This window comes from Stenotrophomonas sp. SORGH_AS_0321, from assembly GCF_031453215.1.
GTDB lineage: Bacteria > Pseudomonadota > Gammaproteobacteria > Xanthomonadales > Xanthomonadaceae > Stenotrophomonas > Stenotrophomonas chelatiphaga.
The window spans coordinates 443,701-905,073 of the sequence record NZ_JAVIZG010000001.1 but is presented as its reverse complement, the minus strand read 5'-3'; the positions used below and the strand labels follow the sequence as shown (position 1 = coordinate 905,073).

The 461,373-nt window shown below is 67.1% G+C and carries 374 protein-coding genes, 1 tRNA gene, 1 other RNA gene, 14 pseudogenes and 3 riboswitches (2 of these 393 cut by a window edge); of the genes and pseudogenes, 166 read left to right on the top strand and 224 right to left on the bottom strand.

Translation table 11 applies throughout. The features are described from left to right. Nucleotides 1–126: the 5' portion of a pilus assembly protein PilM gene (locus QE373_RS03810; RefSeq protein WP_057687502.1), read on the bottom strand. The gene continues 933 nt to the left of window position 1, outside the view; the window shows 126 of its 1,059 coding nt (coding positions 1–126); its start codon is at nt 124–126; its stop codon lies off the left edge, out of view. Nucleotides 127–344: 218 nt separating this feature from the next. On the opposite strand from QE373_RS03810, the gene QE373_RS03805 reads away from it, so the two are divergent. Next, on the top strand, nt 345–2,777 hold the full coding sequence (locus tag QE373_RS03805) for a penicillin-binding protein 1A (RefSeq protein ID WP_309683760.1): 2,433 nt from the start codon (nt 345–347) through the stop codon (nt 2,775–2,777). Nucleotides 2,778–2,878: 101 nt separating this feature from the next. Then, complete coding sequence (locus tag QE373_RS03800; RefSeq protein ID WP_309683758.1) at nt 2,879–3,508, top strand: hypothetical protein; 630 nt, start codon at nt 2,879–2,881, stop codon at nt 3,506–3,508. A gap of 10 nt (nt 3,509–3,518) precedes the next feature. On the opposite strand, the gene QE373_RS03795 is transcribed toward QE373_RS03800, so the two are convergent. The 13 genes from QE373_RS03795 to QE373_RS03735 form a co-directional block, all read right to left on the bottom strand. Next, the gene (locus QE373_RS03795; RefSeq protein ID WP_309683757.1) at nt 3,519–4,214 is read right to left on the bottom strand and encodes a pilus assembly protein; all 696 of its coding nucleotides are present in this window, start codon (nt 4,212–4,214) and stop codon (nt 3,519–3,521) included. A gap of 19 nt (nt 4,215–4,233) precedes the next feature. Continuing rightward, nucleotides 4,234–5,361 (bottom strand): CfaE/CblD family pilus tip adhesin, encoded by a 1,128-nt coding sequence (locus QE373_RS03790; RefSeq protein ID WP_309683756.1) that lies wholly within the window; start codon nt 5,359–5,361, stop codon nt 4,234–4,236. Further along, a complete protein-coding gene (locus QE373_RS03785; RefSeq protein ID WP_309683754.1) occupies nt 5,358–8,075 on the bottom strand; it encodes a CS1-pili formation C-terminal domain-containing protein in 2,718 nt (905 codons plus the stop codon). Before QE373_RS03785 ends, QE373_RS03790 begins: the two co-directional genes overlap by 4 nt. A gap of 50 nt (nt 8,076–8,125) precedes the next feature. Next, a complete protein-coding gene (locus QE373_RS03780) occupies nt 8,126–8,635 on the bottom strand; it encodes a CS1 type fimbrial major subunit (RefSeq protein ID WP_245625366.1) in 510 nt (169 codons plus the stop codon). Between the two features lie 274 nt (nt 8,636–8,909). After that, nucleotides 8,910–10,187, bottom strand: coding sequence for a citrate synthase (locus tag QE373_RS03775; RefSeq protein ID WP_057687496.1), 1,278 nt, complete (start codon nt 10,185–10,187; stop codon nt 8,910–8,912). A gap of 291 nt (nt 10,188–10,478) precedes the next feature. Continuing rightward, nucleotides 10,479–10,721, bottom strand: coding sequence for a type B 50S ribosomal protein L31 (locus tag QE373_RS03770; protein WP_057687495.1), 243 nt, complete (start codon nt 10,719–10,721; stop codon nt 10,479–10,481). 116 nt (nt 10,722–10,837) lie between these two features. Next, a complete protein-coding gene (locus QE373_RS03765; RefSeq protein WP_309683749.1) occupies nt 10,838–11,773 on the bottom strand; it encodes a nucleoside hydrolase in 936 nt (311 codons plus the stop codon). A gap of 378 nt (nt 11,774–12,151) precedes the next feature. Then, on the bottom strand, nt 12,152–14,260 hold the full coding sequence (recG, locus tag QE373_RS03760; protein ID WP_309683747.1) for an ATP-dependent DNA helicase RecG: 2,109 nt from the start codon (nt 14,258–14,260) through the stop codon (nt 12,152–12,154). Between the two features lie 7 nt (nt 14,261–14,267). After that, on the bottom strand, nt 14,268–14,654 hold the full coding sequence (locus QE373_RS03755; protein ID WP_057687518.1) for a RidA family protein: 387 nt from the start codon (nt 14,652–14,654) through the stop codon (nt 14,268–14,270). Nucleotides 14,655–14,764: 110 nt separating this feature from the next. Beyond that, entirely contained in the window at nt 14,765–16,921 is a 2,157-nt protein-coding gene (locus QE373_RS03750; protein WP_057687517.1) for a bifunctional (p)ppGpp synthetase/guanosine-3',5'-bis(diphosphate) 3'-pyrophosphohydrolase, read from the bottom strand. A gap of 102 nt (nt 16,922–17,023) precedes the next feature. Further along, a complete protein-coding gene (gene rpoZ / locus QE373_RS03745; protein ID WP_042614409.1) occupies nt 17,024–17,323 on the bottom strand; it encodes a DNA-directed RNA polymerase subunit omega in 300 nt (99 codons plus the stop codon). Between the two features lie 110 nt (nt 17,324–17,433). Continuing rightward, the gene (gene gmk, locus QE373_RS03740; protein WP_309683741.1) at nt 17,434–18,099 is read right to left on the bottom strand and encodes a guanylate kinase; all 666 of its coding nucleotides are present in this window, start codon (nt 18,097–18,099) and stop codon (nt 17,434–17,436) included. Further along, nucleotides 18,096–18,956 (bottom strand): YicC/YloC family endoribonuclease, encoded by an 861-nt coding sequence (locus QE373_RS03735; RefSeq protein WP_309683738.1) that lies wholly within the window; start codon nt 18,954–18,956, stop codon nt 18,096–18,098. Before QE373_RS03735 ends, gmk begins: the two co-directional genes overlap by 4 nt. Before the next feature lie 120 nt (nt 18,957–19,076). Between QE373_RS03735 and rph the strand changes: the two genes are divergently transcribed. From rph to pepQ, 7 genes and pseudogenes are all read left to right on the top strand, one after another. After that, a complete protein-coding gene (rph, locus tag QE373_RS03730) occupies nt 19,077–19,802 on the top strand; it encodes a ribonuclease PH (protein ID WP_309683736.1) in 726 nt (241 codons plus the stop codon). Next, on the top strand, nt 19,799–20,188 hold the full coding sequence (locus tag QE373_RS03725; protein WP_309683734.1) for a VOC family protein: 390 nt from the start codon (nt 19,799–19,801) through the stop codon (nt 20,186–20,188). Before rph ends, QE373_RS03725 begins: the two co-directional genes overlap by 4 nt. Further along, nucleotides 20,188–20,802, top strand: coding sequence for an RdgB/HAM1 family non-canonical purine NTP pyrophosphatase (gene rdgB / locus QE373_RS03720; protein ID WP_309683732.1), 615 nt, complete (start codon nt 20,188–20,190; stop codon nt 20,800–20,802). The genes QE373_RS03725 and rdgB overlap by 1 nt, the downstream gene beginning before the upstream one ends. Nucleotides 20,803–20,811: 9 nt before the next feature. Next, nucleotides 20,812–22,044, top strand: coding sequence for a radical SAM family heme chaperone HemW (hemW, locus tag QE373_RS03715; RefSeq protein WP_309683729.1), 1,233 nt, complete (start codon nt 20,812–20,814; stop codon nt 22,042–22,044). A gap of 62 nt (nt 22,045–22,106) precedes the next feature. Further along, nucleotides 22,107–24,529, top strand: a pseudogene (locus QE373_RS03710) (DUF1631 family protein). Then, on the top strand, nt 24,526–24,888 hold the full coding sequence (locus QE373_RS03705; protein WP_309683728.1) for a PilZ domain-containing protein: 363 nt from the start codon (nt 24,526–24,528) through the stop codon (nt 24,886–24,888). Before QE373_RS03710 ends, QE373_RS03705 begins: the two are co-directional and overlap by 4 nt. A 73-nt stretch (nt 24,889–24,961) precedes the next feature. Beyond that, nucleotides 24,962–26,293: a Xaa-Pro dipeptidase gene (gene pepQ, locus QE373_RS03700; protein WP_309683726.1), complete on the top strand. Its 1,332-nt coding sequence runs from the start codon at nt 24,962–24,964 to the stop codon at nt 26,291–26,293. Between the two features lie 484 nt (nt 26,294–26,777). Here the strand turns inward: pepQ and QE373_RS03695 are convergent, their stop codons facing one another. After that, nucleotides 26,778–28,100, bottom strand: coding sequence for an aminopeptidase P N-terminal domain-containing protein (locus QE373_RS03695; protein ID WP_309689543.1), 1,323 nt, complete (start codon nt 28,098–28,100; stop codon nt 26,778–26,780). Between the two features lie 20 nt (nt 28,101–28,120). Beyond that, entirely contained in the window at nt 28,121–28,669 is a 549-nt protein-coding gene (locus tag QE373_RS03690; protein WP_057509154.1) for a UPF0149 family protein, read from the bottom strand. A 141-nt stretch (nt 28,670–28,810) separates the two neighbouring features. Between QE373_RS03690 and QE373_RS03685 the strand changes: the two genes are divergently transcribed. From QE373_RS03685 to QE373_RS03650, 8 genes are all read left to right on the top strand, one after another. After that, a complete protein-coding gene (locus QE373_RS03685; protein ID WP_057509155.1) occupies nt 28,811–29,032 on the top strand; it encodes a TIGR02449 family protein in 222 nt (73 codons plus the stop codon). Continuing rightward, nucleotides 29,029–29,322 (top strand): cell division protein ZapA, encoded by a 294-nt coding sequence (zapA, locus tag QE373_RS03680; protein WP_057509156.1) that lies wholly within the window; start codon nt 29,029–29,031, stop codon nt 29,320–29,322. Before QE373_RS03685 ends, zapA begins: the two co-directional genes overlap by 4 nt. Before the next feature lie 80 nt (nt 29,323–29,402). Next, nucleotides 29,403–29,588: non-coding RNA, 6S RNA (gene ssrS / locus QE373_RS03675), on the top strand. 94 nt (nt 29,589–29,682) lie between these two features. Then, on the top strand, nt 29,683–30,270 hold the full coding sequence (locus QE373_RS03670) for a 5-formyltetrahydrofolate cyclo-ligase (protein ID WP_309689540.1): 588 nt from the start codon (nt 29,683–29,685) through the stop codon (nt 30,268–30,270). Further along, on the top strand, nt 30,267–30,746 hold the full coding sequence (locus tag QE373_RS03665) for an EVE domain-containing protein (RefSeq protein WP_309683719.1): 480 nt from the start codon (nt 30,267–30,269) through the stop codon (nt 30,744–30,746). The genes QE373_RS03670 and QE373_RS03665 overlap by 4 nt, the downstream gene beginning before the upstream one ends. A 21-nt stretch (nt 30,747–30,767) precedes the next feature. Next, on the top strand, nt 30,768–31,415 hold the full coding sequence (rpiA, locus tag QE373_RS03660; protein ID WP_123698997.1) for a ribose-5-phosphate isomerase RpiA: 648 nt from the start codon (nt 30,768–30,770) through the stop codon (nt 31,413–31,415). A 61-nt stretch (nt 31,416–31,476) separates the two neighbouring features. Further along, nucleotides 31,477–31,923, top strand: a complete 447-nt coding sequence (locus QE373_RS03655; protein ID WP_057509159.1) for a DUF192 domain-containing protein — start codon at nt 31,477–31,479, stop codon at nt 31,921–31,923. A gap of 88 nt (nt 31,924–32,011) precedes the next feature. Beyond that, nucleotides 32,012–32,857, top strand: a complete 846-nt coding sequence (locus QE373_RS03650; RefSeq protein WP_057509160.1) for a SirB1 family protein — start codon at nt 32,012–32,014, stop codon at nt 32,855–32,857. 22 nt (nt 32,858–32,879) lie between these two features. Here the strand turns inward: QE373_RS03650 and QE373_RS03645 are convergent, their stop codons facing one another. Continuing rightward, nucleotides 32,880–33,119 carry a rubredoxin gene (locus QE373_RS03645; protein WP_057509161.1) on the bottom strand — a complete coding sequence of 80 codons (240 nt, stop codon included), beginning with the start codon at nt 33,117–33,119 and terminating at the stop codon, nt 32,880–32,882. A gap of 34 nt (nt 33,120–33,153) precedes the next feature. On the opposite strand from QE373_RS03645, the gene thiE reads away from it, so the two are divergent. Both thiE and hemL read left to right on the top strand, forming a co-directional pair. Beyond that, nucleotides 33,154–33,789, top strand: coding sequence for a thiamine phosphate synthase (gene thiE / locus QE373_RS03640; RefSeq protein ID WP_309683714.1), 636 nt, complete (start codon nt 33,154–33,156; stop codon nt 33,787–33,789). Beyond that, nucleotides 33,786–35,066 carry a glutamate-1-semialdehyde 2,1-aminomutase gene (gene hemL, locus QE373_RS03635; RefSeq protein ID WP_309683713.1) on the top strand — a complete coding sequence of 427 codons (1,281 nt, stop codon included), beginning with the start codon at nt 33,786–33,788 and terminating at the stop codon, nt 35,064–35,066. Before thiE ends, hemL begins: the two co-directional genes overlap by 4 nt. Here the strand turns inward: hemL and azu are convergent. Beyond that, nucleotides 35,063–35,512 (bottom strand): azurin, encoded by a 450-nt coding sequence (gene azu / locus QE373_RS03630; protein ID WP_309683711.1) that lies wholly within the window; start codon nt 35,510–35,512, stop codon nt 35,063–35,065. The two genes, hemL and azu, sit on opposite strands and share 4 nt — an antisense overlap. A gap of 106 nt (nt 35,513–35,618) precedes the next feature. Here azu and QE373_RS03625 point away from each other — a divergent pair, with 106 nt between their 5' ends. Continuing rightward, nucleotides 35,619–36,233: an HAD-IA family hydrolase gene (locus QE373_RS03625; protein WP_309683709.1), complete on the top strand. Its 615-nt coding sequence runs from the start codon at nt 35,619–35,621 to the stop codon at nt 36,231–36,233. 31 nt (nt 36,234–36,264) lie between these two features. Here QE373_RS03625 and QE373_RS03620 read toward each other — a convergent pair whose 3' ends face one another. After that, complete coding sequence (locus QE373_RS03620; protein ID WP_057509166.1) at nt 36,265–37,491, bottom strand: acetylornithine transaminase; 1,227 nt, start codon at nt 37,489–37,491, stop codon at nt 36,265–36,267. Between the two features lie 65 nt (nt 37,492–37,556). On the opposite strand from QE373_RS03620, the gene QE373_RS03615 reads away from it, so the two are divergent. Beyond that, nucleotides 37,557–38,432, top strand: coding sequence for an ion transporter (locus tag QE373_RS03615; protein WP_309683706.1), 876 nt, complete (start codon nt 37,557–37,559; stop codon nt 38,430–38,432). A gap of 41 nt (nt 38,433–38,473) precedes the next feature. Here QE373_RS03615 and QE373_RS03610 read toward each other — a convergent pair whose 3' ends face one another. From QE373_RS03610 to QE373_RS03600, 3 genes are all read right to left on the bottom strand, one after another. After that, nucleotides 38,474–39,412 carry a YiiG family protein gene (locus QE373_RS03610; protein WP_309683704.1) on the bottom strand — a complete coding sequence of 313 codons (939 nt, stop codon included), beginning with the start codon at nt 39,410–39,412 and terminating at the stop codon, nt 38,474–38,476. A gap of 71 nt (nt 39,413–39,483) precedes the next feature. Next, the gene (locus tag QE373_RS03605; RefSeq protein WP_309683702.1) at nt 39,484–40,341 is read right to left on the bottom strand and encodes an NAD(P)-dependent oxidoreductase; all 858 of its coding nucleotides are present in this window, start codon (nt 40,339–40,341) and stop codon (nt 39,484–39,486) included. Between the two features lie 38 nt (nt 40,342–40,379). Continuing rightward, entirely contained in the window at nt 40,380–41,042 is a 663-nt protein-coding gene (locus QE373_RS03600; protein ID WP_123698992.1) for a serine/threonine-protein kinase, read from the bottom strand. Nucleotides 41,043–41,126: 84 nt separating this feature from the next. Here QE373_RS03600 and QE373_RS03595 point away from each other — a divergent pair, with 84 nt between their 5' ends. Next, a complete protein-coding gene (locus tag QE373_RS03595; protein ID WP_309683700.1) occupies nt 41,127–43,118 on the top strand; it encodes a VTT domain-containing protein in 1,992 nt (663 codons plus the stop codon). 11 nt (nt 43,119–43,129) lie between these two features. Here the strand turns inward: QE373_RS03595 and QE373_RS03590 are convergent, their stop codons facing one another. The 3 genes from QE373_RS03590 to QE373_RS03580 form a co-directional block, all read right to left on the bottom strand. Further along, the gene (locus QE373_RS03590; protein ID WP_057509171.1) at nt 43,130–43,708 is read right to left on the bottom strand and encodes an LON peptidase substrate-binding domain-containing protein; all 579 of its coding nucleotides are present in this window, start codon (nt 43,706–43,708) and stop codon (nt 43,130–43,132) included. Beyond that, nucleotides 43,705–45,078 (bottom strand): UDP-N-acetylmuramate:L-alanyl-gamma-D-glutamyl-meso-diaminopimelate ligase, encoded by a 1,374-nt coding sequence (gene mpl / locus QE373_RS03585; RefSeq protein ID WP_211260395.1) that lies wholly within the window; start codon nt 45,076–45,078, stop codon nt 43,705–43,707. The genes QE373_RS03590 and mpl overlap by 4 nt, the downstream gene beginning before the upstream one ends. Nucleotides 45,079–45,384: 306 nt before the next feature. Next, the gene (locus QE373_RS03580) at nt 45,385–45,954 is read right to left on the bottom strand and encodes an adenylate kinase (RefSeq protein ID WP_123698989.1); all 570 of its coding nucleotides are present in this window, start codon (nt 45,952–45,954) and stop codon (nt 45,385–45,387) included. A gap of 135 nt (nt 45,955–46,089) precedes the next feature. Here QE373_RS03580 and QE373_RS03575 point away from each other — a divergent pair, with 135 nt between their 5' ends. After that, the gene (locus QE373_RS03575) at nt 46,090–47,346 is read left to right on the top strand and encodes a 6-phosphofructokinase (RefSeq protein WP_309683693.1); all 1,257 of its coding nucleotides are present in this window, start codon (nt 46,090–46,092) and stop codon (nt 47,344–47,346) included. 43 nt (nt 47,347–47,389) lie between these two features. Here QE373_RS03575 and QE373_RS03570 read toward each other — a convergent pair whose 3' ends face one another. Next, the gene (locus QE373_RS03570) at nt 47,390–47,875 is read right to left on the bottom strand and encodes a hypothetical protein (protein ID WP_309689537.1); all 486 of its coding nucleotides are present in this window, start codon (nt 47,873–47,875) and stop codon (nt 47,390–47,392) included. A gap of 258 nt (nt 47,876–48,133) precedes the next feature. On the opposite strand from QE373_RS03570, the gene QE373_RS03565 reads away from it, so the two are divergent. Together QE373_RS03565 and QE373_RS03560 are read left to right on the top strand one after the other, a co-directional pair. Further along, on the top strand, nt 48,134–50,161 hold the full coding sequence (locus tag QE373_RS03565) for a sodium-translocating pyrophosphatase (protein ID WP_309683691.1): 2,028 nt from the start codon (nt 48,134–48,136) through the stop codon (nt 50,159–50,161). Between the two features lie 114 nt (nt 50,162–50,275). Further along, nucleotides 50,276–50,533 (top strand): DUF2789 family protein, encoded by a 258-nt coding sequence (locus QE373_RS03560; protein ID WP_057509176.1) that lies wholly within the window; start codon nt 50,276–50,278, stop codon nt 50,531–50,533. A gap of 15 nt (nt 50,534–50,548) precedes the next feature. On the opposite strand, the gene QE373_RS03555 is transcribed toward QE373_RS03560, so the two are convergent. Together QE373_RS03555 and QE373_RS03550 are read right to left on the bottom strand one after the other, a co-directional pair. After that, entirely contained in the window at nt 50,549–50,992 is a 444-nt protein-coding gene (locus tag QE373_RS03555) for a hypothetical protein (RefSeq protein ID WP_309683687.1), read from the bottom strand. Further along, nucleotides 50,989–51,495, bottom strand: coding sequence for a hypothetical protein (locus QE373_RS03550; protein ID WP_309683685.1), 507 nt, complete (start codon nt 51,493–51,495; stop codon nt 50,989–50,991). Before QE373_RS03550 ends, QE373_RS03555 begins: the two co-directional genes overlap by 4 nt. 198 nt (nt 51,496–51,693) lie before the next feature. Between QE373_RS03550 and ppa the strand changes: the two genes are divergently transcribed. Further along, nucleotides 51,694–52,230, top strand: coding sequence for an inorganic diphosphatase (gene ppa, locus QE373_RS03545; RefSeq protein ID WP_042614993.1), 537 nt, complete (start codon nt 51,694–51,696; stop codon nt 52,228–52,230). Between the two features lie 148 nt (nt 52,231–52,378). Next, the gene (locus tag QE373_RS03540) at nt 52,379–53,506 is read left to right on the top strand and encodes an HDOD domain-containing protein (protein ID WP_309683682.1); all 1,128 of its coding nucleotides are present in this window, start codon (nt 52,379–52,381) and stop codon (nt 53,504–53,506) included. Between the two features lie 472 nt (nt 53,507–53,978). Here the strand turns inward: QE373_RS03540 and QE373_RS03535 are convergent, their stop codons facing one another. From QE373_RS03535 to thiC, 6 genes and pseudogenes are all read right to left on the bottom strand, one after another. Then, nucleotides 53,979–54,539 carry a TlpA disulfide reductase family protein gene (locus QE373_RS03535; RefSeq protein ID WP_309683679.1) on the bottom strand — a complete coding sequence of 187 codons (561 nt, stop codon included), beginning with the start codon at nt 54,537–54,539 and terminating at the stop codon, nt 53,979–53,981. A 267-nt stretch (nt 54,540–54,806) separates the two neighbouring features. Further along, nucleotides 54,807–57,647 carry a TonB-dependent receptor gene (locus tag QE373_RS03530; RefSeq protein ID WP_309683677.1) on the bottom strand — a complete coding sequence of 947 codons (2,841 nt, stop codon included), beginning with the start codon at nt 57,645–57,647 and terminating at the stop codon, nt 54,807–54,809. Nucleotides 57,648–57,694: 47 nt separating this feature from the next. Further along, entirely contained in the window at nt 57,695–58,594 is a 900-nt protein-coding gene (locus tag QE373_RS03525) for a helix-turn-helix transcriptional regulator (protein WP_309683675.1), read from the bottom strand. A 125-nt stretch (nt 58,595–58,719) separates the two neighbouring features. Beyond that, nucleotides 58,720–61,068 carry a winged helix-turn-helix domain-containing protein gene (locus QE373_RS03520; protein WP_309683673.1) on the bottom strand — a complete coding sequence of 783 codons (2,349 nt, stop codon included), beginning with the start codon at nt 61,066–61,068 and terminating at the stop codon, nt 58,720–58,722. Nucleotides 61,069–61,318: 250 nt separating this feature from the next. Further along, nucleotides 61,319–61,996, bottom strand: a complete 678-nt coding sequence (locus QE373_RS03515) for an ion channel (protein ID WP_309689535.1) — start codon at nt 61,994–61,996, stop codon at nt 61,319–61,321. A gap of 115 nt (nt 61,997–62,111) precedes the next feature. Beyond that, nucleotides 62,112–63,878 (bottom strand): annotated as a pseudogene (gene thiC / locus QE373_RS03510) (phosphomethylpyrimidine synthase ThiC); the annotation flags it as partial. 82 nt (nt 63,879–63,960) lie between these two features. Continuing rightward, nucleotides 63,961–64,061: riboswitch (TPP riboswitch) on the bottom strand. 202 nt (nt 64,062–64,263) lie between these two features. Between thiC and QE373_RS03505 the strand changes: the two are divergent. Beyond that, entirely contained in the window at nt 64,264–65,841 is a 1,578-nt protein-coding gene (locus QE373_RS03505) for a BCCT family transporter (RefSeq protein WP_309683671.1), read from the top strand. A gap of 327 nt (nt 65,842–66,168) precedes the next feature. Here the strand turns inward: QE373_RS03505 and QE373_RS03500 are convergent, their stop codons facing one another. Further along, entirely contained in the window at nt 66,169–67,389 is a 1,221-nt protein-coding gene (locus QE373_RS03500) for an ISL3 family transposase (RefSeq protein WP_309683669.1), read from the bottom strand. 287 nt (nt 67,390–67,676) lie between these two features. Then, complete coding sequence (gene ggt / locus QE373_RS03495) at nt 67,677–69,386, bottom strand: gamma-glutamyltransferase (protein ID WP_309689533.1); 1,710 nt, start codon at nt 69,384–69,386, stop codon at nt 67,677–67,679. 523 nt (nt 69,387–69,909) lie between these two features. Here ggt and ilvC point away from each other — a divergent pair. The 9 genes from ilvC to leuB all read left to right on the top strand — a co-directional run bounded on the left by ilvC (nt 69,910) and on the right by leuB (nt 79,560). After that, a complete protein-coding gene (gene ilvC, locus QE373_RS03490) occupies nt 69,910–70,884 on the top strand; it encodes a ketol-acid reductoisomerase (RefSeq protein WP_057509297.1) in 975 nt (324 codons plus the stop codon). A gap of 39 nt (nt 70,885–70,923) precedes the next feature. Further along, nucleotides 70,924–72,660, top strand: a complete 1,737-nt coding sequence (gene ilvG, locus QE373_RS03485; RefSeq protein ID WP_309683666.1) for an acetolactate synthase 2 catalytic subunit — start codon at nt 70,924–70,926, stop codon at nt 72,658–72,660. Next, nucleotides 72,644–72,895 carry an ACT domain-containing protein gene (locus QE373_RS03480; RefSeq protein ID WP_057509299.1) on the top strand — a complete coding sequence of 84 codons (252 nt, stop codon included), beginning with the start codon at nt 72,644–72,646 and terminating at the stop codon, nt 72,893–72,895. Before ilvG ends, QE373_RS03480 begins: the two co-directional genes overlap by 17 nt. A gap of 87 nt (nt 72,896–72,982) precedes the next feature. After that, complete coding sequence (locus QE373_RS03475) at nt 72,983–74,083, top strand: threonine dehydratase (protein ID WP_057509300.1); 1,101 nt, start codon at nt 72,983–72,985, stop codon at nt 74,081–74,083. After that, nucleotides 74,080–75,663 carry a 2-isopropylmalate synthase gene (locus QE373_RS03470; RefSeq protein ID WP_309683661.1) on the top strand — a complete coding sequence of 528 codons (1,584 nt, stop codon included), beginning with the start codon at nt 74,080–74,082 and terminating at the stop codon, nt 75,661–75,663. The genes QE373_RS03475 and QE373_RS03470 overlap by 4 nt, the downstream gene beginning before the upstream one ends. 10 nt (nt 75,664–75,673) lie before the next feature. After that, nucleotides 75,674–76,447, top strand: a complete 774-nt coding sequence (locus QE373_RS03465; RefSeq protein ID WP_309683659.1) for a methyltransferase domain-containing protein — start codon at nt 75,674–75,676, stop codon at nt 76,445–76,447. 62 nt (nt 76,448–76,509) lie between these two features. Then, nucleotides 76,510–77,928 (top strand): 3-isopropylmalate dehydratase large subunit, encoded by a 1,419-nt coding sequence (gene leuC, locus QE373_RS03460; RefSeq protein WP_309683657.1) that lies wholly within the window; start codon nt 76,510–76,512, stop codon nt 77,926–77,928. Next, nucleotides 77,928–78,506 carry a 3-isopropylmalate dehydratase small subunit gene (gene leuD, locus QE373_RS03455; RefSeq protein WP_057509304.1) on the top strand — a complete coding sequence of 193 codons (579 nt, stop codon included), beginning with the start codon at nt 77,928–77,930 and terminating at the stop codon, nt 78,504–78,506. The genes leuC and leuD overlap by 1 nt, the downstream gene beginning before the upstream one ends. Further along, nucleotides 78,496–79,560 carry a 3-isopropylmalate dehydrogenase gene (gene leuB, locus QE373_RS03450; RefSeq protein ID WP_309683655.1) on the top strand — a complete coding sequence of 355 codons (1,065 nt, stop codon included), beginning with the start codon at nt 78,496–78,498 and terminating at the stop codon, nt 79,558–79,560. The genes leuD and leuB overlap by 11 nt, the downstream gene beginning before the upstream one ends. Before the next feature lie 463 nt (nt 79,561–80,023). Here the strand turns inward: leuB and QE373_RS03445 are convergent, their stop codons facing one another. Next, nucleotides 80,024–83,188: an efflux RND transporter permease subunit gene (locus QE373_RS03445; RefSeq protein WP_309683653.1), complete on the bottom strand. Its 3,165-nt coding sequence runs from the start codon at nt 83,186–83,188 to the stop codon at nt 80,024–80,026. 4 nt (nt 83,189–83,192) lie between these two features. Then, a complete protein-coding gene (locus QE373_RS03440) occupies nt 83,193–84,329 on the bottom strand; it encodes an efflux RND transporter periplasmic adaptor subunit (RefSeq protein WP_309683644.1) in 1,137 nt (378 codons plus the stop codon). A 121-nt stretch (nt 84,330–84,450) separates the two neighbouring features. Between QE373_RS03440 and QE373_RS03435 the strand changes: the two genes are divergently transcribed. The 3 genes and pseudogenes from QE373_RS03435 (at nt 84,451) to QE373_RS03425 (ending at nt 87,303) form a co-directional block, all read left to right on the top strand. Further along, nucleotides 84,451–85,140: a TetR/AcrR family transcriptional regulator gene (locus tag QE373_RS03435; RefSeq protein ID WP_057508031.1), complete on the top strand. Its 690-nt coding sequence runs from the start codon at nt 84,451–84,453 to the stop codon at nt 85,138–85,140. Between the two features lie 139 nt (nt 85,141–85,279). Further along, nucleotides 85,280–85,927, top strand: a complete 648-nt coding sequence (locus QE373_RS03430) for a protein-L-isoaspartate O-methyltransferase (RefSeq protein WP_123698975.1) — start codon at nt 85,280–85,282, stop codon at nt 85,925–85,927. Nucleotides 85,928–85,943: 16 nt separating this feature from the next. Further along, nucleotides 85,944–87,303: pseudogene (locus tag QE373_RS03425) on the top strand (TolC family outer membrane protein). 109 nt (nt 87,304–87,412) lie between these two features. Here the strand turns inward: QE373_RS03425 and QE373_RS03420 are convergent. Further along, nucleotides 87,413–88,378: a hypothetical protein gene (locus QE373_RS03420; protein ID WP_309683640.1), complete on the bottom strand. Its 966-nt coding sequence runs from the start codon at nt 88,376–88,378 to the stop codon at nt 87,413–87,415. A 509-nt stretch (nt 88,379–88,887) separates the two neighbouring features. On the opposite strand from QE373_RS03420, the gene QE373_RS03415 reads away from it, so the two are divergent. Beyond that, nucleotides 88,888–89,556, top strand: coding sequence for a hypothetical protein (locus tag QE373_RS03415; protein ID WP_309683638.1), 669 nt, complete (start codon nt 88,888–88,890; stop codon nt 89,554–89,556). 66 nt (nt 89,557–89,622) lie between these two features. Beyond that, nucleotides 89,623–91,008, top strand: a complete 1,386-nt coding sequence (gene mgtE / locus QE373_RS03410) for a magnesium transporter (protein ID WP_309683636.1) — start codon at nt 89,623–89,625, stop codon at nt 91,006–91,008. A 63-nt stretch (nt 91,009–91,071) separates the two neighbouring features. Here the strand turns inward: mgtE and QE373_RS03405 are convergent, their stop codons facing one another. Next, nucleotides 91,072–92,034: a hypothetical protein gene (locus tag QE373_RS03405; RefSeq protein ID WP_309683634.1), complete on the bottom strand. Its 963-nt coding sequence runs from the start codon at nt 92,032–92,034 to the stop codon at nt 91,072–91,074. Between the two features lie 132 nt (nt 92,035–92,166). Then, complete coding sequence (gene waaA, locus QE373_RS03400) at nt 92,167–93,486, bottom strand: lipid IV(A) 3-deoxy-D-manno-octulosonic acid transferase (protein ID WP_309683632.1); 1,320 nt, start codon at nt 93,484–93,486, stop codon at nt 92,167–92,169. Nucleotides 93,487–93,569: 83 nt separating this feature from the next. Between waaA and QE373_RS03395 the strand changes: the two genes are divergently transcribed. Then, complete coding sequence (locus tag QE373_RS03395) at nt 93,570–94,487, top strand: LpxL/LpxP family Kdo(2)-lipid IV(A) lauroyl/palmitoleoyl acyltransferase (protein WP_309683630.1); 918 nt, start codon at nt 93,570–93,572, stop codon at nt 94,485–94,487. Nucleotides 94,488–94,860: 373 nt separating this feature from the next. Here the strand turns inward: QE373_RS03395 and QE373_RS03390 are convergent, their stop codons facing one another. From QE373_RS03390 to QE373_RS03380, 3 genes are read right to left on the bottom strand one after another with little or no spacing between them, the layout of a single operon-like run. After that, nucleotides 94,861–96,189: an O-antigen ligase family protein gene (locus tag QE373_RS03390; protein ID WP_309683628.1), complete on the bottom strand. Its 1,329-nt coding sequence runs from the start codon at nt 96,187–96,189 to the stop codon at nt 94,861–94,863. Next, nucleotides 96,170–97,285 (bottom strand): glycosyltransferase, encoded by a 1,116-nt coding sequence (locus tag QE373_RS03385; RefSeq protein ID WP_309683625.1) that lies wholly within the window; start codon nt 97,283–97,285, stop codon nt 96,170–96,172. The genes QE373_RS03390 and QE373_RS03385 overlap by 20 nt, the downstream gene beginning before the upstream one ends. Before the next feature lie 16 nt (nt 97,286–97,301). Continuing rightward, nucleotides 97,302–97,499 carry a zinc-finger domain-containing protein gene (locus QE373_RS03380; protein WP_042614687.1) on the bottom strand — a complete coding sequence of 66 codons (198 nt, stop codon included), beginning with the start codon at nt 97,497–97,499 and terminating at the stop codon, nt 97,302–97,304. A 299-nt stretch (nt 97,500–97,798) separates the two neighbouring features. On the opposite strand from QE373_RS03380, the gene QE373_RS03375 reads away from it, so the two are divergent. Both QE373_RS03375 and QE373_RS03370 read left to right on the top strand, forming a co-directional pair. Then, entirely contained in the window at nt 97,799–101,083 is a 3,285-nt protein-coding gene (locus QE373_RS03375) for a GH92 family glycosyl hydrolase (protein ID WP_309689531.1), read from the top strand. Continuing rightward, nucleotides 101,080–101,787 (top strand): basic secretory protein-like protein, encoded by a 708-nt coding sequence (locus QE373_RS03370; RefSeq protein WP_309683621.1) that lies wholly within the window; start codon nt 101,080–101,082, stop codon nt 101,785–101,787. Before QE373_RS03375 ends, QE373_RS03370 begins: the two co-directional genes overlap by 4 nt. Before the next feature lie 112 nt (nt 101,788–101,899). On the opposite strand, the pseudogene QE373_RS03365 reads toward QE373_RS03370, so the two are convergent. After that, nucleotides 101,900–104,192 (bottom strand): annotated as a pseudogene (locus tag QE373_RS03365) (NADP-dependent malic enzyme). 239 nt (nt 104,193–104,431) lie between these two features. After that, on the bottom strand, nt 104,432–105,775 hold the full coding sequence (locus QE373_RS03360) for a dicarboxylate/amino acid:cation symporter (protein WP_309683619.1): 1,344 nt from the start codon (nt 105,773–105,775) through the stop codon (nt 104,432–104,434). A gap of 235 nt (nt 105,776–106,010) precedes the next feature. On the opposite strand from QE373_RS03360, the gene QE373_RS03355 reads away from it, so the two are divergent. Further along, nucleotides 106,011–107,171 (top strand): porin, encoded by a 1,161-nt coding sequence (locus QE373_RS03355; RefSeq protein WP_309683617.1) that lies wholly within the window; start codon nt 106,011–106,013, stop codon nt 107,169–107,171. A 57-nt stretch (nt 107,172–107,228) separates the two neighbouring features. Next, entirely contained in the window at nt 107,229–109,877 is a 2,649-nt protein-coding gene (locus QE373_RS03350; protein ID WP_309683615.1) for a PAS-domain containing protein, read from the top strand. 397 nt (nt 109,878–110,274) lie between these two features. On the opposite strand, the gene QE373_RS03345 is transcribed toward QE373_RS03350, so the two are convergent. Genes QE373_RS03345 through QE373_RS03330 form a run of 4 tightly spaced genes read right to left on the bottom strand, consistent with a single transcriptional unit; the run spans nt 110,275 to nt 114,087 of the window. Next, nucleotides 110,275–110,922: a response regulator transcription factor gene (locus QE373_RS03345; RefSeq protein ID WP_309683613.1), complete on the bottom strand. Its 648-nt coding sequence runs from the start codon at nt 110,920–110,922 to the stop codon at nt 110,275–110,277. A 36-nt stretch (nt 110,923–110,958) separates the two neighbouring features. After that, nucleotides 110,959–112,011: an ABC transporter substrate-binding protein gene (locus QE373_RS03340; protein ID WP_309683610.1), complete on the bottom strand. Its 1,053-nt coding sequence runs from the start codon at nt 112,009–112,011 to the stop codon at nt 110,959–110,961. After that, nucleotides 112,008–113,402, bottom strand: coding sequence for a sensor histidine kinase N-terminal domain-containing protein (locus tag QE373_RS03335; protein WP_309683608.1), 1,395 nt, complete (start codon nt 113,400–113,402; stop codon nt 112,008–112,010). The genes QE373_RS03340 and QE373_RS03335 overlap by 4 nt, the downstream gene beginning before the upstream one ends. After that, entirely contained in the window at nt 113,389–114,087 is a 699-nt protein-coding gene (locus QE373_RS03330) for a response regulator transcription factor (RefSeq protein WP_309683606.1), read from the bottom strand. The genes QE373_RS03335 and QE373_RS03330 overlap by 14 nt, the downstream gene beginning before the upstream one ends. A gap of 456 nt (nt 114,088–114,543) precedes the next feature. On the opposite strand from QE373_RS03330, the gene QE373_RS03325 reads away from it, so the two are divergent. The 4 genes and pseudogenes from QE373_RS03325 (at nt 114,544) to QE373_RS03310 (ending at nt 120,366) form a co-directional block, all read left to right on the top strand. Beyond that, nucleotides 114,544–115,686: a porin gene (locus QE373_RS03325; RefSeq protein ID WP_309683603.1), complete on the top strand. Its 1,143-nt coding sequence runs from the start codon at nt 114,544–114,546 to the stop codon at nt 115,684–115,686. A gap of 56 nt (nt 115,687–115,742) precedes the next feature. Continuing rightward, nucleotides 115,743–117,072 (top strand): annotated as a pseudogene (locus QE373_RS03320) (CitMHS family transporter). A 31-nt stretch (nt 117,073–117,103) separates the two neighbouring features. Continuing rightward, nucleotides 117,104–117,844, top strand: a complete 741-nt coding sequence (phbB, locus tag QE373_RS03315; RefSeq protein WP_309683602.1) for an acetoacetyl-CoA reductase — start codon at nt 117,104–117,106, stop codon at nt 117,842–117,844. Nucleotides 117,845–118,080: 236 nt separating this feature from the next. Then, a complete protein-coding gene (locus QE373_RS03310) occupies nt 118,081–120,366 on the top strand; it encodes a TonB-dependent receptor (RefSeq protein WP_309683600.1) in 2,286 nt (761 codons plus the stop codon). A 458-nt stretch (nt 120,367–120,824) separates the two neighbouring features. Here QE373_RS03310 and QE373_RS03305 read toward each other — a convergent pair. Both QE373_RS03305 and rsgA read right to left on the bottom strand, forming a co-directional pair. Further along, nucleotides 120,825–122,079: pseudogene (locus QE373_RS03305) on the bottom strand (flavohemoglobin expression-modulating QEGLA motif protein). A gap of 68 nt (nt 122,080–122,147) precedes the next feature. Beyond that, nucleotides 122,148–123,245 carry a ribosome small subunit-dependent GTPase A gene (gene rsgA / locus QE373_RS03300; protein ID WP_309683598.1) on the bottom strand — a complete coding sequence of 366 codons (1,098 nt, stop codon included), beginning with the start codon at nt 123,243–123,245 and terminating at the stop codon, nt 122,148–122,150. A gap of 122 nt (nt 123,246–123,367) precedes the next feature. On the opposite strand from rsgA, the gene QE373_RS03295 reads away from it, so the two are divergent. From QE373_RS03295 to QE373_RS03285, 3 genes are read left to right on the top strand one after another with little or no spacing between them, the layout of a single operon-like run. After that, nucleotides 123,368–124,645, top strand: a complete 1,278-nt coding sequence (locus tag QE373_RS03295; RefSeq protein WP_057508832.1) for a pyridoxal phosphate-dependent aminotransferase — start codon at nt 123,368–123,370, stop codon at nt 124,643–124,645. A 5-nt stretch (nt 124,646–124,650) separates the two neighbouring features. Next, entirely contained in the window at nt 124,651–125,262 is a 612-nt protein-coding gene (locus tag QE373_RS03290) for an SGNH/GDSL hydrolase family protein (RefSeq protein ID WP_309683595.1), read from the top strand. A 3-nt stretch (nt 125,263–125,265) separates the two neighbouring features. Then, complete coding sequence (locus tag QE373_RS03285) at nt 125,266–125,994, top strand: methyltransferase (protein WP_309683593.1); 729 nt, start codon at nt 125,266–125,268, stop codon at nt 125,992–125,994. 9 nt (nt 125,995–126,003) lie between these two features. On the opposite strand, the gene QE373_RS03280 is transcribed toward QE373_RS03285, so the two are convergent. Then, a complete protein-coding gene (locus QE373_RS03280; RefSeq protein WP_309683590.1) occupies nt 126,004–126,786 on the bottom strand; it encodes a polysaccharide deacetylase family protein in 783 nt (260 codons plus the stop codon). Nucleotides 126,787–126,845: 59 nt separating this feature from the next. Here QE373_RS03280 and grxD point away from each other — a divergent pair, with 59 nt between their 5' ends. Further along, complete coding sequence (gene grxD, locus QE373_RS03275; protein WP_042613684.1) at nt 126,846–127,772, top strand: Grx4 family monothiol glutaredoxin; 927 nt, start codon at nt 126,846–126,848, stop codon at nt 127,770–127,772. 71 nt (nt 127,773–127,843) lie between these two features. Here the strand turns inward: grxD and QE373_RS03270 are convergent, their stop codons facing one another. From QE373_RS03270 to QE373_RS03260, 3 genes are all read right to left on the bottom strand, one after another. Next, entirely contained in the window at nt 127,844–128,383 is a 540-nt protein-coding gene (locus QE373_RS03270; protein WP_309683586.1) for a DUF924 family protein, read from the bottom strand. A 44-nt stretch (nt 128,384–128,427) separates the two neighbouring features. Further along, nucleotides 128,428–129,204: an AMP nucleosidase gene (locus QE373_RS03265; protein ID WP_057508825.1), complete on the bottom strand. Its 777-nt coding sequence runs from the start codon at nt 129,202–129,204 to the stop codon at nt 128,428–128,430. Nucleotides 129,205–129,332: 128 nt separating this feature from the next. Next, the gene (locus tag QE373_RS03260; protein ID WP_309683583.1) at nt 129,333–132,722 is read right to left on the bottom strand and encodes an autotransporter domain-containing protein; all 3,390 of its coding nucleotides are present in this window, start codon (nt 132,720–132,722) and stop codon (nt 129,333–129,335) included. A gap of 241 nt (nt 132,723–132,963) precedes the next feature. On the opposite strand from QE373_RS03260, the gene QE373_RS03255 reads away from it, so the two are divergent. The 6 genes from QE373_RS03255 to QE373_RS03230 all read left to right on the top strand — a co-directional run bounded on the left by QE373_RS03255 (nt 132,964) and on the right by QE373_RS03230 (nt 138,713). After that, entirely contained in the window at nt 132,964–134,367 is a 1,404-nt protein-coding gene (locus tag QE373_RS03255; protein ID WP_057508420.1) for an amidohydrolase, read from the top strand. Nucleotides 134,368–134,381: 14 nt separating this feature from the next. Then, nucleotides 134,382–135,620 (top strand): amidohydrolase family protein, encoded by a 1,239-nt coding sequence (locus tag QE373_RS03250; RefSeq protein WP_309689529.1) that lies wholly within the window; start codon nt 134,382–134,384, stop codon nt 135,618–135,620. Nucleotides 135,621–135,652: 32 nt separating this feature from the next. Continuing rightward, nucleotides 135,653–136,282, top strand: coding sequence for a 2-hydroxychromene-2-carboxylate isomerase (locus QE373_RS03245; protein ID WP_309683581.1), 630 nt, complete (start codon nt 135,653–135,655; stop codon nt 136,280–136,282). A 93-nt stretch (nt 136,283–136,375) separates the two neighbouring features. Continuing rightward, nucleotides 136,376–137,317 carry a DegV family protein gene (locus tag QE373_RS03240; RefSeq protein ID WP_057508423.1) on the top strand — a complete coding sequence of 314 codons (942 nt, stop codon included), beginning with the start codon at nt 136,376–136,378 and terminating at the stop codon, nt 137,315–137,317. Nucleotides 137,318–137,390: 73 nt separating this feature from the next. Continuing rightward, complete coding sequence (locus QE373_RS03235; RefSeq protein ID WP_309683578.1) at nt 137,391–137,726, top strand: hypothetical protein; 336 nt, start codon at nt 137,391–137,393, stop codon at nt 137,724–137,726. A 126-nt stretch (nt 137,727–137,852) separates the two neighbouring features. Then, entirely contained in the window at nt 137,853–138,713 is an 861-nt protein-coding gene (locus QE373_RS03230) for a PA4780 family RIO1-like protein kinase (RefSeq protein WP_309683576.1), read from the top strand. 54 nt (nt 138,714–138,767) lie between these two features. On the opposite strand, the gene fghA is transcribed toward QE373_RS03230, so the two are convergent. The 5 genes from fghA to QE373_RS03205 all read right to left on the bottom strand — a co-directional run bounded on the left by fghA (nt 138,768) and on the right by QE373_RS03205 (nt 142,389). Next, nucleotides 138,768–139,592 (bottom strand): S-formylglutathione hydrolase, encoded by an 825-nt coding sequence (gene fghA, locus QE373_RS03225; RefSeq protein WP_309683574.1) that lies wholly within the window; start codon nt 139,590–139,592, stop codon nt 138,768–138,770. A gap of 14 nt (nt 139,593–139,606) precedes the next feature. Next, on the bottom strand, nt 139,607–140,716 hold the full coding sequence (locus QE373_RS03220) for an S-(hydroxymethyl)glutathione dehydrogenase/class III alcohol dehydrogenase (RefSeq protein WP_057508427.1): 1,110 nt from the start codon (nt 140,714–140,716) through the stop codon (nt 139,607–139,609). Between the two features lie 91 nt (nt 140,717–140,807). Beyond that, nucleotides 140,808–141,083: a metal/formaldehyde-sensitive transcriptional repressor gene (locus QE373_RS03215; RefSeq protein WP_042613675.1), complete on the bottom strand. Its 276-nt coding sequence runs from the start codon at nt 141,081–141,083 to the stop codon at nt 140,808–140,810. A 79-nt stretch (nt 141,084–141,162) separates the two neighbouring features. Next, nucleotides 141,163–141,417: a hypothetical protein gene (locus tag QE373_RS03210; protein WP_309683570.1), complete on the bottom strand. Its 255-nt coding sequence runs from the start codon at nt 141,415–141,417 to the stop codon at nt 141,163–141,165. A gap of 84 nt (nt 141,418–141,501) precedes the next feature. Further along, nucleotides 141,502–142,389 (bottom strand): LysR family transcriptional regulator, encoded by an 888-nt coding sequence (locus tag QE373_RS03205; protein WP_309683568.1) that lies wholly within the window; start codon nt 142,387–142,389, stop codon nt 141,502–141,504. Between the two features lie 104 nt (nt 142,390–142,493). Between QE373_RS03205 and QE373_RS03200 the strand changes: the two genes are divergently transcribed. Then, on the top strand, nt 142,494–143,546 hold the full coding sequence (locus QE373_RS03200; protein WP_057508430.1) for an NAD(P)-dependent alcohol dehydrogenase: 1,053 nt from the start codon (nt 142,494–142,496) through the stop codon (nt 143,544–143,546). A gap of 107 nt (nt 143,547–143,653) precedes the next feature. Here QE373_RS03200 and QE373_RS03195 read toward each other — a convergent pair whose 3' ends face one another. After that, nucleotides 143,654–145,018 (bottom strand): glutamate--cysteine ligase, encoded by a 1,365-nt coding sequence (locus tag QE373_RS03195; RefSeq protein WP_309683566.1) that lies wholly within the window; start codon nt 145,016–145,018, stop codon nt 143,654–143,656. 152 nt (nt 145,019–145,170) lie between these two features. Between QE373_RS03195 and QE373_RS03190 the strand changes: the two genes are divergently transcribed. Both QE373_RS03190 and QE373_RS03185 read left to right on the top strand, forming a co-directional pair. Then, on the top strand, nt 145,171–146,019 hold the full coding sequence (locus tag QE373_RS03190; protein WP_057508432.1) for a helix-turn-helix domain-containing protein: 849 nt from the start codon (nt 145,171–145,173) through the stop codon (nt 146,017–146,019). Nucleotides 146,020–146,282: 263 nt separating this feature from the next. Beyond that, a complete protein-coding gene (locus QE373_RS03185; RefSeq protein WP_309683563.1) occupies nt 146,283–147,254 on the top strand; it encodes an MBL fold metallo-hydrolase in 972 nt (323 codons plus the stop codon). 178 nt (nt 147,255–147,432) lie between these two features. Here QE373_RS03185 and yihA read toward each other — a convergent pair whose 3' ends face one another. Further along, a complete protein-coding gene (gene yihA / locus QE373_RS03180) occupies nt 147,433–148,032 on the bottom strand; it encodes a ribosome biogenesis GTP-binding protein YihA/YsxC (RefSeq protein WP_042614138.1) in 600 nt (199 codons plus the stop codon). A 124-nt stretch (nt 148,033–148,156) separates the two neighbouring features. Here yihA and QE373_RS03175 point away from each other — a divergent pair, with 124 nt between their 5' ends. From QE373_RS03175 to QE373_RS03150, 6 genes are all read left to right on the top strand, one after another. Continuing rightward, entirely contained in the window at nt 148,157–148,954 is a 798-nt protein-coding gene (locus QE373_RS03175) for a c-type cytochrome (protein ID WP_123698954.1), read from the top strand. Between the two features lie 102 nt (nt 148,955–149,056). Further along, complete coding sequence (locus tag QE373_RS03170) at nt 149,057–149,704, top strand: thiol:disulfide interchange protein DsbA/DsbL (protein ID WP_309683558.1); 648 nt, start codon at nt 149,057–149,059, stop codon at nt 149,702–149,704. 100 nt (nt 149,705–149,804) lie between these two features. Continuing rightward, the gene (locus tag QE373_RS03165; protein WP_123698953.1) at nt 149,805–150,626 is read left to right on the top strand and encodes a thiol:disulfide interchange protein DsbA/DsbL; all 822 of its coding nucleotides are present in this window, start codon (nt 149,805–149,807) and stop codon (nt 150,624–150,626) included. Nucleotides 150,627–150,678: 52 nt separating this feature from the next. Next, a complete protein-coding gene (locus tag QE373_RS03160) occupies nt 150,679–151,416 on the top strand; it encodes an endonuclease/exonuclease/phosphatase family protein (protein WP_211260379.1) in 738 nt (245 codons plus the stop codon). Nucleotides 151,417–151,659: 243 nt separating this feature from the next. Further along, on the top strand, nt 151,660–153,819 hold the full coding sequence (gene fhuE / locus QE373_RS03155; protein ID WP_309683555.1) for a ferric-rhodotorulic acid/ferric-coprogen receptor FhuE: 2,160 nt from the start codon (nt 151,660–151,662) through the stop codon (nt 153,817–153,819). Between the two features lie 655 nt (nt 153,820–154,474). Beyond that, a complete protein-coding gene (locus QE373_RS03150; RefSeq protein WP_309683554.1) occupies nt 154,475–155,389 on the top strand; it encodes a hypothetical protein in 915 nt (304 codons plus the stop codon). A 167-nt stretch (nt 155,390–155,556) separates the two neighbouring features. Here the strand turns inward: QE373_RS03150 and QE373_RS03145 are convergent, their stop codons facing one another. After that, nucleotides 155,557–158,373 carry a TonB-dependent receptor gene (locus tag QE373_RS03145; protein ID WP_309689526.1) on the bottom strand — a complete coding sequence of 939 codons (2,817 nt, stop codon included), beginning with the start codon at nt 158,371–158,373 and terminating at the stop codon, nt 155,557–155,559. Nucleotides 158,374–158,641: 268 nt separating this feature from the next. On the opposite strand from QE373_RS03145, the gene QE373_RS03140 reads away from it, so the two are divergent. Beyond that, complete coding sequence (locus QE373_RS03140; RefSeq protein ID WP_309683552.1) at nt 158,642–160,618, top strand: transglycosylase SLT domain-containing protein; 1,977 nt, start codon at nt 158,642–158,644, stop codon at nt 160,616–160,618. Between the two features lie 219 nt (nt 160,619–160,837). Next, a complete protein-coding gene (locus QE373_RS03135) occupies nt 160,838–162,058 on the top strand; it encodes a multifunctional CCA addition/repair protein (protein WP_309683550.1) in 1,221 nt (406 codons plus the stop codon). A 110-nt stretch (nt 162,059–162,168) separates the two neighbouring features. On the opposite strand, the gene QE373_RS03130 is transcribed toward QE373_RS03135, so the two are convergent. The 11 genes from QE373_RS03130 to QE373_RS03080 all read right to left on the bottom strand — a co-directional run bounded on the left by QE373_RS03130 (nt 162,169) and on the right by QE373_RS03080 (nt 174,998). Beyond that, on the bottom strand, nt 162,169–162,432 hold the full coding sequence (locus tag QE373_RS03130; protein WP_309683548.1) for a hypothetical protein: 264 nt from the start codon (nt 162,430–162,432) through the stop codon (nt 162,169–162,171). Continuing rightward, nucleotides 162,429–162,845 carry a hypothetical protein gene (locus QE373_RS03125; protein WP_309683546.1) on the bottom strand — a complete coding sequence of 139 codons (417 nt, stop codon included), beginning with the start codon at nt 162,843–162,845 and terminating at the stop codon, nt 162,429–162,431. The genes QE373_RS03130 and QE373_RS03125 overlap by 4 nt, the downstream gene beginning before the upstream one ends. 369 nt (nt 162,846–163,214) lie before the next feature. Then, a complete protein-coding gene (locus QE373_RS03120) occupies nt 163,215–163,649 on the bottom strand; it encodes an SseB family protein (protein WP_042614147.1) in 435 nt (144 codons plus the stop codon). Nucleotides 163,650–163,714: 65 nt separating this feature from the next. Next, a complete protein-coding gene (locus tag QE373_RS03115) occupies nt 163,715–163,945 on the bottom strand; it encodes a hypothetical protein (RefSeq protein ID WP_309683543.1) in 231 nt (76 codons plus the stop codon). Next, a complete protein-coding gene (locus QE373_RS03110; RefSeq protein ID WP_309683541.1) occupies nt 163,935–164,972 on the bottom strand; it encodes a S41 family peptidase in 1,038 nt (345 codons plus the stop codon). Before QE373_RS03110 ends, QE373_RS03115 begins: the two co-directional genes overlap by 11 nt. A gap of 117 nt (nt 164,973–165,089) precedes the next feature. Next, the gene (locus tag QE373_RS03105) at nt 165,090–169,031 is read right to left on the bottom strand and encodes an autotransporter outer membrane beta-barrel domain-containing protein (protein WP_309683539.1); all 3,942 of its coding nucleotides are present in this window, start codon (nt 169,029–169,031) and stop codon (nt 165,090–165,092) included. Between the two features lie 318 nt (nt 169,032–169,349). Further along, nucleotides 169,350–170,417: a heparan-alpha-glucosaminide N-acetyltransferase domain-containing protein gene (locus QE373_RS03100; protein WP_309683537.1), complete on the bottom strand. Its 1,068-nt coding sequence runs from the start codon at nt 170,415–170,417 to the stop codon at nt 169,350–169,352. Beyond that, complete coding sequence (nagA, locus tag QE373_RS03095) at nt 170,414–171,562, bottom strand: N-acetylglucosamine-6-phosphate deacetylase (protein WP_309683534.1); 1,149 nt, start codon at nt 171,560–171,562, stop codon at nt 170,414–170,416. The genes QE373_RS03100 and nagA overlap by 4 nt, the downstream gene beginning before the upstream one ends. Further along, nucleotides 171,562–172,590 (bottom strand): SIS domain-containing protein, encoded by a 1,029-nt coding sequence (locus QE373_RS03090; protein ID WP_309683531.1) that lies wholly within the window; start codon nt 172,588–172,590, stop codon nt 171,562–171,564. The genes nagA and QE373_RS03090 overlap by 1 nt, the downstream gene beginning before the upstream one ends. Nucleotides 172,591–172,598: 8 nt before the next feature. Next, entirely contained in the window at nt 172,599–173,666 is a 1,068-nt protein-coding gene (locus QE373_RS03085; protein WP_042614153.1) for a LacI family DNA-binding transcriptional regulator, read from the bottom strand. A 42-nt stretch (nt 173,667–173,708) separates the two neighbouring features. Then, complete coding sequence (locus tag QE373_RS03080) at nt 173,709–174,998, bottom strand: sugar MFS transporter (protein WP_057509309.1); 1,290 nt, start codon at nt 174,996–174,998, stop codon at nt 173,709–173,711. A gap of 363 nt (nt 174,999–175,361) precedes the next feature. Here QE373_RS03080 and QE373_RS03075 point away from each other — a divergent pair, with 363 nt between their 5' ends. From QE373_RS03075 to QE373_RS03065, 3 genes and pseudogenes are all read left to right on the top strand, one after another. Further along, nucleotides 175,362–176,381 carry a glucokinase family protein gene (locus QE373_RS03075; RefSeq protein ID WP_309683523.1) on the top strand — a complete coding sequence of 340 codons (1,020 nt, stop codon included), beginning with the start codon at nt 175,362–175,364 and terminating at the stop codon, nt 176,379–176,381. Between the two features lie 166 nt (nt 176,382–176,547). Continuing rightward, a pseudogene (locus QE373_RS03070) lies at nt 176,548–179,179 on the top strand (TonB-dependent receptor). Nucleotides 179,180–179,299: 120 nt separating this feature from the next. Next, complete coding sequence (locus QE373_RS03065; RefSeq protein ID WP_309683521.1) at nt 179,300–181,639, top strand: family 20 glycosylhydrolase; 2,340 nt, start codon at nt 179,300–179,302, stop codon at nt 181,637–181,639. 34 nt (nt 181,640–181,673) lie between these two features. Here the strand turns inward: QE373_RS03065 and QE373_RS03060 are convergent, their stop codons facing one another. Next, nucleotides 181,674–182,060, bottom strand: coding sequence for a VanZ family protein (locus QE373_RS03060; RefSeq protein ID WP_309683518.1), 387 nt, complete (start codon nt 182,058–182,060; stop codon nt 181,674–181,676). After that, nucleotides 182,057–183,241: an SAM-dependent methyltransferase gene (locus QE373_RS03055; RefSeq protein WP_309683515.1), complete on the bottom strand. Its 1,185-nt coding sequence runs from the start codon at nt 183,239–183,241 to the stop codon at nt 182,057–182,059. The genes QE373_RS03060 and QE373_RS03055 overlap by 4 nt, the downstream gene beginning before the upstream one ends. A 57-nt stretch (nt 183,242–183,298) precedes the next feature. On the opposite strand from QE373_RS03055, the gene QE373_RS03050 reads away from it, so the two are divergent. Further along, nucleotides 183,299–184,036 (top strand): pteridine reductase, encoded by a 738-nt coding sequence (locus tag QE373_RS03050; RefSeq protein ID WP_309683513.1) that lies wholly within the window; start codon nt 183,299–183,301, stop codon nt 184,034–184,036. A gap of 113 nt (nt 184,037–184,149) precedes the next feature. Here the strand turns inward: QE373_RS03050 and folK are convergent, their stop codons facing one another. Further along, nucleotides 184,150–184,647 carry a 2-amino-4-hydroxy-6-hydroxymethyldihydropteridine diphosphokinase gene (folK, locus tag QE373_RS03045; RefSeq protein ID WP_309683510.1) on the bottom strand — a complete coding sequence of 166 codons (498 nt, stop codon included), beginning with the start codon at nt 184,645–184,647 and terminating at the stop codon, nt 184,150–184,152. 86 nt (nt 184,648–184,733) lie between these two features. Here folK and QE373_RS03040 point away from each other — a divergent pair, with 86 nt between their 5' ends. Then, nucleotides 184,734–185,474, top strand: coding sequence for a 20S proteasome subunit A/B (locus tag QE373_RS03040; RefSeq protein WP_057509315.1), 741 nt, complete (start codon nt 184,734–184,736; stop codon nt 185,472–185,474). A 62-nt stretch (nt 185,475–185,536) separates the two neighbouring features. On the opposite strand, the gene QE373_RS03035 is transcribed toward QE373_RS03040, so the two are convergent. The 3 genes from QE373_RS03035 to QE373_RS03025 form a co-directional block, all read right to left on the bottom strand. Next, nucleotides 185,537–187,051 (bottom strand): ATP-binding protein, encoded by a 1,515-nt coding sequence (locus tag QE373_RS03035; RefSeq protein WP_309683507.1) that lies wholly within the window; start codon nt 187,049–187,051, stop codon nt 185,537–185,539. 123 nt (nt 187,052–187,174) lie between these two features. Beyond that, nucleotides 187,175–187,561: a hypothetical protein gene (locus QE373_RS03030; protein WP_309683504.1), complete on the bottom strand. Its 387-nt coding sequence runs from the start codon at nt 187,559–187,561 to the stop codon at nt 187,175–187,177. 98 nt (nt 187,562–187,659) lie between these two features. Beyond that, entirely contained in the window at nt 187,660–188,037 is a 378-nt protein-coding gene (locus tag QE373_RS03025; protein WP_309683500.1) for a BON domain-containing protein, read from the bottom strand. A 172-nt stretch (nt 188,038–188,209) separates the two neighbouring features. Here QE373_RS03025 and QE373_RS03020 point away from each other — a divergent pair, with 172 nt between their 5' ends. Then, nucleotides 188,210–189,247: an oxidoreductase gene (locus QE373_RS03020; protein ID WP_309683497.1), complete on the top strand. Its 1,038-nt coding sequence runs from the start codon at nt 188,210–188,212 to the stop codon at nt 189,245–189,247. A gap of 45 nt (nt 189,248–189,292) precedes the next feature. On the opposite strand, the gene gnd is transcribed toward QE373_RS03020, so the two are convergent. From gnd to QE373_RS02980, 8 genes and pseudogenes are all read right to left on the bottom strand, one after another. Next, entirely contained in the window at nt 189,293–190,198 is a 906-nt protein-coding gene (gene gnd / locus QE373_RS03015; RefSeq protein WP_309683494.1) for a phosphogluconate dehydrogenase (NAD(+)-dependent, decarboxylating), read from the bottom strand. Between the two features lie 5 nt (nt 190,199–190,203). Then, nucleotides 190,204–191,496 carry a hypothetical protein gene (locus QE373_RS03010; RefSeq protein WP_309683491.1) on the bottom strand — a complete coding sequence of 431 codons (1,293 nt, stop codon included), beginning with the start codon at nt 191,494–191,496 and terminating at the stop codon, nt 190,204–190,206. Between the two features lie 2 nt (nt 191,497–191,498). Then, nucleotides 191,499–192,086, bottom strand: a complete 588-nt coding sequence (locus tag QE373_RS03005; protein ID WP_309683489.1) for a DUF2242 domain-containing protein — start codon at nt 192,084–192,086, stop codon at nt 191,499–191,501. Between the two features lie 120 nt (nt 192,087–192,206). After that, nucleotides 192,207–194,385 (bottom strand): annotated as a pseudogene (locus tag QE373_RS03000) (carboxy terminal-processing peptidase). Nucleotides 194,386–194,596: 211 nt separating this feature from the next. After that, on the bottom strand, nt 194,597–195,610 hold the full coding sequence (lipA, locus tag QE373_RS02995; RefSeq protein ID WP_042615463.1) for a lipoyl synthase: 1,014 nt from the start codon (nt 195,608–195,610) through the stop codon (nt 194,597–194,599). Between the two features lie 41 nt (nt 195,611–195,651). Continuing rightward, nucleotides 195,652–196,344 carry a lipoyl(octanoyl) transferase LipB gene (gene lipB / locus QE373_RS02990; RefSeq protein ID WP_309683484.1) on the bottom strand — a complete coding sequence of 231 codons (693 nt, stop codon included), beginning with the start codon at nt 196,342–196,344 and terminating at the stop codon, nt 195,652–195,654. Continuing rightward, complete coding sequence (locus QE373_RS02985; RefSeq protein WP_101098918.1) at nt 196,332–196,610, bottom strand: DUF493 family protein; 279 nt, start codon at nt 196,608–196,610, stop codon at nt 196,332–196,334. The genes lipB and QE373_RS02985 overlap by 13 nt, the downstream gene beginning before the upstream one ends. 201 nt (nt 196,611–196,811) lie before the next feature. After that, nucleotides 196,812–197,804 carry a CsgG/HfaB family protein gene (locus tag QE373_RS02980; protein ID WP_057509325.1) on the bottom strand — a complete coding sequence of 331 codons (993 nt, stop codon included), beginning with the start codon at nt 197,802–197,804 and terminating at the stop codon, nt 196,812–196,814. 353 nt (nt 197,805–198,157) lie between these two features. On the opposite strand from QE373_RS02980, the gene QE373_RS02975 reads away from it, so the two are divergent. Beyond that, nucleotides 198,158–199,219 (top strand): lipid A deacylase LpxR family protein, encoded by a 1,062-nt coding sequence (locus QE373_RS02975; RefSeq protein WP_057509326.1) that lies wholly within the window; start codon nt 198,158–198,160, stop codon nt 199,217–199,219. Between the two features lie 46 nt (nt 199,220–199,265). On the opposite strand, the pseudogene QE373_RS02970 reads toward QE373_RS02975, so the two are convergent. The 3 genes and pseudogenes from QE373_RS02970 to QE373_RS02960 form a co-directional block, all read right to left on the bottom strand. Next, a pseudogene (locus tag QE373_RS02970) lies at nt 199,266–199,781 on the bottom strand (Ig-like domain-containing protein); the annotation flags it as partial. A gap of 12 nt (nt 199,782–199,793) precedes the next feature. Next, nucleotides 199,794–200,354, bottom strand: a complete 561-nt coding sequence (locus QE373_RS02965) for an Ig-like domain-containing protein (RefSeq protein WP_309683475.1) — start codon at nt 200,352–200,354, stop codon at nt 199,794–199,796. After that, entirely contained in the window at nt 200,351–201,736 is a 1,386-nt protein-coding gene (locus QE373_RS02960) for an inverse autotransporter beta domain-containing protein (RefSeq protein ID WP_309683472.1), read from the bottom strand. Before QE373_RS02960 ends, QE373_RS02965 begins: the two co-directional genes overlap by 4 nt. 238 nt (nt 201,737–201,974) lie before the next feature. Between QE373_RS02960 and QE373_RS02955 the strand changes: the two genes are divergently transcribed. Continuing rightward, nucleotides 201,975–202,112, top strand: a complete 138-nt coding sequence (locus QE373_RS02955; protein ID WP_309683469.1) for a hypothetical protein — start codon at nt 201,975–201,977, stop codon at nt 202,110–202,112. 127 nt (nt 202,113–202,239) lie between these two features. Here the strand turns inward: QE373_RS02955 and QE373_RS02950 are convergent, their stop codons facing one another. The 8 genes from QE373_RS02950 to QE373_RS02915 all read right to left on the bottom strand — a co-directional run bounded on the left by QE373_RS02950 (nt 202,240) and on the right by QE373_RS02915 (nt 212,364). Then, a complete protein-coding gene (locus QE373_RS02950; RefSeq protein WP_123698935.1) occupies nt 202,240–203,451 on the bottom strand; it encodes a D-alanyl-D-alanine carboxypeptidase family protein in 1,212 nt (403 codons plus the stop codon). A gap of 107 nt (nt 203,452–203,558) precedes the next feature. Continuing rightward, nucleotides 203,559–204,914 (bottom strand): septal ring lytic transglycosylase RlpA family protein, encoded by a 1,356-nt coding sequence (locus QE373_RS02945; RefSeq protein WP_309683465.1) that lies wholly within the window; start codon nt 204,912–204,914, stop codon nt 203,559–203,561. Continuing rightward, the gene (mltB, locus tag QE373_RS02940) at nt 204,911–206,059 is read right to left on the bottom strand and encodes a lytic murein transglycosylase B (RefSeq protein ID WP_309683462.1); all 1,149 of its coding nucleotides are present in this window, start codon (nt 206,057–206,059) and stop codon (nt 204,911–204,913) included. Before mltB ends, QE373_RS02945 begins: the two co-directional genes overlap by 4 nt. A 441-nt stretch (nt 206,060–206,500) precedes the next feature. Further along, complete coding sequence (gene rodA, locus QE373_RS02935) at nt 206,501–207,613, bottom strand: rod shape-determining protein RodA (protein WP_309683460.1); 1,113 nt, start codon at nt 207,611–207,613, stop codon at nt 206,501–206,503. Beyond that, nucleotides 207,610–209,661 carry a penicillin-binding protein 2 gene (gene mrdA, locus QE373_RS02930; RefSeq protein WP_309683457.1) on the bottom strand — a complete coding sequence of 684 codons (2,052 nt, stop codon included), beginning with the start codon at nt 209,659–209,661 and terminating at the stop codon, nt 207,610–207,612. Before mrdA ends, rodA begins: the two co-directional genes overlap by 4 nt. Before the next feature lies 1 nt (nt 209,662). After that, a complete protein-coding gene (mreD, locus tag QE373_RS02925) occupies nt 209,663–210,148 on the bottom strand; it encodes a rod shape-determining protein MreD (RefSeq protein ID WP_042615453.1) in 486 nt (161 codons plus the stop codon). Further along, nucleotides 210,145–211,200, bottom strand: coding sequence for a rod shape-determining protein MreC (gene mreC / locus QE373_RS02920; RefSeq protein ID WP_309683450.1), 1,056 nt, complete (start codon nt 211,198–211,200; stop codon nt 210,145–210,147). Before mreC ends, mreD begins: the two co-directional genes overlap by 4 nt. Nucleotides 211,201–211,317: 117 nt before the next feature. Continuing rightward, a complete protein-coding gene (locus QE373_RS02915) occupies nt 211,318–212,364 on the bottom strand; it encodes a rod shape-determining protein (protein ID WP_057509333.1) in 1,047 nt (348 codons plus the stop codon). A gap of 370 nt (nt 212,365–212,734) precedes the next feature. Here QE373_RS02915 and QE373_RS02910 point away from each other — a divergent pair, with 370 nt between their 5' ends. After that, a complete protein-coding gene (locus tag QE373_RS02910; RefSeq protein ID WP_057509334.1) occupies nt 212,735–213,673 on the top strand; it encodes a carbohydrate kinase family protein in 939 nt (312 codons plus the stop codon). Between the two features lie 86 nt (nt 213,674–213,759). Here QE373_RS02910 and QE373_RS02905 read toward each other — a convergent pair whose 3' ends face one another. The 5 genes from QE373_RS02905 to QE373_RS02885 all read right to left on the bottom strand — a co-directional run bounded on the left by QE373_RS02905 (nt 213,760) and on the right by QE373_RS02885 (nt 223,591). Then, nucleotides 213,760–214,389: an HAD family hydrolase gene (locus tag QE373_RS02905; protein WP_309683445.1), complete on the bottom strand. Its 630-nt coding sequence runs from the start codon at nt 214,387–214,389 to the stop codon at nt 213,760–213,762. Beyond that, nucleotides 214,380–215,108 (bottom strand): hypothetical protein, encoded by a 729-nt coding sequence (locus tag QE373_RS02900; RefSeq protein ID WP_309683443.1) that lies wholly within the window; start codon nt 215,106–215,108, stop codon nt 214,380–214,382. Before QE373_RS02900 ends, QE373_RS02905 begins: the two co-directional genes overlap by 10 nt. 114 nt (nt 215,109–215,222) lie before the next feature. After that, on the bottom strand, nt 215,223–218,579 hold the full coding sequence (locus tag QE373_RS02895; RefSeq protein WP_309683440.1) for an autotransporter domain-containing protein: 3,357 nt from the start codon (nt 218,577–218,579) through the stop codon (nt 215,223–215,225). A 185-nt stretch (nt 218,580–218,764) separates the two neighbouring features. Next, complete coding sequence (locus QE373_RS02890) at nt 218,765–222,034, bottom strand: autotransporter domain-containing protein (protein WP_309683438.1); 3,270 nt, start codon at nt 222,032–222,034, stop codon at nt 218,765–218,767. A 450-nt stretch (nt 222,035–222,484) separates the two neighbouring features. After that, entirely contained in the window at nt 222,485–223,591 is a 1,107-nt protein-coding gene (locus QE373_RS02885; RefSeq protein WP_309683436.1) for an MBL fold metallo-hydrolase, read from the bottom strand. Between the two features lie 79 nt (nt 223,592–223,670). Here QE373_RS02885 and QE373_RS02880 point away from each other — a divergent pair, with 79 nt between their 5' ends. Continuing rightward, nucleotides 223,671–224,294: a TetR/AcrR family transcriptional regulator gene (locus tag QE373_RS02880; RefSeq protein ID WP_309683433.1), complete on the top strand. Its 624-nt coding sequence runs from the start codon at nt 223,671–223,673 to the stop codon at nt 224,292–224,294. A 164-nt stretch (nt 224,295–224,458) separates the two neighbouring features. Here QE373_RS02880 and QE373_RS02875 read toward each other — a convergent pair whose 3' ends face one another. Together QE373_RS02875 and ubiE are read right to left on the bottom strand one after the other, a co-directional pair. Further along, complete coding sequence (locus QE373_RS02875; protein ID WP_309683431.1) at nt 224,459–226,390, bottom strand: M1 family metallopeptidase; 1,932 nt, start codon at nt 226,388–226,390, stop codon at nt 224,459–224,461. A 193-nt stretch (nt 226,391–226,583) separates the two neighbouring features. Continuing rightward, nucleotides 226,584–227,345, bottom strand: a complete 762-nt coding sequence (gene ubiE / locus QE373_RS02870) for a bifunctional demethylmenaquinone methyltransferase/2-methoxy-6-polyprenyl-1,4-benzoquinol methylase UbiE (protein WP_042615017.1) — start codon at nt 227,343–227,345, stop codon at nt 226,584–226,586. 77 nt (nt 227,346–227,422) lie between these two features. On the opposite strand from ubiE, the gene QE373_RS02865 reads away from it, so the two are divergent. Together QE373_RS02865 and QE373_RS02860 are read left to right on the top strand one after the other, a co-directional pair. Next, nucleotides 227,423–227,875 (top strand): nucleoside deaminase, encoded by a 453-nt coding sequence (locus QE373_RS02865; protein ID WP_057508905.1) that lies wholly within the window; start codon nt 227,423–227,425, stop codon nt 227,873–227,875. Between the two features lie 175 nt (nt 227,876–228,050). Then, the gene (locus QE373_RS02860) at nt 228,051–228,377 is read left to right on the top strand and encodes a hypothetical protein (protein WP_057508904.1); all 327 of its coding nucleotides are present in this window, start codon (nt 228,051–228,053) and stop codon (nt 228,375–228,377) included. 212 nt (nt 228,378–228,589) lie between these two features. Here QE373_RS02860 and QE373_RS02855 read toward each other — a convergent pair whose 3' ends face one another. The 3 genes and pseudogenes from QE373_RS02855 to smeD form a co-directional block, all read right to left on the bottom strand. Beyond that, a complete protein-coding gene (locus QE373_RS02855; RefSeq protein ID WP_309683424.1) occupies nt 228,590–229,978 on the bottom strand; it encodes an efflux transporter outer membrane subunit in 1,389 nt (462 codons plus the stop codon). Continuing rightward, the gene (gene smeE / locus QE373_RS02850; protein WP_123698925.1) at nt 229,975–233,121 is read right to left on the bottom strand and encodes a multidrug efflux RND transporter permease subunit SmeE; all 3,147 of its coding nucleotides are present in this window, start codon (nt 233,119–233,121) and stop codon (nt 229,975–229,977) included. Before smeE ends, QE373_RS02855 begins: the two co-directional genes overlap by 4 nt. Before the next feature lie 12 nt (nt 233,122–233,133). Further along, nucleotides 233,134–234,365, bottom strand: a pseudogene (gene smeD / locus QE373_RS02845) (multidrug efflux RND transporter periplasmic adaptor subunit SmeD). Between the two features lie 187 nt (nt 234,366–234,552). Between smeD and QE373_RS02840 the strand changes: the two are divergent. After that, on the top strand, nt 234,553–235,212 hold the full coding sequence (locus tag QE373_RS02840; protein ID WP_309689523.1) for a TetR family transcriptional regulator: 660 nt from the start codon (nt 234,553–234,555) through the stop codon (nt 235,210–235,212). 74 nt (nt 235,213–235,286) lie between these two features. On the opposite strand, the gene QE373_RS02835 is transcribed toward QE373_RS02840, so the two are convergent. From QE373_RS02835 to QE373_RS02775, 13 genes are all read right to left on the bottom strand, one after another. Next, nucleotides 235,287–237,851 (bottom strand): fimbria/pilus outer membrane usher protein, encoded by a 2,565-nt coding sequence (locus tag QE373_RS02835; RefSeq protein WP_309683421.1) that lies wholly within the window; start codon nt 237,849–237,851, stop codon nt 235,287–235,289. A gap of 100 nt (nt 237,852–237,951) precedes the next feature. Next, nucleotides 237,952–238,698, bottom strand: a complete 747-nt coding sequence (locus tag QE373_RS02830; protein ID WP_309683419.1) for a fimbria/pilus periplasmic chaperone — start codon at nt 238,696–238,698, stop codon at nt 237,952–237,954. Between the two features lie 78 nt (nt 238,699–238,776). Beyond that, nucleotides 238,777–239,322 (bottom strand): fimbrial protein, encoded by a 546-nt coding sequence (locus QE373_RS02825; protein WP_309683416.1) that lies wholly within the window; start codon nt 239,320–239,322, stop codon nt 238,777–238,779. A gap of 270 nt (nt 239,323–239,592) precedes the next feature. Then, on the bottom strand, nt 239,593–240,123 hold the full coding sequence (locus QE373_RS02820) for a hypothetical protein (RefSeq protein WP_309683415.1): 531 nt from the start codon (nt 240,121–240,123) through the stop codon (nt 239,593–239,595). A 350-nt stretch (nt 240,124–240,473) separates the two neighbouring features. Then, the gene (gene hslU, locus QE373_RS02815) at nt 240,474–241,847 is read right to left on the bottom strand and encodes an ATP-dependent protease ATPase subunit HslU (RefSeq protein WP_309683413.1); all 1,374 of its coding nucleotides are present in this window, start codon (nt 241,845–241,847) and stop codon (nt 240,474–240,476) included. Nucleotides 241,848–241,934: 87 nt separating this feature from the next. Beyond that, nucleotides 241,935–242,486, bottom strand: coding sequence for an ATP-dependent protease subunit HslV (gene hslV / locus QE373_RS02810; protein WP_309683411.1), 552 nt, complete (start codon nt 242,484–242,486; stop codon nt 241,935–241,937). Nucleotides 242,487–242,591: 105 nt separating this feature from the next. Beyond that, nucleotides 242,592–243,125 carry a hypothetical protein gene (locus tag QE373_RS02805; protein WP_309683409.1) on the bottom strand — a complete coding sequence of 178 codons (534 nt, stop codon included), beginning with the start codon at nt 243,123–243,125 and terminating at the stop codon, nt 242,592–242,594. Between the two features lie 235 nt (nt 243,126–243,360). Beyond that, nucleotides 243,361–244,260, bottom strand: coding sequence for a tyrosine recombinase XerC (xerC, locus tag QE373_RS02800; protein ID WP_309683407.1), 900 nt, complete (start codon nt 244,258–244,260; stop codon nt 243,361–243,363). An 8-nt stretch (nt 244,261–244,268) separates the two neighbouring features. Next, nucleotides 244,269–244,940, bottom strand: a complete 672-nt coding sequence (locus tag QE373_RS02795; protein ID WP_309683405.1) for a DUF484 family protein — start codon at nt 244,938–244,940, stop codon at nt 244,269–244,271. Further along, entirely contained in the window at nt 244,937–245,749 is an 813-nt protein-coding gene (gene dapF / locus QE373_RS02790; protein ID WP_309689522.1) for a diaminopimelate epimerase, read from the bottom strand. Before dapF ends, QE373_RS02795 begins: the two co-directional genes overlap by 4 nt. A 127-nt stretch (nt 245,750–245,876) precedes the next feature. Beyond that, on the bottom strand, nt 245,877–246,155 hold the full coding sequence (locus tag QE373_RS02785) for a lipoprotein (protein ID WP_309683403.1): 279 nt from the start codon (nt 246,153–246,155) through the stop codon (nt 245,877–245,879). 65 nt (nt 246,156–246,220) lie between these two features. After that, entirely contained in the window at nt 246,221–246,646 is a 426-nt protein-coding gene (locus QE373_RS02780) for a YbaN family protein (RefSeq protein ID WP_309683402.1), read from the bottom strand. A 143-nt stretch (nt 246,647–246,789) separates the two neighbouring features. Further along, nucleotides 246,790–248,901, bottom strand: coding sequence for a S9 family peptidase (locus tag QE373_RS02775; RefSeq protein ID WP_309683400.1), 2,112 nt, complete (start codon nt 248,899–248,901; stop codon nt 246,790–246,792). 155 nt (nt 248,902–249,056) lie between these two features. Here QE373_RS02775 and QE373_RS02770 point away from each other — a divergent pair, with 155 nt between their 5' ends. Beyond that, nucleotides 249,057–250,250, top strand: a complete 1,194-nt coding sequence (locus tag QE373_RS02770; RefSeq protein ID WP_309683398.1) for a pyridoxal phosphate-dependent aminotransferase — start codon at nt 249,057–249,059, stop codon at nt 250,248–250,250. 58 nt (nt 250,251–250,308) lie between these two features. Here QE373_RS02770 and QE373_RS02765 read toward each other — a convergent pair whose 3' ends face one another. Both QE373_RS02765 and QE373_RS02760 read right to left on the bottom strand, forming a co-directional pair. Then, nucleotides 250,309–252,411: a prolyl oligopeptidase family serine peptidase gene (locus tag QE373_RS02765; protein ID WP_309683396.1), complete on the bottom strand. Its 2,103-nt coding sequence runs from the start codon at nt 252,409–252,411 to the stop codon at nt 250,309–250,311. 69 nt (nt 252,412–252,480) lie between these two features. Further along, the gene (locus QE373_RS02760) at nt 252,481–252,759 is read right to left on the bottom strand and encodes a hypothetical protein (RefSeq protein ID WP_309683394.1); all 279 of its coding nucleotides are present in this window, start codon (nt 252,757–252,759) and stop codon (nt 252,481–252,483) included. Between the two features lie 151 nt (nt 252,760–252,910). Here QE373_RS02760 and QE373_RS02755 point away from each other — a divergent pair, with 151 nt between their 5' ends. Then, nucleotides 252,911–253,525 carry a lipocalin family protein gene (locus tag QE373_RS02755; protein ID WP_309683391.1) on the top strand — a complete coding sequence of 205 codons (615 nt, stop codon included), beginning with the start codon at nt 252,911–252,913 and terminating at the stop codon, nt 253,523–253,525. Between the two features lie 51 nt (nt 253,526–253,576). Here QE373_RS02755 and QE373_RS02750 read toward each other — a convergent pair whose 3' ends face one another. Continuing rightward, nucleotides 253,577–254,266 carry a methionine ABC transporter permease gene (locus tag QE373_RS02750; RefSeq protein WP_057508884.1) on the bottom strand — a complete coding sequence of 230 codons (690 nt, stop codon included), beginning with the start codon at nt 254,264–254,266 and terminating at the stop codon, nt 253,577–253,579. Then, nucleotides 254,263–255,271, bottom strand: a pseudogene (locus QE373_RS02745) (methionine ABC transporter ATP-binding protein). The gene QE373_RS02750 and the pseudogene QE373_RS02745 overlap by 4 nt, the downstream one beginning before the upstream one ends. Before the next feature lie 196 nt (nt 255,272–255,467). Here QE373_RS02745 and QE373_RS02740 point away from each other — a divergent pair. Continuing rightward, nucleotides 255,468–257,000, top strand: coding sequence for a hypothetical protein (locus QE373_RS02740; RefSeq protein ID WP_309683387.1), 1,533 nt, complete (start codon nt 255,468–255,470; stop codon nt 256,998–257,000). 51 nt (nt 257,001–257,051) lie between these two features. On the opposite strand, the gene QE373_RS02735 is transcribed toward QE373_RS02740, so the two are convergent. After that, a complete protein-coding gene (locus QE373_RS02735) occupies nt 257,052–257,948 on the bottom strand; it encodes a DMT family transporter (protein ID WP_309683384.1) in 897 nt (298 codons plus the stop codon). A gap of 79 nt (nt 257,949–258,027) precedes the next feature. Here QE373_RS02735 and QE373_RS02730 point away from each other — a divergent pair, with 79 nt between their 5' ends. The 7 genes from QE373_RS02730 to QE373_RS02700 all read left to right on the top strand — a co-directional run bounded on the left by QE373_RS02730 (nt 258,028) and on the right by QE373_RS02700 (nt 266,629). Further along, the gene (locus QE373_RS02730; protein WP_057508881.1) at nt 258,028–258,510 is read left to right on the top strand and encodes a YajQ family cyclic di-GMP-binding protein; all 483 of its coding nucleotides are present in this window, start codon (nt 258,028–258,030) and stop codon (nt 258,508–258,510) included. A 299-nt stretch (nt 258,511–258,809) separates the two neighbouring features. Continuing rightward, a complete protein-coding gene (locus QE373_RS02725; protein WP_309683380.1) occupies nt 258,810–259,106 on the top strand; it encodes an urease subunit gamma in 297 nt (98 codons plus the stop codon). A 120-nt stretch (nt 259,107–259,226) separates the two neighbouring features. Further along, the gene (locus QE373_RS02720) at nt 259,227–260,888 is read left to right on the top strand and encodes an urease subunit alpha (protein WP_309683377.1); all 1,662 of its coding nucleotides are present in this window, start codon (nt 259,227–259,229) and stop codon (nt 260,886–260,888) included. 23 nt (nt 260,889–260,911) lie between these two features. Beyond that, entirely contained in the window at nt 260,912–261,223 is a 312-nt protein-coding gene (locus QE373_RS02715) for an urease subunit beta (RefSeq protein ID WP_309683374.1), read from the top strand. A 112-nt stretch (nt 261,224–261,335) separates the two neighbouring features. Then, the gene (locus QE373_RS02710) at nt 261,336–265,097 is read left to right on the top strand and encodes a hypothetical protein (RefSeq protein WP_309683372.1); all 3,762 of its coding nucleotides are present in this window, start codon (nt 261,336–261,338) and stop codon (nt 265,095–265,097) included. A gap of 150 nt (nt 265,098–265,247) precedes the next feature. Continuing rightward, nucleotides 265,248–265,829, top strand: coding sequence for a DUF1415 domain-containing protein (locus QE373_RS02705; RefSeq protein WP_309683370.1), 582 nt, complete (start codon nt 265,248–265,250; stop codon nt 265,827–265,829). After that, nucleotides 265,826–266,629 (top strand): SDR family oxidoreductase, encoded by an 804-nt coding sequence (locus tag QE373_RS02700; protein WP_309683367.1) that lies wholly within the window; start codon nt 265,826–265,828, stop codon nt 266,627–266,629. Before QE373_RS02705 ends, QE373_RS02700 begins: the two co-directional genes overlap by 4 nt. 12 nt (nt 266,630–266,641) lie before the next feature. On the opposite strand, the gene QE373_RS02695 is transcribed toward QE373_RS02700, so the two are convergent. Both QE373_RS02695 and QE373_RS02690 read right to left on the bottom strand, forming a co-directional pair. Continuing rightward, nucleotides 266,642–268,675 carry a M3 family metallopeptidase gene (locus QE373_RS02695; RefSeq protein WP_309683365.1) on the bottom strand — a complete coding sequence of 678 codons (2,034 nt, stop codon included), beginning with the start codon at nt 268,673–268,675 and terminating at the stop codon, nt 266,642–266,644. 78 nt (nt 268,676–268,753) lie between these two features. After that, on the bottom strand, nt 268,754–269,863 hold the full coding sequence (locus tag QE373_RS02690; protein ID WP_309683362.1) for a PLP-dependent cysteine synthase family protein: 1,110 nt from the start codon (nt 269,861–269,863) through the stop codon (nt 268,754–268,756). 123 nt (nt 269,864–269,986) lie between these two features. On the opposite strand from QE373_RS02690, the gene gloA reads away from it, so the two are divergent. Next, nucleotides 269,987–270,505, top strand: coding sequence for a lactoylglutathione lyase (gene gloA, locus QE373_RS02685; RefSeq protein ID WP_309683359.1), 519 nt, complete (start codon nt 269,987–269,989; stop codon nt 270,503–270,505). Nucleotides 270,506–270,601: 96 nt separating this feature from the next. Continuing rightward, entirely contained in the window at nt 270,602–271,030 is a 429-nt protein-coding gene (locus QE373_RS02680) for a VOC family protein (RefSeq protein ID WP_309683356.1), read from the top strand. Nucleotides 271,031–271,099: 69 nt separating this feature from the next. Here the strand turns inward: QE373_RS02680 and QE373_RS02675 are convergent, their stop codons facing one another. Next, on the bottom strand, nt 271,100–271,531 hold the full coding sequence (locus QE373_RS02675) for a CBS domain-containing protein (RefSeq protein WP_057508875.1): 432 nt from the start codon (nt 271,529–271,531) through the stop codon (nt 271,100–271,102). A 492-nt stretch (nt 271,532–272,023) separates the two neighbouring features. On the opposite strand from QE373_RS02675, the gene QE373_RS02670 reads away from it, so the two are divergent. Both QE373_RS02670 and QE373_RS02665 read left to right on the top strand, forming a co-directional pair. Then, complete coding sequence (locus QE373_RS02670; protein WP_309683350.1) at nt 272,024–273,145, top strand: NADH:flavin oxidoreductase/NADH oxidase; 1,122 nt, start codon at nt 272,024–272,026, stop codon at nt 273,143–273,145. Between the two features lie 719 nt (nt 273,146–273,864). After that, a complete protein-coding gene (locus tag QE373_RS02665; protein WP_309683344.1) occupies nt 273,865–275,085 on the top strand; it encodes an ISL3 family transposase in 1,221 nt (406 codons plus the stop codon). 284 nt (nt 275,086–275,369) lie between these two features. Here the strand turns inward: QE373_RS02665 and glmS are convergent, their stop codons facing one another. Next, a complete protein-coding gene (gene glmS, locus QE373_RS02660) occupies nt 275,370–277,208 on the bottom strand; it encodes a glutamine--fructose-6-phosphate transaminase (isomerizing) (RefSeq protein WP_309683341.1) in 1,839 nt (612 codons plus the stop codon). A 204-nt stretch (nt 277,209–277,412) separates the two neighbouring features. Here glmS and QE373_RS02655 point away from each other — a divergent pair, with 204 nt between their 5' ends. From QE373_RS02655 to QE373_RS02630, 6 genes are all read left to right on the top strand, one after another. After that, nucleotides 277,413–278,690, top strand: coding sequence for an efflux RND transporter periplasmic adaptor subunit (locus QE373_RS02655; RefSeq protein ID WP_057508081.1), 1,278 nt, complete (start codon nt 277,413–277,415; stop codon nt 278,688–278,690). A gap of 30 nt (nt 278,691–278,720) precedes the next feature. Beyond that, entirely contained in the window at nt 278,721–279,437 is a 717-nt protein-coding gene (locus QE373_RS02650) for an ABC transporter ATP-binding protein (RefSeq protein ID WP_057508082.1), read from the top strand. Nucleotides 279,438–279,445: 8 nt separating this feature from the next. Beyond that, nucleotides 279,446–280,750 (top strand): ABC transporter permease, encoded by a 1,305-nt coding sequence (locus tag QE373_RS02645; protein ID WP_309683337.1) that lies wholly within the window; start codon nt 279,446–279,448, stop codon nt 280,748–280,750. A gap of 21 nt (nt 280,751–280,771) precedes the next feature. Then, nucleotides 280,772–281,986: an FtsX-like permease family protein gene (locus tag QE373_RS02640; protein WP_309683334.1), complete on the top strand. Its 1,215-nt coding sequence runs from the start codon at nt 280,772–280,774 to the stop codon at nt 281,984–281,986. A gap of 111 nt (nt 281,987–282,097) precedes the next feature. Next, nucleotides 282,098–283,441, top strand: coding sequence for a sigma-54 dependent transcriptional regulator (locus QE373_RS02635; RefSeq protein ID WP_309683330.1), 1,344 nt, complete (start codon nt 282,098–282,100; stop codon nt 283,439–283,441). Continuing rightward, a complete protein-coding gene (locus QE373_RS02630; protein ID WP_309683326.1) occupies nt 283,438–284,784 on the top strand; it encodes an ATP-binding protein in 1,347 nt (448 codons plus the stop codon). Before QE373_RS02635 ends, QE373_RS02630 begins: the two co-directional genes overlap by 4 nt. Before the next feature lie 45 nt (nt 284,785–284,829). On the opposite strand, the gene glmU is transcribed toward QE373_RS02630, so the two are convergent. Continuing rightward, complete coding sequence (glmU, locus tag QE373_RS02625; RefSeq protein ID WP_309683323.1) at nt 284,830–286,197, bottom strand: bifunctional UDP-N-acetylglucosamine diphosphorylase/glucosamine-1-phosphate N-acetyltransferase GlmU; 1,368 nt, start codon at nt 286,195–286,197, stop codon at nt 284,830–284,832. Between the two features lie 82 nt (nt 286,198–286,279). Here glmU and QE373_RS02620 point away from each other — a divergent pair, with 82 nt between their 5' ends. Then, on the top strand, nt 286,280–286,663 hold the full coding sequence (locus tag QE373_RS02620) for a GtrA family protein (RefSeq protein WP_309683320.1): 384 nt from the start codon (nt 286,280–286,282) through the stop codon (nt 286,661–286,663). A 129-nt stretch (nt 286,664–286,792) separates the two neighbouring features. Here QE373_RS02620 and QE373_RS02615 read toward each other — a convergent pair whose 3' ends face one another. The 11 genes from QE373_RS02615 to QE373_RS02565 form a co-directional block, all read right to left on the bottom strand. After that, nucleotides 286,793–288,994: a hypothetical protein gene (locus QE373_RS02615; protein WP_309683317.1), complete on the bottom strand. Its 2,202-nt coding sequence runs from the start codon at nt 288,992–288,994 to the stop codon at nt 286,793–286,795. A gap of 18 nt (nt 288,995–289,012) precedes the next feature. Beyond that, a complete protein-coding gene (locus QE373_RS02610; RefSeq protein WP_309683314.1) occupies nt 289,013–289,276 on the bottom strand; it encodes a hypothetical protein in 264 nt (87 codons plus the stop codon). A 196-nt stretch (nt 289,277–289,472) separates the two neighbouring features. Beyond that, nucleotides 289,473–289,895 (bottom strand): F0F1 ATP synthase subunit epsilon, encoded by a 423-nt coding sequence (locus tag QE373_RS02605; RefSeq protein ID WP_309683312.1) that lies wholly within the window; start codon nt 289,893–289,895, stop codon nt 289,473–289,475. A gap of 113 nt (nt 289,896–290,008) precedes the next feature. Next, nucleotides 290,009–291,415, bottom strand: coding sequence for a F0F1 ATP synthase subunit beta (gene atpD, locus QE373_RS02600; RefSeq protein WP_042614574.1), 1,407 nt, complete (start codon nt 291,413–291,415; stop codon nt 290,009–290,011). A gap of 37 nt (nt 291,416–291,452) precedes the next feature. After that, nucleotides 291,453–292,316, bottom strand: a complete 864-nt coding sequence (gene atpG, locus QE373_RS02595; RefSeq protein ID WP_042614573.1) for a F0F1 ATP synthase subunit gamma — start codon at nt 292,314–292,316, stop codon at nt 291,453–291,455. A gap of 58 nt (nt 292,317–292,374) precedes the next feature. Further along, on the bottom strand, nt 292,375–293,922 hold the full coding sequence (gene atpA, locus QE373_RS02590; RefSeq protein WP_101101212.1) for a F0F1 ATP synthase subunit alpha: 1,548 nt from the start codon (nt 293,920–293,922) through the stop codon (nt 292,375–292,377). 44 nt (nt 293,923–293,966) lie between these two features. Beyond that, nucleotides 293,967–294,494 (bottom strand): F0F1 ATP synthase subunit delta, encoded by a 528-nt coding sequence (locus QE373_RS02585; RefSeq protein ID WP_057508091.1) that lies wholly within the window; start codon nt 294,492–294,494, stop codon nt 293,967–293,969. Between the two features lies 1 nt (nt 294,495). After that, nucleotides 294,496–294,966: a F0F1 ATP synthase subunit B gene (locus QE373_RS02580; RefSeq protein ID WP_042614570.1), complete on the bottom strand. Its 471-nt coding sequence runs from the start codon at nt 294,964–294,966 to the stop codon at nt 294,496–294,498. A gap of 114 nt (nt 294,967–295,080) precedes the next feature. Next, nucleotides 295,081–295,383 (bottom strand): F0F1 ATP synthase subunit C, encoded by a 303-nt coding sequence (atpE, locus tag QE373_RS02575; RefSeq protein WP_042614569.1) that lies wholly within the window; start codon nt 295,381–295,383, stop codon nt 295,081–295,083. Between the two features lie 65 nt (nt 295,384–295,448). After that, the gene (gene atpB / locus QE373_RS02570; RefSeq protein WP_057508092.1) at nt 295,449–296,237 is read right to left on the bottom strand and encodes a F0F1 ATP synthase subunit A; all 789 of its coding nucleotides are present in this window, start codon (nt 296,235–296,237) and stop codon (nt 295,449–295,451) included. Nucleotides 296,238–296,269: 32 nt separating this feature from the next. Next, the gene (locus QE373_RS02565; protein ID WP_309683304.1) at nt 296,270–296,635 is read right to left on the bottom strand and encodes a hypothetical protein; all 366 of its coding nucleotides are present in this window, start codon (nt 296,633–296,635) and stop codon (nt 296,270–296,272) included. 540 nt (nt 296,636–297,175) lie between these two features. Between QE373_RS02565 and QE373_RS02560 the strand changes: the two genes are divergently transcribed. Next, complete coding sequence (locus tag QE373_RS02560) at nt 297,176–297,985, top strand: hypothetical protein (RefSeq protein WP_309689520.1); 810 nt, start codon at nt 297,176–297,178, stop codon at nt 297,983–297,985. A 94-nt stretch (nt 297,986–298,079) separates the two neighbouring features. On the opposite strand, the gene lpdA is transcribed toward QE373_RS02560, so the two are convergent. The 3 genes from lpdA to QE373_RS02545 all read right to left on the bottom strand — a co-directional run bounded on the left by lpdA (nt 298,080) and on the right by QE373_RS02545 (nt 302,474). After that, nucleotides 298,080–299,891, bottom strand: a complete 1,812-nt coding sequence (gene lpdA / locus QE373_RS02555) for a dihydrolipoyl dehydrogenase (RefSeq protein WP_309683301.1) — start codon at nt 299,889–299,891, stop codon at nt 298,080–298,082. 107 nt (nt 299,892–299,998) lie between these two features. After that, the gene (aceF, locus tag QE373_RS02550) at nt 299,999–301,726 is read right to left on the bottom strand and encodes a dihydrolipoyllysine-residue acetyltransferase (protein WP_309683298.1); all 1,728 of its coding nucleotides are present in this window, start codon (nt 301,724–301,726) and stop codon (nt 299,999–300,001) included. Nucleotides 301,727–301,937: 211 nt separating this feature from the next. After that, complete coding sequence (locus QE373_RS02545) at nt 301,938–302,474, bottom strand: DNA-deoxyinosine glycosylase (RefSeq protein ID WP_309683296.1); 537 nt, start codon at nt 302,472–302,474, stop codon at nt 301,938–301,940. A 149-nt stretch (nt 302,475–302,623) separates the two neighbouring features. Here QE373_RS02545 and QE373_RS02540 point away from each other — a divergent pair, with 149 nt between their 5' ends. The 5 genes and pseudogenes from QE373_RS02540 (at nt 302,624) to glpK (ending at nt 308,294) form a co-directional block, all read left to right on the top strand. After that, on the top strand, nt 302,624–303,217 hold the full coding sequence (locus QE373_RS02540; RefSeq protein WP_309683292.1) for an OmpW family outer membrane protein: 594 nt from the start codon (nt 302,624–302,626) through the stop codon (nt 303,215–303,217). A 233-nt stretch (nt 303,218–303,450) separates the two neighbouring features. Then, nucleotides 303,451–304,104 (top strand): OmpW family outer membrane protein, encoded by a 654-nt coding sequence (locus QE373_RS02535; protein WP_309683289.1) that lies wholly within the window; start codon nt 303,451–303,453, stop codon nt 304,102–304,104. Between the two features lie 278 nt (nt 304,105–304,382). Beyond that, a complete protein-coding gene (glpD, locus tag QE373_RS02530; RefSeq protein WP_309683286.1) occupies nt 304,383–305,888 on the top strand; it encodes a glycerol-3-phosphate dehydrogenase in 1,506 nt (501 codons plus the stop codon). A 21-nt stretch (nt 305,889–305,909) separates the two neighbouring features. Next, nucleotides 305,910–306,743: an MIP/aquaporin family protein gene (locus tag QE373_RS02525; protein ID WP_309683283.1), complete on the top strand. Its 834-nt coding sequence runs from the start codon at nt 305,910–305,912 to the stop codon at nt 306,741–306,743. 59 nt (nt 306,744–306,802) lie between these two features. Beyond that, a pseudogene (gene glpK / locus QE373_RS02520) lies at nt 306,803–308,294 on the top strand (glycerol kinase GlpK). 39 nt (nt 308,295–308,333) lie between these two features. On the opposite strand, the gene QE373_RS02515 reads toward glpK, so the two are convergent. Together QE373_RS02515 and QE373_RS02510 are read right to left on the bottom strand one after the other, a co-directional pair. After that, complete coding sequence (locus tag QE373_RS02515) at nt 308,334–309,125, bottom strand: MetQ/NlpA family ABC transporter substrate-binding protein (RefSeq protein WP_057508107.1); 792 nt, start codon at nt 309,123–309,125, stop codon at nt 308,334–308,336. A gap of 25 nt (nt 309,126–309,150) precedes the next feature. Continuing rightward, entirely contained in the window at nt 309,151–310,116 is a 966-nt protein-coding gene (locus QE373_RS02510) for a YafY family protein (RefSeq protein WP_057508101.1), read from the bottom strand. 83 nt (nt 310,117–310,199) lie between these two features. Between QE373_RS02510 and QE373_RS02505 the strand changes: the two genes are divergently transcribed. Next, nucleotides 310,200–310,874, top strand: coding sequence for a hypothetical protein (locus QE373_RS02505; protein WP_309683277.1), 675 nt, complete (start codon nt 310,200–310,202; stop codon nt 310,872–310,874). Between the two features lie 101 nt (nt 310,875–310,975). Then, the gene (locus tag QE373_RS02500) at nt 310,976–311,752 is read left to right on the top strand and encodes a DUF481 domain-containing protein (RefSeq protein WP_309683274.1); all 777 of its coding nucleotides are present in this window, start codon (nt 310,976–310,978) and stop codon (nt 311,750–311,752) included. 44 nt (nt 311,753–311,796) lie between these two features. Here the strand turns inward: QE373_RS02500 and hemC are convergent, their stop codons facing one another. The 5 genes from hemC to mdoH form a co-directional block, all read right to left on the bottom strand. Next, nucleotides 311,797–312,708, bottom strand: coding sequence for a hydroxymethylbilane synthase (hemC, locus tag QE373_RS02495; RefSeq protein WP_309689517.1), 912 nt, complete (start codon nt 312,706–312,708; stop codon nt 311,797–311,799). Between the two features lie 484 nt (nt 312,709–313,192). Then, a complete protein-coding gene (locus QE373_RS02490) occupies nt 313,193–313,963 on the bottom strand; it encodes a LytTR family DNA-binding domain-containing protein (protein WP_309683270.1) in 771 nt (256 codons plus the stop codon). Then, nucleotides 313,932–314,975, bottom strand: coding sequence for a histidine kinase (locus QE373_RS02485; RefSeq protein WP_309683267.1), 1,044 nt, complete (start codon nt 314,973–314,975; stop codon nt 313,932–313,934). The genes QE373_RS02490 and QE373_RS02485 overlap by 32 nt, the downstream gene beginning before the upstream one ends. 3 nt (nt 314,976–314,978) lie before the next feature. Then, nucleotides 314,979–315,638, bottom strand: coding sequence for an alpha/beta hydrolase (locus QE373_RS02480; RefSeq protein ID WP_309683264.1), 660 nt, complete (start codon nt 315,636–315,638; stop codon nt 314,979–314,981). A gap of 39 nt (nt 315,639–315,677) precedes the next feature. Continuing rightward, entirely contained in the window at nt 315,678–317,588 is a 1,911-nt protein-coding gene (mdoH, locus tag QE373_RS02475) for a glucans biosynthesis glucosyltransferase MdoH (protein WP_309683261.1), read from the bottom strand. Between the two features lie 445 nt (nt 317,589–318,033). On the opposite strand from mdoH, the gene QE373_RS02470 reads away from it, so the two are divergent. Beyond that, nucleotides 318,034–320,058 carry a TonB-dependent receptor gene (locus tag QE373_RS02470; protein WP_309683258.1) on the top strand — a complete coding sequence of 675 codons (2,025 nt, stop codon included), beginning with the start codon at nt 318,034–318,036 and terminating at the stop codon, nt 320,056–320,058. 74 nt (nt 320,059–320,132) lie between these two features. Here the strand turns inward: QE373_RS02470 and QE373_RS02465 are convergent, their stop codons facing one another. The 5 genes and pseudogenes from QE373_RS02465 to lexA all read right to left on the bottom strand — a co-directional run bounded on the left by QE373_RS02465 (nt 320,133) and on the right by lexA (nt 326,394). Continuing rightward, complete coding sequence (locus tag QE373_RS02465; RefSeq protein ID WP_170184000.1) at nt 320,133–320,306, bottom strand: hypothetical protein; 174 nt, start codon at nt 320,304–320,306, stop codon at nt 320,133–320,135. 213 nt (nt 320,307–320,519) lie between these two features. Next, nucleotides 320,520–323,736 (bottom strand): annotated as a pseudogene (locus QE373_RS02460) (error-prone DNA polymerase). Continuing rightward, a complete protein-coding gene (locus QE373_RS02455; RefSeq protein WP_309683255.1) occupies nt 323,733–325,151 on the bottom strand; it encodes a DNA polymerase Y family protein in 1,419 nt (472 codons plus the stop codon). Before QE373_RS02455 ends, QE373_RS02460 begins: the two are co-directional and overlap by 4 nt. Before the next feature lie 9 nt (nt 325,152–325,160). Beyond that, on the bottom strand, nt 325,161–325,787 hold the full coding sequence (gene imuA, locus QE373_RS02450; protein ID WP_057507500.1) for a translesion DNA synthesis-associated protein ImuA: 627 nt from the start codon (nt 325,785–325,787) through the stop codon (nt 325,161–325,163). A 1-nt stretch (nt 325,788) separates the two neighbouring features. Beyond that, on the bottom strand, nt 325,789–326,394 hold the full coding sequence (gene lexA / locus QE373_RS02445; protein ID WP_309683250.1) for a transcriptional repressor LexA: 606 nt from the start codon (nt 326,392–326,394) through the stop codon (nt 325,789–325,791). A gap of 216 nt (nt 326,395–326,610) precedes the next feature. On the opposite strand from lexA, the gene QE373_RS02440 reads away from it, so the two are divergent. Further along, nucleotides 326,611–328,107, top strand: a complete 1,497-nt coding sequence (locus tag QE373_RS02440; RefSeq protein ID WP_309689514.1) for a catalase — start codon at nt 326,611–326,613, stop codon at nt 328,105–328,107. 23 nt (nt 328,108–328,130) lie between these two features. Beyond that, on the top strand, nt 328,131–328,673 hold the full coding sequence (locus tag QE373_RS02435; protein ID WP_309683247.1) for an ankyrin repeat domain-containing protein: 543 nt from the start codon (nt 328,131–328,133) through the stop codon (nt 328,671–328,673). A 61-nt stretch (nt 328,674–328,734) separates the two neighbouring features. Here QE373_RS02435 and QE373_RS02430 read toward each other — a convergent pair whose 3' ends face one another. Continuing rightward, nucleotides 328,735–329,940 (bottom strand): MFS transporter, encoded by a 1,206-nt coding sequence (locus QE373_RS02430; RefSeq protein ID WP_309683243.1) that lies wholly within the window; start codon nt 329,938–329,940, stop codon nt 328,735–328,737. Nucleotides 329,941–330,035: 95 nt separating this feature from the next. Between QE373_RS02430 and QE373_RS02425 the strand changes: the two genes are divergently transcribed. Further along, nucleotides 330,036–330,980 (top strand): LysR family transcriptional regulator, encoded by a 945-nt coding sequence (locus tag QE373_RS02425; protein WP_309683240.1) that lies wholly within the window; start codon nt 330,036–330,038, stop codon nt 330,978–330,980. Between the two features lies 1 nt (nt 330,981). Here QE373_RS02425 and QE373_RS02420 read toward each other — a convergent pair whose 3' ends face one another. From QE373_RS02420 to QE373_RS02410, 3 genes are all read right to left on the bottom strand, one after another. After that, a complete protein-coding gene (locus QE373_RS02420; RefSeq protein WP_309683237.1) occupies nt 330,982–331,743 on the bottom strand; it encodes an SDR family NAD(P)-dependent oxidoreductase in 762 nt (253 codons plus the stop codon). A 197-nt stretch (nt 331,744–331,940) separates the two neighbouring features. Then, the gene (locus tag QE373_RS02415; RefSeq protein WP_309683234.1) at nt 331,941–332,831 is read right to left on the bottom strand and encodes a hypothetical protein; all 891 of its coding nucleotides are present in this window, start codon (nt 332,829–332,831) and stop codon (nt 331,941–331,943) included. Between the two features lie 2 nt (nt 332,832–332,833). Continuing rightward, nucleotides 332,834–333,748 (bottom strand): hypothetical protein, encoded by a 915-nt coding sequence (locus QE373_RS02410; RefSeq protein ID WP_309683231.1) that lies wholly within the window; start codon nt 333,746–333,748, stop codon nt 332,834–332,836. Between the two features lie 133 nt (nt 333,749–333,881). Between QE373_RS02410 and treA the strand changes: the two genes are divergently transcribed. After that, nucleotides 333,882–335,498, top strand: a complete 1,617-nt coding sequence (treA, locus tag QE373_RS02405) for an alpha,alpha-trehalase TreA (RefSeq protein WP_309683228.1) — start codon at nt 333,882–333,884, stop codon at nt 335,496–335,498. 109 nt (nt 335,499–335,607) lie between these two features. Here treA and QE373_RS02400 read toward each other — a convergent pair whose 3' ends face one another. Together QE373_RS02400 and QE373_RS02395 are read right to left on the bottom strand one after the other, a co-directional pair. Then, a complete protein-coding gene (locus QE373_RS02400; RefSeq protein WP_309683225.1) occupies nt 335,608–335,895 on the bottom strand; it encodes a hypothetical protein in 288 nt (95 codons plus the stop codon). Continuing rightward, on the bottom strand, nt 335,892–336,308 hold the full coding sequence (locus QE373_RS02395) for a hypothetical protein (protein WP_309683222.1): 417 nt from the start codon (nt 336,306–336,308) through the stop codon (nt 335,892–335,894). Before QE373_RS02395 ends, QE373_RS02400 begins: the two co-directional genes overlap by 4 nt. A gap of 479 nt (nt 336,309–336,787) precedes the next feature. Between QE373_RS02395 and QE373_RS02390 the strand changes: the two genes are divergently transcribed. Continuing rightward, entirely contained in the window at nt 336,788–336,955 is a 168-nt protein-coding gene (locus QE373_RS02390; protein WP_309683219.1) for a hypothetical protein, read from the top strand. A gap of 154 nt (nt 336,956–337,109) precedes the next feature. On the opposite strand, the gene QE373_RS02385 is transcribed toward QE373_RS02390, so the two are convergent. The 3 genes from QE373_RS02385 to QE373_RS02375 form a co-directional block, all read right to left on the bottom strand. Continuing rightward, the gene (locus QE373_RS02385) at nt 337,110–337,502 is read right to left on the bottom strand and encodes a 4-fold beta flower protein (protein ID WP_309683215.1); all 393 of its coding nucleotides are present in this window, start codon (nt 337,500–337,502) and stop codon (nt 337,110–337,112) included. Nucleotides 337,503–337,883: 381 nt separating this feature from the next. Further along, a complete protein-coding gene (locus tag QE373_RS02380) occupies nt 337,884–338,165 on the bottom strand; it encodes a hypothetical protein (protein WP_309683213.1) in 282 nt (93 codons plus the stop codon). A gap of 1,505 nt (nt 338,166–339,670) precedes the next feature. Further along, nucleotides 339,671–340,012 carry a DUF1902 domain-containing protein gene (locus QE373_RS02375; RefSeq protein ID WP_309683210.1) on the bottom strand — a complete coding sequence of 114 codons (342 nt, stop codon included), beginning with the start codon at nt 340,010–340,012 and terminating at the stop codon, nt 339,671–339,673. Between the two features lie 823 nt (nt 340,013–340,835). Between QE373_RS02375 and QE373_RS02370 the strand changes: the two genes are divergently transcribed. Continuing rightward, nucleotides 340,836–341,261, top strand: a complete 426-nt coding sequence (locus QE373_RS02370; protein WP_309683207.1) for a hypothetical protein — start codon at nt 340,836–340,838, stop codon at nt 341,259–341,261. A 73-nt stretch (nt 341,262–341,334) separates the two neighbouring features. Here the strand turns inward: QE373_RS02370 and QE373_RS02365 are convergent, their stop codons facing one another. Then, nucleotides 341,335–341,595, bottom strand: coding sequence for a hypothetical protein (locus tag QE373_RS02365; RefSeq protein WP_309683204.1), 261 nt, complete (start codon nt 341,593–341,595; stop codon nt 341,335–341,337). Nucleotides 341,596–341,667: 72 nt separating this feature from the next. Further along, complete coding sequence (locus tag QE373_RS02360) at nt 341,668–342,366, bottom strand: hypothetical protein (protein ID WP_309683201.1); 699 nt, start codon at nt 342,364–342,366, stop codon at nt 341,668–341,670. Between the two features lie 161 nt (nt 342,367–342,527). Between QE373_RS02360 and QE373_RS02355 the strand changes: the two genes are divergently transcribed. Continuing rightward, complete coding sequence (locus QE373_RS02355) at nt 342,528–342,839, top strand: hypothetical protein (protein ID WP_309683198.1); 312 nt, start codon at nt 342,528–342,530, stop codon at nt 342,837–342,839. A 412-nt stretch (nt 342,840–343,251) separates the two neighbouring features. Here QE373_RS02355 and QE373_RS02350 read toward each other — a convergent pair whose 3' ends face one another. Then, nucleotides 343,252–343,509 (bottom strand): hypothetical protein, encoded by a 258-nt coding sequence (locus QE373_RS02350; protein ID WP_309683195.1) that lies wholly within the window; start codon nt 343,507–343,509, stop codon nt 343,252–343,254. A gap of 324 nt (nt 343,510–343,833) precedes the next feature. On the opposite strand from QE373_RS02350, the gene QE373_RS02345 reads away from it, so the two are divergent. After that, a complete protein-coding gene (locus QE373_RS02345) occupies nt 343,834–344,328 on the top strand; it encodes an integrase (RefSeq protein ID WP_309683192.1) in 495 nt (164 codons plus the stop codon). Between the two features lie 68 nt (nt 344,329–344,396). Here the strand turns inward: QE373_RS02345 and QE373_RS02340 are convergent. The 5 genes from QE373_RS02340 to dtd all read right to left on the bottom strand — a co-directional run bounded on the left by QE373_RS02340 (nt 344,397) and on the right by dtd (nt 349,581). Beyond that, nucleotides 344,397–344,472: transfer RNA gene (locus tag QE373_RS02340), tRNA-Ile, on the bottom strand. Between the two features lie 112 nt (nt 344,473–344,584). Then, nucleotides 344,585–345,496: a cyclic nucleotide-binding domain-containing protein gene (locus QE373_RS02335; RefSeq protein ID WP_309683190.1), complete on the bottom strand. Its 912-nt coding sequence runs from the start codon at nt 345,494–345,496 to the stop codon at nt 344,585–344,587. Nucleotides 345,497–345,617: 121 nt separating this feature from the next. Beyond that, entirely contained in the window at nt 345,618–347,021 is a 1,404-nt protein-coding gene (gene yjjJ / locus QE373_RS02330) for a type II toxin-antitoxin system HipA family toxin YjjJ (RefSeq protein ID WP_309683188.1), read from the bottom strand. A 177-nt stretch (nt 347,022–347,198) separates the two neighbouring features. After that, a complete protein-coding gene (gene rpoD / locus QE373_RS02325) occupies nt 347,199–349,049 on the bottom strand; it encodes an RNA polymerase sigma factor RpoD (protein ID WP_042614468.1) in 1,851 nt (616 codons plus the stop codon). A gap of 91 nt (nt 349,050–349,140) precedes the next feature. After that, nucleotides 349,141–349,581 (bottom strand): D-aminoacyl-tRNA deacylase, encoded by a 441-nt coding sequence (gene dtd / locus QE373_RS02320; RefSeq protein ID WP_309683184.1) that lies wholly within the window; start codon nt 349,579–349,581, stop codon nt 349,141–349,143. Nucleotides 349,582–349,641: 60 nt separating this feature from the next. Between dtd and QE373_RS02315 the strand changes: the two genes are divergently transcribed. The 4 genes from QE373_RS02315 to QE373_RS02300 all read left to right on the top strand — a co-directional run bounded on the left by QE373_RS02315 (nt 349,642) and on the right by QE373_RS02300 (nt 353,836). Continuing rightward, nucleotides 349,642–350,559: a lauroyl acyltransferase gene (locus QE373_RS02315; RefSeq protein ID WP_309683181.1), complete on the top strand. Its 918-nt coding sequence runs from the start codon at nt 349,642–349,644 to the stop codon at nt 350,557–350,559. Nucleotides 350,560–350,621: 62 nt separating this feature from the next. Beyond that, entirely contained in the window at nt 350,622–351,737 is a 1,116-nt protein-coding gene (gene ribA / locus QE373_RS02310) for a GTP cyclohydrolase II RibA (RefSeq protein ID WP_309683178.1), read from the top strand. A gap of 57 nt (nt 351,738–351,794) precedes the next feature. Then, on the top strand, nt 351,795–352,295 hold the full coding sequence (locus QE373_RS02305) for a PH domain-containing protein (protein WP_057507485.1): 501 nt from the start codon (nt 351,795–351,797) through the stop codon (nt 352,293–352,295). After that, complete coding sequence (locus tag QE373_RS02300) at nt 352,292–353,836, top strand: PH domain-containing protein (protein ID WP_309683173.1); 1,545 nt, start codon at nt 352,292–352,294, stop codon at nt 353,834–353,836. Before QE373_RS02305 ends, QE373_RS02300 begins: the two co-directional genes overlap by 4 nt. 19 nt (nt 353,837–353,855) lie before the next feature. Here the strand turns inward: QE373_RS02300 and QE373_RS02295 are convergent, their stop codons facing one another. Then, nucleotides 353,856–354,890 (bottom strand): CDP-glycerol glycerophosphotransferase family protein, encoded by a 1,035-nt coding sequence (locus QE373_RS02295; protein WP_057507483.1) that lies wholly within the window; start codon nt 354,888–354,890, stop codon nt 353,856–353,858. A gap of 100 nt (nt 354,891–354,990) precedes the next feature. On the opposite strand from QE373_RS02295, the gene QE373_RS02290 reads away from it, so the two are divergent. Further along, nucleotides 354,991–355,785 carry a glycosyltransferase family 2 protein gene (locus tag QE373_RS02290; RefSeq protein WP_309683170.1) on the top strand — a complete coding sequence of 265 codons (795 nt, stop codon included), beginning with the start codon at nt 354,991–354,993 and terminating at the stop codon, nt 355,783–355,785. Between the two features lie 6 nt (nt 355,786–355,791). Here the strand turns inward: QE373_RS02290 and QE373_RS02285 are convergent, their stop codons facing one another. The 5 genes from QE373_RS02285 to def all read right to left on the bottom strand — a co-directional run bounded on the left by QE373_RS02285 (nt 355,792) and on the right by def (nt 361,836). Continuing rightward, nucleotides 355,792–357,018 carry an O-antigen ligase gene (locus tag QE373_RS02285; RefSeq protein ID WP_309689511.1) on the bottom strand — a complete coding sequence of 409 codons (1,227 nt, stop codon included), beginning with the start codon at nt 357,016–357,018 and terminating at the stop codon, nt 355,792–355,794. A 179-nt stretch (nt 357,019–357,197) separates the two neighbouring features. Continuing rightward, entirely contained in the window at nt 357,198–358,919 is a 1,722-nt protein-coding gene (locus tag QE373_RS02280; RefSeq protein WP_309683167.1) for a glycosyltransferase family 39 protein, read from the bottom strand. Between the two features lie 25 nt (nt 358,920–358,944). After that, nucleotides 358,945–360,276 (bottom strand): 16S rRNA (cytosine(967)-C(5))-methyltransferase RsmB, encoded by a 1,332-nt coding sequence (gene rsmB / locus QE373_RS02275; RefSeq protein ID WP_309683165.1) that lies wholly within the window; start codon nt 360,274–360,276, stop codon nt 358,945–358,947. Nucleotides 360,277–360,280: 4 nt separating this feature from the next. Continuing rightward, a complete protein-coding gene (gene fmt, locus QE373_RS02270) occupies nt 360,281–361,204 on the bottom strand; it encodes a methionyl-tRNA formyltransferase (RefSeq protein ID WP_057507512.1) in 924 nt (307 codons plus the stop codon). 119 nt (nt 361,205–361,323) lie between these two features. Then, on the bottom strand, nt 361,324–361,836 hold the full coding sequence (def, locus tag QE373_RS02265; RefSeq protein ID WP_057507479.1) for a peptide deformylase: 513 nt from the start codon (nt 361,834–361,836) through the stop codon (nt 361,324–361,326). A 131-nt stretch (nt 361,837–361,967) separates the two neighbouring features. On the opposite strand from def, the gene QE373_RS02260 reads away from it, so the two are divergent. From QE373_RS02260 to QE373_RS02220, 9 genes are all read left to right on the top strand, one after another. After that, nucleotides 361,968–363,107, top strand: coding sequence for a LysM peptidoglycan-binding domain-containing protein (locus tag QE373_RS02260; protein WP_309683161.1), 1,140 nt, complete (start codon nt 361,968–361,970; stop codon nt 363,105–363,107). Between the two features lie 90 nt (nt 363,108–363,197). Further along, nucleotides 363,198–364,349: a DNA-processing protein DprA gene (gene dprA / locus QE373_RS02255; protein ID WP_309683158.1), complete on the top strand. Its 1,152-nt coding sequence runs from the start codon at nt 363,198–363,200 to the stop codon at nt 364,347–364,349. Nucleotides 364,350–364,365: 16 nt separating this feature from the next. After that, nucleotides 364,366–364,839 carry a DUF494 family protein gene (locus QE373_RS02250; protein ID WP_057507476.1) on the top strand — a complete coding sequence of 158 codons (474 nt, stop codon included), beginning with the start codon at nt 364,366–364,368 and terminating at the stop codon, nt 364,837–364,839. Nucleotides 364,840–364,878: 39 nt separating this feature from the next. After that, nucleotides 364,879–365,613 carry a pilin gene (locus QE373_RS02245; RefSeq protein WP_309683154.1) on the top strand — a complete coding sequence of 245 codons (735 nt, stop codon included), beginning with the start codon at nt 364,879–364,881 and terminating at the stop codon, nt 365,611–365,613. Between the two features lie 53 nt (nt 365,614–365,666). After that, nucleotides 365,667–366,596 carry an RDD family protein gene (locus tag QE373_RS02240; protein ID WP_123699259.1) on the top strand — a complete coding sequence of 310 codons (930 nt, stop codon included), beginning with the start codon at nt 365,667–365,669 and terminating at the stop codon, nt 366,594–366,596. A gap of 190 nt (nt 366,597–366,786) precedes the next feature. After that, nucleotides 366,787–369,237 (top strand): DNA topoisomerase I, encoded by a 2,451-nt coding sequence (locus QE373_RS02235; RefSeq protein ID WP_309683150.1) that lies wholly within the window; start codon nt 366,787–366,789, stop codon nt 369,235–369,237. Between the two features lie 116 nt (nt 369,238–369,353). Next, nucleotides 369,354–369,914: a Sua5/YciO/YrdC/YwlC family protein gene (locus QE373_RS02230; RefSeq protein ID WP_057507473.1), complete on the top strand. Its 561-nt coding sequence runs from the start codon at nt 369,354–369,356 to the stop codon at nt 369,912–369,914. Nucleotides 369,915–369,953: 39 nt separating this feature from the next. Beyond that, a complete protein-coding gene (locus QE373_RS02225) occupies nt 369,954–370,658 on the top strand; it encodes a DUF4124 domain-containing protein (protein ID WP_309683146.1) in 705 nt (234 codons plus the stop codon). Nucleotides 370,659–370,686: 28 nt separating this feature from the next. Continuing rightward, entirely contained in the window at nt 370,687–371,373 is a 687-nt protein-coding gene (locus tag QE373_RS02220; RefSeq protein ID WP_309683143.1) for a DUF4124 domain-containing protein, read from the top strand. 4 nt (nt 371,374–371,377) lie between these two features. On the opposite strand, the gene QE373_RS02215 is transcribed toward QE373_RS02220, so the two are convergent. After that, on the bottom strand, nt 371,378–372,154 hold the full coding sequence (locus QE373_RS02215; protein ID WP_309683141.1) for an SDR family oxidoreductase: 777 nt from the start codon (nt 372,152–372,154) through the stop codon (nt 371,378–371,380). A gap of 83 nt (nt 372,155–372,237) precedes the next feature. On the opposite strand from QE373_RS02215, the gene QE373_RS02210 reads away from it, so the two are divergent. Continuing rightward, complete coding sequence (locus tag QE373_RS02210; protein ID WP_309683139.1) at nt 372,238–372,444, top strand: hypothetical protein; 207 nt, start codon at nt 372,238–372,240, stop codon at nt 372,442–372,444. Nucleotides 372,445–372,495: 51 nt separating this feature from the next. On the opposite strand, the gene sppA is transcribed toward QE373_RS02210, so the two are convergent. The 4 genes from sppA to QE373_RS02190 all read right to left on the bottom strand — a co-directional run bounded on the left by sppA (nt 372,496) and on the right by QE373_RS02190 (nt 377,674). Continuing rightward, nucleotides 372,496–374,418 (bottom strand): signal peptide peptidase SppA, encoded by a 1,923-nt coding sequence (sppA, locus tag QE373_RS02205; RefSeq protein WP_057507468.1) that lies wholly within the window; start codon nt 374,416–374,418, stop codon nt 372,496–372,498. A 121-nt stretch (nt 374,419–374,539) separates the two neighbouring features. Beyond that, nucleotides 374,540–375,904, bottom strand: a complete 1,365-nt coding sequence (locus QE373_RS02200; protein ID WP_309683134.1) for an MATE family efflux transporter — start codon at nt 375,902–375,904, stop codon at nt 374,540–374,542. Nucleotides 375,905–376,107: 203 nt separating this feature from the next. Further along, nucleotides 376,108–376,680: a DUF3106 domain-containing protein gene (locus tag QE373_RS02195; RefSeq protein ID WP_309683129.1), complete on the bottom strand. Its 573-nt coding sequence runs from the start codon at nt 376,678–376,680 to the stop codon at nt 376,108–376,110. After that, nucleotides 376,673–377,674 (bottom strand): hypothetical protein, encoded by a 1,002-nt coding sequence (locus tag QE373_RS02190; protein WP_309683126.1) that lies wholly within the window; start codon nt 377,672–377,674, stop codon nt 376,673–376,675. The genes QE373_RS02195 and QE373_RS02190 overlap by 8 nt, the downstream gene beginning before the upstream one ends. A 415-nt stretch (nt 377,675–378,089) precedes the next feature. On the opposite strand from QE373_RS02190, the gene QE373_RS02185 reads away from it, so the two are divergent. Both QE373_RS02185 and QE373_RS02180 read left to right on the top strand, forming a co-directional pair. Beyond that, a complete protein-coding gene (locus QE373_RS02185) occupies nt 378,090–380,267 on the top strand; it encodes a primosomal protein N' (RefSeq protein ID WP_309683124.1) in 2,178 nt (725 codons plus the stop codon). Between the two features lie 428 nt (nt 380,268–380,695). Continuing rightward, nucleotides 380,696–381,658: a transposase gene (locus QE373_RS02180; RefSeq protein ID WP_309683122.1), complete on the top strand. Its 963-nt coding sequence runs from the start codon at nt 380,696–380,698 to the stop codon at nt 381,656–381,658. A gap of 107 nt (nt 381,659–381,765) precedes the next feature. Here QE373_RS02180 and QE373_RS02175 read toward each other — a convergent pair whose 3' ends face one another. Both QE373_RS02175 and QE373_RS02170 read right to left on the bottom strand, forming a co-directional pair. Beyond that, complete coding sequence (locus tag QE373_RS02175) at nt 381,766–382,386, bottom strand: glutathione S-transferase (RefSeq protein WP_309683119.1); 621 nt, start codon at nt 382,384–382,386, stop codon at nt 381,766–381,768. Nucleotides 382,387–382,446: 60 nt separating this feature from the next. Continuing rightward, nucleotides 382,447–383,265 carry an NYN domain-containing protein gene (locus QE373_RS02170; RefSeq protein ID WP_309683116.1) on the bottom strand — a complete coding sequence of 273 codons (819 nt, stop codon included), beginning with the start codon at nt 383,263–383,265 and terminating at the stop codon, nt 382,447–382,449. 103 nt (nt 383,266–383,368) lie between these two features. Between QE373_RS02170 and QE373_RS02165 the strand changes: the two genes are divergently transcribed. Continuing rightward, on the top strand, nt 383,369–384,652 hold the full coding sequence (locus tag QE373_RS02165) for an NAD(P)/FAD-dependent oxidoreductase (RefSeq protein WP_309683114.1): 1,284 nt from the start codon (nt 383,369–383,371) through the stop codon (nt 384,650–384,652). Nucleotides 384,653–384,783: 131 nt separating this feature from the next. Here the strand turns inward: QE373_RS02165 and QE373_RS02160 are convergent, their stop codons facing one another. Then, nucleotides 384,784–385,047: a GIY-YIG nuclease family protein gene (locus QE373_RS02160; RefSeq protein WP_309683112.1), complete on the bottom strand. Its 264-nt coding sequence runs from the start codon at nt 385,045–385,047 to the stop codon at nt 384,784–384,786. A 40-nt stretch (nt 385,048–385,087) separates the two neighbouring features. Continuing rightward, nucleotides 385,088–385,178, top strand: a riboswitch (glycine riboswitch). Nucleotides 385,179–385,190: 12 nt separating this feature from the next. Continuing rightward, nucleotides 385,191–385,284, top strand: a riboswitch (glycine riboswitch). An 81-nt stretch (nt 385,285–385,365) separates the two neighbouring features. Between QE373_RS02160 and QE373_RS02155 the strand changes: the two genes are divergently transcribed. The 4 genes from QE373_RS02155 (at nt 385,366) to QE373_RS02140 (ending at nt 393,592) form a co-directional block, all read left to right on the top strand. After that, a complete protein-coding gene (locus QE373_RS02155) occupies nt 385,366–385,983 on the top strand; it encodes a trimeric intracellular cation channel family protein (protein ID WP_309683110.1) in 618 nt (205 codons plus the stop codon). A gap of 270 nt (nt 385,984–386,253) precedes the next feature. Further along, on the top strand, nt 386,254–387,420 hold the full coding sequence (locus tag QE373_RS02150) for an MdtA/MuxA family multidrug efflux RND transporter periplasmic adaptor subunit (protein WP_309683108.1): 1,167 nt from the start codon (nt 386,254–386,256) through the stop codon (nt 387,418–387,420). Continuing rightward, nucleotides 387,417–390,533 (top strand): multidrug efflux RND transporter permease subunit, encoded by a 3,117-nt coding sequence (locus QE373_RS02145; protein WP_309683105.1) that lies wholly within the window; start codon nt 387,417–387,419, stop codon nt 390,531–390,533. Before QE373_RS02150 ends, QE373_RS02145 begins: the two co-directional genes overlap by 4 nt. Then, nucleotides 390,530–393,592 carry an efflux RND transporter permease subunit gene (locus QE373_RS02140; protein WP_309683102.1) on the top strand — a complete coding sequence of 1,021 codons (3,063 nt, stop codon included), beginning with the start codon at nt 390,530–390,532 and terminating at the stop codon, nt 393,590–393,592. Before QE373_RS02145 ends, QE373_RS02140 begins: the two co-directional genes overlap by 4 nt. On the opposite strand, the gene QE373_RS02135 is transcribed toward QE373_RS02140, so the two are convergent. The 10 genes from QE373_RS02135 to QE373_RS02090 form a co-directional block, all read right to left on the bottom strand. Next, the gene (locus tag QE373_RS02135) at nt 393,516–394,046 is read right to left on the bottom strand and encodes a hypothetical protein (RefSeq protein WP_309683100.1); all 531 of its coding nucleotides are present in this window, start codon (nt 394,044–394,046) and stop codon (nt 393,516–393,518) included. The genes QE373_RS02140 and QE373_RS02135 overlap by 77 nt on opposite strands. Continuing rightward, complete coding sequence (locus tag QE373_RS02130; protein WP_309683098.1) at nt 394,043–394,558, bottom strand: type II toxin-antitoxin system YhaV family toxin; 516 nt, start codon at nt 394,556–394,558, stop codon at nt 394,043–394,045. Before QE373_RS02130 ends, QE373_RS02135 begins: the two co-directional genes overlap by 4 nt. Next, nucleotides 394,555–394,884 carry a type II toxin-antitoxin system PrlF family antitoxin gene (locus tag QE373_RS02125; protein WP_309683096.1) on the bottom strand — a complete coding sequence of 110 codons (330 nt, stop codon included), beginning with the start codon at nt 394,882–394,884 and terminating at the stop codon, nt 394,555–394,557. The genes QE373_RS02130 and QE373_RS02125 overlap by 4 nt, the downstream gene beginning before the upstream one ends. A gap of 215 nt (nt 394,885–395,099) precedes the next feature. Further along, the gene (locus tag QE373_RS02120; protein ID WP_309683094.1) at nt 395,100–396,194 is read right to left on the bottom strand and encodes a 3-deoxy-7-phosphoheptulonate synthase; all 1,095 of its coding nucleotides are present in this window, start codon (nt 396,192–396,194) and stop codon (nt 395,100–395,102) included. 248 nt (nt 396,195–396,442) lie between these two features. Then, a complete protein-coding gene (locus tag QE373_RS02115) occupies nt 396,443–398,794 on the bottom strand; it encodes a fimbria/pilus outer membrane usher protein (protein WP_309683092.1) in 2,352 nt (783 codons plus the stop codon). 97 nt (nt 398,795–398,891) lie between these two features. Beyond that, on the bottom strand, nt 398,892–399,323 hold the full coding sequence (locus QE373_RS02110) for a DUF1090 domain-containing protein (RefSeq protein WP_309683090.1): 432 nt from the start codon (nt 399,321–399,323) through the stop codon (nt 398,892–398,894). A gap of 76 nt (nt 399,324–399,399) precedes the next feature. Continuing rightward, a complete protein-coding gene (locus QE373_RS02105) occupies nt 399,400–402,507 on the bottom strand; it encodes a transporter substrate-binding domain-containing protein (RefSeq protein WP_309683087.1) in 3,108 nt (1,035 codons plus the stop codon). Between the two features lie 73 nt (nt 402,508–402,580). After that, a complete protein-coding gene (locus QE373_RS02100) occupies nt 402,581–403,219 on the bottom strand; it encodes a response regulator transcription factor (RefSeq protein WP_309683084.1) in 639 nt (212 codons plus the stop codon). 522 nt (nt 403,220–403,741) lie between these two features. Further along, on the bottom strand, nt 403,742–405,391 hold the full coding sequence (groL, locus tag QE373_RS02095; protein WP_042614503.1) for a chaperonin GroEL: 1,650 nt from the start codon (nt 405,389–405,391) through the stop codon (nt 403,742–403,744). Between the two features lie 88 nt (nt 405,392–405,479). Beyond that, a complete protein-coding gene (locus QE373_RS02090) occupies nt 405,480–405,770 on the bottom strand; it encodes a co-chaperone GroES (RefSeq protein WP_042614504.1) in 291 nt (96 codons plus the stop codon). A 270-nt stretch (nt 405,771–406,040) separates the two neighbouring features. On the opposite strand from QE373_RS02090, the gene QE373_RS02085 reads away from it, so the two are divergent. The 5 genes from QE373_RS02085 to QE373_RS02065 all read left to right on the top strand — a co-directional run bounded on the left by QE373_RS02085 (nt 406,041) and on the right by QE373_RS02065 (nt 413,888). Then, nucleotides 406,041–407,834: an endonuclease gene (locus QE373_RS02085; protein WP_309683074.1), complete on the top strand. Its 1,794-nt coding sequence runs from the start codon at nt 406,041–406,043 to the stop codon at nt 407,832–407,834. A 69-nt stretch (nt 407,835–407,903) separates the two neighbouring features. After that, the gene (gene cutA, locus QE373_RS02080) at nt 407,904–408,242 is read left to right on the top strand and encodes a divalent-cation tolerance protein CutA (protein WP_042614506.1); all 339 of its coding nucleotides are present in this window, start codon (nt 407,904–407,906) and stop codon (nt 408,240–408,242) included. Nucleotides 408,243–408,271: 29 nt separating this feature from the next. Continuing rightward, complete coding sequence (locus QE373_RS02075) at nt 408,272–410,653, top strand: protein-disulfide reductase DsbD domain-containing protein (protein WP_309689507.1); 2,382 nt, start codon at nt 408,272–408,274, stop codon at nt 410,651–410,653. Then, on the top strand, nt 410,650–411,228 hold the full coding sequence (locus tag QE373_RS02070) for a TlpA disulfide reductase family protein (protein ID WP_309683068.1): 579 nt from the start codon (nt 410,650–410,652) through the stop codon (nt 411,226–411,228). Before QE373_RS02075 ends, QE373_RS02070 begins: the two co-directional genes overlap by 4 nt. Nucleotides 411,229–411,368: 140 nt before the next feature. Beyond that, nucleotides 411,369–413,888, top strand: coding sequence for a PepSY domain-containing protein (locus tag QE373_RS02065; protein WP_309683065.1), 2,520 nt, complete (start codon nt 411,369–411,371; stop codon nt 413,886–413,888). A 22-nt stretch (nt 413,889–413,910) separates the two neighbouring features. Here QE373_RS02065 and QE373_RS02060 read toward each other — a convergent pair whose 3' ends face one another. Next, the gene (locus QE373_RS02060) at nt 413,911–414,816 is read right to left on the bottom strand and encodes a LysR family transcriptional regulator (protein ID WP_309683062.1); all 906 of its coding nucleotides are present in this window, start codon (nt 414,814–414,816) and stop codon (nt 413,911–413,913) included. A gap of 101 nt (nt 414,817–414,917) precedes the next feature. Here QE373_RS02060 and QE373_RS02055 point away from each other — a divergent pair, with 101 nt between their 5' ends. Next, the gene (locus tag QE373_RS02055) at nt 414,918–415,676 is read left to right on the top strand and encodes an SDR family oxidoreductase (protein ID WP_309683060.1); all 759 of its coding nucleotides are present in this window, start codon (nt 414,918–414,920) and stop codon (nt 415,674–415,676) included. Nucleotides 415,677–415,688: 12 nt separating this feature from the next. Here QE373_RS02055 and QE373_RS02050 read toward each other — a convergent pair whose 3' ends face one another. The 9 genes and pseudogenes from QE373_RS02050 to QE373_RS02010 form a co-directional block, all read right to left on the bottom strand. Further along, a complete protein-coding gene (locus QE373_RS02050) occupies nt 415,689–418,253 on the bottom strand; it encodes a methyl-accepting chemotaxis protein (protein WP_309683058.1) in 2,565 nt (854 codons plus the stop codon). A 262-nt stretch (nt 418,254–418,515) separates the two neighbouring features. After that, nucleotides 418,516–419,340 (bottom strand): alpha/beta hydrolase, encoded by an 825-nt coding sequence (locus QE373_RS02045; protein WP_309683056.1) that lies wholly within the window; start codon nt 419,338–419,340, stop codon nt 418,516–418,518. A 35-nt stretch (nt 419,341–419,375) separates the two neighbouring features. Further along, complete coding sequence (locus QE373_RS02040; RefSeq protein WP_309683053.1) at nt 419,376–421,010, bottom strand: MFS transporter; 1,635 nt, start codon at nt 421,008–421,010, stop codon at nt 419,376–419,378. Continuing rightward, nucleotides 421,004–422,293: an alginate export family protein gene (locus QE373_RS02035; RefSeq protein ID WP_309683051.1), complete on the bottom strand. Its 1,290-nt coding sequence runs from the start codon at nt 422,291–422,293 to the stop codon at nt 421,004–421,006. Before QE373_RS02035 ends, QE373_RS02040 begins: the two co-directional genes overlap by 7 nt. Then, nucleotides 422,278–424,126, bottom strand: a pseudogene (locus tag QE373_RS02030) (amidohydrolase). The gene QE373_RS02035 and the pseudogene QE373_RS02030 overlap by 16 nt, the downstream one beginning before the upstream one ends. Before the next feature lie 122 nt (nt 424,127–424,248). Beyond that, complete coding sequence (locus tag QE373_RS02025; RefSeq protein ID WP_309683049.1) at nt 424,249–424,677, bottom strand: DoxX family protein; 429 nt, start codon at nt 424,675–424,677, stop codon at nt 424,249–424,251. A gap of 2 nt (nt 424,678–424,679) precedes the next feature. Beyond that, on the bottom strand, nt 424,680–425,336 hold the full coding sequence (locus tag QE373_RS02020; protein ID WP_309683047.1) for a hydrolase: 657 nt from the start codon (nt 425,334–425,336) through the stop codon (nt 424,680–424,682). A gap of 27 nt (nt 425,337–425,363) precedes the next feature. After that, entirely contained in the window at nt 425,364–425,753 is a 390-nt protein-coding gene (locus QE373_RS02015; protein WP_057507442.1) for a helix-turn-helix transcriptional regulator, read from the bottom strand. 80 nt (nt 425,754–425,833) lie between these two features. Then, nucleotides 425,834–426,175, bottom strand: a complete 342-nt coding sequence (locus tag QE373_RS02010; RefSeq protein ID WP_309683044.1) for a hypothetical protein — start codon at nt 426,173–426,175, stop codon at nt 425,834–425,836. A 104-nt stretch (nt 426,176–426,279) separates the two neighbouring features. Between QE373_RS02010 and QE373_RS02005 the strand changes: the two genes are divergently transcribed. After that, nucleotides 426,280–429,312, top strand: coding sequence for a two-component regulator propeller domain-containing protein (locus QE373_RS02005; protein ID WP_309683041.1), 3,033 nt, complete (start codon nt 426,280–426,282; stop codon nt 429,310–429,312). After that, on the top strand, nt 429,309–429,962 hold the full coding sequence (locus QE373_RS02000) for a response regulator transcription factor (RefSeq protein WP_309683038.1): 654 nt from the start codon (nt 429,309–429,311) through the stop codon (nt 429,960–429,962). Before QE373_RS02005 ends, QE373_RS02000 begins: the two co-directional genes overlap by 4 nt. A gap of 6 nt (nt 429,963–429,968) precedes the next feature. Here QE373_RS02000 and QE373_RS01995 read toward each other — a convergent pair whose 3' ends face one another. Both QE373_RS01995 and QE373_RS01990 read right to left on the bottom strand, forming a co-directional pair. Further along, a complete protein-coding gene (locus QE373_RS01995; RefSeq protein WP_309683035.1) occupies nt 429,969–430,589 on the bottom strand; it encodes a carbohydrate porin in 621 nt (206 codons plus the stop codon). Further along, nucleotides 430,501–431,229, bottom strand: coding sequence for a carbohydrate porin (locus QE373_RS01990; protein ID WP_309683032.1), 729 nt, complete (start codon nt 431,227–431,229; stop codon nt 430,501–430,503). The genes QE373_RS01995 and QE373_RS01990 overlap by 89 nt, the downstream gene beginning before the upstream one ends. A 305-nt stretch (nt 431,230–431,534) precedes the next feature. On the opposite strand from QE373_RS01990, the gene QE373_RS01985 reads away from it, so the two are divergent. Next, entirely contained in the window at nt 431,535–432,683 is a 1,149-nt protein-coding gene (locus tag QE373_RS01985) for a GGDEF domain-containing protein (protein WP_309683029.1), read from the top strand. An 8-nt stretch (nt 432,684–432,691) separates the two neighbouring features. On the opposite strand, the gene QE373_RS01980 is transcribed toward QE373_RS01985, so the two are convergent. The 3 genes from QE373_RS01980 to QE373_RS01970 are packed head-to-tail and all read right to left on the bottom strand — an operon-like array spanning nt 432,692 to nt 434,713. Continuing rightward, nucleotides 432,692–433,255 carry a GIY-YIG nuclease family protein gene (locus QE373_RS01980; RefSeq protein ID WP_309683026.1) on the bottom strand — a complete coding sequence of 188 codons (564 nt, stop codon included), beginning with the start codon at nt 433,253–433,255 and terminating at the stop codon, nt 432,692–432,694. Then, nucleotides 433,252–433,980, bottom strand: coding sequence for a DNA-formamidopyrimidine glycosylase family protein (locus QE373_RS01975; RefSeq protein WP_309683023.1), 729 nt, complete (start codon nt 433,978–433,980; stop codon nt 433,252–433,254). The genes QE373_RS01980 and QE373_RS01975 overlap by 4 nt, the downstream gene beginning before the upstream one ends. Next, nucleotides 433,973–434,713, bottom strand: coding sequence for a DUF72 domain-containing protein (locus tag QE373_RS01970; RefSeq protein ID WP_309683020.1), 741 nt, complete (start codon nt 434,711–434,713; stop codon nt 433,973–433,975). Before QE373_RS01970 ends, QE373_RS01975 begins: the two co-directional genes overlap by 8 nt. A 131-nt stretch (nt 434,714–434,844) precedes the next feature. Here QE373_RS01970 and QE373_RS01965 point away from each other — a divergent pair, with 131 nt between their 5' ends. Further along, on the top strand, nt 434,845–435,459 hold the full coding sequence (locus tag QE373_RS01965; protein ID WP_123698859.1) for a DNA-3-methyladenine glycosylase: 615 nt from the start codon (nt 434,845–434,847) through the stop codon (nt 435,457–435,459). A gap of 9 nt (nt 435,460–435,468) precedes the next feature. Here QE373_RS01965 and QE373_RS01960 read toward each other — a convergent pair whose 3' ends face one another. From QE373_RS01960 to QE373_RS01945, 4 genes are all read right to left on the bottom strand, one after another. Beyond that, a complete protein-coding gene (locus QE373_RS01960; protein ID WP_309683016.1) occupies nt 435,469–440,220 on the bottom strand; it encodes an ATP-dependent helicase in 4,752 nt (1,583 codons plus the stop codon). A 222-nt stretch (nt 440,221–440,442) separates the two neighbouring features. Next, nucleotides 440,443–441,126 (bottom strand): type 1 glutamine amidotransferase domain-containing protein, encoded by a 684-nt coding sequence (locus QE373_RS01955; protein WP_309683013.1) that lies wholly within the window; start codon nt 441,124–441,126, stop codon nt 440,443–440,445. Nucleotides 441,127–441,234: 108 nt separating this feature from the next. Then, on the bottom strand, nt 441,235–441,834 hold the full coding sequence (locus QE373_RS01950; protein ID WP_309683010.1) for a TetR/AcrR family transcriptional regulator: 600 nt from the start codon (nt 441,832–441,834) through the stop codon (nt 441,235–441,237). 61 nt (nt 441,835–441,895) lie between these two features. Next, nucleotides 441,896–444,250 (bottom strand): transporter substrate-binding domain-containing protein, encoded by a 2,355-nt coding sequence (locus QE373_RS01945; RefSeq protein WP_309683009.1) that lies wholly within the window; start codon nt 444,248–444,250, stop codon nt 441,896–441,898. Between the two features lie 349 nt (nt 444,251–444,599). Here QE373_RS01945 and QE373_RS01940 point away from each other — a divergent pair, with 349 nt between their 5' ends. The 3 genes from QE373_RS01940 (at nt 444,600) to QE373_RS01930 (ending at nt 451,347) form a co-directional block, all read left to right on the top strand. Continuing rightward, the gene (locus QE373_RS01940) at nt 444,600–447,134 is read left to right on the top strand and encodes a TonB-dependent receptor (protein ID WP_309683001.1); all 2,535 of its coding nucleotides are present in this window, start codon (nt 444,600–444,602) and stop codon (nt 447,132–447,134) included. 193 nt (nt 447,135–447,327) lie between these two features. Beyond that, complete coding sequence (locus QE373_RS01935; protein ID WP_309682998.1) at nt 447,328–448,266, top strand: alpha/beta hydrolase; 939 nt, start codon at nt 447,328–447,330, stop codon at nt 448,264–448,266. 96 nt (nt 448,267–448,362) lie between these two features. Then, nucleotides 448,363–451,347 (top strand): two-component regulator propeller domain-containing protein, encoded by a 2,985-nt coding sequence (locus QE373_RS01930; RefSeq protein WP_309682996.1) that lies wholly within the window; start codon nt 448,363–448,365, stop codon nt 451,345–451,347. Here QE373_RS01930 and QE373_RS01925 read toward each other — a convergent pair. Further along, on the bottom strand, nt 451,344–451,787 hold the full coding sequence (locus QE373_RS01925) for a Rid family hydrolase (protein WP_309682994.1): 444 nt from the start codon (nt 451,785–451,787) through the stop codon (nt 451,344–451,346). The two genes, QE373_RS01930 and QE373_RS01925, sit on opposite strands and share 4 nt — an antisense overlap. A 194-nt stretch (nt 451,788–451,981) precedes the next feature. Between QE373_RS01925 and QE373_RS01920 the strand changes: the two genes are divergently transcribed. The 4 genes from QE373_RS01920 (at nt 451,982) to accC (ending at nt 455,250) form a co-directional block, all read left to right on the top strand. Further along, nucleotides 451,982–452,746 (top strand): EAL domain-containing protein, encoded by a 765-nt coding sequence (locus tag QE373_RS01920; RefSeq protein ID WP_309682992.1) that lies wholly within the window; start codon nt 451,982–451,984, stop codon nt 452,744–452,746. A 137-nt stretch (nt 452,747–452,883) separates the two neighbouring features. Further along, a complete protein-coding gene (gene aroQ, locus QE373_RS01915) occupies nt 452,884–453,327 on the top strand; it encodes a type II 3-dehydroquinate dehydratase (protein WP_309682989.1) in 444 nt (147 codons plus the stop codon). Nucleotides 453,328–453,389: 62 nt separating this feature from the next. Further along, nucleotides 453,390–453,872: an acetyl-CoA carboxylase biotin carboxyl carrier protein gene (gene accB, locus QE373_RS01910; RefSeq protein ID WP_042614743.1), complete on the top strand. Its 483-nt coding sequence runs from the start codon at nt 453,390–453,392 to the stop codon at nt 453,870–453,872. A gap of 10 nt (nt 453,873–453,882) precedes the next feature. Further along, a complete protein-coding gene (accC, locus tag QE373_RS01905) occupies nt 453,883–455,250 on the top strand; it encodes an acetyl-CoA carboxylase biotin carboxylase subunit (protein ID WP_309682985.1) in 1,368 nt (455 codons plus the stop codon). 40 nt (nt 455,251–455,290) lie between these two features. On the opposite strand, the gene QE373_RS01900 is transcribed toward accC, so the two are convergent. The 4 genes from QE373_RS01900 to QE373_RS01885 form a co-directional block, all read right to left on the bottom strand. Further along, on the bottom strand, nt 455,291–456,349 hold the full coding sequence (locus QE373_RS01900) for a fimbrial protein (protein ID WP_309682982.1): 1,059 nt from the start codon (nt 456,347–456,349) through the stop codon (nt 455,291–455,293). Nucleotides 456,350–456,608: 259 nt separating this feature from the next. Then, nucleotides 456,609–457,346 carry a fimbria/pilus periplasmic chaperone gene (locus QE373_RS01895; RefSeq protein ID WP_309682980.1) on the bottom strand — a complete coding sequence of 246 codons (738 nt, stop codon included), beginning with the start codon at nt 457,344–457,346 and terminating at the stop codon, nt 456,609–456,611. Between the two features lie 158 nt (nt 457,347–457,504). After that, complete coding sequence (locus tag QE373_RS01890) at nt 457,505–457,879, bottom strand: hypothetical protein (RefSeq protein ID WP_309682977.1); 375 nt, start codon at nt 457,877–457,879, stop codon at nt 457,505–457,507. Next, nucleotides 457,876–458,850 carry a hypothetical protein gene (locus QE373_RS01885; RefSeq protein ID WP_309682975.1) on the bottom strand — a complete coding sequence of 325 codons (975 nt, stop codon included), beginning with the start codon at nt 458,848–458,850 and terminating at the stop codon, nt 457,876–457,878. The genes QE373_RS01890 and QE373_RS01885 overlap by 4 nt, the downstream gene beginning before the upstream one ends. A 159-nt stretch (nt 458,851–459,009) precedes the next feature. Here QE373_RS01885 and prmA point away from each other — a divergent pair, with 159 nt between their 5' ends. The 4 genes from prmA to purH form a co-directional block, all read left to right on the top strand. After that, nucleotides 459,010–459,930, top strand: a complete 921-nt coding sequence (prmA, locus tag QE373_RS01880; protein WP_309682972.1) for a 50S ribosomal protein L11 methyltransferase — start codon at nt 459,010–459,012, stop codon at nt 459,928–459,930. Between the two features lie 49 nt (nt 459,931–459,979). After that, nucleotides 459,980–460,759: a DUF3426 domain-containing protein gene (locus tag QE373_RS01875; protein WP_309682970.1), complete on the top strand. Its 780-nt coding sequence runs from the start codon at nt 459,980–459,982 to the stop codon at nt 460,757–460,759. A 116-nt stretch (nt 460,760–460,875) separates the two neighbouring features. Then, complete coding sequence (gene fis, locus QE373_RS01870) at nt 460,876–461,151, top strand: DNA-binding transcriptional regulator Fis (RefSeq protein WP_057507416.1); 276 nt, start codon at nt 460,876–460,878, stop codon at nt 461,149–461,151. 76 nt (nt 461,152–461,227) lie between these two features. Further along, nucleotides 461,228–461,373: the start of a bifunctional phosphoribosylaminoimidazolecarboxamide formyltransferase/IMP cyclohydrolase gene (purH, locus tag QE373_RS01865; protein ID WP_309682965.1), read on the top strand. Its footprint extends 1,438 nt past the window's final position; 146 of the gene's 1,584 nt are visible here — the first part of the coding sequence; its start codon is at nt 461,228–461,230; the stop codon falls past the right edge of the window.

The following is a 461,373-nucleotide window of genomic DNA, read 5'->3' as shown; positions in this document are numbered from 1 at the left end:
CGGTTCCACGGCGTAGTGTTCCACGCGGAAACGGTTACCACTGCGTGAAAGCTGCAAAAGCTTTACCGCAGTCGAACTGATGTCGACGCCAATGAGCGACGACTGGCCTTTTGGGATGAGCCCCACGGTTTCTCCCCTGCCGATGGGCACTTGGACGCAATAGCTGCGCCCGCGCATTAATAACGTTTTTTTTGCAAATGGCAACCGTCCCGCCGTGAAGGATCCTTCACAGAACGACACACGGTGACGCGGCTCCCCTTGCACTCCCCAGAGCCGACCCCAGCCAGCCCCTTGCGTAATCTATACTCTGCGGCCATGAATTCTGCAATCGGAATCTGTCACCGATGACACGCCTTCGCCGCTGGCTGCGCTGGATCCTGGTCGTTTTCCTGGTCCTGGCGTTGATTGGCGCGGCCGCTGCGGGCGGCCTCTATTACGCCATTTCCTCCAAGCTTCCCGACGTGCAGACCCTGCGCGACGTGGAAATGCAGGAGCCCATGTACGTCTACGCCGCCGACGGCAAGCTGATGGCGGTGTTCGGCGAAACCCGGCGCACGCCGATCACCATGAAGGACGTGCCCGAGCGCCTGAAGCAGGCGTTCCTGGCGACCGAGGATGCCCGCTTCTACGAACACGGCGGGGTCGATTACAAGGGCATCGCGCGCGCGGTGTGGCTGCTGGCCACCACCAGCGACCGCCGGGTGCCGGGCGGTTCGACGATCACCCAGCAGGTGGCGCGGCAGTTCTTCCTGAGTTCGGAGTACAGCTATACGCGCAAGCTGGCCGAGATCCTGCTGGCGCGCAAGATCGAGTCGGAGCTGAGCAAGGACGAGATCTTCGAGCTGTACCTGAACAAGAGTTTCTTCGGCAACCGGGCCTACGGCGTGGCTGCGGCAGCGCAGTTCTACTACGGCAAGCCGCTGGACCAGCTGGACCTGGATGAAATGGCCTCGCTGGCCGGCATCCCCAAGTTCCCGTCCTCCGGCAACCCGATCTCCAACCCGGAGCGCGCCCAGCAGCGTCGTGACAACTACGTGCTGCAGCGCATGGCGGACCTGCGTTTCATCAGCCAGGCCGAGGCCGATGCGGCCAAGGCCGTGCCGATGCATGCCGCCGCGCACGAGCCGCCGGTGCAGGTCGATGCCCCTTACGTCGCCGAACTGGTGCGCCAGGAAATGATCGCCCGCTTCGGCGGCGACGTGGTCAACAAGGGCTACCACGTGACCACCACCATCAATGCCGAGCTGCAGACGGCGGCCAACCTGGCCGTGCGTGACGGCCTGCTGCTGTACGACCACCGACATGGCTGGCACGGCGTGGAGAAGCAGGTCGCGCTGGGCGCTGGCGACGACGTGGCGACGCTGGCCGGCCACCTGTCCGGGATCAGTGCGCAGTCCGGCCTGCTGCCGGCGATCATCGCCGCCACCGCCGCCGACGGCAGCGCCACCGCGGTGCTGGCCAACCGCACCGAGGTCACCCTGCCCGCCGGCGCGGCCCGCTGGACCAACAAGACCCCCGCCAAGCTGGTCCAGCGCGGCGACATCGTGCGCGTGCGCGTGGGCGAGAAGGAAGGCCAGTGGCTGCTTGACCAGATCCCGCGCGGACAGTCCGCGCTGGTGTCGGTGGATGCCAACAGCGGTGCCTTGAAGGCGCTGGTGGGCGGCTTCAGCTTCTCCGGCAACAAGTTCAACCGTGCCACCCAGGCCCGTCGCCAGCCGGGGTCGAGCTTCAAGCCCTTCATCTACGCGGCGGCCTTCGACAAGGGCTACAACCCGGCATCCATCGTGCTCGACGCCCCGGTGGTGTTCCGCGACCGCCGTGGCAAGACCTGGTCGCCGCAGAACGATGGCGGCGGCTTCCGTGGCCCGATGCGCCTGCGCGAAGCACTGGTGCAGTCGCGCAACCTGGTGTCGGTGCGGCTGCTGGACGGCATGGGCGTGGACTACGCACGCAGATACATCAGCGAATTCGGCTTCGCCGAAGCCGAGCTGCCGCCGAACCTGTCGATGTCGCTGGGCACCGCCTCGCTGACCCCGCTGTCGGTGGCGCGCGGTTACGCGGTGTTCGCCAACGGCGGTTCGCGGGTGGACACCTGGCTGATCGACCGGGTCAGCGACCGCGACGGCGTGGAGGTGTTCAAGGAGAACCCGGCAATGGCCTGCCGCGACTGTGCAGGCGTCAGCAACGGGCAGCCGGCCAACGCGGTGGTCGATGGCTTCAACTTCGGCGCCGCTGCCACACCGGCCGCAGCGACCGCCAGCGCGGCCGCACCGCAGGCACCGGCCGAGGCGCCGGCACCGGCACCGGTCAATCCCGATGCGCGTACCGCGCCGCGTGCGATCGATGCGCGCACCGCCTACCAGCTGGTATCGATGATGCGCGACGTGGTCCAGCGCGGCACCGGCACGGCGGCCAAGGTCCTTGGTCGCGAGGACGTCGGCGGCAAGACCGGATCGACCAACGACCACCGCGATGCCTGGTTCTCCGGCTTCGGTGGCCCGTATGCCACCACCGTGTGGGTGGGCCGCGACGACTTCCGTTCGCTGGGCTACCGCGAATACGGCGGCAAGGCCGCCCTGCCGATCTGGATCGACTACATGCGCACCGCGTTGAAGGACACCCCGATCGCGCAGAACGAGCCGCCGTCGGGCATGGTGCAGGCCAGCCTCAACGGCGCGACCGAATGGGTGAAGGTGGAAGACATGGACCGCCTGCAGGACTACGACCTGAACCTGCAGACGCCGCAGGCCGATGCGGCGGCCTTCGATATCTTCTGATCGGCATCGGCTGGCCCGGCAGCGCGGCGACACACGCCGCGCTACCCGCCGTTCACACCTGCGGTGTAGGCTGATCGCAGGCCATGCAGGGGGAGCGACCTATGCACCGTGCGCGCGAACACACCGCCACACAGACCCGCGAACGCCGCCAGCGGCTGGCCCATGAAGCGGCGCGGCTGATGGCCGAGGGCGGCATCCAGGATTTCCATCAGGCCAGGCGCAAGGCGGCCATCCGGCTGGGCATCCATGACGAGGCGTCACTGCCGCGCAACGCGGAAATCGAACAGGCGCTGCGCGAGCACCAGCGCCTGTTCGCTGGAACGCGCCAGGCCGATGCGCTGCGCACCCTGCGGATGGCCGCGGTGCCCGCGCTGGAGTTTCTGCAGCCCTTTGCCCCGCGGCTGGTCGGACCGGTGCTGGAAGGCACGGCCGATGCCGATGGCCCCGTGCACCTGCACCTGCACGAGGACGACGCCGATGCCGTGCCGCGCTTCCTGGAAGAGCACGGCATCCCGGCGCAGCCGCGCAGCCGACGCCTGCGCTGGGATCGCACGCGTGTGATCGATGTGCCGGTGTGGGGGTTCAGCGCTGATGGGGTGAGCTTCGAACTTCTGGTGCTGCCGTATGACGCCCTGCGTCAGGCGCCGCTGTCGCCCGTGGATGACCGGCCGATGCAGCGGGCGTCGCTGGCGCAGCTGCGCCAGTTGCTGGCAGAGGCCGCAGCACCGTAGCCGTGCGACCTCAAAGTGACAGTGTCGTCAGGTGCTCACGATACCCGTCGCGACTGAGCCGGTAACGCAGCTGTACCGTGTGGCCTGCCACCGGTGGAAACGGGAGGTGCAGGCGGCTGCCTGGATACAGGCTGCGCGACACTTCATGGGCGACACATCGCGTGTCCTGGCAGTCGGCAATGCTGATGATGCCCAGACGCAACGTGCCCGTGTTGCGCAGGTGATCGTCCTCCAGCTGCACCTCGACCACGCCGTCAGCCGGCAGCACATTGACCAGCGCGCCCCATATCAGGCTCAGCCCTATCTTCGCCTGTGCACCCTCTCCCGGGTCGGTCTCGCTTTCCTCGTTGCCACGCACGCCTTCGAAGTACACACGATAGGCCGTCTCCTGGGTGACCGGCTGCAGCGGAATGACCCGTATCAGTCGGTTGCCTCCGCCGGACAGCGCGAATTTCCCCGGCGTGATCGCAATGGCGGCCTGGTCTGGTGAAACCTCCGCTTCATGCTCGCCCTCGCCGGCCGGATCCACGATCTGTCGCAGCGAGGCCTGCACATACTGAGGCTGTGCGGATTGCGAATAGACACGGATCTGCGTGTCCCGCCTGCCGTCCACCGCCGTCCGCATCGGGTGCACGGTGAGGTTGGCATGCGCGGGCAGTGCAAGCAGCAGCAACACGGGCAGCATCGGTCGCATGCGGTGGTTCATTGGCGTGTACTCCGTGGCGTCAGGGGGTGGACGTGGGCAGGCGCATCTCGACCCTGAGACCGCCACTGTAGTGACCAGCGCGCTTGCTGCTGGCGGAAAAGGAAGGGGTTTCCAGCGTCAGCGGCGTGGGCACGCAGAACACCGGATCAATGCTGCCGGGAAGGTTCACCCGACGCAGCTGGACGCGGTCGATGCCAGTGAGCAGGAGTTCCTGGCCATTGCGCAACAGGTTGCGCGTGCCGCCGTGCGCAAGCGAAACGGTGTAGTCCACGCGCCCGCTTTCATCCCGCCCTCCTTCCTGGTGCCAGACGGAGAAACGCTCGCCGTAGGGCGCCCCTTGCGTGCTGTCACGCACGGTTACTCCAATGTATTCACTGCGCGAGCCGAGTCCGTCGTACAGGCACATGTCCAGCTCCGCGCGTCCTGCAACGCGTTGCTCGATCGGGTCGTAACGCAGGTCCAGCCCGACCTGCGGGGTGACTTCGTCGTGGGCCGGGAAATAAAGGGCGACCGCGTTGCGATCGGTAACGGTGAGATCGAACGTGAAGCGGTAGCTGGCCAGATGCCGCTGCAGAGGCGAACCCAGATCAAGCACCAAAGTGGCCGTCCACCGGCCGGTGACCAGGCGTCCGAGTTGGCCCGCACGCAGCCACAGCCCAACCCCTGTACCCACCGGCATGAGCCCGGCGCACGGAACGCTGGCAGACGTCCACAGGGGCCGTATGCCACTGGAGTGTTGGTCGAGCCCGCAGGCACCGATGGAGCCGGCCCGGGTCAATTCGCCCGCTACCTCAAGCTCCAGCTGCACGCCACTGCGCTGTTCGGTGAAACGCAGCGGGATCACGCTGCCCCGACCGGTCGCTGTTTCCTGCGTATCAGCGGTGGGGCACCGCCCCGTGGCCGCGTCCGTGCTGCTATGGCAGGTCAGGAATGCCGCCCCGTATTGAAGCGTGCCTGCCGCTTGATAGGCAAGCATCGTACTGCGTGGCCACAGCTCGATGTCGGCAGGCGGTGCCGCACGATCCCAACCCATCACCACCTGATGCTGGCCGTCGGCAGGACCGGTTTCCGGCGGACGCTGAGCGATCGCCTCCGGCACCGTGAACAAGGCGATGACCAGCAGTGCGGCCCTCCCCTTGCCTGTCATCGTCGGTCCGCCGACGGCGGGGTCTGCGCCGTGTCCGCGATCAGCGCCTGCTCGCGCAGCAGCCGGATAACGCGTGGCTGCTGGCCGATTCCCGGCGGCAGTTGGGCCACCGCCAGCGGTGTACACGTCACCGCGCCGACCAGCAACAGGACACTGCGACGTTCCCGCACGTGGAGCGGGCAGCGCAGCAACTGCGCACCCTGCAGCAGGTAAAGCGCCGTCTCGCGTTGCGCGAACTCGATGGCAAAGCCACCGCTGGCACTTGTGCCGGGCACCGCCGCATTGAGGATGCGCGCTTCCGCCACCGGTCCGCCGGCGAGATCCTGCGCGTTGCCGATGAAGGTGTAGGTGACATCAATGGGGATGGCCATCGGCAATAGACGACCAGGGGCGAGAAACACGGACCGCATTCCCTCGACCCCTTTTACGCGCACGCTGGCGGCCCCGTCGAGTGCACTGGCGTCCTGCACTTCGGCCCGGTACGACTGGTAGGCCGACAGCGGTAGCAGGCGGCGTTCGCCGACGCGCAGACGCTGCGCCCGCAGCCCGCCCACGCTCACCTCGGCCGCCAGGCCGGACAGGTCCTGGTCGTCGCCGGCACCCACCTGGGCGGCCACCCCAGCCTGGGCGCCGTAGGTTCCGCCCCAATACAGTCCCTGCGCGCCCAGCGCCAGGCCGGAGCTATGGGTTGCAGCGTACGCAGGCTCGCTGCGGCCCGGCCGCTGGTTGTGCGAAAACGAGAATCCACTGTGGCCTGCCCGGTTCTGCACCTTCGCGCTGAGCAGCCCGCTGTATCGAGAGGCGTTGCTGGCACGCAGCTCGGCAGTCATCTCGCGATACTCGCCGTGGTGTTCCTGGCGCAAGCCCTGGCTGGCGCTGTAGTGGATGTCCGGTCGCTGGCGGTCGGGCTGGCGCAGATCCAGGCCATACCGTCGCTGAAGATGCACGCCCGCGCCCCGTTGCAGGCGTGCCAGGCTGAGATTGAGATAGACACCGCGATCGCGCCTTCCCAGCGCGGCCACGTCGCTGCGCTGGCGCCAGGCACCGAGGCGGCTGGTCACGCTGAACGCCTTCCAGCGCTGGGCCCGACTGTAGCTGGCCTGCCAGGTCGCGTCGCGTCGACTCTGTCGATCTGGCGGCAGCAGCGCGGGGAAGGGGAACGGGGACCCCTCTGCGAGGTCATCCACGTCGCTGGCGAGGGTGCGTCCCACGTGCCAGGCCTGCCGCCGCGTATAGGCCAGGTAGGCACTTCCGCCAGCGGCCGGCAGGGCCACCGACGCCGTCAGCGAATCGGCACAGTCCAGCCCGTCCGGCACCTCATCAACGGCGTGGCAGGACGTGCCGCGTATGCGCTGCCGGTGAAGGTTCCACGAGGCGCGCCGGCGATAAGACACTTGCTGCCGTTGACCGCGGCTGCCATCACCGCCACGCAGCGCGGTGAATGCGCCACGCACATCGTGCGTGGCGAAGGGCCTGCGCAGGTCCAGACGCATCTCGACATAGCCCACGCCCGCCAGATCAAGCGCTCCCATGGTCAGTGCCGCAGTGCGGCCCATCGGCAGCCGCAGGCCCGCCATCGAAGCGGCATCATCTGCGAGGCGGCCGGGCTGGCGCTCGTCACGGCGGCCCCCCTGCACAAACCATTGCACACTGCGGTCCATCCAGTCCGCGCCTTTCTCGAAGGGCGCCTCTTCACTGCGTACCAGAAAGCCGTCTTCATGGATCCGCAGCGTCACGGTGTACATCCCGAACGGAAACGCGCGGGTGTCCAGTGTGTTGATCCCGCCTGGCAGATAGAAGGTCTGCAGCAGCCGATCGCCATCGAAGGCATCCACCCGCGCATCGCGGGCCAACAGCACGGTCAGCGGCGCAGACGCTGCCGCAGCGTCTGCGTCGACGTAGGCCTGGGTGGTACCCAGACGCGCGCCCTGGAAACGATCCAGCGGCAGCATGCTGAAGCTGAACGTGCCGCCCACCGGGCTGGAAAGATTGCGCCGGTCCATGCGTCCCACCTGCAGGTAGTGCTGCTGTCCGAGATCGTGTCGATAGAACGCGTTGTCGAACTGCAGCGCATGCACCGTGCGTCCGTGGTAACGCTGGTGATTGAAGCTCCAGGTGGTCGACAGGTGGCCGCGCGCGTAGATGCCGAGCACGCCGTCACCCTGCGCGCTCAACGTCTGGTAGCCGCGTCCGCCGCTGAGGTTGATCATCTGCTGGTGCAGGAACGCACGTTCGGCCTGCTCGCTGGCACGATGGAAGCGCGAGGGAGTCACCTCGTCGCTGATCCAATCCCGAGCCAGGAACAGATGCACCGCGCCTTCGCTCTCGTCGTACAGGGCGACCACCGCATCGCGCTCGACGGGCGGATCAAGGTAGCCGCAGCCCCTGCCCTGCCCGGGGTGGCGGCATGCAAGGTGACTGTTGCGCGGCAAGGGCTGGCTGAGCGCGGGCAGCAGCGCGCGCTGCGCGGCTTCAGGCAATCCCAGCGCCGCCATCACCGCCTGCGGAGCCTGCAACTGCACATGCGCCAGAGTGACATGTACCGGCGTCAGGCCCGCAGAGCGATCAAACAGGCGGATGTCCAGGTACTCGGTCTGGCCTTCGACCAGATCTTCGAAGCCGGGCGGTACGCTGCCGGCAATTCCCGGCGGACTGGCCGACGCCAGCGCAAGCGAAATCGCCAGCTGTGCGAGAGCAGGTGCAGTGACGTTCAAGCGATCTACCTGAAGCGGCCGGCCCGCTGCCCGGGCCGGACCAGAAGGGGTTACGGCGCAGCGGTCAGCTGGGCAAGGATGATGCTGACCGTGCCTTCGTACAGGCCGGCGGCCGTGATGGGGTCAGGGGCCGTGCTCGGCAGGTCGGAGCCGTGCGCGATGGCCAAGGGCATGACGATCGAAGCGCCGGGCACGACACCGTCGAACAGATCCCCGGCGGGGTACAGCTGCCCTGTAGTGCCAAGAAGCTGACCGTTCAATTTGACGTCAAGCGGGACCGGCTTCGCTCCGGGAGCGGCCACCACCGGGAGCAGGCGAGCGGCGTTCGCCAGCCTGACGGCGACATCCTTGCCAGTGTCATTGGAGAACACGCGCACCGGCGCGCTCCACGGCATCAGCAGGCCGGTGCCTGGATTGAAGCTCAGCTGCACCTGGTCGTAAAGTGGACTGCCGTCCGGCTTCAGCAGCGCCAGCGTGGTGTCGACATCTGCCCACACTTTGATCTCTGCGTGCATGGCGTGCGCCGATGTCGAAGCAGCCGCCAATACCAGCGCGAGCATTGCCTTCCTTCCTTGAGCCTTCATCTGGACGTCTCTCCTGTGAGTATCAATGCGCCACGGAAGCTGCAGTGGCGGCACGATCATAGAGATCAAGGAAATTTATCGATTTCAGAAAAGTTGCATGTATCGCATATCAGAACGGCACGGCGCGCCCACGCTGCAGCCCGCGACGTTTTTCTGCAGCACGCGCTGTGCGTTTGCCGCTAAGGTTTCAGGACCCGAACAAAAACGCCCCGCATGTGCGGGGCGTCGAGACAACCATCAGGCGGAGCGATCAGCCCTGGTAGTCGCGCACGTCGCTACCGGTGTAGACCTGGCGCGGACGGCCGATCTTCATTTCCGGATCGACCTGCTGCTCCAGCCAGTGCGCGACCCAGCCGGAGGTACGGCCCAGGGCGAACATGACGGTGAACATCTCGGTCGGGATCTGCAGCGCCTTGTAGATGATGCCGCTGTAGAAATCGACGTTCGGGTACAGCTTGCGGGCGACGAAGTAGTCGTCCTGCAGCGCGGCCTGTTCCAGCTTGACGGCCACGTCCAGCAGCGGATCCTGCACGCCCAGCTGTTCCAGCACCTTGCCGGTCATGACACCGATGACCTTGGCGCGCGGGTCGAAGTTCTTGTACACGCGGTGGCCGAAGCCCATCAGGCGGAAGCCGGAGGTCTTGTCCTTGGCCTTGACCACGGCGGACTCGACGTTGTCGGCCGAACCGATTTCTTCCAGCATCTTCAGCACGGCTTCGTTGGCACCGCCGTGGGCCGGACCCCACAGCGCGGTGACGCCGGCGGCGACCGAGGCATACGGGTTGGCGCCGGTCGAGCCGACCATGCGGACGGTCGAGGTCGAGGCGTTCTGTTCGTGGTCGGCATGCAGGATGAACAGCAGGTCCAGCGCCTTGACCACGTCCTGGTTCAGCTCGTACTGGCCGTCGGCCGATTCGAAGGTCTGCTTCAGGAAGCGGCTGACGTAATCCAGCGAGGTGTCCGGCGTGTTGGCCGGCAGGCCCTTGCCGTGGCGGTAGATCAGCGCCGACAGGGTCGGCACCTTGGCGATCAGGCGCACGGCGGCCTTGCGGCGCTGTTCGGCATCGGACAGGTCCAGCGAGGCGTGGTAGATGCCCGACAGCTGCGCGATCGCCGCGGTCAGGATCGCCATCGGATGGGCATCCTTGGCGAAGCTGCCGATCAGCGTGTTGACCGACGCATCGACGGTCGCTTCAGCGGCCAGTTCTTCGTTGAATGCCTTCAACTGGGCGGCGTCGGGACGCTCACCGTTGATCAGCAGGTAGACGACTTCGACATAGCTCGACTTTTCCGAGAGCTGCTCGATCGGATAGCCGCGATACAACAGAACGCCCTTGTCGCCATCGATGTAGGTGATGGCCGACTTGCAGCTTGCGGTGGCAGTGAAGCCGGAATCGTAGGTGAAGTACCCCGTTTCCTTGGTCAGCTTCGAAATGTCGACGCAGTCGTTGCCGAGAGTGGGTTTGATGACCGGCAGAACGACCGACTTTTCGCCGGCGTTGAGCGTGACCTGATCAAGATCGGACACTGTGTGCGCTCCTTCAAGGGGAAGGCGCCTGCCCAAGCGCATTGGTCAGGCACGTGAATGACGTCCACGACCTGTGCCGCGGATCCCGCCATTATCGCACAGCAGCATTTTCCGGGGGTTAGACGGAAGTCGTAGATGACGTATATGGACTGCCCCACCGCCCCTCGGGGCGCTACGGGCAGCCCTCCGCGCCGAACGCAGCGTTCCACCACCATACGCCAGGGCATCGAAGCGCTGAAAAGCAAACGGCCGCGCAATGCGCGGCCGTTCGCCCAGGCATGGATCGACGGATCAGCGCGCGTAGCGCTTCTGGAACTTGTCGATACGGCCGGAGGTGTCGATCACCTTGTGCTTGCCCGTGTAGAACGGGTGCGACGAGGAGGAGATTTCCACCTTGATCAGCGGGTATTCGTTACCGTCTTCCCACTTGGTGGTTTCCTTCGCCGACATGGTCGAACGGGTCAGGATCTTGAAATCGGAGGTGACGTCTTCGAAGACGACGTCACGGTACTCGGGATGGATATCGTCCTTCATGGGCGTACACCGTAAATAGGTAAGGGAAACACAAGAGCGGCATTATAAAGGCGGACGGCCGCCGGGGCAACCACGACCCGCGCCGTACCTGCGCGGGCCGTCGGCCGCCGCGCCGGTCAGGCGCCCAATGCCTGGCGGACCAGGGCCTCGAACCGGGCCTGGTCATACGCCATCAGCAGCGTGCAGTTGTCCGGCTGGCCGGTCTGGCGATTCCAGTCGACGAGGGTCGCACCGCGACTGAACGCCCCGTTCAGCTCGATGTTCACCGGACGCGACTCCACCTGCAGCTGGCCTTCCGGGTTCAGCGCCCAGGCCATCGCCAGCGCATCGGCGGTGAACCAGCGCCCACCCTTGCTGTCCTCCGACAGTGCACGGGTCTTGCGCGAGATCAGCTCGTAGAAGCGTGCGCGATCGGAATCGGCGGCCAGCCACTGTTCGGCCTGCTGCAGCGGCAAGCCGTGGGCCACGGTCGCCTCCCAATCCGATACCAGCAGGTGCGCGAACGCGCCGAACACCACGTGGGCGGCTTCCGGATCGAAGGCGATGTTGAACTCGGCCGCCGGGGTGATGTTGCCGTGGCAGGTGACCGCCCCGCCCATCACCACGATGCGCTTGATGCGCGTGGGCAGGGTCGGATCGAGCTTGAGCGCCAGCGCCAGGTTGGTCAGCGGGCCGAGCATGACCAGCATCAGTTCGCCGCGGTACTGGTGCGACAGGCGCAGGATCGCCAGCGCGGCGTGTTCGGCTTCGGCGCTGCGGGTGGGAGGCGGCAGGTCGACATCGCCATAGCCGTCGCGACCGTGCACGTGGGCGGCATCCAGCGAGGGATGCAGCAGCGGATCCGGGCTGCCGGCGAACACCGGGACGTCGTCACGGCCAACCACTTCACACAGCTTGAGTGCGTTGCGGACCGTGTAATCCAAGCCGACGTTGCCGGCGGCGATGGTCAGCGCGACCACCTCGTGGCGGGTATCGGCGAAGGCCATCAGCAGGGCCAGTGCGTCGTCCACACCGGGGTCGGTGTCGATCAACAGCGGGATCTTGTGGGTCATCGTTGCCGTCTTCTGAGCGGCAACGGAGTGTCGCACCGGGATGCCTGCAAATACAACAGGCGGCATGAGGACGTGCGTTTTACGGTGGGGCCGGGCATGAAAAACAGCGGTAGCGCCGACCCATGGTCGGCGGACGCTACCCGCCATCGCCTCGCCCGACGCAGGCCGCGCTTCGCGCTCGCCGAGCACGGCTCGGCGCTACCGCTCTTCCTGCTTGTTCTGCCGGGGGCGCGCGCAGACGATCAGGGCCGGGCGGGAGGGGGTTGCAGGGGCGTTGAGCGCCATGGATGGCGCGAAACGAGGCCCGCAGGAAGCGGCTGTTGCCGTCCCCTGCAACCCCCTCCCGCGCGGCCCGCTCCGGCCAGCCCGCGCAGCGGCTTACGCCGAGGCGTAACGCACGGCGGTGCCGATCCAGCGGTCAACGACGCGGTCGGCCAGGCCGGGCTGTTCCTGCAGCAGCCGTTCGGCCAGTGCGTGCACGTCCGGCAGCAGGTTGGCATCGCGCGCCAGGTCGGCGATGCGGAAGCCGGCCAGGCCGGTCTGGCGGGTGCCCAGCAGCTCGCCGGGGCCGCGCAGCTCCAGGTCCTTTTCGGCGATGACGAAGCCGTCGTTGGTTTCGCGCATGGTCTGCAGGCGCTCGCGCGCCATCGCCGACAACGGCGTCTGGTACAGCAGCATGCAGCGCGATACCGCCGATCCGCGTCCTACCCGCCCGCGCAGCTGGTGCAGCTGCGCCAGCCCGAGCCGCTCGGCGTTCTCGATCACCATCAGCGAGGCATTCGGCACGTCCACGCCCACTTCGATCACCGTGGTGGCGACCAGCAGGTCGATCTGCCCGGCCTTGAACGCCACCATCGTGGCCAGCTTTTCCGCGGCCTTCAGGCGACCGTGGACCAGGCCCACGCGCACGCCGGGCAGCAGCGCCTGCAGCGACTCGAAGGTGGCCTGCGCCGGCGTGGCATCGAGCTCCTCGCTTTCTTCGATCAGCGTGCAGACCCAGTACACCTGGCGCCCTTCGCTGCAGGCCAGCGCGATGCGCTCGATCAGCTCGGGGCGACGATCCGCATTGAGCGCGACGGTCTGCACCGGCGTGCGGCCGGGCGGCAGCTCATCGATCGCCGATACATCCAGATCGGCATATTCGGACATCGCCAGGGTGCGCGGGATCGGCGTGGCGGTCATCACCAGCTGGTGCGGCACGCTGTTGCCGCCTGCGCCCTTGTCGCGCAGCGCCAGCCGCTGGTGCACGCCGAAGCGGTGCTGCTCATCGACGATGGCCAGCGCAAGGTCCTGGAACACCACCGCATCCTGCATCAACGCATGCGTGCCGACCACCACCTTCGCTTCGCCGCTGGCCACATCGGCAAGCACCTTGGCGCGCGCCTTGCCGGTGACCTTGCCGGCCAGCCAGGCGACCTGCACGCCCAGCGGTTCCAGCCAGCCGCGCAGGTTGTTGAGGTGCTGTTCGGCCAGCAGTTCGGTGGGCGCGGCCAACGCGACCTGCTTGCCCTGTTCCACCGCCAGCATGGCCGCAAGCGCAGCCACCACGGTCTTGCCCGAACCCACGTCGCCCTGCACCAGCCGCAGCATCGGGCTGGGCCGGGCGAGGTCGTCGCGGATCTGTTTGAACACGCGCTGCTGCGCGCCGGTCAACGCGAATGGCAGCTGCTTGAGCAGCGCCTTGGCCAGCTTTCCCGGCCCGGCCAGCGGCGGCGCGTGATGGGCCTGCAGGGCGATGCGCTGGCGGCGCAGGCTCAGGTGGTGGGCGAGCAGTTCTTCCAGCGCCAGCCGGCGCTGTGCGGGATGGATGCCGTTGGCCAGAGCGGAAAGATCCGCATCCTGCGGCGGCTGGTGCACGGTCAGCAGTGCGCTGCGCAGTGATGGCAGGCCCAGGCCATCCAGCCATCCCGGCGGCAGCAGCTCCAGCAGGGATTCGTCCGGCAAGCGCTCCAGCGCCTGCAGGATCAGCTTGCGCATGGTCGCCGGGCCGACGCCCTCCACCGCCGGATACACCGGATCAAGCCGGTCCCCCAGCGCCGGGTCGTCCAGCCGCCCCAGCACCTGGTAACTGGGATGGACGATTTCCAGGCCAAGCTGGCCCGGGCGCGGGGTCCCGAAGCAGCGCAGGCGGTTGCCGACCGCGAACTGCCCGACCTGCTGCTGGCGGAAATGGAAGAAGCGCAGCACCAGCGTGCCGCGCCCTTCGTCTTCGAGGGCGACCTTCAGCATCGGCCGGTAGCGCATGCCGCGCTCCACCGCCATCACCCGGCCTTCGACCTGCGCCGGAACGCCGGAACGCAGGTCTTCGATCAGGGTCAGCCGGGTCCGGTCTTCATAACGCAGCGGCAGGTGCAGCCACAGGTCCTGCAGCGTGCCCAGGCCACGCGCCTGCAGCTTGCCGGCCACGGCCGGACCGACCCCGGCCAGCATCGCCAGCGAGGCTTCACCGGACGGGGCCAGTGCAGGGGCGGCGGCCTTGCGTGCCACGCAGGGTTCAGCCGATGACCATCACCGCATCGACTTCGAAGTTGGCGCCCTTCGGCAGGCCGGAGACTTCGATGGTCGAACGCGCCGGGAACGGCGCCTTGAAGTAGTCCTGCATGACGGCGTTGACCTTGGCGAACTCGGCCAGGTCGGTCAGGTACAGGCCCAGGCGGACGATCTGGTCGAGCGAGCCGCCGGCTTCTTCGGCCACCGCCTTGAGGTTGTCGAAGGCACGGCGGGCCTGGGCTTCCACGTCACCGGCGCCGACGATGTCACCGGTGGCCGGGTCCAGCGGGATCTGGCCGGAGAAGTACACGGTGTTGCCGGCGCGCACGGCCTGCGAGTAAGGACCGATGGCAGCGGGGGCCTTTTCGGTGTTGATGATCTGGCGGGTCATGGGTGCTCCGGTATCAGGAAAAACAGAGCCCTCATTGTACCGGCTTGCGGCACGGGGTCAGGTTCCTATTCCCGCGGAAAAGGAACCTGACCCCTGCCTGCCCCTGCCGGTTACTGGCGGCGCACCGACTGCACCACCGACAGGCGGCGAAGCCTGCGCATGACCTCGGCCAGGTGGTTGCGGTCGCGCACCTGCACGTTGAAGGCCAGCACGGCGGCGTTGAAGTCGCGGTCCAGGTAGTCCACGCGTTCGATGTTGGACTGGCTCTGCGCGATCGCCGCAGCCAGCTGCGCCAGCACGCCGGTGCCGTTCTCCACTTCGACCACCAGCGAGGTGTCGTAGTCACCGGATACCGACGAATCCCAGCCGATCGGCACCCAGCGCTCCGGCGATTTGCGCAGCTCGGCCAGGTTGGGACAATCCATCCGGTGCACCACGATGCCCTTGCCGGCGGTGTGGTACCCCATGATCTCATCGCCCGGAATCGGCTGGCAGCAGTTGGCGAAGGTGACCACGCCGCGTTCGCTGCCGTTGATCAGGATCTTTTCCTGCGAATGGTGGCGTGCGCCGCCGCGCAGCTCGGCGTAGGCCATCAGCGCCTGCGCTGCCTGGGTCGGCATCCAGTTGCCCAGCGCCACTTCGGCCAGCAGGGCCTCCAGGCGCGGGTAGCGGTGCTCGGCCAGGAACGCATCCAGCCGCCCCTTCGGCAGCCGCTCCAGCGACGAATCCATCGCCTCCAGCGCGCGATCCAGCATGCGGTGGCCCAGCTGCACGGCATCTTCGTGTTCCAGCTGCTTGAGCTGGTGGCGGATCGCCGTACGCGCCTTGCTGGTGACCACGAATTCCAGCCACTGCGGCTTGGGCGTGGCCGAGCGCGCGGTGATGATCTCCACCGTCTGTCCGCTGACCAGCTTCGTGCGCAGCGGCACCAGCTTCTTGTCCACGCGCGAGGCCACCGCGGTGTTGCCGACGTCGGTATGCACCGCATAGGCGAAGTCCAGCGCAGTCGCATTGCGCGGCAGCGCCATGATCTTGCCCTTCGGCGTGAACAGGTAGACCTCGTCCGGGAACAGGTCGACCTTGACGTTGTCCAGGAATTCCAGCGACGAACCGGCGGCGCGCTGCGAATCGATCAGTTCGACGATCCACGCATGGGCCCGGCTCTGCGCACTGTTGGGGGTGTCGCCGCCGAACTTGTAGGTCCAGTGCGCGGCCACGCCGCGTTCGGCGATCAGGTCCATTTCCTCGGTACGGATCTGCACCTCGATCGGCGAGCCGTAGGGGCCGAACAGCACCGTGTGCAGCGACTGGTAGCCGTTGGCCTTGGGAATGGCGATGAAGTCGCGGAAGCGCCCGTCCAGCGGCTTGAACGCGGCATGCACGGCACCCAGCGCGTGGTAGGCGTTGGGTACGCTGCGCACCACCAGGCGGAAACCGAAGACATCCATGACCTGGTCGAAGGATTTGTTCTCGTCGTGCATCTTGTTGTAGATGCTCCACGGGGTCTTGATCCGGCTGACCAGCCGATGTTCCAACCCTTCCTTGGCCAGCCGCTGGCTGAGCTGCACTTCCACCTGTGCCATCGCTTCGCGGCGCACGACCGGCTGGCTGCGGATGTGCTTTTCCAGGATCGCATGGCGCCAGGGGTACAGTGCCTTGAAGCCGAGGTTCTGCAGTTCACTCTTGACCAGGCTCATGCCCAGCCGCTGCGCGATGGGCGCATAGATTTCCAGCGTTTCGCGCGCGATCCGGCCACGCGCCTCGCTGCTCTGCGCACCCAGGGTGCGCATGTTGTGCAGGCGGTCGGCGAGCTTGATCATGATCACGCGCAGGTCGCGCGACATCGCCAGCAGCATCTTGCGGAAGCTTTCCGCGGCCGCTTCCTGGCGGTCGCGGAACTTCAGCTTGTCCAGCTTGGTGACCCCGTCGACCAGTTCGGCCACCGGCTCACCGAACTCGGCGGCCAGCTCTTCGCGGGTCAGCGGCGTGTCTTCGATGGTGTCGTGCAGGATCGCGGCGATCAGCGCTTCCATGTCCAGGCCCAGTTCGGCCAGCACCTGTGCCACGGCAACCGGGTGGGTGATGTAGGGTTCACCGGACTTGCGGGTCTGCCCCGCATGCGCGGCGGCGCCCACTTCCCAGGCACGGCGCAGCAGCGGCAGCTGCTCCGGCGGCAGGTAGTGCGCTGCGCGCTCGAGTTGAAGGACGTAATCGGGTACGTCCGCGCGTGACGGCGCGGCTACCTTGGCAGTGGGGCCTGGGTTCATGGCCGAAGCCTATGCCAGCGTCACAATTTCAGCAAATCCTGAATGCGAAACAGCCCGCTTGCGGCGGGCTGTTTCGCATCTGGCCAAGGGCGTCGACGGGACTCAGTCGTCGTTCTTGGACATGTCTTCGTCGGCGACCACTTCGGCGGCAGCCCATTCCAGCGCTTCCCGTTCGGCACGCTCGCGCTCGGCCTTCTCGACTTCGTCGATCAGCGCGTTGTCGATGCGACGGGCGGCGATCTCGCGCAGCGCCAGCACGGTCGGCTTGTCTTCGGTTTCGCTGTTGTCCAGCGTGGCCTGCACGCCGTTGGCAAGCTGGCGGGCGCGCTTGGACGCCATCATGACCAGCTCGAAACGGTTGTTAACGACTTCCAGGCAATCTTCTACGGTGATGCGGGCCATACGGGCTCCCGGCGACCGGTCGGCCGCTCAGTCGAATGAGGGAAAGGGGACGGAGTGTAAGGGCAGGGGCTGGACAAAATCAAGCCAACCCCGCCCTGTTTCTTTTGCAATCAGTCAGTTGCAGACGGATCAGCGGTCAAAAGGGCCTGGATCAGCCCCGCATGGCGGACCTTCTGCGCTTCGCGGCGCAGCCGGCTGGCGGTGAAGATGGCACAAAGCTCATCCACCGCGGTGTCGAAGATCTCGTTGACGATGACGTAGTCGAAGTCGTTGAAGTGCAGCATTTCCTCGCGCGCGGCCGACAGGCGCTGGCTGATCACCGCCTCGCTGTCCTGGCCGCGCTTGCGCATGCGGTCCTGCAGCGCCTGCCTGGACGGCGGCAGGATGAACACCGTCACCGTGCCGGGCACCAGCTGGCGCACCTGCTGCGCCCCCTGCCAGTCGATTTCCAGCAGCACGTCCTGGCCGGCGGCGAGCTGCGGTTCCACCGATTGCCGGGCGGTGCCCTTCCAGTCCCCGTGCACCCAGGCGTGTTCGAAGAAATCGCCGGCGGCGATCATGGCCTCGAACTCGGTCGCGCTGACGAAATGGTAGTGCTCGCCGTTGATCTCGCCCGGACGCGTGGCCCGCGAGGTGAACGAGATCGACAGCGCGATCTGCGGGTCGCGCGCCAGGGTGGCGTTGACGATGCTGCTCTTGCCGGCACCGGAGGGCGCGGCAACGATGTACAGCGTGCCGCGCGCGGGCGTGCCGGCCGGGGAAGGTTGGATGCTCATTCGATGTTCTGTACCTGTTCGCGGATCTGGTCGATCAGCACTTTCAGTTCCACCGCGGCACTGGAGGTGCGGCTGTCCACGGATTTGGAGCCCAGCGTATTGGCTTCGCGGTTGAACTCCTGCAGCAGGAAGTCCAGCCGGCGCCCGACCGGATCGCGCTGCTTCAGCACGCGGCGGATTTCCACGATATGGCTGCCGAGGCGGTCCAGCTCTTCATCCACGTCCAGCTTCTGCAGCCACATCACCAGTTCCTGCTCGGCGCGGCCCGGATCCACCGGGTGCGGCAGGTCGGCCAGGCGCGCGGCCAGCTTGACCCGCTGGCCTTCGCGGATGGCGGGAATCAGGGTGCGCACTTCAGCGGCGATACGCTCGATCGCATCCACCCGTTCACTGATCGCGGTTGCCAGCTTGTCGCCTTCGCGTTCGCGGCCGGCGATGAAGCCATCCAGGGTCTGCTCCAGCAGCGCCAGCGCCTCGGCCTGCAGGGCGGTGGCATCGGTGGCTTCGCCCTGCATCACGCCGGGCAGCTGCAGCAGGTCGGTGAAGCTGACCTGCAGGTTCGGGAAGTCGGACGTCAGCCGGTGCGCCAGCTGGCCCAGCTGGCCCAACAGGACATCGTTGACCTGCAGGCTGGCTGACGTTTCCGGGGTACGCAGGCGCATCACCAGGTCCAGCTTGCCGCGGCTCAGGCGTGCGGCGATGCGTTCACGCAGCTGCGGTTCCAGCGCGCGCAGTTCCTCCGTCAGGCGGGTGCCGACTTCGAGGAACCGGTGGTTCACCGAGCGCAGCTCGCAGCCCAGCGTGCCCCAGGCGGTGGCGCGCTCGCCACCGGCGTAGGCGGTCATGCTTCGGATCATGGGGTTTTCCAGATGCTCCCAAAGAGGGAATGGTACCCTAGCGGCTTCATTCGAGCCTCCTGCCTGCCCCTTCCCCGGCGCGGGCATGGACCCGTTCCCTCGCTCCAACGGTACCCCGCCATGTCCGATACCCGCCCCAGTGGCCGCCAGCCCGACCAGATGCGCCAGGTCACCCTCCAACGCGGTTTCACCCGCCACGCCGAAGGCTCGGTGCTCGTCTGCTTCGGCGAAACCCGCGTGCTGTGCACCGCCACCGTGGAAAACCGGGTACCGGGCTTCATGCGTGGCAAGGGCGAAGGCTGGGTCACCGCCGAGTACGGCATGCTGCCGCGCGCCACCCACACCCGCAGCGACCGCGAAGCGGCGCGTGGCAAGCAGGGCGGCCGCACGCTGGAAATCCAGCGCCTGATCGGCCGCAGCCTGCGTGCGTGCGTGGACCGCAACGCGCTGGGCGAGCGCACCATCACCCTGGACTGCGACGTGCTGCAGGCCGACGGCGGCACCCGTACCGCAGCCATCACCGGCGCCTACGTGGCCCTGGCCGATGCGGTGAACCTGCTGCTCAAGCGCGGTGACATCAAGCGCAACCCGATCATCGGCGCGGTGGCGGCGGTATCGGTGGGCGTCTACCGCGGCACCCCGGTGCTGGACCTGGACTACGCCGAAGACAGCGACTGCGACACCGACATGAATGTCGTCATGAACGATGGCGGCGGCTTCATCGAACTGCAGGGCACCGCCGAAGGCCACGCGTTCCGTCGCGACGAACTGGATGCGCTGCTGGCGCTGGCCGACAAGGGCGTGCGCGAACTGCTGGCGGCACAGCAGGCGGCACTGGGCGCATGAATCGCCGGCTGGCCCTGACCACCTTGCTGGTGGACGACTACGACCGTGCCATTGCCTGGTTCACCGGCGCGCTCGGCTTCCACCTGCAGCAGGACATCGACCAGGGCAGCGGCAAGCGCTGGGTGGTGGTGTCCCCAGCCGCCGACGGCGCCGCCGGGCTGCTGCTGGCGCGCGCCAGTTCGGACGTGCAGGCCGCGCGGATCGGCGACCAGACCGGCGGACGGGTCGGCTTCTTCCTGGAGACCGATGACTTCGCGCGTGACCACGCCGCGATGCTGGCCGCCGGGGTGGAGTTCCTCGAAGCACCGCGCAGGGAACCCTATGCCACCGTGGCGGTGTTCCGCGACCTGTACGGCAACACCTGGGACCTGCTGGAGCTGGCCTGATGAACCTCGCTGACACCTCCCGGCTGGTGCTTGCCAGCCACAACGCCGGCAAGCTGAAGGAAATGCAGGCGATGCTGGCCGACCTGCCGCTGCGGATCCTGTCGGCCGCCGACGCCGGCGTCGGCGATGTGCCGGAGACCGGCCTGACCTTCGTGGAAAACGCGCTGATCAAGGCGCGGGCGGCCTGCCAGGCCAGCGGCCTGCCCGCGCTGGCCGATGATTCGGGACTGATCGTCGACGCGCTGGGGGGTGCCCCGGGCCTGTACAGCGCGCGCTACGCCGGCAGCCCCACCGACGATGCGGCCAACACTGCAAAGCTGCTGACCGAACTGCACGGCGTGCCGGCGCAACAACGCACCGCACGCTTCTTCGCGGTGATCGTGCTGCTGCGCCACGCCGCCGATCCGCAGCCGCTGGTCTGCGAAGGCAGCTGGGAAGGGGTGATCCTGGAGGCCCCGCGCGGGCACAACGGATTCGGCTACAACCCGGTGTTCCTGGACCCTCGCCATGGCCTGACCGCCGCGGAAATGGAACCGGCCCTGAAGAACACGCTCAGCCACCGTGCGCTGGCCCTGCAGCAGCTGAAGCAGCGGCTGTCCACGATCTCCCTGTAACCGACCCCGATGCCCGCCCTGATCCCGCCACCGCTGTCGCTCTACGTACACCTGCCGTGGTGCGTGCGCAAATGCCCGTACTGCGATTTCAACTCGCACCAGGCCAAGGGCGAACTGCCCTTCGATGCCTACATCGATGCGCTGGTGCGCGACCTGGACCAGGACCTGCCGCTGGTATGGGGCCGGGTGGTGCACAGCGTGTTCTTCGGCGGCGGCACGCCCAGCCTGTTCCCGGCCGAAGCGATCGACCGTTTCCTGCAGCAGGCCTCGGCGCGGCTGCGCTTCGCGCCGAATGCCGAAGTCACCCTGGAGACCAATCCGGGCACGACCGAACACGGCCGTTTCGATGGGTACCGTGCGGCGGGCGTCAACCGGCTCAGCTTCGGCATCCAGACCTTCAATGACGACGCGCTCAAGCGATTGGGCCGTATCCATGACAGCGCCGAAGCCGAGCGCGCGGTGAAGATGGCCCAGGATGCAGGCTTCGACAATTTCAACATCGACCTGATGTACGCCCTGCCCGGCCAGACCCTGGCCGCCGCAGAGCATGACCTGGAGCGTGCGTTCGCGCTGCAGCCGGCGCATCTTTCGCACTACCAGCTCACGCTGGAACCGAACACGGTGTTCTTCGCCCGTCCGCCACAGGGGATCCCGGACGAAGACAGCGCCTGGGACATGCAGGAACACTGCCAGGCCCTGCTGGCGCAGGCCGGCTTCGACCAGTACGAGGTCAGTGCCTATGCGCGGCCGGGGCGGCAGAGCGCGCACAACCTGAATTACTGGCGCTTCGGCGACTACCTGGGCATCGGTGCCGGTGCGCACGGCAAGATCAGCTCCGGGGCCGAGCAGAACGTACGCCGGCGCTGGAAGCTCAAGCATCCGCAGGCGTACATGGATGCCGCCGGCACCACCGCCAGCTTCGGCGGCGATGACATCATCGCCGCGGATCGGCTGCCGTTCGAATACATGCTCAACCTGCTGCGCCTGCACGAAGGCTTCAGCCTGCGCGATTTCCAGTCGCGCACCGGCCTTGCCGCCACCGCCATCGACGCTCCGCTGCAGCAGGCGCTGCAGCGCGGTTGGCTGGAGCGCGTGGACGAGGGCCACGATCACGGGCATGGCTGCGACGACCATGGCTGTGCGAGCGCGGACGGCCACGACCACGGCGAGGTGCTGCTGCGACCGACCGAGCTGGGTCGGCGCTTCACCAACGACGTGGTGGAGCTGTTCCTGGGCGAGTAGCGCGGCCCCGCCCGACACGGTAGATTCCGAGCCCGACCCCGGGAAAACGGATGCCCAGCCCCATGCCCTCCTCGCCTCCGCCGATGCCCGAGGACACCGCGCGCTTCGCTGCGGTGGATGCCCCACCGCGGGTGCGCCGGCTGCTGGGTGCCCTGCTGGCACTGTCGCGGCAGTCGTTGACCGCGCCGTTGACGCTGACCGTGGTGGAGCTGGAACGTGAACTGCTGCGCGAGGCCGAGCGCGCCCGCAACAGCCAGGTGCAGGCCGACCTGTTCGCGCAGGCCAGGCAGATCCATCCCTTCGCCGAAGGCTTCAGCCAACGCTTCCTGGAACAGCTGGCGCAGGCGCTGGCCGCGCTGTTCGCCCCGCCCGGCGAAGCACCGGCGGCGGTGGAACCGCAGCGCCCGTCGATGTCCGCGCTGACCCTGGTCAACGACACCGACATCGACCGCGACATCGTGCTCAACGAGATCATGCGGCGCGAGATGCTGCGCTCGGCCAACGCACTGCAGCTGCTCGGACAGCGGCTGGCGGTGCTGGCCGCCGCGCCGGCGCTGGATGCCGAGCACGTGCCGTTCGGCCCGACCCTGCTATGCGGCATCGTGCGCCGGATCGGTGACGAAGCCGGGCTGGAACTGGAAGCCCAGCTGGCGCTGTACCGCAGCTTCGAACGCCAGGCGCTGGAGCGACTGGGCGAGCTGCTGGAGCGCACCAACGTGCTGCTCGGCCACGAAGGCGTGCTGCCCGGACTGGTCTATACCCCGTACCTGGCGCGCTCGGCGGCGACCCGCCGGATCGTCACCCAGCCGGGACGCAGCCAGGCCGGGGGCGCACGCGCCCACACCACGCCAGTCACCAGCTGGAACGGGGCCAGCAGCAACGCGGCCAGTTCCTGGTCGGCGATGATGCAGGCCGAACTCGGCGGGCATCCCGCGCCGGCCGGCGCGCACCCGCCGCCGCTGCCCACGGGTGCGCAGGAACAACCGGGGACAGCGGCCCCGGTGGTGGATCTGGCAGCGCCGGCGATGAGCGCACTGCACGAACTGCTGGCCGGTGCGCGGCATGCGATGGCCGCCGGCGCGGCACCAACGCCCGGCCTGGAGGCGCCGCTGCCGGGCGCTGCCATGGCAGACGAACGCGCCGTGCCGGGGGCTGCGGCCGATGCCAACGCCGTGCCCAGCGCGATGGTCGATGCGATCCTCGGGCAGCTGCAGGCACGCATCGCCGGCGGCGCCACCTCACGCAGCATGTCCGACCTGCAGACCGCCCTGCTGACCCAGCTGCGCGCCGAACACGGCGAGCAGGCGGCGCTGACGGTCAAGGATGGCGACACGCTGGACCTGCTCGGCCTGTTGTTCCAGCAGATCCGCCAGGAGCAGCGTCCGCAGGCCACAGGCAACGACCTGGTCGGCAGGCTGCAGGTGCCGCTGGCACGCGCCGCGCTGGCCGACCCGGGGTTCTTCGTGCGCGATGAACACCCGGCGCGCGAGCTGCTCAACACCATCGCCGAACTGGGCGCCAGTGGCCTGCAGGACGATGACCTGGACCCGCAGCTGGTGCAGAAGCTGGAGCGCACGGTGGACACGGTGGTGGCGCAGTACCACGACGATCCGGCCGTGTTCGCCGCCGCCAACGAAGAAGTACAGCAGCACTTCCGCGCCGCTGCGCACAAGGCTGAACTGGCCGAACGCCGCCACGTGGAAGCCGCGCGCGGCAAGGAGCGGCTGGAGGTCGCCCGCCAGCAGGCTGCCGCGCTGATTGAACAGGCCTGCGCGCAGGACCCTCCGCCGCGCTTCGTGCAGACGCTGCTGCGCCAGGCCTGGGCCGACGTGCTGACCCTGACCCAGCTGCGCCACGGCGAAGACTCCGCACTGTGGCAGCAGCGCTTGCAGCAGACCGCGCGCATCACCGCGGTCACCGCGCAACCGCCCGGCAACGGGCACGCTGCCGATGACGCCCTGTTCGACGAGGTCGAGGCCGCGGTCCTGCAGATCGGCTGCCACCACGACGAAGCCCGCGCGATCGCCCGCCGCGCCTGTCCACTCCCGGCGGCGAGGACGACAGCACCTCGCGGACCGAGCTGACGGCGCGCCTGAAGGCGCGTACCCGGCTGGGCGAGCAGGCCGAAGCCCATGACACCCGCCGGCTTGCACCGCTGGCGCGCAGCCCCGTCGAAGAAGACTGCTACCGGCAGCTGCGCACGCTGCCGTTCGGCACCTGGTTCGAGTTCATCAGCAACCAGCAGGGTGACCTGCACCGACAACGCCTGTCCTGGTACAGCCTGGTCACCGAACACGCGCTGTTCGTCAATCCGCGCGGGCAGAAGGTGGCCGAGTACACGCTGGATACGCTGGCGCGGCTGATGGCACTGGAACAGGCGCGCGTCGTCACCGAAGACAAGGGACGCCTGATCGATCGCGCCTGGCAGGCCACCCTGCGCACGCTGCGCTCGCTGGCCGGCGCCGAACAAGGGGAAGCCGCATGAGCGTAGCCGACGAAAACCCCGACACCCGCCGCGCGCCGCGCCGCAACGTGGCCGACCTGGTGCCGGTGACCGACCAGATCGCCGAACGCGTGGTCGGCCGCCTCGGCAACATTTCCGAGACCGGCATGCTGATGCTGGCCTCGGTGCCCCTGCGCGAAGACGCGCTGTACCAGCTGCAGTTCACCCTGCCACTGGCGGACGGCCACGCCGCACCGATCGACGTCGGCGTGCACCTGCTGTGGGCCGACCCGGCGCACGTGGCCGGACAGGCCTGGGCCGGTTTCCGCTTCATCACCCTCTCGCGCGAACACCGCGAACTGCTGCGCGGATGGATCGGACAGGAATCTCCGGCGCTCTGAGCGCCGGTTCCGGCACAGCAGCCGCGCGGCGCTTGCGGCACAATCAGGGGCTGTTTTCCAGCGAGTCACCGCGATGATCCAGCACGACCCCGGCGCCCTTTATCCCGACCACCTGGCCGTGCTTTGCCGGCGGGCCGAAACAGCGCTGGCGCGCGGCGGCTTCGACCACCTGGTGGTTCCCAGCGGCACCCTGCACTACCACCTGTTCGACGACCGCGATTATCCGTATGCGGTGAATCCGCAGTTCAAGGCGTGGCTGCCGCTGACCCGGGTGCCGCACAGCTGGCTGGTGTTCACCCCGGGCAAGCGTCCCACGGTGATCTTCCACCAGCCCTTCGACTACTGGCACGTGGTGCCGGACGCACCGAGTGGCTGGTGGGTGGAGCACTTCGACATCCAGGTCATCCGCAAGCCGGAAGAAGCGCTGGCGCTGCTGCCGCGTGACCGTTCGCGCTGCGCCGTGCTGGGCGAGCCGCAGAGCACACTGGGCGAGTGGGCACCCAACAACCCGGCGCCGGTGGTGGATTACCTGGAGTACCACCGCGCCTGCAAGACGCCTTACGAGATCGCGCTGATGCGCCAGGCACAGGTGCTGGGCGTGCGCGGCCACCGCGCTGCAGAAGCCGCCTTCCGCAACGGCGCCGATGAGTTTTCCATCCACATGGCGTACTGCGCGGCGGTCGGCCAGGATGCCAACGAACTGCCGTACGGCAACATCGTGGCGCTGAACGAGCACGCCGCCGTCCTGCATTACACCGAACTCGGCCGCACCGCGCCGCAGCCCCTACGCAGCTTCCTGATCGACGCCGGCGCCAGCGCGCTCGGCTACGCCAGCGACATCACCCGCACCTACGCGGCGCACGGCCACGACGAGTTCGCCGCGATGATCGGCGCGGTCGACGCTGCCCAGCAGCAGATGTGTGCCGCGGTACGCGCCGGCTTCGACTACAAGCAGCTGCACGTGGACGCGCACCTGTCGCTGATGGGCGTGCTGAAGGACTTCGACGTGCTCAAGGTATCGCCGCAGACCGCGGTGGAAACCGGGGTCAGCGCGGCCTTCTTCCCGCACGGCATCGGCCACCTGATCGGCCTGCAGGTCCACGACGTGGCGGGCTTCGCGGCGGGCGATGCCGGTGGCCGGATCGAGCGCCCGGACGGCCATCCCTACCTGCGCCTGACCCGCGTGCTGGAGCCGGGCATGGTGGTGACCATCGAACCGGGCCTGTACTTCATCGACATGCTGCTGGACGAAGTGAAGCAGGCCGGGCATGGCGCCAGCATCGACTGGGAGCGCGTCGATTTCTTCCGTCCTTATGGCGGGATCCGGATCGAGGACGAAGTGCTGTGCACCGATGGCGAGGCGGACAACCTGACCCGGCCGGAGTTTGCGCTGGCGAACGGGTGAGCCCCCCTCGCGGGTGGCAGTTTTTTGAGTCCGGCACCGGGCCGGGCGGTGGCCCTGGGCGGGGGACGGCAACAGCCGCTCCTGCGGGCCTCGTTTCGCGCCATCCATGGCGCTCAACGCCCCCGCCCAGCCCCACCGCCCGACCCTCTGACACGTTCCGGTGGCCGCCACCCGCGTAATGAAGAAAAAAAACAAAGGCAGGGGTCAGAGTCCTTTCGCTGCGCGAAAGGACTCTGACCCCATGTTTCTCCCACCCTTCCCGTCCACCGCCTTGTCCATGGCCACCATGGACCTGTCGAAGGTGGGGCGGGGTGGCTGTGCAGGACCGTCTTTTCGCATGGATGCGAAAAGCGAGCCCCCATGGACGGGTTCACGGCGTGTCCTGCACAGCCACCCCGCCCCGCCACCACACAGCCCTGCACGCTTTTGACGTTGACGTCGCTTGAAAAAGCGGGCCGCCGGGCCGCAGGCCCGGCCCCACCAATCACCCCTGCATGAACGCTTCGATCTCGTCGGCGCTGCGCGCCAGGCCCTCGGTCAACACCCGATGCCCATCGGCGGTGATCAGCACGTCATCCTCGGTGCGGATGCCAATGCCGCGCCAACGCGCCTCCACGCTGGTGTCTTCTGCGCCGACATACAGCCCCGGCTCGATGGTGAACACCATGCCCGGCTCCAGCAGCCGCGACTCACCCGCCAGTCGGTAATCGCCCACGTCGTGCACGTCCATCCCGATCCAGTGCCCGGTCTTGTGCCGGTAGAAGCGCTTGTACTGCTCCTGGGCGATGTTGTCCTCCACGCTGCCCTTGAGCAGCCCCAGCCGCAGCAGCCCCTCGGTCAGCACCTGCACCGCGGCCAGGTGACCCGCCTCGTACGCCACCCCCGGCCGTGCCTGCGCCAGGGCAGCCGCCTGCGCCGCACCGACCAGGTCATGCAACGCACGCTGCTCGGCAGTGAAACGACCGCTGACCGGGAACGTGCGGGTGATGTCGCTGGCATAGCCGCGGTACTCCGCGCCGGCATCGATCAGCACCAGCTCGCCATCGCGCGTGCGCGCGTTGTTGTCGCGGTAATGCAGGATGCAGCCGTTGCGGCCTGCACCGACGATGCTCGAGTACGCCGGGCACGCATCATGGGCGCGGAACACCCGCTCCAGCTCCGCCTGCAGCTCATATTCGTGGATGCCGGCGCGCGCGGACTGCATCGCCGCACGGTGCGCCTGCACGCTGATCTGTGCAGCCTGCTCCATCAGCGCGATCTCCGCGCCGGACTTGAACAGGCGCTGCTCATGCAGCAGGTGGCCCAGTTCCAGGAACTCGTGCGGCGGCTGCGCGCCATGGCGCACCTGCGAACGCACGCGGTTGACCCAGCCGATCAGCTTCAGGTCGAAATCCGCATCGCGCCCGAAGTGGTAGTACACCCGCGATCGCCCTTCCAGCATCCCCGGCAGGATGTCGTCCAGGTCCTCGATGGGATAGGCGTCGTCCATGCCGAAATCGGCCACCGCGCCTTCCTGGCCGGCGCGGCTGCCGTCCCACGCTTCCCGTTCGGCATCGCGTTCGCGGCAGAACAGGATGACCTCGCCGTGCCGCCGCCCGGGAATCAGCACCAGCACCGCTTCCGGCTCCGGGAAGCCGCTCAGGTACTGGAAGTCCGAATCCTGGCGGTACGGATAATGCGTATCCAGGCTGCGCACTTTTTCCGCAGCGGCCGGCAGCACCAGGATCGCATCGTCGCCGGCCATCTCCATCAGCTGGCGCCGGCGCCGCTTGTACTCGGCCGCGCCGATCCCGGTGCGCTGGCGCAGGTCCATGCGATCGCCCGCCATCAGTTCAGGCGCTGGCGGTGGCGCGCAGCCATCACGCAGTCACCATGCAGCAGCAGCACGGCGATGCGGATGAACTCCTCGATCTCGGCCAGCGCTTCGTCGTCGTCCTCGCCATCGCTGTCGAAGTCCTCGCTGGACGCCTGGGCCAGCTTGGCCAGGTCATTCAGCGCCTCTTCGCCTTCTTCGGACAGCGCCGGGCGCTTGTGCCCCGAGCCCAGCCCGAAGCCGCCCAGGAACGCGCGCGCCCAGGTGAACAGGGCATCCACCTGGGCTTCGGTCTGGGTGCTGTCGCTGAGCAGCAGCTCGAAGCCGAAATCACGGTCTTCCAGCTGCTTGATCGTCACCTCCAGCAACTGCGCCAGCGCGCTGCCCTCGGCCACCGGCTGCAGCGCATCGTCGGCCAGCACGCGGGCCGGCCAGTCGTTGCCCGGCGCGCCGCCGGCCGCCAGCCAGCCGCACAGGCCACCGTGCAGCTCGGCCGGGGTCGCGCCCAGCCCCAGCGCCGCGCTGGCGCGGGAAACGTCGTCGATGGAAGGAAGTTCGGTCATCTGCAGGCTCGTTTGTGATGGGGGCGACCCACGCAGTCCTGCCTGTGTCGCCGATGGGCTAGTTTAGAACGTGGCGCGTCGCCCCGCAGCCCGTGCCACTGACGCTTGACCGTCATCAACGGCCCTGAGACTCTTGCCGCCATGGACCATCCCAGCCCGCTCGACCAGTTGCAGGCCTTCGCCGCCCGGGTGGAGGCGCTGCTTGAGCGTAACCAGCGGCTGGCCGAAGAGAACCGCAGCCTGCGCCACCAGCAGGAACAGCTGGTCAACGAACGCTCCACCCTGCTGGCCAAGAACGAGCAGGCGCGCTCGCGGGTAGAAGCGATGATCACCCGGCTCAAATCCCTGGAGCAGCACACATGAGCGGTGCCGAACCGGTAAACGTCCGCCTGCTTGATCGCGATTACACCGTCGGCGTCACCGCCGAGGAGCGCGACAGCCTGATGGCCGCCTCGCGCCTGCTGGATGCGAAGATGCGCGAAATCCGCGGCAGCAACCGCATGGCGGCCGTCGACCGCGTCGCGGTGCTGGCGGCCTTGAACCTGGCGCACGAGCTGCAGCAGCTGCGCGATGAGAACGCCCGCCAGGCCGTTGCCCTGCAGCAGACCTTGGCCGACATGAACCGTCGGCTGGACCGCGCGATCGACGTGTAACGCCGCGCAATCTGAATTGGCACGCACTGTTGCCGACGAACGGACTACCCCTGCGCAGCGAGCTGGTTATACTGTTCCTGCGTTCTCTGCGGTACACGACGGCATGTGCAAACATTCGCCTTGTCCCTTAAGAACGACACCGGGAGCGCGACGGTGCCGGGAGTGCATGTCCGCCTTGCAGCGGGAAGCCCGATGGTTCCCCAGCGTTCCCACTTGAGCCCCTGGGTTCAAGGTCGTTTCGCATGCATCGTCATTGCGGAGAATGCAATATTCGACAAAGGCGGCGTCTTCGGATGTCGCCTTTGTTTTTTCCGGTCGGCCGCGCGGCACAATAGCGCCATGCCCTCCTCGCCCCCCTCGATACCCGATCCCCGCAATACGTTGCGCGCCGCGCTCCGCCAGCGTCGCCGCGACCTGCCAGCCGCGGCCCGGATCGACGCCGCCGACCGCCTCGCCGCGCGCCTGCTGTCGCTGCCGTTCGCCCCGCAACGCGGGCATGTCGCCGGTTACTGGGCGATGGATGGCGAAATCGCCCTGCATCGCTGGCAGCTGAGCCTGCCCGACACCGTCACCTACTGCCTGCCGGTGCTGCACGACAACGTCCTGCGCTTTGCGCCCTGGCGTCCGGGCCAGGCGCTGCGGCAGAACCGTTTCGGCATTCCCGAACCCGACCTGGACCCTGCCGATACGCTGGATGCCGGCGCGATGCACCTGGTGGTGACCCCGCTGGTCGGCTTCGACGCACAGGGCGGCCGGCTGGGCATGGGAGGGGGCTGGTATGATCGCAGCTTCGCCTTCCGGCACGACCGCCCTGCTCCGCCGTGGCTGGTCGGCGCGGCTTTCGCCGTGCAGCAGGTCGATGCGCTGGCCGTCGCGTCCTGGGACGTGGCGCTGGACGCCATCTGCACCGAAGCCGACACCCTTTTCGCCTCGCACGTGACCGCATGACTGCCCGCAAGCGCTATTGGCTGATGAAGTCCGAACCGGACGCCTTTTCCATCGATGACCTGCAACGCGTGGGCACCGAGCCCTGGAACGGCGTCCGCAATTACCAGGCGCGCAACTTCATGCGCGACGGGATGCACGTCGGCGACGGCATCCTGTTCTACAACTCCAACACCAAGGTGCCTGGCATCGTCGGCATCGCCACGGTGGCCAGTGCCGCCTATCCCGATGACACCCAGTTCGATCCGCAATCGGACTACCACGACCCCAAGGCGACCCGCGAAGAGCCGCGCTGGATGCTGGTGGACGTGGGCTTCGAGCGCAAGCTGGAGCGGGTCATCGCGCTGGATGAAATCAAGCTGCACGCCGATGCGCTGGGCGAAGGGTTCCCGCTCACCGCCAAGGGCAACCGCCTTTCCGTGTTCCCGGTGACCGCTGCGCAGTGGAAGCTGCTGCTGTCGCTGGAACGCAGACCCTGATCCTCCATCGAGACCGCCCGCATGTCCGAAGCCAAGCGCCTGGCCGCTGAAAAAGCCATCGAATACGTCGAAGACGGCATGATCGTCGGGGTCGGCACCGGCTCCACCGTCGCCTACTTCATCGATGCGCTGGGCCGCATCCAGCACCGCATCAAGGGCGCGGTGTCCAGTTCCGAACAGAGCACCGCGCGCCTGAAGCAGCTCGGCATCGACGTGCTGGAGCTCAACCACACCGGCAGCCTGTCGCTGTACGTGGACGGTGCCGACGAGTGCGATCCGGGCAAGTGCCTGATCAAGGGTGGCGGCGCCGCGCTGACCCGCGAGAAGATCATCGCCGAGGCCAGCGAGCGCTTCATCTGCATCGTGGACCCGTCCAAGCAGGTGCCGGTGCTGGGCCGGTTCCCGCTGCCGGTGGAAGTGATCCCGATGGCGCGCAGCCTGGTCGCCCGCCAGATCCGCGACATGACCGGCGGCCAGCCGACCTGGCGCGAGGGCGTGGTGACCGACAACGGCAACCAGATCCTGGACATCCACCATCTGCAGATCACCGATCCGGAAAAGCTCGAGCGCGAGCTCAACCAGCTGCCCGGCGTGGTCTGCGTGGGCCTGTTCGCGCGCCGCCGCGCCGACGTGGTGATCGTCGGCGGCGAACCGCCGGTGGTGCTCTGATTCCCTGCCGGGCGTGCGCTGCAAGGCCCGCCTGACCGTTTTTCCTATCGAGGACAACCCGATGTCGATCCGTTCCCTGCTCCTGCTGCCGCTGCTCGCGCTGGCCGGCTGCGCCACCGGTGCATCCCAGCACTGGGTGGAGCTCGATGGCGCCCGCTACAAAGTGGAACTGGCGCAGAACGATGAAACCCGCGCGCGCGGGCTGATGTTCCGCGACAGCCTGCCCGAAGACCACGGCATGCTGTTCATCCATGACCGCGAGGAACCCCTCGCCTACTGGATGAAGAACACCCGCATCGGCCTGGACATCCTGTACTTCGACAGTGCGCGCAAGCTGGTCAGCCAGCAGCGCGACGTGCCGCCGTGCTCGGCCGGGGACCGCTGCCCGCCGTATCCGAGCAGCGGGCCGGCACGCTACGTGCTCGAGCTCAATGCCGGCCAGGCGGAGAAGATCAAGTTGAAGGACGGCACCGAACTGAAGCTGGGACCGGGCATCCCGCCGCTCTGACCGGAACGACCCGGATGCCGGCCGCCGGCCGGCATCCTTTCACCTGCTGCAGCTTGAAACCTTGCGGCATTGCCGCCAGTCTGTAGGCATGCAGGACCGGATCACATTGCCCGACTGGGACACCTTGGCCGAACTCGACGACGAGTCGCTGCCACTGCTGCCCACTGCGTTGCTCATCGCACGCGACGAATATCCCGCACTGGATCCCACGGTGTACGACGCGACCGTGCAGGCGCACGTCGACCACCTGCGCGCGGAAGTGGAGATCATCGCGTCGGCGCCGCTGAAGATGGCCGCGATCAACCGCCACCTGTTCGATGAGCTGGGTTACAGCGGCGACCACGACGAATACTACGATCCGCGCAACAGCTATCTCAACGAGGTGTTCGAGCGTCGCCTGGGCAATCCGATCTCGCTGGCGCTGGTGCAGATGGAGGTCGCCCGCCGCCTCGGCATCGTGCTGGACGGGGTGTCCTTCCCCGGCCATTTCCTGGTGCGCCTGCCGATGGAGGAAGGGATGCTGGTGATGGACCCGTTCAACGGCGGCCGGCCGCTGGGCGTGGAAGAACTGCGCGAGCGCGCAAGTTCGCATCTCGGCGGCCAGCGACCGGACGACCAGGTGCTGGCGCAGATCCTCGACCCCGCGCCCAGCCGCGCGATCCTGATGCGGATGCTGCGCAACCTGCAGGGCGTCTACGCGGAAAACCACCAGTGGGACCGCGCCGCGCGCAGCGCCGACCGCCTGCTGAAACTGGCGCCGGAAAACGACGACGCGCTGCGCGACCGTGGCCTGGCCTACCTGAAGCTGGAGTACCTGGCCGGTGCGCGCCGCGACCTGGGCCGCTACGTGCAGCGCAATCCCGATGCGGGCGACGCGCAGGCCCTGCGCGAGAAACTGGTGGACCTCGGCGGGCCGCGCACGCGGCTGCATTGAGCCGCACCGCGCGGTGCACGGTTCAGTCCAGTTCCACCATCTCGAAATCATCCTTGGTCACGCCGCAGTCCGGGCAGGTCCAGGTGTCCGGGACGTCTTCCCAGCGGGTCCCCGCCGCGATGCCTTCTTCGGGCAGGCCGTCTGCTTCGTGGTACAGGAATCCACAGACCACGCACATCCACGTGCGGAACACGGCCGGGGGGGTGTCGCTCATGGGATGTTCCCCTTCAAAATGACGTCCTTCAATGCACTCCGTGGCCATTGTCCCATCGTGGCCACGCAACCGGTAGCCATCCATGTCCCCTACGCCTGCAACGCCTCGCGGCGTGTACCTGATCACCCCGGACGAGCCCGATACCGCACGCCTGCTGGCGCGTGTCGAGCCGCTGCTCGCCGCCGGCACCACGTGGCTGCAGTACCGCAACAAGACCGCGACGGCGGCCCTGCGCCGCGAGCAGGCGGCCGCCCTGCAGGCCCTGTGCGTCCGCCATGGCGTGCCCCTGCTGATCAACGATGACGCGCCGCTGGCGCAGGCGGTCGGCGCCGCCGGCGTGCATATCGGTGAAGACGACGGCGGCGTTGCGGCGGCACGCGCGCTGCTGGGGCCGACGGCACTGGTCGGCGCATCCTGTTACGACGAACCGGCGCTGGCACGGGAGGCCGTCGCCGCCGGCGCCAGTTACGTGGCCTTCGGCGCGTTCTACCCCAGCCGCAGCAAGGCGACCACCCGCCGCGCCACGCCGGACCTGCTGCGGCAAAGCGCCGCACTGGGCGTGCCGCGGGTGGCGATCGGCGGGCTGACACCGGACAATGTCGGTCCCGTCATCGCCGCCGGTGCAGACCTGGTAGCTGTGATCAGCAGCGTGTTCGAGGCCGCCGACCCGGTCTCCACGCTGCACGCCTATCTCGCCTGCTTCAAGGATCCCGCATGAACCACGACCAGTCCCACGCCCTGTTCACCCGCGCCCAGGCGCTGCTGCCCGGTGGCGTCAATTCGCCGGTGCGCGCGTTCAAGTCGGTGGGCGGCGAGCCGTTCTTCGTCGAACGCGCCGACGGCGCCTACCTGCATGACGTGGATGGCAACCGCTACATCGACTACGTCGGTTCGTGGGGTCCGATGATCGTCGGCCACAACCATCCCGAGGTGCGCCAGGCGGTCAAGAAGGCCGCTGACAGTGGCCTGTCCTTCGGCGCACCGTGCGCGGCCGAAGTCACCATGGCCGAGACGCTGACCCGGCTGGTGCCTTCCTGCGAGATGGTGCGGATGGTCAACTCCGGTACCGAAGCCACGTTGTCGGCGATCCGCCTGGCGCGCGGTGCCACCGGCCGCAGCCGCATCGTCAAGTTCGAAGGCTGCTACCACGGCCATGGCGACTCGTTCCTGGTCAAGGCCGGCAGCGGCATGCTGACCCTCGGCGTGCCCACCTCACCGGGCGTGCCGGCCGGCCTGAGCGAGCTGACCCTGACCCTGCCCTACAACGATTTCGACGCCGCTACCGCGCTGTTCGAAGCGCAGGGCGAGCAGATCGCCGGCCTGATCATCGAACCGGTGGTCGGCAATGCCAACTGCATCCCGCCGCGCGAGGGCTACCTGCAGCACCTGCGCGAGCTGTGCACGCGCTTCGGCACCGTGCTGATCTTCGATGAAGTGATGACCGGCTTCCGGGTTGCGCTGGGCGGCGCCCAGGCGCACTACGGGGTCACCCCGGACCTGACCACCTTCGGCAAGATCATCGGCGGCGGCATGCCGGTGGGTGCCTACGGCGGCAAGCGTGAGCTGATGCAGCAGATCTCACCGGCCGGCCCGATCTACCAGGCCGGCACGCTGAGCGGCAATCCGGTGGCGATGGCCGCCGGGCTGGCGATGCTGGAACTGGTGCAGCAGCCGGGCTTCCATGCGCAGTTGTCCGCGCGCGCCGCGCGCCTGTGCGCGGGCCTGGAACAGGCCGCCGCCGAGGCGGGCGTGAGCGTCACCACCACCCAGGTGGGCGGCATGTTCGGCCTGTTCTTCACCGACCAGAAGGTGGAGACCTATGCCCAGGCCACCGCCTGTGACATCCCCGCCTTCAACCGTTTCTTCCACGCGATGCTGGAACAGGGCGTGTTCCTGGCCCCCTCCGCCTACGAGGCGGGTTTCCTGTCCAGCGCCCACGACGACGAGGTGATCGAGGCGACCCTCGCCGCCGCCCGCATCGCCTTCAAGGCCTAGCCGAACACCAGCGTGCCTTTCATCATCGCGAAGTGGCCGGGGAACGAGCAGAAGAAGGTGTAGTCACCGCCCTTCTGCAGGGCGCGGGTGGAGAAGCGGACGCTGGTGCTCTGGCCGCCGCCGATCACCTTGGTATGCGCCAGCACGCGCGCATCGCCCTTCGGCAGGTAGCTGTCGGCGAGCGTGCCGCGCATGCCGGCCATGGCCACCGGCTGGTAATCGGCGGTGCGCGTCAGTACCCAGTTGTGCCCCATCGCGGTGGCCGCCATGCGGCCGGTGTGGCGCAAGGTCAGGGCGACCTCGGTGCAATCGGCGGCCAGCGTGATCTGGCGCGCACTGAAGGTCATCTGGTCGGTGCTGTCGATGTTCACCGCGCAGACGCGCGCCATCGCCGACGGCGCCAGCAGCACCGCGCCCAGCCCTGCCACCCATGCCCACTGCTTCATCACTGCCTGCTCCCGTTCGTCGTGGGCTCCATTGTAGGAAAGCACGGCAGCACGCGGCTGTGACCGGCTGTCGCAGCCGCGGCGTTGGATCAGGCATGCTGCGGTGATGAAGCCGGGAATCGAACTGCTGCTGCTGGACGTCGACGGGGTGCTGCTGGACTACCAGCGCAGCGTACGCGTGCGGCACCTTGCCCGCAGCCTGGGCGTGGACGGCACGCGGGTGCAGCAGGTGCTGTTCGAAAGCGGACTGGAAACGCGCTACGACAGCGGGATGACCGCGACCGCGGAATACCTGCGCGTGTTGAGCGAGGGCCTGCAGGCCGAGGTCAGCGAGGCGCTGTGGATCCAGGCACGGGTGGCCGCATCACGCCCGCGCGAGGACGTGGTGCAGCAGATCCTCACCCTTCCCGCTGCAGTGCGCATCGGCGTGCTGACCAACAACGGCCCGCTGATGGCCGAGGTACTTCACGCCCTGCTTCCGGCGCTGTGTGACCGCGTGGGTGGGGGCCTGCTGTGCAGCGGCGCGCTGGGGGGACGCAAGCCCGATCCGGCGCTGTACCAGCGCGCACTGCAGCACCTGCAGGTCACGCCGTCGCGCACGCTGTTCATCGATGACCTGTTCACCAACGTGCGCGGTGCGCGGCAGGCGGGTCTGTACGCCGAAACCGTGCGCGACGGGCGCAGCGTGGGCCGGGTGCTGAAGCGCCACGGCCTGCGATGACGACCGACGGTCGCCACGCCACCCACCGTGCTCAGCGCGCGGCGATGTAGCTGGCCACGGCCGCGCGCAGGCGCTTGAGGCCTTCGGCGATTTCCTCGTCGGTGATGTTCAGCGACGGCACGAAACGCAGCACGTCCGGACCGGCCTGCAGGGTCAGCAGGCCGTGCTCGGCGGCGTGGTCGAGGATCACCCCGGCCTGGCCCAGGTGGTCCTTGGACAGCACCGCACCGAGCATCAGCCCGCGCCCACGCACCTGCCCGAACACGCCGAACTCGGCGTTGATGCGTTCAAAGCCTTCGCGCAGCGCGCGCGACTGGCGGTCGACGTTGGCGGCGATCTCATCGGACGCCAGCTTGCGCAGCGCGACCCGCGCCACCGCAGCGGCCAGCGGATTGCCGCCGAAGGTGGTGCCATGGGCGCCGAACTGCATGGTCTCGGCGACCTTCGGGCCGGCCAGCATCGCGCCGATCGGGAAGCCGCCGCCGAGCGCCTTGGCCAGGGTGACCATGTCCGGCACCACCCCATCCTGCCAGTGCGCGAACAAGGTCCCGGTGCGGCCCATGCCGGCCTGGATCTCATCCAGCACCAGCAGCGCGCCATGCTGGTCGCACAGCTCGCGCACGCGCTTGAGGAAGCCCGGCCTGGCCGGCATCACCCCGCCCTCGCCCTGGACCGGCTCCAGCATGACCGCGGCCACGTCACCGGCGGCCATCGCGGTTTCCAGCTGCACTTCATCGTTGAAATCCACGTAGCGGAAGCCCTGCGGCAGCGGCTCGTAGCCTTCCTGGTACTTCGGCTGGGCGGTGGCGGTCACCGCCGCCAGGGTACGACCGTGGAAGCTGCCGCGGAAGGTGACGATGACCCGCCGATCCGCCGGACGCCCCTGCGACGACGCCCACTTGCGCACCATCTTGATCGCCACTTCATTGGCTTCGGCACCGGAGTTGCACAGGAACACGCGTTCGGCGAAGCGGCTGGCCTTGACCAGTTCCTCGGCCAGGTGCAGCGGCGGCGCGCTGTAGAACACATTGCTGGTGTGCCAGAGCTTGCCGGCCTGTTCCACCAGCGCCGCGGTCAGGTCCGGATCGTTGTGGCCAAGGCCGCACACGGCGATGCCCGCGGCCAGGTCGATGTACTCGCGGCCCTGCGAATCCCACACGCGTGCGCCCTGCCCGCGTTCGAGCACGACCTGGCGCGGCTTGTAGACCGGCAGGTAGTAGTGCGACAGGGAGATCAGGGGGTCGGTGGCGGCGGTCATGGCGGTCCGGCGAGCTTCGGAAAGCGCCCATTCTCGCCCCGCAGCCGGTGCGGCACAATGCGCCGATGCGCCCTTTCTCCGCTCCGCAACTCAATCCCGCCAGCGCCACCGGCTGGCGCCGATACTGGTTCGACATCATCTATCGCCACGACACCGGGCCTTCGCGCAACTTCGACCTGCTGCTGGTGCTGGCGATCATCGCCAGCGTGATCGTGGTGATGATCGACAGCGTGCAGCACCTGCACCTGCGCTGGGCACGGGGCCTGTACGTGCTGGAGTGGACGTTCACGGTGATTTTCACGCTGGAATACGTGCTGCGGCTGGCGGTGGTGAAGCGCCCGCTGCGCTATGCGGTCAGCATCTGGGGAATCATCGACCTGCTGTCGATCCTGCCGACCTACCTTTCCCTGTTCATTCCCGGCGCGCAGAGCCTGCTGGTGGTGCGGGCGCTGCGCATCCTGCGGGTGTTCCGCATCCTCAAGCTGACCCGCTACATCGAAGAAAGCGGCGTGCTGATGCTGGCGCTGTGGCGCAGCCGGCGCAAGGTGCTGGTGTTCCTGTTCACGGTCATCACCATCACCATCATCGCCGGTGCGCTGATGTACCTGATCGAAGGCCCGAACCGCGGCTTCACCAGCATCCCCAGCAGCATGTACTGGGCGGTGGTGACCATGGCCACGGTCGGCTTCGGCGACATCGTGCCGCAGACCACGCTGGGCCGCTTCGTCACCTCCATCCTGATCCTGATCGGCTACAGCATCATCGCCGTGCCGACCGGCATCTACACCGCCGAACTGGCCAGCACGCTGCGCGAGGCCGAGCACACCGAAAAGCGCGATGGGCGCGGTTGCGTGCGCTGCGGGCTGGACGGGCACGAACCCGACGCACGCTACTGCCGGCAGTGCGCCGAGCCCCTGCCGGAGCTGTTCAACCGGGTCTAGGCGGGTGCCAACGCCAGGGCGCGACACCCGCCGTGGCGGCATCAACGCGCCATGCGGTTGCTCATGTCGACCAGGTCGTTGTAGCTGGCCAGCAGCGCCGGCGCGGTGCCGGACGGCGGCATGCCACCGCTCTCCAGCAGGATCTGGTCGCTGCGGCTCAACGGCTGGTTGGCCTGCAGGCGTTCGATGCGGCGCCCGCCCTCGCTGGCCAGCTTGTCCGCCGAACGCTCCATGTGGCCCCACATCGGATCCCCCTGGCCGATCTTCGCCTTGGCCGCCTCTTCCAGCACGCTCTGGTAGCGCGCCAGTTGTGCTCGGCCGGCGGCGAGGTCCGGCGCGTCGCCGTCCAGCACCTTCACCAGCTGCTTGCCCTCGCCGATGATGCTCAGGTGGAAGAACGCCGCGCTGCGCCCTTCTTCCTTCTCGATCGCCGCGATCTGCTTCTTGCGACGCTGGTCTTCGTTGGCTTCCAGCGCGGCATCCATCGCATCACCGGCTTCGAAGAACGCCGAATAGGCCTCCATCAACGGCGCGTGCCGCTGACGCATGCCCTCACCGCCGTCGCGCTTGTAGTCTTCGCGATCGTAGTAACGCACCGCCTCGCCGATCTTCTCGTTGAGCGCGGTGAAGGTTTCCTGGTAACGGCGCGCGGCCGGATCCAGCGCGGCGTTGGCCGGCTGCTCTGCCAGGGCGGCGGTCAGCGGCGCGCCGCAGAACTCGACGCGATGGGACAACACCGTGCCCGGCGCGCGCACGGTGTCTTCCTTGCCGGTGGGGCCGGCCGCCGGATCGGCGATCCACGAAACGTAGCGCTGGAAGCTTTCCTGGATCGGCTGCTGCACGCCGTTGAAGCAGGCGATGTAGGCGTTGATCTTGTCGGCGCCCTCGACAGCGGCGGACGAGGAAGCGCCTTTCTGGCAGGCGGCCAGGCACAGCGCAACGGACGCGGCCAGGACGGCCGTACGGAAGGTCGGATTCATGGGGCACTTCCCTGTTGGAAACGATTACAGCCGCGCACCATAGCAGACCGCGCGGTCAACGCGTCGTCGAATCAATCCAGGAAAAGATCCGGCAGCAGCGGATGCGCAGGATCCACCGCGTAACCGGAAAGATCGGTCACGCCGGCCGCGGCAAGCACCTCGTCGTCGAGCAGGAACTGGCCGTGGAAGCCGGCTGCTTCGCGCACCAGCACCGCGTGCGCGGCGTCGGCGACGATCTGCGGCGTGCGGCAGCCCTGCACGTCCACGCCCGGGATCATGTTGATCGCATCGGTGGCGATCACCGTGCGCGGCCACAGCGCATTGACCGCCACGCCGCGTGGACCGAACTCCGCCGCCAGCCCCAGCGTGACCAGGCTCATGCCCATCTTGGCCAAGGTATAGCCGGTATGCGGCCCCCACCACTTCGGGTCCAGGCTGGGCGGCGGCGCCAGGCTCAGGATGTGCGGGTTGGGGGCCTGCAGCAGGTACGGCAGGCAGGCCTGCGCGCACAGGAAACTGCCACGCGCGTTGACCTGCTGCATCAGGTCGAAGCGCTTCATCGGCGTATCCAGCGTACCGCGCAGCCAGATCGCACTGGCGTTGTTGACCAGGATGTCGATGCCGCCGAAGGTATCCACGGCCGCGGCAACCGCCGCCTGCACCTGGTCTTCCTCGCGGATGTCGCACTTCAGCGCGAGCGCCTGCCCGCCCGCGGCGGTGACCGCTTCGGCCGCACTGTGGATGGTGCCGGGCAGCTTCGGATTGGCCACTGATGACTTGGCCGCGATGGCCACGTTGGCGCCATCGCGCGCCGCACGCAGCGCGATCGCCAGCCCGATGCCGCGCGATGCGCCGGTGATGAACAGCGTCTTGCCTTGCAGGTTGGACACCACGGTTCTCCTGGTCACCGGCCAACGCCGATGCTGCATTATGCCCGCGACCGGGTCGGCCCGGCCGCAGTGCGGACTCAGGGCTTGGGGCCCTGCCCTTCGTTGTCTTCCCAGTGCAGGATGCGCCGGGTGACGAAGCGGTAAACCGGCTTGCCGGTGGCGAACCACAGCTCGCGCACCCACGAGGTGCGCTTGAGCACGCGCTTTTCCACCGGGGTCAGCGATTCACGGCAGTACATCCGCTTGTGCTTGAGCAGGTGGCGCAGGTCTTCGCGCGCCAGCAGGCGCATCCAGCGTCCACGCGGATGGCCGATCACCGCCAGCTGGAAATCGATCAACGCCGGATGTCCGTCTTCGGTCACCAGCCAGTTGGCTTCCTTGGCCAGGTCGTTGTGCGCCACGCCGCGCCGATGCAGTTCCTGCAGCAGCCGCCGCGCATCATGGAACCAGGCCACGTCGCCGCGGGGCGGACGCTGGTACATCGCATCGCCTGCCATGAAGCTGCGGTCCAGCCAACGGCCGTCCCACGCCAGCAGTTTCGGCACCGCCTGCATGCCGTCGATATGACGCAGCGCGCGCGCTTCGCGTCGCGCCAGCCACCAGGCCGGCACCCGCAACCACCACGGGGTGGCACCGAGGTCGCGACGCACGAAGCGGCCTTCGGCGTGCTGCACCAGCAGGATGCGGCCGAAGCTGTCTGACTTGAGCGCGTGCTGCGCGGGCGTGCGGGTTTCTGCCATGGCCCATTCTAGGCGATCCACGTTGTCACGATCAGCCGGCATCAAGCAGGCAACCAGTCACCTGCACGCCTTTATAATCCCGCGATGGACTCTTCATGGATCGACGCCACCCTCGCCTGGATTGCCGCCAATCCGGTGCTTGCCGGTGCAGCCATCTTCCTCATCGCCTTCTGCGATGCGGTCATCATCCTCGGTGCCATCGTGCCCGCCCTGCCGCTGCTGTTCGCGGTGGGCGTGTTCATCGGCCTGGGGCAGATCTCCGGGCCGTATGCCGTGGCGTGTGCGGCGCTGGGCGCGTTCGCCGGTGATGGCATCAGTTACTGGATCGGCCGGCGCTGGGGTGACCGGCTGCGCGGGGTATTCCCTTTCAGCCGCTACCCGCAGTTGCTGGACCGCGGCGAAACGATGTTCCGCCGCAATGCCTTCAAGAGCATCCTGGTGGCCCGCTACGTAGGCGCCATCCGCCCGTTCGTACCGGCCATCGCCGGCATGATGAAGATGCAGGCCAGCCGCTACATGCAGGCCAGCGGCATCGCCAGCGTGTCATGGGCGGCATTGTTCCTGTTGCCGGGCTGGGTCCTGGGCGGCGCGTATGACGCGGTCGCCGCGGTCGCTGGCCGGCTGGTGGTGGTGGTCGGCCTGCTGTGCGTGATCCTGGGCCTGGTCTGGGCGATCGTGCTGTACGGCTACCGCTGGTCGGCCGCGCGCATGGATACCTGGCTGGCGCGGCTGCTGGACTGGTCGCAGCGCCATCCTACGCTGGGGCGTTACTCGGTGTCGGTGTTCGATCCGCAACGGCGCGAATCGGTGCCGCTGGCGATGCTGGCGCTGATGCTGCTGGTGCTGGGCTGGTGCTGGTTCGCGCTGCTGATGGTGGTGGTGGCCCACGGCGAACCACTGCGCATCGACCTGGCCGTGCACCACGCGATGCTGGCACTGCGCAACCCGCTGGCCGACTACCCGATGGCCGCGCTGGCCTCGCTGGGGGCCTGGCAGGTGCTGCTGCCGGCCACCGCGGCCGGCATGGGCTATCTGGTCTGGCGCCGGCGCTGGATGGCCGCCGCGCATTGGCTGGCCGCGCTGGCCTTCGGCCTGGCGCTGACCATGCTGCTCGGCGCCACGGTGGACGTGGTGCGGCCGCCGGATGCCAGCAGTGGCTTCGGCTTCCCGTCGGTGTCGGTGACCATGGCCACCATCACCTTCGGCTTCTTCGCGGTATTGATCGCCCGTGAACTGCCCGGGCGCACCCGCGTGTGGCCGTACCTCGTGTCCGGTTTCGTGGTCAGCCTGATCGGCTTTTCGCGCATCTACCTCGGCGCGCACTGGCTGAGCGATGTGATCGGCGGCATGTTGTTCGGGCTGTTCTGGCTGCTGGTGCTGGGCATCGCCTACCGCCGCCGCTTCAACCGTTCGTTCTGGGTCAAGCCGGTCGCCTGGCTGTTCTACGGTACTTTCCTGGTGGCGGCGCTGTGGTACGCGCCGCGCAACATCCCGGTCAAGCTGGAACGCTTCGAACCGCACCAGGCCGCCCCGGCGCCGCTGCTGGCCGAACAGTGGTGGCAGCAGGCCTGGCAGACCATGCCGGCGCGCCGCAACGAGTTCGACGATGACCAGCGCTGGCCGCTGGACGTGCAGGTGGCCGGACCGCTGGCGCCGCTGCAGGCCCGGCTGGAATCGCAGGGCTGGAAGGTGCAGCCGCAGGCCGGCTGGGAGCAGGCGCTGCTGATGCTCGACCAGGACACCGGCGCGGACGCCCTGCCGGTGCTGCCGGCCACCCTGGATACCCAGGTGGAAAGCCTGCTGATGGTGCGTGACGGCGAGCGCCCGGACGAGCGCCACGTGCTGCGCCTGTGGCCGGCGACCAAGGTGCTGCAGCCCGGCGATGTCCCGCTGTGGCTGGGCAGTGCGCAGACGCTGCGCTTCACCCGCCACTTCGAGTGGATCGGCATGTGGCATCCGCTGCGCGGGATCGACCCGGCGATGTCGGCGGTGAAGGCATCGGTGGACGGCCTGCCGATGCAGGAAGGCGTGCATCCCGAATCGGGCCTGCCGGTGCTGCGCCTGCGTACCGAATAACGCGTCAGGCGTTACGGGATCCAGCCCAGCAACAGGTCCAGCCGCGCATGCACGTCGTCGATCTGCAGCAGCTGCAGCCGCTGTGATTCTTCCAGTGGCAGCAGCTGCGCCAGCTGCCAGCCTACCCAGGACGCCTGGTCGAGCAGCCCCGGCGTGGCCGGTGCATAGTCCTCGCCGGCCTGTTCGATGATGTGCTGCAGCAGGGTGGACAGCAGCGCGTGCTGCGGACGCAGCTCGTCATCGGTATCCGGCGCGCACCAGCGCACCTCGCCGACCACCAGCCCGTTGTCGCGGACCCGGGTCTGCTCCACGTGGAAGCGCCGCGCACCGCGCAGCCGCAGCTGCAGCACGCCGTCGCTGCCCATGTCGAAATCATCCACCCGGGCTTCCACGCCGAACGCCGCCGGCACCGCAGGCGCCCCCACTTCATCGCCCTGCAGGATCAGGCACAGCCCGAATCCACCGCCGTCGCGGCTCGAATCACGCAGCATGTCCAGGTAACGCCGTTCGAACACGCGCAGGCCGATGCTCGCGCCCGGCAACAGCACCGCGTGCAACGGAAACAACGGCAGCGTCGCGACCGCGCTCATGACGCCTGCAGCTGCGCCAGGAAGCGCCGCGGCGCGGCGTCGAAGCCGCCATTGGACATGAACACCACGTGGTCACCGGCTTCGGCCAAGGCGTCCAGATCGGCCAGCAAGGCATCGGTGTCGGCCACTGCCAGGGCCTGGCCGCGTACGGCGTCCATCACCGCGGCGGCATCCCACTCCAGCCCGGGCCGGTGCAGGAACACCACCGCATCGGCCAACGCCAGCGAAGGCGCCAGTGCCTGGGCATGTGCGCCCAGCCGCATCGAATTGCTGCGTGGCTCCATCGCCACCACGATGCGCGCATCGCCCACTCTGGCGCGCAGGCCTTCAAGGGTGGTGGCGATGGCCGTGGGGTGATGCGCGAAGTCGTCATACACGGTGATGCCGCGCGCCTGGCCGATCACTTCCAGCCGGCGCTTGACGCTGTGGAAGCGCGACAACGCCGGCAGCACGTCGGCCAGCACCACGCCCACGGCATGTGCGGCAGCCAGCGCAGCCAATCCATTGAGCACGTTGTGGCGGCCCAGCAATGCCCAGTGGACCTCGCCCACGCGCTGCCCGCGATGATGCACCACGAAGGCGCTGCCATCGGCGCTGAGCAGTTCGGCATGCCATTCCAGCGCAGGCTGGAAACCGAAGCGTTCCACCGGCGTCCAGCAGCCCATCGCAAGCACTTCGGCAAGGCGCGCGTCCTCGCCGTTGACGATCAGCCGTCCGCGTGCCGGGACCGTGCGCACCAGATGGTGGAACTGGCGCTGGATCGCTGCGACGTCCGGGAAGATATCGGCATGGTCGTATTCGAGGTTGTTGAGGATCGCCACCAGCGGCCGGTAGTGCACGAACTTGCTGCGCTTGTCGAAGAAGGCCGTGTCGTACTCGTCGGCTTCGACGACGAACTCACGGCCCTGCCCCACGCGGGCGGACACGCCGAAATCCTCGGCCACGCCGCCGATCAGGAAGCCGGGCGCGCGACCGGCGGCTTCCAGCAGCCAGGCCAGGATGGTGGTGGTGGTGGTCTTGCCGTGGGTGCCGGCCACGGCCAGCGTGTCGCGGCCCGGCAGCACCTGCTCGCTCAGCCACTGCGCACCGGAGATGTAGCGCTGGCCGGCATCGAGTACGGCTTCCACCGCCGGATTGCCCCGCGAGAGTGCATTGCCGACCACCACCTCGGTGGTACCCGGCGGAACGCTGTCGGCGCGATAGCCCTGGTCCAGCTGTATTCCCAGCGTTTCCAGCTGGGTCGACATGGGCGGATAGATCGCCTGGTCGCTGCCGCTGACGGCATGGCCCAGCTCGCGCGCCAGCGCGGCCACGCCGCCCATGAAAGTGCCGGCGATTCCAAGAATATGTACGTTGCTCATGACCCGCATTGTTACCGATCGACCCGGCGATGGGCCATCCTGCCCAGCAAGGCGTCAGATAAATCCGACACCGGGCTCAGACAAAGCCAATGGCGTGTCAGGGAAATCCTGATAGCGGCAGCCTATGAAGATCGACACAATTCACATCGCCAGCCGCAGTTCCCAACCGGTCCTACTCCCCAAGAGGCCATCCCCATGGGAGCTCACGCTGCGGGGCCCTGAGCAAGCCCACCGCTGGCTTTAAAATGACACAGGCCTGGTCCGGAGGGACCAGGCCTGTGTTTTTTCAGGCGCCAACCGCACGCCTCGCCGGCCTCAGCCGGCCTTCGGCAGCACCGCATGGATGCGCGCTTCGACTTCTTCCAGCTCGCCGATACCATCCAGGCGCGCCAGGGTGCCGCGTTCGGCATAGAAATCAACCACCGGTGCGGTCTGCTGGGTGTAGACCTGCAGGCGCTGGCGGACCGCGTCCGGGCTGTCATCGGCGCGCCCCTGTTCCTTGGCACGGCCTGCCAGGCGCTCGATCAGCTGATCGGCGTCCACGTCCAGCTGCACCACTGCATCCAGCGGCTGGCCGATGTCCGCCAGCACGCCATCCAGTGCCTTGGCCTGGGCCACGTTGCGCGGATAGCCGTCCAGGATGAAGCCCTTGGCCACGTCAGGCTGGGACAGGCGCGAACGCAGCATGCCGAGCAGGATGTCGTCGGACACCAGGTTGCCGGCATCCATCACCGCCTTGGCCTGCTTGCCCAGCTCGGAACCGGCGGCCACTTCGGCGCGCAGCAGGTCGCCGGTGGAAATGTGGGCGATGCCGAGCTTTTCCTTCAGGCGCGTTGCCTGCGTACCCTTGCCCGAACCGGGCGGCCCCAACAGAACCAATCGCATCTAGCTGACTCCAACGTGTTGAAATTCATGAACGCACGGCGTCCGGACGGACCGGTATCGCTGCACCGCAATACCCGCACTTTACCGCATCCGGGTAATGTCCCTGCAATGTCCCTGTCCCGACACGAGGTTCCGATGCGCCAAGGCACCCTGCTCTACGCCCAGTCAGGCGGCGTCACCGCCGTCATCAATGCCACCGCCTCGGCGGTGATCCAGGAAGCCCGCGCCCGCGGGGTCAAGGTGCTTGCCGCGCGCAACGGCATCCTCGGCGCGCTGCGCGAAGACCTGATCGACACCTCGCGCGAACCGATCAGTGCCATCCGGGCGCTGGCCCACACGCCCGGCGGCGCCTTCGGGTCCTGCCGCTACAAGCTCAAATCACTGCAACAGGATGCAGCCCGTTACGACCGGTTGCTGGCGGTGCTGCAGGCGCATGGCGTGCGCTGGTTCCTGTACAACGGCGGCAATGATTCGGCCGACACCGCGTTGAAGGTGTCCGAACTGGCGCGCGAGCGCGGGGTCGAACTGAGCTGCATCGGCGTGCCCAAGACCATCGACAACGACCTGGCCGTGACCGACACCTGCCCCGGCTTCGGCTCGGCCGCCAAGTACACCGCGGTATCGGTACGCGAGGCAGCACTGGATGTCGCCGCCATGGCCGAAACCTCCACCCGCGTGTTCATCTACGAAGCGATGGGCCGCCACGCGGGCTGGCTGGCAGCGGCGGGCGGGCTGGCGGGCAGCGGACCGGACGAGGCTCCGCAGGTGATCCTGTTGCCCGAACGCGCCTACGACGAAGCGGCCTTCCTGGCCAAGGTGCGCGCGGTGGTCGATCAGGTGGACTACTGCGTGGTGGTGGCGTCGGAAGGCATCGCCACGGCCGATGGCACCTTCGTCGCCGACGCCGGTGGCGGCAAGGACTCCTTCGGCCATACCCAGCTCGGCGGCGTCGCCGCGCACCTGGCCGGCCGGGTCAAGGACCAGCTGGGTCTGAAAGTGCACTGGACCGTCCCCGATTACCTGCAGCGCTCGGCGCGCCACATCGCATCGAAGACCGACTGGGAACAGGCGCAGGCGGTGGGCCGTGCGGCGGTGCGGTTGGCGCTGGCCGGCCACAACGGGGTGATGCCGGTGATCGTGCGCGGCAGCGACAAGCCCTACCGCTGGAAGATCGAATCGGCGCCGCTGGCGAAGATCGCCAACCATGAAAAGAAGATGCCGGCCAGCTTCATCCGCAAGGATGGCTTTGGCATCACCGACAAGGCCCGGGCCTACCTGCAACCGCTGATCAAGGGCGAAGCGCCCCTGCCCTACGGGCCGGATGGGCTGCCGAAATACGTCACGCTGAAGAATGTCGGCGTCAAGAAAAAGCTGGAGCCGTTCGACGCCTGAGGCGGATGCCTGTCGCGCCGAGCGTGGCCCGGCGCGACCGGTTCTACGGGCAGCCCTTGCCTTCCATCTGCAGCTGCGCGGCGAACATCGTCACCTGCGGGATCTTGCCGCTGCTGGCCTGCTTCTTGGCATCTTCCAGATAGATGCGCGACTGGCCCTGGCCGTCGCGTTCGGTGGCCGGCGCCACCGGCAGCCGCCACACCCGCACCACCGCCTGCTGGGCGGGACACGCCGCCGACGGCACGCGGATCACGTCGTTGAGCTTCCATCCCTTGGCCTCGCTGGGCTGCGCCTTGGCGTAATCGACGAAGCGCGCGCGGGGCTGGCACTGCTCGCTGCTGCGTACCGGGGCGAAGCGGTAGGGCTGCGCCGCATCGCCGGTGAAGGCGCCTTCCAGGCGGGCGCAGGCTTCGGGAATATGGCGCAGCGTATGCACCGCCCCGACCGCCTGCGCCGAACCCACCGCACGCTGCAGCTCGGGCGTTTCCACCGCCAACGCGGGCAGGGCCGGGACCAGCAGGGCCATCATCAGCAGGGGCAGGCGCATCGGTGTTCTCCACGACAGTAATGGCCGCACGGTCGCAGAGCCTGGCTTAACCGCGTGCAAAGGCTGGCGCCTGCTGGCCCCGGACCGCATACTGCGGCCACCAGGGAATGCTGAACACCGCCATACGTCGGACGACCATCATGGTCTGTTACGGGTTGGTTCCAAGGCTGCAGCCCGTCGTCCCCCTCGTGGTGAAGTTCACCACCGCTGGATGTTCTTTCATCCACACCGGGAGAGGTCATGCTGGAACGTCACGGGCTGTCACTGGCGCTGCTGTGCGCCGTCATCGCAATCCTGTTCGGAATCATCTCGGCGCGCTGGATCCTGCGCCAACCCAGTGGCAACGCACGCATGGCCGAGATCGCCGGCGCGATCCAGGAAGGCGCCCGTGCGTACCTCAACCGCCAGTACCTGACCATCGGCATCGCCGGCGCAGTGCTGTTCGTGCTGGTCGGGATCTTCCTGAGCTGGTACACCGCCATTGGGTTTGCGATCGGCGCGGTGTTGTCCGGTGCCGCCGGCTACATCGGCATGAACGTCTCGGTGCGCGCCAACGTACGCACCGCCGAAGCGGCGCGGCACGGCATCAGCGCGGCGATGGACGTGGCGTTCCGCGGCGGTGCCATCACCGGCATGCTGGTGGTCGGGCTGGGACTGCTGGGCGTTGCCGGCTACTACGCCATCCTGCTGCGGCTGGGGCTGGACGTGGCGCAGGCCCTGCACGCACTGGTGGGACTGGCGTTCGGCTCGTCGCTCATTTCGATCTTCGCGCGCCTCGGCGGCGGCATCTTCACCAAGGGCGCGGATGTCGGCGCCGATCTGGTCGGCAAGGTGGAAGCCGGTATTCCCGAGGACGATCCGCGCAATCCCGCGGTCATCGCCGACAACGTTGGCGACAACGTCGGTGACTGCGCCGGCATGGCCGCCGACCTGTTCGAAACCTATGCGGTGACGGTGATCGCCACCATGCTGCTGGGCAGCCTGATGATCGCCGAAGCCGGCCGCAACGCGGTGCTGTATCCGCTGGTACTGGGCGGGGTGTCGATCATCGCCTCGATCATCGGTGCGCTGTTCGTCAAGGTGAAGCCCGGTGGATCGATCATGGGCGCGCTGTACAAGGGGGTGATCGTGTCCGGGGTGCTGGCCGCGATCGCGTTCTATCCGGTCACCACCGCGCTGATGGATGACAATGTGTTCGGCCCGTACGCGCTGTACGGCTGCGCCTTGATCGGCCTGGTGCTGACCGGCCTGATCGTGTGGATCACCGAGTACTACACCGGCACCCAGTACAAGCCGGTGCAGCACGTGGCGCAGGCGTCCACCACCGGCCACGGCACCAACATCATCGCCGGGCTGGGGATCTCGATGAAATCCACCGCGCTGCCGGTGATCGCGGTGTGCGCCGCCATCTGGGGCGCACACGCACTGGCCGGGTTGTACGGCATCGCCATCGCGGCCACCGCGATGCTGTCGATGGCCGGCATGATCGTCGCGCTGGATGCCTACGGCCCGATCACCGACAACGCCGGGGGCATCGCCGAAATGGCCGACCTGCCGCCGGAAATCCGCGCCATCACCGATCCGCTGGATGCCGTCGGCAACACCACCAAGGCGGTCACCAAGGGCTATGCGATCGGCTCGGCGGCGCTGGCCGCACTGGTGCTGTTCGCCGATTACACGCACAACCTGCAGGCGGCCAATCCGGGCATCGAATTCCGCTTCGACCTGTCCGACCACGAAGTGATCATCGGCCTGCTGATCGGCGGGTTGATCCCCTATCTGTTCGGTGCGATGGCGATGGAAGCGGTGGGCCGTGCGGCAGGCGCGGTGGTGGAAGAGGTCCGCCGCCAGTTCCGCGAAATCCCCGGCATCATGCAGGGCACCGGCAAACCGCAGTACGACCGTGCCGTGGACATGCTCACCCGCTCGGCGATCCGCGAAATGATCGTTCCGTCACTGCTGCCGGTCGCCGTGCCGGTGGTGGTCGGCCTGCTGCTGGGGCCGCGCGCACTCGGCGGGCTGCTGATCGGCACCATCGTCACCGGTTTGTTCGTGGCGATCTCCATGACCACCGGCGGCGGTGCCTGGGACAACGCGAAGAAGTACATCGAAGATGGAAACTTCGGCGGCAAGGGCAGCGAGGCGCACAAGGCAGCGGTCACCGGCGATACCGTCGGCGATCCGTACAAGGACACCGCCGGGCCGGCGATCAACCCGCTGATCAAGATCATCAACATCGTGGCGCTGCTGCTGGTGCCGCTGCTCTGAAAACAGCGACGCTGACAGCGGCGGGCGCGCTGTGATGGGCACATCCATCACATCGCGCCCGCGCCGGGTCGCGGCATAATGCCGATGACTTTTCCAGCAGAATGCCGCCAGACGATGATCACCACCGAACCGAACATGACCAACCTGTTCCTGCAGCTCGGCCTGGAAGCAGGTGAGAACGACATCCGCGACTTCATCCTGCAGCACCAGCTGCCCGCGGAGATCAAGGTCACCGCGGCCGCATTCTGGAGCGAAGGACAGCGTCATTTCCTCGCCGAATCGCTGAAGTCGGACAATGACTGGGCGATCGTGGTCGATGAACTCAATGAAGCGCTGCACAGCGACGCCAGCGCGCAGGCCACCCAGGCCTGAGCCGGTTCCACCGGATCACAGACAGTCGGTCAGTGCCTCGTAGGTGCTGACGCCGGTGCCGGGCAGCGGCGTATCCAGCGCGTCCGGCCCGCTCAGTCGCTCAAGCAATGCCGCCAGCGGCGTGCCGGCCACCACCGGCAGCGGGCAGGCCCAGGTCCGCGCGTCCACCTCCGGAAGTGCGGCGGTCGGACTGACGTAGGCATAGCTGCCGGCAAAGCTCCACAGGCATCCGGCGACCACGCCGCTGCGGCTGCGGACGGCGCAGCGCAGCTGCAGTGCGCGCAGGTTGCCGTAGTCGCCTTCGCAGAAGGTATCGCCACAGATATCGTCGAAGCCACGGACCAGCGCGCGCTCCATCACCGCGAATGCGGCTTCGCCCTGGCCCGCGGCCGGGTAATCACGCGCATCCACGTGGGTACCCGGCGCGAGCCCAAGCAGCAGCAGGCCGGCCACGATCATGACGGTGCCCCCGGTGCTTCCAGGCACGTCCGCAGCGCGTGCAGCAGGCTGCCGGAGGCACCGGGCAGTCGCACGGCCAGCGGATCATCCACCTCCAGTGCCACGTGGAAGGCCTCCACTGTCACGCCGGAGTCCAGCGGCAGCGGGCAACGCCAGACGCGTACGTCCGGGTCGATGCTGCCCGTCGCGCGCACGCGCAGATCGCTGCCGGCGATGACCCAGATGCAGGCCGCGACCGTGGCGTCGGGCACCCGCACCGAACAGCGCAGCTGCATCGGCCACAGCAAGCGCCGTGGCAGGCAGGTGTCTTCGGCACAGGCGCTCAGGAACGCGCCCGCCAGCCGGTCTTCGAGGGCGTAGAAGCGATCCCAGTTGGCCTCCGGGGCGGGATGGTCGATGAGATCGACGAAGGTCACAAGCTCCGCCGGGCGTGGCGGCGGCAGCGCTTCGGCCGCCATGGCGGTACCCGCGGCGAGCAGCAGGCCGGCGACACCGGGGCTCACAGCGCGTCGGCGACTGCTTCGCAAGTTGTTGATGGGAAACATGAATCAGACCCTCAGCAGGTGCAGCCAGCATCGCCCTGCGCGGCCACAGGGGCCATCAGGAAACCGCCGAGCGGCTGTCGCGTCCAGACCCCAGCACGCGGTCGGGCAAACGCATAAAATGCTTCTCTTTATCGCCCCCGCAACCGGAGTACACACATGGGTCTGGAACTCGTCTCCCCCGGCAAGAACCCGCCGGAAGAAATCAACGTCATCATCGAGATCCCGAAGGATTCCGAGCCGGTGAAGTACGAAGTGGACAAGGACACCGGCGCGATCTTCGTCGACCGTATCCTCTCCACCCCGATGCGCTACCCCTGCAACTACGGCTACGTGCCGAGCACCCTGTGTGGCGATGGCGACCCGGCCGATGTGCTGGTGGTGCTGCCGCTGCCGTTGATCCCCGGTTCGGTGGTGCGGTGCCGTCCGGTCGGCGTGCTGAAGATGAGCGATGAGGCCGGCAGCGACGAGAAGATCCTGGCCGTGCCGATCTCCAAGGTGTTCAGCGGCTATGCCCACGTCGAAGACATCGCCCAGGTGTCCAGCCACTGGCTGGAGCGCATCGGCCACTTCTTCGAGCATTACAAGGACCTGGAGAAGGGCAAGTGGGTCAAGCTGGACGGCTGGGCCGGCGCTGCCGAAGCCAAGGCGATCCTGGTCGAAGCCCACCAGCGTTACCTCGACGGCAAGGCCTGAGCCTTCCGGCCATCGCCCTGGCCCCCCCGCCAGGGCGATGCGGTTCACGGTTCGGCCTTGTGGCACATCTCTCGTCACGCCGAATCGGTTAAATTGCGACACTTCACATCGACCATGGCCGTGCCATGGTCCGCCAGGGGAACGTGTCGTGCGCATTCTGTTTGTTGGGGACGAGGCCAGCCTGCCGGCTGAGCTGAGCGAATTCATTGCCGATCTTGGGGAAGAGTGGCACACCACCACCATTGTCGACGGCCACGCCGCGATGGCGGCCGTGGCAGGTTCATCGCTGGATGCGGTGATCGTCAGCCCCTACCTGCCCGACATGGATGCCACCACGCTGCTCGGTCAGATCCGTACGTTGCGTCCGGAAACCATCCGCGTCGCACTCATCGACGCCCAGCAGGGCAACCGCCCGCCGCCGGCGCGGCTGATCGGCATCGCCCACCGCTTCCTGCCGCTGCCGCTGGCACCGGAAGTGCTGCTGGAGGCGCTGAGCAGCCTGGAAGAACTGCGCGAACTGCTGGACAGCCCGCGACTGCGCGATGCCATCGGCCGCATCGAGAAGCTGCCCTCGCCGCCGCACCTCTACATGAGCCTGACCCGCGCGCTGGAGCACGATGACGACGCCGACAGCAACGAAGTGGCCAAGCTGGTCGCTGCCGACCCGGCCATCGCGGCCAAGGTGCTGCAGCTGTCCAACTCGGCGTTCTTCAGCAGCGGCCGCACCATTTCCGACCTGCGCACGGCGGTGACCCGGCTGGGCCTGTCGACCCTGCGCGACCTGGTGCTGGCCAGCGAAGTGTTTTCGGCCTCCACCCTGTCCGCCGCCGAGCGCAATGCGTTGCAGCAGCGTGCCCTGCTCGCCTCGCGGCTGGCCGCACGCCTGCTGCCGGCGTCCAGTGCCGAGCTCGGCGCTACCGCCGCGCTGCTGGCCGACATCGGCCTGCTGTTGCCGGGCGTGCGCAACGAACGCACCGAACCTGCCGTGCCAGGCGCCGAAGACGGTCGGCCGGGCCATGCCGAGGCGGGTGCGTACCTGCTGGGGCTGTGGGGCCTGCCGATGCCGATCGTGGAAGCGGTCGGCTTCCACCTGCAGCCGCAGCGTTCGAACACCCGCAGTTTCTGGGTCACCGGCGCGGTGCATGTGGCGCTGGCGCTGGTCAACGGCGAAGCGGTGGACGAAGACTACCTGCAGCGCGCCAACGTGCTGCACAAGCTGCCGGAGTGGCGTGAGCACGCCAACGCGTTGATGGGATTGTCGCCGGCGGAGGCCTGATCGCCACCCGGGTAACTGACATTGGACTGAGGCCCACCTCGTTCTACGCGAAGGCGGGGCGCGGTGGCTGGGCAGGACACGCCGCAAGTACGTCCGTGCAGGCTCGCTTTTCGCATCCCTGCGAAAAGACGGTCCTGCACAGCCACCCTGCCCCGCCTTCGACAGCTCCATGATGGCCATGGAAACGCGGGCAGTGCCCACACCGCATCAGCAGGCAAAGAAAAGAGGCGGACCTTGCGGTCCGCCCTTTCCTTTGACGCACCAACCCGTCAGGGCACCTGACAACAATAGACACACATTCCGCTCAGCCAATCAGCCTTGCCGCCGGTAAGGAACGGGCAGTTGATGCAGCGCTCGCATCCGTTCGCCAACAGCTCGGGCTGCACCTTCGTGGACAGGGCCTGCGCAGAGCCGAACGCCATGCTCCCCGCGACGACGCACCCCATCAACAGCTTTCCGATCGTCCTCAACCTCATTGACCTTCCTCCCTCTTCGCCGCCGCCGGGAGGTCCTTCTTCCGGGACGCCGCAACCACTCCGAACGCATCCTCGTCGGAGGTGATCCTGCCGACCTTCACGTGCTCGACCCTGCCGTACCGGGACAGCACCAAGAAGGTAGGGCTCATGCGAAAATGAAGCAGGCCAAGCTCCTTGTTGTCCTGGATGGACACCACGGGAAAGTCGAGCTTGTGCTGTTGCATGAAGGCTGCAATATCTGCCCTGCTCTCTTCCGGCGTCACGCCGATCATTTCGACCCCACCTTCTGTCGCTGATCGGGCGATCTCTGCGATGAAGGGCAGCGATGCGACGCAGTGCTCGCACTTGGTGGTGAATAGAAGAATGATCTGGCGTCCTGCATCCGACTGGCCGATCCTGACGCGGCGACCATCGATTGCGGTCCGCTCCATGAGAGGAACCCAATCGCTTATCTTGGGAAAATTCTGCTCCTGCCTCAGTTTCGCGTTTTCCGCCTGAAGATCCTTCTTCTGCAAAGCGAGAACCACAACCAGGATCGACATCAGCAGGACGGTCACGACGGCAAGCTTTTTCAGCATGGGATGGAGAGCCCTTGGATGGTGCTGCACAAGTGCAGGAACGAAGAACGCGTAGATCCAACTTACGTCTCCCAGATGCGATTGATGTAGGAACAACACCCTCATGACTGTCAGCTTTTTCCTAACACCGCCTATGCCGTAAGCGACATGTGACGGGCATCCCAAGTCGCATCGTATCCGCACAACAAGAAAGGGGGCGGACCTTGCGGTCCGCCCCCTTCTTTTGCTTACCAGTGCGTCGATCGATCAGAAGCGCTGGGTGTACTTCATGTACATGAAACGACCGACGTCGAAACCGCCGTAGTACGCGAAGGCGCTGTTCGGCGCGGTGTACTGCAGTGCGCCGCGGTGGTCGAACAGATTGTTCGCACCGACCGACACCGTTGCATTCCACGGTGCGTTGTAGCTCACCTGCAGGTCGTGGAAGGTATTGGAACCGGTGCGACGAACCGGTGCCGTCTCGCCATTCTGGAAGCGGTCCGGATCGGTGCAGCCGATCGCGATGCACGACTCCGCCATGCCCGAGTAGTAACGCGTGGTCCAGTTGACGCCGAAGTCGCCCTTGGTCCAGCTGACGGTGGCGTTGGAACGGACGCGGAACAGACCCGGCGTACCGACCTGGCCGATGGTGATGGTTTCACCCGCGCTGTTCTGGCCTTCTTCGTCGTACGAAGAGAGGTAGCTGGTCTGCCAGTCGACGGCGAAGTTGCCAACCGCGAACTCCGGCAGACGATACTTCACGCCCAGATCCCAGCCCTGGGTTTCCATCTTGCCCAGGTTGGCGGTGCCGTAGGTCAGGGCCGTGATGTTGCCGGCCGGACCACGGACCACGCTGGCGCAGCGCGAAGAATCACCCAGCACGTAGCAATCACGCAGGATGCGGTCGACGCTGTCCGGAATGATCATGTCGCTGATTTCGTACTTGTACCAATCCAGCGAGATGTCCAGGCCCTGCACCCAACGCGGGCTCCAGACCAGCCCTGCGGTGGTGCTCTTCGACGTTTCCGGGCTCAGTTCCGGATTTGCGCCGGAGATGAACTCGTTGTTGGTCGCGCACGGCAGGGTGGCGCACGGAGCGTTGCCCTGGCCCAGCTGCACGTAGTTGGCCGGTACGCCAGCGGCGAGGCAGGCAGCATTGCCGGCAACGCTGCCCGGAGCACCCACGCCGCACGGATCGGTGTAGCTCTCGAAGCTCGAGCTCAGGCCGCCGTAGAGGTTGCTGATGGTCGGAGCACGGAAGCCTTCGGCGTAGGTACCGCGAACCAGCAGCTCATCGATCGGACGCCAGGTGATGCCGAACTTGCTGTTGGTGGTGTCACCGAAGTTGCTGTAGTCCGAATAGCGGCTGGCCAGGTTCAGGCTCAGTTCCTTTGCGAACGGCAGGTCCGACAGGATCGGCACGTTCAGTTCGAGGTAGACCTCGTTCAGGTCGTACTCGCCGCGGGTCGGCTTCTGGCCCAGGCCGGTGGACTGGCCCGACTGCGCGAAGGCATCCGGCACATAGCTGCCTTCTTCCTTGCGGTGCTCCACACCAACCGCGAAGCCGAGATCACCGGCCGGCAGCGTCACGACGGAACCGGCAAGGTTCGCGGTGAAGCTGGTGGTCTTGGTCTCGCCACGGGTGGTGAAGGTCGGGAACAGGAACTCCTGCAGCGCCGGATCGGCCAGCGAACCCTGGCCCGCGACGCCGTACGGCAGCAGCGGGTTCCACGGCACGCAACCGCTGATCGCCGGACCGCCCTCAACACCACAGGTAGCAACACCGGCGGCATTGATGTACGACGGGCCCAGGGCCTGTGCAGTGGAGATCAGGCTGGCATCACCACGCTGGGTGACGATCGACTCGTTGCGGTTCCACAGCGCGCCGACGTCCCAATCGAAGGTCTTGCCAGCGAAGTCGAAGAAGCCGCTGATGGTCGGCGCAAAGCGCATCGTCTTCAGCTGGCTGTCAGTGGTACGCGGCACTTCCCACAGGCGACGACGGAAATCGACGTCCTGGCCCAGCGGGTTGAAGGCGCTGTCGGCCGAGAGCGGGGTCTCGAAGTTCTGCGACTGGTACGGATAGCCGGCGATCTGCTGGAACGTGTTGCGCTCGTTGTAGAGCACATCGGTGTTCAGGCTGATCGAATCGGTGAAGTCGTAGGTGCCGTTGATGTAGACCGACTTGCGCTCCACGCCGGTCAGTGCGGTCATCTGCTGGTTGGCATTGGACCATTCACCCTGCGTCAGCGGGTGGTAATCAGCCGGATTCAGCGGGTTGCCGCCAGCGTTCAGCGTCTGCCACACCGCAGCCGGATCATTGGCGCAGTCATAGACGGTCGGGTTGCACCAGCTGCCGTTCTGGCTCAGCGCGCTCCAGGTCGCCGGGGTCGAGTTCGGACCGCGGTTGCCGTCCTTGCTGTACCAACGGTCCTTGGCGAAGACCGGATCGGCCTTGTTGTACTCAGCCGACAGGGTCAGGCTGCCGCGCTCGCCGGTAGCACCCAGGGTCATCGAGTACTGCTCGGTGTCGCCGTCGCCTTCGCCGTACTGACCGAAGTAGGCGGTGGCTTCGCCACCTTCCACGTTCTTGCGGGTGATCACGTTGACCACAGCCGCGATCGCGTCGGAACCGTAGATGGCGGACGCACCATCCTTCAGGATTTCGATGCGCTCAACGGCGCCCATCGGGATCTGGCTCAGATCCTGCAGGCCCGAGGTGGTCGCGCCCAGGCGCTTGCCGTTCATCAGCACCAGGGTGCGCTCAGCGCCCAGGTTGCGGATGTCGACGTAGTAACCGCCCACATCTTCGCCCGAAGCCAGCGACTCCGAACGGGAGATCGCCGGGGAACCGGCCGAGGTCAGGTTGTTCAGCACTTCAGCGACCGAGGAGAAGCCCTGCTTTTCCAGGCTCTCGCGGCTCAGCGTCAGGATCGGCTGCTGGGTTTCAACGTTGGCTGCGCGGATGCGCGAGCCGGTGACCGAGATGCGATCCAGGTCGGTGGTGCCTGCTGCGGCTTCCTGCGCCGAGGCGAAGCTCGGGCTCAGCGCCAGCGCAATGCCGGCCGGCAGCATGCCCAGCCGCACGGCGGGGGTACGGAAATTCATGTCTCTCTCCAAGGTACGTTAGTGGCGTGTTAAAACGCCATCAAACGTTACGATTGTGTTGCGATCCTTGGTTTGCGTGATGCAGCGAGAGACTTTGCCGAATGTGGCGACAGCTTGGCGGCACTTTCACGATAATGCGACGCGGACGTACCAAAACGGGCGCGGAAGGCCCGGGCGAAGCTGCAGCAGTTGTCGAATCCGCTGGCCGAGGCGACTTCGCCGATCATCATGTCGGTATCGCGCAGCAGGTCGGCCGCGCGTTCCAGCCGCAGCCGTGCCGACAGGGCCTGGGGGCTTTCTTCGTACAGGCTCTGGAAGGTTTTGGACAGGTACCAACTGGAGAAATTGGTCAGTTCCGCCAGTTCACCGATGCGCACCACGCGGTGGCTGTTGCCTTCCAGGTACAGGCGGGCCCGCTGCATGCGACCGAACACCTGGCGCTTGCGGCTGCGCGAGCGGCCCGGGCACCGCTGCACGGTGCCGGCCATCGTGCGCTGCAGCGATGCGAGGTGCAGCAGCATCGGGCGCAGCGCCTGGGCCGGCAAGCCACTGTTCAGCGCATCGCGCCACAGCCGCAGGGCAACGCGCAGCTCGGCCGGCTTCATCAGGCCGCGGCCGGCATACAGGCCGCAATCGGCAAGCTCCATCAGCATGCGCATGGCATCGGCGTTCAGCGCCAGGCCGATGCACAGGCCACTGCGGCCGGCCTGCACCAGCGGACGCGATTCCTTCTCGAAGGCGATCCACTCGCCACGGCGCATCCGGAACCGCCCCTCCTTGGCCTCTACCCACGCACTGCCGCGGACCTGGATCCACACGGTGAAACAGCTGCCGGCGGTCTGCAGGCTGCCCAGGCGGGCCACGCTCAGGCAGATCGGCGTCGCGTCATCGGGCGACTTGTCGAGGGAGATCGTTTGACCGCGATCGGCCAGGGAGAGCTGACGCATGGAGCACCACGTATTTGCCAATACAGGGTGTCTGTTTTGCCAAATGAGGCGTCAGCGGTCAGGACGTTGCGACGACTTCGTGGCGAAATCGACACGATGTCGGCACGAAAAACTTACGAAACCATTTATGGCTTTATTTTCAAAGACTTGACGAAGGCGGGGAAGACCTCGGCGGGCTGCTCGGTCAGCGGCATCACGCCGATGTCGGCGCCGTCGGTCACTGCCAGCGACACATACACGTCATTTCCGTCAAAGCTGCTGCTGAATCCATTGCCGGCACTGAGCCGGGTCGCATCCAGGCAGCGCGAAACCGCCTCGGCACCGCTGCCGATGCGCAGCAGGCCGGAGCTGCACGTCGCCGATTCATCCAGATAGTCGACGCGTCCGCTGCCGGCCACCGACCACGCACGGTAGCGCCAGCGCGAGGGCTTGTCGGCGCTCAGCTGCCGCACGCTGGCCGGACTCAGCGACGCATCCACCGACCACAGGCCGCTGGCGCCCAGGTGGGTGAACACCACGCGCTTCTGTTCGCCATCGAAGCGGGCCTGCGACACCCCGTAAAGCGTCGCCAGCCGCTGCCAGTTGCGGCGGTCATACAGGCTCAACCGCGTGCGCTGGTCATCGCCGCGCTCGATCAGCAGCAGCCGGTCGGGATCATCGGTGTATAGCGCCTGCAAGGGGCGGGCGACCGGCACCGGCAGCACCCGCAGTTGTTCGTCGCGCGGCGTGATCTCATAGACATGCGGAACCCCCTGGTCGTCTCGCCCCAGCACCAGCAGGTGGCGGCTGTCGGTGGACCACGCCGGGGGCTGCCGGGTATCCGGTCGCAGGCCCTCGATCGGTCGCAGCGACGACGGATGCTGCAGATCCGCCCACCACAGCGCGTAACTGCCGGACCGGTCCGAAGCAAACACCAGCTGGCGGTCATCGGGGGCCAGCATCGGCTGGCTGTCGCGGCTGCTGGAGGCAAACAACCGCTGCGCGGCGGTGGGCCCGTTCACCGGCACCTTGTACAGGCCGAACTGCGCCTTGCGATGTACGAACGCCAGCAGGTTGGCCGATCTGGCCACCGCCGGCCACTGCGCGTCGTCCAGGCCAAGGTCGCGCAGCGTGCGTGACTCGCTGTCCAGTTGATACAGGCGCGCTTCGCTGTCCACCCGGCGACCGAACACGATCTGGCGGCTGTCACCCAGCCAGGCCCAGCCACGGAACTCGGCGGCATCGTCGGTCAGCTGTTCCAACGGCCCGCCTTCGGCCGGCATCCGCCACAGGTCACCGATTTGCGGGTTGCGCACGAACACCAGCCAGCGCCCGTCCGGCGAAATCCGCGGGGCGTAGTCGAAATCGTCCTTGTGCGCGGCATACGGCAACGCCTGCCAGCGCCCACTGGCGAGGTCCAGCACGCGGATCCCGCGGTGCGCGAAGACGCCCACCATGCTGCCGAACACCAGCCCGCGCCCGTCCGGCGTCCAGTCGAAACTGAGCAGCTCGGTGCCATCGCAGCGTGTCGCCTGGCGCAGGTTGCCGCCGGTGGCACTGGCGATCAGCACTTCGCAGCGGCCATCGCCAAAGAAGCGCGCGAACGCGATCTCGCGGCCATCCGGTGACCAGTTCGGAAAGCGGTCCACCGCCCCATCCGGCCGCTCCACCAGGGTGCGCGCCGGCGCATTGCCGGAGGTCTGCACCTTGATCTGGCCGCCGCCCTCTTCCTCGCTGGCTTCGTAGGCGACCTGCGATCCATCCGGGGACAGCGTGGGATAGGTCTGGAAACCCGCGCTGGCGGTGATCAACCGATACGGACGCTGTGGGCTGCCGATCACCCGCGTGCCGTTCTCCACCGCCGCATCCACCGCCGAGGGAGCCGTACTGCGATGCATCAGCATCCAGCCCATCACCCCCAGAGCCAGCACCATTGCCAGTCCGATCCCCAGCAGCACCCAACGGCGGATGCGCCGCCAGCCCCGTCGCGGGCGCACCGGCGCCAGCAGCAGCGCATCGGCGGGGATCGTCGCAGCGTCGATCGCGCCCGGCGTGGCCACCGAGGTCGCCGGCTGATCGCCCAAGGGCGGCAGGATGCCGGACGCGGCCGACAGCGGCTGCGCTGCACCAGGGTCCACCGGACTCACCGCACTCACCGCCACCAGCAGGCGGTAGCCGGTCTTGGCGATGGTTTCGATGTAGGGCGTGCCCGCTTCATCGTCGCCAGCGAACGCCTTGCGCAGCTGGGTCACGGCCTGGGTCAGCACATCGTTGGTGGGCAGCGTGTCCGGCCAGACCTCGGCGAACAGCTCATCGCGGGTGACCACCCGTCCATTGCTGCGCACAAGCACGCGCAGCACGCCCACCGCCTTCGGGGTGAGCCTGCGAAGTCGCCGCGCGCCGGGCACCTGCACTTCGCGTGACGACAAGGTCACGGTGCATTCGCCGATGCGCAGGACATCTGCATCATGGAAAGGGCTGTCGCTGATGGTCATCTATCTCGAACGCGGGCGGCAGGCGGGATGCCAGCAGGCGAGCGTGAGTGACCAGGAAGGGCAATCGCGAACAGCCAGACTCTGCAAACAGCATGAACCCATAACGCAAATGAATCGAAGCGCGCGAATACTAGCCTATGCGAGTTAACCGCACATGCTGCGGCGGACATCAGGCACTCTCTCGCCCACGTATTCAGATAATCAGTTTCACTATTCGCGCCTTCCGGGGCGCGATTTTTTTATCTGCCATTCATTTTCGTTGATGCTCGAGCATGGTCAGACCGACCAGCCGGGAGACCACCAGCGCCACGTACATGACCCCGCAGAACTGCGCCAGCATTACCAATGCGCGGGCCTGGGGGTGCACCGGCACCACGTCACTGAGGCCGACGCCGGACAATAAGCTGAAGCTGAGATAAAGCAGCTCCATCCACGTGCGGAATTCGGTGTTGCTGGTGGCCAGGAAACTGCCCGGATACCACTGCTGGCAGACCGAAAACGCAAACGCGAACGCCCAGGCCAGCAAGGTAAACGTCGCACCCGCGGCGAACAGTTCGTCGCGGGTGACTTTATGGTCCTGCAGCATGTAGGCGATCAGCGCGCCGGCGGTATAGAAGTACAGCAGGCTCTCCAGCAGCTGCGCGGTGGTACCTAACGCGGTCTTGCCGAGCAGCACCGCCGCGATGGAAAACACCACTGATGGAATGGCCAGCAGCAGGGCCAGCCAGGTGCCCAGCGGGCTGCGCTGCACCACCCACAGGGCGAGCCCGAGCACCGCGATGCCGAACGTCCCCACCGCCGCCCGCCCCGCGGCGGTGTCATCCATCGCCGGGTACACCAGCACGCCCAGCAGCTGCACGCCGAGCAACCAGGCGGACGGATGGCGACGGGCGATGGCGAGCCAGCGGAGGGTGGGCGGGATGGACATGGCGCGGCCTTGGGGAACGATGGGCGGAGGATACCGGGAGGCCATGTGACGACCAACGATCGTCACCCACGGGAAGCCACGGTCGTCATGTGGCGGGGCCTGCAGCGGTCTGCCCGCGTACTTCCTGGCTGATCTTCATCGAGCAGAACTGCGGGCCGCACATCGAGCAGAAGTGGGCGCTCTTGTGCGCGTCCCTGGGCAGGGTCTGGTCATGCAGCTCCCTGGCCTTCTCAGGGTCCAGCCCGAGGTGGAACTGGTCTTCCCAGCGGAATTCGAAGCGGGCCTTGCTGAGCGCGTTGTCACGCACCTGCGCGCCAGGGTGGCCCTTGGCCAGGTCCGAGGCATGGGCGGCGATGCGATAGGCCATGATGCCGTCGCGCACGTCCTGGCGGTTGGGCAGGCCCAGGTGCTCCTTGGGGGTGACGTAGCAGAGCATCGCCGTGCCGTACCAGCCGATCATCGCCGCACCGATGGCACTGGTGATGTGGTCGTAGCCCGGCGCGATGTCGGTGGTCAGCGGCCCCAGGGTATAGAACGGCGCCTCGCCGCATTCGCGCAGCTGCTTGTCCATGTTCTCCTTGATCAAGTGCATCGGCACATGGCCCGGGCCCTCCACCATCACCTGCACGTCGTGCTGCCAGGCAACCTTGGTCAACTCGCCAAGGCTTTCCAGTTCGGCGAACTGCGCGGCGTCGTTGGCATCGGCGATGCAGCCCGGGCGCAGCCCGTCGCCGAGCGAGAACGTTACGTCGTAGGCTTTCATGATCTCGCAGATGTCATCGAAATGGGTATGCAGGAAGTTCTCCCTGCGATGCGCCATGCACCATTTGGCCAGGATGCTGCCGCCGCGCGAGACGATGCCGGTGACCCGGCCTGCGGTCAGCGGGACGTGGGCCGCGCGCACGCCGGCATGCACGGTGAAGTAGTCCACGCCCTGCTCCGCCTGTTCGATCAAGGTATCGCGGAACACCTCCCAACTGAGGTCTTCGGCGCGACCACCGACCTTCTCCAGTGCCTGGTAGATCGGCACGGTGCCGATCGGCACCGGTGAATTGCGGATGATCCATTCACGCGTCTCGTGGATATGTTTTCCGGTGGACAGGTCCATCACCGTATCCGCGCCCCAGCGGATCGCCCAGACCAGTTTCTCCACTTCTTCGGCGATCCCCGAGGACACCGCGCTGTTGCCGATGTTGGCGTTGATCTTGGTCAGGAAGTTGCGGCCGATGATCATCGGCTCGCTTTCCGGATGGTTGATGTTGTTGGGCAGCACCGCGCGCCCACGCGCGATCTCGCTGCGCACGAACTCCGGCGTGATCACCCGCGGGATGGCGGCACCGAAAGAGGCTCCCGGATGCTGCTGCAGCAGTCCGGCATCCTGCACCGCCTGCAGGCGCTGGTTCTCGCGGATCGCTACGAACTCCATCTCCGGGGTGATCAGGCCGGCACGCGCATAGTGCATCTGGGTCACGTTGGCGCTTGCGCGTGCGCGCAGCGGCTGATGGCGCGTCGGGAAGCGCACCGCGTCCAGCCTCGCATCGCGTTCGCGCGAACGCCCGAACACCGAGCCCAGGCCGTGCTGCGGCCCGCTGTCGGCACGTTCTTCGATCCACTCCCGGCGCAGCGCAGGCAGGCCCGCCGCCAGGTCGATGTGTACTTCGGGATCGGTGTAGGGACCGGAGGTGTCATACACCGCCAGCGGTGCGTTCTCACCGCCGCCGAAGGTGTCCGGCGTCGGGCTGAGAACGATCTCGCGCATCGGCACCCGCAGGTCCGGGCGTGAGCCAGCCACGTGGATCCTGCGCGAGCCCGGGATCGGCCGGGTAACGGATTCGGAAAGCTGCTGCGCCTGCTGCTGCAGGTCCTCGTACGGTGCATTCATCGGGCTTCGTCCAATCAGGTTCGGGGACGAAGCGGCGGTGCACCGACGCACGCGCGCCGAACCCCGCCTGGGGCCCACGCACGGACGGCATTGCAAAGCTTCCCTACGCCGGTATGAGCCGGATCAGGTTCCAAGGGACTATCTCAACCACGGTCATCGACCGCGGTACCCCCGCTTCGGGGCGCATTACAGCACAACCCGGCTGTCGCTGCCGACACCCTGACAGGGTCGTGACGACGCAGCGGTTACCATCACGCCGCGCGTTGTCGCGCCTGCGTATGCAGGCAGATGGCCTGCCCCCGCCCTCCCCGTTGCTGGCATTGCGCCGGCGATGCACTGCAAGCTTCTGCTCGCTCCCTCATTCACTGATCGGAGAAGCCCCTTCATGGTGTTTCGAATTTCCATCGCACTGGTCGCTGTCCTGGTGCTGCTCGCCGGGCTCACGCCCGACGCCTTCAATTCCGTCGTGCAGACGGTGCTGGCCGAAGTGGTACGCGGCGCCGGCTGGCTGTACCTGCTGGTCGTGTTCCTCGCCCTGTCCTTCCTGCTGTACCTGGCGTTTGGCCGCTTCGCCAACCTGCGCATCGGCGGCGAAGATGCCGAGCCGGACTTCTCACGCGCCAGCTGGATGTCGATGCTGTTTGCCGCCGGCATGGGCATCGGCCTGGTGTTCTGGGGCGCCGCCGAGCCCGTCTCGCACTTCGTCAAGCCGCCGGAAGGCCTGGAGCCGATGGGCATGGAAGCGGCGCGTGCATCGATGCGCTACGCCTTCTTCCACTGGGGCCTGCACCCGTGGGCCATCTACGCATTGATCGGCCTGGCGATGGCCTGGTTCCAGTTCAACCGCAATGGCCGCGGGCTGGTCAGCGACATGCTGCAGCCGATCATCGGCCACCACCATCGCGGCTGGATCGGCCAGGTGGTCAACATCGCCGCGGTGGTGGCCACCGCGATCGGCGTGGCCACCACGCTGGGCTTCGGCACCATCCAGATCGCCGCCGGACTGGAACGGGTGTTCGGCATCCCGTCCAACGTGCCGACCCAGATGGTGATCATCGCCGTTGCCTTCGTGCTGTACATGGCATCGACCATGAGCGGCGTGGACCGCGGCATCAAATGGCTGTCCAACTTCAACCTCGGCCTGGCGGCGTTGTTGCTGTCCATGGTGCTGGTGCTGGGCCCCACTGGTTTCATCTTCGATACGTTCACTACCACGCTGGGGTCCTACCTCAACCAGCTGGTGACGATGAGCCTGCGCATGTCGCCGTTCTCCGGCAGCACGTGGGTGGTCGACTGGACGATCTTCTACTGGGCATGGTGGATCGCCTGGGCGCCGTTCGTGGGCGCGTTCATCGCTCGCATTTCGCGTGGCCGAAGCGTGCGCGAGTTCGTGGTCGGGGTGGTCATCGCGCCGACCGTGCTGGGCTTCATCTGGTTCTCGGTGTTCGGCGGTACCGCGCTGTGGTCGCAGATCTTCGGCCATGTCGACCTGGTGGCCGCGCTGGGCAATGGCTACGAAACGGTGCTGTTCACCATGTTCGACAGCCTGCCGCTGCCGCTGGTCCTGGCCAGCGTGGCGCTGGTGTTGTTGATGATCTTCTTCGTGACCTCGGCCGATTCGGCGGTCCTGGTGCTGGCCAGCATGTCCACCGATGAGGCCGGTGATCCGCCGCTGAAGCGCAAGGTCGCGTGGGGCGTGGCGATTGCATTGATTGCCGCGGCCCTGCTGCTGGCCGGCGGGTTGGCGGCGCTGCAGGGAATGATCACCATCGCCGCGCTGCCGTTTGCGCTGTTGATGATCCTGGTGATGGTGTCGCTGTACCGGGTGCTGGATCAGGAATGGACGCGCGAACGGCGCAAGGCGCAGCGCGCGCGGCAGATGATCGAGTCGTGGATCGAACGCGAGATGGCGGCACAGGAAGAGACGCGGCAGGAAGCCGGGCGCGCGGCCGAGCGCGACTGACGTGGCGTGTTGGGTGGGTTGCCGGGCTTGCAGCCCGGCGGCCCGCTTTGAAGCAACGGCGGCGTCACGAGCAACAGCGTGGGGGATGTTGGGTGGGTGGGGCGGGGTGGGTTGGCGGGGGACGGCAGAAGCCGCATCCTGCGGGCTTCGTTTCGCGCCATCCATGGCGCTCAACGCCCCCGCCAACCCACCCCGCCCCACCTTCGACAGGTCCATGGTGGCCCTGGAACGTTCGGTAGCGCCGACCCATGGTCGGCGGAATGTTCCCGCCAACGGCCCGCTGCGCTCGCCGACCATGGGTCGGCGCTACCACTTTTTTTAGGTTCTTCACCCAACTCCGGGGAAGGCCGCCCGGATCTTCAGGAAGAAATACGCGTCGTCTCGGTATCCGTAGGCGACGCGCTTGATGACCTTGATCTTGTTATTGATGCCTTCCACCAGGTTCGTCCCGAGCGGCCATCGGCAGTGGGCCAGGATGCCCGGGAGATATGGTTGCAGACGGCGGACAAAGATGCGCAGCGGCTCCAGCCCGCTTCGCAGGGCGCGATGCTTCCATGACCGCCAGGCCTTCTCCGCCCAGCTCTGGCTTCGGTAGCGCCACAGCTGCTTCAGGTCGTCTTTGAGCAGATACGTGGTCAGCAGGGCTTTGTTGGCGGCCAGCAGCTCCTCGAGTTGGACGCGCTGCTCGGCTGGGACGTTTTGCCTATTGCGCAGCAGGAGCCAGCGCGAGGTCTTCACCACCCGTCGCGCGGGCTTGTCGGTGCGTAGGCGATTGGCCTCGTCAACCCGCACCCGATCAATGACTTCGCGCCCGTACTTGGCCACGACATGGAAGAGGTCGTAGACCACCTCGGCGTTGGGGCATTGGGCTTTCACTTCCAGGTCGAATGCCGAATTCATGTCCATGGCGACCGCTTGGATGCGTTCGCAGCCGTCCCTTCCGAGTAACTCGAAGAAGGGGCGCACGTCAGCGCGACTGCGTCCTCGACCGACCCAAAGCACGCGCTTGCGTGATGGCTCGACCACCACGGTGGCGTAGCGATGGCCCTTCTGGATCGCAAACTCGTCCATCGCGATCACTCTTACGTCCGATAGGTCCACCGGCCCCAGCGTCTGCACCAGATGCCTGAAATCAAGTGCCTTGACCGTCTTCCAGTCCAAGCCATGCCACTTTGCGGTGGCATGGATCGAGGTCGTGGCACACATGCGTGCCACGCTCTGCGCAAGCCGTTGCGTTACCCGGGCATGCCGCTCCAACCAATCCAGATGCTCCAGCTTTGGCCCGCAGCGAGGACAGGCCAGTCGCTGTCGCTGGATCTCCAACTCGACCGGCGCATCGAACACAGGCAGGTCACGAACCCGCCGGAGCGTCTGGTCGTGGATGGCCACGACCCACTTGTCGCATCCGCTGCAGCGTCGGCGGCGGCGTGAATCGGGCACCAGCGAAAGCACCAGCCACGTGGCTGCGCCACGTGCCTCGCGGCGCCACCCATCCAGGCGATACCCCGCCCAGCCTCCCAGCAACGGCATACAATCCAGCTTGGCCACGGCCGGCCTCGGTTTGTTGTCTCGACAACTACAAATCTAGCTGGTCGGCCGTGCGCCTTCTCCCCTCAGATGGGAGAAGAACCTTTTTTTACGCGGATGGCAGCGCCCGGAACCTGTCAGGGGATCGGGCGGTGGGGCTGGACGGGGGCGTTGAGCGCCATGGATGGCGCGAAACGAGGCCCGCAGGAGCGGCTCTTGCCGTCCCCCGCGCAGCCCCACCGCCCGGCCCAGACCCAGCAACGGCTTTCAGCCACCCGCGAGGGGGTCTCACCCGTTCGACCTACCCCTCAATACCCCGCCGCCTGCCCATCCTTGCGGCTCTCGGATGCGCCGTAGTACACCCCGGTCTCCGGATCGCGCAGGATCGCCTGGTAGCCGCCATACGGACCGTCGGCGAACACCACGCGGTGGCCCTTGCGCATCAGCGCGCGGATCGTGTCATAGGCAAACCCGGTTTCCAGGTTGACCTCGCCGCCATCGCTCATTGCCGTGGCCTGGCCGGTGGGCTCGGTGGATCCTTCGTGCTGGATGCGCGGCGCATCGCCAGCCTCCTGCAGGTTCATGCCGAAGTCCACCAGGTTCATCACGATCTGCGCATGCCCCTGCGGCTGCATCGCCCCGCCCATCACGCCGAAGCTCGCGTAGGGCTTGCCATCCTTGGTGATGAAGCCGGGAATGATGGTCTGGAACGGGCGCTTGCCCGGCGCGTAACCATTCGGGTGGTCCTTCTGCAGCACGAACATCTCGCCGCGATCCTGCAGGATGAAGCCCAGCCCCGGCGGGGCCATGCCGCTGCCCATGCCACGGTAATTGGACTGGATCAGCGACACCATCATGCCGTCGGCATCGGCGACGGTCATGTAGATCGTGTCGCCCTCTTCCAGCTGCTTCGGCGTGCCCGGCTGCACTTCCTTCAAGGCCTTGTCCATCGAAATCAGCGAACGACGCTCGGCTGCGTACTCCTTGGAAATCAGCTTGGCCACCGGTGCGGCCGGCTGGAAGGCCATGTCGGCGTAGAAGCGCGCGCGGTCGGCGAAGGCCAGCTTCTTGGCTTCCACGAACAAATGCACGTGCTCGGGCGAGCCGAACGGGATCTTCGAGAAATCGTAGCCTTCCAGCACATTGAGGATCTGCAGCGCGGCAATGCCCTGGCTGTTGGGTGGCAGCTCCCACACATCGTAACCGCGGTAGTTGCTGCTCACCGGGTCAACCCATTCGCCATGGTGGGCAGCCATGTCATCGAAGCTCAGGTAGCCGCCGTTGGCCTTGAAGTAGCTGCCGATGGTGCGCGCGATGTCGCCCTTGTAGAACGCATCGCGGCCGCCATCGGCGATCTGCTGCAGCGTGTTGGCCAGGTTCGGGTTCTTCCACAGCTCGCCCTTGCGCGGGGCATGGCCGTTGATCGTGAACTGTTCCTTGAAACCGGGGTACTGCGACAGGCGCGGGACCGATCGGTCCCAGTAGTACGCGATGACCTCGGCCACCGGATGGCCTTCGCGCGCGTAACGGATGGCCGGCGCCAGGTTGTCGGCCATCGGCTTGCGGCCGAAGCGCTCGTGCAGCGCGAACCAGCCATCGACGGCGCCGGGCACCGACACCGGCAGCGGGCCGGTGGCGGGGATTTCCTTCAGCCCACGACGCTGGAACTCGGCCAGGGTGAGCGATCGCGGCGAACGGCCTGAGCCGTTGTAACCATGCAGTTGCTGGGTCTTCGGATCCCAGACGATGGCGAACAGGTCGCCGCCGATGCCGTTGCCGGTGGGTTCCATCAGGCCCAGTGCCGCGTTGGCGGCGATGGCCGCATCGACCGCACTGCCGCCGCCCTTCATCACCTCCAGCGCGATCTGGGTGGCCAGCGGCTGCGACGTGGCCGCCATCGCATGCGGTGCGATCACTTCCGAACGAGTGGCGAAGCCGTGGCCGGTCACGCGATCAGCGGCGAGGGCAAGCGCGGGCAGCGAAGCCAGCAGGGCAGCGGCCAGCAGGCAGCGGGTCAGTCGTCGGGTCACGTCGGGGAGTTCCTGGAAAGGGATGCCGTGATAGTCGCCTGTCTGCGCGTTGCCGGGTATCCGGCATAGGTCATGGACGTGCGCCGCGGGCAGCCCAACGACTGCGCGAATGGCGTGAACGGCTCGCTCCGCCCCGCAGCGCGACGCTGGTTTCATGCGCAACAATGCAGGTGGCACAAGGCTTTCGCGTGGATTCAGCGGCAACCAATCCGCATCCGTCGACAAGGGTTGACACACCTTGGCGCGCATGTTTTCCTCGGACCCATGTTGCAGCGCCACACGCCACCGCCGACGAACTTCGAGCCCGCCGCCACCGGCACCGCCTCGCTGCGTTCGCTCCTCGTACTCGTACTTATTAGCCAGCCCACCGGAGCGGGACGAGCCAGCGTGTAAGCAACAGACACACAGGTACTCGATCAGAACCCGCACCGGTCCCGGCGCGGGTTTTTTCGTTTCAGAACAGGGCAACACCCTCCCTCCTCACCCAATACCTCTGCAAGGAACCACCACGATGAGCACCAACGACCTGCCCCAGACCAAGATCGCTGTCGTCGGCTACGGCAGCCAGGGCCGCGCGCACGCGCTGAACCTGCGTGAATCCGGCTTCGACGTGGTGGTGGGCCTGCGGCCCGGCGGCCCGACCGAAGTAAAGGCCCAGGCCGACGGCTTCACCGTCAAGGCCCCGGCCGAGGCGGTCAAGGATGCCGACCTGGTCGCCGTGCTGACCCCGGACATGGTGCAGAAGAAGCTGTATGACGAGGTGCTGGCGCCGAACATGAAACAGGGCGCGGTGCTGCTGTTCGCGCATGGCCTGAACGTGCACTTCGACATGATCACCCCGCGCGAAGACCTGGACGTGGTGTTGGTCGCGCCCAAGGGCCCCGGCGCGCTGGTCCGCCGCGAGTACGAGATCGGCCGTGGCGTGCCGTGCATCTGGGCCGTGCACCAGGACAAGAGCGGCAACGCCGCCAAGCACGCGCTGGCCTATGCCACCGGCCTGGGCGGTGCGCGCGCCAACCTGATCCAGACCACCTTCAAGGAAGAGACCGAGACCGATCTGTTCGGCGAGCAGGCAGTGCTGTGCGGCGGTGCCTCGGCGCTGGTGCAGGCCGGCTTCGAAACGCTGGTGGAAGCGGGTTACCAGCCGGAAATCGCGTACTACGAAGTGCTGCACGAACTGAAGCTGATCGTCGACCTGTTCTACGAAGGCGGCATCTCGCGGATGCTGGAGTTCATCTCCGAAACCGCGCAGTACGGCGACTACGTCAGCGGCCCGCGGGTGATCGACGCCGGCACCAAGGAGCGCATGAAGGAGGTCCTGAAGGATATCCAGGACGGCACCTTCACCAAGAACTGGGTTGCCGAGTACGAAGCGGGGCTGCCGAACTACAACAAGTTCAAGCAGGCCGACCTCGACCACCCGATCGAGAAGGTAGGCAAGGAACTGCGCGCCAAGATGGTCTGGCTGCAAGGCCAGGCCGCGTAACCCACGCGGCCCTCCCCCACCCGCTCTGCAAGGTTTCCCATGAACATCCCCGCACAACGCAGCGCGCCGCCCAACGGCGCGCGCTGGCTGACCCAGGCGCTGGAGGCCGAAGGCGTGCAGACGCTGTTCGGCTACCCCGGCGGCACCATCATGCCGTTCTACGATGCCCTGGTGGATTCGCGGCTGAAGCACGTGCTGGTGCGCCACGAGCAGGGCGCCGCACTGGCTGCCAACGGCTTCGCGCGTGCCAGTGGCCGGGTCGGCGTGTGCATCGCCACTTCCGGTCCGGGCGCTTCCAACCTGGTCACCGGCATCGCCGATGCAATGCTGGATTCGGTGCCGATGGTGTGCATCACCGGCCAGGTCGCCACGCCGCTGCTGGGCACCGACGCGTTCCAGGAACTGGACGTGTTCGGGCTGACCCTGCCGATCGTCAAGCACAGCTGGCTGGTGCGCAGCGTGGATGACCTGCCGCGCGTGGTCGCCGAGGCGTTCCGCATCGCACGCGAAGGCCGTCCCGGCCCGGTGCTGATCGATCTGCCCAAGGATGTCCAGGTAGCCGATGCAAGCCATCTGCCGGTGCATGTGCCGGCCACCGTGGAAGCACCACCCGCGCCGGCCGAGCAAGCCATCGCCGATGCCATCGCCGCCATTGCAGGCGCGGAAAAGCCGGTGATCTACGCCGGCGGTGGTATCGCGCTGGGTGACGCCGTCGATGCGCTGCGCGACTTCGCCGCGGCCAGTGGTATTCCAGCCGTGCTGACCCTGCGCGGCCTGGGCGCACTACCCGCCGGCCACCCGCAGTCGCTGGGCATGCTGGGGATGCATGGCACCCGCGCAGCCAACATGGCCGTGCAGGAGGCCGACCTGCTGCTGGTGCTGGGCGCGCGCTTCGATGACCGTGCCACCGGCAAGCTGACCGAGTTCGCGCCCTTCGCGCGCGTGGTCCACATCGATGCCGACGCGTATGAGATTTCCAAGCTGCGCACCGCCGATGTCGCCGTCCCCGGCAATGTCGCCCAGGCCATCCGCGCCCTGCATGCCGCTTTCCCGGCACCGCCGGCCACGCAGTCGGCCTGGCGCAACCGCTGCGCGCAGCACCGCGAGAAGTTCATCGCCCGCTACGACGCACCGGGGAAGCACATCTACGCCCCGGCCCTGCTGAAGCGCCTGAGCGAACTGGCGCCGGCCGATGCAGTGATCGCCTGTGATGTCGGCCAGCACCAGATGTGGGTGGCCCAGCACTGCCGTTTCAATCATCCGCGCAACCACCTGACCAGCGGCGCGCTGGGCACGATGGGCTTCGGCCTGCCGGCCGCCATGGGCGCCCAGTTCGCCTGCCCGGACCGCACCGTGGTGCTGGTGTCCGGCGATGGCAGCTTCATGATGAACGTACAGGAGCTGACCACCATCGCGCGCTGCCGCCTGCCGGTGAAGATCGTGCTGCTGGACAACAGTTCGCTGGGCATGGTCCGGCAGTGGCAGGAACTGTTCTTCGCCGAGCGCTACAGCGAGATCGACCTGTCCGACAACCCGGACTTCGTTGCCCTGGCCAAGGTGTTCGGCATCGCCGCGACCCGCATCGATGCACGCGATGACGTCGAAGGTGGACTGGCCGCACTGTTGGCCGAACCCGGTCCGGCGCTGCTGCACGTGGCCATCGATGCGCGTGCCAACGTCTGGCCGCTGGTTCCGCCCAACACCGCCAACAGCACGATGCTGGAATCCAATCCCGCCCATGTCAGCCAGGAGACTCCCAATGCAATACCGGCTTGACCTGGTGCTGCACCCCGCCGAAGGCGCGCTGCTGCGCGTGATCGGCATGGCCGAACGGCGCGGCTTCGCACCGCGCGCGATCAACGGCGCCCCCGATGCCGACGACCACGGCCGCTGGCACCTGCAGCTGGTGGTGGACGGTAGCCGTCCGCCGGAAACCCTGTGCCGGCAGATCGAAAAAATCTACGACTGCGTATCGGTCCAGGTGACCGAACTGCAGGGAGTCGCCGCATGAACGCCCGTACCGTGCAAGCGGTGCCGGCACGGAGGCGTCTTCTTCGCCGCCCGTCGTCGTCGCCGTGCGCACCACGCGTGGTCCGCCATGCCTGCCGCTGACCGCGCCGGCACCGAACCCGACGTAGGCGATGTAACCGTCGCCGACGTGCTGGCCGCGCAGGCCCGCCTGCGCCGCTTCCTGCCGCCCACGCCGTTGCACCACGCCGAACGCTTCGGCACCTGGCTGAAGCTGGAAAACCTGCAGCGCACCGGCTCCTACAAGGTGCGCGGCGCGCTGAACGCGCTGCTGGCCGGCCGCGAGCGCGGCGACCTGCGCCCGATCATCTGCGCCTCTGCCGGCAACCACGCCCAGGGCGTAGCGTGGGCCGCGCATCGGCTGGGCGTGCAGGCGATCACGGTGATGCCGCACGGCGCACCGGCCAACAAGATCGCCGGGGTCGCCCACTGGGGCGCCACCGTCCGCCAGCATGGCGAAAGCTACGACGATGCCTGGGCCTTCGCGGTGGAGCTGGCCCAGCGCCATGACTACCGCTTCCTGTCCGCCTTCGATGATGCCGATGTCATCGCCGGCCAGGGCACGGTCGGCATCGAGCTGGCGCCGCATTCGCCGGACGTGGTGATCGTGCCCATCGGTGGCGGCGGGCTGGCATCCGGTGTGGCCCTGGCGCTGAAATCGCAGGGCGTACGGATCGTCGGCGCGCAGGTCGAGGGCGTCGATTCGATGGCCCGCGCGATCAGCGGCGACATCCGTCCGATTGCCCCGGTGCCCTCGCTGGCCGACGGCGTGCGGGTCAAGATCCCCGGTTTCCTGACCCGCCGCCTGTGCGCCTCGCTGCTGGACGACGTGGTGATCGTTCGCGAAGCCGAGCTGCGCGAGACGTTGGTCCGGCTGGCGCTGGAAGAGAACCTGATCGCCGAAGGCGCCGGCGCACTGGCGCTGGCCGCCGGTCGCCGGGTTGCCGGACGCCGCAAGTTCGCGGTCGTCTCCGGCGGCAACATCGACGCCTCGGTACTGGCCGGCCTGCTCACCGACGTCCGCCCGCGCGCGCCGCGCAAGCCGCGCCGACGCCGCCCCGAAACCCTGCGAACGCCCGCCGTGGCGGTCGCACTCCCTGCCTTGAAACCTGCTTCTTCCCCTTCCCACCTGCACGCCGCACTGCCCGCTGTCGAGGAGACTTCCCCATGACCACGCCGACCATCGAACGAATTACCCCGCCGCGCATCCGCATCTTCGACACCACCCTGCGCGATGGCGAACAGTCGCCCGGCTGCAGCATGAGCCCGCAGCAGAAGCTGGTCATGGCGCGTGCGCTGGACGAGCTGGGCGTGGACGTGATCGAAACCGGATTCCCGGCCAGCTCCCAATCCGACCGCGAAGCGATGACGATGATCGGCCGCGAAGTGCAGCGCCCGGTGCTGGCGGTGCTGTCGCGCTGCCTGGCCGCCGACATCGAAACCTCGGTGCGCTCGCTGGACTCGGCCGCACACCCGCGCCTGCACGTGTTCCTGTCCACCAGCCCGCTGCACCGCGAGCACAAGCTGCGCATGACCCGCGAACAGGTGCTGGAATCGGTGCGCAAGCATGTCGCGCTGGCGCGTTCGTACATCGATGACGTCGAGTTCTCCGCCGAGGATGCCACCCGCACCGAACTGGACTACCTGATCGAAGTGTCGCGCGTGGCGATCGCGGCCGGCGCCACCACCATCAACCTGCCGGACACGGTCGGCTTCACCACGCCGGAGGAAATCCGCGCGATGTTCCAGCAGGTGATCGCCGGCGTGGCCAACGTCAGCGGCGCCGAGCGGGTGATCTTCAGCGCGCACTGCCACAACGACCTGGGCCTGGCCGTGGCCAACTCGCTGGCCGCCATCGAAGGCGGTGCCCGCCAGGTGGAGTGCACGGTCAATGGCATCGGCGAGCGCGCCGGCAACTGCGCGGTGGAAGAAATCGCGATGGCACTGAAGGTGCGGCAGGCCTTCTACGACCAGGACACCGCGATCAATACCCAGCGCATCGTCTCCACTTCGCAGCTGCTGCAGCGCCTGGTCGGCATGCCGGTCCAGCGCAACAAGGCGATCGTCGGCGCGAACGCGTTCGCCCACGAATCCGGCATCCACCAGCACGGCATGCTGCGCCACCGCGGCACCTACGAAATCATGCGTCCGGAGGACGTGGGCTGGGAAGATTCGCAGATGGTGCTGGGCCGCCACAGTGGCCGCGCCGCGGTCGAAGCGCGCCTGCGCGCACTGGGCTTCTGGCTGGAAGAAGAAGAACTGAAGCTGGTATTCGAGCAGTTCAAGTCGCTGTGCGAACAGCAGCGCGTGGTCACCGATTCGGACCTGCAGACCCTGATGCAGGGCGGTGCCAGCACCCAGGGCTACCGCTTGGCCTCGATGACCATCAGCGATGTCGGCAGCCGTGCCAATGCGCTGGTCGAGCTGTCCGATCCGGATGGCAACCGGGTGGCCGAAACCGCACAGGGCGATGGCCCGGTGGATGCGCTGTTCGGGGCACTCTCTTCGGCCACCGGGGTCAGCCTGCAGCTGGACAGCTACCAGGTGCACAGCGTGGGCATCGGCGCCGACGCACGCGGCGAAGCCAACCTGAGCGTCCGCAGTGGCGATGAGGTGTTCGAAGGCACCGGCACCAGCCGCGACATCATCGAAGCCTCGGCACTGGCCTGGCTGGACGTCGCCAACCGCCTGCTGCGCCAGCGCGAAGCCACGGCCGCCCCTGACACCGCCGCCGCTGCGGCCCACGCCTGAGGAGTCCAGCATGAGCGCCTTCACCTCCGCGACCGTTGATGCCGGCCAGACCTGGGACGCCCAGGATTACGCCATCGACGCCGGCTTCGTGCCGGTGCTGGGCAGCGCGATCGCGCGCCTGCTCGATGCACGACCGGGTGAACGGATCCTCGACCTGGGCTGTGGTGACGGCGTGCTCAGCACCGAACTGGCACTGACCGGTGCCCAGGTGATCGGCGTCGACGCATCGCCCGAACTGGTGATCGCCGCACGCGCACGCGGGGTCGATGCGCAGGTCATGGATGGCCATGCACTGGCCTTCGATGGCGCATTCGATGCGGTGTTCAGCAACGCCGCGCTGCACTGGATGCGCGAGCCGGACCGCGTGCTGGCCGGCGTGCGGCGTGCCTTGAAACCCGGCGGGCGCCTGGTCGCCGAGTTCGGTGGCGATGGCAACATCGCCGCCATCGTCGGCGCCGTGCAGGCCGCCCGCGTGGCGCACGGCCACGGCGAAAGTCCGTTCAGCTGGTACTTCCCCAGCGTGGAGGCGTACAGCGACCGCCTGCGCCAGCATGGCTTCCACGTACAGTTCGCCGAACGCGTGGAGCGCCCCACCCCACTGCCTGCCGGTATCGCCGGCTGGCTGCGGGTGTTCGCCGCACCGTTGCTGGCCGACCTGGACAGCACCGCTGCCAGCCGCGTGCGCGTGGCCAGCGAGGCCCTGCTCGCCGACCTGCCGCGTGACGCGTCGGGCCTGCCACTGGCCGACTATGTGCGGCTGCGCGTGCTTGCACGTCGCCGCTGAGTGTTGACCTCCTCCTGATTACACCCGATGTTCTTCATCGCACCTTCCTGCCAGGCCATCGCATGACCCCCGCACCCAGCACCCTGTACGACAAACTGTGGGACGCCCACGTGGTCGTTCCCGAATCCGACAGCGCGCCCGCCGTGCTGTACATCGACCTGCACCTGATCCACGAAGTGACTTCGCCACAGGCGTTCACCGAGCTGCGCGAACGCGGCCTGTCGCCGCGCCGGCCGGACCGCACCAAGGGCACCATGGACCACTCCACGCCGACGCTGCCCGCGCGCGCCGATGGTTCCCTGCCCTACGCCAGTGCCGCCTCCGAAGCACAGGTGGCGATGCTGGCCAGCAACTGCGCCGAGTACGGCGTGGAACTGTTCGACATGGCCTCGGCCGAGCGCGGCATCGTGCATGTCATCGCACCGGAACAGGGCTTCACCCTGCCCGGCATGACCATCGTCTGCGGCGACAGCCACACCTCCACCCACGGTGCATTCGGTTCGCTGGCCTTCGGCATCGGCACCAGCGAGGTCGGCCATGTGCTGGCCACGCAGTGCCTGCTGCAGCGCAAGGCGAAGACCATGGCGATCACCGTGGACGGCGTCCTGCCGGCCGGCGTCGGCGCCAAGGACGTGGTGCTGCACATCATCGGCGTGATCGGGGTCAACGGCGGCACCGGCCACGTGCTGGAGTTCCGTGGCAGCACCATCGCGGCAATGGACATGGAACAGCGCATGACCCTGTGCAACATGTCCATCGAAGCGGGCGCACGCGCGGGCATGGTGGCCCCGGACCAGGTCACCTTCGACTGGGTGGCCGCCACCCCGCGCGGCCCGAAGGGGGCCGACTTCGACGCCGCCGTCGAACACTGGACGCAGTTGCGCAGCGATGACGGCGCGCGCTTCGATGCGGAGTTTTCGATCGACGCGGCCGACATCCGTCCGACGCTGACCTGGGGCACCCATCCGGGTACCGCGATCGCCGTCGACGCGCCGATCCCTGCGGCCAACGATGCCGCTGCACAGAAGGGCCTGGACTACATGCAGCTGCATGCCGGCGACACCCTGCAGGGGACGCCGGTGGACGTGGTGTTCGTGGGGTCGTGCACCAACGGGCGGCTGAGCGACATGCGTGAAGTCGCCCAGGTGCTGCGCGGCCGGCAGGTGGCCGATCGCGTGCGCATGCTGGTGGTCCCCGGCTCGGAAATCGTCAAGCGCCAGGCCGAGGCCGAAGGCATCGATGCGATCGTGCGCGCTGCCGGTGCCGAGTGGCGCGAGCCGGGCTGCTCGATGTGCATTGCCATGAACGGCGACCTGGTGGCTCCGGGCCAGCTGGCGGTGAGCACCAGCAACCGCAACTTCGAAGGCCGCCAGGGCCCCGGCTCCCGCACCCTGCTGGCCTCGCCGATGACCGCTGCGTGGGCCGCCGTCAACGGCCGCGTTTCCGACACCCGCGACCTGTTCAACCAGGAGGTGGCCTGATGAGCGGCTTCCGTACCCTGGCGTCGGCCAGCGTGGTGCTGCGCCAGACCAACATCGACACCGACCAGATCATCCCGGCGCGCTTCCTGTCCACCACCGAACGTGCCGGACTGGGCCGCAACGCGTTCAACGACTGGCGCTGGACCAGCGATGGCACGCCCAACGCCGATTTCGCCTTCAACCAGCCGCAGAACGCCGGCCGCAGCATCCTGCTGGCGGGGCGCAACTTCGGCTGCGGTTCCTCGCGCGAACATGCACCGTGGGCGCTGACCGACCTGGGTCTGCGCGCGATCGTCAGCAGCGAGATCGCCGACATCTTCCGTGGCAATTCGCTGAAGAACGGACTGCTGCCGGTGGTGCTGGACGAAGCCGACGTGCAGGCGCTGATGCAGCGCCCGGACGACGTGCTGACCATCGACATCGCCGCGCGCGAGCTGCGCACCCCCGATGGCCGCGTCTACACTTTCCCGCTGGACGGCTTCTCGCAGACCTGCCTGCTGGAAGGTGTCGACCAGCTGGGCTACCTGCTGGGCCGCGTCCCCGACATTGAACGTTACGAGACTGAACATGCACGCTGAGATCGTCGTACTGCCCGGTGATGGCATCGGCCCGGAAGTGGCCGCCGCCGCCGTGGCCGTACTGGAAGCCGTCGCCACCCGCTTCAACCACACCTTCAACTTCAACGAACACGACATCGGCGGCATTGCCATCGACCGCCATGGCGAGCCGCTGCCCGCGAGCACGCTGGACGCCTGCCGTGCCGCGGACGCGATCCTGCTGGGCGCGGTGGGCGGCCCGAAGTGGTCCGATCCGAATGCGAAGGTGCGCCCGGAGCAGGGCCTGCTGGCGATCCGCCGTGCGCTCGGCCTGTATGCCAACCTGCGTCCGGTACGCACGCACGAAGCGGCGCTGGGCGCTTCGCCGATCAAGGCCGAACTGCTGCGCGGCGTCGACTTCGTGGTGGTACGTGAACTGACCGGTGGCATCTACTTCGGTGAGAAGACCCGCACGGCGGACGCCGCCAGCGACCTGTGCAGCTACAGCGTGGCGGAGATCGAGCGGGTACTGCGCAGCGCCTTCGAGCTGGCCCGCCAACGCCGTGGCAAAGTCACCTCGGTGGACAAGGCCAACGTGCTGGAAACCTCGCGGCTGTGGCGCGAGGTCGCCACCCGGCTGGGCCGGGACGTGTTCCCCGACGTGGCGCTGGAACACCAGCTGGTGGACTCTATGGCCATGCACCTGCTGGCCAAGCCGCGCGAGTACGACGTGATCGTGACCGAGAACATGTTCGGCGACATCCTGACCGACGAGGCGTCGATGCTGGCCGGGTCGCTGGGCCTGCTGCCGTCGGCATCGCTGGGAGAACCCGGTGCGGTCGGCATCTACGAGCCGATCCACGGGTCGGCGCCGGACATCGCCGGCAAGGGCATCGCCAATCCCTACGCGACGATCTTCAGCGCGGCGATGCTGCTGCGCCATTCGCTGGGCCTGGAAGCGGAGGCGGCGGCGGTGGAAGCGGCCGTGCACGCGGCGCTGGACGCCGGGGTGTTTACGGCCGACCTCGCTGCTGCGGGTGCTACGGTGTCTACCGCGGAGGCCACCGCAGCCGTTCTCGAACGACTGCAGGGCTGAGGCAACGTCAAGGTCAACGTCAGAAGCTGCAGGGCTGTGCGGTTGGCGGGACGGGGCAGGCTCGCGGGGGACGGCAAGAGCCGCCCCCGCGGGCCTCGTTTCGCGCCATCCATGGCACTCGCCGCCCCCGCGACCCTGCCCCGCCCCACCTTCGACAGGTCCATGGCGGCCATGGGACACGCGCATTGGTAGCGCCGACCCATGGTCGGCGGAATGTTCCCGCCAACGGCCCGCTGCGCTCGCCGACCATGGGTCGGCGCTACCGCTTTTCTTCTTTTTTTTACGCGGCTGGCAGTCAGGGAACCCGTCGGGGCGTCGGGCGGCGGGGCTGGGGGGGGGCGTTGAGCGCCATGGATGGCGCGAAACGAGGCCCGCATGGATGCAGCCCTTGCCGTCCCCCGACCAGCCCCACCGCACGGCGCCAACCCGCCAGCGTGCCGCAGGCAGCCACCCGCGAGGGGGCTCAGGCCGTTCGACCATCCTCTTTCCGCACCCGGAACCACGCCGCATACAGCGCCGGCAGGAACACCAGCGTCAGCACCGTACCCACGATCAACCCGCCCATGATCGAAATCGCCATCGACCCATAGAACGCACTGCGCGACAACGGGATCATCGCCAGTACCGCCGCCAGCGCGGTCAGCACGATCGGACGGAAGCGGCGCACCGTCGCATCCAGGATCGCGTCCCAGCGGTCATGCCCGGCATCGATGTCCTGCTGGATCTGGTCGATCAGGATCACCGAATTGCGCATGATCATGCCGGCCAGCGCGATCGTGCCCAGCAGCGCGACGAACCCGAACGGCGAACGGAACAGCAGCAGGAACAAGGTCGCGCCGATGATCCCCAGCGGTGCGGTGACCAGCACCATCGCCGTGCGCGAGAAGCTGCGCAGCTGCAGCATCAGCAGGGTCGCCACCACCACCAGGAACAGCGGCATGCCGGCCTTGATCGAATCCTGCCCGCGGGCGGAATCCTCCACCGTGCCGCCGGTTTCCAGCAGGTAGCCGCTGGGCAGCTGCGCACGGATGCCCTCGAGCGTCGGCAGCAGCTGCTGCACCACGTCCAGTGGCTGCATGCCATCGCCGATATCGGCGCGCACGGTCACCGTCGGCAGCCGGTCGCGGTGCCAGATGATGCCATCTTCGAAACCATGCTCCAGCGTGGCCACCTGGGACATGCTGATGCTGCCACCGGAAGGGGTGGGCATCTGCAGGCTGCCGAGCAGCTCCAGGCTCAACCGCTCATCGCCCGCACCACGCACCAGCATCTCGATCTGCCGGTTGCCTTCGCGATACACGCTTACCGCTTCGCCAGCCAGCGAACTGGCCAGGAACTGACTGACCTGTGCACTGCTCACGCCGAGCGCGCGCGCACGGTCCTGGTCGATCACCAGCCGCACCACCTTGCTCGGTTCGCTCCAGTCCAGGTTGACGTTGATGGTGTGCGGATTGGCACGAACCTTCTCTTCCACCTGCCGGGCCAGTGCCTGCACCTGCGCGATGTGCTCGCCGGAGATGCGGAACTGCACCGGGTAGCCCACCGGTGGTCCGTTCTCCAGCCGGGTCACGCGCATCTGCACGTCCGGGAAGGTGGGCAGCACCTCGCGTTGCAGCCAGTCGCGCACGCTTTCACGGGCATGGGTGTCGTTGGCCAGCACCACGAACTGGGCGAAGTTGGTCGCCGGCAGTTGCTGGTCCAGCGGCAGGTAGAAGCGCGGTGACCCGGTGCCCACGTAGGCCACGTAGTTGCGGATGCCTTCGCGGCCGTCCAGCAGCTTCTCCAGTTTGGCCACCTGGCCACGGGTCGCGTTCAACGACGCGCCCTCGGCCAGTTCGATGTCCACCATCAGCTCCGGCCGCGTGGAGTCCGGGAAGAACTGCTGCGGCACGAAACGGAACAGCAGCAGCGAGCCGATGAACAACAGGACGGTCGCGGCGATCACCCACCAGCGATGGCGCAGGCAGCCTTCGAGGAAGCGCCGGAAACGCACGTAGAACGGACGCTGGTACGGGTCGTGGTCGTGCCCGTGCGCCGGCGGCGCGAGCAGGTTGGCCAGTGCCGGGAAGCGGTCCGCCCACGCCTGCCGCCGCGCATGCCAGCGGCCCAGCAGGCTGCCCGGCTTCGGCGGCTGGCGGTTGTACAGGTCCGGCAGCATCTTGTCGCCGAGGTAGGGAATGAACAGCACCGCTGCGATCCAGGACACCACCAGCGCGATGGTCACCACCTGGAACAACGACCGCGTGTACTCACCGGTGCTGGAGGCGGCAGTGGCGATCGGCAGGAAGCCGGCCGCGGTGATCAGGGTGCCGGTCAGCATCGGGAATGCGGTGGATTCCCAGGCGAAGCTGGCCGCACGCAGGCGGTCGTAGCCCTGCTCCATCTTGGTGGCCATCATCTCCACCGCGATGATCGCATCATCCACCAGCAGGCCCAGCGCCAGCACCAGCGCACCGAGCGAAATCTTGTGCAGGCCGATGCCGAAGTAGTGCATGACGAAGAAGGTCATCGCCAGCACCAGCGGAATGGTCACCCCGACCACCAGCCCGGTGCGCAGGCCCAGCGAGAAGAAGCTCACCAGCAGCACGATCACCACCGCTTCGGCCAGTACCTGGACGAACTCGCCGACGGATTCTTCCACTGCCTGCGGCTGGTCGGACACCTTGCGCAGCTGCATGCCGGCCGGCAGCGTCTTCTGCAGGCGTTCGAACTCCGCATCCAGGTGCGTGCCCAGCGCCAGGATGTCACCGCCGTCCTTCATCGCCACCGCCAGGCCGATCGCATCCTCGCCCATGAAGCGCATCTTCGGCGAAGCCGGATCGGCGAAACCACGGTGGACCTCGGCGATGTCGCCCAGGTGCACGGTGCGCTCGCCGACGCGTATCGGGAAGGCACGGATGTCGTCGATGCTGTTGAACTGGCCACTGACCCGCAGCTGCACGCGGTCGCTGCCGGTTTCCAGGAAACTGGTATTGGCCACCGCGTTCTGCTCGGCCACCGCCTGCTGGACCTGCTGCCGCGAAATGCGCAGCGAGGTCAGCTTCGTGTTGGACAATTCGATGAAGACCTTCTCATCCTGCAGGCCGACCAGCTCGACCTTGCCCACGTCCTGCACCCGCTGCAGCTCCAGCTGGATGCGATCGGCGTAATCGCGCATCAGTGCGTAATCGAAACCCTTGCCGGTCAGCGCGTAGATGTTGCCGAAGGTATCGCCGAATTCATCGTTGAAGAACGGCCCGACGATCTCGCGCGGCAGCGTGGCCTGGATGTCGCCGACCCGCTTGCGCACCTGGTACCAGAGGTCCGGGATCTGCCGGGAACGCAGGTCGTCGCGCGCCACGAAGATGACCTGCGATTCGCCCGGCCGCGAATAGGAGCGGATGAACTCGAACTCGCCGGTGTTCATCAGCGCCTTCTCGATCGGCTCGCTGACCTGTCGCGACACCTGTTCGGCCGTGGCCCCCGGCCACATCGTGCGCACCACCATGATCTTGAAAGTGAAAGGAGGATCCTCGGACTGCCCCAGGTGCTTGTAGGACCACGCCCCGATCAGCGCGAAGGCGAGCATGGCGAACAACACCAGGGGACGGTTGGCCAGCGCCCACTCGGAAAGATTGAAGCGACGCACCGGCTTACTCCCCCGCCTTGGTGGCGGCCGCCGCCGGCTTCAGCACCGGGCGGTTCTGCCGGTCCACCGCGGTCACCCGCTGGCCTGCGCGCAGCAGGTGGCCACCGGCAGCGACCACCCAGTCACTCGCCGTGACGCCACTCATTACCGGCACGGTATCGCTGCCATAGGCGCCGGCGGTCACCGGCACCGCCTTCAGCCGCGCGGTGGTCGGGTCCACCACCCACACGCTGGCGCGGTCGTCGGCACCGCGCTGCAGGGCGGACAGGGGCAGCTGCACCGCGGCTTTTCCGTTGCCGCCCGCCAGGCCATGCACGCGCGCGCTCTGCCCGAGGCTGACATCGGCCAGCGCATCGGCGGCCAGGCTGACCCGCGCAGCGAAGGTCCGCGACTGCGGATCGGCAGCGGCGGCGACCTCACGGATCGTCCCCGGCAGCATCGGCCCACCGCGACTCCACGGTTCCACCTGCACCGCCGTACCGACCGGGAAATCGCGCAGCATCGCTTCGGGCAGATCGATCCGCACCTCGCGGCCATCGTCGGCGGCCAACGTGAACAACGTCTGCCCGGCGGCCACCACCTGGCCGGCTTCGGCATCGGGCTCGCGGCTGGCAATCACCCCGTCGGCCGGCGCGCGCAACTGCGCATAGCCGGCCTGGTTGCCCAGTACGTCGGCGTTGGCGCGCGCAGCGTCCACCTGGCCCTGCGCCGCCTTGAACGCGGCGGCCTGCTGGTCCAGTGCCGAGCGGCTGATCAACTGCTGCGCGGCCAGCGTTTCATAGCGTTTGTGGTCGTCACGGGCGCGGACCAGTTCGGCCTGCGCGGCCGCCAGCTGTGCCTGCGACGCCCGTGCCTGCAGGGCGAAGTCGGCCGGGTCCAGCTCGGCCAGCAGTTGTCCCTTGACCACCCGCTGGCCCGCATCCACGTCCCGCCGCAGCAGCTTGCCGGCAACCCGGAAGGACAGCGCGCTCTCCTGCCGCGCCCGGACTTCGCCGGGGAACACCATGGCGCCGTCACCGGCCGCGACCAGCGGATGCACCACCAGCACCGGCACCGCGGCGACCGGCGCTTCCGGCTTGTCGGAACAGGCAGCCAGCGCGGCCACTCCCAGTGCAATTCCCATCCAGCGCACGCTCTTCATCGGTGTTCGTCCTGATTACGCATTCGAGTGGTGGCAGCTGCGCGGGAGCGCGGCGCCGGGCGGTTTAGTGAACCCGGCGGTATAGTATAAATATCGAACCGCTTGGTCTACTATTACGCGGATGATGTGTCCCTTCTCCCGCAAGAATGCGCCCAAACCTGCCAGCAAGGCCGCAGGTCCGGGCCGCCCCAAGGACCTCGGCAAGCGTGCCGCCATCCTGGAAGCGGCCAAGGCGCTGTTCGTGGAGCAGGGATACACCGGCGTCAGCATGGATGCCATCGCCGCCCAGGCGGGGGTGTCCAAGCTCACCGTGTACAGCCATTTCGGCGACAAGGAATCGCTGTTCACCGAAGCGGTCAAGTCCAAGTGTGTGGAAATGCTGCCGGACACCCTGTTCGTGGCCGATGCCGAAGGCCCTCTGCGCGACCAGTTGCTGGGCATCGGCGAGGCCTTTTTCGAGCTGGTCACCTCCGATGCGGCCGTATCGGTGCAGCGCGTGATGATGGCCCCGGAAACCGATGACCGCCTGCGCGAGATGTTCTGGCAGGCCGGTCCCAAGCGCACCACCGAGGCGCTGGCCGAATTCCTGCGCGCCCGTGCAGCGCGCGGCGAACTGGACATCCAGGACTTCCCCACCGCGGCACTGCAGCTGATGACCCTGGTCAAGGGCGAACTGCATACGCACATGATGTGTGGGCTGCAGCCACCGTTGGCGGCCGGGGATGCCGGCCGGCACGTGGCCGCCAGCGTGGATTTCTTCCTGCGCGCCTACGTCCCCCGCCCGGCCCAGGCGGGCCCGCGCGGTGGCTGATCCCCACAACCTGAACAAGCCGGAGGTCGCGATGACTTCCGGCACTGCGACCTACGCCGCCCTGAATACATGCTCCGGGTGCGCCGACGGCCTCCGGCACCGGTAAAATGGCCGGCCCACTGCGCTGGATTGGAACCTCATGACGATTGACTACGCACACGCCCGTGAACTGATGGTGGAACAGCAGATCCGTCCCTGGGACGTGCTGGACATCAAGGTGCTCGACGTCCTGGCGCGCCTCCCGCGCGAAGCCTTCGTGGCAGAGGCGCACCGCGCGCTGGCCTATGCGGACATCGAGCTGCCGCTCAGCGGCGGGCAGAAGATGATGAAGCCGGTCGTCGAAGGCCGCACCCTGCAGGCGCTGGACCTGCAGCCGGGTGACGAAGTGCTGGAAATCGGCACCGGCAGCGGTTACCTGTCGGCCTGCCTCGGCGCACTGGCGCGCGAAGTGCTCAGCCTGGAGATCGATCCGGAGCTGGCCGCCACCGCGCGTGCACGCCTGGACAGCACCGGCCTGGGCACCAACGTGCGCGTGGACGTGGCCGATGCCCTGGCCTGGCAGACCGACCGCCGTTTTGATGTGATCTGTGTCACTGGCGCCGTTGACCGCGTGCCGTCACAGTTCGCCTCGTGGCTGCGTCCGGGTGGTCGCCTGTACATCATCCATGGCCGTTCGCCGGTGATGGAAGCGATCCTGGTCAAGGCCGATGGCAGCACCGAATCGCTGTTCGAAACCGATATCGATTACCTGCGCGGTGCCGCGCCGGCCCCCCAGTTCCACCTCTGAGTCCAAGGAAGCCGCAATGATCCGCCGAACCCTCGCTATTGCGCTGGCCACCGTCCTGCTGCCGCTGTCCGCCCATGCCGCCGACCTGCTGCAGGTCTATGAAATGGCCCGCAATGGCGACCCGCAGCTGTCCGCTGCCGAATCCACCCGGCTGTTCGACAAGGAAGGCGCCGTGCAGGCACGCGCCGCCCTGCTGCCGCAGATCAACGGCGTCGCCTCGTTGAACCGCTCGCGCACCGAAGACCGCGGCAACAATACCGGTACCTTCGAAAGCCGCCGCCGTACCTACACCATCGATGGCAGCCAGACGCTGTTCAACTGGAGCCAGTTCAGCACCCTGCGCGCCCAGCGCGAACTGAGCAGGGCAGCGGACTTCACCCTCGATTCGGCCAACGACGACCTGATCGTGCGCACCTCGGCCGCCTACTTCAACGTGCTGGTGGCGATCGAATCGCTGAACGCCGCCAAGACCAACGAAGAAGCCGCCAAGAAGCAGTTCGACTTCGCCGACAAGCGCCTGGAAGTGGGCCTGGCGCCGATCACCGACGTGCATGAAGCCCGCGCCCAGTACGACCAGGCACGCGCCAACACCATCGTCTCGCAGAACACCCTGGCCGACGCCTACCAGGCGCTGACCGAACTGACCGGCCAGCCGGTGACCAACCTGCGCGGCCTGCCGGAAGACTTCCGCCCGGAAGTGCCGGCCAACCGCGGCAACGTCGACCAGCTGGTGCAGAGCGCGGTCGCGCAGAACCCGGCGCTGAAGGCGCAGGAACTGCAGGTCAGCGCATCCGAAGCCAGCGTGCAGTCGGCACGTGCCGGCCACCTGCCCACGCTCGCCCTCGGCGCCAGCGTCGGCCAGGGCGCAACCTGGGGCGACAGCACCGGTGCCGGTGGCCTGAGCCCGGATACCCGCACCAACAGCGTCGGGCTGACCTTGAACGTGCCGATCTTCTCCGGCGGCGCCACCCAGTCCGCCGTGCGCCAGGCGCTGGCCCAGCGTGACATCGCGCAGGATGGCTACGAGCAGCAGAAGCGTGCACTGGACCGCAACACCCGCAACGCCTACCAGACCCTGGTGGCGGGTATCAGCGAGGTGGAAGCGCGTCGCCTGGCGGTGGTCTCCGCGCAGAGCGCCTACGACGCCCTCGCAGGTCGGCCTGGAAGTGGGTACCCGCACCGTGCTGGACGTGATCCAGAACCAGCGGATCCTGTTCTCCGCACAGCTGGATTACGCCAACGCGCGGTACACCTTCCTGCAGAACCGACTGCTGCTGAGCCAGGCCGTGGGCGCGCTGGACATCGCCGAGCTGCAGGAGATCAACCGCCTGCTGACCGTCGACGCCGGCAACCCGAGCACCACGGTCAACAACTGACCGCAGCCCGGTGTGACGACGAAAAGCCACCCGCATGCGGGTGGCTTTTTTTGTAGTGACGGCCGCTGGCCGTCAATCGGTTGGACCGCTGGCCGTCAACGGGCTCCGCTTACCACCCCATGTTCACCGCCACCTGCGGCACGACTACCGCGCTGCTGTTGCGGCCGGCCAGCGACACCTGCGCGCCTGCGACGAGCGCGACATGGTCGTTCCAGTGGTACTGGATCGCCGGAACGATCGAGAACCGCCAACTGGCCGGATCGCGTCGGTACATATCCTGGCTGCCCGTCGCCGTCACCACCCTGCCGTGCACGCTGCCAGCGCCTTCGCGCTCGTGCAGCAGCTCACCGGCCAGCACCCAGGTGGGCGACAGGCTGTACTCGGCCGCCAGCAGGCTGGTCACGGCCGCACCCAGCCGCACCCTGCCATCGAAGCCCACCGGCGTGCCGAACGCGCTTTGCCCGCGCACGCCGGCATTGGCGCCGGGCGTGCGCCACAACGTACTGGCGCGCATCCGCAGGTGCCCGTCAAGGAAGTAGGCCTGGCCGTGCAGGCCGAGGCTGGTGGCGCCCACCCCGGTTCCGCTGGCGACCGAGATCGGCCTTTCTTCCAGCCGGTCGTGATGCCCGGTGGCGATGCTCTGGCGGACGGCGAGGGTCAGCGTCGGACGATGCACGCCCTCTCCTTTGTACAGCCCGAACAGCGCGGACAACGTGGTGTCGCCGATATCGAAGGCGCGCCGGTTGCCGTCGTCCCGGTTGTAGGACGCGTTCAAGCTGGCGGCGATGGTCACGCGCTCATGCAGCCCGTACTGGATCGGCACGGCTAGGTACCAGCCGTCCGGTCCACTGGCATCGCGACGGTCGCCATTTTCGTCATACAGGCCACGCAGCTGGCTGTTGATCAGATAGGGCTCGATGTTGAGCATGCCCACCGGCAGCGGTGGTGCGGGGCTGAGCAGCGGGCCCGCGAAGCGCGGCCCCTCGGCGGCGGCCACCTGGCTGGCCAGCGCGGCGGCCAGCATCACCACGCCCGCCGCAGTGGCACGGCGTGCAGTGACGTGATTGGACATCATTCTTCTCTCCTCGATGCAGGCACGCGCCTGCCCTGACGACGCTAGGCCGACTCCCACTACACGGACATGCGGGAAGTTGAGGAGATGAAAACTTGAAAGCTATCGAAAGTTCTCAATAGGAACAGGCAGCCTATTGGAAGCAGCGCGCGCTGCGCCGAACGCCATGCAACCAGCGTCGTTTTTACCTCGCCTGGAGGTGAGAGCAGCGCGTGTCGCCGACGCGGAAGCGTGCCGCCGCGCACGAAACGAAGCGCACGCGCCGCATCCTGCTTGACGCACCGGATCGCGGCCAACACCATGCGCCCACTTCATCGCCCCGGAGGCCCCTGCTTGGACAGTCACAGTAGATTCTGCTTTTACTGAGCGGACCCGACACTGCCAGGCAGGTCGCGTCCGCCAGGACGGGGCCCGGTGCCGCCCGCCGTGGGTGGCCTGAACTTCGAACATCGCACTGTTTACCTTCGGCCCAAGTGGGAGCCGCTGGCGTATCCGTCCATCGGAGAACGACCATGCGCTTCACCTTCCTTCGCCTTGCCCCGCTGTGGGCAACCCTCTCTGCCAGCAGCCCGCTGCATGCCGCCGCCAGCCTGCTGGTGGACGACGCCGGTACCACCCCGCAGGGGACGTGCCAGCTTGAAAGCTGGAGCCGCCACGCTGCCAGCCACCTGGAGCTGACCGCCGTGCCCGCGTGCACACTGGCCGGCACCGAGCTGTCGCTGGGCGTGAGCCATCTGCGTGGCGAAGGCACCCTGCCTTGGGCGCTGGGGGCCAAGCGCGCGCTGCGTCACTGGCACGAGGAACGCCTGCAGCTGGCCGCATCCATCGAAACCGCTGGCGATCTCCGGCAGGCGGCTGCACGCAGCTGGGCGCTGAATCTTCCGCTGAGCGTTGCACTGGGCCGACAGTCCCTGTCCGCCGCGCATTTCAATGCCGGCTGGAGCCGTTCACGCCACGAACGCGGCATCACCCTGGGGGCCGGTATCGATATCCGGATCGCCCCGACATGGTCGCTGCTGGCCGAACAGGCGCGCGACGCGGCCCGCCACCGCAGCAGCCAGCTGGGCGTCCGTCGTCACCTGCCCGGCGAGGCATCGCTGGATCTGCTGGCCGGTCGCGCTGACGGCCGGACCGCGACGTCGTGGATCACCGTCGGCCTGAACCTGCCGCTGTCGCGCTGAGCGTCTTCCCGGCGCGCGCCACCCCTGCATTGCCCTTTCTCCAACCCAACCAAAGGAATCATCACGATGAACCGTGAAGAGCTGATATTCGCCGTGCGCCGCTTTGCCCATGCACCCGACCGCGAAGGCTTCGCAGCGCTGGTCCGCGCATCGCATCCCTCCGACCTCGCCGAGGTCCTGCTGGGCACCTCCGCCGCGTCGCTGTCGTCGCTGTTGCTGCTGCTGGATCCGCAGCAGCGGGCCGACCTGTTCGCCCATCTTGCCTTCCCGCAGCAGGATGCACTGCTGGCGCTGCTGCCCCGGCAGACCGTCTACGACCTGTTCGAGAGGATGCCCGCGGATGATCGGGCGGATCTGTTCAATCGCCTCGACACGCGGTCACGACCGGACCTGCTGGCCGGCTTGGATGGCGTGGAGCGCGAGGACATCGTCGCCCTCGCGGCCTACCCCGAAGCGTCGATCGGCTCGGTCACCACCTCCGACTTCGTCGCGCTCGACAGCACCATGACCGTCGCGCAGGCGCTCGCGCACATCCGCACCCTCGCCCCCAGCAGCGAGACGATCTACGCCCTGTACGTCCTGGATGGCCAGCGCCGGCTGCAGGGCACGCTGTCGCTGCGCGACCTGGTGGTCGCCCTGGCCGACACCACGGTGGCCAGCCTGGTGCGACCGGACCCGGTCTTCGTGCAGGCCGCGTGGCCGCGCCTGCGTGCCGCCGAGCTGATCCGCCGCTATGACCTGCTGGCCGTACCGGTGCTGGATGCCAATCAGGCGATGATCGGCATCGTCACCGTCGATGATGCGATGGACATCGACAAGCAGCAGGATGCCGACCAGCTGGCACGCTTCGGCGGTACGTCGGTGGCCGGCGGCAGCGACCTGGACATGATGACCACGCCGCTCCGGCGCATGTTCAATGTGCGCGTGTTCTGGCTGGCGGTGCTGACCTTCTTCGGCATCATCACCAGTACCTTCGTCGCCGCGCAGGAGGAACTGCTGAGCCAGGCGATCGTGCTGGCGGCCTTCATCGCACCGATCGTGGACATGGGCGGCAATACCGGCAGCCAGTCGGCCACGCTGGTCATCCGCAGCATGGCGCTGGGCGAGCTGGGGCTCAACTGGCGGCATGTCCTGTTCGTCATCAAGCGTGAGCTGCCGGTGGCGGCGATGCTGGGCATCGCCATCGCGCTGCTGGAAGCGGTGCTTGCCTGGTTCAGCAAAGGCGTGGGCATCGACGTGCTGCTGGTGGTCGGCCTGAGCATGCTGGTCTGCACCGCACTGGGCGGGGTCGTCGGTGCGCTGTTGCCGTTCCTTGCGCGTCGCATGGGCACCGATCCGGCGACCCTGTCTTCGCCGCTGATCACCTCGGTGATGGACCTCGTCGGTGTGTTCGTCTACTTCGGCTTCGCCTGGGCCCTGCTGGGCGAACAGCTGGTCGGCGCGAGCACCTGAGCCGTATGCACGCAGCATGCAGTGCGGCGCATCCCTCCGATGCGCCGCATTCCACCTGCTGCTTCAGAATCCGATGTTGATCGCGACCTGTGGCGCGACCAGCGCGGCCGCGTTGCGTCCCCTCACGCCGACCTGCAGTCCCGCGATCAACCCGACCCGGTCGCTGAAGTGGTACTGCACGGCCGGCAGCACGGACAGCCGCCACGACGACGCCGCTTCGCGACGTTCGGCGTTGCCCTGGCTGTCGTGGCCGCGCAGCGTCGAACCACCGGCCTGTTCGTAAAGCACTTCACCCACCAGCGTCCAGCGGGGGGCCACGCTGTACTCCGCCGATGCCGTGGCCCCCGCCCCGTGGCCGAGCCGGATGCGCCCGCCGAACCCGGTGTCGGTGCCGTACACGCTGCGCCCCTGCAGGCGTGCGCTTGCCCCCGGCAGGGTCCAGTCGACGCTGGCGCGCGTGCGCAGCCGTCCCTCGAGCAGGTAGGCCTGGCCATGCAGCACCAGCGTGGTGGAAGCCGCGCCAGTACCACTGCCCGGCGCGTCGCGCCGTTCCAGTCGGTCGTGGCGGCCAGTGGGAAGTCGCTGCCGTGCGGTCAGCGCAAGGCGCGCCCGGTTCGGCCCGCCGGCATCGATCAACCCGAACGATGCCGCCACCGTGGTATCGCCGGTGGCAAACGCGCGGCTGCTTCCGGGCAGCCGGTTGTACTGTCCGCGCAGGGTGCCGCCGATGCTGAGCCGGTCGGTCACCCCGTACTGGATCGGGACGGAGGTGGTCAACTGTATCGGCGCCGGGCTGCGCCGGCGATGGCCATCGCCATCGAAACGCGACGCCGACCGGTTGAAGATGACGTAGGGTTCGATGTTGAAGGCGCCCTTCGCCAACGGTGGCGCCGGCGTCGCCAAGGGACCGATGAAATGCGGAGCGTTCTGCAGTCCTTCCGCGTGCGCGCAGGCGGCCATCGACAACAACGTGCCGATGACAAGGCGCACCCCACTGCGGTGGCGTGGCAGGAAAAAACGAAACACGATGGCGTTCTCCACGAAAGGCAGGCAGATGCCTGTTCGTGGACGCTAGGACACCGCTGCGGGTCGCCCTATCGGTTGAATCTGAAAAGAAGCCGGCGCGGCCGATACGTCGCCGCGACGATCGCGATCGCGTCAGCAGTCGGCGGATGCAGCACTGGAGAGCGGCGGCGGCAACTGCGGTTGCACCAGGGCGATCGTGCGTTTCAAGGCACCTCTGCCATTGCTGACCAGCGCGCAGCCTGCGCGCGCCATGTCTTCACGCGCCTGCGCGTCGGACAGCAGGTGCTGCAGGTGCTCGCCGACCGACTGCACGTCCTGGCCGATCAGCAGCGCATCGGCCTCGAGCATGCGGCGCGAGATCTCGGCGAAGTTATGCAGGTGCGGACCGGTGACGGCCGCGGTTCCCATGGCTGCAGGCTCCAGCAGGTTATGCCCGCCGATCGCCTGCAGGCTGCCCCCCACGAACGCAACCTGGGCGCACGCATAGAAGGACATCAGCTCTCCCAGCGTATCGATCACGAACACATCGCTGTCGGCCTGCGGCCACTGCTGCGCACGTCGGGTGGCGACCTGCCAGCCCTGCTCGCGGGCGAGCGCATCGACCCGGGCGAAGCGTTCCGGGTGGCGCGGCGCCCACAGCAGCAACAGCTGCGGATGCTGCACGCGCAGGCGCCGGTGCAGGTCGATGATCGCCTGCTCTTCGCCTTCGTGCGTGCTGGCGGCGATCCACACCGGTCGCTTTGCCGGCACGCTGCGATGGAACTGCTCGACGAAGGCCTGCACGTTGGGCGCGGCGATGTCGAACTTCAGGTTGCCCAGCGCCTGCACCTGCGCCGGATCGGCGCCAAGCTGGATGAAGCGCGCGGCGTCGTCTTCGGACTGCGCTGCCACGCAGGTGACGGTGCGCAGTGCGCGCCGGATCAATGCCGCAAGCAGGCGATAGCCACGCAGCGAACGCGCCGACAACCGCGCATTGAGGATGTACACCGGGATCGAGCGGCTGCGGCAACCGAACAGCATGTTCGGCCACAGCTCGGTCTCCAGGATCAAGGCCAGGCTGGGTTGGAAATGGTTGAGGAAGCGCCCCACGCTGCCCGGCACGTCATACGGCAGGTAGACGTGGTCCACCGCATCGCCCCAGATCGCGCGCACCCGCTCCGAGCCGGTCGGGGTGATCGTGGTGACCACCCAGCGGATGTCCGGCCGCAGCGCGCGCAGTGCATTGACCAGCGGCGCGGCGGCGTTCACCTCGCCGACCGATACCGCATGCAGCCAGACACGCGGCTGGCAGCTCGAATCCGGGTAGGAGGCGTAGCGCTCGTCCCAGCGCTGGAAGTATTCCCGCACCCGGAAACCGCGCCAGACCAGGTGGTACACCGTGATGGGCAGCAGCAGGTAGAGCACGGCCGAATACAGGCCGCGCAGGATCCATTCGACGGGGTCTTTGCGCATGCGGGAAGGATACGGGAGGGCCCGGTGAAAGACACGCGGCCCGCCCACGGGGCCCGCCCACGGGGCCTTGGTAGAATGGCGGCATGTCCGATGCCACCACCGCCCCCCGTCCTTCGCTGCGCGATCCGCGCAACTGGCCCATGTTCGCCGTGATGTTCGGCGCCTTCGCCATCGCCCGGCTGCCGTGGATGCTGCAGCGCGCGCTGGGGCGCGGCGTCGGCTGGGTCAGCTGGCGGCTGGCGGGCAGCCGGCGCAGGGCAGCGGAGGTCAACCTCACGCTGTGCTTCCCGGAGAAGGACGATGCGTGGCGGCAACGCCTGCTGCGCGACAGCTTCGATGCACTCGGCGTAGGCATTTTCGAGTTCGCCCGCGCCTGGTGGGGCAGCATCGCCACGATCCGCCCGCGCGTGCACGTGGAAGGCGTGGAGCACCTGCACAAGCTGAAGGCCGAAGGACGTGGCGTGCTGCTGGTTTCAGGCCATTTCATGACCCTGGAGATGTGCGGGCGCCTGCTGTGCGACCACGTCGAGCTGGCCGGCATGTACCGCAAGCACCGCAATCCGGTCTACGAATGGGCGGTGAAGTTCGGCCGGCTGCGTTACGCCACGGCGATGTTCGCCAACGAAGACATCCGCGCCAGCGTGCGGCACCTGAAGAAAGGCGGTTTCCTGTGGTACGCGCCGGACCAGGACATGCGCGGCAAGGACACCGTGTTCGTGCCCTTCTTCGGGCACACCGCCGCCACCATCACCGCCACCCACCAGCTGGCCCGCATGACCGGCTGCGCGGTGGTGCCGTACTTCCATCGCCGCGAAGGCGGCGACTATTACCTGAAAGTTGGCGCACCGCTGGACAACTTCCCGACCCAGGACGTGGAAGCCGATACCGCACGGGTCAACCAGGCCATCGAACAGATGGTGCGCGAGGCCCCGGACCAGTACCTCTGGATCCACCGCCGCTTCAAGCGCCAGCCCGGTGGCCGCAGTTCCTATTACGAGTGAAGAACGGTTCGCGTGCTGCGTTGATCGATTCATAGGTTGAGGCGGGGAAGGATCCTGCGCGGGACACGCCGCAAGTACGTCCATGTAGGCTGCGTCGCCGCATCCATGCGGCTCAGCGTCCCGCGCAGCACCCTCCCCCGCCTCCGGACACTAAACTTGTCCCGCGGAATTGGGTCGGAAAAGAGCAAAAGCAGAAGCCGCCGACCATGGGCATGCCGGGCATCCTGCGGGCCGTCGCAAGCGACGTTGGCAGCAGCTCCTGCCGCTGCCTGCGGCGCTACCGTTTCATCTTTCGTGGCGGGCGGCCACCGGAATCTCTCGGGGCGACGCCAACACCTGGAACGCCGCCAGGAGCACCGACAGCGAAGCGCTTTCAGTCGTTGGAACCCGGCTCATCCCGTGCCAGCAGGCTGCCCGCGAACAACGCGGCCAGCAGCACCGTGACCCCACCCCAGAACGTGGAGTGGAACGCCAAGTGGGTATTCAATGGAAACACCGTGACCGCCAGCGCCAGCATCGCCGGACGCGCGCGATCGCGCGCCGCCGGCGGCGCGAAACGCCACGCCCGCCACGCCTGCGCCGCCGCCGCCAGCCACAGCAGCAGGCCGATCACCCCGGTTTCCGCCAGGATTTCCAGCACGATCTGGTGCGCATGCAGCGCCGGTCCCGCGCCCCAGACACCGGTGCTTCCGGCGGCCGGGTCACAGTCGGGGTAGGCGTCGCGGAAGCCGCGCGCGCCCACGCCGTTGATCGGATGGGCCTGGATCATGCAGCCCGCTGCGGACCAGATCCGGCCACGGCCGGACAGCGCCTGCTCCACGCCATCGTCGTTGCCTTCCCAGGCCTGCGCGGTGCGGACCACCCGGTCACGCAGCTGCGGCACGCTGTAGGCAAGGCCTGCGGCCACCACCAGCCCGAACATCGCCAGCAGCAGCAGCTGGCGCCCCCCGAACAGGCGCCATCCGCTGTAGGCCACCACCAGCGCGAAGGTGATCCACGAGGCGCGTGAACCGGCCAGCAGCAGCACCACGCCGACCGCCATCGTGGCCACCATCCAGCCGGTCCGACCGAACCGCGTGGCGGCCGGCAGCAGCAGGAAGGCGGACAGGCTGGCCAGCACCTGGCCGAATTTGAGATTGCACGGACCCAGCGCGCCGCTGAGCCGGTCGGCCAGCGCGGCCTCTTCCGGGCTGCACAACGGGCGCTGGCTGGCGAGCTGCTTGAGCTGGTCCAGCGACCAGAACCATGGGCTGGTACCGGCGAGCGCCTGCACCAGTGCATCCACGGTCCACGCCGCAGTGATCAGCGCCAGGCCGCCCAGGGTCAGGGCGCGGCGCCGCGGCGTCGCCACCGCGATCGCCACCAGCCACATGAAAGGCAGATAGCGCAGCCCGGCAGCGGTCTTGGTCCAGGCCGCGGCAGGGTCCACCGCGTCCAGTGCGGACAGCGCCTGCGGCAGCCAGAAGCCCAGGAACAGGATGCTGGTCAGCGCCCAGGCGGCCGGGCTGAGCAGGCGCGGCTGGCCCTGCAGGCGGCGGGTGACCATGCGTACCGCAGCATAGATCGCCCCCAGCGCCAGCACGCCTTCGGCGATGCCCGGCAACGGCCACAATGCGACGAAAGCCAGCACCACCCACGGCGCCCAGCGACCCGCGCGATCATCGATCACGGCAGGAATGGGGTCAGCCGGCAAGGTCGGCATACAGGCGGAGCGTGTCGCGTTGCATGGCCTGCAGGGTAAACGGGATACGCGCCGGCAGCGACGGGGCAGCGGCCAGCAGGGCCAGGGCGCGTTCACCCAGTGCCTGCATGTCGCCCAGGGCGACGGCGCCGCCGGGCTGCAGCTGGCGCAGCAGTTCGCCCACGCCACCGTGGTCCCACCCCAGCACCGGGCGGCCTACCGCAAGGGCCTCGACCACGGTGCGCCCAAACGCTTCGGGCTTGTCGGACAGCTGCAGGACCAGGTCGCTGGCCGCGTAGGCCTGGGCGATCTTCGAGGTCGGGGCGCTGATATGCAGGGCATCGCCGACTCCCAGCGCCCGCGCCTGCTGGCGCAGCTCCTGTACGTAGACTTCGCGTCCGGGTTCCTCGGTGCCCAGCATCCACAGCTGGGCCATCACCCCGGCCGCATGCAGGCGGGCCAGCAGCTGCAGAGCGTGGGTGTGGCCCTTCAGCCGGGTACCGCGGCCAGGCAGCAGCAGCAACGGAGCGGTCACTGCGGCCAGCCAGGGATGGTCCTTTGCCAGCGCCAGCCGGGGGCGTCTGTCGTGGCTGCCGACACGGGGGAACTGCGCCGTGTCCACCCCGCGCGGGATCACCTGCAGGCGCTGCGCCGGCACCGCGGGATAGTGCTGCTGGACGAAGTCGCGGACCGTTTCCGACACGCAGATCACGCGCTCGCCGGTGGTCATGACCGCGCTGTAGCGACCCGGCGAATTCAGTCCATGCACGGTGGTCACCCAGTGCGGGCGCTGCGGGGCAGGCAGGGCGCGCACCGCATGCAGGCCCAGCCAGGCCGGCAGCCGCGAGCGCGCATGCACGATGTCCGCACCGACCTCGGCGAACAGCCGGCGCAGGGTGGGCATGTGGCGCAGGGTCAGCAGCGACTTGCGGCCGATATCCAGCGTGAGGTGTTCGGCACCGCTGGCCAGCAGCGGCTCGACCAGCCGCCCGCCGGCAGACACCACCAGAGCACGGTGGCCGGCCTGGACCAGTGCCGCGGCGATTTCCAGCGTAGAGCGCTCGACACCGCCGGAGTGCAGCGCCGGCAGCAACTGCACCACGGTCAATCGGCGCATCAGGTCAGGCGCCCGATCAGTCGGCCAGCACGAAGACGGCGCCGCAATAGGCGCACTTGGCTTCGCCGTTGGGTTCGTCTTCGATCGGCAGGTACACGCGCGGATGCGAGTTCCACAGCGCCATCTCCGGCGTCGGGCAGCTCAGCGGCAGGTCGCCGCGGTGCACGGTGTAACGCTTTTCGGCGTTGGCGGGAGCGGTGGCGGTATGGCTCATGGCGGGCGTCGTGAAAGGGATTGCGAGGGCTGGGATTCTAGCATCCGGCGCAGCGCCGGGGCTGGACCGGGACTGCGGGCAAGGGAATCGCCGCGGTCTTTTTGGATCGTTCCATATGGCGCGCCGCAGCAATCGAGCAAACAGGCATCGCGCCGATTTGGATCGAACCAAATGCACTTGTCAGCGCCAACATGCGTGTTGCAGGATGGTCCGCGTTGCTCTGGGAGGAGACCGCAATGCCCCGTAATGCGTCTGACCGTGCGCGCCGCGCGCCGCTGTGCCTCGCGCTGGCCTTGGCCATGCTTCCCGCCGCCCATGCGGCTGCGCTGTCGACCTCGTTCGAAGCCGGCCAGCCGATGCCCCCCGCAGGCGCTGGCGGCCCGTTGAGCCTGCGCGTGGGCCCCGGCCCGGCCGACCCGTACGCAGCCAAGGCGGGTGTGGGATACAGCGGCCAGCGCGCCCTGCAGTACCGCAGCAGCGGCGGCACTGCCCGGCAGGTCCTGCTGGCCACCGACCAGCAGATCGATGCGGACACCACGCTGAGCTGGATGGTCCTGCCGGAGATCGTCGACGGCGACACCGCCGCGTCCACCCATGTCTCGCTGGACCTGCTGCTCGATGATGGCCAACGCGTATCAGCCAGCGCGGCGCGAGACCAGCACGGGGTCGCACTGGGCGCCACCGCGCAGGGGGATTCGAAGACGCTGTATCCGCAGCAATGGGCGCGCAAGGCCGTGCGCCTGGGCGAGGTGCCCGGATTGCGCGGTCGCCGCGTGGTGGCCATCGAACTGGAAGTGGCCAGCGCAGCCGGCGCGCCGGTGTCGGGCTGGATCGACGATGTACGGCTGGAGGCGACGCCGTCGGTCGTGCCGGCGCGGCCGTCCGACTGGGTGCTCACCACGCGCGGCACCCAGTCCAACGGGCGCTTCTCGCGTGGCAACAACTACCCCGCCACGGCACTGCCGCATGGCTTCAACTTCTGGACGCCGGTGACCGACGCCGGCGTGCTGAACTGGCTGTACCGCTGGAACGAGCACAACGACGCCGACAACCGCCCGCGCCTGCAGGCGTTGTCGCTCAGCCACCAGCCGAGCCCGTGGATGGGTGACCGGCAGACCTTCCAGGTGATGCCCTCGGCCAGCCGCGGCGTGCCCGAAGCCGACCGCGCCAAGCGCGCGCTGGCGTTCTCGCACGACCAGGAAAACGCACGCCCGTACCGCTACGACGTGCGTTTCGACAACGGCATCGCGGCCTCCATCGCCCCGACCGACCATGCCGCCCTGTTCCGCTTCCAGTTCCCGGCCACCGGCGATGCCAACCTGCTGTTCGATAATGTCGATGCGCGCGGCGGGCTGACCCTGGACGCTGCCAGCCAGACGCTCTCCGGCTACACCGACGTGCGCAGCGGCCTGTCCAACGGCGCCACCCGCATGTACGTGGTGGCGGGTTTCGACCGTCCGTGGCGCAGCAGCGGCACGCTCGATACCGGACGCCCCACCGGCTACATCAAGTTCGATCCGGGCAGCGATCGCCAGGTCAACATGCGCATCGCCACCTCGTTGATCTCGGTGGAACAGGCACGCCAAAACCTCGCCCTGGAACTGAGCGCCGACGACACCCTGGAGCGCGTCGCCGCACGCGCGCAGGATGCATGGGACGCACGGCTGGGCGCCTTCGACATCGGCGACGCCAGCGAGGACCAGAAGACCACGCTGTATTCAAACCTCTACCGCCTGTACCTGTTCCCCAATTCCGGCCACGAGAATGTCGGTACCGCGCAGGCGCCGGAGTGGCGCTACGCCAGCCAGGCCAGCGCGGCCGAGGACAACACCGATGGCAGCGCGGTGCGCAGCTTCGCACCGGTGCGCGACGGCAAGGTGTACGTCAACAACGGCTTCTGGGACACCTTCCGCACCACCTGGCCGGCCTATGCGTTGTTCCGCGCCGATGATGCCGGCGCCTTGGTGCAGGGCTTCCTTGAACAGTACAAGGCGGGCGGCTGGGTCGCACGCTGGTCCTCGCCGGGCTACGCCGACCTGATGGTCGGCACCAGCTCGGACGTAGCCTTCGCCGATGCCTGGCTGAAGGGCGTGCGCGGCTTCGACGTGGACACCGCGTACGACGCAGCGCTGCGCAATGCCACGGTGGTGCCGCCGGATCGGCATGTCGGCCGCAAGGGCATGGACCGTTCCACGTTCACCGGCTTTGCCAGCGCCGACGTGCACGAAGGGATGTCGTGGACGATGGAAGGCGCGCTCAACGATTTCGGCATCGCCAACATGGCGACACGGCTCGCCAGCGACGCCGGCTCGAGCGCCGAGCGTGAGCGCTATGCCACTGAAGCGGACTACTTCGGCCATCGTGCGGCGGCCTATTCAACGATGTTCGACCCGGCCGCGGGCTTCTTCCAGGGCCGGCGCGAAGATGGCAGCTGGCGGGTGGACGCCAAGGACTACGACGCACGCGTCTGGGGCCATGACTACACCGAATCCAATGGCTGGACCTTCGCCTTCACCGCCGCCCACGATGGTGAAGGACTGGCAGCGCTGTATGGTGGGCGCGAGGCGCTCGCCGCCAAGCTGGATGCGTTCTTCGCCACCCCGGAAACCGCGGATCCGGCCTTTGCCGGTTCCTACGGCGGGCTGATCCATGAAATGACCGAAGCCCGCGATGTGCGCATGGGCATGTACGCACACAGCAACCAGCCCTCGCACCACATCCCGTGGATGTACCTGTACACCGGCCAGCCATGGAAGACCCAGAAGCATGTGCGCGAGATCCTGGCGCGCCTGTACGTGGGCAGCGAGATCGGACAGGGCTACCCCGGTGACGAGGACAACGGCGAGACTTCGGCCTGGTATGTGTTCGCTTCGCTGGGCCTGTATCCGCTGCGGATGGGCGCACCGGAATATGCGATCGGCTCGCCATTGTTCCGGCACGCCAGAGTCACCCTGCAGGACGGCGCGGTGCTGACGGTGAACGCGGCGGACAACTCCCCCACCAACGTGTACGTGCAGTCGTTGAAGGTCAACGGCAAGCCATGGACGAAGACCTGGCTGCCGCACGAGGTCATCGCCGCCGGCGCCACGCTGGACTTCCAGATGGGTCCGCAACCCTCGCGCTGGGGCACCGGCGAAGGCGATGTGCTGCCGTCGCTGACCGCACGCGGCGAGCGCCCTGCCCTGCTGCATGACCTGCTGGCCAAGGGCGCGCAGGCGCGGCTGGAAGACGGCCGCGCGCTGGACGCGCTGGTCGACGACAACGCCACGACCGCCGCGCCGCTGGGCGCGAAGGCAACGGTGGTGTTCAGCGGCGTCGCCGCCGGCGCCCCCACGATGTACACCCTGACCAGCGGCGAGAACAGCATCCGCGGCGGCGCATGGACGCTGGAAGCACGTACCGCCGGTGGTCGCTGGTCCACGCTGGATACGCGCACGTCCGAAGACTTCGCCTGGGCCCGCCAGACCCGCCCGTTCCGCATCGCCAAGCCGGGCCGCTACGCCGAGTACCGGCTGCGCATCGCCGCACCCGGACGCATGCAGCTGGCAGAAGTGGAGCTGCTGGCCAAGGAGTCGACACCATGAGCCGTGCCGCGCGCTACCTGCGGCCGGCCACACTGGCGGCGCTGGCCCTGCTTGCTCCAGCAGCAGCATGTGCGTTTGAATCCACGCAGCAGCAGGGCGGCGTGACCCTGCGCTACCAGGACGCCCGCGATGCGCTGCCGGAGGCGATGCGCGAGCGGATCATCGGCACGTTCTTCAAGGCCTATCTGCCGCAGCGCGCCGACTTCCATCCGAACGCACCGAGCCAGGCCGCCATCGTGATCGATCCGGCGTACGACGGCATCGCCTTTGTCGGCGAGAAGGCCAAGGCGGCCACCATCACCCTCAATCCGGCGTGGCTGGACAAGCACCCGGGCGACACCGACCTGGTGACCCATGAGGCGATGCACATCGTGCAGGGCTACCCCGAGTACGCCAATGAACGCGTCCCGGGCTGGCTGGTGGAAGGCATCGCCGACTACGCGCGTGACCGCTATGGCGTGGACAACGCCGCCGCCGGCTGGGCGTTGCCGCTCACGGTGCAGGACGGGCAGAATTTCGATACCGGCTACCGGGTCACCGGCGCGTTCCTGAAGTGGAGCGAGGCCGCCTATCCGGGACTGGTAAAGACACTGGATGGCGCCCTGCGCAGCGGCCGCTACACCCCGGCGCTGTGGCAACAACACACCGGCCAGCCCCTGCCCGCCCTGTGGGCCGCCTACGCCAAAGCACGACAAGACCGGTAGCGCCCGCCCCCGCACACCATCCAACGAAGAGCCCCCTTGATGTTCAAGGGGGCGCGCCGCAGGCGCGGGGATAAGGTGAAATGCGCGGGCAAATCGAGCCTGCGAAGAAGGCTTACGCCTTCTTCTCGGCCTCGATTTGCTTGCGGATCTGCGCATCCACCGCAGCGATCGCGGTCATGTTCAAAATCCGGCGCGAGGTCGCGCTGCTGGTCAGGATGTGCGCCGGCTTGGCCACGCCCATCAGGATCGGCCCGATCGCCACGCCATCGGTGAACACGCGCACCAGGGTTGTAGGCGATGTTGGCCGCTTCCAGGTTGGGCAGCACGAACAGGTTGGCACGGCCGGTCAGGGTGGAGCCCGGCAGCAGCTTCTGCCGCAGCGCTTCGTCCCAGGCGGTGTCGCCCTGCATCTCACCGTCCACGTTCAGGCGCGGGTTGCGCTTGAGCAGCATCTCGCGGACCTGGCGCATCTTCAGCGCGTCCTTCGAATCGTGGCTGCCGAAGTTGGAGTGCGACAGCAGCGCCACCTTCGGTTCGATGCCGAACAGCTTCATGCGGTAGGCCGCCTGCAGCGTGGCTTCGGTCAGCTGTTCGGCCGTGGGATCTTCCTGCACGTGGGTGTCCACGAAGAAGAACACGCCCTGCTGGTTGATCACGCCGGTCATCGCCGAGGTCGAAGTGACCTTGGACTCCAGCGGCAGCACGCTGCGCACGTAACCCAGCTTCTTGTGGAAGCGGCCGACCACGCCGGTCAGCAGTGCATCGGCTTCACCGCGCGCCACCATCACCGCGGCGATCAGGGTCGGGCGCGAACGCATCAGGTTCTTCGCCGCGGCCACGGTCACGCCACGACGGCCGGTCAGCGCGTGGTAGTACTGCCAGTACTCGTTGAAGCGCGGATCATCGTTGATGTTGGTGACCTGCACGTTCTCGCCGATCTTCAGGCGCAGGCCCAGGCGTTCGATGCGTGCCTCGATGACGTCCGGGCGACCGATCAGGATCGGATGCGCCAGGTCCTCGTCGACCACGTTCTGCACGGCCTGCAGCACCACTTCTTCCTCGCCTTCGGCATACACCACGCGCTGCTTGTCGGTGCGCGCGCGGTCGTACACCGGCTTCATCATCAGGCTGGTGCGGTAGACGAATTCGGACAGCTTCTGGCGGTAGGCAGCCATGTCGGCGATCGGCCGCGCGGCCACGCCGGAATCCATCGCCGCCTGTGCCACGGCAGCGGACAGCTCCACCAGCAGGCGGCGGTCGAACGGGCGCGGAATCAGGTATTCACGGCCGAAGCTCGGGGTGTCACCGCCGTAGGCCGAGCCCATGTCGGTGGCCGCACGGCGTGCCAGCGCGGCGATGGCGCGCACGCAGGCGATCTTCATTTCCTCGTTGATCGCGGTGGCGCCCACGTCCAGCGCGCCGCGGAACAAGTAGGGGAAGCACAGGACGTTGTTGACCTGGTTCGGGTAGTCCGAACGACCGGTGCCGATGATCGCGTCGGCGCGTACCGCGCGCACGTCTTCGGGCATGATTTCCGGGGTCGGGTTGGCCAGCGCGAAGATCACCGGGTCCGGCGCCATGGTCTTGACCATGTCGGCGGTCAGGATGCCCGGTGCCGACAGGCCCAGGAAAATGTCCGCGCCGTCGACGATCTCGGCCAGGGTGCGCTTGTCGGTATCACGCGCGTAACGCGCCTTTTCCGGGTCCAGGTCGCTGCGGCCGGTGTGGATCACGCCCTCGCGGTCGAAGGCCAGGATGTTTTCCGGCTTCAGGCCCAGCTGCACCAGCATGTTGACGCAGGAAATGCCGGCCGCGCCCATGCCCGTGGTCGCCAGCTTCACTTCTTCGATCTTCTTGCCGGTGATCGCCATGGCGTTCAGCACCGCGGCGCCGACGATGATCGCCGTGCCGTGCTGGTCGTCATGGAACACCGGGATCTTCATCCGCTCGCGCAGCTTGCGCTCGACGATGAAGCACTCCGGTGCCTTGATGTCTTCCAGGTTGATGCCGCCGAAGGTCGGCTCCAGCGAGGCGATGATGTCGACCAGCTTGTCCGGGTCCAGCTCGTCGATTTCGATGTCGAACACATCGATGCCGGCGAATTTCTGGAACAGCACGCCCTTGCCTTCCATCACCGGCTTGCCGGCCAGCGGACCGATGTTGCCCAGGCCCAGCACGGCGGTACCGTTGGAAATCACCGCGACCAGGTTGCCACGTGCGGTGAGCTCGCTGGCCTGCTGCGGGTCGGCCATGATCGCTTCACAGGCGTAGGCAACGCCGGGCGAATAGGCCAACGACAGATCACGCTGGGTCAGCATCGGCTTGGTCGCCGTGACCTTGATCTTGCCCGGCGGCGACATGCGGTGGTAATCGAGGGCGGCCTGTTTGAAATCTTCTTTGGACATCGACGTTGGGCACATGAATGGGCAAGGGGGACAGGGGATCATACCCCCGTTGTTCGGGCTGGACCTGTCGCGGGGCTGTCGCGCGTGTGCTGCAGTGCACCAACCGGCGTGTTGCCGGCGTACTGCGGAGCATCGCGCCGCACCCTCCATGCGGGTGTGACAGCAAGGTGGCAGGTACCGCGGAAAAAACTGCGGGGCCACGTCATCGCTGACGGGCCCCGCATCCTGACGTGGAAGGGTCAGATCTTGGCAGCGGCAAGCGGCAGGGCCGCATCGACCGGCGGCGGCAGCTCGCTTTCGCGGCCGTCCAGCGCCAGCTTCAGGCGGTCACGGTCCAGCGCGCCTTCCCAGCGCGAGACCACCACGGTAGCCACCGCGTTGCCGATGAAGTTGGTCAGCGAGCGGCATTCGCTCATGAAGCGGTCCACGCCGAGGATCAGCGCCATGCCGGCCACTGGTACTTCCGGTACCACGGCCAGGGTGGCGGCCAGGGTGATGAAGCCGGCGCCGGTCACGCCGGCGGCACCCTTGGAGCTCAACATCGCCACCAGCAGCAGGGCGATCTGGTGGCCCAGGGTCAGCTCGGTGTTGGTGGCCTGGGCGATGAACAGCGCCGCCAGGGTCATGTAGATGTTGGTGCCGTCCAGGTTGAATGAATAGCCGGTGGGGACCACCAGGCCGACCACCGACTTGCTGCAGCCGGCGCGCTCCATCTTTTCCATCAGCGACGGCAGCGCCGATTCGGACGAAGAGGTGCCCAGCACCAGCAGCAGCTCCGCCTTCAGGTAACGCGCCAGCTTGAACACCGAGAAGCCGCACAGGCGGGCCACCGCGCCCAGGATCACCACCACGAACAGGAAGGCGGTCAGGTAGAACGAACCCACCAGCCAGGCCAGGTTGATCAGCGAGCCGACCCCGTACTTGCCGATGGTGAAGGCGATTGCACCAAACGCGCCGATCGGGGCAGCCTTCATCAGGATATGCACCAGCTTGAACACCGGAGCGACCAGCGCTTCCAGGAAGTTCAGCACCGGCTTGCCCTTCTCACCCACCAGTGCCAGCGCGATGCCGAACAGCACCGCCACGAACAGCACCTGCAGGATGTTGCCGTCCACGAACGCGCTGACCAGCGTCTTGGGAATGATGTCCATCGCAAAGCCGACCAGGGTCAGGTCGTGCGACTTTTCGACATAGCTGTTGACCGCGGTCTGGTCCAGGTCGGCCGGGTTGATGTTCATGCCCGCGCCCGGCTGCACCACGTGCGCCACGATCATGCCCACCACCAGTGCCAGCGTGGAGAAGAACATGAAATAGGCCATCGCCTTGGCGAACACCCGGCCCACGGTGCGCAGGTGGGTCATGCCGGCGATGCCGGTGACGATGGTCAGGAAGATGACCGGGGCGATGATCATCTTCACCAGGTTGATGAAGGCATCCCCCAGCGGCTTCATCTTCTCGCCGATCAGCGGCTCGTAATGGCCCAGGACGGCACCGAGGATGATGGCGACCACGACCTGGAAATACAGCTGGCGATAGAACGGCAGCGGCTTGGTCGGCACCGGGGAAGCGGCGGGAACGTGCATGGCGGGCTCCGGAAGGGACTGATGACGCCAACGCCACGAAGGACACGCGGCGCGGCATCGGATGGCGCCCTTTGTACGCCGCGCGGACGCATCAGCAGATAACCTATTGGTACTACCCCCCCGGTTCAGGCTGCCTCCGGGCGCTTTCTGCGCCTACACTGCGCCGGTCGCGACGACCCCGCACAGACCGGGGCGCGTGTAGATCCACCTTTCCCGAATAGAGACCTGCCGTCCCATGCGAATGACCCCGACCCTGCTTGCCCTGTCCCTGGCCGCCAGCCCGCTGCTGGCCAATGCCGCTGGTTTCGACAACTGGCCGACCAAGGTGTCGTTCGCTGATGGCACCGAGCTCGCCGCCACCGGCAACATCGCCTACGACTGGAACAATTTCTCCGGCAACATCGAAAACGCCGACGCGGTACGCCGCAAGGAATTCGGCGCCACGCTGAAGAAGAAGGGCGTGTATGACGCCATGGTGTACTACGACTTCCAGTCCGACACCTGGCTGGATGTGTACCTGCGCCTGGAAAGCAAGGCGTTCGTCGGCCAGGACATCGGCAAGTTCCGCGTCGGTTACATGAAGACCCCGGTCGGCCTGGATGCGGTGACCAGCTCGCGCGCCGGCAGCTTCATGGAATTCGCGATGCCGGTGCAGGCGTTCTACGCCGGCCGTCGCACCGGCCTGGACTGGGTGCTGGAGCGTCCCGCCTACCTGCTGCAGGCTGGCCTGTACGGTGGCAAGGACCTGCAGGGCGACAACCCCGGCACCATGCAGGCGCTGCGTGCGGTGTGGACCCCGGTCAAGGCCGAAGCGAACGTGCTGCACCTCGGCCTGGCGCTGTCGCAGGAAAACCCGCGTGGCTGGCGTGATGGCCGCGACGTGCACCACGAAGCGACCGCGCGTTTCCGCGCGCGTCCGGAGGCCGGCCTGACCGACCTTCGCCTGGTCGATTCCGGTGCGCTGGTCACCGCCGACAAGGTCAACCGCGCCGGTCTGGAGGGCATCTTCATCCGCGGTCCGTTCTCCATCCAGGCCGAAGCCCTGCAGGCCACCATCACCCGCGAAGGCAAGCCGGACTACACCGGCAACGGCCAGTACGTGATGGGCAGCTGGGTGCTGACCGGCGAATCTCGCCCGTACAGCGGTGGCGGCGTGGCCAACATCAAGCCGGCGCGTGACTACGGCGCGGTGGAAGTGCTGGCGCGCTACAGCCGCCTGGACCTGGACGACGCCGATGTGCTCGGTGGCCGTGAACACAACTGGACCCTGGGTGCCAACTGGTACCTGACCAGCCACTTCAAGTTCCAGGCCAACTACATCAAGGCCGATGCCAGCCGTCGTGGCGTGCATACCAAGCCGGAGATCTTCGAAGTCCGCGCCCAGATGCATTTCTGAGCCGGGCCGCGTGACTGAGCGGGTCATCGACCCGCTCTGCCCGTAGACTCTGTCCGCATGTACCGGCTCGGCCGCTACCGCAAGCTGGCCATGACCCTGCTGGTGATGATCGGCGGGACCGCGCTGTGCGCGGTATCGGCCGGGCATTTCGCCGGCCAGCGCGCATTGGCCGGCGAAAGCGCGCAGGTGCAGCGCCAGCTGCAGCTGTATGGCCAGGGCCTGCAGCAGCGGATCGATCGCTTCGGCACCCTGCCGCAGGTGATGGCGCTGGATCCGGACCTGCTGGCCGCGCTGCGCAGCGCACCTGATCTGGCAGGACGCCAGCGCCTGAACCTCAAGCTGTCCCAGGCCAACCAGGTCACCCGCGCCTCGACCCTGACCCTGGTCGGCCGCGATGGCGTGGCGGTGGCCGCCAGCAACTGGGACCAGCCCTCGACCAACGTCGGCGAAGACTACAGCTACCGGCCCTATTACCTGCAGGCGATGGCGGCCGGCCACGGCCGTTTCTACGGCATCGGCATGACCACCGGCGTGCCCGGTTACTTCCTGTCGCACGCCATCGACGATGCCGACGGCACCCGGCTGGGCGTGGTGGTGATCAAGATCGAGCTGTCCGCGCTGGAACAGGAGTGGGTCGCCAGCCCGGACATCGTCCTGGCCAGCGACAACCACGACGTGGTGTTCCTGGCCAACCAGGATCCCTGGCGCTACCGCCTGCTGCGGACCCTGGGCACGCAGGAACGCGAGGAAATGCTGTCCAGCCGCCAGTACGCCGACCGCTCCCTGCAACCACTGCGCGCACGTACCGAGCGGGTGCTGGACGACGGCGGGCGGATCGTGCGCATGGCCGACCCGGCGATGCCGCGTGCGCTGCTGTGGCAGACCATCGACCTGCCCGAAGAGAACTGGCACCTGCACCTGCTGCACGATGCCAGCGCGGCCGGCGCGGTAGCCCGCAGTGCGGCCATCGGCGGTGGCGCGGCGTGGTTGGCGCTGGGCTTCCTGGCGCTGTTCGTGCAGCAGCGGCGACGCCTTTCGGCGCATCGCCAGCGCAGCCGGCGCGAGCTGGAAACCCTGCTCAAGCAGCATGCCCAGGAGCTGCGCAGCGCGCAGGATGGGCTGCTGCAGGCCGCGCAGGACGCCGACCGCGGGCTGAGCCGCAGCCTGGAACACCTGCCGCAGGGCGTGGTGATCATCGACAGCCAGCAGCAGCTGGTGGCGTGGAATTCGCGCTATCTGGAACTGTTCCGCTTCCCGCCGGGACTGGTGCAGGTGGGACGGCCGATCGAGGAGATTTTCCGCTTCAACGCGCGTCGCGGCCTGCTCGGGCCGGGGCCCATCGACGAAGCCATCGAACGCCGGCTCAACCACCTGCGCAGCGGACGGCCGCACATGCGCGAAAGCGAGAAAGACGACGGCACGGTGCTGGAAATCCGCGGGAATCCGCTGCCCGACGGCGGCTTCGTCACCAGCTATGCGGACATCACCAGTTACAAGAACGCCGCGCGCGAACTGCGCTCGCTGGCCGACGCGCTGGAACACCGCGTGGCCGAGCGCACCCGCGACCTGGACGAAGCGCGGCGCGAGGCCGAGCAGGCCAACCGCTACAAGACCCGCTTCGTCGCTTCGGCCGTGCATGACCTGCTGCAGCCGCTGAACGCCGCACGCATGTTCGTGTCGGTGCTGCGCGCCAAGCTTGCCGACGGCGAACAGCAGCAGACCGCCGACCACATCGAAGCGGCGCTGTCAGCGCAGGATGCGATCCTGGTCAGCCTGCTGGATATCTCCCGGCTGGAATCGGGCAGCCTGCAGACGCGGGTGCGCGCCTTCGCGCTCAACCCGCTGCTGGAGACCCTTGCCCGCGAGTTCGGCATTGCCGCCGAAGGTCGCGGGCTGCAGCTGCACTGGGTGCCTACCGCCGCGGTGGTGGTGAGCGACGAGGCGCTGCTGCGGCGCATCCTGCAGAATTTCCTGTCCAATGCGCTGCGCTACACCCAGCGCGGCCGCGTGCTGCTGGGCTGCCGCCGCGAAGGCGGCCGGCTGTGGATCCAGGTGCACGACCAGGGTCCGGGCATCCCGGAGAGCCTGCACAAGGAGATCTTCGAAGAATTCCGCCGCCTGCACGATGGCCAGGAACGCGGCACCGGACTGGGCCTGGCGATCGTCGAACGCATCGGCCGCCTGCTGGAGCATCCGATCCGGCTGCGCTCGGTGCTGGGCAGCGGCTCGATGTTCGAAGTGGCGGTGCCGCTGGGCCGGTCAGAGGAGGTCGTGGCGTCGGTGATGGTGCACGCGCCGGTGGTGGTGGAAACCACGGCGGACAGTCCGCTGCGTGGGCGCCGGGTATGGGCCATCGATGACGATGCGCATGTCAGCGTTGCCACGCGTGCGCTGCTGGAAAAATGGGGCTGCGATGTGGAGCAGTCCGAAGGCCCGCAGGCCGCGCTGGATGCGGCCCACGCCGGGCTGGCACCGGAATTGGTGCTGCTGGACGTACGCATGGGCGAGTTCCATGGGCCGGCGCTGTATGAGGCGCTGTGCGAACGCTGGCAGGCGCGGCCGCCGGTGGTGCTGATCACCGCCGAACGCGATGATGCGCTCCGGGCGCTGGCCGCCGACAACGGCTGGGGCTTCCTTGCCAAACCGGTGCGTCCGCCCGCCCTGCGCGCCCTGATGACCCAGCTGCTGCTGCGCCACCGCGGGTAAGGCCTGCGACGGATGGATTCCGCCGCGCGTGGCTCGGCGCTACAGGGCGGACGGTGACGCGGTAGCGCCGACCCATGGTCGGCGAGCGCAGCGGCGCGGATCGATTCCGCCGAGCGTGGCCCGGCGCTACAGGGCGGACGGTGACGCGGTAGCGCCGACCCATGGTCGGCGAGCACAGCGGCGCGGCTCGATTCCGCCGAGCGTGGCTCGGCGCTACAGGGCGGACGGTGACGCGGTAGCGCCGACCCATGGTCGGCGAGCGCAGCGGCGCGGATCGATTCCACCGAGCGTGGCTCGGCGCTACAGGGCGGACGGTGACGCGGTAGCGCCGACCCATGGTCGGCGAGCGCAGCGGCGCGGATCGATTCCACCGAGCGTGGCCCGGCGCCACCTTGGCCTACACCAGGCCGGCGTCGCCTTCCGGCTCCAGCGCCTTCACCAGCACCGCAGCCTGCGTACGGCTGTGGCATTCCAGCTTCTTCAGGATGGCGGTGACATGCACCTTGACCGTGTTCTCTGCCAGGCCCAGCGTGTAGGCGATCTGCTTGTTCAACAGCCCATCGGCCAGGCACAGCAGCACGCGGAACTGCTGCGGCGTGAGCTGCGCAAGGCGGCTGGCCAGCAGGGCATCGGCATCGGATCGCTCGGCGGCCATCGCCGGGAACCACAGGCCCCCATCCAGCACGGCCGCCACGGCTTCGCCGATGGTCTCCGGCGGCACCGATTTGGGGATGAACCCGGCGGCGCCGAACTGCTGCGCACGGCGGATGACACGCGGGTGGTCATTGGAAGACAGGATCACCACCGGGATGTCCGGATGCGCGCCGCGCACATGCAGCAGCGCGGAAAACCCGTGCGCGCCGGGCATGGTCAGGTCCAGCAGCACCAGGTCCACGTCCGGCTGCTGGTCCAGCGCCTGTTCCAGCGCCTCGGCACTGGCCACCTCGCGTACGTTGACCTGGGGCAGGCCCTGCCGCAGCGAATGCACCACGGCAGCGCGCAGCAGGGGATGGTCGTCGGCAACCAGCAGGTTCAGTTCGCTCATGCGGGCATTGTAGGGCCGACTTCAGTCGGCCGTGCGCTACCGCGCCGGCCGCATGCTGCTGTTCCAGGCATCAAGGAACTGCCGACGTTTCAGCGCATCCAGGTAGACCAGCAATCCCGGGCCGAGCTGGATCGGCCGCAGGTTGCGCTCCGGGCTGCCGTTGCGCGTCGCGCCGCCGCGCACGATCGGCATCAACCGGGCTTCGCGGGACAGCACCTGCTGGCCGCGCGGCGACAGCAGGTAATCGAGGAAGCGCCGCGCTTCGGCCGTGTTGCGCGCATTGCGCGGTATCACCGCGGTGCGCAGCATCACCAGCGTGTAGTCCTCCGGTTCGACGATGCCCAGCGGTTCACCGTCATCGATGCGCGCCTGTGCATACGAACCGAGTACGTTGTACACCAGTGACAGCTCGCCGCTGCTGACCTTGTCCAGCAGCACTCCGGTCCGCTCTTCCAGCAGCACCCGGTTGTCGCCCAGCGCGCCCAGCAGCGCACCGGCCATGCTGCCACGCTGCGCATCCTGCGTGGCCAGCAGGTAGCCGACGCTGCTGCGGTTGATGTCATAGGTGCCGACCCGCCCACGCAGCGGGGCATCCGGCGCGCGCAGCAGGTCCAGCAACTGGCGCCGCGTACGCGGGACGCGCGCGGCCGGCAGCGTGCGGGTGTTGTAGACCATCGCCACCGGCTCGTAGCTGATCCCGAAGGCCTCGCTGCGCCACTGCGCCCAACCGGGCAGCGCCTCGGTCTGTGGCGACCGATGGGCCAGTGCATGGCCGTCGTTGACCAGCTTGGCCTGCAGGTCCATGCCACTGGAAATCAACAGGTCGGCCGAGGCGGGCCCGTTCCGCTCGCCAAGGAAGCGCGCGTGCAGGTCCTGGGTGATGATGTCCTCGTACACCACTTCCGTTCCCGGATGCAGGCGCTGGTAGTCGGCGATCACCACGGCGAATACTTCGATGTCGGTCGAACCATGGATGCGCAGCTGCGCGTTGGCGGGCCCGGTTGCGGAGAAACGCTGTACGTCGCCGGGTGCGGCAGCGGCCACCGCCCCCCACAGCAGCAGCGTGAACAGCGTCATCTGGCGGATCATGCGTGGCTCCGGGGCAATGCGATGGTGGCCACCAGGCCCCCTTCACGACGGTTGGAAAGATCGATGCGGCCCGCGTGCGCATCCACCACGCGCTTGACGATGGCGAGCCCCAGCCCGGCCCCGCCAGCAGCGGCGCCTTCGCCGCGCGCGAAGCGCTCGAACACCCGTTCGGCATCGCCGGGCGCGATGCCCGGGCCGTGGTCGGCGATGGTCAGCAGGGCCGTGTCGCCGTCCAGGGTCAGGGCGACCTGCAACGGCGCCGCGCCACTGTACTTGATGGCGTTGTCGATCAGGTTCTTGATCGCCTCGCGCAGCAACAGCGCATCACCCTGCACCCACACCGGTCCGGCGCTCATCGCAAGGTGCACGCGTGGGATCGGTTCCACCTGGGGCACGGCCTCGTGCAGCGCCTGGTGGACGGTCTCGGCGAGGTCCACCGGCGCGTAGCGCTGCAGGTTGGCGCGGTGGATCACGCTGGCATCGCTGAGCAGCTGGTTGAGCAGGCGGCTCATGTGGCTGGCATTGCGTTCGATCGCCAGCAGGCTGCGACGCATGTCCTCCGGCTCCTCGTCATCCAGCGCCAGCTGCGCCTGCGCGCGCAGCGCCGCCAGCGGCGTGCGCATCTGGTGCGCGGCTTCGGCCATGAACGAGCGCAGGGTTTCGTTGCTGCTGGACAACCGGCCCATGAAGCGGTTGAGCGCGGCGACCATCTGGTCCATTTCGCGTGGCACGTGCGCGTCCAACGGACGCAGGTCGGACGGCTCGCGCCGCGACAGCTCGCGCTCCACCCGCACCAGCGGACGGAAGGCGCGGTGCACGCCGACACCGACCAGCGCCAGCGACAGCAGCGACAGCACGGTGATCGCCAGCAGCGCGCGGTTCACCATCTCTTGTGCGAGCGCTTCGCGCGCACGCCGGGTCTGCCCGACCTGGACCTGCACCTCGCCCTGCGCCGAAGGCGACGACAGGTTGCGCGCCACGACCACGAAACGCACGGTTTCTCCGCTGTACGGCGCGTCGAACAAGGCCGGTGCATCACCGTGCCCCTTGATGCTGCGCGGCACCGGAGGCAGGTCGCCATAGCCGGTGATCAGCGCGCCGCGACTGTCCGCCACGCGGTAGAACACCCGGTCTTCCGGCGCCATCGCCAGCAGGTCCAGCGCCGCATACGGCAGGTCGACCTGCCACTGGCCATCGACCAGCGCCACCGAATCGGCGATGGACAGCGCCGAGGACACCAGCAGGTGGTCGTAGGACCGGTTCGCCGCACGCTGCCCGTAGTCGCGCGCGGCGAACAGCAGGGCGACCGCGAACACCGCCAGCAACGCGCCCAGGTACAGCGTCAGCGTGCGCCGCAGCGACGCCGGGCGCTGCCGCTCACGCGGGTGCATCGATGCGCCCGTCGGTCGCGTCCACGGCTTCCAGCATGTAGCCCACGCCGCGCACGGTGACGATGCGCAGCGGCGCGGCAGCCAGCTTGCGGCGCAGCCGGCCGACATACAGTTCGATGGCATTCGGCCCGGCTTCGTCGTCGAAGCCGAACAGCCCATTGCCGATCTCGTCCTTGCCGACCACCTGCCCCAGCCGGCCGACCAGTATCTCCAGCAGGCGGAATTCGCGGTTGGGCAGTTCGATCAGTTCGCCGTCCAGGCTGACGCGGTGCGCGGCGTTATCGAACTGGAACCCGCCGATCTGCACCAGTTCGCTGGCCTGGCCGCGCGCGCGGCGCAGCAGCACGCGGCAGCGCGCTTCGAATTCGCGGAAATCGAAGGGCTTGCCGAGATAGTCATCGGCACCCACGTCGAGCGCCTGCACGCGGTCTTCGATGCCGTCACGGGCGGTGAGCATCAGTACCGGGGTGCTGTCACCGCGTTCGCGCATGCCGGCCAGCACGCGCAGGCCGTCCAGTTTGGGCAGGCCGATGTCCAGCACCACCAGGTCGAAGCTCTGGTAGCGCAGCACGCTGGCGGCGGCCAGTCCGTCGGACTGCCAGTCGACGGCGTGGCCGTTGCGGCGCATGCGGCGGATGATGGCATCGGCGAGGTCCGGGTTGTCTTCGACCAGCAGCAGGCGCATGCGGTTGTCGGGTACGGGGGAGTGGAGATGCTAACGCACGGGCGGTGGATCGAACGGCTGATGCGCGTTCGCGGCTGGCTTTGGAGCTGGGCTACGGGTTGGCGACGGGCGGGGTGGGTATGCGGGGCACGCGCAAGTACGTCCATGTAGCTCTTCGCGGCTCCTGCCGCTCAAGGCCCCGCATACCCACCCCGCCCATCGCCCTGAGGGTTTCCCGGCTGCTGCCGGCCGCGTATGAGGAAAAAAGGCGGTAGCGCCGAGCCGTGCTCGGCGGGCGCGATGAGGCCGGTTTCGCTGCGCTGCACAAACCGCTGACAGGTGAATGACAGCTTGCTGGGCCGAGACTGCGGCCTCGCATCCGTTCCGGGTGCCCACGTTGGCCGCGCGCCGGGCGCGCACCTGGGAGGGTTTGTGGATCGTTTCACTGTTCGTTGGTCGGCGGTTGGTTGCTGTGCGATGGCCGCCTGTGCCGTGTCTGCTGCTGCGCCAGCCGTTGCCGCCGAGGATGACCGGCCGGTTACCGCCGAGATCGGCGGGCGGCTGCATCTGGATTTCGCCAGCTTCGACAATGATGGCCGCGGTACGCCGAACAAGGACGATACCGAGGTGCGCCGCGCGTGGCTTGACGTATCCGGCAAGTTCTTCGTGGTCGACTACAAGATGGAAGCCGACTTTTCCGGTGACCGGGTCGAGGCGAAAGATGTGTACCTGAGCCGCAGCTTTGGCGACGCCGGCCGGCTCACCGTCGGTCAGTTCAAGCAGTACTTCTCGCTCGACGACCGTACCGGCTCCAACTACGGCAGCTTCCTGGAACGTGGCAACGCTGGCACCTCGCTGGCGCCGCTGTACCGGCTGGGGGCGTCCTGGCAGGCCAACCCGGGTGACTTCACCTGGGCAGCCAGCCTGTACAGCCTGGAAAGCATCGATGCCTGGCAGGTCAAGGGCCGCGCCGCCGGTGGCCGCGCCACATGGGCACCGAGCCCTGCCGCTGGCGACGTGCTGCACCTGGGTGTGTCGGTGGCGCGCGAGCTCTACGACAACCCCGGTGCCAGCGGTGCGCCCGGACTGCGCATCCGCCCGCGCCCGGCCGGTCACCTGTCCGATGAAAGCCGCCTGACTTTGGTCGACTTCTCCGCGGGCCGCGATACCGACGTGGACAAGTGGTCGCTGGAGTACGCGCAGGTGCGTGGGCCGTGGTCCTGGCAGGGCGAGTTCAGCGGCGCCACGTTCGACGACGGCCTGCAGCGCGGCAAGGTGCTGGCCGGCTACGGCATGCTCAGCTGGTTCGTGACCGGTGAGTCGCGCGGCTACGACCGCAAGACCGGTCGCTTCGCCCGCATCAAGGACATCCGGCACAAGGCCGGCGCCTTCGAACTGGCGCTGCGCTACGACCAGATGCGCGGTGACCAGCACCTGGTCGGCCTGCCCGACCTGCGCGACGGCAGCACCGAGGCGTGGACGCTGGGCGGCAACTGGTACCTGCGCGACAACCTCCGCTTCATGCTCAACCTGATCGAAAGCCGCAACCGCGACCGCCTGGCCGACGTCACCGTTGACCGCACGCGCGCCGTCACCGGCCGCCTGCAGTTCGATTTCTGATGCTCCCCCGCTCTCCCCTCCCCCTTCCGCACTGATACCCAAGGAGTCCGCAGATGATGCTCAGCATCCTCGGCTTTGGCATGGTCATTACGTTCATGTACTTGATCATGAGCAAGCGCCTGTCGCCGCTGGTCGCCCTGATCACCGTCCCGATCATCTTCGCCCTGCTCGGTGGCTTCGGTGCCGGCATCGACGAAATGATGCTCGACGGCATCAAGAAGATCGCCCCCACCGGCGTCATGCTGATGTTCGCCATCCTGTACTTCGGGGTGATGATCGATGCCGGCCTGTTCGATCCGCTGGTGCGGATCATCCTCAACGTGGTCAAGGGCGATCCGCTGAAGATCGTCATGGGCACCGCGGTGCTGGCGATGCTGATCTCGCTGGGATGGCGATGGCTCGACAACCTACATGATCACCGTATCGGCCATGCTGCCGCTGTACCGGCGGCTGGGCATGAACGCACTGAACATGACCTGCGTGACCATCCTCGCCGGCGGTGTGATGAACCTCACCCCGTGGGGCGGGCCGACCGCGCGTGCAGCCACCGCGCTGCACGTGGACCCGGCCGATGTGTTCGTGCCGCTGATTCCTTCGATGGTGATCGCCTGCGCAGGCATCCTGGTGCTGGCGTGGTACCTCGGCATGAAGGAGCGCCGTCGGCTGGGCGTGGTGACCCTGCCGCAGGGCGGTTCGTGGATGGACTCCAGCGTGTCCGACGATGGCGATGCGCTGCCGACCGTGGAAGATGCCGAAGACATCAAGCGCCCGAAGCTGCTGTGGGTCAACTTCGGGCTGACCGCCGCACTGATGGCCGCGCTGATCATGGGCCTGCTGCCGATGCCGATCCTGTTCATGGTGGGCTTCGCCATTGCGCTGGTGATCAACTACCCGAACCTGGCCGAGCAGCGCCGTCGCGTGGTCAACCACGCCGGCAACGTGCTGTCGGTGGTGTCGCTGATCTTCGCCGCCGGCATCTTCACCGGCATCCTCAACAACACCGGCATGGTCGAAGCGATGTCGCACAGCTTCCTGGCCATCATCCCGGAAAGCTGGGGACCGTACCTGGCGGTGATCACCGCGCTGGCGTCGATGCCGTTCACCTTCTTCATGTCCAACGATGCCTTCTACTTCGGCGTGCTGCCGATCCTGTCCGAGGCCGCCGGCAACTACGGCATCACGCCGGTGGAAATGGCCCGCGCCTCGTTGGCCGGCCAGCCGGTGCACCTGCTCAGCCCGCTGGTGCCCTCGACCTACCTGCTGGTCGGCCTGGCCAAAGTGGAGTTCGCCGACCACCAGAAGTTCACCCTGAAATGGGCGGTGCTGATCTCACTGCTGCTGATGGCTGGCAGCCTGCTGTTCGCGCTGTACCCGTTGGCCGCCTGATGCGGCCCCGCCACAGGAACTGGAGAAGCAAATGACCCTTCGCATCGCATACGTCACCAGTGGCATGGGCAGTGTCGGCACTGCGATCTGCCAGACCCTGGCCCGCTCGGGCCACACCGTGGTCGCCGGTTGCGCACCGAGCTCCCCGCGCAAGGCCGGCTGGCTGCGCGAGCAGCGTGACCTCGGCTTCGACTTCATCGCCTCCGAAGGCAACGCCACCGACTGGACCTCCACCGCCGCGGCCTTCGCCAAGGTGCGCGCCGATGTCGGCGAGGTCGACGTGCTGGTCAACAATTCCGGTGGCAGCCGCGATGTGCTGTTCCGGCAGATGAGCGCCGATGACTGGAATGCGGTGATGGCATCCAACCTCAACTCACTGTTCAACATCACCAAGCAGGTAGTGGATGGCATGGCCACCCGCGGCTGGGGGCGCATCATCAACATCGGCTCGGTCAGCGCGCACAAGGGCCAGATCGGCCAGGTGAACTTCGCCACGGCGAAGGCGGCGATGCACGGGTTCAGCCGCGCGCTGGCCGCGGAGGTGGCTGCGCGCGGGGTGACGGTGAACACCATCTCACCCGGCTATATCGCCAGCCAGGCGATCAGCAGCTTTCCACCGGACGTGCTGGACCGGTTGGCGGCCTCGGTACCCATCCGCCGCCTTGGCAAGCCGGAAGAAGTGGCCGCACTGTGCGGTTGGCTCGCGTCGGATGAGGCGGCGTATGTGACCGGTGCCGACTATCCGGTGAACGGCGGCCTGTACATGGGGTGATCCGCGGGTGGGTGGGTGGGTGGGTGGGTGGGTGACGACCGTTGGTCGTCACGTCCTTGCCGCTGCGCTCGCCGAGCATGGTTCGGCGCTACCCCATCGCGCTCGCCGAGCATTAAGCGAACGCCGTCCCAGTTACACGCATTCTGCGTTTTCGGTCAAAAACCCGTCATTTCCGCTTTGCATAGTGGTCGGTGACCTGCAGCACGCAGGCCTTCCCCCTCATGCAACGGAACGACATGCAGACCCGACACCTGACGATTGCCGTGGCGATCGCGCTTTGCGCCGCCAACGCCCACGCCGCCGGCGAACCCAACGCCGATACCGCCCTCACCGCGCAGACGCTCGACGCGGTGTCGGTGATCGGCCAGGGTGAAACCCGCCAGGTACAACGCATCACCTCCGTAGACAAGCAGGTGCTTCCGCCCGGCACCAGCGGGCAGAAGATCCTCGATCGCCTGCCCGGCGTTTCCGTGCAATCCAACGATGCCTTCGGTGCCAACGAAGAGTCACAGACCATCAGCCTGCGCGGCTTCGACAAGAGTCGCCTCGGCTATACGCTGGACGGCATCCCGCTGGGTGACAACAGCTACGGCAACTACAACGGCCTGAGCATCGCGCGCGCCTTGATCGCCGAGAACCTGGCCGGTGCCGAGCTGTCGCAGGGCATCGGTTCGCTGGGCGTGGCGTCCACCAGCAACCTCGGCGGTGCGATCCAGTATTTCTCGATGGACCCTGCCACTGAATTCGGTGGGCGCGCCAGCATCACCGCCGGTGATGACAACCAGCGCCGCGGCTACCTGCGCGTGGATACCGGCGACATCAACGGGTTCTCCGCCTATGTGTCCGGCGTGCACCAGGACGCGGACATGTGGGCTGCCCCCTACCAGAACCAGACCACGCGCCAGTTCAACGCGAAGGCGGTATGGCACGTGGGAGACAACCGCTTCGGCGCGTTTGCCGCCACCTCGCGCGCCAGCCAGGCCAACTATGCCTATCTGTCCAAGAGCATGCTGGACCGCGGCCTGGGGTATGACTGGAACATCTACGCCCCGGACTGGAACCGCGCCCTGGCGGCCGCTTACTGCGCCCCCGCCACGCGTGATCCGGCGCGCTGTGCGTTCAGCGGTGGCGTCAACAGCATCGACGATGCGTACTACCAGAGCCGCGCGTTGCGCGACGACAGCCTGTACTCGCTGGACGCCGACCTGAAGCTCGGCGACAGCGCCGGACTGAAGCTGCTGGCCTACCACCACGACAACCGCGGGCAAGGCCATTGGTGGGCCCCGGGCCAGCCATCCCATCCGGGCACCGACCGCGAGCTTCCGATTTCGATCCGCAGCACCAACTACACCATCAACCGCCAGGGCGTGACTGCGGCGTTCACCTGGAACGTGGGTATCCACGAACTGGAGGCCGGGCTGTGGTACGAGAAGAACGACCACAACGTCGAACGCAACTTCTACTACATCGACGGCCCGTTCCTGGATGACACCTACCTCAACCACCCGGACCGTCGCCTGTTCGACCAGGACTTCGATATCCGCACGCGGCAGTTCTACGTGCAGGACCGCATGCGTTTCATGGAGGATCGGATGACGGTGGACGTGGGCATCAAGAGCCCCAACACGCGCATGACCGCCCGCGCGAAGCCGGGCACCGAATCCAGCTACGCCTCCGGCACGTTGACCGCAAAGGAATCGGTGCTGCCGCAGGCCGGCATCAGCTTCAAGCTGAGCCCCCGTCAGGAAGTGTTCGCCTCGTATGCGGAGAACATCGCCGCGTTCGTCGGCGGCGGCAGCGGTGGCCCGCTACAGGTATCGCCGGAGTCCTTCGCAGCCAGCGTGGATGACCTGGAGCCGGAGGAGTCGCGGACTTTCGAAGCCGGCTTCCGTCGCTTCGGCGGAAAGTACCAGGCCTCGCTGGCGGCCTACCACGTGATGTTCGACAACCGCCTGCTGTCACTCAATCCATGCACCAGCATCGAAGTCGGCACGCGGCCGGAGTGCATCACCCGCTTCATCAACGTCGGCTCGGTGAAGAGCCAGGGCGCCGAACTGACCTTCATCTTCAAGCCGATCGACGGCCTGCAGTGGTACAACGCGTTGTCGTGGAACAAGACCACCTACGAGGACGACTACACCTCGGGCGGTGCCATCGTACCGGTGGCCGGAAAGATCACCGTCGACACGCCGCAGCGCATGGCCTCCAGCGAACTGAGCTGGAACCGCGACGGCTTCTTCGCCAGCCTGCGCGCCAAGTACACCGGCAAGCGCTATTACACCTATACCAACGACCAGTCGGTACCGGGCGTGACCACCTTCGACGCCGGGCTGGGCTATTCCTTCGGACCGGGCATGGGCCTGCGTGACATCAAGGTATCGCTCAACGCCACCAACCTGACCAACAAGCGCTACGCGGGGCAGTTGAGCTCGTTCGCGCCGACCGACCCGACCGGCACCCGCTACGCGATCCATGCCAGCGCACCGCGGCAGGTGTTCATGACGGTGGGGGTTGATTTCTAGGCTTCGGCGGGACGTGGGTTCAGTTGATGGGGGTGAGGCGGGGGAAGGTGATGCGCGGGACACGCCGCAAGTACATCCGTGTAGGCTGCGTCGCCGCATCCATGCGGCTCAGCGTCCCGCGCATCACCCTCCCCCGCCTCCGGACAGTGGACGTGCCCCGCCGGGGTTGGGGGGAGAAGAGCAGAAGCAAAAGCAAAAGCAAAAGCAAAAGCAAATGCCGCCGAGCATGGCGCGGCGCTACCGCTTTTCCTTTTTTCATTACGTGGCGGGCGGCAATCGGAAACTGTCGGGGCGACGGGTGGGTGGGTCATGCAGGACCGTCTGTTGCCATGGATGGCAACAGCGAGCCCCCAAGGACGGGTTTACGGCGTGTCCTGCATGACCCACCCACCCGTCGCCAAACCAGCAAACCGCTTCAATTGCCACCCGCCGCGAGGGGGTTCCACCCGTTCGACCAATCACTCCGGTGACAACTGCTCCATCCGTATCCGATTGGCGAACAACGAAAACGCCAGCATCCCCGCCAGCCCATTGGCCCGGCTCACCCAATGCGGCAGCCAACGCGGCGGCTGCAGGATCCCCGCCTCGAACAACGGCGCGAAGGTGATCGCATCGGTCAGCGTCATCTTGCCCGCGAACAGCCACCGGCATACCTGCAGGCGGTCCTCGGCCAGCATGTGGCGGAAGAACGTATGCACCGACACCAGCCCCGCGCAGGTACACCGTATCCTTGGTGAAGGCCATGCCACCGGTAGGCGGCACGCCGCGGAACACGCGCTGGGCCGAAGCAAAGCTCTCTTCCTGGTTCTGCCCGGCATCGCAGAAATAGCGGAATACCTCGATGAAATCCGCACCCTCGCGCGCCATCGCGATCGCCTCGGTGCGCAGGCTGATGCGCTTGAGCCGTTCGATGTCGATGCTGCCGGTGATCTGCTCGGCGAACGTGGCCAGGCCTTCCTGGGTCGCAGTGACCCGCGGCGATGACAACGCCAGGCTCGGCAGGACGTGCTGCTCCCTGCCATTCAATGCGGTCAGCGAGTGCACCAGCGCTTCGTGGTGGAACAACTGCGCACGGTCGTAGGCACTGAAGCGGGCACTGGTGCGCAGGCGGATGCGGGCCGGCCCGGCCGCCGCCTTGGACACCAGTCCGGGGTCCAACTGCACCTGGATGATGCGCGATTCGAAGAACGCGTCCAGGTCGCTCTGCAGCTGCAGCTGCAGGGCCGTGGCCGATACCGGGACCTGCTCTTCCGGTGCCAGCAGCTCGTGGTCCAGTTCGGTGGCGATCTGGATGAAATGGCGCGCCGCATCGCGCGTGCTCGGGCCGTTGCCGGGCAGCGGCTGTTCCGGCGAACCGAACAACTGCACCGAACACGCATCCACCGCAGCGGTGCCCAGTCCTTCCAGCAGCTGCGCGGCCAGGTCCCAGCTCTGCGCGGACTGCTGTACGTAACGGCCCAGAGGGTGGTCGGCATCGCATTCGGCGGTCAGCGCCGCCAACGCGCGTCGCGCGTCGCTGAAATCAAGTTTCGGGTAGTCCACTTCGGGCAGCTGCGGCTGGCCACGCGCCACGCTGGCGAGGAACGGAGACTGCAGGCCGGCCGGCCAGCTGGTCAATCCCAGCAGCCGGATCCCACCAACAGCATCGACCAGCCGCGCGTCCAGCGCGGCATGGTGGGCCACTTCACGATCGAGCGTCGCGCCTGGATCCATGGGCCAACTATACGGTAGTGACGGCCGCTGGCCGTCGACGCCGGAAAGCTGACCGCCAGCGGCCGTCACTACCGGCGGCGCGGCGCCTTGCCGGCGCCACGACGGGCGGCGGTGCGGCGCTCCTGCGCCGTCTCGGCCTGGCGCACGGCCAGTTTGGCGGCGGCGGCGGCGACTTCTTCCTTCAGCTTGAAGTAGTTCAGCACGCGGGTTTCTTCGATCTCGCCTTCTTCAATCGCCGCACGTACCGCGCACCCCGGCTCCTGCTGGTGCAGGCAATTGCGGAACCGGCACTGCGCCGCCAACGCTTCGATATCGGCAAAACCGCCTTCGGCCAGCGTCTCTTCGCCGGTCGGCTTGAGTTCGCGCATGCCAGGCGTGTCGATCAGGCAGGCGCCCATCGGCAACGGCATCAGCGCGCGGTGGGTGGTGGTGTGGCGGCCGCGCGAATCGTTGGACCGCACCGTGTTGGTCTTCATCCGCTGCTCGCCGAGCAGGGTGTTGGTCAGGGTCGACTTGCCCGCACCCGAAGACCCCACCAGCACCACCGTATGGCCCGCGCCCAGCCACGGGTGCAGGGTCGCCACGCTCTCAGGGTCCAGCCCATTCACCGCGCGCAGCGCGATGCCCTGCGCCTTCAGTTCTTCCAGCACCGCCAGCGCGTCTTCGGTGTACTCGGTCTGGTCGGCCTTGGTCAGCACCACCACCGGCTCGGCACCGCCGCCGCCCACCAGCAGGAGGTAGCGCTCGATCCGGCGCGGATTGAAGTCGGCATCCAGCCCGCAGACGATGAAGACCGTATCGACGTTGGCCGCGATCACCTGCTGGTGGTAATGCTCCCCCGCCGCGCCACGCTTGATCGAGGTGCGCCGCGGCAGCAGCGCGACGATGCGCACGCCCTCCAGCAGCACCCAGTCGCCCACGGCGGGGCGCTCATGGCTGGGAAAGCGCGGACGCTGCCATTCCGGCAGGGATTCGGCCTTGATTGACGCGTCCGGCCCGTCAGCGACCACGTAATGCGTGCGGTGCTGCTCGATCACCCGCGCAGGGCGCGCCAGCGGATGGGTGGCCATCGCGGCCTGCCAGTCCGCTTGGTCGGCGGTGGCGGGCGGGCCGGGCCATGGCCAGCCAATGGTCTGCAGCGCGGGGTAATCAGGGGTATCGGTCATCGTCCGCATTCTACCGGCAGCGGGCCCTGCGGGCGCGGGCCATGCCCGGCCGCCACCCTTGCCATGCGCTGCAGCAATTCAGCTAGTATGGGCCTTCCATGCCCATCGACGGCCCGTCTGCCATGTCCACCCCCACGCCCAAGCCCCTGGCCATCCGTGAGCGCCTTTCCGAAGTGCGCTACGAGATCCGAGGAGAATTGGCGCGACGAGCGCGGGAGCTGGAGGCGCAGGGCCGCACGCTGATCAAGCTGAACATCGGCAACCCCGGCAATTTCGGCTTCCGCGCCCCGGAACACCTGCAGCGCGCGATCGCCGATGACATGGGCCGCACCGACCCCTACACCCACCAGCAGGGCCTGCCGGAGGCGCGCGAGGCCATCGCCGCCGCCTACGCCCGTCGCGGTGCACCGGACGCCCACCCGGACCGGGTGTTCATCGGCAACGGGGTCAGCGAACTCATCGACCTGTCCCTGCGCGCGCTGCTCAATCCCGGCGACGAAGTGCTGGTGCCCTCGCCGGACTATCCGCTGTGGTCGGCGGCGACCATCCTCAACGACGGCCGCCCGGTGTATTACCGCTGCGCCCCGGAGAATGGCTTCCAGCCGGATCCGAGCGAAATCGAAGCGCTGGTGTCTTCGCGCACCCGTGCCATCGTACTGATCAACCCGAACAACCCCAGCGGCGCCAGCTATTCCCGCGAACTGCTGGAGCGCATCGTCGCCATCGCACGCAAGCACAACCTGCTGCTGATGGTCGATGAGATCTACGACCAGATCCTGTACGACGACGCGGTGTTCCAGCCGGTCGCGCCGCTGGCCGGTGACCAGCCCTGCATCACCTTCAGCGGCCTGAGCAAGGTGCACCGCGCCTGCGGCTGGCGCGTTGGCTGGGCGATGCTGTCCGGCGACGCCGGGCGGCTGGGCGAGTTCCGCGCCGCGATGGACCTGCTCAGCGCGCTGCGCCTGTGCGCCAACGTGCCCGGCCAGTACGCCATCGACGCCGCCGTGAACGGTCCCGACACGATCACCCCGCTGTGCACGCCCGGTGGCCGCCTGTACGAAACCCGCCGCGCGGTGATCGACGCCTGCGCGGCCAGCGAGCACCTCTCGCTGGTGGCGCCGGCGGGCGCCCTGTACGCCTTCCCGGCCGTGGTCGGCGATGCCGCCAAGGGCCTGGACGACCATGATTTCGCGCTCGACCTGATGACCGACGAAGGCGTGCTGGTGGTTCCCGGCTCCAGCTTCAACGTGCCCTACCGCCATCATTTCCGCGTGACCCTGCTGCCCGAAGCGACGGTGATGCGCGAGGTGTTCTCGCGGATCGACCGCGCCTTGGCGCGGCGCGCCGAAGCCAACCGCAAAGTGGTGCCGCTCAAGCCACGCCGCTCGGCCGTCGCCTGACCCCGGTGGCACTGACCTGGCTGGCCCTGGGCGACTCCTACACGATTGGCGAAGGCGTCCCGTCGGAAGGTCGCTGGCCGCATCAGCTGGCGGCCCTGCTGCGCCTGCGCGGCATCGCGCTGCAGGATCCGCAGACCATCGCTACCACCGGCTGGACCACCGATGAGCTGGATGCCGGCATCGACGCAGCGGCGCCGACCGGTCCATTCGACTTCGCCAGCCTGCTGATCGGGGTCAACAACCAGTACCGCGGTCGGTCGTTGGACGACTACCAGAAGCAGTTCAGCGCCCTGCTGCAGCGCACGCTGGCGTTCACCGGCGGCAGGCCCGCACGGGTGCTGGTGCTGTCCATCCCGGACTGGGGCGTCACCCCGTTCGCGCATGATCGCGACCGCACCGCCATTGCCGCCGCGCTGGATGCTTACAACCTTGCGGCGCAGGCCATCTGCCAGGCGCACGGCGTGGTGTTCGTGGACATCACCGACCTCTCGCGCCAGCACGGCGCGGAAGCGGCGATGCTGGCCGACGATGGCCTGCATCCTTCGGCGCGGATGTACGCGCTGTGGGCGCAGCGGGCCCTGCCGCTGGCCGAGCGCCTGCTCGCGCCCGCCGCCTGAGCCGTGACCGGCGCGCGGCCCGGGGCAGCCTCAGCGGCCGCCTGCCTGGACACCGCGGACGCCACCGCGATCGCCCGGGCGTTCCTGCCGGCCAGCCGCTGGGGCAATCGCAGCACCTACTACTACGTGCGTGCCAAGCTCGGCAGTGACCCGCTCTACAACGGGGTGCTGCAGGCCGTGCCGGACGATGGCCTTGCGTTGCTCGACCTGGGCTGCGGGCTGGGCCTGCTCGGCCACGTCGCGCGCCTCCATGGCCGCACGCAGCCGTATCTGGGCGTGGACGTGGATGCAGGCAAGATCGATCGCGGTGCACGTGCGGTCCGCCGCGCGGCCCTTCCCGCACTGGACCTGCGCCAACTGGACATCCAGCAGCCGCTGCCAGGCCACAGCGGCCATGTAGCGGTGCTGGACGTGCTGCACTACCTGGACGCACACGCCCAGGCCAGCCTGCTGCAGGCGGCGGCCGAGCGCGTGGCACCGGGCGCGACGCTGGTACTGCGGAGCCCGCTGGATACCGGCGATGGCCGCGACCGCACCACGCGCCTGGCGGATCGGCTCGGTTGGCTGTCCGGCTGGATGCGTACCCGCCCGCGCCATTACCCCCGCGCCGACGCGCTGCAGCAGGTACTGGGCGCGGCCGGGCTGGTCGCCGAAGCGCCCCGCCCGTTGCACGGTCGCACCCCGTTCAACAGCTGGCTGCTGGTCGCCCATCGACCGGTGGCGCCGGGCTGATCCGACCCCTCAACGTTGCGGCGGCAGCCGTGCCCGCAGGCCGCGTTGGTCCAGGGCCTGCAGCACGCCTTCGATGATCTGCAGGTTGTGGCCATGCCCGCTGCCCTCATGCAGCAGCACGATCGCCCCGGGCTGCAGGTCGGGCAGCAACCGCGCCAGCACCTCGGCCGGCGTGCAGTCCACCCCGTCGAAACCGCGTGCGCTCCAGCCCACCCGGGTCAGGCCCAGGTGCCGCACCACCGGGCCGACGAAGGGGTTGGTCATGCCCACCACCGAGCGGTACCAGCGCGGGGGCCGGCCGGTGATCGCCTGCAGGGCCTGCTGGCAGTGACCGATCTCGCGCGCCATGGCGGCCGGCCCCAGCCGCCAGAACCGGGCCTGCGGGTGGCTGTGGCTGTGATTGCCCACGTCATGCCCGCGGCCGATCACCTCACGCACCAGGTCCGGATGGGCCAGTGCGCGTTCGCCCACCAGGAAGAAGGTCGCCTTGGCCTGGTAGCGGTCCAGCAGGTCCAGCACCGCGCGCGTGTCGGGCCCGGGCCCGTCGTCGATGGTCAGCCAGACCGCATCGCCGGCATCGGCCAGGCGGCGGATGACGGGGGTGTAGAAGCGGCTGTTGGGCAGGAACACCGGCACCAGGAACAGCGCGTGGCTGGCCAGCAGCAGGGCCAGTCCCCAGCCCCACCCGGCCAGCAGGCCCACCGCCAGCGCCAGCAGCTGGGACAGCGCGAAGCCCAGCAGCGCGCGCCAGGGCCAGCGCGGGGGGCAATGCAGCGTTTCCATCGTGGTCATGCCCCATGATGCCACGAGGGGTAGAATCAGCGGTTCGATATCACCGGATTTCCACCGCCATGTCCCTCGATCCCGCCCTGCGTTCGCGCATCGAAACCCTCCTCGCCAACGACCGCGTCGTGCTGTTCATGAAGGGCCAGCCGTCCATGCCGCAATGCGGCTTCTCGGCCAAGGCCGTCGGCGCACTGCAGGACCTCGGCGTGGAGTTCGGCCACGTCAACGTGCTGGCCGACCAAGAGATCCGCGAAGGCATCAAGCAGTACGGCGATTGGCCGACCATCCCGCAGCTGTACATCGACGGCGAGCTGGTCGGTGGCAGCGACATCATCCTGCAGATGGCCTCCAGCGGTGAGCTGAGCAGCGTGCTCGGCCTGGCCGCCCCGGACCGCACGCCGCCGTCCATCACCGTGACGCCGGCCGCGGTGGAGATGCTGAAGGGTGCGCTGGCCGATTCGCCGGGCGCGGCCCTGCAGCTGGGCATCGATGCGCGCTTCCAGCCGAACTTCCAGCTGGCCCCGTTCGACGAGGGCGCGATCGCGGCCGAATCCAACGGCCTGCGCGTGCAGTTCGACCTGGCCAGCGCGCGTCGCGCCGACGGCATCACCATCGACTGGGTGGACGACATCCGCGGCAAGGGCCTGGCCATCGACAACCCGAACGCCCCCAAGGCCATCACCGAACTGTCGGTGCGCGACGCCGATGACCTGGTGCGTGCCGGCACGGTGCTGCTGGTGGACGTGCGTCCGTCCGAAGAGCGTTCGATCGCTGCCGTCGGCGTGCCGTTCAAGGTCTTCGATGGCAACGGTCGTGCCGAGCTGGAGGCGCTGCCGAAGGACACCGCGCTGGCCTTCCTGTGCCACCACGGCGGCCGCAGCGCGCAGGCTGCCGAGCAGTTCCGTGCGCTGGGCTTCACCAAGGTCCACAACGTGACCGGCGGCATCGATGCGTGGTCCGACGAGGTCGACAACGGCGTGCCGAAGTACTGATTCCGGACCTCCAGCACCCTTGTTGATGAACGGAAACGCCGGCAGCCGCCGGCGTTTTCCGTTCCAGTGCGTCAGCCCGCGAATCCGCCCTCGGCCAGGAAGTCCATTTCTTCCATCGTGGTCATCCGCCCAAGCACCGCGTTGCGGTGCGGGAAGCGCCCGAAGCGCCGGATGATGTCCCGGTGCAGCTCGGCGAACTGCAGGTATTGTTTGTCGCCCAGCACGTCGAACATCGCCACCGACCGGTCCTGGTCCTGCAACGCTTCGGAGTGTTCGAAGGGCAGGTAGATGAACGCACGCAGGTTGGGCAGCAGCTCCAGGTCCAGGCCTTCTTCCACCGCGCGCATCGCGTAATGCCGGGCAAGCCCGTCGGTGGCATACGAATGGGCGGTGCCGCGGAAGCAGTTGCGCGGGAACTGGTCCAGCAGCAGCATCAGCGCCAGCGCCCCTTCGGCGGTGGAAAGCCAGTGTTCGCGGGCACGCGAGGCCGCCGCATGGTGCTCTTCCAGGAACAGCGCACGGAACCGCGCATCGAACGCGTCATCGCGCGCGAACCATTTCGCTGGTCCTGCCTCGTTCCAGAACGCCACTACCTGCGCTGCGGTCTGCATATCCTGCTCCACGGGCTGCATCGGGGCGCCCTGCCCATTGCCGGTCATTCGTCGAACCGCAGGTGGCGGACCGATTTGCCGTTGCGTCGGATCAATCGCAGGGCCTCGATGCCGATCTGGATATGGTTGTCCACGAACTGCGAACTCACCTTGGCATCGGAGGCTTCGGTCTTCACCCCATCCGGAATCATCGGCTGGTCGGAGACCAGCAGCAAGGCCCCTGTCGGGATATGGTTGGCAAAACCCGCCGCGAACACCGTGGCGGTTTCCATGTCGATGGCCATGCAGCGCATGCGGCGCAGGCGCTCCTTGAAGGCTTCGTCATGCTCCCATACGCGCCGGTTGGTGGTGAACACGGTGCCGGTCCAGTAGTCATGGCCGAGGTCGCGGATCATCGTGCTGACCGCCCGCTGCAGCGCGAACGCCGGCAGCGCCGGCACTTCCGGCGGCAGGTAGTCGCTGGAGGTGCCTTCGCCACGGATCGCCGCGATGGGCAGGACCAGGTCACCCAGCTGGTTCTTGCGCTTGAGCCCGCCGCACTTGCCCAGGAACAGCACCGCCTTGGGCATCACCGCCGACAACAGGTCCATGATGATCGCCGCGTTGGGACTGCCCATGCCGAAGTTGATCATGCTGATGCCGTCGGCGGTGACGCTGGCCATCGGCCGGTCCAGGCCCACTACCGGTGCACCGCTGAGCTGGGCGAAGGCATGCAGGTAGCCGCTGAAGTTGGTCAGCAGGATGTGTTGCCCGAACTGGTCCAGCGGCACGCCGGTGTAGCGCGGCAGCCAGTTGTCGACGATGTCCTGCTTGGTTTTCATGCGGCGGTCTTGGCGAGCTTCGAGACACGATTCTGCGAGAGCGGCGGCGCGGAGTCGAGCATCGGCGCTGCCGCAACAAAAAGGGCGGCCCGAAGGCCGCCCCTAATCACGCGTGGGTCACCCGGCCATCAGAACCGGACCGACCACCGTGCATTCACGCCATGGTCGCGGCTTTCATCGCCGAACTGGCCGTTGTAGCCCAGTTCCAGCTGCTGGCGCGGGCTCAGCCAGGCCGACAGGCCCAGTTCGGCCACAACCGCGCTGTCGGCGATCGGCGCGCCGCTGACGGCAAAACTGCTGCCGCCATCGAAGGCCAGCTGCGCCAGTCCATCGCGGTCACCGGAAGCGCGGCGATAGCCCACCCCGCCCACCACGTGCAGCCACGCGTCCTGCTGGAACGCGGCCTTCAGGCCCTTGTCGAAACGCACGCCGACGGTGGCCACGGTGGTCGCGGTGTCAGCCACCCTGCCGGTCAGCGCGCCGGCACCGCCCTGCTCGCGCACATCGTCCACGTCCACTTCGACACGGGCGAGCTGCAGGTACGGCTCCAGTCCCCCCTGCGTACCGCCGAAACGGTAGCCGGCTTCGATGAAGGCCTGCTTCGTCTTGGCGTCGTAGCTGGCATTCAGCCCGTCGCTGTAGCCGGCGAAGGCCACCTGGCGGCTGCTGTCGATGTCATGGCGGCTGTAACCGAGACCACCGCGCAGGCCGAACGCGCCCCAGCTGTGGCCGGCGTACAGGCCCACGTGGGTGTTGTCGATGCGCGCCTTCGCCGACCGTCCCTGCGCCTGCTTCGTGTCGGTGCGGCCGTTGCCCAGCAGCAGGCCGAGCTGCCAGCCACCGATGTCACGATCGATGCCGACCAGCAACCCGCTGGTGTTGGACTGGGTACGTGCCGTGTTGGCATCGCCATCCAGCTTGCCGCTGCCGCCGATGGCCTGCACCCACGCCCCGGTGGCCTGGCTGGCGTCGTCCTGCGGCGAACGCGCGCCCACTGCACGGCTCAGTGCCGCATCACGCACGTAGCGGCTGCTTTCCACCAGCGCCAGCGGCGTGGCGGCATGCAGTTCACCACTCAGGCCGTCCAGTGCTGCACCGACCTGCTGCGGGAACAGCAGGGTCAGCGGCTGCGGCAGGCCCTGGTCCACGCCGAGCGCATCGGCCGAGCCGGCCACAGCGCGCTGGTTGGCGGTGGTCGCTGCGGTAGCCAGCAACTGGCCACGGGTGACCTCGATGTTGATGCCGTTGCTGGCGTAGTCCACGCCGAACTGCAGGAACGGCGAGAACGCGCTGAAGTCGGTGCTGGCGAAGCGACCCTGCACCCCGCCGTCGGCCTGGATGACGTTGAACTGCTCGCCCAGGTAGTAGATGCCCGCTTCCGGCAGTGCCTTCAGCGTGCCATCCAGCGTGGCGGTGCCACTGACGCTCAGCAGGTCGCTGCTGCCACCCGGCGACAGTTCGGCCAGGTAGACGCCGCTGGCGGTCTGCACGTAGTCGCCATCGATGGTCAGCGTGCCGATCGAGTTGCCCGGCGCGATGATGCCGGCCACGCGCGTATCGCCCAGCGTACCGGTGCCCTGCAGCAGGCCATTGGCCCCCACCACGGTGGACCCGCCGGTCTGCGTGCCGTTGAACGACAGCATGCCGCCGCTGATCGACAGCGACGAGCCCTCCAGCAGCGCACCCGCGGCGACCAGCCCGCTGCCACCGCGCACGTCCAGGTCGGTGCCGACCAGGCTGCCGTTCAGGCGCAGCTGGCCACCCTGCACCACCACCGCATCGGTCAGCGTGTTGACCCCGTCCAGCTCCAGGATGCCTTCGCGCAGCACGGCACCGTTGAAGCTGTTGTCGCCGCTCAGGCGAAGCCAGCCGATGCCGGACTTGGTCAGCGCACCAGGGCCGCCGATGTCGTTGGTCCAGTCATCCCATGCATCGCCTTCCCATACCTTCAGGCCGCCGGCTGCGGTGTTCATCACCACGTTCGTGTCCACCCGCAGCTGGCCATAGCCTTCGATGGCCTTTTCCAGGTTCACCAGGCCCCAGCCGTAGACATCGTCCACGCCTTCGGCGCCGAGGTCGGTGGCGGTGGTCAGCAGCACGTCGCGCACCTGCGCGTTGTCCAGATACGGGAAACGTTCGAACAGCAGGCCCAGCGCACCGGTGACATGCGGGGCCGCCATCGAGGTGCCGCTCATCTGTTCGTAGGTGTAGCTGGGCACGCGTTCCATCACGTCCAGCAGCACGTTCTGGTTATCATCGGTGGCCAACTGGCCTTCCAGTCCTTCCGAACCGTACGAGGTGGAGATGATGTCGCTGCCCGGCGCGGCCAGGCACCAGTTCGCGGCCAGCCCGCAGCGGTGCGACAGGTCGCTCAGCTGCAGGTCCTGGTTGAGGTTCACCACGGCAAGCCAGTAGGGCTCGATATCGGCGAAGGCGCGCGGCAGCGTGGCATACACGCCGGCCAGCGGCGCCTGTTCCGGGCTGGGGTTGTAGTCGGCGGAGTTGCCGGCCGCCCACACCTGGATCATCCCGGCCTGGCGCGAGCCTTCGGCGAAGATATCCAGATAGGCGCGGTCGCCTTCGTGGTTGTAGATCTCATCGAACTCCTCGACCGTCACCGGTTCGCTGCCCAGGCCCCAGCTGTGGTTGATCGCGCGCACGCCCTGGGCGTTCATCTGCGAATACATGCTGGCGAAGGCGTCTTCGCTCGGCCCGACCTGCGGGAACACCGAGCCCTGACGGTAGTAATTATCCGGTGCCAGGTACCACTCGACGTAGCTGTCGAAGAACAGCTTGGCGGCGGCCAGGTCCGCACCGAAGGCAACACCGTGCATGCCGCTGCCATCGCGATTGGCGGCGATGGTGCCCGACACATGCGTGCCGTGGGTATTGAAGGTCAGCCCGTAGGGCGCACCGGCACCGATCAGGAAGGCGATGTCTTCCTCGGTGAGGCCGTAATTGAAACCGATGGCCTCCAGCGCCACCACGTCACCATCGCTGGCGAAGCAGGCATCCGGCCCCCACAGCGCGTTGACGTTGGTGCAGGAGGTGCCATCGGGCAGCAGGTCGGCGATGCGGATGCTGCTGTGGTTCTTGCCGGCGAACTCGTCGTGCGCCAGGCCGGTGCCACTGTCGAACACGCCCAGGCGGATCCCCTGGCCGGTCAGCCCACGCGCATAGGCAGCATCGGCGTTCATCGCAGCCAGGCCCCAGTCCACCTGGAACTCTTCGGTCTGCCAGCTTTCGCGGTTGCCGGCCGCGCCCATCACCGGGCCGGTTTCAGCAGCCGATGCCAGCGCGGTTGCAGGCGGACGCGCGACGGCGCCCTGCGCCACCGATGCGGCCGCTGCCTGCACGCTGCGCAGCTGCTGGTAGTGTTCCAGCTGCGCATCCTGCGACTGCGCGAGGGCCGGCATCGCGGCAGCCACCAGCAACGAACCGGCGATGGCCGAAGCAAGCAGCGAAGGAAGGGGACGGCGCGAAGAAGAAGAAGTACGGAACAACGTGGTACGGGTCATGGTTGGATCTATTCCTTGATTACGTGGTTCATCCTGGGTGCGCGCGGCCATTGCAGCTCGCGGCGACCCACACGGCGGACAGCGCGTGGCGCCATCGCTTCCCGAGATTACCGCAAATACGGCAGCGCGCTTTCACCGTGCCGCCGCGTACGGTCGCGATGCCAGGCCGAAGGTCACTTGGCAAGCAGGCCGTTACTCCGCTAGCGTCAGCAGACTGCACCACCATGCTCACGGGGACTCCATGTACAACCTGCTGCGCGCCGGCATCGGCCTGGCGCTGCTGTCGCTGGCCGCTGCGCCGGCCACCGGCGCTTCGCGCTTCATCCAGGATCCGTATCCCAGCACCTACCAGCCGCGCAGCAGCGAGGCCGTGTTGATCCACAACGCCACCGTGCTCACCGGCACCGGGCAGCGCCTGGACGATGCGGACGTACTGCTGCGTGATGGAAAAGTAGTAGAGGTCGGCCGTGCCCTGCAGGCTGGCAGCGACGTGCGCCGCATCGACGCGCACGGGCGCTGGGTAACCCCCGGCCTGATCGACGTGCACTCGCACCTGGGCGTGTATCCCAGCCCCGGCGTCAGCGCGCACAGCGATGGCAACGAGATGACCGCGCCGGTGACCGCCAACGTCTGGGCCGAGCATTCGGTGTGGCCGCAGGATCCCGGTTTCGCCGAGGCGCTGGCCGGCGGGGTGACCAGCATGCAGGTGCTGCCCGGTTCGGCCAACCTGGTCGGCGGCCGCGGCGTGGTCCTCAAGAACGTGCCCACCACCACCTACCAGGCGATGAAATTCCCCGGCGCGCCGTGGGGACTGAAGATGGCCTGCGGCGAAAATCCCAAGCGCGTGTACGGCGGCAAGGGCACCGCACCGGGCACCCGGATGGGCAACGTGGCCGGCTACCGCGCCGCGTTCATCGATGCCAGCGAGTACATCGCCAAGAACACCGCCAAGCCGGCCAAGCGCAAGCGCTGGTTCGGCGGCGACAAGGAAGACAGCAGCGGCGACAGCGGCGGCAAGCGCGACCTGAAACTGGACACGCTGGCTGGCGCGATCCAGGGCGACATCCGCGTGCACATCCACTGCTACCGTGCCGACGAAATGGCCACCATGCTCGACCTGGCCGATGAGTTCGGCTTCAAGATCGCCGCCTTCCACCACGGGGTGGAAGCCTACAAGCTGGCCGACCGACTGGCCCAGGAAGGGGTCTGCGGCGCCCTGTGGGCCGACTGGTGGGGCTTCAAGATGGAAGCGTTCGACGGCATCCAGGAGAACATCGCACTGGTCGACCGTCCTGCCAACAGCTGCGCCATCGTGCATTCGGATTCACCCGAAGGCATCCAGCGCCTGAACCAGGAAGCGGCCAAGGTGATCGCCGCCGCGCGCCGCGCCGACATGCCGGCGATCGCACCGGAACGCGCCATCACCTGGATGACCGCCAATGCGGCCAAGGCGCTGGGCATCGAAGGCAAGACCGGCACGCTGGAGGCGGGCAAGAACGCCGATGTGGTGGTGTGGAACGGCAATCCCTTCAGCTCCTATGCGTTGGCCGACCAGGTGTTCATCGACGGTCATCAGTACTTCGACCGGGCCGATCCGCGCAGCAAGCCGGTGTCTGATTTCCGTCTCGGCCAGGAGGTGCGCTGATGATCCGTGCACGCATGAAGACCGCGCACGCCCTCGCCCTGCTGCTGGGCCTGGCCGCCCTGCCCGCCACCGCGCAGGACCTGCTGATCCGCAACGCGACGGTGCACACCGCCAGCGCGCGCGGCAGCCTGTCCAACGCCGATGTACTGGTGCGCGGCGGGGTCATCCAGGCGGTCGGCAGCGGCCTTGCCGCACCGGCCGGCGTGGCGGTGGTGGAGGCCGATGGCCGTCCGCTGACGCCCGCGCTGTTCGGTGGCATCACCGAAATCGGCATCGAGGAAGTGTCCGGCGAAGAGAGCACGGTGGACAGCACGCTGACCCTCGGCGAGCAGCCGTTGCGGCCGGAGTTCGACGTCACCCTGGCCTACAACCCGGCCTCGATCCTGGTTCCGGTCGCTCGCGTGGAAGGCATCGGCTTCACCGCGCTGGGCGCGCACACCGGCGGCGGCTTCATCGCCGGGCAGGGCGGCGTGGTGCGGCTGGATGGCAGTGCCGATCCGATCGGGCCGCGCGCCCTGTACCTGCGCCTGGGATCGGCGGCAGCGGAGCTGACCGGCAAGTCACGCGCGGCGCAGTGGATGCTGCTGCAGCAGGTCATCGACGAGGCCCGTGGCCGCGTCGGCAGTGATTCCCCGCATGCCCTGCTCACCCCCGCCGGCCGGCGCACGCTGGCCGACTACCTGGCCGGCAAGGGCCGCATCATCATCGAAGTGGACCGTGCCTCGGACATCCGCCAGCTGTTGCGCTGGTCGGCACGCGAGAAGGTGAAGATCGCCATCGCCGGCGGCGCCGAGGCCTGGCAGCTGGCACCCGAACTGGCCCAGGCCCGCGTTCCGGTCTTCGTCGATGCGCTGGGCAATCTGCCGACCACCTTCGACCAGATCGGCGCGACCCTGGAAAATGCCGCCCGGCTGCGCAGTGCCGGGGTGGAGGTGAGCTTCACCCAGGCCGGCGATGCCTCGCACAACGCGCGCAAGGTCCGCCAGCTGGCCGGCAACGCCGTAGCGCACGGGCTGCCGTGGGCCGATGGGCTGGCCGGCCTGACCCGGGTCCCCGCCCAGGCGCTGGGCGTGGGCGACCGCATCGGCAGCATCGAACCGGGCAAGCTGGCCGACCTGGTGCTGTGGGAAGGCGATCCGCTGGACGTAGCGCACTATGCCGAGCAGGTGTGGCTGGGCGGGCGCGCGATGCCGATGCGTTCGCGCCAGACCGAACTGCGCGACCGTTACCTGCCGCGCACCGCACAGCCCTGACTGACCTGCCCCTGCCCCAAGGAGACGACGCGATGGCGCTGCGCTGGTATTTCGATTTCGTCTCCCCCTACGCCTATCTGCACTGGCAGAAGCTGAAGGCCCTGCCGCAGTTCGCGCGCATCCAGCCGGTCCCGATCGCGCTCGGGGCCGTGCTGCACCACCTTGGCAACCTGGGCCCTGCGGAGATCCCGGCCAAGCGGCGTTTCATCTACCGCCAGCTGGCCTGGACCGCTGCGCAGGAGGGCGTCGGCCTGCGCTTCCCCCCGGCGCATCCATTCAATCCGCTGCCTGCCCTGCGGCTGTGCATCGCCGCCGGGTCCGGTGCGGCGGCGGTGGATGCCATCTTCGACTGGATCTGGCTGCAGGGCCGCGCCGCCGATGACGTGGGCACGCTGGAGGCGCTGGCCGCCCAGCTCGGCGTGGACGATCCGGCCACTGCGGTCAGCGCGCTCGACGTCAAGGAAGCCCTGCGCCGCAATACCGAGGCGGCCATCGCGGCGGGTGTCTTCGGGGTACCAACCCTGTCCATCGACGGAGAGCTGTTCTGGGGCAATGATGCGCATCCGTTGATGGCCGCCGTGCTCGACGATCCGTTGCTGCTGGAGCAGCCGGCGTGGCAAGCGCTGCTGGCCCTGCCGGTCGCGGTGCACCGCAGCCGCTGAGCAGCGGGACGCCGATGGCACGCGCGAAATTCCCGAAAGTGCGATACGTTTCACGCTTATGAAGCGGAAAACGCGCCTGGAGGGGGCCTGCGAATGCGCATCGGAATCGTCGTTGACTCGGCCTGCGACCTGCCGCAGGACTTCATCACCCAGCACAACATCGTCCTGTTGCCGATCACGGTGCGGATCGGCGAAGCCATCCTCGCCGACCATCGCGACGAGCAGGCCACGCTGAGCTTCCTGCATGCCCACGTGGCCGAGAACGGCGCCGAGGCGGAGACCATCCCCTTCAGCGTCCAGCAGATCCGCGACCTGTTCCTGCAGCGCCTGGTGATCGACTACGACCACGTGTTCTGCATGACCATCACCAAGACCCGCAGCCCGATCCACGACAATGCGCTGCAGGCCAGCTTCGCCATCCTCAACGACTACAAACCGGTGCGCCAGGCGGCCGGCTTCAATTCGCCGTTCGCGCTGCGGGTGATCGACACCCAGAACCTGTTCGCCGCCCAGGCCGTGACCGCCGTGGAAGCGGTGCGGCTGCGCGACAGCGGCGCCAGCGTGCAGCAGATCCGCGAGCGGCTGGAAGAACTGGCCGGCAACGTGCACGGCTACATGATCACCCGCGACCTGTACTACATGCGCGCCCGCGCCCGCCACAAAGGGGATCGCAGCGTCGGCCTGATCAGCGCCGCGCTGGGCAGTGCACTGGACATCAAGCCGGTGCTGCACGGCTACCGGGGTGAAACCGGCCCGGTGGCCAAGATCAAGGGCTTCGACAATGCCGTGGCCAAGCTGTTCGAGGTGGTCGGCCAGCGCGTACGTGCAGGGCTGATGACTCCGGCGGTCTGCCTGAGCTACGGCGGCGAACTGGACGAACTGCGCGCCCTGCCCGGCTACGATGCGCTGCGCCAGGTCTGCAGCGACCACGGCGTGGTGGTGCTGGAAACGGTGATGAGCCTGACCGGCATGGTCAACGTGGGCAAAGGGGCATTGACGGTCGGGTTCGCCGATGGACCGCACCGGTTCGAATGAGTAGCCTGCGGCGGCCCTGCACGCACCGTGCACCGGCGGCCTGCAACGCTTGCAGCATTGAACGGAGATCCCGATGACCACGTACTACATCAGCCTGCCGGACCCCGCCAAGGCGCGCGGCAGCGACCCCGAACTTGCCTTCACCGCCCATGGCGCAGACGGCTTCGCCGCGCAGCTGCAGGACGCGCTGTCCAGCACCGCCCTGTTCGACAAGTGGAAGGCCAAGCAGTCCGACCCGGACGCGGTGCCCGAACAGTGGGGTGTCACCGACCCCGCCGCCAGCGTGACCGGCACCCAGGACGACCTGCAGATCAAGCTTGAAGCCCGCACCACCATCAAGGGCGAGATCCTGAAGGAACGCCTGCGCCTGCTCGCCGGCCCCCACTGGACCCTGCACGACGTCCGCTGAGTCGTAGCGCCGCGCCATTCCCGGCGGCGTCTGCAGACAGGGGCAGGTGGCCGCCGGGTCAGGAAGGTGCGAAAATCACCCTCCTTTCAGGCCCGCCTCTGGCGCTGGCCGTCCCACCGAGGTTATGTGAAGACCCCCCAAGGCCTGCAGGCGCTGATCGACGACGGCGTGATCGATGAAGTGCTGCGCCCACTCAAGAGTGGCAAGGAAGCCGCTGTGTACGTGGTGCGCAGCGGCGACGATGTACGTTGCGCGAAGGTTTACAAGGACATGGCACAGCGCAGCTTCCAGCAGCGCGTGCAGTACCAGGAAGGCCGCAAGGTCCGTGGCAGCCGCGAAGCCCGCGCCGTGGGCAAGGCCAGCAAGTACGGCCGCAAGCAGCAGGAAACCGCCTGGAAGAATACCGAAGTCGACGCGCTCTACCAGCTGCGCGACGCCGGGGTCCGTGTACCGGAGCCGCATGGCTACTACCACGGTGTGTTGGTGATGGAACTGGTCACAGATGCGGACGGGTTCTCCGCCGCGCGGTTGGGCGAAGTGGAGCTGGAGCCGGACCAGGCGCGTGAGTTCCACCAGATCCTCGTCCGCCAGGTCGTGCGCATGCTGTGCTGCGGGCTGATCCACGGCGATCTGTCGCCATACAACGTGCTGGTCGGGCCCGATGGCCCGGTGGTCATCGATTTCCCGCAGGTGGTCAGCGCCGGTGGCAACAATGCCGCGCGCACGATGCTGCTGCGCGACGTCAACAACCTCACCGCCTACCTGGGCCGCTTCGCCCCGGAGCTGCTGGACAGCTGGTACGGCGAAGAGATGTGGGCCCTGTTCGAGGCCGGCGAGCTGCTGCCGGATTCGCCGCTGACCGGCACCTTCGTCCACGATGAGACCACCATCGACCTGGACAGCGTCCGCCACGCCATCAACGATGCGCGCGAAGAAGCGCTGATCCGCCAGCAGGGTCGCGAAGCCGCCGAACAGGACGACGACTGATCAGCGAGGTCGCGCGGTCCGATGGCGCCGGGCGCGATGCCCGGCGCTACCCGATCACAACGCCTTGGCGTGGTGGGCGATGTGATCGCCGATGAAACTGGCGATGAAGTAGTAGCTGTGGTCATGCCCGGGTTGCAGGCGCAACTGCAGCGGGTGGCCGGCGGCTTCGCAGGCGGCCTGCAGGCGCTGCGGCTGCAGTTGTCCGCCGAGGAACTCATCGGCGTCGCCCTGGTCGACCAGCAGCGGCAGGCGCTCGGTTGCCGTGGCCACCAGTTCGGTGGCATCCCACTGCGACCACGCGCTGCGCTCGGTGCCCAGGTAGGCACTGAACGCCTTCTCGCCCCATGGCACCTGGCTGGGCGCCACGATCGGTGAGAACGCCGATACGCTGCGATAGCGGCCGGGGTTGCGCAGCGCCAGCACCAACGCGCCGTGACCGCCCATCGAATGCCCACTGATGCCGCGCGCATCGGTGGCCGGGAAATGCGCTTGGATCAACGCCGGCAGCTCGTCTACGATGTAATCGTGCATGCGGTAATGACGCGCCCACGGTTCCTGGGTGGCGTTGAGGTAGAACCCCGCACCCTTGCCCAGGTCGTAGCCTTCCGCATCGGCCACGTCATCGCCGCGCGGACTGGTGTCCGGCGCGACCAGGATGAGCCCGTGCTCGGCAGCGTAGCGCTGGGCACCGGCCTTGGTGATGAAGTTCTGTTCATTGCAGGTCAGTCCGCTCAGCCAGTACAGCACCGGCAGCTTCTGCGTGGCGGCCTGCGGTGGCAGGTAGACCGCGAATTTCATCTCGCAGTCCAGCACCTCCGAACGGTGCTGGTAGACGTCCTGCCAGCCGCCGAAACAGGCGCGGTGTTCAATGCGTTCCATGGCGTGTCCCTTGATCAGAAATGCACGACCGAACGGATCGACTTGCCTTCATGCATCAGGTCGAAGGCTTCGTTGATCTTGTCCAGTTCCATGGTGTGGGTGACGAACGGCGCCAGTTCGATATCGCCCTTCATCGCATCTTCGACCATGCCCGGCAGCTGGCTGCGTCCCTTTACCCCGCCGAATGCGCTGCCCTTCCAGGTACGGCCGGTGACCAGCTGGAACGGACGGGTGGAGATCTCCTTGCCGGCGCCGGCCACGCCGATCACCACCGACTGGCCCCAGCCACGGTGCGCGCATTCCAGTGCGGCGCGCATCACGTTGACGTTGCCGATGCACTCGAAGCTGTGGTCCACGCCCCAGCCGGTCATGTCCACGACCACCTGCTGGATCGGCGCTTCATGCTCGCTCGGGTTGACGCAGTCCGTGGCACCGAACTCACGCGCCAGCTCGAACTTGGACGGGTTGGTGTCGATGGCGATGATGCGCCCGGCCTTTGCCTGGCGCGCGCCCTGGATCACCGCCAGGCCGATGCCGCCCAGCCCGAACACCGCCACGCTGTCGCCTTCCTGCACCTTGGCGGTGTTGTGCACCGCACCGATACCGGTGGTGACGCCGCAGCCGAGCAGGCAGACATGCTCCGGATTGGCTTCAGGGTTGATCCTGGCCAGCGAGACTTCGGCCACCACGGTGTATTCGCTGAAGGTGGAGCAGCCCATGTAGTGGTAGATCGGCTCGCCGTTGTAGCTGAAGCGGGTGGTGCCATCGGGCATCACGCCCTTGCCCTGGGTGGCGCGCACGGCCACGCACAGGTTGGTCTTGCCACTCTTGCAGAACAGGCATTCACCGCACTCGGCGGTGTACAGCGGGATCACATGGTCGCCCGGCTGCACGCTGGTCACGCCCTCGCCCACTTCCACCACGATCCCGGCACCTTCGTGGCCCAGTACGGCCGGGAACAGGCCTTCCGGGTCATCGCCGGACAGGGTGAACGCATCGGTGTGGCAGACACCGGTGTGGGTGATCCTGACCAGCACCTCGCCCTTCTTCGGCGGGGCAACGTCGATCTCGACGATCTTCAGCGGCTGGCCAGGACCAAAGGCTACGGCGGCGCGGGACTTCATGATGGGATTCTCCAGGGGACGGGCAAGGACAAGGGTAGGCAGGCGCGTGTTGCGCGCGTGTTGACGAGCGCCCGCACGCGGCGGGCACGGTTCATTTCAGGTAGGAGCGGATCAGCGCGCCCATGTCTCGCACGCGCTCGGCACGTTGCGCGTCGGAGGCGGCGGGCTGGCCGAATTCCTCGCGCAGGTGCGCTTCCATGACTTCGGACATCAGTCCGTTCACCGCACCGCGGATGGCCGCGATCTGCTGCAGCACCGGGCCGCAGTCGGCACCGGATTCCAGCGCGCGGTCCAGCGCATCGCACTGGCCGCGGATGCGCCGCACGCGGGCCAGGACCTTCTTCTTTTCTTCAGCGGAGTGCGGCATCGGGCAGCGGCCATGGAACTATACTGGGGGACAGTATATTGATGGCCGCTGCGGCGGTCCACCCCTTGTCCAGGCAGGGTCAGCCCTCGCCCGCCGCCAGCTCCCGCACCAGCGCCTCCAGGTGCACGAAGTACTGCGTGATCGGGTTGTCCGGTTCCCCTGCAGGGCAGAAGATTGCCGCCGCGGCAACGCAGGCATTCGGCACCTGCTTCATAGCGGGAGCGCGCGCAGCAGCCTGATCCTGCGTCGCGCGGCCGGTAGGGCTTGCAGGGAATCTGCCCGGCCAGGCATCCGGATTTGCGGCGAGGGCGCGCTTGCGGTTGGTACCCGTCATCCCTTGTGCGGCAGTGCCCCGCGCGCGCCATCCAGCTGGCCGGCGCAGGGTCGGACCTGGATGCGGGCGGCACGTTGGTGCCATTCACGTCCCGCGCAGCAGGTCCACGAAGGCCCTCAGCGCCGATGTCATCTGCCGCTGTCGCGGGTAATACAGCACGAACCCCGGGAACGGCGGACTCCAGTCCTCCAGCATGCTGACCAGCTGCCCGGAATCCAGCCACGGGCGCGCGGCATCTTCCAGCACGTAGGCGATGCCGAGCCCGTCCAGCACCGCGCGCACGATGGTGGTCTGCTCGCTCAAGGTGATCCGGCCCTGCACGTCGATCTCCAGCGATTCCTCGCCCCGCTCGAACTGCCACTTGTACAGATGGCCACTGGCGAAGCGGAAGCGCACGCACTGGTGCCGCAGCAGGTCGCGCGGGTGTTGCGGGGTCTCATGCTGGGCCAGGTAGGCCGGTGATGCCACGATCATGCCGCGCAGCGGTGGACCCAGCGGCACCGCCACCATGTCTTCAGGCACGAACTCGTGCAGGCGCACCCCGGCATCGAATCCTTCGGCGACGATATCCACCAGGCCGTCGTTTTCGGTCACCTCGATGCGCACGTCCGGATGCGCGCGCAGGAAATCGGCCAGCCGCGGGCTGAGCTGGGTCGGCACGGCGGCACGGGCCGCGTTGATGCGCAGCAACCCCGCCGGCGTGGCGCGGAACTGGTTCATTTCCTCCAGCGCGTCACTCACCTGTCCCAGTGCCGGCTGCAACCGCTCCATCAGCCGCTGGCCAGCCTCGGTCAGCGATACGCTGCGCGTGGTGCGGTGGAACAGGCCAACGCCCAGCCGCTCTTCCAGCGCGCGGATGGCATAGCTCACCGCGGACGTGGACAACGCCAGTTCGGCACCGGCACGGCGGAAGCTGCGATGGCGCGCCACGGCGGCAAACGCCGCGAGATGGGTGAGGTTATCCGTCGCCATTGTCCAGTCCGCCTTGATGAATCATCCCGATCAACGGCCTACAAGGCACGCCGCCGTGGGCGTATTGTAAAGCGCCTTTCCATAAACCCTGCCAAGGATCCCCCATGTCCCTCGCCAAAGCCTATGCCGCGCACTCCACTACCGCGCCGCTGGTTCCGTTCACCTTCGAGCGCCGCGCCGTCGCCGCCGGCGACGTCCGCATCGAGATCCTGTACAGCGGCATCTGCCACTCCGACCTGCACCAGGCCCGCGATGACTGGGGCGGCGCCAAGTACCCGATGGTTCCCGGCCACGAGATCATCGGCAAGGTGGTCGAAGTCGGCGCCGAGGTCACCAAGCTGAAGGTCGGCGACTTCGCCGGCGTCGGCTGCATGGTCGATTCCTGCCGCCACTGCGAAGCCTGCAACGCCGATCTGGAACAGTACTGCGCCGAAGGCTCGACCTTCACCTACAACGGCACCGACCGCCACACCGGCGAGCCCACCCAGGGCGGCTATTCCGACCACATCGTGGTCGAGCAGCGCTTCGTGGTGAAGGTGTCCGAGACCCTGGACCTGAAGGCCGCCGCGCCGCTGCTGTGCGCCGGCATCACCACCTATTCGCCGCTCAAGCACTTCAAGGTCGGACCCGGCCAGAAGGTCGGCGTGATCGGTCTGGGCGGCCTGGGCCACATGGGCGTGAAGTTCGCCAAGGCACTGGGCGCGCACGTGGTGATGATCACCACCACCCCGGAAAAGGGCGCCGATGCCACGCGCCTGGGCGCCGATGAAGTGCTGGTCTCGCGTGATCCGGAGCAGATGAAAGCCCACGCGGGCAGCTTCGACTTCCTGCTCAACACCATCCCGGTCGGGCATGACACCAACCCGTACATGGGCCTTCTCAAGCGCGATGCCACGATGTGCCTGGTGGGCGTGCTGACCGAACTCGACCCGCCGCTGACCGGCGTGAGCGTGATCTTCGGCCGCAAGCACCTGACCGGATCGGCGATCGGCGGCATGGCGGAAACCCAGGAGATGATGGATTTCTGCGCCGAGCACGGCATCGTCAGCGACGTGGAAGTAATCAACATCCAGGACGTCAATGAAGCCTGGGAGCGCATGGCCAAGAACGATGTGCGCTACCGCTTCGTGATCGACATGGCCTCGATCAAGGGCTGATCAGTACACGGGATAAGCGAACGGGGTCAGCGTCCTTTCGAGGACTCTGACCCCTGCTTTTATTCTCTTTTCAACGTGGCCCGACGCTCGCCCGGCCCGGTCAATGATCAGTACGCGAATTCGCGGAACACGTGGTCCACGTCGCCATTCCAGCGCCCATGGAACAGCGCAAGCTTGCGCTCGGCCGGGGTCAGGCCGGACTCGACGATTTCCTGCAGCACGTCCAGGTAATGGCTTTCGTCCATGCCGTCGCTGTTCAACGCAGCGCGGCGCTTCAGGCCGCCCACGGCGATCCTGACCGCCTCGCGCGAGAGATCCCGCACTGTGCCATTACGGAACGGCAGGTTCATCGCATGCTTCGGCACGCCATCGCGCAGTGCGTGGCGCTCGACCAGGGTGAAATCACGCACCAGGTCCCAGGCCGCATCCAGGGCTTCATCGTCATACAGCAGGCCCACCCAGAACGCCGGCAACGCGCACAGGCGGCTCCAGGGGCCACCGTCGGCACCGCGCATCTCCAGGTACTTCTTCAACCGCACTTCCGGGAAGGCGGTGGTCATGTGGTCGGCCCAGTCGGTCAGGGTCGGCAACTGGCCCGGCAGCACCGGAAGCCTGCCCGCCATGAAATCGCGGAAGCTCTGGCCGCTGGCATCGTGGTACACGCCGTCGCGGTAAGAGAAGTACATCGGCACATCGAGCAGGTAATCCACGTAGCGCTCGTAACCGAAGCCGTCCTCGAACACGAAATCGAGCATGCCGGTGCGGTCGGCATCGGTGTCGGTCCAGATGTGCGAACGGTAGCTGAGGTAGCCGTTCGGCTTGCCTTCGGTGAACGGCGAATCGGCGAACAGCGCGGTGGCGATCGGCTGCAGCGCCAGCGACACGCGGAACTTCTTCACCATGTCTGCTTCGGACGCGTAATCCAGGTTGACCTGCACCGTGCAGGTGCGGGTCATCATGTCCAGGCCGAGCGAACCGACCTTGGGCATGTAGTTCTTCATGATCTGGTAGCGGCCCTTCGGCATCCACGGCATCTCATCGCGCCTCCACTTCGGCTGGAAACCCATGCCGAGGAAGCCCAGCTGCAACTCACCAGCGACCTGCGCCACTTCATTGAGATGGGTGCCGGTTTCCACGCAGGTGTGGTGGATGGTCTCCACTGCCGCGCCGGACAACTCCAGCTGGCCGGCCGGCTCCAGGGTCACCGAAGCGCCATCGCGCAGCAGGGCGATGGTCCGGCCCTTTTCCTGCACCGCTTCCCAGCCAAACCGCTGCAGGCCCTGCAGCAGCGCTTCGATACCGCGCTCGCCGTCGAAGGTGGGGGCACGCAGGTCGTCCAGCCGGAAGCCGAATTTTTCATGCTCGGTACCGATGCGCCAGGCGGCGCGCGGCTTTTCTCCCGAGGCGATCACCTCCACCAGCTGCGAACGGTCAGTGATGGGCGTCTGCGCGACGTGGCTGGGGCTCGACAAGGGACAGGCTCGCTGAAAGGGTGGCGGATGGAATGGGGTTGTGGCCCCGTCATCACAAGGGCGCACTATAGCGTGAGGCCTGCCCGCGTCACGCCTCCGTGACGGACTTCAGCATCCCACCCGCAGGGGCTTGACCCTCGTACACTGGAGGGATGACGTCCGTCCCGCCCGCCATGGCCGAATCCGACACCGCCAGCGTACTGGCCGACATGGCCAGCCTCGCCCACTGTGCGCGTGCCGAAGGTTATGCCTGCGTCACCGCCCTGCGCGAACACGGCGCACGCTCGGTGGAAATTCCCCAGCCGCAGTTCGCGATCCTGCTGGAAGGCGAAAAGCGCGTACGCACGGCGACCCAGTCGCTGCATTTCGCGCCCGGCGACATCTTCCTGATCAGCCGTCGCTGCCGCATCGATGTGGTCAACCTGCCCGACGCACGTTGCGGACGCTATACCAGCGCCGTGGTGCCGTTCTGCAGCGAGGCGCTGGCCGCCGCACGCACGTTGTGGAACGAGCCCCTCCCCGCCGCGGGCGAGGCGCTGGCACGCCTGCCGTTGGACGCGCACGGTGCGCTGCTGCGGCGCTGGCGGCAGGCGCTGCAGGATGGCCATTACAGCGAGGCACGGCTGGCCCTGGCCAGCTTCGCCATCACCCTGGCCCGGCAGGGTCATGGCAGCCTGCTGCTGGCGCCGCAACCAACGCTGTCCGAACAGGTGCGCGACCGCCTGGCCGCGGAGCCGGCGCGCGACTGGCAATCCCACGATGTGGAAGCCGCACTTGCCATCAGCGGGGCCACCCTGCGACGCCGGCTGTCCAGCGAAGGCACCAGCCTGCGCCAGCTGCTGACCGAAGCGCGGCTGGCCCACGCGATGGGCCTGTTGTACACCACCGCGCTGCCGCTGAAAGCGGTCGCCGCGCGGGTGGGCTATCGCTCGCTGCCAAGCTTCAGCAAGCGCTTCGTCGAGCGTTACGGCCTGCACCCGTCGGATATCGGGCGGGCCTGAAACACGGCATGCACCGTAGCGCCGCAGGGTGCTGGGCAGGATGCCCTGCATAGCCGTGCTCGGCGAGCGCAGTGGTGGGCAGCAGCGTGAGGACCCACGGTCGTCACCCACCGACAGCTAAAGCAGACGGCCAGCGGCCGTCACTACCGGAGATGGATCGGGCGTCATCGAGCGCCATGCGCACCAGCTTGAGCACATCGCGCGGCCGCGCCACGCGACGATGGCTTCCAGCGGAATGTCCCGCGCAACCAGGCCGAACCCCCATGTCCCTGCAACGCTCCGCGCTGGCCGGCACCCTGCTGCTCACCCTGTGGGCCTCGCCCCTGGCCGCCCTGGCCAGCACCCTTGCGCCGCCCCGCGCCGAACAGGTCCCCGGCGTCTACCACCAGCGCATCGGCGCCCTCCAGGTCACCGCGCTGTTCGATGGCGTCGTGGCACTGGCCCGCAGGGAGCTGGTCGGGGTCGACCCGGCCATCGTCACCCGCGCCCTGCAGGACCGCTACGTGCCCGAAAGTCCGAAGGGCCTGCAGACGGCAGTGAACACCTTCCTGATCCGCGAAGGTGACCACCTGACCCTGGTCGACGCCGGCACCGCACAGTGCTTCGGCCCCGGGTTGGGACAGGTGCTGGCCAACCTGCGCGCGGCCGGCGTGGACCCGGCCGACGTGGATGACGTGTTGCTGACCCATGCCCACCCCGACCATCTGTGCGGCATCGTCGATGCGCACGGTGCGATCGCCTATCCCAACGCCACCGTCTGGTTGTCCAGGGCCGACGCGGACTACTGGCTGGACCCTGCCAGCGAAAGCACCGCGCCGCAGGGCGTGCGCTTCGCCTTCGCGCTGGCGCGCAGCGCTGCCGCGCCCTACCAGGCCGGCAACCGGCTGCGCACCTTCGCCCCGGGCGACGCACTGCCCGGCCATGCGGTCGCACTGGATACCCACGGCCACACCCCCGGGCACGTCTCGTTCCGTTTCGACAGCCGAGGCCAGTCACTGCTGGTGTGGGGCGACGTGCTGCATTACCACGCCGTGCAGTTCGCCCACCCCGATGCCTCGTTCGAAGCCGACAGCGACCGGCGCGCAGCGATCCACAGCCGCACGGCGATGCTGGCGCAGGCCACCCAGGGAAGATGGTGGGTTGCAGGCGCGCACCTGCCGTTCCCGGGGCTGGGCCACGTGCGCAGCGAAGGTGAGGCGTATGCGTGGGTGCCGGCGGAGTATTCGCCGCTTTGACCGGGCCGGATCGGGAGGGACGGCCGCTGGCCGTCCTTGCTTCAACCTGGATGACGGCCAGCGGCCGTCACTACCCGCACCCGGATCGGGAGGGGCGGCCGCTGGCTGTCCTTGCTTCAACCCGGATGACGGCCAGCGGCCGTCACTACCCGCACCCGGACCTTTTTCCCTGCGGGGTTCAGAGCCCCAGCCAGCCGCCGATGATGCCGCGTGCTTCGTCCACGCCCAGCCGGCTTTCGCCGGAGAACACCTGCACGCCGACGGTATCGCCGAAGGCTTCGTGCAGCTCTTTCTTGACCTTGTTCAACGAGATCATCTGCTGGCTGCGGCTGAGCTTGTCGGCCTTGGTCAACAGCGCATGCGCCGGCAGGCCGCGCTGCACCGCATAGGACAGCATCTGCCGGTCGTATTCCTTCAGCGGATGACGGATGTCCATCACCACCACCAGGCCGCGCAGGGCCTGCCGGGTGCGGAAGTACTGGTCGATGAAGGCCTGCCAGTGCGCCTGCAGGTCCAGCGGCACTTTGGCGTAGCCGTAGCCGGGCAGATCCACCAGATGGGCTTCGGGAGTGACCCGGAAGAACACCAGCTGCTGGGTCCGACCAGGGGTCTTGGACACACGGGCCAGCGCGTTCTGGCGGGTAAGGGCGTTCAGGGCACTGGACTTGCCGGCGTTGGAGCGGCCGGCAAACGCCACTTCGGCGCCTTCATCAGGCGGCAGCTGCCGCATGTTGTGGGCCGAAACGAAGTAGTGCGCGCGTTCGATGAGAAGAGACATGACGCATAGGATCGCATGTTGCGCCGCCGCGCGCCCGACCATTGTTTGACCGTGCCATGAACCGGCGTTGATAATCCGGCGTATCCGGGCGGAGGGCCTGGCCGGACCAGAACGGAGCTCCAGCATGCGCCACGCTCGCGTTATTGCCGTTTCCGCTGTCGCCATATCCATCCTGGGCGCTGCCGCCTGGGCGCAGACCAGCATCACCCCGCTGCCGGACAACGGCCCGATCCAGACCGCATCGCTGGAAATCGACTTCAGCAAGACCCAATGGGGCGACGCCAAGGCCGGCCAGACCAAGGCCGCGGCGTGCGCCGCCTGCCATGGCGCCGACGGCAACGCGAGCATCGAGATGTACCCGAGCATCGCCGGCCAGAGCGAACGCTATTCCGCCCAGCAGATGGCACTGATCGCCACCGGGCAGCGTACCTCGGGCGCGGCGGTCGCCATGGTGCCTTTCGTCAAGGACCTCACCGCGCAGGACATGCGCGACATCGGCGCCTTCTTCGCCACCCAGAAAGCCGCTGCCGGCATCGCCGATGACACCGTCGTCGCCGATGGCCCCTACAAGGGGCTGAAGTTCTATGAGATCGGCCAGCAGCTGTATCGTGGCGGCGACGTGGCGCGCGGCCTGCCGGCCTGCATGGCCTGCCATGGCCCGACCGGCGCCGGCAATCCCGGCCCGGCCTACCCGCACATCGGCGGCCAGCACGCCAGCTATGTGTCCCGCCGCCTGCAGGAGTACCAGGCCGGGCGCAGCGGAGAGACCGACAAGGCGCACTTCGAGATCATGGCCAGCGTGGCGGCCAAGCTCACCGAACAGGAAATCCAGGCGCTGGGCAGCTACCTGCAGGGCCTGCACGACCGCGCCGACGATGTCGCCGCACAGGCCACCGCGGCGGCACCGACGGCCGCCCCCTGACGACCGCCCATTGCCTGCGGTATCCCCCGCGGGCGCTGGCTGAGGTATGTTCATCTCCGCGCCGGCACCCGCCGGCACCTGTTTTCATGGAGATGCGTGTCGATGAGGTTGATTCCCCGTCTGTTGCTGTCCCTGCTGGCGGTGCTGCCGCTGGCCCTGTCCGCCGCGCCGGCCGCGACCGACCTGCAGGAAGGTCGCGATTACGAGCGCATCGCCCAGCCCGGCCCGTTCCAGCCGCTGGCCGGCAAGATCGAAGTGGTCGAAGTGTTCGGCTACACCTGCTCGCACTGCGCGCACTTCGAACCGCAGCTGGTCGCCTGGGTCGCCAAGCTGCCCAAGGACGTGCGCTTCACGCCGGTACCGGCGGCGTTTGGCGGGCCGTGGGATGCCTGGGCCACGGCGTATTACGCCGCTGACCAGCTGGGCGTCGCCAAGCGCAGCCATGGCGCGGTGTTCAAGGCCCTGCACGAAGACCGCAGCCTGCCGATGCAGAACGTGTCGGCCGACGAGCTGGCGACCTTCTACAAGCAGTACGGCGTGAGCGAAGCGGCCTACGTGGCCGCGCTGAAGAGCGAGGCGGTACAGGCCAAGGTCAGCGCAGCGCGCGACTTCGCCCGCCGCACCCGTATCCCGGGCACGCCCAGCCTTGTCATCAATGGCCAGTTCCTGGTCAAGGGCAACAGTGCCGAAGATCAGCTGCGCATCGCCTCGGCGCTGATCGCGCAGGCCCGCTCCGGCAAGGCCCGCTGAACCACACGCAATCCACACGCGGCGCCCATGCGCCTGCGTGTCATCATTCGTTCCTGGCCGGCGCCCGACGCCGGCCTCAACCATTGCTGGAGAAGCTTTGATGAAGACCCGTTTCGCCCTCACCCTGCTGGCCCTGCTGCCGATCCTCGCCGCCTGCAAGGCCGACGACGGCACCGCCAACGTCGCCGCCCCGACCGAAGCGGCCCCGGCCGCCGAAACTGCCCCGGCAGCGGATGCCGCCGCACCGGCCACCAGTGAACAGGCAGCCGGCACCGAGCAGGCGGCGGGCAGCGAAGCCGCGCCGGCGGCCGCCAACGATGCGCCGATGCGCCTGACCGGTCCAGAGCCGGTCGCCGGCACGGACTACGTGGTGATCGAAAACGGCCAGCCGTTCCAGCCGGTGGCGGGCAAGGTCGAAGTGGTGGAGATCTTCGGCTATGTCTGCCCGGCCTGTGCCGCGTTCCAGCCGCTGGTGGGTCCGTGGAAGGCCGGACTGCCGGGTGATGTGAACTTCATCTACGTGCCGGCCATGTTCGGCGGTACCTGGGATGACTACGCCCGTGCGTTCTACGCCGCACAGACCCTGGGCGTGCAGGAAAAGACCCATGAAGCCGTCTATGCCGCCATCCACGCCGAGCAGACCCTGAAGGGCGAGCGCGGCCGTGATTCGGTCGATGACATCGCCGCCTTCTACGCCAAGCACGGCGTGGACGCCAAGCAGTTCAGCGCTGCCATGAGCAGCTTCGCGGTCAATGCCAAGACCAACGCCGCCAAGCAGTTCGCCCAGCGCAGCAAGATCTCCGGCACCCCGTCGCTGATCATCAACGGCAAGTACCTGGTGAAGGGCAAGTCGTTCCCGGACTACCTGCGCATCGCTGACCACCTGATCGCGCGTGAGCGTGCGGCCAAGGCCGGCAACTGATCCCGTACAAGCGCATCCCGTCGTGAATTCCCCCACATCACGCACCCTGCGCCTGCTGACGGCCAACATCCAGGCCGGCTCGAGCACCCGCCGTTACAGCGACTACGTGACCCGCAGCTGGTCACATGCGCTGCCGGCGGGTCGCAAGCGCAGCAGCCTGGATGCGATCGCCACGCTTGCCCGCGGGCACGACATCGTCGGCCTGCAGGAAGCCGATCCCGGCAGCCTGCGCTCGGGTTTCACCAACCAGACCCACTACCTGGCCGAACGCGCCGGCTTCAATTACTGGAGCCACCAGCCGAACCGGCGCATGGGCGGGGTGGCCTCATCGGCCAACGGCCTGCTGAGCCGGCTGGAGCCGGTGGAGGTCCAGGACCATGCCTTGCCCGGCCGGATCGGCGGACGCGGCGTGCTGCTGGCCAAATTCGGCGACGGCGCCGACGGGCTGGCGGTGGCCGTGGCGCATCTGTCACTGGGTGCCGGTTCCCGGCTGTCGCAGCTTTCCTTCATCGCCGAGATGCTGTCCGACCACCCGAATGCGGTGCTGATGGGCGATTTCAACTGCCTGGCCGAGCGCCCGGAAATGCAGGTGCTGTACCAGAAGACCACCCTGCAGCCCCCGGGCTGCGTGGTGCCCACCTTCCCCAGCTGGCGCCCGGACCGGGCCATCGACCACATCCTGGTCAGCAGCAGCCTGCAGCAGCGCAGCATCGAAGCCGTTCCCGCGGCCTTCTCCGATCACCTGGCCTTGGCCATGTCGATCGACGTCCCGGCCAGCGCACTGCGCTGAGTCGGTACGGCCGGCCGCAGGTCGGCCTCTTCGGTTCACCTGTTCAGGCATGGACGGCCAGCGACCGTCCCCAAGACATGACTGCGATGCCATTGATGATGCGAATCAGTCCCATTATCATAGTGTGATCGTGATCGCACAGGATGGTGCGGGCGCGCCTTAGCTCTCCCCCTTTTTCCCGCTCCGTCTGGCCACCAGGGATCCCCGGCCAGGCGCCTGTAGCGACCTGCCTGGTTGATGCCGATGACCCGTCCCGCCCCCCTCGCCCTGCGCCGCCTGCCGCAGGCCCTGATGGTTGCCCTGTGCAGCCTGGCTGCCGCACCTGCCTTCGCGCAGAGCACCGACACGCCCGATGGCAGCTCCGCCACCACGCTGGATGGCATCGTGGTCAAGGGCGAGCGCGCCGAAGGCTATTCGGTCCGTCGCACCTCGGCCGGCACGCGCTTCGACCTGGCCCCGCGCGAGATCCCGCAGTCGATCAGCATCATCAGCCACCAGCGCATCGAGGACCAGAACCTCGACGACATCATCGACGTGCTGGCCAACACCACCGGCATCAGCAGCACCCAGTCCGATACCGAGCGCACCGAGTTCTACGCGCGCGGTTTCTACATCGACAGCTACCAGTTCGACGGGCTGCCCACCCAGATGGTGCAGAACTGGAGCTACGGCGATTCCGGCCTGGACCTGGCCCTGTACGACCGCGTTGAAGTGGTGCGCGGCGCGACCGGCCTGCTGACCGGCGCCGGCAATCCGTCGGCGTCGGTGAACCTGATCCGCAAGCATGCCGACAGCGCCGAACTGACCGGCAACGTGTCGGTCAACGTGGGCAGCTGGGGTCGCACCCGCAGCACCGTGGACGTGACCACGCCGCTGAATGCCAGTGGCTCGGTGCGCGCCCGCGTGATCGGCAGCTACCTGGACACCGAATCGCAGATGGACCGCTACAACCAGCACAAGACGCTGGGCTATGCGGTCATCGATGCCGACCTGACCCCGGACACCCAGCTCAGCGTGGGCTACGACTACCAGCAGAAGCGTGCCAACGGCGCTACCTGGGGCGGCTTCCCGATGCTGTTCTCCGACGGCAGCCCGACCCCGTTCGACGAATCGTTCAGCGCCAACCCGGGCTGGACCTACTGGGATACCACCAGCAAGCGTCTGTTCGCCACGCTGGAACATGCCTTCGCCAATGACTGGAAGGTCAAGCTCGGCGCGACGCATGACACCACCAAGGCCGACGACAAGCTGTTCTACCCGGCCTACAACGACTGGACCACCGGCGCCTCGCTGCTGGACAAGAACACCGGCGCCGGCGTTTCGCCCTCGGCGGGTTTCTACAACACCGAGCGCAAGGTCAACGCGGTGGACGGCTTCGTGGAAGGTCCGTTCCAGCTGTTCGGCCGCGAGCACCAGTTCATGGCAGGTGCGAGCTACAACAAGCGCGAGTTCGCCAACTACGGCGATTACCAGGTCGGCTGGGCGCCGCTGGACAACTACCTGGCCGGCGTGGGCGACTTCCCGGAGCCGAACTGGGTCGGTACCCTGCCGCTGCAGAGCGAAGGCACCATCACCCAGAAGGCCGGCTATGCCGCCACCCGCCTGTCACTGGCCGATCCGCTCAAGCTGATCATCGGCGCGCGTTACACCGACTGGAAGAGTGAAGGCGAAGGCAACGACCGCGCGCACAAGGTCACCACCCCGTATGCGGGCCTGGTGTTCGACATCAACGATACCTACTCCACCTACGCCAGCTACACCGAGATCTTCCAGCCGCAGACCGCGCGCGATCGCAACGGCAGCTACCTGGATCCGGTGGACGGCAAGAACTACGAAATCGGGGTCAAGGGCGCCTGGTTCGACAACCGCCTGAATGCCTCCGTCGCCGCGTTCCGCATCGAGCAGGACAACGTGGCGCAGGTCACCAGCGAGCCGATCCCGAGCCGTCCTGGCGAGTTCGCCTACGTCGCCGCACGCGGCACGGTGAGCCGCGGTTTCGAATTCGAAGTGAACGGTGAACTGGCTCCGGGCTGGAACGCCACCTTCGGTGCATCGCGTTACGTGGCCAAGGACATCAACGGCGCCAACATCAACACCAACCTGCCGCAGACCACGATCAAGCTGTTCACCAGCTACACCCCGCAGTCGCTGACCGCACTGACCGTCGGCGGTGGTGCCAACTGGCAGAACGGCATCTACTACCCGGTGCCGGCTTACGGCCGTATCGAGCAGGACGGCTACGCGCTGGTCAGCGCCTTCGTGCGCTACCGCATCTCGCCGGAGTTCAGCGTGCAGGCCAACCTCAACAACCTGCTGGACAAGCAGTACTTCTCGCAGATCAACGGCTATGGCGCGTATGGCGACGGGCGTAATGGCTCGCTGACGTTCATCTACAACTTCTGATCAACGCAGGCTGAAACAGGGGTCGGAGTCCTTCCGGATGGCGGAAGGGCTCCGACCCTTTTCTGCATCCGGTTACTGCGCTTGCAGATGCCTGCGGTGGTGCCGCCATGACGCAGCACGAAAGTGTCACCAGAATGACCGCGCCGAGCACCAGGGTCATCTTAAGATTTCTGCTCTTCATCAGTTGCCATCGCATCACCAGTATGTGGGATATCAGGTCGACGGCGGACCCTCAATGCGGGCACCCGCGAAAGGCCGATTAATGCAACGGGCCAGAGAAGGATCACCCGTGGATGTCGGTGGAAACTCCGTCCAGTGCTGTCGCAATCAGCGCGGTCTATTCCGGCGCGAGCCTGCATCCTCGCAGATGAGTTTCACACAGCCTCAAAATCAGCAACTTCCGATGAGTTCGGTAAAAATCGCGCCATACAAATTGACCGAAAACTGCAAGCAAGAAGTGCGATAGCGGGAGCTCCATCGCAAGACTCAGCTGAGCAGATCATCTACTCATCACAATCAGATTCCGACGGCAAAGAGGCGGTAATCGCTATGCATCACTGTTGATCAGTTCAGGCACCAGGTCACAGAAAAATAGTCTGCTGGCGAGCAAAGAATCATGTGCAACGACGGGTTGCCAAAGTAGCGCAGGCTCAAGATGAAGAAGATGCTCATCGCGGCAGTATTGTTCATGCTGCCGGTCTCGTGGAACGCCAGCAAGGCGCAGGAACCGGGCAAGCCTGGTTTGGTCCAGTGCAATGGCTGCATTTTCCCCCGGCAGGCTGCAATCAACACCGGCTCCTCTGGATTGAAGCTGGTAGTCGACTTCAGCACTGCAAAGCTGTACGGCTTCCAAGTTGAGTATGACTGGGAGACAAGACGGTGGCTTGCCTTCCCACAACAGGTGCCAGAGCCGATAACTACGGCCTTCCATCGAATCATGGATGCGACCTCGGCCGCTGCCCTTGAACCTGAAGCCAAGACGGGACCTCGGCAAGGTCGGGAAAGAAATGGAGGGCCTCTGGTCATGCTGCATCCGGATAATCCCGGGAACGCAAACAACATCCGATTTCCAGATGCTTACAAAGGCCTTAATGCCTACGACATCGTCGACTCTGCCACCTCAAGATCCAGACTAGGCCAGAATTTGGCGCTCGAGTTGGCTGGTGCGACCGGCAACAACCCCAATTGGAATTCTATCGCCCTGACGCTGCAGCAGGCTGCCCTGACGTTCGGATCGATTTACGGCAGCGGAACGATCACCATCCGAATCACCTGGCGAGATGGATCCACGACGACTTACACGGTCACCGCCGAAAATGTCGGTGAGGCAAAGTACTCGCAGGGACAGAGCAGGGACGCAACGGGGAACATGGTCCCGGACCAGTCGATCGTCGAGCCGGCAACAGCTCCCCGGTACGCAGGAGCCTACTACTTCGGTGACGCCAATGACCGAGCGCGCTGGACACGAAGTGCCTCCCACTTCGGCGTCCCGGTCACCGGGGGAAGCTCGACAGGACGCAGGATGTCGTGCTCATGGGATGGGAAGACCATTACATGCCAAGCAATGTAGGCGACGCGAGCAGAAGAAGAACGCCTGACCAGCCAGCAGCACGCTCCATGCCTCGCGGCTGGACATCGCGGCACTGAAGTCCGGGGTGAAGCCCGGGGTCAGAGTCCTTTCGCTGTGCGAAAGGACTCTGCCCCCTTCCAGCCCCCTTCCTGTAGCCTCTTTCTACATCAGAAGCGCAGGTCCGCGCGGGCATACCAGAAGCGTCCACGCGGGATGTCGTACGTGGAGGCGTCGTAGCCGTTCAACGAGCACGACAGGCAGATCGGCGGATCCTTGTCGAACACGTTGTTCAAACCCAGGCTCAGCTGCAGGCCCTTCATCCAGTCGACCTTGTAGCCCACCTGCATGTCATGGAAGGTGGTGGCGGCCAGCTTGTTGGTGCCGGCTACCTGGTCGCTGCAGATCGGGAACGCGGACGCATCGCCGCACTGCTCTGTGAGCTCGGAGATGTGCCGCACCGTCCACGAAGCGTTCCAGTTGTCCAGCGCCCACGACACGCTGGCGTTGCTGGTCCATTCGGGAATCGAGCTGTCGGCCACTTCCACGCCCGGTTCCTGCGGCTGCCGCTGGCCGGCCGCGCCGAGCGCCTCGTAACGTCCGACGAAGGTGTTCTGCCAGCCCAGCTTGAACTGGCCGATGTCGGTCTGCGGCAGGGTGTAGAACAGGTCCACGTCCCAGCCATCGGTCTTGATCGAACCCAGGTTGGTCAGGCGGTTGTTGAAGCTGCTGATCGCACCGGTGTTGGCGCGGGTGATGCCGTTGCAGTACAGCGGGTCCAGCGAATCCACGCACAGGTCCAGCTGGGTCTGTGCGTTGATCGCCTGGATGGCGCCCTCGATGGTGTGGCGGTAGAACGTCACCTCCACGTCGAAGCGCTCGGACCACTCGGTGTTGTTGGCGAACCACGGGCTCCACACGAAGCCGGCGCTGAAGCTGCGCGAGTGCTCCGGATCCAGCTCGATGTTGCCGCCGGTGGTGACCGAAATCTGCGAGTTCGCCGACTGGAATCCGTTAGGAACGCCCAGCGCCGCGCAGTTGGCGGCATTGCCACGCGGTGCATCGCCGCCGAGGCCGATCGAGCACGGGTCGAAGATCTGCAGGTCGGCGCGAGCCGCCGAACCGTAGAGTTCGCCGATGGACGGCGCGCGGAAACCTTCGGCATAGCTGGTGCGCAGCACGAAGTCATCGGTCACCTGCCAGCGCAGGCCGTACTTAGGCGTGAACTCACCACCGAAGGTGGAGTAATCCGAGTAGCGTCCGGCCAGGCTCAGGTCCAGCTTCTCGCCCAGCGCACTCTTGGCGAAGATCGGGATGCTCAGCTCCAGGTAGGCTTCATTGACGTCGTAGGAACCCGACGTCGGCAGTGACGGGACGCCGTTGTAATGGCCGATCACGGTCAGCGGATCGGGCTGGTAGGAGCCCTCGTACTTGCGGTACTCGTAACCCGTGGCGAAGGCCACCGGACCGGCCGGCAGGGTGAACAGCTCACTGGACAGGTTGGCGGTGAACAGGCTCAGTTCGTTCTGGCTGCGGTCACGCACCACCGGTTGGATCCACTGCAGCATCTCCGGGGTGATGCTGCCGACACCGCCGAAGATGTTCAGTGGCACGCAGCCCGGTGTTGATGCACATACCGCCGGATCGCCCAGCGCGGTGGCGATGTTGAAGATGTTGTAGCTGCCGTAGTTGGTCTGCTCGGCCTTGTTCTTGCTGTACATGCCGTTGACGTCCCAGAACCAGCTACGATCCGCCGCTTCGAAATCACCCACCAGACCCGTTGCGAAGTAGCTGGTATTGACCTCCTGTTCGAACACGCGTGCGCCACCTTCGACCGGGCGACGCCCGATGAATTGCATGTTTCCGGAGGAAACGAAATCGAAGCCGAACGGGTTGAACGGGTTCAATGCCGAGATGGTGATGTTGTCCGCCAGCGGGTTGCCGGTGGCGCCATCGGGTCCGAAGAACAGCGGCTCGGGGCCCGCCTGATTGGTCGATTCGCGGCGGTTGCCCAGCGCCTTGACGTACCACTGCAGGTTGTCGGTAATGTCGAAGCGGAACTGACCGAACACGCCCTTGCGCTCGGACGGCGTCAACAGCAGATTGTATTCGGCGAAATTGAAACGGTCCGCAGTTGTGAAGCAGTGGTAATCATCAGTCCGGCTGCAACCCGCGCTGCCATCGTAGTTCGGTGTGCTTGCGCCATTGTTCGGTACAAGGTCCTGCACGGCGCCGGTGTTCGGATCGATGAAGCGGAAGCGGCCCTGGGGAATACCCCCACTACCGAAGGTCAAGCCAGTGCCGGGAACTGGAAAGCGCGACTGCTCACGGGTCCGGGCATACACCGGATCCTGCTTCGTATAACTCGCCCCCAGGAACAGGCTGTAACGGTCGCCCTGCGTGCCCCAGGCAAGGTCGATGCCCTTCTGCGTGCCATCGCCCTTGCTGTACTCGCCGTAGTTCATCGTCACCTGGGCGCCATCGAAATTGCGGCGGGTGATGATGTTGACCACGCCGGCGATGGCATCGGAGCCATACAATGACGAGGCGCCATCTTCCAGCACTTCGATGCGTTCGACGATGGCCAGCGGAATGGTATTGAGATCGGTCGCCGAGCCGACGCCGGATGCAGACGACTCATTGACCCAGCGGATGCCATCGACCAGCACCAATACGCGCTTGGCGCCCAGGTGACGCAGATCGACCTGCGCGGAGCCAGCGCCGACGCCGCTGCCATCCGGCGGGAAGCCGAAGTTGCCGGACGAGTTGAACTTGGCATTCAACGCCGAGCCGGAACCGGTGAGCTGCTGCAGCACCTCGCCGATGGAGGTCAGGCCGGTGCGTTCGATCTCGGTGCGGGTGAGGGTCTGGATCGGCAGGTGACCCTCGACTTCGGCGCGTTTGATGCGCGACCCGGTGACCTCGACACGATCCAGCTCGGTGGCGACACGGGGGGTCTCCTGCGCCATCGCGCCGACAGACGACATCAGGCCGACGCACAGGGATACAGCGACCGCCAAGGGGCGGTAATGCAGGTTGTTCATTCGCTTCTCTCTCTCCAGATGGGCGTACCAATCAACTGCGGAACTCACACAACGTCCTAGTTGTAAACAACTTGTAAAACACGCGACGTGACCGGCGCCTCGCTTTCACTCTGGCTACACAAAGCCGAATTGGGCCAAGCGCTCGCGGGAACGGCCCAATAGACACCCGCGTGAACAGCAGAATTCAGGCGCCAGCGGCTATGCTGCCCGCATGACTCGACACTCTCGCCCTGCCCTGTCCCTGCTTGCCGCCGCGGCGTTGTCCTGCGCCGCGCCCAGCGTCTTCGCCCAGTCTTCCGATGCCCAGCGCGCGCAGCTGAAGACGGCCATCGCCGATGCCGAACGCGGTCAGTTCAATGCGGCCCAGGCCGGCACGCTGAGCCGCAACCCGGCCTACGGTTGGCTGGAATACGCGAACCTGCGACGCAACATCGAAACGGTCAGCAATGACCAGGCGCAGGCCTTCCTCAAGCGCTACGACGGCCAGGCCGTGGCCACCACGTTCCGCAGCGTGTGGCTGCCGGCAGTCGCCCGCCGCCAGGACTGGTCGACCCTGTTGGCCAACTGGGCGCCCACCGAAAACGTCGGCCTGCGCTGTGCGCAGCTGACCGCGCAACAGGCCACCGGCAAGGCCGATGCGCAGTGGACCAGCGCGGCGCAGGACCTGTGGCGCAAAGCCGGCAAATCGCTGCCCGATGGCTGCGATGCGGTGTTCGCCGTGCTGCAGGCGCAGGGCGGCATGACCGACGCATTGCGCTGGGAGCGCGTGGACGCCGCCGCCGATGCCGGGCAGCCGGCGGTGATGCGCAGTGCCGCACGCGGCCTGCCCGCGGCCGACCTCGCCCTGGCCACCGATTACGCCGCCTTTGTGGATGCCCCCAGCGCGAAGGCCCTGAACTGGCCACGCAACGAACGCAGCCGGCGCATTGCCACCGATGGCCTGCAGAAGCTGGCCAAGGCCAATCCAGACGCCACCGAACAGCAACTGCCGCAGTACGCGCAGGCCCTGGGCCTGAGTGCGGACCAGCAGGCCCAGGTGCGCTACCAGATTGCCCTGTGGACGGTGGCCTCCTACCTGCCCGATTCGGCGCGCCGGCTCAACGCCGTGCCGGATTCGGCGTATGACGAGCGCCTGCACGAATGGCGTGTTCGCGAAGCGATGTCACGCGGTGACTGGCCGGCGACGCTGGCCGCCATCCGCAAGATGGGCCCGACCCAGCGTGCAGATTCGCGCTGGACCTATTTCGAAGCCCGCATGCTGGAAAAGACCGGCCAGGCTGCGCAGGCCAAGCCGGTGTTCGCGCGCGCCGCCAGCTCGCCGACCTTCCATGGTTTCCTGGCCGCCGACAAGCTGGAACAGCCCTACATGCTGTGCCCGTGGAAGCCCAATGACAGTGCATCGGCGCGTGCCGCCGTAGCGCGTGATCCGGCCATCGTGCGCGCCATGGAGCTGTACCGCATCGACCGCGCCAGCTGGGCGACGGCCGAATGGAACAGCGCCCTGGCGAAGTTCGACGACACCCAGCGCCGCCTGGCGGTGGAAGTGGCGCAGGAAAATGGTTGGTTTGATCGGGCGGTGTTCTCGCTCGGCAAGCAGCCGGACGAACAGCGGCTGTACCACCTGCGCTTCCCGCTGCACCACGACGGCAGTATCCGTCGCGAGGCCGCGCGCAACGCGATCGATCCGGCCTGGGTGGCCGCGGAAATCCGTGCCGAGAGCATCTTCAGCCCCAATGCGCGCTCTCCCGCCAACGCGATGGGCCTGATGCAGGTGCTGCCCACCACCGGCGCTGCGGTGGCAAAGAACATCGGGCTGACCAGCTACGGTGGCGCAGCCAGCCTGTACGACCCGGACACCAACATCGCCATCGGTACCGCCTACCTGCGCCAGCTGATGAACAAGTACGACGGCCTGCCCTACGTCACCATCGCCGCCTACAACGCCGGCCCCACGCCGACCGCGCGCTGGCAGACCCAGCGGCCGGGCTTTGATCCGGACCTGTGGATCGAGACCATCAGCTACAAGGAAACCCGCGAGTACGTGGCCCGCGTGCTGGCCTTCAGCGTGATCTACGACTGGCGCCTCAACGGCGATGCCCTGCCGCTGAGCGACCGGCTGATGGGCAAGCTGGTGGACACCCGCAAGAAGTTCACCTGCACCGCTGCGGCCGGCGCCAAGGCGGATTGAGGTGCGGGCGTGACGACCAGCGGCCGTCACTACCATCGCCGTGGTAGCGCCGAGCCGTGCTCGGCGAGCGCAGCGGAAGGCACAAGCGTGACGACCAGCGGTCGTCACTACCATCGCCGTGGTAGCGCCGAGCCGTGCTCGGCGAGCGCAGCGGAAGGCAGAAGCGTGACGGCCAGCGGCCGTCACTACCTGCGGCGAAGCCGCCGTATCATGGGCGGCATGAAGATCTATCTCGTCGGCGGCGCGGTACGCGACCGCCTGCTGCAGCGCCCCGCCGGTGACCGCGACTGGATGGTGGTCGGCGCCACGCCCGCGCAGATGGAGGCCCAGGGCTTCCGTGCGGTCGGGCGCGACTTCCCCGTGTTCCTGCATCCGGACACCAGCGAGGAATACGCCCTGGCCCGCACCGAGCGCAAATCCGGCCGCGGCTACCGCGGTTTCGTAGTCGATGCCGATCCGTCGGTAACGCTGGAAGAAGACCTGCAGCGCCGCGACTTCACCATCAACGCCATCGCCTGCGATGAGGAAAGCGGCCAACTCGTCGATCCGTATGGCGGCATCGGCGATATCGAAAACCGCGTGCTGCGCCATGTCGGCCCGGCCTTTGTCGAAGACCCGCTACGGGTCCTGCGTGCGGCCCGTTTCATGGCCCGCTTCGCGCCGCTCGGCTTCACCATCGCCGATGAAACCCTGGCATTGATGCGCGAAGTCGCCGCCAGTGGCGAGCTCGACGCACTGGTGCCCGAACGCGTGTGGCAGGAACTGCGCCGCGCCTTGGCGTCGGAGCGCCCGTCGGCGTTCCTGCGCACGCTGCATGATGCGCATGCGCTGGCGCCGATCCTGCCCGAGCTGGATGTGCTGTACGGCGTGCCGCAGCGCGCGGAGTACCACCCGGAAGTGGATACCGGCGTGCATCAGGAAATGGTCAGCGACATGGCCGCGCGCTTGGCACCGGGCGATGATCTGGTCGGCTTCGCCGCGCTCACCCACGACCTGGGCAAGGCGCTCACGCCACAGCAGGAATGGCCGCGCCACATCATGCACGAGCAGCGCGGACTGGAGCCGTTGAAGGCGCTGTGCGCGCGCCTGAAGGTCCCGGCCGAGCACCAGCAGCTGGCCGAAGCCGTATGCCGCGAGCACCTCAACGTGCACCGCATCGACGAGCTGCGCGATGCCACCGTGCTGGAGCTGCTGGGCCGCTGCGATGCCCTGCGTCGGCCGGAACGCGTGGCCCGCATCGCGCTGTGCTGCGAGGCCGACAAGCGCGGACGGCTCGGTTTCGAGGACGGCGACTACCCCCAGGGTGAGACCCTCAAACGCCTGCACCGGGCCGCGTTGTCCGTGCAGGCGCGTGACCTGGACACCACCCACCTGAAGGGGCCGGCGATCGGCCAGGCGCTGGCCAGGGCCCGCATCGCCGCGATTGCGGCGGCACGCTGAGCCGCCCGGCGTCTTGCAGGTGACCGTAGCTTCAATCATGTTCTCGCGCTCTACGCCGAGCACCTGATTGCACTCAAGCAGTAGCCGGCACGGTCCACGACTGCACTGGCTCAGGCCAACACCACCCGCAACTGGATGCCGAGCGCGCGCATCACGCCCAGTACGCTGTCGAAATACAGTGGCCGCGTGCCGTTCAACTGGCGGCGCATGGCTTCCCCGCTCACCCCGCAGTGGCGTGCGATGGCGTCGATGCCGTGCAGTTCGGACACCAGCAGCAACGCCCGTGCGAAGGTGGTTTCATCGTAATGCGTCATGTGCAGGCGATCATCCAGGTACTCGGCCATCTCCGCAGCCCGCGGATTGGGCGCGCTCACGGACTGCCCCACGTGGCGTCGGCGGACGAGCGGACCAGCGCACGTCCGGACACGATCAGGCCTTCGACCAGATGGTCGCTGAGGCCACCGTCCGGCTGGCCCTCCACCCGCCCCAGATGCACCGAATGCAGGATCTCGAAGATCGATGCGAGTCCCTGCAGGGTGCCCCGGGATACCGCGACATGGTCCATGCGCGGCAGGTCCGCGTGGCAGCCACTGCCGGTCAGCGGCGCGTCGTGCCCGCCGTCCGCAACGACGCGCAGGTGGGACACGCGGTTCTCTGCGTCGCGGGAGGTCTCGAACTCCTCCAGCTTCCGCTCCAGGCGTTCGATGAAGTACGGCGGGAAGTCGTGCATCTTGTCGCCCATCAGGGCGTACAGCCGCTTCGCACTCAGGGGGTGTTTCGGATCCATCGGATACCTCGCAAGGCGTGAGGCCACCCACGCCAAGGCGCGGGGTGGCGGGCGATGCGGGTTAGCATACCGGTCGAAGACAGCCAAAAAATCCGGCGGATCAGGGATCCCCCACATCGCCCACCGTATGAACGGCACGCGATGCAGTGCATTCTCCGCCGTGCCCAAGGGGCATAACAGAGTCAAAAAGCCATCTTCGAATCAGGATGCTAATCCCGGCTGACGCTCTTCGTCGCCAGCTCCTCTATCCCACCAGCCACATGCCATTGCGTACATGGGCAAAACTGCATTCTCAGCCGGCCAACACCGTGTATCGGTCATCCGGCAACCGCTGGCCGACGCCTCCACGGCATCGGCCAGCAGCGCTGCTCAGCGGGCTTCGCCGCGGGTGAACGCGTCGGCGCGCTGCTTCAGCTGCACCACCGCATCGGGGATCATCTCCATGCCCAGGTCGAAACCGGGGTTGAGCACGATGCCGACGCCGTCGGAAATCGCGCTCAGCAGCCAGCGCACTTCCACCTGCAGGGCGTTCTCGAACTGCGGCAACTGCTCGCTCCACGCGCTGGCACGTTCCACCGCGGAGAAGATCGCGAACATCGGCTCATCGGCTTCGCTGGTCAGCACCAGCGGATTGATCGATTCATCCCAGTCCGCGTCCGGGCCGACCGGCTTGTCCAGCAACACGAACACCTGGTCGCCCAGCAGGCTGTCCAGGAACGCGGGCGCCTGCAGGGTGCCGTCCTGCGCCTGCACCAGGCGCACTTCCAGATCGTTCAGTGGTTCAAAGGGGGCTTCGGCTTCCACGGTTACTCCTGCTTGCGTGCTCACACGCGTGATCGATAGCGCGACTTTAGCAGGCCGTGGCGTTGTCATCCTGTGGACCGGCGCAGCCACCACCCCACGCTGAAGCCCGTGGCCACCCAGAACACCAGCCCGGCCAGCACACAGGCGTCGCCGTCCTCGGCGCGGCGCGAACGCAGCAGCCGCAGGATCAGGTAGCCGGTCCCACCCAGCACGATCTCCACGACGAACCAGGCCAGCTGCTGCAACAACCAGCGCAGCAGGGCCGCCAGTCCCTCGCCGATGATCTCACCCGGCACGCGGGGCGGCCTTGGCCTGGGCGACGCAGCCCGGCTGCGAGAGCAGCCAACGGTGGGCCGCGGCCAGCGTCGCCGCTTCGCCGTCGGTGACCTGGTCCGGCACGATCGGTCCGCCGTCGCCCACGCCGTTGCGGTCGGCCATCAGCGTGTCGGTCAGCAGGAAAAGCGTGCCATCGGGCAGGCGGATGGAGGAATTGGAGGTAGCAAAGCCAGCCGTCGGCGCGCCGAAGCTGCGCGTATCCGGGCGTCCACGGAAAGCAAGTGCGGTGGCTTCGCCGGAACTGGCGGTGCGTTCGCCCAACAGCACCGCCACCGGCCCGCCGGGCTCGCGCAGGCGGTATCCGGGTTGGCCAAATCCCAGCATCGGCCGGCCTTTCGCCATCAGCGTGCCGTCGTGCGATTCCCACGGCACGTTCGGTCCCGCGCCACGCAGCATGCCGAGCACCTGGATGCCATCGCCGGGGATGCGCAGCAGCGGCTCCACGCCCAGCAGCATCGGCCACATGTTGCCGCCGCTGTTGTTGCGCAGGTCGACGATCCAGCCGCAACGCGGGCTGGAATCGGCATCGCGCAGGCGTTGCTGCAGCGCCACTGCCCGCTGCACCGACTGCCGCGCCTGCTCTGCCGGGGTGCTGGCCAGGGTCGGTGAAAAGCGATCGACCGCCACCCAGCCAAGCCGGCGATCCAGCGTGGCAGGCAGGCCGCCGCGCCCCGCTGCGGCGCCCGCGCCAGGCACTGCGTTGAGCTGCGCGGGCAGCTGCACGCTGCCGGCGGCTACCCAACGTCCATGGCCCTTGGAACTGCGCTGGATGGCAGCATCCAGCACGGCGCGGACCCGTGCGGGGTCGCCGTGCGCGCGGGCGATATCAGCGCGTACCACCGTCCAGTCCACCGCCTCGCGGTACAGCGCCCGCTGTTCCATCAGGTCGAGCATTTTCGCCAGCGATTCCGCTGAAGGAACGTCCACCGCCTGCGCCACGGCAGGCACCAGCATCATCGCAACCACCCACGCACAGCGACCGGCCATCGCGCTACATCCATGTAGAGGAAGCCGGATGATACGTGAACGCTGGGCGCGAACGCGATGTTCCGCACAGCCCGCCGGGCATGGCCCGGCGCTGCCGCCAGGCCCCGGCGGAAAGCCTTACCAATCGAAGCGCAGGCCGATGTTGCCCTCTACGCTCCTGCGTTCACGGTTGCGGTCCTCCAAGTCGCGCGTGTAGTCAGCCACCGCGTACGCGCTCACGTTGCGGTTGAACCGCCCCACCACGCCCACGCCGACTTCCCAGGCGCTGCTCTCCTGCCCGGCGACGATGCGGTTGCTGCCGAAGTCCACGCGGTTGTCGCCATCCAGCGTCTTCCAGTAATTGAGCTTGAAATACGGCTGCCAGCCGTTGTCGGCCAGTCCGTAATCGCCGGCCAGGCGCAGGCCGATGCGGCCGGTCCAGGCGTTGTCGGCGTCGAAGCGGATCGCCGCCACCGCATCGTCCGCATCATCCAGCGACTGCCGCTGCCAGATGACCTGCAGTTGCGGTTCCAGCCACCACGACGACTGGCCCAGCCGCAGCAGCGGCTTGCCCGCTTCCAGCGAGGCACTGGTGCCATCGCCGCGCACGTCGATGCCCAGCCCACGGGTGGACCACGCCTGCCCGCGGTAACGGCTCTGCATCACCACTGCATCCAGGTAGCCGCCGGCCGTGCCGACACCGGTCCAGCTCAGGCCCACGTGCTTGTCATCCAGCCGGGTCTGGCCCACGTGCACGTTCTCCCAGCCCAGCGCCAGGCCGGTGATGCGTCCGGTGGCACGGGTGCGGCCGACGAACACGCCCCACTGGCTGCGGAGGGCGCCGTCGTCGCTGGCATGCAGGTCCAGGCCGGCCTGCAGTCCCTGCAGGTCGCCGTCGAAGCCGGTCAGCGCATCACCATTCCAGTGCTGCTCCTCGCTGCTGCCGATCAAGCGGCCCCAGGCGGCGCGCGCGGCGCCCTCGCCCGCCAGCAGGCGCTGTTCGCCCTGGCGTTCGTGGAAGGTGCCCAGCGAGGCCTGCGATACCGTGCGCAGCAGTGACGGAACCACCGTATAAGCCGGTGTTTCCAGCCGGTAGATCGGGGTCACCGCGGCCTGCGACGGGCGCGCGCCGGGCGTGGGCGGGGTGGCCAGCGGGCCCGGCACCACGGCGACCTCATCGGGCACTGGCGGCGGCGGGGTGATCACCGGCGGCGCAACCGGCGCGGGCTCCGGCGGTGGCGGCGGCGGGGCCGGTTCGGGCGCGACCGGGTCGGGGTCCGGCACGCTCGGATCAACCGGCACATCCGGCGGCGGCGGCGGGGCCGGCGGCAACACCGGGGGCGGCGTGCCAAGGTCTTCCGGCGGGGCCGGCTCGGGCAACGGTGGGGTGGTCGGCGGCGGTGCCGGCGCGGGGTCCACGCTGGCCACGATGGTCGAACGCAGGTACCAGTTTTCGGCAGTGCCGCCGCTGACGCCACCCTTGAACAGGAAGTACTCGTAGGCACCTGCAGCCACCGGCGAGAACAGCGCGAACGCATCCGCGCTGGTGGTGGCGCCGTTGCCCGCCTGCACCAGCAGGATGCCATCGGCGATCGTCGCGCCACCGCCGCCGCCGGCGTTGATCACCCCGATGCCGGTGGTGCCGGTGCCGGCGCCACCGGAGATCACCAGGCGGTCACTGGCCGAACTGTCGTCACCCAGCACGGTGTTGAGGTAAAGGCCACCGCCGTTGCCGGTGTAGTTGCCGTTGATGGTGAACACATCACCGGCCGCATCGTTGCTGCTCATGTCGATGCGCCCGGCATTGAGCACGCTTGCCAACGAGCCGGCAGTGAAGGCGGACACCCCGGTGGCCCCACTGGCAAACAAGGCACTGGTGGCATCGATATCCAGCGTCCCGGTGGCGGTGCCCGCATCACCCAGCACCAGCGTGCCATCGAAGGTCATCTGGCTGTCGTTGGCCAGCGCGATGCGTTCCCAACCGGTGTAGCGCGCAACCGCAGTGGTCTTGACGTTGTCCATCGCCAGCGCATCGGTGCCGCTTCCTCCATCCAGCCGCGGCACCGCACCCAGGTGCGATTCATTGAGGTCGGACAGCCGCGCGATGTCGTCGCCCTCGCCCATGTCGATGAGGTCGTGCACCACCCCGCCGCCGCTCCAGTCCAGCGTGTCGTTGCCCACGCTCATGCGGATTTCGCCGCGCACCGTGCCGCCGGTGAGGGTCACGCTGTCATCGCCGCCACTGACACTGATGTTGCCGCCGATGTAGCCATCGGACAGGATGATCGTATCGCGGCCGAAGCCGGTGACCAGGTTGCCATCGATGGTGCCGCCGGACATGTCGAACACGTTGTTGTCCAGCTTCATGTTGACCCGGCCGATGCGGCCGCCGGTCATCTCCGCGTAGTCGCCATCTTCGAACGCGCCGACGATGCGGCCGCCGGTCATGCGGAAGGAATCGTAGTTGTCACCCTGCAGCAGCGCCCCGATGCTGCCGTCGGTCATCAGGAAGTTGTCGATGCCGTTGCCCTGCTGCACGGTGCCGGTGATGCTGCCACCGCTGACCTGCAGGCTGTCGGCACCGTCGCCCTGGTCCAGCGAGGCCAGGCTGCCTGCACTGAGCACCGCCACATCGTCGCCGCTGCCCTGCGTGGCCGCGCCCGCCACGCTGCCGCCCTGCACCTCCAGCCGGTCGTTGCCCGCGCCCTGCGCCAGCGTCCCGCCAATGCGGCCGCCGCTGCGCAGGATGGCGGTGTCATTGCCGCCGCCTTGGTCGACAGCGCCGGCGATGCTGCCGGACAGATCAAGCAGATCGTCACCGTCGCCAAGCGCCATGGCGCCGCTCAGCGTGCCGCCCGCGTCGATGAAGACCTGCTGCGCGCCCGCATCACCGCTGACGTTGGCAGCGCCGCCGGCCTGGGTCTGCAGCACGTTCTGCAGCCGCAGCGTGGTGCCGCCGGCCATCGACACGCCTGCGGTCTGCAGTGCGCTGGCCGCGACCAGCGTGCCGCCCAGCAGCGATGTCGCCCCGCCTGCGTTCGTCGTGCCGGCCAGGGTCAGCACGCCCGCGCCGGTTTTTTCCAGCGCACCGGTTCCGTTGATGGCGCCCACGTAGGTGCCGTCGTCGGCCTGTGCGAAGCGCACCAGCCCGTTGTTGGTGACCGTCGGTGGCAGGCTCTGCGCGCGTGCTTCCAGCGTGCCCGCCGGCTCCACCACCACCTGCCCGGTGTACTGCGCGTTGTTGCCGGTCAAGGCCAGCGTGCCCGCCTGCACGGTTGCCAGGGTGACCCCGGTGATGGTGCCGGACAGCGTCCAGCGGCCGCTGTCATTCTTGGTCAGCGCTTCGAAGCCGACGAAGTTGCCGGGCAGCGTGGAATCGCCGGTGCCACTGAGGAAGATCGCATCGGTACCGGCGCCGCCGCTGAAGTTGCCGGTGATCACCGAGCCGGTGAACAGGCGCAGGATGTCATCGCCGCCGGCCAGCGACACATTGCCGATCACCTGGCCGCGATTGGTGAAATCCAGCGCGCCGTTGCCGGACCCGCCGATCACCGTGCCGGGGGCCTGGATGATGCCGGTCTCGGTATTGATGACGGTGTTGAGGCCACTGGTGTTCTGCGACCAGATGGCGACCGAGTTGCTCGCGCGGATCGTGCCACTGTTGGTGACCACGTTGCCCGCGCCCTGGAAGTTGATCGCTTCGGCGCTGCCCTGCGTGCCCTGCGCGAGGATCTGCCCGCCTGCTGCCACGTTGATGATGCCGTTGCTGCGCACCTCCACGGTGTTGCCACCGGTGTTGAACAACCCCGCGACGCTGGTTGCGGTGGCGCTGACGGTGCTGCCGGCGCCGATCGAAACGGTCGCGTTGTCGCGCAGCGAGATCGCGTTGGCGTTACCCACGGCAACCGTGGCACCGGGCTGCAGTTGCACCGAGCGGTTGTCTTCGGCTGCGTTGTTGCCGGTGCCCAGCGTGCTGGTCCATGGCGTGGGCGGGTTGGCGTCGCAGACCGTGCTGGTGCCGGTGGTAATGCAGTCGGCACTGACGTTCAGGGTGGCCAGCAGCAGCGCGGTGCCTGCCATGGCCCGCGCGTGGAGAAGCGTTGAGATGCTGAATGCAAGCCGGGAAGGAACGGGACGGTGCATGGGACGTTCTCCAACATGGTGATCGGAAAAAGCGAAATGCGACTGAACGTGCCGGCATCGACGCCCACCCCGTGCGCCGCCCGCCTGCTGCGGCTGTCCCCGGACTGTCCCCTGCGTCGGTAACCGTAACAGGGTCCTGCGGCCGCAGTCTGACACTGCCGCCTACGTATTTTCCACATCTTAAATGTGATGAAGTTCACGCATTAAGCGTGAATACGCGCGCTACTCACCGCTCTGCAACATCACTGAACAGGTTCAGATCTTCAGGTGAATACGGCGGGTGTCCAGCCACCAGGCCACCGCCCACCAAGCAGCGACGAAGGACACGGCGATCAGCAGCGAGGTCGTTGCCAGCTGCGTCGGCAGTGCGCCGGCGGCAATGTTCCAGGCTGCCTGCCAGAGGCCGCTGGCGCCGAGCAGCACCGACATCACCGATGCGCCGAGGTACACGGTGATGGCATTGACGCCGAAGCGGCGCCCCAGCGCCGGCCAGCCGTGCTGGTCGACCAGCCAGTGCGCGGCGAGCAGGGCGATGATCGCCAGCCCCCCCGTCCAGAGCACGTACGGGGGCGTCCACAGATGCTTGTTGAGTGGCAGCCAGGCCGCTGCCGCCAAGCCGATCGCCATCAGCAGCGCGCCACCGATGGCCAGCCGCAGCGTCTGCCCGGCGCGCAGCATCTGCCCCGCCAGCAGCCCGAGCAGCGTGCTGGCCAGCGCACCCAGCGTACTGGCCAGCCCTTCCGGATCATGGCCCAGCCCGGTCGCCGCGTCGTACTGGTAGATCCACGGGGCGAACAGCGCCGTGTCCAGCCGACTGACCGGATTGTGCAGCGGCGCCAGCGTGTCGGCGGCCAGCAGCAGGCCCGCGTAGCCGGCCAGCAGCACCACCAGCGCCGTCCATTGCAGCCGCGCACGCGCATGCACCGCCAGCAGGCCGACCAGCGCCGAACACACCGCGATGCGTTGCAATACGCCCCACAAACGGTAGTGCGGCAGCTCCAGCAGCCACCACGCCAGCGCGTGCAGCAGCAGGCCGGCAACCAGTATCCGCAGCGCGCGGGTCAGTACGCCGCGCGCCAACGCAGGCCGCGCCACCGCGTCCGCGGCGCATGGCACCACGCTGAACGCCATCGACACGCCGACCAGGAACAGGAAGAACGGAAACACCAGGTCGGTAGGCGTGCAGCCGTGCCACGCCGCATGCAGCAGTGGCGCATGCACGTGGCCCCAGTCACCCGGGTTGTTGACCAGCAACATCGCCGCCACGGTGATCCCGCGCAGTGCATCGATCGATGCCAGGCGCGCGCCGGCGGCCGTGCTCATGCTGCTTCGTACTGCCCGGCGATCCAGGTACCGCGCACCTGCAGGGCATCGTCCAGCAGCACCAGGTCGGCCTGGAAGCCCTCGGCGATATGGCCCAGGCGATCATCGACGTTGAGGAAGCGCGCGGGATAGGTCGAGGCCATGCGTGCTGCTTCGGCAAGCGGCTGGCCGAGCAGCTGCACGGTGTTGCGTACTGCCGTGGCCATGTCCAGCGCCGAACCGGCCAGCGAACCGGCCGCGTTGCGCACCACGCCGTCCACGGCGGTGATGATCTCACCGTACAGTTCGTAGCTGGGGTCATCCGCACCGACCGGCGGCATCGCATCGGTCACCAGCAGCAGGCGGCCGCGCGGCTTGGCGGCAAGCGCCACGCGCAGGCTGCCCGGATGCACGTGCACGCCATCGACGATGATGCCGACCCAGCTGTCGCGGTCTTCCAGCGCGGCCCCCACCGCACCCGGCTCGCGGCCCTGCAGCGGTGACATCGCGTTGTACAGGTGGGTGAAGCCACGGATACCGGCATCCAGCCCGGCACGCACTTCTTCATAGCTGGCTGCGGTATGCCCGGCCGCCACGATCACCCCACGCTCCACCAGTGCGCGGATGGTCTCCAGCGGCACCCGCTCCGGCGCCAGCGTCAGCAGGGTCACGCCATTGTCCAGCGATGCCGCCAACGCGATTTCATCGGCGTCCGGCACGCGGAACTTGCTGACATCGTGCGTGCCTTTGCGCGCCGGCGCGATATACGGACCTTCCAGGTGGATGCCGATCACCCCGGGCACCTCCTGCGCGATGGCATCGTGGGTGGCGGCGATCGCCGCGCGCATCACCTGCAGGTCATCGCTGATCAGCGTCGGCAGCAGCGCGGTGGTGCCGAAGCGGCGATGTGCCGCGGCGATCGTGCGCAGGGTCGCCACGTCCGGGGTGTTGTTGAACAGCGCACCGCCGCCGCCGTTGACCTGCACGTCGATGAAGCCAGGCAGCAGCCACCCACCGCCCAGGTCCACCTGCTCGTCGGCCTGCCCCAGCTGCGGCGCCGCGTCGGGCAGCACCGCAAGGATGCGACCGTCTTCGATCACCAGCGCGAGGTCATCGCGGAATTCGTCGCCCACCAGCATGCGGGCATTGCGCAGCACCTGCTTCATCAGACGGTCTCCGTGACCTTGTTCAGATGCGGCGGCAGGTCGGGGTTGTGCCCGCGACGCAGCGCCAGCGCGTTGATCGCGCGGTAGAAGCTCTGCACCGTCAGCAACGGCGCGCAGAGCGGATGCGGCGCCGCTGCCACCGGCAGGTCACCGCCAGCGCCTGCCAACCACACCTGCGCACCGCGGGCGGCGAACTCGTCGGCCACCGCGCGGGTACCGGCACCGGTTTCGTCGGGCTGGGCGAAGGCCAGCACCGGGAAGCCCGGCCCGACCAGCGCCATCGGCCCGTGCTTGACCTCCGCCGAGCTGTACGCTTCGGCATGCAGGCCACAGGTTTCCTTGAACTTCAGCGCCGCTTCCTGCGCCGCGCCCAGGCCCAGGCCACGCCCCAGCACGAACAGATTGGACGCCTCGACCAGGCCCTCGGTGACCGTGCTCCAGTCCGCCTGCCAGGCCTGGCGCAATGCCGCCGGCAGCGCGTCCAGCGCCGTACGCAGCGCGCTGTCCTGCTTCCAGTACGCGGCCAGCTGCAGCACAGCGGCCAGCGAAGCGAGATAACTCTTGGTCGCCGCTACGCTGCGCTCGGCACCGGCGTGCAGCGGAATCACCGTATCGGCCAGCTGCGCCAACGGCGAATCTTCCACGTTGACCAGCGCCACCACGCGCGCGCCGGCGGCCTTGGCCGCTTCGGCATTGCGCAGCAGGTCCGGGCTCTTGCCGGACTGGGAGATCACGATGAACAACGCACCGCGCAGCTGCAACGGCGCGGCATACACCGATCCCACCGATGGCGAAGCGGACGCCACCACCAGCCCGAGCTGGGTTTCCAGCAGGTACTTGGCATAGGTGGCGGCATGGTCGGAGCTGCCGCGCGCGCAGGTCACCACGAACGGCGGCGGCGCAGCGCGCAGGCTGGCAGCCAGCGTCTCCATGACGCCATGGTTGCGCGCGAACTGGGCTGCGATGACATCGGCCGCCTCGGCGGCTTCGCGGAACATCAACGTGTCGGCAGGGGCTGGCAGGGTCATGGCGGTACTCAAGGGGGATCGGAAGGAAGGGCGCGCGCGGCGGCCGGACGCATCGGCGCGGTCGAACCACGCACCACCAGCTGCGGCACGAAGCCCTGGTTGTGCAGCGGCGACGGCGCATCGTCATACGCATCGCTGCGCAGCTGTGCGATCAGCAGGCGCGCGGCATGCCGGGCGATGTCTTCGGTGGCCTGCTTGGCGGTGGTCAGCGGTGGCCAGGACTGGCGCGAGAACGGACTGTCCTCGAAGCCGGCGATGGACAGGTCATAGGGCACGTTCATGCCGGCCGACTTCGCTGCCGCCAGCACGCCGGCGGCGATTTCGTCGTTGGACCCGAAGATGGCGGTCGGCGGTTCGCGCAGCGCCAGCAGGCGCCGTGCACCGCGGAAGCCGTCGTCGAAGGTGTAGTCGCCCTGCACCACCAGGTGCTTGTCCACGGTCATGCCGTAGTCCTTCAACGCGGCTTCGTAACCGGCGTGGCGCTCCACCGAAGATCGGTGCGAACTGCCGCCCCACAGGAAGCCGATGCGCTGGTGACCGAGCTGGATCAGGTGCTCGGTGACCTCGTAGGCGGCCTCGCGGTCGTCCACGAACACGCACGCACCATCGGCCGGGTCTTCGGTGGCCGCGATGATGCGCACCAGCTTGATGCCGCGCGCGGTCAGTGCCTGCACCAGGTCGCGGCGCTCGGACATCGGTGCGGTCAGCACCAGCCCGGCCAGCCGCGAGCGCTGCACCCAGTCGGCCAGCTCTTCGGCCAGCAGCGGCGAACTGGAATCACACGGGTGGATCTGCAGCCCGAAGCCGGTTTCGCGGCAGGCCGCCAGCACGCCGTTCTGCACGCCGATGATGTGGTACGGGTTGGGGTTGTCATACACCAGACCCACCACGAAGGTGGTGCCGCTGCGCAGGTTGCGCGCCGAAGGATCCGGCTCGTAATCCAGTTCGGCCACCGCGCGCAGCACCCGCGCGCGGGTGGCCTGCATCACCGACGGCTCGTTGTTGATGACGCGCGACACGGTCTTCAGCGAGACCTTGGCCTTTTCGGCGACATCCTTGATTGTGGCTCTGCGCATTGCCGTTCCCTGCGATTGATCCGTGGCGCCCATGATCGCCGATCAGGCAGCGTCGCGTGGCAGGCCCGCGCGGTGCCCGATGGTCGAATAGAACAGGATGTACAGGTAGCAGGGGACCATCAGCAGCAGGAACACCAACTGGAAGTCGACGTGCTGCTTGAGCACGGCAAAGGCCTGCGGAATGATCGCACCGCCCGCGATGCCCATCACCAACAGGGCCGAACCGGTCTCGGTGAAGCGGCCCAGGCCGCGGATCGCCAGCGGGAAGATCGCTGGCCACATCATTGCGTTGGCGAATCCAAGCAGTGCCACGAAGGCGACCGACACATACCCATGGGTGAAGTAGGCGCCCACGCAGAACAGCACGCCGAGCGAGGCGGAAATGCTCAGGTAGCGCGACTGGGAAACAAAACGGGGGATCAGCAGCAGGCCCACCACGTAGCCCACCAGCATCGCCCCCAAGGTAAGCGAGGTGAACATCTTGGTCTGGTCCAGCGGCAGGTCGAATCCGTGGCCGTAGGTGCCGATGGCATCACCGGCCATCACTTCCACGCCCACATAGACGAACAGGCAAAGCACGCCCAGCCACAGGTGCGGGAACTGGAAGATGCTGCTGCGCTCGATCCCGCCCTTGCCCGCCGGTGCGGCGTTGGCCTCGGAGGATTTCAGTTCGGGCAGCGGCGAGAACAGGACCGCCACCGACAGCACCACCAGCAGCGCCGCCATGCCCAGGTAAGGCGCATGGATCTTGGCGGCGAAGTCGTTGAGCAGTGCGGCGCGCGTTGCAACGTCCGCCTGCTCCACCGCGGTGGAAAGGTCGCCCACGCCATGCAGCACCAGGGTCCCGATCAGCACCGGCGCGAGCATGCCGGCGACCTTGTTGCAGATACCCATCAGCGCGATGCGCCGTGCCGCGGTTTCAATCGGCCCCAGGATGCTGATGTACGGATTGATCGCAGTCTGCAGCAGGGCAAGGCCGCTGCCGATGATGAAAAGACCGCCCAGCGCGCCCGGGTACCAACGTTGCGTGGCGAACTCACCAAACGTCGCTGCACCGGCGGCCATCACCAGCAGGCTCAGGCTCAGCCCTTTCTTCATGCCGGTACGGCGCAGTATCCATGAGGACGGCAGCGCCAGGAAGAAGTAGGACAGGTAGAACACCATCAGCACCAGGAACGCGCCGACTTCGTCGAGCTCGAAAGCCAGCTTGACGAAGGTGATCAGCGGTCCGTTGAGCCAGGTGAAGAAACCGATCAGGAAGAACAGCACGCCGACGATGGCGATGGACGTGGTGACGCTGGTACGCGCACCTGCAGCGTGGACGGCGGACATCGGCAAGGCTCCTGCTGCGACGTCGCACGGGGCGTCGTCGACGAGTGGCTGGGAACAACGTTGTCACATTCTTTCGACGGCCGTGGGGACTTTGTCAACTCACAAAATCGGCGGCGCCCTGTTTGCTGCGTCGCCGCATGTCTTGAGATGCCGGACCCAATGAATGCGCTCGACCGCTGGAGCGCCTGCGCGGCGGGACTTTGCCCGGCCGACGGAAGATCGACATGTAATCGTTTTCGGTGGAAACCATCCCTTGCAATGCAGCAACGAAAAATTTACGAAGCCGTTGACATCGTTGTCAACAGAGCTTCATATTTCGCTCAACGGCGGGTCAATCATGGCCCGCACTCCGCAGGAGCCCGCGTGACCGCTGCCAGCCATCCCGCACCCACCCACGCCCTCTCCACTGCAGCGCCGGGCTTCCTGGCCGCAGACGTGGGTGGAACCCATGTGAGGGTCGCCCGCGTCGAGGCCAGCGGCGATGCAGCGCATCCGGTGCGCGTGCTGGACTACCGCAAGTACCGCAACGCGGACCACCCTGGCCTGGGCGCGATTCTTTCCGACTTCCTCGGCGACGGCATGCGGCCAGCGCATTGCGTGGTGGCCACCGCCGGCTACGCCCGTGAAGACGGCACGGTGATCACCGCGAACGTTCCATGGCCGCTGTCCGCTCGTCAGCTGGAAACCGAGGTCGGCGTGCAGCACGTGCACATCGTCAATGATTTCGAAGCCGTGGCCCACGCGGCGGCCCAGGTCGATGCAAGCGGCGTGCTGCAGTTGTGCGGGCCGGACAGCGCGTCCATCGGCCCCACCCTGGTAGTGGGCCCTGGCACCGGCCTGGGAGCGGCACTGTGGATTCCGACCGCGCACGGTCCAGTGGTGCTGGCGACCGAAGCCGGCCAGGCCAGTCTCGCCGCCAGCGACGCGCTGGAAATGGCGATCCTGCGCCACATGTTGCGCGGCCGTTCCCATGTGTCGGTAGAACATGCGCTGTCGGGTCCCGGCCTGATCAACCTGTACACCGCGCTGTGCGCACTGGAAGACAGGCCCGCGCTGCTGGGCAGCCCCGATGCGGTGACCGCTGCGGCCATCGCGGGCACCGATGCGCTGGCACGCAGGGCGCTGGACGTGTTCTGCGGCCTGCTTGGCAGCACCGTGGGTGACATGGCCCTGCTGTACGGCGCCCATGGCGGGGTCTATCTGGCCGGCGGCATCCTGCCGAAGATCCGCGACTACCTGCGCGACAGCACCTTCGTCGCGCGCTATCTCAACAAGGGACCGATGAGCGAAGCGCTGCAGCGGATCCCGGTGAAGGTGGTCGAGCACGGCCAGCTGGGCGTTATCGGCGCCGCCAGCTGGTACCTCGGCCAGCAGCCCCGCTGAGGCTGCGGCGCGCTGGAGCGCGCGGCGGCCTGGACGAACGACGCGGTACCCGGAACACGCAGCACGCTGTACCCGGAACACCCGACCCGCCGGCCGCGGCGAGGTCGTACGACAGCAACAACCACGCGCCGACGCGGCGAAACTTCGTGTGATGAGGAGAGACATCATGAACACCCGCAAGTCCGTACTTTCGGCCGCCATCGTCGGCTGCCTGGCCTTCAGTGCCCACGCCCAGCAGACCCAGACCCCGCAGGACCTGGACACGATCACCGTGGTCGGCATCCGCGCCAGCCTGGAAAAATCCCTGGACACCAAGCGCAACAACGTCGGTGTGTCCGAAGCGATCACCGCCGAGGACATCGGCAAGTTCCCCAGCACCAATGTGGCTGAAGCGCTGTCGCAGATTCCCGGCGTCACCCTGGACCGTCGCTTCGGCCAGGGCGAGCGGGTCAGCATCGACGGCACCGACCCCAGCCTCAACCTGTCCTTCCTGGATGGCCACCCGGTCGCCCAGGCGATCTGGTTGTATGGCGAACAGCCCAACCGCGGCTTCGACTACACCCTGCTGTCGCCGCAGATCCTCGGACGTGCGGAGATCATCAAGTCCTCCGAAGCACGCCTGACCGAAGGCAGCCTCGGCGGCACCGTGCTGATGCACACCCGCCAGCCGCTGGACCTGAAGAAGAACGAAGTGGCTGCCTCGGTGGGCTACAGCTACAGCCAGCAGGCCAGCGAAGGCAAGCCGAACGCATCGGCGCTGTACAGCTGGAAGAACGACGACGAGACGTTCGGCATCGCGGTGTCCGCGCAGCATTACGAAGAAGCGATCGACCGTCAGGGCATCGAGGTCTTCGGCTACGCCAAGGCCAGCAGCTTCACCAACGCAGCGGGCGTGGCGGGCGATGTCGACGTGCCGAACTCGATCAACGCCGCCTGGTTCCAGCAGGAGCGCAAGCGCGACAGCGCCGTGGTCAACCTGCAGTTCAAGCCGACCGAGGAACTGGAGTTCAACCTCAGCGGCCTGTACATCAAGGAAAACTTCGACAACTACAACCAGTCGATGTATTCCTTCCTGACCTGGAACGACGGCACGCGCAACGCCATCGACCAGCTCGGCGACGTGCGCAACGGCGTGGCCACCAGCGGCCATTCCACTGCCAACGCAGATGCCACCAGCGGCACGGTCATCTATGACAACAACGTGCGCGAATCCGAAGTCACCACCAAGGGCCTGGACCTGCGTGGCGCCTGGAAGGGCGAAGGCTGGGGCATCAACGGCCAGGTCGGCCAGAGCAAGTCGGAAAACAAGAACCTGGCACAGTACTTCATCGAGCCGGTGTACAACGGGGGCTACAGCTGGAATGTCGATGATGGCCTGACCTTCGATGATCCGGCAGGCGCGCGTGACCCGGCGAACTGGGGCGCTCCCGGTGGCTGGCTCGGCAACAACGGCATCTTCGCCACCGAGAGCAAGGACACCTACGCGCAGCTGGACTTCAACGTGCAGTTCGACAGCGTGTTCAACCAGCTGCAGTTCGGCGTGCGCCACGGCAAGCACGAAGAAAACTTCGAGCTCAACGTGTACGGCGGCGTGCGTACCGGCACCCTGGCCGACGTCGGCACCATCGGCCTGACCGACGGCATCCAGGGCTTCGGTGACGACCAGTCGCGCCACATCCAGGTCGGCCCGTGACAACGTGCTGGCCTGGGTCAAGGGCAGCCCGCTGGACTTCGCCAACCCGGATCCGTCCAGCTACCTCAACAACAGCTGGGCGCTGGAGCAGACCAACAACGCGGCCTATGCGCAGTTGAACTTCTCCAACGGCCCGCTGCGCGGCAACGTGGGCGTGCGCTACGTCGATTCCAAGACCGACGGCAGCGGTTTCGTCTACGGCGGCACGCCGACCCTGACCGACCTGGACAGCAAGTGGCAGACCCAGTCCAAGAAGGAAGACTTCGTGCTGCCGTCGGTGAGCCTGGCCTGGGATACCGACAGCGACTGGGTGTTCCGTTTCTCCGGTGCGAAGGTGATCGCCTGGGCACCGTACAACCAGATGGTCAACAACACCTTCCTCAACGATACCCAGCTCACCGGTTCTGGCGGCAACGCCAACCTGTCGCCGTATGAGTCGTGGAACTTCAACGCTTCGGCCGAGTACTACTTCGCGCCGCAGGCCGTCGTGGCGTGGTCGATCTTCTACAAGAAGATCGAGAACTACATCGACACCTCGGCCACCATCGAGCGCCAGTACAACTCGATCCGCGATACCTCGCCGCTGACCTGGGACAGCATCGTCGGCACCAACGGCTGCACCGCCGATGGTTACTGCGACTACAGCATCCAGCGTCCGCGCAACGCCGGCAGCGGCCACGTCAAGGGCTTCAACCTGAGCTTCCAGCAGCCCTTCGGCGAAAGCGGCTTCGGCCTGACCGGCAACTACACCTACGCCAACGGCGAGAACAACACCGGTGATCCGCTGCCTTACCAGTCGCGCAACGCCGTGGCCTTCAGCCCCTACTACGAGAAGGGTCCGCTGAATGCCCGCCTGACCTACAACTGGCGTGACAGCTACCTGGCCGGCGGCTACGTGGCCGGCGCCGCACCGGCCAGCGTGGACGACTACGCCGAACTGGGTGCGAGCATCGGCTACACCTTCAACGAGAACTGGTCGCTCAACATCGACGCACAGAACCTGCTGGACGAGACCTACTTCCAGTACCTGGGCGACAAGGAGCACCTGGCCGGCAAGTACAAGAGTGGCCGCCGCTACATGGCCACGGTGCACTTCAAGTTCTAAGCTGCAGCTGGCAATGTCCCATCGCAACGGGCCCGGTCATCCGGGCCCGTTGCATGATGGGGACGGTAAACGGATGGTGCCGGCCGATGATCGGCGCCCCTCCACCACAGGAGTCACCTGATGCGCTTCACCTCCCTGGCCCCGCTGCTGCTGTGCCTGGCCATCGCGCCGCTGGCACGCGCCGCCGATGCACCGGCCATCGACAACGCCCCCGGCCCGTTGCTGCGCGACGGCAGCCTGCCGCTCATTCCCGCCCCGGCCCACGTGCAGCGCACGCAGGGCGCAGGCTTCACGCTTACCGCATCGACGCCGCTGTCCGCGCAGGGCGACGCCGCCCGGCGTGTGGCCGCACAGTTTTCCGCGCTGCTGGCGCGTAGTGGCGGTCCGACCCTGGTAACGTCTGCGGGCAACGCTGCCGCTGGGGTCCGCTTCGTACTGGAGGGCGTGACGACCAACGGTCGTCACCCACCAGGTGCAGAGGGCTACACGCTGGAGGTGGGCGCCTCCGGCATCAGCGTGAGCGCTGCCACCGAGGCCGGCCTGTTCTACGGCGCCGCCACGCTGGCCCAGCTGGCTACCGGCGGCAGCGATGGACACATCCCGGCGGTGCGCATCGAAGACGCCCCGCGCTTCAGCTGGCGCGGCCTGATGCTGGATTCGGCGCGGCATTTCCAGAGCCTGGACGAGATCAAGCAGGTGCTCGATGCAATGGCCGCGCACAAGCTCAACACGTTCCACTGGCATCTCACCGATGACCAGGGCTGGCGCATGGAGATCAAGCGCTACCCGAAACTGACCGAGGTCGGCAGCTGCCGCATCCCGGCCGGTGACGGCGGCCGTGACCCCGCCACCGGCGCACCCCGTCCGTACTGCGGCTTCTACACCCAGCAGCAGATCCGCGAAGTCATCGCCTATGCCGCCGCGCTGCATATCCAGGTCATTCCGGAAATCGACGTACCCGGCCATGCCACCGCCGCCATTGCCGCCTACCCGGAGCTGGGCGTACTGGATGCGCCGCTGCAACCGCTGAGCGAATGGGGCGTGTTCCCGAACCTGTTCAACACCGAGGAAAGCACGTTCACCTTCCTGGAAAACGTGCTGGAAGAAGTCATCGCATTGTTCCCGTCGACCTACGTGCATGTGGGCGGCGATGAAGCCGTGAAAGACCAGTGGATCGCCTCGGCACGTGTGCAGCAGCGCATGCGCGAACTGGGCGCCAGCGATGAGATGCAGATGCAGAGCCATCTCATCAAGCGTCTGGAAACCTTCCTGGAACAGCACGACCGGCGCCTGATCGGTTGGGATGAAATCCTCGAAGGCGGCCTGCCGCCGCAGGCCACGGTGATGTCCTGGCGCGGTACCGAAGGTGGCCTGAAGGCTGCCAGCGAAGGCCACGACGTGGTGATGTCGCCGGTCACCGACATGTACATGGACTATCTGCAGACGTCATCGCCGAACGAGCCGCCGGGCCGTCCGTTGCTCACCACGCTGGCACGTACCTACGCCTTCGAGCCGGTGCCGGCCACGCTGGCAGCGGACAAGCAGCACCACATCCTCGGCCTGCAGGCCAACATGTTCACCGAACACACGCGCAGCTACGCCCGGCTGCAGCACAACCTGTTCCCGCGTCTGGCCGCCGTTGCAGAAACCGGCTGGAGCCCGGTGCAGCAGCGCGATTTCCGCGACTTCCTGGCCCGCCTGCCGGCACAGCTGCAGCGCTACCGCGCGTGGGGCCTGGCCTATGCACAGACGCCGTTCGAGGTGGCAGTCGTGCATCAGGACGACCGGCGCGCCGGCAGCGTGCAGGTCAGCCTGGCCAATCCGCTGGGCTACGAAGTGCGCTACCGCACCGATGGCCAGCCGGTCACTGCGGCTTCGCCGTTGTACCAGGCACCGCTGCAGGCACGCGTGCCGGTGACCGTGCACGCTGCCGCGTTCTTCAACGGCCAGCCGCTGGCTGCTGCGCCCAGCGTGGCCGCGTTCACCGCACAGTCGCTGCTGACCCGTCGCGATGACGAACTGCTGACCTGCCCCGGCCCGGGACAGTTGTTGCTGCGGCTGGAAGACGATGGCCCGGCCGACGGCCCCCGTGCGGTGTTCAACGTCAACATCTTCAACCCGTGCTGGCGCTGGGCCGATGCCGATCTCACCGGCATCGGCACGCTGAAGGTCCGTGCGGGGCGTATTCCGTACTACTTCCAGCTGGCCCACGACGAACCGCAGCGCAGGTTCGAAGCGGCCACGCGGGCACACGGTGAAATGAAGATCCGCCGCGGCGACTGCAGCGGCCCGGCAGTAGCCGAAGTGGCGTTGCCCGCCAGCGTCGGTGCCGATGGATTCGTCACCCTGGAAGCCACCTTGCCCAAGCAGGCGACCGGCAAGGGCGATCTGTGCATCAGCTTCAGCGGTGACACCCGGCCGGCGATGTGGGTGCTGGACGAAGTCACCCTGGCACGGTAACGAGCGCAGCAGACCCGGTAGCCCCGGTCAGCCCTCAGCCGCGCAGGCGCAGCAACAGGTCCCGCCACGGCGTCAGTGCCGTGGCGAGGCCCACCACCACCCCGACCGTATTGGCCAGCGCATCGGCCGGGTCGGCCATGCGGGTTTCGGTCAGCGCCCCCTGGGCGAACTCGATGCCAACGCCCATCAGTACCAGGCCCACCGCTATCCACAGCAGCGCGCGGCCGCGCTGGAACAGCTGCACCGCACTGCCCCCCAGCAGGAAATACGCCAGGAAGTGCTCCACCTTGTCACTGCCTTGGGGCAGCGCCAGCGGCGGCGGCGGGATCAGGCAGACCACGATCACCGTCAGCACCGCGGCCAGCCACACACCCAGCCACAACCGCGGATGGCGCAGTGGCTTGAGCCACCTGCCGCTCACAGCCGCCAGCTCAGGTCACCCAGTTCGAAGGATGGTTCAAAATCCACGTCGCGCTGCAGGCCGATCACCTGGAAGCGCTCGCCCATGCCGCTGGGCAGGGTGAGCTTCTTGACCTCCTCGCGCAGCTGCACCCGGCCTACGTCGTCGGTGCGCTCATCAGCCAGCGCCAGCACCTGGTCCAGCCCGTTGCCGAGCAGGAAACTGGCCTGGCTGCAGTAACCGGCCAGGTCGAACCCCGCGTGCAGGCCGGCTTCGGCCATGGCGGTAAAGTCCACCGAAGCGGTGATGTCCTGCAGGCCCGGCCACAGATAGACGTCGTTGTGTACGTGGTGGCGGTAGAACGCACGCACGGTGCCGTCATCGCGTTCGGGCAGGTAGTACTCGCCGCGGGTGTAGCCGTAATCCACGAACAGCATCGCGCCGCGCTTCAGTCCGCCGGCCACCGCCTGCAGCCAGTACGGCAGCTGCGGCAGCAGCTCGGAGCGGTAGCCGTCGGTGAACGGCGTATCCAGGTAACGCTCCAGATGCCTTACCGCGCCGTTGAGCAGCATGTCCGCCGGTGCCGTGGCGCGCACGAACTGGCCATCGGCATCCAGCGCCACGGTCTCTTCGTACACCTCACCAGCCTGGATCACGAAGCGCGGGGTGGGCAGCGCATCGATCACTTCGTTGGCGAACACCACGCCTTCCCAGTCGTCATCGAACGGCCGGTCCAGCCATTCCACGCGCCCGCCGATCTCGGCCGGGAGGTTCTGCTGCAGGCGCTCGCGCTGGCGCTGGCGCAGGTCGGCGCTGGGCTCCAGGATCGCATAGCGCGCCGGCAGTGCCTGCAGTTCCGCCAGCCGCAGCAGCAGCGCTTCGGCGAAGGCACCGGTCCCCCCGCCGACTTCGAGGAGGCGGGCCTGCGGCCCCAGCTGGCCGAACACCGGCGCCAGTGCATTGGCCACGGTGGCGGCGAACAATCCGCCCATTTCCGGCGCGGTGGTGAAATCACCGCCGGCACCGAATTTGCTGGCGCCGGCGCTGTAGTAACCCCATCCGGGGGTGTACAGGCACAGCTCCATGAAGCGCGAGAACGGGATCGCGCCGCCCTGCGCGCGGATTTCATCGCGCAATGCGGCCGCCAGCTGTTCGCTGTGGGCCAGGGCGTCGGTATCGGGCAGGGGAAGGGTGGACTGCATGGCGTCTTCAAATGCGGTGACAATGGTGCACAGGATAGCCGAGCCATGGAGTACCCGATGACCCCCACCGCCCCCGTGGCCCTGATCACCGGCAGCGCGCGCCGCATCGGTGCAGCCATCGCCGGTCATCTGCACCAGGCCGGATACCACATCGTGCTGCATGCCAATCGCTCCAGCGACGAGCTGCAGCAGGCAGCCTTCGCCTTCGAACTGGCGCGGCCGGGCAGTGTGCTGGCGCTGCAGGCCGACCTGCGCGACAGCGACGCCCTGGCTGACCTCGTCGAGCAGGCGGTGGCCCATTTCGGCCGGCTGGATGCGCTGGTCAACAATGCCTCCAATTTCTTCGCCACCCCGCTCGGACAGATCACCGCCGAAGCGGTCGATGACCTGTACGCGGTGAATGCGCGCGCGCCGCTGCTCCTGGCCCAGGCCGCTGCACCCCACCTGCGTCGCAGCCACGGCAGCATCGTCAACCTCACCGACCTGCACGGCAGCCAGCCCATGCGCGACCATCCGGCCTACTGCATGGCCAAGGCCGCGCTGGAAATGGTGACCCGCTCACTGGCACTGGAACTGGCGCCCAAGGTGCGGGTGAACGCGGTGGCGCCCGGGGCCATCCTGTGGCCGGAAACCGGCAAGGATGATTTCGCGCGCGAGGCGCTGCTGGCGCGCACTCCGCTGGCGCGCATCGGCACGGTGGAGGAGATCGCCGAAGCGGTGCGCTGGCTGATCGCCGATGCCGGCTTCGTCACCGGCCATACGCTGCGGCTGGACGGCGGGCGCACGCTGTCCTGAGTCACCGGCTTCGGTAGTGACGACCGCTGGTCGTCAGCTCCTGCTCGGTAGTGACGACCGCTGGTCGTCAGCTCCCGCCGCTGCGCTCGCCGAGCATGGAGCCGCGCTGCCCTTCAATCGGCATCGGGCCCCAGCGCCACCACCTCGAAGGCATCACCCACCTGGCGGTGGGCCCGCCACAGCGCATCCAGGGTCAGTCCACTGACCGGATCGACAAAGTCCGGCGCGATATCCGCCAGCGGTTTGATCACGAAGGCGTGCTTCAGTTCAGGGCGGGGAATCCGCAGATGCCCCGGCCCCTCCACGATCAGCTCACCGTAGAACACCACGTCGATGTCCAGGGTCCGGTCGGAAAAGCGCGGGCCACTGCGGTCGCGCCCGTGCCGGTCTTCCAGCGCATGGGCCCAGGCATCAAGGGCCTCCAGCGGCATGTCGGTTTCAATGGCCACCGCATTGTTGAGGAACGCCGGGCCGTCAAAGCCCACTGCCGCCGTGCGATAGGCCGGAGAGACGGTGATGCTGCCGAAACGTTCGGCCAGGGCGGCCACGGCGGCATGCAGGTGGCGGCGGGGCTGGACATTGCTGCCCAGGCTGAGGAGCACGGTGGTCATGCGGGTCATCGGGTGGCAGGGGGGAGGTAATGGCTTCATCACGGCATCACCCGTACCATTGGACCGCACTTGATGGGACGATGCCAATGACTTATTGCGTCGGAATCGAGGTGGACGAGGGGCTGGTCTTTGCCGCCGACACCCGCACCAACGCGTCGGTGGACGACGTACGCGTCCACCGCAAGCTGCATGCCTTCGAATATCCTGGCGAGGCCGTGTTCGTGCTGATGGCCAGCGGCAACCTGGCGACCACCCAGCTGCTGGTCTCACGCCTGCAGCGCGACGTGGAGGAGCAGCGCACGCCCAACCTGCGCAGCCTGCGCCACCTGTTCGAGGTCGCCGAGTATGTCGGCGCGCTGCTGGTGGACAGCCAGGTCAAATGCCGCGACGTGGAACATGGTCACGACGGGGTGAACACCCAGGCAACCTTGATCCTCGGCGGACAGATCGCCGGCGAGCGGCCCGGCCTCTACATGATCTATCCGCTTGGCAACGCCATCTCCGCCTCGCCCGAAACGCCGTACCTGCAGATCGGTGAATCCAAGTACGGAAAGCCGATCCTGGACCGCATCATCCGCCCGCGCACGCGGCTGGACGATGCCGCCCGCACCGCGGTGGTGTCGCTCGATTCCACCATCCGCTCGAACCTGTCGGTGGGCCTGCCGCTGGACCTTGCGCTGGTGCGCCGCGATGAGCTGCGGATCGGCGGACAGCTGCGCCTGAGTGGCGATTCGCCGCTGTATGCGGACATCCACCGCAACTGGGCGCACCGGCTGGAACAGGCAGTCGCCGCGCTGCCCCGCTTCCCGTGGGAACAGCAGGCGTAGCCCGGTCCGGTGGCGCCTGGTCATGCCCACCGCGGCAGGGGCTTGACGGCCAGCGGCCGTCACTACCCGTGTGTGCGCAGCGCCTTGGCCACCGAACGGAACACCTGCTGCATCTCCAGGGGTTTGCGCAGCACGTGCAGGGACACGCCCGCTGGCGCTTCCACAGGCGGCATGCAGGCCTCATCGCACAGCAGCAGGGCGGCGCCGCGGAACCCGCGCTGCGACAGCTCCGACAGCAGCGCGCTGGCGGTCAGCAACTGCGCCCCGCCATCCAGGATGACCAGCGCAGGCATGGCATCGGGCTCCACTGCCCGCAACGCTGCGGCACCATCGGATGCCAGTTGCAGCAGATAGCCTTGGCTGGACAAGGCATTTCCCAGCAACGACAGGCGGGTCGCTTCGGCATCCACCACCAGGATCGACTGCCCCGTGCCGGCCGCCATTGGCTGGATCGGCGGCTGCGGCAGTTCAGCCTGTTCGCTGGCCGGCAGGTGCAGGTCAAAGCGTGTTCCCTCGCCCGGCGCGCTGGTAACTGCGATGCGGCCGCCGCAGCTTTCCACGATCCGCTTGCAGGACACCAGGCCCAGCCCGGTGCCATCCGGCTTGGTGGTGAAGAACGGACTGAACAGCCTTTCCAGGGTGGGCGCATCCATGCCGATGCCGGCGTCGATCACGGAAATGACCAGCCATTGCCGTCCGTGGTGGAGGCCACCAAGGTCCGCGCGCAGGGTCAGCGTGCCGCCATCGGGCATCGCCTGCAGCGCGTTGAGTGCCAGGTTCAGCAGCACCTGCTGCAGTTCGGTGTAGTTGCCATCCACCGCCAGCGCGCCGCCCGCCGTCTCCAACTGCAGCTCGACGTCGCTGGGCAGCGTACCGCGCAGCAGCAACTGCACGGCCTCGAACAGGTGGTGAACCTTGACCCGCTCGCTGGGCCGGGGTGATCCGCGCACGAAGGACAGCATGGACTCGGCCATCTCGTGGCCGCGCCGCCCGCATTCGGCGATGACCTCGGCCATGTGCAGCAGTTGCGGATCCTGCGTGCGGGCCTTCAGCAGCTCCGGCACGATCAGCAACGGCTGCAGGATGTTGCGAAGGTCGTGGCTGAGGCCCGCCGCAAGCATCGACAGGCTTTCCAGCCGCTGCGCGCGCATCAGCTCGCCTTCCACCCGCTGCCGTTCGCCCGTGGCCCGCGCATCGCGCACCGCGCGCGCGACCGCCGAAGGCAACCGCGCGGGGTGGTGCTTGAGGATGTAGTCGCTGGCGCCGCGTTGCAGTGCGGCCACCGCCGCGTCTTCGCCCAGCGTGCTGGACAGGAACAGGAACGGTACGTCCGGTTGCGCCAAGCGCACGATGTCCAGGGCCTGGAAACCCGAAAAAGCGGCCATGTTCAGCTCGGCCAGCACCACGTCGGGCTGGAAGGCCTGAAGCGCAGCGAGCAGCTGGCCTTCTTCGTCAACGCGCTGGAAGCTTGCGCGCATGCCTGCAGCGAGGATCTGCGCGATGACGCGCTCGGCATCCTCGGGCACGTCCTCGACCAGCAGGATACGCAGATCACCCGCCTCGGTTTTGACTGGCATGCTCACCCTGGCTCCCCACACATTGCCGATCCCCCAGAACACTCCAGAACGCCGCCCCCACGCCGCACCACCACGAGGACCGCGAAGGGCGCGTGAAGCCACTATAGTCCAGGACCGCTGCGTTCAACCAAAGGATTGGCGCAAGATGCGATCCAGTGCAGCCCAATCGACGACCCTTCCCGCCCCACCCGGCTCAGGTGTGGGCGCCGGCACGTTGGCACGGGACCCGACCGTGAACACCGGCTGGCCGAACGTCCAGTAGGCGACCGAGCCGAGTGCGGCCAGCGTGCCCACCGCCACAAGGATCCTCCGCCAACTGACCGTTCCGATCGCCGCTGGCGCCACCCCGTCAGCGGCGCCGGGGAGGGCCGTGTTGCCCAAGCGCACTGGCAGCAGCGCGCCTGTCTCGGCGGCACCAAGCGGGCGGGTCACGGCAATGGCCTGCAGGGGTATAGAGACAGCCGGGTCGGTCGCGCGGATCATCAGTCCATCCATGAAGGAAGCCAGCATGACAGTGCAGCAGTGCAGCCCCTGCCGTGCCAGAGCCAGAAACGGCAAAGGCGCCCACAGCGGGCGCCTCTGCCTTTCCGTCATGCCACCGCGCTGGATTACTTCGACGCGGTGCTGGCGACCTTCAGCTGGGTGGAATCGACGCGGGTAACGCCCTTGATCCCCTTCGCCGTGTTGACCGCCTTGTCATGCTCGGCCTTGTTGGCCACGTTGCCCTTCAGGGTCACCACACCGTTGACGGTGGTAACGCTGATATCGGTGGCCGGCACATTGCTGCTGACCGCCAGGTCACCCTTGACCTTGGTGGTGATCCACGTATCGGTCACTGGCTCGTTGGAGTCGTGGTTCGCCGCATGGGTGCGGTCGTGGGCCATCGTGGCGTCCTTCTTGGCCGGGTCGTTGGCCATGGCCAGCGGTGCAGCCAGCAGCATGCCCAGGCCAATGGTCGCGGTAAGCAGCTTGGAATTCGTCTTCATCGTACGGTCCTCCTCGTTGGTGGATGGAGTGTCCCGTAACGGGCGTCCAGCCGGCGTGCCGGTACCGTCATGCTGGGGTGAACCGAGATGCCGCATGCGACATCCGTTCATGTTTTGCACTCCGTGGACGAGCCGTTAGGCTGGTCACCCCCACCCCAACGCGGAGCGCCCCATGCCTGTCGACCTGCAGGTTGCCCTGATCGGCTATGGTCTTGCCGGGCGGGTATTCCATGCGCCGCTGATCCAGCACACGCCGGGACTTGCCCTGCACAGCGTGGTCAGTTCGCGTCGAGATGAACTGCGCCGCCACTTCACCGACGTGCACGTGCGCGCCGCGCCCACCGAGGCGCTGGAAGACCCCGCAGTGGATGCGGTGGTCATTGCAACGCCCAACGAACAGCACGCGCCGCTGGCCATCGCCGCACTGCGCGCAGGCAAGCACGTGCTGGTGGACAAGCCCTTCGCACTGGACACCGCGCAGGCGGAAACCGTGCTGCGTACCGCAGAGGAACACGCACGCGTGGTGACCGTGTTCCAGAACCGACGTTTCGATGCGGACTTCCTTACGCTTCGGCAGTTGCTGGCCAGCGGCGCGCTGGGTGACATCGCCGAATGCCATTCGCACTTCGACCGCTTCCGCCCGCACGTGCGCGACCGCTGGCGCGAGCGCGACCAGCCCGGCGGTGGCCTGTGGTACGACCTGGGTCCGCACCTGCTTGACCAGATGCTGCAGCTGTTCGGTTGGCCGCAGGCGATCACCGCGGACCTGGATTGCCAGCGCGGCGAAGGCAGCACCGACTACCTGCATGCCGTGCTGCATTACCCGCGCATGCGCGCCATCGTGCATGCGGGTTCGCTGGTGGCTGCCGCGGCGCCGCGCTTCACCGTGCATGGCAGCAAAGGCAGCTGGATCAAACACGGACTGGATGTGCAGGAAGCCCAGCTTGCCGCCGGCAAGGCACCCGGTGCGCCCGGCTGGGGCCTGGATCCGCAGCATGGCGTCCATTCGGCCTTCGATGCCGAGGGCCAACTGCAGCACACCACCGTGGACAACCTGCCGGGGGACTACCGGAAGCTGTACAGCGCGTTCGCTGCAGCAATCAATGGCCAGGCGCCTGCCGAGGTCACCCCGCAACAGGCGGTGCAGCTGATGCAGATGCTGGATGCGGGCCGCCTCAGTGCGCGCGAGCGCCGCACCATCGCGCTGTAAACGTCCGGGTAGCGCCGAGCATCGCCCGGCGCTGCACCATGGCGATCAGATCTTCTTGATCGCGTGGCCGCCGAACTCGTTGCGCATCGCCGCCAGCAGGCGGTCGCTGAAGCTGTTGGACTGGCGGGAACGCAGCCGCTCCAGCAGCGCCAGCGTGATCACCGGCGCAGGCACGTCCAGCGCGATGGCTTCGGCCACGGTCCAGCGGCCCTCGCCGGAATCCTCCACGTAGGGCGCAATACCATCCAGCGCCGGATTGCGCTGCAGCGCCTGCGCGCTCAGGTCCAGCAGCCAGGAACGCACCACGCTGCCGTGCCGCCATACCTCGGCAACCTGGCCCAGGTCGAGTTCCATCTCTTCCTTCCGCTCCATCAGCGCGAAGCCTTCGGCATAGGCCTGCATCATTCCGTACTCGATGCCGTTGTGGATCATCTTGGTGTAGTGCCCTGCCCCACTCGGCCCCACCCGGGCCCAGCCGCGGTCGGCAGCCGGCGCGAGCGCCTGGAACACCGGCGCCAACTGCTCCACGGTGGCCGCATCGCCGCCGATCATCAGGCTGTAGCCCTCCTGCAGCCCCCACACCCCGCCACTGGTGCCGCAGTCCAGGTAGAAGATGTCATCGTCAGCCAACGAACGCGCGCGGCGCACGGAATCCTGGTAGTTGGAGTTGCCGCCATCGATCACCACATCGCCTTCGGCGAGATGCGGGACCACCTGCGCCAACGTCTGGTCGACGGTATCGCCGGCCGGCACCATCAGCCACACCACGCGCGGTACCGGCAGGGCGGCGACCGCCTCGGCCAGCGTGGCGAACACCTCCAGGCCGGACTCCGCCGCGCGCGTGCGCGCCGCTTCCATCGGGTCATGCCCTACCACGCGGTGGCCGCCACGCTGCAGCCGCTGGGCCATGTTCGCGCCCATCCGGCCGAGGCCGATCATTGCGATATCCATCTGTTTCACCTTTGCGTTGAGGGACCGCGGACGGCGTCGCCACCGGGTCCGGAATCAGAAGTCAGGCTGCCTGGCATCCCGGTCGCCGCGCAGTGGCGCAACTGCGCCTGCTGCCAGCGCCGGTACAGCGTGGTATGCAGATTGTGCACCGTCAGCTCCACCGTGAACGGCGTGCGTGGATTGCGGTCCAGCAGGCGTGCGACATGGAAGCCGATGGGCTTTATACCGCGCGGGTGCACGAAGATCTGGAACTGCCGGTAGAACGGATCGTCCAGCACGCCATCCATGCGCGCCACCAGCGCTGCCTCATCATCGGTGAGCGATGCGCGCAGGGAGGGATCCTGATCGGCCAGCAGTCGTTCGAAGAAGCGCACCCCGCGCCGCGGCAGCTGCCGGGACAGTTCCCAGAGTTCCCGGTTGCGCTGGTCGTACCAGCCGAATCCACCGTGCCGGCGCAGCGCGTCGGCCGCCTCCGCGCCCACGTCCACCACGATGAAATTCTCGGCCTGGTTGTTCAGGTCGTCCAGCGTTTCCCGGCCGAGCGCGTGGGTGATGTAACCCGGCGCCCCCATGAAGGCCTGCCGGCCCATCGCCGAGGTGCACACCGCCTTGCCGTCGGCGAACAGTTCCCCCGCGTGCGCGCCGAGCAGGATGCTGTCGGTGTCGTGCAGGCCGAGGAAGGTGCCGATGCCGAGTTCATCGTGGTCGAACGCAGTGTCGAACGAGGCATCCCCGTGCAGTTCGCGCTGGGTGGCCAGTTGGGCGACCTGGCGGCCGACGCCGCATTCGCTGCGCACCTTGCCGGTGTAGAAAGTTGCCAGCGCCTGGCTGTTGCTGGCCGCAGGCTGGTACCCCCGCCCCAGGCTGCGCGTACGCTGCCAGCCCTGCGCCTGTGCCCCGCGCGCGCCGAAACCGATCCAGCCGAGCTGCAGCCCGGAGAACCGATAGCCCGGATTGCTTTCCAGCGCGCGCGCCGCACGCCGCGCTGCTTCGCCCACCCGCATCGCGTAGGCGCACACACTGGCCGGGTCGTCCAGCAGGCGCTGCATGAATTCCGCGCGCTCGGCAGGCTTCCAGTCGCGCGGAAGCGTGGCGCGCAGATCGCCCTGCGCGTGCGCCTGCCGTAGATCCTCGCGGGTACAGACAGGGCCGCCATGCACATCGGGCACCGCCACCGCAGCCGACTCGAATCGCCATCCCAAGCGCTCCAGCAGCCCCTGCGTGCAATCCGGCGCGGCCGACAGCGCCGTCCCCGGAAGGACCAGCAGGACCCCCAGCAGCGCAACGCCTGCGCGCATGCTCAGCGCAGCCCGTCGTCCGTGCTGTCGGTCGGCGGTGAATCCGCTGCGGGCGCGGGCGTCGTTGCCGGCGCAGCCACCACCGGCAGGTACTGCTGCAGCCGCTGGAAGAACCGGCCGTAGAAATCGCCGTCCTGCACCGTGCTGCTGGCGACCTTCACCAGCGAATCGTCATTGCTGCCGAACGGCAACGACACCGAGCCCAGCGCGCCTACGCCGACACTGGCCGAGGTCGGACTCTTCTTCAACGCGTAACGGTCCTGCACCGCGCTGATGAACACCAGCGCCTGCTCGCCGCGTGGCGCACAGGAAATACGCAGCACCAGCTGTTCGTGGTCGTCATCGCGGGGCTGGAAATTCTTGCTGCCTTCCACGCCGGTCCCGTCGGCACGGGCGATCGCATAGCCTTGGCTGAGCAGGGTGCGCCTGGCGGCCTCGCAGGCCTCGGCCGGCGAACCGTCCACGGTGCGCGAATACATGTCACCGGAGTCGAAGGATTCGCGCAGCAACGTACTGTCGGCCGCACGTCCACCACAGCCGGACAGGCCGGCCATCAGCAACACGGGAGTAAGGAAGACCGCAGTCCGCATGGACATTCCTGCAGAGATTGACTCAGCGCAGCATAGCGCGCGGTGCGTAAGCGGCAGGTTTACAGCCGTGGCGCGATGCTCGGCACCGCGCGACGGGTTGGTGCGGGTTCAGCACCCGCCTCAGTCGGCCCAGCGACCCGCCCCCGTAGACTGCGGCAGAACCTGGGCGGACAGCGGGCGGTCCTCTTCGAGCAGGTTCACGGCATCGGCCAGGATTGCCGCCGATTCGCGCAGCAGCGGGTCGGGGCGCTTTTCGGCAGCCTTCTCCCGCGCGGCATCCTTGACGATATCGCGCTCGTTGCCGGTCAGGCCATCATCGTTGCTGTCGTCGGCCAGCGGATCCAGGTCAAGGCCCAGTTCCTTGCGCACGGCCTGGCGGTCCACGCGCTGCTTGTCCTGGCGCTCACGCTCGGTGCGGCGTTCGGCTTCGTTGAGCGAGATGTACTTCTTGGCCTTCTCTTCGCGGAACTGCTGCACGTCCTCGTTCCACCACTGGAACTCCTTGTCAGCGGCGATCCGGGTGTCGTGTCGGCTTTCCAGCTTGGGCAGCAGCGGGCCGAAGTTGCCGTACTGGGTGTGCGGCACGGCGGCGATGCGGGTCCACGGCAGCGCATTGTCATAGGTGCTTTCGCCGAACTCGGTGGCGTCCACGCTGGCCGGGAAGGCCAGGTCGGGCACCACGCCCTTGTGCTGGGTGCTGCTGCCGCTGACGCGGAAGAACTGCGCGATGGTCAGCTTGACCTGGCCGAAGCGCTGGGCTTCGCCGCTGGGCCAGCGGTCCAGGTCGACGATGTTCTGCACGGTGCCCTTGCCGAAGGTGGTCTCACCGATCACCAGGCCACGACCGTAATCCTGGATGGCACCGGCAAAGATCTCCGAGGCAGAGGCCGAGCCGCGGTTGATCAGCACCGCCAGCGGACCGTCCCACGCCACCGCTTCGCTGCGGTCGCTGTTGACGGTGACGCGGCCACCGGACTCGCGCACCTGCACCACCGGACCCTGCTCGATGAACAGACCGGTCAGTTCGATGGCTTCATCCAGCGAGCCGCCGCCGTTGTTGCGCAGGTCCAGCACCACGCCATCGAGCTTGTCGGTCTTGAAACCGGCCAGCAGCTTGGCCACGTCGCGGGTAGCGGACGCGTAGTCGGTCGCGTTGCGGCGACGGCCTTCGAAATCCTGGTAGAACGTCGGCAGCTTGATCACGCCGACCTTGCGCTCGGGCGCTCCGTCCTTGGCCGGGATGGTCAGCGTCTCGCCCTTGGCAGCCTGCTCGGCCAGGCGCACTTTCTGGCGGGTCAGCACCAGCGTGTGGTGCTTGCCGTCCACGCCTTCTTCGGCCGGAATGAACTCCAGCCGGACCTGGGTGTCCTTGCTGCCGCGGATCTTGGCCACAACGTCGTCGATGCGCCAGCCGATCACATCTTCGATCGGGCCGGAGGTGCCCTGGCCGACGCCGACGATGCGGTCACCGGGCTTGAGCTTGCCATTCACCGCCGCCGGGCCACCGGCAATGATCTCGCGGATCACCACCATGTCGTCCTGGCGCTGCAGCTGTGCGCCGATGCCTTCCAGCGACAGCGACATCGCCTGGTTGAAGTTTTCGGCGGTGCGCGGGGTGAAGTAATCGGTATGCGGGTCCACGGCGCTGGTATAGGCGTTGAGGAAGAACTGGAACACGTCCTCGCCCTTCAGCTCGTTGACCGACTTTTCCAGCGTGGCGTAGCGCTTGTCCAGCGTGGTGCGGATCTCGTCCGGCTTCTTGCCGGCAAGCTTCAGGCGCAGCCAATCGTTCTTCACCGACTTGCGCCACAGCTCGTCCAGCTCGGCATCACTGGCCGCCCACGGTACGTCCTTGCGGTCGTACTCGAACCGTTCGTCGGTGCTGAAATCCGGTTCGCGCTTCAGCAGGTTGCGGGCATAGCCGACCCGCTGGCCGACGCGCTGCTTGTAAACGGAGAACACCTGGAAGGCCGGCTCCAGCTCGCCCGCCCCGGATCGCCGTGGCGATGCCGGCTTCGAACGGGGCGAACTTCGCCACGTCGGCCTGGGTGAAGAACTGCTTGCCGCCGTCGAGGGTCTCCAGGTAACGCTTGAAGACGTCCTTGGAGGTGGCCTCGTCCAGCGCGCGCGGCCGGTAAGCGTAACGGCTGTCGGACAGCAGCCCATACACCAGCTTGGAGGTGGTCGCCTGGTCGGCCGTGGCGGCGGCCGGCAGGGCCGGGCCATCGGCCTGCGCCGACAACGCCAGCGGGGCGGTGAGTGCCAGGGCAATCAGGAATGCGGGGGCTTTGAATTTCATGGAATTGCTCAGGGCACCTTGCCGAAAGGAAGACTGCGTGCGTTTCAGACACCACGACAGTGCCGAAAGTTGCGCGCTTTGTCATCCGCGTTCATGGAACGCGTGTTTCCAGCCTAGACGGGGGCCTGTAGCAGGATGTGAACAAGGAACAGCAGGGTAGTGACGGCCGCTGGCCGTCCCTACCGGTTCAAGCGCGGCCGTCCCTGCCCGGTCAGGCGACGCCGGCGCCCTTGGCCTGCACGTCGGCGTGGTACGACGAGCGCACCATCGGGCCGGACGCCACGTGGCTGAAGCCCAGCGCATAACCGTAGTCTTCCAGCGCCTTGTAGTCTTCCGGGGTCCAGTACTTCAGCACCGGGTGGTGGTGCGCGGTCGGCTGCAGGTACTGGCCGATGGTGATCATGTCCACGTCGTGCGCACGCAGGTCACGCATGGTGGCCTTGATCTGCTCGAATTCCTCGCCCAGCCCCAGCATGATGCCGCTCTTGGTCGGCACGCCCGGGTGCTGCGCCTTGAAGTTCTTCAGCAGAGTCAGCGACCACTGGTAATCCGCACCGGGACGCACGTTGCGGTACAGGTCCGGCACGGTTTCGATGTTGTGGTTGAACACGTCCGGCGGGTTCTGCGCCAGGATCTCCAGCGCGCGTTCCATGCGGCCCTTGCCGCGGAAGTCCGGGGTCAGCACTTCGATGCGGGTGCCGGGCGACTTTGCCCGGATGGCGGTGATGCAGTCGACGAAGTGCTGGGCACCGCCGTCGCGCAGGTCATCGCGGTCCACGCTGGTCACCACCACGTACTTCAGGCCCATGTCCGCCACGGTCTGGCCGAGGGTGGCCGGCTCGTTGGCATCGGGCGGCTTGGGACGGCCGTGGGCCACGTCGCAGAACGAGCAGCGGCGGGTGCAGACCTCGCCGAGGATCATGAAGGTCGCGGTGCCGTGGCTGAAGCACTCGTGGATATTGGGGCAGCTGGCCTCTTCGCAGACCGTCACCAGACGGTTCTCGCGCAGCTTGGCCTTCAGGTTCTGCACCGCATTGCCGGAAGGAATGCGCACGCGGATCCACGACGGCTTGCGCAGCACCGGCGCGTCGGCAAACTGCACCGGCGAGCGGTTGATCTTGTCACCACCCAGCTGTTTGACGCCGGCCTGCAACGGCGCGGCGGCGGGAGCGGAATCGCCCTGCAGCATCTGCAGGGGAATGGTGCGGGCAGTCTGTTCGGTCATGGTGTTCCCGGCGGCAACAGGGCCGCGTGGTATGGGTTCGGTCAGGCAGACAGGTCCGGCTGCGTGGAGGACGGCTGCAGGTGCAGGCCGAACTGGCGCGCCAGGTGGTCCAGCAGGACGGGCTTGACGGCTGCCATGCCGGACGGCCCGCCCAAGTCTACCATCGTGGTCACCTGCAGCCCCTGGTAGCCACAGGGATTGATGCGGCGGAAGGGTTCCAGGTCCATCGCTACGTTGAACGCCAGGCCATGGAAGGTGCAGCCGCGGCGGACCCGGATGCCCAGCGCGGCCACTTTGGCCCCGCCCACGTACACGCCCGGGGCGCCGTCCCGGCGTTCAGCGCCGATATTCCACTCGGCAAGGGTATCGATGATGGCCTGTTCGATCCGGCATACGTAATCACGCACGCCGATGCCCAGCCGCGGCAGGCGCAGCAGCGGGTAGACCACGATCTGGCCGGGGCCGTGATAGGTCACCTGCCCGCCTCGATCCACTTTCACCACCGGGATGTCACCTGGGGCAAGCACGTGTTCGGGTTTGCCGGCCTGGCCCAGAGTGAACACCGGGTCGTGTTCGACCACCCACAGTTCGTCGGCGGTGTCGTCGTCACGCTGGTCGGTGAACCGCTGCATGGCGCGCCAGACCGGCGCGTAGGGCTGGCGGCCGAGGTCGCGGACGATCGCGGACGGAAGCTGACGGCCAGCGGCCGTCACTACCGGTGCTAGAGCGTCCACTTTACTTCCGGGTGCTCGCGCAGCACCTCGTGGGCAAGGTCGTACTGGGCGCGGTCGCGGGCGGTGAATGCCATGCGCACCGAGACGTACTTGCCGTTGGACGAGTGCTTCCAGCTGATCTGCTCGTTGAGCACGTCAATGCCAGCGGCCATCAGCAGCTTGGGGAGTTCCACTTCCAGCCCGGAGTTGGCCGCGCCCATGGCGCTGAGCTCGAACTGCCCGGGAAACTGGAAGCCGTGTTCGGGATTGTCGGACTTGATTTCCATCCGCCCATTATCGGGCCGCAGCGGATCAAACCCAAGGGGTGGGAGAAGCGGTAGTGACGGCCGCGGGCCGTCATGTTTTCTCACCGCTGCGCTCGCCGACCAGGGGTCGGCGCTACCTGCCCCGGCGTTCGCCGAGGACGGCGGTGCCGGCCGTGCTGACCGGCACCGGTGGATGACGGCCAGCAGCCGTCAGTACCCTGGTTACTTGGCCAACTGCATGGACGTGGAGTTGACCCAGCCCTTGTTGCCCATTTCGTCTTCCACTTCCCACATCGTGCCGTCCTTCTGGCCGGTGGGGTACAGCAGCATGCCCGGTTCCAGGTCACGCACGGCCGCGCCGGTGCCCTTGGAATTGGACAGCAGGCGACCGGCCTTCAGCATGGTCACGGCCTGGCTGCTGTTGGCGGCGGACGCATCGGCCGGCAGGCCGCCCAGTTCATTCACCATGTTGGTGTAGGCCTGCAGGTAGGCCAGCGTGATGACCTGGCCCAGTTCGGTGTTGGCATAGCCGCCCACGCCCATCGCGCCGATGCCGCCACCGCCGAACAGGCCGCCACCGGCGCCCCAGCCCAGGTCGGTCTTCTTCGAGTTGCCTTCCACGATCGCGACCTGCTCGGAGGAACGCACGTCGGTCAGGGTCAGGGTGACGTCAGCGGTCTTGCTGCGGAAGTTCAGCCCGCCCACCACCGCACCGGCCTTGCCGCCGATCAACCCGCCCAGCAGGCCACCGATCGCATTGCCACTGGCGTTGTTGTTCTGCGAAATCAGGTCCGGCACCAGCACGTAGTCGGCCGCGCGGATCTGGCCCTTGCCGATGTTCGAACGGCCACGCAGCTCACCTTCCGAAGCCAGCGCGCGCTCGGCCTGGGCAGCGGCCATGCCGACGCCACGGTCGACCAGGGTGAAGCACTTGGACTTGTTGACGAACACCTTGATCAGCTTGGAGGGCGCCGGCAGCTGTTGGCCGGTCCACCAGTTCACCACATCTTCCGGTTCGATCACCGAAATCGAGCCGAGCGGCTTGGTGCACACCGGGATCTGCGCCTGGCCCTGCTTGCTCTGCTCCTGCGCGGAGGTACGGCTGGAGCTGAAGCTGTCGCGCAGGCCGGCCGAGGCAGGCGCACTGACAGCCATCAGGCCAACGCCCAGCACGGCGGTGACCACGAGGGTGGCGAACGAATTCTGTTGGGTCATGTCTGTTGTCCAGCGCGCCTGCCCATTGCAGGCGGCGCGCAATCCATTGGTTTGAGAGAGGCCGGTGGTGGCAGGCCGGAATCCTTGAACAGCGCCCTCTGGCGCCGGCGCAGAGGATAAAACACCGGCCTGCCGACGGCAACCGCAGCTGAACAACGGTCCAATCCAGCCACCGTGGGCCCGCAGAGCCGTGATGCCCATCACGTTTTACGGTCCGCCAGCGGGACGAAAAGAACGCGTGGCGCAGAAGTCCACGTACGGAACGGATCAGGCCGGCCACGGACGTCGACCCGAATTCACATCGGCGCTACCGTATTTAGGAGAAAAACGTCAAAACAGCCCTCTGGACTTCCATGCACCCCACGCGTATCGCGGCAGCCCTCGGGCTGACCAGCCTGATGGCCCTTGCCCTCCCCGCCCATGCCGCCGATCAATGCAGCCAGAGTGCGCTGGCCGATCATCCCCCGCAGATCAATTTCCGCGTGGACAATGACCTGTTCGGTGGTGCCGACCAGGACCAGGGGTACACCAACGGAGCGCAGATCACCTTCGTCTCCCCGAACTTGGTGGACTTCACCAACGACCCTTGCCTGCCGCGGCTGGCGCGCTGGGTGAACAGCCACCTGGAGGCACTGCATCCGGGTGAGTTCGAACAGCAGAACATGATCTTCAGCGTGGCGCAGGGCATCTTCACCCCCACCGATTTCACCCGCAGGGACGTCATCGAAGATGATCGCCCGTATGCCGGTGTGCTGGTCGGCAGCTTCGGGTACAACGCGCGACGCGGCAATTACCTGCAGACCACCCAGCTGACGCTGGGCGTGGTCGGCCCGTGGGCGCAGGGCAAGGAAGTGCAGGACGCGGTGCATGACCTGCTGGACGACGACAAATTCCAGGGTTGGGACAACCAGCTGCACAACGAGCCGGTGGTCATGCTGACCCACGAGCGGATGAACCGTTGGCCGCGCGATGCCACCGACAACGCGAGCGGCTGGGGGTGGGATGCGATCAGCCATTACGGCGGTGCCGTCGGCAACCTGGCCACCCACCTCAATGCCGGTGGCGAAGTGCGTTTCGGCTGGAAACTGCCGGACGATTTCGGCAGCACGCCGCTGCGCCCGGCGGGCGAGAACACCGCGCCATCGCGTGGCGGCCGGCCGAGTGGATGGTCGTGGCACCTGTTCGCCACCACCGACGCGGCCTGGGTGATCCGCGATATCACCCTCGATGGCAACACCTTCCGCAACAGCCACAGCGTGGACAAGAAAGCCGTGGTGGCCCAGGGCGGTTACGGTGTGGCGGTGATGCGCGGGCGCTGGAAGTTCGCGCTGGCGCGTTACCACAGCACCAAGGAATTCGACGGACAGCGCCAGTCGCCGATCTTCGGCAGCTTTACCATCAGCCGTTCGCTGTAACCGGACGCGGCAATGACGGCCCCTGGCCGTCATTGCGTGCTTGCCTTCATTTCACGCAGACAAAGCCCGATCCCGCCGCCAGCATCCAGGATCCAACCGGCTGGCCATCGCTATGGAAATCACCTGACATCCTGTACCAGGTCTGCGCCCGCGCATACCAGGCGTCCGCATATTCGTCTGCAACCTGCATCCGTGCAAAGTCGCCGGCTCCTGCGTTGAAGGCCTTCAGGTCCGCGTAGGCCGCAACACGGCCGCCGCCGTGCGCAGCGCAATGGCCATCAGCGGCAGATTCCCCACCAGACCGGTAGTCCCGATACATCGTCCAGTAGTACCTGCCACCAGCAAACTGCACCGCGCGTACCTCCACCTCCTTGCGCGCCTGGATGCCCTTGAAGGACGCGTGCACCGCCGAGCGCGTATCCGCCGTTGCCACCCACACCGGCGCAGTCAGTTCAACCTGCAGGCCGCCCCGCTCGTCCACGATCACCGACGTGGCACCGAGCACACCCTGCGTTGCGGACCACTGCACCGTCTGGCCCTTGAGCGGATTTCCGTTGGCGTCCTTGAGCGTTGCCTACAGCGTTGCGGTTTCTTCGCCGGTACCAGTGATACGCAGCTTGTTCGAACTGATGTCGCTCAACACTGCAGTGCTCACATCGGCGATCAGCTCCACCGGCTCCGCCGCCACCGCGGCACCACTGTCCACCGCCGCGGTGACCCGGGCCGGGCCAGCCACCACACCGCGTAGCGTCATCGTCGCTACACCGTCGGCATCGGTGGTGCTGGACGTGCCCGCCAGATCACCATGGTCGGTCGACCAGGTCACCACCGCGTTGGCGACACCGTTGCCGTTGGCGTCCTTCACCACGGCGCGGTAGGTCGCTGTTTCAACGTTGTTGGCCACTATCCGGGTGGTATCCACGCTCAGGTCACCGCTGCCAATACCGCCGCTGCTGCCATCGGCGGTCAGGGTCACCGCGTCGGCTTTCACCGCGCCCTGCGAACCGACCTGCGCGGTTACCTGTGCAACGCCCGCCACCGCACCGCTCAGCATGATCACCGCGCTGCCGTCGGCATCGGTACTGCTGCTGGCAGCAGACAGATCGCCATGGCTGGTCGCCCAGTTGACGGTCATACCAGATACCGGATGGCCACTCGCATCGCGCACCACGGCGCTGAAGGTTGCCTTGTCCACCGGTTGGCGACGATGCGGGTGGTATCCACGGTCAGCGCGCCGACGTCGATGGTGACGTTGTCGGCGTCCACACCGGTCACCTTGACCACGGTGCTGGCCCTGTTGGACACGTTGCCATGGATGTCGGTGGCGATCACGCTCAGCGGATAGCGGTTGCTGCCCTCCGGATCATAGGTCGGATACTGCATCTGGAACTTGTTGCCGCCCATGTCGATGATGCGGCCGCCGGCAGCCACCAGCGCCGCGTCCCGCCACTGCACCGTCTGCACGGCATACTTTGTATGCACGCCCAGGTCCAGCATGACGACGCGGCCGGCCAGGTCGGCATGTTCCGCGGCGAGCATCAGCTGGATCAGCTGCTGCTGGCGGTATTCCATGACAATCTGGTTGCTGCGTTCGACCAGGTCGTAGCGGCTGCCGGCGAGGCGCCGGCGCGCCGCCACCTGCGAAGCGTCGAACTGCTGCGACAGCGGCTTGTCCAGCTGCACATTCAACTGCAGCCCAATGGTGTTGTCGCGCTGTCCCGCGCCGCGCTTGTGTTCGACACTGAACGTCAGCATCGGCACCGGGGTGTAACTCAGGCCCACGGTGGTGGCGCGGGGGTCCTTGCTGCGTTTGCTGCGGTTGAACAGGTCCATCTGGTCACCAACGTACTGCTCATAGGCGATCCTGGCGCCCAGTGCCGGGTACTGCGGCAGGTAGCCTTCGGCTCGCACATCGAAACCGTTGGCCGGGCGCTCTTCATGATCTTCAACCAGGCGCGACACCTTCCAGTCGGAGGTGCGCAGGTAGCCGTTGCCGCTGAGTTTCAGGTTGTCGTGCCATGCCTCCACGCCCACGCCCACGCGCTGGTGGCCCCGGTCCGGGTCGATATCCAGAAAGCCGTTGTAGCCCACCATCCAGTCACTGAGGAAGTGACGCTGGCCGAAGCCAATGTTGAGGGTGTTGCGCTCATCGAAGCGCCGCGCGCCCACCTGCACGAAGTTCATCCGCGATGCCTGGTCATGCAGCGGGCGCAGCAGGTCGATGCTGCCCCCACGCAGGCCGAACGCATCGTCAAGCTGCACGTCCACTTCGGCCGTCCCGAACCCTTCCAGGATGTGCTGCAGGCCGGTGCCCGCCGCCGCGCCGGCCTGCTGGCTGATCAGAGCGGCCAGATCGGTGCGGTGGTTGCTCGCCGATGCCTGCTGCTGGGCGCCATCGTCCGCCGCCGGGGCAGCCTGGCCGAGCATCGGCAGCGCCAGGCCTGCGCCAAGGAGAACCCAGCGCGACACCGCTGAAGCAAGCGGGTTGCGGGTGCTATGACGTGCGGTCTTCGACATGTCCATGGGTCCAGGGCCTCCAGAGCCAGGGTTCGGGGGCCGGCGATCCAGAGCTGATAGCGTCGCCGTGCCGTCATTCAACGTGACACAGTGTCGTTTTCGGCCACCTTTGCTCCCATAGGACGCGTCCTGAAATGACGTGGGTCATGGCTGGCGACTGGCAGACCCCGCTCCGCCCAGGGCCGCGATTGAGCCGGGTCCGATTGGTCACTCACGACCGAGTTGGGACGATCCAGCCATGGACACCACCAAGATCAAACCCACGCTCATGTTCGCCTGCCGCTTCGCCTCGGCGTTTGCTGCGGACTGGTTGGCCCGCCGCCAGCATCGGGGACTGCGCCGCAAATTGATGCGGCGCCTGCTGTCACGTCACTGAAGACTGCTGAGACGGAATGGCCAGAGCGGTTCTGCTGCCCGAAGCGCAGAAAGCCCGCGATTCGCATCGCGGGCTTTCCGGGAAGAACAGGAGAATGACGGCCAGCGGCCGTCACTACCGCCGTCGGTTATTCCGATTCCCACCACATCCAGAAGCTGTGCCACAGGCGCTTGAAGAAGCCGGCTTCTTCCACGGCGGCGATCGCCACCAGCGGTGCCTGCGCGACCACCTTGCCATCCAGCGTCACCTTCAGCGTACCGATCTGCTGGCCGGCAGTGAACGGCGCCACCAGCGACTTCGGTACGTCGATGCTCGGCTTCAGGTCGTTGTAACGGCCACGCGGCAGGCTGACCAGCATCGGCTGGGCCACGCCCAGCTGCACGGTGTCGGTGGTGCCCTTCCACACCTTGTGCTCGGCCACGACCTTGCCCGGCTCATACAGGCGATGGGTTTCAAAGAAGCGGAAGCCCCAGTTCAACAGCGCCAGGCTGTCATCGGCACGCTGCTTTTCGGAAGCACCGCCCAGCACCACCGCGATCAGGCGCTGGTCACCGCGCTGCGCCGAGCTCATCAGGCAGTAGCCGGCAGCGGCGGTGTGGCCGGTCTTGATGCCGTCCACGCTGCCATCGCGCCACAACAGCAGGTTGCGGTTGGGCTGCTTGATGTTGCCCACGGTGAATTCCTTCACCTTGTTGTAGGCGTAGGTTTCCGGGTAATCACGCACGAACGCGCGGCCCAGCAGCGCCAGGTCGTGCGCGGTGCTGTGGTGGCCTTCGGCGGTCAGGCCGTGGGCGTTGACGAAGTGCGAATTCTTCATGCCGATCTTGGCGGCATAGCTGTTCATCAGCGAAGCGAAGGCTTCTTCGCTGCCGGCCACGTGCTCGGCCAGCGCGATCGCCGCATCGTTGCCGGACTGGATCGCCATGCCCTTTTCCATGTCTTCCAGACGTGCCGTCTGGTTGACCGGGAAACCGCTGTAGCTGCCATCGGTGCCGGCGCCGCCTTCGCGCCAGGCGCGTTCGCTCATCATCACCTGGTCGTCCGGCTTGACCTTGCCGTTCTTCACTTCGGCGGCGATCACATAGCTGGTCATCACCTTGGTGATGCTGGCCGGGGCGAGCTGGGCGTCGACGTTCTCGCCGGCGAGGATCTGGCCGGAAGCGTAGTCCATCAGGATCCAGGCCTTGGATACGCTGGGCACCGGCGCGGGCGGCGTGGCGACGGTGGCCGGGGCAGAGGCCGCAGCCGGAGCGGCCGGGGTCGGCAGCGCGGTCTGGGCGTGGGCCAGGCCCACCAGCAGGGTGGCGGCCAGCGCGGTGGCGGCAAAACGGAATTTCATGGGAGGGCAGGCTCCTGGAGCGGCCAAGGTCGGAAAGGGAAAACGACCGCCATTGTAGGCGGTCGGCAAGCGGGGCGCGGCGGGCCGTCAGGCCGCGCCGCCGGGCGTCATTCCTTGACGATCTGCGGGGAGCCGAATCCGAGACCGGCAATGCGGCCGGCAAGTTCCGTGGCATTGGCGTGGTCGTTGGCCGGCACCCGCAGGCGCCACAGCGTGCGGCCGCCGGCGGCGATGTCGCTGATGGTCGCACCGACGATGCCGGCAGCGGTCAACTGGCCCTGGGCGCGGGTGGCGTTGTCGCGGCTGGCGAAGCTGGCCACCTGCAGCAGGACGTTGCCGAGGACCTGCTGGGACAGGGTGGCCGAGGCCGGGGCGGCGAGGGGCGCAGCAGTGGCTGCGATGGCGGTGGAGCGGGCGGTTGCGGATGGTTTATCGGATTGACGGCCAGCGGCCGTCACTACGGGGGTGGCGGGTTTGCCGGTGGCCACGCGCACATTGTTGTCGCGCATCCAGCGGTCGAAGTTGTCGGCCGATCCGGGCTTGGCGCTGTCGGCGACGCGGTAGCGGTAGGCCTCGGCACCGGTGGGCGTTCTTGCGGCGGCAGCCACCGTACGCGGCGCCGCTGCAGGCGCCGGGGCCGGCGTGGCTGCGGCGGGCGTTTGAGCCGGCAGGCGGTTCACCAGTGCATCGATGGCCGACGGCGCGGCCGCCGTGGCAGCCACCATGGTCGTGGCGCGGCGTTCGGCGCGGGTAGGCTTGGCATCGGCCAGCAGGTTGCCCTCGCCCGGCTGCAGCGCGCGCACTTCCACGTTGCCGGTGCCGCGCTGGGTGATGCCCAGGCGCACGGCGGCTGCGTAGCTGAGATCGATCACGCGGCCATCGTGGAACGGGCCACGGTCGTTGACGCGCACGATCACCGATTCGCCATTGTCCAGGTTGGTCACCCGGGCGAAGCTCGGCAGCGGCAGCGTCTTGTGCGCGGCGGTGAACTGGTACATGTCATAGACCTCGCGGTTGGAGGTCAGCCGACCATGAAACTTGGCACCGTAGTACGAGGCGGTGCCCTGTTCGGCGTAGCCACGGGTGCTGTCCATCACCTTGTACTTCTTGCCCAGCACTTCATAGGGCGACTTGTTGCCGATCGCCGAGCGCGCCAGGTCCTGCACTTCCGGTTCCGGGATGCAGGCCACGTTGGGAACATAGGTCGGCGTAGTGTCCTTCACCCCCGGCTTGTACAGGCCGCCGGCGGTGTAGTTGCCGCGGGTGGCCAGGTCTTCCGACGCGGCCGCGTACGGGGACCCTTCCGGGCAGTGCGACGGACGGCTCCCGCCCTTGCCCTGCTGCACCACCGTGGTGGCCGGCTTGCCGCCCGTGCTGGCGGTTCCACCGGGTTTCTTGGGCGCGCTGCTGCATGCGGCCAGCGCAAGGATCAACGCTCCGGGGACCCACCATCTGATGTTCATGCCGGTGGCAGCTCCTGTCCTGCGATGGCCTGCGACAGCTGGAATACCGCCATCGCGTACATCTTGGAGATGTTGTAACGGGTGATGGCGTAGTAGTTCTGGAAGCCCAGCCAGTACTGCTTGCCGGTACTGCCTTCCAGGGTTATCGGGGTGGCGGTGGCGCCGGGCTGCACGGCGGCGTTGGGCGTGTAACCGCGCGCGGCCAGGTCCTGCAACGACCAGCTCGGCGTCCATTCGGTCGGATTGAATTCTTCGCGCCCGGCCGCCAGCGTGGCCGGCACGGCCACCTGTCCGCCGCGTACCCAGCCGCCCTTCTTGACGAAGTAATTGGCGATGGACGAAAACACGTCGTCATAGCTGTTGAACAGGTCACGGCGACCGTCACCGTTGCCATCCACGGCGAAATCCAGGTAGCTGGAGGGCATGAACTGGCCCATGCCCATCGCCCCGGCATAGCTGCCCTTGAGCGCGGTGATGTCCAGCTTTTCATCACGCGCCAGCACGAAGGCCTTGGCCAGTTCGTCGCGGAAGAACAGTTCGCGGCGCACTTCGCGTTCCAGCTTGGCCGGGTCGCCGCTGCGCGGGTAATAGAAGGCCAGGGTATACAGCGCATCCAGCACGCGGTGGTTGCCGGTGTTGCCGCCGTAGCTGGTTTCCACGCCGATGATGGCCACGATGACTTCGGCCGGTACGCCGGTGCGCTGCTGCACGCGCATCAGTTCATCGCGGTGTTCGGCGAGGAACTTCTTTCCACCGTCGATGCGCGCCTGGCTGATGAAGATCGGACGGTATTCGTTCCACGGCTTCACCCGCTCCGCCGGGCGCGACATGGCGGCGATGATCGGCTGGCGTACCTGCGCCTGGTCCAGCACGCTGGCGATGTAGGCGGGATCGAGCCTGTGCGCGGCGGCGGTGTCGCGGATGAAGTTGGCGCGCGCCGTTTCGAACGGAACCGGTGTGAGGTCGACCGGCGGTGCGGTGGACGCAGCCGATTCGGGCGCGGCTTCAGCCGGTCCCTTGGTCTGTCCGGATGCCGGCTTGTGCGGCGCCACGGTTGCCTGCGAAGGCGATGGAGGACTCGACGGCTGGGTCGCGCAGGCGACCAGGCCGAGGGTGAGCATGCAGGCCAGAGTACGTCGGATCATCGCCGCAGGTTAGCAGGTCATGGATGAAATAAAACCCCTAACACCATGAATAGCAAAGGATTGGTTAATCCACCGCTGCTTTGTAAAACCTGTGTGAAAACCGGCAACGAGCAAGCCGGTTGCGCCCCCATCCCCCGACGGGCGCAACCGGCCTGACGGACCATCCAATACTGCCCCTGCATCTCCCCAGAGCAGGTGGCAAAACGTGAGGTCGTGCTGCGGTTCGTCAGGTGGTCGGCGGAGTAGATGAACGCGCCCTGCCTGACGGGCGCCATTGTGCAGGCCGTTTGCGTCAAATCCATTGATTCGGATCAACAGTATTCTGAACTGTGACGCAATTCGCACTTGAAGTGTGAAATCTTCATCGGGGGGAAACGAATCCGGCTGCGGCAACGGGGTCAGAGTCCTTTTCCTGCGGAAAATGACTCTGACCCCTGTCGGTTAGCGGTAGCCGCCGTGCACGGGGTTGTGGCTGCGCACCGCCATCACCAAGCCGAAGCCGGCCAGCAGGGAAACCGCCGAGGTGCCGCCGTAGCTGATCAGCGGCATCGGCACGCCCACCACCGGCAGCAGGCCGGAAATCATGCCGCCGTTGACCAGCACATAGACGAAGAACGCCAGCCCAGTGGCACCGGCCAGCAGCCGCGAATAGGAATCGCGCGACTGGCTGGCGATCCACAGGCAGCGTCCGATCACCACCAGGTACAGGGCCAGCACCAGCGCCACGCCGATCCAGCCGAACTCTTCGCTCAGCACCGAAAATGCGAAGTCCGTCGTCTGCTCGGGAATGAAGTTCAGGTGCGACTGAGAGCCCTGCCCCCAGCCCTTCCCATCCAGCCCCCCGGATCCGATCGCGATCTTGGACTGGATGATGTTCCAGCCCGCGCCCAGCGCATCCATTTCCGGGTCCAGGAACATCATGATGCGGTCTTTCTGGTACGGCATCAGCAGCCAGAACCAGGCCACCGGCGCGATCGCAGCCACGGCTCCCACGCCCAGCCCCACCCACCACCAGGGCAGGCCGGCCAGCAGCAGCACGAACACGCCGCTGGCGGCGATCAGCACGCCGGTGCCGAAGTCCGGCTGCAGCATCACCGCTGCCGTCGGCGCACCGATGATCAGCAGGCTGATCAGCACGGTGTTGAAGCGCGGCGGCAGCGGCATCCGGTGCAGGTACCAGGCCACCATCATCGGCAGGCTGACCTTCAACAACTCGGCCGGCTGCAGGTAGAACAGCTTGAGGTCAAGCCACTGGCGGCCGTACTTGCCGGTACCGATGGCGAACACGGCCAGCAGCGGGATCATCGAAATGGCGTAGATCATCGGCGTGGCCGAGCGGATGCGCAGGATCGGCACCCGCGAAATGCCCCACATCGCCGCCAGGCCGACGGCGAATCGCGCCCCCTGGGCGAATACCAGGCCATCGCCACCGGCGCTCTTCAACGTGGCCAGGCCGATCACCATCAACGCGCCGAGCGCCGCGCACAGCATCCAGTCCAGCGTGCTGAAGAAGCGCACCAGCATCTCGCCGGCCCAGCGCAGGAAGTCCTTCATCGGGCAGGCTCCGGGGAGGGCGTCCGCCGATCATCGATCGGCGCTACCGGGGTGGCGGGCGCCGCGACCGGCGGCCCTACCTGCACCGGCAGCTCGCCGGCCTCCATCGCAGCGGCATCGCCAATGGCGCGTGCGCTGCTGTCTTCGTTGTCGAAGGCGGTGGGACCGAAGGCCACGCTGCCGCGCTCCACGTCCAGCGGCAGCACGCCTTCGGGCATCTTGCCCAGCAGCCACGCATCGAACACCTTGCGCGCGATCGGCGCGGCCGCCGACCCCCCGTAGCCGCCGCCCTCCACCGCTACCGCGATGGCGATGACCGGGTTGTCGGCCGGCGCGAAACCGACGAACAGCGAGCGATGGCGCAGGTGCAGGGGCAGGCTGCGCGGGTCCACGGCGGCCGTACCCCTGCGGCTGACCACCTGCGCGGTACCGGTCTTGCCGGCCATCACATACGGCGCCCCGGCAGCCATGCGCGCGCCGCTGCCGCCCGGCTGCATGGTCGCCATCATGCCTTCGCGCACCGCCTGCAGATTGTTCGGGTTGGGGCTGATCGGCCGGGTTTCGCCCGCCGGGGCCAGGGTCCAGTCGCTGTCGAAGCCGGCGCGCTGCTGCATCACCAGGTGCGGCGTGCGCAGCTGGCCATTGGCGATGCCGCTGACGCCGCGTACCAGCTGCAGCGGCGTCACCTTCCAGTCGCCCTGGCCGATGCTCACGTTCACCGTGTCGCCGGGATACCAGCGTTCCTTGCGGGTCTTGGCCTTGTAGGCTGGCGAAGGCAGGATGCCGCCGATCTCGCCGGTCAGGTCGATGCCGGTCGGCGCGCCGAAGCCATAGCTGGCCATGTACTGGTCGAAGCGCTCGATGCCCAGGTCCAGCGCCAGCCGGTAGTAATAGGTATTGACCGACTGGGCGATGGATTTGCGCAGGTCGGTCCAGCCATGGCCACCGCGGTTGGCGTCACCCCAGCCACGGCTGGTGCCGGGCAGGTAGAACATGCCGGTGGACAGGATCCTGTCTCCCGGCTTGCGCACCCCCGAATCCAGACCGGCCAGGCCGATCAGCGGCTTCAACGTGGAACCGGGAGCCACCCCGCCCAGCACCAGCCGGTTGAACTGCGGCCGCGAAGGGTTGTCGTTGAGCGCGCGGAAATCCGTATGCGAAATGCCGTTGACGAACAGGTTGGCGTCATACGAAGGCAGGCTGACCATCGCCAGCACTTCACCGGTGCGCGGGTCCATCGCCACCGCCGCGCCTTCCTGGATGCCGAAGGCGGCCACCATCGCCCGCTGCAGGTCGGCGTCGATGGACAGCCGCAGGTCGGTGCCGGACTGCGCGGCCACCCGGCCCACGGTGCGGATCGCGCGGCCCTGCACGTTGGTTTCCACCTGTTCGTAGCCGACCCGGCCGCGCAGCTGTTGTTCGTAGTAGCGTTCCAGCCCGGATTTGCCGATGTGGGTCAGCGCCGCGTTGCCCTCTCCCAGCATCTCCAGGTCCTTGTCATCGACCCGACCGACATAGCCGATGACATGCGCGAACAGGTCGCCGAAGGGATAGCGACGGGTCAGGTAGGGCTCCAGCTCGACGCCGGGGAAGCGCCAGCGATCCACCGCGAAGCGGGCCATTTCCTCTTCGCTGACGCGCAGTTTCAGGGTGACCGGAAGGAAACTGCGGCGCGCCTTGCGCGATCTGTTGAACGCCTCGATCTCCTCTTCGCTCAGCGGGAAGATCTTCGCCAGCCCGGCCAGGGTGGCGTCCATGTCCTTGACCTTGTCCGGGGTGACGTCCAAGCGGAACGCCGGCACGTTCTCGGCCAGCAGGCGGCCGTTGCGGTCGTAGATCATGCCGCGGCCGGGCACCACCGGACGCGGCTTGATGCGGTTGGCTTCAGAACGCGTGGCGTAGATCTCGTGGTCCATCACCTGCAGCTTGAAGTACCAGCCGCCCAGCCCGCCCAGGCACAGCAGCACGCCGAGGAACCCCAGTGCCGCGCGACGGCGGAACTGCTCGGCTTCGGCATGCGGATTCTTGACCGCGCGGCGCGAGCTCATGTCAGCGTCCGCGCCGTCCGAAGCGCACGGCATCCAGCAGCACGAACACCAGCGGCCACAGTGCCATGCCCAGCAGCGGTGCCCACCAGTAGGCCCACGGCAGGGTCGGCTCGCCCACCACCACGTGCACCACGGCACTGACGATGCGGTCGTTGAACAGCAGGCCGCCGATGGCGAGGATCTGCTGGGACATCGGGAAAAAGCGGATGCGGGCGCGGAAGCGCTGCAGGATGAAGGCCATGATCACCAGCCGCAGCGCCTGTTCGCCGAGCACGCCGCCGTACAGGAAATCGGCGATGACGCCGCTGGCAAAGGCCACGCCCAAGCCTACCCGGTCAGGGGCTTCGATGACCCAGTAGGCCAGCACCAGCGCCAGCCAGTAGGGCCGCAGCGGCTGCAGCAGCGCCGGCAGCGGCAGCAGCCCCAGCAGCAGCGCCACCACCAGGCTGAGCGGCAGCACCCAGCGGTTGTCACGCAGGCGGCTCACGGACGTACCTCGGGGGGGAGCGACGGCCGCTGGCCGTCAGCCGATGAAGGTAGTGACGGCCGCTGGCCGTCAGCATTGGCGGGTTGACTGGCCGGTTCCCGCCGAGCATGGCTCGGCGCTACCGAAGCAGGGCCCGACGAGGGTAGTGACGGCCGCTGGCCGTCAGCATCGGCGGCTTGACGGCCAGCGGCCGTCACTACCGGCGGGATCCGGATCGGCGAACCCGGCCGCAGCAGCAGCACATCGCGACCGCGATCCAGCGCCGCAGCAGGCTTCAGCTCACCCACCAGGAAGGCGTGCGTGTCATCGGGCCGCAGCGCGGCGATGCTGCCCACCGGGAAGCCGACCGGGAAGCGCCCGCCGAGCCCGGAGGTGACGATCTCATCGCCCACTTCCACCCCGGCACTCAACGGAATGTCGCGCAGTTCCAGCGTATCGCCACGCCCGTAGACGATCAGGCGCACACCGTTGCGCGCCACCGTCACCGGCACGGCATGATCCGGGTCGGTCAGCAGCAGCACGGTGGAGGTACTGGCGGTCACGCTGATCACCTGCCCCATCAGGCCGCCGGCATCGATCACCGCCTGCCCCACGTGCACGCCTTCGCGGCTGCCGGCAGCCAGTACCAGCCGCTGCTTCACCGGGTCCAGGTCGATGTCCAGGATCGGCGCCAGCTGCACGTCCAGCCCGCTGCGCTCGGCCACGTTCAGCAGTTCGCGCAGCTGCGCGTTGTCCAGCGCCGCCGTCTGCAGGCGGGTCAGCCGCGCGTTGGCGACCAGCAGGTTGTTGCGCAGCTGGCGGTTTTCGGCCACCAGCTGGCCATGGCTGGCCGCGTTGTCACGCACCTGGTTGCCCAGGCGCCCGGGCAGGCCGGCGAGGTTCCAGGCCGGCTGCACCAGCACGTTGGCCTGTTCGCGCAGGCGCGCAAGCCAACCGGCCTGGTCGTCCAGCACGATCAGGGTGATCGCCAGCACCAGGTAGGCCAGCAGCCGCAGCGGGCTGGCGGCATCGCCGGAGCGGGAAGCAATGGGAGGTCCGGCGTAGGGCGGCACGATGCAGCTTCAGCTAGGAATCAAAGGAGAAACACGACGGCGCCCTGCCGGTGCGGCCCGCCGCGCAGGCGGGCCGCACCCCGGAAGGGCGCGGCGCTCACGTACCACCGGGGGGACTTACTCCGGCGCAAAGAACTCGTTGCCGTGCATGTCCACCAGCTCCAGCGCACGACCACCACCGCGGGCCACGCAGGTCAGCGGATCGTCGGCCACCTGCACATGCAGGCCGGTTTCCTCGGAGATCAGGCGATCCATGTCACGCAGCAGGGCGCCACCACCGGTCAGCACGATGCCGCGCTCGGCGACGTCGGCGCACAGTTCCGGCGGGGTCTGTTCCAGGGCCAGCTTGACCGCGCTGACGATGCCGGACAGCGGCTCGTGCAGGGCTTCAAGCACCTCGTTGGAGGTGATCTTGATCATCTTCGGCACGCCCTCGGCGAGGTTGCGGCCGGAGATCTCCATCTCGATCACCTGCGCCTGCGGGTAGGCGCAGCCCAGCTCCACCTTGATCCGTTCGGCGGTGGCTTCACCGATCAGCATGCCGTGGTTGCGGCGCACGTAGTTGGTGATGGATTCATCGAAGCGGTCACCGCCGATGCGCACCGAAGCCGAATAGACGATGCCGTTGAGCGAGATCACCGCCACTTCGGTGGTGCCGCCGCCGATGTCGATGACCATCGAGCCGCGGGCTTCGGTCACCGGCATGCCGGCCCCGATCGCGGCGGCCATCGGCTCTTCGATCAGGAACACGTCGCGCGCACCGGCCTCTTCGGCCGATTCCTTGATCGCGCGGCGCTCGACCTGGGTCGAGCCGGCCGGCACGCAGACCAGCACGCGCGGGCTCGGGCGCAGGAAGCGCGACTTGTGCACCTTCTTGATGAAGTGCTTCAGCATGGCCTCGGTGTAGGTGAAATCGGCGATGACGCCGTCCTTCATCGGGCGGATGGTAGTGATGTGGCCGGGGGTACGGCCGAGCATCTGCTTGGCTTCGGCGCCGACGGCAGCCACCGAGCGGGTGCCACCGATGGCGCGGTCCTGGCGCACGGCGACCACGGACGGTTCGTTCAGGACGATTCCCTGTCCGCGCACATAGATGAGGGTGTTGGCCGTGCCCAGGTCGATGGACAGGTCATTGGAGAACATGCCGCGGAGTTTCTTCAACATCGAGGTGGTGATCCTGAGGGGTGCGCAATTCCGGCCTGGAATGGGGAATCGTGGGCAAAATTTAGACAGACAAGCCTAACAACCCGCCCCCCTGCGGGCAAGGATATTTCCAGCCGGAGCCGCGTATTCACTAGCTTTCGGCACGATTGGTACAGGTTGGGCGGCGATCCCGCCCGCAAGCGGGACCGCGCACCGACCGGCGCGCCCGGCGCGTGCCCCGGCACCGGCCGATGACCCGCCCGGCACGGTCCGGCGCTACCCTTCGGCGGCTCCAGCCGGTAACCTTTGCGCCGTCGGGCGCCCATGGGCGCCGTTTGCTTGCCCACCGCTGCGGCCAGCACTCCACTCATTCCCGCATAGGCTTACATCGATGTCCGCTTTGATCTGTGGTTCTCTTGCCTTTGACACCATCATGGTGTTCCCGGACCAGTTCAAGAACCACATCCTGCCGGACAAAGTGCACATCCTGAACGTCTCGTTCCTGGTGCCGCGCATGCGCCGCGAGTTCGGCGGCTGCGCCGGCAACATCGCCTACAACCTGCACCTGCTGGGCGGCAACCCGATCCCGATGGGCACCGTGGGTACCGATTTCGGCCCGTACCGCGAGCATTTCGACGCGCTGGGCATCGACCTGTCGCGCGTGCGCGTGATCGAAGAACTGTTCACCCCGCAGGCCTTCATCACCACCGACCACGACAACAACCAGATCACCGCCTTCCATCCCGGCGCGATGATGCGTTCGTATGAAAACCACGTGCGCGACGTGCCCGGCGTGAGCCTTGGACTGGTCGGCCCGGATGGCCGCGAAGGCATGATCCAGAACGCACTGGAGTTCCACGAAGACGGGGTTCCCTTCATCTTCGATCCGGGCCAGGCGATGCCGTTGTTCAACGGTCCCGAACTGCGCACCTTCATCGAACAGGCCGACTACGTCGTGGTCAACGATTACGAGTCCAATCTGCTGCAGGAACGCACCGGATGGGACGAAAAGGAAATCGTCAGCCGGGTGCAGGCCTACATCACCACCCGCGGTCCGAAGGGTGCGGTCATCCACACCCCGGAGAAGAGCTACGACATCCCGCCGGCGCATGAGCGCCGCGTGGTCGACCCGACCGGCTGTGGCGACGCGTTCCGCGCCGGCCTGATCTACGGCATCCAGAAGGGCTTCGACTGGCTGACCATCGGCCGCATGGGCAACCTGATGGGCGCGCTGAAGGTGGAACACCCGGGCACCCAGAACCAGCGCTTCACCTTCGATGAGTTCAACGAACAGTTCAAGCAGCAGTTCGGTTACGCGCTGAACGCCTGACCCCTGCAACGTGGTAGCGCCGAGCCATCCTCGGCGGATGCCCGAAGCGCCGCTGCGCTCGCCGAGCATGGCTCGGCGCTACCGTGTCACCGTTGCAGCGCTGCGTGCAATGCGCGGCAATCGGCAAAGCGCCAATCGGCCATGCCGGGCCACGGATCACCCGGCGTATTGACCAGCACCGTAGGGGTGCCGGCGGCACGCCCGGCGGCCAGGTCCATCCGGTGATCGCCCACCATCACCGCCTGCGCGGCCGTGATGCCCCAGCGCCCCAGGAAGTAATGCAGCCCGTCCGGCGCCGGCTTCGGGGCCACCTCGTCGCGACCGATGATGTCCGCAGCCTGGAAAAGATCACCCAACCCGATCGCATCCAGCGTGAGCTGGGCCAGCGCGTGGTCGTTGCGGGTCAGGATGCCCAGCCGGCGTCCCTGCCCGGCCAGCGCGCGCAGCAGATCCACAGCACCCTCTGCCGCTACGGCCGCCTCGGCCAGCGCGCGCTCGTGCTCGAACAACCAGGCCCGCTTGGTGCGCGCCTGCGGGTCGGGCAGCGCCGCCAGGTGGGCGATGATGTCCTCGTCCGCGGCGATGTCCAGCGCGCGCTTGATCGCCGCGAAATCGTGCGCGGCCACGGTCAGCGTGCCGTCCATGTCGAACACCCAGTGGCGCACTTCGTCCAGTCGCGGCTGCGTAGCCCGCACCGCGTGCGGCCTCACTTCCATGGCATCTGGCTGGCGTCCACGCCGCCGGTTTCAAACACCACGGTGCGCGTGCCACCGGCCTTCACCGGGAACTCGATGCTGATCGCCTGTGCCTGCCGCGCCAGCTTCCACAACGCGGCGTGGTCGGTGATGAACATGGCGATCGCTTCGTCCGTGTCCGGGCGCCACGCGGCCATCGCGCGCGGCTTGCCACCGTCCACGCTCACCTGCACCCGGCAGCCGCCGGGGCAGCGGAAATCCCCGGCCTGCAGCACCAGATAGGCGTGTTGCTTCCACTGCGGATGGTCGCGGAACACCAACTGCACGGGCTTGGGACCGCTGCCGTCGACATCCACGCGCTCCTTGCCGTAGATCGACGCAGAGCGCTGCGTGCCCTTGGTGCCGACCGGGATCTGGTTGTACTGCCACAGGCCCTGCATGCGGCGCAGGTTGCGCGCCTGGTCCGACTGGGCCTTGACGTCGGCGAAGCCCGGTTCGATCCGCGCTGCCGCTGCGGTGCCCTTGTAGATGTCCAGCAGCGAGCCGCCATGCATGCGCGCACGCTCCCAGTCCTTGGCCGCGACGGCGGTGTCGTACTGCTTTGCCACGTCGTCAGCCTTGGCCTCCTTCTGCGCCTGGGCAGCGGCCTCGGCGGCCTGCTGCGCCTGGCGTTCGGCTTCAGGATCGCTGCAGGCGGCCAGGGACAATGCGCAGGCAGCGGCGAGGATCAGGTGTTTCATGCGGTCTCCGCAGAAAGGATGGCCTGCTACTGTAGAGCCGACATCCCTCGCCCGCACGTCCATCTTCCCCCGGGCAGCCGGGGTGATGGCAAGCTGCCATCACCCCGGCCTGACTCAGAACCGCACCGACCAGCGCGCGGAGACGCCGTGGTCACGGCTCTCATCGCCGAACTGGCCGTTGTAGCCCAGTTCCAGCTGCTGGCGCGGGCTCAGCCAGGCCGACAGGCCCAGTTCGGCCACAACCGCGCTGTCGGCGATCGGCGCGCCGCTGACGGCAAAACTGCTGCCGCCATCGAAGGCCAGCTGCGCCAGTCCATCGCGGTCACCGGAAGCGCGGCGATAGCCCACCCCGCCCACCACGTGCAGCCACGCGTCCTGCTGGAACGCCGCCTTCAGGCCCTTGTCGAAACGCACGCCGACGGTGGCCACGGTGGTCGCGGTGTCAGCCACCCTGCCGGTCAGCGCGGCGGCACCGCCCTGCTCGCGCACATCGTCCACGTCCACTTCGACACGGGCGAGCTGCAGGTACGGCTCCAGTCCCCCCTGCGTACCGCCGAAACGGTAGCCGGCTTCGATGAAGGCCTGCTTCGTCTTGGCGTCGTAGCTGGCATTCAGCCCGTCGCTGTAGCCGGCGAAGGCCACCTGGCGGCTGCTGTCGATGTCATGGCGGCTGTAACCGAGACCACCGCGCAGGCCGAACGCGCCCCAGCTGTGGCCGGCGTACAGGCCCACGTGGGTGTTGTCGATGCGCGCCTTCGCCGACCGTCCCTGCGCCTGCTTCGTGTCGGTGCGGCCGTTGCCCAGCAGCAGGCCGAGCTGCCAGCCACCGATGTTACGATCGATGCCGACCAGCAACCCGCTGGTGTTGGACTGGGTACGTGCCGTGTTGGCATCGCCATCCAGCTTGCCGCTGCCGCCGATCGCCTGCACCCACGCCCCGGTGGCCTGGCTGGCGTCGTCCTGCGGCGAACGCGCGCCGACCGCACGGCTCAGAGCCGCATCGCGCACGTAGCGGCTGCTTTCCACCAGCGCCAGCGGCGTGGCGGCATGCAGTTCGCCACTCAGGCCGTCCAGTGCCGCACCGACCTGCTGCGGGAACAGCATCGTCAGTGGACGCGGCAGGCCCTGGCCGATGGCCAGTGTGTCAGCCGAGCCGGCCACAGCGCCCTGGTTGGCGGTGGTCGCTGCGGTGGCCAGCAACTGGCCACGGGTGACGTCGATATTGACCGCGTTGGCACCGTAGCCCACGCCGAACTGCAGGAACGGCGAGAAAGCCGTGAAGTCCGCCTCTGCGAACCTGCCCTGCACGCCGCCGTCTGCCTGCAGCACGCGGAACTGCTCGCCCAGGTAATAGGTGCCCGGCTCGGGCAGCGCCTGCAACGTCCCATCCAGGCTCGCGGTACCGCTGATCTGCAACAGGTCGCTGCGCTCACCCGGCGCCAGCTCCGCCAGGTAACGGCCGCTGGCGGTCTGCACGTAGTCGCCATCGATGGTCAGCGTGCCGATCGAGTTGCCCGGCGCGATGATGCCGGCTACGTGCGTATCGCCGAGCGTGCCGGTGCCGTGCAGCAGACCCTTGATACCCACCGAAGTCGAGCCACCGCGCTGCATGCCATCGAACGCCACTGCCGCGTTGTCGATCGCCAGCGAGCTGTCATCCAGCACACCGCTGGCGGCGATCAGCGCACTGCCACCGCGCACGTCCAGATCGGTGCCGACCAGGCTGCCGTTCACGCGCAGCTGGCCACCCTGCACCACCACCGCATCGGTCAGCGTGTTGACCCCGTCCAGCTCCAGGATGCCTTCGCGCAGCACGGCACCGTTGAAGCTGTTGTCGCCGCTCAGGCGCAGCCAGCCGATGCCGGACTTGGTCAGCGCACCAGGGCCGCCGATGTCGTTGGTCCAGTCATCCCATGCATCGCCTTCCCATACCTTCAGGCCGCCGGCCGCGGTGTTCATCACCACGTTCGTGTCCACCCGCAGCTGGCCATAGCCTTCGATGGCCTTTTCCAGGTTCACCAGGCCCCAGCCGTAGACATCGTCCACGCCTTCGGCGCCGAGGTCGGTGGCGGTGGTCAGCAGCACGTCGCGCACCTGCGCGTTGTCCAGATACGGGAAACGTTCGAACAGCAGGCCCAGCGCGCCGGTGACATGCGGGGCCGCCATCGAGGTGCCGCTCGCAGCAACGTAGCCGTGCTCCAGCATGCGCTTGGTAGCCGCCTCCACACCGCCGTCAGCACCGGCCTCGATCCTGTATTCCAGACCAGAGTGCTCATCCACCACGGTGGACAGGATGTCGGTGCCGGGTGCAGCAAGGCACCACTGCGCCGTGTTGCCGCAGCGCATGGATCCATCAAGACGGTTGTTGCGATCTACATTGACCACACTCAGCCAGTAAGGCTCGACCTCCTTCCGCACAAGGGGGACGCTGGCGTGCAGCTCTGCCACCGGACTCTCTTCGGGCTCAGCGCCGTCGTTGTCGTGGTTACCCGCCGCCCACACCTGTATCAGGCCAGCACGCTTGGATCCTGTCGCCAAGGTATCGATGAGGCGCTGGTGCTCTGGCAAGGCGAGGAATGCATCCATCCCGGCCTCGGTTTCGGGCTGTGGCTGGGTGAAGCCCCAGCTGTGATTGACGGCGCGTACGCCCTGTTGCGCCAGCAAGTCGTAGAACTGCGGCAGAAACTGGTCTACAAGGTCGCCAGGCGATGAGCTGATGCGGACCTGGCCATCCTGCATGGCGATGTAGGTAAGGTGATCGGGCTCCCCTTTGGCCACGACCAGATCGCTGCCGAAGGACACCCCGTGCATTCCGATGCCATCGCGGTTGGCGGCGATCGTACCGGCCACATGGGTACCGTGCGGTATGAGCTCATAGCCTTCGTGCCAGCCATCGCGCTCCAGCTCCCTGCGAACACTTTCCGGCATGTCCTTGGAAAACGCCGTCAGTTCGACGAACACCTCATCTCCTTCGGTGTAGGAACAAGCGTCCGGTCCGATCGACGCGCGTGTCGCGGCACATCGGCTGCCATCGGCAAGAAGCTGGGCCAGGCGCAGGCTGCGATGATCCTTGCCTGCGAACTCCGGATGCGTGAGATCGGTTCCCGTGTCAAGTACCGCCAGCCTCACGCCCTTGCCGCTGAGTCCACGGGCATAAGCTGCGTCGGCGTTGATCGCCCCCAGCCCCCAATCGGCGTTGAATTCCTCCGTGCGCCACGCGCTGCGGTCCAGGCTGGCGCGCGATACGCCTACTGCAGTAGGCGACGAAGGGGATGAAAGAGGGGGCGCGGTACTGGATGAGGTAACCGCAGGCGTTCCTCGACTCCACCCCGATTGCAGCCTGCGTTGCTGCTCCGCCTCCAGCGCGGCAGAAGGTGAGGCCATCGCAGCAGGACTGAAGCCGGCCAGCATCAGTGCGGTAGCGATGTGCAAAGAAAGACGCGAACGGGAGAGCGGAAAGGAAGACAGCATCAACACAACCTCGAGAGATGAGAAGGCCGCACAGGCGTGCGACTGCCCGCGACATTAGCCAGTGGATCTTCGAGTGGACGAACGGATTTCGCTCATTGCCAACACCAGTAGCAGCGGCGTCAGGCGAGGTTCGAAAACATCGGTGGCATATCCTGGGTAAGCCCGGCCGCTGGCCGGCAAGCCTCTCAGAACCGCACCGACCAGCGCGCGGAGACGCCGTGGTCACGGCTCTCATCGCCGAACTGGCCGTTGTAGCCCAGTTCCAGCTGCTGGCGCGGGCTCAGCCAGGCCGACAGGCCCAGTTCGGCCACAACCGCGCTGTCGGCGATCGGCGCGCCGCTGACGGCAAAACTGCTGCCGCCATCGAAGGCCAGCTGCGCCAGTCCATCGCGGTCACCGGAAGCGCGGCGATAGCCCACCCCGCCCACCACGTGCAGCCACGCGTCCTGCTGGAACGCCGCCTTCAGGCCCTTGTCGAAACGCACGCCGACGGTGGCCACGGTGGTCGCGGTGTCAGCCACCCTGCCGGTCAGCGCGGCGGCACCGCCCTGCTCGCGCACATCGTCCACGTCCACTTCGACACGGGCGAGCTGCAGGTACGGCTCCAGTCCCCCCTGCGTACCGCCGAAACGGTAGCCGGCTTCGATGAAGGCCTGCTTCGTCTTGGCGTCGTAGCTGGCATTCAGCCCGTCGCTGTAGCCGGCGAAGGCCACCTGGCGGCTGCTGTCGATGTCATGGCGGCTGTAACCGAGACCACCGCGCAGGCCGAACGCGCCCCAGCTGTGGCCGGCGTACAGGCCCACGTGGGTGTTGTCGATGCGCGCCTTCGCCGACCGTCCCTGCGCCTGCTTCGTGTCGGTGCGGCCGTTGCCCAGCAGCAGGCCGAGCTGCCAGCCGCCGATGTCACGATCGATGCCGACCAGCAACCCGCTGGTGTTGGACTGGGTACGTGCCGTGTTGGCATCGCCATCCAGCTTGCCGCTGCCGCCGATGGCCTGCACCCACGCCCCGGTGGCCTGGCTGGCGTCGTCCTGCGGCGAACGCGCGCCGACCGCACGGCTCAGAGCCGCATCGCGCATGTAACGGCTGCTTTCCACCAGCGCCAGCGGCGTGGCGGCATGCAGTTCACCACTCAGGCCGTCCAGTGCCGCACCGACCTGCTGTGGGAACAGCAGGGTCAGCGGCTGCGGCAGGCCCTGGCCGATGGCCAGTGTGTCAGCCGAGCCAGCCACAGCGCCCTGGTTGGCGGTGGTCGCTGCTGTGGCCAGCAGCTGGCCGCGGGTGACGTCGATATTGACCGCGTTGGCACCGTAGCCCACGCCGAACTGCAGGAACGGCGAGAAGGCCGTGAAGTCCGCCTCTACGAACCTGCCTTGCACGCCGCCGTCTGCCTGCAGCACCCGGAACTGCTCGCCCAGATAATAGGTTCCCGGCTCCGGCAGCGCCTGCAACACACCGTCCAGGCTGGCCTGGCCCATTACACGCAGAAGATCGCCGCGCTCACCGTGCCCCAGCTCGGCCAGAAAGCGTCCGCTGGCGGTCTGCACGTAGTCGCCGTTGATCGTCGGCCTTCCGGTCGAGTTGCCCGCTGCCATGGTGCCATCGACCCGGGTGCTGCCCAGCGTGCCAGCCCCCTGAAGCAGTCCATCGATACCTACGCGTGTTGATCCACCGGCCTGCATGCCATTGAAAGAGACCGCTGCATTGTCGATCGAAAGCGCACCGCGCTGAAGGACACCCTGAGTGGCGATCAGCGCACTGCCGCCGCGCACGTCCAGGTCGGTGCCGACCAGGCTGCCGTTCAAGCGCAGCTGCCCCCCTTGCACCACCACCGCATCGGTCAGCGTGCTGACCCCGTCCAGCTCCAGGATGCCTTCGCGCAGCACCGCACCGTTGAAGCTGTTGTCGCCGCTCAGGCGCAGCCAGCCGATGCCGGACTTGGTCAGCGCACCCGGGCCGCCGATGTCGTTGGTCCAGTCATCCCATGCATCGCCTTCCCATACCTTCAGGCCGCCGGCCGCGGTGTTCATCACCACGTTCGTGTCCACCCGCAGCTGGCCATAGCCTTCGATGGCCTTTTCCAGGTTCACCAGGCCCCAGCCGTAGACATCGTCCACGCCTTCGGCGCCGAGGTCGGTAGCGGTGGTCAGCAGCACGTCGCGCACCTGCGCGTTGTCCAGGTACGGGAAACGTTCGAACAGCAGGCCCAGCGCGCCGGTGACATGCGGGGCCGCCATCGACGTGCCGCTTGCAGCTGCATACCCATACAGCGGAAGGCGTTCGAGCGCGATCTGCAGCCCGCCATCACCCGTGGCATGAATCGCGTATTCCAGGGGCGAATGCGCATCCAGCACCGTGGAGGCAATATCGGTGCCCGGTGCAGCGATGCACCACTGCGCGGTGTTGCCGCAGCGCATGGAGGCTTGCAGCACGTTGTCGGCGTTGATATTGACCACGCTCAGCCAGTAGGGCTCGAGCTCCGGGCGAACGCGAGGTACGCTGGCGTGCAGGCCTGCCACTGGACTTTCCTCCGGTGGGAGCTCCTGTCCTTGCTGGTTGCCTGCGGCCCACACCTGGAGAACACCGGTATCGCGGGAGCCCGCTGCCAGCGCGTCGATCAGCGCACGGTTGTCCTCGGAGGCGAGAAATGCATCCATTCCTTCCTCTGTCGACGGTTCCGGGAACGCAGAGCCCCAGCTCTGGTTAACCGCGCGCGCGCCCTGCAGCGCGAACTGCGCGTACATCTGATCGAGATGGTCGCCACGTGGGACGCTGGGCGCTACCCTGACCCGGGCCTGGCCTGCATGCATGTCCACATAGATGAGGCTGTCCGCAAGAAGCTTGCCGACGACAAGATCGCTGGCGAAGGACACCCCATGCATACCGTGCCCATCGCGGTTGGCAACGATGGTGCCAGCGACGTGGGTGCCGTGTGCATTGTATTCATGTCCATCAGGCAGGCCCCATTGCTCGATGATGCTGCGGCGAACGCTGTCCGGTACATCATCAGCGAATATCACCCCGTCCACAAAAGCTTGATCGCCTTCAGTGAACGCACAGGCCGTCGGCCCGATCGCAGGTTCCCTCGCCGCACACCGCGTGCCATCGGGAAGAAGCGATGCCGCGCGCAGGCGGCGATGATCCTTGCCGGCAAATTCCGGATGGAGAAGCTCGGTACCCGTGTCGAACACGCCCAGCCGCACCCCCTTGCCGGTAAGCCCCCGTGCGTAGGCCGCGTCGGCGTTGATGGCGCCGAGCCCCCAATTGGACTTGAACTCATCGGTATGCCACGCCGTACGATCGGTGGACGCGCGCGCCGTGCTGGCGGCCGACCGTATCTCCACGTGCCGATCCACGCCTGCGTCGACCACACGGCTGCCTGACAGCTCTCGATTCCAGCCGGACTGCAGGCGACGCTGCTGCTCGGTGTCCTCCACGAAGGACGCCGATGCCATGGCGGAGGAACTGAATCCTGCCAGCAACAAGGCAGCGGAGATGTGACAGGAAAGATGTGAACGGAGCGCGCGTATGTTACTCGGCATTGAAACGACCTCGGTGTTGGAGCCGCGACCACGCGCGGACACCGCCGAACTTACCGATTTTCCGCAGCAAAACGCGCAGGAGCGCCCACGATCCAGACAGCACTGACGAGGAACGTCAGGCTTCGCTGCAGACGCCTCCCCGTAGGCCTTTCCGGAGCGTGACCTGGCTGGCCGACGTACCCACGCACGGGGCAGCTTCCGACAGGCGAAGCTCCGCTTTTCCGGGCCGCCGCTGCTGCAGAGGCACACCTCACGTGACGTCGACCGACGCCCCTTCCTGGCCTCTGGCTGGGCTGGACGCCGGCAGCCTGCAGCAGTACGACGCGTTCACCTGTCGCGCCACATTCCACCGCATCGCGTCGCTCAGCCTTCCGGTGCTGCGGTCCCGCTTGCCTGCCGCCACCAATGGCCGGACGGCGCGGGTGCACCGATATCCAGCCGTTCGCCCATCTGCGGGGCGGCCAGGGTGACCCCGCGTTCCGCTGCCAGCGCAGTGATGCGCTCGAAGGGCTCGGTCCACGGGTGCAGGGCCAGGTCGAAGGTGCCGTTGTGGATGGGCATCATCACTGTTCCGCGCAGGTCCAGGTGGGCCTGCAGGCTCTGCTCGGGCTGCATGTGCACATCGGCCCAGTCTGCGTCGTAGGCGCCGGTTTCGATCAGGGTCAGGTCGAACGGACCGTAGCGTTCGCCGATGCGCGCGAAGCCGTCGAAGTAACCGCTGTCGCCGCTGAAGAAGATGCGCCTGCTTCCGCTGTCGATCACCCACGAGGCCCACAGCGTGCGGTTGCCGTCGGACAGGCCGCGCCCGGAGAAATGCTGCGCCGGCGTGGCGGTGACTTTCAGTCCCTGCACGCCGGTCTCCTGCCACCAGTCCAGCTGCTGGATCTTCTCCGCCGGCACACCCCAGGCCACCAGGCGGTCGCCCACGCCCAGCGCGGTGACGAAGTGTTCGACCTTCGGCGCCAGCGCGCGGATCGCGTGGTGGTCGAGGTGATCGTAATGGTCGTGGGAGATGATCACGCCGGTCAGCGGCGGCAGCGCCGCGATGTCCAGCGGCGGGGCGTGGAAGCGCTTGGGACCCATGAACGACATCGGCGAGGCACGTTCGGAGAACACCGGATCGGTCAGCCAGAAGTGGCCATCCAGCTTCATCAGCAGGGTCGAGTGGCCCAGCCGCCACAGACTGTCATCCGGCGCGTCCAGCAGCGCCTGGCGGGTCAGCGGCTGCACCGGAATCGGGGCAGGCGGGGTGGCATCCTTCGGCTTGTCCACCATCAAGCGCCAGAACACGCCCAGCGTGCCGACGAAGCCCAGCGATGACTTGCCGGCAGGATTGTGGAAACGGCCATCGTGGAACTGCGGCGACTGTTCGTAGGAAGCGGCAGGACGTGCACCGCAGGTCAGCAGGCCAAAGGTCATGGCGATCAACACCGTTGAAAGAAGGAGAAAGCGCGGCAGGCGACGGGTCATTCGGGCTTGCCCTGAAAAGTACACTGGCGAGTCTACTTCCATTTCGGGGAAAGTAAACTGAACGGTGTAAAATATCAGGATGAGTACCGATATCCGCCCTTCCCGTCTGACCGACCGCAAGCGTGCCGACATCCTGTCAGCGGCCGTGGCCGAGTTCCGCAGCTTCGGGTTCGCGGCCACCAGCATGGACCGCATCGCCGCCACCGCGGGGGTGTCCAAGCGCACGGTGTACAACCATTTCGCCAGCAAGGACGAGCTGTTCACCGCCATCCTGTGGCAACTGTGGGAAGCCAGCCAGGCGGTGGAGGCAGTGGCTTACGCGCCGGCGCAGCCGCTTCGCGAACAGTTGTTGCGGTTCACCCGGCAGAAAATGCGCCTGATGTCCGATGCCAGCTTCATCGATCTGTCGAGGGTGGCGATCGCCGAGCTCGTGCATGCCCCGGAACGGGCACGGGCGATGATGGACAAGCTGGCGGAGAAGGAAGAAGGGCTGGTGACGTGGATACGTGCAGCGCAGGCCGATGGCCGGCTGCGCGCGGACGTCACGCCTGCCGAAGTGGCGCATCAACTGCAGGGAATGTTGAAGGCGTTCGCGTTCTGGCCGCAGGTGACGATGGGCCAGGCGCCGCTGTCGCCGGAGGCGCAGCAGCGGTTGATGGAAGACTGCGTGGACATGTTCCTGGCGCTGCGCGCAACGGCGTGACGGCGTGACGGCGTGACGACGTGACGACCAACCGTCGTCACCCACCAGACGCTACGGCATGACGGCCAGCGGCCGTCACTACCGAAGCAGCGTGACGACCAACGGTCGTCACTACCGGAGCAGCATGACGGCCAGCGGCCGTCACTACCGCAGCGATCGGCCGCTTACTTGGCGTCGGCCTTGGACAGCATGTCCTGCACCGAACCGGTGGTGATCGGGTGGTAGCCCGGCTTGGCCTTTTCAAATGCGGCCTTGGCCACGTCCAGGCCTTCCGGCGTCTTCACCAGTTCAGCGTAGATCGGCATGATCAGCTTGCGACGACCGACCCGCTCGATGAAGGCCGAAGCCGCCGGGGTGGCCTCGGCATAACCGCTGCGGATGGCCAGCGGGTACCAGCGCATGGCGATCTCACCATTCGGCGTGCCGGTGAACTTGAACACGCGATCCAGTGCGGCCAGCTTGTCCAGCGGCTGGGTGGCGCCCAGGCCGTCGATGAAGCGCACCCATTCCTGGGTGCTCCACTCGGCGGTCAGCTGGTTGGTCGGCAGCTTGCCGGTGCCTTCCCAGGCGATGCGCGCGGTGTCCACGTTGCTGAAGTTGCGCGACTGCGCCTTGGCCGCGAACGCCGGAATGCCCGGCTGGTCGAGCCAGGCGGTCAGTTCAGCCTCGGTCACCGCGTTGGGGTTCTTCGGCAGCAGGTTCTTCTTCAGGTACTCGACGAACTGGTCGGTGTTCGCGCTCTGGAAGGCATGGTCGTTGAACCAGCCGCGCAGGAACGGATCGAACACCTCACGGCCGAAGCGCTGTTCCAGGAACTCCAGGAACCAGGAACCCTTCACGTAGGCGACCTGGCTCAGGGCTTCGTCCGGGTCACGCTCGTTCAACGGCGGCAGCGCCAGCGCCTGGTCGGCCGGGCTCATGTCCTTCACTTCGGCCAGCAGGTCGGTCTGGTCGATCTGGCGCTCCATCTCGGCCATCTCCTTGCCGTACAGCGCTTCGGTGATGCGCCCCTGCACGTAGGTGGTGAAGCCTTCGTTGAGCCAGATGTCCTTCCAGCTGGCGTTGGTCACCAGGTTGCCCGACCAGCTGTGCGCCAGTTCGTGGGCCACCAGCGAGACCAGCGACTTGTCGCCGACGATCACGGTCGGGGTAGCGAAGGTCAGGCGCGGGTTTTCCATGCCACCGAACGGGAACGACGGCGGCAGCACCAGCATGTCGTAGCGGCCCCAGCGATACTCGCCGTACAACTTTTCAGCCGCACCGATCATCTTCTCGGTGTCTTCGAATTCCTTGGCGGCCTTGCCGACCATGGTCGGTTCGGCCCAGACGCCGGAGCGGCCGGAAATCGGCTCGAACACCAGGTCACCGGCCGCGATGGCCAGCAGGTAGGACGGAATGGGCTGCGGCATCTTGAAGGTGTAATCACCGTCACGCGCGGCCTTGGGATCGTTGTCGGCGCTCATCAGCACCATCACGTCCGGGCGGCTGGTCACGTGCGCGCTGTAGGTGAAGCGCACGCTCGGCGTGTCCTGCAGCGGCACCCAGGAACGGGCGTGGATGGCCTGCGACTGGCTGAACATGAAGGGCAACTGCTTGCCTTCGGTCATCGACGGCTCCAGCCACTGCAGGCCCGAGGCGGTCGGTGCGGTGTGGTAGCTGATCTCGACCTTGGTCGGCTGGGCCAGCGCTTCGATGGTCAGCTTGCTGCCGAAGACCTTGTCGACCGGCGCCAGCACGAACGGCAGCGCACTGCGCGCACCGTCGGCGGCAACCGCCTCCACCTTGGCCACGTTGAGCTCGCGGGTGTCCAGCACCAGCTGCTTGGCGTCCTTGTCCTTCCATTCCAGGGTGTAGGTCGCGGTACCGCCGATCTGCTTGGCGTCGAAGTCCAGCTTCAGGTCCAGCGCGATGTCCTTGATGACAACCTTCTCAGGCTCGGCATAGGAACTTTCGTCGTGGCTGCGGTTTTCGGCGTTCACGGGGGCGGCGGGCGCCTTCTGGGCGGTCGGGGCCGTGGCAGCGGGGGCTGCAGGCTCCTGGGAGCAGCCGGCGGCGAGCGCCACGGCCAGCGGAATGAGCAGGAACGGGGTACGCATGAATCGAGACCGTTTCAGGGGTAAACCGGGATTTTACCCCTGAACCGCACCTGGTAGCGCCGAAGGCAGCAGCAGGAGCCGCTGCCAACGTCGCTTGCGACGGCCCGGAGGGTCAGGTCAGGACGACCGGCATAGCCATGCCCGGCGGGGATCGGCGGGCTCCCTGACGCCGAGCATGGCCCGGCGCGACCCCTTACAGCTTGTAGCCGGAATGGATGGACACGATGCCGGCCGACAGGTTCTTGTAGTGGCAGCGTTCGAAGCCGGCCTCGCCCATCATCGCCTTCAGTTCTTCCTGCGGCGGGTGCTTGCGGATGCTCTCGGCCAGGTACTGGTAGCTGTCCGAATCACGCGCGAACAGGCGGCCCAGCTTCGGCAGCACCTTGAACGAATGGAAGTCGTAGATCGGCTTGAACCAGTCCAGCGTGACTTCGGAGAACTCCAGCACGCGGGCCTGTCCGCCCACCTTCAGCACGCGGTGCATTTCGCGCAGCGCGGCATCCTTGTCGGTCACGTTGCGCAGGCCGAAGGCAATGGTCACCAGATCGAAGCTGGCATCCGGGAACGGCAGCGCCTCGGCATTGCACTGCACGTAATCCAGCCCGGCCACCAGGCCGCGGTTGGTCAGGCGGTCGCGGCCGACCGACAGCATGCCGGCATTGATGTCGCCCACCACGACGGCACCCTCGGCACCGACCCGCTCCTTCAGCAGGGCGGCGATGTCACCGGTACCGCCGGCGAGATCGAGCACGCGGTCACCCGGCTTCACCTGCGCGGTGGCTACGTAGTAGCGCTTCCACACCCGGTGCACGCCCAGGCTCATCAGGTCGTTCATCAGGTCGTAGTTGCGCGCGACCGAGGTGAAGACCTGGCCGACCAGCTTCTGCTTGTCCTTTGCATCGACATCGCGGAAGCCGAAATGGGTGGTTCCGGACTTGTAGGGGGATTCGCTCATGGGCTGATTATCGCACCGCGCGGGGCCGGCGGCACCCCCTGCCCTTATCATGGCCCCCTGACTTCACGGAGACCCACATGATCACCACGCCCGACTACCAGGCCCTGCTGCAGACCGCCATCGCCGAGGCCCGCCAGGGGCTTGCCGAGGGTGGCGTGCCGATCGGCGCAGCGCTCTACCACAATGATGGGCGCCTGCTCGGCTGTGGCCACAATCGTCGCGTACAGGAAGGTGACCCGTCCGTGCACGGCGAAACCGATGCGTTCCGCAAGGCCGGCCGCCAGCGCGGCTACAGGAACACCATCATGGTGACCACGCTGGCCCCGTGCTGGTACTGCAGCGGGCTGGTCCGACAGTTCAACATCGGTACCGTGGTGGTGGGCGAATCGCGCACCTTCCAGGGCGGCATCGACTGGCTGCGCGAGAGCGGCGTGAACGTGATCGATCTGGACAACCAGGAGTGCGTGGACCTGCTGGGCAACTTCATTGAACGCCACCCGGAGATCTGGGACGAAGACATCGGCGAATGAGTTTCCCTGAATACTTCAGCGCCAGCGTGGGAAAAACGTCGTAGCGGCCTGCCGGCTCGTTGGCGAAGAACGACAAGGCCACGCTGATTGCACGCAGCAATGACGCTGCGTGCACTGGCCGATAGCGATGATCGGGTCTCCCCCACCCCCCCATCATCCATAAGAAGTCAGAGCCATGCGCGCAGATGCACCCAATGTCCCTCCGGTCATCGACGTGGAGGCAGAGCTGAATCACTGGCGCCAACGACATGCCGACGGCGCGATGGGGCCCGGCTCCTTCGGCCACTTCGTCCCGTGGATAAAGTTCGCCTGCGATTCGCTGATCACCCACCCGCGCGCCAGCAACGAGCAGCGCGAGGAAGCCTTCCAGACCCAGTACGCGCTGCAGATCATGCCGCGGCTGACCGAGGCGCAGGCGCGTGAGTTCATCGAGCAGGTGTGGGACCACGTCTACGTGTCCAGCATGATCCACAGCGCCGACCGGCCGCGGCTGATCGCCTGACGGACGCGACGTCGCGCCGCCAGCCAGGGTAGCGCCGAGCCGTGCTCGGCGAGCGCAGCGGCGACAGCGTGACGACCGACGGTCGTCACCCACCCAGGCAGGAAGCTGACGGCCAGCGGCCGTCACTACGGGCAGCAAGATGACGGCCAGCGGCCGTCACTACCACCGGTGCGGCCGTCACTACCCCGGTGCGGCTTTCATTACCCGATGGCTCAGCTGCGTTCGCGCCAGCCGCCGCCCAGCACTTTGTACAGGGTGATGCGGTTGGACTGCTGAGCCAGCGCGGTCTGCAACTGGCTCTGCTGCGCGCTGTAGGCCGTGCGCCGCGCATCCAGCAGGGTGACGAAGCTGTCCAGCCCAGCGTCATAGCGCGCCTGCGACAACTGCTCGGCCTGCGTGGCGGCCGCCAGCAGCGCCTGCTGCGACGCCGCCTGCGCGTCCAGGCTGGTGCTCAACGCCAGTGCGTCCGCAGTTTCGCGGAAGCCCACCTGGATCGACTTTTCGTACTCGGCCAGGGCGATGTCACGGTCTGCGTTGGCCACCGCCAGTCCCGCCCGCAGCTTGCCGCCCTGGAAGATCGGCAGGCTGATGGTGGGCAGGAAACTCCACACCCGCGTGCCGCTGTCGAACAGGCCGGACAACTCGGTCGAACTGCTGCCCAGCGTGCCGGTCAGCCGGATGCTGGGGAAGAACGCCGCACGTGCAGCGCCGATGTTGGCGTTGCCCGCCAGCAGGGTGTGCTCGGCCGCCATGATGTCCGGGCGTCGCAGCAGCACGTCACTGGGCAGGTCGGCCGGCGGCGGCGCCAGTGCCAGCAGCTGCAGGTCGTTGTTGCCGGCCGGCAACAGTGCCTCATCCACCGGGCCGCCGATCAGCAGCGCCAGCGCATTGCGGTCCTGCTGCAGCTGGCCGCGCAGCCGCGCGGCATCGGTGCGTGCGGTTTCCACCAGCGTTCGTGTCTGTGCCAGCTCCAAGGCCGAACTGCCGCCGCGTTCGAAACGCGCCTGTGCCAGCCGCAGCGAATCCTCATGGCTGGCCAGGGTCGCCTCGGAAATCCGCAGCAGCTCGCTGTCCGCACCGAAGGTGAGCCACGCCGTGGCGGTTTCCGCGACCAGGCTGAGCTGCGCATTGCGGCGGTTGGCGGCCACCGCGAAGTACTGCTGCAGCGCCGCTTCGCTGAGGTTGCGCACGCGCCCGAACAGATCCAGTTCGAACTCCGCCACCCCCAACCCCGCGGTGAACTGTTCGCTCACCGGCATATCGCCGCCGGTGCGCTCCATCTGGCCCTGCACGTTCAGCGCAGGCACGCGGTCGGCGCGCTGGATGCGGTACTGGCCGCGCGCACGTTCGACGTTCAGCACGGCCACGCGCAGGTCGCGGTTGTTGGCCAAGCCCTGCTCGATCACCTGCTGCAGGCGCGGATCGGTGAAGAAATCGCGCCAGCCCAGTTCGGCGGCATCGGTAGGGCGGCCCTGGCCCGCTTCGGCCGGCCACTGCGCCGGAATGGACGGTGCCACGTCAGTGTGGCCCGGGACCAGGGTGGCACAGCCACCCAGCCCGACGCTGGCGATCAGCGCCAGCAGCAACGGCGTCTTGTTCATGGGGTATCACTCGACTTTGCTGCGTCGCGCAGCTTGCGGTTGAACAGCTTCTGCACCACCACGAAGAACAGCGGGATGAAGAACACGCCCAGCAGGGTGCCGGCCAGCATGCCGCCCAGCACGCCGGTACCGATGGCGCGCTGCGCACCGGAACCTGCGCCGGAGGCGATCGCCAGCGGCAGCACGCCCAGGCCGAAGGCCAGCGAGGTCATGATGATCGGACGCAGGCGATCGCGTACCGCGTGCATCGTCGCTTCGATCAGCCCGGCGCCCTTTTCCAGGTTTTCCTTGGCGAACTCCACGATCAGGATCGCGTTCTTCGATGTCAGGCCCACCGTGGTCAGCATCGCGACCTGGAAGTAGATGTCGCGCTCCAGGCCCATCAGCGTGTTGGCCAGCACCGCACCGAGGATGCCCAGCGGGGCCACCAGCAGCACCGAGGTCGGCACGCTCCAGCTTTCATACAGCGCGGCCAGGCACAGGAACACGATCAGCAGCGACAGCGAGTACAGCAGCGGCGTCTGCGAGCCGGCCTGGCGCTCCTGGTAGGACAACGCGGTCCATTCGATCTCATAGCCCGGCGGCAGGTCCTTGGCGATGCGTTCGATCTCGTTCATGGCATCACCCGATGCCACGCCGGTCGCCGGCTCGCCCTGGATTTCCATCGCCGACACACCGTTGTAGCGTTCCAGGCGCGGCGAACCGAAGTCCCAGCGCTTGGAAGCGAAGGCACTGAACGGCACCATCTCACCGGCGCTGTTCTTCACCGACCACACGTTGAAGTCATCCGGGTTCATGCGGAAGTCCGCATCGGACTGCACGTACACGCGCTTGACCCGGCCACGGTCGATGAAGTCATCGATGTAGCTGCTGCCCCACGCGGTAGCCAGCGTGTTGTTGATCGAGGTCATGTTCAGGCCAAGCGCATTGGCCTTTTCCACGTCCACGTCGATGCGCAGCTGTGGGGTATCTTCCTGGCCGTTCGGGCGCACGTTGGCCAGCAGCTTGCTCTGCCCGGCGGCACCCAGCAGCTGGTTGCGCGCGTTGAGCAGGGCCTCGTGGCCCTGCCCACTGTTGTCCTTCAGGAAGAAGGTGTAGCCCGAGCCGATGCCCAGTTCCGGCATCGCCGGCGGCGGGAAGGCGAAGATGAAGGCATCCTTGATGCCGCTCAGTGCGCCCATCGCACGGCCGGTGACTGCTTCCACGCTCTGCTCGGCATCACGGTCCTTCCAGTCCTTCAGCTTGACGAAGGCCATGCCGGCGTTCTGGCCCATGCCGGCGAAGCTGAAACCCTGGATGGCGAAGATCGATTCGATCGCTTCGCCCTCGTTTTCAAGGAAATGGTTTTCCAGCTTGGCCATCGCCTCCAGCGTCCGCTCCTGGGTCGAGCCCACCGGGGTCTGCACCAGCGCCATCATGATGCCCTGGTCTTCATTGGGCAGGAACGAACTGGGCAGGCGCATGAACAGCAGCACCATCACCACCGACAGCGCTGCGAACACGCCCATGAAACGCCACGGGCGGGAAATGATGCCCTTGACGCCGCGCTGGTACTTTTCACTGGACGCATCGAAGCCACGGTTGAATCCACCGAAGAAGCGGCCCGACCAGCCCTTGTGTGCGACATGGTGCTCGCCCTTCTTCAGCGGCTTGAGCATCGTGGCGCACAGTGCCGGGGTCAGCACGATCGCCACCAGCACCGACAACCCCATCGCCGAGACGATCGTCGCGGAGAACTGCCGGTAGATCACGCCGGTGGCGCCGCCCATGAAGGCCATCGGCACGAAGACCGCCGACAGCACCAGGCCGATGCCCACCAGCGCGCCGGTGATCTGGGTCATCGATTTGCGCGTGGCTTCCAGCGGCGACAGGCCCTCTTCGGCCATGATCCGCTCCACGTTCTCCACCACCACGATGGCATCGTCGACCAGCAGGCCGATCGCCAGCACCATCGCGAACATGGTCAGCATGTTGACCGAGAACCCCAGCACCGACAGCACGCCGAAGGTGCCCAGCAGCACCACCGGGACGGCGATGGTCGGGATCAGGGTGGCGCGGAAGTTCTGCAGGAACAGGTACATCACCACGAACACCAGCACGATCGCCTCGATCAGGGTCTTGATCACGCCCTTGATCGACACCTGCACGAACGGGGTGGTGTCATACGGCACCACCGATTCCAGGCCGGCCGGGAAGGTCGCCTTCATGTCTTCCAGCGCCGCGCGCACGCCATTGGCGGTATCCAGCGCATTGGCGCCGGTGGCCAGGGTGATGGCGATGCCGGTGGACGGCTTGCCGTTGTAACGGGTGACGAAATCGTAGCTTTCGGCCCCCAGCTCCACGCGGGCCACGTCGCCCAGCCGCAGCTCGCTGCCGTCGGTGCCGCCACGCACCAGGATGTTGCGGAACTGTTCCGGGGTCTGCAGGCGGTCCTGCGCATTGATGGTGGCATTGAGCTGCTGGCCCTTCACCGACGGTGCGCCGCCGAGCTGGCCGATCGCCACCTGTGCGTTCTGCGCAGTGATCGCCGCGGTGACTTCATCCACCGACAGCTTGTAGGTGTGCAGCTTGTTCGGGTCCAGCCAGATGCGCATGGCGTACTTGCCGCCGAACACCTGGATGTTGCCCACGCCCGGCACGCGGCTGAGCGGATCGACGACATTGGAGCCCACGAAATCGGAGATGTCGTTGGCGTCCATGCTGTTGTCGTTGGACACAAAGCCCAGCACCTGCAGGAACCCGCTGCTGGACTTGGCCACGTTGATGCCCTGCCGCTGCACTTCCTGCGGCAGCAGCGGCATGGCCAGCTGCAGTTTGTTCTGCACCTGCACCTGGGCGATGTCCGGGTTGGTGCCCGATTCAAAGGTCAGGGTGATGGTGGCCTGGCCGTTGGCCGAACTGTTCGACGAGAAGTAGATCAACCCGTCGAGGCCCTTCATGTTCTGCTCGATGATCTGGGTCACCGAGTCCTCGACCACCTTGGCCGAAGCGCCCGGGTAGGTGGCGGAGATCTCGACGGCGGGCGGGGCCACTTCCGGGTACATCGACACCGGCAAGGTGGTCACCGCCAAGGCGCCGGCGAGCATGATGATGATCGCGATCACCCACGCGAAGATGGGTCGATCAATGAAGAAACGTGCCATGGAATTCTCCGCTTACTGCGCGTCGGTGCCGGCCGGAGCCTGGGCGGGTGCGGCGGCGTCGGCTGACGCGGCGGCCGGGGCGGCCGGGGTTGCGGCCGGCTTGGCCGGTTCGCTGCCCTTCTCGGTGGCCTGCACCGGCATGTCCGGCGCGATCTTCTGCAGCCCTTCCACGATCACCTTGTCGCCGGCCTGCAGGCCGTCTTCCACCAGCCACTTGTCACCCAGTGCGCGGCTCACCTTGACCGGGCGCACTTCCACCTTGCCGTCCTTGTTGACCACCATCGCGCTGGTATCGCCCTTGGCATCGCGTGCGATGCCCTGCATCGGCACCAGCAGCGCGCCATTGCGCACGCCGCCGCCGATCACCGCGCGCACGTACATGCCCGGCATCAGCACGCCTTCGGGGTTGGCGACCTTGACCCGCAGGCCGTAGCTGCCGGTGGTCGGGTCGGGTCCACGCTCACTTCGGAAAACTCCAGCGTGCCCTGCTGGTCGAAGGTGCTGCCATCGTCCAGCAGGATGCTGACCGGCAGGGTCTGGTTGTCCTGCAGGCGGCCGGCGGCCAGTTCGCGGCGCAACTGCAGCAGCTCGGCGGCGGACTGGGTCAGGTCGACGTAGATCGGGTCCAGCTGCTGCACGGTGGCCAGCGCTTCGGTCTGGGCGGCGCTGACCAGCGCGCCCTGGGTGACCGATGACTTGCCGATGCGGCCGCTGATCGGGGCGGTGATGCGCGCGTAACCCAGCGTCACGTTGGCCGCATCCAGCGATGCCCTCGCGGCGCCTACATCGGCTTCGGCCTGCTTCTGCGCGGCGATCGCGTTTTCCAGGTCCTGCTTGCTGACCGCATCCACTTTGGCCAGCTCGGTGATGCGCGCCGCGCTCAACTTCGATGCATTGGCGGTGGCCTCGGCCCGGGCCAGCTGGGCACGTGCATTGTTGGACTGCGCGCGATAGCTGGCGTCATCGATCTGGTACAGCGGCTGGCCTTCAGTCACCAGGCTGCCTTCGGTGAACAGCCGCTTGCCGACGATCCCATTGACCTGTGGACGCACTTCGGCGACCAGGAACGCCGTGGTGCGGCCGGGCAGTTCGCGGGTCAGCGACACCGATTCCGCCTTGAGGGTCACCACGGTGACCTGGCCGGGGCCCTGCTGTTGCGGCTGGTCATCGCCACCGCCGCAGGCGGCCACGGTCGCGGCAACAGCCAACGACAAGGCAAGGGGACGAATACGGGACAGGAACATGGGGGAGGGTCTCGATGGCGGGAGTTCGGTAGCGGTAGCGCCAAGCCAAGCCCGGCGGCAGTTCGGCAGCCGCCCGCCCGCCTCGTTCCAGAGGCGGCCAATAGCGACGGCAATCATGGGCAGGAAATATACATACATGACTGTTTGTTTGTAAAGCGCTATGATTCATTGACGTTTCAGCCACATCCTGAGCAATGGCCCGAAAGACCACAAAGAGGAAACCCAGGCGACCCGCGAAGGGATCCTCGACGCCGCCGAATCCTGCTTCCATGAGCACGGGGTGGCCCGCACCACGCTGGAAATGATCGGTGCGCGTGCCGGCTACACCCGCGGCGCGGTGTACTGGCACTTCAAAAACAAGATCGACGTACTGGCGGCGGTGATCGAGCGCGTGCGCCTGCCCTTCATGCAGGAACTCGACCGCGCCGCCACCGAGTCGCGCGACACCCCCGTGCTGGATCTGCGTTCGGTGATCCTGGGTTCGTTGATCGACCTGGCGCAGGACGAACGGCTGCGCAACACCATGGAGATCATGCTGCGCAGTGATTCATCGGCGGACAGCAAGGTGCTGGCGGACCTCCAGCAGGAAGGGTTCCGCGATGGTCTGGAGCGGATGGCGCGCGCGCTGCGCCGGGCCGGACAACTGGGCCAGCTGAAGCCGGGCGCGAACCCCGAAGTGGCCGCGCGGATGCTGCACGCCACGGTACTGGGCGTGCTGCACGGGGCAATGGTGGAGCCGGACCTGATGGACATCCGCCGCGATGGGATGCTGGCGCTGGACATGACGCTGGCAGCGTATGTCAAGGAAGGCGTCTTCGAGGCAGGCAGCGCGCCGACGCCGCTGTAGACGCGACGGCGGCAGCGCGATGCTTACCGGGATCCGACCTTCGAAGCGTCGGCGCCCGCCCCTGCCGCCATGGTCTAGGGCGCCGCGCAGTTGGCGGTGATCAGCTCACCGCTGTTGCCCGCAGGCACGCTGTAGTCGATCACGCACTGCTGGGCGCCATTGGCCCCCAAGCGCACCGTCAAGCGGCCCGCCTCTTCGATGCCGCGCACCCACAGGCGGCTGGCCTGGCCGACCACGCCCACCACTTCGCCTGCTTCATTGTAGACGTCGAACCCGAACGGCAATGCCTGTCCATCGGCCTGGAATGCCTCGATCAATGCGCTGCGCCCGTTGCTGGTGGGCACCACCAGCTTGACCACCGCGCCGGCCGTCGGCACGCCGATGACGGAGGTGGTCTTGAGCTCCACGTCCAACGGCAAGCCCTTCGGGTCCACCGTCACTTCATTGCGGCGGAACGGGGTCATGTAAGGGACGACTGCATACCCCTTCGCATTGGTCTTGACGCCCACGGTGCTGTCCAGCGTCGCGCCCGCGGCATCGGGCACCTGCACCAGCGCGATGGTGTCACCGAGCTGCTGGGCGAACACCACGCCATCGCCATGCAGCACGACGCCACCGGTCGCCCCCAGGCTCAGCCCACGGCTGGCGGAGGCGTGGTTGTAGCCGGCGTTGAGCGTGGCCACCGATGCCTGGTAGCTGACGCCGGCATCGACGTTCGCCCCCTTGCCGCCGTAGCGGCTGATAGACGCGTTGTAGCCACCCTGGCGACGCTCGCCGAACGTGCCGGTGACGCCGGCACGTTCGTCGTCGCGACCATCGCTCCTGCGGTTCACCGCGGTGACCAGGCGCGGCGCGTTGCTGCGCGTTCCCAGCGGCACGGTCACGTTCACATGGAAACTGTTGCCCTCGCGGGCCGCGCCGCCGCCCAGGCTGCGTTCCAGGCTGCGCTGCGCCGACAGGCTGTAGCTGGCAGGACCGATCCGGTCGGCGTAGCCCACCGAGAAATTCGTGCGCCGCTGGTCCTGGCTCCAGTGGTCCACGCTGCTGGCGCTGGCGTACAGCGACGCGCCACCTTCGCCCAGGCGCTGGCTGAGGTTGATGTCCAGGCGCGAGCGCTCGCGTGCGAACAGGCGCCCGCCTTCACCGTCGGCCAGCTGCTGGCGCAGCCGCGCCGCATCTTCCAGCGACAGATATGCCTGGGTCGAGAAGCGATACGCGGCCATCGACAGATTGGTGCCGGTCGCCGGAATATCCTTGCTGAATGCCAGCCGGTAGGAATGACCCTGCATGCGCGAACCCGACGTCGGCAGCGTGCCACGCAGCTGCGTACGGGCCACCGTCACATCGCCAGAAAACGCACCGAAGCGGGTATTCAGCGCGCCGCCGATCAGGCCGGCCGCATAGCCATCGCTGGCGGTGACCCCACCAAACCCGGTGAAGCGGTTGCTGATGCCCTTGCGCAGGGTGGCCTCCAGCAACGCCGGAGTATCGCGCAGCCACGCATCGTCCAACGTGCCCACGGTGACGTTGAAACGGTGCTGGCCAGCGCGCAGCAGTTGCGGCACGGAAGCAAACGGCACCACGAAACGCTGCACGCGGCCATCGTTTTCGATGACTTCCACGTCCAGGTCGCCGGCATAGGCGGTTCCGTACAGGTCGTTGATCTCGAACGGACCGGCGGCCACGTTGGTCTGGTACAGCACCGCATCGCGCTGGCGGATCACCACCCGCGCGCTGGTCTGTGCCACGCCGCGCACCGTGGGGGCATAGTCACGCTGCGATTCCGGCAGCATGCGCGGGTCGGTGGCCACGCTGACGCCGCGGAAGCTGACCCCATTGAACAGGTCCCCGCTGGTGCTGGCCTCGCCCACGGTCAGCTCGGTGCCCGATGAGGCGATCGAACGCTGGGCGTAGCTGCGCCCTGCGCGATACGACGTGCCGCGCCCGCTGGCCTGCGACAGATAGCCGTCATGGCGCACGCGCCAGGCCCCCAGGTTGATGCCGGTGTTCAGCATCGCGCTGGTCGACTGCCGCTGGTAGCCACGGGACTGGATGCGCTGGTGGCTGATGGAATAGCCCAGCATCGCCGCACTGATGCCGTCGTCCCACAGTTCCGGGCTGACCCAGCCACGCGGATCGCGCGACAGGTAGGCCTGCGGGATGCTGACCTCCAGCGCGAGTTCACCGGCGTCGAAGCGCACGCTGGCCTGCGGGATGAACGTGGACAGGGGCTCGCAGCTGACCGAGGCGGGCAACGGCTGCAGCTGGATCGGCTGTCCCTCGCCATCGGTGGCGCTGCCAGGCTGCGGCAGGCGCGCGGCGTCGACGCCCAGCACCGCGATCAGTTCCGGCGACAGGCACACCGCGGTCGAGCCGTTATCCAGCGCGCGCAGTTCCACCTCACGCCGCGCGACAACCACGCCATTGACCTTGATGTCGGCACTGTAGATGCCCGGCACATCCTCGCCCCTCTCGAACCGGCTCAGATCCAGCGCGCTGGCCTGCGAACCCTGCAGGAACTGCGCGTTGAACTCCACGTCGTGCGCCGCCCACGCCACGGCGGGAAACAAGGCACCCACCACGGCAAAGGCCAGGCGGCACGGCTTCGGCGCTGACGATGTCGGGCTGCGGAACAGCATGGATGATCTCCAGGAAGGCACGCGGCGGCGACACCTGCCAGGGACAGGCATCAGCCGATGTCGCATCCATCGGGGGCGGAGCGGCGGCGGGCGCCGCGGATCAGTTGCCGGACAGCGGCACGGACTGGCCGATGCTGGCGCCGAAGTCGTTGATGTAGTCGAACTGCACGTTGCCGCCACTCGGACGCGCGCGCAGGCTGTCCAGCGCATAGCGCTCGGTGGACTGCGGCGCGATCATCTGCGGGTCGACCGCAGGGTGGTTGACGCCCTGCACGCGCAGGCCCAGCGTTCCGACATGCACGTAATAGGGGGTGGGATTGGTGGCCTGCAGGGCCCAGCCCTTCGCGTCCGGCACCAGGCTCCACTGCAGCTTCTGCGGCGCCGTGCCGGCGTCGTCCAGTCCGCTGGGGCGGTAGATCAGCTTGGTGCGCGTGCGCAGGCTGAACTGCAGGTAGTTGCCCGTTGCGATCTCGCCGTTCTGCGGCACCGGCGGGATATCCAGCACGTTGAGGTAGAAGATGCTTTCGCGATCCTGCGGCAGGTCACCGCCGGTAAACAGGATGCGCAGCGACTGCGACTTGCCACCGTCCAGGCGGAACACCGGCGGACGCAGCACGAACGGGGTGACGCTCTCTTCCGGGGCGGCCAGCTTGTCACCAGCGTCGGTCCACGCCTGCACCAGCGATGCCTTCTGGCCGACATTTTCCACGCGCACGGTGATCTCGCGCTGGTTGCCGGGGAATATCTGACGGGTGCCGTGCACGATGACGCCCGCGTCGGCCGAAACACTGGCCAGCAGCGAGGCAACAGCTACACAGCAGAGGAATCCGGTACGGATCAGGTTCATGACAGGTCATTTGTTGCGGGCCGCGGCCCGGGGGGGCGGGGCCCTGAGGCCCCGACCGGTGTTGCGACAGCCGATGGATTACTTGTAATCGATGGTGTAGCCCACGCTCGCGGTCACGTTGCCGGGGCCGGCGGCGGCGGTAGTGCTGCGGTATTCGGCAGCGAAGTCGATCTGCTGGGTGGTCGACAGGTCGATTTCAGCCGAACGCCACGGGGTGGCAATGTTGATCGGGGCGTCGCTGGCGTCGCGCAGGGCGATCTGCACGTTGGTTGCCGGGTCAACGGTCGCGGTGTTGTTCAAATAGCCGTTGGCCTGGTTGGCGTCGCGGTTCGGGTTCAGTTCGATCGCTGCATGGCCGCTGGTGCACTGCGCGTCGGAACCGCCGATCACCAGCGAAACGGCCTGCTTGCCAGCCGTGGCACCGGCAGATGCCAGGGCAGTGGTCGGCACGGTCGGCAGGGTCACGATGGGATCGGTGGCGGTGCCGCCGCTGCCCGGCCAGGTGATGGTGCAGGTGGTGGCGGTAATTTCGCCGTTGAAGGTGATGGTGCCGCTCTGCGCCGAAGCAGAGAAGGAGGCACCAATGGCCAGGGCGGCCGACAGCGCGATAGCAAGCTTGTTCATGTAGGTAAAATCCTTTGTGATGGAGGTGTAGCCAGCTCGGCGGGATCCGGTTTGGCAGGATGTCGGCCGGAAGGACTGTCTCGTCCTTGATGCCTGATCTGGTAACCGAACTGCCGGCATTTGATAGGACGGGAATGAACGGGGAGCACGGCGACGCCGGCAGGTCTGCAAAGACAGCGCACTACGTAGCGAGCTGCCATCGCACGCGTCCGAGGTGCGTCCCGTTCCCGTCGTGGGGCTGCCGTGCCGCGTAGCGCCCGGCTCGGTGGATCAGGGATAGTTGAGGGTGTAGCGCAACGGGGCCTGGAAGGCGCCCGGTACGGCGTCCTGGTTGTCGGCGTAGTACTCGGCGGAGAAGGTGAATTCCGCGCCGCCGCCGACTGAGGCAACCGGCCTCAGCACGGCGCCACCGGTCAGGTTGATCGGCGCATCCTGCGCATCGCGCAGGCCCACCACGGCGTTGGTGCCGCCGCCCACGCCGATGGCCGCGTTACGCAATCGACCGTTGAGCAGGTTCGCTGATCGGTCAGTGTTCAATGCAATCGCCAGACGATCGCTCGAACAGACAGGGTCAGCACCACTGATCCGTACCACGACCGGGGTGCGGCCCCCGCTCTGTCCCGACAGCAGCGAACGTGTCGCGACCTTGGGCAGGGTAACGGTCGCATCATTGCCGACCACCCCGTCGAAGGAAACTTCACAGGTGACGGTCGAGACCGCGCCATTGAAGGTGATGTCGCCACTCTGCGCCAGCGCGGCGCCGCTCGCGCCGAACAGGATGAGCGAAAGCGTGGCGGACAAGCCTGTTGATGCATGTCGCATGAAATGAGCTCCTTGTTTCGTCCAATGCCCTTCGTACCCGGAAACTGCATGCCACCGGTAGGCCATCGTCGAGGAACGCGGGAGCAGGCAGACTAGGACGCGACGCAAGACGCGGCGCCGGCGGAAGATGTGCCGGATGCAATCACAGAAGCAGTGTGAGCAGGAGCACGTGTGGGCGCACATCCGGGATGACATCGAGGACAATCCGTCCCGACCACGTCACGGCGCTCACTGCCAGCGCCGATCCATGGCCGGCGAGCGCAGCGGACCGTGCCGCACGCCCCGCACGGCTGCATACGAAAAGGCCGCCTTTCGGCGGCCTTGTGGTATCAGAGAATGTAGCGGCTCAGGTCGGGATCCTTGACCAGCTCACCCAGGTGCTTGTCCACGTACGCCGTATCGATGTCGATGGTGTCGCCATCGCGATCGGGGGCCTCGTAGCTCAGGGAATCCAGCAGACGCTCGAGCACCGTATGCAGACGGCGGGCGCCGATGTTCTCCTGCCGCTCGTTGACCTGGAATGCAATCTCGGCCAGCCGGTCGATCGCATCCCCACTGAAGGCCACTTTCACGCCTTCGGTAGCCAGCAGCGCTTCGTACTGCTTGGTCAGTGCCGCCTTGGGTTCGGTCAGGATGCGGATGAAATCCTGCTTGCTCAGCGCGGTCAGTTCGACGCGGATCGGGAAGCGGCCCTGCAGCTCCGGGATCAGATCGCTGGGCTTGGCCAGATGGAACGCACCGGAGGCAATGAACAGGATGTGGTCGGTCTTGACCGTACCGTACTTGGTCGACACGTTGGACCCTTCCACCAACGGCAGCAGATCACGCTGCACGCCCTCGCGCGACACATCGCCACCGCCAACGTTGTCGCCGCGCTTGGCGACCTTGTCGATCTCGTCGATGAACACGATGCCGTGCTGCTCACACGCCTCGATGGCCGCGCTGCGCACGTCGTCTTCGTTGACCAGCTTGGCCGCTTCTTCTTCCTGCAGCAGCGGGCGCGCGGCCTTGATGGTCAGCGTGCGCTTGTTCGACTTTGCGCCACCGAGGTTGGCGAACATGGACTTCAGCTGCTGGCCCATTTCCTCCATGCCCGGCGGGGTCATGATGTCCATGCTGACGTTGGCTGCGATCTCAAGCTCGATCTCGCGCTCGTCCAGCTCGCCATTGCGCAGCATGCGACGGAACTTGATGCGGGTCTCGTTGTCCTGCGAAGACGGCTCGTTGCGCGCGGCTTCAGGGTCGAACCCGATGCCACCGCTGCGACGCGGCAACAGCGCATCGAGGATGCGGTCTTCGGCGCGTTCTTCGGCCTGCGTGCGCACGCGCAGCTTGGCCTGTTCGCGGTACAGCTTGACCGCGGTATCGGCCAGGTCACGGATGATCTGCTCGACGTCCTTGCCAACGTAGCCGACCTCGGTGAAACGCGTAGCTTCCACCTTGACGAACGGCGCATTGGCCAGCGTCGCCAGGCGACGGGCGATCTCGGTCTTGCCGACACCGGTCGGGCCGATCATCAGGATGTTCTTCGGCATCACTTCGTCGCGCAGCTCGGCCGGCAACTGCATGCGGCGCCAGCGGTTGCGCAGCGCGATGGCCACCGCGCGCTTGGCATCGTGCTGGCCGACGATGTGGCGGTCCAGTTCCTGCACGATCTCGCGCGGGGTCATGGAAGCGGACGTGTTCTCGAAATTCTTGGACATGGGGTGCTCGCGAATGAGGATTGCCGACCGGGGCCGGCGCTACCGGAACGCGTGCCGACCGGAACCGGCACGGCGCGGGGCGGAGGTTCAGAGCTCTTCCACCACCACGTTGCGGTTGGTGTAGATGCAGATGTCGCCGGCAATCCCGATCGCCTCGCTGGCGATGCTGCGGGCATCCAGTTCGGTATGCGCCATCAGCGCGCGTGCGGCAGACAAGGCGTAAGAGCCACCGGAGCCGATGGCGATGATGCCGTCCTCCGGTTCGATCACATCACCGGTGCCGCTGATGATCAGCGAGGTCTCGCGGTCGGCGACGGCGAGCAGCGCTTCGAGCTTGCCGAGGCGGCGCTCGGTGCGCCAGTCCTTGGCCAGTTCGACGGCGGCACGCTGCAGCTGGCCGTGCTTTTCAAGCTTGGCCTCGAACAGTTCGAACAGGGTGAACGCATCGGCCGCCGCACCGGCGAAGCCGGCCAGCACCTGGTTGTCACGGCCCAGCCGGCGGACCTTGCGTGCATTGCCCTTCATCACGGTGTGGCCGAGGGTGACCTGGCCGTCGCCGGCGATGGCCACCTTGTCACCGCGGCGGACGCAGACGATGGTGGTGGCGTGGAAAACGGTGGGGTTCTGGCTGGGGTCCATGTGGCCTCCGGTAAGCTGTGCGGAGGACATGGGGACAGAGCCGGCTGCCATCAAGCCGTGGCGGTAGGAAGCCGTTCAGCGGATGCCCGCAATCGCGGGGCCCGCTCACGGGTAGGTGATCACGTACTCCACCTGTGCCCGTACCGAACCCTCAACCGCCGCAGCCGTAGCGTAGTAGGCAGCGTCCAAGCGCAGCACGCCGATGCCGAACCGATCGATGGAGACGACCTGCGAGTTCTCGTTGGTCAACAGGTTCACATCCTCGCCGTTGCTGTTCATCACCACCACGTCCACGTTGCGCGCGCTGCCTTGGTTGGTCAGGCGTCCGGCGGCATTGGTGTGGCCTCCATTGCGGAACAGCGCACGCAACCGTGGATGGAGACAGGGGCGCTCGCCGCTGCCGATTACCACGAACAAGGGAAACGGGGTTCCGCGGTCGCCTTGCTGGCGCAGTTTGGTGCGGGGCGCCGACGGCAGGTTCACGGTGAAGTCCGGACCGCTCCCCCCTCCGCTGTTGCCGGAAATCACACACGTCTGGCTCATGACCAGGCCATCGAAGGAAATGTGCCCCTGCTGCGCCGCCGCGCTGCCGGTCAGGCAAGCGATGGCCAATCCCATTACCGCGTTGATCTTGCGCACGACGTCGACTCCGGTCTGATCAGGTCAGGCCGCTCCTGCGCAGGGCGGGCAGCGGCGAAGCTGCACGTTCGCCCAACCCGCGTACGCCGGGAACAGGACGCGTCTGAACGCTTTCCTTCTGCGCCGTAACAAGCCGTTCCGGACATCCGCCGTCGCCCTGCCCCGCGCATGTGCGTGGATGGCTGGCGGCCTGCGCTGCCGTTGCCTGCCACGACGTGCAGAAATCGACGCAGGGTCAGTCGGCGGCGCCGTCGCCAGCGCGGCGTTGGCGCTTGGCCCGTGGGTGCGCGGCGTCGTAAACCTTGGCCAGGTGCTGGAAATCCAGGTGGGTATAGATCTGGGTGGTCGCGATGTCGGCATGCCCGAGCAGCTCCTGCACGCCGCGCAGGTCTCCGGAGGATTCCAGGATGTGGCTGGCGAAGCTGTGCCGCAGCATATGCGGGTGCACGTGCTTGAACAGGCCCTGGCGTTGCGCCAACTGCTTTATCCGCACCTGTACCGCGCGCTGGCTGATGGGGCCGTTGCGCCCCGGGAAAACAGGCGCTGCGGGGGCACCGTTGGTTTCCGCACGCCAGGCTTCCAGCGCCTCGCGTGCGGGACGCCCGAACGGTACCCGGCGCTGCCGGTTACCCTTGCCGAGCACGTTGACCAGCCCGCTGGCGAAATCCAGGTCGCGCCAGGTCAGCGCGCACAGTTCGCTCAGGCGCAGGCCAGAGGAGTAGAACAGTTCCAGCAGCGCGCGGTCACGCCTTCCCAGGTCACCGTCGGGAGGCAGTTCGACCAGCCGCACGGCCTCGTCGGCATCCAGCACCTGCGGCAGGCGCCGTGGTGCACGCGGGGCTTTCAGTCCCAGGGTCGGATCCACCTGCAGGCGACCGTGCTTGAGCTGCCACGCGTAATACCCCCGGCAGGCCGAGAGACGCCGTTGCAGGCTCTTGGCCGACAGGCCGCGACGATGCTCATCGGCGACGAAGCTGCGCAGGTGTTCCCCGTCCAGCGCATCCACGCTGCGCTCGCGGGCTTCGGCCCAGCGCTGCAGCGCGTCCAGGTCACGCCGGTAGGCATCCAGCGTGTGCGCCGACATGCGGCGCTCGACGGTCATGTACTGCAGGAATGCCGGCACTGCATCGTTCATCCCGGCAGTCAGCCGAACCGCTGCAGCGCAACAGCCAGCGATTCGCCCATCATGCGCAGGAACAGCGTGCCCATGCCCGGGTAGAACCGGTTGGGATCGTGGCTGCCCACGGCGATCAGGCCGACGCCGGGAAGCGGCAACAGCGCCGTGGTCTGGATCTCCTCGGCACGCCCGCCGTACAACACGGCATTCTTCTCCGGCTGCAGGCGGCCGCAGATCGGTTCGCCGTCTTTCAGGCAGTCGCGGAACGGGCCCAGCAGCGGGCTGTCCGCAGCCAGCACCTGCAGCCACGGCGCCTGCTCCAGCCCGGCCACCGGCGTGTGCACGACCAGCCGCACCAGGTCGCCATCGAAATCTTCTTCCAGCGTCGCCGCCATCGCCCGCAGCGTATCGGCGGCGCTGTCCTGCTTCATCAGGGCGAGGGTCAGCTGGTGGGTCCGCACGGCGAGGCGCTCGTTGACCTGCGCCGTGTGGGCCAGGTCGGCCAGTCGACGCGACAGTTCGCGGTTCTTGTCGCGCAGCACGTCCAGCTGGTAGCTGGCCAGCGACGCGGTGGGGCCGTCGTCGCGCGGCACCACCAGGGTGAGCGCCAAATCCGGGAACTGCTTCAGGAAGCCCGGATGCCGCCGCAGCCAGGCCGCAACCTCGTGACCGGCGAGCTTTTCAGTGCTGTCACTCATGCGTTCCACTCCCCTTCGAACACGAATGCGCTGGGTCCGGACATCACCACCGGCTGGCCTTCACCGGCCCACTGGATGCGCAGTTCGCCACCGGGCAGGCTGATCCGTGCATCCGGACCCAGGCGTCCGCGCTGCATCAGCGAAACCGCCGCCGCACACGCACCACTGCCGCAGGCCAGGGTCTCGCCGACGCCACGTTCGTACACCCGCAGGCGCGCATGGTCCGGTTCCAGCACCTGGGCAAAGCCCACGTTGACCGATTCGGGGAACGAGGCATGCTGCTGCAGCGAGGCGCCCAGGCGTTCAACCGGTGCCGCGTCGACCAGGCCGACTTCGATGACGGCATGCGGGTTGCCCATCGACACCGCACCGAAGCGCACGGTCTCCCCCTGCACGGGCAGCAGGTACTCATCGCGCGGGTGGGCGAAGCCGATCAGCGGAATCTGCGCGGGCTCGAATACCGGCACGCCCATTTCCACCGAAAAATGATCCTCGCCGAGCGTACGCACCGGATGCGTGGCCAGCGGGCTGTCAATGGCGAAGTCGCTGTCCGTGGTATCGCCGTTGCGGACCAGCCAGGCGGCCACGCAGCGCGCGCCATTGCCACACTGCTGGGAGCTGCTGCCGTCCGAATTCCAGATCCGGTAGGACGCCACCGACGTGGGTGAGCGCGGGGGTTCGATGGTGATGATCTGGTCGCAGCCCACGCCGGTGTGGCGGTCGGCCAGGCGCGCGGCCAGCTGCGGCGACGGCGGCGGCGTTCCATCGCGCAGGTCGATCATGACGAAATCGTTGCCGGCGCCGTGCATCTTGCTGAAACGCAGCGGGGTGCCGCGGGGGGGCTGACGGCCAGGCTGACGGCCAGCGGCCGTCACTACCGGGGCCTGCGCCGTCACTACCGGCGCCTGCGCCGTCGTTGCCGGACGCTGTGTTGCCTCACTCATTGTTGTCGCCGGCGCCATCGTCGATCTGCGGCGTCACCGGGTCCGGCACGGTGCTGGGATTGCCTGCCCCGGTGTCCTGGGTGGCCGGGGGCGTGCCTGTGTCCTGGCTCGCATCATCAGCGGCCGGCACGTCGACCGGCTCGGCGACTTCTTCCACCGGCACCGGCTTCTGCGGCAGTACCAGCGGACCCTTGTTGCCACAGGCGCTGAGGAACAGCAGCGCGGACGCTGCCAGCGGAATCAGGATGAGGGTTCGGCGGGAATTGTTCATGCCCCGAGTGTAGCGCCGAGGCGCGCCCTGCGTCGCGCGTCGCGCCTGCACTGCGACGGCTGGATTCACGCTTCAGCAGGGGGCAGCGGACGCAGCCACAACCACACGCACACCACCGTCATGCTGCCGATGGAGAACCACTTGACCCAGGCGACCGGCACGCACCAGAGCATGATGGCGGCGCAGACCGCCATGGTCAGCGTGGCCATCCATTTGCCATGGCGACTGACCGCGCCATGGGCCTGCCAGTCGCGGATCGCCGGGCCGAACCGCGGGTGGCCCAGCAGCCAGCCGTGCAGCCGTTCGGAACCGCGCGAAGCGGCCCAGGCAGAAATCAGGATGAACACGGTCGTTGGCAGGCCCGGCACGAAGATACCGACGATGCCGGTGCCCAGGCTGGCATAGGCCAGCAGCCACCACGCCCACTTGAAGCGCGCCCGGCGCGCAGGCGCCGGGGCGTCAGGATCAGCAGGACGGTCAGGCGTGTTCATGCCACCAATATAAACGGTAGTGACGGCCGCTGGCCGTCAAACCGGTTGGGCCGCTGGCCGTCACCGTCGGTGGGTGACGACCGTTGGTCGTCACGCGCTTCGGCCTGGCACCATGACGGCCAGCGGCCGTCACTACCGATCGTTCAGGGGCCGGACACGCCCAGCTGGTCCAGCACGAACGCATAGGACTCAGCCAGTTCCTGGTAACGCTGGAAGCGCCCGGACTTGCCACCGTGGCCCGCCTCCATGTTGGTGCGGAACACGATCGGGTGGGTACCGGTGTTGTCATCGCGCAGCTTCGCCACCCACTTCGCAGGCTCCCAGTACTGCACCTGCGAATCCCACAGCCCGGTGCCCACGAACAGCGCCGGGTAGGCCTGCCTGGCCACGTTGTCGTACGGCGAGTACTTCAGCATGTAGTCGTAGAACGGCTTCTGCTCCGGGTTGCCCCACTCGTCGTACTCGTTGGTGGTCAGCGGGATGGTCGGGTCGAGCATGGTGGTCACCACATCGACGAACGGTACCTGGGCGACCATCACCCGGTAATCCTGCGGCGCCTGGTTGGCCACCGCGCCCATCAGCAGGCCGCCGGCACTGCCGCCGGAGGCGGCCACGCGGTCCTTGGCTGCCCATCCCTGCTGCACCAGCCCACGGGTGACATCGATGAAGTCGTTGAAGGTGTTCTGCTTGTTCAGCAGCTTGCCGTCTTCGTACCAGTCGCGTCCCATCTCCTGGCCGCCGCGGATGTGGGCGATGGCATACACCACGCCACGGTCGAGCAGGCTCACCGCGGTCTGGTTGAAATACGGGTCCATCGACATGCCATAGCTGCCGTACGCGTACTGGAACAGTGCGCCGGTTCCGTCCTTCTTGAAGCCCTTGCGATATACCAGCGACACCGGCACCTTGACCCCGTCGCGCGCGGTGATCCACACCCGGTCGGTTTCATAGTTCGAAGGGTCATAGCCGATCACCGGCTGCTGTTTCAACTGGCGACGCTCGCCGCTCTGCGTGTTGATCTCGAACACCGTGGTCGGGGTGGTCATCGAGGTATACGCATAGCGCAGCCACGGCGTATCGGCTTCGGTGTTGTCGTCCAGGCCCATCGAATACGCCGGCTCATCGGCCTTCACGTAGTCGGTGCGGCCGTCCTTGAACAGCAGGCGGATGCGCTCCAGGCCTTCGGAACGTTCGGCGATGGCGGTAAAGCCATCGAACAGTTCGAAGCCTTCGATGTACACCGCCGGGTCATGCGCGATCCAGTCCTTCCACTGCGCGCGCGAGGTCGCATCGGTGGGCGCGGTGACCAGCTTGAAGTTCTTCGCCCCGTCGTTGGTGCGGATCACCCAGCGGCCATCGAAGTGATCCGCATCGTATTCCACTTCGCGGTGGCGCGGCGCCAGCACGGTGAAGGTGGTCGGATCGCTGGCCGGCGCATAGCACTCTTCGGAGGTCACCGTGCTGTGCAGGCCGATGGTGATGAAGCGGTCGTCGCGGGTACGGCCGATGCCCATGTAGAAGCTGTCGTCCTTCTCTTCGTACACCACCACGTCGCTGCTGGCCGGGGTGCCCAGCACATGCTTCTTCACCCGCACCGTCAGCAGGGTTTCCGGATCGTTCTCCACGTACAGCACGGTGCGGTTGTCATCGGCCCACACCAGGTTGCCGGACGAACCGGTGATGGTGTCCGGCAGCACCTCACCGGTGCGCAGGTCCTTGAAGCGGATCACGTACTGGCGACGGCCCACATCGTCATCGGCCCAGGCCAGCAGCTGGTTGTCCTGGCTGACTTCCATCGTACCCACGCTGAAGTAGCCCTTGCCGGCCGCCATCTGGTTGACGTCCAGCAGGATTTCTTCGGCCGCCTGCATGCCGCCCTTGCGGCGCGCATGGATGGGATAGTCCTGGCCGGTCTCGAAGCGGCTGTAGTACCAGTAACCGCGCTCACGCGCCGGCACGCTGGAATCGTCCTGCTTGATGCGCGCGACGATCTCCTTGTACAGGGTCTCCTGCAGCGGCTTGAGCGGCGCCACGACCTGGTCGGTGTAGGCGTTCTCGGCCTGCAGGTAGGCCAGCATCGCCTTGTCTTCGCGCTTGTCGTCGCGCATCCAGTAGTAGTCGTCGTTGCGGCTGGCACCGAACGGGGCCTTGACCACGTGCGGGCGCTTTTCGGCGTCCGGCGCGATGGGCGGGGGGGCGGCGTGGGTGGTGGTGGTCATCAGGCTCGCAAGCAACAGGCAGAGGGTGGACTTCACGAAGTAAGGCTCCTGGGACGGGATTGCAACGGCTTCCTTGTGCCGCCAGTCTGGGCGCACGTGCCGAAGGGGACAAGCCTGCGGATGGTCATGGTCGCCCGACGTTGCCCGCCAGCGGCCGGCACTGCCGGGATGCCCGGCGTACCATGGGCGGCATGAGCCCCCTGCATGACGACAAGCGACCAGCCTACAGCCGGCGCAGCCACGAGATCGCCCCGTTCCACGTGATGTCCCTGCTGGCCCGCGCACAGGCGCTGGAACAGGCCGGCCACGATGTGATCCATCTGGAAATCGGCGAACCGGACTTCACCACCGCTGCCCCGGTAGTGCGTGCCGGCCAGGCCGCGCTGGCCGCCGGACATACCCGCTATACCGCCGCGCGCGGCCTGCCTGCGCTGCGCGAGGCGATCGCCGGTTTCTACCGCAGCCATTACCAGCTGGATATCGACCCACAGCGGATCCTGGTCACCCCGGGCGGGTCCGGCGCGTTGCTGCTGGCCAGCAGCCTGCTGGTGGACCCGGGCAGGCACTGGCTGCTGGCGGACCCCGGTTATCCGTGCAACCGGCATTTCCTGCGCCTTGTGGAAGGCGGCGCACAGCTGGTGCCGGTCGACGCCGGCACCGCCTACCAGCTCACGCCGGACCTGGTGGCCCGGCACTGGAACGAACACAGTGTCGGGGCGCTGCTGGCCTCGCCCGCCAACCCCACCGGCACCGTGTTGTCGGCCGCCGAACTGGCCGGGCTTTCGCAGTCGCTGCACGCGCGGGGCGGCCACATGGTGGTCGATGAGATCTACCACGGCCTGACCTACGGCATGGATGCCGCCAGCGTGCTGCAGGTGGATGACAGCGCCTTCGTGCTGAACAGTTTTTCCAAGTATTTCGGCATGACCGGCTGGCGACTGGGCTGGCTGGTGGCCCCACCCGCTGCGGTGCCGGAACTGGAGAAGCTGGCGCAGAACCTCTACATCAGCGCCTCGAGCATTGCCCAGCACGCCGCGCTGGCGTGTTTCCAGGACGAGGCGATGGCGATCTTCGAACAACGCCGCGAGGCCTTCCGGCAACGCCGCGATTTCCTGCTGCCGGCGCTGCGCGAACTTGGTTTCCGCATCGACGTGGAACCGCAGGGCGCGTTCTACCTGTACGCCGACGTCAGTGCCTTCACCGACGATGCGCAGGCGTTCTGCGCGCACTTCCTGGAAACCGAGCACGTGGCCTTCACCCCCGGCCTGGACTTCGGTTTTCATCGGTCCAACCAGCATGTGCGGCTTGCCTACACGCAGGAAATCCCGCGGCTGCAGGAGGCGGTGGAACGGATTGCGCGTGGGCTGCGCACGCTGGTGCGGTAGTGACGGCCGCTGGCCGTCACCCCGAGGATCATGACGGCCAGCGGCCGTCACTACCGAGTCATTTGCCGCCCAATCGCTCCCACAGGAAGCTGTAGGCCAGCGCGGACATGTGCGCGGCCTGCGCATTGTTGGCCGCACCGCCGTGGCCGCCTTCGATGTTCTCGTAGTAGGTCACGTCCTTGCCGGCGTCGATCATCTTCGCTGCCATCTTGCGGGCATGGCCCGGATGCACGCGGTCATCGCGGGTGGAGGTGGTGAACAGCACCGGCGGGTACGCCTTCTTCGCATCGAACAGGTGATACGGCGAGAAGGTCTTGATGTACTCCCAATCAGCGGTGTCCGGATTGCCGTATTCGGCCATCCACGAGGCACCGGCCAGCAGGTGGCTGTAGCGCTTCATGTCCAGCAGCGGCACCTGTACCACCACCGCGCCGAACAGCTCCGGGTACTGGGTAAGCATGTTGCCGGTCAACAGGCCACCGTTGCTGCCGCCCTGCACGCCCAGGTGCCTGGCCGAGGTGATCCTGCGGGTGACCAGATCCCGGGCGACGGCGGCCATGTCTTCATAGGCCTTGTGACGGTTCTGCTTCAGCGCCGCCTGGTGCCAGCGCGGGCCATATTCGCCACCGCCACGGATGTTGGCGACCACGTACACCCCGCCCTTCTCCAGCCAGGCGCGTCCCATGCCGCCGGAATAGTTCGGGGTCAGCGAAATCTCGAAACCACCGTAGCCATACAGCAGCGTCGGATTGGAACCGTCGAGCTTCATGGCCTTGTCGTGCACCACGAAGTACGGCACGCGGGTGCCGTCCTTGCTGGTGGCGAAGTGCTGTTCGATGACCTTGCCTTCGGCATCGAAGAACGCCGGCATGGTCTTGAGCACTTCCGGCGCCTTGCCGATCTCGGCAATGGCCAGCGTGGTCGGGGTCAGGTAATCAGTGGCGGTCAGCCACACGGCATTGCTGTCGTTGCTGTCCACCGCGCCCACGCCCAGCGTACCGAACGCCGGTGCACCGACGAATTCGCTGGTGGTCCAGCCATTGCGGCCGGGGGTCAGTACGCTGAGGCGGTTCTTGACGTCGTCCAGCACGTTCAGCACGACGTGATCGCGGGTCCACACCGCACCGGCCAGCGAGGTGGTATCGGTCGGCGCGAACAGCACGTCGAAGTCACGCTTGCCGGCCAGGAAATCCTCCAGCGTGGCCGCCAGCAGCGAACCGGCGGGGTAGGTCTTGCCACCCACCGTCCACGGCTCGCGCAGCTCCAGGCTCAGCCACTGCTTGTGCAGGCCCTTTTCAGCGGAGTTCGGCGCGTCGATCCGGGTCAGCTTGCCATCGTCGGCACGCAGGTAGAGTTCGTTGTTGTAGAAGGCCAGCGTGCGGCTGACCAGGTTGCGTTCGAAGCCCGGCGTGTCATCGTGCAGGGCCGCGATGTACATGTCATCCGGCTTGCCTTCGTACACCACCTGCGCCGCGGCCAGCGGCGTGCCGCGCTTCCACAGCTTGGCCACCCGCGGGTACCCGGACGTGGTCATCGCGCCATCGCCGAAATCGGTATACACGAACACGCTGTCACGATCGATCCAGCCCAGCCCGCCCTTGGATTCGGGACGGAAGAAGCCATCGGTGACCCAGCTGCGGCTGGCCAGGTCGAACTCACGGGTGACATCGGCATCGGCGCCGCCGCGCGATAGCGCGATCAGGCAGCGGGTGTATTCCGGGCGCAGGCACTCCACGCCATGCCACACCCAGTTCTCGCCTTCGGCCTTGTTCAGCGCGTCCAGGTCGAGCACTGTTTCCCACTGCGGCGATGCCTTGCGGTATTCGGCCAGGGTGGTGCGGCGCCACAGGCCACGTTCGTGCTGCTTGTCCTTCCAGAAGTTGTAGTAGTAGTCGCCAATCTTCTCGACGCCGGGAATCTTGGCGTCCGAATCGAGCACTTCGCGGATGCTGGCTTCCATCTGGCTGAAGGCAGGGGTCTGCGCGAGGCGGCCTTCGGACGCGGCGTTCTGCTCCTTCACCCAGGCCAGCGACCTGTCGCCGGTAACGTCTTCAAGCCAGGCGTAGCGGTCGGTCTGTTCAGTTTCAGCGGCCACGGCGGTCCCCACCGAGGCAGCGGTCATCATGCCCGCCAGCAGGCAGGCGGAAGCGAGTCGTGACATTGCAGTTCCAGGCAGTCATAAGCTGCAGAACGCTATCACAGGGCCTGCGCCCTGCCCCCGTGTCGAAGGTCAGGCCGTGCGGACCGTGCGCGTGCCGCGCCGCCGCGCCTGCACACGGCGGCGTGGCCAGCGCGGCAGCGGGAAGCGCAGCAGTGACCACCACGCCACCAGCGGCATGCCCAGCAGCCACAGCGGCATCCAGCCGAGCCATGTGCTGCTGCCGCGTGCGGCCGGCCACACCAGCACCATCGCCAATCCCGCCAGCGCCGCATGCCTGACGCAACGCAGCAGACGGGGGTCCGGATGGCTGTCCGGTGAGGGCGTACGGGCAGGATGACGTTGGCGCATGGCGGTCTCCGGGGTTGAAGGGTGATCCAGGTCGCCACCTTGCGCCCGTCGTTTCTCACCAGCTGCGACATCCATCCGTCAGACACCATTGACGAATCCCTCGCGCGCATTCGACCATGCTTGCGCACGCCCTCCTGGAGCCCGCTTTCCCATGCCGTCGATCCGCCCGTTGTGTGCTGTCCTGCTGACCACCCTGATCGTCGGGCCGGGTTGTGCGATGTTCCGTTCCAGCGCATCCAGCGCCCCGGAGCCGGTTGCCGTGGCCGAAGCGGGCGAGCTGGGGGCCCCGATCAACCTGCAACGCTTCATGGGCACCTGGTATGTGATCGGCCGCGTGCCCAATTTCATCGAACGTGGCCATGTGGCCAGTGTCAATGAATACACCCTGCGCGAGCCGCAGAAGATCGGCATCACCTATCGCTATCGCGATGGTTTCGGTGAACCGATGCAGGAAATCCAGGCGCGCGCCTCGGTCGACGAAGACAGCGGCAACCACGACTGGCGCACCTGGTTCTACCGCGTGGTACCCACCCATTCGCGCGTGCTGGAAGTGGCGCCGGATTATTCATGGGCGCTGGTCGGCTATCCCGGCCGTGAGATGGCGTGGATCTTCGCGCGCAAGCCCGAAATGGAAAACGCGCTGTACAAGCAGCTGGCCGAGCGCCTGCGCGACGAGTACGGAGTCAACACCGACAAGCTCAAGCGCGTTCCGCAGCAGCGCAGCCAGGTGGACAAACTCGGTTACGAAGTGCCGAACCAGCGCTGACTGCACACGCCTGTCGTGTCGGAACACTGCCGGGCGCTGCCCGGCAGTTTGTTATCTGCGGCTGTAATGGGCGACCAGGCGGTCGCCCAGCATCTGCAGCAGCTGCACCAGCACCAGCAGCAGCACCACGGTGACCAGCGCCACGTCGGTATGCGAACGCTGGTACCCGTCGCGGAAGGCCAGGTCGCCAAGGCCACCGGAGCCGATCGCACCGCCCATCGCGGTGAAGCCGATCAGGGCCACGGTGGTGACCGTGGCGCCGGCGATCAGGCCGGGACGCGCTTCAGGCAGCAACACCCGCGTGACCAGCTGCCAGGTGGTGGCCCCCATCGCCTGGGTCGCTTCGATCACGCCGCGGTCCACTTCGCGCAGCGCGGTTTCCACCAGCCGTGCATAGAACGGCGCCGCGCCGATCACCAGCGGTACGATCGCGCCGCGCACGCCAAGCGACGTGCCCATCAGCGCCAGCGTGACCGGGATCAGTACGATCATCAAAATGATGAACGGCACCGAGCGCAGCAGGTTCACCACCAGCGCCAGCGCCCCGTAGGCGATCGGCCGGCGCCGCAGCTGCGGCGAACCGAACAGGTACAACAGCACGCCCAGCGGCAGGCCGATGGCCAGCGTCAGCGGCAGCGAACCGGCCAGCATCAGCAGCGTGTCCACGGTGGCCTGGCCGATATCGGCCCACTTGCCGGCGTCCAGGTGGCGGAAGAAGCCGCCATTGCTTGCAAAGATCATCGGCGCAGCTCCTCTACATGCACGCCCGCGGCGGCGAATGCCTGTTGCGCGGCGGCCTGGTCGCCCCCTACCAGCGACACGACCAGCTGCCCGTACGGCGTGTCCTTGATGCGGTCGATGCGGCCGGACAGGATGTTGTAATCCACGCCGGTCTGCCGGGCGACGCTGCCCAGCAGCGGCTGGTAGGTATCAGCGCCGAGGAACGTCAGCCGCACGATGGTGCCGCCGACGGTGTCGAAGTCGCCGTGCAGCGTGCCCTCGTCGATGTGTTCGGACTCGCTGACGAAACGACGCGTGGTCGGATGTTGCGGGGTGCAGGAACACGTCGGTGACCGGCCCCATTTCCACCATCTCGCCGGCGTCGAGCACCGCCACGCGGTCGCAGACCCGACGGATCACATCCATTTCGTGGGTGATCAGCACGATGGTCAGGCCCAGTTCGCGGTTGATCTTCGACAGCAGCGCCAGCACCGAGGCGGTGGTCTGCGGATCCAGCGCGCTGGTGGCTTCGTCGCACAGCAGGATCTGCGGCCCGGTGGCCAGCGCGCGGGCAATGCCGACCCGCTGTTTCTGCCCGCCGGACAACTGTGCCGGATACTTGTCCGCGTGGGCCTGCAGGCCAACGGTCTGCAGCAGCTCGGCGACCCGTGCATCGATCTGCGCGCGCGGCGTGCCGGCCAGTTCCAGCGCGAAGGCGACGTTGGACGCCACCGTGCGCGAGGACAGCAGGTTGAAGTGCTGGAAAATCATGCCGATGCGCCGACGCAGCGTACGCAGGCCGGCCGTCTCCAGTGCCGTCACGTCTTCGCCCGCAATGAGCAGGCGACCGCCGCTGGGATCTTCCAGCCGGTTGATCATGCGGATCAGGGTCGATTTGCCCGCGCCGGAATGGCCGATGATGCCGAACACCTCCCCTTCCTGGATGGTCAGGTCGAGCGGCTGCAGCGCGCTGATCGCGCGGCCGGCTACGGCATAGGATTTGTGCAGGCGCTGGAACTCGATCACGGAGCGGCTCACCAGAGGGGGCGACGGGGGGGGGGGCGTGCAGCCTACCAGCGCGCGCGTCCCTGCGCCCGCGCCAGTCACCACAATGATATTCCGTTTGCTTCTAAGCAGGCGCGGTGAGCGCCGGCTGCAAGCTGGCGGAGTGCCGGATTCCGTATTGATGGAAGCCCCTCCTTCCCTCCCCGGAGCCCGTTGCATGCCTTGCCTGTCCCCTGCTGCATCCGCCTGCGCCCCCACCCCGCCCGCTTCGTCCGGCGCACCAGCACATGTGCGCCACGCCCTGGCTGCGGTGCGTGGCGGCATGGCGGTGCCCGGCCAGTGGGCCAATCAGCCCCTGCGATCCCTGCCTTCCCCTTCCGCGACCAGGCGCCCCGCCGGGGACGCCGCGCGCGACCAGGCCCGCCATATGCTGGACCGGCACCCTGTCGCCGCACAGTTGTTGCTGGCCGGCCTGGCCCGGGATCACGGCGGCGATGCTGCGCCGGCGGCACTGATCCAGGCACTGGCCCGCCATCGCAGCCTCGTGCAACGGGTGGACGAACGTCTCGCCACGCAGGGCGCCGCAGGCTACCAGGCGCTGCAGCGGCAGCTGCGCATGCGCGCGCCGTGGGTCGCTGCCAGCACGATATTCGAGCAGGCGCTGTCCGCCCGCAGGCGCCGCGATCTCGATCGTAGTGACTGCCGCAACGACAGCCGCCAGCCCACGCCCGTGGCGGAGGACGCAGCGCCGGACGTCGGCCCGCCTGGACGGCAGGGGATCCACGGCGAGCCGTTGCGCCTGCGCACCATGGTGCAGGCCGCGACCGCCGCACTGTTGCTGGGGGCACAGGGCAGAGGCGCCGAGGCGCTGCAGCGAAGCGATCAGCAGGCGTTGATACCTGCCGCTGCATCAGCCGGCCTGCCGGCCCTGTGTACAACAGGGCCGGCACGCGCCATCGCTGTCAGCGGGGCCGCCATGGTGATGACCGGCCTTGCGTTGTGGGCGACGTTGCCATCGCGCCCGGCAGCGGGCTCCATCGCAGGCGTATCGGATCCGCTGGCGCCGGCCGCGCCATCGGCCGCGTTGGAAACGCTGCGCTATCTCGACCAGCACCACGGTCGTGATGGCGATACGTTGCTGGAGGGACTGCTCTGGCGCGAAGCGAGCGACCCGCTGGCGCCGGCGGAGATCTTCGCCAGCCTGCCTGCCGACAGCCTCGCCCGGATGCAGGACCTGGCCGGACCGGATACCCCTTTGGGCCCCTGGCTTGCCGCCCTGCTGGACCTGCACGGCCCGACGGGGGTCACTGCGCCGTTTGCGCAGCTACGGCAGGTACGAAGGGTGCGCAGCGTTGGCGGTGCCAGCCACGCAGCCGGCTCGCCCCCTGCCCCGGCGGGCATCCAGGTTGCGGCGTGCCGGGCCATTGCACCGGCCAGCCAGCCGCTGGCAGGCGTTGAGACAGCGACCCTGGCCGTCACCTCGAATGCGGTGGTGGCGCAGGTGCCGGACGACGAGCTGAGCGCTTTCGCCGGTTGCCTGCAGGCACTGCAGGATGCGCTGCAGGTGAAACGCGGCGCACTGCTCACCCAGCTCGAACAGGCCGCTGGCAGCTTCCCCCTGCAGCCCGAAGTGGACGCCGTGCGCAGGCAAACGCTGGGTCGGCTGGTCACACGTACCCGCCAGCTCTCCCAGCGCGTGCATGACGCACTGGTGCAGAGCAACGCGCGCATCCTGGCCGTGCTTGGCTGACCCTGCGCCTGCCAAGAGATCGACCCGGTTGGGAAGCCGCCGATGCCGCTGTCAGGGGTGGTCCAGCGGCATCGGCGGCGCCTGCCGGTTGACCCGTTCGCGGTGCAGCAGGTACAGCCCCGATGCGACGATGATGGCCGCCCCGCTCCAGGTCCAGGCATCGGGCAACTGCTGCCAGAACAGCAGGTCCCAGCCGATCACCCAGACCAGCCCGGTGTATTCCAATGGCGCGATCATCGACGCTTCGCCCAGCTGGAAGGCACGGGTGAGGGCGATCTGGCCCAGCGCGCCCGCCAACCCCATGCCAGCCACCAGCGGCGCGTCGGCCCACTGCATCGGCACCCAGCCCGGCCAGGCCAGCAGGCCGGCGCCAATGGCCATGATCACCAGGAACCAGACCACCATCGACTGCGAGGTATCGGTACGGGTCAGCAGGCTTACCGTGATGGCCGCCACCGCATACGCCGTGGCCGCCACCAGCACCACCAGCCCGGGAATGGAGATGAAGCCGTCCACGCCCGGTCGCAGCACTACGATGACCCCCAGCAGGCCGATGCCGATGGCCACCCAACGCCGCGGCCCGACCCGCTCGCCCAGCAGCGGCACCGACAGCGCCGCGATGATCAGCGGAGCGACGAAATAGATGCTGTAGGCGGTTGAAAGCGGCAGGTCACGCAGCGCGAAGACGAAACAGCCGATCATCACCATGCCCAGCACGCCGCGCAGCAGGTGCAGTCCCCAGCGCCGCGGGATCAGTGAGCGCGGCCCGGCACTGGCCAGCACCCACACCAGCACGAACGGCAGCGAGGCCGCACCGCGCAGGAAGGTGACCTGCAAGGACGGGTAGCCAGCGGACAGCTGCTTCATGCCCGCATCCATCAGCGAAAAACAGGCGACGGCGGCGACCATCCAGAAGACGGCGCGCGAGGGGGAGGCAGGGGCGTTCATGACCCATTATCGCCCTTGCCCTGCCGACCTTCCAAGGCGGGTTGGGTAGAATGGGGGCACTGAATCCAGGAGTTTCCCCATGCCTTCTTTCGACGTCGTCTCCGAAGTGGACAAGCACGAGCTGGTCAACGCAGTCGACCAGGCCAACCGTGAACTGACCACGCGCTTTGATTTCAAGGGCGTGGCTGCGAAGTTCGAGCTGGAAGACAGCGTGATCTCGCAGTCTGCGCCGAGCGAGTTCCAGCTGCAGCAGATGACCGACATCCTGCGCGCGCGGATGGCCGCCCGCCAGATCGACACCAAGAGCCTGGAATTCGGCGAGGTGGAAACCAACGTCGCCGGTGCCCGGCAGAAGATCACGGTCAAGCAGGGGATCGAGCAGAAGATCGCCAAGAAGATCGCCGCCACGCTGAAGGAAGCCAAGCTGAAAGTGGAAAGCCAGATCAACGGCGACAAGCTGCGGGTGAGCGGCAAGAAGCGCGACGACCTGCAGGACGCCATGGCCCTGCTGCGCAAGAACGACTTCGAACTGCCGCTGCAGTTCGACAATTTCCGCGATTGATGCAGCAAAAAAGGGGCGGAGGGGATCAAGTCGCTTTCGGCCAAGGAGCGGGCCGAAAACGCCCCCCCCCCCTTTTTCCATGCGCTTCTTCACGTTTTTTCGCGCACGTGAAAAGCGATCGAAAACGAACAGATAAACGGCAGGAAAATCCACTTGACCCGCCGAAATGTCGGGATTAGCATCGCCATGCAGCCATCCCATGGTCGCTTGCGGGATAGCCGCACCGCCTGAAGCCAGACCCCGTTCGCGCTCGACTGGATTGATTGCACTGACTGCTACCTGGGAGCATGGACATGCTGATGGATTCCTACGAAAGCACTGTACTGAGCGTTACCGTCGCCGCAGATCTCGCCCGGAAACGGCTCGATCGCGGTGTCAAGCTGAATGCAACCGAGGCCCGCGCCATCATCATGTCGACATCGATAGAGAGTGCGCGGGCCGGAGAGACATTGGCAACAGTCCGCGATCAGGCCAAGAAGATCATCGGCAGGGATAAGGTCCTCGATCACGCCGAAAAGCTGCTGCATACCATCCGCATCTATGCCCAGTTTCCAGACGGCCGGTATCTGATTATCGTCCGCGATCCCATTTCCTGACTTTCATCGGCCACCCGGTTTCAGTGTCGAGAACGGGGAGCAGCCGAAGCCGCGGGCCGTGCTGCTTTTCGAAAACCCGCAAGCCAGTCATCGCATCCAAATGCATCGGGAGCATCCAGCATGGCAGCCGAACCCTACCTGCTCACGCGAGCGCAGTATACGCAGCGATACGGGCCGACGACCGGCGACGTGATTCGACTGGCCGACAGCAACCTGCTGATCAAGGTCGAACATGACTATGCGTACTACGGCGACGAGAATACGGTTTCGTTGCTGGGCGTGGTACGCGACGGCATGGGGCAGGCCATCGGCGGTGCGCCCGCGGAATGCCCGGACCTGGTCCTCATCAATGCGGTCATCGTGGACCATAGCGGAATCTACAAGGCTGACGTAGGGATAAAGAACAGCAGAATCATCGCTATCGGAAAGGCGGGCAACCCTGACGTTCAGCATGATGTGGATCCGCTGCTGGTCATCGGCTCCCAGACCACGGTCCTGGACTGCGCAGGCAAGATCATTACCGCCGGCACCATCGCCGTGGACGTACCGGTGCAGTCGGCGGAGAGCGTGATGGCGCTGGTCGAATCGGGGGTCACCACCATCATTGGTGGAGGAGCCTCGCTACCCGGCATCAACATGTCGCCCCCTGCAGCGGACCGCAACACGGTGCAGTCCATTGTCCTGGCAGTGGATCCCTTCCCGGTCAACCTGCTTGTCAGTCTTTCAGTAAATGATGCCGATCCAGGCCTCATTAGACCGGCCGTGGAAGAGAATGGCTTGGGAGGCGTGCGCATTACGGACTTCAGAGGCGCAACTCCCGCCGCCATTGATGCAGTGCTGAGTGTGGCGGACCAGTATGACGTGGCCGCGTCTTTCGACGGCAGCAGCGGCGCCGAATCGGGAGAGCACGCAGCGCAGACTGCCGCATTCAATGGCCGAACCGTCGTGTTCGTGGGGGTCGATGCCGTCGAGTCCGGTGACCCCATGCAGTTGCACAACGTCGAGTATGCCAATGTTCTGCCTGCGGCCTGCATTGCTGCGTTTCCCTATACCCAGAATCAGCTTGACATGCTGCTGGATGCCCGGATGATCCATGACGACGTGCGTGGCGACTCGCCAGCCGATGGATCGGATCTTGCTGAACGCGCAGCGAGCGCAGGTATCCTCCAGGCAGTGACGGTCCTGATGGACATGGGCGCGATCCCCGCCGTTTCCGGCAGCACGATGGTTCCCGAAGCAAACGCCGAGATCGCACGACGGACGTTCATGCTGGCCAATGTCAACAAGGCTCAACGTGGCCCACTGTCCGAAGACGATACAACGTCTGATAATTTCCGGGTCAAGCGCTATCTCTCGAAATACACCATCAATCCCGCGATCATGCATGGAATCGCGCACGACGTGGGCAGCATCGAGACAGGAAAACTTGCCGACATCGTCGTGTGGGATCCCGCGTGGTTCGCCGTGAAGCCCGACTTTGTCGTCAAATCAGGAGAGGTCAGTTACTCCTCGGTCTCCGGATTCACCGCCAATGGCAAGGCGACGCTTTTTGTAAACGAGGCGTTCGTGGAAAGCGGGTCGATAGTGAACTTGGTGAGCAACCATACCACCAGCATCATCCGGGGGACCCGATGGATAGCGCGCGGGGACTGCGTACATAATGGATATCTTCCCAAGATGAAGATCGACCCTCAGAACTTCAGTGTGGAAGCGGACGGAATCAGATTGACCGCCGGCTTCGCGGACCAGTACACAGCCTTCTCCAGCTTCTACTCACTTTAGGTCAGCCAGAGGAATCGGACGTAATGAACAACGCAACGTACAGCCCAGGCGAGATCATCCATGCAGGCACCCCGATCAGGCTCAATCAAGAAGGAACATTCCGGCGGATCGACGTCACAAACAAGGGCGATAATCCCATCAGCGTAGGGAGCCATTACCACTTCTTTGAAACGAACCCGCAGCTTTCCTTTGACAGGGCGTGTGCCCCTGGCTATCGCCTTAATATTCCGGCAGGTGACTATCTGACCTTCCCCCCCAGTGCTACGCGCAGCATTGATCTGGTCGAGCTCGACAGCGACCGGATGGCCGCGGCAGAGCAGAAGATTGTTACCTAGAGCTCATCCGGCCAGGAGCACGTTGCGCCCTCTCTCACCTGCTCTGATCGACGCGATGTGAGCCGCAGATGCGGTGCGTTTCGTCTGATCACTTCTTACGAGGTTGCATGCCGTGGATGATGCGCAGAACCCACCGACCGAGCTTGAGATCAGTTCCGAGCTGGCCTACAGCCACACCCCCGGCAGCCGCGTGGTCTGGCCTGGCGATGACCCTGACATCCTGCTGATGGACGCCTTCACAATTGATGGCAAGAAAGGGTTCGCGTGGGTCACTTTCGGGGCGGAGCTCAGGCACCTTCGTCTCATCGTTCAACATGAGAGCGTAGCCTGTGGCTGGGCGACGCACTTGCCTTTCAAGGATCTACAAATCGGCACGGCACGTGTCATATCGCTCGATGCTCATTCAACCGCTAATGTTGCAACGGCCATAGTGCATGTCCAGTTGCCCGACCTCTCGCAGGAGGTCGCACTGCTGAACATTATGCTGGCGGCATCAGACGTGCAGGATTCCGCAGATCATGCCGCGGTCACTTTGGAAGGCGCGGTATTGAACCGCGCCGCCGACAGCACCGTCAGAAGCGGAGGAACCCGCAGCGGCAACGTTATTGGCTGCGCCATACGCAATCAGGACTCATTACGGGTCTCTACATGGTCAACACGACACGACAGAACAAGCGCTATAATAAACTATAGCGAGATGCCCGGCTTCCCAAGCAATTCTGATGCAGAGCTGTTGTGGGCCATGACGCCGATTGCGCATAATCGGGCTGCCGTCGCGGCGGTAACCACCTCCGACGGGACGTCTACGCTGCGGAGTTGGATCATTGAGTACAATGATGAAGGCTATACCGTAACCAATGGCAGGACCCGCGATCTGCCCGGCGCACCGACAGGAGTGTTGGTCAACACCAATACGACAGGCTCCCATGCCGAGATCATCGTATCGACGCCAACCGCAAGCTCAATGCATCCGCTTGTGGTTGCCACTGGCATGCTTGCCGACGGCTTCGAGATTTTCCAGGGATTCATCCACGAGGCCTATATTGACCGGGATACTGAGGTTTCGTCGTACGCTTTCACAGGACGACACAAGGACGGCACCGAGAATGAACTGTTTGTCGTCGATACCCCTTATGTCAGCGACACCAGGATGCCTGCCCTTCCGCTGGGCGTACCGCATGCGGTAGCCAGACTGACGCACGATGGCGTTTTCACTGCCACGCGCTCCGACAGCAGCCTGATCTTCGACTATCACTCACGCATCCAAGGGCGGTGGAGCCGATACGCGGTTCACGAGGATCTGCCGATGGTTGGCGCCCCTCCGACCGATGCGATAATCGAGCAGGCACCTTATTACGAGGTCATCTGCCGGGCATTCTCCGCCGAGGTCCCGGTCCCGTCGGCACCCATCTTCCTGAGCATCGTAGGCGGTGGTGAAGTGCTGCTGCATATCGGCAGCACGTCACGGTGGGTGTCAAGCGACCGTCCCGTCCCGCTTTCGGCCGACAGATCGGGTGTATTGCGCTTACGCTATCGCGCCCAGGCGATCGACTCCGTCGCGCTGAAGTTCGACACAGTACCTCCCGGCGCTGTCGACGAGGCCATCGCGACAGGCGTCACTCATCAGCCCTCCACGCCTTACCTCCGGTACCTGGCGGGGCTGGAGACAGACCCGCATCCCACCAACCACACCCCGCTGCCGCGCGTCCATGGCGATGGTAGTGCATTGCGGACCATCCGCGACCCTGTAACAGATAACTTGGTATTTTCCGGATCAGACACCGACATGGCGGCCATCGAGGCGTCCATCAAAGAGATGGCCACCGCTGCCGTGGACAGTACCTATGACACCCGTTTCGTCCTCCAGTGCCGTCCAGCCACTGCTTTCGCCTTTCAACACTTCGACAGCGCCCGGGCATTCAACCAGCAGCTGAACACGTCCGGCGTTCTGGCGCTTTCCGATTATCTGGACTCCTTGTTTTCGTTTTTTGCCAGCACATCGCTTGCGGGCTTGGTGCTGCGTGAAGTCAAGCTCGAGGCGCAGGGCCCAAACGTGACAGCGGAGCTCTCGCTCTCGCTGTTCGGCGGCAGTCCGCTCACCACCAGAGTCAGCATCTCGCGCAAGGAGCTCAGCCACCTCGCCCAAGGCATACTCAAGCTTTTGTGGCCAGGCCTTCCACTGCTGGACACTGCAGTCCGATGGATATGTGCGGTCTTCAACTGGGATGAAATCAGGCGCACCCAGCAGGCACTGATGGCGCTCATGCAGAAAGGGTTGACGGACCAGGCGACCCAGCTCGCCACGCTGAAGGAGGATTTTCCGGCACTGATCAGTCATTTTCTCCCGGGCACGGCTTCAGCTTCCCTTACGGAACTGAGCGTCGGCGAATGTACGCTTGAAACCGGCAAGCCAAGCGGCGCCTTGGCCCACCGTGTCCGGGCCGAGTACGCAATTGGCAGGGCATCACTCCAGCAGGTCTATAGTTCCAACACCACGATTCCGCAGGATATACAGACTGACCTACGGACCATTTCCGACGTGAGCAGGCCCTTGGCCGAGGAGCAGGTACCTGCCTTGAGGGCCGCCTATGAGTCTGCCAAGTCGTTGTCCTCCCTGAACGCGACACGGGCCGACGACCTGCTCAAACCCGGGTTGACCGCGATGGACAACCTGTCGCCCTCCATTTCCCAGGCAGCGCCCGCCCTTTTCGACCTCTACGAGCATGGCACCGCCTTTGCCAACGAAGCACTGTTCAAGGATTGGCGGGATGAATTGCCCGTCTCGCTGAGAACGCTGTGGCACGCGGTGTTTGGTGACATGCCCCTGTCGGCTGCCGGCGCCAGCGCGCTGCTGGCGGCGTTTGCCACCAATGTTGCCTGGAAGATCCAGCACGGCAGAGCCTCCGAGCCCTTCCCGGACGGGCAAGCGCTTACCGAGGCCTACAATCTCGGGGTTGCACATGGCGCCAACCGCATCATTCTTGCGGTTGTGTCCGGCTTCGCCTCTGGAGTCGACAACGTCGAGCCCCACTTTGCGGTTGGCCTTGGCCTGATCGAATGCGGCGTCTACCATCTCGATTGGGTACTGGGGTACCTTGCCAATCCTATTGATGATGCAGCGCTTGGGGACTATGTGGCGTATGGCCTGGCGCTGATCGCCGGTTGGATTCAGACCTATTGCCGACTCTTTCGGCGCGCACTCCCCCCCGGCATACCCGACGTGGTGGCGACGGTGGTTGGGGCATTCCGTACAGGAGTGCTGATATGGGCTTTCAAGGGGTCCGACACGGTTTCCGGCGCCGATATCGTGCTTTTCCTCTCTGAACTCATCATCCTGCTCCCGGACCTCGCGTCCATGATCTCGCTGACTCCGGACCCGCGTTGGCCCCCTATATCGGCAGCCATCACCTTCTGCTGCATCGCAACTGCCGGCGCGCTGACCATCATCGGGCACAACATCGAGCCAAGGCCCGCGCCGCGACCGCGCCGGCCCTTCGCCATTGACCAAGCCGATGCGCTCTTCCGGGATAACAGGCGTACTGGATACCACTACAAAGTTTCAGGCGTCATGAATCGTGAGGTCGAGGTTTTCGACAGGTCCAGCAGCAGTTTCCGGTTGCTTGGAAGCTTGGGCCATGGCGGGCTGGATGTGCGGTCTGCTTACGGCTCCTGGGACAGCCCGGCGCAGTTAAGAATGAAAACCGGGGAGTTCAACGATACGTTGAGCAGACCCTACAGGCGCGTTGACTCTCACACGCCGCCACCGCCACCGCCACCGCCACCGCGACCCAGATCCACTGCCCAGGCCCGGAGAAACGCAGCGGTGGCGGTGCTGCAGGCAGCTGAACGCCAGGGCCGCAGAAGGAGGTGGTAGTGAACCGCACACATGCCCCCCCTGAATAGACGAGGCGTGCGCTCCAACGCAGCATCACCCCTCGGTGGGTGATGTGGAAAGGTTTGTTCACCTGATCCTTGGTGTTGTCCGGGCCTACAATGCGCTCTCCGCCAGCCTTGCGTGCCCGCCATGACCGATGCCAGTGTGCCTACCGAGGGCCAGCCCGCCGACGACCCGATCGCCGCTACCCGCCTGTGGCTGGAGCGCATCGTCATCGGCTTGAACCTATGCCCGTTCGCCAAGGCGGTCTATGTGAAGGAGCAGGTGCGTTACGTGCTCAGCGATGCCACCACGCCGGAAGCGCTGGTGGAAGAACTCGCCGAAGAACTGGTGCTGCTGCGCGATGCACCGGCCGAAGAGATCGACACGACGCTGATCATCCACCCCGACGTGTTGACCGACTTCCTGGACTACAACGACTTCCTCGACAACGCCGACGCCGCCATCGAGGCACTGGACCTGCAGGGCATCCTGCAGGTGGCCAGCTTCCACCCGCAGTACCAGTTCGAAGGCGTTGCGCCGGACGATGCCAGCAACTACACCAACCGCGCCCCCTACCCGATCCTGCACCTGCTGCGCGAAGACAGCGTGGCACGCGCGGTGGATGCGTTTCCGGACCCGGACGTGATCGTGGAGCGCAACATCCAGACCCTGGACCGGATCGGCGTGGAAGGTTGGTGGCGGCGCCTGCGCGGGCAGGACCTGTCATGAGCATCGTACCCGCGGTTGCGGCGTGGCCCGCCGCGCCCCTGGCGGGCAAGGTGGTGCTGGTGACCGGCGGTGCCAACGGCATCGGCCGCGGCATCGCGCAGGCCGTGCTGGGCGCGGGCGGCCAAGTGATGATCGGCGACCTTGACGTGGCAGCAGGCAAGGCCTGCCTGGCCGAATGGGATCGCCCGGCCGACGCGGCCTTCCGCAAGCTGGACATCACCGCCGAAGCCAGCGTGCGCGGCTTCATCGCAGCGGCCCTGAAGCGCTTCGGCCGCATCGACGGGCTGGTCAACAATGCGGGCATTGCCGATGCGCATGGCACCGCGCTGGCCGACATGGATTGGGCGCAGTGGCAGCGCAGGCTGTCGTCCCTGCATGGCGCCTTCCTGTGCAGCAAGCACGCCCTGCCGGCGCTGGGTGCCGACAAGCGCGGTGCGATCCTCAACATTGCTTCGACACGCGCGCAGCAGTCCGAACCACACAGTGAGGCCTACGCCGCAGCCAAAGGCGGGCTGCTCGCCTTCACCCACGCACTGGCGCTCAGCGCTGGACCGGCGGTGCGCGTGAACAGCATCAGCCCCGGCTGGATCAGCACGGGCGCATGGCAGGCGCCGACGCGGCGGCGCACGCCGTCACTGTCGCGTGCCGACCATGCGCAGCACCCGGTGGGCCGGGTCGGCCAGCCCGAAGACATCGGCGCGTTGGCGGTGTACCTGCTGTCGGACATGGCCGGTTTCATCACCGGCCAGGACCACATCGTCGACGGCGGCATGACCCGCAAGATGATCTACGTCGACTGAAACGCAGGCGCGTCAGCCGGCCATGCCGGAATGCCGCAGCAGCGCATCGATGCTCGGTGCGCGGCCGCGGAAGGCCTGGAAATTCTCCGCAGCACTGCGGCTGCCACCGCGGCCAATGATCTCGTCGCGGAAACGCGCGCCGGTCGCCGCCACGGCGTCCGGCGCCTCTTCGAACGCGGCATAGGCATCGGCACTGAGCACTTCGGCCCACTTGTAGCTGTAATACCCCGCCGCATAACCGCCGGCGAAGATGTGGCTGAACTGGTGCGGGAAGCGGTTCCATTGCGGCGGATGGTTGACCGCCACGTCCGCACGCACGCGGTCCAGCAAGGCCAGCACGGTGTCCTGCTGCGGTTCGAACTGGCTGTGGACCAGCATGTCGAACAAGCCGAACTCCAGCTGTCGTACCGTGGCCATGCCACTGTGGAAATTGCGCGCGGCCAGCATTTTTTCATACAGCGCGCGCGGCAACGGTTCGCCGGTTTCCACGTGGGCGGTCATGCCCTGCAGGTGGCTCCATTCCCAGCAGAAGTTCTCCATGAACTGGCTCGGCAACTCCACCGCATCCCATTCCACGCCGTTGATGCCGGCCACGCCCAGTTCGCCGATGCGGGTCAGCAGCTGGTGCAGGCCATGGCCCATTTCGTGGAACAACGTGGTCACTTCGTTGTGGCTGAACGTAGCGGGCGCGCCCTCGGCACCGCGGCCGAAGTTGCATACCAGGTAGACCAGCGGCGTCTGGACGCTGCCATCGGCCTGCACGCGGCGGTTGCGGCAATCGTCCATCCAGGCACCGCCGCGCTTGCCTTCACGTGCGTACAGGTCAAGGTAGAACTGGCCGACCAGTGCATCCCGGGCATCCACCACCCGGAAGAAGCGGACATCGTCGTGCCACACCGGTGCGCTGTCCGGCTGCACCCGCAATCCGTACAACTGCTCGATCACGGCGAACAACCCACCCAGCACCTTGGGCTCGGTGAAATACTGTTTCACTTCCTGTTCGGAATAGCTGTAGCGCGCCTGTTTCAGCTTGTCCGCGGCAAAGGTCAGATCCCAGGCCTGCAGGCTGTCCAGCCCCAGGACGTCGTGGGCGAACTGCTCCAGTTCTGTGCGATCCTTGCTGGCAAAGGGCTTGGCGCGCGCAGCGAGATCACGCAGGAACGCCAGCACTTCGGCCGGATCCTGCGCCATCTTGGTGGCGATGGAATACTCGGCGTAGGAAGCGAAACCCAGCAACTGCGCCAGCTCCGCGCGCAAGGCAAGGATGCGGTCGATGTGGGCGCTGTTGTCCAGCGCCGCCTCACCGAATTCCGAAGCGCGCTGCGCACTGGCGCGGTACAGGGTCTCGCGCAGGCTGCGATCTTCGGCATAGGTCTGTACCGGCAGGTAGCACGGCATCTGCAGGGTCAGCTTCCAACCCGGCGTGCCCTCCTTTTCAGCAGCAGCGCGCGCGGCAGCGCGGACATCCTGCGGCAGGCCGGCCAGGCGCGTTTCATCGTCGATCAGCAACGACCACGCATCGGTGGCGTCCAGCACGTTCTGCGAAAACCGGGCCGCCAGTGCGGAAAGCTCGGCCTTGATCGCCGTGAAGCGCGCTTTGTCGGCGCCATCCAGCTGCGCGCCGCCCAGGCGGAAATCCCTCAAGGTGTTGTCCAGCACCTTGCGCCTAGGCGCATCCAGGCCGGCCGCCTCCACCGAGGAGGCCAGCGCCTGGTATTGCTGGAACAGCGCGAGGTTCTGGCCCAGTGCGCTGCCGAAGTTGGTGACCCGTGGCAGGTTCTGGTTGTAGGCCTCGCGCAGCGCCGGGGTGTTCATCACCGCCTGCAGGTGGCCGACCTGGCCCCATGCGCGCCACAGGCGCTCGGTGGCATCGTCCAGCGGCACCACGAACGATTCCCACGTCACCGGCTGCACCTGTTCGGCGGCGGCGACGGCGGCTTCCGCGTCGGCCAGCAGCACGTCCAGCGCCGGTCCGATGTGTTCAGGCCGGATCTCGGAAAAACGCGGCAGGCCGGAAAAATCAAGCAACGGGTTGGTGGCGGTCATGGAAACTCCAGTAGCGGGTGCCACGCAGCGTGGCATGGTGCTGGATATGGCGCCGCGCCGTTGCGATGGCAAGGGGGATCAGATCGTTTCCAGGCTGCTGGTCGGCAGGCCGGGCAACGCGCCACCGGCCAATACCGCCGCCAGCGCCGCATCCGCAGCGGCCACGTCGATCCCCATCCGTTCATACCAGGAAGGATCGTAATAGCTGTGCGCGTAGCGCTCGCCGCTGTCACACAGGATGGTGACGATGCTGCCGCCGCGCCCTGCCGTACGCATCCACTGCGCGGCCTGCAGCACGCCGATGAAATTGGTGCCGGTGGATCCGCCGACGCGCCGCCCCAGGCGGCGGCTGACCTGGCGCATGGCGGCCAGCGCCAGGGCATCGGGCACCTTCACCATGGCATCCACGCTGGTCGGGATGAAGCTGGGTTCCACCCGCGGACGGCCGATGCCTTCCACCCGCGACCCGCCTTCACAGGTCAGGTGGCGCCACGGCTCACCGGCCAGCGCGGCACGGTAACCGTCATAGAACACGGAGACTTCCGGATCCGCGCAGAGGATGCGCGTGTCATGCCGGCGGTAGCTGACGTAGCGCCCCAGCGTGGCCGCCGTACCGCCGGTGCCCGGGCTGCAGACGATCCATTCCGGAATGGGATGCGGCTCTTCGGCCATCTGCTTGAAGATGGATTCGGCGATGTTGTTGTTGGCGCGCCAGTCGGTGGCGCGCTCGGCGAAGGTGAACTGGTCCATGAAGTGGCCGCCGGTCTCGCGTGCCAGCTGTTCGGAGGCAGCATTCAGGCCGCAGGCACTCTGCACGAGGTGGCAGCGGCCGCCATGGAATTCGATCGCGGCGATTTTTTCCGGCGAGGTGCTGGCCGGCATCACCGCGATGAACGGCAGGCCGAGCAGGCGCGCGAAATACGCTTCGGAGACCGCGGTCGAGCCACTGGAGGCCTCGATCACCGGGCGTCCGGCGCGCAGCCAGCCGTTGGCCAGCGCGTACAGGAACAGCGAGCGCGCCAGGCGGTGCTTCAGGCTGCCGGTGGGATGGCTGGACTCGTCCTTGAAATACACCTCGATGCCGTCGAACCCGGGCAGGTCCATCGGAATCAGGTGGGTATCAGCCGAACGGTTGAAATCGGCCTCGATCTTGCGGATGGCGGCAGCCACCCATTCACGCTGCGACATGGCGGAATCGTTGTCCGTGGTGGAACGGTGCGGTGCACGCATTCTACGCCGGACCGTCGTCATTCGCCGGTCGGTAGAATGGGCGTTTACGCCGTTTCCCGCCCGACCCGATAGGAGCCCCCCATGTCCCTTGCCGACCTGCAGACCGTCCCCGGCGTCGCCGCCCAGCCGCCGGCCGAGACCGCCGGCTTCGTCTTCAACCACACCATGCTGCGGGTGAAGGACGCGACCGCGTCGCTGGACTTCTACACCCGCGTGCTGGGCTACCGGCTGATCGACAAGCGCGACTTCGCCGAAGCCCAGTTCAGCCTGTACTTCCTGGCGCTGCTGCCGGCCGGCACGGTCGTGCCTGAATCCGATGCCGAGCGCCGCCTGTGGATGGCCGGCATCCCGGGTGTGCTGGAACTGACCCACAACCATGGCACCGAAGCGCAGGACGGCGCGGTGTACCACGACGGCAACAGCGACCCGCGCGGCTTCGGCCACATCTGCGTGTCGGTGCCGGACATCCAGTCCGCCTGCAAGCGCTTCGATGACCTGCAGGTGCCCTACCAGAAGCGCCTGGAAGACGGACGCATGAAGCACCTGGCCTTCATCAAGGACCCGGACGGCTACTGGGTCGAGATCATTTCCAACGCCTGACCCCCAAAAAAGGGGACGGAGGACATTAAGTCGTTTCTGGCACAATCGGGCCGCAAGCGACTTAATGTCCTCCGTCCCCTTTTCTGGAGCGTGCGCATGGAAACCAACGAGCTGCATCGCGGGCGATTGATCGACCACATCCAGCTGATCGTGCGGGATCTTGCCGCCAGCCGGCGCTTCTACCAGGCGGTGTTCGACACGATCGGCATCCCGATCGCCGGCGAAGGCGACACGTACTTCTGGGCCGACGAGCTGTTCATTTCCAGCGCGGACAGCGAGGCCGCCGCCGGCACGCTGACCGGCCGCCACCACCTCGCCTTCCAGTCACGCAGCCGCGCCACCGTGGATGCGTTCCACAGCGCCGCGCTGGCCGCAGGCGGCAAGGACAACGGCGCGCCCGGCGAACGCCCCTACCACCCGGGGTACTACGCCGCGTTCGTGCTCGACCCCGATGGCAACAACATCGAAGTGGTGTACCACGGCGAGGCCACCTACAGCGCCGGATCGGTGAAGGTCACGTTCTGACGTCCGCGATGCCCTGAAACGAGGAAGCCGGGCACTGCCCGGCTTCCGATGTCGCGATGTGCCGACGGCTCAGTGCGCGGCCAGGTAGATGTCCTGCAGCACCGCCTTTTCCAGCTCCAGCTCACCCAGCAGGTTCTTGACGATATCGCCCAGGCTGAGGATGCCGACCAGCGTCGCGCCTTCGGTCACCATCAGGTGGCGGCGTCGCGAATAGGTCATCAGGGACATCGCCTGCTTGAGCGTCGCCTCCGGCGCGATGCCGTCCAGGCCCGTCGACGGCACGCTGGAAATCACCCGACGGCCGGCCTGCGGACCGTCATCGGCGAGGCTGCGGACGATGTCCTTTTCGGAAATGATGCCGACCGGGGCACCGTCCTTCATCACCACCAGGGCGGCGATCTTGTTCGCGCTCATCTTGTGCGCGGCAGCACCGATCGTGTCTTCCACGTCGATGGTGATGACAGCTTCTTTCTTGGATTGCAGCAGCTCGCGGACGTTCATTCTTGTTTCCTGTTGCAGGTCACTGTTTCGAAAAATGTGCTCTGCCGATGCGCCCCCTCCCCGGGAACAGATCTTCCAGCGCACGTCTGGTAAAGCGCGGACGGGGCAGGTGAAACTGCTCGACGCCGCCCCGGCAGGCTCGATTCCATCACCACGACCATCGCTCACTACCCGCATCGACGGCACAGCACATCGTGGAACCAGCCAACGATCCAGAGAATGGCACTGGCGTAGAAACCGCTGCTGAACGCAGACCACGCGGCGCGCTCAAGATGCGTCGCCCACTGCCGAGATGCGGACAGAACGCCGGGGTTCTGTCCCAGTTGCAGCGCCGACGCCTGTGATGACGCGTTCGGAGCGCATGCTTCGTCTTTACACCCATGACATGCAGCGTCCTGCCGCAGCATGGTGGATTCGGCCTGTCCCGTCCCCCATGGTTAGGGCAGTGCACGGCGCCGCGCGCCGCGCTCCCCCTCCTCCCTGGATGTCCCCATGTCCCACCTGTTTTCCCCGTTCCAGCTGAAAGGCGTGACCCTGCGCAACCGCATCGCGGTGCCGCCGATGTGCCAGTACAGCGCCGTAGATGGCGTGCCCAACGCGTGGCACCTGGCGCACTACACCGGACTGGCCCGCGGCGGCGCCGGGCTGGTCATCGTGGAGGCCACCGGTGTTTCATCGGAAGGCCGCATCACCCCCGGCTGCCTTGGCCTGTGGAACCAGGCGCAGGCTGACGCACTTGCCCCGATCGCCGCCGCCATCGCCGAGACCGGCGCCGTACCGGGCATCCAGATCGGACACGCCGGGCGCAAGGCCAGTGCCAACCTGCCGTGGGAAGGCGATGACCATATCGCCGAAGACGATGCGCGTGGCTGGCCGACCCTGGCACCGTCGGCCATTGCCTTCGGTGGCGGTCTGTCCAAGCTGCCCCAGGAGATGACCATCGACGACATCAAGCGCGTGCAGGCTGACTTCGTCGCAGCCGCCGAACGCGCGCGTGATGCCGGCTTCAAATGGCTGGAACTGCATTTCGCGCATGGCTACCTGGCGCAGAGCTTCTTCTCTGCCTACAGCAACCGGCGCGATGACGCTTACGGTGGCAGCTTCGACAACCGCGCCCGCTTCCTGCTCGAAACGGTTGCCGCGGTACGCGCGGTGTGGCCGGCCGAGCTGCCATTGACCGCGCGCATGGGCGTCATTGAATACGACGGGCGCGACGAAGAAACCCTGTCCGAATCCATCGAGCTGGTCCGCCAGATGCGCGAACGGGGGCTGGACCTGCTCAACGTCAGCATCAACTTCGTCATTCCCACCGGTGTGGTGCCGTGGGGCACACCGTCCTTCCTGGCACCGATTGCCCAACGCGTCCGCAACGAAGCCGGGATCCCCGTGGCGGTGGGCTGGTGCGTGGATGGCGCTGAAGCCGCCGAAACCATCGTGCAGGAGCAGCAGAGCGACCTGGTGATGATCGGCCGCGCGCACCTGGCCAATCCGCATTACCCGTACCAGCTGGCGCAGGAACTGGGGGTCGACAACCCGGCCTGGGCCACCCTGCCCGCGCCGTACGCGCACTGGCTGGCGCGCTATCGCGGGCCGGGGCGCGCTTCGGCGCAGTAAGCAGGAGGCTTGACGTCAACGTCAACGTCAACGGCAAAAGCTGCACGCCGCTTGTTGGCGGGGCGGGGTGGCTGTGCAGGACACGCGGCAAGTACGTCCGTTTAGGCTCGCTTTTCTCATCCATGCGAAAAGACGGTCCTGCACAGCCACCCCGCCCCACCTTCGACAGGTCCATTGTGGCCATGGACCCGGCGGGGGTTGGAAGGGGTGGAAAAAAACGGGGTCAGAGTCCTTTCGCGCAGCGAAAGGACTCTGACCCCTGCCTTTGCTTTTTTATCTTCAATTGCGCGGGTGGCGGCGCCCGGAACCTGTCAGGGGTCGGGCGGTGGGGCTGGCGGGGGCGTTGAGCGCCATGGATGGCGCGAAACGAGGCCCGCAGCAGCGGCTCTTGCCGTCCCCCGACCAGCCCCACCGCCCGACCCAGCCCCCAGCTTCAGCCCCAAAGCCACTCGCGAGGACCCGCCCCCCGTCCCCTTTTTTCCGGGGGGTACTAGACCGTTACGCTCTTGGCCAGGTTATGCAGGCTCGCTTTTCGCATCCATGCGAAAAGACGGTCCTGCACAGCCACCCCGCCCCACCTTCGACAGGTCCATGGTGGCCATGGACCCGGCGGGGGTTGGAAGGGGTGGAAAAAAAGGTTCTTCTCCCATCTGAGGGGAGAAGGCGCACGGCCGACCAGCTAGATTTGTAGTTGTCGAGACAACAAACCGAGGCCGGCCGTGGCCAAGCTGGATTGTATGCCGTTGCTGGGAGGCTGGGCGGGGTATCGCCTGGATGGGTGGCGCCGCGAGGCACGTGGCGCAGCCACGTGGCTGGTGCTTTCGCTGGTGCCCGATTCACGCCGCCGCCGACGCTGCAGCGGATGCGACAAGTGGGTCGTGGCCGTCCACGACCAGACGCTCCGGCGGGTTCGTGACCTGCCTGTGTTCGATGCGCCGGTCGAGTTGGAGATCCAGCGACAGCGACTGGCCTGTCCTCGCTGCGGGCCAAAGCTGGAGCATCTGGATTGGTTGGAGCGGCATGCCCGGGTAACGCAACGGCTTGCGCAGAGCGTGGCACGCATGTGTGCCACGACCTCGATCCATGCCACCGCAAAGTGGCATGGCTTGGACTGGAAGACGGTCAAGGCACTTGATTTCAGGCATCTGGTGCAGACGCTGGGGCCGGTGGACCTATCGGACGTAAGAGTGATCGCGATGGACGAGTTTGCGATCCAGAAGGGCCATCGCTACGCCACCGTGGTGGTCGAGCCATCACGCAAGCGCGTGCTTTGGGTCGGTCGAGGACGCAGTCGCGCTGACGTGCGCCCCTTCTTCGAGTTACTCGGAAGGGACGGCTGCGAACGCATCCAAGCGGTCGCCATGGACATGAATTCGGCATTCGACCTGGAAGTGAAAGCCCAATGCCCCAACGCCGAGGTGGTCTACGACCTCTTCCATGTCGTGGCCAAGTACGGGCGCGAAGTCATTGATCGGGTGCGGGTTGACGAGGCCAATCGCCTACGCACCGACAAGCCCGCGCGACGGGTGGTGAAGACCTCGCGCTGGCTCCTGCTGCGCAATAGGCAAAACGTCCCAGCCGAGCAGCGCGTCCAACTCGAGGAGCTGCTGGCCGCCAACAAAGCCCTGCTGACCACGTATCTGCTCAAAGACGACCTGAAGCAGCTGTGGCGCTACCGAAGCCAGAGCTGGGCGGAGAAGGCCTGGCGGTCATGGAAGCATCGCGCCCTGCGAAGCGGGCTGGAGCCGCTGCGCATCTTTGTCCGCCGTCTGCAACCATATCTCCCGGGCATCCTGGCCCACTGCCGATGGCCGCTCGGGACGAACCTGGTGGAAGGCATCAATAACAAGATCAAGGTCATCAAGCGCGTCGCCTACGGATACCGAGACGACGCGTATTTCTTCCTGAAGATCCGGGCGGCCTTCCCCGGAGTTGGGTGAAGAACCGAAAAAAACGGGGTCAGAGTCCTTTCGCGCAGCGAAAGGACTCTGACCCCTGCCTTTGCTTTTTTATCTTCATTGCGCGTGTGGCGGCCACGGAACTGTCAGGGGTCGGGCGGGGAGGCTGGGCGGGGGCGTTGAGCGCCATGGATGGCGCGAAACGAGGCCCGCAGGAGCGGCTCTTGCCGTCCCCCGACCAGCCCCACCGCCCGACCCAGCCCCCAGCTTCAGCCCCAAAGCCACTCGCGAGGACCCGGCCCCCGTTCCCTTTTCCGGGGGGGGAGTTACTCGACCGTTACGCTCTTGGCCAGGTTGCGCGGCTTGTCCACGTCGGTGCCGCGTGCCAAGGCGGTGTGGTACGCCAGCAGCTGCACCGGAATGGTGTGCACGATCGGGCTCAGCACGCCAGCGTGGCGCGGGGTGCGGATCACGTGCACGCCTTCGGATTCGACGAAGTTGCTGTCCTGGTCGGCGAACACGAACAGCTCTCCGCCCCGCGCGCGTACTTCCTGCATGTTGGATTTCACCTTCTCCAGCAGGCTGTCGTTGGGCGCGATCACCACCACCGGCATGTCCTCGTCTACCAGCGCCAGCGGGCCGTGCTTGAGCTCGCCGGCCGGGTAGGCCTCGGCGTGGATATAGGTGATTTCCTTCAGCTTGAGCGCGCCTTCCAACGCGATCGGGTAATGCAGGCCACGGCCCAGGAACAGCGCGCTGCTCTTGCGAGCGAAGCGCTCGGCCCATGCGGCGATCTGCGGTTCCATGTTCAGCGCGTGCTGCACGCTGCCCGGCAGGAAGCGCAGCTGCTCCAGGTAGTCCGCTTCCCGGGTGGCATCGACCCGGCCATGCAGCTTGCCCAGCACCACGGTCAGCTGGAACAGCGCCGCCAGCTGGGTCGTGAACGCCTTGGTCGAGGCCACGCCGATTTCGGCGCCGGCGCGGGTGTAGCAGACCAGTTCGCTGGCACGCGGGATCGCGCTTTCCGGCACGTTGCAGATGGAAAGCGTATGCAGGTGTCCCAGTGACTTGGCGTACTTGAGCGCCTCCATCGTATCCAGCGTTTCGCCGGACTGGGAAAGGGTGACCACCAGGTGCTTCGGATCGGCGTACGCCGCGCGGTAGCGGTATTCGCTGGCGATCTCCACGTTGCACGGCAGGCCGGCGATCGATTCGATCCAGTAACGCGCGGTCATGCCGGCGTAATAGCTGGTGCCACAGGCCAGGATCTGCACCCCGGTGATGCCCGACAGCACCGCCTCGGCGTTCCTGCCGAACAGTTCGGCCGGGAAGCCGCCGGCGTCGATCGCCGCTTCGATGGTATCGCCCAGCGCACGCGGCTGCTCGTGCACTTCCTTCTGCATGAAATGGCGGTACGGGCCGAGTTCCAACGAGGCCAGCGAGACATCGGACAGGTGCACGCCGCGATCGATCAGCTGGTCGTGCGCGTCGTACACCTGTACGCCATCGCGGCGCACGTCGGCGGTATCGCCCTCTTCCAGGAAGATCACCCGGCGCGTGGAGGAAATGATCGCCGAGACGTCCGAGGCGACGAAGTTCTCGCCGTCGCCCAGGCCGACCAGCAACGGGCAGCCCATGCGTGCGCAGACGAAATGATCCGGCTCGGCACGACTCATCACTGCCAATGCGTAGGCGCCGGTCAGTTCCTTGACCGTGCGCTGCAAGGCCGACAGCAGGCTGTCGCCGCCCTTCAGGTGATGGTGCATCAGGTGCGCGATGACTTCGGTATCGGTCTGCGATTCGAACACGTAGCCGAGCGCACGCAGTTTCTCGCGCTGTTCTTCGTGGTTTTCGATGATGCCGTTGTGCACCAGCGCCACGCCGGCGCTGATGTGCGGGTGGGCGTTGGCTTCGGTGACCCCGCCATGGGTCGCCCAGCGGGTGTGCCCGATGCCGAGCACGCTGTTGAAGCCTTCGGCATCGGCGGCGCTGGCCATCTCCGAGACGCGGCCGGTACGACGTACGCGGCGGATGCCCGCCTGCGCGCCCTGTTCCAGCACCGCGATGCCCGACGAATCGTAGCCCCGGTATTCCAGCCGCTTCAGGCCTTCGATGAGCACCGGCACCACATCGCGATCAGCGATCGCACCCACGATTCCGCACATAGACCCGCATTCCTTGGTGTTGATGTCGCCATTCTAGCGTGAGTGTCCGCCCGGGCCGTCTGGCCGCTTAACGAAAGTGTCCGCACGGGTGTCCGCGGACAGTCGGACACCCGTGCGGACGATGCAACTGCTTGATCGTAAAGGAAGGGGAAGTTGGCACGCTCCCTGCTTCATTACCGGCAGTCCGACCACCCAGGCCCTTCGATGATCCGCGACACTTCCGCCCAGGACCAGATCGTTTCCACGTCCACGCCCGGTTCGGCCGCCAGCACTTGGCGCCGCTACCGCTGGCCCGCGCTCGCCGCGCTGCTGGTGCTGGCCGGCATTGCCTTCGCCGTGCATGGCTGGCTCAACGCCAGCCGCTCGTTCGACAGCAGCCGGGTGCGCATCGCGCAGGTGGAGCGCGGCGACCTGGTGCGCGACATCGCCGCCGACGGCCGGGTGATCGCGGCCAACAGCCCGGTGCTGTATGCGATCTCCGCCGGCACCGTGACCCTGAAGGTGGTGGCCGGTGACGTGGTCAAGAAGGGCCAGGAGCTGGCGCTGATCGACAGCCCGGAACTGCGCAGCAAGCTGGCCCAGGAAGAGGCCACCCTGGCCGGGCTGGAAGCCGAATCCAGCCGTGCCGCGCTGGATGCCACCCTGACCCGCGCCAAGTCGCGCAAGGACACCGACCAGGCCGGCATCGAGAAAGTGGCCGCCGAACGCGACCTGCAGCGCTACCAGCGCGGTTTCGATGGCGGCGCGGTGCCGCAGATCGACCTGGCACGCGCGCAGGACGCGTTGAAGAAGGCCGACATCAACCTGGTGAACGCCCAGGCCGACACCCGCCTGCAGGGCCAGGGTGCGGACCTGGATGCGCGCAACAAGCGCCTGCTGGCCGACCGCCAGCGTGCGGTGGTGGCCGAAGTCAAGCGCCAGGTGGACGCGCTGACCCTGCGCGCCCCGTTCGACGGCCAGGTCGGCCAGGTGCAGGCCGTGCAGCACACCAACCTGGTCGCCAATGCGCCGGTGCTGGGCGTGGTCGACCTGTCCAACTTCGAAATCGAGATCAAGGTGCCGGAAAGCTTTGCCCGCGACCTGGCGATCGGCATGCCCGCGCAGCTGACCAGCGGCAGCGGCCAGCCGTTCGCCGGCGAGATCAGCGCGGTGTCGCCGGAGGTGGTCAACGGCGAGGTCACTGCCCGCGTGCGCTTCGCCGACAAGCAGCCGGCCGGTCTGCGCCAGAGCCAGCGCATGTCCGTGCGCGTGCTGCTGGATACGCGCAAGGACGTGCTGAAGGTCGAGCGTGGCCCGTTCGTCGAACAGGGCACCGGCAATGCCTACGTCATGGACGGCAACACTGCCGTGCGCCGCCCCGTGCAGCTGGGCGTGAGCAGCCTGGGCGAAGTGGAGATCCTGTCCGGCGTGCAGCCGGGAGATCGCATCGTGGTCGCCGGCAGCGACCTGTTCAAGGACGCCGAGCGCGTTTCCATCAACTGACATCCCCCCTTACCGAATCTGGAGAGAACCATGCTTGAGATGCGCGCTGTCGCCAAAGTGTTCCGCACCGAACAGGTCGAAACCCATGCCCTGCGTTCGCTGGACCTGCTGGTCAACGAAGGCGAGTTCGTCGCCGTGACCGGTCCGTCCGGCTCGGGCAAGACCACCTTCCTCAATATCGCCGGCCTGCTGGAGACCTTCACCAGCGGCACCTACCTGCTCGATGGCCAGGATGTGAGCACGCTGGGCGACGATGCGCGCAGCCGCCTGCGCAACCAGAAGATCGGCTTCATCTTCCAGGGCTTCAACCTGATCCCCGATCTCAATCTGTTCGACAACGTCGACGTACCGCTGCGCTACCGCGGCATGTCTGCGGCCGAGCGGCGCGAGCGCATCGAGAAGGCGCTGAGCCAGGTCGGCCTGGGTTCGCGCATGAAGCACTATCCCAGCGAGTTGTCGGGTGGCCAGCAGCAGCGTGCCGCCATCGCCCGTGCACTGGCCGGCAGCCCGCGCCTGCTGCTGGCCGATGAGCCGACCGGCAACCTGGACAGCACGATGGCGCGCGGGGTGATGGAGCTGCTGGAGGAGATCAACGCTGCCGGCACCACCATCGTGATGGTCACCCACGATCCCGAACTGGCCGCCCGTGCGCAGCGCAACGTGCACATCGTCGACGGCCAGGTCACCGACCTGCTGCGCGAGCCGGTGCTGGCCACCGCGCGGCGCATTGCCGCCGTCAACGAGTGAGGCCCGCCATGTTCGCCTACTACGTCCGCCTCGCCCTGCGCAGCTTCCGCCGCAACAAGGTGCTGACCGCGTTGATGGTGGTGGCCATCGCGCTGGGCATCGGCGCTTCGATGACCACCCTGACCGTCTTCCACGTGCTGTCCGGCGATCCGATCCCGGGCAAGAGCGATCGGCTGTTCTACGTGCAGCTGGATCCGCGCCCGAAGTCGGGCTACGTCCCCGGCGAAGAGCCCGAAGAGCAGATGACCCGCTTCGATGCCGAAGCGCTGCTGCGCGAAAAGCGCGGACAGCACCAGGCGGTGATGACCGCCGGCGGCGCCACCATCGTGCCCGACGGCAGCACGCTGAAGCCGTTCTCGGTGGATTCGCGCTATACCTCAGCCGACTTCTTCCCGATGTTCGAGGTGCCGTTCCAGTACGGAAACCCGTGGACCGCCGCCGACGACGAGGGCCGCAGTCGTGTCGTGGTGTTGTCCAAGGCGCTCAATGACAAGCTGTTCAACGGGGCCAACAGTGTCGGCCGCAACCTGACCATCAGTGGGCATTCACTGCGCGTTGTCGGCGTGCTGAAGGCATGGCAGCCCGAACCGCGCTTCTTCGACCTGTCGTTCAGTGCCTACGGCCAGGAAGAAGACGTGCTGCTGCCGTTCTCCACGTCGGTCGACCTCAAGCTGGGCAGCACCGGCAACATGAACTGTTTCGGGGATACCGCGCCCACCGGCTCCAGTTCGGACCTCAACGCACCCTGCACGTGGCTGCAGTTCTGGGTTGAACTGGACCCGGCCAAGGCCGATGACTACCGCCAGTACCTGGTCAACTACTCCGACCAGCAGCGCGCGGCGGGACGCTTCCAGCGCCCGGCCAACACCCGCCTGTCGACAGTGATGGAGTGGCTGGACTACAAGAAGGCCGTGCCCAGCGACGTGCGCCTGCAGGTCTGGCTGGCACTGGGCTTCCTGGTGGTGTGCCTGATCAACACGGTCGGCCTGCTGCTGGCCAAGTTCCTGCGCCGCAGCGGTGAGATCGGCGTGCGCCGTGCACTCGGCGCCAGCCGAGGCCAGATCTTCCTGCAGTGCGTGGTGGAAGCCGGCGCGGTCGGCGTGGCCGGCGGCGTGCTGGGCATCGGGCTGGCGTTGATCGGCCTGTACGCCGTGCGCCAGCAGCCGGTGGAGTACGCAAAGCTGGCCCACTTGGACGGCAGCATGCTGCTGCTCGCCCTCGGCCTGACCCTGTTCGCGAGCCTGGCCGCCGGCATGCTGCCGGCGTGGCGCGCGATGCAGGTCACCCCGGCCATCCAGCTCAAGTCGCAGTAAGCACGTCAACGAGGAATCATCATGGACATCCGCCCCATCCTCAGCACCCTGCGCCGGCACAAGACCGCCGCCTCGCTGATCGTGCTTGAAGTCGCGCTGACCTGCGCCATCGTCTGCAACGCGCTGTTCCTGGTCAGCCAGCGCATCGAAAAGATCAGCCAGCCCAGCGGCCTGGCCGAAAAGGAACTGGTGGTCGTGCGGGTCAGCGGCATCGGCAAGCAGACCGATGCCATGGCACGCACCCGCGAAGACATCGCCTCGCTGCGTGCGATCCCCGGCGTCACCAGCGTGACCCGCGCCAGCCAGCTGCCGTTCCGCACCAGCTCCTCCAACAGCGGCATCTCGCTGACGCCGGAGCAGGAGAAGCCGACCATCCATTCAACCATGTACAACGTCAACGAAAATGCCCTGTCCACGCTCGGCCTGAACCTGGTGGCGGGACGTGACTTCCAGCCGGGCGAATTCGTCGACCGCGAAGCAGCGATGAAGGAATTCCCCAGCACCAAGGCGATTTCAGGCATCTTCAGCCAGGCGGCCGCCAACCGCCTGTTCCCGGGTCAGTCCGCGGTCGGCAAGACGGTCTACATCGGCAACCAGCCGGTGCACGTGGTCGGCATCGTGGACTACCTGGCCACGCCCACCGGCTGGGATGACAACACCGACATGTCGTTGCTGCTGCCGATGCGGACCGACTTCACCGAAGGCCCGTACCTGCTGCGTACCGATCCGCAGCGCCGCCAGGAGGTGCTGGCCGCTGCGCTGGCCGCACTGGAACGCAACGATCCCAACCGGCTGGTGCGCGAGAAACTCACCTACGAAGAGCAGCGTGACAGCTACTTCAAGAACGACCGGGCGATGGTCGGCCTGCTGATCACCGTGTGCGTGGCCCTGCTGGTGGTGACCGCACTGGGCATCGTCGGGCTGGCCAGCTTCTGGGTGCAGCAGCGCAGCAAGCAGATCGGCATCCGCCGCGCCCTGGGGGCCACGCGGGGGCAGATCCTGCGCTACTTCCAGACCGAGAACTTCCTGCTGGCCACGGTCGGCATCGTGCTGGGCATGCTGGCCGCCTACGCGATCAACCTGGCGCTGATGAATACCTACGAGCTGCCGCGCATGCCGCTGGTCTACCTGCCGGTGGGCGCGGTGCTGCTGTGGCTGCTGGGCCAGGTGGCGGTATTCGGCCCGGCCCGGCGCGCCGCGGCGGTGCCGCCGGCGGTGGCCACCCGCGGCAGCTGAGGCGTATCCGCCGCGGCTTGTATATCCTGCTCCCATGATGTCCATGGCGCCGTGCCCTGCCCGGCGCCCATGTTCCGCCGAGCACGGCTCGGCGCCAACAGAAGCTGCCGCATGCCCGCGATCCTGATCATCGACGACAACACCAGCGTGGCCACCGCGCTGGACGTGCTGTTCTCGCTGCACGACATCGACACCCTGCAGGCGACGTCGCCGGAACAGGGCCTGGCCCTGCTGCGCGAACATCCCGTGGACCTGGTCATCCAGGACATGAACTTCACCGAGGACACCACCTCCGGCGAAGAAGGTGAAGCACTGTTCGCCCGCATCCGTGAGGCACACCCGGACCTGCCGGTAATCCTGCTGACCGCGTGGACCCACCTCGGCACGGCGGTGGAACTGGTGAAGGCCGGCGCGGCCGATTACCTGCCCAAGCCCTGGGACGACCGCAAGCTGCTGACCACGGTCAACAACCTGCTGGAACTGTCCGAAGCGCGCAGTGAACTGGATCGCCGCCGACAGCGCGAGCAGCGCCAGCGCAGCGACTTGGAACAGCGCTACGACCTGTGCGGTGCGGTATTCGCCGATCCGGCCAGCGAACGGGTGATCGCGCTGGCCTGCCAGGTCGCGCGGTCGACGCTGCCGGTGCTGATCACCGGTCCCAACGGCGCCGGCAAGGAAAAGATCGCCCAGATCATCCAGGCCAACTCGGCGGTGGCCAAGGGCCCGTTCGTGACGGTCAACTGCGGCGCGCTGCCGGCCGAGCTGATCGAAGCGGAACTGTTCGGTGCCGAGGCCGGTGCCTACACCGGCGCCAACAAGGCACGCGAGGGCAAGTTCGAAGCCGCCGACGGCGGCACGCTGTTCCTGGACGAGATCGGCAACCTGCCGCTGGGCGGCCAGATGAAGCTGCTGCGCGTGCTGGAAACCGGCCGCTTCGAACGGCTCGGCTCCAACCGCGAACGCCAGGTCAAGGTACGCGTGGTCAGTGCCACCAATGCCGATCTGGGCGCGATGATCCGCGACGGCAGCTTCCGCGAGGACCTGTATTACCGGCTCAACACGGTCGAACTGACGCTGCCGCCGCTGGCCGAGCGGCCCGGCGATATCGTGCCGCTGGCCGAACATTTCCTGGCAGGCGACAAGCCGCTGTCCGCAGCAGCCAGCACGGCATTGCAGCGCCACCCGTGGCCGGGCAACGTGCGCGAACTGCGCAACGTGATCCAGCGCGCCGAGCTGCTGGCCATCGGCAACCGCATCGACGTGGCCGACCTCAACCTGCCGCGCGCACCGGCCGGCCCGCGTGGCACCGGCACGACGGTCGACCCCGACCGCCAGCGCATCGAAACCGCGCTGGCCAGCAACCACGGCATCATTGCCCAGGCCGCCGCCGAACTCGGGCTGAGCCGGCAGGCCCTGTATCGGCGCATGGACCGCTTCGGCATTCCACGCGAATGAGGCAGCGCTCCTTCACTTTCCAGCTGTTCCTGCGCCTGCTGCCGGTGCTGGCCCTGGCGGCCGCACTCCCGTGGCTGCTGGCGTACTGGATGGACCACGGCTGGGGCGTGGCGATCCTGTCGGGCATCGTGCTGCTGGCGTTGATGTGGTTCAGCCTGAACCGCGCCATCGCACCGGTGCGTTCGCTGATGCGCGCCCTGTCCGGCGTGGTCAGCAGCTACAAGGACGGCGAGTTCAACTTCAGCGTGCACTGGCCGGCGCGCGATGAACTGGGGCACCTGGTGGACGCGCACCGCGAACTGGGCGACGTGCTGCGGGAGCAGCGGCAAGCGCTGGTGCAGCGCGAACTGCTGCTGGACACCATGGTGCAGAACACGCCGGTGGCGATGCTGCTGCTCGCCGCCGGCGGCGATGGGCTGCAGCGCGTGGTGTTCTCCAACCTGGCCGCGCGCAAGCTGCTGCACGGTGGGTTCAAGCTGGAAGGCCAGCGCCTGGCCGAACTGCTGGAACAGATGCCGATCGCCCTGCGCGACGCCATTTCGCGTGGCGGCGACAGCCTGTTCGCCGTGCGCGAAGAGGACAGCGAGGACGAGGAAGATGAGCAGATCTATCATCTTTCGCGGCGCGCCTTCCATCTCAATGGACGGCCGCACGACCTGCTGCTGATCCGCCTGCTCACCGCCGAACTGCGCCGGCAGGAAGTACAGACCTGGAAAAAAGTCATCCGCGTCATCAGCCACGAGCTCAATAATTCATTGGCTCCCATTGCGTCCCTGGCGCACTCCGGCGGTGAACTGGTCAAGCGCGAGCGCTTCGACCGCCTGCCGGAGATCTTCTCCACCATCGAAGACCGCGCACGCCATCTGGAGGGCTTCATCCGGGGCTATGCGCGGTTCGCCAAGTTGCCGCAGCCGCAGTTGCAGACCGTGCACTGGGCCCCGTTCCTGGCCAGCCTGCAGCAGCAGATTCCGTTCCAGATGGACGCGCTGGATGAAGACCTGCACAGCCGGGTGGACATCGCCCAGCTTGGCCAGGCGTTGTTGAACCTGGTCAAGAACGCACAAGAAGCCTGCGCCGAGTCCGACCCGCCCAATGACGATGTGCGGGTCAAGGTCACGCGCCTGCCGCAGTGGCTGCGGCTGGATGTACTGGATCGCGGCAAGGGCATGAACGAAGCGGTGCTGCAGAATGCCCTGACTCCGTTCTATTCGACCAAGCGCAACGGCACCGGCCTGGGGCTGGCGCTCACCCGCGAGATCGTGGAAGCGCACGGCGGTCGCATCGCGCTGCAGAACCGCACCGAAGGCGGGCTGTGCGTGTCGTTGCTGTTGCCGCAGAACTGATCGGCGACGTCGGGCATGCCTCGGCGTTACCGGGGGCCGGGCACGTCAGGACTTCTTCTGCGGGCGCTGCCAGCCTTCGATCACCTGCTGGCGGCTGCGCGCCACGGTCAGCTGGCCATCCGGCGCGGTGCGGGTGATCACCGATCCGGCGGCGATGGTCGCGCCCTCGCCCACCAGCACCGGTGCCACCAGCGAACTGTTGGAACCGATGAAAGCGTTGTCGCCGATCGTGGTCTGCGACTTGTTCACCCCGTCGTAGTTGCAGGTGATGGTGCCGGCGCCGATGTTGACCTTGCTGCCGATGACCGCATCACCCAGGTAGCTCAGGTGGTTGGCCTTGCTGCCCACGCCCATGCGGATCTTCTTGGTTTCCACGAAGTTGCCCACGTGCACGCCATCGGCCAGCACGGTACCCGGGCGCAGCCGTGCGAACGGCCCGATCTGCGCCGCGCCTTCGGTCACCACGCCTTCCACGTCGCAGTGCGCCAGCACGGTGGTGCCCGGTCCCAGGGTGACATCCTTGAGCCGGGTGAACGGACCAATGCTGACCCCGTCGCCGAGTTCCACGCGGCCTTCCAGGATCACGTTGACGTCGATCTGCACGTCACGGCCGACGATCACCTCGCCGCGGATATCAACCCGGGCAGGGTCCAGCACGCGCGCGCCCTGCACGCACAGTGCACGCACCGCGCGCTGCTGCCAGGCACGTTCGAGCTGCGCCAGCTGCCACGGATCGTTGGCGCCCTCGGCATCCTGCGGATCGGCGACCAGGCTCATCTCCGCTGCAGTGTATTCGTTGGCGGCGAAGGCGAACACATCGGTCAGATAGTACTCGCCCTGCGCATTGGCATTGGACAGCTGCGAGAGCCAGCGCCGCAGCGCGGTGGACTCGGCGGTGATGATGCCGGTGTTGATGGTGCGGATGCGGCGTTGTTCCTCGCTGGCATCCTTCTGCTCCACGATCGAGCCGACCTTGCCTTCGGCATCGCGCACGATGCGCCCGTAACCGGTCGGGTCGTCCATCTCCGCCGCCAGCACCGCCAGTCGGCCCGGCTGGTCCAGCAGCTCGCGCAGGGTCTGCGCGCGGATCAACGGCACGTCGCCGTACAACACCAGCACCTGCGTGGCGTCCGGCACCTCCGGCATCGCCTGCGCCACGGCATGGCCGGTGCCCAGCTGCTGCGACTGCTCGGCCCACAGCAGATCGGGCTGGCTGGAAAAATGCGCGCGCACGGCATCACCGCCATGGCCGTACACAATGTGGATCGCATCCGGCTTCAGCTCGCGTGCGGTGGCGATCACATGGGCCAGCATGGGTTGTCCCGCCACCGGCTGCAGCACCTTCGGCAATACGGACTTCATGCGCTTGCCGGCGCCGGCGGCGAGGATGATGACGTGCAGGGCTTGGGTCATGGGAAAAAGGGTCCGCGATGGTTTCGCGACATTCTAGAACGGCCGCCGTTAACATGACTCACGCATCCTGCATCTACCGTCCATGACCCTGCTCCGCCAAGGTGGCTCCTACCTCGTCGTCGGCCTGCTCCAGCTGCTGCTGGACTGGTGCGTGTTCGTCGCCGTGACCGCGTTGGGCGTGCCGGTGGTACCGGGCAACCTGATCGCACGCGCCTGCGGGATGCTGTTGGGTTTCTGGCTCAACGGGCGCTACACCTTTGCCGATGCCGGCAGGCAACGGCTGGGATGGAAGCGCTTTGGCCGTTTCATCGCAGTGTGGGCCGTATTCACCGCGTTGAGTACGGTGCTGGTCGCTGCTGCCGATCAGGCGTTGGGGCTGAAGTACGCATGGTTGGCCAAGCCGCTGGTGGAAGGCGGGCTGGCCGGGCTGTCGTTCCTGCTGATGCGGCGCCTGGTGTTCCGCTGACCCATCGCGCAGCACATCGGTAGCGCCGTGCCATGCTCGGCGAGCACAGCGGGCCGTGGCCTGAACGATGCCGCCGGGCATGGCTCGGCGCTACCGCTTCATGACCGGCAAATTCACTCCACACGCGCCTCAGCGGCCGAGGCGCTGGCCCAGTCCGTCGCGCCACAACTGCAGCGGACTGAAACGGAACGCAACCTGATGGCGACCGGCCGGTACGCAGACCGCACGGAACAGTCCGTTGGCGCGCATCAGCGGTGCTGCCGCCCCATCCACGCTGGCCTGCCAGCCCGGAGCGGTCACCTCATTGACCACCAGCCACGCCGGCGCGGCCGCGTCCACCTGCACGCTCAGCCCGCTGGCCCGGTAGACCGTCGCGCCCACCTGCAGCTTGCCCGCATCGGCATCGGCACACGCCGCCTGCGTATCGCCGGGCAGCCAGACCGTGGTGCTGAAGTCGGTCCGGTTGAATGCCGCGGCAGGCGGCAGGTCTTCATCATGACGACGCACTGCCGTGGGATTGAGCATCCGCGGCAGCATGCTGTCACGTTGCATCACCTGCAGTTCGGCGTCGTAGGCATGCGACCCCGGGAACGCGGTCGGTGCCAGCACCCAGCGCACGCCGATCAGATCGTACAGCGGCGCAGCGAAGTCCGGCGTCCATGGCGTTTCCGGTTTCTGCTGCACGCTGTCGAGCGGATCACCGGGCATGCCGAGCATCTGCAGGGCGCGGCGGTCGAGCAACGGATTGTAGCCATTGGCCAATGCCAGCCCATGGACGGCCGCGCCATTGGTCAACGGCCCGATGCCGAAGGCCAGTGCGCGTTCGGGCAGGCCTTCGCTGCGCTGCGCGGACAGCAACTGGTACGCGCTCTGCGCCGGCCCGGGCCGCGTTGCGGTCAGCACCGGACGGGTGCCGCTGCGCGCGTTGAACGAGGTACTGACGTTGAACATCAGCAGGTCCAGCAGCATCAGTCCCAGCAGCCAGCGCGAGGGCGACCGGTGACGTATCAACTGACGCACCGCGACCGCCCCGATGGCGACGCTGATTGCCAGCCACGCCCCCCCCTGCAGGCGTCCACTGCCCAGGACCAGCCACGCACCGGCAACGGCCAGCATGACCACCACCAGCAGCGATGGCAGGTGCGGGCGCAACGGATCGCGCTGCAGGGCCGACTGCAGCGCATGCGCGGACAGCCATGCCGCCGCCGGGACGGCGAGGAACAATCCATCCGACGGGCGACGGAACAGGTCCAGCCCCGGCAGCCAGCCGAACAGCCACGGGAACAAGGGCGTGGCCCCGCCGAGCGCGAACAGCACGGCCAGCACGAAGACCGCCAGCGCGATGCGCGCGCCGCGCGGATCGCTGCGCACCACCGCGCCACCCCATGCAAGCCACACCGCCAGCGGCACAGCCCCCATGTACAGATAGTCGGTGGTGATATCCCCGAACGCCCAGCTGTCACCGCGTCCCTGTTCGAACACATTGCCGGACAGCAACGTGACAAGCGATTGCCAGTGGATGGCGCCCGGCAGGGCGGCCTGCAATGACACCCCATCACGGTTGGTATGGGCCAGCCATGCGAACGTGGACAGCCATTGGGGGGCACTGATCGCCGCTGCCATCGCGCCTACCGTCGCAAGCTGCAGGCACAGGCGGATGCGCCGGGCGCGCGCCATGGCGATCGCAGCGATGGCATACACCGCACACGCCAGCACGATCAGGTAGGTGACCTGGGTCAGCTGTAGCGCACACAGCCCCCCGACAACGCCGGCCAGCACGGCATGACGCCAGCGTAGATGATGCCGCAGCTGGTCCAGCGCCAGCCACAACCAAGGCAGCAGGCAGTAACTGACGATCATCGGGGTGTGCTGCAGGCGCGCCGCCGCGACCCCGCCGAACAGGAAAACCAGTGCGAACATCAGCTGCGGCAACCGCTGTAACCCTTGGGTTGCCGCAAGTTTCAACGCACCCATCCCCGCTACCATCACATGCAGCAGGATCACCACCGTGAACCAGTGCAGCGAGGCAGGCGCCAGCAGCATCGGCAGCACCACGGTCGGCTGCAGGGTCATCATCTGCGGGTCGGCCAGCTGCGGATAACCGCCGTGCAGGTAAGGATTCCACCACGCGGCGTCCCCCAGCAGCAGCTGCTGGGCGGTGAAGCTCACCGCAGGAAAAAACTGCTGGACGGCATCGAAGGGAATCGTCCAGACGCCGAGCAGCCACGGCAGGCACAGCACCAGCCACATTACGCACCATGCGAAACCTGGCGTCGCGGTTGAACGGGTCCAGCGGTTGATGAGCGAAACCGCGCCGATAGTCTGCTGCACCCTGCTCTCCTTGCTCTATCAGCGCGCGCCGCCAGCTTCGGGGCGGCAAAGATCAATCATAGCCCGCACCAGCGCGGCATGCCCGAGGGGCCCCTGCATGCGGTCATTCACCGCTTCCGCAAGCGTCTTCGTGCAGCCCGGCCCGCCGCGCCGCCGGGCGATGCCATGCCATGGCGCAGGCAGCTTTTCGTCTACCACGTTGATGATGCCACGCAGTGGCTGCGCGGCCGCAGGCAGTAACGTGGCGAGAAGCACTGCCCGGCAGTAACTGAGGACAGGCATGGCGTGCCTTCCGGTAGAAGGAGCCCCTAGGGTGAACACCCGTGGTCGCCAGCACGAGGAACCGGCGCACAGTTCGGCCAGCACCATCGGCAATGCGCGGAAAATACAAACGCCGGCCCAGGGCCGGCGTCGGACCAACCAGCGGAGATGGCGCGTGACGACCAGCGGTCGTCACCCACCGAACCCGCCCGGAAGTTCAGTGCTTCAGGTTCTTGCGCAGGCGCTCCAGCGCCTGCAGCTGGGCCGTCACTTCGGCCAGCTTCTGCTGGGCCTCGGCGATCTCCATGCCTTCACCCCGGTTGGCCAGCATGCGCTCGGCTTCTTCCTTGGCCTTGCGCACCGATGCTTCATCGATATCCTGCGCGCGGATCGCGGTGTCAGCCAGCACGGTAACCACCTGCGGCTGCACTTCCAGGATCCCGCCGGAGATGAAGAAGTCCAGCTGCTCGCCATTGGCCTGGGTCACCACCACCTTGCCCGGCTTGAGGCGGGTGATCAGCGGTGCGTGCTTGGGCGCGATGCCCAGCTCGCCCAGCTCACCGGTGGCCACGACCAGGGTCGCTTCACCCCGGAAGATTTCCTGCTCGGCGCTGACGATGTCGCAACGGATCGTGCTCATGCAAATCTCTTCACTGTTCGCGGCGGCACGATGCCACCGGGGAGGAGCCACGGCGCGGACGGGTGTCCAGCGCCGGTGTCAGGTCGGGCAGGATCGCTCCCGCCCGATCCGGATCAGGCCTTTTCGGCCATCTTCTTGGCCTTTTCGACCGCTTCTTCGATGCCGCCGACCATGTAGAACGCCTGCTCCGGCAGGTGGTCGTATTCACCATCGACGATGGCCTTGAAGCCACGGATGGTGTCCTTCAGCGACACGTACTTGCCCGGCGAACCGGTGAACACTTCGGCCACGTGGAACGGCTGGCTGAAGAAGCGCTCGATCTTGCGGGCGCGGGTCACGGCCTGCTTGTCTTCTTCGGACAGTTCGTCCATGCCCAGGATGGCGATGATGTCCTTCAGTTCCTTGTACTTCTGCAGGGTCTGCTGGACGCGCTGGGCGGTGTCGTAATGCTCGTGGCCGATGACCAGCGGGTCCATCTGGCGGCTGGTGGAATCCAGCGGATCCACGGCCGGGTAGATACCCAGCGAGGCGATCGAACGCGACAGGGTCACGGTCGAATCCAGGTGGGCGAAGGTGGTCGCCGGCGACGGATCGGTCAAGTCATCGGCCGGCACGTAGACGGCCTGGATCGAGGTGATCGAGCCGTTCTTGGTGGAAGTGATGCGCTCCTGCAGGACGCCCATTTCCTCGGCCAGGGTGGGCTGGTAGCCCACGGCCGACGGCATGCGGCCCAGCAGTGCCGACACTTCGGTACCGGCCAGGGTGTAGCGGTAGATGTTGTCGACGAACAGCAGCACGTCCTTGCCCTTGCCCGACGCGTCCTTCTCGTCGCGGAAGTACTCGGCCATGGTCAGGCCGGTCAGCGCGACGCGCAGGCGGTTGCCCGGCGGCTCGTTCATCTGGCCGTACACCATCGCGACCTTGTCCAGGACGTTGGAGTCCTTCATCTCGTGGTAGAAGTCGTTGCCCTCACGGGTGCGCTCACCCACGCCGGCGAACACGGACAGGCCGCTGTGCGCCTTGGCGATGTTGTTGATCAGCTCCATCATGTTGACGGTCTTGCCGACGCCAGCGCCGCCGAACAGGCCGACCTTGCCGCCCTTGGCGAACGGGCACATCAGGTCGATGACCTTGATGCCGGTTTCCAGCAGCTCGGTGGCCGGGGACTGGTCTTCGTACGACGGCGCGGCACGGTGGATTTCCCACGTGTCACTGGCGGCCACCGGGCCGGCTTCGTCGATCGGGCGACCCAGCACGTCCATGATGCGACCCAGGGTGCCCGGGCCGACCGGCACGGAGATGCCGCGCTCGGTGTTGGTGGCGACCAGGTTGCGCTTCAGGCCATCGGTGGAACCGAGGGCGATGCAGCGGACCACGCCGTCGCCCAGCTGCTGCTGGACTTCGAGGGTGATTTCGGTGTTGTCGACCTTCAGTGCGTCATACACCTTCGGTACCGACTCACGGGGGAACTCGACGTCGACGACCGCGCCGATGATCTGAACGATCTTGCCCTGACTCATTGCTGCATCCTCTAGATTTGTGCTTTGGACGTGCGCGTCAAACTGCTGCTGCGCCGCCGACGATTTCGGAGATTTCCTGGGTGATCGCTGCCTGGCGGGCCTTGTTGTAGACCAGCTGCAGGGTTCCGATCAGCTTGTTCGCGTTGTCGCTGGCCGCCTTCATCGCCACCATGCGTGCCGCATGCTCGGAAGCAACGTTTTCCAGCACCGCCTGGTACACCAGCGACTCGATGTAACGCGTCATCACGTGCTCCAGCACGGTCGCGGCATCGGGTTCGTACAGGTAGTCCCAGTCGTGGTGCGCGACCTGCTTTTCAGCGGCCGGCAACGGCAGCAGCTGGTCGAAGCTGGCGGTCTGGGTCATGGTGTTGACGAAGCGGTTGTACACCAGGTACACGCGATCGACCTTGCCCTCGGTGAATGCATCGAGCATCACCTTGATCACGCCGATCAGCGATTCCAGGCGCGGCACGTCACCCAGGTGGGTCACGCTGCCGACCATGTTGACCTTGATGCGACGGAAGAAGGTCGAAGCCTTCTGGCCGATCGTCACCATGTCCACTTCGGCACCCTTTTCCTGCCAGGCACGGGCTTCGCCCAGCGTCTTGCGGAACAGGTTGTTGTTCAGGCCGCCGGCCAGGCCGCGATCCGACGAGATCACGATGTAGCCCACGCGCTTGACCTGTTCACGCTCGACCAGGAACGCATGCTGGTAATCGGTGCTGGCCTGGGCCAGGTGGCCGATCACCTGCTTCATCGCCTGCGCGTACGGACGCGATGTCTTCATCCGCTCCTGCGCCTTGCGGATCTTGGAGGCCGAGACCATCTCGAGCGCGCGCGTCACCTTGCGGGTGTTCTGCACGCTCTTGATCTTGGTTTTGATTTCGCGTCCGCTTGCCATCTCTTATTCCCGTATGTTCAACGGTAGAGCGGGGACCTGCCCCGCTCCACGTGCGCTGTTACCAGCTGCCGGTGGTCTTGAACTCGGTGATGCCCTTCTTGAAGGCACCTTCGATGTCATTGTCCCAGCCGCCGGTGGCGTTGACCTTGCCGATCAGCTCGCCCTGGGTGTTGGCGAAGTGCGCGTGCAGGCCTTCTTCGAACGCCAGCAGCTTGTTGACCGGCACGTCGTCGAGGTAACCCTCGTTGACGGCGTAGATCGACAGCGCCTGGTTGGCGATCGACATCGGGGCGTACTGCTTCTGCTTCATCAGCTCGGTGACGCGCTGGCCGCGCTCAAGCTGCTTGCGGGTCGCTTCGTCCAGGTCCGAAGCGAACTGCGCGAACGCAGCCAGCTCGCGGTACTGGGCCAGCGAGATACGGATGCCGCCGGACAGCTTCTTGATGATCTTGGTCTGGGCCGAACCACCCACGCGCGACACCGAGATACCGGCGTTGACGGCCGGACGGATACCGGCGTTGAACAGGTCGGTTTCCAGGAAGATCTGGCCGTCGGTGATCGAGATCACGTTGGTCGGCACGAACGCGGACACGTCGCCGGCCTGCGTTTCGATGATCGGCAGCGCGGTCAGCGAACCGGTCTTGCCGGTCACCGCACCGTTGGTGAACTTCTCCACATACTCTTCGGACACGCGGGCAGCGCGCTCGAGCAGGCGGGAGTGCAGGTAGAACACGTCACCCGGGTAGGCTTCACGGCCCGGCGGACGCTTCAGCAGCAGCGAGATCTGGCGGTAGGCAACGGCCTGCTTGGACAGATCGTCGTACACGATCAGCGCGTCTTCGCCGCGGTCCATGAAGTACTCGCCCATGGTGCAGCCGGAGTAGGCGCTGATGTACTGCATCGCGGCCGATTCGGACGCGGTGGCGGCCACGACCACGGTGTGGGCCAGGGCGCCGTTTTCTTCCAGCTTGCGCACGATGTTGGCCACGGTCGATGCCTTCTGGCCGATCGCGACGTACACGCACTTGATGCCGGTGTCCTTCTGGTTGATCACCGCATCGATGGCCAGGGCGGTCTTGCCGGTCTGGCGGTCACCGATGACCAGCTCGCGCTGGCCGCGGCCGATCGGGATCATCGAGTCGACCGACTTGTAACCGGTCTGCACCGGCTGGTCGACCGACTTGCGCCAGATCACGCCCGGGGCAACGCGCTCCACCGGAGCGGTCAGCTGGGTGCCCAGCGGGCCCTTGCCGTCGATCGGCTCGCCCAGCGCGTTCACTACGCGGCCGAGCAGTTCCGGACCGACCGGCACTTCCAGGATGCGGCCGGTGGTCTTGGCCACGTCGCCTTCGCGCAGGTTCTGGTATTCACCCAGCACCACGGCGCCGACCGAGTCGCGCTCCAGGTTCAGGGCCAGGGCGAAGGTGTTGTTCGGCAGTTCGATCATTTCGCCCTGCATCACGTCGGCCAGGCCGAAGATGCGCACGATGCCGTCGGACACGCTGGTCACGGTGCCTTCGTTGCGCGATTCCGCGGCCAGCTTGACCTTCTCGATGCGGTTCTTGATCAGTTCGCTGATTTCGGAGGGGTTGAGCGTGGTTGCCATCGTCGAGTCCTAGTGCCGGCGTTGAGGCCGGACGGTAATTGAATTCAGTTAGCGAGCGCGGTCTGCAGGCGGGCAAGCTTGCCCTTCAGCGAACCGTCGATGACCACGTCACCGGCGTCGATCACGGCGCCGCCGATCAGCGAGGCATCCACCGCGGTGGACACTTCCACGTCGCGGCCGAAGCGCTTGCGCAGGGCAGCCTTGATCGCATCCAGTTCACCGGCGGCCAGTTCGTTGGCCGAGGTCACGGTGGCCTTGACCACGTGTTCGGCTTCGGCACGCAGCTGGTCGTACATGCCGGCGATTTCCGGCAGCAGCGGCAGGCGGTGGGCATCGGCCAGGATGGACAGGAAACGCGAGAAGGTCTCGCTGCGCTGTTCCGGTGCCAGCAGGGCGACGGCATCGTCGCGACCCAGCTCCGGGTTGGCGAGCAGGGCCGACACGCGCGGGTCGGCAGCGACGTGGGCGGAGAACGCAAGCGCGTCCGACCACGGCGCGAACGCACCTTCGTCGCGCGCGGTCGCAAAAGCGGCGCGGGCGTAGGGACGGGCAAGCGTGAGGGCCTGGCTCATGTCAGATCTCCGAAGCCAGCTCGTCGAGCAGCGCCTTGTGGGCGTTGGCATCGATTTCGCGCTTGAGCAGCTTCTCCGCGCCGCTTACGGCCAGTGCGGAAACCTGCTTGCGCAGTTCTTCGCGGGCACGGTTGGCAGCGAGGTCGATTTCAGCCTGGGCCAGTTCTTTCTGGCGGTTGGCTTCGGTGATCGCTTCGTTCTTGGCGGCTTCAACGATCTGGTTGGCGCGCGCATGGGCCTGGTCAATGATTTCATTGGCCTTGCCGCGGGCTTCCTTCAGCGCTTCGTTGACCTTGTCCTGTGCCTGGGCGAGGTCCTTCTGGCTGCGATCGGCAGCGGCGAGACCTTCAGCGATCTTCTGCTGGCGCTCTTCGATCGCGTTCATCAGGGGCGGCCAGATCTTGGTCGCGATGATCCAGATCAGGGCAGCAAAGGCCAGGGCCTGGGCGATGAGGGTAAAACCGATATCCATTGTTTTCGCTCAGTCAGTGGTGACGGGGTGGACGTGCCGCCTTGCGGGCGGCACCTCCGAACCTTCATCCGCAACCAGGCGCCGAAGCGCCCGGTCGTTTCACTTGGGGCTGGATCAGCCAGCCACTGCCGGCAGGCGGGCGACGAACTCGCCGACCATCGGGTTGGCGAAGGCGAACAGCAGGCCCACGGCGACCGAGATGATGAACGCGGCATCGATCAGGCCGGCGGTGATGAACATGCGGACCTGCAGCACCGGGATCAGTTCCGGCTGGCGCGCGGCCGATTCCAGGAACTTACCAGCCATGATGGCCAGACCCAGGCCTGCGCCCAGCGCGGCCAGGCCGATCATGATGCCGACGGCGAGGACGGTGGAGCTCTGGACCTGGGCGAGATTGGTCAGGACGGCGAAGTACATGGTTTTCTCCGGGAACGTGATTGCTAAGGGATTTGGAAACTAACGGATGAAGGGTGCAGCGAAAATCAGTGAGCGTCTTCCGACAGGCTCAGGTACACGATGGACAGCATCATGAAGATGAAGGCCTGCAGCGGAATCACCAGCAGGTGGAACAGCATCCAGCCGAAGCCGGCGAACGCACCTGCGAAGATGCCGGCGATACCTGCACCGCCCAGCACCCAGATCAGCAGGAACACGATTTCACCGCCGAACATGTTGCCGAACAGTCGCATTGCCAGCGAAATCGGCTTGCTCAGCCATTCCACGATGTTCAGGATCAGGTTGAACGGCATCATCCACTTGCCGAACGGGGCGGTCAGGAATTCCTTGGTGAAGCCGCCGATGCCCTTGGCGCGCAGCGCGAAGAACAGCATCAGGAAGAACACGCTGATCGACATGCCCAGGGTGGCATTGACGTCGGCGGTCGGCACCGGCTTCCAGTACGGCACGCCGAGCATTTCCAGCGGCACGGCGATGAAGTCGGCCGGGATCATCTTGATGAGGTTCATCAGGAGGATCCAGAAGAAGATCGTGATCGCGATAGGGGTCACCAGCTTGCTGGTGCCGTGGTAGGTGTCCTTGGCCTGGCGGTCAACGAACTCCAGGCAGATCTCCACGAAGGCCTGCCACTTGCCCGGCACGCCGGCCGTGGCGTTGCGGGTCGCCATCCAGAAGGCGAAAACCATCACCAGACCCATCAGGACCGACGTGGCGATGGTATCCAGGTGCAGCGCCCACGGGCTGCCGTGCCCAACGGTGAGGTTGTGCAGGTGATGCTGGATATAGGAGGTGGGTGTCAGCGCCTCGCCTGCCATGTGTCCGGAACCTTAGTTATTAAGAAATTCGATCAACGCCTGGCCAGAGCCAGGACCTGGAACATCAAGCCGACCGCGATACCGGCCAGCAGTGCCACCGCCGGCAGCCTGAACACCAGGATGCCTACGATCAACACGCCAAACACCACGACCCACTTGGCAACGACGGCGACGATCAGCCTTGCCATTGCCGAGCCGGCTGCCTGTACCCCGCCGCCCAACGCCATCCGTGCCGCCACCCAGCCACCCGCCGCAACAGCGAGACCGGAAAGCAGTGCGCCAAGCGCATGTTTCGGACTCACCAGCAGGAAGCCAAGGGCCAGGACAATCACCGCGGCCAGCGGGTAGACCGCGGCGCGCAGCATCAGTCGCCGACCCGGATCAACGGAATTCAGCACAGAGACGTCCCGCACATTTGGAGTGAAAGGCATGAGGCAGCGTGGTGCCTCGTCGAGCCGCCAAATTATAGCAATGGGACAATTTGCGAGACAACCGCTGCGTGTTCATCCCGGATCGATGCAAGTTGCGGGATGACCGGGATTTTTCCTGCCGGGGGCGGGACAATCAGGCCCAGCGGGGCTCCCGGCCTTGCGGCGGTGCAGCATTGAACTTTCGTCGCGACGGTGTGTCCAAGCTTCCGACCTGCACTCTCTCATCCTCGTCGGCGCAGTTCTGCAGGTCTGCATGGGGTCCCGCCGCTGCCCGGCGGGACTTTTTCTGTTCTGCCGTGGCGCTCGCCGGGCATGGCGCGCGCCATAGGGCCGCGGTGGCTGCCGGTGATGTCACGTTGTGGTGGATGACGACGTTGGGCGTCACAGTTTGAATCCTCCTGTGAAGACGCCGCCTGCACAATACGCTCACGCATGGTGGACGCGGACATAGCGATAGTGGCGCAACTTTTCGTTGAACCACTGCAAGGATTCCTGCCGATGCGCCCCATTCCTACCCTGCTCGCTTTGTCGCTGGTCGCCGTCGGCGCCGGCTTTGCTTCCACCGCGCACGCTGCCGAAGGCGATGACCGCTTCACGCTGCGCCTGGGTGCGATGAACATCGATACCGACAACACCATCCGCGGCAGCACGAACATCGCGGGCCAGGACGTGAACCTGAACGAAGATTTCAGCATGGGCGGCAAGGAATGGGAGCCGCGCGTGGATGGCGTGTTCCGCTTCAGCGACCGCCAGCGCCTGATCTTCGATTACTTCAAGTGGGACAAGGACCGCCGTGAAGTGCTGAACGACGGCATTGCGTTCGGCGACATCAACGTGCCGGAAGGCAGCTTCGTCAAGGCTGAACTGAAGTATCAGGTCGCCACCCTGGTGTATGACTACTCGGTGGTCGACACCGACCGCTTCGACCTGGGCCTGCAGATCGGTGCCGAATGGGCTCAGATCAGCGCCAAGGGCTATGCCGACCTGGGCAACGTCTACAACGGCCGCTTCCTGGATGAGAAGGAGAACGGTGTGGCGCCGGTGGTCGGCGCGCGCCTGACCTTCAATCCGGCCGACCGCTGGATGATCAACCTGCAGGGCCAGTACCTCAACACCAGCTGGGGCAGCTTCGATGACTACGAAGGCGACCTGAGCCGCGCCAACGCGATCGTCGAATACCGCCTGACCGACAACTTCGGCCTCTTCGCCGGCTACGACTGGTTCAAGCTGGACGTCGACCAGAAGGGCAGCGACGGCGTGATCGGCCTGAAGCAGGAGTTCAAGGGCCCGGTGGCCGGCGTCAGCCTGTCGTTCTGATCCCTCGATCCGCGCAATGAAAAAACCCCAGGCTTGCCTGGGGTTTTTTTGTTGCCGGGCAAGTGCGCCGGACAGTGCCCCGGCGCGTGCCGGCTTACTTCTTCTTCGGCATGTACAGGTCGGTGATCGTGCCGTCGTAGATTTCCGACGCCATCGCCACCGATTCGCTCAGCGTGGGATGGGCGTGGATGGTGTGGCCGATATCTTCGGCTTCCGCCCCCATCTCGATGGCCAGGCCGATTTCCGCCAGCAGGTCACCCGCGTGCACGCCGACGATGGCGCCACCGATGATGCGATGGGTTTCCTCGTCGAAGATCAGCTTGGTGAAACCTTCGGTGCGACCGATGCCGATGGCACGGCCACTGGCCGCCCACGGGAACTTCGCCACGCCGACCTTCAGGCCCTTGGCCTTCGCTTCGGTTTCGGTCACGCCGACCCAGGCGATTTCCGGGTTGGTGTAGGCCACCGACGGAATCACCCGTGCGACCCATTCCTTCTTGTGCCCCGCAGCCACTTCAGCGGCCAGCTTGCCCTCATGGGTGGCCTTGTGGGCCAGCATCGGATTGCCCACGATGTCGCCGATGGCGAAAATGTGCGGCACGTTGGTCCGCATCTGGCGGTCAACCGGGATGAAACCGCGATCGGACACCTGCACGCCGGCGTTCTCCGCACCGATCTTGGCACCGTTCGGCGAGCGGCCCACGGCCACCAGCACGCGGTCGAACGTGCCTTGCGGCAAGGCGGGGGCCTCGCCTTCGGCGGCGGCTTCGAAGGTCACCGTCACGCCCTTGGCGTCGGCAGTGACGCCGGACGCCTTGGTCTTCAGGTGGACGTCCACGCCCTGCTTCTTCAGGCGGTCCGCCAGCGGCTTGACCAGGTCCTTGTCGGCACCCGGCATCAGCTGGTCCATGAACTCCACCACGGTGACCTTGCTGCCCAGTGCGGCATACACGGTGGCCATTTCCAGCCCGATGATGCCGCCACCGACGACCAGCAGCGAACCCGGCACGTCGGCCAGTTCCAGCGCGTCGGTGGAGTCCATCACGCGCGGGTCGTCCCACGGGAAGTTCGGCAGCTTCACGGCCTGCGAACCGGCCGCGATGATGCACTGCTGGAACCGCAGCAGCTGGGTGCTGCCGTCTTCAGCGGTGATTTCCAGTTCATTGGCCGATACGAAGCGGCCCACGCCCTGCACGCTGCGCACCTTGCGCTGCTTGGCCATGCCGGCCAGGCCCTTGGTCAGCTGGCCGACCACCTTTTCCTTGTACTGGCGCAGCTTGTCCAAGGTGATCTTCGGCGCACCGAATTCGACGCCGAAATCGCCGGCATGGGCGACTTCATCGATCACCGCCGCGGCATGCAGCAGCGCCTTGGACGGAATGCAGCCGACGTTGAGGCAGACGCCGCCCAGGCTGGCGTAACGCTCCACGATGACGGTATCCAGGCCGACGTCGGCGGCGCGGAAGGCCGCGGTATAACCGCCCGGGCCGGAGCCCAGCACGACCATCGCGCATTCGATGTCGGCAGCCTTGCCGGAAGACAATGCAGGCTTCGGCGCGGCCGGTTCAGCCGGCGCGCGGTGCGACGGGGTAACCGGCGGCTTGCTGTTCGGTGCAGCGGCCGCGGGCGCAGCGGCCTTGGCCGGCGCAGCCGGTGCAGCGCCCTCGCCTTCCGCTTCCAGCAGCACCACGACGGCGCCTTCGGACAGCGTATCGCCGAGCTTGACCTTCACTTCCTTGACCACGCCGGCGGCCGAGGACGGCACTTCCAGCGTTGCCTTGTCCGATTCCAGGGTCAGCAGACCCTGGTCCTTCTTCACCGTGTCGCCGACGGCGACCAGTATTTCAATCACCGGCACATCGCTGTAATCACCGATGTCGGGAACCTTGACTTCAATCGTGGCCATGGTGGTTTCCTTCATGCCCGCGCGGGAAGGCCGGCGGGCGTCTGCTGCAGTTCGTCACGCGGCCGCGCGCATCGCGGCGGCCACACGGAGGGGGCTTGCCGGCTCGGTCAGAGCAGCACGCGGCGCATGTCCGCCAGTACCTGCGACAGGTAGGTGGTGAAGCGTGCGGCCAGTGCGCCGTCGATGACCCGATGGTCGTAGCTCAGCGACAGAGGCAGCATCAGCTTCGGTGCGAATTCCTTGCCATTCCAGACCGGCTGGATGGACGACTTGGACACGCCGAGGATCGCCACTTCCGGTGCGTTGACGATCGGCGTGAACGCGGTGCCACCGATGCCGCCGAGCGAGCTGATCGAGAAGCAGCCGCCGCTCATGTCGGCCGGACCCAGCTTGCCGTCACGCGCCTTCTTGGCCAGTTCGCCGCTTTCCTGCGCGATCTGCACCACGCCCTTCTTGTCGACGTCGCGGACCACCGGAACGACCAGGCCGTTCGGGGTGTCGGCGGCGAAGCCGATGTTGAAGTACTTCTTCAGGGTCAGGTTCTCGCCGCTGGCATCCAGCGAGGCGTTGAACTCCGGGAACTTCTTCAGCGCCGCGGCACTGGCCTTGACCAGGAAGGCGAGCATGGTCAGCTTGATGCCGGCCTTCTCGTTCTCCTTGTTCAGCGCCACGCGCAGGGCTTCCAGATCGGTGATGTCGGCCTGTTCGAACTGGGTGACGTGCGGGATCATGGCCCAGTTGCGCGCCAGGTTCGCACCGGAAATCTTCTTGATGCGCGACAGCGGCTGGACCTCGACTTCACCGAACTTGCTGAAGTCGACCTTCGGCCACGGCAGCAGGTTCAGGCCACCGCCGGCAGCGGCCGAAGCAGGCGCGCCAGCGGCAGCGCCGCCGGTGAGTGCAGCCTTGACGAACTTCTGCACGTCGCCCTTGGTGATGCGACCACCCTTCTCGGTGCCGCTGATCTGCAGCAGGTCCACGCCCAGTTCGCGGGCGAACACGCGCACCGCCGGGGTGGCATAGGGCACCTTGGCCGGCAGCACGCTGTCGGCATTGAACTGCACCGGCGGGCTGGTCGGAGCACCGGCCGACGGGGCACTGTCGATCTCGCGCTGGGCCAGCTTGTCCGGCTGCTGCTGGACCGCGACCGGCTCCACCTTGGTGGCGGTTTCGGCGGCAGCCGGAGCCGCAGCAGCGTTGCCCGCGGCCGGGGCCGGGGCAGCAGCGCCTTCGGCTTCAATGATCGCCACCAGCTTGCCCTGCGACAGGGTGTCACCGACCTTGACCTTGATCTCCTTGACCACGCCGGCGACCGACGAGGGCACTTCCATCGTCGCCTTGTCGCTTTCCAGCGTGACCAGGCCCTGGTCCTTCTTCACCGTATCGCCGACGGCGACCAGGATTTCGATGACCGGGATGTCACTGTAATCGCCGATGTCCGGCACCAGCGCTTCCACCGCGCCACCGCTGGTGGCCGCAGCCGGGGCAGCAGGTGCAGGCGCACTCGCGGCGGCCGGCGCAGGGGTCTCGACCTTTGCCGGCGCAGGCGCGGCGGCGGCGGCGGCGGCCGGCTTGGCGGCCAGTGCCTCGCCGTCGGCCACTTCGATCAGCGCCACGACCTTGCCTTCGGACAGGTTGTCGCCGACCTTCACCTTGATTTCCTTGACCACGCCGGCGACCGACGAGGGCACTTCCATCGTCGCCTTGTCGCTTTCCAGCGTGACCAGCCCCTGGTCCTTCTTGACCGTGTCGCCGACGGCGACCAGCACCTCAATTACCGGGATATCGCTGTAGTCACCGATATCGGGGACGAGGGCTTCCTTGATTTCGGCCATGGGGATAACTCCGGCAATCTGGTGTAGGGAATCCTCTATTGTGCGGCCAGCATGGCCCCCTCGCCAACCGTTGATGGCGTTTTCAGTCCGCACTGTCCCGGGACACGCTGTTGTGGCAGGGCACTTGCGCAGCAACGAAGCGCCGCAGGCCGCTTCCAGTCGGTGGCGTATTGTCCCGCCACGGTCATCCACACACGCACCTTCAACGGCCCTAGCCGGGACCCCGCAGTGCCTCGGCCAGCGGCTGCCAGGCCTGGTGCAGCGCCGGCAACGATGCGGCCGCGTTGGCCGGACTGGTCGAGGGAAGCGCCAGCACCGGCGCCGATAGCGGTTGCCGCAGGGTGGGCACGATGAAGCGTTGGAACGCGCGATGCGCCGCCGCCCCATTGCAGGCCACCAGGCGCAGGCCGGGCAGGCGGTCGATCAGCTCCGCAATCGGATTGGGTACCTCACTGCCGCGCACGATCGCCGCATCCAGGCTGCCCTGCCGGCGGCATTGCCCGATCACATCCCACAGGGCAACGCCCGAAGCGCGCAACGCCTGCAGCCGCTGTGCGTAGGGCGCCCCCGCATCAACGCCGCACAGCAGCCCCATCAGCGGCCAGAAACGATTGCGCGGGTGGGCGTAGTAGCGGGCCTCGCGCAGCGACAGCGCACCCGGCATCGAGCCCAGCACCAGCACGCGGGCGCTGCCGTCTGCCTGCGCCGGCAGCCCCGTGCAGAGATCGTTGCGCGTGCTGTCGCTCATTGTCGCTGCCTTCCTGCAGTACCCACGTCACCCCTTAATGGGACCGGTCCGATTCTCTACGTGCGCGCGCGGACCTGTAATGCCGCCTGCTGCATTCCGCGTCGCATTCCGCGCGGCAAGCGCACCCTCTCTTTCCAAAGGATCTTCCCATGCGTTCCCTGCTCCTGACCACCTGCCTGCTGGCTTTCGCTTCACCTGCTGCATTCGCTGCTGACGACACCGACACCGCTTCGAAGAAGCGTATCGGCGTGACCGCCGGCTTTACCGTCGGCGATGCCGGCCCGGCGCCCACCGCCAGCATCAGCTACCTGTTCAATGACCACTGGGCCGCCGAGGTCTGGGGTACGGCAGACAAACTGCAGCAGAACATGCGCATGAAGTCCGGCCCGCGCGTGGGCACCTATGCGCATCAGCCGGTCGCGCTGAGCGTGCAGTACCACTTCGGCAGTGCTGACGCGGTGTTCCGCCCGTTCATTGGCGTGGGCGGCTTCACGACGAACCGGTTCGAGGCAACGCTGACCCCGCCCGCCGTGCCGGCCGTCGGCACCTTCAAGGGCAAGCGCAATTCCGGGTACATCGCCACCGTTGGTACCGACATGAACATCAACGAAACCTGGTTCGCGCGGGTCGATGCCCGCGTGCTCTACGGCAGAGATCTGAGTCTGGAGAGCGAAGGTGCGCCGGCGAAGTTGATCAAGGTCAGCCGTCCAATCGCAGGCTTCAGCATCGGCGCGCGTTTCTAGCCTGGTACCGACGTGAGCAAGCGCGGACCCATCCGCGCATGCTCACGCCGGTTGCAGATTCGTGAATACCGTTTCCTTGCTGAACCCTTGTCCGCGCTGCATCAGCGGGAATCCGGCTGAACGGAAAAACCAATTTTTAACGCTAGTCGAATGGGATTCATGTTTGAAGGCATACGTTGGCCTCGCCCCGGCTACCGGGGATCAAAAAAACTAGAAACCCGAGGAGATTCCCCATGCGCTCCATCCGTATCCTGAGCCTTTCCCTGCTGACCGCCGCTGCCTTCGCGCCGAGCGCCTTCGCGCAGGATTATTCGGCAACCGACAGCACCACCGATACCGCCTCGGGCAAGCACTTCGCCGTGGTCGGCGGCGTCGCCCTGCTGCAGCCGAAGAATGACCCGGTCGAGGGCATCCGCAAGTTCGATGGCGGCCCGGCGCCGACCCTGAGCCTGAGCTACTACATCAACGACAACTGGGCCGTTGAACTGTGGGGCGCAGCCGACAAGTTCAATCACCGCGTGCGTGGCGTCGGCAACGAGCGCCTGGGCACCGTGGAACAGCAGCCGATCGCCCTGAGCGGCCAGTACCACTTCGGCCAGGCAGACAACGTCTTCCGTCCGTTCGTCGGTGTCGGTTACTACGAGTCGAACTTCAGCAATGAAGACCTGGTCGCGCCGGGCGTGACCGAGCACATTGGTCTTGAGACCGCCAAGGGCGCCATCGGCACCGTCGGCGTAGACATGAACATCAATTCGACCTGGTTCGCCCGTGCCGATGCGCGCTACATGCACGCCCGTCCGGAAGTGAAGGTTGGCGGGAAGGGCACCGGCGCTGACGCCAAGCTGGATCCGTGGACCGTCGGCTTCGGTATCGGTGCGCGCTTCTAAGCATCGGTACGACGCAACGTAGAACGCAACGGGCCCTTCGGGGCCCGTTGTCGTTTGCCGCCACGCGGCATCACGGCAGAATCCGTGGACCGTCGGCTTCGGCACCCGTGCGCGCTTCCAGTCACGTCGCAAGCAACCGTATTTCGCTGCAACGGGCCCTTCGGGGTCCGTTGTTGTTTCGCCTGATGCGCGCAGGCGTGCACATGCCATGTTTCCGCCAGTGCCACTGAGGTAGGCTCGGACGAACACGGCAGGAGCCTGCCGGAGGGCCAAGGCCGATGCTCGACGTGCTGGTGGTAGGAGGCGGGATCAACGGAACCGGCATCGCCCGCGACGCAGCGGGCCGCGGCCTGACGGTCGCCTTGTGCGAACAGGACGACCTGGCTTCGCATACCTCCAGTGCCAGTTCCAAGCTCATCCATGGTGGGCTGCGCTACCTCGAACACGGGCAGTTCGGCATGGTCCGCAAATCATTGCAGGAGCGCGCGGTGTTGATGCGGATCGCGCCGCACCTGGTGCAGCCGTTGCCCTTCGTGCTGCCGCACGAAGCGCACCTTCGACCCGCCTGGCTGATCCACCTGGGTCTGTGGCTGTACGACCATCTCGGCGGGCGCTCGCCGCAGCTGCCTCGCTCGCGATCGCTGCGGCTGCGCAGCCATCCGCTGGGGGCACCGTTGCGCGAGGACCTGCGCCGTGGGTTCACCTACACCGACGCGCAGGCGCCGGATGCCCGGCTGGTGGTGGTCAATGCCATCGATGCCGCCGAACGTGGTGCCCACATATGGACGCGCACCCTCTGCGAGCAGGCATGGCGGCAGGCAGATGGCTGGTCGGTCGACCTGCGCGACCCGGATGGCACCCAGCGCAGCGTGCGTACGCGCATGCTGGTCAATGCGACCGGCGCCTGGGCGCCGCGGTTTGTCGACAACATCAGCCTGACCCGCGGCGTGGCCCTGCGGCTGGTGCAGGGCAGCCACATCGTGGTGCCGGCGCTGTACGCGCATGACCAGGCCTACCTGCTGCAGCAACCCGATGGCCGCATCGTGTTCGCCCTTCCCTTCGAAGACCACTACACCCTCATCGGCACCACCGACGTGGACTTCGAGGGTGATCCCGGCGCGGTGCACGTGGACGATGCACAGCGTGACTACCTGTGCGCGGCGGCCAATCGCAGCTTCCGCCAGCAGACCAGCCCGCGCGACATCGTGTGGGAATTCAGCGGCGTGCGTGCGCTGCTTGACGATCCGGAAGCCGAGGCCAGCGCGGTGACCCGTGACTACCGGCTGGACCTGGATGACAAGGGTGCGCCGCTGTTGAATGTCCTTGGCGGCAAACTGACCACCTATCGGCGCCTGGCCGAAGAGGCGGTTGACCTGCTGGCAAGCCACGCCGGGACGGAGGCACCCGCCTGGACGGCCACCGGCGCGCCGCTGCCCGGGGCCGAACGCGGTACGCCGGCGCAGTGCGCGGCCTGGCTGGCAACGCAGTGGCCATGGCTGCCGCCGAAGCTCGCGGCGCGCTGGTCCCGCACCTACGGCGCGCGGGCCACGTTGATCCTCGGCCAGGCCGATTCGATGGCCGCGCTTGGCACGCACTTCGGCGCCGATCTGTACGAAGCCGAAGTGCGCTATCTGTGCACGCACGAATGGGCGCGCCAGGCAGATGACGTGCTGTGGCGACGGACCCGGCTTGGCCTGGTGCTGGACGCCGCGCAGCGGCATCGGCTGGCCTGCTGGCTGGACACCCACGCACCCACCAGCGGCCGCGCTGTGGGCGCTCCCTGATCGCACGATGAGGAACCTGGCATGTCACGACGGCAGCTTGCAGGCGAACTGATTTCCGAGGCGGTCGCGGTGGCGATCATCATCAGCATCGGCTGCTCTGCAGCGGCCATGTACCTGCTGTACGACCCCAGCCCGTACCAGCATGCCTACTGGGGGCTGTGCATCACGTGGGGACTGGCGGTCACTGTCGCGATCTACGCCACCGCGTCGGTATCGGGCACCCACGCCAATCCGGCGGTGACCCTGGCGCTTGCGCTGTACCGCGGTTTCCCGTGGTCACGCGTAATGCCCTACTGGGCGGCGCAGGTGCTCGGTGGCTTCGTCGGCGCGGCGATCGTGCTGCTGCTGTATGGCCCGGTCATCGATCACTACAACGACCTGCAGGGGATGACCCGCGCCGAAGGCGGCGGCGCCGGGGTGTTCTTCACTGCGCCGGGACTAGCGGTCACGCCGCTGCATGCGCTGCGCAACCAGGTCATCCTGACCGGGTTCCTGGTGTTCGGTATCTTCGCCATCACCGAGCGGTACAACGAAGCCGCACCGGGGGCGAACGGCGGCGCGCTGATGATCGGCCTGCTGGTGGCCTGCATCGGTGCGTCGATGGGCTACCTGGAAGGCTGGGCGATCAATCCCGCCCGCGATTTCGGTCCGCGCGTGTTCGCCTGGCTCGCGGGCTGGGACCGCGCCGCGCTGCCTGCAGAACACCATTACTGGTGGATCCCCATCATCGGCCCGCTGATCGGCGGCGCGCTCGGCGGGGCGGCGTATCGCTGGCTCATCCTGCCGTTCCTGCCGGCGCGCCAGCGGGCGCTGTCAGCGGCACCGGCCATCGCGAGCGAGCGCGGCGCACAATGAGCCCCTACCGCGCGCTTGCCGGCCGCGGATCCGAAACAACCGACGAGGACACCTTCGCCATGGAACCGGAATTCATCCTTGCCATCGACCAGGGCACCACCAGTTCCCGCGCCATCCTGTTCGACCGTGATGGTCGCATCGCAGGCAGCGCGCAGCGCGAGTTCACCCAGTTGTTCCCGCAGCCCGGCTGGGTGGAACACGATCCGCGCGAGATCCTGACCAGCGTCTACACCACCCTGACCGAACTGCTCAACCAGCAGCAGGTCGATCCGCGCCGCATCGCCGGCATCGGCATCACCAACCAGCGCGAAACCACGGTGGTCTGGGACAAGGCGAACCGGCCAGCCGATCCACAACGCCATCGTCTGGCAGTCGCGCCAGAGCCAGGCGATCTGTGAGCAGCTGCAGGCCGATGGCGATGAGGCGCTGATCCGCAGCCGGACCGGGCTGGTGGTGGATGCCTATTTCTCCGCCACCAAGATCCGCTGGATCCTGGACCATGTGGACGGCGCGCAGGCGCGTGCCGAACGCGGCGAGCTGCTGTTCGGCACCATCGACAGCTGGCTGATCTGGAACCTCACCGGCGGCGCGGTGCACGTGACCGACATGACCAATGCGGCGCGCACGCTGCTGTTCAACATCCATACGCTGGCCTGGGACGAGGACCTGCTGGCGCTGCTGGACATACCGCGCGCGATGCTGCCGCACGTGCGCGGCAGCAGCGAGGTGTACGGGCATACGCGGCCGCAGTTTTTCTTCGACCGGCAGATTCCCATCGCCGGCATCGCCGGTGACCAGCAGGCGGCGTTGTTCGGGCAGGCCTGCTTCGAACCCGGGATGGCCAAGAACACCTATGGCACCGGCTGTTTCATGCTGATGAACACCGGCAGCCAGGCGGTCGCTTCAGCCAATGGCCTGCTGACCACCATCGCCTGGAATGTCGACGGCCAGGTGGAATATGCGCTGGAAGGGTCGATCTTCGTCGCCGGGTCGGTGGTGCAGTGGCTGCGCGACGGCCTGCGCATGTTCGGCAAGTCCAGCGACTGCCAGGCCTATGCCGAGCGCGTGCCCGATACCGGCGGCGTCTATCTGGTCCCCGCTTTCGTCGGCCTGGGCGCGCCGTACTGGCGCAGCGATGTGCGCGGGGCGATGTTCGGGGTCACCCGTGGCACCAGCAAGGAACACTTCATCCGCGCGGCGGTGGAGTCGATGGCCTACCAGACCCGTGACGTGCTGGCGGCCATGCAGGCCGACGCGGGGATCGAGCTGAAGGAACTGCGCGCCGACGGTGGCGCCATCGCCAACGACTTCATGGGCCAGTTCCAGAGCGATCTGCTCGGCGTGCCGGTGCTGCGCCCGCAGGTGGCCGAAACCACCGCACTGGGCGCGGCCTACCTGGCGGGCCTGGCCGTCGGGTTCTGGGAAAGCCGTGCGCAGATCGCGGCCCAATGGGGCGTGGACCGGCGCTTTGAACCGACGATGTCCGCCGACCGGCGCGAAGCCTTGTATGCGGGCTGGCAACGGGCCGTCAATGCGGCCCTCGCCTGGTGAATCCCGACAGCGCCGGGCCGTGCCCGGCGAACCGTTGGATCAGAACGCAGGCAGCACCGCGCCCTTGTACTTCTGCGCGATGAATTCCTTCACCTGCGGGCTGGTCAACGCCTGGGCCAGCTTCTGCACGCGCGGGTCGTCCTTGTTGTCCGGACGCGCCACCAGGAAGTTCACGTACGGCGAGTCCTTGCTTTCGATCGCCAGCGCATCCTGCGTCGGGTTGAGGCCGGCATCCAGCGCATAGTTGGTGTTGATCAGCGCCAGGTCGACCTGGTCCAGCACGCGCGGCAGCATCGCCGAATCCAGCTCGCGGAACTTCAGGTTCTTCGGGTTGGCGATGATGTCGCGCTGGGTGGCCAGCGCGTTCTTCGGATCCTGCAGCTGGATGACCCCGGCGTTGTGCAGCAGGATCAGCGCGCGGCTGTTGTTGCTGGGATCGTTGGGGATCACCACGTCGGCGCCTTCGCGCAGTTCGTCCAGCGACTTGACCTTGCGCGAGTACGCACCGAAGGGCTCGATGTGCACGCCGGCCACGGTCACCAGGTCGGACTTGCGGTCGCGGTTGTACGCATCCAGGTAGGGCTCGGTCTGGAAGTAATTGACGTCGACCTGCTTCTGCACCAGCTGGTCGTTGGGCTGCACGTAGTCGTTGAACACGCGCACGTCCAGGTCCACGCCCTGCTCCTTCAGCATCGGCTTGACCACCTCGAGGATCTCGGCATGCGGCACCGCCGTGGCGGCCACGATCAGCTTCTGCGAGGGTTCGCCGGAGCTGCCACAGGCGGCCAGGGCCACGGCAGCGAACAAGGACAACAGCAGGGACTTCTTCATCATGGGAGGATCTCGGGGGAGAGGGTCATTCGTAGTTGCTGAGCGCCAGCGCCAGCAGGCTCTTGGCCTGCTCGCGCAGCATCACCGGTTCGATGATCTCGGCATCGGAACCGTAATGCAGCACATCCATCAGCAATTCGCGGGAAACACTGTAGGGCACCTTCAGTTCATAGCGCCCATCGGCCAGGTAGCGGCCCTGCTGGTTGGCGTGCCAGTGTTCATCGGCCACCCAACGGGCGGCCTTGGCACTGAACAGGATCGTCGCCCAGCCCTTGGGCGCACCGGAGAAGATGCCATAGCTGGCGCCCAGCTGCGCGTCCAGCACGTTGTCATCGACGTCGGTGGCCGGTGCGTCGACCACGCGGGCCTTGTTGATGCGGTCCACGGCAAAGCTGCGCAGGGCGTCACGGTCGTGATCCCAGGCATCCAGGTACCAGTTGTCCCGGTAGTGGGTCAGGCGCTGCGGCGACACCGTGCGGCGGGTCGCCTCGTCGGTGGACCGCGCGCGATATTCGAACGCCAGCTGGCGCCGCTCCAGCACCGCCGAGGCCACGCTGCGGAAGCTGCCCTCGTCGAACTTGCGCACCCGGTGCGGGATCACCCGGACCCGGTCCACCGGCCAGCTGGAAACGCCGGCCTGGGCCGCCAGCAGGCCTTCGATGCGCTGCTGCAGCGGGGCCAGCACCGAGGACAGCACACCCCCGCCGGTGCGTGCGAGCAGGTGCTGCGAGGCCAGCAGCGCGTGCAGTTCTTCCGAACTCAGCCACAGCCCGGGCAGCTCGAAGCGATCGCTTTCATCGGCCATGTAGCGGAAACCCGCCTCGCCATCGCCTTCGATCGGCGCCATCAGCGCATCACGCAGGAAGGCCAGGTCCCGGTAGACCGTGGCGCGGGAACAGCCAAGCTTGTCCTGCAGCGTCGCTACCGTGACCGGATAGCGGGCAGACTTGAGCAGACGATGCAGGGCAGTGATGCGTTCGTATCGGTCCATGACCCCGATTATGTCCGACTCGTGGCCATTGTGGCGGCCATGATCGGCTATCGTGTCGATCCCCACGCCACGGCCTGCCCCGCATGCGCCTGCTTCCCTGCTTCCCCCTGGCCCTGGCTGCGCTGCTGGCGGGCTGCGAACAGCCCACCCCGCCACCGGCCAGCGTGCCATTGGCCGATGCACAGCACCCGGCGGCGGCGGCGCCGGCAGCAGACCCGGCGGCGGCCGTGCTGGAGGCCAGCCGACGTTTCGCCGGCCTGCGCAGCTTCCACGCCGAGATGACACTGCACGGTGCGCAGGCCGGCCAGGTCGTCCGCAGCGGGATGGACTTCGTGGCCCCGGACCGCTATCGGCTGGATACACCGGCCGGCGTGCAGACGATCATCGGCGACACCTTCTTCCTGCAGGCAGAGGGCCGCATGCAGCAGGTGCCGCTGCCGGCCGGCACGCTGGAACAATGGCGCAGCCCGCTGCCGTCCGAAGCGAGCCTGCAGGACCTGCGGGTGGACGATCGTGGGCCGGCCGACATCGACGGCACGGCCACGCGCGTGTATCGGATAGACGGGCCGGCCGGCAGTGGCGAAACGCTGCAGTACTGGATCGGCGCCGACGGTCTGCCGCGGCAGATCCAGCGCGATGGCTTCAACAAGCAGCAGCCCTACCGGATCACCCTGCGGTATTCGCGCTTGAATGATCCAACGCTGCAGGTTCCGCCGCCCGGAGACGCCATTCCCTCTGTGCTGAATGGGGATTTGTAGAAACGCCGACTGAAGCAGGGCGCCATCCGCGGTCGAGGCGACGAGGGGTTAACGCTATCATCACGCACTGCGTTCGATCCCCGCCCCCCGGAGAATTCCTGATGTCCCTGCGTGTTTCCCTGCTGGTTCCGTTGTTGCTGGCCGCTCCTGCGGCATTCGCCCAGGACCCCGCCGAACTGGCGGCGATGACCTCTCCCTGGAGCGGCAGCGGTGGTGAACTGGGCTTTGCTTCGGCACGCGGCAACAGCACCACCGAGAGCGCCAACGGTCGCCTGCGCCTGCGCTACACCGATGACGACTGGGTGCACAGCATGGACCTGTTCGGCCTGCGTTCGCGTTCGGAATCCATCCAGGCCAACGACGACGGCACCGAAAGCAAGGTCAGCAACACCACCGCCAACCGCTACACCGGCAGCGCCGGCAGCGCGTTGCAGCTGGGTGAGCACCGCCAGATCACCGCCACGGTCCGTTACGAGCGCGATGATTTCGCCACGTATGATCGCCAGAGCTCGTTCGGTCTCGGTTACGGTACCCGGCTGTGGGGCAATGACCGCTTCTCGCTGGATGCGCAGATCGGCCCCGGTGTGCGCCGCACCCACAGCACCGAAGACGATGAAACCCGCACCGGCCTGATCGGTCGTGGCTTCTTCGACATCAAGTATTCGCTGACCCCCAACACCGACCTGGTCAATACGCTGCTGGTCGAATCCGGTTCGTACAACACCTTCGCGCAGAACGATTTCGGCGTGTCGGTGAGCATGAACGAACATCTCGCGCTGAAGGCGGCCTGGCAGGCGCGCCACAACAGCGACGTGGCCGACGACAAGCAGAAGACCGACACGCTGACCACCATGAACGTGGTCTACAAGTTCAAGTAAGCCGCCGCAGTGCCGGCCCCGGCCGGCACGCTCCCGGGCGCCCTTCAGACCGCCAGCAGGGCGCCCGCGCCCCCATCGAGCAGCAACTGCGCCACGGTCCTGCCCAGCGCCTCGGGATCACTGCCGGGGCCCACGGCTTCGGCGCGCACCGCACTGCCATCGGCCACGCCGCCCACCAGCCCCTGCAGGTGCAGGTCCTCGCCCTGCCACAGCGCGATCGCCGCCACCGGCACATGGCAGCTGCCATGCAACGTGCGATTCATGGCACGCTCGGCCTCCACGCAGCTGCGCGTGCGCGCGTCGTCCAGCGCGGCGAACAAGCGCAGCAGCTCCGCGTTGCCGCCATCGCATTCCACCGCCACCGCCCCCTGCGCCGGTGCCGGCAGCCAGTCCGGCGGCTGCAGGCGTGCGACGATGCGCTGCCCCAGTCCCAGCCGCTCCAGTCCCGCCACGGCCAGCACGATGGCGTCGTAGCCACCGTTGTCCAGCTTGGCCAGGCGGGTATTGACGTTGCCACGCAGGTCCAGCAGTTCCAGGTCCGGGCGCAGCGCGCGCAACTGGGCCTGGCGGCGCAGTGACGAGGTGCCCACGCGTGCACCCAGCGGCAGCGCGTCCAGCGAGGCGTACAGATTGGAAACGAAGCCGTCGGCGGGATCGTGGCGCGGCAGGATCGCCGGCAGCACGAACGGCGCGTCCAGTTCCATCGGCACGTCCTTCAGCGAATGCACGGCGCAGTCCGCCTCGCCGCGCAGCATCGCCAGCTCCAGTTCCTTCAGGAACAGGCCCTTGCCGCCGATGGCAGCCAGCGAGCGGTCCAGCACTTCGTCGCCGCGGGTGCTCATCGGTATCAGTTCGACATGCAGGCCGGGGTGGGCGTGGCGAAGTCGATCAGCGACGTATTCGCTCTGCCAGAGGGCGAGCGGGCTCTTGCGGGTGGCGATGCGCAGGGTATCCATGCGGTCATTATCGCGCATCGGGATAGGGGGCGAACGGGTGGAACCCCCTCGTGGCGGGCTGCCGTTTCAAGCTGCAGCTGGGGGTGGGTCGGGCGCGGAGGCCATGCGGGGCACGCGCAAGTACATCCATGTAGCTCTTCGCGGCTCCTGCCGCTCAAGGCCCCGCATACCCTCCCCGCCCGACCCATGACAGGTTCCGGGAGCCGCCCGCCACGTAATGAAACAAAGGCCAGGGGTCAGAGTCTTTTCGCTACGCGAAAGGACTCTGACCCCATCACGGTCGCGCGTCTGGTGGAGGGAGCCCCTGAGTCAGGGGCGGCCGCGGAGCGGCGGGGTGTGGGTGCTGGTGAGGAGGGGCCCATGGTTTGCGAAGCAAAGCGTGGGAGCGGCAGCGCGAATGCGATGGCGTGTCCCCGTGTCCTGCACAGCCAACCCGCCCCGCCAACACACGGCGCTGCAGCCTTTGACGTTGACGTTGATGTTCTTACAGGTGGCGCAGATCCTGCCGCAGGGTCGCCACGCAGCGGCGACTCACCTCCAACGGCTGCTTGCCATGCCGCAATACCGCCTGCACCTGTCCGGCCGTGCCGCGGCGCAGTTCGATCAGCTCGTGCCGCGCCACCAGGCAATTGCGGTGGATGCGCACGAAGCGGGAGGCAAACTCTTCTTCCAGCGACTTCAGCGATTCCTCGATCAGGTCTTCGCCGCGCGCATGATGCACCACCACGTACTTTTCTTCGGCCTGCAGGTAGTGGATGTCTTCCACCGGAATCAACCGCAGGCCACCGCGCAGGCGCGCGCATAAAACGGTGCGCGCACGGCCATCGCCGTTGCCCTGCGCGTCGCCGCGCCCGGCCAGGAAAACACGCGCCCGCTCGATCGCCGCCGCCAGCCGTTCCGGCCGCACCGGCTTCATCAGGTAATCGATCGCCGCCGCTTCAAAGGCCGACAGCGCATGCGCATCGTAGGCAGTGCAGAACACCACCGCCGGGCGCGGTTCGAAGGTTGCAAGATGCCGCGCCGTCTCCAGGCCATCCAGCCCAGGCATGGCGATATCCAGCAGCACCAGGTCCGGCTGCAGCTCCGCACAGGCGTGCAGCGCCTGCTCGCCATTGGCCGCTTCGGCCACCACGGAGACATCGGGAAGATCGGCCAGCAGCGACTGCAGGCGCTCACGCGCCAGCGGTTCGTCATCTGCGATCACTACCCTCACGGCGCTCCCCTCATCGAACCGGTATGGCGATGCGGCATTCATAGTAGCCCCCGCTCCAGCCTGCCGTCATCCGCGCGGCCGGACCGAAGCGCCAGGCCAGCCGGTGGGCGATGTTGTGCAGGGCGTGCCCGGTACCGCGCGACAGCGACAAGGCCGGCACGCTGGGGTCCGGTGCCGGATTGCGGATCAGTATCTGCAGCACTGCGTCCGCGCAGGCCAGCTCCAGTTCGATCAGGCCACCTTCCGGCAGCCGCGAGATGCCGTGCAGCACCGCGTTTTCGACCAGGGGCTGCAGCACCAGGCGCGGCATCGGCTGCTGCCAGGGCAGCTCGGCCGGTCGCTGCCAGCGCACCTGCAGGCGTTCTCCCAGCCGCAGCGATTCAATGGACAGGTAACGCTCGGCCAGCTCGCATTCTTCGTGCAGCGTGGAATCGCCCTCGCCCGCCCCCAGGGCCGCGCGGAACAGGTCGGACAGGTCGAGCACCGCGCGTTCGGCCACCACGGCATCGCGCCGTACCAGGCTGGCGATGAGGTTCATGCTGTTGAACAGGAAATGCGGGCGGATGCGCGCCTGCAGGGCATCGGCCTCGGCGCGCGCCTGCGCCTGCACCTGCGCTGCCCAGCGATCACTGACGTAGAAATAGCGCAGCGCCACCGCGCTGATCAGGGCGGTGGTAGCCGCGCTGCCCAGGGTGAACCGCCAGAAGCCGATGCCATTGGCGAAATCATCGCCGAGGGCGGCATACAGCGCATGGATGATGCCTGCGCCGATCACCGCGATCACCGCCGCCAGCGCGATGGCGGCCAGCGATCCCGGCAGCGGCGGCAGCGTGGAAAGCAGCCTGCGCAACGCGCACAGCGCCACGGTGACCGCCAGCGCCAGCCACAGCGCGAAACCACTCGCCGACAGCAACCGCCCCAGGCTCCAGTGGCGCCCATCGTCCGGCGCCAGCGCCAGCACCACCACCACCAGCAACGCCAGCCCGCACATCGCGGCTAGCCGCGGCAGGCGGCACAGCTCCGGCATCCAGGGCGTGGCGGCGGGCGTGCTCATGTGTCAGCCTGCCTGCAGGCGGGTCTGCAGCCAGTCAGCGAGTGCACTGATCTCTTCGCCACACACCTGGTGGGCCATCGGATAGGACTGCCACTGGACCTCCACGCCCAGCGTGCGCAGCGTGGCGGCGGTGTGTTCGGCCACCTGCAGGGGAATCACCGGATCCTGGGTGCCGTGCGCCATGAACACCGGCACCTGCACGGCGCCGTCGATGCGCGTAGCGGTTTCGGCTTCCGGCAGGTAGGTCGACAGGGCGATCAGTCCGGCCAACGGTGCGCTGCGCTGCAGTGCGGCGGTCAGGATCACCGCGCCACCCTGCGAGAAGCCCGCCAGGAAGATGCGTTCGGCCGGAATGCCACGATCGATCTCGTGCTGGATCAGCGCATCCAGTTCACCCACCGAGTCCCGCACACCGTCCATGTCCGCACGCGAGCGGAAGTCCATGCCGACGATGTCATACCAGCCACGCATCGGCACGCCGTTGTTGATGGTGATCGGACGCACCGGGGCATGCGGGAACACGAAGCGCAGCGCGGGCCAGCCCGGCCGCACCAGCTCGGGCACGATCGGGGCGAAGTCGTTGCCATCCGCGCCCAGCCCATGCAGCCAGATGACTGCCCATTGCGGCGATGCGCCGGTTTCCTGTTCCACCGTCTGCAGCATGTTGCGGCTCCTTCATATCGAAGCCGCATTATGCGCGACTCAGTACAGCGGCGGCTTTGCCAGCGCTTCGCGGCGCAGCTGCGCGGCACGCACCAGCACCTGCGGCGGGTCGCGTTCTTCGGGAATGTCCATCAGCTTCAAGCGGCGCAGCCAGCTGCCCGGGCCGCGCGAGGAGGTCAGCGCCACCACCGGGATGGACAGCATCATGCCGATCACCACCGGGGCCATCCAGGCCGCCAGCGCCGGCGATACCGCCCACGCCAGCACGCCCATGAAGGCGCCAAACAGGCTCAGGCCACCGTAGGCCTTGACCAGCGCGAACCAGTCCACGCCGCCATCGTCGCGCTGCTGCGCGTCCCAGCCCGAATCCCGGCCGGCCAGCACTTCGGCCACGCCACGCGACTGGACATACATCACCACCGGCGCCATCAGCGCGGCCAGCACGGTTTCCAGCAGCATGGCGATGAACATGCGCACCGCCCCGCCGCAGCCACGCCGGCAGGCCGGCTCCAGCAGGGTGGCCAGGTAGCCGAGCACCTTCGGCATCAACAGCACGCCCATGGTGATCGCGAACAGCCGCACCACGTGGATTTCATCCTGGGTCCGCCAGTACACGCTGGGCGAAAGGTGCAGGATGCCGTTGAGGTCGATGCCTTCCTGGAACAGCGGAATGGCGATGCCGATCAGCATCAGCATCGCCCACATCGGGGCGGTGAAGTAGTGGCCGATGCCGATCAGCATGTGCACCCGGCTGATCCAGTGCAGGCCGCGGCTGCCGACGATCTTGCCGTGCTGCAGGTTGCCCTGGCACCAGCGGCGGTCGCGCACCATCATGTCGGTCAGCGTCGGCGGGCCTTCTTCGTAGCTGCCTTTCAGGTAGGGCACCATGTGCGCGGCCCAGCCACCGCGACGCATCAGCGCCGCTTCGACGAAGTCGTGGCTGAGCACGTGGCCACCGAACGGTTCATGCCCGGGCAGCGCGGGCAGGCCGGCATTCTCGGCAAAGGCCACGGTGCGGATGATCGCGTTGTGGCCCCAGTAATTGCTCTCCGCGCCGTGCCACCAGGCCACGCCGCGGGCGATCACCGGGCCGTATACGCGGCCGCCGAACTGCTGCATGCGCGAGAACAGCGTACGGCCACCGACCACCACCGGCAGGGTCTGGATGATGCCCACGTCCGGGTTGTGTTCCATGCCGGCGGCGAGCCGGACGATGGTGTCGCCGGTCATCAGGCTGTCGGCATCCAGGATCAGCATCTGCGGATAGTCGCCCCCGAAACGGCGCACCCAGTCGGCGATGTTGCCGGCCTTGCGCCCGCCGTTGTCGGCGCGGCGGCGATAGAACAGGTGGTCGTGCGCATCCAGCGTTTGGCGCAGCTCGGCAAATACCTGCTCTTCGGCCTGCGATATGTCTTCGCGGCGCGTATCGCTGAGCACGTAGAAATCAAAGTTGGCCAGTTGACCGGTGGCCGCCACCGATTCGTAGATCGCCTGCAGGCCGGCCAGCAGCCGCCGCGGGTCTTCGTTGTAGGTGGGCATCAGCAACGCGGTACGCGTGTGCAGCTGTGGCAGCGGCTCGTCCGGGTCGATGCCGAGCCGGTAGCCGCGGTCGAACACGGCGGTCAGGAAGCCGGCCACGGCACTGGCGAAGGCCAGCGCAATCCAGCCGAACAGGCCGACGAACAGCACCAGCAGGCAGGCCTCCAGCACGCTGACCCCGTTCGGCGACAGCACCCGCCACATCATGACGGTGGCCGCGGCGGTCATCAGCGCGGTGCCACCGAACAGGTAGGCACGGCGCAGCCCGATCAGGCGCGGCGAGGTGCGGTGGCGGCGGATCTTCAGCTCGCCCTGGTGCAGTTCCTGTTCGGGCATGGGCAGCGGCGAGCCGCCATCGGGCAGCATCGCCACGCCTGCATCAAGCCGGACGCGGGAGGGGGTCTCAGTCATCCAGGTTACCTCGCGTCAACGCGCAGGCCTGCCGTGCTGCCTGCGCAACACGATCCATCCCACGCTTCCCCGTTCCGCACATCGCGCTTCAGGGCCCGCAACCGATCTCTCTCATTACAGGAGCCCACGAATCGCTCACCCGGTAGATTCAAAAAATTGCGCCTCAGTCTAGGGCGCTGCGTGTAAGCCGAGCGCGAAGGGTGCAGCCGGCGTTTTCCCCCATTCAGGATAAACCGCGCCACGCCTTGGCGCACCTGCCATGTAGATAAACGATAATACGAACTGTTATCATTTGACACAGAGGCAGGTTTCGGCAGTCCCGTTCACCCACCCGCAGACGCGCCGGCGCCCGCCGTGCGCCCGTCGCCCAAGGATGGGATGCGAACCGGCTGCTCCGGCACTGCACGACTTCCGTCCTGGGCATCACTCCCCTACGGAAGCCCGCATGTCCCACACCCCCCACCCCGCCCGCACCGCGCTGTCCAGCGCGCTGGTCCTCGCCTGCCTGCTGCCGTTGCCCGCGCTGGCCGATGCCACCGGCGATCCTGCCACCCGTGACCTGGACACCGTGGTGGTCACCGCCTCGGGCAACCAGCAGTGGATCAAGGACGCGCCGGCCAGCATCAGCGTGATCAGCCGCGAGGACATCGAACGCCAGCCCGTGCACGACCTGGCCAGCCTGCTGAGCCGCGTGCCCGGCGTCACCGGTGGCCTCAGCGCCAGTGGCGAACACTCCAAGATCAAGCTGCGCGGCATGCCGTCCAACTACACGCTGGTGCTGGTGGACGGGAAGCGCATGGGCAGTTCGGCCTCCACCAATTACCGCCCCGACCTGGGCCGGCAGGACCTCAACTGGATCGCACCGGACCAGATCGAGCGCATCGAAGTGGTGCGCGGGCCGATGTCATCGCTGTACGGTTCCGATGCCATGGGCGGGGTCATCAACATCATCACCAAGCGCATCGGCGATACCTGGGGCGGAAGCGCCACCCACAGCTACACGCGCCCGGGCGACGACAAGCGCGGTGATACGCAGCAGATCGGCGCCACCTTCTCCGGGCCGCTGGGCGAGCGCGTCGGCCTGCGCATCGGCGCCAACAGCATGCGCCGCGACTCCGACCGCTCCAATGGCGGCGTGTACGGCAACGCGTACGCAGGCGAGAAGGATCGCACTGTCGACGCCCTGCTGAGCTGGGCGCTGAGCGATGCGCAGAAACTCTCCGTCGAAGCCGGCCATGGCGTGCAGCAGTCTTTCGCCAGCCAGGCACTGGAAGCCGAAGGCGATGGTGCGTGGGGCGCCAGCGAACTGAAGCGCAGCAGCCTGGCCCTGAACCATGACGGCCAGTGGGATTTCGGCAGCTCCCGGCTGAGCGCGTACTGGACCGAGTACCGCAACGATATCGGCCCAACCGGCCGCTCCGAAGCGACCGACCGCATCGTGGAGGGCAGCATCAGCTCACCCTTCACCCTGGGCGTGGAGCACCAGTTCACCGTCGGCGGGCAGTGGAAGCGCCAGCAGCTGACCAACACCGACACCATCGGTCAGGCGCCGGTGGACTACGACGGCAACGCGGTAGCCGGCTCCACCCTGCAGGTGGATACGTGGGCGCTGTTCCTGGAAGACGAACTGAAGCTGCACCGGACGCTGGCGCTGACCCTCGGCGCGCGGCTGGACCACCACGAACAGTTCGGCAGCCACGTCAGTCCGCGTGCCTACCTGGTGTGGCACCCGGCCGAACAGTGGACGTTGCGCGGCGGTATCTCCAAGGGCTTCCGCGCGCCCAGCCTGACCGAGAATTCGCCGACGGCGGCGACCCAGTCCGGCGGCCGCGGCTGCACCTCGCTGTATCCGCTGGGCTATATCAGCGGTGGCTGCTACATGGCCGGCAATCCGGAGCTGGATCCGGAAACCAGCACCAACCGCGAGATCGGTTTTTCGTTTGAAAACGACCTGCTGGCTGTCGGCCTGACCTACTTCCATACCGACTTCAAGAACAAGATCGAGTACGAAGCGCTGGGCTACTACAACAACTACTGGTGGACGCGGATGAGCAACGTCGACCGTGCACGCACCAGCGGCATGGAAGGCACGCTCAACCTGCGCTTCGGTGACCACTGGCGCTGGCGCACGTCGGCCACCTGGATGAAGGAAGCCAGGAACCTGACCACCGGGGAGAACCTGATCGACACGCCGGAATACTCGGCGTATTCGGCCGTGGACTGGACGCCGGATGCGATCTTCTCCAGCACGTTGTCGGCGCAGTACACCGGCAAGCAGAGCGGCATCGCCAGCAGCTTCATCAAGGCCTACACGCTGTACGACCTGACCGCTGCCTGGAACGTCAACGATGTACTGACCCTGCGCGGCGGCATCAGCAACCTGCTGGACAAGAAGCTGTACGCCCAAGGCGCCACGGATTATTTCGTCGCAGGTCGCAGCGTGTTCTTCAGCGTCACCGCGCGGTTCTGATCGCAGGCCGTGGTGGGTGGCGACGCTCGGGTGGGTGACGACCGTTGGTCGTCACCGCCTCCCTCACCTGCCGATCAACGCGACACCACCGCCTGGCGTTCGGCGATGTCGGCGTCGGCCGCGCGCCGCGCGCGCTCCATCGCCACCGCGATCTGCTGGCGGGCAAGCAGGTGCTGGGCCTGCTGGACTTCCGGGGTCGGCAGAAGCACCGGACCGGGCGTGGTTTCCACTGAAGCGGACTTGCTCATGCATCCTCCAAGGACAATCCGGCGGACCTGGGCTGCGGGGCGCAGGACCGGCGGATTGCGCACCCTACCTTAAAACCGTGACCTTTGCGTGTAGGCGGTAACAAGGGGGCAGTGACGGCCGCTGGCTGTCAATCGCCTTGCTGACGGCCAGCGGCCGTCACTACCGGACCAGCGGCGTCACTACCGGGGCAGCGGGCGCCACGACCGGCCGTGCTACCGGAAATCGCGCGATGGCGCGTTCAGGCCAGCCAGCAGGTGGCTGTAGTCATGCAGGTCGCCGGCGATCAGGTGGCGTACCCCGTCCACGCATTCCCAGCGCCCGCGCACCCCCAGCAAGCGCGAGCCCAGCAGCGCCTTGCGGCGGCGCAGCGCCAGGTGCGACCAGACCACCACGTTGACCATGCCGTGCTCGTCTTCCAGGGTGACGAACACGGTGCCGTTGGCCGTGCCGGGCTTCTGCCGCTGGGTCACCAGGCCGATGGTGTGCACCCCGCGCCCATGCGCGCTGGCCCGCAGCTGGTGCGAATCCAGCGCGCGCTCCTGGCGTAGCCGCGGCCGCAGCAGGGCCAGCGGATGCGCGCCCAGGGTCAAGCCGCTGGCACGGTAGTCGGACAGCATTTCCTCGGCCACGTCGGGCGCCGGCAGCACGATGTCCGGCTCGTCCGGACTGCCGTCCAGCAGCGGCATCGCGCGTTCGATGCCGGCCACCGCCCAGCGTGCGGCATTGCGGTTGCCGGCCAGGGCGGCCAGCGCCCCGCCATCGGCCAGCACCTGGCGGGCCTTGCCATCCAGCCGCGCGCGGCGGCACAGGTCGGCCACGTCGGCGAACGGTCGTTGCGCGCGTGCCGTCATCACCGCCCGTGCGGCCGCTTCGCTGCAGCCGGCCAACTGCCGCAGCCCCAGCCGGATGGCCGGCTGGGTGCGTGCATCGCCGCCATCCAGGGTGTTGTCCCAATCACTGATGCACACATCCACCGGCAGCACGGCCACGCCACCGCGCTGCGCACTGCCACGACGCGCGTCCTGCACGATCTGGCTGGCCGAATAGAAGCCCATCGGCTGCGCATTGAGCAGCGCGCAGGCGAATGCGGCCGGCTCATGCCGTTTCAGGAAACAGCTGATGTACACCAGCTTGGCGAACGAGGCGGCATGGCTCTGCGGGAAACCGTAGGCCCCAAAGCCCTTGATCTGCTCGAAGATCTGGTCGATGAATTCCGAGCTGTAATTTTTTTCTTCCATCAGCCCGCGGATGCGCTCGCGATGCGGGTTCATGTCGCCACCGCTGCGCCAGGCGGCCATCGAACGACGCAGCTGGTCGGCCTCGTGCGGCTCGTAGCCGGCATGGATCACCAGTTCCATCACCTGCTCCTGGAACAACGGAATGCCCAGGGTCATGCCCAGGATGTCCTGGATCCCATCGGAGGGGTACGTCACCGCTTCGTGGCCCTGCCGGCGGCGCAGGAACGGATGCACCATGCCGCCCTGGATCGGCCCGGGCCGCACGATCGCCACCTGGATCACCAGGTCATAGAAGCACGTGGGTTTCAGTCGCGGCAGCATGCTCATCTGCGCACGCGATTCAATCTGGAACACCCCGACGGTGTCGGCCGCCTGGATCATCGCGAAAGTCGGCGGATCATCCACCGGCAGGCGTGCCAGGTCGATGCGGTGGCCACGGTGTCTTTCCACCAGTTCCACCGCCTTGCGGATGCAGGTCAGCATGCCCAGCGCCAGGCAGTCCACCTTGAGCATCTTCATGGTTTCAAGGTCGTCCTTGTCCCACTGGATGATGGTGCGGTCGGCCATCGCCGCGTTCTCCACCGGCACCACCGTGCTCAGCGGCGCATCGCTGATGACGAAGCCACCGACGTGCTGGGACAGGTGCCGCGGGTGGTCGCGCAGCTGTTCGGTCACCGCCATCACCTGCTGCAGCAGGGGATTGTCCGCATCGAAACCGGCCTCTGCCAGCCGCTGCTGCATCGGAGTTTCGCCGTTGCCCCAGCCGAAGCATTCGGCCAGCAGCGCCACCTGGTCCGGCGGCAGCCCGAACGCCTTTGCCACGTCGCGCACTGCACTTTTCCCACGGTAACGGATCACCGTGGCGGCCAGCGCCGCGCGTTCGCGCCCGTATTTTCCATACACGTACTGCAGCACTTCCTCGCGCCGCTCGTGTTCGAAATCCACGTCGATATCCGGCGGTTCGTCGCGCTCCCTGGACAGGAAGCGCGCCATCAACAGCCGGCTTTCGGCCGGGTTGACCACGGTGATGCCCAATGCGAAGCACACCGCCGAGTTCGCTGAGGACCCGCGTCCCTGGCACAGGATGTCGCGCGAGCGGGCGAAGCGCACGATGTCCTCCACGGTAAGGAAGAAGGCTTCGTACTTCATGTCGGTGATCAACAGCAGCTCGCTGTCGATCTGGGCGGCCACCGCCTCCGGCACGCCTTCCGGCCAGCGCTCGCGCATGCCGCGCAGGGTCAGCTCGCGCAGCCAGCTGCTGGGGGTATGGCCGTCGGGCACCAGCTCGGCGGGGTACTGGTAGCGCACATCGTCCAGGCGGAAATGGCAGCGCCGTGCCAGCGCGACCGCGTTGTGCAGCAGCGCATGCGGATGGATGTTGCCCAGCGCACGACGGGTGCGCAGATGGTGCTCGCCATTGCGGAACAGGAACGCACCACATTCGGACAATGGCAGCACGTGGCGGATGGCGGTCATGGTGTCCTGCAGGACGCGTCGGCGGCGTACATCCATGTGGACGTCGCCGCAGGCCAGCGGCATCGATGCCCAACTGCACGGCCAACTCCAGCAGCTGCGACAGCCGCGCGGCGTCATCGCGTTCGCGGTGCAGGTGCACGGCCAGCCAGGTGCGCTGCACGAACACCTGCTGCAGCCAGCGCGCCTGAGCGGTATCGGGCTGCGCACCTGGCACCCACAGCGCGAACAGGCCCAGCGCCTCGCCCGCCACCCCGCCCAGCACCCGCTCCACATCCTGCCGGGCAAGCCGGTAACTGCCCTTGCCTGCCGCACGCCGCCCGGCGGTGATCAGTTCGCACAGGCGCACGTAGCCGCGCTGGTTTTCCACCAGCAGCACCAGTTTCAACCCGCACTCCAGCACGAACTCGCTGCCGACGATCAGCGGCACGCCGGTGGCGCGCGATGCTTCCAGCCCGCGCACGATGCCGGCCAGCGAGCACTCATCGGTGATCGCCAGGGCCTCGTAGCCGCACTGATGCGCACGGGTGAACAGTTCCTCGGCGCTGGCCGCACCGCGCAGGAACGAAAAATCGGACAGGCAGTGCAGCTCGGCATACGCCGGCAGCGCATCTTCGTGCGGGATATCGTCGTTGGCCGCCGCCAGCCGTTCGCGGGTTTCCCACGCACGCGGCATGCGCTTGCACGGGGCATCGTCACGTTCTTCGATGCGGCTCATGCGAACCAGCCGTGCAGCATCCAGTCGCCCTGCTGGCCCGGCAGGGCGAAGGCCCAGGCCTGCTGGCCCTGCGACGTTTCCAGCACGTAATAGTCGCGACGCGCTTCCTGGCCATCCCACCAGCCGCTTTCCAGCCGCTCCGGACCGGAGACGATGCGCGCGCGCGGATCGCGCAACGGCACCGGCGTGGGCAGCAGCCAACACGGACGCGGTGGCCGCAGCGGGGCTTGCGCAATGGCCGTGCCATCGCCTTCCACGCGCTGCCAGGCACGTTCCGGGCGCGGGTCACCGGCCGGCCCCACGCGATAGACCGAACCATCACCGAGCCGCGCACGCAGGCGTTCGCGCAGCTGCGGCCACGGCAGCTGCTGCTGGTTGCGGGTATCGAACAGATCGCGGCTGGCCGGCACGAAGGCCGGCAGTTCGCGCGCCAGCAGGCGCACGGCAACCACCGGCCGGTCGATGCTGGCACGCTCCAACCGGTTGCGGGTGAGTTCGAACAGCAACGTGGCATCGCGTTCGGCGGCCAGCAGGCCGACCTCCACGTCGGTATGGCCTTCTTCATGTTCCAGCCGCAGCACGAAGCGCTGCACGCCGCCATCGCGGATCGACAGGCAGGTACACAGATCGCCGATCAGGCGGCGCAACGGGAACAGCAGGGCCATGTGGTTTTCCACCTCATAGCCCAGTTCCACCCGCGAATCGAAATGGTCCGGCGGCGCATACCAGGCCAGCGGCTCATCGGCCTGCCCGTACAGCCGGTCCAGGTGTTCCAGCAGCGGCAATCCGAAGCGCCGGCGCAGGCCATCGCGCGGCAGCGCACGCAGCGCCTGCAGGCTGCCGATGCCCATCTGCTTCAGGCGCGTACCGCCCTCATCGGGCAGCCGCGCACGGCGCACCGGAACGCGGTCCAGCAGGGCCTGCATCGCCGCGATGTCCTGCACGTCCAGGCCATCGCGGATGCCGGCCAGCACCATCGCCGCACGCGGCGTCGGCGCCAGCGCGATGCGGTGCTGGAACCCCAGTGCCTGCAGCTCCTCGCGCAGGCGCGCCTGCAGCACCGGCCACGGCCCCAGCAGCTGGAAGCTGGCGCGCACTTCCAGCACGATGCAGCCCGGCCACTGCGCGCTCACCAGCGAACTGTGCCGATACGCCCAAGCCGCCAGGAAGCGCTGCCAGCGCGCATCGGACTGCGCATCGTGTTCCACCATCTGGAAGTCCGGCAGCAGCGCCAGCGCAGCCGTCAGCCGCATGCCGGCCTGCAGGCCCGCCTGCGCGGCAGCGGCATTCACCGCATGCAGGGTGCGCAGCTGCGCCGCCCCACCGACCAGCGCCAGCGGCGTATCCGGATCAGGGTGGCGGCGAAGGACAGCGTCCAGCGCCAGCTGCGGCAGCAGTACACAGGCCCAGAGCATCGGCGTGCCTCACCCGGCCCTCAAGGCAAACAGCTGCGATGGCGCAGGGCCGCCGCGGCACTTGCGTACCTGCCACTGGGTGGACCGGCCGTGGCCGACCGCTTCCAGCCGCAGCGCGGCCGGCGAGGGATTGGCCGCATGCTTGCGGTCACGCAGCGCGAAGCCCAGGCACTGGCCGGTATCGGCGGCCACCTGCAGCCGGCGCAGGGCCTGGGCATCGGCCTGCTTCGGCCAGCCCAGCACCGCCGCGCACGCACCACTGCGCAGGCACTGTTCGAACGCCCACAGCGCATCACGCGGGGCTGCGTCGATCAGCTGCAGATGCTGCAGCGAAACGCCGGCGGCCTGCCACGCGGGCGCATACGGCAGGTAGGGCGGGGCGATCACCGCCACCGCCGCGCCGGCCTGGCTGAGCCGCGCCAGCGTGGGCAGCAGCAACTGCAGTTCGCCCACGCCATCGGCGGGCAGCAGCAGTTCGGTCAGCGCGCGACGCGGCCAGCCACGCTGCGGCAGCAATCCATCCAGTGCCGGATGCCCGGTGGACTGGCCTTCCACGCCCTCCTTCGCACTGCCCCGCCCCGCATGCCAGAGGGTCTGGGCGGACAGCAGCTGCTGCAGTTCGGGCGCGGTGTTCATCTCAGCCCTGCCGTACCAGGCCGCAGTAAACGCCTTCCACGGCGAAGTCCTGCCCGGCTTCGACCACGATCGGGGCATGCGCCGGATTGCGCGGCAGCAGGCGCACGCCATCGGCGTTCTGCTGCAGGCGCTTGATGGTGAGTTCGCCATCGATGCGCGCCACCACGGTCTGCCCATCGCGGGCGCTGGGGGTGCGGTGCACGCCGACCAGGTCACCATCAAGGATGCCGTCGTCGATCATCGAATCGCCCTGCACTTTCAGCAGGTAATCCGGGCGCGGGGAGAACATCCGGCGGTCCAGCCACAGCTGCTGGTCCAGGCCGATATCCGCGCCGATCGGCTGGCCGGCCGCCACCCGGCCCAGCACCGCCAGCGGCAGCAGCTCAGCCGGCCCACCGGGCAGGGCCAGCCCGCGTTTGCGGCCCGGCGCCTGGTCCAGCAGACCGGCCTCGACCAGCGCCTGCACGTGCTTCTGCGCGGCATTGCGCGAGGCAAAGCCGAAGGCGGCGGCGATATCGGCCAGGCTGGGCGACTGGCCGGCAACCAGCGCCTGTCGCAGCCAGGCCAGCACGGCCGCACGTTGGGGAGGGAGTTCGATGGGATCCATGGTGTACATTTGTACACCCTCGCTTTCAGAAAAGCGACATTTCTACGATTCAGGCCGACGGGCGCTGTCGCTATCAACCTGCTTTGCTGACGCGTGACGCACCATGCATACAACCTATTGATTAAATTATAAAAAAGTATTGTTCAATCGAATGCTTTCACCGGGATCATCCTGCTTCATCTCCAGGAGTTCCTTCCCATGCGCCATGCCTGCCTGCTGGTAGCCGCCCTGCTCATCCCCGCCACCTCCGTGCTGGCCCAGACAACGCTGACGCGTGACAACGGCGCGCCGGTGGGCGACAACCAGAACTCACAGACGGCAGGGGCCAACGGCCCGGCGCTGCTGCAGGACGTGCAGCTGATCCAGAAACTGCAGCGCTTCGACCGCGAGCGCATCCCCGAACGCGTCGTGCATGCCCGCGGTACCGGCGTGCGCGGGCAGTTCACTGCCAGCGCCGACCTTTCCGCGCTGACCCGTGCACTGCTGTTCACCCCGGGCGAAACCACCCCGGTGTTCGTCCGCTTCTCCTCCGTGGTGCACGGCAATCATTCGCCGGAAACCCTGCGTGATCCACGTGGCTTCGCCACCAAGTTCTATACCCGCGAAGGCAACTGGGACCTGGTAGGCAACAACTTCCCGACCTTCTTCATCCGCGATGCGATCAAGTTCCCGGACATGGTGCATGCGTTCAAGCCCGATCCGCGCACCAACCTGGATGACGATGCACGTCGCTTCGATTTCTTCTCGCACGTGCCCGAAGCCACCCGCACGCTGACCCAGCTGTATTCCAACGAAGGAACACCGGCCGGCTACCGCTTCATGGACGGCAATGGGGTGCATGCCTACAAGCTGGTCAATGCCGCCGGTGACGTGCACTACGTCAAGTTCAACTGGAAAAGCCTGCAGGGCACACGCAACCTGGACCCCACCCAGGTCGAAGCGGTGCAGGGCAGGAACTACAGCCACATGACCGAGGACCTGGTGCAGGCGATCAAGCGCGGCGACCATCCGCGCTGGGACCTGTACATCCAGGTGCTGGCACCAGAGCAGCTGGCCTCCTTTGATTTCGATCCCCTGGATGCCACCAAGATCTGGCCGGACGTACCTGAGCAGAAGATCGGCCAGATGGTGCTGAACCAGAACGTCGACAACTTCTTCCAGGAAACCGAACAGGTGGCGATGGCCCCGTCCAACCTGGTGCCCGGGATCGAACCGTCCGAAGACCGCCTGCTGCAGGGGCGTGTGTTCTCGTATGCCGATACGCAGATGTATCGCATCGGGGCCAATGCCCTGCAGCTGCCGGTAAACCGCCCACGCGTGGCCATCAGCAACGGCAATCAGGATGGCGCCCTGGATGCCGGCCACAGCAGCAGCGGCGTCAACTACGAACCCAGTCGCCTGCAGCCGCGTCCGCAGCGTACGCATGCGCGCTACAGCAGGCTGCCGCTGTCGGGCACCACCCAGCAGGAGCGCATCGCACGCGAGCAGAACTTCAGGCAGGCCGGTGAGCTGTACCGCTCCTACAGCCGGCGCGAACAGCTGGACCTGGTGCACAGCTTCGGCCAGTCGCTGGCCGGTGCGGACAGTGACAGCAAGCACATCATGCTGTCGTTCCTGTACAAGGCCGATGCGGACTACGGCACACGGGTCGCACGCGTGGCCGGCGGTGACCTGGCCCGGGTGAAGCAGCTCGCCAGCCAGTTGCAGGACTGACATCCGACCGCAGGGAAACCGGAATGCATATCTCCTTCACCGGGCTGCTGGCCGTGCTGCTGGCCATCCCTGCATGGGCCGCCCCGCCGGCGGCCCTGCCATCGGCAGCCGATGCCCAGGCACAGTTGCGCATGTACTACTTCGATGCCGCTCGCAGCGGCCAGCAGGCGATGCTGGCCGAGTTCATCAATGCCGGCTACGACCTGCAGACCCGCGATGAAAAGGGCTACACTGCGCTTATCCTGGCGGCCTATCACGGGCACGCAGGCGCAGTGGACCAGCTGCTGGCGGCAGGTGCCGATGCCTGCGCGCAGGACAAGCGCGGCAACACCGCGTTGATGGGCGCGATCTTCAAGGGGGAACTGCGCATAGCCCGGCGATTGATGGCCGCCGGCTGCGCGCCCGACCAACGCAACAAGGCCGGCCAGACCGCGGCCATGTATGCCGCCCTGTTCCAGCGCCGCGAAATCCTGCAACAGCTCGCCGCCAAGGGCGCCGATCTGGAATTGCAGGATGCATCCGGCAACAGCGCCGGGCAGCTGCAACGCGGCCAGTTCGCGCGCTGACGCCGGTTGGAACGGGGTCAGGTTCCTTTTGCCAGGGGCAAAAGGAACCTGACCCCTTCGGTTACCCCTTGGTTTTCCAGCGCCTCACCCACAGCGCTGCTGCGCTGGTGGCACAGGCCATCAGCACCACCGCATGCCAGCCGCCCTGGGCCAGCGCCATCGCGCCCAGGCCACCGCCGGCGGCCATGCCCATGAACACGCCGGTGAACAGCAGGGCATTCAGGCGGCTGCGCGCTTCCGGCTGCAGGCCGTAGACCAGCGTCTGGTGCGAAACCAGCGCCGCCTGGAAGCCGAAGTCGAAGATCACCGCACTGACCGCCAGCAACACCAGCTGCAGCGACGCCGGCAGCAGGCCATCCAGCAGCAGGCTGGCAAAGCCCAGCAGGGCGATGCCAATGGCCAGCCGCGCCACCCGCTGGGTGCCGATGCGGTCGGAAAAACGCCCCGCCAGCGGCGCGGCCAGTGCACCGGCCGCGCCGGCGATGCCGAACGCCCCGGCGCCGGCACTGCCGATGCCGAAGCGGGCATGCAGCATCAACGCCAGTGTCGACCAGAACGCACTGAAGCCCATCGCCAGCAGCGCCTGCGCCAGCACCGCGCGGCGCAGCGGCGGCAGCTGCATCCACAACGCGCCCATTGAACGCAGCAGCGCGCCATAGCCCAGCGTGGTGGTGGGCGCGAAGCGCGGCAGCGTGGCACGCAGCAGCACGCCCATCAGCAGCACCGACACCGCGGCGGCGATGAACATCGCGCGCCAGCCGAACTGTTCGGCCACCACGCCACTGACCACGCGTGACAGCAGGATGCCCAGCAGCAGGCCGGTCATCACCTTGCCGACCAGCGCGCCGCGGTGTTCGGGCGGTGCCAGCGTGGCCGCGGCCGGCACCACGTCCTGTGCCACGGTGGCCATCAGGCCCACCAGCAGGCTGGCCAGCAGCACCCCCGGCAGGTGCCCGGCCAGCCCGGCCGCCAGCAGCGCCACGCCCAGCAGCAGCGACTTGACCAGGATGATGCGCCGGCGTTCGAAGCGGTCACCGAGCGGGGCCAGCAAGGCGATCCCCGCCGCGTAGCCGAGCTGGGTCAGGGTCGGGACCAGGCCGATGGCGGAATCGCTGGCGCCCAGCGACGCCCCCATCGCCCCCAGCATCGGCTGCGCGTAGTACAGCGAGGCCACGCTGAAGCCGGCACCGGCCGCCATGACCGGGACCAGCAGGCCGGGCAAGGCCGGAGGGGGGAGCGGAAGGGTTGCATCATGCGCGGCAGACATGGGAGGGAACTCATCGGGGGAATGCCGCGCAGTGTCCTCCTGCCGCGATGGCAGGTGTAGTAGGCTCGGTCGCATCAGCCCCATACGCCACACGCATGACCACATCCTCCGCGCCCGTCAACGCCGACCGTATCGACCTGCTGCGGACCTTCGTGCGCATCGTCGATGCCGGCAGCCTGTCGGCCGCCGCCGCGCAGCTGGGCACCACCCAGCCGACCATCAGCCGCCGCTTGCAGGCGCTGGAAAAACACTTCGGCCTGCGCCTGCTGCAGCGCTCCACCCATGGCATGCAGCTGACCCACGATGGCGAACGCTGCCTGCAGCACGCGCGCGACCTGCTGGACAGCTGGGAAGGCATCGAGCAGGACCTGCGCGGCGCGGCCCAGCAGCCCAGCGGACGACTACGCGTGCTGGTGCCGCACGCCTTCGGCCAGGGCCAGCTGATGGCCCCGATGCTGGCCTTCCTGCGCCGTTACCCGCAGATCAGCCTGGAATGGCGCCTGCACGATGGCCTGTCCGACCTGGTGGCCGAAGGCATCGACTGCGCCATCCGCGTGGGCCCGCTGGAACAGCAGGACGTGGTGGCCGTGCACGTGGCCGACGTGCCGCGCATCGTGGTCTGCGCCGCGGCGGCGGCACCGGATCCACTGCCCACCACGCCGGCCGCGCTGGCGCTGCTGCCGTGGGTGTCACTGACCAGTTTCTATCGTGAAAGCGTCCAGCTGCAGCGCTGCCAGGGCGCCAGCATCGGCAAGACCCAGGAGCGCATCGCGATCCAGCCGCGCCTGCTCACCGACAACCTGTTCGTGCTGCACCAGGCCGTGCGTGACGGCCTGGGCGTGGGCATCGGATCGGCCTGGATGATGACCGACGACCTGCGCAGCGGCCGGCTGGTGCAGTTGCTGCCCGGCTGGGAAGCCGCGCCACTGCCGGTGCACCTGGTGTTCCCGGCCGGGCGCCATCGGCCCGCACGCCTGCAGCTGTTCCTGGATGCGATCCGCGAAAGCATTCCGGGCATTGAAGGGATGCGGGTGCGCTGACTTACTCGAACAGCGGCTGGCCGTTGGAGGCGCTGACCCCGCCATCTACCGGCAGGTTGACCCCGGTGATGAAACCGGCGTGGTCGCTGGCCAGCAGCAGCACCGCATTGGCGATGTCTTCCGGCTCGCCCAGGCGGCCCATCGGGATGCGGTTGAGGAAGTTGGTGACCAGCGCCTTGTCCTTTTCCTTTTCCGCCGTCATCGACGTGCGGGTGAAGGTCGGGCAGACCGCGTTGACGCGCACGCCATGGCGGCCGTTATCGATCGCCAGGGCACGGGTCAGGTTCGCCACCGCGCCCTTCACCGCGTTGTAGGCCGGCATGTTGCGATCAGCAGCGAGCCCGGAGACCGAGGCCGTGTTGACGATGCAGCCTTTGCGCTTGCGCAGTTCCGGCAGCGCCGCGCGGCAGCCCAGGAACACACCGGTCAGGTTGACCGCGACGATGCGGTTCCAGTCCTCCAGCGAGGTGTCCTCTGCCGGGCCCTCCACCAGGATGCCGGCATTGTTGAAGATGACATCCAGTCCACCGAAGCGCTTCACGGCGGCATCGACCAATGCCTGCACCTGCGCTTCATCACTGACATCCACGTCATGCACCAACGTGCGTTCTGCGGCGAGTTCACCGGCCAGCGCAGCGACGTCAGGATGATCGCGATCTGCGAGCACCACGTTCGCGCCCGCGTTGGAAAATGCCCGCGCGGTGGCGGCGCCGATACCCGAGCCTGCGCCAGTGACGATCACGGTCTTGGCATTGAAGTTCATGGGTGTCCTCCTGCGTTGAAAGAGGCTTCCCACCCTGACAGCCCCGCAGTGACCTGACGGTGAGACGGATTTCACCCCGGCAGGACACTACGAACTGAGCCACAGGCACATCGTGTCGGCGGAATGAGCCCGGACTGCGACGTGGGCGTCGATTCGCGGTAGCGCCGAGCCACGCCCGGCGGACTCACCCACGCAGCTCAGCGCGCGCGATCTACTTCATCAAGCACCGTGCGCAGCCACTGCATGCGTGCCTGCACGTCTTTCGTCACGCCTTGGGCGTCAGCCGTCCGCCACAACATTGAATCCACACCTATTGCACAATCGCCACTGTTAAGACATACGTTGTCTGCATAGTCCGACCCGACGCTGCAGTCCATCCCGCGCTCGCAGGCCAGCAGGGACAACGCCGTATGGTCATGCGGACTGGAACCGATACCTGCCTGTATTGTTGCTCGCGGCACCAGCACATAGAGATGCGCCATCTCGTAAAGCGCGCGTGGATCTTCGGACATAAGCGCATCCTCGACCAGCTCCGCGGCATCGTCGGGCAGCGCGGCCTCGCGCTCTGCACCCCAGGCCCTGCTGCGCTGGCGCAGGCGTGCCAACAGATCACCCTGCTCCGCCGCATCCTGCAGCAGTTTCCGGTACTCAAGGACCTGCGCTTTGCGGTCACCCGGAAGGTTCTCGCACAGCGCACCACGTCGCGCGGCCGCAGCGCGCAGCAACGGCACGTGTTTCGTCCTCATATGCCCAGCCAGAAAATCGACCTGCGACCACAGTCCCGCTCCGTGCGAGGTGCCAAAGCCGCAGTTCAGGATCAACTCGGCGAGATCGCGCATCGCCACTGGATCGCCGGCCGCCGCATCGCGACGCAGTGCAAAGACGCGCTCTGCGCCGGACTTGGCAGGCGCTGCCTGGATCTCGCGTGGCGCTGCGGGACGTGGCCTGTCGTTACGCTGCACAGCAGCTTCGGCAGCCGGCACCGCAGGGACTACGGACGTTGCCGCAGGCCTGGGCCACAGCAGGACGGCGATGACCGCAAGCAGCACGGCGGTCAAGCCGATCAGCAACCGGTAGCGCGGTGCCATGCTCAGCGCGCGCGATCCACTTCATCGAGCATCGTGCGCATCCATTGCATGCGGGCTTGTATCTCCTCCGTCCTGCCTTCGGCAGCAGCGGCGTTCAACACCACCGTGTCGATGCCCTCGGTGCACATTGCACTGCTGATACACAGATCATCCCCGAACTCCGAGCTCGCGCTGCAGTCCAGCCCGCGCTCACAGGCGACCAGAACCAACGCCGTATGATCGCTCTTGCTGGTACCGATGCCGGCCTTGGCCAGCAGTTCCGGTGACGTGTTATGCAGGCTCGCCACCTCGAACAGCGCACGCGGATCGCTGGACATCAAGGCTTCGTCGATCAGCGCATCGGCATCATCCGGCAACTCCGCCCGGGCCTGCGCGGTGAACGCACGGGTCCGCTGACGCAGCCGTGCCAACAGGTCGCCCTTGCCTGCGGCATCCTGCAACAGCTGCCGCTGCTGCTGTACCTGCTCGTCAAAGGTGCCCGGGATGGTTTCGCACTGCGCCTGCCGCCGAGCAGCCGCGGCGCGCAACAGATGCACCTGGTCCGGCTTCATCTGCGCCGCCATCTCGTCCACATGTTTCTCGAACAGCGGGCCATGCAGCTTGCCGAATCCGCAGCGCTGCATCACATCGGCGAGATCGCGCATCGCCGCCGGGATGCCGGCGGCCGCGTCCCGGCGCAGCGCCAGCATGCGTGCCTGCGCGGATTGACCCGCTGCAGGTGAGGTGGTGGAGGGAGCGGCGACGTCAGCGGCGGCCGTTGCTCGTTCGCGCGGCGGCACCGCGTCGACACTGGAGGCTGGAGCTGCCTCAGGCATTGCCGGACGCTTCGGCCACAGCAGCGCGGCGCCGACCGCGAGTACCACGACAATGACGCCGAGCAGAAGGCGACGGGCGTTCCTGGGTGTTGTGCGGTCCATGGCCAACCTGCTTCCTTGAGAAGTTCCCTGTGACGGACTCTACAGGCAAAGCGAATCACGACCAACGGCCGTCACCTGCCCGACGCGCGGCGCTGTACTAGAGTTGAGTCCACGCTCATCCCGAGGCTCTCCCATGCGCGCACGCAACTGCCTGGCCACTCTGCTGCTGGTCCCGATGGTATGGAGTACGGCGCTACACGCCGCGGACCCCGCGCCACCTGACCAGCGCCTGCAGCCGCTGTTCCAGCAGGTACAGGGCGCGCACCTGTTCCCGGACCAGAAGACCTTTGCCGACGCGGTGCCGCGCCGCACACCCGAGGCGATCGTGCAGGCCTGGCAGCGCGAGCACACGCAGGCAGGGTTCTCGCTGCAGTCCTTCGTCAACGACAATTTCGATGTCCCCGGCGACGCAGCCCCGTATGTGCCGCCCGCAGGCGAAACCCTGCGCGCGCACATCGAAGGCCTGTGGCCGGTGCTGACCCGCCAGACCGGCACGGTCGATCCGAACGGTTCCCTGCTGCCGCTGCCAAAGCCCTACGTGGTGCCCGGCGGACGCTTCCGCGAAGTGTATTACTGGGACAGCTACTTCACCCTGCTGGGCCTGGCGTCCAGCGGGCAATGGCAACGGGTGCGCGACATGGTGGACAACTTCGCCTACCAGATCGACAGCCACGGCCACATTCCCAACGGCAACCGCAGCTATTACCTCAGCCGCTCGCAACCGCCGTTCTTCAGCCTGATGGTGGACCTGCTGGCCAAACATGAAGGCGATGAGGCGTATCAACGCTACCTGCCCCAGCTGCGCGCCGAACATGCGTTCTGGATGGACGGCGTCGACGGGCTGCCACCGGGACAGGCGCATGCGCGCGTGGTGCGGCTGGCCGATGGCAGCGTGCTGAACCGCTATTACGATGCCCGCGCGGTGCCCCGCACGGAATCCTGGACCGATGACCTGGCCACGGCCGCGCAGTCCCCGCAACGCGCACCATCGCAGGTCTACCGCGACCTGCGTGCGGGCGCCGAATCCGGCTGGGATTTCAGTTCGCGTTGGCTGGATGATCCGGCCGCGCTGTCCAGCATCCGTACGACCGACATCCTGCCGGTGGATCTGAACAGCCTGCTGTTCCACCTGGAGCGCACGCTGGCCCATGCCAGCGGAGTGACCAAGGACACGCGGGCACGCCGGGAGTTCAACCGACAGGCGCAGGCGCGACAGCGCGCGATCAACACCCTGCTGTGGGACCCGTCGCAGGGCTGGTACGTAGATCGTGACCTGCAGACCGGGCATACCCGTCCCGCGCTCACCGCGGCTGCGCTGTTCCCGCTGTGGCTGGACATCGCCGGCAAGCCGCAGGCACGGCGCACGGCCGATGCGGTTGAAGCGCAGCTGGTGAAGCAGGGCGGCCTGCTGACCACTACGCTCACCACCGGCCAGCAATGGGATGCGCCCAACGGCTGGGCGCCCCTGCAATGGGTCGCCGTGGATGGCCTGCAGCGCTATGGACAGGATCGGCTGGCACGGCAGCTGGGCACGCGCTTCCTGCGTACCGTGCAATCGGTGTATGACCGCGAGCAGAAGCTGGTGGAGAAGTACGTGGTGGATGGATCCGCCGGCGGTGGCGGCGGTGGCGAGTACCCGCTGCAGGATGGCTTCGGTTGGAGCAACGGGGTGACCCTGGCGCTGCTGGACCGACTGTGTGCGCCGAAGAAGAAATGCGAGAGCGCGGCGGATGTGGAGGACGCGGACTGATCAGTGTGCCGCCCGCATCGCCAGGCGCGTCCATCCGACGGCGCTGGCGCACGTCAAGAACGGTGCCACCACCTACGGCATCTGCGCGAATATCGACGAGCAGAAACGCTCATCGCACCTCCACGCGCAACTGGACGCCCAGCGCACGCATCACGCCCAGCACGTCGGCGAAGTACAACGGACGCGTGCCGCTCAACTGCTTTCGCATGGCATCGTCGCTCAGTCCGCATTCGCGCGCCACATGGCTGATGCCATGCAGTTCGGACACCAGCAACAGCGAACGCGCGAAGGTCTTCTGATCGTAGTGAAGCACGTGCAGGCGGTGGTCCAGATACTCGGCCATGTCGGCGGCACGCCGGTTTTCCAGATGGGCATTGGCGGATTCGTAGGGCGTCATGTCTGCCTCCACATGGCATCGGCCGACGAGCGCACCAGTTCGCGTCCGGAGACGATGAGCTCTTCGATCATGAAGCCGTGGAAGCCTGGCTGTGGCGCCGTCTCCTGCTGGCCGAGGTGAACCGCGTGCAGGATTTCGAAAACGGACGCGAGCGCCTGCAGGGTCCGGATGGACACGGCGACGTGCGCGGTGCCTTTGAGGTCGGGGTGGCAGCCAGCTCCGGTCCGCGATGCATCAGCTGCTTCCCCAGAAAGAAGCCGCAGATGCATCACGCGATGCTGGTTGCTGCGCGAGGTTTCGAATTCTTCCAGCCGCCGCTCGAGGCGTTCGATGAAGTGCGGCGGGAAGTCCTGCATCCGCTCGCCCATCAGGGCGTACAAGCGCTTCGCGCTCAGGGGATAGTGCGGGTCCATTGCATGCCTCACAAAGCTTGAGGCCACCCGCGCCAAGGCGCTGGGTGGCGGGCGATGCGGGTTAGCATACCGGGTGTGAAGCTGAAAAATTGCCGGCGGATCAGGGATCCCCACGCATCGCCCGCCATGAAACCTACAGGCAATGCAGTGCATTCTCCGCCGTGCCCAAAGGGCAAAACAGAGCCAAAACCAGCTTCACACAACAGGATGCTAATCCCGACTGGCGCTCTTCGTCGCCAGCCCGTCCATAGCACCAGCTGATGGTTCGTGCGTACATGGGCGAAATTGCAAAAAGTATTCGATCAGCATCATCGATCCCGTTCCCGCGGGTCACAGCATGTCGTCTTCAGGCCGCAGATCGCGGCCCACACAGCGCTGTTTCCGCAAATACGCGCCGACCATGACACGGCCCTACGACCATGCGCTGCCCGTCGTGAAACCTCCACGACGGGGAATACAACCTGCTGCCCAGACAGTTCATGGGCAAGAAACTTTATGAGAAGGCTGCTCTCTACCGGTCCATCAGCGATGCAAAGGCATGGGCAACCCAGGACGTGGCAGGAACTACTCTGGAGCCGATCTCCCCTGGAATGGCCGCCGCAATGGAAAAGTTAGCGCGCTACGAGAAGCGACGAGGGCGGCTGTGAGCAGACGGCGTTGAACACTATGGAAAAGCCCGTGATGGTGTTGCAGCGGCGCAGCTGTTTGCTAGCTCCAAGTGGATCCTTCGCCGAGCAATTGATGCAGCTCAGATCGCCACGTATCGCTGGGTCATCACGACACTCGATATGCCGTCGCGAATCAAGATTCCTGCTGACCGAGCCACTCCTCCAGACTCAATCCGACCCAGCGTTTTGCATGCGAAGCCGCTTCTAAGTCGACTGCGCGCCTATGATCTTCAGGAAGGGGAGAAGGCACCGGCTTAATTCTTGGCGGCACTCGCCCAAGCCTAGACGGGATAACGCGTAGAGGGTGGCGTCCCGGGGAAATCGCAACCACTCGCCCGCCTCGGTCGTGAACCGCGAAACTGTCGTAAGTCCCTAGCCAGCGGCACTCGGAAAAAGAGTACAGATCGTCACCTTCGGGGAAGGCGAGCGGCTGATAGTCGGCATCAAATACATACCCCTGCAGCATCCATCCAAAGTGGCGACCATCAGGGCCGAACAGCATCACAGCCATATCCACGTACTCCATCTGAGCATTCAGGCGTTTGGCGCTAGCAGTTACGTCACAGTGACGTCACCAGTATGCCCGTTTACGGCCTCGCGGAAGTTATTCGACCACGTGAGGCGCGCCCGGCTGGTCGCTAGGCTTTTCGCGGCTTCTTGGCTCGGGCCTTCTGCATGCCGACCCTGTTCCGATCACGCCACGCCAGCACCTCCCCTGCAACCCACGTGGCGGGCCGCATTGAGACGCGCATCGGGAAATCAGGCTTGCAGGCGATGTTTTCCAGCACCGTCCGCGCGGCTAGGCCTAGCAGCAAGCCGACCTCCGCCGCACCAATGGCTCTGAGCTCCCACGGCACGTCTAGCGTCTCTTCAGGCATTTCGGCGTACCAAGCAAAGGCTAGAGCCTCTAAGGTTTCGGGGCCTCTAGGGGCGCAGCAGGAGTTGCGGGGAGTTGGATCACGATGGGGGCAGGCGACGAAGCCGATGGCACAACTGCCTTTGGGACTGCGTTGTTCAGCACAAATGTCATGATGGTGATCAGCAACACAATTCCGGCAAACGCTGTTCCCACGATCCACTTAATCAGATCGTTCACGCCTTTGTGAAAGTCCGCACGAACCTCGGCCAAGTCACTCTTCGAGGCAAGGCCCTGCACAAGAGCTTCAAGTTTGGCAATTCGCGTCTCCATGCCTCCATCATGGGGCGGCCCCCCGGGCGTTTCAACCTTGCCCTGAGGTGCCCAAGGCCCGTTCGAGACGTTACTCATTTGGAGCGAGCCTCATCCCGAGCCTTTACCCACATCGCCATTTGGTGAGTCGAGTGGGTTCGCGTATACCCGCAGGTTTGGCAGCAGTTGATGAAGATGGGAACGTGCTTCGTCCCCATGACGCCCTCTTCCGTGCTAGTCCGGATTGTAAGGACCTCTGCTGTCTCACCGGGCGCTGACATAGTCAGTAACCAGTTATCCGTATTGCACACCTCGCACGTCTTCGACGGGCCAAAGGTGGCGAGGAAAGCAACAGCATCCTGCTCCGTGACGTACACGCCAAACGTCTTTACTTTCCTGTCACTCATTTGCAAGCTGCCTATCCATTCAGCACGGCCGTGGAGGCGCCCAACTGAGCCCCATTGCTGGTGATCCTACCTGCGATGAGCCAACCCGCCAAGGCGTACGCTACCTGTCTGTTACCAACCACTGAAGCCCATGACCGTCCAAACAGACGATGTGATACTGAGGCTCTTGGAGGGCTGTGAATTAGAACTCCAAGCCAACCGTGGCTATATCAAGGCCTTGGAGTACGGGCTGCATGCCGTGATTGCCTCCCCCCTGCCCGGCGGCTTTGGCCAAGCTCTGGTCGCATGTACTGCCCGAGCTCGCCGATACCCACTCCGGCAGCGCCGAAGCCTCCCCGCTGTTCGATGCCACCTTTCAGCAGGCGTTGGCCGGCCTGTCCGACCACATTGCCGGCGCGGCCGAACGGGAACTTGGTCGCGCCGAGGGGGGGGATAGGCTGGACCCACTATGTCGCGAGGGTCCAATAGTCTCCCCCTGCCTCGCAGCACAACGTTGTCCTGGATCCACTGCAGCTTTTTCACCACCTTGCGGCGCAGGGCCTTTTCATGGCGCAGGGCCCACATCTCGCACCCGCGCCGGCCGGCATCAAACGAGCTGCACGGCCTGAGGAGCAGTGGCGCATGGACGCCGTCCTCCGGGATAAGCCTGGCCAGCCACGTCCCATCAACCCTCTGCTGCATGGACGCCACCTGCTCCCCGTGCAGGAACAGGCCTGTCGGTAGCGTGTCGAGGTGGCAGCGGGGCTTCCAGTAGAAGCCGTCAGGCATGGGGGTCAGCGTGTTGGTGTAGGCGTCCATGTGGGGAGCCTATGCTCTGCACGTCTCAGGAGCTGAAACGCAAAAAGCCCCACCTTGGCGGGCGGGGCTCTAGAGCGTGGCAAGGAGGACAAAAAAGTCGTTCTTTGACAACCCTGCTTGGTTCAACATCGACTTCAACAGCTGTCGATGATACGGGGCATGGTGCTCATCTACCGTGACTTTGCGGAATCCATCAGGGCCCGTTTTTACCCATTGAACGTGCGAAGTCCCGGTCCGGGACCTCGCCTCAAATCCAAGTTGCTTCAGTACTGCCACAAACTCCTTGTGGGTTACAGGCCGCTCCTTGCCCATATGTCTCCGTCAGCACTTGGCAAATTGCATCGGCATCGGCTCACTGAAGACCTTCTCCCGCGCTTGTCGTTCAGCGTGGAAAAGAGAGTCCTTCGCAAGCAGCAAGCAGATCCAGTAGTACCTCACCCACAACGAGAGAGGCGCTTTACGTTTAAGCAGGTAGCCGGCATGTTCACGGTCTTCGCCAACCAGCGCATCCTGCACATAGTCACGAATCTGCAAATCAAGCTTTCGCTTCACCTCGTCAAGGCTGTCGCCCTGCACGGCTAGCGACAAGTCGAGGCAATGCGCCACCCACAACCCATCATCGCGCTCGGCAAAGCAACGCAGAAGTAGCTGATTCGGTCGCATGTTGTTCTCCAAAATTGCGCCCCTCCATGGGTGATTTCACAAGCAGCCATCGGGCTGCCGAACTGACGGCGGCGATATGAGGCCTCGCCAAGACCAAAAAGCTAGCACCGAATGAAAAAGCTAAGCTGGTTCGAACGCTGCCAACAGACGCTCCAGTGGCACGACACATGCCTAGTCGCTCGCTGCTCTTGAGCACCTTGAGCATCTGCCTACCGCTGTAACGGCCTTGTAGACGGTTCCTTTAGCAGTCTTCACGTTCAGTGACACTTCTTGGAGGCGGATGGTTCCACATGGATTGGCCGTTTACTAGGGGGTAAGGGCAAGAAGTGCTTAGCACGTCCAAACCAGACGTTCAACGGAGTTCATTTGTTTAGTAAATTCATACACTTAACTTAAACCGCGTATCTACATTTGACACAATTCTTCCCAGAGTTGGAACGAAAAAAGCCTTTATAAATATGAATTTGCGCATGCTGGAGGGCCGTTGACGACAGCTGGCTCCCTTAGAAATATGCTGCCGACCGCATGCCTCCGTCCGACTTCAAGGCTGATCGGCCACTCCCTGCCTGATCTCCGCGCATGCCACGCGCGCGCGCGTCAGCCCCACCCTCTGTGACGTGCCGGCAACGTCACCAGCACCCTTTTACGGCCTGATAACTCCCTATACCGCTTAGGCCCCGCGCGCGTAGAGGTGTCCGAAAACTCAGTTGTCCGCTCTGGATGCGGACGGATTTCGGACCAGGCGAGCTGGCAAGTAGAACGCGCTCAAGACAACTCGAGGTCGGCCGTAAACACCTATAGACCAAGGATAAAAGGAACAAGGATGAATAACGCCAGCAAAGGTCTGTCTCCTCAGATGGCTCTGCTTTTGGTTCAGTGCGTACAAGGCGAGGAGGGGGTCACCTTGGGCGACGCCCAAGGCGCACTGGATAGACTGGTAGCGGCCGGGACGATCCGGGAAAGCTACGTCGACGCCGTCAAGGCGACTTTGATGATCCCAGACGATCCTAAAATCGCGAAGAGGCTTATTGAAGATAACGAGAAGGATCGACTGGAAAATTTGGATTTTTGGTACGGCAACTATGCAGTTGTGATCTATTCGAGCATGGAAGCCGGCAAAGACCGCGACAACTTTCTGCTCGATGCGAGCAGAGTCCACGTAGACGTCAAAGAGGCACGCGACGACGCTAACCTCCGGCTGGGTTGCGCTACGCCTCCCAAGGCTTCAGGTTCAAATCACGTGCCATGACTGCTCGTAGACCGCCCCGACGCACCGTCCGGGGCACGGATAAGTCCGGAAGCCGGCTTTGTCCAGCTGACTGCTAGTTGAGGGAATGGACTTCAGCAACATGCTGGCTATCTACGATGACCATGGCGCGGTCTGATCCGAAGACCGCTATCAGGCCGCAGTCACATGCGTCACTGGCAGCAGTACCCGCGGGGCATCGGTTGTCAAGGATCACGTAGTGACGGTACACGTCAGGCCGGTAGTCCTGAGCCATGCACATGCGATCAAGCAGTTCGATCCCATCGAGATCGACCCCGGCTGCAGGGAGGTGCAGCATTTCTGCATGGTCAACCATCAGCAGCCCACCTCTCGGAGGATTGCGGCCAGATTGCGCAGCAGCGGCCGTTCGCCACCCTTCCAGGCGTTCCTAGCCACCTTGGCCTTTCCTCCGGCAGTCTGCGGTCCGGTTGGGCGCTCCCACGGGCGCCATCTGCGGATCGCCATCGACTGCTGACGGCGTCGTTCCGGTGTCCAGCCATTGGCCATTCGGGGTTTCCTCCAATAGTTTGATTTGCACGAAATTGTTTTGCTCGCGCGTCGGGTCCGCAGCGGTGGCCTCGCCCAGGCCCGTCCCGTTGTTGATCTGCTGATGGCCGCCGGCAATATTGGCCTGCTTCACGAAGGCCACAGACTTGGGGTTGTGGATCTCGGCGAGCGTTTCCAGCGTCGTCCGGCACTGAGCCTGGGCTTTGAGTGCCAGGCGCATGTACGTCTCCATTGCCCCTAGATGCTCCCCCATGTTCAATGCAGCTCGCCGGCTCATCTCGAGGAAGACGGAGTTCAAGGCAATGGCCTGGCTTATCAGAAGGGCGTCGGCTTGGCCTGTGCCACCCTTGGCCGCATTTTCCACGGCGATACGCGTCGACTTCACCAACTCGTTTAGTTCGTTGCCCCCGGCCATACCGGAGTGCTGCAGGAACTGCATGGCGATGAACGCATTGCTTGCGATGCCCTCGGTGATGAACTTGGCGGACTTCTCCTCCAAGGTTGCCCCGGCTTCGACCGGCACATCCAGTCTCGCCGAGGGTCCATTGACTGCCGGGGTGACCTGCTTCGCTCGCCTCATGGGCACTGGGTTCCTATGGAAGGGGGCTGCCGTTCTCAGTGGTACGATTCGGCAACTCAAGGAGGGGTTATGAGACTGAGAAGCTTGCTGTTACAGGCTCGCGGCGGGCCGTTTGAGTGCGCTGGCTCTAATCTGGCTCATCGGTACACAGGGCCTTGGACATGAAGGCTCTGATCGCCCCCCTCCTTCTCGCTCTACTGGCCTCTGGGTGTTCCCAGGACTCCTGCAAGGAATACTCCCGGTTTACCTGCGAGCAGCTCGAGCGCCAGCCCTACAACGTCTACTACTACGATGTAGATCAGGCCGAGAGTGAGTCGAAGGAGGTCTACCTAGGCAGCGCTATCGGGTTGAAGCAGTGCGGGGCCCTGGCATGGGATGCCGCCGCCAAGAAGGGAAAGGGTCAATCTGACGACTGGTCGTATGTTTGCTGCCTGCAGACCGATGACTCAACATGCGCTGAGAAACATAGGTGATCCCGTGCTGAAGCGTCCCCCTCAGGTATTCGATTCCGACATCCACCGCCCTCGGTGGCAGCGGGCGTTGATCTGGATTTGTGAGAGCGATCCAGGCCGCAGTACCGCGGCCGTGACCCTATGCATCTTCATCGGGGCCCCGCTGTTCCTGATCGGCTGGTGGTGGGGCGCCATCGTGGTTGCCGCCTTGGCCGGGTTTGTCGCCGGGTACTGGTGTGCCAGGGCGTTCTGGCGGGCAGGCCAGGAAGTCCTCCCCTCTAGCGGCGGGCCCGCTCGTCAGCTGCAGTGGCCGTGCCGGCCCGTAGGATGGGCAGTGGTTCCACGTTCCGTACGGGCGCATTGATCGCTTGGCCCGACTGGATGGCGTCTCGGGCGGCCCGATAGCCCTGAGCATGCCGCCAACAAACGGGACTCAGTTAACGAACTGGTCCATGTAGGTTGGGATCACCCGCTTACCGCCGCCCGGCAACCGGGCAAAGTCACCCTTGGCAACCATCGGCTCGAGGGCACTGGAGAATCGCCGAACCTCGTTCCACTGACCACGCGTGCACAAAGCCCGGATCACGCTCTCATTGCTGTGCTCGGTGTACTTGAAGTTTCGCACGATCGAAGCGCAGATGTTCTGGCGCCTCGTGTCCGTCGGGCTGGCAACAGCTTCGACGACGTGCATGTGGATCGCGTTACGACCTCAGTGGCGCAGTGCTTGGTCGATCTGTTCGCCATGGGCCGGCCCGCCGGCCGCCACCAGCCCGCGCTATCGCCGACGCGAAGCAAGGCAAATTACCTATTCCGCTACCTCCACCGGACGCCGGCATGGGGAGTTCGTAACGGGCTGTGCACCCATGACCCCGCCGTCGGTGTCCAACAGACAAGGAAGCCAAGCGACAACGTATTCCGATGCCTGTCGCGTTCTATTTGGTCCTGGCGTTCGCACACGAGCACGGCGCTCGGCCGTCGCATACGAGGGGCGGCTGCGCCGCGTACATCCCCGGCTATGGTGCTTGCCTATAGTGAGCCACTGCGCGGAATCGAGGCCTGCACCTTGGCGGACGCTCGCCAGCTGCACGAAGGTGTTCATGATCAGCGCCGAAAGGGCTCACGGGACTCGGTGACTGAGTGGGAGGATGCAACGACCGCCGCATGGGACGAACTGATACCGAGCCGCAGCGCCATCTGGAATCATGACGGGCGCAACTTTGCCGTGCCGTTTCGGCCCGAGCATCGCGTTCTGCTGGTCGAGCAAACCGGCAACCCGATGGCCGAGTCATCCTTGGAAAGTTCGTGGCAGCGCTTAATCACCATGGCTATGCATGAGGGCGTGATCGAGAAACAGGATCGCTTTTCCCTACATGGCCTCAAGCATCGCGGCGTCACCGATACGGTCGGCAACCGCAGCGACAAGCAGGACGCGGCAGGGCACCAGTCGGCGATCACGACAGGGCGCTATGGCCACGCTCTACCCGTCGTGAAACCTCCACGACGCCGCTGATTTTTTCGGCCATTTTTTTTTGAGCTCTTATCGGGCACTTCAGGGAAACCCTAAATGCCTGATTCAAATGGTGGGCCCACCAGGATTCGAACCTGGAACCAAAGGATTATGAGTCCTCTGCTCTAACCGTTGAGCTATAGGCCCGCTTGCGGCCGCCCAGTCTAATGCAAGGCGGTAGCCGCACTCCAGACACCCATGCGTCACCCTGCGGTGCACGCAACGTGCCGACCACCGAAGGCCGGCACGTTGCCACCGGTCACGCCACCGCGAACGGTCCCTGCCGCTCGAAGTAACGACGCAGGCGGGTGCAGGCGGACGCGAGCACCGCCTCAAGGTCGTCGCTGGGGTCCGGCTGCCACGCCACGTTGACCACGCCCGGCAGGTCTTCCACGCCGGCATGCTCGCCACGCGCTTCCAGCAGCACGGTACGGTCGCTGCCGAGCACGCCCAACAGCACGCCGGTTTCCATCAGCAGCGCATCGCGCGTGGCCGGCCAGGCATCGGCCGATGCCGGTGCATTGTCGTCACCGGAGATGACCACCGCGAAATCCACGCCCGCCGCCAGTTCCTGCAGACGCTGCACGGACAACCCTCCACTGCGGGCCAGGCCGTCCTGCCACTGGCGCACGGTGAAGCCTTCGCAGGCCAAGGTTTCCTGCACCACCTGCGCGGCCGCAGTCGCCTGTGGCGAGGCCAGCACCAGCACCTTGGTGCGGTCGCGGGCACTGCCGATGTGGTCATTGCGCTGGTACAGCCTGCGCGCCAGCTCCTGCGCCACGTAGCGGTGGATCTGCGGGAACTGCTCGGCAAGGTCTTCCAGGCGGGCCGCACTGACGCGCGCGACGACACTCGGCTCTGCCGCGACCACGGTGGCCGAGCGGATCTGCGTCGGCTGCACGGCGGCCATTTCTCCCACGTGCTCGCCGGCATGGCGTCGTGCGACGCGCTTGCCATTGACGAATACGTCGAAGGATCCGGTCACGATGAAGTAGACGTCATTGTCCACTCCACCCTGGTGAATGACGGCGGCACCGGTCTGTGCCTCCAACAAGGTCACGCTGCTGGCGAGTGCTTCGGCGAGTACCTTGTCGCCGCGTACCAGTTTCTGTTCGGACAGCGTGTACAGCAGGTTGCGGCGACCCTCGTCACCGGTGAAGCGAGCCAACATTGAAGTCCCCCTGTGGACTGCACCCGTCATGGATGGCATGTGCAGATTAACCCCTGATCTGTGACGTGGAGCACACGTTTTAGGCAAATTTGCCGCCACTACCTGAACAAGCTGAATGCGCTCAGCCACCGTAGCGGTACCCCATCACCGCTACCCGCTTTGCGTTCTCCGCCGCCAGCCCTTTCAGCACATCGGATCGGATGGCCGACGAGGCCGCTACCCGCTCCCAGAAGCGTACTGCCAACGGTGCCGCCCATGCCAGATGAAGCAGGTCCCCGTTGCCCGTGGGCGCCACCGGTGCGAGGGGCGCCGCCGCACGCAGTACGCCGGTCCGCGAAGGCGCCAGCGACATCGGCAGCATGTCGTAGGCGGGGGCCAAGGGCAGTGCTCCGGCGTCCTGCAGATGGAAGCCTATATTTCCCTGGTGCGTGTCCGTGTTACCGATCAGACGGCCAAACGCGTGCAGCCGTGCCATGGCCTGCACCGTGGCCGCGCTCAGCCAGCTCTGCGCCTGCAACTGCTCCCCCGCCGTGGCCCAGTCCGCCGCCGCTTCGCCGGTGAAGGCCGCTGACAGGGCAAGCAGGGACACCACGCCACGGCGTCCCAACAGGTCGGGGGTTCGGTCGAAACGCTCTACTTCCAGGAAGGTGTGGGTGTCGGACTGCAGCAGCGAGGAGCGCGCCGCCTCGACGCCGGCGTCGCGCAGGGTGTCCAGCGCCAGATGCTCGCATGCCAGCAGATCCGACCAGCGCTCTGCGGCCTCCCCTGCCGCGGGCTGGGCGAACTTCACCAGCACCGCGCAACGACCTTCAGGGTGCTCGACGGTCGCGGTGAACTTCGGTTGCTCGCCGCCAGGGGACGACCCGATGTCTTCGCCCTCCACCGCAGCCAATGCGCGCTGCGGGTAGTGCCGGAGGCGGTCATCGGCGGCGACCCGGTCCGGTGGCTCGTCGATGCCGGCGAGGGCGTGCTGTAAGGCCGCCCCTCCCAGCAGCAGGTCGCCGGCTTCGGTACCACCGGAATGGACCAGCGCCAGCAGCACATCACCCAACTGCCAGCGATTCAGGTCAGCCGGTACACCCAGCGCCGACGCGTGCCGGTGGGCGAAACTGCGGCCCAGGAAGCCCTGCGGACGCTGATCGTCAAGAAACCACGGCAGGCCAGGGAAGCAGGCATCCACGTTGCTGTCCGGCGATCGCTGCAGGTTCGGCCGCGGACGGTTCGCCTCGAAATGGAACGCACCGCCGCTGAGCGCGTGCAGTTGGCCCAGATCTTCCAGCGTGGCATCGGCACGCAGGCGGTAGAGCGGCCATTGGCTGCCGGCGGCGGTGTTCTGCCGCGCCGCATAGGCGGTAGCGCGTGTACGACCCAGCCGGATCACCTGGCTGCCTGCCTGCGCGACCAGCCGGCTCAATGCCATGCGATTGATCCCCAGGCGCCCGGCCAGTTCACCGGCCATGATCGGCTCGCCCGTAGACAATTGGGCTAGAAGCGTCGGGACGTCAGGAGACCGGCGTGTCGGCATGCGCTCATTGTTACATGCTTTGTTACGTAATTCCCACATCCAGGAACGACTAAGCCATTGTTCCAAATGGACTCAGGGCTGCTGATGTTACGTAATCTGTTACATAAATAGAATCATGATCAACAAAAAACCCCGCCGGAGCGGGGTTCTTCAAACGACTTCAGGCACCGACAAAGATCAGTCGATATCCAGGAAGCTGCGCAGCTGCTCGGAACGGCTCGGGTGACGCAGCTTGCGCAGCGCCTTCGCTTCGATCTGACGGATGCGCTCGCGGGTGACGTCGAACTGCTTGCCGACTTCTTCCAGCGTGTGATCGGTGTTCATGTCGATGCCGAAGCGCATGCGCAGCACCTTGGCTTCCCTCGGGGTGAGGCCGGCCAGCACGTCGCGCACGGTTTCAGACAAGTTGATGTTGGTGGTGTTCTCGATCGGGGACTCCACGTTGGTGTCCTCGATGAAGTCGCCCAGATGGGAATCCTCGTCGTCGCCGATCGGGGTTTCCATCGAGATCGGCTCCTTGGCGATCTTCATCACCTTGCGGATCTTGTCTTCCGGCATGTCCATTTCCTTGGCCAGCTCCTCCGGCGTGGCCTCGCGGCCGTACTGCTGGAGCATCTGGCGGGAAATGCGGTTCAACTTGTTGATCGTTTCGATCATGTGCACCGGGATACGGATGGTGCGCGCCTGGTCGGCGATCGAACGGGTGATGGCCTGGCGGATCCACCAGGTGGCATACGTGGAGAACTTGTAACCGCGGCGGTATTCGAACTTGTCCACGGCCTTCATCAGGCCGATGTTGCCTTCCTGGATCAGGTCGAGGAACTGCAGGCCGCGGTTGGTGTACTTCTTGGCGATGGAGATGACCAGGCGCAGGTTGGCCTCGACCATTTCCTTCTTTGCCTTGCGCGCACGTGCTTCGCCGTAGGCCATCGCACGGCTGATTTCCTTCAGGTCATCCAGGCTCAGCAGGGTGCCCTTTTCGATATCGATCGTGGCCTGCTGTTCGGAGATGATCTGGTCCTTGACGTCACGCAGGGCCGAGGACCACTTCTGCTTGCGCTTCAGTGCGTCTTCCACCCACTCGAGGTTGGTCTGGTTGCCTTCCCACGAACGGATGAAGTCCTTGCGCGGCATGCGTGCGGTGACCGTGGCCAGGTTCAGCACGCGACGCTCATGCGACTTGATGCCGGCCATGGTGTCGCGCAGCTGCTTGGTCAGCACGTCGGTCAGCGGCAGCGGCAGCTTCAGGGTGACGAACACCGCCGACATCTCCTCGCGGAGCTTCAGCAGGTTTTTGCCATCGCCCTTGGCGGCCGCCTTCTTGAAGGCGTTGAAGGCATCGGCCAGCGCCTGCATGCGCGCGGCGACTTCTTCCGGGTCCGGACCGGTCGGGCCGGCTTCTTCCTCGGCGTCGTCGCCGTCTTCTTCCTCGTCCTCGTCCTCATCGGCATCAGCGTCATCGCTGGTGTCTTCGACGACGGCCGGGGCCGGCACTTCTTCGGACAGGTCGTTGAAGCCGACGATCACTTCGGCCAGGCGCTTTTTGCCTTCCTTGTGCGCTTCGTAATCGGACAGCAGCGATTCGACCGACACCGGGAACAGGCCGAGTGCGGCCTGGACCTGGCCCAGGCCTTCTTCGATGCGCTTGGCGATGGCGATTTCGCCTTCGCGGGTCAGCAGTTCGACGGTACCCATTTCGCGCATGTACATGCGCACCGGGTCGGTGGTGCGGCCACCTTCGGTGTCGAGTGCGGTCAGTGCGGCAGCGGCTTCTTCAGCGGCGGTGTCATCCACCTCGCGGTTGCCGGTGTTGCCATCATTGAGCAGCAGGGTTTCAGCATCAGGGGCCACTTCATGGACATCAATGCCCATGCCGTTGATCATGCCGATGATGTCTTCGATCTGCTCCGGATCGACCATGTCGTCGGGCAGGTGATCGTTGACTTCGGCATAGGTCAGGTAGCCCTGTTCCAGGCCCTTGCTGATCAGTTGCTTGATTTCGGATTGGGCAGGACGTTCGTTGGCCATGGATGCTCGCGCCACCGGCTGGAGTAGGAAAAGGGAACGTAGCATTATACCAGCCCCTCGCCCGGCCTGCCCGGGCGGTGGTCCCGGGGGGTCAGGGCCTGAGCAGGAAGGTCACGGGACCGTCGTTGACCAGGCTGACGACCATATGGGCGCCAAAGCGTCCCGTTTCCACCCCGTAGGCATGCTTTTCACGACATATCTCCACAAAACGGTTGAACCCGCGTTCAGCCTCGGCCGGCGGCGCCGCCTTGGTGAAGCTGGGACGCATGCCCGAGGCGGTGTCTGCGACCAGGGTGAACTGGCTGACCAGCAGCAAGCCCCCCCCAGTGTCGCGAAGCGACCGGTTCATTTTTCCCGCCTCGTCAGCGAATACACGGTAGCCGAGCAGCCGATCGGCCATCCGCTGCAGCTGCGCCTCTGAGTCGCCGGGCTCCATGCCGACCAGGGCCAGCAGCCCCGGGCCGATCTGCCCCACGGCGTGCGCATCGACATGCACGGCGGCCTGGCTGACGCGCTGGATCAGGACAAGCATGCGGAGCTCCAAGCAGGGACAGCCCGCCACCTTAGCAGCGGCCACGGTAAACTTGGCCGGATGAATCCGGAACGCAAAGCCCGGCTGGCCTACCGGGCCGCCACCCTGTTCACCCGCCTGCCGTGGCCGGTCCTGCGCGGCTTCGCCCACGCCCTGGCCTGGGCATGGATCCGCGGCAACGCGCGGGAAAGCCGGGTGACCCGGCGCAACCTGGAACTGGCGTACCCGGAACTGGACAGCGCACAGCGCGCGCGGATGCACCGCGATGTACTGCGCTCGACCGCCCTGCAGGCCGTTGAAACGCTCTGGCTGTGGACCCGAACCCCCGCCAGCAACCTGCGCGGGCACCTGAAGGAACGCCACGGCGAGGCGCTGTACGACGCCGCGCTGGCGTCCGGCAGGGGCGTGATCGTGGCCGCCCCGCACTTCGGCAACTGGGAGCTGTTGAACCAGTGGCTGGCCTCGCGTGGGCAGATCGCCATCGTCTACAAGGCACCGGACGATCCGGCCGGCGATGCCTTCCTGCAGATCGTGCGCGGCGGCGACGGCGTGCGCCAGGTCCGCGCCGAAGGCCCTGCGGTGCGCCAGTTGTTCAAGGTGCTCAAGGATGGCGGCGCTACCGGGATCCTGCCCGACCAGCAGCCCAAGGCCGGCGACGGCGTGTTCGTGCCGTTCTTCGGCATGCCCGCCCTGACCATGACCCTGGTCAACCGGCTGGCCGAGCGCACCGGCGCCACCGTGCTGTACGGGTGGTGCGAACGGACCGGCCCGGACATGCAGTTCGCCCTGCACCTGGAAGCTGCCGATCCGGCGGTCGCCGACCCGGACCTGCACGTGGCCGCCGCCGCGCTGAACGCCGGCGTCGAGCGCATCGCACGGCGTGACCCGGCGCAATACCAGTGGACCTACAAGCGCTATACCCTGCGCCCGGACGCGGACGAACCCAACCCCTATGCGACCGCCCGGCATCCGCACTGACGGTTGATTCCGACGCCGCAATCCCCATTTATCGCTGAGTTGCCCCCCTGCCCGGTCCTGCCATGCCTGCTGCCTTCTCCTCCCTGTTCGGTGACCCGGCGGCGATCCGTTGCGAACGCGCGGTCGCCGAGCTGCGATCCGGACGCCCGGTGCTGATCACCGGGCAGGCGCAGCAGCGGTTGGCGGTGATCGCGCTGGACAGCGCCACGGCGCGCAGCTTCGATGCATTTGCCGGCTTGGCCGACGGCCGCCATTACCTGTTCCTGACCGAAACCCGTGCCCGCGTGCTGGGCATGGAAGCGCCGCACGGCGTCCGCCTGCCGTTGCGCGGGGTGCAGTTCGACGCCCTGCCCTCGCTGGGTTACCTGCGCGAACCCGGCCCGATGCCGGCAGGCTGCAGCGCCGGCGATGCGCTGGATGCGGGTGCGGTGGAGCTGGCACGCCTCGGCCTGCTGCTGCCGGCAATGGTGGGCCTGGCACTGGATCCGGCCGATTCGCGCTTCGATGCGGCCGCCCAGGTGGCACTGTGCGACCTGGCCGAAGGCGCTGCCCACGCCGCACACGATTACGAACTGGTGGCGCGCTCGCCGGTGCCGTTGCGCGACATCGGCATGACCACCTTCGCGGTGTTCCGCGGCGGCGTGGCGCAGCGCGACCAGGTCGCGATCATCGTCGGCCAACCGGACCTCAGCGCCGTGGTGCCGGTGCGCGTACATTCGTCCTGCCTGACCGGCGACCTCTTCGGCTCGCTGAAGTGTGACTGCGGCGACCAGTTGCGGCGCGGCCTGCACAAACTCAAGGAACTCGGCGGCGGTGTGCTGCTGTACCTGGACCAGGAAGGCCGTGGCACCGGCATCGCCGCCAAGATGCGCGCATACGGTTACCAGCACGACGGGCTGGACACCATCGATGCCGATGCGCAGCTCGGCTTCGGCGCCGACGAACGCCGCTATGGCAGCGCCGTGGCGATGCTGCGCGGGCTGGGCATCGCGCGGATCGCGCTGCTCAGCAACAACCCGACCAAGGCGCAGCGCCTGCGCAATGCGGGCATGGACGTGGTCGAGTGCATTCCGGTGACCGGTGACATCACCACCGAGAACGAGCACTACCTGCGCACCAAGGCCGAGCGCGCCGGGCACCTGCTGGACGTGGACGCACTGATCCAGGCCGCCCAGTAGCATGGCGCAGGCCCGGCCCTGCTAACGTTGTCGCCATTGCCTGCACCGGGAGCCTGCGTGACCTCACTTTCGACCCCCACTGACACGCCCGACGGCTGGCAGCTGCTGCCGCTGCGCGCGGCACGCCTGGCCGCGCTCGGCGGTCTGCCGGCCGGTGCGGTATTCCCCGGGCTGCCCGCCGCCGCGGCGTGGTGGCTGCTGGACCTGCCGGGCGGCATTGCCGTAGCCATCGCCTGGCTGCTGGCCGGTGCCCTGCTGGGGGCGCGGATCGGCTGGCGGCGCATGCGCCGCACCTGGTGGCGGCTGGATGCGACCGGGCTGGGCCTGCGCCGCGACCTGTGGTGGCAGCGCGATACCCGCGTGCCGACCTCGCGCGTGCAGCACCTGGATGTCCGCCGTGGGCCGCTGCAGCGCCGCGCGCGGCTGGCCACGCTGGTGGTCCACACCGCCGGCAGCCGCTTCAGCGCGGTGGTGCTGGACGGCCTGGACGAAGCCGACGCAGAGCACCTGCGCGACACCCTCGCGCGCCAGCTGGACCAGGACGCCGACGCCCTGTGAGTACTGCACTCCCGCCCCTGCCCAGCGCCGACCACGAGCGCCGGCTGCATCCGTGGTCCTGGTTGTTCGTGCTCCTGCTGCAGCTGCGCCAATACCTGCTGCCGCTGGTAGCGCTGCTGGTGTTCGGCCAGCGCGGCGACCGCGATCCGCTGTGGGCCCAGCTGGGCCCGCTGATCGTCATCGCGGTGCTGGTGCTGGCCTCGGTCCTGCAGTACCTGAGCTACCGTTACCGGATCGGCGAAGACGGCATCAGCATCCGCAGTGGCGTACTGGCACGCAACCGGCGCGAAATCCCGTTCGCGCGCATCCACAACGTGGTGGTGCACCAGAACCTGCTGCACCGGCTGTTCGGGGTGGCCGAACTGCGACTGGAATCAGCCGGTGGCAACCGTCCTGAAGCCGAAATGCGCGTGCTGCGGCTGGATGAAGCACTGGCGCTGGAACAGCGCGTCCGCCACCGCGGCCCGGCGCCGCAGGTGGACGCTGGCCGTACCGATGCCGGTACGCCCCCCCCGCTGCCGGAAACCGACGAGCGCCACCTGCTGCTGCGCATGCTGCCCGGCGAAGTCGTGAAACTGGGCCTGCTGTCCAACCGCGGCTGGGTGATGGTGGCCGCGGCGCTGGCGGCGTTGGTGCAGGTGGTGCCCCGGCGCAGCATGGATGCGTTCGTGGAGCAGGGAGGGCGCCAGGCCTTCGGCTATGCCAGCGGCCTGCAGCCCGGGATCAGCGGCCTGCTGCTGGCGGCAGCGGCCGTGTTGATCGTCGGCTGGCTGGCCCTGCGCGCGCTGTCGGTGCTGCTGGCCCTGCTGCGCTACTACGGCTTCGAACTGAGCGAACAGCAGCGGCGGCTGACCGTCAGCAGCGGCTTGCTGAGCAAGGTGCGCAGCAGCGTGGCGCTGCGCCGCATCCAGGCCTGGACGCTCAGTGAAACCCTGTTTCAGCGCTGGGCCGGTCGGCGCCAGCTGCGCATCGACAGTGCTGCCAGCCAGACCCATGATGAAAACCAGCAGCGCGGACTGCGCGAGCTGGCCCCGCTCGCCACCCCGCAGGCCTGCGATGCGCTGGTGCGCCACCTGCTGCCACAGGTGCAGTGGCCACCCGCGCACTGGCAGGCAGTGCCGCTGCGCGGCAGCTGGCGGTTGTGCATCACCAGTCTGTGGCTGACCCCGCTGCTGGCGGCAGGCTTGATCTGGCGCTGGGGCTACGTCGGGCTGCTGGTGCTGGCCTGGCTGCCGGTCGCGCTGTGGACCGCGCGGCTGCAGATGGCGCGCATCGGCTGGCACCTGGACGGCCAGCACGTCGCGCTGCGCGGCGGCTGGTGGCGTCGGTGGTGGCGCTGGGCGGAACTGGACAAGCTGCAGGCGCTGCGCCTTTCACGTTCACCGCTGGACCGGCTGCTGGGCACCAGCAGCGTCTGGCTGGATACCGCCGGTGCACGTGGCGACGTCGCGCTGTGCCTGCGCTATCTGCCGCAGGCGCAGGCCGCGGAGGTCCTGCAGACACTCGGTGCCGCCCTCGCAAGGCGCAAGCTGCGCTGGTGAACCAGCGCGGCACGCCGGGTCAGCGGGTGCGCGCCGGGCCCCAGTAGCCGATGCGCCGGCGCAGCTTGATCTTGCGCCAGAAGTTCAGCGGCTTGGGCTTGCGGTTGCGCCCGCCCTTGGCGACGAAGTCATCGATCGCCTGCAGGATGCGCTCGCTGGAACGCCCGTCGCGGTAGGGATGCAGCGTATCGGCGAACTCGCGGATGGCCGCCATCAGCTCCGGCGGCCGTGCCAGCGCGCGCCGGATCGCGCCTTCGAACGCGGCCGGATCATCGATGTCGATGAGCTGCGGGCCGGGCCGACGGTTCTTGAAGGTGACCACCGGCTTGTAGGTCAGCAGGAACTCGTTCAAGGCCGAAGAGGTGTCCGAACACATCAGGTCGACCTGCGGGAACAGGTCCAGGATGTTGTCGTTGTCGGCGAACCGCAGGTACTCGTTTTCCAGCGCGCGGTAACGGGCCACGATCTCCGGGTCCATCTTCGGATGGAAGGTGACGATCCAGCGCCACTCGCCGGTGCGCGACAGCCGCGCGATCTCGTCGTACAGCACGCCGGCCGCGCTCCAGGACGGCGAGAACGTCGAGTGGTACAGCACCACCGGGGGGTCGCGCACCGGTTCGGGCTGCGCCGGCAGCTGGCTCATGAACGGGTCGATCTTCGGGAATCCGGTCTCCACCACCGCGAAGTGGCCCTGCGCCTCGGCCAATGCCGAAAACGCGGCCGTGTCACGCGGGCCGGTGGTGCAGTACAGGTCGAAGAATCCACGCACGTAGATGTGCCGCGGCTTGCCTGCGTCGAAACCATGGAAGGTTTCCACCTTCACGCCGGGGAAGAAGTGCGGCACCGCATTGGACGAGGTGATCACCGCATAGGGGTCCCAGGCACGCACCTGTTCCACCGTCAGCAGGGTCTCGTCCGCGGCGAGGTCTTCCGCGCCGGGGCCATCGAAAAACCAGGCCGTTTCGTCGCCGCGCGCCCGGATCGCCGCCTGCACGGGCCGCAGGATGGCCAGCGCGTAACGTTCCGATCCGTACAACAGGTAGTGGCGTGGCACGTCGGTCTGCTCCTCTTCGATGGCCGGCGGCTAGTATCGCATCGCCAATCGGCGGTGTCGCTGCTAGGCTCTGCGACGAACACGCCCAAGGCCCGGTTGCATGACCTCTCCCCGACCCGAACCGCGCGCGCCCTTGTCGGCCTGCATCATCACCTTCAACGAAGCCGACCGGCTGGCCGACTGCCTGGCCTCGCTGTCGTTCTGCGATGACATCGTGGTGGTCGATTCGTTTTCCACCGATGCCACCGTGGAAGTCGCCCGTGCCGCCGGCGCGCGCGTGCTGCAGCGGCACTTCGATGGCTTCCGCAGCCAGAAGGACTTCTGCGTGCAGCAGGCCGCGCATGACTGGGTGCTGTGCCTGGACGCCGACGAGCGCGTATCCGCACCGCTGCGCCAGAGCATCGAGTCGGCGCGCGCGGCCGGCTTCGGCAGCGTCGCCGGCTATCGTTTCGCGCGGTGTTCGGAATACTACGGACGCTTCCTCAAGCACGGCACCGCCTATCCCGACCGCGTGCTGCGCCTGTTCGACCGCCGTCGTGGCGGCTGGCGCGGCGACCGCGAGATTCATGAAGCGGTGTCACTGGACGGTCCGGCCGTCCTGCTGGCAGGCGACCTGCTGCACCACCCGTTCCGCAACTTCATGCAGCTGCTGGACAAGAAGCAGAAGTACGCGCGGATGATGGCCGAACATGAGTTCGCCCGTGGTCGCAGGGCCACTCTGGCCAAGCTGGTGCTGGCCCCGGCGTGGCGGTTCTTCCGCGGCTACGTGCTGCGCGGGGGCATGCTGGATGGATGGCCGGGCCTGATCGAATCCTTCGTCAGCGCCAACTACGTGCGGCAGAAGACGATCATGCTGTGGCTGCTGCAGAACGGGCAGCCGGTCGGCGGCAAGTAACGCCGTTCAGGCCGCGCCGGTCGCCGCCGCAGTGGACAGCCGACGCTGGTGGCGCAGGGCCTCCAGCCGCGACAGCCCGGCCAGCACGCCGACGATGGTGGCGTAGAAACTGGCGGTGATCTGGTGGGCGAACATCGACTGGGTCAGCCCGCACAGGATGTAGCTGACCACGATCAGTACACCGGCAGCGGCCGGTCCACGGAAGGTTGCACGGCCACTGCGGCGATGCAGCCACAGGAACAGCCACAACGGCACGCCATACACGGCCAGCAGCAGCAGCACGCCCGGCGCGCCCTGGGTGGCGCCCCATTCGGCCAGGTCATTGTGCGCATGGCCCAGGTGGCAACGCGGCTCCAACGGGTTGGCACGGCACTCGGGCAGGCGCTGCATGGCGTTGTCGAAATGCCCCACGCCGACGCCGGTCAGCGGATGGTCGACGAAGGTCTCCCAGGCGACCTGCAGGCGCTCCACGCGGGCCCCTGCGGACGAATCGGTATCGCCGTGTTCAAGCCGCTGCACATCGCTGTGCAGCTCGGTCAGCCGCACCTGGTGGCGCAGCTCCGGCACACTCATCACCGCCACGCCGGCCACGCCCAGCAGCGCTGCCAGCAACAGCAGGCGCAGGCGCAACGTCCGCCAGCGCAGGCTCAGCGCCATCACCAGGAATACCGCCAGCAATGCCAGCAGCGCGCCGCGGCTGCCGGTCAGCACCAGCGTCGCACAGCCCAGCGCAACCGCTGGCAGGCCCCAGGCCCAGCCGCGCACGCCGTGTGGCCGGCAGAACAGCGCCAGCACCAGCAGCATGACCACCATGTCGGCGAGCACGATGGCATTGGTGAACAGCTCGGCACGCGGCGCGCCGCCCAGCACCTGCCGCAGCGACAGCGCGAAGACCAGCGTCAATCCCAACAGGGCGCCGCGCCACAGCCAGCGCAACCGCAGGTCCAGCGCGCATACCCACAGTGCGATCCAGGGCATCACAAAGAACCGCGAACGGTTGTCCACATCGCGCAGTCCGTGTTCGAACAGCAGCACCGACACCACCCCGCCAACCAGCACCGCCAGCATCAGCAGCCCCAGCACCCGCAGCGTCGGCCGCGCATCGTGGCGGGCACCCCACAACAAACCGGGCACCAGCAGCGTACTGGCCAGCAGCAGCAGGCCGAACGGCAGCAGGTTGACCGGCGCGGACACCACCAGCGCCGGCATCACCACCAATCCCAGCTGACCCATGCCGCGGGCAATGCGCGCGCGCGTGCGCTGCGGCGTCAGCGAATCGCCGGGATCGGAGGGGGAACGGAAGGCAGGCACACTCACGAGGGGGTCATCAGGTCAGGTCGGCGACGGGCAGGATTCTGGCCAGCCGACACACAACGTGCGCTGTCCGAAGGATGGCAAGGCACTACGCAGGTTCACTCCTCGAACTGCCGCGCCTGCAGCGCACGCTCACGCTCGCGCTGGTCCGCGGGAAGCTCGCAGGGACCCTGCACTGCCCCAGCCGGCACCAACCACCAACGACGGCGGTTGGATATTCCGGCCAGCTCGGCACGGCTGCGGTCCACGCAGGGCAGCACGGCATCCTGCTGCACCAGCAGCCAGCGCGTGGCCGGCGCCTGTGCCTGCCATGCCACCCCGTCCTGCAGCTGTGCGTCCCAGCCCTTCTGGAACCCGAAGGTCGCCGCCGGGCGGTCGGCCATCAGCAGGTTCTGTTCCTTCCACGCCACCAGCCCCAGTTCGGCATCCGGCCCGATCCGCTGGCCGACCGCCTGCATCAGACCACTGGCCGAACTGGCACTGTTCAACAGCGGGTAGCCGACCAGGCTGTACAGCAGCCACACCACCGTCAGCGTGGACACCACGCCGAGGTGGGCGCGGCGATGCCCCCAGGCCAGCAGGCTGATCACACCCCAGCAGCCCATCGCCACTGCCGCCCACGCCAGTGCGGCAATGGCGGCCTGGTCCAGGCCACGCGAATCCATCAGCCTGGCGTCGAAGCCCCCCTGGCCGGTCAGCAGCGCCGTGCCCGCGCCGAGGGTGAACAGCACCAGCGCCGCGGTGAAGGCGGCCAGCAGCCACTGGAACGCGCGCTTGCGCAGCAGGCCGGGGATCAGCGGCGCCAGCGCCAGGCAGAACATCGGCAGCGACGGCAGGATGTAGACGTCGCGCTTGCCATCGGGGATGGAGAAGAACAGCACGATCAGCGCCCACCAGCCCAGCAGCACCAGGTAACGCGGATCGCGCCGGCGCAGGCGTCGCCACCAGGCCGGGATCGCCCACGGAATGGCCAGGAAGGCGGGAAGCCACATCGACGGCATCGTCGCCAGGAAGTACCACCACGGCTGGTGGTGGTCCCAGGACTTCGTATAGCGCCCGGCGGTCTGCCGGAACAGGATGTCGTCCATGTAGGCGCGGTATTCAACCGACCCGGTCGACAGCGCGGTCACGACCATCGGCACCAGCCACAGCGCGATGGCCAGCAGGAACATCAGCGGCGCCACCCAGAACTGCCAATGGCGCACGCTCAGCCCTACCCTGCGCCAGCCCCACAGCGAGGCCAGCGCGGCCGGGACGATCATCAGCAGCGCGACCACGCCGACGCCCTTGGTGATCACCCCCAGCCCGGCGGCGAACCAGCCGAACCACCACCAGCGCCACGCCGGGCCCAGCAGCAGGTGCCGGATCAGCCCGTAGTTGGCCAAGGTGATGAAGAACACGATCAACGGATCGATCTGCGCCTTCTTCGCCTGGAAGGTGAAGTGCAGCGCGAACAGCAGCATCCAGGCCGCGTACAGGCCTACCCGCCGCGTCCACAGCCGCCGTCCGAGGTCATGCACGCACCACAGGGTGCCCAACGCCGCCAGCATCGACGGCAGCAGGAAGGCGATACGCCAGTTGCCGATGATCGAGTACAGCGTGGCCTGCAGCCACATCAGCATCGGCGGCTTGTCCGAATACAGCTCCAGGCCACGGTGCGGGAACAGCCAGTCGCCGCTGGTCACCATCTGCTTGGCGACCAGTGCGAAACGCGGTTCGTCCGACGGCCAGGGATCGCGCAGGCCCAACCCGGCGCCCAGCACCAGCAGGGCCATCAGAACCAGCAGCCAGGTCTCACGGGAAGCGCGTGTGGTCAGCATGTGCACCGCTGGAACGGAAAAGGGATCAGGCGCTTTTTACCAGACGCGCGTAGAAAAAGCCGTCACCACCATCATCGCCGGGCAGGCGCTGACGTGCCACCCCCGCGCAATCAATGCCGAATCCGACATCCAGCGCGTCGGCGGACGCATCCGGATGCCATTTCAGGAAGGCCTGCACCTGGTCGATGTTTTCCGCACGCAGGATCGAGCAGGTGGCATACAGCAGCACGCCACCCGGACGCAGCATCGACCAGCACGCTTCCAGCAACCGTGCCTGGACGCCGACCAGCGCGTCCACGTCCTCGGCGCGACGGTGGAACATCACATCGGGCTGGCGGCGGATGATGCCGGTCGCCGAACACGGGGCATCCAGCAGGATCGCGTCGAACGGCACCCCGTCCCACCACGCGCCCGGATCACTCGCATCGGCCACCTTGATCTGCGCATCGGCGCCCACGCCGGTGCGCGAGAAGGTGTCCTTGACCCGCGCCAGCCGGCGCGCATCGATGTCCAGCGCCAGCAGCCGCAGTGACGGATCACGTTCCAGCAGGTGCGCGGATTTGCCGCCCGGGGCCGCACAGGCATCGAGCACGCGCGCACCCGGCGGCGGTGACAGCGCATCGGCGGCGCATTGCGCGGACAGGTCCTGCACCGACAGCGCGCCGTCGTTGAAGCCGGGCAGCTGGTTGACCGCCGCCGAAGACGCCAGGCGGATCGCATCGGCACTGACCGGGCCGGCCTCGGCGCTGATGCCGGCGGCCTCCAGCGCGGCCAGCGACGTCGCACGATCCCCCTGCTGGCGGTTGACGCGCAGCCACAACGGCGCGGGCTGCAGGCTGGCGGCGAAGATCGCCTCGGCCTGACCCGGCCAGTCGCGCTCGATGCTTTCGGCCAGCCAGGCCGGGAACGCATCACGCGGCGGCTGCACCGGGAATCCTTCGCGCTGCGCCCGGCGCAGGATCGCGTTGACCAGGCCTGCCTGGCGCTCACGACCCAGCGCGCGGGCGGCGTCGACGGTGGCCGACAGCGCGGCATGGGCCGGCAGTTCCAGCACGTCCAGCTGCGCGAAGCCGACCATCAGCAGCGTGCGCAGGTCGGCATCGCGCGCCGACAACGGCTTCTGCATCCAGCTGGCCAGCGCCGCGTCGTAGGTGCTGCGCCGGCGCAGCACTGCAAAGCACAGCGCTTCCAGCAGCGCGCGGTCGCGGGTGTCAGCCAGCTTGGGCAGCGCCCAGGCCAATTCGGCCTTCAGCGAACGCCCGCGGGTGAACACCTGGGCCAGCACGCGCGCGGCCAGCATGCGCGTGGCGGCACCCGGGGCGGCGTGGGAAATCTTGAGGTCATCCTGCTTGCTCACCGGCTCAGGCTCCCACGCGCAGGTCGCGGCGCGCGTTGAGGTAGTCGGCCGCGGTGATCGCCTTGCCGCCCTCACGCTGCAGCACGCGCAGGCGCAACGCGCCCTGCCCGCAGGCGATGTCGATGCCCTCTCGGGCAGCGCCGATCACCGTGCCCGGTGCATGCCCGCCGTTGTCCTCCAGCGCTACCGCGCCATGGATACGCACGCGTTCGCCGGCCAGCTGCGCTTCGGCGATCGGCCAGGGATTGAACGCCAGCACGGTGCGCGCCAGCGCTGCGGCATCCCGGCTCCAGTCCAGCCGTGCTTCGGCCTTGTCCAGCTTGTGCGCATAGGTCACCCCTTCAACCGGCTGCGGCTGCACCACCGGCTTGAGGCCGGCACGCAGCAGGCCCAGGCCATCGGCCAGCACCTGCGCGCCCAGTTCGGCCAGTTTGTCGTGCAGTTGTCCGCCGGTATCGGTGGGCAGGATCGGCAGCGCCTGCTGCAGCAGGACCGGCCCGGTATCCAGGCCGGCTTCCATCTGCATCAGGCACACGCCGGTCTGCGCGTCACCGGCCTGGATGGCACGCTGGATCGGCGCCGCACCGCGCCAGCGCGGCAACAGCGAGGCATGCACGTTCCAGCAGCCGTGGGTGGGAATGGCCAGCACCGCACGCGGCAGGATCAGGCCGTAGGCCACCACCACCATCAGGTCCGGCTGCAGCGCGCGCAGCTGCTGCTGGGCGGCCTCATCCTTCAGGTTTTCCGGCTGGAAGACCGGGATCCCGCGGGCGACCGCTTCCAGCTTCACCGGCGACGGCGCCAGGCCGCGTCCGCGCCCGGCCGGACGGTCCGGCTGGGTGTAGACGGCCACCACTTCGTGATGGCGCGCAGCCGCGCGCAGCGACGACACCGCGAACTCCGGCGTACCGGCAAAGACAATCCTCATGGTCACCCCATTGCGCAGGCCCACGGCCTGCAGGTCAGAAAACGGCACCGCGCTCCGGTGCCGCAGGGTCCGCGCAGGCGCGGACGGTCGGCACGGCAGCGGCCGCGCCGGGTGATGGATCAGGCGACGTGCTTGCGCGCCTTGGCCAGCTTCTTGCGCACCATCTCGCGCTTGAGCGGCGACAGGTAGTCAATGAACAGCTTGCCGTCCAGGTGGTCCATCTCGTGCTGCACGCAGACCGCCAGCAGGCCGTCGGTGGCCAGTTCCTGCGGTTGTCCCTGGCGGTCCAGGTAACGCACGGTGATCTGGTCGGCACGGGTCACGTCGGCAAAGATGCCGGGAACCGACAGACAGCCTTCCTGGTACACCTGGCCACCGTCCTGCTGGACGATTTCCGGGTTGATGAAGACCATCGGCTGGTTCTTTTCTTCACTCACGTCGATGACCATGAAGCGCTTGTGCACGTCCACCTGGCTGGCGGCCAGGCCGATCCCGGGGGCGTCGTACATGGTCTCGAACATGTCGGTCAGCAGCGTCTGGAAGGCCGGCGTGGTGACCTCGGCGGCGTCGATCAACGCGGCCTTGGTGCGCAGGCGCGGATCGGGAAACTCGAGAATTGGGAGCAGTGCCATGGCAGTAATCGTCTGGGTGGGGGCCGGTCAACGCCGGCCTGCGTTGCAATTCTATCGCCAACGCTTGCCCTGCGCCCCGGTTTCTGGACTATAGTGCGCCAACCTGTTGGGGAACCGGGCTGACCACTCCTATGTTGCTACGAATCCGCACGGTCGTCGCCGCGGCGATGTTGACCGTTGCCGCCTATGCTACCGCCGTTGAAATGAACGGGCACCCGACCACCTATGTCGTCCAGAAGGGCGACACGCTGTGGGATATCTCTGCGCGCTTCCTGAAAAAGCCTTGGCTTTGGCCGGAAATCTGGCAGGCGAATCCCCAGGTGGCGAACCCGCACCTGATTTACCCGGGCGATGTGCTCAGCCTGGCCTACCTGGACCGCGTCGTTGCGCGACAGGACGCCGGACCGCGCCAGGAAGCGCCGATCACCGGCATTCCGCTGTCCCAGGTCGAACCCTTCCTGAAAGAGCTGAGCGTGGTCGATCGCATCGATCACCTGCCTTACGTGGCGGGGCTGGAAGACAACCGCCTGCGTGCCACCTCCGGCCAGCTGGCCTACGTGCACGGGCTGGACGGTGCCGCCGTCGGCCAGCGCTACGCCGTGGTCCGTCCGACCGTGCGCTATGCCCTGCCCAAGCCCTCCGAGGACCTGGATGCCAGCGGCCGCACCACGCCGGGCAGCGGCAACCTGTGGAAGGACTTCACCGTCCCGAACAAGCGTCCGCACCAGCAGTTGGGCTATGAGCTGGCCAAGGTCAACGTCGGCACCATCATGCGCCTGCCCTCGGGCAAGGTGGATGTGGCCACGCTGGCCCTGCAGGGCACCGGCGACGGCCGCGAAGTACGCGTCGGTGACCGCCTGGTCCCGGTGGAAGCCACCCCGTACGACCTGCAGTTCTTCCCGCACGTCCCGGCGCCGGGCACCGATGGGCTGGATGTCCGGGTGCTGGCGGTAGCGGACATGCTGCTGTCCGGTGGCGCGCGCGATGTCATCGCCTTGTCGGCTGGCAGCGCGCAGGGCGTGGACAACGGCACGGTGTTCTCGCTGTGGCGCCAGGGCAGCCACGTGAAGCACGTGATGAAGGTGCCGAATTCGTCGCAGATGGACGATTCGCGCGTCGACGGCTACAACCGCCTGGCCATGCCGGATGAATATGCCGCCCATGCCATGGTGTTCCGCACCTTCGACAACGTCAGCTATGCGCTGGTGATGGAAGGCATCAAGCCGGTCCTGGTGGGCTACAACGCCCGCCACCCCGACGCGACGGAATAAGGGGACCGGCGGCCGACGGCCGCCACCCACCGACAGCAGACCGCAGCGGCGCCCTAGGGCGCCGTTGTCATCTGCGCGGCAGGCTGGGCCATGGATGAGGAAACCCGAGCACTGTTGACCCTGGTCCTTGCCGGCGGCGGCTTGGCGGCGCGGCGGGCACTGGCCTGCGCCCGCCCCTGCGTGGCCGCCGCGCTGGACGCCGGGCCGGTGGCGTGGCGGCAGGCGGGCTGTTCGCCCGGCCAGCAACGCCGCCTGGCCGCACCCGATGCCGGCGCACTGGACGACGCCCTGCGCTGGCTGCAGCAGGCCGACCACCACCTGGTGGCGGCCAGCGACGAACGCTTCCCCGACCTGCTGCGCAGCATCCCGGAGCCGCCGCTGGCGCTGTTCGTGCACGGCAACCCTGCCACCGCATGGCACCCGGCGATCGCGGTGGTCGGCAGCCGTTCGCCCACACCGGGTGGGCGCGCGCTGGCGGCGGAATTCAGTACGGGGTTCTGCCAGGCGGGCCTTGCGGTGACCAGCGGGCTCGCCGCCGGCGTGGATGCCGCGGCCCACCAGGCTGCGCTGGCGGCCGGTGGCATCACCGTGGCGGTGATCGGCAACGGACCGGACCTGGTCTTTCCCTCGCACCACGTCGCGCTCCAGCGCGAAATCGCCACACGCGGCGCCGTGGTCAGCGAGTACCCGCCAGGTACACCGGCCCGGCCGGCGCACTTCCCGGCGCGCAACCGGCTGGTCGCCGGCCTGACGGTGGCGACGGTGGTGATCGAGGCAGCCAACCGCTCCGGCGCGCTGATCACCGCACGGCTGGCCGCAGAGGCCGGACGCGAGGTCTGCGCCCTCCCCGGTTCGGTGCGCAATCCACGGGCGGCCGGCTGCCACCGCCTGATCCGCGACGGCGCCGCGCTGGTGGAAGCCCCGGCCGAGGTGATGGCCCTGGTCGCCCCGCTGCTGGCCAGGGCCCTGCCCGACTTGCAAAGTCGCCTCCAGGCCCCCACTGAACAGGGACGGCGAGCCCACCTTCCCGCACACCTGGCGTCCGAACCGGACTACCAGACCTTGTGGAAAGCGCTCGACCACGACCCAATCCCTATGGATTCATTGATCATGCACTGTGGATTGACGGCCGCCCGGCTGTCCTCCATGCTGCTGGCCATGGAACTGGCGGGTATCGTGGTGTGCGAACACGGCCGCTACTGTCGAAACCCTGGTTTCCCAACCTCCACAGCGTCCAGATGACGCAGGCCGAGGGGCAATGAAAGAGAGCATTCTCGATGTGCTGCTGTACCTGTTCGAACACTATTTCAGCGAAGACGCTGATCTCATCCGTGACCGCGACTCCCTTCAAAACGGCCTGATCCAAGCTGGCTTCAGTCCGGCCGAAACCGCCAAGGCGTTCGATTGGCTGGATGCACTGGCCGCCCAGCGACCCACCGTGTCGCAGGCCCGGGTCGACGGCCCGGTGCGCGTCTACCACGGTCCGGAGCTGGACAAGCTGGACGTGGAATGCCGCGGTTTCATCCTTTATCTGGAGCAGCACGGCATCCTGGACGCCGACCAGCGCGAGCTGGTGCTGGACCGTGCCATGGCCCTGGACCAGGACGAACTGGACCTGGATGACCTCAAGTGGGTCGTGCTGATGGTGCTGTTCAACCAGCCGGGCTCGGAAGCGGCCTACGCCTGGATGGAAACGCAGATGTTCATGGACGAGCCAGAACCCCTTCACTGACCGTACACTGCATGCCTTGCGCATACAGGGGGCGTTCACGTGAGCGAGTGGTTCCATGCCGAGGGCAGCCGCCAGGTTGGCCCGGTTTCGGCTGAAGACATGGGGGAGCTGTTCCGGGGCCACCGGATCGGGCTGGACACGCTGGTGTGGCGCGAGGGCCTGCCGACCTGGCAGCCGCTGCGCACGGTGGTGGACGAACTGGGCCTGATCGCCATTCCTGCGGCCGGTCCGGTCGTCGTCCCGCCGCTGCCGCCAGGCCTTCCGCCGGCTCCCCCGCCGTCCACCGCGCCGTATGCCGGCCCGGGCACGGCCCTGCCGATGCAGGCCGCGAAGAAACCGTTGTCCGGCTGTGCGATGACCGCGGTCATCGGCGGTGCGGCGTTGCTGGTGCTGGTGCCGGTGTGCGCGATCCTGGCCGCCATCGCACTGCCGGCCTACAAGGACTACACCATCCGCGCCAAGGTGGCCGAGTCCATCAGCGCGCTGCAGCCGCTCAAGGCGCAGGTGGCAGAGTTCGCCAACAGCGAAGGCCGCTGCCCGACCAGCGCCGATCCCGATTTTCCGGCCCACGACCACTACACTGCACACGGTCTGTCGAGCGTGCAGTTGGGCCAGTTCGAGAACGATCACTGCGGTATCGAAGCGACGTTGGCGGTGGGCGAGTCACGGGTCGATGGCCTCCTGCTCTGGCAGGAGTACGATCCGGCCACGTCCCGTTGGGAATGCAGCGGCGACAGCACCGATAAATACCTGCCCGTGAACTGCCGCGACTGAGCCGGCGCGCGGGGATGGAACCGATTTCCAAGGAAGACCCACAGGGGACGATGATGAGTGAGTGGTATTACGCCGAAGGCCAGCAACGCCAGGGCCCGGTAGGCGAGCAGGAGATCCGCCAGCTGTTCCAGCGCAGCCAGATCAGCCTGGACACGCTGGTATGGCGCGAGGGCATGGGGCAATGGGCCGCGCTGCGCACGGTGGTCGATGAGCTGCAGCTGCAGACCTTGGCCACGGTGGCCGCCGAGCCGAGCACCGGTTTCGACCTGCGCGGCGACTATGCTGCCATCGACAACGGCACCGCGCCGCTGCCCGGCAGTGGCCCGCTCAGCGCATCGCCGTACGGCGCATCCGCCGCATCGGTGGCCTATGGCAGTGCCGTGCCGGTACACGGTGCCGAGGTACTGTATGCGGGCTTCTGGAAGCGGTTCGCCGCTTACATGATCGACTACGTCATCCTGACCGCCAGCTCGATGATCATCGGCGCGATCGTGGGACTGGGCATCGGTGGGGCGGCCAGCCTGGCCGGCGGCGGTTCGACCACGGCCGGCGTACTCAGCCAGCTGCTCGGCGCGCTGATCGGCTTCGGCATCAGCCTGGCTTATTACGGCTGGTTCCACGCCTCCGTGGGCGGCGCGACGCCGGGCAAGATGGCGCTGGGCATCAAGGTGGTGCGCAGCGATGGCGACCGGATCTCCGGCGCGCGTTCGGTCGGGCGCTATTTCGCGACCCTGCTGAGCAGCCTGACCCTGCTGATCGGCTACATCATGGCCGCCTTCACCGAGCGCAAGCAGGCCCTGCACGACATGATCTGCGACACCGTCGTCGTGGATAAATGGGCCTTCACCGACCAGCCGCACCTGCAGCGCCCGCAGCTCGGCGCGGTGGGCGTGGTGGTGCTGGTGCTGACCGGCATCCTGTTCATCGGCCTGATCATCGCGATGGTGGTGGCGGTTGGCGCGATCGCCGGGATGGCCGGCTGAATACTGGAGGATGCGGCGCGGGCGCTTGACAGAGCGCTCACGACGTGATTCCTCTAATAAGGTAAAAGCTGAACGCCCGGCTCATCCCCGGGCGTTCAGTTTATGGAAATCGAGAGTGCCGCTTCACTAATGCGGCCATTTGCTCCACCCTAGCGGCCCTTCCCGGCCGTGCGCACACAAAAGCGACCTCATGCCCAAGCACCTGCTCATCGTCGAATCGCCCGCCAAGGCCAAGACGATCAACAAATACCTCGGCAAGGACTACACCGTCCTGGCCTCGTATGGGCATGTGCGCGACCTGATACCCAAGGAAGGCGCGGTCGATCCGGACAACAACTTCGCGATGCGTTACGACGTCATCGACAAGAACGAAAAGCATGTCGATGCCATCGCCAAAGCCGCAAAGGGCGCCGACGACATCTTCCTGGCGACCGATCCGGATCGCGAGGGTGAAGCGATCAGCTGGCACATCGCCGAGATCCTGAAGGAACGCGGCCTGGTCGGCGACAAGCCGATGCAGCGGGTGGTGTTCACCGAGATCACCCCGCGGGCCATCAAGGAGGCCATGAACCAGCCGCGCGCCATTGCCGCCGACCTGGTCGATGCGCAGCAGGCCCGCCGCGCGCTGGACTACCTGGTCGGCTTCAACCTGTCCCCGGTGCTGTGGCGCAAGGTGCAGCGCGGCCTGTCCGCCGGCCGCGTGCAGAGCCCGGCGCTGCGCATGATCGTGGAGCGCGAGGAAGAGATCGAAGCCTTCATCGCCCGCGAGTACTGGTCCATCGCCGCGGCCTGCGCGCATCCTTCGCAGCCGTTCAATGCCAAGCTGATCAAGCTGGACGGGCAGAAGTTCGAACAGTTCACCGTCACCGACGGCGACACCGCCGAAGCTGCGCGGCTGCGCATCCAGCAGGCCGCCCAGGGCAGCCTGCATGTCACCGACGTGGCCAGCAAGGAGCGCAAGCGCCGCCCGGCACCGCCCTTCACCACCTCCACGCTGCAGCAGGAAGCCTCGCGCAAGCTGGGCTTCACCACGCGCAAGACCATGCAGGTCGCGCAGAAGCTGTACGAAGGCGTGGCGATCGGCGAGGAAGGCACGGTCGGCCTGATTTCCTACATGCGTACCGACTCGGTCAACCTGTCGCAGGACGCACTGGCCGAAATCCGCGACGTGATCGCCCGCGACTACGGCATCGCCTCGCTGCCGGACCAGCCCAACACCTACCAGACCAAGTCCAAGAACGCCCAGGAAGCCCACGAAGCCGTGCGCCCGACCTCTGCGCTGCGGACCCCGGCGCAGGTGGCGCGCTTCCTGACCGACGACGAGCGCAAGCTGTACGAGTTGATCTGGAAGCGTTCGGTGGCCTGCCAGATGATCCCGGCCACGCTCAACACCGTCAGCGTGGACCTGTCGGCCGGCAGCGAACACGTGTTCCGCGCCAGCGGCACCACCGTGGTGGTCGCCGGCTTCCTGGCCGTGTACGAAGAAGGCAAGGACACCAAAAGCGCCGACGACGAAGACGAAGGCCGCAAGCTGCCGCTGATGAAGCCCGGCGACCGCGTGCCGCTGGACCGCATCGTGGCCGACCAGCACTTCACCCAGCCGCCGCCGCGCTTCACCGAAGCGGCGCTGGTGAAGGCGCTGGAAGAATATGGCATCGGCCGCCCGTCGACCTACGCCTCGATCATCCAGACCCTGCAGTTCCGCAAGTACGTGGAAATGGAAGGCCGCAGCTTCCGCCCGTCCGACGTCGGCCGCGCGGTCTCCAAGTTCCTGTCCAGCCATTTCACCCAGTACGTGGATTACGACTTCACCGCCAAGCTCGAGGACGAGCTGGATGCGGTGTCGCGTGGCGAAGAGGACTGGATCCCGTTGATGGCCCGCTTCTGGGAACCGTTCAACAAGCTGGTGCTGGAAAAGAACGAATCGGTCGACCGTGCCGAGGCCAGTGGCGCGCGTGAGCTCGGCACCGACCCCAAGACCGGCAAGCCGGTCAGCGTGCGGCTGGGCCGGTTCGGGCCCTATGCGGCCATCGGCAGCACCGCCGAAGACGCCGAAGACAAGCCGAAGTTCGCTTCGCTGCGTCCCGGCCAGAGCATGCATACCATCAGCCTGGAAGACGCGCTGGAGCTGTTCCTGATGCCGCGCGCGCTGGGCCAGGACAAGGGCGAGGACGTCAGCGTCGGCATCGGTCGCTTTGGTCCGTTCGCCAAGCGCGGCAGCACCTACGCTTCGCTGAAGAAGGAAGACGATCCGTACACGATCGACCTGGACCGTGCGGTCTTCCTGATCGAGGAAAAGGAAGAGATCGCGCGCAACCGGATCATCAAGGAATTCGACGGCAGCGAGATCCAGGTGCTGAACGGCCGCTTCGGCCCCTACCTGAGTGATGGCAAGTTCAACGGCAAGATCCCCAAGGATCGCGAGCCGGCTTCGCTGACCCTGGCCGAAGCGCAGCAGTTCATGGAAGAAACCGGCAAGCCGGTGCGCAAGGGCTTCGGCAAGAAAGCCGCCAAGAAGACCGTGAAGAAGGAGGCCGCGCCAAAAAAGGTCGCCGCCAAGAAGATTCCGGTGAAGAAGGCCACCAAGAAAGCGACCAAGAAGACCGCCAAGAAGGCCGCGGCGAAGAAGACCGCCGGCTGACCCGGAAGGTCGTGGTAGCGCCGGGCCATGCTCGGCGGCTCGACATCCCGCGCTGCGCGCTCGCCGAGCATGGCTCGGCGCTACCCCTTTGCGCGCGGCAGGGGGATACTTCTCCCATGAAAGAGCTCAACCTGATCAGTGCGGTCGCCAGCCTGCGGGCGGGGGGTGTCATCGCCTATCCCACCGAAGCGGTGTGGGGCCTGGGCTGCGACCCGGGCCACCAGATGGCGGTGCATGCGCTGCTCAAGCTGAAACAGCGGCCGGTGGAGAAAGGCATGATCCTGGTCGCCGCCGAGCTGGAGCAACTGCAGGGCTGGGCCGTGCTGGACGCCTTGCCGGACGAACGACAGCGCGAAGTGCTGGCCAGCTGGCCGGGCGCCAACACCTGGATCCTGCCCGCAGGCCCCCGCGCCCCGAAGTGGGTCACCGGCGAACACAGCGGGCTTGCCGTGCGCATCAGCGCCCACCCCCTGGTGGCGGCGCTGTGCCGGGCGTGGGGCGGCCCGCTGGTGTCCACCAGCGCCAACCTGGCCGGTGAGCCGCCGGCACGCACCCGTGCCGACCTGGACCCACGGCTGCTGTCGTTGCTCGACGGCCTGCTGGATGGCGATACCGGCGGCCTGGCCCAGCCCACGCCGATCCGCGATGGCCTGAGCGGCAACGTGCTGCGCTTTTGATCCGCTGGCGCCGCCGCGCCCGATACCGCACGATGGGCCATGCGCGCATCCCCTGCCCTGCCTCTGCTCCTGCTGCCGGTGCTTGCCCTGGCAGCCCCGGCACGACCTGCCGCTGACAGCGTGCGGATCTACCGCTGTGTCAGCAGCAGTGGCGCGGTCACGCTGCAGGACAGCCCGTGCACCACCGGCCGGCAGGAAGTGCGGCAGATGCAGCGACCGCAGGATCCGCCGCCGCGCCGCGCCAGCACCGACGACGTCGCCACGCCAGCGGCCCCCAGCGCGCAGGTGCAGCGCGAAGTCCGCCATGTCTACGTGCAGCCGCCGCAGCCGATGTACGAATGCGTGACCGAAGAGGGGCGGCGTTACCTCAGTGACAGCAACGAGGGCAATCCGCGCTGGGTGCCCCTGTGGACCAGCGCGTGGGTCGGCGGCGGGCACCGTGCATGGAACGGCCCGGGTCAACCTGGACTGCCGCCGATCCGCGCGGAGGGCCGCGGCAACGCGGGCCCCGGACAGCGGCCGCCGCATGGCATCGGCCACGGCATCAGTTTCCCGGCCGGCAACATCCTGGTGCGCGACACCTGCAACGCCCTGCCCCCGCAGGAAGTCTGTGCGCGCCTGCGCGACCAGCGCTGGGACCTGGACCGACGCTACAACAGCGCCCTGCAGGGCGAGCGCCAGGCGATCACCCGCGAACAGCGCGGCATCGATGCGCGCCTGGGCCAGGACTGCGGCGGGCGCTGACAGCAGCGTGCACCGCTACAATCGGCGGATGAAGACCTGGATCTGCCTGGCGGCGCTGCTGCTGCCGACCGCCCTGCCGGCGTTCGCCAACGAAGACATCGTGTTCCGCTGCACCGATGCCAACGGCAAGGTGGCCGTGCAGGATGCACCGTGCCCGTCCGGCACCGCGCAGATCATCCAGCGCCGCGGCGCGTCCAGCGCATCCACGGCCTCCACCGCGTTGGGCGACTCGCCTGCCCCGGCGCCGGCCGTGCTCGACAGCGACCTGCTCACCGCCCCGCAGCCCGGCGCCGCCGCAGGCAGTGGCGATGCCATCCTGGACAGCGACGTGATCCGCGCGCGCGCCGCCGCCGATGCCCAGGCCAGCGCCGCCGCCGGACCGGACCGGCCTGCGCCGCCGGTCATCTTCCGCTGCACCGCCAGCGGTGGCGGCCAGTATTTCCACGAATACGAAGCGGCCCCGCCGCGCTGCGTGGTGATGTCGATCAGCGGACTGGGTGGCAGCATCGCGCCCGGTACCGCGGCCAGCTGCGAAATGGTGCGCGATGCCTGCAACAAAGTGGACGAGGCACAGCGCTGCGGTGCCTGGCAGCAACGGCTGCGCGATGCACGCGGACGCGAAAGCTTTGCCACGCCGGACACCCAGCCACAGGCCCGCGCCGAGCGCCTGCGCGTGCAGGCGGTGCTGGAAGCCAGCAGCTGCCCGGTGCCCTGAGCGCTCAGAACCCGTAACGCAGGAAGCCGCCGTCCACCGCGATGCACTCACCGGTGACATAGCTGGCGGCAGGCAGGCACAGGAAGCCCACCGCGGAGGCGACCTCTTCCGGCTCGCCGATCCGGCGCATCGGCGTGCGCTCGATCACCTGCTCGTAGTAATCCGGATCGGACAGCGGCCCGGAGGTGCGCCGGGTGCGGATGTACCACGGCGCCACGGCATTCACCCGAATACCGTCTTCGGCCCATTCCACGGCCAGGTTGCGGGTCATCTGGTGCATGGCCGCCTTGGTCATGCCATACACCGCGCCGCTGCGTACATGGGTCAGGCCGGACACGCTGCCCACGTTGACGATGGCCGATGCCGCATGCCGCGCCAGCAGCGGATGCGCATAGCGCGACAGTTCGAAAGCCGAAAACAGGTTGGTCTCGAAGATGTTGCGCCATTCGTCTTCGGTGTAATCAATGGCCGGACGGGTGATGTTGCCGCCGGCATTGTTGACCAGGAGGTGCAGGCCGTCGGCGTGGTCTTCCACCCAGTCCAGGATCTCGCGCCGGTCCTCGTCGTCGGATACATCGGCGGCCAGGGCATGGATCGCCTGGGCCGGGTACTCATCGGCGAGGTCGTCGCGGGCACTCTCCAGCATGTCGATGTCGCGGCCCACGATCATCACATCGGCACCGAAGCCGAGTAGTTCACGCGCGATGGCCAGGCCGATGCCGGCACTGGCCCCGGTGATGAGGGCGGTCTGTCCATCCAGCCGCCAGCGCTGCGCAGTCACGATCTTGAACTCCCATCCGGGCGCTGCCCGTGTAACGATGCGGCAAGCATAGCGCCGTCGCCGGGAGATCTTCGATGCACCGCATGAAAACCATCGCCCTGATCATCGCGCTGGCCGCGCTGGCCGCCTGCCAGCGCCCGGCGGTACCGCCGCAGGACAAGCCGCCGGAGCCCAAGGCACTGGCGCACAGCGTGCAGGCGCCCCTTGAGAAAGCCCGTGGCGTGCAGCAGACGCTGGATGATGCGGAAAAACAACGGCGCGCCCAGGAAGAGCGCGCCGAGAAGGAATAACGCGGTGCCAGGTAGAGCCGACCACGGTCGGCTGCTACCGTCGGGCGGCGATCAGAATCCGCAGAAGCAGTAGGCCAGCGCCTTCACCGGGGTGCCCTTGCCCTGCTCGCGCGCGGCGTTCTGCACGAAGCGCAGCTGGGTATCCACTTCCGGCATCGTCCGCGCCAGCACCATCCGGCCCACGCCGGATTCGGCCAGCATCCAGGCACCGGCGTGGCTGCCGGCGAAACCGCCAAGGAACTGGGCAAACGGGGTGGCGGGCTTTTCGATGTAGCGCACGCGGTACTTGTCGTCCGCACCGAGCTTGGCCCGGCCGGCGGCATCGGCCACGGCGTCCTTCAGGCCACCGAAGGCATCGACCAGGCCGCGCTCCTTGGCCTGGGCACCGGACCAGACGCGGCCACGCGCCACTTCGTCCACGGCCTCGACCGGCTTCTTGCGCGCATCGGCCACCCGGCCGGTGAAGTCCGCGTACCCCTTGTCGATCACCGACTGGATCACCTGGCCCACGGCCGGGTCCAGCGGCTTGGTCATGTCGAATGCGCCGGCGAAACGGGTGGTGCCCACGCCGTCGGTATGCACGCCGATCTTGTCCAGCGCGCGCGCCACGTTCGGCACCATGCCGAAGATGCCGATCGAACCGGTGATGGTCGAGGCATCGGCATAGATGCGGTCGGCATTCATGCTGATCCAGTAGCCACCGGATGCGGCCAGGTCACCCATCGACACCACCACCGGCTTGCCGGCGGCCTGCAGGGCCACCACTTCGCGGCGGATCTGCTCGGAAGCGAACACTTCGCCGCCCGGGGAGTCCACGCGCAGCACCACGGCCTTCACATCGTTGTCGTCGCGGGCTTCGCGCAGCAGCGCGGAGGTCGACTCGCCGCCGATGCGACCAGCCGGCAGGTCACCGCCGCTGATCTCGCCCGACGCCACCACCACCGCCACCTGCGGACGCGAATCCACCGGGCTGCGACGTGCGTCGATCTGGCCCAGGTAAGCACCCAGGTTGATGTTGCGGAAGCCGCCATCGGCATCGCCGTCGGCCACGCCGCGTTCGACCATCAGGTCGTCGAATTCTTCGCGGGTCTTCAGCGCGGTGACCAGCTTCTGCTGCAGCGCGAACTTGGCCAGGTCACCGCCGGCGGCGGCCACGCCTTCCGGCAACGTATCGATGCCGGCAGCCAGCTGGGCCGGATCCAGGCGACGTGCCTTGGCGATGTCACCGAGGTAGCGCTGCCAGACATCGTTCATCCAGTACAGGTCCGCTTCCTTGGCCTGCGGCGATGCCGCGTCCAGCACGTACGGTTCGGCGGCGGACTTGTATTCGCCCACCTTGAACAGGTGCACGTCCACGCCCAGCTTGTCCTGCAGGCCGGTGCGGAAGTACTGGCGATAACGGCCCAGGCCTTCCAGCAGTACCGCGCCCATCGGGTCAAGGTAGACCTCGTCGGCCTGTGCGGCCAGCAGGTACTGCGACTGGCCCATGCTTTCGCTGTAGGCCACCAGCTGCTTGCCGGACGCACGCAGCTGCTGCAGCGAAGCGGCGACTTCACGCAGCGAAGCGAAGCCGGACGGCTGCAGCTTGTCCAGTTCCAGCACCACCCGCTCGATCTTCTTGTCCTCGCGCGCCGCATCGATCGCACGGATCAGGTCGCGCAGCTGGATCTCTTCGGCACTGGTATCGCCCATCGCCTTGGCAAAGGCGCGGCTGACCGGATCGGCGCTGAACTGTTCGACCAGCCGGCCTTCCGGTGCGATCACCAGGGTGGTGCGGTCCTGCAGCGATTTGCTTGCGCCCGCGCCCATGCCGGCCGCCACGACCAGCGCGACCAGGATGAAGAACAGCAGGCCGAAGAACAGCACGTTGAGGATCAGCCGCCGCGTGAAGTTCATCACGTCCCACAGCCCGACGAAGAACGCCGCGATGGGATTGCGTCGCGCGGGGGGCAGCGGTGGCACGGTTTGGTTCATGGATTGCTCCGGTTGGCGTCTTGCCGTGGAAATTGCGGGGTCAGCATAACGGGTGTGGTTGCGCGCAGCATCGGACACAAGTAAGGGGGCCACCGTGAAGTGGCGCGCGCAGTGCCGGCATTCAGGACAGCGCGGACTGCCTCACGCGGGCGCCGCTGCGGTGCAGGCGCCAGCCCATCAGGATGGCGGCGGCGGTGAGCCCGACGATCAGCCCGATCCACATGCCCTGCGGCCCCATGCCCAGCGCCAGGCCGAGCCCGGCGCCCAGCGGCATGCCCAGGCCCCAGTACGCGAACATGGCGATGAACATCGGCACGCGGGTGTCCTTCAGGCCACGCAGCGCGCCGGCCGACAACACCTGGATGCCATCCGGGAACTGGAAGGCGGCCGCGTACAGCAGCAGCGTGGAGGCCAACCCGGCGACCGCCAGGTCATTGGTGTACACCCCGACGATGGCATCGTGGCCGAACAGCAGCGCCAGCGCGGACACGGTCTGGGTGCCCATGATGATCGCGTAGCCGGCCCATGCCGCGCGACGCACACCCTGCCCGTCGCCGCGCCCGACCGAGTGCCCCACCCTCACCGTGGTCGCTTCGGCCACGCCCATCGGGATCATGAAGCACAGCTGGGCGACGTTGATGGCGATCTGGTGCGCGGCGGCCTCGTTGGCGCCCAGCCGCCCGATCAGCAGCGCAGTGACGATGAACAGCCCGCCCTCCATCAGCACGGTGATGCCGATCGGCAGGCCGGTACGCAGCAGGTCCCAGATCGCGCGCCAGCGCGGGCCCTCGAAATGGCTGAACAACTGCAAGTGTGCGAAGCGCTTGGTCTTCCACAGGTAAGCGCCGAAGCACAGCGCCTGCAGCCACATCATGATCGCCGACGCGATGCCCAGGCCTTCGGCGCCCAGCTCCGGGAAACCCAGCCTGCCATTGGCCAGTACGTAGCCCATCGGCGCCAGCACCAGCAGGCCGCCGAAGCCGATCAGCATGGTCGGCAGGGTCCAGTGCATGCCTTCACTGAGGTAGCGCATGCAGAAGTACAGGGTCAGCGCCGGTCCGCCCCAGCGCACCGCATGCAGGAAGGCGGTGGCGCCCGGCACGATGTCCGCTGCGATGCCGAAGGCAGGCAGCAGCGGGGGCACCACGCTGAGGAAGGTGAACATGATCAGGCCCAGGCCCAGCGCCAGCCACAGGGCCTGGCGGAACAGCGGGCCGATTTCGCGCTCGCGGCCGGCGCCGTGCAGCTGCGATACCGAGGCGGTCAGCGAAATCAGCGTGCCGATCGGGATCAGCATCGGCAGCCACAGCAGCGCGGTACCGATGGTCACCGCAGCCAACGTGTGGGTGCCATGGTGGCCGGCGATCACGTTGTCGACGAAGGAGATCAGGCCGGTGGAGACATGGCCGAGGACAAGCGGCAACGCGAGGATGCCGGTGGCGCGCACTTCTCGGCTGAAGCGCGGGGCGGGGGATGCGATGGACATGGTGCTGCAGAGGGTCGGCGACTACGGCTGCGCGCGAAGGGCACAGACACCGGGTTGCGGGCCGACATCTTACCCGTTCCGTGGAGACAGCGATGGTGCCGGCCGGCGGATGACCGGATGCTGGCAGGTGATGACCGCCCCGGTGGGTGACGACCGTTGGTCGTCACGCCCCTCCCGCGCCCGCCATCAGGCGGCGCGAAGGATCAGCGCCCCACCTGACGGGCCAGCCACGCATCGCGCTGGGCCGGCGCCACGGACAGGAATTCGGTCCGCACCGTATCGCGCTGCTGCGGCGGCGTGCGCTGCGCGACCAGTGTCAATTGCGACACCTGTGCCGGGGTCAGCTGCCGCAGCATCGCCAGGGTGGCATCGCGCTGGTTTTCCGGCACGTAGCCGAACATGCCCTGCAGCCGGCTGAAATGCTCGCCCAGCAGCGGCCCCAGGCGCCACCCATCGCGGAACGCCTGGTCCTGTGCGTTGAACTGGTCACGCAGCTCCTGTTGCTTGGCCAATGGAAGGGCGGCAAAGCGCTCGGCGGCCTGGCGCACGCGCGCCCGTTCGGACTCGCTCATCGCCCGCCACGCGGCGTATTCGCTGCGGCGCTGGCGCTTCTGCTCCGCACCGAGCTGCTGCCACGGCATCGCCGCCGGGGCAGCGGGACTGCCGATGGCGCCGGGCCCTGCAGGCACCGACAGCGGCAGCGCGGTGCGGTCCGGGGCAGCGTGCACCAGCCCGGCGGCGCCCAGCAACACCAGCAGGCAGACACGCTTACTCATCGGCAGCCGCCGTTTCCAGCGCGGCCGCAACCGGTTCGGGTCGGGTCGGCCTGGCCTGCGATTCGTCGACCGGCAGCGGGCCGCCCGCGGCCGACCAGGCATGCAGGTCGGCATCAGCCAGCAGCGGGAAATCACGGTCGGCGAGCATCGCCGCGTCTTCGGTCGCCATCGGATCGGCAGCGGCGGCGGCCACCTTCGGCGGGTCACCCTCCAGGGCTTCGACTGTGACCGGACCGGCCTCGCCTACCGCGCCATCGGGGACCACCGCGGGCGCATCGGGCACATGTGACTGCCAGGCGCGCCAGCCGAGCCCGGCCAGCAACAGCACCAGCACGGTGCCCAGCAGGATCGCCGGCCCGCGCCAGCGGCGCTGCTGCGACGACCGCCGCCGTGGTGGCGTTGCAGACGTGCGCGGCTCGGCCGCCGGGGCACGCCAGGTCTTGGGCGCCTCCTCTTTCCTGCCCGCCGCCACCGGCTGCTGCAGCTCCTTCAGGCGCTGGGCAGGCAGTTCGCGGATCTGCTGCTGCACCTGTTCGGCCAGCACCCGCCACGCCTGCGCGTCCGGGTTGCCGTGTGCATCGCGCGGGCACGCGGCGGCCAACGCTTCCTGGTAACCGTCTACATCGGTATCCAGCAGGCGCGCGGCGCTATCTTCATCCAACCCTGCGCCGATCCGCAGCAGCAGGGCCAAGCGGACCAGCGGCTGCAGGCTGCCCAGGTGGGCCAGTGTGCCCTCCCAGCGGCCGGTAGGCGTTTCGCGCAGCGCCTGGCGGGCCGCCAGCAGCGCCCAGAAGCGCGGCGGCCACTGTGCCATCGGCAGATCGCTGGCGACCGCGGCGAACGCGCGCATGACCGCGACCAACGCCTGTTCAGCGCGCGCGGCATCACCGGTCTGCAGCTCGGCGACCACCAGCGCACGACGTTCGACGCCACGAAGAAATGCCGACAACGCACCGGCCGCAGTAGGGGATGAAGAGGCGGACGCTGCCGTCATCAGGGACTCCAGGAATTCACGCGGAATGATAGCTGCTCCCAACCAGCGACGCCGAGGGCTTGCTAGTCACGGGCGTTCGTGCTGCACGTTGTGCACAGCGTCAAGAAATCGCTGGTCCGCTCATGCCCATGCCGCCCGGAGCTTATGTATCAGCGGCATTTCACACATAAGCCATTGATTTTTATTGTTAATATTGTGTGGCTAATTTTTGACCATGAGAAGATCAAGGCTGTCGGCATCGGCACTTGCCGCCTTCCACCCAAGCTAACGCACAGACTTATCCACAAAAGATGTGGATAACCCTGAATCTCCAATGGACTCCGACATTTACCTCGTGTTTAGGCTCTCTTCACTGAGGAGTGATGCCCCTGAATGCGCTCTGCGGGGACGCTCAACGGGTCGGTACAATGCCAGGATGGATGCTCCCCTGCCCACCCTGCGCATTGCCCTGCCGGTCCCGTTGCCGCAGCTGTTCGACTACCTGCCACCGGAAGGTCCGGCACCGGACGTGGTCGTCGGCTGCCGGATCCGGGTGCCGTTCGGCCCGCGCGAACTGGTGGGCGTGGTGGTGGAACAGGGCAGCGCCGATCCAGCGGCCAGCCTGCGCCAGGCGCTCACCTGGCTGGACCCGGAGCCGCTGCTGCAGGCCGAGTTGTGGCACAGCCTGCAATGGCTGGCCCGTTATACCCACGCGCCGCTGGGGGAAGTACTGTCCACCGCCCTGCCCGGCCCGCTGCGGCACGGCGAGCCGATGCCGGAAACCCACCACTGGGGCTGGCAGCTTTCTACCGATGGGCGCGAACAGCGGGGCAGCCTGCGCGCCGGCAGCCGACCGCGCCAACTGGCCGAACTGCTGGCCGATGCGGTGGTCGATGAAGACGTGATCGCTGCGCGGATGGACGATTGGCGCACGGCGGCGCGCAGCCTGGCCAAGCGCGGTCTTGCCGAGCGCGTGGCGTTGGCGGTGGCGCCGTTGCAGGCCAGTCCGCTGGGCGGCCCGACCCTGAACCCGGAGCAGGCCACCGCGGTGCAGGCGATCACCACCGCGCAGGGCTTCGCGCCGTTCCTGCTGGACGGGGTCACCGGCAGCGGCAAGACCGAGGTCTACCTGCAGGCGATCATCCAGTGCCTGGCGCAGGGCCGGCAGGCGCTGGTGCTGGTGCCGGAAATCGGCCTTACCCCGCAGACCCTGGCACGCTTCCGCGGCCGCCTCGGGATTGCCGTGCACGCCTTCCACTCCGGCCTCACCGACAACGAACGCGCGCGGGTCTGGGCGGCGGCGTCGCGTGGCGAAGCGCGGGTGATCGTGGGTACGCGCTCGGCGATCTTCATGCCGCTGCCCGAAGCGGGCCTGCTGATCGTGGATGAGGAGCACGACAACAGCTACAAGCAGCAGGACGGCATCCGCTACCACGCCCGCGATTTCGCCCTGGTGCGGGCCAAGGCGCTCGGCATTCCGGTGGTGCTGGGCAGCGCCACCCCGGCGATGGAAACCCTGCACAACGCGCATGCCGGCCGCTTCACCCACCTGCGGTTGAAGGTGCGTGCCGGCGATGCCATGCCGCCGCGCGTTCGCATCCTGGATGTGCGCAAGCGTCCGCTTCGCGATGGCCTGTCACCGCAGGTGCTGGAAGGCATCGCCGAGCACCTGCGCAACGGCCAGCAGGTGCTGGTGTTCAAGAACCGCCGCGGCTATGCGCCGGTGCTGTTGTGCCACGACTGCGGCTGGACCGCGCCCTGCCAGCGCTGTGATGCGCCGATGACCGTGCACGGCGCGGGCCGGCGCCTGCAGTGCCACCACTGCGGTGCGCGGCAGGCCGCCCCGTTGGCGTGCCCGGCCTGCGCCAGCCTGGCGCTGCAGCCGCAGGGCATCGGTACCGAACGGCTGGAAGAACATCTGGTGCAGGCCTTCCCGGCCGTGCCGGTGCTGCGCATCGACCGCAGCACCACCTCGCGCCGCGATGCACTGGAACACCAGCTGGCCCGGCTGGGTGACCAGCCCGGCATCCTGGTCGGCACGCAGATCCTGGCCAAGGGCCACGACCTGCCCAAGCTGACGCTGGTGGTGGTGGTGGGCATCGACGAAGGCCTGTTTTCTTCGGACTTCCGCGCGACCGAGAAGCTGGCCCAGCAGTTGATCCAGGTGGCCGGCCGCGCCGGGCGCGCGCGCGATCCCGGCGAGGTCTGGCTGCAGACCCACCATCCAGGCCACCCGCTGCTGGAAACCCTGGTCAACGGCGGCTACCACCCGTTCGCCGCGGCCGAACTCAACCAGCGCCAGGCCGCCGGCTTCCCGCCGTTCGCCCATCTGGCGCTGCTGCGCGCCGAAGCGCAGCAGGTCGAACATGCCAATGCGTTCCTGCTGGCCGTGCGTGCGCTGGTGGGCGAACAGCCGCACCTGGAAGCGTTCGGGCCGATGCCCGCACCGATGCCACGGCGGGCGGGCTACCAGCGCACGCAGTTGCTGCTGTCCAGCGCGCAGCGCCCCGCGCTGCATGCCGTGCTGGATCACGTGGCGCCCTTGCTGCAGGGCCTGCCGGAAGCACGCAAGGTGCGCTGGTCGCTCGACGTGGACCCGGTGGACCTGTACTGACGGCCGTTGGTAGTGACGGCCGCTGGCCGTCATGCTGTTCCCGCTGCGCTCGCCGAGCATGGCTCGGCGCTACCCCGCCGTTGGTAGTGACGGCCGCTGGCCGTCATGCTGTCGCCGCTGCGCTCGCCGCGCATGGCTCGGCGCTACCCCGCCGTTGGTAGTGACGGCCGCTGGCCGTCATGCTGTTCCCGCTGCGCTCGCCGAGCATGGCTTGTATGTTCCTTCCGGGCCCTAGCTGGTTAAGTAGGGCCAGGGTGGAGGGACCGTCAACATGACATCTGCGGATAGCAGCCGACAGACGCGCCGAGCGATCCCCATCCCGCACCTTAACGTCGATAAAGGATCTAGCGGCCTTGACCGCCGATGTAGGCAAGCCAACGTGGTGCGGTACCACCCCAGCCCTTCAACAATAGCTGGGAGTTGCGGAAATGTCAGATCATTTGGATGTCGGAGTCGATGTCGACTCAAAGACCTTGATGGTGGCGGTGCACGGCGTGGAAGGCAGTCGCCGGATCGACAATTCAGCTACAAGCATCAAGGCGTGGCTGGCTGAGCTGCCGGCCGGTTGCCGGATCGGGCTGGAGGCAACCAACCGGTACCACGAGCTGCTGGTTCAGCACGCCCAGCACGCCGGCCACACGGTATTTGTGCTCAATCCCCGTGATATCAAGCATTACGCCAAAGGCGTTGCCCAGCGGGGCAAGACCGATGCCGGTGATGCCCAGGTCATTGCCCGCTATGTGGCCAAGGAAGGCGACGAGCTTCATGAATACGTATCGCGCAGCCCCCAGCAGGAGCGGCTGCATGTGCTGCTCCAGCAGCGCCAGGCCTTGATCAAGGCCAGGACACAAATCCAGCTTTCGCTGGATGCCAAGTCCACGAAGACGGGCACGTTTTCCGGCATTTTTCGCGCCATTGATGAGGCGATCAAGGCCCAGGACCGCGCTATCCAGCAGGCATCCAGCGCTGGTGAACATGGCGATCTGTATCGCCAGATGCTCACCATTCCAGGCGTCGGTCCAACCGTAGCGGCCTGCCTGACCCATCACATCACGCGCTGGAAATTGGCCAGTGCTGATGCATGGGTTGCCTGCACCGGGCTGGATCCTCGCCCCAATCAATCAGGTGCCCGGGTCGGACGGTGTCACCTGTCCAAACGCGGTAACGCGGGCCTGCGCCAGACGCTGTACATGGCGGCCATGGGCCTGACCCGGGCCAAGGGGGGCAGGCCTTTGTATGAAGCGCTCCGGGCACGCGGCCACAGCAGCACGGCTGCCTTCAACATTCTTGCGCGCAAACTGGCGCGGATAAGCTGGGGCGTGTTCAAAAGCGGGCGGGATTTTGATCCCGCCCTGATGGGAATTGGCGACATCCGCTTCGGGAGTGCTTGACCCAGAACATAGGATCTCGGCGCTACCCCGCCGTTGGTAGTGACGGCCGCTGGCCGTCATGCTGTCGCCGCTGCGCTCGCCGCGCATGGCTTGGCGCTACCGCGCCGTCAGCTCATCCCGGTCATCACGCCGCGCTGGTAGGCCGGACGTTCGCGCAGGCGTGCATACCAGTCTGCCAGGTGCGGAAGGTCAGGACGCTGGATAGGCATCTCGAACCACGCATACACCAGCGCGCCCAACGGAATATCCCCCATCGCGAAGCGGTCGCCGGACAGCCACGGCTGCCTGGACAACGCGGTATCGGCCATCGCCAACAGGTCGCCGGCCTTGACCAGCGCCGCGTTGATGCGGACCTCATCGCGATCCGCCGGTGCGGTCCGCATCACGCCCCAGATCAGCTCGCTGTACAGCGGTGCCATGCGCGAAGTCGTCCAGTCCATCCACTTCTCGCCGTGCGCGCGCTCGGCCGCGTCTTCCAGATACAGCGTGCCCAACGCATAACGCGCCGACAGATAGCGCACGATCGCATTGGATTCCCACAACGGCAGGCCGTTGTCTTTGATCGCCGGCACCAGCCCGTTGGGATTCATGGCCTGGTACTCGGCGGCCTGTGTGCCGCCGAAACTGCCGCCGACTTCGATCGACTCATACGCCAGCCCGATTTCCTCGGCACACCACAGCACCTTGCGCACGTTGCTGGAATTGCGGCGGCCCCAGATCTTCAGCATGTGGTTTTCCTTGCAGGCAAACGTGCGCCGGCGTGGCGCGGGACCGCTACGATACGCCGGTCAGGCTGACGTGGTGTTGCCGGTCTTGGCGGCCCTTTTGGTTGCCTGCTTGGCCACCGGCTTCTTCGCCAGTGCCCGTACGTACGACGATTTGCCGTCCTTCTTCATTTCGAACAGGCCGATCGCCGCCAGCAGGTCGCTGAGCTTGCCGTAGCCATAGTTGCGCGGATCGAACGAGGCCTGGTTGCCGATCTGGCTGCCCACCGGCCCCAGGTGCGACCAGCCGTCCTCGCCTTCGGCCGAGGCCACCGCACGGCGCAGCAGGTTGACCAGCTTGGTATCGCTGCGCATTTCCGCACCGGTCTTGCGCGGCCGTGCCTCGCTGCCCGCCTCGCCGGTGGTCGCGCCTTCCGGATGGGCATCCGGGGGACTGGCGTGGGCCTGCCCCAGGGCTTCCAGGTAGGTGAACTTCGAACACGCGTTGACGAACGGATCCGGGGTCTTCTTCTCGCCGAAGCCGTACACCTTGACCCCGTCGGTGAGTAGTCGCATCACCAGCGGCGTGAAGTCGGCATCGCTGGAGACGATCGCGAACCCATCCAGGTTGCGTGCGTACAGCAGGTCCATCGCATCGATCACCATCGCCATGTCCGACGCGTTCTTGCCGCGGCTGTAGGCGAACTGCTGGATCGGACGGATCGCGTACTCGTGCAGCACCGCTTCCCAGCCCTTCAGGCTCGGGCTCTTCCAGTTGCCGTAGGCGCGACGGACGTTGGCCACGCCGTGCCGGGCCACTTCGGCCAGCACCTCCTCGATCTTCGATGCGGGCGCGTTGTCGGCGTCGATCAACAGGGCAATGCGCTTTTCCGGCTCGGACATACCTGCTCCAGGCTGACGATGGTGTTCGGACAGTATGTTCCACACCGGCAGCGCGCCGTGTGACATGCGATCATCCCAACGCCCCCCTACTGGAGCCACGCGAATGACGCGCGAGCGCACCCCCCACCTGGTCATCGTCGGCGGTGGTTTCGCCGGCCTCTGGGCGACCCGCGCCCTGGCCAGCGAGCGCATCCGTATCACCCTGGTCGATCGCCGCAACCACCATCTGTTCCAGCCGCTGCTTTACCAGGTGGCCACCGCCGGGCTGTCCGCCCCGGACATCGCCGCCCCGCTGCGGCATATCCTCGGCCACCAGCGCAACGTGGAAGTGCGCCTGGGCGAAGTCACCCGCATCGACAAGCAGGCGCGCAGCGTGCAGTTGGTCGATGGCACATCGCTGGAGTACGACAGCCTGCTGCTGGCCAGCGGTGCCACCCACGCCTACTTCGGTCACGACGAATGGGCCAAGGATGCGCCGGGCCTGAAAACACTGGACGACGCCATTGCCCTGCGCCGCAAGCTGCTGCTCGCCTTCGAGCGTGCAGAGGCCGAGCCCGACCCGGAAAAGAAAGCCGCCTGGCTCAGTTTCGCGGTGGTCGGCGGCGGCCCCACCGGTGTCGAACTGGCCGGCACCCTGGCCGAGATCGCCCGCCACACCCTGCGCAACGAGTTCCGCCACATCGACCCGGCCTCGGCCCGGGTGCGGCTGGTGGAAGCCGGGCCGCGGGTGCTGTCCACCTTCCCGGACGTGCTTTCGCTGAAGGCGCGTCGCCAACTGGAAAAGCTCGGCGTGGAGGTACTGACCGGTACGCCGGTGACGGCCATCGACAGCCTGGGCTTCCAGCTGGGCGAGCAGTTCGTCCCCGCGCGTACCGTGGTCTGGGCCGCCGGCGTGGCGGCATCGCCGCTCGGCGCCACGCTGGAAACGCCGCTGGACCGCGCCGGACGCGTACTGGTGCAGCCCGACCTGACCCTGCCCGGCCACCCGGAACTGTTCGTGGCCGGCGACCTGGCCGCCCTGACCCAGGCCGATGGCCGGCCGGTGCCCGGCGTGGCGCCCGCCGCCAAGCAGATGGGCAAGCACGTGGCCGACACCATTCGTGCGCGCCTGCACGGCAAGCCGGCGCCGGGTCCGTTCAAGTACGCCGACTACGGCAACCTGGCCACCATCGGGCGCATGGCCGCGATCGTGCACCTGGGAAAACTGCAGTTGTCCGGGCTGCTCGCGTGGTGGTTCTGGCTGGCCGCCCACGTGTTCTTCCTGATCGGCTTCCGCAACCGCATGGTGGTGCTGTTGAACTGGGCCGTGGCGTACTGGAGCTACCAGCGCAGCGCGCGGATCATCTTCGGCGACGTGAAACCGCCCAAGGACCCGCCACGCGGGTGAGCGGCGCCCGCCGACCATGGGTCGGCGCTACCAGAGCGATCCGTCGTGCCCCCTGCGCCCGCCGACCATGGGTCGGCGCTACAGCGCGATGCCGGTAGCGCCGAGCCACGCTCGGCGGACGGACGCTGGCGTTACAACCCCTCGCTCAGCCACGCCAGCTTGCGCGCGCGGGGCTGCTGCTTCAGCTGCCACTCCGCGCGCGAGGCTTCGGCGCGGTCCGGGTACTGGCGCACCGCGAGGATCTGCAGCGGCGGGCGCGCCCGGGTGTAGCGCGCGCCCTTGCCGGCCAGGTGGGCGGCGAACCGTGCCTGCACATCCGTGCTGATGCCCGCGTAGTAGCTGCCGTCCCGGCATTCGAGCAGGTACAGGAACCAGGGCGTGTCGGGGCGGGCCATGCTGCGATTATCGCCCAACCGCCGCCAGCGGCTACACTACGCGCCGGATGCAGGAGAGTGGTGCCACGCTGGCACCCGCCGAAGGCGCAGGCTCCCATGATCGCTCAGGCCGGTGGAATGGCATTCCACCAACCATGTATCCGAATCGCCGAGCTGGAGAGAGATCCGCAGGGATCCGCCGAAGGGGCACGCGGACTCGTCCGCTGAACTCTCAGGCAAAAGGACAGCGGGAGCGGCACCGGTCACCTTCGTACGTCGCTGCCCCGGCATCGGCGCTGCGTGCTGCGTGGCCGGCCCCACCGCGTCCGGAGCCTGCCCATGTTGCTGTCCATCATCTACCTGATCGCCATTTCCGCCGAAGCCATGACCGGTGCGCTGTCCGCCGGCCGCCGCCGCATGGACCTGTTCGGCGTGGTCATGATCGCCTGCGTCACCGCCCTCGGCGGTGGATCGCTGCGCGACATCATCCTCGGCCACTATCCACTGGCCTGGGTGAAGCATCCCGAATACCTCGGATTCACCGTGTGCGCCGCGCTGATCGCCACGTGGGTCGCGCGCTGGATGCACCATTTCCGCCGCACCTTCCTGGTGCTGGACGGGCTGGGCCTGATTGCCTTCACCCTGATCGGCTGTGCGATCGCCCGCGATGGTGGCCACGCCACGCCGATCGTGCTGATCGCCGGCATGCTGACAGGCGCCTTCGGTGGGGTGCTGCGCGACATCCTGTGCAACGAAGTGCCGCTGATCTTCCAGAAGGAGCTGTACGCGATCATTTCGCTGCTGACCGGTGCGGCCTACCTGCTGCTGCTGCGCTGGAACGTGGCCGACAACGCCGCCATCCTGTGCTGCCTGGCCGGGGGCTTCGCGCTGCGCCTGCTGGCGATCCACTACCGCTGGGAAATGCCGAAGTTCGTGTACCACGACGAAGTGCATTGACGGATCTACGTTGACGGCCAGCGGCGGTCACTACCGGATTGTGGTTGACGGCCAGCGGCCGTCACTACCTGGATGCGTGCGCCCATGACCAAGGTCATGCGGAAACCTGTCGCGCAATTGGCTACCATGGCGGCCCCGTCGCGCAAGCGGCGGCATCCAGCCACGCTGCTTCGGCGGCCCCGCCAGACAACCCTCCCCACGTTGCCAGGCCTGCAGTGACGGATCCTGGCGCAGCACTTCCCTGCGCCATCGCAGGGTGCAGGATGCCCCATGCCGCTTGACCCACCGTCGCGCCCCCGCCGTAACCGCACGCTGCTGCTGGCAGCTTCCCTCGTGATGCTTGCCGCGCTGCTGGCATGGTGGGCATGGCCGCGCGCCGACGTCGCGGCAGACGATGCAGGCGGGCGCAAGCCGACCCCGGTCCGCATCGCCCGTGCCAGCGCCGAACCGCTGCAGCTGCGGCTGAAGGCGATCGGCACGGTGACCCCGCTGCACAGCGTGGTGGTGCGCAGCCGCGTGGATGGCGAACTGCTGAAACTGCATTTCAACGAAGGCCAGCACGTGAAGGCCGGCGACCTGCTGGCGCAGATCGATCCGCGTCCCTACGAGGTCCGCCTGGCACAGGCGCAGGGCACCCAGCAGCAGAACCTGGCCGAACTGGAAAACGCCGAACGCCAGCTGCGGCGCTTCGGCGAACTGCAGGCGCAGAACTACGTCTCCGGGCAGGAACTGAGCGACCAGCAGAGCAAGGTGCGCCAGTTGCAGGGCCGCCGCATGAGCGACCAGGCGACGGTGGATGAAGCGAAGCTGCAGCTGCAGTACACCCGCATCACCGCACCGGTCAGTGGCCGCGTCGGCCTGCGCCGCGTGGACGTCGGCAACCTGATCCGCAGCAGCGATGCCGACGGCCTGGTGACGCTGGCGCAGACCGCGCCGATCAGTGTGCTGTTCACCGTGCCCGAACCGGAACTGCCGGCCCTGCTGGACGCCGTGCGCAGCCAGCCCGCCCTGGCGGTGCAGGCCTGGGACCGCGAAGAACGCGCTGCGCTGGGCAGCGGCGAACTGTCCAGCGTGGACAACGTGATCGACACCGCCACCGGCACGCTGAAGCTGCGTGCACAGTTCGCCAATGCCGACGACGCGCTGTTCCCCAACCAGTTCGTCAACATCCGCCTGCAGCTGGGTGCGCAGGACGCGGTGGTGATCCCCGATGCCGCGGTGCAGTTCGGCAGCAAGGGCAACTACGTGCACGTCATCGACAAGGACGACAAGGCCCAGCGCCGCGACGTGGTGCTGGGCCCGGCCGACGGCACGCGCGTCTCCGTGCGCAGCGGCCTGAAGGCTGGCGAGAAAGTGGTGGTGGAAGGCATCGACGGACTGGAAGACGGCAATGCCGTGCGCATCATCAGCGAGGACGCTGCGCAGGCCGGCGCATGAACCTGTCGCGCGCCTTCATCCTGCGTCCGGTGGCGACCACGCTGCTGATGGTGGCGCTGCTGCTGGCCGGCGTGCTGGCCTACCGGCTCTTGCCGGTGGCTGCCCTGCCGCAGGTCGACTACCCGATCATCCAGGTCACCACGCTGTATCCCGGGGCCAGCCCGGAACTGACCACGCGGATGGTCACCGCGCCGCTGGAAAAACAGCTGGGGCAGATTCCCGGGCTGAAGCAGATGTCCTCCACCAGCTCCGGCGGTGCGTCGGTGGTGACCCTGCAGTTCGACCTGGCGGTATCGCTGGGCGTCGCCGAACAGGACGTGCAGGCAGCGATCAACGCGGCCGGCGGATTCCTGCCCGATGACCTGCCGGTGCCGCCGGTGTACCGCAAGGTCAATCCGGCCGACACCCCGATCCTGACCCTGGCGGTGACCTCTAAGGGCATGGCCCTGCCGCAGGTGCATGACCTGGTGGACACCCGCGTGGCGCAGCGGTTGGCGCAGCTGCCCGGCGTCGGCCTGGTCAGCCTGGCCGGTGGCCAGCGCCCTGCCGTGCGCATCCAGGTCAACCCGTCGGCGCTGGCCGCCAACGGGCTGGGCATGGACCACATCCGCACCGCCATCGCCGCGGCCAACGTCAACCTGCCCAAGGGCAGCTTCGACGGCCCGATCCGCGCGGTGATGCTCGATGCCAACGACCAGATGCGCAGCGTGGACGAATACCGCGCGCTGGTACTGAGCTGGCGCGACGGCGCGCCGCTGCGGCTGGGCGACGTGGCCAACATCACCGACGGAGCCGAAAACCGGCAGCTGGCGGCCTGGTCGGGCACCACCCCGGCGGTGCTGGTGAACATCCAGCGCCAGCCCGGCGCCAATGTCATCGCGGTGGTGGAACAGGTCCGCCTGCTGCTGCCGCAGCTGCAGGCGTCGATGCCGGCCGGGGTGAAGCTGGAGGTGCTGAGCGACCGCACCGAATCGATCCGTGCCTCGGTGCGTGGCGTGCAGAAGGAACTGGTGCTGGCGATCGGGCTGGTGGTGCTGGTGACCTTCGTGTTCCTGCGCAGCCTGTCGGCCACGCTGATCCCCAGCATCGCCGTGCCGCTGTCGCTGGTGGGCACCTTCGCGGTGATGCTGCTGGCCGGCTTCTCGCTCAACAACCTCACCCTGATGGCCCTGACCATCGCCACCGGCTTCGTGGTGGACGATGCCATCGTGATGCTGGAAAACATCGCCCGGCACCTGGAGGAAGGCCAGACACCGATGAGCGCCGCGCTGAAGGGCGCGCAGGAAATCGGATTCACGCTGATCTCGCTGACCGTTTCGCTGATCGCGGTATTGATCCCGCTGTTGTTCATGGCCGACCTGGTCGGTGCGCTGTTCCATGAGTTCGCGATCACCCTGGCGGTCGCCATCGGGATCTCGTTGCTGGTGTCGCTGACACTGACCCCGATGCTGTGCGCACGCTTCCTGCGGCCGGGCGCGCACCGGCACGAAGGCGCCGGTGGGCAGAAGGGCGACATCTTCGACCGCATCATCGCCCTCTACGACCGCCAGCTGCACTGGGTGCTGCAGCGCCAACCGTTGATGCTGGTCGCCACCGTGCCGACGCTGCTGCTCACCGTGGCGCTGTACCTGGCGGTGCCGAAGGGCTTCTTCCCGGTGCAGGATGCCGGCCTGGTGCAGGGCATCAGCGAAGCGCCGCAGGCCATTTCCTTCCAGGCCATGCGCCAGCGCCAGCTTGCCCTGGCCGCGGCGATCGAACAGGACCCGGCGGTGGCCAGCCTGTCCTCGTACATCGGCGTGGACGGCAACAACGCTGCGCTCAACACCGGCCGGCTGCTGATCGAACTCAAGCCACATGGCGAGCGGGGCGGCGACGCCGGTGACATCGCCAGCGTCATGGCGCGCCTGCAACAGCGCGTGGCCGGCATCCCCGGCATCACCCTGTACCTGCAACCGGTGCAGGAGCTGGGCATCGAGGACCGCATCAGCCGCAGCCAGTACCAGTTCACCCTGACCAGCCCCGACGTGGACACCCTGCAGCAATGGACGCCGATCCTGCTGGAGGAGCTGCGTCGTTCGCCGGCCCTGCGTGAGGTGGCCAGTGACCTGCAGATGCAGGGACGGCAGGCGCGCGTGGTGATCGACCGCGATGCCGCTGCGCGCCTGGGCGTGTCCGTGGAGGCGGTGGCCGATGCGTTGTACGACGCCTACGGCCAGCGCCAGATCTCCACCATCTTCACCCAGGCCAGCCAGTACCGCGTCGTGCTGGAGGCCGACCCGGCCCGGCAACCCGGACCGGAAGCGATCGCCGGGCTGCGCGTGCGCAATGCGCAGGAACAGGCGGTGCCGCTGGGCGCGGTAGCGCGCATCGAACAGGGCCCGGCGCCGCTGCTGCGCAACCATGTCGGGCAGTTCCCGGCGGCCACGCTGTCGTTCAACCTGGCCCCCGGTGCATCGCTGGGCGAAGCGGTGGCCGCGGTGGAAGCGGCGCGCACCACGATCAAGCTGCCCGCCAGCATCGACCTGCGCCTGCAGGGCGCGGCGGCCGCGTTCAACGGCTCGCTGTCGAGCACGCTGTGGCTGATCCTGGCCGCGGTGGTGGTGATGTACATCGTGCTGGGCGTGCTCTATGAGAGCTTCATCCACCCGATCACCATCCTGTCCACCCTGCCCTCTGCGACGGTGGGCGCCCTGGCCGCGTTGTGGCTCAGTGGGCGCAGCCTGGACCTGATCGCGGTGATCGGCATCATCCTGCTGATCGGGCTGGTCAAGAAGAACGCGATCATGATGATCGACTTCGCGCTGGACGCGCAGCGGACGCGCGGCATGGCCCCGCGCGAGGCCATCCACCAAGCCGCGCTGCTGCGCTTCCGGCCGATCCTGATGACCACCCTGGCCGCCCTGTTCGGTGCGGTGCCGCTGATGCTGGCCACCGGTTCGGGTGCCGAACTGCGCCAGCCGCTGGGCTGGGTGATGGTCGGCGGGTTGCTGGTCAGCCAGGTGCTGACCCTGTTCACCACGCCGGTGATCTACCTGGCGTTCGACCGCCTGCAGCGGCGCCGCCCGGCTGCCCGCGTGGACACCCGCAGCGCAGGCGACGGGGCTGGCGCATGAACCTGGCCGCGCGCATCGCCCAGGCCTGCGTGCAGCGGCCGGTGGCGACCCTGCTGCTGGCCGTGGCACTGGTGCTGGCCGGCCTGATGGCGCTGCGCCTGCTGCCGGTGGCACCGCTGCCGCAGGTGGATTATCCGGCTATTGAAATCAGTGCCAGCCTGCCCGGTGCATCGCCGGAATCGATGGCCTCCACGGTGGCCACGCCGCTGGAACGCGCCCTCGGCAGCATCCCCGGCATCACCAACCTGGAGTCGTCCAGCTCGCAGGGACAGACCGAGATCGAACTGGAGTTCGTGCTCGACCGCAACATCGACGAAGCCGCGCGCGAAGTGCAGGCCGCCATCAACGCCGCGCGCGGACAGCTGCCCAGCGGCATGCCGGGCATGCCCGAGTACCGCAAGGTCAATCCCTCGCAGGCGCCGATCCTGGCACTGGCACTGACCTCGGACGTGCTGTCGCCCGGCCAGCTGTATGACATTGGTTCCACCGTACTGGCGCAGAAGCTGTCGCAGGTCCCGGGCGTGGGCGAAGTGCAGGTCGGTGGCAGCGCATTGCCCGCCGTGCGCGTGTCGCTGGACCCCAATGCACTGAACCATGCCGGGCTGGCGCTGGATGACGTGGCCCAGGCGATCGCGCGTGCCAATGCGCTGCGCCCGCTGGGCGCTGTTGGCAGCGATGCGCGGCAGTGGCAGCTGGAAGCGCCCCTGCAACTGCGCGAGGCCGCGCAGTACCGCGACCTGGCGCTGGCCATCAAGGAGGGCCGCCCGCTGCGGCTGGGCGATGTCGCACAGGTCGCCGACGGCGTGGAAGACCGCTATTCCAGCGGCTTCCACAACGAACGCCCGGCGGTGCTGCTGATCGTCAGCCGGCAACCCGGCGCCAACATCATCGCCACCGTGGATGCCATCCAGCAGCAGCTGCCGCAACTGCATGCGCTGCTGCCGGCCAACGTGGACATGCAGCTGGTGATGGACCGTTCGCCGGTGATCCGCGCCACCCTGCACGAAGCCGAACTGACCCTGCTGCTGGCGATCGTGCTGGTGGTGCTGGTGGTGCTCGGCTTCCTCGGCCACTGGCGCGCAGCGCTGGTGCCCAGCGTGGCGATCCCGGTGGTGCTGTTCGGCACGCTGGCGTTGATCGCGTTGCTCGATTTTTCGCTCAATACGCTTTCGCTGATGGCGTTGATCGTGGCCGCCGTACTGGTGGTGGACGATGCGATCGTGGTGCTGGAAAACATCGCCCGCCATCGCGAGCTGGGCGCGGACCGCTGGCAGGCGGCGATCCGCGGCGCCGGCGAAGTCGGCGCGACACTGATCTCGATGAATCTTGCGTTGGCGGTGGTGTTCGTCTCGATCCTGTTCATGGATGACTTCGTCGAACGCCTGTTCCGCGAATTCTCGCTGACCCTGGTGGCGGCGATGGCGGTATCGGTGGTGGTGGCGCTGAGCCTGGTGCCGATGCTGTGCGCGCGTCTGTTCACCGATGCAGACCACGCACCGTCGCGGTGGCAGCGTGCCAGCAATGCGCTGTTCGAACGTGTGCGCGAGGCTTACCTGCGCACCCTGGACAAGGGCCTGCTGCGCCTGCGCTGGCCGCTGCTGGCCTTCGTCGCGGTGATCGCGCTGAATGCCTGGCTGTTCCAGAAAGTGCCCAAGGGCATGGTGCCGCAGCAGGACACCGCGCAGCTGCGCGGCTTTGCCCGCGGCGATGATGGTCTTTCGTTCCAGGCCATGCAGCCCAAGATCAGCGCCTACCGCCAGCTGCTGCTGGACGATCCGGCGATCGAGGACATCATCGGGTACATCGGGGGTGGCATGGGGGTCAACAACGCCTTCATCATGATCAAGATGAAGCCGCTGGCCGAACGCAAGGTCTCCAGCCAACAGGTCATCGACCGGCTGCGTGCGAACCTGCCGCCGCTGCCGGGCGGCAACCTGTACCTGTGGGTGGACCAGGACATCCGCTTGGAAGGCGCCGGTGACAGCGGCAACCAGGAACTGCAGCTGATGGCTGCCGACCTGGCGCCGCTGCGCGAGTGGGCGCCGAAGGTCAGTGCTGCCCTGAAGGCGCTGCCGGAGCTGGTCGACGTGGAAGCGCAGGGCGAAGCCGGCATGCGCCAGGTGGTGCTGGACATCGACCGCGAAGCCGCCGCGCGGCATGGCGTGGACCTGCGCACGATCGCCACCGTGCTCAACAATTCCTTCAGCCAGCGCCAGGTCGCCACGCTGTACGACAACCTCAACCAGTACCGGGTGGTGATGGAACTGGATCCGCGGCATACCCAGGACCCGACCACCCTGCAGCAACTGCAGGTGCTGGATGGCGAAGGCCGGCGCATTCCGTTGTCCAGCATCGCCAGCTGGCGTTACGGCATGGCCTCGGACCGTGTCTCGCACAGCCAGCAGTTCGCTTCGATCTGGATCGAGTTCGCGCTGGCACCGGGGGTCGGGCTGGAGCAGGCCGTGACCGCCATCAACGGCGCGATGGCGGCCTTGATGCTGCCGCGCACGGTGCAAGCCAAGCTGTCCGGCGAAGCAGCCGGGCTGGAACAGATGCGCGCACGCCAGCTGTGGCTGCTGCTCGGCGCCACGCTGGCGGTGTACCTGGTGCTGGGCGGGCTGTACGAAAGCTTCCTGCAGCCGCTGGTGATCCTGTCCACGCTGCCGTCGGCCGGCGTGGGGGCGCTGCTGGCGCTGCTGCTGTTCAACAACGAACTGAACCTGATCTCGCTGCTCGGCCTGTTCCTGCTGGTGGGCGTGGTGATGAAGAACACCATCCTGCTGGTCGACTTCGCACTGGCCGGCGAGCGGCGTGGATTGAGCGCCCACGAGGCGGTGCTGGAGGCTGCGCGGCTGCGCCTGCGGCCGATCCTGATGACCTCCGTCGCCGCGCTGCTGGGCACGCTGCCCTTGATGCTGGGTGGCGGCGAAGGCTGGGAACTGCGGCGCCCGCTCGGCATCGCCATCGTCGGCGGGCTGCTGGTCAGCCAGCTGCTGACCCTGTACACCACGCCGGCGATGTACCTGGCGCTGGCCAGGCTGCGCCGGAATCCGCGCTGACCCGGGGTCGCTGATCCGGGGTCAGAGTCCTTTTGCATCGCTGATCCGGCGTCAGAGTCCTTTTGCATCGCAAAAGGGTCTGACCCCACCCGCAGACCCCATCCGTACAGGCCCATGTCGCGAACGTGGCCTCATCCCACTTCGGCGCCGTCACCGCTTCGTCGTCCCAGCGGATGATCTCCAGCTGCAGCAGCCGGCCATCTTCGTCGGCGAACAGGATGATGCTCAGCGCCTCGCCATCGGCGTCGGGCACCTCGATTTCCACCGGATAGGGATGATCGCCGTGCGGTGTTGGACGCGCATGGTCGGCCAGCACGAAGCCCACCAGCAAGGTGCTTTCATCCACCGCCATCGCAACGCCCACATCCGCGCGCAGCCGCGCTGCAGGTTCGGCAGGCAACACGGCGGCGACCGCCTCGATCAACCGGCGTTCGTGCGCATGCAGCGGCCTCATCGCGGGGCCTCATGCAGCGTAAGCGGACGCGTCACCTGCCCAAGCCGCTCCGCTTCCGCACACGCCTCTGCCAGCAGGGCAGCCCATCCGTCTGGGGGATGGCCGCTGTCCAGCATGCGGCGGAATACCCGGTAAGCGTCGTCATGGCGGTCATAGGCGCGTTTGCTGTGTTCATCGTTGACCCACACCAGCACGATGATCCTGCTGGCTGCGTGGTAGCGGAAGAACAACCGGTACTGCTGGAAGAACTTCGCCCTGAACCAGTGCTTGTGCTCATCGCCCAGCGTGGTGCCCTGTCGATACTCCGCGCGCGTCGGGTCCTGCGGAATGATGTCGAAGGCCAACCGCACGATCGCCGCCAGCCGCTTGCTCGCGTTCCTCTTCAGGTAGCCGGCCGGATCCCTGGCCCTCAGGGCTTCCACCTGCGCGGTCAGTGATTCCAGCTGCGCCAGGAACAAGGGATGGGCGAAGATCGTCCAGCCGTGCAAGGTCAACGGCGGTGTGGTCGTCATTCATCATCCGCGGCAAGCGCGGCATCCAGGTCGATCTCGGCCTCACCCACCAGCTGCTGCAGCCGCTGCGCAAGCCCGGCATCAAGCGCCTGCAGGTGCTCCGGATGCTGGGCGATGTCCTGTGCCAACAAGGCCAGGAACGGCAGCAGCGAGGGATCATCGGTCACCTGATCGGCCGCCCGGGTGAGCACCACTTGGCCATCCGCGCGGATCGAGTAATGAATGCGGTCGCGCTTGCCGAGGCGAAGCGCGCGCCGCACCGTTTCCGGCACGGTGGTCTGGTAGCGGTCGGTCAGGGTGGATTCGACATCCAGGGGAGCGATCATGGCGGGTCACCATACGGGATACCAGCATGGTAATGCGATTGCATTACCCGGGCAACACGGACCGGCCCCACCCCGGCGATGGACCTGGCGCCGGGTCATTGCCCAGCGCCAGGCGCATCGCCGGTGCGGCTGCGGTGGCTGCCAACTCCGCCAGCCACCGCTGATGACGGCGCGCCCCCGCAGGCAGCAGCCGTCACCCACACCCGTTGCACCGCTCAGGCGGCTTCGGTTTCCACTTGTTCGGCGATCACTGCGATCGCTTCGCGGCGTGCGCGCACGGCAGCCGCCAGGCGTTCCAGCACGACTTCGGTGGTCGCCCAGTCGATGCAGCCATCGGTGATGCTCTGGCCATGCACCAGCGGCTGGCCTTCCACCAGTTCCTGGCGTCCGCCGACCAGGTTGCTTTCGATCATCACCCCGACGATGCGCTGCTCGCCGCCTTCCATCTGCACGGCGATGTCCTGGACCACCTTCGGCTGGTTGTCCGGATTCTTCAGGCTGTTGGCATGGCTGGCATCAACCATCAGGCGCGTCGGCAGCCTGGCCTTGGCCAGCACCTGGCAGGCATCGGCAATGCTGGCCGCATCGTAGTTCGGCTGTTTGCCGCCGCGCAGGATCACATGGCAATCCGGATTGCCGGCGGTGGCGACGATGGCCGTGTCGCCCTGCTTGGTCACCGACAGGAAATGATGCGGATTGGTCGCCGCGCCCACCGCGTCGGCGGCGATCTTGATGTTGCCGTCGGTACCGTTCTTGAAGCCTACCGGGCACGACAGGCCCGAGGCCAGTTCGCGATGCACCTGGCTTTCGGTGGTCCGCGCACCGATCGCGCCCCAGGCCACCAGATCGGCGATGTACTGCGGCGAGATCACATCCAGGAACTCGACGCCGGCCGGCAGGCCCAGCTTGTTGATGTCGCGCAGCAGGCCACGCGCGATGCGCAGGCCCTTGTTGATGTTGAAGCTGCCATCCAGGTCCGGATCGTTGATCAGGCCCTTCCAGCCCACCGTGGTGCGCGGCTTTTCGAAGTACACGCGCATGACGATCTCCAGTTCGCCAGCCAGCGCATCGCGCAGGGGCTTCAGCTTCTGGGCGTACTCGATGGCCGCGGCGGGGTCGTGGATCGAACACGGCCCGACCACCACGGCCAGGCGGTCGTCGGCCCCGTGCAGGATGGCGTGCAGCGCCGCGCGCGAGGCGGACACCGTAGCGGACGCTTCATCGTCGCAGGGCAGCATCGCCAGCAGCTGCGCCGGCGGGGTCAGGGGTTCGATCTTGCGGATGCGGAGGTCGTCGGTATGGGGGGGCATGGCGGGGGTCTCTCGAACGTGTGGGGGTCCCCCAGCGTGGCGGCAACAAAAAAGCCGCCAGGGTCGCTGGCGGCTTTCGGGAATGCGTCTGAAGGTTTCTTCAGGGTGAACGCAGTCCTTCCTCCGCCTGTGGCTTCGGAAAGTAATACCAATAAAAGCGGGCATGGGCTGCGTTCATGGTCAACATTGTCAGCACAGATACACCGCAGCGCAACAGTTTCAATCGCAACGGCGCGCGAGCGGCCTTCTCATGGAAGCAGTGGCTCGGCGGATCTCGGCGTGATGGGTACGATCAGCACCGCGCCGGTGGTAGGCACGACCTCGCGGAACAGGCTGTCATAATCGTAGCTATCGCCCAGCTTGATGCTGTCCAGGCCCAGCCGGTTCACACGGTAGGGCGTCAGGTAAGACACCACGGCACGCCCATTCCGGTCCGTGCGCGTGGCCAACTGCCCATCGACGCTGGCATCGGCAAAGCCGGTTGCCTCTACTACGCCGACGGTCTCACCCAGCGGCTGCCCGAACACCAAGCCACCTGGCCAGCCGATGATGCTGCCTTCAAGCGTGGCATCGGTCCGCCTGCTGCCATCGCCCCATGTGCGGCCTACGCCCCAGCGCGCAGCATCGGCCTGGTAATTGAACCGCACACTTTCCGCGTTGCGGCTGCTGTCATGGTGGGCGCGCTGCTGGTTGAGGACATAGTTGAGCCGATAGTCGCGCATGCCTGAGCCGGCCAGCCGATTGTTCCAGCTCACGCCACCGTCCTCGTCCCGATCAGCACTGACGGCATAACGGATCGTATGGTCACGCACGGTGCCCAGCGGAACGCTCAGGCTGAACTGTGCCGACGTCACCGCGTTGGCCCCGACCCGGGTGCGGCTGGCCTGCACATCCAGATCGAACCTGCTGCCGTACCAGGTCATCCCGACCTGCGCCGAGAAGCGAAGCGGTGTGTCGGACAGGTAGTCCGAGCGCACCAGCGTGGCATACAGGTTTCCGGTATCGCCGACGTTCTGTTTGAATTCCATGCGCACCTGCGTGCGGGGATTGTTCTCGTGGATCCATTCATCGGCATTTTCGCGACCCACCAGATCACTCCAGAAAGCCACCTGTTCGTCGCGCGCGAACATCGATTCCAACGTACGGAAATGTCCGCCGTCGAAGCGCCGGTAATCCAGGCTGATGCCCGTGCCGGAGGCGGCAATGGATTTGGCATAGCGCAGCCGCCATTGCCGACCGCTCGGATCGCCAATCGGCTGTTCGACACGCGAACGCGAAACATCCAGGGACAGCGCCCCGCCTTTGTCCAGGTCCCAGCCCATGCCCGCCGAATTGCTCTCGTAACCGTGGGTTTCAAGCACGCCGGCGTACACGCTCAACTTGAACGGCAGCCCGTATCCGGCCGTCGCCTGCAGAAATTCGTTGTGCGGATACGTGTTGCCGAACACCGGCCGATAATGGCCGGCGTTGACCGCGTACTTCCAGACCTTTCCGTGGGTGAGCAGGGGCATGGCGGTGTACGGCACGATCGACACGTGCTCGGTACCATCGGCTTCGCGGACCGTGACGCGGATATCGCCAGAAGAAGAAGGCGGTCGCACGTCATACAGCACGAACGGCCCCGGTGCTACGGAAGTGTGGTAGAACAGCACCCCGCGTTGACGCACCAGTACTTCGGCATTACTGCTGGCTACACCGCGCACTACGGGGGTAAAGGCTTCCAGATAGTCGGGCAACAACGTGTCTTCCGAACCCAGCTGTATGCCCGTGAACGGGATGCTGGCGAACAACAGGCTGTCGGTGTACCCCTCGCCCAGCAGCAGCTTGCTGCGCCAGCGACCGATATCGCGGGTGAGGAAGGTGTTGTCGCGCGACCAGCGCGGCGTGTGCGCTCCACCGGTCTGAAGCGATCCGTCCCTGGTGTAGTTCAAGGTGGAACGGGCCCGCCACGGCCCCAGGTTGAAGCCAGGGTCCAGAGTTGCGTAGACCGTGCGGTCGCGCGCAGCAACGCCGTCGACCTCGCGCACGGAGTCCGCCCCGTTCAATTGATAATCCAGCCTGACGGCATTTACCCCATCGTCGTACCGCGAGAACGGCACATCCCCGCGCGCGCGGCTCATCAGCGCGTCCTTCACCCGGACCGTCAACTGGTGGCGCTGCAGGTCGTACCGGCGGCGGACGACGGGCTCATCATCGTCGTCGTCGCTTTCTTCGTCCAAGCCCAGCGCGGACGTCGCATCATATGCGCTGCCGTGCTCCAACAGCCGTGGTACGGGACGCTGCGGTTGCACGCAATGCGTATATCGAGGGTCTTCCGAATCCGGGGCAAATGCCGCCGTCGAGGCAACGCCCCACTCCATCCAGTGCGAAACCAACGCACAGGGCTGGCCGTCGTCGCGGATGCGCAGCCATGAGTAGCCCTTCCAGTGGCCGTTGATCATCACGCTCATCCGCAGCGGGGATGCCGTCATGCCAGGGAACAACTGCGCAGGCGCGTCATCCTCCTCGCCAATGGACTCGGCGGACGCAGGCACCGCCAGAAGAGAAGCGGCGGCAGACAGAAGCGTACCGAACGCGATGAAGCTCAACGACCGGCGCACGCGGCACTCCGTTTTTCTGCAGAAGGGAAGGAAAGGCAAAACGCAGAAAAAGGGGCAAGGCCCCTTTTTCTGCGCAACCTGAGAATCAGGGCGAAGTTCAGCCCTTCAGTGCAGCCAGGTCAGCCTGCGCCTGGCGCAGGTCTTCCATCTTCTCGCGCAGCTTGAACTGCTTTTCGTTCAGCTTTTCCTGCGCCTTGCTAATCTTCTTGGCATCGCGCTTGGCCTGGGCCTCGCGCAGGCTCTGCTCGGCCTTGCGCACGTCTTCCTGGGTCTTGCGCACGTCTTCCTGGGCCTTGCGGACCTTTTCTTCAGCCTTGCCAGCCTGGCCAGCGTCGGTGCAGTTGGCCTTGGCCTGGGCCAGGGCGGTCTGCAGGCCAGCGATCTGGTGGGTGTTGCCGTACTGCTTGGCCACTTCGATCTGCGCCTGGATCGCGCTGATCTTGGCTGCGCAGTTCTGGGTGCCAGCGAAGGCGTTCGAAGCGGCAAACAGGGCGAATGGAACCAGTGCGGTAAGGAGGGTCTTTTTCATGATGCAAGTCTCTTATAGGAGAGGAGTCCGCGGCATTGCGTGCCGACGAGGCCTACTTTGCCTTCCCGGTCCCTGCTCAACCATCGAATGGATTCGATAATGAAGAGTAAGCTCCGGTCATGGCGCACCATCGTGCAAGTCGCTCTGCGATACGATCTGACGCGTCTGATAAGCACACCGCATCAGCACACGCGTTTTCGTTGCGCAGTGCCAGCATCTCCAGCACCAGGCATGCCTGATCCAATTCGGCGTCCGGCCGCAGGCATGCCACGGCGCCGCGCAGGCGATGCGCCGACGCAGCAATCTGCTGCCAATGCCCGCTCTTCACCGCATCGCGCAGCGCCTGCATGTCCGCTTGAAGAAGCGCCATCGAGGAGTCAGTCACCCCGGCCTCCGGCGCTGGCGAATCGTTGCTCCGCGCGACCACTCGGCCGGCGAACCAGGACGCCATGACCGCACTGAGCTGGGAGATATCCAACGGTTTGACCAGCACGTCATCCATGCCCGCCGCCAGGCAGGCCACGCGCGCTTCGGGCAGCGCGTTTGCTGTGTATCCGATGATCGGCAGACGGGGTGAGCCGCGCGCCGTTTCGTCGCCGCGGATTGCCTCCGCCAATGCCATTCCGGATACATCGGGCATGCTGCAGTCGGTGAGCACCAGGTCAACGGGCAGGCCGCCGCCAAGCGCCTGCAGCGCCGCACTACCGCCCGACGCCTGGTGTACGCGGTAGCCCAGCCATTCAAGCTGATCGGTCACCACACTCAGGTTGATGGGGTTGTCATCCACCACCATTACACGCAACGCGGCGCTGGCGAACATCAGGCCATGCTGTGCCGGCTCAGCGACATCGGCAGGCTCGAAGGGCAGGCGAACATATGCTTCGGCACCGCCTTCCGCCTTGTTGTGCAGTGTCACCGAGCCGTCCATCAGCGTGACCAGTTGCCGCACGATGCTCAGGCCCAGGCCGGCCCCCATCGATGCAGCCGCCGCCCCGCCCTGCTGGTAAGGCTCGAAGATTGAATCGAGCGTGTCAGCCGGGATGCCGCAGCCGCTATCACTCACCGTGATGCACAACCACTCGCCTTCGCAGGCGGCGCGCAGGACGATTTCCCCCCGCGCGGTGAATTTGACAGCGTTGGACAGCAGGTTGGTCACTACCTGGCGCAGGCGTAGCGGATCACATCGCATCCACTCCGGCACACTGTCCTCGATGTGGTATCGCAACGCGACTCCCTTGCTCTGCGCGGCATGCGCGAACAACGTGGCGGATTCGTCGATCAGTGAACGAAGTGATGCGGTCCGCTGGGTGATCTGCAGTTCGCCGGCCTCGATCTTGCGCAGATCGAGCAGAGTACCCACCAGACCCAACAAGCCCTTGGCCGATGCTTCGGCCAGGACAAGCGAGGCCGCATCGTCCACACCCGCGTTGCGACGCCGGTTGGCCATTTCAAGCAGACCGATCACCGCGCTCATGGGGGTGCGTATCTCGTGGCTCATCCTGGCCAGGAAATCCGACTTTTCTACGTTGGCGCGCTCGGCCGCATCCTTGGCGGCACGCAGTTCCGTTTCGGCGTGTCGACGACGGCGTACCTGGTACTGCAGCAGGCTGTTCCACGCCAGCGAAAGCGCCAGGCCTCCACCCAGCCACGGCAGCCAACGGAAAACCGTCTGTCGCAGGTCCTCCCAGGTGCTGGTCGGGTAGTTGATGTGGGCCAACCAACGCGAGGCGATATTCGCCCTTTCAGCCGGCGACATTCCCTCCAGCGCGCGGTCGATGATCCCCAGCAGCTCAGGCGACTGCAGGCTTATCCCGAAGCCGGCCATTTCCGGCTGGTCAAAGGCGGTGCCAACGATACGCAACTGCCCAAAGTAACGCTCGATGGAGTAGCTGGCCGATGCCATGCTCTGCAGGGACGCATCGGCACTGCCACGCGCCACCTTCTCCAAGGCCTCTGTCACCGTATCCACCATCAGCAGATGGATATCGGGGAAGTGCGCTGCGATCCAGTCGGCCCTGGCATGCCCGCGTACCAGCGCAAGGCGCTTTCCGCGCAGGCTGGCCAGCGACTGTGCCTGCGCGGTCGTGCGCGCAGCGACCAGCACCCACACCACCGGGGCCACGTCCACGCTGAAGCCGGCGAAGGTTTCACGTTCTGGAGTCGGCATAAGCGTCGCCGCCATGTCGGCCCGCCCCTCGCGCACGCTACGTTCCAGCTCCGCCGCGGTATTCCGTGCCACCACTTCGAAACGCAGGCCGGTACGGCGGCCGATCATCTTCAGCAGATCCGCGTATACGCCGGCAAATTCGCCCGCTGAATCGATGAAGGTATACGGTGCATCGGTCGCATCCACGGCCACGCGTACCACCGGGTGCTGCTGTATCCATGCCGCTTCGCGGGCGGTGAGACTGAGGCGACTGGTGGCATCCATGTCCTGGGCAGCACCGGCGGCCCAACTGCGCAGGATGGCGCTGCGCATCCAACCCATGACCGACCCAAGTCCGGCATCCATTGTCCGCTTGACCTGTGGCTGGTCAGCGGCGGTGACGAACTTGAAGCTGGTCAGCATGTCCTCCACGCGGGCGACGCGCAGGTTGAGGAACAGACCCTGTTCGACCGCATAAGTTGCCGAGACCAGATCACCCACATAGTAATCCGCGCGTCCAAGGGAGACCGCTTCCAACGCCGTGAAGAACGAGCCGGCCGGGCTGACGGGCGACGCTTCGGAATGGCGCTGCAACAGCGCCCACGCGTCCACCTGCGAGTCCTCGACGACTCCCCTGCCCTCCAGGATGCCATCGCGTCCCAGCGCGGGACCCGCACGACGCACGATGGCCAGCGGCACCTGCAGGTAGGGTTCGGTGACCTCCAGGTCTGCTGCGTTGCCCGGATCGGCGAAGACGCTGACAGCGGCAACCTCATGCAGGCGCAGTGCGGCGAGCGCCGCTTCACGGTCGACGAACCAGCGCGCCCGCACCGTCACGCCCAGGGCATTGCCCAGCAGCACCAGATGATCTGCCGCCACGCCCTGAAGCGTGTGCGGGTCGGGACGGAACTGGATGGGCGCGAAGTCCGCCCCCCACACGCCGATCACCAGCTCACGCTGCGTGCCCAGCCACGTCCTGTCGGACGCGGACAGACTGGTTGCAAAGTGCGTCGGGGCCACTTGGCTACGCAGCACCATCGACTCACTGGCGCCGGTGGGTGCAGCGCAAGCCAGTGCCAGCAGGCACAGCGCCAGCAGCGTGAGCGCGTGCCTAGGCAAGGTTTGCGTCATACGCATAGCGGATCAATTCGGCGTTGCTGGCCAGGCCCAGCTTGTCCATGGCGTTTTTCTTGTGCGTGGCGACGGTGGTCTTGGCGCGGCCCAGGCTGGCGGCGATTGCGTCCAGCGTCTGCCCTTGGGCGAACAATCGCACCACGTCCAGTTCGCGTTGGCTGAGTGCCGGCAGTGCGGCACCTGGTCGGCCGGGTTGCGCGTGCAGTGCATTGCGCACGCTGGCCGACTGGTACGGCAGGCCGATACCGGTATCAATGGCGCCAAGCGCGCGCAGGATATCCTGCATGTCGTCGTTCTTGCTGACGATGCCATCCACCCCCAGCGCAAGCAACTGGCTGAAGACCGCCGGATTGTGCAGCATGGTGAAAACCACCAACCGACAATGCGGAAACTGTCGCAGCACGCGCTCCATCATGGCAAGGCCGTCGCCACCCTGGGCTGGCTGCGCCATCGAGTAATCGGTGATCAGCACATCACATGGCGACTGGCGAAGTGCTTCAATAAGCTGTTCGCCGGTGCGCACCGTGAAGACGATCTCCACCGCAGCGCCCATCAGACAGGTCTGCAAGGCATTGATCACGACGGGATGGTCGTCGGCGAGTCCAATCCGACGCATGGCACTCTCCAGGAAATGGAAACGAAACCAGAAACGGTTTCGAGCGTGGCGATTCTAGGAGCGCCTTCCTGTACGGATGCGATTTTTTCACAACACGGACCGACAACCGTCGGATTGCCACTGCATTTCAGCTTTATTTTTGCGCTTTCAAGAATCGGCCACCCAGTCAGTGCGCATGATGGGCAGGCCTAACACGACAGGTGTGCGCCAACGGCGTGACGACCAACGCAGGCTGTGTAACAAGTCCGGGCCCGGTCGAGCTACGCGAGATCTGGACCTCCGGCAGACATGCAACTATGCAGATCTCGCGTAGCAGGGCGAAAAATGGCGACAATTTCGCCATCGGCCGACAAGGTCGGACTTGTTACACAGCCTGCAACGGTCGTCCTCCACCGGAGCACGGGGAGTCGACAGCGTGACGACCAACGCTCGTCCCCCCTCGAGGCATGTAGCGCCCACAAAAAAACCCCGCCGTTTCCGGCGGGGTTCTTGATGATGCAGGTGCTATGGGACGCGTTGGACTTAGAAGTCCATGCCGCCCATGCCACCCATGCCACCCATGCCACCACCGGCGCCGCCAGCAGCTTCTTCCTTGCGCGGGGCTTCGGCCACCATGGCTTCGGTGGTGATCATCAGGCCAGCGATGGAAGCGGCGTTCTGCAGGGCCGAACGGGTCACCTTGGTCGGATCCAGGATGCCGAACTCGACCATGTCGCCGAACTCGCCGTTGCCGGCGTTGTAGCCGTAGTTGCCGGTACCTTCCTTCACCTTGTTCAGGATGACCGACGGCTCTTCACCGGCGTTGGCCACGATCTCGCGCAGCGGGGCTTCCATGGCGCGCAGGGCGATCTGGATGCCGTGGGTCTGGTCTTCGTTGGCGCCCTTCAGATCGCCAACGGCCACCAGGGCACGCACCAGGGCCACACCGCCGCCCGGGACCACGCCTTCTTCGACGGCTGCGCGGGTGGCGTGCAGGGCGTCTTCAACGCGGGCCTTCTTTTCCTTCATTTCGATTTCGGTCGATGCGCCGACCTTGATCACTGCAACGCCACCGGCCAGCTTGGCCACGCGCTCCTGCAGCTTCTCACGGTCATAATCGGACGAGGTGTCTTCGATCTGGGTCTTGATCTGGGTGACGCGCGCCTGGATGCCTGCAGCGTCACCGGCACCGTCGATGATGATGGTGTTTTCCTTGGAAACCTGCACCTTCTTGGCGCGGCCCAGGTCGGTGATGGTGGCCTTCTCCAGCGACAGGCCCACTTCTTCGGAAATCACGGTGCCGCCGGTCAGCACGGCCATGTCTTCCAGCATCGCCTTGCGACGGTCGCCGAAGCCCGGAGCCTTCACGGCAACGACCTTGACGATGCCGCGGATGGTGTTGACCACCAGCGTCGCCAGCGCTTCGCCTTCGACTTCTTCAGCCACGATCAGCAGCGGCTTGCCCGACTTGGCGACGCCTTCCAGCACCGGCAGCAGGTCACGCACGTTGGAGATCTTCTTGTCGTGCAGCAGGATGAACGGGTCATCCAGGTCAGCGGTCTGGCCCTGCTGGTTGTTGACGAAGTACGGGGACAGGTAGCCGCGGTCGAACTGCATGCCTTCGACGACGTCCAGCTCGTTGTCCAGGCCCGAGCCTTCTTCAACGGTGATCACGCCTTCCTTGCCAACCTTCTTCATCGCTTCGGCGATGATGTTGCCGATCGACTCGTCCGAGTTGGCCGAGATCGTGCCGACCTGGGCAATCGCCTTGTCGTCAGCGGTCGGCTGGGAGATCTTCTTCAGCTCGGCGACGGCGGCAATCACGGCCTTGTCGATACCGCGCTTGAGGTCCATCGGGTTCATGCCGGCAGCGACGGCCTTTGCGCCTTCGCGGATCAGGGCCTGGGCCAGCACGGTGGCGGTGGTGGTGCCGTCGCCTGCGTCGTCGTTGGTGCGCGAAGCAACTTCCTTCACCATCTGCGCGCCCATGTTCTCGAACTTGTCAGCCAGTTCGATTTCCTTGGCGACGGACACGCCGTCCTTGGTGATGGTCGGGGCGCCGAAGCTCTTTTCGAGCACGACGTTGCGGCCCTTCGGGCCCAGGGTTGCCTTCACGGCATTGGCGAGCACGTTGACACCACGCACCATGCGGGCGCGGGCGTCTTCACCGAAACGAATATCTTTGGCAGCCATTGAATTCACCTGTTATGTAGCGCCGGGACAGGCCCGGCGGCTTTGATATGAAAGGGGTCTACGGGGTAACGGAGTGCGCGGGCGCAGCTCAGCCGATGATGGCGAGCACGTCGTCTTCGCGCAGGACCTTGTATTCCACGCCGGCTTCCTTGTAGCTGCTGCCGGCGTACTGGCCGTAGATGACCTTGTCGCCGACCTTCAGCGACGGAGCGCGCACGCTGCCGTTGTCCAGCGCCTTGCCCGGGCCCACGGCAACGACTTCACCCTTGGTCGACTTTTCCTTGGCCGAATCCGGGATCAGGATGCCGCCGGCCGAGATTTCGTCGGCTTCGATCGGCTTGACTACGACGCGGTCGTGAAGCGGCTTCAAGTTGCTCATGTGAGACCTCTCAAGTTATTGATTGTACGGAAGTATTCCGGCGATTTTAGCACTCACCCCAGGTGACTGCCAGAACCGCGCGAGAAAAAAGCCCGGCAGAGCGGGGCACAGCAGAGATGGAGCCCGGCCCTGCCCTTTCAAGGGGCGTCCAGAAGAATCTTTTTGGTGACCGCCGTCACGCCCTACACGCTGATGGGGGCAAATACGATGAAATGTCACGCAATCGGTTTAGATTCCCCCTTCAGGGGATCCGCTCACAAGGAGTAGTCGATGCGAATGCTGTCACCACTTGCCGCTGGCTGCCTGCTGGCGCTGGCGATCTCACCCGCCCGGGCCGAGGTCTTCATCAACGAACTGCATTACGACGACAGCACACCGGCCGGGGACGTCGGCGAGGCGATCGAAGTGGTCGCCACTGCTGGCGAGGATCTGTCCGGTTACCGCCTGTACCTGTACAACGGCAGCACCCCGTCGGCGGCCAGCGTGTATGCCAACAACCCGGTCCCGGCCGGCACCGCGGCGGCCTGCGGCAGCGCCAGCATCGCGGCGGTCAGCTACCCGACCAATGGCCTGCAGAACGGCTCCAACGACGGCATCGCGCTGGTCGATGCCAGCGGTGCGGTGGTCCAGTTCCTCAGCTACGAGGGCACCATCACCGCCGCCAGCGGCCCGGCCGCCGGCCTGACCAGCCAGAACATCCCGGTCGCCGAGAGCAACAGCACCGCACCCGGCACCTCCCTGCAGCTCACCGGCAGCGGCAGCCAGTACGCCCATTTCACCTGGGCCGAGTCGGCCGCCCAGACCTTCGGCGCCTGCAACACCGGTCAGACCTTCAGCGGCAGCCCCGGCACGCCCGGCCCGAACACGCCGCCGTCGGTGTCCACCACCACCCCGGCCCAGGGCAGCAGCAGCTTCCCCGCCGCCGGTGACCTGGAAGTGGTGTTCAGCGAGAACGTCACCCTGGCCAGCGGCGCCTTCGCACTGAGCTGCGGCCAGTCCGGCAGCGTGCCGCTGAGCCACCCGTCCAGTGGCCGCACGCTGAAGATTTCCACCAACACCGCGCTGGTGGCCGGGGAAGCCTGCCGCTTTGATATCCGGGCCAGCCGCATCAGCGACAGCCAGGGCGCACGGCCGGCCGCCGATTCGCGCATCGCCTTCACCGTGGCCAGCAGCACCGGCAATCCGGATCCCGGCAATCCCGGCAATCCCGGCGCGTACTACTCGCGGGTGAATACCTCCAGCCCGAGCCAGCTGCGTTGTTCGCTGCATGAGACCATCAAGGGCCACACCGCGTATCCGTACAGCGGCTCGGGCACCAGCACCTGGACCATCCTGGAAATCGCCGACGAAGATCCCAACAACGCCGGCAACGTGCTCGATGCCTACCGCAACCGCAGCTACGTCAAGGGCAGCGGACGCGCGGGCACCGGCAGCGGGCTGACCTACAACCGCGAGCACACCTGGCCCAATTCGCTGGGCTTTGCCAGCACCACCGGCGACAAGGGTCTGCCGTATGCGCCCTACACCGACACCCACATGCTGTACCTGACCGATGCGCAGTGGAATGCCGACCGCGGCAACAAGCCGTTCGCCAAGTGCGACAGCAACTGCGGCGAGCGCGCCACCGAGTCCAACAATGGCCAGGGCGGCGGCAGCGGCGCCTACCCGGGCAACTCCAACTGGGTGCGCACCCCCGATGGCAACCAGGGCTCGTTCGAAGTGTGGGGCAAGCGCAAGGGCGACATGGCGCGTGCGGTGATGTACATGGCGATCCGTTATGAAGGCGGCAAGGATGCCGCAACCGGCCAGTCCGAGCCGGACCTGGAGCTGACCGACGACCGCAGCAGGATCGTCAAGACCAGCAGTTCGCCGGCCTACATGGGCCTGCTGTCCACCCTGATCGACTGGCACCTGGCCGACCCGCCGACCGATGCGGAGCGGGCCCGCAACGAGGTGATCTACAGCTTCCAGGGCAACCGCAATCCGTTCATCGACCACCCCGAGTGGGCCACCCCGGCCCTGTTCACCTCGGCCAAGCCGAGCAGCTGCCAGCTGGCCAACTGATCATTTTCTGATTCGGCTCATGCCCCGGTCCGGCCTTCTGCCCGGACCGGGGCCCTATACTCGGCGGCGATGTCGACCGCCGATCCCGTCCTGCTGCTGTTCACCACCTGTCCTGACCTGGCCAGCGCCGAGCGCATCGCGCATGCGCTGGTCGGCGAGCGGCTGGCAGCCTGCGTCACCCGCCAGGAAGGCGCACGGTCGACGTACCGGTGGCAGGGCGAAGTGACCACAGACAGCGAACTGCAGCTGCTGGTCAAGACCACCGCCAGCCGGCTCGATGCCGCGATGGCGCGGCTGGTCGAACTGCATCCGTATGAACTCCCCGAGTGCATCGCGGTCGAAGCACGCGCCGGCTTGCCGGCCTATCTGGATTGGATCCGGGCACAGACCCGGGAGGAACACAGTTGATGAAAGCAGGTTTCATGAAATCAGCATGGATGGCGTCGTTGCGTCGTGGCGCTGCGGTGTGCGCGCTGCTGGCGCTTTCCCTGCCCGCCTGGGCACTGAGCGAGAAGGACCTGCTGCCGGTGGACGAAGCGTTCGCGCTGACCGCCACGGCGACCCAGCGCGACCAGATCCAGCTGCAGTGGAAGATCGCCCCGGGCTATTACCTGTATCGCCATCGCACCAGTGCCAAGGCCGACCCGGCCTTCAATGCGGGTGCGTTGAAGATGCCGGCCGGCGAGCGCCACCACGATGATTTCTTCGGCGAAGTAGAGACCTATCGCGAGCGCCTGAGCGCGACATTGCCGGGCCAGCCGGCCGCGGCTACCGGCACCGTCAGCGTGGAAGTGCGCTTCCAGGGCTGCGCCGATGCGGGGGTGTGCTACCCGCCGCAGAAGCGCGTGATCCAGGTCGCGCTACCCGGCGGCGGTGCAGGCGCCGCTTCACCGGTGATTGCCGGCGCGGCCGGCGGGTCAGCGTTGAACAACGCCCTGGGTGGCGCCAGTGGCGGCCTGCGCCTGCCCGGTACCGCCACGGCCGTGCAGGGCCTGCCGCTGCCTTCGGAGAAGGCCTTCGGCTTCGAAGCCATCGTCGACGATGGCAACACCCTGCTGCTGCGTTTCACCCCGGCCAAGGGTTATTACCTGTATCGCGACCGCACCTCGCTGAAGCTGGAAGGTGCCAACGGCATCCGCGTGGAGGCGCTGCGCTGGCCGCAGGCTCAGTCGCACCGCGATGAACATTTCGGCGACGTGGCGGTGTTCTTCGACCAGACCGACGCGACCCTGCCGCTGCACCGCAGCCGTGCCGAGGCACTGGATGCCACGCTGGTCGTGACCTTCCAGGGTTGCCAGACCGATGGCATCTGCTACCCGCCGATGACCCGCCGGGTGCGGCTGGACATTCCCGCCGGCAAGGTCGATGCGACGGCGGCAACCACCGCGGCCGGCAACGAGCTGCCGGCGGCATTGCCGCGCGAAGCGCAGCGCACCGACGGCACCGGCAGCGGAAAGACCGACAACCGTCGCGTGGTGCCGATCCTTCCGGACCCGGTGGCAGGTGACGCTGCGGGCCTGGACGCGGCCACCGCGGGCGCCACCGCGCCCAGCCCGGATGCGAGCGCGGACAACGCACAGCGCACGCGTCCGCCGGAACCGACCAGCGCCAAGGGGCTGCTGGTGGTGCTGTTGCTGGCGCTGGCTGGCGGCCTGGTGCTGAACCTGATGCCGTGCGTGCTGCCGATCCTTTCGCTGAAAGTGCTGGGCCTGGCGCAGAGCGGTGAGAGCCGCCAGCGGGCGCGCGCCCATGCACTCTGGTACACCGCCGGCGTGCTGGTGGCGTTCGCGGTGATCGGTGCGCTGGTGCTGGCGCTGCGCGCGGCCGGCCAAGCCGCAGGATGGGGCTTCCAGCTGCAGCACCCGTGGTTCATCGCCGCGCTGGTGTACCTGATGTTCGCCGTCGGCCTGAGCCTGTCCGGGGTGTTCACGCTGGGCGGCAACGTCGGCGGCATCGGCCAGTCACTGGCATCGCGCAGCGGTCCGGTCGGCGATTTCTTCACCGGGGTACTGGCCTGCGTGGTCGCCAGCCCGTGCGTGGCGCCGTTCATGGGCCCGGCCCTGGCTTACGCGTTCGCCGCGCCTGCGCTGCAGTCGATGCTGGTGTTCCTGGCACTGGGCCTGGGCTTGGCGCTGCCGTTCCTGCTGGTCGGTTTCGTGCCCACGCTGGCCCGTCGCCTGCCGCGTCCCGGCGCGTGGATGGAAACGCTCAAGCACGTGCTGGCGTTCCCGATGTACGCCACCGCGCTGTGGCTGCTGTGGGTGCTGGGCAAGCAGCGTGGCGTGGATGCGATGGCGCTGGTGCTGGGCGGGCTGGTGCTGCTGGCGCTGGGCCTGTGGTGGTTCGAGCGCAGCCGCTGGCGCAGCCAGCGCGTGGGTGCGCTGCTGGCCGGCGTGCTGATCCTGGCTGCACTGGTACCGGTGTGGGGCGTTGCCCGGCTGGCCCCGCCGGCGACCGCCGCGCAGGCCGCCGGTGAAAACGTGGTGGCGTATTCCCCGGAAATGCTCGACCGCCTGCGCGCGGACAACCGCGTGGTGTTCGTCAACATGACCGCCGATTGGTGCGTGACCTGCAAGGCCAACGAGCGCGCGGTGCTGTCACGTCCTGATTTCCAGGAGCTGCTGCGGCGGACGAATGCGGTCTACATGCGCGGCGACTACACCAACGTGGACCCGCAGATCACCGCGTTCCTGGATGAACACAAGGCCGTGGGCGTGCCGCTGTACGTGGTGTACGGCCCCGGCGCGCCGCCGATCGTGCTGCCCAGCGTACTGACCCAGGCACTGGCCGAAGAAGCGCTGCTGCGCACCGCACGATGAAGCGCCTGCGGCCGGCACTGCTGTGGACAGCGGTGCTGGCCGGTGGAGTGGGCCTGTGGGCAGGGCAGAAGCTGGACACTTCCTCGAGGCAGGGGCCAGGTTCCGTTTCCGAAACGGAAAAGGAACCTGATTCCGGCATTGGACCGGTCGTGGCGGGCATCGGCGATCCGCTCCCGGCGATCGTGCTGCCGGATCTGGCCGGCGCGCCGGTGGACCTGCAACGGTTCCATGGCCGGCCGCTGCTGATCAATGTATGGGCCAGCTGGTGCGGCCCGTGCGTGGAAGAAATGCCGGAGCTGGCGCGCTTTGCCACCGCCCAGGGCGACCAGGGCGTGCAGGTGCTTGGGCTGGCGCTGGACACTGCCGAGGGCGTGCGCGCGTTCCTGCGCCGGGTGCCGGTGGACTATCCCATCGTGCTGGAGATCCCCGGCCCGGCCGACGCCAGCGTGCGCCTGGGCAACACGCAGGGCCTGTTGCCCTACACGGTGCTGGTGGACGCGCAGGGCCGGATCGTGCGGCAGAAGCTGGGGCCGTTCGTCCATGGCGAGATCGAAGGCTGGGCAACCGGCGAGTGAGTGCGCTTGACCCTGGCGCCTGCGACCGGAACACTACGCGAGTGATTCTCATTCGCCGCAGGTAGGGATACCCCACGGCGCCTCCCCCCGCGCAGTACCCGGACCCTCGGGCCCGGCGTTACCGGTTTGACCCTCCCCCGATGTTCAAGACCGTTCTCTTCCAGGTGCACTGGTTCCTCGGCATCACCGCCGGCACCGTGCTCGCCCTGATGGGCCTCACCGGCGCCGCCCTGTCGTTCGAGGACGACCTGCTGCGCGTGTTGAATCCGCAGTTCGCCGCGGTCGCCACCCAGCAGGGCGATGGCCGCCAGGCACTGCCGCTGGACACCCTGGTGGCCACCTTGGGCGAAGGCAGCGACACCGCGCTGCAGCGCCTGCGCGTGGATGCCACCGGCCAACGTCCGTCGGTGGCGCGCTTCGATGGCGGCCGCGACAACTGGGTGTACTTCGATCCCTTCACCGGCGAACGCTTCAGCGCGCTGCGTGGCCAGGGCTTCTTCGACTTCACCGAAGACCTGCACCGACGCCTGGTGGCAGGCGACCGCGGCCGGCTGGTCACCGGCAGCTGCACGATCATCCTGCTGGTGTTCGTGCTGTCCGGCATCTACCTGCGCTGGCCACGCCAGTGGTGGAGCTGGCGCAGCTGGCTGTCGGTGGAGTGGAAACACAGCGGCCGCAGCTTCCTGTGGAGCCTGCATTCGGTGATCGGCACCTGGGTGCTGCCGGTCTACCTGCTGATCGCCCTGACCGGCCTGTGGTGGTCCTTCGACTGGTACCGCGATGGCCTGACCCGCCTGCTCGGGGGACCGCCGGTTGCTGCGCCGACGGTGCAGGCCGGCGGAACGCTGGACCTGCAGCGCGTGCAGGCCAGCCTGTATGCGCTGCCTGGCGTGCGCGAAGGCTACATCGACCTGCGCCTGCCGGCGCGCGGCGACCGCCCGGTCACCGCACGGGTGATGTCCGCCCAGCATTCCCACCATGACCGCGCCTACGACACCCTGCAGATCGATCCCGCCAGTGGCGCGGTGCTGGACCAGCGCGCGTATGCCGACCTGGATGGCGGCGAAAAGGTGCTGGGCAGCATGTTCGCGCTGCATTCGGGCAGTTTCTTCGGCCTGCCCGGGCGCCTGATCGTGATGCTGTCGAGCCTGCTGATGGTGCTGTTCTTCGTCACCGGCTGGATGCTGTACCTGGACCGCCGCGCGAAGAAGCGCGCCGTGCGCGCCTCGCGCGTGGACCTCGTCGCGCCGCCGTCGGCGGGCCATGCCGACGGGCCGCCGTGGCTGGTGTCCTTCGCCAGCCAGAGTGGCCAGGCCGAACAACTGGCGTGGCGCGCGGCCGGCCAGTTGCAGGCAGCCGGCATGCGCGTGCAGGTAACCCCGATGGCACGCCTGGACGGCGGCACGCTGCAGGAGGCCCGGCGCGCCCTGTTCGTGGTCAGCACCTTCGGCGATGGCGAAGCGCCGGACAGCGCGCGCGCCTTCGAACGCAAGGTGCTGGCGCAGGCGCAGGCGCTGCCGGAACTGGGCTACGCGATGCTGGCGCTGGGCGATCGCCAGTACGACCGCTTCTGCGGCTTCGCGCGGCGGGTGGAACAGTGGCTGGGCGAACAGGGCGCGGCGGCGCTGTTCCCGTGCATCGATGTGGATGGCGACGACGCCCGTGCGCTGCAGCGCTGGCAGGCCCAGCTTGCGTCGCTCACCGGCGTGGAGGCGGCGGTGGACGCCGAGCCGCACCGTCTGCTGCAGGACTGGACGTTGCGCGAGCGCCGGCTGCTCAATCCCGGCAGCCAGGGCGGCGCGATCTGGCAGGTGACCCTGCTGCCGCCAACTGGCGCGGGTTGGCAGGCCGGTGACATCCTGCAGGTGGCCCCGCGCCACGCTGCGGAGGAGGTTACTGCGGTACTGGCCGCGGCAGGGCTGGACGCCGACGCACAGGTGCATGTGGACGGGCTGGAACTGCGCGTGCACGATGCGGCGGCGCGGCGCGTGTTGCCGCCGGTCGACCAGGTGCAGGCAGTGCATGACGCCGCCCGGTGGCTGGACCAGCTGCCGCCTTTGCCAACGCGCGAATACTCCATCGCCAGCTGCCTGGCCGATGGCCACGTGCAGCTGGTGGTGCGCCTGGTGCATGGCGACGACGGCCAGCCGGGGATCGGTTCCGGATGGCTGTCACTGCACGCCGGCATCGGCGACTACGTGCCGGCACGGGTGCGGCGCAATGCGGGCTTCCACCGCCACGACGATGCGCCGCCCATGATCCTGATCGGCAACGGTACCGGCATCGCCGGCCTGCGCAGCCTGCTGCGTGAAGCCGACGGCGCCGGACAGCACGGCCATTGGCTGCTGTTCGGAGAACGCCAGCCGGCCTGCGATGCGCTGTACGCGCAGGAGATCATCGACTGGCAGCAGCAGGGTCACCTGGCCCGCCTGGACCAGGCGTGGTCGCGCGATGGCAGCACCCGGATGTACGTGCAGGATCTGCTGCGCGCGGCCAGCGCGGAGCTGCGCCACTGGATCGCCGACGGCGCCTGCGTGTACGTATGCGGTTCGCTGCAGGGCATGGCGCAGGGCGTGGACGACGTGCTGCGCGAAACCCTGGGCGAGGAGGCGGTGGATGCACTGCTCGCCGATGGACGCTACCGGCGCGACGTGTATTGAGCAGCGTCGGGTGTGCGCTTCGCTACAGCGGCAGCAGGTGCGGCTGCAGCAGCGCGGCCACCCAGTCCATGAACGCCCGCGCCCGCGCCGGAAGGTGCCGGCGCTGGGCGTACAGCAGGGTCACCGGCATCGGTTCGGACGGCAGCTGCGGCAGGATTTCAACCAGCGTTCCATCGCGCAGGGCCTGGCGCACGCCCAGCCGCGGCACCTGGATGATGCCCAGTCCGGCCAGCGCGGCGGCGGTGTAGCCATCGCCGCTGTTGACGGTCACCGCACCGGCCATCGGCAGGCTGCGGTACTGCTCGCCATCGCGGTATTCGAAGCCCGCCGGCCGCTGCCCCAGCGTGCTTACGTAGTGCACCAGGCAATGCGCATCCAATGCATCGAGGGTCAACGGCGTGCCACGCGCGGCGAGATACCCCGGACTGGCACAGTTGACCATCTCCATGCTGCCCAGCGGCCGCGCCACCAGCGTGTTGTCGTCCAGCGCGCCGACCCGCAGCACGCAGTCGAAGCCTTCGCGCACCAGGTCGACACGGCGATCGGTGCCGCTGAGTTCGATCTCCAGCCCCGGATGCTGTTGCAGGAACGCCGGCAGCTGCGGCAGGATCAGGTGGCGGGCGAGCCCACTGGACATGTCCACCCGCAGCCGCCCGCGCAGCTGCGCGGTATCGCGGCGGAACATGCCCTGCAGGTCCTCCATGTCATCCAGCAGGTCGCGGGCGCGCTGGAAAAGCTGTTCACCGTCGGCGGTCAACTGCACGCGGCGCGTGGTCCGGTGCAGCAGCTGAGTACCCATCGCCGCTTCCAGCCGCTGCACGGCCAGCGACACGCTGGCCTTGGGCAGGCCCAGGCCTTCTGCCGCACGGGTGAACGAGCCGCGTTCGGCTACGTGCAGGAAGATGCGCAGCTGCGCCATGCTGTCCATTGATTGTCGGCCATGGTTGAACAGTCATATCAGCATCACGCAGTTTATTCGCCCCCGCAAGCCCAATAGGCTGGTCACCTACCCGCCCATTGGAGCTCGACATGTCCGTTTCCCGCACCCTGCTGATCACCGGCGGCAGCCGTGGCCTCGGCCGCAACGCCGCCCTCGCCCTGGCCGCCGACGGCGCCGATATCGTGTTGACCTACCGCAGCCAGTCCGCTGCCGCCGACGAGGTCGTGGCGCAGATCGAGGCGCTGGGTCGACGCGCTGCCGCATTGCCGCTGGACGTGGCCGACAGCGCCTCGTTCCCCGCGTTCGTCGAACGGCTGCAGGCCCAGCTTGCCGACTGGGGCGGTGAGCGCCTGGATGGGCTGGTCAACAATGCCGGCGAAGGCCACTACGCGCTGATCGCCGACACCACCCCGGCCGCGTTCGATCACCTGGTCAACGTGCACCTGAAAGGCCCCTACTTCCTGACCCAGGCCCTGCTGCCGCTGCTTGCCGATGGCAGCCGCATCCTCAACGTGTCCAGCGGGCTGGCGCGCTTCTCGCTGCCGGGCAGCTCGGCGTACGCGATGATGAAGGGCGGCATCGAAGTGTTCACCCGCTATCTGGCCAAGGAGCTGGGCGCGCGTGGCATCAGTGCCAACACGCTGGCGCCGGGTGCGATCGAAACCGATTTCGGCGGCGGCCGCGTGCGTGACAATGCGGGCATCAATGCAATGGTGGCGTCGTCCACCGCGCTCGGTCGCGCCGGCAAGCCCGATGACATCGGCCCGGCCGTGGTCGCTCTGATGTCGGCGGGCACGCGCTGGATCAATGCCCAGCGCGTGGAAGCCTCCGGCGGCATGCTCATCTGACCGGCCGCAGGCTCAACCCGGGGCCAGCATCCGTTCCGCGTTCGCGGGGTGCGACGCTGGCCCTTTCGCTCCGGCGCCACGCAGCTGGAACACCGCCACCGCCTCGGCCAGCACCTCGGCCTGGGCTTCCAGGGCGCGCGCCGACGCCGTGGCCTCCTCCACCATCGCCGCGTTCTGCTGGGTACTGGCGTCCATCTGCACGATGGTCTGGTTGACCTGCCCGATGCCGTTGCGCTGCTCCAGCGAGGCATCGCGGATCTGCGCCATGATCGCGGCCACCTGCTGCACGCTGGCCTGCAGTTCGGCCATCGTCGCACCGGCCTGGCTGACCGCACGCGTGCCCTGCCCCACCTGCTGCACCGAGTCTTCGATCAGTCCCTTGATCTGCCTGGCCGCCTCGGCACTGCGCTGCGCCAGCAACCGCACTTCACTGGCCACCACCGCGAAGCTGCGGCCCTGCTCACCGGCGCGCGCCGCCTCCACGGCCGCGTTCAACGCCAGGATGTTGGTCTGGAAGGCGATGCCATCGATCAGCGCGGTGATCTCGCCGATCCGCCGCGACGACGCGCTGATGTCCTGCATCGAGCGCTGGACCTGGCCCACCGTATCGCCCCCGCGCGCGGCCACTTCCGCGCTGGCGCGGACCAGTGTGTCGGCCTGTCCGGCTGCATCGGCATTGCGCGATACGGTATCGGTGAGCTCGTGCATGGACGCGGCGGTCTCTTCCAGGTTGGCCGCCTGCCGTTCGGTACGGATGGAAAGATCGGCATTGCCGGCGCTGATTTCACCGGCCGCGTCACCGATCGCGCGCGCTGCGTTCTGGATGCCCGCCACGATACCCGCCAGCTGGTCCACGGTCGCATTGGCGTCGTCGCGCATGCGTGCGAACACGCCGTCCAGGTCCCCGTCCATGCGTACGCGCAGGTCGCCACGCGCCAGCGCCGCCAGCAGTGCCTGCAGGTCGCCGAGGTTGTGTTCGAAGGTCGCCAGCAGGTGGTTGATGCTGGCCGACAGGCGATGCACGTAGCCCTGCTTTCCTTCCAGCGGAATGCGGCCGGCCAGTTCACCCTGGGCCGCCGCATCCACCAGCGCGCCGACTTCGGTTTCCAGCAGTACTTCCAGTGCACGGCTGCGCCACTCCACCACCTCGCCGAGTGACTGGCCGCCCTCGAAGATCGGCGTGGTCACCAGCTGCCAGCTCGTGCCACCGTGCTGGATGTCGTACTCGCGTCGGCCGCTGCCGTCGATCCGTGCCAGTGCGGCATGCAGCTGGCGGGCCGGCCGGCCCAGCACGTCGTTCCCGCCGGCGCCAAGGGTCTGCAGCAACGCCGGATTGGCATGGGTCACCTCGCCCTGCGGATTGACCACCATCAGGCCGGTGGAGGCGCTGTCCAACGCCTGCCGTGCACGCGCGTTCTCCTGCGCCACCGCGCGCTCGCGTTCGATTCGTGCGCGCAGCTGCTGCTGCATGTGGCCCAGCCGTTGCGCGAGCTGGCCGATTTCATCGTGCGGGTTGTGCACGCGCAACACCGTATCCAGGCGGTCCTCAGCGATGTCCTCGGCGAAACGCAGGGTGTCCTGGATCGGCCGGCGCACGGCGTGCAGCACCATCAACAGCGTCCCGATCAGCACTACGGCAACCATCAGCAGCGAGGCGGCGAACAGCACACCCAGGCGCGTGGCCTGCGCCTGCTGGCGAGCGCGCGCCTGTTCCAGGCTGGCTGCCTGCGCCTGCTGGAACGCCTGCAGCGCAGGGGCGATACTGGCCGCGGTATCCACCAATGACTGCGCTTCCACGTCCAGGCCCATGCGCGCGGCGGTATAGGACAGCAGCGCGCCCTGGTAGCCATCCATCAGATCACGCAGCTGCTGCTGGGCATCGGCCGGCAGGCCGGCCAGCGCAAGGTCGAAGGGCAGTTTTTCTTCGCTGGCGCGGTCGGCATGCCGGGAGTCGCCGCTCAGCAGCAGCAGGCTTTCCTGGCGGCGCATGCGTTGCAGGTGCAGGGCCAGCAGCGGGCGTTGCGTTGCGTCCACCGCCACCTGCACGGCGTCGGCCGCCTGCTCCAGCTGCGCCGACATCGCTTCATCGCCCCGCCCCATTTCGTCCACGCGCGCGTTGAGCGCGGCGATGCCCTCGGCAAACGCATCGGCCTGGGTGGTCAATTCGGCCAATGCCTGCCGGCGCGTCGCGTCCATCGGCAACGCCCGCAGCTGCTGCAGCGTGGCCTGCAGGCGCTGCTGGGCGAGCTGCAGCGCGTCGCGGTCGGTGGCATCGAAACTGCGTGCATACTGGGTCTGCAGCCGCCTCGCTTCGGCGATATCGGCAGCCAGCGTGGCAGCCAGCCCGGTGCCCTGCTGGTAGACCGCGAAGCTCTGTGCGGCGCGTTCGCTGCCGTGGCTGGTCCACCAGTACATCGCGGCAATGGTGACCAGGCCCAGGCCACAGACCAGCAGGCTGGCCTTGATCTTGGCGGCCACGCTGAGCCGCGCCAGGCGCTGCAGGGAAGGCCGCGCACGGACCGCGAGGTGGCGCAGGCGGGGGAAGGCAGAACGCAGGATGTGGGGGGCAGCCGGCATGACAGAGTCCGAGGCGGAATGACGCATCGGTATCGGCCTGCCCTGGCCGGACTTTAGCCCGTTGTTGCCGGCAGGTGCGGCGCCGCACGCGGGCCCCTGCTCGTTTTAGCAGCGCCGCAAGTCGCATCGATGACAGCGCATGGTGCGCTGGACCTGCCTGTGCGGTCATGCGGAAATGGAAGCGCTGGAGGCCGGAAACAAAATGGCCGGAGCGTTCGCACGCTCCGGCCATGCCGGCGTATCGCGGGTGGGTGGTGCCTGATCAGGCCCTGGCAAAGGCCAGCAGGTCGGCGTTGAACTGATCGGCGTGGGTCGCCGTCAGGCCATGCGGCGCACCGGGGTAGACCTTCAGCGTGCCGTTGGCCAGCAGCTTGATCGACTTCTCGGCAGCCGCCTTGATCGGCACGATCTGGTCGTCGTCGCCATGGATCACCAGCGTCGGCACGTCGATCTTCTGCAGGTCCGCGCTGTAGTCCACTTCGGAGAACTCACGCACGCAGTCGTACTGGCCCTTCACGCCGCCAAGCATGCCCTGCAGCCAGAACGAATCGCGCATGCCCTGGGTGACCGCGTTGCCATCGCGGTTGGCACCGAAGAACGGCGAGGCCAGGTCCTGGAAGAACTGCGAGCGATCACCACCGGTGCCGTTGCGGATGCCATCGAACACGTCCAGCGGCGTGCCTTCCGGGTTGCCGGCGGTCTGCAGCATCAGCGGTGGTACCGCACCGACCAGCACCACCTTGGCGACGCGGCTGCTGCCATGGCGACCCACGTAGTGCGCCACTTCGCCACCACCGGTGGAATGCCCGACCAGGATTGCGTCCTTGACGTCGGCCTGCTCCAGCACCGCGGCCAGGTCGTCGGCGTAGGTATCCATGTCATTGCCGTCCCAGGTCTGGCTGGAACGGCCGTGGCTGCGACGATCATGCGCGATGACCCGGAAGCCGTTCTGGCCCATGAACAGCATCTGCGGGTCCCAGGCGTCGGAGCTGAGCGGCCAGCCATGCGCGAACACGATCGGCTGGCCGGTGCCCCAGTCCTTGTAGAAGATGCGGGCGCCGTCTTTGACGGTAACGAAATTGCTCATGCGGGTGGCTCCTGTCGAGGGGATGCAGCGGTGGATCAGATATCGCTGTGGGTGTGGGGCAGCACGCCGTCGAGCGCATCGCTGCCGCCGACGAAATGGCGCACCACGGGGTGCCGTTCGCCGCGATGCAGCGTGCGCAGCTGCTCCTGCACGGCCTTGTCATCGGCGGTGATGCGCTCGTGCTGGCGCAGGTGTTCCAACCACGACGCGGTGACGAAGTACTCCAGGTGCACGCCGGGACTGGCAACATCTTCGGCCACGCCCCACAGCACCGCGCCATCGCGACGGCGCACGCGGCCGAGCAGGCGCATGCACGCGTGGAAGGCAACCCGGTCTGCTGCGTCGATGCGGTATTCCACCGTCACCAGCACCGGTCCGCGGTCGTGCGCCACCGCCACCGACAGTTCCGGTGCAGGCCAGTGGCCGGCCGGCCGCAGGTCCAGTTCTTCGGTACCGGAGATGCGCACGCGCCATACCAGCAGGCCCGCCACCACCGCGCCGACGGCCGCCACCAGCAGCGCCAGGGTAGGCGTGCTGCGCTGGGCAAGCGCGCCCCAGCACAGGCCACCGGCGGCCATGCCCAGCGAGAACACCATGATGTACAGCGCCAGCGCACGCGCACGCACCCACGCCGGAACCGCGGTCTGCGCGGCGATCTGCAGCGAAGACAGCACGGTGATCCAGGCAAATCCATTCACCAGCATCGCCAGCGGCAGCAGCACCCAGCTGCGCAGCACGGCCAGTCCGACCAGGCTGAGCGCCAGCGCCAGCGTGGCCAGCAGCACCAGCAGGTCACGGTCCAGCCGCGCACGCAGTTTCGGCAGCAGCAGGGCGCCACTGACCGCGCCGATGCCCACGCAGCCCAGCAACATGCCGTACTGCCCTGCCCCGCCCTGCATCTGCCCGCGCACCACCACCGGCAGCAGCGCGGTCATCGCGCTGGCGAAGAAGAAGAAGCCGGCGGACTTGATCAGCACCGCCTGCAGGTGGCCGGCCCGGCTGGCATAGCGCAGGCCGGATTTCAGTCCGGCGCCGAAGCCTTCGGGCGGCAGGCTGGAGGCTTTCGGATCACGCTGCCAGCGCAGCAGCACCACCAGCATGGCGGCAAAGCTGATCGCATTGAAGCCGAACGCCCACGTGGCCCCCAGCTGGGCGACGATCACCCCGCCGATGGCCGGGCCCAGCGACCGCGCGATGTTGATGCCGATAGAGTTCAGTGCGACGGCCGAAGCCAGCATGGGTGGCGGTACCAGTTCGGATACGATCGCCGCCTGCGCCGGCATCGCCATGGCGGCGCCGCAGCCCATGCAGAAGGTCAGCACCACCAGCAGGGTCGGGCTGAGCAGGTCCAGGTGGGTCAGCACCGCCATGGTGCCGGCCACCGCCAGCATCCAGCCCTGGGTGGCCAGCAGGTAGCGGCGACGGTCGACGATGTCGGCCAGGGTGCCGGCCACCAGCGCCAGCAGCACGATCGGCACGGTGGTGGCCGACTGCACCAGCGCGACCATCAGCGGCGAACCGGTGCGTTCGGCCATCACCCACGCCGCGGCCACGTCGTTGACCCAGGTGCCGATGTTGCTGCCCATGATGGCCAGCCACAAGGCGCGGAACATGCTGATCTGCAGCGGCGCCCAGGCGCCGGGTGCCGCGGGGGAAGCGGTATTTACCATTGCCACGCTCCTACGATGGAGGCAAAAAGAGTGTCGCGGCCACCGGCCTGGCGCAGTGCCGGACCGGCATCCACCCAGGCCAGCTGCCATTGCCATAGCCAGTCCTCGCTGGCCTGCCAGCGGGTTTCCGCCTTGTACTGGGTGCCGATGCGGCGCGCGCCGCCGGTACTGCCGGGCAACGGCAGCAGCGGTGCCGGCGTGGTGTACACCGCATCGCTGCGCTGTTGTTTCCAGGCCAGCTGCACGCCCAGCTGGGTGCCGAGGCGCTCGTTGAACTGCAGGTCCAGGGTGGGCTGCAGGTCGACCAGGTTGGCCGGCGCCAGCAGGCTGGCCTCGCTGAAATAGGACGACTTCGGGTACAGCGCATTGAAGGTCTGCAGGCGCCTATCGCCCGCATCGCGGTCACCGCTGGCGATGTCCAGTTTCACCCCCAGCCGCGGCTGCAATGGCGCCTGCTGCCAGCGCCAGCCGGTATCGCTCGCCAGTGTCCAGGCACGGATGTCCAGCTGCCGCGTGGCGGCATCCAGATGACCCCGCTGGACCACCGCTTCCACGTTCCAGTCCAGTGCATCGCGCTGGCCGAACCAGCGCGTGCCGAGCGTCTGCCGCCGTTCGCGCCCGTTGCCATCGGCGAAGCGTGCGCCATCGCGCCGGTAGTCCAGCAGGTAGGCATCCCATTGGCCACTGCGGCGTGCTGCGCTGGTCGCGTAAGCGCCCCACAGATGGGCACCCGGTTCGCTGCGATCGTCGAAGGCGCCGGGACGGTTGTCCACCGCGCGCAACGCCAGCAGGTCCAGCGTGCCCGCGGCAGCGCGCCAGCCCAGGCGCAGGCCATCGAACGCCAGCCGGATGTTCGGCCCGTCGCGTACCGACAGCAGCCGGGAACTGCCATAGCTCGCTTCCTGCCGTCCCAGCTGCAGCCATGCCTGCTGCCCCTGCCAGCGCCAGTACGCCTGCTGCACGTCCAGCGCGCCTTGATCGGTGCCGCCGGGACCACCCGCACGTCCTTGTTCGGCATGCACGCCGAGCTGCACGCGCGCCTGCCAGTCATCGCGGCGATAGGTCGCCGATCCCAACGCGCGCAGCAGGCCATAACCGTCTTCGCTGCCGCCGATGCCGAAGCGGGTGGAATCGAAGTACATGCCACGCAGTCGCAGCGAGGCGTCCCATTGCAGGTCGCCCTGGCCCAGCGCGGTGCAGTGGCCCGCCTCGCAGCCGGCCTGCGCGCGTGCCTGTGCCAGCGCAGGCAGCATCAGCGCGGCGAGGATCAGAACGCGAAGCACGAGCAGCCCATGGCACCCCAGAACGCCTGCAGGTCACCGGTCGGTGCCGCATGCTGGGCCGCATGGCCGTGTGCACCGTGGGTGGAACAGGGCGCGCCATGGTGATGGTGGTGCGCCATCGCCAGGCCGGTGGCCGTGCCGCTGACGTGGTAGCCGCCGAAGCGGTTGACCGGAGACCAGTCCGGCATCGCCGGCGGCAGTGCCGGTGCCAGCCCATCGTAGTCGGCGGCGGCGTGCACGATGCGACCGCCCAGCACGGTCAACACACTGGTGATGTTGGCGATCTGGTCGTCGTCCACGCGGAAGAAGTCGGCCGACAGCACGATGAAATCGGCCAGCTGGCCAGCCTTCAGCGTGCCCTTGTGGTCTTCATCGCCAGAGAACCATGCGCTGCCTTGGGTCCACAGGCGCAGCGCCTGTTCGCGTTCCAGCAGGTTTTCATCGCCATACAGCGCCAGGCCGCCCACGGTGCGGCCGGTGACCAGCCACGACAGTGCGACCCACGGGTTGTAACTGGCCACGCGCGTGGCATCGGTACCGGCGCCTACCGGAACGCCTTCGGCCAGCATCCGCTTCACCGGCGGCGTATGCCGTGCTGCCTGCACGCCGTAGCGTTCCACGAAGGCTTCGCCCTGGTAGGCCATGCGGTGCTGGATCGCCAGCCCACCGCCCATCGCGCGGATGCGTTCGATGTTGCGCGGGGTGATGGTCTCGGCGTGGTCGATGAACCAGTGCAGGCCATCGAACGGCACCTCGCGGTTGACCTGTTCGTAGACATCCAGGATGCGCGAGATGCTCTCGTCGTAGGTCGCATGGATGCGGAAGGGCCAGCGCTTTTCAACCAGCAACCGCACCACGTCATGCAGTTCCGGCTCAAGTCCGGGCGGCAATTCCGGGCGCGGTTCGTTGAACAGTTCGAAGTCCGCCGCGGAGAACACCAGCATCTCGCCCGCGCCATTGTGGCGCAGCAGGTCGTCGCCCTGGCGCGGCTGCAGGATGTCGCTCCAGCGCTGGAAGTCACCGACTTCGCCGCCCTTGTTCTGGGTGAACAGGTTGTAGGCGATGCGTACGCTGAGCTGGTCATCGCGGTGCAGCTGCTCGATGACCTGGTAGTCCTCGGGATAGTTCTGGAAGCCGCCGCCGGCGTCGATCACCGAGGTGATCCCCAGCCGGTTCAACTCACGCATGAAGTGACGCGTGGAATTGGCCTGGTATTCGATCGGCAGCTTGGGTCCTTTGGCCAGCGTGGCGTACAGGATCACCGCGTTCGGCTTGGCCAGCAGCAGGCCGGTGGGGTTGCCCAGCTTGTCGCGCACGATCTGCCCACCGGGCGGATCCGGTGTGTTCTTGTCATAGCCGCAGGCACGCAGCGCAGCGCGGTTGAGCAGCGCGCGGTCGTACAGGTGCAGCAGGAACACCGGCGTATCCGGCGCGATGGTGTTGATTTCCTCAAGCGTCGGCAGGCGCTTTTCGGTGAACTGGGCGGCAGTGAAGCCACCGACCACGCGCACCCATTGCGGCGCGGGCGTGCGATCGACCTGCACCTTCAGCATGGCCAGCGCATCGGCCAGCGAGCGCAGGCCATCCCAGCGCAGTTCCAGGTTGTAGTTGAGTCCACCGCGGATCAGGTGCGTATGGCTGTCATTGAGCCCGGGCACCAGCCGGCGGCCCTGCGCATCGATGATGGTCGCCTCGGCCGCCCAGCCGCGCATGATCTCGTCATCGCTGCCGACGGCGACGATGCGCCCGTCCTGCACGGCCAGCGCCTGTGCATGCGGTTGTGCCGGGGTCGAGGGTGGTGATGCGGGCATTGCGGATGACCAGCGTGCTCATGCGACGCTCCTGCGATGAGGGGGAAGAAGCCGCCGCCAGGCCGCGGCCGGCCAGGCCCAGCGCGAGTGCCGCGCCCGCCCCCAGCAGCACCTCGCGGCGGCCGGGCTGGGAAGGATCGGTACTCATGACGGCACTCCAGGGGAAGCAAGGAAAGAATCAAGCGAGAACATGCCGGCGCCTGCCAGCGCGACCGACAGCAACAGCAGCGTCCACATCAGCGGGTACTCCATTCCGCCACGCATCCAGAACCAGCCGCGCGGCAGCGCCAGCACGGCGGTGAACGCGATGAACGCCGCGCCGGCCAGCGCAGCCAGCCGGGTCTGCCAGCCGAGCAGCACCGACAGACCGGCCACTACCTGCACCGCGGCCAGCAGCAGCGGCAACGGCGCGGTGGCAGGCAGGCCGAAACCACGCAGTTCGCCGGCAAAGCCGGCAAGGCCCGGGCCGTTGAACCAGCCGAACAACTTGCCCAGCGCGTGCGGGAGCAGGAATCCTCCCGCTGCCACGCGCAGCATCAGCAGCGCCACGTCCAGGGCATGGCTGCTGCCCATGCTCAGTGACCGCCTTCCTGTGCGCCGAACATGGTCTTGGCGTACTGGATGCCCACGCCGTAGCCACCGGCGTGTTCGCGCGCGATACCGGTGGTGAGGTCGTAGGTTTCGCCGCGTGCCCAGTCGCGCTGCAGCTCCAGCAGGTACTGCACGCTGGTGATCGGCACGGCACCGGCCTGCACCATGCGGGTGATGGCGCGCTCGTGTGCTTCGTCGCTCACGTCGCCGCAGGCATCGGTGATGACATAGATCTCGAAGCCCTGCTCGATCGCCGACAGGGTCGGGCCGACGATGCAGACACTGGTCCACAGGCCCGCGATGACCAGGCGCTGCTTGCCGATGCGGTTGATCTCATCGATCACACCCTGGTCTTCCCAGGCATTCATCGAGGTGCGGTCGAACACCGGCTGGCCCGGGAAGATCGCCGGCAGTTCCGGGAACAGCGGACCGGAGAACGACTTCTCGGCCACGGTGGTCAGCACCACCGGCACCTTGAAACCCTTCGCGCCCTTGCTGATCAGCGAAACGTTGTTGCGCAGCGCGGAGATGTCGATGGTGTGGGTGGCGAACGCCATCTGCGACTGATGGTCGATCAGCACCAGGGCGTGGTCGGTCGGGGAAAGCAGCGCGTTGCCGGGGACGGCGGTGGCCTTGTTCATGCAGTTGGCTCCAGTGCGAGGGGAAATTCAGTGAGGGGTTGCTGCGTGCGAGGCGTAGCAGCGCGGACTGCAGCCGGTGGCGGCGCGGAACGTACGGGTGAAGTGGCTCTGGTCAAAGAACGCCAGTTCGCTGGCGATGCGGCCGACCGGCTGTGACCCTTCACGCAACCAATGGCGGGCCTGGTCGATGCGACGTCGGCGCAGCCAGGCAGTCGGGCTGAGCCCGGTGGCGCTGCGGAACAGCCGCGCCAGGTGGAAGCGGCTGACACAGGCAGCGGCGGCGATCTGCACGACGTCGATCGACTGGCCGAGGTTCTGTTCCATGAATGCCTGCGCGCGGCGGACCGCTGCCGCCTGCGCCGCAGTGAGGCCAGGCAGCCCCGAAGGCGCGCCGGCGCACGGTGTGTCGATGGCCATCGGCGGCACTCGTGGGGGGGAGTGCATAGCGTGGCGGCAGACGCCACGGCGCCCTACCCCCGACGGGGTGGGCAGCAGCCTCACTCTTTCGGGGGAGCGCCCCCCCGGGCCGCCACCAGCACGCGCCGACCGAACAGGCAGGCGTCCAGCGAATACGCGCCCGGGCCGAGCAGCAACAGGCAGCCAGGCAGCAGCACCAGCGGCATGCTGCCGCCGCCGCGCCACAACACCAGCGTGGCCAGCAGCACCGCCAATGGGGTCAGTCCGCCGAGCGCCAGCAGCAACGCCGCCGAGGCGGCGACCCATTGCTGCCACGCAGCCACCGGCCACGGCCAGCACATCGCAGCGGCCAGGCACAGCCGTATCCACAGCAGGCCGATGCCTGGCGCACGATCTGGAAACATCACGAACAGACGCTGCATTCCACCCTCCCGGGGACAGGCCGCCCATGGTTACCTGATCCCGCGCTGGCCCGCCTGCCCCGATCGGGTAGGCCGGCCGTGCCCCTGGCCTGCGAGAATGCAGCATGCCGCTTGCTCCCCCACCGCTGCTGCGCCACGCGTGCGCCCGCCTGTTGCAGGTCGTGCTGCTGTGCGTGGCATCGCAGATGACGGCCCAGGCATCGACACCGATGCATCCGCAGTCCGGGCTGCCCGGCTTCCAGCACAGCGCATGGCGCGTCGGGCAGGGTGCGCCCGGTGATATCTGGGACATCGCGCAGGACCGCCAGGGCACGCTGCTGCTGGCAACCGGATCCGGCCTGTACCGGTTCGATGGCCACCGTTTCGAGCGCGACGCGGCACCGCAGGGCAGCCGCTTCCCGTCCACCAACATGGTGTCGTTGCTGCTCGACCCGGATGACAGCCTGTGGATCGGCTATTTCCAGGCCGGCATCAGCCATCTTCAACCGCGCGGACTGCGCAGTTTCCTCAGTGGACGTGATGTGCCGAACGGTCCGGTGCCGCGCATCACGCGCGATGGCAGCGGACGGTTATGGGCGGCGCTCAAGGGCGGTCTGCGCTGGTACGACGGCCAACACTGGCAGCCGCCCACGCCGGCGATGCAGGTACCTGCCGAGCCCGCGCACTGGCTGCAGCGCGACCACCAGGGAACGCTGTGGCTGCTGGCGGGCAGCGCGCTGTGGCGACTGCCGCGTGGCGCCGGCCGGTTCGAAGCCACCGGCGTGGACGTATCGCCGCAGTCGGTGCTGGCCGAACGCGCCGATGGAAGCCTGTGGCTCGCCGACCGGCGACGCGGCATCCTGCCGGTGGCACGCGATGGCACCCTGCTGTCGCCCGCGCAACGCGAATCGCTGCGCCTGCCCGACCTGCGCGCCGATCGCGTGCTGTTCGCGCGTGATGGCAGCCTGTGGGGAACCCGCATCGGCAGTGGCGGCGTGTTCCGGCTCGGTTTCGACGGCACCCAGCCCACGCGGCTGGAAAACTTCGACGTGGCGCAGGGCCTGACGTCGACCTCGGCCTCGCCGCTGCTGGAAGACCGCGAAGGCAACATCTGGGTCGGCACCAACCTGGGCCTGAACCGGTTCCGTGCGCGCAGCGTGCATGCGCTGCAGGATGTCGGTCCGTCGGGTCCCTACCGGACGCTGTACCGCACCGCGGGGGGGCAGGTGCAGGGCTACGATGACGACCTGCGGATGTTCGACCTGCAGCGCAGCCTGGTCCACGCCGGCGCGGCGGCGATGCAGCGCGCCAGCCTGCAGTCGGCGGTCCCGGTGTGGCTGTTCCACGATGACAGGCTGTACCGGCGCAGCGCTGGCCGGACGGTGGCGTTCGCCGCGCCGAGCTGGACCGCCGGGCAGTCCTTCAATTCGGTGTTCTTCGCTCCACGCGGCGAAGCGTGGGCGTGCGCCGGCCCCTACACGCTGCACTTCAAGGACGGTCGATGGCGCAATGATCATCGCCTGCCCGCACGCAGTTGCAGCCTGGTCAGCGTGGATGGACGCGGGCGCGTGCTGGTCGGGCATGACGATGGCACGCTGCACGTGGTCGATGGCCGATCGGTACGGGCTTACGGTCCGGCGCAGGGACTGAATGTCGGTCCGGTCACCGCGGTGCACGCGCATGGGGAGGAACTGCTGGTCGCCGGGGAGTCCGGCCTTGCCGTGCTGGAAGGCGCCCGCTTCCATGTGCTGCAGGCCGATATCCCCGGCGTGCTGGAAGGCATCACCGGCATCGCCGGCGAAGCATCGGGTACGCGCTGGTTGAACGGCAGCCGCGGCCTGTTGCGCACCGATGCCGATGCACTGCGGGTGGCGGCGGGCAGCGCACGCGCGCTCTCCCCGCGCCTGTTCGATGATGCCGATGGCATGCCGGGCATCGCCCTGCAGAGCAGCCCCACCGCCACGGCGATGCTGGCCGAGGATGGGTTGTTGTGGCTGGCGACCAACCAGGGCCTGGCGTGGCTGGACACCACCCTGCCGCATCGCAACGAACGTGCACCGGACGTGCGCATCGGCGAGGTGTCGTTCGACGGGCAGCACCTGCCGCTGCGCGACGGACTGCGACTTCCCGCCGGCACCGACCAGGTACAGATCGACTACGTGGCGCTGTCCCTGGCGCGGCCCGAGCGCACCCGCTACCGCTACCAGCTGTCCGGCGTGGACAGCAGCTGGCAGGATGCCGGCAGCCAGACCCGCGCGCATTACACCAACCTCATGCCCGGAACCTACCGCTTCGAGGTGATGGCCGCCAACGAAGACGGGGTCTGGAGCAGCACCCCGGTGGCGCGCACGTTCCAGATCGCCCCGACTTTCATGCAGACGCTGTGGTTCAAGCTGCTGTGCGTGCTGGCAGTACTGGCCCTGCTGGTGATGGCCGTCCGCATCCGCAGCGGGCAGCTGGCTGCGCTGGTGCGGGCCCGGCTGCAGGAACGCCACGGCGAGCGCGAGCGGATCGCCCGTGACCTGCACGACACCCTGTTGCAGGGCAGCCAGGGGCTGATCCTGCGCCTGCATGCCATCAGCCAGTCTGCCCACGCCTCGCCTGCCGTGCGCAGCAGCCTGGAGGCGGCCATGCAACTGGCCGAACAGAACCTCGCCGAAGGACGCGAACGCGTTGCGGCGCTGCGCGATGGCCCGGCTGCCGGCCAGGATCTGGTGACTGCGTTGGCGCATGTGCATGAAGAGTTCGCCGGCGAGGGCGTCAACCCGCTACGGCTGACCATCGAAGGGGCGGCACCGCCGCTGCAGGCCCACGCGGCCGAAGAAGTCTTCCTGATCGGTCGCGAAGCGATCCGCAATGCCCTGCACCATGCCCAGGCAGGCGCGATCGAAGTGGAACTGGCCTACGGGCGCAGTTGCCTGCTGCTGCACGTGCGCGATGACGGTCGCGGCATGACCGACACCCACGGCGCCGCCGACGGCCACTGGGGCATGCAGGGCATGCGCGAGCGCGCACGCCGGCTGGGTGGAGAACTCCGCGTCTGGTCGCGTCCCGGGCTGGGCACCGAAGTGGCGTTGTCGGTGCCCGCCCATCGCATCTACCGGCAGCGTCCGTCGCCATGGCGGCGCTGGTGCCCCAACAGGAAACCCTCGGGATGAACCCCAACGATTCGATCGGCGTGTTGATCGTGGACGACCATCCGCTGTTGCGCGATGGCCTGGGCGCGCTGCTGTCCACCCAGTCGGACATGCATCTGGTGGGCGAAGCGGCCGACGGCGAACAGGCGGTGGACTGCTACCTGCGGCTGCACCCGGACGTGGTGCTGATGGACCTGCAGTTGCCGGGCATCGACGGTGTCGAGGCCATCATGCGCATCCGCGCGCAGGATCCCAGGGCGCGCATCATCGTGCTCACGACCTACCGCGGCGATGTCCGCGCGGTACGCGCCTTGCAGGCCGGCGCCAGCGCCTACCTGCTCAAGGACATGCTGCGTCATGAGCTGATCGACACCATCCGCAGCGTGGCCGGGGGGCGTCGCGCCGCCATTCCGGCGCAACTGGCAGCGAGCATCGCCGCGCATGTGGTGGAAGACCGGTTGTCCCCGCGCGAAACAGAAGTGCTGGTCCACGTGGCGGCGGGCATGTCCAACCGACGCGTGGGCGAGCAGATGCTGATTTCCGAGCAGACCGTGAAAGCGCACATGAAGCGCATCATGGAGAAGCTGGGCGTCGGTGACCGCACGCATGCGGTCACCATGGCCCTGCGCCGCGGCATCATCAGCCTGGATGATGAAACCGGCGAACGCTGAGACGACTCAGAGGCGCACGTCGGCCTTGATGCCCAGCACCACCGCATCCTTGCGCGACGCCAGCCCACCGGGATGGCGCACGTACTGCACACCGGGCTGCAGGTCCAGACCGCGCGCGGGCTGCCAGCCGTAGAACAGTTCCGCCACATGCTCCCTCGCTGCCAGCGCGCCACCGTCACGCCGCTGCTGGAACGCAGCGGCGCGCGGATTGACCCGGGTACTGGCAAGCCCGAAGCCGATACGATCATCCGGCCGCGAGCGCACCGTCCCGGTCTGGATCAGCTGCAGGCTGACCATCTGGTCGATGTCGCCGGTGCGGCGATCGCCCTGCGCGAAGGCCAACTGCGCCCGCAGGCCCGATGCGTCGCTGCTTCCGCTGCCGCCGGTCAGCTGCTGCTGCGCGCTGGCCCATCCTCCGTAAGCGCCGGTGCGCAGCAGGGCGGTGCTGCCGCCGGCGTGGATCGGTAGCGGCTGCATGGCATCGGCCCGCGGCGCACTGCTGTACCAGCCACCGATCGCATAGTGTCCGTTGCGCCCTTCAAAGGAGGGCTCCCAGCCCAGCTCGAGCGGTGTGAGCGTGCCGACCGTGCCGGCCGGTGCCGGGCGCAGGCCCCCCCCCACGCTCATCGGCATAGCGGGGGTTGATCTGGTACCCGGCGGCACGCAGGTAGACCGCTGGCAGCGGCCGCCAGGTGACCACCGCGCCCCATTGGCTGAGCGGCGAATTGAACCAGTAATCGCCCCCGAACAGCGCCACCTGGCCGCCGCACAGCGCCAGGTTCATGGCAACGCAGTCGAGCATGTTGAAGTCCTCCCCCACCGCGAGCCGGCCCGCCTTTGCATCGAAGCGTCCATCGGCGGACTGCCGCCCCAGCCACAGGCTGCCCAGCCGCAGGATGTGGCCACGCCCATGGATTTCCTGGCTTGCCATCAGGCTGCCGAGGCCGGCCCGGGCGGTGAGGCTGTCTCCGTCGCGCAGGCTCAGCGAAAGCTGCCCCCGTGTGCCCCGCCATCCCCACAACTGCTCCAGGTCGAAGCGTCCGCCTGCGGACAGTTGGCCGGCATGGGCACTGGCGCGGCGCTGGCCGCCGGAGGTATTGCGCGCTGCTTCCACGGTGTAGCCGAGATCCAGCACGATGCCGTTGTCCTGCCACACGGGGCGGCGTCCGCCCCAGTCACCGGTGACACCTTGCGCTGCTGCGCTTGCCGCCACCCCGACCAGGCACAGTCCGGCCAGCGCGCGTCGTCCGCCAAGAGAATGATTCACTTCAGGCTCCTTGCTGCAGGGCGGCTCAACGTGGCATGCGCTGCCACCGCGCCGATGCGGATGCAGTGCAGGACTGCGGAAGAGGTCACAGCCCTTGCAGCAAAAGGCGCGAAGACTGTCAGGCCGCTGTCGCACGCAACGGGGCCGACCGGTGCACCAGCGACAGGCTCTGCGCGGCACGCCGGAAAAGCGGCCCGCTTCGTTAACCGCACGGGAATATCCGGCAACCTGTGATGAACCGCACATTTGTCATGTGCATCGTTGTTGACGACGGGCTCGCATCCGCTTGCCTAGCCTGCTTGCCGATGATCGACATCCCCACGCTCCTGGGCTTCGCCGCTGCCGTCCTGGTCTGCATCGCGATCCTGCTGCTGCTCACCCGGCCACGCGATGGCGCACGCCTGTGGCTGGCGATGCCGTTTGTTGCCGGCGCCTGCGGCTGCACGCTGTTGTTGTTGCCCGCGCTGTACCGCGCAGGCGCGGCCGCCCACCTGGGTACCTTCTTCGCCCTGCTGGCCTTCGCCACGGGCTGGCAAGGCATCCGCTCGCTGTTCCGCCTGCGCGTGCGCTGGGCGCTGCTGCTGGCACCACCGCTGGTCTGGCTTGCGCTGGTGGTGCTGGCGTTCGAACCGCGTGGGCTGGACGCCGTCAGTGCCGCTGGCCGTGCGGCGATTGCAGCGCTCTACTGCGGGCTGGCTGCGTCCACCCTGATCCAGCGACACGACCCGCTGCTGCCGTCGGTGCGCATGCTGGCGCGGATCCTGGTGGTATCGGCGGTCCTGGCGGTGCTCGCCATCGCGCTGGCGCCGTGGTTGCCCGAGCCGTTGGGCGCCGGCACGCCGCGGACGTGGGCGGTGGCCGTGTTCAGCGGCATCCTGCTGTTGTCGGTGCTGCTGGTGTGCGGGCTGGTGCTTGCGGTACTCAAGGAACAATCGGCGAGCCGACTGTATGACGCGGCCACCCGTGATCCCCTCACCGGGCTGTACAACCGCCGCCTGCTGGATGAAAAGCAGGCCAGCTGGGACCGGGAAGACCGGATCAGCAATGCCACCCGCACGGTGCTGTTCTTCGACATCGACCACTTCAAGGACATCAACGATCGCTTCGGCCATGACGTCGGCGATCGGGTGATCAAGCAGGCTGCGCGCGCCGCCGAGCAGGTCGTGCGCAAGAACGACCTGATCTTCCGCTACGGTGGCGAGGAGTTCGTCTGCATCCTTCCCGATTCAACCCTGCGCGCCGGGCTGGCCGCGGCCGAACGACTGCGCACCGGCTTCGAGCGCAGCGCCGCGTCGGTGGGCCGCCATCCGGTCAAGGCCACGCTGAGCGTCGGGGTGGCGGTCAGCGGCCCACAGCATCCCACCTCGGCCGACCTCGTTGCCGAGGCCGACCGCCAGATGTACCGGGCCAAGCAGGCAGGCCGCAACCGGGTGGCCGGCCCCTGCCCGGACTGACCGCCTTTCTATCCGTACCAGTGCATCACATGCGCTGGCAGCCAGGGGCGCGGATCGATGTCCAGCGACTGATAGGCATCCAGTGCGTCACGCAGCGCGGTTTCCGCCGCGCGATGCCCAGCGTGATGATTTCCTTCTTCGGGAAGCTGCGCCGCCGACCACGAGAACAACCGGTCGGCGCGCTGCAGCATCGCGGCATGCAGCCAGGGGCGCAGCGGATGCACGTAATAGCCACGCTCGGCCAGTCCAGCCACCGCAGCGGCCAGCGGCTCACTGGCGCCGCGGACCCATTCGGTCTTGCCCCCTGCCCTTTCCTGCACCGTGAGCGGTGCAGGTGACCGGTGCAGCTTCAGCGGCCCGCGCAGCTCCAGCTCCAGATCACGCGCATCACGCTGGCTTTCCGCTTCGACCAACCAGCCGTGATGCAGGTCGAAGAATTCGAACCAGCGCGGGTGCAATGCACTGATGCGGCCCAATGGATCGCGCGAGAAGCCGATCTTGCAGTAGTCCTCCCATGCGCACGGGAACACATAGGCGAACCAATGGCCATCGATCCGCGGCGTCATCGTCATGGCAGGAGCTGGCAGACCGGGCAGAAGAACGCGCGGCGCTGGGTCGTCCCCAGGTACTGCTTGGACACCGGGCCACCACACCGGGGGCAGGTCCGCTTGGTGTGCACCTGCCAGTGCTTCTTCAGTTCGTAGGCCTTCTTCCACGCCAGGAAGTCGAAGCTGTATTCGCGTGCCTGGGCGATCACCTGGCCCAGCCTCCGCGGCGGGATGGTTGCAATGGTGGCAGCCGGATGCACGCGTGTGCGGAACAGCACCTCGTTTTTTATGATGTTGCCCACCCCGGCGAAAATGTCCTGGTCCAGCAGCGCATCGCATATCAGCGCGTCCGGCCGTGCCTTGAGCTTGCGTCGCGCCAGCCTGGGATCCCATGCGGAATTCATCACGTCCGCGCGCCAGTCGTAGGCGTCGTCGAGCGGGCCCTCGATGTACTTCAACGAGCAGGTGTAGAGGTTGAGCTCGCCATTGTCGAAGGTCAACGAGGCGCGCGCCGTCGTCGGCTTCCGCTCGTCGATGCGCCAGGTGCCGAACATCAGCAGATGTGCGCGCAGGCTGAAGCCACGGAACTCCAGCAGGAAATGTTTGCCCCAGCTACGCACCGATACCACGCGTCGGCCCTGCATGCGGGCGAGGTCCAGGCTGCTGTTGCCTGCGGTGATGCGCACCGCGTGGTTGCGGAAATGCGCCGCCGCCTCGCGCAGGATGACGATGGAAGGACCTTCAGGCATGGGCCTGCTCCAGCAGGGCCTGCAGGCGCAGCGCATTGGCCGTGGCGAAGCCGTGCGCGGTGTTGTCGAAGATCACCCAGCACCGCTGCCCCTCGGCGGATACCGTACGCAGCTCTCCCGCCAGCCGGTGCAGGGCCTGCTCTTCATAGTCGCTGTAATACGTCCGCGGGCTGCCATGCCAGCGCCAGTAGCGCCAACGCCCCGCCCCGGCAGGCGCCGCACCCGCATCCACGCGCGGCGGATCCGCTGCGACACGTGCTACGCCATGGCGCTCCATCAGTGCCTGCGCAGCGGCACCGAACCAGGAAAGATGGCGCGGCTCACAGGCCAGCGGCACCACGGTACGCCGGCGCAGCATCGTGAAGAACGTGGCGGCCACGCGCGCATCGAAGGCGAGCGAGGGTGGCAGCTGCAGCAACAGGCCGCCGAGGCGGTTGCCCAGATGGCTGCTTTCCTCAAGGAAGCGGTCCAGCACCGGACCCGTCCCGCGCAGCCGCAGTTCATGCGAGATCGTGCGGGGCATCTTCACCGAGAACCGGAAGTGCGCCGGCACCGCGGCCGCCCAGCGCGCATAGGTTGCCGGCTGGTGCGGGCGATGGAACGAGGAATTGATTTCTGCAACCGACAACCGCGAGGCATACCGCTCCAGCGCACTTCCCTGCGCATCGAACGCTTCGCGGTAGCGGCCCGGTATCGACCAGCCGGCGCATCCCACCCTCACCTCGGTTGCCACTGCCTGTCCTCCATCGCATCTGCTCGCAGCGTCTTCCCGCGGCCGTGAGAAACAAGCGAAGCCTGCATGCGCAGACTGTGCAGAGGCGGCCTTGACCCGGTGCACACTGCGGCCGGCGCAGCCTTGTCGGCATGCTCGATTTTCTTCCCCCGCAGTGGTCGGTCCTGCCGCGCGCGTTCTATCGCCGCCACCCCACGCAGGTGGCACCGGACCTGTTGAACAAAGTGCTGCTGCGCGCGGATGGCCGCGCCGCGCGCATCGTCGAAGTGGAAGCCTATGCGGGAAGCGAAGACCCGGCGGCGCACTCCTACCGGGGCATGACCGCGCGCAACGCCACCATGTTCGGTGAGCCAGGGCATCTGTATGTGTACTTCACGTATGGCATGCACTGGGGCAGCAACGCGGTCTGCGGCGAGGTCGGCGAGGGCGTCGGCGTATTGCTGCGCGCGGCCGAGCCCCTGCTGGGCCTGGACGCGATGCGCCTGGCCCGGCCCAAGGCGAAGCGCGAGCGCGATCTCGCCAGTGGTCCGGGCAAGCTTTCGCAGGCCTTCGGCATCACCGGGGGGATGGATGGCGCCGATCTGGTCGGTGCCGACCGCGGCATCGTGCTGGCCGATGATGGCACCGCGCCGCCAGCCAATCCGGTGGTGGGCCCGCGTATCGGCATCAGCCGGGCGATGGACTTCCCGTGGCGCTGGCACGTGGCCGACCACCTGCATGTTTCGGTCAATCCCCGGCGTCGCTGAGGGGCGGGCTCAGCCCTCCCAGCTCAGCCCGCGCGGTGCATTGCGGAAGCCCGCCGCGCGCAGCGCATCGGTGACCGGGCCACGACCGATCTCCGCGTCGTTGATCCGGTCCAGGGTGAACGACAGGCGCCGGCCGCGCCGCAACGCCGCGGCCAGCGCGTCGGCCGACGCAGCCAGCAGCCCGGCGTGGCCGGGGTCGTCGCCATCGAAGTACAGCAGCAGGGAACGTCCGCCCTGCGCCAGGTACATCCGCAGCGCACCGCCGGCCAGCACCACCAGCGCGCCGGGCCGGCGCACCGGGCGCTGCCGGGCCGCATGCGCCGGCCACGCCAGTACCGTGCCGTAGGCATTGGCAGGATCCACCGCCGACAGGCCGATGGCCGGCGCCGATGCGGCAGGTGAGGTGTCCTCGGCGATGTCGCGCAGCCGGTCGACACTGGATCGCTCGGCGAACTGCGCACCGCCCAGGCCTTCCACGAAACGGCCACGCAGCACCCGCCCGGCATCCTCCATGCCCCGATATACCTGCTGCAGGGCGGGAAAGCCGCCGGCGATGCCTTCGGCCACCGCTGCGCCGCGGGTCACTACGCCGTGGCGATCCAGCAGCGCATCGGCCAGTGCGACCGCACGCACGGTGTCGCTGGCGTGGCCGCGCTGCAGCAGCGACCAGCGTCCGGCCAACGCGGGGGCATCGTAGGTAGCGGGGCCATGCAGCACCGAGCCGACGGCTGGCGCGGTGTCGCCCATCGACATGCCGATGAAGCCACGGCGGCGCCGCGACACGTGGGATGCACGCGCACGCGCTGGCGTGCGGGCCGCAGACAGCGCGCGCAGCGGCGCCCAGATGTCCGTTGTCACGCGGCCCTGCCAGGCGAGCGCCCACAGCGCGGCATGCAACGACTCCGGCGAAAGATCGATGCCTGCCGCGGGACGCTGCGCCGCCTGCAGCCGCGCATGCACGCTCGTCGCCAGCTGCCGTGCGAAGAATCCACCGCCGTCCGCCATCACCGACACGATCATCTCCTGCAGCGGCGACAAGGCGCCTTCGCCGATGACCGGCAGGGTCTGCGCAGAGACATCATGCAGGTGCAGCGACACCAGGCCATCGTCATCGCCCAGCGTGCCATGCCCGCACCACAGCACGCTGCCAGTGGCCAGCAGCTGGTCCAGCAACGCAGGCGCATAATCCCGCATGCGCGCCGGCAGGACCTGGTTTTCCCATGCGGAGATCGGCAGCGGCACGCCGGCAAGTTGTTCCACCACCCGCAGCACGCCTTCGCTGCCTTCCAGCGTGCCGGTCACCTGCGCATGGGCACCCAGCGCGGCATGCCCGGCCGCCGATCCCAGCAACGCGTGGCGTTCCAGCAACAACCGCACGTACGCCGTGCCCGGTACCGGTCGGGTCGCTTCGCGCGCGGCCTGCAGCGAGCGCACGCGCAGCCGGCGGAACACCCCTTCCGCTATCCATTCGTGGCGCGCGACGGGGCTGCCGTGCTCCGCCGTGGTTGCACCGAACTGGCCGCTGAGCAGCTTGCCCTGCTCGGCCAGGCGCGCCAGCGCGTGGTCGGCCACCGCGACACCCAGCCCGAACCGGACGGCCACATCGGCCGTGGTGAACGGACCGCGCGTGCGCGCCAGGCGCCCGACCAGGTCGCCGAGCGGATCCACCGCGGTCTGCAGGAACACCGCGGGAATCCCCGCGGGAAGCGCGATGCCCAGTGCGTCACGCAGCCGGCCGGCATCTTCGATCGCCGCCCAGCGCGTTTCCCCCGCCAGCGTCACTGCGATGAGCCGATGCTCGGCCTGCAGCGCAGCCAGGTGGACGTCCATTTCGCCATCGGCACCGAGCAGGCGCGCGGCAAGCTCGCCGGTCGACAACGGACCCAGTTCGCGCAGCAGGTCGGCAACGCCCTCCTTGCCCGCGGCGCGCCGATCCGGCGCCAGCCGCTGCAGCTCATCCACCACGCGCTCGACGACGCCGGCATCCAGCAGCTCGCCCATGTCCACCTGGCCCAGCAGGTCCGCCAGCAGGCCACTGTCCAACGACAGGATCGAAGCACGACGCTCGGCCAGCGGCACGTCGGTGCCGTACATGAACTCGGCGACGTAGCCGAACAACAGGTTGGCCGCGAACGGCGATGGCACCTGCGTGGTGACCTCGGCGATCTGCACCTGACCGTCCACCAGGCGCTGCATCAGCGCGCCGAGTGCATCCAGGTCGTAGACATCCTGCAGGCACTCGCGCGCGGTTTCGATCAGGATCGGAAACTCCGGATAGGCACTCGCCACGTCCAGCAGCTGGCCCGCGCGCAGGCGCTGCTGCCACAGCGGCGAGCGTCGTCCCGGCGTGCGCCGGGGCAGCAACAACGCGCGCGAAGCACATTCGCGGAAACGTGCAGCGAACAGCGCCGAGCTGCCGACCGCGGCGGTCACCTGGCGCCGCAGCGGCTCGGGGTCGAACAGGAACAGGTCCGCGCCCGGCAGGTGCCCGCTGCTGTCCGGAATCCGCGCCATGATGCCGTCCTCGCTGGACACCACCGAGGGATCGACATGCCAGCGCTCGCGGATCCGCTCGGCGATCGCCAGCGCCCACGGATCATGCACGCGGCGGCCATACGGCGAATGCAGCATCACCCGCCAGTCGCCCAGTTCATCGCGGCAGCGTTCAACCACCAGTTGCCGGTCCGTCGGCAGTACGCCGGTCGCCTGCCGCTGCTCACCGAGCAGGCCGAGCATGTTGGTGATGGCGCGCGTATCCAGGCCGCTGGCCTGCAACCGCGCGGCCAGCGCCTGGGAAATGTCGCCCTGGTCTGCGGCCGCGCCGTCCAGATCGGCCAGGAACGCGCCGATCGCCGCGCCGAGTTCGGCCGGGCGGCCGGCATTTTCGCCGCGCCAGAAGGGCAACCGTGCCGAGCGACCCGGTGCCGGGGTGACGATCACCTGGTCATGGGTGATCTGCTCGACCCGCCACGACGTGGCGCCGAGGGTGATCACATCGTTCACCCGTGACTCGTGGACCATTTCCTCGTCCAGCTCGCCGACCCGGCGCGAGCCGGCGCGCTCGGCGCCTTCGGGCAGCACCACGCTGAACATGCCGCGGTCGGGGATGGTGCCGCCACTGGTCACCGCCAGCTGCCGCGCACCGGGGCGCGCCGTGAGTTGTCCACTGTCGCGGTTCCATACCAGGCGTGGCCGGAATCCGGCGAAATCATCCGACGGGTAGCGCCCGGCCAGCATGTCCAGCACGGCATCGAAGGCGCTGCGTGGCAGCTCGCGATAGGGCGCGGCGCGGCGTACGCAGGCGTACCAGTCTTCCACGTCCAGCGCATCCATCGCCACTGCCGCCACGGTCTGCTGGGCCAGCACGTCCAGCGGGTTGCGCGGTGGATCCAGCGCTTCGATGCGACCGGCCAGCATGCTGTCGACGATCACCGCCGCATCGATCAGGTCACGCCGGGTGCGCGGGTAGACGAAGCCGGTGGAGATGCCCCCCACCTGGTGGCCGGCGCGCCCGACCCGCTGCAGTGCACTGGCCACCGACGGCGGCGCGGCGACCTGGATCACCAGGTCCACCAGCCCCATGTCGATGCCCAGTTCCAGGCTGGAGGTGGCGACCACGCAACGCAGCGCCCCGGACTTCAGCGCCTCTTCGATTTCGCGCCGCTGTTCCTTGCTGACCGAGCCATGGTGCGAGCGCGCCAGCAGCGGCTCGGCACCCGTGGAGCGCCCCGAGGTGCCGCCATTGAACGAGCCGTAGGCCGTCGTGTCGGGCAGGCCCGGCGGCGCGCCACCGGCATCGGTTTCCAGGCGTTCGGCATGCAGCGCGTTGAGCCGTGCGGTCAGTTTCTCGGCCACGCCGCGCGAATTGGCGAACACGATGGTGGAACGCCAGCGCAGCACTTCATCCAGGATGCTGGCTTCGACATGCGGCCAGATCGAGCCCACCCGCGTGGAAGACTCTCCCGCGCCGGGCCCCGACCCGTGCGTCGGCAGGTCGGCCATGTCCTCCACCGGGACCACGATGCGCATCGCCAGGTGGCGCGACGATGGCGGCTGTACCACGCTGACCGCACGGCCGCCGCCAAGGAAGCGCGCCACCTCGTCCACCGGGCGCACCGTGGCCGACAGGCCGATCCGTTGTGCAGGCACCTGCAGCAGGTTCTCCAGCCGCTCCAGGCTGAGGGCCAGGTGGGTGCCGCGCTTGCTGCCGGCCACCGCATGGATTTCATCGATGATCACCGTATGCACGTTGCGCAGCGTGTCGCGCACGTTGGAAGTGAGCATCAGGAACAGCGATTCCGGCGTGGTGATCAGGATGTCCGGTGGCCGCCGCGCCAGCCGCGCGCGTTCGGACGGGGTGGTGTCTCCACTGCGGATCGCCACGGACAGGTCCACGTCCGGATCGCCGCGGCGCGCGCGTTCGGCACGCACGCCCTGCAGCGGCACCTGCAGGTTGCGCTGCACGTCCGCGCCGAGTGCCTTGATCGGCGAGAGGTACAGCACGCGGGTGGCCCCTCGCTGCGCAGGCTCGCCCGCCCGCGCCTGCTGGTCGCGCTCGGTGAACAGCTGGTCGATGGCGTGCAAAAAGGCGGCCAGGGTCTTGCCCGAACCGGTGGGCGCGATGACCAGCGTGTGCTGGCCCCGGCTGATCGCCGCCCACGCCTGCGCCTGCGCCGGCGTTGCGGCCGGGAACGCGCCGCTGAACCACGCGCGCGTGGCGGGGGCGAAGACGGCGGGAAGGGCGTCGAGGGAGCTGGGCATGACCCATTATGCGAGGCACGGCGTGCACGCTGCGGCGGGCACGGTGGGGTTGACCTGGACACGGGGGCCGCGCTGCACCTGGTGCTGCAGCTGCAGCGGGGGAAGCAGCGCTTGCCGGCCGCAGGGTGGGCGTGGCCGCGAAGATCGACAAGGCGCTGCTGCGGAGCATTGCTCCCGCAGCAGCGCCGGCCAAGGACTGAAGCCACGCCCCTGCGAGCTTGCTCAGCCGTGGGCGAGCTGCGTGATCAACACTTCGGCGGCTTCGGTGGAGGAGGCCGGATTCTGCCCGGTGATCAGCAGGCCATCGCGGACCACGTACGACCCCCAGTCCGGTCCCTTGGAGTACTGCCCACCGTTGGCCTTGAGTTCGTCTTCGACCAGGAACGGCACCACCTGGGTCAGGCCCACGCCTTCCTCTTCGGTGTTGGTGAAGCCGGTCACCTGCAGGCCTTCCACCAGCGGACGACCGGTGGCCGCCTTGACGTGGCGCAGCACGCCGGGGGCATGGCAGACCAGGGCGACCGGCTTGCCCGCTTCGATGAACGCTTCGATCAGGCTGATGGAATCATGGTCTTCGGCGAGGTCCCACAGCGGCCCGTGGCCACCGGGATAGAACACGGTGTCGAAATCGGCCTGCGACACGCTGTCCAGGCGCACGGTGCTGGCCAGCTGCGCATTGGCCTCGGCGTCGGCTTCGAAGCGCCGGGTCAGTGCGGTCTGGAAATCGGGCTCGTTGCTCTTCGGGTCCAGCGGTGGCTGCCCGCCCTTCGGCGAGGCCAGCACGATCTCCGCTCCGGCATCCTTGAAGGTGTAATAAGGCGCGGCCAGTTCTTCCAGCCAGAAGCCGGTCTTCTTGCCGGTGTCGCCAAGCTGGTCGTGCGAGGTCAGAACGATGAGGACTTTCATGGGTGCGCTCCTGTGGGGTGCGATACAGCTTGAATTAGACCGGTCGTCTAGGTAATTGCGTGTGAAGCGGGACAACATGCCGTCCCCCGGGTTCAGAGGGCGGCGGGATTAGCGGGAAAGACCCAGCAGCTGACGGCTGGTGAGCAGCGCGGTGTCGAATGGCTGGGGAGTGCGTACGATCTTGACCATGACGCTTGCGCCAAGCCACAGCTGGTACAGGCTTTGAGCCAGTTGCGCGGCATCCTCCTGGTTCGGGAAAACGCCTTCCGCCTGGCCTGCCTTGATCGCATCGGCCATGCCGGCGATGATCGCCGCCGTGCCGCGATCCAGGGCCGCACGCATGCTGGCGGACAGGTCCGCCACCTCGGCGCCCAGCTTCACCGCCAGGCACTTGCCCTGGCAGTCTTCGAAGGACTGGTTGTCCTGCCAGGCGGAGAAATAGTCTTCCATCTGCACGGCCTTGTTCTTGCCGGGCTGGCGGAAGATGCGCTCCATGTCATCCAGGTAGGCGTCGAAATACGCTTCCAGCAATGCCTCGCCGAACGCATCCTTGGAGCCGAAGTAGTGGTAGAAGGAGCCCTTGGGCACGCCGGCGGCGGCCAGCACTTCGTTCAGGCCGACCGCCGAAAAACCCTTGCCGCCCATGATCCGCTGGCCGGTGGCCAGGATCTTGTCGCGGACGTTGGCGGTGGCGGGAACGGTGTTCATGGGGCGACTGTACATCCGATTAGACCAGTCGTCTAGTCCCTGGCGGCAGGCCGTGCCCCGCTCATACCCGGATCGGTGCCGCCCGCGACAGGCTCGCCAGCTGTTCGTCGATCTCGTCCAGCGCCTGGTCGGGATCCATTTCCGGATCGGCTTCCAGCCTGGCGGCCAACGCCGCCAGCGCCGGCCGCCCGACCAGGCCGGCGGCCCCATGCAGGCGGTGCGCGTAAAACGTGAGGCGCCCGATATCGCTGGCATCCACCGCCTCGCGCAGCTTGCGCAGGTCGTCGGCCAGCAGCAGGCGCAGGTCCGGGCCCAGCCGGTCGACGGCGTCCCGCTCGATGGCCTCCAGCGCGGCGGCCTGCCCCGCCTTGTCGGCCGATCCCGCTGTGCCGGCGCGGCCGGTCCACAGCGCCAGCATGCCCTGCAGTTCGGCCAGGCGGATCGGCTTTTTCAGTACGCCGTTCATGCCGGCCTGCTGGCAGCGCGCCAGGTGGGCGGCGTCGGTGGCGGCGGAAATGGCGATGATCGGCAGTTCGGCCACGCCCGGCACCGCCGTCGCGCGGATCATCCGGCTTGCCTGGTAGCCGTCGATGTCCGGCATGAAGCAGTCCAGCAGCACGATGTCCGGCAGGTCCGCGGTGAGCGCTGCCAACGCCTGCGCGGCACTGTCGGCCAACGTCGCCACCGCGCCCAGGCGGCCGAGCTGTTCCTCCAGCACCATGCGGTTGGGCGCATGGTCATCGATCACCAGCACGCGCACGCCCCGCAGCACGCTGCCCGGCATGGCGGCGGCGGGCGGGGCCACCGCATCGGCACGCGCGGCCGGGATCCGCAGCGACACCGTGGTGCCTTCGCCTTCCACGCTGCGCAGGTCGATCTGCCCACCCATCAGCTGCACCAGGTCGTGGCTGATCGACAGCCCCAGGCCGGTGCCGCCGTACTGGCGCGAGATGCTGCCGTCGGCCTGCGTGTAGGGGTCGAACAGTCGGCCCTGCAGTGCCGCGGGAATCCCGCAGCCGGTGTCGGCCACCGCTGCATGCAGCCAGGTTCCGAGCGGTGTTTCCTGCACCTGCAGCGTCAACCGGATACGGCCGTGCTCGGTGAACTTGCGCGCGTTGCCGAGCAGGTTCAGCAGCACCTGGCGCAGCCGGGTCGGGTCGAGCATCAGCCAGGTGTCGTGCGCAGGGACCTCGACCACCAGCGCGATGCCGCGCTTTTCCAGTTCGCCCTGGAACACCGCAGCGACACTGCGCCCCAGCGCGCGTATGTCCACCGGGATCTTTTCCAGCTGCATGCGGCCCTCGTCCAGCTTGGACAGGTCCAGCACGTTGTCCAGCAGGCCGGTCAGCGATTCGGCCGCCTCCTCGGCGGCCCGCACCAGCGCGCGCGGCCGGCCGGCGGGAACGTGGTCGGCCAGCACTTCGATCGCGCCCAGCACGGCGTTGATCGGCGTGCGTATCTCATGGCTCATGGTCGCCAGGAAACGCGCCTTGACCCGTTCGCTTTCGATCGCTGCCGCGCGCGCGCGCCAGGCCCAGCGCGCGACCACGCCCAGCGCCAGCACCAGCACGGCGATCGCCAGCAGCCAGGCCCAGTTGTAGCGCAGCACGGTGGCCACACTGGGCGCACCGTAGTCCTCTTCGCGCAGCCACTGCTGGCGGATCTGCGATTCCTCCCGGGTGCTGACCGATGCCATGGCCTTGCCGATGATCGCCTCCAGCTGCGGCCAATCGCTGCGTACCGCGAACTGCGCCTGCATCACCAGGTCGATGCGCGGACGGGAGATATGCAGCTCATCGACGTGCCGGCGGGCGACGAACGGCTGGAACGTCGCGCTGGTACCCATCGCGGCGTCGGCCCGGCCATCCAGCACCAGCTGCATGGAAGCCTGCGGGGTGTCGGTCGGCACGACGATCAACTGCGGGTAACGTGCCTGCAGGATCCGGGCGTAGTCGCCTGCGGCGCGCGCGGCGACCCGACGCCCGGCCAGCTCCTGCAGGTCCCACACGGCCGGCGAATCCGGGCGCGTGAACACCACGCTGTAGGCCGACAGATAGGGCCGGCCCAGCCGCACCGCCGCGCGGGTGGCCGGAGACAGGCGCTCGTCCATCGCATTGAGCAGCATGTCCGCCTCGCGCGTCTGCAGCGCCCGCTGCGCAGCGGGCCAGTCGGCCGCCTGCACGAACTGGAACTGCAGCCCGGTGCGGGCGCTGATCAGCCGCAGGTAATCCCCCGACAGGCCTTTCAGCTGGCCGTCGCGGACGTATTCCAATGGCGGAAGGGTGGCATCGGAGGTCACCCGGATCACCGGATGCGCCGCGACCCAGGCCTGTTCGGCCGGGTCCAGCAGCACGCTGGCCTGGGTGGCGGCGGCCGCTGGCAGCACCGCGGCCCCGGCCAGCAGGCCGCAGCCCACCCAGACGCATGCCCGAAGGCGCGACCGTCGGTGCGTCGGAAAAAGAGTCCCCATGCGTCAAGGATACGCCGCGACAGGCCCGGTTGCGGCGGGTATGGGGCGTCAGTCAACCGACGATTGCGTCAACGAACCGCCAAAGTCGGCATACATTCGTTGCAGTACGGTTAATCTTCTGTTAATTGTTGTTGCAGCGCAACAGACCTACTGACGCGCAGGGAGAACCAACGGGATGAACCACTAACCGAACGACAACCCAACAACCAGACTGCAAGGTGCATGCATGAACGACCGCATTGGCAAGTGTGTTCACGCTCCGAAAGCCTTTTCGCCATTGGCATCTGCAGTACACGTGGCGCTCGCAACCGCCCTGCTGGTGACCAGCGCGGGGGCGCTGGCACAGGACAGCCCGGCCACGCCCGAAGCGGCCACCAACCTGGACACCGTGTCGGTGCTGGGCAGCCGCACCAAACCACGTACCGTGTCGTCTTCAGCGGTACCGATCGACATCATCAGCGGCGAAGAATTCCGCAACCAGGGCGCCACCGATGCGCTGGACCAGCTGAAGGTGCTGGTGCCTTCCTTCAACGTCAGCACCATTCCGATCGATGACGCCGCCAGCCTGGTGCGCCCGGCCAACCTGCGCGGCCTGCCACCGGACAACACCCTGCTGCTGGTCAATGGCAAACGCTTCCATCGTGCGGCGGTCATCACCTTCCTCGGCCATGGCCTGTCCGACGGTGCGCAGGGTCCGGACCTGTCGGTGTTCCCATCGCTGGCGCTGGAACAGGTGGAGGTACTGCGCGACGGCGCCGCCGCCCAGTACGGTTCGGACGCCATCGCCGGCGTCATCAACTTCGGGCTGAAGAAACTGCGCGAAGGCGGCACTGCCGAAGTGTTCACCGGCAAGTACTACGAAGGCGACGGCCTGACCACGCAGTACTCCGCGCAGATCGGCCTGCCGCTGACCGAACGCGGTTTTGCCACGCTGACCGCCGAATGGCGCAATGCCGATGACACCTCGCGCAGCGTGCAGCGCGACGATGCCGCCGCGGCGATCGCCGCCGGCTACCCTGGCGTTGGCCAGCCGGCGCAGGTGTGGGGCTCGCCGAAGGTCGATGACGATTTCAAGCTGGTCTACAACCTGGGCCTGTCCACCGACAGCGTGGACTTCTACCTGTTCGGCAACCATGCCAAGCGCGACGTGGACGGCGGCTTCTACTTCCGCGATCCCACCGCGCGCTCTGGCGTGTACTCCAACGATGGCGGCGACACGCTGCTGGTCGGCAACCTGACAGGCGCCGGCGCCTGTCCGTCCATCGCGCTGCGTGACGGCGGCGGCAACCTGCTGCCGTATGCCGGCGTCAGTGCAGCGGTCGCCGCGCTGCCGGCGAACTGCTACACCTTCCTGTCCAGCCTGCCGGGCGGCTTCACCCCGCGCTTTGGCGGGTCGCTGGAAGACACCTCGGTGTTTGCCGGGGCCAAGGGCACCTGGGAGGACTGGTACTGGGACGTGAGCGGCTCATGGGGCCGCAACGAGATCGACTTCACCATCTACAACACCGTCAACGCGTCGATGGGCCCGGTGCAGCCGGCCGGCCTGTCCTTCAAGCCGGGCGGCAACACCCAGATCGAAAAGAACCTCAACGTGGATGTCAGCCGCGATATCGCCGTCGCCTTCAGCAGCCAGCCGTTGCGTCTGGCGATGGGCGCGGAATGGCGCGAGGAAAGCTTCACCATCAGCCCCGGTGACGGCCCGTCCACGGCAATCGGCCCGCTCACCGAGCAGGGCTTCGCGCTGGGCTCCAACGGCTTCAACGGTTTCAGCGCGCGCACCGCCGGCACGTTCGACCGGCGCAACTGGGCCGCCTACGCCGACCTGGAAGCACAGCTCACCGAACGCTTCCTGCTGGCCGGCGCGCTGCGCTACGAAGACTACGATTCGTTCGGCAGCACCACCACCGGCAAGCTCACCGGCCGCTTCGACTTCACTGACACCTTCGCCGTGCGCGGTGCCTACAACACCGGCTTCCGCGCCCCCACGCCCGGCCAGGCCAACATCAGCCAGATCAGCACCGTGTTCGGTGGAACGGCGCTGGAAGACATCGCCACCCTGCCGCCGACCGATCCGATCGCCCAGCTCAAGGGCGCCCAGCCACTGACCCCGGAAGAGTCCAAGAACGTATCGCTGGGTGCGGTGTGGACCCAGGGCGACTGGCTGTTCACCGTGGACGGCTACCAGATCAAGGTGGAAGACCGCATCGCGCTGAGCACCAGCTTCGCGGTGACCCCGGCCGAGCGGGCCGCGCTGATGGCCGGCGGCAACCCGGAAGCGGCGTCGATCTCGCAGGTGACCTATTTCGGCAACGCCTTCGACACAACCACCACCGGCGTGGACGTGGTCACCAGCTACCGCAGCGATCATTTCGGTGGCACCACCACCTATGCGCTGGCGGCCAACTGGAACCGCACCGAAGTGGATCGCTACGACACCGACTTCATCGATGCCGCGCGCGTGTACAAGCTGGAAAAGTCGCTGCCGCGCACCAAGGGCTATTTCAGCGTCAACCACCAGCGGCAGGTCTTCCACGCCAACCTGCGCTTCAACTACTACAGCAGCTGGTACGAAGACCACCTGGACAGCGGGGTGATCTCCGCCGCTGACGGCGGCCTGCCGATCCACGCCGGCAGCGCGTTGATCGTGGATGCCGAAGTGGGCTGGAAGTTCGTGTCCGGGCTGTACTTCAGCGTGGGCGCGCAGAACCTGTTCGACCGGGTGCCGTCGAAGAACCCGTGGGCCGGCGTGGCTGGCGCGGAATACCCGGTGCATTCGCCGTATGGCTTCAACGGCGGCTTCTACTACGCCCGCCTGGGTTGGAAGTTCTGATCTGAGTGCACAGTGGGACAGGCGGCGGCGCACATCCAAGCGCCGCCGGCGGGCAACGTGGAGGCGCGGCAGAAGCAATACGGACGATGAATCAACTTTATTAGACTATATGTGATTTATCGTCCACGACGCCGCTGCACACTTCCTCTCACGGAACGCATCGCGCCGACCGCCCCTCCCTACAGGCCTCTCCATGAAAACCCTGACCCGAGTTCTCGCTGCTTCCCTCCTTGCCGTAGCCGTCCAGGCCACGGCGCATGCCGCCAGCCCGATTCCCGAACCGGTCGCCGTAACGCGCAGCCCCAGCTACCTGACCACCCCGGACGGCGTACAGCTCTATTACAAGGACTGGGGCCCGAAGAATGGCCCGGTGGTGGTCTTCAGCCATGGCTGGCCGCTCAACTCGGACAGCTGGGACGCCCAGATGCAGTTCCTGGCGTCCAAGGGCTATCGTGTTGTCGCGCATGATCGCCGCGGCCACGGTCGTTCGAGCCAGCCGTGGACCGGCAATGACATGGACCACTACGCCGACGACCTGGCCACGGTGATCAATACGTTGGATCTGAAGGACGCTACCCTGGTTGGCTTTTCGACCGGTGGTGGAGAAGTGGCGCGCTACATCGGCCGCCATGGCACCGCGCGGGTGGCCAAGGCCGTGCTGATCAGCTCGGTGCCGCCTTTCATGTTGAAGACGGCCGACAATCCGAAGGGCGTCCCGGTGGCGGTATTCGATGGCATGCGCGCCGCGCAGCTTGCGAACCGGTCCGAGCTGTACCGGGACATCGCCTCTGGACCCTTCTACGGTTTCAATCGTCCGGGTGCGAAGGTTTCCCAGGGCATGATCGACAGCTGGTGGGCGCAGGGCATGCAGGCCGGCGCCAAGAACACCTATGACTCCATCGCTGCGTTTTCAGCCACCGACTTCCGCGAGGACCTGAAGAAATTCGATGTCCCGACCCTGGTCATCCATGGTGATGATGACCAGATCGTGCCCATCGACATCTCCGGCCGGGCGTCGGCAGCGCTGGTCAAGGGCGCCAGGCTGATCGTCTACCCGGGTGCACCGCACGGCCTGACCGAGACCCACAAGGACCGCGTCAACGCGGATCTGCTGGCGTTCATCAGCCACTGATCCTGTAGCAGGACACGGCCTTCACGCCACCCCACCGGTTCTCTAAGATGGGCCGCGCGAAGGCCGTGCCGGCGTGCACACAACGGGTTTTTCCTCATGTCCAACCTGCGCGCCCTGGCGTTGCTTACCTGCTGGTGCCTGCTCATGGTGGGCGGGCCTGCCGCCGCATTGGATCCATCGCGATCGGTGGCGCAGTTCCACCACACCGCATGGACCGTCAATGAAGGCGCGCCTGGACAGGTCACCGCCCTGGCGCAGACGCCCGATGGCTATCTGTGGCTGGGCACCGAGATCGGCCTTTACCGGTTCGATGGCGCCCGCTTTACCCGTTTCATGGCACCGGATGGCAGCGCCTTCCCCGCGACCAGTGTGTCCACGCTGCACGCCTCCGACGATGGTGCGCTCTGGGTAGGCTTCCGCTACGGTGGAATCAGCGTGATCAAAGGCCCCCGCCTGCGCCACTTCTCCGCAGCGGACGGCCTGCCAACCAGCACGGTCTACCGCATTGCCGAGGACGCCGAAGGTCGTCTGTGGGCAGCGACGTTCACCGGCCCGGCCTTCTTCGATGGACAGCGCTGGGCACGGCCCACGCCCGCGATGGCCTACCCAGGACACCAGGCGCGCACGCTGTTCACTGACCGCCAGGGCAGCCTGTGGATTGCTACCGAGGACGCCATCGTCGTGCTGCGTCGTGGTGCCACGGCATTCGCCACGGTGCCGGGCCGGGTCGGCCGGGTCAGCCAGATCACCCAGGCGCCGGATGGCGCGATCTGGATCGCTGAAGCCGAGGGGGGCATCCGCCCGCTGCGGGGTGAAGGAGCGCCTGCCCCTTCGGCCGGCCTGCTGTTCGACCGCGACGGCGTGCTGTGGGCGACCACGCTGGGCTCGGGTCTGCTCCGTTATCCCGCTGGCGGGACCGCCCGGCGAATGGAGCGCTTCCAGCGCGCCGACGGCCTCAGTTCCGACTACCTGCAGCCCTTGCTGGAGGACCGCGAAGGCAACCTGTGGGTGGGCAGCAGCCGCGGGCTGGATCGTTTCCGCCACGCCAATCTGGCAGTGGTTCCGATGCCGGAGGGCGCGCAGGATTTCTCCATCGCAGCCGATGGCGCGCACCTGCTGGTGGGAACCCGCAACCAGCCCCTGCAGCGGGTGGCGACCGCCGCACGCCAGCCGCTTGGGCTGGCGTCTACGATTACCGCCATGCAGCGCGACTCCAGGGGCACGCTGTGGCTTGCAGGCCACGAAGGGCTGTGGCGAAAGGTCGGCGAGCAGTTCCACAAGGTCACCGCGCTGCCCGTAGCGGCGCGGTCGGGCGTGCAGGCAATGGCGATCACAAGCGACGGTGCCGTGTGGCTGTCATTGAACACGCCTGGACTGCATCGCTTCCACCAAGGGCGATGGACGCAGGTCAGGGGACGCGACGGCCTGCCTGCCGGCGACTCGCCGCTGGTGATGCACGTGGACGCCAGCGACCGCCTCTGGCTGGGCTTCGCACGCGGCGTCATGGCCGTGCTGGCCAACGGACAGTTCTCCACCCCTTGGACGGGCGAGCCATTGCGGGTGGGCAACGTGACCGCGCTGCACGAAGATGGCGGTGGAATGTGGATCGGCGGCGAGCGCGGCTTGGCCCGGGTACACCGTGGGCAACTGCGCAACGTCATGCAGGCCGTCCGCGAAGACTTCCGCGGCATCAGCGGCATCGTCTCCGATGCCACGGGCGACCTGTGGTTCAACGGCGCCCGCGGCGTGCTGCATGTCCGCCAGGCCGATGTTCCGGCGCTGTTCGATGGTGCTGGTGCGCCGCGGTATGAAAAGTACGATGCACTCGATGGCCTGCCGGGGGTTGCCGCCCAGTTCCGGCCGCTACCAACGGCGGCACGTTCGCAGGACGGCAGGCTGTGGTTTGCCACCACCAGCGGAGTGGTGTCCTTGCATCCGCGGCAGATCCGCCGCAATACGATCGCGCCACCGGTCGAGATTCGCTCGGTCGAGGCCGACGGTGCCTCTTTGCCATTCAGCAGCGGCGGGATCGCGCTTCCCGCCGACACACGCAACCTGCGCATCGGCTTCACGGCACTGAGTCTTTCGATGCCCGAACGTGTCCGGTTCCGGTATCGGCTTCAGGGCTTCGATGGTGACTGGATCGAAACGTCGGAGCGCTCGGCACTCTACAACGCCCCCGGTTCTGGTCACTACGTTTTCCGCGTGATGGCAAGCAACAACGACGGGGTATGGAACGAAGCGGGGGACCAGCTGGTCGTCTTGATCGCGCCCAACTACTGGGAGACCGCATGGTTCAGGATGCTGTGCGTCGTTCTCGTCGTGGGCGTGCTTTGGTTAGCCTACCTGCTCCGTCTGAAGCAGGTGGCAGCACGGATCCGCGCGCGGCTTGACGAGCGCCACCGCGAACGCGAGAGGATCGCGCGGGAACTGCATGACACGCTGCTGCAGAGCACCCAGGGCCTGATCCTGCGCCTGGATGCCACCAGCCGGAAGCTTGCAGGCGATCATCCGGTCAGGCGGGAACTGGAGTCGGCCATGGGCATTGCCGAGCGCGTAGCAGCCGAGGGACGTGAACGCGTACGTGGGCTGCGCGGTCATGCGCGCCAATCACGGGACCTGGGCGCTGCGCTGCTGGATGTGCGCGAGGACATCGACATGCGGGAGCTGCCGGCAGTACGCCTGCTGGTGGAAGGTGCGCAGCGGCCGCTGCAGCAGTGCGCATGGGAAGAGGCTTACATGATCGGCCGGGAGGCATTGCTCAATGCATTCCGGCACGCAGGCGCGACATCCGTAGAGGTATCCCTGAGCTACTCGAGGCAGGCGTTCAGGCTCCGCATCCGTGACGATGGCATCGGCTTCATGCCCGATGCCATCGTCCAGGAAGGACACTGGGGGCTGGAGGGCATGCGTGAGCGCGCCGCGCGTGCCGGGGGCGCCTTGGCCGTGCGCTCAGGGCCGCCCCACCGCGGCACGCAGATCGAGCTGCAGATACCGGGCTCGCTTGCGTGGACGCCTGCGCGATCCCCGGGCGCTCTGGCCTGGCTGCTCAACCGCATCCGGCCGGCGCCGAGGGCCTAGGCCTGCAGCTCGGCGCGAAACGCGATCTCGATCAGCTGCTCTGGGAAGGCCAGTACCGACACGCCGATCAGGTTGCTGGCTACCTGCGGGACCGGCTGGCCATAGGCAGCCGGGCGTACCTTGCCGCTGGCGGCGAACGCGGCGGGCACGTCGATCACGAACAGGGTCTCCTCCACCACGTCTGCCAGCGACCCGCCCAGCTCGCCGAGGAGCAGCTGCGCATTCTCGTACGTGCGTTTCATCTGCGCCTCCATGGTGTCGTAGTTCGCGGGCTTTCCGTCGGCGCCCAGCGCGGCCGGTGCGACCAGCTGACCGTCTGGCGTGTGCGAGAGCTGGCCGGAGACGAAGATCGTGTTGTTGACGCGCACAGCCTGGACATAGCCGTAGGCCGATTCCCACGGCACCCCGAAGCTGGCGGTCTTGCGAACAGCTTTGTTCATGGAGCGGCTCCCTGTAGAAAGCGGCCAGTCTGAGGGCTACGCCAGGCACGCGCCTCACCCGATAGAGGGAGGCGGCGGATGCACAGCGCTGCCCTGCTGCAGCCTCGGCCTGGCGCCCCGCACGGCCTCGTCCACATGCCCATGATCGGCCTCGGCTATCCTGAAGGCCTTGACCCGACGCCGGAATACACCGAATGCCTTCCATCGACAGGGGCGCTGGATGTGCACTATGCCGCGATGCGGATCCACTGCCGTTCGACTTCAGTTACGCATTCCAGCCCATCGTGGATGTGCAGGCACGCGAGGTGTTCGCGCATGAAGCCCTGGTGCGCGGGCCGGCGGGCGAACCCGCCAGTTCGGTACTGTCACGCGTCACCGCCGACAACCGCTATTCGTTCGATCAGGCCTGTCGCGAGAAGGCCATCCGGATCGCGGCGACGTTGAATCTGCCGTCGCATCTCTCAATCAATTTCCTGCCCAACGCAATCTACCGGCCGGAGGTCTGCATCCGCTCCACGCTGCAGGCGGCCGATCGGCATGGCTTTCCGGTTGAGCGGATCATCTTTGAAACCGTAGAGGGGGAGCAGGTCAGCGACGGCAGATGGCTGGCCGAAATCCTGAGCGAGTACAAACGGATCGGCTTCAAGACGGCAATTGATGACTTTGGTGCCGGGTTTGCCGGCCTGAACCTGCTGGCCGACTTCCAGCCGGACATCGTCAAGCTGGATATGGCACTGGTCCGGGGCATCGACCGGAGCCCTGCACGACGTGCGATCGTGGCCGGCGTGGTGTCGATGTGCGAGCAGTTGGCGATCGATGTCATTGCCGAAGGCATCGAGACCGGTGATGAGGCGCACTGTCTGGAAGATATCGGTATCCGCCTGATGCAGGGCTATTGGTTTGCCCGGCCGCAGTTCGAGTCCGCCGTGCGCGCAGCCGGGATTGCCTGGACCAGATGATCCACATCCGCCGCATCGGCTCTGGGCCACGAGCGGCCCTATTTCAAACAAACACTTGAAACGCGCATAACTTCGCCGAACTGGACATCAACTCCAGCTTCCGCCAGACTGCCGCCCTTTCCCGTCGTTCGGCTCCCATGGCGAAACTGCTGGTACTGCATGGCCCCAACCTCAACCTGCTCGGCACGCGCGAGCCGGGCGTCTATGGCCACACCACCCTGCCCCAGATCGACCAGGCGCTGCACGCGCAGGGCGCCGCGGCCGGACACGCGGTGGAAAGCCTGCAGTCCAATGCCGAACACGTGCTGGTGGACCGCATCCAGGCCGCGCGCCTTGACGGCACTGCCTTCATCCTGATCAACCCGGCGGCATTCACCCATACCTCGGTGGCCCTGCGCGATGCGCTGGCCGCGGTGGAGGTGCCGTTCATCGAAATCCACCTGTCCAACCCGCATTCGCGCGAACCCTTCCGCCAGCACAGCTATTTCAGTGACAAGGCGGTCGGTGTCATCTGCGGTTTCGGTGCCGACAGTTACCGTTACGCAATGGATGCCGCCCTGCAGCGGCTGTCCAACGCCTGATCGTCGAACGGGCGCCTGCGCCCTTCCCACTCCAGATAAAACCCAAAAAAAAAGAGGCCCCCATGGATCTGCGCAAAATCAAGAAACTGATCGACCTGCTGGAAGAATCCAACCTGGCCGAGATCGAGATCAAGGAAGGCGAAGAGTCGGTGCGCCTGTCGCGCGCCCCGGTCGGCACCTTCGCGCAGATGGCCGTGCAGCCGCAGATGATCGCCGCGCCGGCCGCCGCTGCCGCCCCGGCCATGCCGATGCAGTCGCCGACCGAAGCCTCCACCGGTGGCACCGCCAAGCCGGGCAACGCGCTGCCGGAAGGCCACGTGCTGCGGTCGCCGATGGTCGGCACCTTCTATGCATCGGCATCGCCGGACAAGCCGGCCTTCGTCAGCATCGGCCAGCAGGTCAAGGAAGGCGAGACCCTGGCGATCATCGAAGCGATGAAGATGTTCAACCCGATCGAAGCCGATGCGTCGGGCACCATCGTCGCCATTCTCGGCGAGAACGGCCAGCCGGTTGAGTTCGACCAGCCGCTGTTCGTGATCGGCTGAGGGGCCGGCCATGCTCGATAAAATCGTCATTGCCAACCGAGGGGAAATCGCGCTGCGCATCCTGCGCGCGTGCCACACCCTGGGCATCCGCACGGTGGCCGTGCACTCCACCGTCGACCGCAACCTCAAGCACGTGGCCATGGCCGACGAATCCGTCTGCATCGGCCCGGCTGCGTCGACCGACAGCTACCTCAACATTCCGGCGTTGATCGCCGCGGCTGAAGTGACCGACGCCCAGGCCATCCATCCCGGTTACGGCTTCCTGTCGGAAAACGCGAACTTCGCCGAACGCGTGGAAGAATCCGGCTTCATCTTCATTGGCCCGAAGGCCGACACCATCCGCCTGATGGGCGACAAGGTGGAAGCGATCCGTGCCATGAAGGCCGCCGGCGTGCCGTGCGTGCCGGGCTCGGGCGGTCCGCTGGGCGATGACATCGTCGCAAACACCAAGATCGCGCGAGAGATCGGTTACCCGGTCATCATCAAGGCCTCCGGCGGCGGCGGCGGCCGCGGCATGCGCGTGGTGCATGCCGAAGCGTCGCTGAAGACCTCCATCGAAACCACCAAGAGCGAAGCCAAGGCAGCGTTCGGCAACGGTGAGGTGTACATGGAGAAGTACCTGGAAAATCCGCGCCACGTGGAAATCCAGGTGCTGGCCGATGGCCAGGGCAACGCCATCCACCTCGGTGAACGCGACTGCTCGATGCAGCGCCGCCACCAGAAAGTGGTCGAAGAAGCACCGGCACCGGGCATCACCGACGAGGCCCGCGAGCAGATCGGCAAGGTCTGCGTGGAAGCCTGCATCCGCATCGGTTACCGCGGCGCCGGCACCTTCGAATTCCTCTACGAAGACGGCCGCTTCTACTTCATCGAAATGAACACCCGCATCCAGGTGGAGCATCCCGTCACCGAAATGGTCACCGGCATCGACCTGGTGGTGGAGCAGCTGAAGATCGCTGCCGGCCAGAAGCTGTCGATCAAGCAGAGCGACATCGTGCTGACCGGTCATGCCATCGAATGCCGCATCAACGCGGAAGATTCGGAAACCTTCGTGCCGAGTCCGGGCCAGATCACTGCCTTCCATGCACCTGGTGGCCCCGGCGTGCGCGTGGATACGCATATCTACGCCGGCTACCGCGTGCCGTCGAACTACGATTCGATGATCGGCAAGCTGATCGTGCACGGACCGGACCGCGAGACCGCCATTGCCCGCATGCGGGTGGCGCTGAGCGAGATGGTGGTGGACGGCATCAAGACCAACGTCGCCCTGCAGCAGCGCATCATGCGCGACAAGGGCTTCCAGGCCGGTGGGCAGAACATCCACTACCTGGAAAAGCGCCTGGCAGAGCGCAAGACCAAGTCGATCGCGCTGACCTGATCGCACCCGCCAGCGCCGGCCAGCAGGCCGGCGCTGATGCTCACTCGTAACGCAGCGTCACCACCATCGCGGCATTGGCCGGACCTCCGCGCACGCGGTCCTCCACCTGGTAGTAGCGGGCGCGCAGCGGGATGCGGTAACTGCCATTGACGGCGCTGGTCAGCGGCAACCCGCTGTCGCGGAATGCATGGAAGGCCACCGGTGATTCATCGTCCCAGGCGACCTGGATGCCGATGCCGCGTGCTGCCGGGTTGCCGGGGGTACCCGGCTGCAGCGCGATGATCGACCGTATCTCATCAAGAATCGGCGTGGACGGGTCCAGACGCACGCCGATACGGTTGGCCACCCGCAGGTCTGGCCGCTCGACCGTGCCGCTGTCGCTGCGCGCGTATGCTGCTCTGCGGCCAAAGAATGCTGGGCAGTTTGTCAGTGGAACATCATATCGCTGCCAAGCGGAGTAGCTGCCGATGCCGGTGAAGGTGCTTTGCGGGATATCTCCCATCGGCACGCTGACATCGCCCACCCGACAGGTGCCGGTCACGATGTTCAACTGTCCGACGATCTGCGCTTCCCAGATGTTGATGCTGCCCGCACCCTCGGTGTACTGGCGGGCGCGTGGGAGCGAACTGCCTTGCAGTACGCCAGCACTGATCGGGCCGATCTTGTAAAGGCTGAAATCGACGGTTTTGTTGTAGGTGAAGGTGGTTATCGGACTGTCATAGGTGATGTTGCCAGGGTTGTAGGGAAACTTCGTTCCCGCGTACCACATGGCAATACCCACACCTTCTATCGACGTCTCATATATTCGGTCGAATCCCGATGGGCGGCCCGGCGAACCGATATAGTCACTGGTCCTGCGCACTGACGCTGGCCCCCCCGTGCACCTGATGAAGGCACCTGAGCCACTGCTATGACGTGCGGTATAGATCTCCGTCCCGTCCGGCACATCGGCTCCGACGGTGATCGTGCCCTGCAGGGGCAGGACGAGCTGGAACGGGGTGGGCCATTCAGGGGCATGTTCGCAGCTCTGCGCCAAGGCAGACCCTGCGTTGTACAGCGCCAGCGCGCCCAGCAGCCGGTAGAAACGAATGTGCTTCATGTCGTCACCAATTGGGAAAGCAGGCCGGGCGTCGACCGGACTCGTTCATCAGAAGTTTCCCCACTGCTCGCCATGCACGACATTGGATGGGTCTGGTTCCGTGCTGCTCGCAGTGCAGGGTCACCAACGCAACAGCGGATTTCGTCGGCATCACCCACGGAGAAAGCAGCGTACGTCGAGGTCAGCCCCGCGCTTGTACAGGGTCAGCCGTTACCGGGCGCCATCCCATCAGATGCGTCCGAAATGCGGGCACGCCGCCTCAATTGGCCAGTGCTGCGGTGGCCGGCTGCACCGCACCGACATCGGTGATGGTGCTGTACGCGATGCCGATCACGCCGGGCGGCCGTGTGGCAAGCCCGTCAAGCGGAAACACCTGGGTGGCACGCGGCGCGACCATGCCGCTTCCGGTGTCGGCGGATACCTTGCCATCGACGGTCAACGAGATCGCCGCGAAGCTGACGTGCCACGGCGTCGGATTGTCGACCTGCACGGCCAGCCCGTCCGCGCGCTGCTGCAGCGACCAGCGCAGCTGGCGGTGGGCACTGTCGGCCTCGCCGGACAGTCCGGCGGGACGATAGAACAGCTTGATGCGACTGCGGAAGGCCAGCTCCAGCCTGTCCTCTTCGCCGCTGGAGGGCGGGATGTCCAGCACGTTCACCCAGTACAGCGATTCGCGGTCAACAGGCTGGGCCGGGCCGGTGAAGCGGATGCGCACCGCCTGCTTGGTATCTGGGTCCATGCGCAGCAGGGGCGGCGTCATCACGAACGGGGCCCTGGCCGCTTCGGGCAGAGTGTCCTGATCACCGTCATCGATCCACAGCTGCACCAGCGACGGGCGCTGCGCGTCGTTGTTCAGCCCCAAGGTGACTTCGCTTTCCTGCGCGGGAAAGACCAGCCGGGTACCGGCAATGACCACGCCGGCTTCGGCGGCCAGCGGACAGAGCAGGACGGCTGCAAGGGCAACGGCCGATAGCGATCGCATGACGACGGTAGGCATGGCGTTCTCCGAGGGGGCAGTGCCGTCGGTTCACCACGCGGGCGACATTGCAGGATGTCGCCATTAAACTCCTGTCGCGCCATTCCGTGGAATAGGACGCGACCGATGTGGGGGCTGAGACCCGGTCGCCCCCGGGGCTGGCCCCCCACGACACAGGATCAGCGTCGCTGCGCCGCTTCGGCCGGGACCTGGCTGCCCGCCAAAGGACGCACGCCATTGGGCGAGGACGGGTCGACGATCACCATGGTTTCGGTGGAGCCATCGGGCCATACCACCTGGAAGCTACTGCCCGCCGGCAACGAGGTGAACGGCATGCCGCTCTGCGCACGGTATACCGCGGCCACCTGGCTGGCGCCGGTACGGCGCACCTCCGGCGTGGACTGCACTTTGGTCAGCTCCACGGTGGACAGTCGTCGGTAACGGTCTTCCTGGGTATCGATCATCAACAGGCCGACCGCACCTGCCGAATAGGCGACGAACAACGCCACCCAGAACCAGAACTTCGCCCCGTGCAGGATTCGACGGTACTTCATCGCCCTTTCCTCTTTCCAATCAGTTCTTCGACCCATTCGGTCATTTTTTCGGCACCCTGCCGCGAAACCGCAGCGTCGTATACAAAATCAGTGAAGTCCTGGCCGTCTTCCTGGCTGCAGATGCCACCGTTGGCGCAGAAGCTGTTCATCAGCACGCTGTCGCTGCCGCAGGGCATGCCCAGTTCGCAGGCCGCCACGCGCCAGGCCAGTTCGCTCAGTGCCTCGCCGGCCACCATGCCGGTCATGGCCCGGTCGCCGGACGCACGCAGGCCCATCGCCGGGGCCAGCGCCATGTAGGCTTCCGGATCATGCGAATCGCGCACGCGCTCGACCAGGCCGCGCCGGTAGTCTTCGCCGGTCTGCAGCGGCTGGCCGTCTGCCAGCAACGAGGCTTCGGCGGCGAGGTTGCCGCCCTGCGCCGCCTGCCGGCGCTGCGCGAACACCAGCGGGTAGCCCAGGCCATCACTGGCCACGAAGCCGCCGCATCGCGCGGCCACGCGCTGTCGCGCGGTGGCCATCGCGGTCGATGCACGCTCCCCCATGCCGGTCAGTACGCTGTTGTCCAACTGGTAACCGCCGGGATCGTTGGCGTACTGGCTGCAGTAGTCGTAGACCCGGCTCAGCATCCAGCGCGCCTCGACGTTGCCACTGTCGGCCTGGCCGCGCAGGCGCTGGGCGAATGCAAACAGATCGGTATCGCCTTCCATGTCCGCACGGATGTCCAGCGGCAGGCCCGAAGGCACGGCGTTGAGCGGCGTCTCGTTGGTCCCGAGTCGGCGTGCCAGCGCCGCGGGCAGCGTCGTCTGCGCAGACTGCGTGTCTGCTGGTTGCGACACACCAGCGTCCATCGCTGCAGGGCCGGATTCCTGTGCATGCAGCAGATGCCCGCCCATGCGCATGCCCGCCGCGCCGAGCAATGCCACGGCCGGCACCACGAGCAACCAGGTTTTAAGGGCCGGAGCAAACGCCATCAGGGGACGAGCCGTTGACAGGCAAGGCAGGAGCGCGAGTCTACCAAGGGGAATGCCACGTGTCTGGCCCATCCCATTCAGTCTCCGCATGCAGTGAGATGGCTGCCGCCGCCCCGGATCGACTAGCATTCCCTTCTTTGCCGGACCTCGCCTGCCATCATGCCGTTCCTGGAACTGACCCTGCGCTGCACCGAAGCCACCCAGCCCCGCTACGAAAACGCGCTGGAGGATGTTGGCGCGCTGGCGGTGACCCTGCTCGATGCCGAGGCTGACACCAGCAACGAGCAGGCCATCCTGGAGCCCGGCGTCGGCGAGACGCCGATGTGGGACACACTTGTACTGAGCGCATTGTTCCCGCATGACGCCGATGGACTGCTGCTGCTGGCCGCGCTGGAAGCCTTCGACGATGGCCTGGACTGGTCGACGGTGAGCTTCCGCGCGGTGGAAGACCAGGACTGGGAACGCGCCTGGCTGGACCAGTTCGAACCGCTTTCCTTTGGCGAGCGGACCTGGATCGTGCCCTGGAACCATGACCTGCCCGAGGCCGCACAAACAGCCGACGCCGCCGTGGTGCGGCTGGACCCGGGCCTGGCGTTCGGCTCCGGCACCCACCCCACCACCGCGCTGTGCCTGCGCTGGCTGGATGGCCTGGCCGGGGCGGGCCTGCTGCAGGGACAGCGCGTGCTCGATTTCGGTTGCGGCTCGGGCATCCTGGCACTGGCCGCGTTGAAGCTGGGCGCGGCCGAGTCGATCGGCGTGGACAACGATCCGCAGGCGCTGATCGCCACCGCCGACAATGCCGAACGCAATGGCGAACTGCCGCGCATGCATGTCTACCTGCCGCAGGACGAACCGGTGGCCACCTACCCGGTGGTGGTCGCCAACATCCTGGCCTCCGCGCTGGATGCGCTGGCCGACCTGCTGGCGGCACGCGTGGCCGCCGGCGGACGCATCGCGCTGTCGGGCATCCTGCACGGCCAGGAAGACGAACTGCTGCAGCGTTACGCAGCGTGGTTCGATGACCTGCAGGCGACCCGGGACGGCGACTGGATGCGCATCACCGGCGTGCGCCGCGCCTGATTGCGGCAAGACGTGATTGAATAGAGGCTGGACCCGAGACGGTACCTGCATGTCCGAACCGAACCCGCCCCGTCGACCGCTGGCCACCTTCCTGCGACCGCACGCCGGATCGCAGGCCGACACGGATGCGACTCCGTTGGCGGAGCCATCGGCACCGCCGGCCAGCGCATCGCCGGACATTGAAGACAGTCCGGCCGATGCATCCCCGGAGCCGGTCGTGGAGCCCGTTGCGATCGCCGGCGAGGCACCGTCGCAGGTAGAGGCGACGATGTCCGAACCGGTCCCGGTCCGCGCTGCGGCCAGCGGGACCCCGCTTGCCCAGGCAGAGCCGGTGTTCCTGCGCGGGGGGGGGCATCGATTGCGCACGCCCCGCTGGCAATGGGCCGTCGTGGCCGCGCTGTCGCTGCTGTTGCTGGTGCAGATCGCGCTGGCCGACCGCGCCCGCCTGGCGGCAGAGGCCAGCACCCGTCCGTGGGTCGCAGGCCTGTGCAGCGTGCTGCGCTGCGACCTGCCCGCGTGGCGTGAACCGGCGGCGTTCAGCATGATCAGCCGCGACGTGCGGCCGGTGCCGCAACAGGCCGGTGCACTGCAGGTACAGGCAAGCATCCGCAATGACGCGCGGTGGGCGCAGGCCTGGCCGGTGCTGCGGCTGTCGCTGTCCGATGCCGATGGCCGGGTGATCGGCAGCGGCGTGTTCGACGCATCCGACTATCTTGGCACCGGGGCAGAAACGGCGGGGCTGCTCGAACCCGGCCAGAGCGCGCAGATCGCCTTCCAGGTCAGGGAACCTGCGGCGTCCACGGTCGCGTTCAACTTCGAATTTCTGTGACCCAGGCCGGCCGCCGGCCCGTGCAGGGGACGGCGGCTCGCGCTAGACTGGCCGCCACCACCTTCTTCGCCAGCGCCAGCATCCGCTCCGGCGCGGCCACCAGATCGGGATTCCCATTGAACGCTGTACTCTCTCGTCCTGACACCAGTCGTGGCGCTGCGCGTCCTCCGCTCCGCGAACATGTCGCCCAGTCCGTGCGCCGCTACCTGCGCGACTTGGATGGCTGCGATGCCGATGACGTCTACGAGATCGTGCTGCGCGAGATGGAAATTCCGCTGTTCGTGGAAGTGCTGAACCATTGCGAGGGCAACCAGAGCCGCGCCGCGGCGATGCTGGGCATCCACCGGGCCACCCTGCGCAAGAAGCTGAAGGAATACGGCATCAGCGCCTGACCCGGCACCGCATTACGTGTGAGGGCGCCCCAAGGCCTACAATATCGGCCCCGCCTGCTGCCGTTGCCCTGCCCCCATGAGTGCTGACCTGCTGCCCGTCCGTCGGGCCCTGCTTTCCGTTTCCGACAAGACCGGCCTGATCGCGCTGGCTACCGCCCTGTCCGCACGCGGCGTTGAACTGCTGTCCACCGGCGGCACCGCCAAGGCGATCCGCGAGGCCGG

Bases quoted from the DNA above. Each gene is read 5' to 3' on its own strand.
- QE373_RS03690 (WP_057509154.1), bottom strand. From the start codon at position 28,669: ATGACCGAACTTCCTTCCATCGACGACGTTTCCCGCGCCAGCGCGGCG.
- QE373_RS02430 (WP_309683243.1), bottom strand. From the start codon at position 329,940: ATGTCTGCCGCGCATGATGCAACCCTTCCGCTCCCCCCTCCGGCCTTG.
- QE373_RS02240 (WP_123699259.1), top strand. From the start codon at position 365,667: ATGAGTGAGTGGTATTACGCCGAAGGCCAGCAACGCCAGGGCCCGGTA.
- QE373_RS02100 (WP_309683084.1), bottom strand. From the start codon at position 403,219: ATGCGTCGGATTGGACTCGCCGACGACCATCCCGTCGTGATCAATGCC.
- QE373_RS02220 (WP_309683143.1), top strand. From the start codon at position 370,687: ATGAAGACCTGGATCTGCCTGGCGGCGCTGCTGCTGCCGACCGCCCTG.
- QE373_RS03235 (WP_309683578.1), top strand. From the start codon at position 137,391: ATGACCACGTACTACATCAGCCTGCCGGACCCCGCCAAGGCGCGCGGC.
- QE373_RS02630 (WP_309683326.1), top strand. From the start codon at position 283,438: ATGAGGCAGCGCTCCTTCACTTTCCAGCTGTTCCTGCGCCTGCTGCCG.
- QE373_RS03755 (WP_057687518.1), bottom strand. From the start codon at position 14,654: ATGACCCGCCAGATCATCAACACCGAAAAGGCCCCCGCTGCCATCGGT.
- QE373_RS03210 (WP_309683570.1), bottom strand. From the start codon at position 141,417: ATGACGGGTACCAACCGCAAGCGCGCCCTCGCCGCAAATCCGGATGCC.
- QE373_RS02350 (WP_309683195.1), bottom strand. From the start codon at position 343,509: ATGCACGTCGTCGAAGCTGTTGCCAGCCCGACGGACACGAGGCGCCAG.
- QE373_RS03190 (WP_057508432.1), top strand. From the start codon at position 145,171: ATGACGTCCGTCCCGCCCGCCATGGCCGAATCCGACACCGCCAGCGTA.
- QE373_RS02090 (WP_042614504.1), bottom strand. From the start codon at position 405,770: ATGAGCAACTTGAAGCCGCTTCACGACCGCGTCGTAGTCAAGCCGATC.
- QE373_RS02955 (WP_309683469.1), top strand. From the start codon at position 201,975: ATGGACACCACCAAGATCAAACCCACGCTCATGTTCGCCTGCCGCTTC.
- QE373_RS02510 (WP_057508101.1), bottom strand. From the start codon at position 310,116: ATGGACCGATACGAACGCATCACTGCCCTGCATCGTCTGCTCAAGTCT.
- QE373_RS02410 (WP_309683231.1), bottom strand. From the start codon at position 333,748: ATGGACCGCACAACACCCAGGAACGCCCGTCGCCTTCTGCTCGGCGTC.
- QE373_RS03340 (WP_309683610.1), bottom strand. From the start codon at position 112,011: ATGATCCGCCAGATGACGCTGTTCACGCTGCTGCTGTGGGGGGCGGTG.
- QE373_RS03395 (WP_309683630.1), top strand. From the start codon at position 93,570: ATGTCCGATGCCACCACCGCCCCCCGTCCTTCGCTGCGCGATCCGCGC.
- QE373_RS03645 (WP_057509161.1), bottom strand. From the start codon at position 33,119: ATGGCCACGGAGTGCATTGAAGGACGTCATTTTGAAGGGGAACATCCC.
- QE373_RS03215 (WP_042613675.1), bottom strand. From the start codon at position 141,083: ATGCCGCACTCCGCTGAAGAAAAGAAGAAGGTCCTGGCCCGCGTGCGG.
- QE373_RS02985 (WP_101098918.1), bottom strand. From the start codon at position 196,610: ATGGAAATCAAGTCCGACAATCCCGAACACGGCTTCCAGTTTCCCGGG.
- xerC (WP_309683407.1), bottom strand. From the start codon at position 244,260: ATGAACGATGCAGTGCCGGCATTCCTGCAGTACATGACCGTCGAGCGC.
- QE373_RS03065 (WP_309683521.1), top strand. From the start codon at position 179,300: ATGCGCTTCACCTCCCTGGCCCCGCTGCTGCTGTGCCTGGCCATCGCG.
- QE373_RS02420 (WP_309683237.1), bottom strand. From the start codon at position 331,743: ATGAACTTCAATGCCAAGACCGTGATCGTCACTGGCGCAGGCTCGGGT.
- leuC (WP_309683657.1), top strand. From the start codon at position 76,510: ATGACCCCCGCACCCAGCACCCTGTACGACAAACTGTGGGACGCCCAC.
- QE373_RS01995 (WP_309683035.1), bottom strand. From the start codon at position 430,589: ATGAGCGTGGGGGGGGGCCTGCGCCCGGCACCGGCCGGCACGGTCGGC.
- rdgB (WP_309683732.1), top strand. From the start codon at position 20,188: ATGAACCTCGCTGACACCTCCCGGCTGGTGCTTGCCAGCCACAACGCC.
- QE373_RS02675 (WP_057508875.1), bottom strand. From the start codon at position 271,531: ATGAACGTCCGCGAGCTGCTGCAATCCAAGAAAGAAGCTGTCATCACC.
- QE373_RS02360 (WP_309683201.1), bottom strand. From the start codon at position 342,366: ATGAGGCGAGCGAAGCAGGTCACCCCGGCAGTCAATGGACCCTCGGCG.
- QE373_RS02230 (WP_057507473.1), top strand. From the start codon at position 369,354: ATGAAAGAGCTCAACCTGATCAGTGCGGTCGCCAGCCTGCGGGCGGGG.
- phbB (WP_309683602.1), top strand. From the start codon at position 117,104: ATGACCCTTCGCATCGCATACGTCACCAGTGGCATGGGCAGTGTCGGC.
- QE373_RS02170 (WP_309683116.1), bottom strand. From the start codon at position 383,265: ATGTCCGAGCCGGAAAAGCGCATTGCCCTGTTGATCGACGCCGACAAC.
- QE373_RS03005 (WP_309683489.1), bottom strand. From the start codon at position 192,086: ATGCGGACTGCGGTCTTCCTTACTCCCGTGTTGCTGATGGCCGGCCTG.
- QE373_RS02365 (WP_309683204.1), bottom strand. From the start codon at position 341,595: ATGGTTGACCATGCAGAAATGCTGCACCTCCCTGCAGCCGGGGTCGAT.
- QE373_RS03390 (WP_309683628.1), bottom strand. From the start codon at position 96,189: ATGCCGACCTTGCCGGCTGACCCCATTCCTGCCGTGATCGATGATCGC.
- QE373_RS03750 (WP_057687517.1), bottom strand. From the start codon at position 16,921: ATGAACCCAGGCCCCACTGCCAAGGTAGCCGCGCCGTCACGCGCGGAC.
- groL (WP_042614503.1), bottom strand. From the start codon at position 405,391: ATGGCTGCCAAAGATATTCGTTTCGGTGAAGACGCCCGCGCCCGCATG.
- QE373_RS02335 (WP_309683190.1), bottom strand. From the start codon at position 345,496: ATGTTGGCTCGCTTCACCGGTGACGAGGGTCGCCGCAACCTGCTGTAC.
- smeE (WP_123698925.1), bottom strand. From the start codon at position 233,121: ATGGCACGTTTCTTCATTGATCGACCCATCTTCGCGTGGGTGATCGCG.
- rph (WP_309683736.1), top strand. From the start codon at position 19,077: ATGTCCGATACCCGCCCCAGTGGCCGCCAGCCCGACCAGATGCGCCAG.
- QE373_RS02155 (WP_309683110.1), top strand. From the start codon at position 385,366: ATGTTGCTGTCCATCATCTACCTGATCGCCATTTCCGCCGAAGCCATG.
- QE373_RS02905 (WP_309683445.1), bottom strand. From the start codon at position 214,389: ATGGAAGTGAGGCCGCACGCGGTGCGGGCTACGCAGCCGCGACTGGAC.
- QE373_RS03280 (WP_309683590.1), bottom strand. From the start codon at position 126,786: ATGACCACGATGGAAACGCTGCATTGCCCCCCGCGCTGGCCCTGGCGC.
- QE373_RS03255 (WP_057508420.1), top strand. From the start codon at position 132,964: ATGTACAACCTGCTGCGCGCCGGCATCGGCCTGGCGCTGCTGTCGCTG.
- QE373_RS03020 (WP_309683497.1), top strand. From the start codon at position 188,210: ATGCCTGTCGACCTGCAGGTTGCCCTGATCGGCTATGGTCTTGCCGGG.
- QE373_RS01965 (WP_123698859.1), top strand. From the start codon at position 434,845: ATGCTCGATTTTCTTCCCCCGCAGTGGTCGGTCCTGCCGCGCGCGTTC.
- ppa (WP_042614993.1), top strand. From the start codon at position 51,694: ATGGGTCTGGAACTCGTCTCCCCCGGCAAGAACCCGCCGGAAGAAATC.
- QE373_RS03335 (WP_309683608.1), bottom strand. From the start codon at position 113,402: ATGCACCCGCGTGAGCGGCAGCGCCCGGCGTCGCTGCGGCGCACGCTG.
- QE373_RS03375 (WP_309689531.1), top strand. From the start codon at position 97,799: ATGCTTCCCGCCGCCCATGCGGCTGCGCTGTCGACCTCGTTCGAAGCC.
- atpA (WP_101101212.1), bottom strand. From the start codon at position 293,922: ATGGCAACCACGCTCAACCCCTCCGAAATCAGCGAACTGATCAAGAAC.
- QE373_RS02750 (WP_057508884.1), bottom strand. From the start codon at position 254,266: ATGATCTTTGCAAGCAATGGCGGCTTCTTCCGCCACCTGGACGCCGGC.
- QE373_RS03040 (WP_057509315.1), top strand. From the start codon at position 184,734: ATGACTTATTGCGTCGGAATCGAGGTGGACGAGGGGCTGGTCTTTGCC.
- QE373_RS02435 (WP_309683247.1), top strand. From the start codon at position 328,131: ATGCATATCTCCTTCACCGGGCTGCTGGCCGTGCTGCTGGCCATCCCT.
- QE373_RS02425 (WP_309683240.1), top strand. From the start codon at position 330,036: ATGACCACATCCTCCGCGCCCGTCAACGCCGACCGTATCGACCTGCTG.
- QE373_RS03135 (WP_309683550.1), top strand. From the start codon at position 160,838: ATGAAGATCTATCTCGTCGGCGGCGCGGTACGCGACCGCCTGCTGCAG.
- QE373_RS02285 (WP_309689511.1), bottom strand. From the start codon at position 357,018: ATGGGTCAGCTGGGATTGGTGGTGATGCCGGCGCTGGTGGTGTCCGCG.
- QE373_RS03100 (WP_309683537.1), bottom strand. From the start codon at position 170,417: ATGAGCACGGCCGCCGGCGCGCGCCTGGCATCGATCGATGCACTGCGC.
- QE373_RS02795 (WP_309683405.1), bottom strand. From the start codon at position 244,940: ATGAGTGACAGCACTGAAAAGCTCGCCGGTCACGAGGTTGCGGCCTGG.
- hemC (WP_309689517.1), bottom strand. From the start codon at position 312,708: ATGGATACCCTGCGCATCGCCACCCGCAAGAGCCCGCTCGCCCTCTGG.
- QE373_RS02050 (WP_309683058.1), bottom strand. From the start codon at position 418,253: ATGCCGGCTGCCCCCCACATCCTGCGTTCTGCCTTCCCCCGCCTGCGC.
- QE373_RS03150 (WP_309683554.1), top strand. From the start codon at position 154,475: ATGAAGAAGATGCTCATCGCGGCAGTATTGTTCATGCTGCCGGTCTCG.
- sppA (WP_057507468.1), bottom strand. From the start codon at position 374,418: ATGAACCAAACCGTGCCACCGCTGCCCCCCGCGCGACGCAATCCCATC.
- mpl (WP_211260395.1), bottom strand. From the start codon at position 45,078: ATGCGGGTCATGAGCAACGTACATATTCTTGGAATCGCCGGCACTTTC.
- QE373_RS02860 (WP_057508904.1), top strand. From the start codon at position 228,051: ATGCGCGCAGATGCACCCAATGTCCCTCCGGTCATCGACGTGGAGGCA.
- QE373_RS02355 (WP_309683198.1), top strand. From the start codon at position 342,528: ATGAAGGCTCTGATCGCCCCCCTCCTTCTCGCTCTACTGGCCTCTGGG.
- QE373_RS01930 (WP_309682996.1), top strand. From the start codon at position 448,363: ATGTCCAACCTGCGCGCCCTGGCGTTGCTTACCTGCTGGTGCCTGCTC.
- QE373_RS02385 (WP_309683215.1), bottom strand. From the start codon at position 337,502: ATGGAGTACGTGGATATGGCTGTGATGCTGTTCGGCCCTGATGGTCGC.
- glmS (WP_309683341.1), bottom strand. From the start codon at position 277,208: ATGTGCGGAATCGTGGGTGCGATCGCTGATCGCGATGTGGTGCCGGTG.
- QE373_RS03430 (WP_123698975.1), top strand. From the start codon at position 85,280: ATGACGATTGACTACGCACACGCCCGTGAACTGATGGTGGAACAGCAG.
- QE373_RS03465 (WP_309683659.1), top strand. From the start codon at position 75,674: ATGAGCGCCTTCACCTCCGCGACCGTTGATGCCGGCCAGACCTGGGAC.
- rsgA (WP_309683598.1), bottom strand. From the start codon at position 123,245: ATGACCGATACCCCTGATTACCCCGCGCTGCAGACCATTGGCTGGCCA.
- QE373_RS02760 (WP_309683394.1), bottom strand. From the start codon at position 252,759: ATGCGCCAACGTCATCCTGCCCGTACGCCCTCACCGGACAGCCATCCG.
- QE373_RS02145 (WP_309683105.1), top strand. From the start codon at position 387,417: ATGAACCTGTCGCGCGCCTTCATCCTGCGTCCGGTGGCGACCACGCTG.
- rpoZ (WP_042614409.1), bottom strand. From the start codon at position 17,323: ATGGCCCGCATCACCGTAGAAGATTGCCTGGAAGTCGTTAACAACCGT.
- QE373_RS02695 (WP_309683365.1), bottom strand. From the start codon at position 268,675: ATGACCGCCACCAACCCGTTGCTTGATTTTTCCGGCCTGCCGCGTTTT.
- QE373_RS03530 (WP_309683677.1), bottom strand. From the start codon at position 57,647: ATGAATTTCCGTACCCCCGCCGTGCGGCTGGGCATGCTGCCGGCCGGC.
- def (WP_057507479.1), bottom strand. From the start codon at position 361,836: ATGGCACTGCTCCCAATTCTCGAGTTTCCCGATCCGCGCCTGCGCACC.
- QE373_RS02200 (WP_309683134.1), bottom strand. From the start codon at position 375,904: ATGTCCATCGCATCCCCCGCCCCGCGCTTCAGCCGAGAAGTGCGCGCC.
- QE373_RS01885 (WP_309682975.1), bottom strand. From the start codon at position 458,850: ATGGCGTTTGCTCCGGCCCTTAAAACCTGGTTGCTCGTGGTGCCGGCC.
- QE373_RS03010 (WP_309683491.1), bottom strand. From the start codon at position 191,496: ATGCGCGCAGGCGTTGCGCTGCTGGGGGTCCTGCTGGTCCTTCCGGGG.
- QE373_RS02290 (WP_309683170.1), top strand. From the start codon at position 354,991: ATGACCTCTCCCCGACCCGAACCGCGCGCGCCCTTGTCGGCCTGCATC.
- QE373_RS02610 (WP_309683314.1), bottom strand. From the start codon at position 289,276: ATGCCTGTCCTCAGTTACTGCCGGGCAGTGCTTCTCGCCACGTTACTG.
- QE373_RS02390 (WP_309683219.1), top strand. From the start codon at position 336,788: ATGGGCAAGAAACTTTATGAGAAGGCTGCTCTCTACCGGTCCATCAGC.
- QE373_RS03560 (WP_057509176.1), top strand. From the start codon at position 50,276: ATGATCACCACCGAACCGAACATGACCAACCTGTTCCTGCAGCTCGGC.
- ilvG (WP_309683666.1), top strand. From the start codon at position 70,924: ATGAACATCCCCGCACAACGCAGCGCGCCGCCCAACGGCGCGCGCTGG.
- grxD (WP_042613684.1), top strand. From the start codon at position 126,846: ATGTCCCTCGATCCCGCCCTGCGTTCGCGCATCGAAACCCTCCTCGCC.
- QE373_RS03625 (WP_309683709.1), top strand. From the start codon at position 35,619: ATGAAGCCGGGAATCGAACTGCTGCTGCTGGACGTCGACGGGGTGCTG.
- accC (WP_309682985.1), top strand. From the start codon at position 453,883: ATGCTCGATAAAATCGTCATTGCCAACCGAGGGGAAATCGCGCTGCGC.
- QE373_RS03795 (WP_309683757.1), bottom strand. From the start codon at position 4,214: ATGAACCACCGCATGCGACCGATGCTGCCCGTGTTGCTGCTGCTTGCA.
- QE373_RS02130 (WP_309683098.1), bottom strand. From the start codon at position 394,558: ATGACGACCACACCGCCGTTGACCTTGCACGGCTGGACGATCTTCGCC.
- QE373_RS02210 (WP_309683139.1), top strand. From the start codon at position 372,238: ATGAAAACCATCGCCCTGATCATCGCGCTGGCCGCGCTGGCCGCCTGC.
- QE373_RS02945 (WP_309683465.1), bottom strand. From the start codon at position 204,914: ATGAACATCAGATGGTGGGTCCCCGGAGCGTTGATCCTTGCGCTGGCC.
- QE373_RS03265 (WP_057508825.1), bottom strand. From the start codon at position 129,204: ATGAAAACCAAGCAGGACATCGTCGACAACTGGCTGCCGCGCTACACC.
- QE373_RS03470 (WP_309683661.1), top strand. From the start codon at position 74,080: ATGACCACGCCGACCATCGAACGAATTACCCCGCCGCGCATCCGCATC.
- QE373_RS02655 (WP_057508081.1), top strand. From the start codon at position 277,413: ATGATCCGCGACACTTCCGCCCAGGACCAGATCGTTTCCACGTCCACG.
- QE373_RS02980 (WP_057509325.1), bottom strand. From the start codon at position 197,804: ATGACCCAACAGAATTCGTTCGCCACCCTCGTGGTCACCGCCGTGCTG.
- QE373_RS02380 (WP_309683213.1), bottom strand. From the start codon at position 338,165: ATGGAGACGCGAATTGCCAAACTTGAAGCTCTTGTGCAGGGCCTTGCC.
- QE373_RS02395 (WP_309683222.1), bottom strand. From the start codon at position 336,308: ATGGACCCGCACTATCCCCTGAGCGCGAAGCGCTTGTACGCCCTGATG.
- QE373_RS03025 (WP_309683500.1), bottom strand. From the start codon at position 188,037: ATGAAGACGAATTCCAAGCTGCTTACCGCGACCATTGGCCTGGGCATG.
- QE373_RS02045 (WP_309683056.1), bottom strand. From the start codon at position 419,340: ATGAGCAATTTCGTTACCGTCAAAGACGGCGCCCGCATCTTCTACAAG.
- QE373_RS03205 (WP_309683568.1), bottom strand. From the start codon at position 142,389: ATGGCGACGGATAACCTCACCCATCTCGCGGCGTTTGCCGCCGTGGCG.
- QE373_RS02875 (WP_309683431.1), bottom strand. From the start codon at position 226,390: ATGCGTACCCCGTTCCTGCTCATTCCGCTGGCCGTGGCGCTCGCCGCC.
- QE373_RS03200 (WP_057508430.1), top strand. From the start codon at position 142,494: ATGTCCCTCGCCAAAGCCTATGCCGCGCACTCCACTACCGCGCCGCTG.
- QE373_RS03345 (WP_309683613.1), bottom strand. From the start codon at position 110,922: ATGAGCGAACTGAACCTGCTGGTTGCCGACGACCATCCCCTGCTGCGC.
- QE373_RS02540 (WP_309683292.1), top strand. From the start codon at position 302,624: ATGCGTTCCCTGCTCCTGACCACCTGCCTGCTGGCTTTCGCTTCACCT.
- QE373_RS02855 (WP_309683424.1), bottom strand. From the start codon at position 229,978: ATGAACAAGACGCCGTTGCTGCTGGCGCTGATCGCCAGCGTCGGGCTG.
- QE373_RS03595 (WP_309683700.1), top strand. From the start codon at position 41,127: ATGGACTCTTCATGGATCGACGCCACCCTCGCCTGGATTGCCGCCAAT.
- QE373_RS03790 (WP_309683756.1), bottom strand. From the start codon at position 5,361: ATGACAGGCAAGGGGAGGGCCGCACTGCTGGTCATCGCCTTGTTCACG.
- QE373_RS03085 (WP_042614153.1), bottom strand. From the start codon at position 173,666: ATGCGCAGAGCCACAATCAAGGATGTCGCCGAAAAGGCCAAGGTCTCG.
- QE373_RS02780 (WP_309683402.1), bottom strand. From the start codon at position 246,646: ATGAACACGCCTGACCGTCCTGCTGATCCTGACGCCCCGGCGCCTGCG.
- QE373_RS02740 (WP_309683387.1), top strand. From the start codon at position 255,468: ATGCCTTGCCTGTCCCCTGCTGCATCCGCCTGCGCCCCCACCCCGCCC.
- QE373_RS02110 (WP_309683090.1), bottom strand. From the start codon at position 399,323: ATGAAAAAGACCCTCCTTACCGCACTGGTTCCATTCGCCCTGTTTGCC.
- QE373_RS03165 (WP_123698953.1), top strand. From the start codon at position 149,805: ATGAAGACCCGTTTCGCCCTCACCCTGCTGGCCCTGCTGCCGATCCTC.
- mltB (WP_309683462.1), bottom strand. From the start codon at position 206,059: ATGATCCGACGTACTCTGGCCTGCATGCTCACCCTCGGCCTGGTCGCC.
- QE373_RS03575 (WP_309683693.1), top strand. From the start codon at position 46,090: ATGCGCCAAGGCACCCTGCTCTACGCCCAGTCAGGCGGCGTCACCGCC.
- QE373_RS03570 (WP_309689537.1), bottom strand. From the start codon at position 47,875: ATGATGGCCCTGCTGGTCCCGGCCCTGCCCGCGTTGGCGGTGGAAACG.
- QE373_RS03805 (WP_309683760.1), top strand. From the start codon at position 345: ATGACACGCCTTCGCCGCTGGCTGCGCTGGATCCTGGTCGTTTTCCTG.
- QE373_RS02950 (WP_123698935.1), bottom strand. From the start codon at position 203,451: ATGAAATTCCGTTTTGCCGCCACCGCGCTGGCCGCCACCCTGCTGGTG.
- QE373_RS02890 (WP_309683438.1), bottom strand. From the start codon at position 222,034: ATGGCATCGGCGTCCTTCGTGGAGGACACCGAGCAGCAGCGTCGCCTG.
- accB (WP_042614743.1), top strand. From the start codon at position 453,390: ATGGATCTGCGCAAAATCAAGAAACTGATCGACCTGCTGGAAGAATCC.
- QE373_RS01935 (WP_309682998.1), top strand. From the start codon at position 447,328: ATGAAAACCCTGACCCGAGTTCTCGCTGCTTCCCTCCTTGCCGTAGCC.
- QE373_RS02650 (WP_057508082.1), top strand. From the start codon at position 278,721: ATGCTTGAGATGCGCGCTGTCGCCAAAGTGTTCCGCACCGAACAGGTC.
- QE373_RS03475 (WP_057509300.1), top strand. From the start codon at position 72,983: ATGCCTGCCGCTGACCGCGCCGGCACCGAACCCGACGTAGGCGATGTA.
- QE373_RS03035 (WP_309683507.1), bottom strand. From the start codon at position 187,051: ATGCCAGTCAAAACCGAGGCGGGTGATCTGCGTATCCTGCTGGTCGAG.
- QE373_RS03360 (WP_309683619.1), bottom strand. From the start codon at position 105,775: ATGCACGTTCCCGCCGCTTCCCCGGTGCCGACCAAGCCGCTGCCGTTC.
- QE373_RS01960 (WP_309683016.1), bottom strand. From the start codon at position 440,220: ATGCCCAGCTCCCTCGACGCCCTTCCCGCCGTCTTCGCCCCCGCCACG.
- QE373_RS02605 (WP_309683312.1), bottom strand. From the start codon at position 289,895: ATGAGCACGATCCGTTGCGACATCGTCAGCGCCGAGCAGGAAATCTTC.
- QE373_RS02585 (WP_057508091.1), bottom strand. From the start codon at position 294,494: ATGAGCCAGGCCCTCACGCTTGCCCGTCCCTACGCCCGCGCCGCTTTT.
- QE373_RS02730 (WP_057508881.1), top strand. From the start codon at position 258,028: ATGCCTTCTTTCGACGTCGTCTCCGAAGTGGACAAGCACGAGCTGGTC.
- QE373_RS03725 (WP_309683734.1), top strand. From the start codon at position 19,799: ATGAATCGCCGGCTGGCCCTGACCACCTTGCTGGTGGACGACTACGAC.
- QE373_RS02900 (WP_309683443.1), bottom strand. From the start codon at position 215,108: ATGAAACACCTGATCCTCGCCGCTGCCTGCGCATTGTCCCTGGCCGCC.
- QE373_RS02470 (WP_309683258.1), top strand. From the start codon at position 318,034: ATGTCCCACACCCCCCACCCCGCCCGCACCGCGCTGTCCAGCGCGCTG.
- QE373_RS03435 (WP_057508031.1), top strand. From the start codon at position 84,451: ATGATGTGTCCCTTCTCCCGCAAGAATGCGCCCAAACCTGCCAGCAAG.
- QE373_RS02720 (WP_309683377.1), top strand. From the start codon at position 259,227: ATGGCAGCCGAACCCTACCTGCTCACGCGAGCGCAGTATACGCAGCGA.
- QE373_RS03080 (WP_057509309.1), bottom strand. From the start codon at position 174,998: ATGTCCGCCGTCCACGCTGCAGGTGCGCGTACCAGCGTCACCACGTCC.
- atpD (WP_042614574.1), bottom strand. From the start codon at position 291,415: ATGAGTCAGGGCAAGATCGTTCAGATCATCGGCGCGGTCGTCGACGTC.
- QE373_RS02180 (WP_309683122.1), top strand. From the start codon at position 380,696: ATGTCAGATCATTTGGATGTCGGAGTCGATGTCGACTCAAAGACCTTG.
- QE373_RS02140 (WP_309683102.1), top strand. From the start codon at position 390,530: ATGAACCTGGCCGCGCGCATCGCCCAGGCCTGCGTGCAGCGGCCGGTG.
- folK (WP_309683510.1), bottom strand. From the start codon at position 184,647: ATGACCACCGTGCTCCTCAGCCTGGGCAGCAATGTCCAGCCCCGCCGC.
- gmk (WP_309683741.1), bottom strand. From the start codon at position 18,099: ATGAGCATCCAACCTTCCCCGGCCGGCACGCCCGCGCGCGGCACGCTG.
- QE373_RS02545 (WP_309683296.1), bottom strand. From the start codon at position 302,474: ATGAGCGACAGCACGCGCAACGATCTCTGCACGGGGCTGCCGGCGCAG.
- QE373_RS02455 (WP_309683255.1), bottom strand. From the start codon at position 325,151: ATGCTCTGGGCCTGTGTACTGCTGCCGCAGCTGGCGCTGGACGCTGTC.
- QE373_RS03110 (WP_309683541.1), bottom strand. From the start codon at position 164,972: ATGGCCGGTCGCTGTGCGTGGGTGGTTGCGATGATGCTGGTGCCTGCC.
- imuA (WP_057507500.1), bottom strand. From the start codon at position 325,787: ATGAACACCGCGCCCGAACTGCAGCAGCTGCTGTCCGCCCAGACCCTC.
- QE373_RS02640 (WP_309683334.1), top strand. From the start codon at position 280,772: ATGGACATCCGCCCCATCCTCAGCACCCTGCGCCGGCACAAGACCGCC.
- ilvC (WP_057509297.1), top strand. From the start codon at position 69,910: ATGAGCACCAACGACCTGCCCCAGACCAAGATCGCTGTCGTCGGCTAC.
- lpdA (WP_309683301.1), bottom strand. From the start codon at position 299,891: ATGGCCACGATTGAAGTCAAGGTTCCCGACATCGGTGATTACAGCGAT.
- QE373_RS03050 (WP_309683513.1), top strand. From the start codon at position 183,299: ATGACCCCCACCGCCCCCGTGGCCCTGATCACCGGCAGCGCGCGCCGC.
- QE373_RS02680 (WP_309683356.1), top strand. From the start codon at position 270,602: ATGGAAACCAACGAGCTGCATCGCGGGCGATTGATCGACCACATCCAG.
- QE373_RS03030 (WP_309683504.1), bottom strand. From the start codon at position 187,561: ATGCTGGCTTCCTTCATGGATGGACTGATGATCCGCGCGACCGACCCG.
- QE373_RS03140 (WP_309683552.1), top strand. From the start codon at position 158,642: ATGACTCGACACTCTCGCCCTGCCCTGTCCCTGCTTGCCGCCGCGGCG.
- QE373_RS03525 (WP_309683675.1), bottom strand. From the start codon at position 58,594: ATGCGTCAGCTCTCCCTGGCCGATCGCGGTCAAACGATCTCCCTCGAC.
- QE373_RS01925 (WP_309682994.1), bottom strand. From the start codon at position 451,787: ATGAACAAAGCTGTTCGCAAGACCGCCAGCTTCGGGGTGCCGTGGGAA.
- QE373_RS03090 (WP_309683531.1), bottom strand. From the start codon at position 172,590: ATGACCCTGCCAGCCCCTGCCGACACGTTGATGTTCCGCGAAGCCGCC.
- QE373_RS02120 (WP_309683094.1), bottom strand. From the start codon at position 396,194: ATGCCCCCCCATACCGACGACCTCCGCATCCGCAAGATCGAACCCCTG.
- atpG (WP_042614573.1), bottom strand. From the start codon at position 292,316: ATGGCAAGCGGACGCGAAATCAAAACCAAGATCAAGAGCGTGCAGAAC.
- QE373_RS02015 (WP_057507442.1), bottom strand. From the start codon at position 425,753: ATGGCCATCGACACACCGTGCGCCGGCGCGCCTTCGGGGCTGCCTGGC.
- QE373_RS02735 (WP_309683384.1), bottom strand. From the start codon at position 257,948: ATGAACGCCCCTGCCTCCCCCTCGCGCGCCGTCTTCTGGATGGTCGCC.
- fghA (WP_309683574.1), bottom strand. From the start codon at position 139,592: ATGGAACGCATTGAACACCGCGCCTGTTTCGGCGGCTGGCAGGACGTC.
- QE373_RS02915 (WP_057509333.1), bottom strand. From the start codon at position 212,364: ATGTTGAAGAAACTCCGCGGCATGTTCTCCAATGACCTGTCCATCGAC.
- QE373_RS03565 (WP_309683691.1), top strand. From the start codon at position 48,134: ATGCTGGAACGTCACGGGCTGTCACTGGCGCTGCTGTGCGCCGTCATC.
- QE373_RS03620 (WP_057509166.1), bottom strand. From the start codon at position 37,491: ATGACCGCCGCCACCGACCCCCTGATCTCCCTGTCGCACTACTACCTG.
- QE373_RS02770 (WP_309683398.1), top strand. From the start codon at position 249,057: ATGAGCCCCCTGCATGACGACAAGCGACCAGCCTACAGCCGGCGCAGC.
- QE373_RS02150 (WP_309683108.1), top strand. From the start codon at position 386,254: ATGCCGCTTGACCCACCGTCGCGCCCCCGCCGTAACCGCACGCTGCTG.
- QE373_RS02700 (WP_309683367.1), top strand. From the start codon at position 265,826: ATGAGCATCGTACCCGCGGTTGCGGCGTGGCCCGCCGCGCCCCTGGCG.
- QE373_RS03600 (WP_123698992.1), bottom strand. From the start codon at position 41,042: ATGGCAGAAACCCGCACGCCCGCGCAGCACGCGCTCAAGTCAGACAGC.
- QE373_RS02105 (WP_309683087.1), bottom strand. From the start codon at position 402,507: ATGGTGCTGCGTAGCCAAGTGGCCCCGACGCACTTTGCAACCAGTCTG.
- QE373_RS01985 (WP_309683029.1), top strand. From the start codon at position 431,535: ATGATCGACATCCCCACGCTCCTGGGCTTCGCCGCTGCCGTCCTGGTC.
- QE373_RS02225 (WP_309683146.1), top strand. From the start codon at position 369,954: ATGCGCGCATCCCCTGCCCTGCCTCTGCTCCTGCTGCCGGTGCTTGCC.
- QE373_RS03605 (WP_309683702.1), bottom strand. From the start codon at position 40,341: ATGCAGCATCGGCGTTGGCCGGTGACCAGGAGAACCGTGGTGTCCAAC.
- gnd (WP_309683494.1), bottom strand. From the start codon at position 190,198: ATGGATATCGCAATGATCGGCCTCGGCCGGATGGGCGCGAACATGGCC.
- QE373_RS03145 (WP_309689526.1), bottom strand. From the start codon at position 158,373: ATGTCGTCTGTCGGCGCGATGGCGCAGGAGACCCCCCGTGTCGCCACC.
- cutA (WP_042614506.1), top strand. From the start codon at position 407,904: ATGTCGACCGCCGATCCCGTCCTGCTGCTGTTCACCACCTGTCCTGAC.
- QE373_RS02500 (WP_309683274.1), top strand. From the start codon at position 310,976: ATGTCCCTGCGTGTTTCCCTGCTGGTTCCGTTGTTGCTGGCCGCTCCT.
- QE373_RS03590 (WP_057509171.1), bottom strand. From the start codon at position 43,708: ATGAGCGCGGTCGCGACGCTGCCGTTGTTTCCGTTGCACGCGGTGCTG.
- QE373_RS02135 (WP_309683100.1), bottom strand. From the start codon at position 394,046: ATGAGGCCGCTGCATGCGCACGAACGCCGGTTGATCGAGGCGGTCGCC.
- zapA (WP_057509156.1), top strand. From the start codon at position 29,029: ATGAGCGGTGCCGAACCGGTAAACGTCCGCCTGCTTGATCGCGATTAC.
- QE373_RS02865 (WP_057508905.1), top strand. From the start codon at position 227,423: ATGATCACCACGCCCGACTACCAGGCCCTGCTGCAGACCGCCATCGCC.
- dprA (WP_309683158.1), top strand. From the start codon at position 363,198: ATGGATGAGGAAACCCGAGCACTGTTGACCCTGGTCCTTGCCGGCGGC.
- QE373_RS02055 (WP_309683060.1), top strand. From the start codon at position 414,918: ATGTCCGTTTCCCGCACCCTGCTGATCACCGGCGGCAGCCGTGGCCTC.
- QE373_RS03655 (WP_057509159.1), top strand. From the start codon at position 31,477: ATGTCGATCCGTTCCCTGCTCCTGCTGCCGCTGCTCGCGCTGGCCGGC.
- QE373_RS02885 (WP_309683436.1), bottom strand. From the start codon at position 223,591: ATGACCCGTCGCCTGCCGCGCTTTCTCCTTCTTTCAACGGTGTTGATC.
- hslV (WP_309683411.1), bottom strand. From the start codon at position 242,486: ATGGACCCCAGCCAGAACCCCACCGTTTTCCACGCCACCACCATCGTC.
- QE373_RS02580 (WP_042614570.1), bottom strand. From the start codon at position 294,966: ATGGATATCGGTTTTACCCTCATCGCCCAGGCCCTGGCCTTTGCTGCC.
- QE373_RS02075 (WP_309689507.1), top strand. From the start codon at position 408,272: ATGGCGTCGTTGCGTCGTGGCGCTGCGGTGTGCGCGCTGCTGGCGCTT.
- QE373_RS02880 (WP_309683433.1), top strand. From the start codon at position 223,671: ATGAGTACCGATATCCGCCCTTCCCGTCTGACCGACCGCAAGCGTGCC.
- leuB (WP_309683655.1), top strand. From the start codon at position 78,496: ATGCACGCTGAGATCGTCGTACTGCCCGGTGATGGCATCGGCCCGGAA.
- leuD (WP_057509304.1), top strand. From the start codon at position 77,928: ATGAGCGGCTTCCGTACCCTGGCGTCGGCCAGCGTGGTGCTGCGCCAG.
- rpoD (WP_042614468.1), bottom strand. From the start codon at position 349,049: ATGGCCAACGAACGTCCTGCCCAATCCGAAATCAAGCAACTGATCAGC.
- QE373_RS02705 (WP_309683370.1), top strand. From the start codon at position 265,248: ATGACCGATGCCAGTGTGCCTACCGAGGGCCAGCCCGCCGACGACCCG.
- QE373_RS02185 (WP_309683124.1), top strand. From the start codon at position 378,090: ATGGATGCTCCCCTGCCCACCCTGCGCATTGCCCTGCCGGTCCCGTTG.
- QE373_RS03220 (WP_057508427.1), bottom strand. From the start codon at position 140,716: ATGAAGTCCCGCGCCGCCGTAGCCTTTGGTCCTGGCCAGCCGCTGAAG.
- QE373_RS02975 (WP_057509326.1), top strand. From the start codon at position 198,158: ATGCACCCCACGCGTATCGCGGCAGCCCTCGGGCTGACCAGCCTGATG.
- QE373_RS02020 (WP_309683047.1), bottom strand. From the start codon at position 425,336: ATGAACAAGGCCACCGCCGTCCCCGGCAACGCGCTGCTTTCCCCGACC.
- QE373_RS02485 (WP_309683267.1), bottom strand. From the start codon at position 314,975: ATGAGCACGCCCGCCGCCACGCCCTGGATGCCGGAGCTGTGCCGCCTG.
- nagA (WP_309683534.1), bottom strand. From the start codon at position 171,562: ATGAAGCAGGTGCTGCGCAATGCCCGCATGCTGGTGGGCGACGAATTC.
- QE373_RS03415 (WP_309683638.1), top strand. From the start codon at position 88,888: ATGCGCTTCACCTTCCTTCGCCTTGCCCCGCTGTGGGCAACCCTCTCT.
- QE373_RS03185 (WP_309683563.1), top strand. From the start codon at position 146,283: ATGTCCCTGCAACGCTCCGCGCTGGCCGGCACCCTGCTGCTCACCCTG.
- QE373_RS03295 (WP_057508832.1), top strand. From the start codon at position 123,368: ATGTCCACCCCCACGCCCAAGCCCCTGGCCATCCGTGAGCGCCTTTCC.
- QE373_RS03380 (WP_042614687.1), bottom strand. From the start codon at position 97,499: ATGAGCCATACCGCCACCGCTCCCGCCAACGCCGAAAAGCGTTACACC.
- QE373_RS03515 (WP_309689535.1), bottom strand. From the start codon at position 61,996: ATGTCCATCCCGCCCACCCTCCGCTGGCTCGCCATCGCCCGTCGCCAT.
- QE373_RS02635 (WP_309683330.1), top strand. From the start codon at position 282,098: ATGCCCGCGATCCTGATCATCGACGACAACACCAGCGTGGCCACCGCG.
- QE373_RS02250 (WP_057507476.1), top strand. From the start codon at position 364,366: ATGAAAGAGAGCATTCTCGATGTGCTGCTGTACCTGTTCGAACACTAT.
- QE373_RS02465 (WP_170184000.1), bottom strand. From the start codon at position 320,306: ATGAGCAAGTCCGCTTCAGTGGAAACCACGCCCGGTCCGGTGCTTCTG.
- QE373_RS02690 (WP_309683362.1), bottom strand. From the start codon at position 269,863: ATGTCGCAGCGTGAATGGGTGGCTGCCGCCATCCGCAAGATCGAGGCC.
- QE373_RS01895 (WP_309682980.1), bottom strand. From the start codon at position 457,346: ATGCCTACCGTCGTCATGCGATCGCTATCGGCCGTTGCCCTTGCAGCC.
- QE373_RS03175 (WP_123698954.1), top strand. From the start codon at position 148,157: ATGCGCCACGCTCGCGTTATTGCCGTTTCCGCTGTCGCCATATCCATC.
- aceF (WP_309683298.1), bottom strand. From the start codon at position 301,726: ATGGCCGAAATCAAGGAAGCCCTCGTCCCCGATATCGGTGACTACAGC.
- QE373_RS02755 (WP_309683391.1), top strand. From the start codon at position 252,911: ATGCCGTCGATCCGCCCGTTGTGTGCTGTCCTGCTGACCACCCTGATC.
- QE373_RS03440 (WP_309683644.1), bottom strand. From the start codon at position 84,329: ATGAAGAGCGTGCGCTGGATGGGAATTGCACTGGGAGTGGCCGCGCTG.
- QE373_RS03480 (WP_057509299.1), top strand. From the start codon at position 72,644: ATGCAATACCGGCTTGACCTGGTGCTGCACCCCGCCGAAGGCGCGCTG.
- glmU (WP_309683323.1), bottom strand. From the start codon at position 286,197: ATGACCCAAGCCCTGCACGTCATCATCCTCGCCGCCGGCGCCGGCAAG.
- QE373_RS03580 (WP_123698989.1), bottom strand. From the start codon at position 45,954: ATGCGATTGGTTCTGTTGGGGCCGCCCGGTTCGGGCAAGGGTACGCAG.
- QE373_RS01955 (WP_309683013.1), bottom strand. From the start codon at position 441,126: ATGAAAGTCCTCATCGTTCTGACCTCGCACGACCAGCTTGGCGACACC.
- QE373_RS03330 (WP_309683606.1), bottom strand. From the start codon at position 114,087: ATGCGCCTGCTGCTGGTCGAAGACAACCCGGACCTCGCCGATGCCATC.
- QE373_RS03325 (WP_309683603.1), top strand. From the start codon at position 114,544: ATGGCCGCCTGTGCCGTGTCTGCTGCTGCGCCAGCCGTTGCCGCCGAG.
- QE373_RS02490 (WP_309683270.1), bottom strand. From the start codon at position 313,963: ATGAATGCCGCATCGCCATACCGGTTCGATGAGGGGAGCGCCGTGAGG.
- dapF (WP_309689522.1), bottom strand. From the start codon at position 245,749: ATGCACGGCGCCGGCAACGATTTCGTCATGATCGACCTGCGCGATGGA.
- QE373_RS02535 (WP_309683289.1), top strand. From the start codon at position 303,451: ATGCGCTCCATCCGTATCCTGAGCCTTTCCCTGCTGACCGCCGCTGCC.
- QE373_RS03270 (WP_309683586.1), bottom strand. From the start codon at position 128,383: ATGCAGACCGCAGCGCAGGTAGTGGCGTTCTGGAACGAGGCAGGACCA.
- gloA (WP_309683359.1), top strand. From the start codon at position 269,987: ATGTCCCTTGCCGACCTGCAGACCGTCCCCGGCGTCGCCGCCCAGCCG.
- QE373_RS03355 (WP_309683617.1), top strand. From the start codon at position 106,011: ATGCGAATGACCCCGACCCTGCTTGCCCTGTCCCTGGCCGCCAGCCCG.
- QE373_RS01900 (WP_309682982.1), bottom strand. From the start codon at position 456,349: ATGAAGCACATTCGTTTCTACCGGCTGCTGGGCGCGCTGGCGCTGTAC.
- QE373_RS02825 (WP_309683416.1), bottom strand. From the start codon at position 239,322: ATGAACAAGCTTGCTATCGCGCTGTCGGCCGCCCTGGCCATTGGTGCC.
- QE373_RS03685 (WP_057509155.1), top strand. From the start codon at position 28,811: ATGGACCATCCCAGCCCGCTCGACCAGTTGCAGGCCTTCGCCGCCCGG.
- QE373_RS02725 (WP_309683380.1), top strand. From the start codon at position 258,810: ATGGATTCCTACGAAAGCACTGTACTGAGCGTTACCGTCGCCGCAGAT.
- QE373_RS03520 (WP_309683673.1), bottom strand. From the start codon at position 61,068: ATGACCATCAGCGACAGCCCTTTCCATGATGCAGATGTCCTGCGCATC.
- QE373_RS02765 (WP_309683396.1), bottom strand. From the start codon at position 252,411: ATGTCACGACTCGCTTCCGCCTGCCTGCTGGCGGGCATGATGACCGCT.
- QE373_RS02960 (WP_309683472.1), bottom strand. From the start codon at position 201,736: ATGTCGAAGACCGCACGTCATAGCACCCGCAACCCGCTTGCTTCAGCG.
- QE373_RS02060 (WP_309683062.1), bottom strand. From the start codon at position 414,816: ATGGACAGCATGGCGCAGCTGCGCATCTTCCTGCACGTAGCCGAACGC.
- QE373_RS02370 (WP_309683207.1), top strand. From the start codon at position 340,836: ATGAATAACGCCAGCAAAGGTCTGTCTCCTCAGATGGCTCTGCTTTTG.
- glpD (WP_309683286.1), top strand. From the start codon at position 304,383: ATGCTCGACGTGCTGGTGGTAGGAGGCGGGATCAACGGAACCGGCATC.
- QE373_RS02785 (WP_309683403.1), bottom strand. From the start codon at position 246,155: ATGAACAATTCCCGCCGAACCCTCATCCTGATTCCGCTGGCAGCGTCC.
- QE373_RS03735 (WP_309683738.1), bottom strand. From the start codon at position 18,956: ATGATCCGAAGCATGACCGCCTACGCCGGTGGCGAGCGCGCCACCGCC.
- QE373_RS02345 (WP_309683192.1), top strand. From the start codon at position 343,834: ATGGTGCTTGCCTATAGTGAGCCACTGCGCGGAATCGAGGCCTGCACC.
- QE373_RS03370 (WP_309683621.1), top strand. From the start codon at position 101,080: ATGAGCCGTGCCGCGCGCTACCTGCGGCCGGCCACACTGGCGGCGCTG.
- QE373_RS01980 (WP_309683026.1), bottom strand. From the start codon at position 433,255: ATGACGATGACGCCGCGGATCGATGGCCATTGGTTCGCCTATGTGTTC.
- QE373_RS03800 (WP_309683758.1), top strand. From the start codon at position 2,879: ATGCACCGTGCGCGCGAACACACCGCCACACAGACCCGCGAACGCCGC.
- QE373_RS02715 (WP_309683374.1), top strand. From the start codon at position 260,912: ATGAACAACGCAACGTACAGCCCAGGCGAGATCATCCATGCAGGCACC.
- azu (WP_309683711.1), bottom strand. From the start codon at position 35,512: ATGAAGCAGTGGGCATGGGTGGCAGGGCTGGGCGCGGTGCTGCTGGCG.
- QE373_RS03250 (WP_309689529.1), top strand. From the start codon at position 134,382: ATGAAGACCGCGCACGCCCTCGCCCTGCTGCTGGGCCTGGCCGCCCTG.
- QE373_RS03505 (WP_309683671.1), top strand. From the start codon at position 64,264: ATGGTGTTTCGAATTTCCATCGCACTGGTCGCTGTCCTGGTGCTGCTC.
- QE373_RS03705 (WP_309683728.1), top strand. From the start codon at position 24,526: ATGAGCGTAGCCGACGAAAACCCCGACACCCGCCGCGCGCCGCGCCGC.
- rpiA (WP_123698997.1), top strand. From the start codon at position 30,768: ATGTCCGAAGCCAAGCGCCTGGCCGCTGAAAAAGCCATCGAATACGTC.
- ribA (WP_309683178.1), top strand. From the start codon at position 350,622: ATGCCTGCTGCCTTCTCCTCCCTGTTCGGTGACCCGGCGGCGATCCGT.
- QE373_RS03615 (WP_309683706.1), top strand. From the start codon at position 37,557: ATGCGCCCTTTCTCCGCTCCGCAACTCAATCCCGCCAGCGCCACCGGC.
- QE373_RS03665 (WP_309683719.1), top strand. From the start codon at position 30,267: ATGACTGCCCGCAAGCGCTATTGGCTGATGAAGTCCGAACCGGACGCC.
- QE373_RS01950 (WP_309683010.1), bottom strand. From the start codon at position 441,834: ATGAACACCGTTCCCGCCACCGCCAACGTCCGCGACAAGATCCTGGCC.
- QE373_RS02830 (WP_309683419.1), bottom strand. From the start codon at position 238,698: ATGAACCTGATCCGTACCGGATTCCTCTGCTGTGTAGCTGTTGCCTCG.
- QE373_RS02160 (WP_309683112.1), bottom strand. From the start codon at position 385,047: ATGGCCCGCCCCGACACGCCCTGGTTCCTGTACCTGCTCGAATGCCGG.
- QE373_RS03240 (WP_057508423.1), top strand. From the start codon at position 136,376: ATGCGCATCGGAATCGTCGTTGACTCGGCCTGCGACCTGCCGCAGGAC.
- QE373_RS03125 (WP_309683546.1), bottom strand. From the start codon at position 162,845: ATGGATCCGAAACACCCCCTGAGTGCGAAGCGGCTGTACGCCCTGATG.
- atpB (WP_057508092.1), bottom strand. From the start codon at position 296,237: ATGGCAGGCGAGGCGCTGACACCCACCTCCTATATCCAGCATCACCTG.
- QE373_RS02375 (WP_309683210.1), bottom strand. From the start codon at position 340,012: ATGCGACCGAATCAGCTACTTCTGCGTTGCTTTGCCGAGCGCGATGAT.
- QE373_RS01975 (WP_309683023.1), bottom strand. From the start codon at position 433,980: ATGCCTGAAGGTCCTTCCATCGTCATCCTGCGCGAGGCGGCGGCGCAT.
- QE373_RS02085 (WP_309683074.1), top strand. From the start codon at position 406,041: ATGCGAATGCTGTCACCACTTGCCGCTGGCTGCCTGCTGGCGCTGGCG.
- thiE (WP_309683714.1), top strand. From the start codon at position 33,154: ATGTCCCCTACGCCTGCAACGCCTCGCGGCGTGTACCTGATCACCCCG.
- QE373_RS02070 (WP_309683068.1), top strand. From the start codon at position 410,650: ATGAAGCGCCTGCGGCCGGCACTGCTGTGGACAGCGGTGCTGGCCGGT.
- QE373_RS03310 (WP_309683600.1), top strand. From the start codon at position 118,081: ATGCAGACCCGACACCTGACGATTGCCGTGGCGATCGCGCTTTGCGCC.
- prmA (WP_309682972.1), top strand. From the start codon at position 459,010: ATGCCGTTCCTGGAACTGACCCTGCGCTGCACCGAAGCCACCCAGCCC.
- QE373_RS02645 (WP_309683337.1), top strand. From the start codon at position 279,446: ATGTTCGCCTACTACGTCCGCCTCGCCCTGCGCAGCTTCCGCCGCAAC.
- QE373_RS03765 (WP_309683749.1), bottom strand. From the start codon at position 11,773: ATGACCCACAAGATCCCGCTGTTGATCGACACCGACCCCGGTGTGGAC.
- QE373_RS03245 (WP_309683581.1), top strand. From the start codon at position 135,653: ATGGCGCTGCGCTGGTATTTCGATTTCGTCTCCCCCTACGCCTATCTG.
- QE373_RS02175 (WP_309683119.1), bottom strand. From the start codon at position 382,386: ATGCTGAAGATCTGGGGCCGCCGCAATTCCAGCAACGTGCGCAAGGTG.
- QE373_RS02280 (WP_309683167.1), bottom strand. From the start codon at position 358,919: ATGCTGACCACACGCGCTTCCCGTGAGACCTGGCTGCTGGTTCTGATG.
- QE373_RS02515 (WP_057508107.1), bottom strand. From the start codon at position 309,125: ATGAAGAAGTCCCTGCTGTTGTCCTTGTTCGCTGCCGTGGCCCTGGCC.
- QE373_RS01875 (WP_309682970.1), top strand. From the start codon at position 459,980: ATGTCCGAACCGAACCCGCCCCGTCGACCGCTGGCCACCTTCCTGCGA.
- QE373_RS03260 (WP_309683583.1), bottom strand. From the start codon at position 132,722: ATGACCCGTACCACGTTGTTCCGTACTTCTTCTTCTTCGCGCCGTCCC.
- QE373_RS03780 (WP_245625366.1), bottom strand. From the start codon at position 8,635: ATGCTCGCGCTGGTATTGGCGGCTGCTTCGACATCGGCGCACGCCATG.
- atpE (WP_042614569.1), bottom strand. From the start codon at position 295,383: ATGTACTTCGCCGTCCTGACCAATCTCGCCCAGGTCCAGAGCTCCACC.
- QE373_RS02895 (WP_309683440.1), bottom strand. From the start codon at position 218,579: ATGCTGTCTTCCTTTCCGCTCTCCCGTTCGCGTCTTTCTTTGCACATC.
- QE373_RS02315 (WP_309683181.1), top strand. From the start codon at position 349,642: ATGAATCCGGAACGCAAAGCCCGGCTGGCCTACCGGGCCGCCACCCTG.
- QE373_RS02000 (WP_309683038.1), top strand. From the start codon at position 429,309: ATGAACCCCAACGATTCGATCGGCGTGTTGATCGTGGACGACCATCCG.
- hemL (WP_309683713.1), top strand. From the start codon at position 33,786: ATGAACCACGACCAGTCCCACGCCCTGTTCACCCGCGCCCAGGCGCTG.
- QE373_RS02025 (WP_309683049.1), bottom strand. From the start codon at position 424,677: ATGGGCAGCAGCCATGCCCTGGACGTGGCGCTGCTGATGCTGCGCGTG.
- QE373_RS02125 (WP_309683096.1), bottom strand. From the start codon at position 394,884: ATGATCGCTCCCCTGGATGTCGAATCCACCCTGACCGACCGCTACCAG.
- QE373_RS02480 (WP_309683264.1), bottom strand. From the start codon at position 315,638: ATGCTGCAGACGGTGGAACAGGAAACCGGCGCATCGCCGCAATGGGCA.
- QE373_RS02835 (WP_309683421.1), bottom strand. From the start codon at position 237,851: ATGCTGTTCCGCAGCCCGACATCGTCAGCGCCGAAGCCGTGCCGCCTG.
- pepQ (WP_309683726.1), top strand. From the start codon at position 24,962: ATGATCCAGCACGACCCCGGCGCCCTTTATCCCGACCACCTGGCCGTG.
- QE373_RS02065 (WP_309683065.1), top strand. From the start codon at position 411,369: ATGTTCAAGACCGTTCTCTTCCAGGTGCACTGGTTCCTCGGCATCACC.
- QE373_RS02415 (WP_309683234.1), bottom strand. From the start codon at position 332,831: ATGGCACCGCGCTACCGGTTGCTGATCGGCTTGACCGCCGTGCTGCTT.
- QE373_RS01920 (WP_309682992.1), top strand. From the start codon at position 451,982: ATGCCTTCCATCGACAGGGGCGCTGGATGTGCACTATGCCGCGATGCG.
- hemW (WP_309683729.1), top strand. From the start codon at position 20,812: ATGCCCGCCCTGATCCCGCCACCGCTGTCGCTCTACGTACACCTGCCG.
- QE373_RS03055 (WP_309683515.1), bottom strand. From the start codon at position 183,241: ATGCAGTCCACCCTTCCCCTGCCCGATACCGACGCCCTGGCCCACAGC.
- QE373_RS02005 (WP_309683041.1), top strand. From the start codon at position 426,280: ATGCCGCTTGCTCCCCCACCGCTGCTGCGCCACGCGTGCGCCCGCCTG.
- QE373_RS03420 (WP_309683640.1), bottom strand. From the start codon at position 88,378: ATGATGTCCAATCACGTCACTGCACGCCGTGCCACTGCGGCGGGCGTG.
- mrdA (WP_309683457.1), bottom strand. From the start codon at position 209,661: ATGAGCTCGCGCCGCGCGGTCAAGAATCCGCATGCCGAAGCCGAGCAG.
- QE373_RS02670 (WP_309683350.1), top strand. From the start codon at position 272,024: ATGTCCCACCTGTTTTCCCCGTTCCAGCTGAAAGGCGTGACCCTGCGC.
- hslU (WP_309683413.1), bottom strand. From the start codon at position 241,847: ATGTCCAAGAATTTCGAGAACACGTCCGCTTCCATGACCCCGCGCGAG.
- QE373_RS02235 (WP_309683150.1), top strand. From the start codon at position 366,787: ATGCCCAAGCACCTGCTCATCGTCGAATCGCCCGCCAAGGCCAAGACG.
- ubiE (WP_042615017.1), bottom strand. From the start codon at position 227,345: ATGAGCGAATCCCCCTACAAGTCCGGAACCACCCATTTCGGCTTCCGC.
- lipA (WP_042615463.1), bottom strand. From the start codon at position 195,610: ATGACCGAACAGACTGCCCGCACCATTCCCCTGCAGATGCTGCAGGGC.
- waaA (WP_309683632.1), bottom strand. From the start codon at position 93,486: ATGCGCAAAGACCCCGTCGAATGGATCCTGCGCGGCCTGTATTCGGCC.
- treA (WP_309683228.1), top strand. From the start codon at position 333,882: ATGCGCGCACGCAACTGCCTGGCCACTCTGCTGCTGGTCCCGATGGTA.
- mdoH (WP_309683261.1), bottom strand. From the start codon at position 317,588: ATGACTGAGACCCCCTCCCGCGTCCGGCTTGATGCAGGCGTGGCGATG.
- QE373_RS02260 (WP_309683161.1), top strand. From the start codon at position 361,968: ATGTTGCTACGAATCCGCACGGTCGTCGCCGCGGCGATGTTGACCGTT.
- fhuE (WP_309683555.1), top strand. From the start codon at position 151,660: ATGACCCGTCCCGCCCCCCTCGCCCTGCGCCGCCTGCCGCAGGCCCTG.
- QE373_RS02525 (WP_309683283.1), top strand. From the start codon at position 305,910: ATGTCACGACGGCAGCTTGCAGGCGAACTGATTTCCGAGGCGGTCGCG.
- QE373_RS02505 (WP_309683277.1), top strand. From the start codon at position 310,200: ATGCGCCTGCTTCCCTGCTTCCCCCTGGCCCTGGCTGCGCTGCTGGCG.
- QE373_RS03350 (WP_309683615.1), top strand. From the start codon at position 107,229: ATGTACCGGCTCGGCCGCTACCGCAAGCTGGCCATGACCCTGCTGGTG.
- QE373_RS02400 (WP_309683225.1), bottom strand. From the start codon at position 335,895: ATGACGCCCTACGAATCCGCCAATGCCCATCTGGAAAACCGGCGTGCC.
- dtd (WP_309683184.1), bottom strand. From the start codon at position 349,581: ATGCTTGTCCTGATCCAGCGCGTCAGCCAGGCCGCCGTGCATGTCGAT.
- QE373_RS03770 (WP_057687495.1), bottom strand. From the start codon at position 10,721: ATGAAGGACGATATCCATCCCGAGTACCGTGACGTCGTCTTCGAAGAC.
- QE373_RS03105 (WP_309683539.1), bottom strand. From the start codon at position 169,031: ATGGCAGGCACCGCGCTGCTGCTGGCCACCCTGAACGTCAGTGCCGAC.
- QE373_RS02165 (WP_309683114.1), top strand. From the start codon at position 383,369: ATGACGCGCGAGCGCACCCCCCACCTGGTCATCGTCGGCGGTGGTTTC.
- rodA (WP_309683460.1), bottom strand. From the start codon at position 207,613: ATGAAGGACTTCCTGCGCTGGGCCGGCGAGATGCTGGTGCGCTTCTTC.
- yjjJ (WP_309683188.1), bottom strand. From the start codon at position 347,021: ATGCCGACACGCCGGTCTCCTGACGTCCCGACGCTTCTAGCCCAATTG.
- QE373_RS03650 (WP_057509160.1), top strand. From the start codon at position 32,012: ATGCAGGACCGGATCACATTGCCCGACTGGGACACCTTGGCCGAACTC.
- mgtE (WP_309683636.1), top strand. From the start codon at position 89,623: ATGAACCGTGAAGAGCTGATATTCGCCGTGCGCCGCTTTGCCCATGCA.
- yihA (WP_042614138.1), bottom strand. From the start codon at position 148,032: ATGTCTCTTCTCATCGAACGCGCGCACTACTTCGTTTCGGCCCACAAC.
- QE373_RS01890 (WP_309682977.1), bottom strand. From the start codon at position 457,879: ATGAAGTACCGTCGAATCCTGCACGGGGCGAAGTTCTGGTTCTGGGTG.
- QE373_RS02010 (WP_309683044.1), bottom strand. From the start codon at position 426,175: ATGCAGCGTCTGTTCGTGATGTTTCCAGATCGTGCGCCAGGCATCGGC.
- lexA (WP_309683250.1), bottom strand. From the start codon at position 326,394: ATGGATCCCATCGAACTCCCTCCCCAACGTGCGGCCGTGCTGGCCTGG.
- aroQ (WP_309682989.1), top strand. From the start codon at position 452,884: ATGGCGAAACTGCTGGTACTGCATGGCCCCAACCTCAACCTGCTCGGC.
- QE373_RS03170 (WP_309683558.1), top strand. From the start codon at position 149,057: ATGAGGTTGATTCCCCGTCTGTTGCTGTCCCTGCTGGCGGTGCTGCCG.
- QE373_RS03385 (WP_309683625.1), bottom strand. From the start codon at position 97,285: ATGCGCCGATTGACCGTGGTGCAGTTGCTGCCGGCGCTGCACTCCGGC.
- QE373_RS02040 (WP_309683053.1), bottom strand. From the start codon at position 421,010: ATGGTAAATACCGCTTCCCCCGCGGCACCCGGCGCCTGGGCGCCGCTG.
- QE373_RS03610 (WP_309683704.1), bottom strand. From the start codon at position 39,412: ATGAATCCGACCTTCCGTACGGCCGTCCTGGCCGCGTCCGTTGCGCTG.
- fmt (WP_057507512.1), bottom strand. From the start codon at position 361,204: ATGAGGATTGTCTTTGCCGGTACGCCGGAGTTCGCGGTGTCGTCGCTG.
- QE373_RS02965 (WP_309683475.1), bottom strand. From the start codon at position 200,354: ATGACCGTCAACTGGGCGACCAGCCATGGCGATCTGTCTGCTGCCAGC.
- QE373_RS02195 (WP_309683129.1), bottom strand. From the start codon at position 376,680: ATGAGTAAGCGTGTCTGCCTGCTGGTGTTGCTGGGCGCCGCCGGGCTG.
- QE373_RS02910 (WP_057509334.1), top strand. From the start codon at position 212,735: ATGTCCGCTTTGATCTGTGGTTCTCTTGCCTTTGACACCATCATGGTG.
- QE373_RS03555 (WP_309683687.1), bottom strand. From the start codon at position 50,992: ATGATCGTGGCCGGCCTGCTGCTGCTTGGGCTCGCGCCGGGTACCCAC.
- QE373_RS02190 (WP_309683126.1), bottom strand. From the start codon at position 377,674: ATGACGGCAGCGTCCGCCTCTTCATCCCCTACTGCGGCCGGTGCGTTG.
- QE373_RS02620 (WP_309683320.1), top strand. From the start codon at position 286,280: ATGACCCTGCTCCGCCAAGGTGGCTCCTACCTCGTCGTCGGCCTGCTC.